The 461,373-nt window shown below is 58.4% G+C and carries 396 protein-coding genes, 5 tRNA genes, 7 rRNA genes and 9 pseudogenes (2 of these 417 running past the window's edge); 219 read left to right on the top strand and 198 right to left on the bottom strand.

The genetic code is table 11. The features are described 5' to 3' along the window. Both ACWGZX_RS15575 and ompR read right to left on the bottom strand, forming a co-directional pair. Positions 1-225: the 5' portion of an ATP-binding protein gene (locus ACWGZX_RS15575; protein ID WP_452624495.1), read on the bottom strand. It extends 1,089 nt beyond the left edge of the window; only the first 225 of its 1,314 coding nucleotides appear in the window; it begins with the start codon at positions 223-225; its stop codon lies beyond the left edge, outside the window. Between the two features lie 103 nt (positions 226-328). Continuing rightward, entirely contained in the window at positions 329-1,069 is a 741-nt protein-coding gene (gene ompR, locus ACWGZX_RS15570) for an osmolarity response regulator transcription factor OmpR (protein ID WP_007949203.1), read from the bottom strand. Between the two features lie 361 nt (positions 1,070-1,430). Between ompR and ACWGZX_RS15565 the strand changes: the two genes are divergently transcribed. From ACWGZX_RS15565 to tauD, 7 genes are all read left to right on the top strand, one after another. Beyond that, positions 1,431-3,755: a Tex family protein gene (locus ACWGZX_RS15565; RefSeq protein WP_452624494.1), complete on the top strand. Its 2,325-nt coding sequence runs from the start codon at positions 1,431-1,433 to the stop codon at positions 3,753-3,755. Further along, entirely contained in the window at positions 3,755-4,138 is a 384-nt protein-coding gene (locus ACWGZX_RS15560; RefSeq protein WP_007949206.1) for a PaaI family thioesterase, read from the top strand. The genes ACWGZX_RS15565 and ACWGZX_RS15560 overlap by 1 nt, the downstream gene beginning before the upstream one ends. A 328-nt stretch (positions 4,139-4,466) precedes the next feature. Then, positions 4,467-6,050 carry a glutamate--cysteine ligase gene (gshA, locus tag ACWGZX_RS15555; protein ID WP_452624493.1) on the top strand — a complete coding sequence of 528 codons (1,584 nt, stop codon included), beginning with the start codon at positions 4,467-4,469 and terminating at the stop codon, positions 6,048-6,050. 231 nt (positions 6,051-6,281) lie between these two features. After that, the gene (tauA, locus tag ACWGZX_RS15550; RefSeq protein WP_452624492.1) at positions 6,282-7,259 is read left to right on the top strand and encodes a taurine ABC transporter substrate-binding protein; all 978 of its coding nucleotides are present in this window, start codon (positions 6,282-6,284) and stop codon (positions 7,257-7,259) included. 16 nt (positions 7,260-7,275) lie between these two features. After that, positions 7,276-8,070, top strand: a complete 795-nt coding sequence (gene tauB / locus ACWGZX_RS15545) for a taurine ABC transporter ATP-binding subunit (RefSeq protein ID WP_452624491.1) — start codon at positions 7,276-7,278, stop codon at positions 8,068-8,070. Continuing rightward, positions 8,067-8,900 carry a taurine ABC transporter permease TauC gene (tauC, locus tag ACWGZX_RS15540; RefSeq protein ID WP_452628935.1) on the top strand — a complete coding sequence of 278 codons (834 nt, stop codon included), beginning with the start codon at positions 8,067-8,069 and terminating at the stop codon, positions 8,898-8,900. The genes tauB and tauC overlap by 4 nt, the downstream gene beginning before the upstream one ends. A gap of 120 nt (positions 8,901-9,020) precedes the next feature. After that, entirely contained in the window at positions 9,021-9,863 is an 843-nt protein-coding gene (gene tauD / locus ACWGZX_RS15535; RefSeq protein WP_452628934.1) for a taurine dioxygenase, read from the top strand. A 164-nt stretch (positions 9,864-10,027) separates the two neighbouring features. Here tauD and mgrA read toward each other — a convergent pair whose 3' ends face one another. Further along, positions 10,028-11,065: an L-glyceraldehyde 3-phosphate reductase gene (gene mgrA, locus ACWGZX_RS15530; RefSeq protein ID WP_452628933.1), complete on the bottom strand. Its 1,038-nt coding sequence runs from the start codon at positions 11,063-11,065 to the stop codon at positions 10,028-10,030. Between the two features lie 137 nt (positions 11,066-11,202). Further along, on the bottom strand, positions 11,203-12,090 hold the full coding sequence (locus ACWGZX_RS15525) for a LysR family transcriptional regulator (protein ID WP_452628932.1): 888 nt from the start codon (positions 12,088-12,090) through the stop codon (positions 11,203-11,205). Positions 12,091-12,212: 122 nt separating this feature from the next. On the opposite strand from ACWGZX_RS15525, the gene ACWGZX_RS15520 reads away from it, so the two are divergent. Together ACWGZX_RS15520 and ACWGZX_RS15515 are read left to right on the top strand one after the other, a co-directional pair. Then, positions 12,213-12,947 (top strand): SDR family oxidoreductase, encoded by a 735-nt coding sequence (locus ACWGZX_RS15520; protein WP_452628931.1) that lies wholly within the window; start codon positions 12,213-12,215, stop codon positions 12,945-12,947. Positions 12,948-13,097: 150 nt separating this feature from the next. Further along, on the top strand, positions 13,098-13,358 hold the full coding sequence (locus tag ACWGZX_RS15515) for a hypothetical protein (RefSeq protein WP_452628930.1): 261 nt from the start codon (positions 13,098-13,100) through the stop codon (positions 13,356-13,358). A 16-nt stretch (positions 13,359-13,374) separates the two neighbouring features. Here the strand turns inward: ACWGZX_RS15515 and betT are convergent, their stop codons facing one another. After that, positions 13,375-15,330: a choline transporter BetT gene (gene betT / locus ACWGZX_RS15510; protein ID WP_452629021.1), complete on the bottom strand. Its 1,956-nt coding sequence runs from the start codon at positions 15,328-15,330 to the stop codon at positions 13,375-13,377. Positions 15,331-15,758: 428 nt separating this feature from the next. Continuing rightward, positions 15,759-16,685: a serine O-acetyltransferase EpsC gene (gene epsC / locus ACWGZX_RS15505; protein ID WP_452628929.1), complete on the bottom strand. Its 927-nt coding sequence runs from the start codon at positions 16,683-16,685 to the stop codon at positions 15,759-15,761. 191 nt (positions 16,686-16,876) lie between these two features. Between epsC and ACWGZX_RS15500 the strand changes: the two genes are divergently transcribed. From ACWGZX_RS15500 to ACWGZX_RS15440, 13 genes are all read left to right on the top strand, one after another. Further along, the gene (locus tag ACWGZX_RS15500; protein ID WP_452628928.1) at positions 16,877-17,869 is read left to right on the top strand and encodes a D-cysteine desulfhydrase; all 993 of its coding nucleotides are present in this window, start codon (positions 16,877-16,879) and stop codon (positions 17,867-17,869) included. Positions 17,870-18,218: 349 nt separating this feature from the next. Beyond that, positions 18,219-19,013: a cystine ABC transporter substrate-binding protein gene (gene tcyJ / locus ACWGZX_RS15495; protein ID WP_452628927.1), complete on the top strand. Its 795-nt coding sequence runs from the start codon at positions 18,219-18,221 to the stop codon at positions 19,011-19,013. After that, positions 19,013-19,678 (top strand): cystine ABC transporter permease, encoded by a 666-nt coding sequence (gene tcyL, locus ACWGZX_RS15490; protein ID WP_007949224.1) that lies wholly within the window; start codon positions 19,013-19,015, stop codon positions 19,676-19,678. The genes tcyJ and tcyL overlap by 1 nt, the downstream gene beginning before the upstream one ends. Before the next feature lie 4 nt (positions 19,679-19,682). Then, positions 19,683-20,438, top strand: coding sequence for an L-cystine ABC transporter ATP-binding protein TcyN (tcyN, locus tag ACWGZX_RS15485; protein WP_223514592.1), 756 nt, complete (start codon positions 19,683-19,685; stop codon positions 20,436-20,438). 491 nt (positions 20,439-20,929) lie between these two features. Continuing rightward, a complete protein-coding gene (locus ACWGZX_RS15480) occupies positions 20,930-21,694 on the top strand; it encodes a hypothetical protein (RefSeq protein WP_452628926.1) in 765 nt (254 codons plus the stop codon). A 393-nt stretch (positions 21,695-22,087) separates the two neighbouring features. Continuing rightward, entirely contained in the window at positions 22,088-23,329 is a 1,242-nt protein-coding gene (locus tag ACWGZX_RS15475) for an SfnB family sulfur acquisition oxidoreductase (RefSeq protein ID WP_452628925.1), read from the top strand. 23 nt (positions 23,330-23,352) lie between these two features. After that, positions 23,353-24,546 (top strand): SfnB family sulfur acquisition oxidoreductase, encoded by a 1,194-nt coding sequence (locus tag ACWGZX_RS15470; protein WP_452628924.1) that lies wholly within the window; start codon positions 23,353-23,355, stop codon positions 24,544-24,546. Next, positions 24,546-25,904, top strand: coding sequence for an LLM class flavin-dependent oxidoreductase (locus ACWGZX_RS15465; protein ID WP_452628923.1), 1,359 nt, complete (start codon positions 24,546-24,548; stop codon positions 25,902-25,904). Before ACWGZX_RS15470 ends, ACWGZX_RS15465 begins: the two co-directional genes overlap by 1 nt. A gap of 128 nt (positions 25,905-26,032) precedes the next feature. After that, positions 26,033-26,842, top strand: a complete 810-nt coding sequence (locus tag ACWGZX_RS15460; protein WP_452628922.1) for a MetQ/NlpA family ABC transporter substrate-binding protein — start codon at positions 26,033-26,035, stop codon at positions 26,840-26,842. 2 nt (positions 26,843-26,844) lie between these two features. Next, entirely contained in the window at positions 26,845-27,966 is a 1,122-nt protein-coding gene (locus ACWGZX_RS15455; protein WP_452628921.1) for a methionine ABC transporter ATP-binding protein, read from the top strand. Then, positions 27,956-28,600, top strand: a complete 645-nt coding sequence (locus tag ACWGZX_RS15450; RefSeq protein WP_046031334.1) for a methionine ABC transporter permease — start codon at positions 27,956-27,958, stop codon at positions 28,598-28,600. The genes ACWGZX_RS15455 and ACWGZX_RS15450 overlap by 11 nt, the downstream gene beginning before the upstream one ends. Before the next feature lie 539 nt (positions 28,601-29,139). Then, complete coding sequence (locus ACWGZX_RS15445; protein ID WP_452628920.1) at positions 29,140-29,496, top strand: DUF6124 family protein; 357 nt, start codon at positions 29,140-29,142, stop codon at positions 29,494-29,496. Between the two features lie 172 nt (positions 29,497-29,668). Next, positions 29,669-30,298: a class I SAM-dependent methyltransferase gene (locus ACWGZX_RS15440; RefSeq protein WP_452628919.1), complete on the top strand. Its 630-nt coding sequence runs from the start codon at positions 29,669-29,671 to the stop codon at positions 30,296-30,298. A gap of 112 nt (positions 30,299-30,410) precedes the next feature. Here ACWGZX_RS15440 and ACWGZX_RS15435 read toward each other — a convergent pair whose 3' ends face one another. From ACWGZX_RS15435 to ACWGZX_RS15380, 12 genes are all read right to left on the bottom strand, one after another. Continuing rightward, positions 30,411-33,461 carry an efflux RND transporter permease subunit gene (locus ACWGZX_RS15435; protein WP_452628918.1) on the bottom strand — a complete coding sequence of 1,017 codons (3,051 nt, stop codon included), beginning with the start codon at positions 33,459-33,461 and terminating at the stop codon, positions 30,411-30,413. Then, complete coding sequence (locus tag ACWGZX_RS15430; protein WP_452628917.1) at positions 33,458-34,522, bottom strand: efflux RND transporter periplasmic adaptor subunit; 1,065 nt, start codon at positions 34,520-34,522, stop codon at positions 33,458-33,460. The genes ACWGZX_RS15435 and ACWGZX_RS15430 overlap by 4 nt, the downstream gene beginning before the upstream one ends. Beyond that, positions 34,519-35,622 carry an efflux RND transporter periplasmic adaptor subunit gene (locus ACWGZX_RS15425; protein WP_452628916.1) on the bottom strand — a complete coding sequence of 368 codons (1,104 nt, stop codon included), beginning with the start codon at positions 35,620-35,622 and terminating at the stop codon, positions 34,519-34,521. Before ACWGZX_RS15425 ends, ACWGZX_RS15430 begins: the two co-directional genes overlap by 4 nt. A gap of 286 nt (positions 35,623-35,908) precedes the next feature. Next, positions 35,909-36,775: a transporter substrate-binding domain-containing protein gene (locus ACWGZX_RS15420; RefSeq protein WP_452628915.1), complete on the bottom strand. Its 867-nt coding sequence runs from the start codon at positions 36,773-36,775 to the stop codon at positions 35,909-35,911. Further along, the gene (locus ACWGZX_RS15415; RefSeq protein ID WP_452628914.1) at positions 36,772-37,554 is read right to left on the bottom strand and encodes an amino acid ABC transporter ATP-binding protein; all 783 of its coding nucleotides are present in this window, start codon (positions 37,552-37,554) and stop codon (positions 36,772-36,774) included. The genes ACWGZX_RS15420 and ACWGZX_RS15415 overlap by 4 nt, the downstream gene beginning before the upstream one ends. Further along, on the bottom strand, positions 37,551-38,210 hold the full coding sequence (locus ACWGZX_RS15410; protein WP_452628913.1) for an amino acid ABC transporter permease: 660 nt from the start codon (positions 38,208-38,210) through the stop codon (positions 37,551-37,553). The genes ACWGZX_RS15415 and ACWGZX_RS15410 overlap by 4 nt, the downstream gene beginning before the upstream one ends. Beyond that, on the bottom strand, positions 38,191-38,856 hold the full coding sequence (locus ACWGZX_RS15405) for an amino acid ABC transporter permease (RefSeq protein WP_223514542.1): 666 nt from the start codon (positions 38,854-38,856) through the stop codon (positions 38,191-38,193). Before ACWGZX_RS15405 ends, ACWGZX_RS15410 begins: the two co-directional genes overlap by 20 nt. 651 nt (positions 38,857-39,507) lie before the next feature. Further along, complete coding sequence (locus ACWGZX_RS15400; protein WP_223514540.1) at positions 39,508-40,290, bottom strand: MetQ/NlpA family ABC transporter substrate-binding protein; 783 nt, start codon at positions 40,288-40,290, stop codon at positions 39,508-39,510. Positions 40,291-40,538: 248 nt separating this feature from the next. Then, positions 40,539-41,462 carry a sigma 54-interacting transcriptional regulator gene (locus ACWGZX_RS15395; RefSeq protein WP_452628912.1) on the bottom strand — a complete coding sequence of 308 codons (924 nt, stop codon included), beginning with the start codon at positions 41,460-41,462 and terminating at the stop codon, positions 40,539-40,541. A gap of 58 nt (positions 41,463-41,520) precedes the next feature. Next, positions 41,521-42,102 (bottom strand): alpha/beta hydrolase, encoded by a 582-nt coding sequence (locus ACWGZX_RS15390; RefSeq protein WP_452628911.1) that lies wholly within the window; start codon positions 42,100-42,102, stop codon positions 41,521-41,523. A gap of 184 nt (positions 42,103-42,286) precedes the next feature. Then, positions 42,287-42,610 (bottom strand): hypothetical protein, encoded by a 324-nt coding sequence (locus ACWGZX_RS15385; protein ID WP_452628910.1) that lies wholly within the window; start codon positions 42,608-42,610, stop codon positions 42,287-42,289. Positions 42,611-43,021: 411 nt separating this feature from the next. Next, positions 43,022-44,095, bottom strand: coding sequence for a fatty acid desaturase (locus ACWGZX_RS15380; RefSeq protein WP_452628909.1), 1,074 nt, complete (start codon positions 44,093-44,095; stop codon positions 43,022-43,024). Between the two features lie 100 nt (positions 44,096-44,195). Between ACWGZX_RS15380 and ACWGZX_RS15375 the strand changes: the two genes are divergently transcribed. Continuing rightward, positions 44,196-45,200, top strand: coding sequence for an AraC family transcriptional regulator (locus ACWGZX_RS15375; RefSeq protein ID WP_452628908.1), 1,005 nt, complete (start codon positions 44,196-44,198; stop codon positions 45,198-45,200). Here the strand turns inward: ACWGZX_RS15375 and ACWGZX_RS15370 are convergent, their stop codons facing one another. The 4 genes from ACWGZX_RS15370 to ACWGZX_RS15355 form a co-directional block, all read right to left on the bottom strand. Then, positions 45,201-46,433 carry a type II toxin-antitoxin system HipA family toxin gene (locus tag ACWGZX_RS15370; RefSeq protein WP_452628907.1) on the bottom strand — a complete coding sequence of 411 codons (1,233 nt, stop codon included), beginning with the start codon at positions 46,431-46,433 and terminating at the stop codon, positions 45,201-45,203. After that, positions 46,426-46,674, bottom strand: coding sequence for a helix-turn-helix domain-containing protein (locus tag ACWGZX_RS15365; protein WP_452628906.1), 249 nt, complete (start codon positions 46,672-46,674; stop codon positions 46,426-46,428). The genes ACWGZX_RS15370 and ACWGZX_RS15365 overlap by 8 nt, the downstream gene beginning before the upstream one ends. Positions 46,675-46,787: 113 nt before the next feature. Further along, a complete protein-coding gene (locus ACWGZX_RS15360) occupies positions 46,788-47,153 on the bottom strand; it encodes a response regulator (RefSeq protein ID WP_452628905.1) in 366 nt (121 codons plus the stop codon). A gap of 70 nt (positions 47,154-47,223) precedes the next feature. Continuing rightward, entirely contained in the window at positions 47,224-47,910 is a 687-nt protein-coding gene (locus ACWGZX_RS15355; protein ID WP_452628904.1) for a Crp/Fnr family transcriptional regulator, read from the bottom strand. Positions 47,911-47,994: 84 nt separating this feature from the next. Between ACWGZX_RS15355 and ACWGZX_RS15350 the strand changes: the two genes are divergently transcribed. After that, positions 47,995-48,513, top strand: a complete 519-nt coding sequence (locus ACWGZX_RS15350; protein ID WP_452628903.1) for an Mpo1 family 2-hydroxy fatty acid dioxygenase — start codon at positions 47,995-47,997, stop codon at positions 48,511-48,513. Positions 48,514-48,602: 89 nt separating this feature from the next. On the opposite strand, the gene ACWGZX_RS15345 is transcribed toward ACWGZX_RS15350, so the two are convergent. The 6 genes from ACWGZX_RS15345 to dibA all read right to left on the bottom strand — a co-directional run bounded on the left by ACWGZX_RS15345 (position 48,603) and on the right by dibA (position 54,712). Then, positions 48,603-49,592 (bottom strand): sulfate/molybdate ABC transporter ATP-binding protein, encoded by a 990-nt coding sequence (locus ACWGZX_RS15345; protein WP_223514515.1) that lies wholly within the window; start codon positions 49,590-49,592, stop codon positions 48,603-48,605. 4 nt (positions 49,593-49,596) lie between these two features. Further along, positions 49,597-50,469: a sulfate ABC transporter permease subunit CysW gene (gene cysW, locus ACWGZX_RS15340; RefSeq protein ID WP_223514512.1), complete on the bottom strand. Its 873-nt coding sequence runs from the start codon at positions 50,467-50,469 to the stop codon at positions 49,597-49,599. Between the two features lie 13 nt (positions 50,470-50,482). Next, complete coding sequence (gene cysT / locus ACWGZX_RS15335; RefSeq protein ID WP_223514509.1) at positions 50,483-51,301, bottom strand: sulfate ABC transporter permease subunit CysT; 819 nt, start codon at positions 51,299-51,301, stop codon at positions 50,483-50,485. A 69-nt stretch (positions 51,302-51,370) separates the two neighbouring features. After that, entirely contained in the window at positions 51,371-52,384 is a 1,014-nt protein-coding gene (locus ACWGZX_RS15330) for a sulfate ABC transporter substrate-binding protein (protein ID WP_452628902.1), read from the bottom strand. Between the two features lie 68 nt (positions 52,385-52,452). Then, a complete protein-coding gene (gene oscA / locus ACWGZX_RS15325; RefSeq protein ID WP_134419279.1) occupies positions 52,453-52,635 on the bottom strand; it encodes a sulfur starvation response protein OscA in 183 nt (60 codons plus the stop codon). 157 nt (positions 52,636-52,792) lie between these two features. Then, positions 52,793-54,712: a phosphodiesterase DibA gene (gene dibA, locus ACWGZX_RS15320; RefSeq protein WP_452628901.1), complete on the bottom strand. Its 1,920-nt coding sequence runs from the start codon at positions 54,710-54,712 to the stop codon at positions 52,793-52,795. A 147-nt stretch (positions 54,713-54,859) separates the two neighbouring features. Between dibA and desA the strand changes: the two genes are divergently transcribed. Together desA and ACWGZX_RS15310 are read left to right on the top strand one after the other, a co-directional pair. Beyond that, positions 54,860-56,044, top strand: a complete 1,185-nt coding sequence (gene desA, locus ACWGZX_RS15315; RefSeq protein ID WP_452628900.1) for a delta-9 fatty acid desaturase DesA — start codon at positions 54,860-54,862, stop codon at positions 56,042-56,044. Positions 56,045-56,193: 149 nt separating this feature from the next. Further along, entirely contained in the window at positions 56,194-57,183 is a 990-nt protein-coding gene (locus ACWGZX_RS15310) for a GGDEF domain-containing protein (protein WP_452628899.1), read from the top strand. Between the two features lie 44 nt (positions 57,184-57,227). On the opposite strand, the gene ACWGZX_RS15305 is transcribed toward ACWGZX_RS15310, so the two are convergent. The 3 genes from ACWGZX_RS15305 to gabD all read right to left on the bottom strand — a co-directional run bounded on the left by ACWGZX_RS15305 (position 57,228) and on the right by gabD (position 61,504). Beyond that, positions 57,228-58,448 carry an HDOD domain-containing protein gene (locus ACWGZX_RS15305; protein WP_452628898.1) on the bottom strand — a complete coding sequence of 407 codons (1,221 nt, stop codon included), beginning with the start codon at positions 58,446-58,448 and terminating at the stop codon, positions 57,228-57,230. 136 nt (positions 58,449-58,584) lie between these two features. Beyond that, positions 58,585-59,862 (bottom strand): 4-aminobutyrate--2-oxoglutarate transaminase, encoded by a 1,278-nt coding sequence (gene gabT / locus ACWGZX_RS15300; protein WP_223514494.1) that lies wholly within the window; start codon positions 59,860-59,862, stop codon positions 58,585-58,587. A gap of 199 nt (positions 59,863-60,061) precedes the next feature. After that, positions 60,062-61,504 (bottom strand): NADP-dependent succinate-semialdehyde dehydrogenase, encoded by a 1,443-nt coding sequence (gene gabD / locus ACWGZX_RS15295; protein ID WP_452628897.1) that lies wholly within the window; start codon positions 61,502-61,504, stop codon positions 60,062-60,064. Between the two features lie 348 nt (positions 61,505-61,852). Between gabD and ACWGZX_RS15290 the strand changes: the two genes are divergently transcribed. Beyond that, positions 61,853-61,929 (top strand) — tRNA-Arg (locus tag ACWGZX_RS15290). 422 nt (positions 61,930-62,351) lie between these two features. Here ACWGZX_RS15290 and rrf (ACWGZX_RS15285) read toward each other — a convergent pair. The 7 genes from rrf (ACWGZX_RS15285) to ACWGZX_RS15255 all read right to left on the bottom strand — a co-directional run bounded on the left by rrf (ACWGZX_RS15285) (position 62,352) and on the right by ACWGZX_RS15255 (position 68,915). Next, a 5S ribosomal RNA gene (gene rrf, locus ACWGZX_RS15285) occupies positions 62,352-62,467 on the bottom strand. 152 nt (positions 62,468-62,619) lie between these two features. Beyond that, positions 62,620-65,510, bottom strand: a 23S ribosomal RNA gene (locus ACWGZX_RS15280). 235 nt (positions 65,511-65,745) lie between these two features. Next, positions 65,746-65,820: transfer RNA gene (locus ACWGZX_RS15275), tRNA-Ala, on the bottom strand. Positions 65,821-65,850: 30 nt separating this feature from the next. Then, positions 65,851-65,927: transfer RNA gene (locus tag ACWGZX_RS15270), tRNA-Ile, on the bottom strand. A 162-nt stretch (positions 65,928-66,089) separates the two neighbouring features. After that, positions 66,090-67,625 (bottom strand): 16S ribosomal RNA (locus tag ACWGZX_RS15265). Together the 16S, 23S and 5S rRNA genes with 2 tRNA genes alongside form the textbook arrangement of a ribosomal RNA operon. Before the next feature lie 469 nt (positions 67,626-68,094). Further along, on the bottom strand, positions 68,095-68,343 hold the full coding sequence (locus tag ACWGZX_RS15260) for a hypothetical protein (protein WP_452628896.1): 249 nt from the start codon (positions 68,341-68,343) through the stop codon (positions 68,095-68,097). An 11-nt stretch (positions 68,344-68,354) separates the two neighbouring features. Beyond that, complete coding sequence (locus ACWGZX_RS15255) at positions 68,355-68,915, bottom strand: YbhB/YbcL family Raf kinase inhibitor-like protein (protein WP_452628895.1); 561 nt, start codon at positions 68,913-68,915, stop codon at positions 68,355-68,357. 139 nt (positions 68,916-69,054) lie between these two features. Between ACWGZX_RS15255 and ACWGZX_RS15250 the strand changes: the two genes are divergently transcribed. Beyond that, on the top strand, positions 69,055-70,584 hold the full coding sequence (locus ACWGZX_RS15250) for an FAD-dependent oxidoreductase (RefSeq protein ID WP_452628894.1): 1,530 nt from the start codon (positions 69,055-69,057) through the stop codon (positions 70,582-70,584). Positions 70,585-70,652: 68 nt separating this feature from the next. Here the strand turns inward: ACWGZX_RS15250 and ACWGZX_RS15245 are convergent, their stop codons facing one another. The 9 genes from ACWGZX_RS15245 to ACWGZX_RS15205 all read right to left on the bottom strand — a co-directional run bounded on the left by ACWGZX_RS15245 (position 70,653) and on the right by ACWGZX_RS15205 (position 79,178). Further along, entirely contained in the window at positions 70,653-72,161 is a 1,509-nt protein-coding gene (locus tag ACWGZX_RS15245; RefSeq protein WP_452628893.1) for a YdgA family protein, read from the bottom strand. Between the two features lie 266 nt (positions 72,162-72,427). Further along, positions 72,428-73,063: an NADH:ubiquinone oxidoreductase subunit N gene (locus ACWGZX_RS15240; RefSeq protein WP_452628892.1), complete on the bottom strand. Its 636-nt coding sequence runs from the start codon at positions 73,061-73,063 to the stop codon at positions 72,428-72,430. 84 nt (positions 73,064-73,147) lie between these two features. Further along, on the bottom strand, positions 73,148-74,596 hold the full coding sequence (locus tag ACWGZX_RS15235; protein ID WP_452628891.1) for an efflux transporter outer membrane subunit: 1,449 nt from the start codon (positions 74,594-74,596) through the stop codon (positions 73,148-73,150). Continuing rightward, entirely contained in the window at positions 74,593-75,480 is an 888-nt protein-coding gene (locus ACWGZX_RS15230) for an efflux RND transporter periplasmic adaptor subunit (protein WP_452628890.1), read from the bottom strand. The genes ACWGZX_RS15235 and ACWGZX_RS15230 overlap by 4 nt, the downstream gene beginning before the upstream one ends. Further along, the gene (locus ACWGZX_RS15225) at positions 75,477-75,686 is read right to left on the bottom strand and encodes a DUF1656 domain-containing protein (protein ID WP_452628889.1); all 210 of its coding nucleotides are present in this window, start codon (positions 75,684-75,686) and stop codon (positions 75,477-75,479) included. Before ACWGZX_RS15225 ends, ACWGZX_RS15230 begins: the two co-directional genes overlap by 4 nt. Beyond that, on the bottom strand, positions 75,683-77,755 hold the full coding sequence (locus ACWGZX_RS15220; RefSeq protein ID WP_452628888.1) for an FUSC family protein: 2,073 nt from the start codon (positions 77,753-77,755) through the stop codon (positions 75,683-75,685). Before ACWGZX_RS15220 ends, ACWGZX_RS15225 begins: the two co-directional genes overlap by 4 nt. After that, the gene (locus tag ACWGZX_RS15215) at positions 77,752-78,180 is read right to left on the bottom strand and encodes a MarR family winged helix-turn-helix transcriptional regulator (RefSeq protein WP_223520508.1); all 429 of its coding nucleotides are present in this window, start codon (positions 78,178-78,180) and stop codon (positions 77,752-77,754) included. Before ACWGZX_RS15215 ends, ACWGZX_RS15220 begins: the two co-directional genes overlap by 4 nt. A 150-nt stretch (positions 78,181-78,330) precedes the next feature. Further along, positions 78,331-78,576, bottom strand: a complete 246-nt coding sequence (locus tag ACWGZX_RS15210) for a DUF2789 domain-containing protein (protein WP_452628887.1) — start codon at positions 78,574-78,576, stop codon at positions 78,331-78,333. 140 nt (positions 78,577-78,716) lie between these two features. Beyond that, complete coding sequence (locus tag ACWGZX_RS15205) at positions 78,717-79,178, bottom strand: aminoacyl-tRNA deacylase (RefSeq protein WP_223520516.1); 462 nt, start codon at positions 79,176-79,178, stop codon at positions 78,717-78,719. A gap of 198 nt (positions 79,179-79,376) precedes the next feature. On the opposite strand from ACWGZX_RS15205, the gene ACWGZX_RS15200 reads away from it, so the two are divergent. Both ACWGZX_RS15200 and ACWGZX_RS15195 read left to right on the top strand, forming a co-directional pair. Continuing rightward, positions 79,377-79,910, top strand: a complete 534-nt coding sequence (locus ACWGZX_RS15200; protein ID WP_452628886.1) for an NfeD family protein — start codon at positions 79,377-79,379, stop codon at positions 79,908-79,910. Between the two features lie 2 nt (positions 79,911-79,912). Beyond that, positions 79,913-80,671 carry a slipin family protein gene (locus ACWGZX_RS15195; protein WP_452628885.1) on the top strand — a complete coding sequence of 253 codons (759 nt, stop codon included), beginning with the start codon at positions 79,913-79,915 and terminating at the stop codon, positions 80,669-80,671. A gap of 29 nt (positions 80,672-80,700) precedes the next feature. Here ACWGZX_RS15195 and ACWGZX_RS15190 read toward each other — a convergent pair whose 3' ends face one another. Next, positions 80,701-82,272 (bottom strand): glycosyltransferase family 39 protein, encoded by a 1,572-nt coding sequence (locus ACWGZX_RS15190; RefSeq protein WP_452628884.1) that lies wholly within the window; start codon positions 82,270-82,272, stop codon positions 80,701-80,703. A 584-nt stretch (positions 82,273-82,856) separates the two neighbouring features. On the opposite strand from ACWGZX_RS15190, the gene ACWGZX_RS15185 reads away from it, so the two are divergent. Continuing rightward, positions 82,857-83,546 (top strand): NYN domain-containing protein, encoded by a 690-nt coding sequence (locus tag ACWGZX_RS15185; RefSeq protein ID WP_007946234.1) that lies wholly within the window; start codon positions 82,857-82,859, stop codon positions 83,544-83,546. On the opposite strand, the gene ACWGZX_RS15180 is transcribed toward ACWGZX_RS15185, so the two are convergent. The 12 genes and pseudogenes from ACWGZX_RS15180 to ACWGZX_RS15125 form a co-directional block, all read right to left on the bottom strand. Further along, on the bottom strand, positions 83,527-85,113 hold the full coding sequence (locus ACWGZX_RS15180; protein ID WP_452628883.1) for an efflux transporter outer membrane subunit: 1,587 nt from the start codon (positions 85,111-85,113) through the stop codon (positions 83,527-83,529). The two genes, ACWGZX_RS15185 and ACWGZX_RS15180, sit on opposite strands and share 20 nt — an antisense overlap. Next, the gene (locus ACWGZX_RS15175) at positions 85,110-86,174 is read right to left on the bottom strand and encodes an HlyD family secretion protein (protein ID WP_452628882.1); all 1,065 of its coding nucleotides are present in this window, start codon (positions 86,172-86,174) and stop codon (positions 85,110-85,112) included. Before ACWGZX_RS15175 ends, ACWGZX_RS15180 begins: the two co-directional genes overlap by 4 nt. 26 nt (positions 86,175-86,200) lie before the next feature. Further along, positions 86,201-87,736, bottom strand: coding sequence for an MFS transporter (locus ACWGZX_RS15170; protein WP_452628881.1), 1,536 nt, complete (start codon positions 87,734-87,736; stop codon positions 86,201-86,203). A 220-nt stretch (positions 87,737-87,956) separates the two neighbouring features. Further along, a complete protein-coding gene (locus ACWGZX_RS15165; protein WP_223521071.1) occupies positions 87,957-88,877 on the bottom strand; it encodes a LysR family transcriptional regulator in 921 nt (306 codons plus the stop codon). Between the two features lie 213 nt (positions 88,878-89,090). After that, positions 89,091-89,957 carry an ABC transporter permease gene (locus ACWGZX_RS15160; protein ID WP_452628880.1) on the bottom strand — a complete coding sequence of 289 codons (867 nt, stop codon included), beginning with the start codon at positions 89,955-89,957 and terminating at the stop codon, positions 89,091-89,093. Positions 89,958-89,977: 20 nt separating this feature from the next. Further along, positions 89,978-90,838, bottom strand: a complete 861-nt coding sequence (locus tag ACWGZX_RS15155; protein ID WP_452628879.1) for an ABC transporter ATP-binding protein — start codon at positions 90,836-90,838, stop codon at positions 89,978-89,980. Positions 90,839-90,843: 5 nt separating this feature from the next. Next, positions 90,844-91,869 (bottom strand): ABC transporter substrate-binding protein, encoded by a 1,026-nt coding sequence (locus tag ACWGZX_RS15150; protein ID WP_452628878.1) that lies wholly within the window; start codon positions 91,867-91,869, stop codon positions 90,844-90,846. A gap of 17 nt (positions 91,870-91,886) precedes the next feature. Continuing rightward, positions 91,887-92,789 (bottom strand): TauD/TfdA dioxygenase family protein, encoded by a 903-nt coding sequence (locus ACWGZX_RS15145; protein ID WP_452628877.1) that lies wholly within the window; start codon positions 92,787-92,789, stop codon positions 91,887-91,889. 301 nt (positions 92,790-93,090) lie between these two features. Next, on the bottom strand, positions 93,091-94,458 hold the full coding sequence (locus ACWGZX_RS15140) for an HlyD family type I secretion periplasmic adaptor subunit (protein ID WP_452628876.1): 1,368 nt from the start codon (positions 94,456-94,458) through the stop codon (positions 93,091-93,093). Next, positions 94,448-96,604 carry a type I secretion system permease/ATPase gene (locus ACWGZX_RS15135; protein WP_452628875.1) on the bottom strand — a complete coding sequence of 719 codons (2,157 nt, stop codon included), beginning with the start codon at positions 96,602-96,604 and terminating at the stop codon, positions 94,448-94,450. The genes ACWGZX_RS15140 and ACWGZX_RS15135 overlap by 11 nt, the downstream gene beginning before the upstream one ends. Before the next feature lie 36 nt (positions 96,605-96,640). Next, a pseudogene (locus ACWGZX_RS15130) lies at positions 96,641-96,904 on the bottom strand (TolC family outer membrane protein); the annotation flags it as partial. A 67-nt stretch (positions 96,905-96,971) separates the two neighbouring features. Continuing rightward, a pseudogene (locus ACWGZX_RS15125) lies at positions 96,972-97,058 on the bottom strand (hypothetical protein); the annotation flags it as partial. Between the two features lie 427 nt (positions 97,059-97,485). On the opposite strand from ACWGZX_RS15125, the gene ACWGZX_RS15120 reads away from it, so the two are divergent. The 4 genes and pseudogenes from ACWGZX_RS15120 (at position 97,486) to ACWGZX_RS15105 (ending at position 117,695) form a co-directional block, all read left to right on the top strand. Next, the gene (locus ACWGZX_RS15120) at positions 97,486-104,256 is read left to right on the top strand and encodes a retention module-containing protein (RefSeq protein WP_452628874.1); all 6,771 of its coding nucleotides are present in this window, start codon (positions 97,486-97,488) and stop codon (positions 104,254-104,256) included. Continuing rightward, positions 104,169-105,947 (top strand): annotated as a pseudogene (locus ACWGZX_RS15115) (beta strand repeat-containing protein); the annotation flags it as partial. The gene ACWGZX_RS15120 and the pseudogene ACWGZX_RS15115, both read left to right, overlap by 88 nt. 77 nt (positions 105,948-106,024) lie before the next feature. Then, positions 106,025-117,208 (top strand): Ig-like domain-containing protein, encoded by an 11,184-nt coding sequence (locus ACWGZX_RS15110; RefSeq protein WP_452628873.1) that lies wholly within the window; start codon positions 106,025-106,027, stop codon positions 117,206-117,208. Between the two features lie 148 nt (positions 117,209-117,356). Continuing rightward, on the top strand, positions 117,357-117,695 hold the full coding sequence (locus ACWGZX_RS15105; RefSeq protein WP_452628872.1) for a tryptophan synthase subunit beta: 339 nt from the start codon (positions 117,357-117,359) through the stop codon (positions 117,693-117,695). Between the two features lie 164 nt (positions 117,696-117,859). Here ACWGZX_RS15105 and ACWGZX_RS15100 read toward each other — a convergent pair whose 3' ends face one another. The 3 genes from ACWGZX_RS15100 to lapG all read right to left on the bottom strand — a co-directional run bounded on the left by ACWGZX_RS15100 (position 117,860) and on the right by lapG (position 121,254). After that, the gene (locus ACWGZX_RS15100) at positions 117,860-118,135 is read right to left on the bottom strand and encodes a DUF6124 family protein (protein ID WP_452628871.1); all 276 of its coding nucleotides are present in this window, start codon (positions 118,133-118,135) and stop codon (positions 117,860-117,862) included. 465 nt (positions 118,136-118,600) lie between these two features. Further along, positions 118,601-120,547 (bottom strand): cyclic di-GMP receptor LapD, encoded by a 1,947-nt coding sequence (lapD, locus tag ACWGZX_RS15095; RefSeq protein WP_452628870.1) that lies wholly within the window; start codon positions 120,545-120,547, stop codon positions 118,601-118,603. A 14-nt stretch (positions 120,548-120,561) separates the two neighbouring features. Then, positions 120,562-121,254 (bottom strand): cysteine protease LapG, encoded by a 693-nt coding sequence (gene lapG / locus ACWGZX_RS15090; RefSeq protein ID WP_452628869.1) that lies wholly within the window; start codon positions 121,252-121,254, stop codon positions 120,562-120,564. 218 nt (positions 121,255-121,472) lie between these two features. Between lapG and ACWGZX_RS15085 the strand changes: the two genes are divergently transcribed. From ACWGZX_RS15085 to ACWGZX_RS15065, 5 genes are all read left to right on the top strand, one after another. Further along, on the top strand, positions 121,473-122,183 hold the full coding sequence (locus ACWGZX_RS15085; protein ID WP_452628868.1) for a GntR family transcriptional regulator: 711 nt from the start codon (positions 121,473-121,475) through the stop codon (positions 122,181-122,183). A 681-nt stretch (positions 122,184-122,864) separates the two neighbouring features. Next, positions 122,865-123,641 carry a DUF3050 domain-containing protein gene (locus ACWGZX_RS15080; protein ID WP_452628867.1) on the top strand — a complete coding sequence of 259 codons (777 nt, stop codon included), beginning with the start codon at positions 122,865-122,867 and terminating at the stop codon, positions 123,639-123,641. Beyond that, positions 123,638-124,567 (top strand): diiron oxygenase, encoded by a 930-nt coding sequence (locus ACWGZX_RS15075; protein WP_452628866.1) that lies wholly within the window; start codon positions 123,638-123,640, stop codon positions 124,565-124,567. Before ACWGZX_RS15080 ends, ACWGZX_RS15075 begins: the two co-directional genes overlap by 4 nt. Before the next feature lie 14 nt (positions 124,568-124,581). Then, positions 124,582-127,992, top strand: a complete 3,411-nt coding sequence (locus tag ACWGZX_RS15070; protein ID WP_452628865.1) for an amino acid adenylation domain-containing protein — start codon at positions 124,582-124,584, stop codon at positions 127,990-127,992. 22 nt (positions 127,993-128,014) lie between these two features. After that, on the top strand, positions 128,015-128,482 hold the full coding sequence (locus tag ACWGZX_RS15065) for an SRPBCC family protein (RefSeq protein WP_452628864.1): 468 nt from the start codon (positions 128,015-128,017) through the stop codon (positions 128,480-128,482). 217 nt (positions 128,483-128,699) lie between these two features. Here the strand turns inward: ACWGZX_RS15065 and rrf (ACWGZX_RS15060) are convergent. From rrf (ACWGZX_RS15060) to ACWGZX_RS15025, 8 genes are all read right to left on the bottom strand, one after another. After that, positions 128,700-128,815: ribosomal RNA gene (gene rrf, locus ACWGZX_RS15060) — 5S ribosomal RNA — on the bottom strand. Positions 128,816-128,922: 107 nt separating this feature from the next. Then, positions 128,923-129,038 (bottom strand): 5S ribosomal RNA (gene rrf, locus ACWGZX_RS15055). A gap of 152 nt (positions 129,039-129,190) precedes the next feature. After that, positions 129,191-132,080, bottom strand: a 23S ribosomal RNA gene (locus ACWGZX_RS15050). Positions 132,081-132,315: 235 nt separating this feature from the next. After that, a tRNA-Ala gene (locus ACWGZX_RS15045) sits at positions 132,316-132,391 on the bottom strand. 30 nt (positions 132,392-132,421) lie between these two features. Next, positions 132,422-132,498: transfer RNA gene (locus tag ACWGZX_RS15040), tRNA-Ile, on the bottom strand. Positions 132,499-132,660: 162 nt separating this feature from the next. After that, positions 132,661-134,195, bottom strand: a 16S ribosomal RNA gene (locus ACWGZX_RS15035). Positions 134,196-134,781: 586 nt separating this feature from the next. Then, a complete protein-coding gene (locus ACWGZX_RS15030) occupies positions 134,782-136,002 on the bottom strand; it encodes a CaiB/BaiF CoA transferase family protein (protein ID WP_452628863.1) in 1,221 nt (406 codons plus the stop codon). 13 nt (positions 136,003-136,015) lie between these two features. Then, positions 136,016-137,197 carry an acyl-CoA dehydrogenase gene (locus tag ACWGZX_RS15025; protein WP_223521796.1) on the bottom strand — a complete coding sequence of 394 codons (1,182 nt, stop codon included), beginning with the start codon at positions 137,195-137,197 and terminating at the stop codon, positions 136,016-136,018. A gap of 158 nt (positions 137,198-137,355) precedes the next feature. Between ACWGZX_RS15025 and ACWGZX_RS15020 the strand changes: the two genes are divergently transcribed. The 10 genes from ACWGZX_RS15020 (at position 137,356) to ACWGZX_RS14975 (ending at position 147,432) form a co-directional block, all read left to right on the top strand. Further along, the gene (locus tag ACWGZX_RS15020) at positions 137,356-138,255 is read left to right on the top strand and encodes a LysR family transcriptional regulator (protein ID WP_452628862.1); all 900 of its coding nucleotides are present in this window, start codon (positions 137,356-137,358) and stop codon (positions 138,253-138,255) included. A 435-nt stretch (positions 138,256-138,690) separates the two neighbouring features. Beyond that, positions 138,691-139,812, top strand: a complete 1,122-nt coding sequence (locus ACWGZX_RS15015; protein WP_452628861.1) for a Re/Si-specific NAD(P)(+) transhydrogenase subunit alpha — start codon at positions 138,691-138,693, stop codon at positions 139,810-139,812. 11 nt (positions 139,813-139,823) lie between these two features. Then, positions 139,824-140,174: an NAD(P) transhydrogenase subunit alpha gene (locus tag ACWGZX_RS15010; protein WP_223521821.1), complete on the top strand. Its 351-nt coding sequence runs from the start codon at positions 139,824-139,826 to the stop codon at positions 140,172-140,174. Beyond that, the gene (locus tag ACWGZX_RS15005) at positions 140,171-141,607 is read left to right on the top strand and encodes an NAD(P)(+) transhydrogenase (Re/Si-specific) subunit beta (RefSeq protein WP_452628860.1); all 1,437 of its coding nucleotides are present in this window, start codon (positions 140,171-140,173) and stop codon (positions 141,605-141,607) included. The genes ACWGZX_RS15010 and ACWGZX_RS15005 overlap by 4 nt, the downstream gene beginning before the upstream one ends. 213 nt (positions 141,608-141,820) lie before the next feature. Next, positions 141,821-143,314: an acetyl-CoA hydrolase/transferase family protein gene (locus ACWGZX_RS15000; protein WP_452628859.1), complete on the top strand. Its 1,494-nt coding sequence runs from the start codon at positions 141,821-141,823 to the stop codon at positions 143,312-143,314. Between the two features lie 382 nt (positions 143,315-143,696). Next, positions 143,697-143,849, top strand: coding sequence for a DUF1127 domain-containing protein (locus tag ACWGZX_RS14995; RefSeq protein WP_370694728.1), 153 nt, complete (start codon positions 143,697-143,699; stop codon positions 143,847-143,849). A 534-nt stretch (positions 143,850-144,383) separates the two neighbouring features. After that, positions 144,384-144,701: a DUF2388 domain-containing protein gene (locus ACWGZX_RS14990; RefSeq protein ID WP_452628858.1), complete on the top strand. Its 318-nt coding sequence runs from the start codon at positions 144,384-144,386 to the stop codon at positions 144,699-144,701. A 107-nt stretch (positions 144,702-144,808) separates the two neighbouring features. Further along, positions 144,809-145,126, top strand: coding sequence for a DUF2388 domain-containing protein (locus ACWGZX_RS14985; RefSeq protein ID WP_452628857.1), 318 nt, complete (start codon positions 144,809-144,811; stop codon positions 145,124-145,126). A 27-nt stretch (positions 145,127-145,153) separates the two neighbouring features. Beyond that, a complete protein-coding gene (locus ACWGZX_RS14980; protein WP_452628856.1) occupies positions 145,154-145,474 on the top strand; it encodes a DUF2388 domain-containing protein in 321 nt (106 codons plus the stop codon). Beyond that, positions 145,471-147,432, top strand: coding sequence for a DUF7844 domain-containing protein (locus ACWGZX_RS14975; RefSeq protein ID WP_452628855.1), 1,962 nt, complete (start codon positions 145,471-145,473; stop codon positions 147,430-147,432). The genes ACWGZX_RS14980 and ACWGZX_RS14975 overlap by 4 nt, the downstream gene beginning before the upstream one ends. A gap of 94 nt (positions 147,433-147,526) precedes the next feature. On the opposite strand, the gene trpA is transcribed toward ACWGZX_RS14975, so the two are convergent. Both trpA and trpB read right to left on the bottom strand, forming a co-directional pair. Beyond that, a complete protein-coding gene (gene trpA, locus ACWGZX_RS14970; protein ID WP_452628854.1) occupies positions 147,527-148,339 on the bottom strand; it encodes a tryptophan synthase subunit alpha in 813 nt (270 codons plus the stop codon). After that, on the bottom strand, positions 148,339-149,559 hold the full coding sequence (gene trpB, locus ACWGZX_RS14965; protein WP_452628853.1) for a tryptophan synthase subunit beta: 1,221 nt from the start codon (positions 149,557-149,559) through the stop codon (positions 148,339-148,341). The genes trpA and trpB overlap by 1 nt, the downstream gene beginning before the upstream one ends. Before the next feature lie 126 nt (positions 149,560-149,685). On the opposite strand from trpB, the gene ACWGZX_RS14960 reads away from it, so the two are divergent. Continuing rightward, positions 149,686-150,579, top strand: coding sequence for a LysR family transcriptional regulator (locus ACWGZX_RS14960; RefSeq protein WP_452628852.1), 894 nt, complete (start codon positions 149,686-149,688; stop codon positions 150,577-150,579). On the opposite strand, the gene ACWGZX_RS14955 is transcribed toward ACWGZX_RS14960, so the two are convergent. Beyond that, positions 150,576-150,902 carry a DUF883 family protein gene (locus tag ACWGZX_RS14955; protein WP_223521125.1) on the bottom strand — a complete coding sequence of 109 codons (327 nt, stop codon included), beginning with the start codon at positions 150,900-150,902 and terminating at the stop codon, positions 150,576-150,578. The genes ACWGZX_RS14960 and ACWGZX_RS14955 overlap by 4 nt on opposite strands. 155 nt (positions 150,903-151,057) lie before the next feature. On the opposite strand from ACWGZX_RS14955, the gene ACWGZX_RS14950 reads away from it, so the two are divergent. Both ACWGZX_RS14950 and ACWGZX_RS14945 read left to right on the top strand, forming a co-directional pair. Further along, entirely contained in the window at positions 151,058-151,273 is a 216-nt protein-coding gene (locus ACWGZX_RS14950; RefSeq protein WP_007947897.1) for a dodecin, read from the top strand. A gap of 122 nt (positions 151,274-151,395) precedes the next feature. Continuing rightward, positions 151,396-151,617 carry a DUF1161 domain-containing protein gene (locus ACWGZX_RS14945; protein ID WP_452628851.1) on the top strand — a complete coding sequence of 74 codons (222 nt, stop codon included), beginning with the start codon at positions 151,396-151,398 and terminating at the stop codon, positions 151,615-151,617. Between the two features lie 65 nt (positions 151,618-151,682). Here ACWGZX_RS14945 and ACWGZX_RS14940 read toward each other — a convergent pair whose 3' ends face one another. Further along, the gene (locus tag ACWGZX_RS14940) at positions 151,683-152,684 is read right to left on the bottom strand and encodes an LLM class flavin-dependent oxidoreductase (protein WP_452628850.1); all 1,002 of its coding nucleotides are present in this window, start codon (positions 152,682-152,684) and stop codon (positions 151,683-151,685) included. A 237-nt stretch (positions 152,685-152,921) separates the two neighbouring features. Here ACWGZX_RS14940 and ACWGZX_RS14935 point away from each other — a divergent pair, with 237 nt between their 5' ends. Next, positions 152,922-153,353, top strand: coding sequence for an OsmC family protein (locus tag ACWGZX_RS14935; protein ID WP_452628849.1), 432 nt, complete (start codon positions 152,922-152,924; stop codon positions 153,351-153,353). 157 nt (positions 153,354-153,510) lie between these two features. After that, positions 153,511-153,744, top strand: a complete 234-nt coding sequence (locus tag ACWGZX_RS14930) for a DUF1161 domain-containing protein (RefSeq protein ID WP_223521133.1) — start codon at positions 153,511-153,513, stop codon at positions 153,742-153,744. A 6-nt stretch (positions 153,745-153,750) separates the two neighbouring features. Here ACWGZX_RS14930 and ACWGZX_RS14925 read toward each other — a convergent pair whose 3' ends face one another. After that, a complete protein-coding gene (locus ACWGZX_RS14925; protein WP_452628848.1) occupies positions 153,751-154,179 on the bottom strand; it encodes a PA0061/PA0062 family lipoprotein in 429 nt (142 codons plus the stop codon). Positions 154,180-154,220: 41 nt separating this feature from the next. Further along, complete coding sequence (locus ACWGZX_RS14920; protein ID WP_452628847.1) at positions 154,221-154,643, bottom strand: PA0061/PA0062 family lipoprotein; 423 nt, start codon at positions 154,641-154,643, stop codon at positions 154,221-154,223. Positions 154,644-154,702: 59 nt separating this feature from the next. Here ACWGZX_RS14920 and ACWGZX_RS14915 point away from each other — a divergent pair, with 59 nt between their 5' ends. Beyond that, positions 154,703-155,779 carry an aminopeptidase gene (locus tag ACWGZX_RS14915; protein ID WP_452628846.1) on the top strand — a complete coding sequence of 359 codons (1,077 nt, stop codon included), beginning with the start codon at positions 154,703-154,705 and terminating at the stop codon, positions 155,777-155,779. Between the two features lie 105 nt (positions 155,780-155,884). On the opposite strand, the gene ACWGZX_RS14910 is transcribed toward ACWGZX_RS14915, so the two are convergent. Next, entirely contained in the window at positions 155,885-156,535 is a 651-nt protein-coding gene (locus ACWGZX_RS14910; RefSeq protein ID WP_452628845.1) for an HAD family hydrolase, read from the bottom strand. A gap of 29 nt (positions 156,536-156,564) precedes the next feature. Further along, a complete protein-coding gene (locus ACWGZX_RS14905; protein ID WP_452628844.1) occupies positions 156,565-157,110 on the bottom strand; it encodes a gamma carbonic anhydrase family protein in 546 nt (181 codons plus the stop codon). A gap of 89 nt (positions 157,111-157,199) precedes the next feature. On the opposite strand from ACWGZX_RS14905, the gene prlC reads away from it, so the two are divergent. The 3 genes from prlC (at position 157,200) to ACWGZX_RS14890 (ending at position 161,687) form a co-directional block, all read left to right on the top strand. After that, complete coding sequence (gene prlC, locus ACWGZX_RS14900; protein WP_452628843.1) at positions 157,200-159,251, top strand: oligopeptidase A; 2,052 nt, start codon at positions 157,200-157,202, stop codon at positions 159,249-159,251. Further along, positions 159,248-159,535: a YheV family putative zinc ribbon protein gene (locus ACWGZX_RS14895; protein ID WP_008152496.1), complete on the top strand. Its 288-nt coding sequence runs from the start codon at positions 159,248-159,250 to the stop codon at positions 159,533-159,535. The genes prlC and ACWGZX_RS14895 overlap by 4 nt, the downstream gene beginning before the upstream one ends. Before the next feature lie 112 nt (positions 159,536-159,647). Beyond that, positions 159,648-161,687, top strand: coding sequence for a M3 family metallopeptidase (locus ACWGZX_RS14890; protein WP_452628842.1), 2,040 nt, complete (start codon positions 159,648-159,650; stop codon positions 161,685-161,687). A 9-nt stretch (positions 161,688-161,696) separates the two neighbouring features. Here the strand turns inward: ACWGZX_RS14890 and ACWGZX_RS14885 are convergent, their stop codons facing one another. Together ACWGZX_RS14885 and ACWGZX_RS14880 are read right to left on the bottom strand one after the other, a co-directional pair. Next, a complete protein-coding gene (locus ACWGZX_RS14885; protein WP_452628841.1) occupies positions 161,697-162,344 on the bottom strand; it encodes a dual specificity protein phosphatase family protein in 648 nt (215 codons plus the stop codon). Between the two features lie 218 nt (positions 162,345-162,562). Further along, positions 162,563-162,865: a hypothetical protein gene (locus ACWGZX_RS14880; RefSeq protein ID WP_452628840.1), complete on the bottom strand. Its 303-nt coding sequence runs from the start codon at positions 162,863-162,865 to the stop codon at positions 162,563-162,565. A 193-nt stretch (positions 162,866-163,058) separates the two neighbouring features. Between ACWGZX_RS14880 and ACWGZX_RS14875 the strand changes: the two genes are divergently transcribed. The 3 genes and pseudogenes from ACWGZX_RS14875 to ACWGZX_RS14865 all read left to right on the top strand — a co-directional run. Then, positions 163,059-164,117 (top strand): PA0069 family radical SAM protein, encoded by a 1,059-nt coding sequence (locus ACWGZX_RS14875; protein WP_452628839.1) that lies wholly within the window; start codon positions 163,059-163,061, stop codon positions 164,115-164,117. Positions 164,118-164,360: 243 nt separating this feature from the next. After that, a complete protein-coding gene (locus ACWGZX_RS14870; RefSeq protein ID WP_223520548.1) occupies positions 164,361-165,092 on the top strand; it encodes a carbonic anhydrase in 732 nt (243 codons plus the stop codon). Positions 165,093-165,143: 51 nt separating this feature from the next. Next, a pseudogene (locus ACWGZX_RS14865) lies at positions 165,144-165,302 on the top strand (SulP family inorganic anion transporter); the annotation flags it as partial. A gap of 271 nt (positions 165,303-165,573) precedes the next feature. Here ACWGZX_RS14865 and ACWGZX_RS14860 read toward each other — a convergent pair. Beyond that, complete coding sequence (locus ACWGZX_RS14860; RefSeq protein WP_223520550.1) at positions 165,574-166,224, bottom strand: hypothetical protein; 651 nt, start codon at positions 166,222-166,224, stop codon at positions 165,574-165,576. A 371-nt stretch (positions 166,225-166,595) separates the two neighbouring features. Here ACWGZX_RS14860 and coxB point away from each other — a divergent pair, with 371 nt between their 5' ends. The 4 genes from coxB (at position 166,596) to ACWGZX_RS14840 (ending at position 171,000) form a co-directional block, all read left to right on the top strand. Then, positions 166,596-167,723 carry a cytochrome c oxidase subunit II gene (coxB, locus tag ACWGZX_RS14855; protein WP_223520552.1) on the top strand — a complete coding sequence of 376 codons (1,128 nt, stop codon included), beginning with the start codon at positions 166,596-166,598 and terminating at the stop codon, positions 167,721-167,723. Between the two features lie 82 nt (positions 167,724-167,805). After that, on the top strand, positions 167,806-169,404 hold the full coding sequence (gene ctaD / locus ACWGZX_RS14850) for a cytochrome c oxidase subunit I (RefSeq protein ID WP_223520553.1): 1,599 nt from the start codon (positions 167,806-167,808) through the stop codon (positions 169,402-169,404). Positions 169,405-169,521: 117 nt separating this feature from the next. Beyond that, the gene (locus ACWGZX_RS14845) at positions 169,522-170,079 is read left to right on the top strand and encodes a cytochrome c oxidase assembly protein (RefSeq protein ID WP_452628838.1); all 558 of its coding nucleotides are present in this window, start codon (positions 169,522-169,524) and stop codon (positions 170,077-170,079) included. 33 nt (positions 170,080-170,112) lie between these two features. Further along, a complete protein-coding gene (locus ACWGZX_RS14840; RefSeq protein ID WP_452628837.1) occupies positions 170,113-171,000 on the top strand; it encodes a cytochrome c oxidase subunit 3 in 888 nt (295 codons plus the stop codon). A gap of 5 nt (positions 171,001-171,005) precedes the next feature. Here the strand turns inward: ACWGZX_RS14840 and ACWGZX_RS14835 are convergent, their stop codons facing one another. Then, positions 171,006-171,209 carry a twin transmembrane helix small protein gene (locus tag ACWGZX_RS14835; RefSeq protein ID WP_223520559.1) on the bottom strand — a complete coding sequence of 68 codons (204 nt, stop codon included), beginning with the start codon at positions 171,207-171,209 and terminating at the stop codon, positions 171,006-171,008. A 70-nt stretch (positions 171,210-171,279) separates the two neighbouring features. Here ACWGZX_RS14835 and ACWGZX_RS14830 point away from each other — a divergent pair, with 70 nt between their 5' ends. From ACWGZX_RS14830 to ACWGZX_RS14810, 5 genes are read left to right on the top strand one after another with little or no spacing between them, the layout of a single operon-like run. Continuing rightward, a complete protein-coding gene (locus tag ACWGZX_RS14830; protein ID WP_452628836.1) occupies positions 171,280-172,020 on the top strand; it encodes an SURF1 family protein in 741 nt (246 codons plus the stop codon). Further along, the gene (locus ACWGZX_RS14825) at positions 171,986-172,579 is read left to right on the top strand and encodes a hypothetical protein (protein WP_452628835.1); all 594 of its coding nucleotides are present in this window, start codon (positions 171,986-171,988) and stop codon (positions 172,577-172,579) included. Before ACWGZX_RS14830 ends, ACWGZX_RS14825 begins: the two co-directional genes overlap by 35 nt. A 10-nt stretch (positions 172,580-172,589) precedes the next feature. Further along, on the top strand, positions 172,590-173,669 hold the full coding sequence (locus ACWGZX_RS14820) for a COX15/CtaA family protein (RefSeq protein ID WP_452628834.1): 1,080 nt from the start codon (positions 172,590-172,592) through the stop codon (positions 173,667-173,669). Then, positions 173,657-174,556: a heme o synthase gene (gene cyoE / locus ACWGZX_RS14815; RefSeq protein ID WP_007947928.1), complete on the top strand. Its 900-nt coding sequence runs from the start codon at positions 173,657-173,659 to the stop codon at positions 174,554-174,556. Before ACWGZX_RS14820 ends, cyoE begins: the two co-directional genes overlap by 13 nt. Then, entirely contained in the window at positions 174,553-175,188 is a 636-nt protein-coding gene (locus tag ACWGZX_RS14810) for an SCO family protein (RefSeq protein WP_452628833.1), read from the top strand. Before cyoE ends, ACWGZX_RS14810 begins: the two co-directional genes overlap by 4 nt. A 150-nt stretch (positions 175,189-175,338) precedes the next feature. Here ACWGZX_RS14810 and ACWGZX_RS14805 read toward each other — a convergent pair whose 3' ends face one another. Genes ACWGZX_RS14805 through ACWGZX_RS14795 form a run of 3 tightly spaced genes read right to left on the bottom strand, consistent with a single transcriptional unit; the run spans position 175,339 to position 177,851 of the window. Next, a complete protein-coding gene (locus ACWGZX_RS14805; RefSeq protein ID WP_452628832.1) occupies positions 175,339-176,109 on the bottom strand; it encodes a MetQ/NlpA family ABC transporter substrate-binding protein in 771 nt (256 codons plus the stop codon). Between the two features lie 60 nt (positions 176,110-176,169). Then, positions 176,170-176,844, bottom strand: coding sequence for a methionine ABC transporter permease (locus ACWGZX_RS14800; RefSeq protein WP_008027679.1), 675 nt, complete (start codon positions 176,842-176,844; stop codon positions 176,170-176,172). Continuing rightward, positions 176,844-177,851: a methionine ABC transporter ATP-binding protein gene (locus ACWGZX_RS14795; RefSeq protein ID WP_452628831.1), complete on the bottom strand. Its 1,008-nt coding sequence runs from the start codon at positions 177,849-177,851 to the stop codon at positions 176,844-176,846. Before ACWGZX_RS14795 ends, ACWGZX_RS14800 begins: the two co-directional genes overlap by 1 nt. A 318-nt stretch (positions 177,852-178,169) precedes the next feature. Here ACWGZX_RS14795 and ACWGZX_RS14790 point away from each other — a divergent pair. Then, positions 178,170-178,364: pseudogene (locus ACWGZX_RS14790) on the top strand (hypothetical protein); the annotation flags it as partial. Between the two features lie 105 nt (positions 178,365-178,469). On the opposite strand, the gene ACWGZX_RS14785 reads toward ACWGZX_RS14790, so the two are convergent. Genes ACWGZX_RS14785 through zur form a run of 4 tightly spaced genes read right to left on the bottom strand, consistent with a single transcriptional unit; the run spans position 178,470 to position 181,272 of the window. Further along, entirely contained in the window at positions 178,470-179,186 is a 717-nt protein-coding gene (locus ACWGZX_RS14785) for a PA5502 family lipoprotein (RefSeq protein WP_452628830.1), read from the bottom strand. Between the two features lie 37 nt (positions 179,187-179,223). Further along, on the bottom strand, positions 179,224-180,012 hold the full coding sequence (gene znuB, locus ACWGZX_RS14780; protein WP_223518914.1) for a zinc ABC transporter permease subunit ZnuB: 789 nt from the start codon (positions 180,010-180,012) through the stop codon (positions 179,224-179,226). Continuing rightward, positions 180,005-180,790: a zinc ABC transporter ATP-binding protein ZnuC gene (gene znuC, locus ACWGZX_RS14775; RefSeq protein WP_452628829.1), complete on the bottom strand. Its 786-nt coding sequence runs from the start codon at positions 180,788-180,790 to the stop codon at positions 180,005-180,007. The genes znuB and znuC overlap by 8 nt, the downstream gene beginning before the upstream one ends. Then, positions 180,790-181,272 (bottom strand): zinc uptake transcriptional repressor Zur, encoded by a 483-nt coding sequence (gene zur, locus ACWGZX_RS14770; protein ID WP_452628828.1) that lies wholly within the window; start codon positions 181,270-181,272, stop codon positions 180,790-180,792. The genes znuC and zur overlap by 1 nt, the downstream gene beginning before the upstream one ends. A gap of 66 nt (positions 181,273-181,338) precedes the next feature. Here zur and ACWGZX_RS14765 point away from each other — a divergent pair, with 66 nt between their 5' ends. Continuing rightward, on the top strand, positions 181,339-182,259 hold the full coding sequence (locus ACWGZX_RS14765; RefSeq protein ID WP_452628827.1) for a zinc ABC transporter substrate-binding protein: 921 nt from the start codon (positions 181,339-181,341) through the stop codon (positions 182,257-182,259). 146 nt (positions 182,260-182,405) lie between these two features. Here ACWGZX_RS14765 and ACWGZX_RS14760 read toward each other — a convergent pair whose 3' ends face one another. Together ACWGZX_RS14760 and ACWGZX_RS14755 are read right to left on the bottom strand one after the other, a co-directional pair. Then, on the bottom strand, positions 182,406-183,356 hold the full coding sequence (locus tag ACWGZX_RS14760; RefSeq protein ID WP_452628826.1) for a homoserine kinase: 951 nt from the start codon (positions 183,354-183,356) through the stop codon (positions 182,406-182,408). 57 nt (positions 183,357-183,413) lie between these two features. Beyond that, positions 183,414-183,704, bottom strand: a complete 291-nt coding sequence (locus ACWGZX_RS14755) for a DUF2782 domain-containing protein (RefSeq protein WP_452628825.1) — start codon at positions 183,702-183,704, stop codon at positions 183,414-183,416. Positions 183,705-183,778: 74 nt separating this feature from the next. On the opposite strand from ACWGZX_RS14755, the gene polA reads away from it, so the two are divergent. Further along, entirely contained in the window at positions 183,779-186,550 is a 2,772-nt protein-coding gene (gene polA / locus ACWGZX_RS14750) for a DNA polymerase I (protein ID WP_452628824.1), read from the top strand. Between the two features lie 299 nt (positions 186,551-186,849). On the opposite strand, the gene yihA is transcribed toward polA, so the two are convergent. After that, positions 186,850-187,491 carry a ribosome biogenesis GTP-binding protein YihA/YsxC gene (yihA, locus tag ACWGZX_RS14745; RefSeq protein ID WP_033049579.1) on the bottom strand — a complete coding sequence of 214 codons (642 nt, stop codon included), beginning with the start codon at positions 187,489-187,491 and terminating at the stop codon, positions 186,850-186,852. Between the two features lie 191 nt (positions 187,492-187,682). On the opposite strand from yihA, the gene ACWGZX_RS14740 reads away from it, so the two are divergent. The 7 genes from ACWGZX_RS14740 (at position 187,683) to ACWGZX_RS14710 (ending at position 194,915) form a co-directional block, all read left to right on the top strand. Beyond that, positions 187,683-187,973, top strand: a complete 291-nt coding sequence (locus ACWGZX_RS14740; protein ID WP_046031055.1) for a c-type cytochrome — start codon at positions 187,683-187,685, stop codon at positions 187,971-187,973. A gap of 46 nt (positions 187,974-188,019) precedes the next feature. Continuing rightward, the gene (locus ACWGZX_RS14735; protein ID WP_452628823.1) at positions 188,020-188,649 is read left to right on the top strand and encodes a c-type cytochrome; all 630 of its coding nucleotides are present in this window, start codon (positions 188,020-188,022) and stop codon (positions 188,647-188,649) included. A gap of 200 nt (positions 188,650-188,849) precedes the next feature. Further along, complete coding sequence (locus tag ACWGZX_RS14730) at positions 188,850-189,491, top strand: thiol:disulfide interchange protein DsbA/DsbL (protein WP_452628822.1); 642 nt, start codon at positions 188,850-188,852, stop codon at positions 189,489-189,491. A gap of 14 nt (positions 189,492-189,505) precedes the next feature. Beyond that, positions 189,506-190,384 carry an endonuclease/exonuclease/phosphatase family protein gene (locus tag ACWGZX_RS14725; RefSeq protein WP_223518894.1) on the top strand — a complete coding sequence of 293 codons (879 nt, stop codon included), beginning with the start codon at positions 189,506-189,508 and terminating at the stop codon, positions 190,382-190,384. Next, positions 190,381-192,342, top strand: a complete 1,962-nt coding sequence (locus tag ACWGZX_RS14720; protein ID WP_223518892.1) for a GGDEF domain-containing protein — start codon at positions 190,381-190,383, stop codon at positions 192,340-192,342. Before ACWGZX_RS14725 ends, ACWGZX_RS14720 begins: the two co-directional genes overlap by 4 nt. 104 nt (positions 192,343-192,446) lie before the next feature. Beyond that, positions 192,447-193,226, top strand: a complete 780-nt coding sequence (locus tag ACWGZX_RS14715; protein ID WP_223518890.1) for an N-acetylmuramoyl-L-alanine amidase — start codon at positions 192,447-192,449, stop codon at positions 193,224-193,226. Positions 193,227-193,301: 75 nt separating this feature from the next. Then, positions 193,302-194,915, top strand: coding sequence for an EAL domain-containing protein (locus ACWGZX_RS14710; RefSeq protein ID WP_223518888.1), 1,614 nt, complete (start codon positions 193,302-193,304; stop codon positions 194,913-194,915). 7 nt (positions 194,916-194,922) lie between these two features. Here the strand turns inward: ACWGZX_RS14710 and ACWGZX_RS14705 are convergent, their stop codons facing one another. Together ACWGZX_RS14705 and algB are read right to left on the bottom strand one after the other, a co-directional pair. Next, entirely contained in the window at positions 194,923-196,713 is a 1,791-nt protein-coding gene (locus ACWGZX_RS14705; protein WP_452628821.1) for an ATP-binding protein, read from the bottom strand. A 10-nt stretch (positions 196,714-196,723) separates the two neighbouring features. Continuing rightward, the gene (gene algB, locus ACWGZX_RS14700) at positions 196,724-198,070 is read right to left on the bottom strand and encodes a sigma-54-dependent response regulator transcription factor AlgB (protein WP_452628820.1); all 1,347 of its coding nucleotides are present in this window, start codon (positions 198,068-198,070) and stop codon (positions 196,724-196,726) included. A gap of 439 nt (positions 198,071-198,509) precedes the next feature. On the opposite strand from algB, the gene ACWGZX_RS14695 reads away from it, so the two are divergent. The 5 genes and pseudogenes from ACWGZX_RS14695 (at position 198,510) to ACWGZX_RS14675 (ending at position 202,639) form a co-directional block, all read left to right on the top strand. Further along, complete coding sequence (locus tag ACWGZX_RS14695) at positions 198,510-198,797, top strand: hypothetical protein (RefSeq protein ID WP_452628819.1); 288 nt, start codon at positions 198,510-198,512, stop codon at positions 198,795-198,797. Positions 198,798-198,880: 83 nt separating this feature from the next. After that, positions 198,881-199,045 (top strand): DUF1328 domain-containing protein, encoded by a 165-nt coding sequence (locus ACWGZX_RS14690; RefSeq protein ID WP_003177151.1) that lies wholly within the window; start codon positions 198,881-198,883, stop codon positions 199,043-199,045. Positions 199,046-199,047: 2 nt separating this feature from the next. Next, a pseudogene (locus tag ACWGZX_RS14685) lies at positions 199,048-199,149 on the top strand (inhibitor of vertebrate lysozyme family protein); the annotation flags it as partial. A 736-nt stretch (positions 199,150-199,885) separates the two neighbouring features. Next, positions 199,886-201,217 (top strand): glutamate/aspartate:proton symporter GltP, encoded by a 1,332-nt coding sequence (gene gltP / locus ACWGZX_RS14680; protein ID WP_452628818.1) that lies wholly within the window; start codon positions 199,886-199,888, stop codon positions 201,215-201,217. 192 nt (positions 201,218-201,409) lie between these two features. Then, positions 201,410-202,639: a nucleoside recognition domain-containing protein gene (locus tag ACWGZX_RS14675; RefSeq protein ID WP_223518878.1), complete on the top strand. Its 1,230-nt coding sequence runs from the start codon at positions 201,410-201,412 to the stop codon at positions 202,637-202,639. A 191-nt stretch (positions 202,640-202,830) separates the two neighbouring features. On the opposite strand, the gene ACWGZX_RS14670 is transcribed toward ACWGZX_RS14675, so the two are convergent. From ACWGZX_RS14670 to ACWGZX_RS14620, 11 genes are all read right to left on the bottom strand, one after another. Continuing rightward, positions 202,831-203,457, bottom strand: coding sequence for an ABC-type transport auxiliary lipoprotein family protein (locus ACWGZX_RS14670; RefSeq protein WP_452628817.1), 627 nt, complete (start codon positions 203,455-203,457; stop codon positions 202,831-202,833). Continuing rightward, positions 203,454-204,392 (bottom strand): MlaD family protein, encoded by a 939-nt coding sequence (locus ACWGZX_RS14665; RefSeq protein WP_452628816.1) that lies wholly within the window; start codon positions 204,390-204,392, stop codon positions 203,454-203,456. Before ACWGZX_RS14665 ends, ACWGZX_RS14670 begins: the two co-directional genes overlap by 4 nt. 1 nt (position 204,393) lies before the next feature. Then, positions 204,394-205,197, bottom strand: a complete 804-nt coding sequence (locus tag ACWGZX_RS14660; RefSeq protein WP_223518873.1) for an ABC transporter ATP-binding protein — start codon at positions 205,195-205,197, stop codon at positions 204,394-204,396. Next, positions 205,194-206,342: an MlaE family lipid ABC transporter permease subunit gene (locus ACWGZX_RS14655; protein ID WP_452628815.1), complete on the bottom strand. Its 1,149-nt coding sequence runs from the start codon at positions 206,340-206,342 to the stop codon at positions 205,194-205,196. Before ACWGZX_RS14655 ends, ACWGZX_RS14660 begins: the two co-directional genes overlap by 4 nt. A 54-nt stretch (positions 206,343-206,396) precedes the next feature. Then, positions 206,397-207,425: a DUF5924 family protein gene (locus ACWGZX_RS14650; protein ID WP_452628814.1), complete on the bottom strand. Its 1,029-nt coding sequence runs from the start codon at positions 207,423-207,425 to the stop codon at positions 206,397-206,399. Positions 207,426-207,529: 104 nt separating this feature from the next. Then, the gene (locus ACWGZX_RS14645) at positions 207,530-208,906 is read right to left on the bottom strand and encodes a M16 family metallopeptidase (protein ID WP_452628813.1); all 1,377 of its coding nucleotides are present in this window, start codon (positions 208,904-208,906) and stop codon (positions 207,530-207,532) included. A 175-nt stretch (positions 208,907-209,081) separates the two neighbouring features. Further along, a complete protein-coding gene (locus ACWGZX_RS14640) occupies positions 209,082-210,740 on the bottom strand; it encodes a Na/Pi cotransporter family protein (protein WP_452628812.1) in 1,659 nt (552 codons plus the stop codon). A 229-nt stretch (positions 210,741-210,969) separates the two neighbouring features. Then, a complete protein-coding gene (locus ACWGZX_RS14635) occupies positions 210,970-211,557 on the bottom strand; it encodes a hypothetical protein (RefSeq protein WP_452629020.1) in 588 nt (195 codons plus the stop codon). 50 nt (positions 211,558-211,607) lie between these two features. Next, positions 211,608-212,258, bottom strand: a complete 651-nt coding sequence (locus ACWGZX_RS14630) for a hypothetical protein (RefSeq protein ID WP_223518863.1) — start codon at positions 212,256-212,258, stop codon at positions 211,608-211,610. Then, positions 212,255-213,415: a DUF2515 family protein gene (locus ACWGZX_RS14625; RefSeq protein WP_452628811.1), complete on the bottom strand. Its 1,161-nt coding sequence runs from the start codon at positions 213,413-213,415 to the stop codon at positions 212,255-212,257. The genes ACWGZX_RS14630 and ACWGZX_RS14625 overlap by 4 nt, the downstream gene beginning before the upstream one ends. 18 nt (positions 213,416-213,433) lie before the next feature. Next, entirely contained in the window at positions 213,434-213,931 is a 498-nt protein-coding gene (locus tag ACWGZX_RS14620; RefSeq protein ID WP_452628810.1) for a PAAR domain-containing protein, read from the bottom strand. Between the two features lie 479 nt (positions 213,932-214,410). On the opposite strand from ACWGZX_RS14620, the gene ACWGZX_RS14615 reads away from it, so the two are divergent. Beyond that, the gene (locus ACWGZX_RS14615) at positions 214,411-214,698 is read left to right on the top strand and encodes a DUF6124 family protein (RefSeq protein ID WP_223518856.1); all 288 of its coding nucleotides are present in this window, start codon (positions 214,411-214,413) and stop codon (positions 214,696-214,698) included. Between the two features lie 134 nt (positions 214,699-214,832). Here the strand turns inward: ACWGZX_RS14615 and ACWGZX_RS14610 are convergent, their stop codons facing one another. Next, positions 214,833-215,600 (bottom strand): TerC family protein, encoded by a 768-nt coding sequence (locus ACWGZX_RS14610; protein WP_452628809.1) that lies wholly within the window; start codon positions 215,598-215,600, stop codon positions 214,833-214,835. A gap of 84 nt (positions 215,601-215,684) precedes the next feature. Beyond that, the gene (locus ACWGZX_RS14605; RefSeq protein WP_452628808.1) at positions 215,685-216,992 is read right to left on the bottom strand and encodes a CitMHS family transporter; all 1,308 of its coding nucleotides are present in this window, start codon (positions 216,990-216,992) and stop codon (positions 215,685-215,687) included. 420 nt (positions 216,993-217,412) lie between these two features. On the opposite strand from ACWGZX_RS14605, the gene ACWGZX_RS14600 reads away from it, so the two are divergent. Next, a complete protein-coding gene (locus tag ACWGZX_RS14600) occupies positions 217,413-217,814 on the top strand; it encodes a GFA family protein (protein WP_452628807.1) in 402 nt (133 codons plus the stop codon). Here the strand turns inward: ACWGZX_RS14600 and ACWGZX_RS14595 are convergent, their stop codons facing one another. Continuing rightward, positions 217,815-218,141 carry a DOPA 4,5-dioxygenase family protein gene (locus tag ACWGZX_RS14595; protein WP_452628806.1) on the bottom strand — a complete coding sequence of 109 codons (327 nt, stop codon included), beginning with the start codon at positions 218,139-218,141 and terminating at the stop codon, positions 217,815-217,817. An 83-nt stretch (positions 218,142-218,224) separates the two neighbouring features. Here ACWGZX_RS14595 and ACWGZX_RS14590 point away from each other — a divergent pair, with 83 nt between their 5' ends. Then, positions 218,225-218,890 (top strand): NAD(P)H-binding protein, encoded by a 666-nt coding sequence (locus ACWGZX_RS14590; RefSeq protein ID WP_452628805.1) that lies wholly within the window; start codon positions 218,225-218,227, stop codon positions 218,888-218,890. A gap of 52 nt (positions 218,891-218,942) precedes the next feature. Here the strand turns inward: ACWGZX_RS14590 and ACWGZX_RS14585 are convergent, their stop codons facing one another. Together ACWGZX_RS14585 and ACWGZX_RS14580 are read right to left on the bottom strand one after the other, a co-directional pair. Then, a complete protein-coding gene (locus ACWGZX_RS14585) occupies positions 218,943-220,169 on the bottom strand; it encodes an MFS transporter (RefSeq protein WP_452628804.1) in 1,227 nt (408 codons plus the stop codon). A 498-nt stretch (positions 220,170-220,667) separates the two neighbouring features. Next, positions 220,668-221,618: a choline sulfate utilization transcriptional regulator gene (locus tag ACWGZX_RS14580; protein WP_452628803.1), complete on the bottom strand. Its 951-nt coding sequence runs from the start codon at positions 221,616-221,618 to the stop codon at positions 220,668-220,670. Positions 221,619-221,732: 114 nt separating this feature from the next. Between ACWGZX_RS14580 and betC the strand changes: the two genes are divergently transcribed. The 3 genes from betC to ACWGZX_RS14565 all read left to right on the top strand — a co-directional run bounded on the left by betC (position 221,733) and on the right by ACWGZX_RS14565 (position 225,908). Further along, positions 221,733-223,247 carry a choline-sulfatase gene (betC, locus tag ACWGZX_RS14575; protein WP_452628802.1) on the top strand — a complete coding sequence of 505 codons (1,515 nt, stop codon included), beginning with the start codon at positions 221,733-221,735 and terminating at the stop codon, positions 223,245-223,247. 16 nt (positions 223,248-223,263) lie between these two features. Further along, the gene (gene choX, locus ACWGZX_RS14570; protein ID WP_452628801.1) at positions 223,264-224,184 is read left to right on the top strand and encodes a choline ABC transporter substrate-binding protein; all 921 of its coding nucleotides are present in this window, start codon (positions 223,264-223,266) and stop codon (positions 224,182-224,184) included. 155 nt (positions 224,185-224,339) lie between these two features. Next, positions 224,340-225,908 (top strand): SulP family inorganic anion transporter, encoded by a 1,569-nt coding sequence (locus ACWGZX_RS14565; RefSeq protein ID WP_452628800.1) that lies wholly within the window; start codon positions 224,340-224,342, stop codon positions 225,906-225,908. Between the two features lie 110 nt (positions 225,909-226,018). Here the strand turns inward: ACWGZX_RS14565 and aroE are convergent, their stop codons facing one another. Both aroE and hemF read right to left on the bottom strand, forming a co-directional pair. Further along, positions 226,019-226,840 carry a shikimate dehydrogenase gene (gene aroE / locus ACWGZX_RS14560; RefSeq protein WP_452628799.1) on the bottom strand — a complete coding sequence of 274 codons (822 nt, stop codon included), beginning with the start codon at positions 226,838-226,840 and terminating at the stop codon, positions 226,019-226,021. Positions 226,841-226,853: 13 nt separating this feature from the next. Continuing rightward, positions 226,854-227,768, bottom strand: a complete 915-nt coding sequence (hemF, locus tag ACWGZX_RS14555; protein WP_452628798.1) for an oxygen-dependent coproporphyrinogen oxidase — start codon at positions 227,766-227,768, stop codon at positions 226,854-226,856. Positions 227,769-227,948: 180 nt separating this feature from the next. Here hemF and ACWGZX_RS14550 point away from each other — a divergent pair, with 180 nt between their 5' ends. Beyond that, entirely contained in the window at positions 227,949-228,926 is a 978-nt protein-coding gene (locus ACWGZX_RS14550) for an NADPH:quinone reductase (RefSeq protein ID WP_452628797.1), read from the top strand. Positions 228,927-229,025: 99 nt separating this feature from the next. Here the strand turns inward: ACWGZX_RS14550 and ACWGZX_RS14545 are convergent, their stop codons facing one another. The 3 genes from ACWGZX_RS14545 to ACWGZX_RS14535 all read right to left on the bottom strand — a co-directional run bounded on the left by ACWGZX_RS14545 (position 229,026) and on the right by ACWGZX_RS14535 (position 231,843). Further along, entirely contained in the window at positions 229,026-229,583 is a 558-nt protein-coding gene (locus ACWGZX_RS14545; protein ID WP_452628796.1) for an L-threonylcarbamoyladenylate synthase, read from the bottom strand. Between the two features lie 54 nt (positions 229,584-229,637). After that, a complete protein-coding gene (dprA, locus tag ACWGZX_RS14540) occupies positions 229,638-230,738 on the bottom strand; it encodes a DNA-processing protein DprA (RefSeq protein WP_452628795.1) in 1,101 nt (366 codons plus the stop codon). Between the two features lie 79 nt (positions 230,739-230,817). Beyond that, complete coding sequence (locus tag ACWGZX_RS14535) at positions 230,818-231,843, bottom strand: LysM peptidoglycan-binding domain-containing protein (RefSeq protein WP_452628794.1); 1,026 nt, start codon at positions 231,841-231,843, stop codon at positions 230,818-230,820. Positions 231,844-232,015: 172 nt separating this feature from the next. Between ACWGZX_RS14535 and def the strand changes: the two genes are divergently transcribed. From def to ACWGZX_RS14510, 5 genes are all read left to right on the top strand, one after another. Further along, positions 232,016-232,522, top strand: coding sequence for a peptide deformylase (def, locus tag ACWGZX_RS14530; protein WP_452628793.1), 507 nt, complete (start codon positions 232,016-232,018; stop codon positions 232,520-232,522). Between the two features lie 71 nt (positions 232,523-232,593). Further along, entirely contained in the window at positions 232,594-233,553 is a 960-nt protein-coding gene (fmt, locus tag ACWGZX_RS14525) for a methionyl-tRNA formyltransferase (RefSeq protein ID WP_452628792.1), read from the top strand. Beyond that, positions 233,550-234,860: a 16S rRNA (cytosine(967)-C(5))-methyltransferase RsmB gene (rsmB, locus tag ACWGZX_RS14520; RefSeq protein ID WP_452628791.1), complete on the top strand. Its 1,311-nt coding sequence runs from the start codon at positions 233,550-233,552 to the stop codon at positions 234,858-234,860. The genes fmt and rsmB overlap by 4 nt, the downstream gene beginning before the upstream one ends. 21 nt (positions 234,861-234,881) lie before the next feature. Continuing rightward, positions 234,882-236,255 (top strand): Trk system potassium transporter TrkA, encoded by a 1,374-nt coding sequence (gene trkA, locus ACWGZX_RS14515; RefSeq protein WP_223519775.1) that lies wholly within the window; start codon positions 234,882-234,884, stop codon positions 236,253-236,255. Positions 236,256-236,372: 117 nt separating this feature from the next. Continuing rightward, positions 236,373-236,687 (top strand): tetratricopeptide repeat protein, encoded by a 315-nt coding sequence (locus tag ACWGZX_RS14510; RefSeq protein WP_452628790.1) that lies wholly within the window; start codon positions 236,373-236,375, stop codon positions 236,685-236,687. Here ACWGZX_RS14510 and ACWGZX_RS14505 read toward each other — a convergent pair whose 3' ends face one another. The 3 genes from ACWGZX_RS14505 to tag form a co-directional block, all read right to left on the bottom strand. Then, a complete protein-coding gene (locus ACWGZX_RS14505) occupies positions 236,688-236,927 on the bottom strand; it encodes a PilZ domain-containing protein (RefSeq protein WP_452628789.1) in 240 nt (79 codons plus the stop codon). A gap of 72 nt (positions 236,928-236,999) precedes the next feature. Beyond that, positions 237,000-237,887, bottom strand: a complete 888-nt coding sequence (locus tag ACWGZX_RS14500; RefSeq protein WP_452628788.1) for a lysophospholipid acyltransferase — start codon at positions 237,885-237,887, stop codon at positions 237,000-237,002. Positions 237,888-237,927: 40 nt separating this feature from the next. Further along, positions 237,928-238,485, bottom strand: a complete 558-nt coding sequence (tag, locus tag ACWGZX_RS14495; protein ID WP_452628787.1) for a DNA-3-methyladenine glycosylase I — start codon at positions 238,483-238,485, stop codon at positions 237,928-237,930. 81 nt (positions 238,486-238,566) lie between these two features. Here tag and glyQ point away from each other — a divergent pair, with 81 nt between their 5' ends. From glyQ to ACWGZX_RS14470, 5 genes are all read left to right on the top strand, one after another. Beyond that, entirely contained in the window at positions 238,567-239,520 is a 954-nt protein-coding gene (glyQ, locus tag ACWGZX_RS14490) for a glycine--tRNA ligase subunit alpha (protein WP_003213601.1), read from the top strand. Then, positions 239,517-241,571, top strand: a complete 2,055-nt coding sequence (glyS, locus tag ACWGZX_RS14485; protein WP_452628786.1) for a glycine--tRNA ligase subunit beta — start codon at positions 239,517-239,519, stop codon at positions 241,569-241,571. The genes glyQ and glyS overlap by 4 nt, the downstream gene beginning before the upstream one ends. 4 nt (positions 241,572-241,575) lie before the next feature. Further along, positions 241,576-242,115 (top strand): D-glycero-beta-D-manno-heptose 1,7-bisphosphate 7-phosphatase, encoded by a 540-nt coding sequence (gene gmhB / locus ACWGZX_RS14480; RefSeq protein WP_452629019.1) that lies wholly within the window; start codon positions 241,576-241,578, stop codon positions 242,113-242,115. A 78-nt stretch (positions 242,116-242,193) separates the two neighbouring features. Further along, positions 242,194-242,973 carry a lysophospholipid acyltransferase family protein gene (locus ACWGZX_RS14475; protein ID WP_223519784.1) on the top strand — a complete coding sequence of 260 codons (780 nt, stop codon included), beginning with the start codon at positions 242,194-242,196 and terminating at the stop codon, positions 242,971-242,973. Positions 242,974-243,319: 346 nt separating this feature from the next. Further along, entirely contained in the window at positions 243,320-244,033 is a 714-nt protein-coding gene (locus ACWGZX_RS14470) for a CatB-related O-acetyltransferase (RefSeq protein WP_452628785.1), read from the top strand. Positions 244,034-244,123: 90 nt separating this feature from the next. Here ACWGZX_RS14470 and gyrB read toward each other — a convergent pair whose 3' ends face one another. Genes gyrB through dnaA form a run of 4 tightly spaced genes read right to left on the bottom strand, consistent with a single transcriptional unit; the run spans position 244,124 to position 250,337 of the window. After that, on the bottom strand, positions 244,124-246,541 hold the full coding sequence (gyrB, locus tag ACWGZX_RS14465; RefSeq protein WP_452628784.1) for a DNA topoisomerase (ATP-hydrolyzing) subunit B: 2,418 nt from the start codon (positions 246,539-246,541) through the stop codon (positions 244,124-244,126). Between the two features lie 5 nt (positions 246,542-246,546). Further along, entirely contained in the window at positions 246,547-247,650 is a 1,104-nt protein-coding gene (gene recF / locus ACWGZX_RS14460) for a DNA replication/repair protein RecF (protein WP_123515478.1), read from the bottom strand. 20 nt (positions 247,651-247,670) lie between these two features. Continuing rightward, positions 247,671-248,774: a DNA polymerase III subunit beta gene (gene dnaN, locus ACWGZX_RS14455; protein ID WP_017341709.1), complete on the bottom strand. Its 1,104-nt coding sequence runs from the start codon at positions 248,772-248,774 to the stop codon at positions 247,671-247,673. A gap of 39 nt (positions 248,775-248,813) precedes the next feature. Continuing rightward, positions 248,814-250,337 carry a chromosomal replication initiator protein DnaA gene (gene dnaA / locus ACWGZX_RS14450; protein WP_007948104.1) on the bottom strand — a complete coding sequence of 508 codons (1,524 nt, stop codon included), beginning with the start codon at positions 250,335-250,337 and terminating at the stop codon, positions 248,814-248,816. A 566-nt stretch (positions 250,338-250,903) separates the two neighbouring features. On the opposite strand from dnaA, the gene rpmH reads away from it, so the two are divergent. From rpmH to ACWGZX_RS14340, 22 genes are all read left to right on the top strand, one after another. Then, on the top strand, positions 250,904-251,038 hold the full coding sequence (rpmH, locus tag ACWGZX_RS14445) for a 50S ribosomal protein L34 (protein WP_003213577.1): 135 nt from the start codon (positions 250,904-250,906) through the stop codon (positions 251,036-251,038). A gap of 16 nt (positions 251,039-251,054) precedes the next feature. Continuing rightward, entirely contained in the window at positions 251,055-251,456 is a 402-nt protein-coding gene (gene rnpA, locus ACWGZX_RS14440) for a ribonuclease P protein component (RefSeq protein WP_452629018.1), read from the top strand. Continuing rightward, entirely contained in the window at positions 251,449-251,694 is a 246-nt protein-coding gene (yidD, locus tag ACWGZX_RS14435; RefSeq protein ID WP_052966011.1) for a membrane protein insertion efficiency factor YidD, read from the top strand. The genes rnpA and yidD overlap by 8 nt, the downstream gene beginning before the upstream one ends. 2 nt (positions 251,695-251,696) lie before the next feature. Continuing rightward, positions 251,697-253,382, top strand: coding sequence for a membrane protein insertase YidC (gene yidC / locus ACWGZX_RS14430; protein WP_452628783.1), 1,686 nt, complete (start codon positions 251,697-251,699; stop codon positions 253,380-253,382). A gap of 79 nt (positions 253,383-253,461) precedes the next feature. Then, on the top strand, positions 253,462-254,832 hold the full coding sequence (gene mnmE, locus ACWGZX_RS14425) for a tRNA uridine-5-carboxymethylaminomethyl(34) synthesis GTPase MnmE (RefSeq protein ID WP_452628782.1): 1,371 nt from the start codon (positions 253,462-253,464) through the stop codon (positions 254,830-254,832). Between the two features lie 551 nt (positions 254,833-255,383). Then, entirely contained in the window at positions 255,384-257,276 is a 1,893-nt protein-coding gene (gene mnmG / locus ACWGZX_RS14420) for a tRNA uridine-5-carboxymethylaminomethyl(34) synthesis enzyme MnmG (protein WP_223521378.1), read from the top strand. Further along, a complete protein-coding gene (gene rsmG, locus ACWGZX_RS14415; RefSeq protein WP_223521377.1) occupies positions 257,273-257,917 on the top strand; it encodes a 16S rRNA (guanine(527)-N(7))-methyltransferase RsmG in 645 nt (214 codons plus the stop codon). The genes mnmG and rsmG overlap by 4 nt, the downstream gene beginning before the upstream one ends. A gap of 18 nt (positions 257,918-257,935) precedes the next feature. Continuing rightward, on the top strand, positions 257,936-258,733 hold the full coding sequence (locus tag ACWGZX_RS14410) for a ParA family protein (RefSeq protein WP_007948095.1): 798 nt from the start codon (positions 257,936-257,938) through the stop codon (positions 258,731-258,733). A 9-nt stretch (positions 258,734-258,742) separates the two neighbouring features. Further along, positions 258,743-259,615, top strand: a complete 873-nt coding sequence (locus tag ACWGZX_RS14405) for a ParB/RepB/Spo0J family partition protein (protein ID WP_008027541.1) — start codon at positions 258,743-258,745, stop codon at positions 259,613-259,615. Between the two features lie 148 nt (positions 259,616-259,763). Then, positions 259,764-260,171, top strand: coding sequence for a F0F1 ATP synthase subunit I (locus tag ACWGZX_RS14400; RefSeq protein WP_007948092.1), 408 nt, complete (start codon positions 259,764-259,766; stop codon positions 260,169-260,171). 16 nt (positions 260,172-260,187) lie between these two features. Beyond that, positions 260,188-261,057, top strand: coding sequence for a F0F1 ATP synthase subunit A (gene atpB / locus ACWGZX_RS14395; RefSeq protein WP_223521376.1), 870 nt, complete (start codon positions 260,188-260,190; stop codon positions 261,055-261,057). Between the two features lie 133 nt (positions 261,058-261,190). Then, entirely contained in the window at positions 261,191-261,448 is a 258-nt protein-coding gene (gene atpE / locus ACWGZX_RS14390) for a F0F1 ATP synthase subunit C (RefSeq protein ID WP_002555987.1), read from the top strand. A gap of 56 nt (positions 261,449-261,504) precedes the next feature. Beyond that, entirely contained in the window at positions 261,505-261,975 is a 471-nt protein-coding gene (locus ACWGZX_RS14385; protein ID WP_223521375.1) for a F0F1 ATP synthase subunit B, read from the top strand. A gap of 12 nt (positions 261,976-261,987) precedes the next feature. After that, the gene (locus ACWGZX_RS14380; protein WP_008027533.1) at positions 261,988-262,524 is read left to right on the top strand and encodes a F0F1 ATP synthase subunit delta; all 537 of its coding nucleotides are present in this window, start codon (positions 261,988-261,990) and stop codon (positions 262,522-262,524) included. Positions 262,525-262,545: 21 nt separating this feature from the next. After that, positions 262,546-264,090, top strand: coding sequence for a F0F1 ATP synthase subunit alpha (atpA, locus tag ACWGZX_RS14375; RefSeq protein ID WP_007948088.1), 1,545 nt, complete (start codon positions 262,546-262,548; stop codon positions 264,088-264,090). A gap of 50 nt (positions 264,091-264,140) precedes the next feature. Then, on the top strand, positions 264,141-265,001 hold the full coding sequence (gene atpG, locus ACWGZX_RS14370) for a F0F1 ATP synthase subunit gamma (RefSeq protein WP_046030892.1): 861 nt from the start codon (positions 264,141-264,143) through the stop codon (positions 264,999-265,001). Between the two features lie 27 nt (positions 265,002-265,028). Continuing rightward, complete coding sequence (gene atpD, locus ACWGZX_RS14365) at positions 265,029-266,408, top strand: F0F1 ATP synthase subunit beta (RefSeq protein ID WP_007948086.1); 1,380 nt, start codon at positions 265,029-265,031, stop codon at positions 266,406-266,408. 45 nt (positions 266,409-266,453) lie between these two features. Beyond that, complete coding sequence (locus ACWGZX_RS14360; protein WP_452628781.1) at positions 266,454-266,879, top strand: F0F1 ATP synthase subunit epsilon; 426 nt, start codon at positions 266,454-266,456, stop codon at positions 266,877-266,879. Positions 266,880-266,996: 117 nt separating this feature from the next. Next, entirely contained in the window at positions 266,997-268,364 is a 1,368-nt protein-coding gene (glmU, locus tag ACWGZX_RS14355; protein ID WP_452628780.1) for a bifunctional UDP-N-acetylglucosamine diphosphorylase/glucosamine-1-phosphate N-acetyltransferase GlmU, read from the top strand. A gap of 178 nt (positions 268,365-268,542) precedes the next feature. Further along, the gene (locus tag ACWGZX_RS14350) at positions 268,543-269,319 is read left to right on the top strand and encodes a DeoR family transcriptional regulator (protein WP_452628779.1); all 777 of its coding nucleotides are present in this window, start codon (positions 268,543-268,545) and stop codon (positions 269,317-269,319) included. Position 269,320: 1 nt separating this feature from the next. Then, on the top strand, positions 269,321-271,168 hold the full coding sequence (glmS, locus tag ACWGZX_RS14345; RefSeq protein WP_452628778.1) for a glutamine--fructose-6-phosphate transaminase (isomerizing): 1,848 nt from the start codon (positions 269,321-269,323) through the stop codon (positions 271,166-271,168). Positions 271,169-271,586: 418 nt separating this feature from the next. Further along, entirely contained in the window at positions 271,587-272,147 is a 561-nt protein-coding gene (locus tag ACWGZX_RS14340; RefSeq protein WP_452628777.1) for a magnesium transporter, read from the top strand. Positions 272,148-272,179: 32 nt separating this feature from the next. On the opposite strand, the gene ACWGZX_RS14335 is transcribed toward ACWGZX_RS14340, so the two are convergent. The 5 genes from ACWGZX_RS14335 to ACWGZX_RS14315 are packed head-to-tail and all read right to left on the bottom strand — an operon-like array spanning position 272,180 to position 277,217. Next, positions 272,180-272,497: a cytochrome C oxidase subunit IV family protein gene (locus ACWGZX_RS14335; RefSeq protein WP_223521360.1), complete on the bottom strand. Its 318-nt coding sequence runs from the start codon at positions 272,495-272,497 to the stop codon at positions 272,180-272,182. 13 nt (positions 272,498-272,510) lie between these two features. Beyond that, positions 272,511-273,224, bottom strand: a complete 714-nt coding sequence (locus ACWGZX_RS14330) for a heme-copper oxidase subunit III family protein (RefSeq protein ID WP_452628776.1) — start codon at positions 273,222-273,224, stop codon at positions 272,511-272,513. 6 nt (positions 273,225-273,230) lie between these two features. Then, positions 273,231-273,923, bottom strand: coding sequence for a cytochrome c oxidase subunit 3 (locus ACWGZX_RS14325; RefSeq protein WP_452628775.1), 693 nt, complete (start codon positions 273,921-273,923; stop codon positions 273,231-273,233). Next, positions 273,920-275,695, bottom strand: coding sequence for a cytochrome c oxidase subunit I (gene ctaD / locus ACWGZX_RS14320; protein ID WP_452629017.1), 1,776 nt, complete (start codon positions 275,693-275,695; stop codon positions 273,920-273,922). The genes ACWGZX_RS14325 and ctaD (ACWGZX_RS14320) overlap by 4 nt, the downstream gene beginning before the upstream one ends. A gap of 49 nt (positions 275,696-275,744) precedes the next feature. Then, positions 275,745-277,217, bottom strand: a complete 1,473-nt coding sequence (locus ACWGZX_RS14315) for a c-type cytochrome (protein WP_452628774.1) — start codon at positions 277,215-277,217, stop codon at positions 275,745-275,747. Positions 277,218-277,692: 475 nt separating this feature from the next. Here ACWGZX_RS14315 and ACWGZX_RS14310 point away from each other — a divergent pair, with 475 nt between their 5' ends. From ACWGZX_RS14310 to ACWGZX_RS14290, 5 genes are all read left to right on the top strand, one after another. After that, on the top strand, positions 277,693-278,031 hold the full coding sequence (locus ACWGZX_RS14310) for a hypothetical protein (protein ID WP_452628773.1): 339 nt from the start codon (positions 277,693-277,695) through the stop codon (positions 278,029-278,031). 172 nt (positions 278,032-278,203) lie between these two features. Further along, positions 278,204-279,106, top strand: a complete 903-nt coding sequence (locus ACWGZX_RS14305; RefSeq protein WP_452628772.1) for a LysR family transcriptional regulator — start codon at positions 278,204-278,206, stop codon at positions 279,104-279,106. Positions 279,107-279,236: 130 nt separating this feature from the next. Beyond that, positions 279,237-279,863 (top strand): glutathione S-transferase family protein, encoded by a 627-nt coding sequence (locus ACWGZX_RS14300; protein WP_452628771.1) that lies wholly within the window; start codon positions 279,237-279,239, stop codon positions 279,861-279,863. Positions 279,864-279,925: 62 nt separating this feature from the next. Beyond that, on the top strand, positions 279,926-281,956 hold the full coding sequence (locus ACWGZX_RS14295; protein WP_452628770.1) for a 2Fe-2S iron-sulfur cluster-binding protein: 2,031 nt from the start codon (positions 279,926-279,928) through the stop codon (positions 281,954-281,956). A gap of 407 nt (positions 281,957-282,363) precedes the next feature. After that, on the top strand, positions 282,364-282,741 hold the full coding sequence (locus tag ACWGZX_RS14290) for a DUF6124 family protein (protein WP_452628769.1): 378 nt from the start codon (positions 282,364-282,366) through the stop codon (positions 282,739-282,741). A 122-nt stretch (positions 282,742-282,863) separates the two neighbouring features. Here ACWGZX_RS14290 and ACWGZX_RS14285 read toward each other — a convergent pair whose 3' ends face one another. The 8 genes from ACWGZX_RS14285 to ACWGZX_RS14250 are packed head-to-tail and all read right to left on the bottom strand — an operon-like array spanning position 282,864 to position 291,864. Beyond that, positions 282,864-283,994, bottom strand: a complete 1,131-nt coding sequence (locus ACWGZX_RS14285) for a glycosyltransferase family 4 protein (protein WP_452628768.1) — start codon at positions 283,992-283,994, stop codon at positions 282,864-282,866. Beyond that, a complete protein-coding gene (locus ACWGZX_RS14280; protein ID WP_452628767.1) occupies positions 283,995-285,125 on the bottom strand; it encodes a glycosyltransferase family 4 protein in 1,131 nt (376 codons plus the stop codon). It lies immediately after the preceding gene. Then, complete coding sequence (locus ACWGZX_RS14275) at positions 285,109-286,476, bottom strand: glycosyltransferase family 4 protein (protein ID WP_452628766.1); 1,368 nt, start codon at positions 286,474-286,476, stop codon at positions 285,109-285,111. The genes ACWGZX_RS14280 and ACWGZX_RS14275 overlap by 17 nt, the downstream gene beginning before the upstream one ends. Continuing rightward, complete coding sequence (locus ACWGZX_RS14270) at positions 286,473-287,726, bottom strand: ABC transporter ATP-binding protein (RefSeq protein ID WP_452628765.1); 1,254 nt, start codon at positions 287,724-287,726, stop codon at positions 286,473-286,475. Before ACWGZX_RS14270 ends, ACWGZX_RS14275 begins: the two co-directional genes overlap by 4 nt. Continuing rightward, on the bottom strand, positions 287,726-288,523 hold the full coding sequence (locus ACWGZX_RS14265; protein ID WP_223521339.1) for an ABC transporter permease: 798 nt from the start codon (positions 288,521-288,523) through the stop codon (positions 287,726-287,728). Before ACWGZX_RS14265 ends, ACWGZX_RS14270 begins: the two co-directional genes overlap by 1 nt. Further along, entirely contained in the window at positions 288,524-289,966 is a 1,443-nt protein-coding gene (locus ACWGZX_RS14260) for a mannose-1-phosphate guanylyltransferase/mannose-6-phosphate isomerase (RefSeq protein WP_452628764.1), read from the bottom strand. Between the two features lie 3 nt (positions 289,967-289,969). Next, positions 289,970-290,953 (bottom strand): GDP-mannose 4,6-dehydratase, encoded by a 984-nt coding sequence (locus ACWGZX_RS14255; protein WP_452628763.1) that lies wholly within the window; start codon positions 290,951-290,953, stop codon positions 289,970-289,972. After that, positions 290,950-291,864 carry a GDP-mannose 4,6-dehydratase gene (locus tag ACWGZX_RS14250; protein WP_452628761.1) on the bottom strand — a complete coding sequence of 305 codons (915 nt, stop codon included), beginning with the start codon at positions 291,862-291,864 and terminating at the stop codon, positions 290,950-290,952. Before ACWGZX_RS14250 ends, ACWGZX_RS14255 begins: the two co-directional genes overlap by 4 nt. Positions 291,865-292,293: 429 nt before the next feature. Here ACWGZX_RS14250 and ACWGZX_RS14245 point away from each other — a divergent pair, with 429 nt between their 5' ends. The 7 genes from ACWGZX_RS14245 (at position 292,294) to ACWGZX_RS14215 (ending at position 301,506) form a co-directional block, all read left to right on the top strand. Further along, a complete protein-coding gene (locus tag ACWGZX_RS14245) occupies positions 292,294-293,871 on the top strand; it encodes a glycosyltransferase (protein WP_452628760.1) in 1,578 nt (525 codons plus the stop codon). Beyond that, positions 293,865-295,160, top strand: a complete 1,296-nt coding sequence (locus ACWGZX_RS14240; RefSeq protein WP_452628759.1) for a glycosyltransferase — start codon at positions 293,865-293,867, stop codon at positions 295,158-295,160. Before ACWGZX_RS14245 ends, ACWGZX_RS14240 begins: the two co-directional genes overlap by 7 nt. Further along, positions 295,157-296,050, top strand: coding sequence for a class I SAM-dependent methyltransferase (locus ACWGZX_RS14235; RefSeq protein ID WP_452628758.1), 894 nt, complete (start codon positions 295,157-295,159; stop codon positions 296,048-296,050). Before ACWGZX_RS14240 ends, ACWGZX_RS14235 begins: the two co-directional genes overlap by 4 nt. After that, positions 296,047-297,204: an acyltransferase family protein gene (locus tag ACWGZX_RS14230; RefSeq protein ID WP_452628757.1), complete on the top strand. Its 1,158-nt coding sequence runs from the start codon at positions 296,047-296,049 to the stop codon at positions 297,202-297,204. Before ACWGZX_RS14235 ends, ACWGZX_RS14230 begins: the two co-directional genes overlap by 4 nt. Continuing rightward, a complete protein-coding gene (locus ACWGZX_RS14225; RefSeq protein ID WP_452628756.1) occupies positions 297,198-298,025 on the top strand; it encodes a class I SAM-dependent methyltransferase in 828 nt (275 codons plus the stop codon). The genes ACWGZX_RS14230 and ACWGZX_RS14225 overlap by 7 nt, the downstream gene beginning before the upstream one ends. A 180-nt stretch (positions 298,026-298,205) precedes the next feature. Then, positions 298,206-299,402, top strand: a complete 1,197-nt coding sequence (locus tag ACWGZX_RS14220; RefSeq protein WP_452628755.1) for a DUF3142 domain-containing protein — start codon at positions 298,206-298,208, stop codon at positions 299,400-299,402. After that, positions 299,389-301,506 carry a hypothetical protein gene (locus tag ACWGZX_RS14215; protein WP_452628754.1) on the top strand — a complete coding sequence of 706 codons (2,118 nt, stop codon included), beginning with the start codon at positions 299,389-299,391 and terminating at the stop codon, positions 301,504-301,506. The genes ACWGZX_RS14220 and ACWGZX_RS14215 overlap by 14 nt, the downstream gene beginning before the upstream one ends. 3 nt (positions 301,507-301,509) lie before the next feature. Here the strand turns inward: ACWGZX_RS14215 and ACWGZX_RS14210 are convergent, their stop codons facing one another. Then, the gene (locus ACWGZX_RS14210; protein WP_452628753.1) at positions 301,510-302,139 is read right to left on the bottom strand and encodes a LysE family translocator; all 630 of its coding nucleotides are present in this window, start codon (positions 302,137-302,139) and stop codon (positions 301,510-301,512) included. Between the two features lie 145 nt (positions 302,140-302,284). Here ACWGZX_RS14210 and ACWGZX_RS14205 point away from each other — a divergent pair, with 145 nt between their 5' ends. After that, positions 302,285-302,758, top strand: a complete 474-nt coding sequence (locus ACWGZX_RS14205) for an Lrp/AsnC family transcriptional regulator (protein WP_027926238.1) — start codon at positions 302,285-302,287, stop codon at positions 302,756-302,758. Positions 302,759-302,894: 136 nt separating this feature from the next. Here the strand turns inward: ACWGZX_RS14205 and lpdA are convergent, their stop codons facing one another. Then, a complete protein-coding gene (gene lpdA, locus ACWGZX_RS14200; RefSeq protein WP_452628752.1) occupies positions 302,895-304,295 on the bottom strand; it encodes a dihydrolipoyl dehydrogenase in 1,401 nt (466 codons plus the stop codon). A 216-nt stretch (positions 304,296-304,511) separates the two neighbouring features. Between lpdA and hflK (ACWGZX_RS14195) the strand changes: the two genes are divergently transcribed. The 8 genes from hflK (ACWGZX_RS14195) to cfaB all read left to right on the top strand — a co-directional run bounded on the left by hflK (ACWGZX_RS14195) (position 304,512) and on the right by cfaB (position 313,803). Then, entirely contained in the window at positions 304,512-306,470 is a 1,959-nt protein-coding gene (gene hflK, locus ACWGZX_RS14195; protein WP_452628751.1) for a protease modulator HflK, read from the top strand. Next, positions 306,467-307,504: a protease modulator HflC gene (hflC, locus tag ACWGZX_RS14190; protein ID WP_452628750.1), complete on the top strand. Its 1,038-nt coding sequence runs from the start codon at positions 306,467-306,469 to the stop codon at positions 307,502-307,504. Before hflK (ACWGZX_RS14195) ends, hflC begins: the two co-directional genes overlap by 4 nt. Further along, positions 307,501-308,559 carry a protease modulator HflK gene (hflK, locus tag ACWGZX_RS14185; protein WP_452628749.1) on the top strand — a complete coding sequence of 353 codons (1,059 nt, stop codon included), beginning with the start codon at positions 307,501-307,503 and terminating at the stop codon, positions 308,557-308,559. Before hflC ends, hflK (ACWGZX_RS14185) begins: the two co-directional genes overlap by 4 nt. After that, on the top strand, positions 308,556-310,466 hold the full coding sequence (locus ACWGZX_RS14180; protein WP_452628748.1) for a cation-translocating P-type ATPase: 1,911 nt from the start codon (positions 308,556-308,558) through the stop codon (positions 310,464-310,466). The genes hflK (ACWGZX_RS14185) and ACWGZX_RS14180 overlap by 4 nt, the downstream gene beginning before the upstream one ends. Before the next feature lie 118 nt (positions 310,467-310,584). Further along, the gene (gene bufA2, locus ACWGZX_RS14175; protein ID WP_452628747.1) at positions 310,585-310,839 is read left to right on the top strand and encodes a BufA2 family periplasmic bufferin-type metallophore; all 255 of its coding nucleotides are present in this window, start codon (positions 310,585-310,587) and stop codon (positions 310,837-310,839) included. Positions 310,840-310,907: 68 nt separating this feature from the next. After that, entirely contained in the window at positions 310,908-311,753 is an 846-nt protein-coding gene (gene bufB, locus ACWGZX_RS14170) for an MNIO family bufferin maturase (protein ID WP_452628746.1), read from the top strand. Then, positions 311,744-312,526 carry an HvfC/BufC family peptide modification chaperone gene (locus tag ACWGZX_RS14165; RefSeq protein ID WP_452628745.1) on the top strand — a complete coding sequence of 261 codons (783 nt, stop codon included), beginning with the start codon at positions 311,744-311,746 and terminating at the stop codon, positions 312,524-312,526. The genes bufB and ACWGZX_RS14165 overlap by 10 nt, the downstream gene beginning before the upstream one ends. An 89-nt stretch (positions 312,527-312,615) precedes the next feature. Further along, positions 312,616-313,803 carry a C17 cyclopropane fatty acid synthase CfaB gene (gene cfaB, locus ACWGZX_RS14160; RefSeq protein ID WP_223521315.1) on the top strand — a complete coding sequence of 396 codons (1,188 nt, stop codon included), beginning with the start codon at positions 312,616-312,618 and terminating at the stop codon, positions 313,801-313,803. Here the strand turns inward: cfaB and cls are convergent. Then, on the bottom strand, positions 313,800-315,239 hold the full coding sequence (cls, locus tag ACWGZX_RS14155) for a cardiolipin synthase (protein ID WP_452628744.1): 1,440 nt from the start codon (positions 315,237-315,239) through the stop codon (positions 313,800-313,802). The two genes, cfaB and cls, sit on opposite strands and share 4 nt — an antisense overlap. 131 nt (positions 315,240-315,370) lie before the next feature. On the opposite strand from cls, the gene ACWGZX_RS14150 reads away from it, so the two are divergent. Further along, positions 315,371-315,892 carry a DUF3617 domain-containing protein gene (locus ACWGZX_RS14150; protein WP_452628743.1) on the top strand — a complete coding sequence of 174 codons (522 nt, stop codon included), beginning with the start codon at positions 315,371-315,373 and terminating at the stop codon, positions 315,890-315,892. A gap of 252 nt (positions 315,893-316,144) precedes the next feature. Here ACWGZX_RS14150 and ACWGZX_RS14145 read toward each other — a convergent pair whose 3' ends face one another. The 6 genes from ACWGZX_RS14145 to folE2 are packed head-to-tail and all read right to left on the bottom strand — an operon-like array spanning position 316,145 to position 321,356. Further along, on the bottom strand, positions 316,145-317,482 hold the full coding sequence (locus ACWGZX_RS14145; RefSeq protein ID WP_452628742.1) for a dihydroorotase: 1,338 nt from the start codon (positions 317,480-317,482) through the stop codon (positions 316,145-316,147). Between the two features lie 2 nt (positions 317,483-317,484). Next, positions 317,485-318,045 (bottom strand): gamma carbonic anhydrase family protein, encoded by a 561-nt coding sequence (locus tag ACWGZX_RS14140; protein WP_452628741.1) that lies wholly within the window; start codon positions 318,043-318,045, stop codon positions 317,485-317,487. Next, complete coding sequence (locus ACWGZX_RS14135) at positions 318,042-318,917, bottom strand: metal ABC transporter substrate-binding protein (RefSeq protein WP_452628740.1); 876 nt, start codon at positions 318,915-318,917, stop codon at positions 318,042-318,044. Before ACWGZX_RS14135 ends, ACWGZX_RS14140 begins: the two co-directional genes overlap by 4 nt. An 11-nt stretch (positions 318,918-318,928) precedes the next feature. Further along, positions 318,929-319,795 carry a metal ABC transporter permease gene (locus tag ACWGZX_RS14130; protein WP_452628739.1) on the bottom strand — a complete coding sequence of 289 codons (867 nt, stop codon included), beginning with the start codon at positions 319,793-319,795 and terminating at the stop codon, positions 318,929-318,931. Beyond that, complete coding sequence (locus ACWGZX_RS14125; protein ID WP_452628738.1) at positions 319,795-320,463, bottom strand: metal ABC transporter ATP-binding protein; 669 nt, start codon at positions 320,461-320,463, stop codon at positions 319,795-319,797. Before ACWGZX_RS14125 ends, ACWGZX_RS14130 begins: the two co-directional genes overlap by 1 nt. Further along, a complete protein-coding gene (gene folE2 / locus ACWGZX_RS14120; RefSeq protein WP_452628737.1) occupies positions 320,460-321,356 on the bottom strand; it encodes a GTP cyclohydrolase FolE2 in 897 nt (298 codons plus the stop codon). Before folE2 ends, ACWGZX_RS14125 begins: the two co-directional genes overlap by 4 nt. 85 nt (positions 321,357-321,441) lie before the next feature. On the opposite strand from folE2, the gene ACWGZX_RS14115 reads away from it, so the two are divergent. Beyond that, positions 321,442-322,392: an N-acetylmuramoyl-L-alanine amidase family protein gene (locus tag ACWGZX_RS14115; RefSeq protein WP_452628736.1), complete on the top strand. Its 951-nt coding sequence runs from the start codon at positions 321,442-321,444 to the stop codon at positions 322,390-322,392. On the opposite strand, the gene ACWGZX_RS14110 is transcribed toward ACWGZX_RS14115, so the two are convergent. Next, a complete protein-coding gene (locus ACWGZX_RS14110) occupies positions 322,389-322,766 on the bottom strand; it encodes a glutamine synthetase (protein ID WP_452628735.1) in 378 nt (125 codons plus the stop codon). The two genes, ACWGZX_RS14115 and ACWGZX_RS14110, sit on opposite strands and share 4 nt — an antisense overlap. Before the next feature lie 143 nt (positions 322,767-322,909). Here ACWGZX_RS14110 and zigA point away from each other — a divergent pair, with 143 nt between their 5' ends. Together zigA and ACWGZX_RS14100 are read left to right on the top strand one after the other, a co-directional pair. Beyond that, on the top strand, positions 322,910-324,118 hold the full coding sequence (gene zigA, locus ACWGZX_RS14105; RefSeq protein ID WP_452628734.1) for a zinc metallochaperone GTPase ZigA: 1,209 nt from the start codon (positions 322,910-322,912) through the stop codon (positions 324,116-324,118). Beyond that, on the top strand, positions 324,118-324,768 hold the full coding sequence (locus ACWGZX_RS14100) for a DUF1826 domain-containing protein (RefSeq protein WP_452628733.1): 651 nt from the start codon (positions 324,118-324,120) through the stop codon (positions 324,766-324,768). The genes zigA and ACWGZX_RS14100 overlap by 1 nt, the downstream gene beginning before the upstream one ends. A 4-nt stretch (positions 324,769-324,772) precedes the next feature. Here the strand turns inward: ACWGZX_RS14100 and ACWGZX_RS14095 are convergent, their stop codons facing one another. Beyond that, positions 324,773-325,129, bottom strand: a complete 357-nt coding sequence (locus tag ACWGZX_RS14095; protein WP_452628732.1) for an NADH:ubiquinone oxidoreductase — start codon at positions 325,127-325,129, stop codon at positions 324,773-324,775. Between the two features lie 27 nt (positions 325,130-325,156). Here ACWGZX_RS14095 and ACWGZX_RS14090 point away from each other — a divergent pair, with 27 nt between their 5' ends. After that, positions 325,157-326,122, top strand: a complete 966-nt coding sequence (locus ACWGZX_RS14090; protein WP_452628731.1) for a CobW family GTP-binding protein — start codon at positions 325,157-325,159, stop codon at positions 326,120-326,122. Here ACWGZX_RS14090 and ACWGZX_RS14085 read toward each other — a convergent pair. Then, positions 326,119-326,532, bottom strand: a complete 414-nt coding sequence (locus ACWGZX_RS14085; protein ID WP_123433186.1) for a DUF3301 domain-containing protein — start codon at positions 326,530-326,532, stop codon at positions 326,119-326,121. The genes ACWGZX_RS14090 and ACWGZX_RS14085 overlap by 4 nt on opposite strands. A 120-nt stretch (positions 326,533-326,652) precedes the next feature. Here ACWGZX_RS14085 and pdxY point away from each other — a divergent pair, with 120 nt between their 5' ends. Continuing rightward, complete coding sequence (gene pdxY / locus ACWGZX_RS14080) at positions 326,653-327,525, top strand: pyridoxal kinase PdxY (protein WP_223521299.1); 873 nt, start codon at positions 326,653-326,655, stop codon at positions 327,523-327,525. 115 nt (positions 327,526-327,640) lie between these two features. Here pdxY and ACWGZX_RS14075 read toward each other — a convergent pair whose 3' ends face one another. Continuing rightward, complete coding sequence (locus ACWGZX_RS14075; protein WP_027926265.1) at positions 327,641-328,123, bottom strand: acyl-CoA thioesterase; 483 nt, start codon at positions 328,121-328,123, stop codon at positions 327,641-327,643. 200 nt (positions 328,124-328,323) lie between these two features. Between ACWGZX_RS14075 and ACWGZX_RS14070 the strand changes: the two genes are divergently transcribed. Continuing rightward, positions 328,324-330,087: a cation:proton antiporter gene (locus ACWGZX_RS14070; protein WP_452628730.1), complete on the top strand. Its 1,764-nt coding sequence runs from the start codon at positions 328,324-328,326 to the stop codon at positions 330,085-330,087. Positions 330,088-330,108: 21 nt separating this feature from the next. Here the strand turns inward: ACWGZX_RS14070 and ACWGZX_RS14065 are convergent, their stop codons facing one another. The 4 genes from ACWGZX_RS14065 to uvrD form a co-directional block, all read right to left on the bottom strand. Continuing rightward, positions 330,109-330,516: an SMI1/KNR4 family protein gene (locus ACWGZX_RS14065; RefSeq protein ID WP_008073570.1), complete on the bottom strand. Its 408-nt coding sequence runs from the start codon at positions 330,514-330,516 to the stop codon at positions 330,109-330,111. A 138-nt stretch (positions 330,517-330,654) separates the two neighbouring features. Further along, complete coding sequence (locus tag ACWGZX_RS14060) at positions 330,655-331,530, bottom strand: Tim44 domain-containing protein (RefSeq protein ID WP_223521295.1); 876 nt, start codon at positions 331,528-331,530, stop codon at positions 330,655-330,657. A gap of 177 nt (positions 331,531-331,707) precedes the next feature. Beyond that, the gene (locus tag ACWGZX_RS14055) at positions 331,708-332,148 is read right to left on the bottom strand and encodes an EamA family transporter (RefSeq protein ID WP_452628729.1); all 441 of its coding nucleotides are present in this window, start codon (positions 332,146-332,148) and stop codon (positions 331,708-331,710) included. 147 nt (positions 332,149-332,295) lie between these two features. Then, positions 332,296-334,479, bottom strand: a complete 2,184-nt coding sequence (gene uvrD / locus ACWGZX_RS14050; RefSeq protein WP_223521291.1) for a DNA helicase II — start codon at positions 334,477-334,479, stop codon at positions 332,296-332,298. Positions 334,480-334,737: 258 nt separating this feature from the next. Here uvrD and ACWGZX_RS14045 point away from each other — a divergent pair, with 258 nt between their 5' ends. The 3 genes from ACWGZX_RS14045 (at position 334,738) to ACWGZX_RS14035 (ending at position 339,033) form a co-directional block, all read left to right on the top strand. Further along, on the top strand, positions 334,738-337,608 hold the full coding sequence (locus ACWGZX_RS14045; protein ID WP_452628728.1) for an EAL domain-containing protein: 2,871 nt from the start codon (positions 334,738-334,740) through the stop codon (positions 337,606-337,608). Positions 337,609-337,743: 135 nt separating this feature from the next. Next, positions 337,744-338,610 carry a transcriptional regulator HexR gene (gene hexR, locus ACWGZX_RS14040; RefSeq protein ID WP_025131545.1) on the top strand — a complete coding sequence of 289 codons (867 nt, stop codon included), beginning with the start codon at positions 337,744-337,746 and terminating at the stop codon, positions 338,608-338,610. Positions 338,611-338,823: 213 nt separating this feature from the next. Then, entirely contained in the window at positions 338,824-339,033 is a 210-nt protein-coding gene (locus ACWGZX_RS14035) for a PA3496 family putative envelope integrity protein (protein ID WP_452628727.1), read from the top strand. Here ACWGZX_RS14035 and ACWGZX_RS14030 read toward each other — a convergent pair. Then, positions 338,975-339,937: a LysR family transcriptional regulator gene (locus ACWGZX_RS14030; RefSeq protein ID WP_452628726.1), complete on the bottom strand. Its 963-nt coding sequence runs from the start codon at positions 339,935-339,937 to the stop codon at positions 338,975-338,977. The genes ACWGZX_RS14035 and ACWGZX_RS14030 overlap by 59 nt on opposite strands. A gap of 191 nt (positions 339,938-340,128) precedes the next feature. Between ACWGZX_RS14030 and ACWGZX_RS14025 the strand changes: the two genes are divergently transcribed. Together ACWGZX_RS14025 and oadA are read left to right on the top strand one after the other, a co-directional pair. Beyond that, positions 340,129-341,544 (top strand): acetyl-CoA carboxylase biotin carboxylase subunit, encoded by a 1,416-nt coding sequence (locus tag ACWGZX_RS14025; RefSeq protein WP_452628725.1) that lies wholly within the window; start codon positions 340,129-340,131, stop codon positions 341,542-341,544. 11 nt (positions 341,545-341,555) lie between these two features. Beyond that, positions 341,556-343,364, top strand: coding sequence for a sodium-extruding oxaloacetate decarboxylase subunit alpha (oadA, locus tag ACWGZX_RS14020; RefSeq protein ID WP_452628724.1), 1,809 nt, complete (start codon positions 341,556-341,558; stop codon positions 343,362-343,364). Positions 343,365-343,439: 75 nt separating this feature from the next. On the opposite strand, the gene ACWGZX_RS14015 is transcribed toward oadA, so the two are convergent. Continuing rightward, the gene (locus ACWGZX_RS14015) at positions 343,440-345,953 is read right to left on the bottom strand and encodes an autotransporter outer membrane beta-barrel domain-containing protein (protein ID WP_452628723.1); all 2,514 of its coding nucleotides are present in this window, start codon (positions 345,951-345,953) and stop codon (positions 343,440-343,442) included. A gap of 408 nt (positions 345,954-346,361) precedes the next feature. Here ACWGZX_RS14015 and ACWGZX_RS14010 point away from each other — a divergent pair, with 408 nt between their 5' ends. Next, the gene (locus ACWGZX_RS14010; protein ID WP_452628722.1) at positions 346,362-347,687 is read left to right on the top strand and encodes a HipA domain-containing protein; all 1,326 of its coding nucleotides are present in this window, start codon (positions 346,362-346,364) and stop codon (positions 347,685-347,687) included. Next, positions 347,684-347,962 (top strand): helix-turn-helix domain-containing protein, encoded by a 279-nt coding sequence (locus ACWGZX_RS14005; RefSeq protein ID WP_452628721.1) that lies wholly within the window; start codon positions 347,684-347,686, stop codon positions 347,960-347,962. The genes ACWGZX_RS14010 and ACWGZX_RS14005 overlap by 4 nt, the downstream gene beginning before the upstream one ends. A 65-nt stretch (positions 347,963-348,027) precedes the next feature. Here the strand turns inward: ACWGZX_RS14005 and ACWGZX_RS14000 are convergent, their stop codons facing one another. Genes ACWGZX_RS14000 through ACWGZX_RS13990 form a run of 3 tightly spaced genes read right to left on the bottom strand, consistent with a single transcriptional unit; the run spans position 348,028 to position 349,796 of the window. Next, positions 348,028-348,699, bottom strand: a complete 672-nt coding sequence (locus ACWGZX_RS14000) for a GNAT family N-acetyltransferase (RefSeq protein ID WP_452628720.1) — start codon at positions 348,697-348,699, stop codon at positions 348,028-348,030. A gap of 17 nt (positions 348,700-348,716) precedes the next feature. Continuing rightward, positions 348,717-349,163, bottom strand: coding sequence for an N-acetyltransferase family protein (locus ACWGZX_RS13995; protein ID WP_452628719.1), 447 nt, complete (start codon positions 349,161-349,163; stop codon positions 348,717-348,719). A gap of 9 nt (positions 349,164-349,172) precedes the next feature. Further along, positions 349,173-349,796 (bottom strand): FMN-binding negative transcriptional regulator, encoded by a 624-nt coding sequence (locus ACWGZX_RS13990; RefSeq protein ID WP_452628718.1) that lies wholly within the window; start codon positions 349,794-349,796, stop codon positions 349,173-349,175. Between the two features lie 90 nt (positions 349,797-349,886). Here ACWGZX_RS13990 and pdxR point away from each other — a divergent pair, with 90 nt between their 5' ends. Next, positions 349,887-351,434 (top strand): MocR-like pyridoxine biosynthesis transcription factor PdxR, encoded by a 1,548-nt coding sequence (gene pdxR / locus ACWGZX_RS13985; protein ID WP_452628717.1) that lies wholly within the window; start codon positions 349,887-349,889, stop codon positions 351,432-351,434. A gap of 5 nt (positions 351,435-351,439) precedes the next feature. Here pdxR and ACWGZX_RS13980 read toward each other — a convergent pair whose 3' ends face one another. From ACWGZX_RS13980 to ACWGZX_RS13965, 4 genes are all read right to left on the bottom strand, one after another. Continuing rightward, on the bottom strand, positions 351,440-355,987 hold the full coding sequence (locus ACWGZX_RS13980) for a hypothetical protein (RefSeq protein ID WP_452628716.1): 4,548 nt from the start codon (positions 355,985-355,987) through the stop codon (positions 351,440-351,442). 153 nt (positions 355,988-356,140) lie between these two features. Beyond that, complete coding sequence (locus ACWGZX_RS13975) at positions 356,141-357,241, bottom strand: polyamine ABC transporter substrate-binding protein (protein WP_452628715.1); 1,101 nt, start codon at positions 357,239-357,241, stop codon at positions 356,141-356,143. A gap of 12 nt (positions 357,242-357,253) precedes the next feature. Then, entirely contained in the window at positions 357,254-358,285 is a 1,032-nt protein-coding gene (locus tag ACWGZX_RS13970; protein ID WP_452628714.1) for a histone deacetylase family protein, read from the bottom strand. A 264-nt stretch (positions 358,286-358,549) separates the two neighbouring features. After that, positions 358,550-359,548, bottom strand: a complete 999-nt coding sequence (locus tag ACWGZX_RS13965) for an AraC family transcriptional regulator (RefSeq protein ID WP_452628713.1) — start codon at positions 359,546-359,548, stop codon at positions 358,550-358,552. Between the two features lie 510 nt (positions 359,549-360,058). On the opposite strand from ACWGZX_RS13965, the gene ACWGZX_RS13960 reads away from it, so the two are divergent. Continuing rightward, entirely contained in the window at positions 360,059-360,493 is a 435-nt protein-coding gene (locus tag ACWGZX_RS13960) for a hypothetical protein (protein WP_452628712.1), read from the top strand. Between the two features lie 90 nt (positions 360,494-360,583). On the opposite strand, the gene ACWGZX_RS13955 is transcribed toward ACWGZX_RS13960, so the two are convergent. The 3 genes from ACWGZX_RS13955 to aspA all read right to left on the bottom strand — a co-directional run bounded on the left by ACWGZX_RS13955 (position 360,584) and on the right by aspA (position 365,128). Next, positions 360,584-361,588, bottom strand: coding sequence for an asparaginase (locus tag ACWGZX_RS13955; RefSeq protein ID WP_452628711.1), 1,005 nt, complete (start codon positions 361,586-361,588; stop codon positions 360,584-360,586). A gap of 136 nt (positions 361,589-361,724) precedes the next feature. After that, on the bottom strand, positions 361,725-363,176 hold the full coding sequence (locus tag ACWGZX_RS13950; RefSeq protein ID WP_452628710.1) for an alanine/glycine:cation symporter family protein: 1,452 nt from the start codon (positions 363,174-363,176) through the stop codon (positions 361,725-361,727). Positions 363,177-363,703: 527 nt separating this feature from the next. Further along, a complete protein-coding gene (gene aspA, locus ACWGZX_RS13945) occupies positions 363,704-365,128 on the bottom strand; it encodes an aspartate ammonia-lyase (protein ID WP_027926288.1) in 1,425 nt (474 codons plus the stop codon). A 180-nt stretch (positions 365,129-365,308) separates the two neighbouring features. Between aspA and ACWGZX_RS13940 the strand changes: the two genes are divergently transcribed. The 5 genes from ACWGZX_RS13940 to ACWGZX_RS13920 all read left to right on the top strand — a co-directional run bounded on the left by ACWGZX_RS13940 (position 365,309) and on the right by ACWGZX_RS13920 (position 369,099). Next, complete coding sequence (locus ACWGZX_RS13940; protein WP_223521254.1) at positions 365,309-366,223, top strand: LysR substrate-binding domain-containing protein; 915 nt, start codon at positions 365,309-365,311, stop codon at positions 366,221-366,223. A 308-nt stretch (positions 366,224-366,531) separates the two neighbouring features. Continuing rightward, positions 366,532-367,023, top strand: a complete 492-nt coding sequence (gene purE, locus ACWGZX_RS13935) for a 5-(carboxyamino)imidazole ribonucleotide mutase (protein ID WP_007971731.1) — start codon at positions 366,532-366,534, stop codon at positions 367,021-367,023. An 11-nt stretch (positions 367,024-367,034) separates the two neighbouring features. Then, entirely contained in the window at positions 367,035-368,117 is a 1,083-nt protein-coding gene (locus tag ACWGZX_RS13930) for a 5-(carboxyamino)imidazole ribonucleotide synthase (RefSeq protein ID WP_452628709.1), read from the top strand. Positions 368,118-368,228: 111 nt separating this feature from the next. After that, positions 368,229-368,474 carry a GlsB/YeaQ/YmgE family stress response membrane protein gene (locus ACWGZX_RS13925; RefSeq protein WP_008030708.1) on the top strand — a complete coding sequence of 82 codons (246 nt, stop codon included), beginning with the start codon at positions 368,229-368,231 and terminating at the stop codon, positions 368,472-368,474. An 88-nt stretch (positions 368,475-368,562) separates the two neighbouring features. Beyond that, complete coding sequence (locus ACWGZX_RS13920; RefSeq protein WP_452628708.1) at positions 368,563-369,099, top strand: DUF3299 domain-containing protein; 537 nt, start codon at positions 368,563-368,565, stop codon at positions 369,097-369,099. A gap of 85 nt (positions 369,100-369,184) precedes the next feature. Here ACWGZX_RS13920 and ACWGZX_RS13915 read toward each other — a convergent pair whose 3' ends face one another. Both ACWGZX_RS13915 and ACWGZX_RS13910 read right to left on the bottom strand, forming a co-directional pair. Next, entirely contained in the window at positions 369,185-370,084 is a 900-nt protein-coding gene (locus tag ACWGZX_RS13915; protein ID WP_452628707.1) for a D-hexose-6-phosphate mutarotase, read from the bottom strand. Positions 370,085-370,141: 57 nt separating this feature from the next. Beyond that, on the bottom strand, positions 370,142-370,546 hold the full coding sequence (locus tag ACWGZX_RS13910; protein WP_007942704.1) for an acyl-CoA thioesterase: 405 nt from the start codon (positions 370,544-370,546) through the stop codon (positions 370,142-370,144). 364 nt (positions 370,547-370,910) lie between these two features. Between ACWGZX_RS13910 and ACWGZX_RS13905 the strand changes: the two genes are divergently transcribed. From ACWGZX_RS13905 to ACWGZX_RS13870, 8 genes are all read left to right on the top strand, one after another. Next, on the top strand, positions 370,911-372,209 hold the full coding sequence (locus ACWGZX_RS13905; protein ID WP_223521246.1) for an MFS transporter: 1,299 nt from the start codon (positions 370,911-370,913) through the stop codon (positions 372,207-372,209). A gap of 258 nt (positions 372,210-372,467) precedes the next feature. Continuing rightward, a complete protein-coding gene (locus ACWGZX_RS13900; protein ID WP_223521244.1) occupies positions 372,468-373,469 on the top strand; it encodes a phosphate ABC transporter substrate-binding protein PstS in 1,002 nt (333 codons plus the stop codon). Positions 373,470-373,685: 216 nt separating this feature from the next. Beyond that, positions 373,686-375,968 carry an ABC transporter permease subunit gene (locus ACWGZX_RS13895; RefSeq protein WP_452628706.1) on the top strand — a complete coding sequence of 761 codons (2,283 nt, stop codon included), beginning with the start codon at positions 373,686-373,688 and terminating at the stop codon, positions 375,966-375,968. A 15-nt stretch (positions 375,969-375,983) separates the two neighbouring features. After that, positions 375,984-377,654 carry a phosphate ABC transporter permease PstA gene (gene pstA / locus ACWGZX_RS13890; protein WP_223521241.1) on the top strand — a complete coding sequence of 557 codons (1,671 nt, stop codon included), beginning with the start codon at positions 375,984-375,986 and terminating at the stop codon, positions 377,652-377,654. 184 nt (positions 377,655-377,838) lie between these two features. Beyond that, positions 377,839-378,672 (top strand): phosphate ABC transporter ATP-binding protein PstB, encoded by an 834-nt coding sequence (pstB, locus tag ACWGZX_RS13885; RefSeq protein ID WP_201184614.1) that lies wholly within the window; start codon positions 377,839-377,841, stop codon positions 378,670-378,672. A gap of 72 nt (positions 378,673-378,744) precedes the next feature. Continuing rightward, positions 378,745-379,506 (top strand): phosphate signaling complex protein PhoU, encoded by a 762-nt coding sequence (gene phoU, locus ACWGZX_RS13880; protein ID WP_008150055.1) that lies wholly within the window; start codon positions 378,745-378,747, stop codon positions 379,504-379,506. 168 nt (positions 379,507-379,674) lie between these two features. Continuing rightward, a complete protein-coding gene (locus tag ACWGZX_RS13875; protein ID WP_452628705.1) occupies positions 379,675-380,574 on the top strand; it encodes a response regulator in 900 nt (299 codons plus the stop codon). Between the two features lie 206 nt (positions 380,575-380,780). Further along, positions 380,781-381,677: a peptidoglycan DD-metalloendopeptidase family protein gene (locus ACWGZX_RS13870; protein WP_452628704.1), complete on the top strand. Its 897-nt coding sequence runs from the start codon at positions 380,781-380,783 to the stop codon at positions 381,675-381,677. A gap of 113 nt (positions 381,678-381,790) precedes the next feature. On the opposite strand, the gene ACWGZX_RS13865 is transcribed toward ACWGZX_RS13870, so the two are convergent. From ACWGZX_RS13865 to phoB, 3 genes are all read right to left on the bottom strand, one after another. Next, positions 381,791-383,131: a hemolysin family protein gene (locus tag ACWGZX_RS13865; RefSeq protein WP_452628703.1), complete on the bottom strand. Its 1,341-nt coding sequence runs from the start codon at positions 383,129-383,131 to the stop codon at positions 381,791-381,793. Between the two features lie 124 nt (positions 383,132-383,255). Then, positions 383,256-384,542, bottom strand: a complete 1,287-nt coding sequence (phoR, locus tag ACWGZX_RS13860; RefSeq protein ID WP_452629016.1) for a phosphate regulon sensor histidine kinase PhoR — start codon at positions 384,540-384,542, stop codon at positions 383,256-383,258. 81 nt (positions 384,543-384,623) lie between these two features. Continuing rightward, positions 384,624-385,313 carry a phosphate regulon transcriptional regulator PhoB gene (gene phoB / locus ACWGZX_RS13855; protein WP_007896474.1) on the bottom strand — a complete coding sequence of 230 codons (690 nt, stop codon included), beginning with the start codon at positions 385,311-385,313 and terminating at the stop codon, positions 384,624-384,626. A gap of 152 nt (positions 385,314-385,465) precedes the next feature. Between phoB and ACWGZX_RS13850 the strand changes: the two genes are divergently transcribed. Further along, positions 385,466-385,849 (top strand): COG4315 family predicted lipoprotein, encoded by a 384-nt coding sequence (locus ACWGZX_RS13850; protein ID WP_452628702.1) that lies wholly within the window; start codon positions 385,466-385,468, stop codon positions 385,847-385,849. A 191-nt stretch (positions 385,850-386,040) separates the two neighbouring features. On the opposite strand, the gene ubiA is transcribed toward ACWGZX_RS13850, so the two are convergent. After that, positions 386,041-386,931, bottom strand: coding sequence for a 4-hydroxybenzoate octaprenyltransferase (gene ubiA, locus ACWGZX_RS13845; RefSeq protein WP_452628701.1), 891 nt, complete (start codon positions 386,929-386,931; stop codon positions 386,041-386,043). Continuing rightward, positions 386,931-387,482, bottom strand: a complete 552-nt coding sequence (locus ACWGZX_RS13840; RefSeq protein WP_452628700.1) for a chorismate--pyruvate lyase family protein — start codon at positions 387,480-387,482, stop codon at positions 386,931-386,933. The genes ubiA and ACWGZX_RS13840 overlap by 1 nt, the downstream gene beginning before the upstream one ends. A 200-nt stretch (positions 387,483-387,682) precedes the next feature. Between ACWGZX_RS13840 and ACWGZX_RS13835 the strand changes: the two genes are divergently transcribed. From ACWGZX_RS13835 to ACWGZX_RS13825, 3 genes are all read left to right on the top strand, one after another. Further along, complete coding sequence (locus ACWGZX_RS13835; RefSeq protein WP_007942683.1) at positions 387,683-387,853, top strand: rubredoxin; 171 nt, start codon at positions 387,683-387,685, stop codon at positions 387,851-387,853. Positions 387,854-387,873: 20 nt separating this feature from the next. Then, positions 387,874-389,022, top strand: coding sequence for an NAD(P)/FAD-dependent oxidoreductase (locus ACWGZX_RS13830; protein ID WP_452628699.1), 1,149 nt, complete (start codon positions 387,874-387,876; stop codon positions 389,020-389,022). 194 nt (positions 389,023-389,216) lie between these two features. Further along, the gene (locus tag ACWGZX_RS13825; protein WP_003213368.1) at positions 389,217-389,492 is read left to right on the top strand and encodes an HU family DNA-binding protein; all 276 of its coding nucleotides are present in this window, start codon (positions 389,217-389,219) and stop codon (positions 389,490-389,492) included. A 221-nt stretch (positions 389,493-389,713) separates the two neighbouring features. Here ACWGZX_RS13825 and ACWGZX_RS13820 read toward each other — a convergent pair. The 3 genes and pseudogenes from ACWGZX_RS13820 to tssI form a co-directional block, all read right to left on the bottom strand. Then, a pseudogene (locus tag ACWGZX_RS13820) lies at positions 389,714-390,096 on the bottom strand (DUF6124 family protein). A gap of 379 nt (positions 390,097-390,475) precedes the next feature. After that, entirely contained in the window at positions 390,476-391,162 is a 687-nt protein-coding gene (locus ACWGZX_RS13815; RefSeq protein WP_452628698.1) for a DUF2931 family protein, read from the bottom strand. Continuing rightward, positions 391,155-394,586, bottom strand: coding sequence for a type VI secretion system tip protein TssI/VgrG (gene tssI / locus ACWGZX_RS13810; protein ID WP_452628697.1), 3,432 nt, complete (start codon positions 394,584-394,586; stop codon positions 391,155-391,157). Before tssI ends, ACWGZX_RS13815 begins: the two co-directional genes overlap by 8 nt. Positions 394,587-394,820: 234 nt before the next feature. On the opposite strand from tssI, the gene ACWGZX_RS13805 reads away from it, so the two are divergent. From ACWGZX_RS13805 to ACWGZX_RS13675, 27 genes are all read left to right on the top strand, one after another. Further along, positions 394,821-395,048 carry a hypothetical protein gene (locus tag ACWGZX_RS13805; protein ID WP_452628696.1) on the top strand — a complete coding sequence of 76 codons (228 nt, stop codon included), beginning with the start codon at positions 394,821-394,823 and terminating at the stop codon, positions 395,046-395,048. Between the two features lie 1,444 nt (positions 395,049-396,492). Next, positions 396,493-398,049 (top strand): type VI secretion system protein TssA, encoded by a 1,557-nt coding sequence (gene tssA, locus ACWGZX_RS13800; protein ID WP_452628695.1) that lies wholly within the window; start codon positions 396,493-396,495, stop codon positions 398,047-398,049. A gap of 32 nt (positions 398,050-398,081) precedes the next feature. Beyond that, entirely contained in the window at positions 398,082-398,585 is a 504-nt protein-coding gene (gene tssB / locus ACWGZX_RS13795) for a type VI secretion system contractile sheath small subunit (protein WP_452628694.1), read from the top strand. Between the two features lie 26 nt (positions 398,586-398,611). Continuing rightward, entirely contained in the window at positions 398,612-400,087 is a 1,476-nt protein-coding gene (tssC, locus tag ACWGZX_RS13790; RefSeq protein WP_452628693.1) for a type VI secretion system contractile sheath large subunit, read from the top strand. 13 nt (positions 400,088-400,100) lie between these two features. Continuing rightward, positions 400,101-400,508: a type VI secretion system baseplate subunit TssE gene (gene tssE / locus ACWGZX_RS13785; protein WP_452628692.1), complete on the top strand. Its 408-nt coding sequence runs from the start codon at positions 400,101-400,103 to the stop codon at positions 400,506-400,508. 10 nt (positions 400,509-400,518) lie between these two features. Further along, entirely contained in the window at positions 400,519-401,037 is a 519-nt protein-coding gene (locus tag ACWGZX_RS13780; RefSeq protein WP_452628691.1) for a PAAR domain-containing protein, read from the top strand. Further along, positions 401,030-401,950 (top strand): hypothetical protein, encoded by a 921-nt coding sequence (locus tag ACWGZX_RS13775; RefSeq protein WP_452628690.1) that lies wholly within the window; start codon positions 401,030-401,032, stop codon positions 401,948-401,950. Before ACWGZX_RS13780 ends, ACWGZX_RS13775 begins: the two co-directional genes overlap by 8 nt. A 20-nt stretch (positions 401,951-401,970) precedes the next feature. Beyond that, positions 401,971-402,393, top strand: a complete 423-nt coding sequence (locus ACWGZX_RS13770; protein WP_452628689.1) for a hypothetical protein — start codon at positions 401,971-401,973, stop codon at positions 402,391-402,393. Positions 402,394-402,395: 2 nt separating this feature from the next. Continuing rightward, entirely contained in the window at positions 402,396-402,620 is a 225-nt protein-coding gene (locus tag ACWGZX_RS13765) for a hypothetical protein (protein WP_452628688.1), read from the top strand. Beyond that, complete coding sequence (locus tag ACWGZX_RS13760) at positions 402,620-402,925, top strand: hypothetical protein (RefSeq protein WP_452628687.1); 306 nt, start codon at positions 402,620-402,622, stop codon at positions 402,923-402,925. Before ACWGZX_RS13765 ends, ACWGZX_RS13760 begins: the two co-directional genes overlap by 1 nt. A 110-nt stretch (positions 402,926-403,035) precedes the next feature. After that, a complete protein-coding gene (tssF, locus tag ACWGZX_RS13755; protein WP_452628686.1) occupies positions 403,036-404,823 on the top strand; it encodes a type VI secretion system baseplate subunit TssF in 1,788 nt (595 codons plus the stop codon). Further along, complete coding sequence (gene tssG, locus ACWGZX_RS13750; protein WP_452628685.1) at positions 404,787-405,794, top strand: type VI secretion system baseplate subunit TssG; 1,008 nt, start codon at positions 404,787-404,789, stop codon at positions 405,792-405,794. The genes tssF and tssG overlap by 37 nt, the downstream gene beginning before the upstream one ends. Before the next feature lie 13 nt (positions 405,795-405,807). Beyond that, positions 405,808-408,456: a type VI secretion system ATPase TssH gene (gene tssH / locus ACWGZX_RS13745; RefSeq protein ID WP_452628684.1), complete on the top strand. Its 2,649-nt coding sequence runs from the start codon at positions 405,808-405,810 to the stop codon at positions 408,454-408,456. A 10-nt stretch (positions 408,457-408,466) separates the two neighbouring features. Beyond that, on the top strand, positions 408,467-409,984 hold the full coding sequence (locus ACWGZX_RS13740; RefSeq protein ID WP_452628683.1) for a sigma-54 interaction domain-containing protein: 1,518 nt from the start codon (positions 408,467-408,469) through the stop codon (positions 409,982-409,984). Positions 409,985-410,189: 205 nt separating this feature from the next. Then, positions 410,190-410,330 (top strand): hypothetical protein, encoded by a 141-nt coding sequence (locus ACWGZX_RS13735; protein WP_007894589.1) that lies wholly within the window; start codon positions 410,190-410,192, stop codon positions 410,328-410,330. Positions 410,331-410,347: 17 nt separating this feature from the next. Further along, positions 410,348-411,544 (top strand): type VI secretion system-associated FHA domain protein TagH, encoded by a 1,197-nt coding sequence (tagH, locus tag ACWGZX_RS13730; RefSeq protein ID WP_452628682.1) that lies wholly within the window; start codon positions 410,348-410,350, stop codon positions 411,542-411,544. A gap of 5 nt (positions 411,545-411,549) precedes the next feature. Then, positions 411,550-412,050, top strand: coding sequence for a type VI secretion system lipoprotein TssJ (gene tssJ, locus ACWGZX_RS13725; protein ID WP_452628681.1), 501 nt, complete (start codon positions 411,550-411,552; stop codon positions 412,048-412,050). A gap of 2 nt (positions 412,051-412,052) precedes the next feature. Beyond that, the gene (gene tssK, locus ACWGZX_RS13720) at positions 412,053-413,384 is read left to right on the top strand and encodes a type VI secretion system baseplate subunit TssK (RefSeq protein ID WP_452628680.1); all 1,332 of its coding nucleotides are present in this window, start codon (positions 412,053-412,055) and stop codon (positions 413,382-413,384) included. Between the two features lie 5 nt (positions 413,385-413,389). Beyond that, positions 413,390-414,265 carry a type IVB secretion system protein IcmH/DotU gene (icmH, locus tag ACWGZX_RS13715; RefSeq protein WP_452628679.1) on the top strand — a complete coding sequence of 292 codons (876 nt, stop codon included), beginning with the start codon at positions 413,390-413,392 and terminating at the stop codon, positions 414,263-414,265. A 13-nt stretch (positions 414,266-414,278) separates the two neighbouring features. After that, a complete protein-coding gene (gene tssM / locus ACWGZX_RS13710) occupies positions 414,279-417,815 on the top strand; it encodes a type VI secretion system membrane subunit TssM (protein ID WP_452628678.1) in 3,537 nt (1,178 codons plus the stop codon). Further along, a complete protein-coding gene (locus ACWGZX_RS13705; protein WP_452628677.1) occupies positions 417,815-418,543 on the top strand; it encodes a PP2C family protein-serine/threonine phosphatase in 729 nt (242 codons plus the stop codon). The genes tssM and ACWGZX_RS13705 overlap by 1 nt, the downstream gene beginning before the upstream one ends. Beyond that, positions 418,540-419,556, top strand: a complete 1,017-nt coding sequence (locus ACWGZX_RS13700) for a serine/threonine-protein kinase (protein ID WP_452628676.1) — start codon at positions 418,540-418,542, stop codon at positions 419,554-419,556. The genes ACWGZX_RS13705 and ACWGZX_RS13700 overlap by 4 nt, the downstream gene beginning before the upstream one ends. Before the next feature lie 28 nt (positions 419,557-419,584). Further along, on the top strand, positions 419,585-421,636 hold the full coding sequence (locus ACWGZX_RS13695) for a type VI secretion system Vgr family protein (protein WP_452628675.1): 2,052 nt from the start codon (positions 419,585-419,587) through the stop codon (positions 421,634-421,636). 40 nt (positions 421,637-421,676) lie between these two features. After that, the gene (locus ACWGZX_RS13690) at positions 421,677-424,025 is read left to right on the top strand and encodes a hypothetical protein (RefSeq protein ID WP_452628674.1); all 2,349 of its coding nucleotides are present in this window, start codon (positions 421,677-421,679) and stop codon (positions 424,023-424,025) included. Between the two features lie 10 nt (positions 424,026-424,035). Beyond that, positions 424,036-424,641, top strand: a complete 606-nt coding sequence (locus ACWGZX_RS13685; protein WP_452628673.1) for a hypothetical protein — start codon at positions 424,036-424,038, stop codon at positions 424,639-424,641. A gap of 149 nt (positions 424,642-424,790) precedes the next feature. Next, positions 424,791-425,144, top strand: coding sequence for an XAC2610-related protein (locus ACWGZX_RS13680; RefSeq protein WP_452628672.1), 354 nt, complete (start codon positions 424,791-424,793; stop codon positions 425,142-425,144). A gap of 177 nt (positions 425,145-425,321) precedes the next feature. Beyond that, entirely contained in the window at positions 425,322-426,659 is a 1,338-nt protein-coding gene (locus ACWGZX_RS13675) for a lysozyme inhibitor LprI family protein (RefSeq protein WP_452629015.1), read from the top strand. Between the two features lie 71 nt (positions 426,660-426,730). Here the strand turns inward: ACWGZX_RS13675 and ACWGZX_RS13670 are convergent, their stop codons facing one another. After that, positions 426,731-427,111: a DUF6124 family protein gene (locus tag ACWGZX_RS13670; protein WP_452628671.1), complete on the bottom strand. Its 381-nt coding sequence runs from the start codon at positions 427,109-427,111 to the stop codon at positions 426,731-426,733. 484 nt (positions 427,112-427,595) lie between these two features. Here ACWGZX_RS13670 and ACWGZX_RS13665 point away from each other — a divergent pair, with 484 nt between their 5' ends. Beyond that, complete coding sequence (locus tag ACWGZX_RS13665; RefSeq protein WP_452628670.1) at positions 427,596-427,979, top strand: SCP2 sterol-binding domain-containing protein; 384 nt, start codon at positions 427,596-427,598, stop codon at positions 427,977-427,979. A gap of 81 nt (positions 427,980-428,060) precedes the next feature. On the opposite strand, the gene ACWGZX_RS13660 is transcribed toward ACWGZX_RS13665, so the two are convergent. Both ACWGZX_RS13660 and ACWGZX_RS13655 read right to left on the bottom strand, forming a co-directional pair. Further along, positions 428,061-428,825, bottom strand: coding sequence for a Fic family protein (locus ACWGZX_RS13660; protein WP_452628669.1), 765 nt, complete (start codon positions 428,823-428,825; stop codon positions 428,061-428,063). Continuing rightward, positions 428,822-429,079, bottom strand: a complete 258-nt coding sequence (locus ACWGZX_RS13655; RefSeq protein ID WP_452628668.1) for a hypothetical protein — start codon at positions 429,077-429,079, stop codon at positions 428,822-428,824. Before ACWGZX_RS13655 ends, ACWGZX_RS13660 begins: the two co-directional genes overlap by 4 nt. A gap of 101 nt (positions 429,080-429,180) precedes the next feature. Here ACWGZX_RS13655 and ACWGZX_RS13650 point away from each other — a divergent pair. Together ACWGZX_RS13650 and ACWGZX_RS13645 are read left to right on the top strand one after the other, a co-directional pair. Next, a pseudogene (locus tag ACWGZX_RS13650) lies at positions 429,181-429,381 on the top strand (helicase); the annotation flags it as partial. Positions 429,382-429,530: 149 nt separating this feature from the next. Continuing rightward, a complete protein-coding gene (locus ACWGZX_RS13645; protein WP_452628667.1) occupies positions 429,531-430,895 on the top strand; it encodes a hypothetical protein in 1,365 nt (454 codons plus the stop codon). Between the two features lie 96 nt (positions 430,896-430,991). On the opposite strand, the gene ACWGZX_RS13640 is transcribed toward ACWGZX_RS13645, so the two are convergent. The 6 genes from ACWGZX_RS13640 to exbB all read right to left on the bottom strand — a co-directional run bounded on the left by ACWGZX_RS13640 (position 430,992) and on the right by exbB (position 437,905). Continuing rightward, complete coding sequence (locus ACWGZX_RS13640) at positions 430,992-432,392, bottom strand: HDOD domain-containing protein (protein ID WP_452628666.1); 1,401 nt, start codon at positions 432,390-432,392, stop codon at positions 430,992-430,994. A 78-nt stretch (positions 432,393-432,470) separates the two neighbouring features. Further along, positions 432,471-434,546 (bottom strand): ATP-dependent DNA helicase RecG, encoded by a 2,076-nt coding sequence (gene recG / locus ACWGZX_RS13635; RefSeq protein WP_452628665.1) that lies wholly within the window; start codon positions 434,544-434,546, stop codon positions 432,471-432,473. A 9-nt stretch (positions 434,547-434,555) separates the two neighbouring features. Next, positions 434,556-435,485, bottom strand: coding sequence for a hydrogen peroxide-inducible genes activator (locus ACWGZX_RS13630; protein ID WP_223521217.1), 930 nt, complete (start codon positions 435,483-435,485; stop codon positions 434,556-434,558). Between the two features lie 270 nt (positions 435,486-435,755). Then, complete coding sequence (locus ACWGZX_RS13625; RefSeq protein ID WP_452628664.1) at positions 435,756-436,505, bottom strand: energy transducer TonB family protein; 750 nt, start codon at positions 436,503-436,505, stop codon at positions 435,756-435,758. Then, a complete protein-coding gene (gene exbD / locus ACWGZX_RS13620; protein WP_452628663.1) occupies positions 436,502-436,930 on the bottom strand; it encodes a TonB system transport protein ExbD in 429 nt (142 codons plus the stop codon). The genes ACWGZX_RS13625 and exbD overlap by 4 nt, the downstream gene beginning before the upstream one ends. A 6-nt stretch (positions 436,931-436,936) precedes the next feature. Continuing rightward, entirely contained in the window at positions 436,937-437,905 is a 969-nt protein-coding gene (gene exbB, locus ACWGZX_RS13615) for a tonB-system energizer ExbB (protein ID WP_452628662.1), read from the bottom strand. A gap of 188 nt (positions 437,906-438,093) precedes the next feature. Here exbB and ACWGZX_RS13610 point away from each other — a divergent pair, with 188 nt between their 5' ends. Beyond that, entirely contained in the window at positions 438,094-438,951 is an 858-nt protein-coding gene (locus ACWGZX_RS13610; protein ID WP_452628661.1) for an SDR family oxidoreductase, read from the top strand. Between the two features lie 140 nt (positions 438,952-439,091). Here ACWGZX_RS13610 and ACWGZX_RS13605 read toward each other — a convergent pair whose 3' ends face one another. From ACWGZX_RS13605 to ACWGZX_RS13580, 6 genes are all read right to left on the bottom strand, one after another. Next, a complete protein-coding gene (locus ACWGZX_RS13605) occupies positions 439,092-439,832 on the bottom strand; it encodes a hypothetical protein (RefSeq protein ID WP_452628660.1) in 741 nt (246 codons plus the stop codon). A gap of 56 nt (positions 439,833-439,888) precedes the next feature. Next, the gene (locus tag ACWGZX_RS13600) at positions 439,889-440,269 is read right to left on the bottom strand and encodes a RidA family protein (RefSeq protein ID WP_003229509.1); all 381 of its coding nucleotides are present in this window, start codon (positions 440,267-440,269) and stop codon (positions 439,889-439,891) included. Between the two features lie 25 nt (positions 440,270-440,294). Continuing rightward, positions 440,295-442,400: a bifunctional GTP diphosphokinase/guanosine-3',5'-bis pyrophosphate 3'-pyrophosphohydrolase gene (gene spoT / locus ACWGZX_RS13595; protein ID WP_223521205.1), complete on the bottom strand. Its 2,106-nt coding sequence runs from the start codon at positions 442,398-442,400 to the stop codon at positions 440,295-440,297. A gap of 57 nt (positions 442,401-442,457) precedes the next feature. Beyond that, the gene (gene rpoZ / locus ACWGZX_RS13590) at positions 442,458-442,721 is read right to left on the bottom strand and encodes a DNA-directed RNA polymerase subunit omega (protein WP_007894670.1); all 264 of its coding nucleotides are present in this window, start codon (positions 442,719-442,721) and stop codon (positions 442,458-442,460) included. 167 nt (positions 442,722-442,888) lie between these two features. Then, positions 442,889-443,509, bottom strand: coding sequence for a guanylate kinase (gene gmk, locus ACWGZX_RS13585; protein WP_223521204.1), 621 nt, complete (start codon positions 443,507-443,509; stop codon positions 442,889-442,891). Positions 443,510-443,521: 12 nt separating this feature from the next. Beyond that, positions 443,522-444,385 carry a YicC/YloC family endoribonuclease gene (locus ACWGZX_RS13580; protein ID WP_452628659.1) on the bottom strand — a complete coding sequence of 288 codons (864 nt, stop codon included), beginning with the start codon at positions 444,383-444,385 and terminating at the stop codon, positions 443,522-443,524. Positions 444,386-444,654: 269 nt separating this feature from the next. Here ACWGZX_RS13580 and rph point away from each other — a divergent pair, with 269 nt between their 5' ends. The 3 genes from rph (at position 444,655) to gltS (ending at position 447,430) form a co-directional block, all read left to right on the top strand. After that, positions 444,655-445,377, top strand: a complete 723-nt coding sequence (rph, locus tag ACWGZX_RS13575) for a ribonuclease PH (RefSeq protein WP_071552787.1) — start codon at positions 444,655-444,657, stop codon at positions 445,375-445,377. Positions 445,378-445,405: 28 nt separating this feature from the next. Then, on the top strand, positions 445,406-445,774 hold the full coding sequence (locus ACWGZX_RS13570; protein WP_452628658.1) for a DUF4870 domain-containing protein: 369 nt from the start codon (positions 445,406-445,408) through the stop codon (positions 445,772-445,774). A gap of 450 nt (positions 445,775-446,224) precedes the next feature. Next, positions 446,225-447,430, top strand: coding sequence for a sodium/glutamate symporter (gltS, locus tag ACWGZX_RS13565; RefSeq protein ID WP_452628657.1), 1,206 nt, complete (start codon positions 446,225-446,227; stop codon positions 447,428-447,430). 128 nt (positions 447,431-447,558) lie between these two features. Here the strand turns inward: gltS and ACWGZX_RS13560 are convergent, their stop codons facing one another. Then, on the bottom strand, positions 447,559-448,338 hold the full coding sequence (locus ACWGZX_RS13560) for an exodeoxyribonuclease III (RefSeq protein WP_007934608.1): 780 nt from the start codon (positions 448,336-448,338) through the stop codon (positions 447,559-447,561). Positions 448,339-448,419: 81 nt separating this feature from the next. On the opposite strand from ACWGZX_RS13560, the gene pyrE reads away from it, so the two are divergent. After that, positions 448,420-449,064 carry an orotate phosphoribosyltransferase gene (pyrE, locus tag ACWGZX_RS13555; protein WP_007943124.1) on the top strand — a complete coding sequence of 215 codons (645 nt, stop codon included), beginning with the start codon at positions 448,420-448,422 and terminating at the stop codon, positions 449,062-449,064. A gap of 180 nt (positions 449,065-449,244) precedes the next feature. On the opposite strand, the gene argB is transcribed toward pyrE, so the two are convergent. The 4 genes and pseudogenes from argB to coaBC form a co-directional block, all read right to left on the bottom strand. Continuing rightward, complete coding sequence (argB, locus tag ACWGZX_RS13550; protein WP_046030681.1) at positions 449,245-450,150, bottom strand: acetylglutamate kinase; 906 nt, start codon at positions 450,148-450,150, stop codon at positions 449,245-449,247. A 39-nt stretch (positions 450,151-450,189) separates the two neighbouring features. Continuing rightward, positions 450,190-451,566, bottom strand: a pseudogene (locus tag ACWGZX_RS13545) (phosphomannomutase/phosphoglucomutase); the annotation flags it as partial. Between the two features lie 331 nt (positions 451,567-451,897). Then, positions 451,898-452,353: a dUTP diphosphatase gene (gene dut, locus ACWGZX_RS13540; RefSeq protein WP_452628656.1), complete on the bottom strand. Its 456-nt coding sequence runs from the start codon at positions 452,351-452,353 to the stop codon at positions 451,898-451,900. Between the two features lie 5 nt (positions 452,354-452,358). Beyond that, positions 452,359-453,567: a bifunctional phosphopantothenoylcysteine decarboxylase/phosphopantothenate--cysteine ligase CoaBC gene (coaBC, locus tag ACWGZX_RS13535; protein ID WP_452629014.1), complete on the bottom strand. Its 1,209-nt coding sequence runs from the start codon at positions 453,565-453,567 to the stop codon at positions 452,359-452,361. A 136-nt stretch (positions 453,568-453,703) separates the two neighbouring features. On the opposite strand from coaBC, the gene radC reads away from it, so the two are divergent. Next, positions 453,704-454,378: a RadC family protein gene (radC, locus tag ACWGZX_RS13530; RefSeq protein ID WP_223521200.1), complete on the top strand. Its 675-nt coding sequence runs from the start codon at positions 453,704-453,706 to the stop codon at positions 454,376-454,378. Between the two features lie 131 nt (positions 454,379-454,509). On the opposite strand, the gene ACWGZX_RS13525 is transcribed toward radC, so the two are convergent. Further along, the gene (locus ACWGZX_RS13525; protein ID WP_452628655.1) at positions 454,510-456,099 is read right to left on the bottom strand and encodes an ABC transporter substrate-binding protein; all 1,590 of its coding nucleotides are present in this window, start codon (positions 456,097-456,099) and stop codon (positions 454,510-454,512) included. A gap of 445 nt (positions 456,100-456,544) precedes the next feature. On the opposite strand from ACWGZX_RS13525, the gene rpmB reads away from it, so the two are divergent. Beyond that, positions 456,545-456,778, top strand: coding sequence for a 50S ribosomal protein L28 (rpmB, locus tag ACWGZX_RS13520; protein ID WP_007894701.1), 234 nt, complete (start codon positions 456,545-456,547; stop codon positions 456,776-456,778). 11 nt (positions 456,779-456,789) lie between these two features. Then, positions 456,790-456,945 (top strand): 50S ribosomal protein L33, encoded by a 156-nt coding sequence (gene rpmG / locus ACWGZX_RS13515; protein WP_007894709.1) that lies wholly within the window; start codon positions 456,790-456,792, stop codon positions 456,943-456,945. A gap of 203 nt (positions 456,946-457,148) precedes the next feature. Here rpmG and ACWGZX_RS13510 read toward each other — a convergent pair whose 3' ends face one another. Further along, positions 457,149-457,511: a cupin domain-containing protein gene (locus ACWGZX_RS13510; RefSeq protein ID WP_452628654.1), complete on the bottom strand. Its 363-nt coding sequence runs from the start codon at positions 457,509-457,511 to the stop codon at positions 457,149-457,151. A gap of 225 nt (positions 457,512-457,736) precedes the next feature. Between ACWGZX_RS13510 and ACWGZX_RS13505 the strand changes: the two genes are divergently transcribed. Together ACWGZX_RS13505 and ACWGZX_RS13500 are read left to right on the top strand one after the other, a co-directional pair. Further along, the gene (locus ACWGZX_RS13505; RefSeq protein WP_452628653.1) at positions 457,737-459,230 is read left to right on the top strand and encodes an aldehyde dehydrogenase; all 1,494 of its coding nucleotides are present in this window, start codon (positions 457,737-457,739) and stop codon (positions 459,228-459,230) included. A 237-nt stretch (positions 459,231-459,467) separates the two neighbouring features. Next, positions 459,468-460,610 carry an MFS transporter gene (locus tag ACWGZX_RS13500; protein WP_452628652.1) on the top strand — a complete coding sequence of 381 codons (1,143 nt, stop codon included), beginning with the start codon at positions 459,468-459,470 and terminating at the stop codon, positions 460,608-460,610. A gap of 197 nt (positions 460,611-460,807) precedes the next feature. Here ACWGZX_RS13500 and ACWGZX_RS13495 read toward each other — a convergent pair whose 3' ends face one another. After that, positions 460,808-461,373, bottom strand: partial view of a phospholipase D family protein gene (locus ACWGZX_RS13495; RefSeq protein WP_452628651.1) — the 3' portion only. 1,003 nt of this gene lie beyond the right edge of the window; the window shows 566 of its 1,569 coding nt (coding positions 1,004-1,569); its start codon lies beyond the right edge, outside the window; it ends in the stop codon at positions 460,808-460,810.

Genomic DNA, 461,373 nt, shown 5'->3' with positions numbered 1-461,373 from the left:
GATCAGCGTGGCGGCATCAGCGATCTTCGTGCGGTTTTCTTCATCGGCGGCCCAATAGGCGCGCAGTGTCAGGGCGACGCCGTGGCTGTATTGACGATCCACCAGCACGTCTTCGTTCATCAACAGATAAACCAGGGTCAGCGCCTTGGAAAACAGGACGACGATCAGCACCAGCCAAAGGGTGCGGGAGAAGAAGCTCTGGGGGAACCAAACGGGGGTTTTCATGGATAGCCGCTACACACTTGCAGGAGCGAGCGATGCTCGCATATTGCGGATCGCGAGTCTGCGGGCAACATTGCCCGCAAGACCCGCTCCTACAAATCGCCGATCACTTGGTGGCGGCGCCATCCGGAACGAACACGTAGCCCACGCCCCAGACTGTCTGGATGTAACGCGGCTTGGACGGATCGGGTTCGATCATCCGGCGCAGACGGGATATTTGTACGTCGATGGAACGCTCCAGGGCATCCCACTCGCGGCCACGGGCCAGGTTCATCAGTTTGTCACGGGTCAGTGGCTGACGCGCGTTCATGACCAATGCCTTGAGGACCGCAAACTCACCGGTGGTGAGCATGTGCACTTCGTCACCGCGCTTGAGTTCGCGGGTCGCCAGCGACAGTACGTAATCACCGAAGGTCACGCTTTCGTCTTCGCTGCCCGGTGCACCCGGCACCGGCGTCGACTGACGACGCAGGACCGCTTTGACGCGGGCCATCAGCTCGTCCGGGTTGAACGGCTTGGCCAGGTAATCGTCGGCGCCCAGTTCCAGGCCCTTGATACGGCTCAGCTCGTCGCCTTTGGCGGTCAGCATGATGATGGGGATCTGATTGTTCGCCGTGCGCAGGCGGCGGCAGGCGGTCAAGCCGTCTTCGCCGGGCAGCATCAGGTCGAGGACGACCAGGTTGAACACTTCGCGCGCCAGCAGGCGATCCATTTGCTCGGTGTTCGGAACGGCGCGGGCGCGGTAGCCCTTGCTGACGAAAAAGCGCTCCAGCAGGCTGCTGAGCCCCGGATCGTCGTCAACAATAAGAATTTTTTCGCCTTCAGCAGTGTTTGCAGTGCTGCTCATTAGATGCTCCTTTGATCTCGGCGCGCATTATGGCGTAGCTGCCGTTATACGCACCGTGTGCATTGTTAGCAGATTTTTCCTCCACCGCCAGTAAACCGGCCATTACCCTTCCCGCCCGCGATGCCCCAGAACACGCGAACGCTGGTTATAATGCGCGGCGTTTTGTGTCAGGCAACATCAGACAGGTACTACAGGCAGGCGCTATTTATTTCCCTGCCGCCCGCAGTAATTGTTCGATTTCACGGGTCAATGGGGTGCCCTTTGATCCAGGCAGCGGCGCAGGCCAGGCCGCTCAACCAGACTCGCAGAGCCTTCAATTCTGCGCCTGCGAGCCTGCTTTCACAATTTGTCAGGTGGTTTTATGGACAGCATCAACAGCCGCATCGCCGAGGAACTCGGTGTACGCCCACAACAGGTCGAAGCGGCCGTCGCGCTACTCGATGAAGGCTCTACCGTTCCCTTCATCGCCCGTTACCGGAAAGAAGTGACCGGCAGCCTCGATGACATCCAGTTGCGTCATCTGGAAGAGCGTCTGCGCTACCTGCGAGAACTCGACGAACGGCGCATCAGTATCCTCGCCAGCATCGAAGAACAAGGCAAGCTGACCCCTCAACTTGAACGCGACATCAAACTCGCCGACACCAAGACCCGACTCGAAGACTTGTACCTGCCGTACAAGCAAAAGCGCCGCACCAAGGGCCAGATCGCCCTGGAAGCCGGCCTCGGCGAGCTGGCCGACGGCCTGTTCAACGACCCGACCCTGACGCCAGACACCGAAGCCGCACGCTTCATCAACGCCGAAAAAGGCGTGGCCGATGTGAAGGCAGCCCTAGAAGGCGCCAAGTACATCCTCATGGAGCGCTTCGCTGAAGACGCCGGCCTGCTGGACAAACTGCGCAGCTACTTGAAGCAAGAAGCCACCCTCAGTGCCCGCGTCATCGCGGGTAAAGAAGAGGAAGGCGCCAAGTTCCGCGACTACTTCGAACACGACGAACCGCTGAAAAGCATGCCGTCGCACCGCGCGCTCGCTATTTTCCGTGGCCGCAACGAAGGCATTCTGAGTTCTGCGCTGAAAGTCGGCGACGAACTGCCGGGCACCATGCACCCGTGCGAAGGCATGATCGGCCAGCAATTCGGCATCCAGAACCAGAACCGCGCCGCCGACAAATGGCTGGGCGAAGTGGTGCGCTGGACCTGGAAGGTCAAGCTCTACACCCACCTCGAAACCGACCTGCTGGGTGAGCTACGCGATGGCGCGGAAACCGAAGCGATCAACGTGTTCGCGCACAACCTGCACGACTTGCTGCTGTCCGCTCCGGCCGGCCCACGTGCCACGCTGGGGCTCGACCCGGGCCTGCGCACCGGCTGCAAGGTCGCCGTGGTCGACGCCACCGGCAAGCTGCTGGATCACGCCACCGTTTACCCGCACGTGCCGCACAACAAGTGGGATCAGACCCTCGCGATTCTCGCCGCCCTGTGCGCCAAGCATTCGGTTGACCTGATCGCCATTGGCAACGGCACCGCCAGCCGCGAAACCGACAAGCTGGCCGCTGAACTGATCAAAAAATACCCGGCCATGAAAATGACCAAAGTCATGGTCTCCGAGGCCGGCGCATCGGTTTACTCGGCATCTGAACTGGCTTCGAAAGAATTCCCGGATCTGGACGTATCGATCCGTGGCGCCGTGTCGATTGCCCGTCGCTTGCAGGATCCACTGGCTGAGCTGGTGAAGATCGATCCGAAATCCATCGGTGTCGGCCAGTACCAGCACGACGTGTCGCAGCTGAAACTGGCGCGCGGTCTGGACGCGGTGGTCGAGGACTGCGTGAACGCCGTGGGCGTCGACGTCAATACCGCCTCCGTGGCGCTGCTGGCGCGCATCTCCGGTCTCAACGCGACCCTGGCACAGAACATCGTCAGCCATCGCGATGAGCACGGCGCGTTCAAAACCCGCGCCGCGTTGAAGAAAGTCGCACGTCTGGGCGAAAAAACCTTCGAACAGGCCGCAGGCTTCCTGCGCGTGATGAACGGCGACAACCCACTGGATTCGTCGGCCGTTCACCCGGAAGCCTATCCTCTGGTGCAGCGCATCGCCGCTGAAACCGACCGCGATATCCGCTCGCTGATCGGCGACGCGAGCTTCCTCAAGCGTCTCGATCCGAAGAAGTACACCGACGAAACTTTCGGTCTGCCAACGGTCACCGACATTCTGCAAGAGCTGGAAAAACCTGGCCGCGATCCACGTCCTGAGTTCAAGACTGCGGAGTTCCAGGAAGGCGTCGAAGACCTCAAGGATCTCGAACTGGGCATGATCCTCGAAGGCGTCGTCACTAACGTGACCAACTTCGGCGCGTTCGTCGACATCGGCGTGCATCAGGACGGTTTGGTGCACATCTCTGCACTTTCGGAGAAGTTCATCAAGGATCCGCGTGAAGCGGTGAAGGCCGGTGATGTGGTGAAAGTGAAGGTCATGGAAGTCGACATCCCGCGCAAACGCGTGGGCTTGTCGATGCGCATGAGCGACACCCCGGGTGAGAAAATTGACGGCGCTCGCGGTGCACGTCCGGGGTCGGCGCCACGCCAGTCCCAGAACAGCGCACCGCGCAAGGAAACCACCACGGCGGCCCCGAGCAACAACGCCATGGCGTCGCTGTTCGCCAACGCCAAGCAGTTGAAGAAACGCTGATGGAGATCCCTGCCGGGCTGACTGAAAGCGCGTTTTTCAAGCTGTTGGGTTGCCGCTTGCACAGCCTGGAAACCGGGGTGGCGCAAGTTGCCCTCGGGCTTGCGCCTGAGTTGCGCAATCGCGGCGGCAAGCTGCATGGCGGGGCTTTGTTCAGCCTGGTGGACATTGCCATGGGGCTGGCTTGTTCCAGTACCCACGGCTTTGACCAGCAGAGCGCGACCATCGAATGCAAGATCAACTACATTCGCGCCGTTTCAGACGGTGAAGTGATGTGCACGGCCCGGGTGATCCACCCGGGCCGCCGCACCTTGGTGGTTGAAGCTGACGTGATGCAGGGCGACAAACTGGTCGCAAAAGCACAAGGCACGTTCGCTGTCCTGTAGCTAGATGTCACCCATTTGAGTTAATTTCGGCGCTGTGACCGCAGCGCCGTAATTTCCTGTGGGAGCGACTGTGGCGAGGGGGCTTGCCCCCGTTTGAGTGCGCAGCACTCCCAAGATCTTTTAACATCCGAGATTTTGGGGATGCTTCGCAGCCCAACGGGGGCAAGCCCCCTCACCACAGGCTCGCTCCCACAGGGAATTCCTTGGCTGGCTGCCAGCAGCCGTGTACGGTCCGAAAACCAGGCGAAAACGCCAGTTTTAACTTCACCCTTGTAGACCGTCTTGCCCACCCCCATATTGGGGCGACTGACGCGTGAAGGAATCCAACTTGAGCGAACTTCTCAACCGCCGCCTGGCTCTGCTTGGCGAGCGCGCTAACCTCTCTCTGCTCGAACAGTGCCTTCACGGCATCGAACGTGAATGCCTGCGCGTGACCGGCGAAGGTCGCCTGGCGCAAACGCCGCACCCGGAAGAATTGGGTTCCGCGCTGACCAACGAACAAATCACCACCGACTATTCCGAGTCGCTGCTGGAGTTCATCACGCCCGCCCTGCCCGACCCGGCAGATACCTTGGCGAGCCTGGACAAGATTCACCGCTTTGCCTACAGCAAGCTCGGCAACGAGTTTCTGTGGAGCCCCTCAATGCCGTGCCCGTTGCCGGCCGAGGAAGACATTCCGATTGCCTATTACGGCACGTCCAACATCGGTCAGCTCAAGTATGTCTATCGCAAGGGCCTGGCCCTGCGTTATGGCAAGACCATGCAGTGCATCGCCGGGATTCACTACAATTTCTCCCTGCCGGAAAAGCTCTGGCCGCTGCTCAAAGAAGCCGAAGGCTTTGTCGGCACCGACCGCGATTATCAGTCCTCGGCCTACATCGCGCTGATCCGTAACTTCCGCCGCTACAGCTGGCTGCTGATGTACCTGTTCGGCGCCTCGCCTGCGTTGGATGCCGGCTTCCTGCGCGGCCGTTCGCACCAGCTGGAACAACTGGACCCGGACACCTTGTACCTGCCGTACGCCACCAGCCTGCGCATGAGCGATCTGGGTTACCAGAGCAACGCCCAAGCCGGTTTGACGCCGTGCTACAACGACCTGTCGAGTTACACCGACAGCCTGCGCAAAGCGGTCGCCACGCCGTATGCGCCGTATGTCGAGATCGGGACGCATCAGGACGGTGAGTGGGTTCAGCTCAACACCAACATCCTGCAGATCGAAAACGAGTACTACTCCAACATCCGCCCGAAACGCGTGACCTACACCGGCGAACGGCCGATCCAGGCGCTGGTGGCCCGTGGTATTCAGTACGTTGAAGTGCGCTGCCTGGACATCAACCCGTTCCTGCCGATGGGCATCGACCTCACCGAGTCGCGCTTCCTCGACGCCTTCCTGCTGTACTGCGCGCTGAACGACAGCCCGTTGTTGACCAATACTTCCTGCAGCAACGCCACCTCCAACTTCCTCAGCGTGGTCAAGGAAGGTCGCCGTCCGGGCCTGCAATTGCAACGCAACGGTCAACCCGTGGACCTCAAAGAGTGGGCCAGCGAGTTGCTGGAGCAGATTGCTCCGTTGGCGGCGATGCTGGATCAAAGTCATGGTGGCGATGCACACAGCAAGGCGCTGGATACGCAGTTGGCCAAGGTCAAGGACCCATCGTTGACGCCTTCGGCCCAGGTGCTGGCGGCTATGGCGGGGCACAAGGAAAGCTTTGCTCAATTCTCCCTGCGTCAGAGCCGCGCACATGCGGCGTTTTTCCGCAGCGAGCCTTTGAGTGGTGAAGATCAGGCGAAGTTTGAAGAACTGGCGCGCTCGTCGTTGGCGGCGCAAGTGGAGCTGGAGCAGAACGAAGTCGGCGATTTCGACGTGTTTGTCGGGTCGTATCAGGCGAGCATTCTGGCGATCAGTAACTAATCAATTCCTCTTGTTGACGCTGGCTTGTGTAGGAGCTGGCTTGCCAGCGAAAGCGGTGTATCGGTCACCCCGCCTTCGCTGGCAAGCCAGCTCCTACAATCGTTTCATCGCATCACATCCTTAGGATTTCCCGCTCATAAGCTAATTCGAAAATGTTATTTATTTTCTGATTTTTAGATCATTTAGTCTCCTTTGACGCCGACTCTCGGTCGCCTGACAAGGAGCTTCCCAATGAAACTGCATTTCCCTCTTCGCCTTCTGGCGGCCGCCTCTTTGGCTGCAGCGAGTTTCTTTGCTCACGCGGCTGACGTCACTGTCGCCTACCAGACCACCGTAGACCCGGCGAAAGTCGCCCAGGCCGACGGCGCGTACGAAAAAGCCACTAATGCCAAAATCGACTGGCGCAAATTCGACAACGGTGCCGACATCATCGCTGCCATCGCATCCGGCGACGTGCAAATCGGCTACCTCGGTTCCAGCCCTCTGACCGCTGCGATCACTCGCAAAGTCCCGGTAGAAACGTTCCTCATCGCCACCCAGATCGGCGCCGCCGAAGCCCTGGTCGCTCGTGACGGATCCGGGATCAAGACGCCACAGGACCTGATCGGCAAGAAAATCGCCGTGCCCTTCGTTTCCACCGGCCATTACAGCCTGCTGGCCGCGCTGAAGCACTGGAACATCGACCCGTCGAAAGTCACCGTCCTCAACCTCGCCCCGCCCGCCATCATCGCCGCATGGAAACGTGGCGACATCGACGCGACCTACGTGTGGGACCCTGCCCTCGGTGTGGCCAAGGAAAACGGCAAAGTGCTGATCACCTCGGGTGAACTGGCCAAGTTCGGCGCCCCGACCTTCGATGCCTGGATCGTGCGCAAAGACTTCGCTGAGAAGCACCCGGAAATCGTTACCGCGTTCGCCAAGGTCACCCTCGACGCCTACGCCGATTACCGCAAAGACCCGAAAGCCTGGCTCGCCAATCAATCCAACGTCGACAAACTGGTGAAGCTCTCCGGCGCCAAGGCCAGCGATATTCCGCTGCTGCTGCAAGGCAACGTCTACCCGCTGGCGGCTGATCAGGTGATCACCCTCGGCGCGCCGACCACCAAAGCCATCACCGACACCGCAGCGTTCCTCAAGGAACAAGGAAAGGTCGAGGCCGTGCTGCCCGACTACGCCCCGTACGTCAGCGCCAAGTTCATCACCAACTGATCCGGAGTTAATCGCGATGGCCTTGCTACAGCTGGAGCGCATCAGCGCACAGTACCCCGGCAGTCCGGAACCGGTACTGGTGGATATTTCCCTGAGTCTTGGGCCCCGGCAATTGCTGGTCGCCCTCGGCCCGTCTGGCAGTGGCAAGACTTCGCTGTTGAACCTGATTGCCGGTTTTGTCGAGCCGAGTGCCGGGCGCATCACCCTCGATGGCGTGGCGGTCAAAGGCCCGAGCGCCGAGCGTGGCGTGGTGTTTCAGGACGATGCGCTGCTGCCTTGGCAGGATGTCCTGGCCAACGTCGGCTTCGGTTTGGAACTGGCCGGTGTTTCCCGGGAAAAACGCGAAATCCGCGCTCGGGAAATGCTCGCGCTGGTCGACCTTTCCGGTTTCGAAAACCGACGCATCTGGCAGCTCTCGGGCGGTCAGAAGCAGCGTGTCGGACTCGCCCGCGCATTGGCCGCCGATCCCCGTGTTTTGCTCATGGACGAGCCCTTCGGCGCCCTCGACGCGTTCACCCGCGAACAGATGCAAGAACTGCTGCTGCAAGTCTGGCAGCGCACTGCCAAACCGGTATTTCTGATTACCCACGACATTGAAGAAGCGGTATTCCTCGCCACGGATCTGATTTTGTTGGCGCCCAATCCTGGGCAAATCGTCGAGCGCCTGAGCCTGGATTTCGGCCAGCGTTACGCCGCCGGTGAATCGGCCCGAGCCATCAAGTCCGACCCACGCTTTATCGAAACCCGCGAACACGTACTCGCCAAAGTGTTCTCCCAACGCAGCGCCGCCACGCGGCAGGAGCGCGCATGAGCAGCTATGAAATTCCGGCCTTAGCGGTGAAACCCGGCTCGACAGTGATTCCGGTTCGTCGCAGTTTGAGCACACGCTGGATCAGCGTTCTGACACTGGTCGCCCTCGTTGCCATTTGGTGGGCCGTGACCGCCACGGGAATGATCGAACCGCTGTTCCTGCCACCACCGTCCGCCGTGTTGCAAAAAGGCTGGCTGCTGGTGACCACCGGCTACATGGATTCGACGTTGTGGCAGCACTTGGGCGCGAGCCTCAGCCGAATCGGCCTCGGCCTGGGGTTTGCCGTGCTGACGGCTGTGCCGGTTGGCATTGCCATCGGTCACAACCGTATCGCTCGCGGCATTCTCGATCCGCTGATCGAGTTCTATCGCCCGATTCCGCCCTTGGCTTACTTACCGCTGATCGTTATCTGGTGCGGTATCGGTGAGCTGTCGAAAGTGTTGCTGATCTACCTGGCGATTTTCGCCCCGATTGCCATCGCCACCGCCACTGGCGTGCGCACCGTAGACCCGGCCAAATTACGTGCCGCCCAGTCGTTGGGCGCGACCCGCGCTCAGTTGATTCGTCATGTGATTCTGCCGAGTGCCTTGCCGGACATTTTGACCGGTGTGCGCATCGGCCTGGGTGTGGGTTGGTCGACGCTGGTCGCCGCTGAATTGATTGCGGCCACCAGCGGTCTGGGCTTCATGGTGCAGTCAGCCGCGCAGTTCCTGGTCACCGATGTGGTGGTGATGGGGATTCTGGTGATTGCGCTGATTGCCTTCGCCATGGAAATGGGCCTGCGCGCCTTGCAACGCAAGCTGGTGCCGTGGCACGGCCAGGCTCACTGATTACTACTGTAGGAGCGAGCTTGCTCGCGAAGAGGCCTTCAGCTTCAACATCAATTTTGACTGACACGTCGCCTTCGCGAGCAAGCTCGCTCCTACACCCCCGGATTGAAGAGAACCGCCATGAGCCGCCTGAACATCGTCCCCTTAAGCTCCGCACTCGGCGCACAAATCAGCGGCGTCGACATCAGCCAACCGCTGACCCCGGAGCAACGCGACGCCATCGAGCAGGCACTGCTTAAACATCAAGTGCTGTTTTTCCGCGACCAGCCAATCACCCCACAGCAGCAAGCGCGATTCGCCGCGAATTTCGGCGATCTGCACATTCACCCAATCTACCCGAATGTGCCGGAACAACCGGAGGTGCTGATCCTCGACACCGCCGTCACCGACGTGCGTGACAACGCGATCTGGCACACCGACGTGACCTTCCTGCCGACCCCGGCCATGGGCGCGGTACTCAGCGCCAAGCTGCTGCCGGAGTTTGGTGGCGACACGTTGTGGGCCAGCGGGATTGCAGCGTATGAAGCGCTGTCGGCACCGATGAAGACCTTGCTTGAAGGGCTGACCGCTACCCACGATTTCACTCGTTCATTTCCGCTGGAGCGTTATGGCAACACACCCGAAGCGCTGGTTCAGTGGGAGGAAGCGCGGCGCAAAAATCCGCCTTTATCACACCCGGTTATTCGCACACACCCGGTGAGCGGGCGCCGCTCGTTGTTTGTCAGCGAAGGCTTCACGTCGAAGATCAATGAGTTGTCGGAAACCGAGAGCGAAGTGATTTTGAAGTTTTTGTTCGCTCATTCAACGCAACCGGAATTTACCATTCGCTGGCGTTGGCAGAAGGATGATGTGGCGTTTTGGGATAACCGCGTGACTCAGCATTACGCGGTGGATGACTACCGCCCGGCGCGTCGGGTGATGCAGCGGGCGACGGTGTTGGGGGATGTGCCGTTTTTTCGGTAAATCCCTGACTTCTTTGTTGTTTGTACTGACCCCTTCGCGGGCAAGCCCGCTCCCACAGTGGTCATGTGTTGAACCAACAATCTGGGGCCAACCGATAAACCTGTGGGAGCGAGCCTGCTCGCGAAGGCGATATAACAGGCGCCAAATAATCCGGCGCCGAACGCTTACTCAGCAGTCGAAGGCTTCTCCCAAAGATTAATCCCGCCTTCATGGGCAAACCGGTCAATCTCCGCCAGTTCTTCAACGCTAAAGCTCAAATTCTTCAACGCCCCGACGTTCTCGATAATCTGCTCCGGTCGGCTCGCCCCGATCAGCGCCGACGTCACCCGTGGATCGCGTAGCGTCCACGCCAACGCCAATTGCGCCAAACTCTGCCCACGCCCCTTGGCGATTTCGTTGAGCCCACGCACATGGGCGATGTTGGCTTCGGACAAGTGCGAAGACTGCAACGAACCACCGCCCGGACGATTGACCCGCGCATCCTTCGGAATGCCGTTGAGGTATTTGTCGGTCAGCAGCCCCTGCGCCAACGGCGTGAAGGCAATAACGCCAGTGCCGAGTTCGTCGGTGACGTCCAGCAGGTCTTTTTCAATCCAACGATTGAGCAGGTTGTACGCCGGCTGATGAATCAGCAGCGGCACTTTCCACTCCTTCAAAAGCGACGCCATTTCACGGGTTTTCACCCCGGAATACGACGAGATGCCGATGTACAACGCCTTCCCCTGCTGCACCGCAGTGGCCAGTGCACTGGCAGTTTCTTCCAGCGGCGTATCCGGGTCGAAACGATGCGAGTAGAAAATATCCACATAATCCAACCCCAGACGCTGCAGGCTCTGATCCAGGCTGGCCAGCACGTATTTACGCGAACCACCGCCCTGCCCGTAAGGACCGGGCCACATGTCCCAACCCGCCTTGCTGGAGATGATCAGCTCATCGCGATATTGCTTGAAGTCTTCACGCAGCAAACGACCAAAGTTGATCTCGGCACTTCCGTATGGCGGGCCGTAGTTGTTGGCCAGGTCAAAGTGGTTGATGCCCAGATCGAACGCCGTGCGCAACAACGCGCGCTGGGTATCGATCGGCGTGCTGTCACCGAAGTTATGCCACAGCCCCAGAGACAGCGCCGGCAGCACCAAACCGCTGCGGCCTACGCGGCGGTAAGGAATGGAATCGTAGCGGTTTTCGGCAGCGGTGTAGGTCATCGAATCCTCTCTTGTCGGTCTTGAATGCGGTATCGACTGCGTCGCAAGTTGCCCAGCATACGCCCAGACAAACGCCGATAAACCTCGGACTCGAGAAAATGCTGAAACGTTTCATGGATTTTTAATCTGATCGGCTATCACGCCCCCGCAAACACCTCCCCCAACCAATCCACAAACACCCGAACCCGTGGCGACATGTGCCGGTTGTGCGGATACAACACCGAAACCGGCATTGGCGGAGGTGGAGTGTCGGTGAGGACTTCCCGCACCAGCCCTTGGGCAATCTGCGTTTCCATCCGGTAATGCGGGCACTGGATCAGCCCGAGCCCGGCGATCGCCGATGCGGCGTAGATTTCTGCGCCGAACACTGAAAGCGCGCCGTCGATGGCGACTTCCTTCAGTTCGCCATTCACCATGAATTCGAATGGAAACAGCTTGGCGGTGGTGCGTGAGACGTAGTTCACCGCGCGGTGATGTTTGAGATCATCGAGGGTTTTCGGTTCGCCGTATTTGCGCAGGTATGCGGGGCTGGCGCAGGTGATCTGGCGCAGATTCGCGATACGTTTTCCGATCAGTGCCGAATCACTCAACGTGCCCGCGCGCAGTACGCAGTCGACGCCTTCGGCGATCAAGTCGACAAAGCGGTCGGACTCGCTGATGGACAGTTCTATCTGCGGGTAGCGCTCCATGAATTGCGGCAATGCGGGTATCACAAAACTTTTCGCCAGCGTGCCGTGCAGGTCGACGCGCAACCGGCCTTTCGGTGCGCAACCGCGAAACGCCAGTTCGGCCTCCTCCAGTTCCGCCAGCAGTTGCACGCAGCGCAAATAGTAGGCCTCGCCGTCCAGCGTCGGACGCACCTTGCGCGTACTACGCTCCAGCAACCGCGTGCCGAGCCAGGCTTCGAACTGGTTCAGGGTGTGCGTCAACGTTGCGCGCGGCAGGTTCAGGTCTTCGGCTGCCAGGGTAAAGCTGCTGCGCTCGTAGATCCGCACGAAGACCTTCATCGCTTTGACTTGATCCACGTGGGGCTCCGATTGTTGGCGATTATTGAACAGTAAAGGCAACTCTCGTGCATTTATCGGCCTGAGTAAACATGTGAATCTGGCTTCACACCAAGCCAACCATCTCATCAGGAATCAACCTCATGACTACTCAGAAAGTTGCCATCGTCACCGGCGCCTCCCGCGGTATCGGCGCCGTGATTGCCAAACAGCTGGCCAGCGACGGTTTCGCCGTCGCCATCAATTACGCCAGCAGCGCCACCGAAGCTTCGGCCCTGGTGGTGGAATTGCGCCAGGCCGGCCATCAAGCCATAGCGATCAAGGCTGATGTGGCCAACGCTGACGACGTGCGCCGGATGTTCGACGAGACTGAAACACAACTGGGGAAAGTCGACGTGCTGGTCAACAACGCCGGCATCCTCAAGGTGATGCCACTGGCGCAACACACCGATGAATTGTTCGAGCAAACCTTCAACATCCACGCACGCGGCACCTTCAACACCTTGCGCGAAGCAGCGACGCGATTGAACAGTGGCGGGCGGATCGTCAACTTCTCCAGCAGCACCGTCGGCCTGAACTTGCCGGGTTATGCGGTGTACATCGCCAGCAAAGCGGCGGTGGAATCGTTGACTCAGGTGTTTGCCAAGGAAATGCGCGGGCGCAATATCACCGTGAATGCCGTGGCGCCAGGGCCGGTTGCGACCGAGTTGTTTTTGCACGGCAAGAGCGAGGAGCAGATCCAGAACTTCGCCAAGATGCCTCCGCTGGAGCGCCTGGGTCAGCCGGAGGATATTGCTCGCGTGGTGTCATTTCTGGTCGGGCCGGATTCAGCCTGGATCAATGGGCAGATTTTGCGCGCTAATGGTGGGTTGGTTTAACTATGCTCAGACTGATACCGCAGTGACCCTTTCGTCGGAACGCCGCCCGGAGCCGGCTCGCTCCCACATGATCGCGGTGAATCCTGTGGGAGCGAGCCTGCTCGCGAAAGCGGTTTATCAGGCAACACACATCGAACGGGTGAACTCACCATGCACACAGCCATCATCATCACCTTCGGCCTGGCCCTCCTCGCCATGATGCTGTTCATCGGCGAGAAAATCGGCTTCAGCCGCCAGACACTGACCTACAGCTTTGTGGTCCTGTGGCTGGCATTGACGGTGATCAACGGTGCCATCGGCGTGGTCACTGCCGGCCACCCCCTGAGTTCAGAACTGGCAATCGGCACGGCGGTGTTCAGTGTGCCGGTGGCAGCGCTGGTTCTGTTCATGGTGTTGAGCGTCGAGGCCTGAAACAGGCCCCGCACGGCTAACGCACCAAGTGTAAAAACTGCAGATGCCGTTCGTACTGATCAAGGATGTCGTTGATGATCTGATCCTTGGTGTAACCCACCAGATCGTAGTCCTGACTGCCTTCGCTCAAATGCACTTCTGCCCGGTAGTAACGGCGGTTGTTGAGTTGTTTGGACCCCATCCCGCCGCGGGCAAATGATGGCGTGAAATAGCCGCGCATCTGCACCTGATAAATAAACGGATGTTCTTCACCGTGACCGATTTCCAGGCTGACGCTGTCGTTGGCCGGGTCCGGTTGCGTGATCACATTCAAACCTTTCTCGACGAACACCGCCGACACTTCCTCAATCGCCGGGCGCACCGTCGAATCCAGAAAACGGTACACCTCATCGCGGGACGGGAAGTGCACCGCCTGACTCAAGCGCTGACGCCAGCCACCGCGTCGTGAGCCGGCCACCGGCGCCAGGGAATGCAATTGCGCGATCTGCTTCTGGGACTCCAGGTAGAACGCCTTGTGCAGCCCCCACATCATCAACAGCAAGATCAGCGAGAACGGCAGCGAGGTCAGCACCACCGCCGACTTCAACGCATCGATACTGCCGGAGAACAACAGCGCACTGGTCACCAGCGCCGTCATCGCGCCCCAGAACACCCGCAGCCATTTCGGCCCGTCTTCATCCGGGTTGCCACCCTTGGCGGACAACGTCGACAGCACCACCGTGCCGGAGTCAGCCGAGGTAACGAAGAACACGAAGCTGATGAACACCGTCACGGCGATCACGGTTTTGCTCCACGGATAAGTTTCCAACAGCAGGTAAAGGGTCATCGACGGGTTGTCGATGGCCGACATACCGAGCGCGCTCATGCCGTGGTTGAGCACCTGATCGATGGCGCTGTTACCAAAGATCGACATCCACGCCAGGGTGAAGCCGAGTGGGATCAACAGCACGCCGAAGACGAATTCACGGATGGTGCGGCCACGGGAAATCCGCGCGATAAACAAGCCCACGAACGGCGACCATGCGATCCACCAGGCCCAGTAGAACACCGTCCAGCCACCGAGCCAGTCGCTGGGTTTGTCGTAGGCGTACAGGTCGAAACTCTTCATCGGCAAAGCGCCGAGGTAGTCGCCGACGTTCTGGATCAGAGTATTGAGCAGGTGCTGCGTGGGGCCGGCGAACAACACGAACAGCAAAAGCGCGCAGGCCAGCAGCATATTGATGTCGGACATTACCCGCACGCCTTTATCGACGCCGGACACGGCGACGATGATCGCCGCGCCCATCATCAACGTGATCAGGCCGACCTGAATCCACTGGGTGTGAGCGATGCCGAACAGGTAATCCAGCCCTGAGTTGAGGTGCAGCACACCGAAACCCATGTCGGCACCGAGACCGAACACCGTGGCGATGATGCCGAAGCCGTCCACCGCATAACCGATGGGGCCGTTGATGCGCTTGCCGATCAGCGGATACAGCGCCGAACGCAGGGCCAGTGGCAGGTTATGCCGGTAAGCGAAGTAAGCCAGTGCCATGCCGACAAAGGCGAACACACCCCAGCCGTGCAGGCCCCAATGCAGAAACAGAATCTGCATCGCCTGACGTGCCGCATCCGCCGTACCGGCTTCACCTTGCGGTGGTTGCGCCAAGTGGGTCAGCGGTTCGGATACGCAAAAGAAAAACAGCGTGATGCTGATCCCGGCGGCGAACAACATGCCGGCCCAGGACAGGTAACTGAATTCGGGTTCGTCGTGGTCGGCACCGAGCTTGATCTTGCCGTAGCCGGACAAGGCGGTGACCACCACGAAGACCAGATACAGGGTCATCGCGAGCATGTAATACCAGCCGACCGTATTGGCCGCCCAGTTTTGCGCCGCCAGCAGCCAGGCACCGGCCTGTTCAGGCATGGCGATAACGACAATGCCGAAGAGCAGAATGAAGCTCGCCGAGAAGTAGAACACCGGCGGGTTCATGCGGATCAGGCCGCTGGGAGGAAGGGACGATGCACTCATGAAACGTGCACCTCGATGGAGTAAAACGTGGCTGTAGAAATCGGACTCAGCAAAGGCAAGCCTCCTGTTGTGAGCGGGCAGCGAACCGCCGGTTTAACTTGAATGAACGTTCAAGTTAAACATGGATAGGGGGCTAAGGACTAATCCAGAGGCTCGGCGGTCGTGCTTGTAAGCTAGCTCAAGGATGGAAATGACGCGGGGTTTTGAGGATTCGTTCAGTGGAGAATTGGCTGAATGCCATTATCTCGGTCCGGCTTGAAACCAATCGCGAGCAGGCTCGCTCCCACAGTGGATTTGTGTCAATCCACACCCTTGTGAACACCACAAAAACCCTGTGGGAGCGAGCCTGCTCGCGATGGCGGCGGATCAGTCAGCGCAGATTTCGCGACTTACTTCTGCGTCCCATCATCATGCTGCAAATTCGCCTGCGTCAGGTTGCACCCCGCCGGCACGCTGCGGGTCAGCCAGACGTTGCCGCCAATGGTCGAGCCCTTGCCAATCGTGATCCGCCCCAGAATCGTCGCCCCGGCATAGATCACCACGTCATCCTCCACAATCGGATGGCGCGGATGGCCTTTCTGCAACTGACCGTCCTCATCAGACGGGAAACGCTTGGCGCCCAACGTGACCGCCTGATAAATCCGCACCCGCTCACCAATAATCGCGGTCTCGCCGATCACCACGCCCGTCCCGTGATCAATGAAGAAGCTGCGACCGATCTGCGCGCCAGGGTGAATGTCGATACCGGTGGCCGAGTGAGCGATTTCCGAGCTGATGCGCGCCAGCAACGGCAACCCGGCGCGGTACAAATGGTGTGCCAGGCGATGGTGAATCACCGCCAGAATGCCCGGGTAGCAGAGCAACACCTCATCAACACTGCGCGCCGCCGGGTCGCCGTGATAGGCCGCCAGCACATCGCTATCCAGCAACCTGCGCAGCCCTGGCAAGGCGAGCGCGAAGTCCTGAATGATCTGAATGGTGTTGGCCTCGATCTCAGCGTCCGCCTGCTGACTGTGGCGAGCGGCATAGCGCAATTCGAGCCGTGCCTGCGCCAGCAGCGCGTTCAACGCCACATCAAGGGTGTGGCCGACGTAGAAGTTTTCACTCTCTTCGCGCAAATCCACCGGCCCTAGGCGCATCGGGAACAGCGCCCCGCAAAGCGCTTCAAGAATCTCTGCCATGGCCGCACGCGAAGGTAATTCACGCCCGCCCTGCTCGGTGCTGGCCCGACCATTTTGTGCGCGCCACTCGTCACGCGCCGCGCGCAGTTGGCTGACGATGGTCTGCAATTGCCAATGACTGGAACGCTCGCTCACGGTAAAAACTCCTCACGGGCGGCCGGACTGTCTGGCCGCACTGACGGCGTTTACTTTACGGCAAGGTCTTGAGGCCGAATTAAGAACCAATTGTGCAGAGCTCAGAATCTTTGGCTATAAGCGATTGGCGGTTGCCCAGGCAAATGGGCGTGCCTATAGTCCTGACAATCTTTCTGCGCCAGTACGGACCCATGATCAAACAACAGCTCGCTCGCTTTAACCGTCTCGATTTACTCGGCCACCCTACCGCCCTGGAAAAACTTGAACGTTTGTCGACCTGGCTGGGCCGCGATGTGTACGTCAAACGCGATGACCTGACGCCGCTGGCAATGGGCGGCAACAAGCTGCGCAAGCTTGAATATCTCGCCGCCGATGCACTGGCACAAGGTGCCGACACGCTCATCACCGCGGGAGCGCTCCAGTCCAACCATGTACGCCAGACAGCTGCCATTGCCGCCAAACTGGGTCTGGGTTGCGTCGCGTTGCTGGAAAACCCTTTGGGCACCGACGACGCCAACTATGTCGGCAACGGCAATCGCCTGTTGCTGGACCTGTTCGATGCCAAGGTCGAGTTGGTGGAAAACCTCGATAACGCCGACGAGCAATTACAAGCCCTGGCCGAGCGCCTGCGCAACAACGGCAAGAAGCCGTACCTGGTGCCGATTGGTGGTTCGAATGCGTTGGGCGCGTTGGGTTATGTACGCGCCGGGCTGGAACTGGCCGAACAGATCAAGGACACCGGCCTGAAGTTTGCCGCCGTGGTCCTCGCATCGGGCAGCGCCGGCACCCACAGCGGTCTGGCGCTGGCGCTGAGTGAAGCACTGCCGGAATTGCCAGTGATCGGGGTCACGGTTTCCCGTAGCGATGAAGATCAGCGACCGAAAGTCCAAGGCCTCGCCGAGCGCACGGCCGAGCTGCTGGGTGTGCAGCTGCCAGCGAGTTTCAAAATTGAACTGTGGGACGAATATTTCGGCCCACGCTATGGCGAGCCAAATGCCGGAACACTGGCGGCGGTGAAGCTGGTGGCGAGCCAGGAAGGATTGCTGCTGGATCCGGTTTATACCGGTAAGGCCATGGCCGGGTTGCTGGACGGGATCGGACGCGGGCGCTTCGATGAGGGGCCGATTATCTTCCTGCACACCGGTGGCGCACCGGCGTTGTTTGCCTACACTTCGGCGTTCTGAGTTCCCTGTGGCGAGGGGGCTTGCCCCCGTTCGGCTGCGCAGCAGTCGTAATTTTTTCACTGCGAATTACCCGTAAAAATGTGATCGCAGGTTTTGGGGTCGCTTCGCAACCCAACGGGGGCAAGCCCCCTCGCCACAGGACGATTGCGTCAGTTTTATATGCAATTAATGCATATATAGATCGATATTGAGTATTTTCCAATCTAAAGGCGTCATCATATAGTCGCGCCGCAGGCGAATTTGCAGCGAGACGCATATGCTGCATTAGGGCAGGATATGCAGTCGTCCAACTCCCGATTTTGCCAACATTCCTAAAAGCGTCTTCCATAAGAAAACACAGGGGCTTGTCATGAATTTTTCCGCACTACGTCGAAACCTGCTGGTCGGTTCACTGGGCCTGGCACTGAGCGCCGGTTTGCTGGGCCAGGCGGTTGCCGGTGAGCAACTGCAAAAAATCAAAGACGCTGGCGTGATCAACGTCGGTCTGGAAGGCACTTATCCACCGTTCAGCTTCGTCGACGCCGACGGCAAACTGTCCGGCTTCGAAGTCGAGTTCTCCGAAGCCCTGGCCAAAGAGCTGGGTGTGAAGGCCAAACTGCAACCGACCAAATGGGACGGCATCCTCGCAGCGCTGGAATCCAAGCGTCTGGACGTGGTGATCAACCAGGTGACCATCTCGGAAGAGCGCAAGAAGAAGTATGACTTCTCCACGCCATATACCGTCTCCGGGATTCAGGCGCTGACCCTGACCAAGAACAAAGACACCGTCAAGACCGCCGCCGACCTGGCTGGCAAGAAAGTCGGAGTAGGCCTGGGCACCAACTACGAGCAATGGGTCAAGGAAAACGTCCCAAAAGCCGACATCAAAACCTATGACGATGATCCGACCAAGTTCCAGGACCTGCGCGTCGGCCGCATCGACGTTATTCTGATCGACCGCCTCGCCGCGCTGGAATACGCCAAAAAGGCCAAGGATACTTCCGCCGCCGGCGAAGCGTTCTCCCGCCAGGAAGCCGGTATTGCCCTGCGCAAAGGCGAGCCTGAGTTGCTTGCCGCAATCGACAAGGCCATCGACAAGCTGCGTGCCGACGGTACGCTGAAAAAGCTTTCGGAAAAATACTTCAGCGCTGACGTCACCAAATAATGGAAGAAGCTTTCCAACTCGCACTGGATTCCGCGCCCTTTCTGCTCAAGGGCGCGTATTACACAGTGATCCTCAGCCTGGGCGGGATGTTCTTCGGCCTGGTGATGGGTTTCGGCCTGGCGCTGATGCGCCTGTCGCGCTTCAAGCTGGTGAGCTGGATCGCCCGCATCTACGTGTCGTTCTTTCGCGGCACGCCGTTGCTGGTGCAACTGTTCGTGATCTATTACGGCTTGCCGCAACTGGGCATCGAACTTGATCCGCTGCCGGCGGCCCTGATCGGCTTCTCGCTGAACATGGCCGCCTACGCCTGCGAAATCCTCCGTGCCGCGATCAGCTCCATCGAGCGCGGCCAGTGGGAAGCTGCCGCGAGTATCGGCATGACCCGTGCGCAAACCCTGCGCCGGGCCATCCTGCCGCAAGCGATGCGCACGGCCTTGCCGCCGCTGGGCAACAGCTTCATTTCACTGGTCAAGGACACGGCGCTGGCCGCCACCATTCAAGTGCCGGAACTGTTCCGTCAGGCGCAGCTGATTACCGCTCGCACCTTTGAAATTTTCACCATGTATCTTGCCGCCGCGCTGATCTACTGGATTCTGGCCACGGTGCTGTCGCACCTGCAGAACAAGTTGGAAGAGCGGGTCAATCGGCACGACCAGGAGTCCTGACCCCATGATTGTCGTGGAAAAACTGACAAAGCAGTTCAAGGGTCAAGTCGTGCTCAACGGCATCGATCTGCAAGTGAAGGAAGGTGAGGTCGTGGCGATCATCGGGCCTAGCGGCTCGGGTAAAACCACGTTTCTGCGTTGCCTGAATTTTCTCGAAGAGCCCACCAGCGGCCGGATCAAGGTCGGTGACATTGAGATCGATGGCAGCCGACCGCTGAACCAACAGCAAGGTTTGGTTCGACGCCTGCGTCAACACGTCGGCTTCGTGTTCCAGAACTTCAACTTGTTCCCGCATCGCACCGCTCTGGAAAACGTCATCGAAGGCCCGATCATCGTAAAGAAGATCCCCCGCGCCGAAGCCGTTGCCCTGGGCAAAAAGCTCTTGGCCAAGGTCGGTCTGGCGGGTAAGGAAGATGCTTACCCGCGACGCCTGTCCGGTGGTCAGCAACAGCGTGTGGCGATTGCCCGTGCGCTGGCGATGGAGCCGGAAGTGATCCTGTTCGATGAGCCGACTTCGGCGCTCGATCCGGAATTGGTCGGTGAAGTGTTGGCGACTATCCGCGGCCTGGCCGAGGAGAAACGCACCATGGTCATCGTCACCCACGAAATGGGCTTTGCCCGGGACGTGGCCAATCGTGTGGTGTTTTTCGACAAGGGAGTAATCGTCGAGCAAGGCGAATCAAAAGCGTTGTTTGCCAATCCGAAAGAAGAGCGGACAAAACAGTTCCTCAGCAAGTTTCTGAACAACACTCACGCCTGAGAAACATCATCACTACTTGTTAACTTCCATGGACGGAAGTGACAACTACCCCGCCGGCAAAATCTCTTCCGGCCCACTCGCCACACTCGCACTTTAAATAATTCAACTGATGCCTTGTGCGGTACATATATATGTCCTGCAACAGATCTTTCTCGCCTAAAATTCGCTAAACCCGACGCTCGCCAACGAGCGAGCCCAAGCCACCATCTGCGTCGCACACCGCTAAATTCGCGGTCATGTTCGACAGCGCGCTGCGGCATATTAACTTCAGCCTGTAGGATTATTCTGAATAACAGGAGATCCAACACTTAACTAGCCAACTCTATTGACACCTATTCAAGCGCACTCTTATCTAGTCACCAACAGGCGTAAACCTTTGCACTTCAGCATTATTTAACATTCAAATAATAAGCAGATTTGTTGCTGGGCAATACACGCCTTTTGATCTTTCAGAAACGGAACTTCGCTGCAAGGCTTCAAGGAGAAAACCCATGACAAGCACTTCGAATACACCTGAACTTGCGGCCCCGACCCTGGCGCAATCGCACAAGGCCGGCGTCAACATGATCTCGGCGGCTCATCTTATGATCGACGTGGCGCCCTACCCCGGGATGGACGCAGGCGACCTCATCGAACTGTACTGGAACAACTGCTACGTCGCCTCCAGGGTGCTGACTGCCGACGACCGCGGCAACGTGCTCAGTCTGCGAGTGCCGGAAAGCTTCATTGCCAACGGTTGTGCACGCATCCACTACAAGATCATGCAGGTTGGGCAAGGGCCTGCGCTGTCACCGGCGACGCGCGTGCAGATCAAACTGGATTGCCCTGGGGGCCCGTTATCGGCCCAGTGCGGCGACGAAAACCAAAGCCTGGCGCCCGTGGGCATCCCCGAGACTATCCGCCGCCAAGGGGTCAACCCAAACCAGATCAAGCGCGGCGTACCGTTGACCATCGAGCCTTACCTGAACATGGCCACCGACGACGAAATCACCTTGCGCTGGGGTGATGTGCGCATGGATTTGCCCCGACTCAAGGCAGGCGAAGTGGGCCAGCCGATTCAAGTCTGGGTGCCGCCGGCGATCATTCTCGAAGCCGGCGAAGACCTGCGGCTGGAAGTGACGTATTGCATCCTCGACCGCGTGGGTAACAACTCGCGCTGGGCACCGCCACGCTGGTTGAAGATTGGCTGCGCGAATCCGTATCTGAAAGTACCGTTGAGAGAGGAACTCAAGGCAGCAGAACCCCGCAAAAAATAAACACCCATCTTGTGGCACAAGGGGACTTTTGTGGCGAGGGGGCTTGCCCCCGTTCGACTGCGTAGCAGTCGCCTTTAACAGAGAAATCGCGTTGACTGGTTTTGGCGGGCGCTGCGCACCCCAACGGGGGCAAGCCCCCTCGCCACAGAAGCTCCCTCGCCACAGGGATTGTGCCCCGTCTTCTAGAACACCCTTCTATGTATATTCCGAAAAGTTAGTTTATTAATTTTTTATACGCGCTTAGGGTATATGCACCGGACCACCGGACATTCTTGTTTTTATTCGTCGCAACCCACGCGACGATCCCATGAGATGTGAGGTAGGTATGGTCCGGAACACAATCACCCCAGTGCAGATCGCCAGGGCATTGCGTGCAGCCAAGGAGCGGCACTGATGTCCAGTCTGGCAGATGCAATCGTCCACAGTGATCTGGACGTCGCCCCGTTGTTGTTGCCCGCACAGGTCTTGCGCAACGACGCTCAAGCCATCGAAGCCGCCCATGAACTGGCGCACGTCGCCCGTCTTCACGCGGCCAAACGTGACCGCCAGCGCAAGTTGCCATGGTCGGAAATCGAACAGTTCACCCGTAGCGGCTTAGGCAGCATTGCCATCCCGCGTGAATACGGCGGCCCACAGGTTTCGTTCGTCACAATTGCCGAGGTTTTCGCGATCATTTCCGCGGCAGACCCGGCGTTGGGACAGATCCCGCAGAACCAGTTCGGCATTCTCAACCTGGTACTGGGCAGCGCCACTGAAGCGCAGAAAAAACAGCTGTTCAAAAGCGTGCTCGACGGCTGGCGTATCGGCAATGCGGGGCCCGAGCGCGGCACTAAAAACACCTTGGAACTCAAGGCCCGAATCACCGCCGACGGCGACAGCTATGTCCTCAATGGCCAGAAGTTTTACTCCACGGGCGCGCTGTTCGCCCACTGGGTCGCGGTCAAAGCGTTGAACGATGACGGCAAGCAGGTGCTGGCCTTCGTCCGTCGCGGTACGCCGGGCCTGCGCATCGTTGATGACTGGTCGGGCTTCGGTCAGCGCACCACCGCCAGCGGCACCATTTTGCTCAATAACGTGCGGGTCGACGCAGAGCTGGTGGTGGATAACTGGAAGATCAATCAGAAGCCGAACCTCCAGGGCGCCGTGTCGCAACTGATTCAAGCGGCCATTGACGCGGGGATCGCCCGGGGCGCCATCGATGATGCCATCGAGTTCGTGAAAACCCGCGCTCGTCCGTGGATCGATGCCAAGGTCGAACGGGCCAGCGATGACCTGTACGTGATTGCTGATATTGGCAAGTTGAAAATCGAGTTGCACGCCGCCGAAGCGCTGCTGCGCAAGGCCGGGCATGTGCTTGATCAGGTCAACGCCGCGACACTTACGGCAGAGTCGGCGGCCCGCGCTTCGATTGCCGTGGCCGAAGCCAAAGTGCTGACCACCGAGATCTCGCTGCTGGCCAGCGAAAAGCTCTTCGAACTGGCCGGCAGCCGCGCCACCCTCGCCGAATTCAACCTCGACCGCCACTGGCGCAACGCCCGCGTGCACACGCTGCACGACCCGGTGCGCTGGAAATATCACGCGGTCGGCACCTATCACCTCAACGGCACCTTGCCGGCGCGGCATTCCTGGATCTGACGACCAGTTCTCTGGAGAAACACATGACTTTTTCCCATCACGTCGCGGTCATCACCAGCGATGAGCAAGCCCTGGTCGTCGCCAGTGATCTGGCCGAAGATTTCAAGCGCGACAGCGCACTGCGCGACCGCGAACGCCGTTTGCCGCACCCGGAACTGGAGGTATTTTCCCGCTCAGGCCTGTGGGGTATCAGCGTACCCAAGGAGTACGGCGGCGCCGGCGCGTCCAACGTGACGCTGGCCAAGGTGATCGCCTTGATTGCCCAGGCTGACGGCTCCCTCGGGCAAATCCCGCAGAACCATTTTTACGCGCTCGAAGTGCTGCGCGTGAACGGTAGCCATGAGCAGAAACAACGCCTCTACGCCGAGGTGTTGGCCGGCCAGCGCTTTGGTAATGCGCTCGCCGAACTCGGTACGAAAACCGCTCACGACCGCGTCACCAGCCTCAAACGCGACGGTGACGGTTATCGCATCAACGGTCGCAAGTTTTACTCGACCGGCGCGATTTACGCACAACGCATCCCCACCTCGGTGGTGGATGAAAACGGTGTGCAGCAACTGGCATTTGTGCCGCACGACAGCAAGGGCCTGACGGTCATCGACGATTGGAGCGGCTTTGGGCAGCGCACCACCGGCAGCGGTTCGGTGGTGTTCGAAGACGTGTATGTGGCCGCCGAGGACGTGATCCCGTTCCAAAGCGCTTTCGAACGCCCGACCACCGTCGGCCCGCTGGCGCAGATCCTCCACGCCGCCATCGACACCGGCATCGCCCGTGCGGCTTATGAAGATGCGCTGCATTTCGTGCGCACCAAAACCCGGCCATGGATCGATGCCACCCATGAAAAAGCCACTGAAGACCCGCTGACCCTCAAGAGCTTCGGTCACTTGAGCATTCGCCTGCACGCCGCGGAAGCCCTGCTGGAACGCTCCGGTGAATTCCTCGACAAGGCTCAAGCCGACACCAACGCCGAAACCGTCGCCGCCGCCTCGATTGCCGTCGCCGAAGCCCGGGCCATCAGCACCGAAATATCCCTCGCCGCCGGCAGCACGCTGTTCGAACTGGCCGGCAGCCAGGCGACCCTGATTGAGCACGGACTGGACCGGCACTGGCGCAACGCGCGCGTGCACACCTTGCACGACCCGGTGCGCTGGAAGTATCACGCAGTGGGCAACTACTACCTGAACGATGAAAACCCTCCGTTACGAGGGACCATCTGATGGCCAACGCGAAAAAGAAGATCCTGCTCAACGCCTTCAACATGAACTGCATCGGGCACATCAACCATGGCCTGTGGACCCATCCACGGGACAACTCCACGCAGTACAAGACCATCGAATACTGGACCGAACTGGCGCAACTGCTGGAGCGCGGGTTATTCGACGGACTGTTCATCGCCGACATCGTCGGCGTGTACGACGTCTACCAGAACTCGGTGGATGTGCCGCTGAAAGAATCGATCCAGCTGCCGGTCAACGACCCGTTGCTGCTGGTATCGGCCATGGCCGCCGTGACAAGGAATCTCGGTTTCGGCCTGACCGCCAACCTCACTTACGAACCGCCGTACCTGTTCGCCCGCCGCATGTCGACGCTCGATCACCTGAGCCGTGGCCGGGTCGGCTGGAACATCGTCACCGGCTACCTCGACAGCGCCGCCAAGGCCATGGGCCTGAACGAGCAGGTCGAGCACGACCGTCGTTACGACCAGGCCGATGAATACCTGGAGGTGCTCTACAAACTCTGGGAAGGCAGTTGGGAAAACGGCGCGGTGCTCAACGACCGCGAGCAGCGGATCTACGCGCAACCGGAGAAAGTGCACAAGGTCGAGCACAAGGGCGAGTTCTATCAGGTCAAGGGTTATCACCTGTGCGAACCATCACCGCAGCGCACACCGGTGTTGTTCCAGGCCGGCAGTTCTGATCGCGGTTTGCTGTTCGCCGGGCGCCATGCCGAGTGCGTGTTCATCAGCGGCCAGAACAAACCGTCAACCAAAATTCAGGTGGACAAGGTTCGCGCCAGCGCCATCGAAGCGGGGCGCAACCCCGAGGACATCAAGGTGTTCATGGGCCTGAACGTGATTGTCGGCGCCACTGAAGACTTGGCTTGGGCCAAGCATGCCGAGTACCTGAGCTACGCCAGCGCCGAGGCCGGCGTGGCGCATTTTTCAGCATCGACCGGGATCGATTTTTCCGAATACGCCATCGACGAACCGATCCAGTACGTGAAGAGCAACGCGATCCAGTCGGCGACCAAAAACCTGCAAAACAACGACTGGACCCGCCGCAAATTGCTCGAGCAACACGCCCTCGGTGGCCGCTACATCACGGTGGTCGGTTCGCCCGAGCAAGTGGCGGATGAACTGGAATCGTGGATCGCCGAAACCGGCCTGGACGGCTTCAACCTGACACGGATTGTCACCCCGGAAAGCTATGTGGATTTCATTGAACTGGTGATCCCGGAGTTGCAGCGCCGAGGGTCCTACAAGACCGCTTATGACCAGGGCAGCTTGCGGCAGAAGCTGTTTCAGGGCGAAGCGCATTTGCCTGAGCAACACACCGGATCGGCGTTTCGCCGCTAAAAGCTTCGCTGGCAAGCCAGCTCCTACAGTGGATCTGTGGCGTTCACAAAACCCTGTAGGAGCCGGCTTGCCAGCGATGAGGCCCTAACAAACACCCTACATCTAATGCCCTGACTGGAATAACCATCATGACCAAGACCTACCTCTCTCAACCAGTCAAAGCACTGGCCCTGGCCCTCGGCCTGTTCAGCTCGGCGGTATTCGCCGCCGACGCGCCGTTGAAAATCGGCACCACCGCCGCCTTCGCCATCCCCTTGGAAGCCGCCGTCGAAGAAGCCAAAAAGCAAGGCCTGCAAGTCGACCTGGTGGAGTTCAGCGACTGGATCGCTCCCAACGTCAGCCTTGCGGCCGGCGACATCGACGTGAACTATTTCCAGCACGTGCCATTCCTGGAAAACGCCAAGGCCGCTTCCGGTTTTGACCTGGTGCCGTTCGCGCCGGGGATCATCAACAACGTCGGCCTGTATTCGAAGAAATACAAAAGCTTCGAAGAACTCCCGCAAGGCGCCAGCGTGGCCATCGCCAACGACCCGATCAACAGCGGTCGCGGGCTGCAACTGTTGGCCAAGGCCGGCCTGATCACTCTGAAACCGGGCGTCGGCTACAAGGCCACCGAAGACGACATCATCGCTAACCCGAAGAACATCAAAATCCTTCAGGTCGAAGCCGTGCAACTGGTACGCGCCTACGACGATGCTGATCTGGTCCAGGGCTACCCGGCCTATATCCGCCTGGCGAAGACCTTCGATGCCAGCTCTGCCCTGCTGTTCGACGGCCTCGACCACAAGGAATACGTGATCCAGTTCGTGATCCAGCCCAAGAGTAAAACCGACCCGCGCCTGATTAAATTCGTCGACATCTACCAGCACTCGCCAACGGTTCGCGCAGCCTTGGACAAGGCCCATGGCAAGCTGTATCAAGCCGGTTGGGAAAGCTGAGAATGACGGCAGCCACCCAACTGCGACTGGAGATTCCAGAGCTCAAAAACGCTCAACACACCGAACTGCACCCGGCGCTCAATCGGGCTCATGTGCGCTTCATCGGCCTGGGCAAAACCTACAACGGCCAGCAAGGCCCGGTGGCGGCCCTGCATGGCATCGACCTGGCGATCCAGCACGGTGAAGTGTTCGGCATTATCGGGCGCAGCGGTGCCGGCAAATCGTCGCTGATCCGCACCATCAACCGTCTGGAGCAACCGAGCACCGGGCGCGTACTGATCGATCAGGTGGACATCGGCGAGTTCGATGAAGATCGCCTGGTGGCGCTGCGTCGACGGATCGGCATGATCTTCCAGCACTTCAACCTGATGTCGGCCAAAACGGTGTGGCAGAACGTCGAACTGCCGCTGAAAGTCGCCGGTGTGCCCAAGGACCAACGCGAGCGAAAGGTACGTGAACTGCTGGAGCTGGTGGGCCTGCAAGGCAAGCACACGGCCTACCCAGCGCAGCTTTCCGGCGGACAGAAACAGCGCGTCGGCATCGCCCGCGCGCTGGTGCATGACCCGGCGATTTTGCTGTGCGACGAAGCCACTTCAGCGCTGGACCCCGAGACCACCCAATCGATTCTCGGCCTGCTGCGCGAGATCAATCAGCGCCTGGGTTTGACTATCGTTCTGATCACTCACGAGATGGCGGTGATCCGCGATATTTGCGACCGCGTCGTGGTGCTCGAACACGGGAAAATCGTCGAGCAAGGGCCCGTGTGGGAAGTCTTCGGCAACCCGCAGCATGAGGTGAGCAAGACTTTACTCGCACCGCTACAACACGCCCTGCCGGCAGAACTGCAAAGTCGTTTGCAGCCACAACCGACATCTGCGGATGCCGCGGTTGTGCTGCGCTTGCAGTTCACCGGCAGTGCCACCGACGAGCCGGACCTGGCCGCGTTGTTCAGCGCCCTCGGTGGTCGCGTGCGCTTGCTACAAGGGGGGGTGGAACGGATTCAGGGCCATGCGCTGGGGCAATTGTTGTTGGCGGTCGCCGGCTCGCCTTTCGATGCCGAGGATCTGCGCCAGCGCGCCAGCCAATGGGCGCAACAGGTTGAGGTGCTGGGTTATGTGGTTTGATCGCTTGCTGCAAGGCTTCATCGACACTTTCCTGATGGTCGGAGTGTCGTCTTTGATTGCGCTGCTGGTGGGCATTCCGCTGGCGGTGTTTCTGGTCACCAGCTCCAAGGGTGGCATCTACGAAGCGCCGACGCTGAACCGTGCCTTGGGCGCGTTTGTGAACCTGTTCCGCTCGATACCGTTTTTGATTTTGATGGTGGCGCTGATTCCGTTTACCCGACTCATCGTCGGCACCACGTATGGCGTCTGGGCGGCCGTCGTGCCGCTGACCATCGCTGCAACGCCGTTCTTTGCGCGGATTGCTGAAGTCAGTTTGCGTGAGGTGGATTTCGGCCTGATCGAAGCCGCGCAGGCGATGGGCTGCCGGCGTTGGCACATCGTCTGGCATGTGTTGCTGCCGGAAGCGCTGCCGGGGATTGTCGGGGGGTTCACGATTACGCTGGTGACGATGATCAACTCGTCAGCCATGGCCGGGGCGATTGGGGCCGGCGGGTTGGGCGACATCGCGTATCGGTATGGGTATCAGCGCTTTGACAGCCAGATCATGTTGACGGTGATTGTGTTGCTGGTGGTGTTGGTGGCGGTGATTCAGTTGGGCGGGGATCGGTTGGCTCGGGGGCTCAACAAGCGCTGAACCTGCTGCAACTGGCGAGCCTTGTGGTGAGGGGGCTTGCCCCCGTTGGGTTGCGCAGCAACCCCAAGCCATTCAACGAGGTGTGTCAGGTAAATCAGATCGCAGGTTTTGCGGCTGCTGCGCAACCGAGCGGGGGCAAGCCCCCTCGCCACAAAAGCCCCCTCGCCACAGGTAATAACCGACCTTTGAGGGTAAGTTTTCGTACAGGAAAATCAGAGGTTCCGAAGGTCCGTTCCCTTTCCTTTGAAGGACATTTCCTAGATCATTCCGCTCGCTTGCGCCTGCCAAATTCCGTGGCTAGTCTCGGTCCGTCACTGCTCATCAGTGATTGGGTTTAGTCGCCCGGATCTCTCTAGGCGCATAGCGCCACCTCGTTCCAGGTGTTTTCATTGCCTGAAAGTTATGGTGGCTGTGCGCAGGGCACCCTCGGGTGCGCCGGTAATGCCTGGAGGCCGGTCGACTAACCTGTGTGCAGCCGCCACCCCTGGTCGTTTAGTCGCGATATCGGTTGGCTCCAATTAGCTCTAGGAGTTTTACCAATGAAAAGATCCGTACCCGATCCACCTCCCGAAACCTCCACCAACGAAACCGGTACTGAAGACCCGCCCAGGGATCGATCAGCGCTCTACCGTGCCATTGATTTCTACCTCACTGGCGATCAACCCTCACCGCCCGATGAACTGCGGTTCTACAACGTCAGCAAAGACGTGAGTTTCGAAGACACCCAGCTCTATGTCGCCGATCTGCTGCGTTGTGCTTCGGTGACGGCGTATCAGTGTGGCGATCACCTCAAAGGTGCGGAGCGCGCCATGGTGTTCTCGGTCTGGCATTTGCTGGAGATCGCCAAGGCCATGGTGGATCGCTCGATTGATTGTCTGGGGATGAAGCAGGGCTGAGTTATTGGTTGTCAGTTACACCGCCTTCGCGAGCAGGCTCGCTCCCACAGGGTTACGCGTTCTCCTGTAGGAGCTGGCTTGCCAGCGAATGGCTCGGGCCGCGGTCGGACGAAGCAGCCCCAGTCTTGATGGCGTATATTCGGCAAACCCCAATTGCCCGCGCAGCCCGACCATGAAGCAGACGCCCACCGACCTTGAGCAAATCACCTCCACCACCCTGGGCCATTACAACTCGGTGGCCGAAGATTTTCGCGAAGGCACTCGTGATCACGATGTCAGCCAGAACATCGATGCCCTGTTGCGGCATATTCAAAGCAAGGCACCGTTCGACATTCTCGACTTCGGCTGCGGTCCCGGGCGCGATCTGCAAACCTTCACCCACATGGGGCATACCGCCGTCGGCCTCGACGGGTCGGAAAAGTTTGCGCAGATGGCGCGTGAGGACAGCGGTTGCGAGGTCTGGCAGCAGGACTTTTTGAAGCTTGATTTACCGGCCGAGCGCTTCGACGGGATTTTTGCCAATGCGGTGCTGTTTCACATCCCGCGTCAGGAATTGCCTCGGGTGTTGAAGCAATTGCGTGGGGCATTAAAACCGGGTGGGGTGTTGTTCAGCTCCAATCCCCGTGGCGAAAATCAGGAGGGCTGGAATGGGCCGCGGTATGGGGCGTATCACGATCTTGCGGCGTGGCAGCAATTGCTGACCGAAGCGGGGTTTGTGGAGTTGGAGCATTACTATCGGCCAGCGGGGCTGCCGCGGGAGCAGCAGCCTTGGTTGGCGAGTGTTTGGCGTAAGCCTGTGTAGTCAGTTCGGACGCCTTCGCGGGCAAGCCTGCTCCCACAGGGTACGCGGTCACTGTGGGAGCGGCGGTGCGACGATTCGACTTGCCCGCGATTAGAGCGCGAAGCGCTCGCCTTTAAGCCGCCTCTTTCTTCGGCTCGCGAATTTTGTACCAGGCCACATAAAGCGCCGGCAAAAACAGCAGCGTCAGCAAAGTCGCGATGACAATCCCGCCGATCATCGCGTAAGCCATCGGCCCCCAGAACACTTCCCGTGCAATCGGAATCATCCCCAGGCTCGCCGCCGCTGCCGTCAGCAGGATCGGCCGGCGTCGATGCTCGGTGGCTTCGACCACTGCGTCCCACGGCGCATAGCCATTCTTCTCGTATTCGTCGATCTGGGTCACCAGAATCACCGTGTTACGAATGATGATGCCGATCAGCGCCAGGATCCCCAGGATCGCCACAAAACCCATCGGCGTGCCCGTCGGCACCAGCGCGATAACCACGCCGATCAAACCCAGCGGCGCGACGCTGGCCACCAGAAACATCTTCTGCACGCTGTGCAACTGGATCATCAGGAACGTGGCCATCAAAAACAGCATCAATGGCACAACCTTGGCAATCGGCCCTTGGGCCTTGCCGCTTTCCTCGACCGTACCGCCGGTGGCGACCTTGTACCCGGGCGGCAGCTTGGCGGCAAAGGCATCGATGGACGGCTTGAGGATTTTCACCAGGTCCGTCGGCTGGACCTCGTCGCGTATCGCCGCCTTGATGGTGATAGTCGGCAGGCGATCGCGACGCCACACCAGCGGCTGCTCCAGTTCGTAGCGCACCGTGGCGAACGCCAGCAGCGGAATCGACGTGCCGCCAGGCGTGACGATCTGCAGGTTCTGCAGGGTTTCCGGCGTACCGCGCTCGGCATCCACGGCACGACCGACCACGTTGATCAGATAGATGTCGTCATCGACCTGGGTTACCGACTGGCCGCTGACGATGCCGTTCATCAGGTTGGCCACATCCTCGGAAGACAGCCCTAACTGCCGCGCCTTGTCTTGGGCGATGTCGATCCGCAGCACTTTTCCCGGTTCGTTCCAGTCGTAGATGATTTCGCCAATGTGCGGATTCTTGTCCAGCTCCGTGGCCAGGTCGATGGCATGTCGGCGCACCTGATCGATGTCTTTACCGCTGACGCGGTACTGGATCGGACGCCCTACCGGCGGGCCCATTTCCAGTGCCTGGACATAACCGCCGATGCCGACGAAGTCGTTGCGCAAGCGCTCGCGAAGTTTCTGCATCATGGCCTCACGGGTCTTGCCTTTGCTGACGATCACCAACTGCGCGTAGAACGGGTTTTGCAGTTGCTGGTCCAATGGCAGATAAAAACGGATGGCGCCCTGACCGATGTAGGTGCTCCAGCGCACGATGTCCGGATCGTCCTTGAGCGTGGCTTCGAGGCGATCGACGGCCCGGCGGGTTTCATCGATCGAGGCGTTTTGCGGCAGGTTCAGGTCCACCAGGATTTCCGGGCGGTCCGAAGACGGAAAGAACTGGTTCTGCACGAAACGCATGCTGAACACCGCCAGCGCAAAACACAGCACAGTGATGCCAATGGCCCACCAGCGATTGCGCATGCACCACAGCATGCCGCCATTGAAGGCTTTGCCGATGCGCCCGGGTTCGCCTGTGTGAGGTTTCACGTTGGTGCTGAGGATGTGCACGCCGATCACCGGCGCAAACAGCACCGCCACCACCCAAGACACCAGCATCGCGCAGGCAATCACCGCAAACAGCGTGTAGGTGTACTCACCGGCGGAGCTGGCGTTCAGGCCGATCGGCACAAACCCCGCCACCGTCACCAGCGTACCGGTGAGCATCGGGAACGCGGTGGAGGTATAGGCAAACGTGGCCGCCTGCTCCTTGGTCTCGCCCATTTCCAGGCGCATGACCATCATCTCCACGGTGATCATCGCGTCGTCCACCATCAGGCCGAGGGAAATGATCAGTGCGCCAAGGGAGATCCGCTGCATGGTGATGCCGCTGAACTCCATGAACACAAACACCATCGCCAGCACCAACGGGATCGAGCACGCCACCACCAGCCCGGCACGCACACCGAGGCTGATGAAGCTGACCACCAGCACGATGATCACCGCCTCGAACAGCGCACGGGTAAAGCCGCCAACGGCCTCCTCCACCACCACGGCCTGATCCGAGACGTTGTAGATGCCAACACCCACCGGCAGGTCGGCGGTCAGTTGGTCGATACGCTCGTGCAAGGCCTTGCCGAAGGCCTGGACGTTACCGCCCGTCTGCATGGCAATCGCCAGGCCGATGGCGGGTTTGCCATTGAAGCGGAATTCCGGTGAGGCCGGATCGACGTAGCCGCGCTTGATTTCGGCGATGTCGGCCAGGCGATAGTAGCGGTCGTTGAGCTTGAGGTTGACCTCGGCCAGGTCTTTCTCCGAGGCGAACTTCCCTGAAGTGCGCACCGATATCCGCTCCGGCCCCGCCTCGATGACACCCGCCGGGGTCACGGCGTTCTGGGTTTGCAGGCTCTGCACCACTTGAAGCTGATCGATGCCCAGTGCGGCGAGTTTGCGTGTGGAGAAGTTCAGGTACAGCACTTCATCCTGCTGGCCGACCATTTCGATTTTGCCCAGCCCCGGCACACCGCGAATTTCCATGCGGGCCTGTTCCACGTAGTCGCGCAACTGACGCAGGGTCAGGCCGTCGGCGGTGAAAGCGTAGATCGACCCGAAGACGTCACCGAACTCGTCGTTGAACGACGGCCCCTGTATGCCTTGCGGGAACTGGAAGCGGATGTCGTTGATCTTCTTGCGCACCTGGTACCAGATTTCCGGGATGTCCTTGGCACTGGTGGTGTCGCGCAGGTACACGTACACCGTGGATTCGCCGGGCCGCGTGTAGCTTTTCACGTAGTCGAGAGAATCGAGTTCTTCGAGTTTTTTCTCGATGCGGTCGGTGATCTGTTTAAGGGTTTCCTCTTGGGTCGCCCCCGGCCATTTGCTCTGGATCACCATGGTCTTGATGGTGAACGAAGGGTCTTCTTCGCGCCCCAGGTTGAAATACGAAAACACACCCATGAGCAACGCGACGAACATCAGATACCAAACGAACGACTGATGCTTGAGGGCCCATTCGGAGAGGTTGAAAGGCCCTTTCATTGACTGTCCTCGTCAAATTTCACTTGTTGCCCCGGTTTGAGGCTATTTACGCCGGCACTGACCACTCGCTCGCCGTTTTTCACGCCATCGGCCAGCGTCACCGTGCTGTCGGTGCGGCTGATGACATTGACGTCCCGTGGTGAAACGGTTTTTTTCTCGGGATCAATCACCCAGATGCGGGGTTTGCCGTCGACCTCCTGCAACGCGGTAAGGGGCAGTTCGATACGCGGCTTGACCGCCGAACTCAGGGTGACGCTGATCGCTGTGCCCAGCCGGAACCCTTCCGGCGTTTCGGCCAGGGTCAGGCGAGCGCGACGGGTGCGCGTTGCGCTCTGCGCCTGGGGTTCGATTTCGCGGATGATTGCGGTGGTGTTGGTGTTCGGATCGAGTTGCGCAGCAACCTGGAACACCACATCTTTGGGCAGTTGATCGACCAGGGTATCGGGCAGGTCAATCACCGCTTCCTTGATGTCCGGCTGCGCCAGGGTCACCACTTGCTGGCCGGCGGTCACCACTTGCCCGGCCTCGGCGTTCCACGCAGTGACCACGGCTTTATGGTCGGAGCGCAATTCGGTATAGCCGAGTTGATCTGTGCTCTGGTTGACCGCCGCCTTGGCCTGATCGAGGGAAGCCTGGGTGGTTTTCAGCTGAGTCAGGGCATCGTCCAGTTGCGCCTGCGCGCCGACCCCGCGATCAAACAACGACTGCTGCCGCTCGGCGTTGGCCTGGGCATTGATCAGTTGCGCCTGGATTTTCGCCAGGTCGCCCTGGGCCGAACGCAACTGGTTTTGCTGGTCGGAAGGGTCAAGCGTGGCCAGCAGCGTGCCCTTCGCGACCTCGGTCCCGACATCCACGTTACGACTGGCGATTCGCCCACCCACGCGAAACCCGGTATTGCTTTCGTAGCGTGCCTGGATGCTACCGGCAAACCGGCCCAGATCCTCTTCGTTCAAGGCCTTGACCTTGACTGACAGCACGGGACGTATCGGCTCCGGTGGCGGTTCGTTTTTGGAACAGGCGCTCAGCACCAGCCCAAGGGACAACGCCCATAAAGGCTTCATGGCTTGGCTCCCCAACTCAGATCCTTATAAGTATTTTCGGCAATCTCGACTTCCATGCCCGGGTGCAACAGCTGCCCCCCGGCGATCACGACTTTTTCCCCACCTGTAAGCCCTTTGCTGATGATGACCTTGCCTGTCAGGTAGCGGCCGACCGTGACGCTGTGCAACTGGGCCTGCCCCTTGTCGTCGACCAGCCAGACGGCGGGCTCACTGATATTTTTGGTCAGGGCCGACCACGGCAGTTCGACCGCCGACTTGCCCGCACCCTTGGCCGTGGCGCTCACCACCGAACCCAGTTGCATGCCCGGCGGCAGGCTGTCGAGGCCTACTTTGACCTGCACAGTGCCGGACTGTGCGGACACTGCCGGGGTCACTTCGCGCACGGTGCCAGTGGTTTTGATCTCGGGGTTATCAAGCAAGCTGAGGACAATGGTGTCATCCGTCGGCTTGTCGGCCAGCAGCGCTTCATAAACATTGAATACCGCGTCCCGATCACCATCGCGAGCCAGGCTGAAAATCGGCATTGTCGCCTGCACCACCTGGCCGACTTCAGCCTGACGTGCGGTGATGATGCCGGGCGCATCGGCGATCAGTGCGGTGTAGCTCAGTTGATCGCGGGCATTGGCCAACTGCGCCTGAGCCGCGCTCAAGGCGCTTTGACTGCTGCGCAACGCCGCTTGGGCCGCGTCGTATTCGCTCTGACTGGTGTAGCCCTTGGGCAGGAGTTTTTCCTGGCGCACGAACGCTGCGGAATTCTGTTTGACCAGCGCCTGTTGGGCGGCCACTTGGGCCTGGGCCGAATCGACGTTGGTCTGCAAATCCTTGGGATCGAGCCGGGCCAGCACTTGTTTGGCCGTCACCCGGTCACCGACATCGACCGAACGCTCGATGATCTTGCCGCCCACGCGAAACGACAGCTCGGTCTGTATCCGAGCCTGGATGTCACCGGTGAGGGTCACCGCGGCGGCGTAATCCGCCGGCTGGACGACTTGTATGAACACCCGTGGCAAGTATTCCTTTACGGGTTCTTTTTTATCGCACGCCGTCAGCAGAGTGACGACGCTCAAGGCCAGGATGACTTTCAATCCGGGAACCGCCATGTAAACTCCTTGGCCTTTTTTATGGGCAATACGACAGAGAGCTTAGAGCAGCGTTCCAGCCTTGCACACCCGGCGTATGAAGAAAAAATTCGTAATGGTTTCCGTCGAAACACTGGCCGTAGACGACTGGCAGGACTTTTCAGCGCCTGAAAAATCCCATCGCGAGCAGGCTCGCTCCCACAATTGACCGAGTTGGCCCGGCGGACACGGTCTAATGTGGAAGCGAGCCGGCTCCGGGCGGCGCTCCGACGATGGGGTCCGTAAAATCACTACATGAGCCAGAGACTCACCCCTGCCACTTCCCACCCTCGACAATCACGCTCTCAGGCTTGGTGTCATCGCTCAGTTCCTTGCGTACATACTGGTCGTAAAGCTTGAGCAGATATTTCTCCTCACCCAGCTTCGCCAACTCGCTATTCACCCAATCCCGCAGCTCGATGTTGCCCTTCTTCACGGCCGGCGCAATCGGTGCTTCGGCGCCCAGGGTCTGGGTCAATACGCGGTAGCCAGGGTTTTGCTTGGCCCAACTGAACAGCACCAGATTGTCCTGCGCATAAGCATCACCGCGACCATTGGCCAAGGCTTGCAGCGACTCGGAGTTTTTCTCGAACTTCAGCAGTTTCCAGTCCGGGTGGTTTTTGGTCAGCCAGATATCCGCGGTTGTACCGGTGGTGACGATGGTCGTGCGCGTGGCCAGGTCATCGAGGTTTTTCACCGTGCTGGCTTGTGGCACCAAAGCCTGTACCGCGACTTTCAGGTTCGGGTTGGTGAATTCCACCGCTTCCTTGCGCTCCGGGGTAACAGTCATGTTGGCCAGGATCAGGTCGACTTTGTCACTTTGCAGGAACGGGATCCGGCTGGCCGGTTCCACTGCGACGAACTCGACTTTGTTTTCATCACCCAACAAGTCCTTGGCGAATTGACGGCCAATGTCGGTATCGAAACCCACGTAGCGCCCCGCCTCATTGACGAAGCCGAACGGTGGCTTGTCGGTGAAGACGCCAACGATCAACTTGTCCCGGGCTTTGATTTTCTCCAGGTAGCTGGTACTGGTCGCGACAGGTTTGGTGGGTTCTTCGGTTTTGTTGCAGCCGGCCAATAAAGCGAGGCCGAGCAGCGGGAGTAGCAACAGTGAAGTCTTGGCAGTTTTCATAGCAGTTCCAGTTCCTTTGTTTGAGTCGTTTGGGGTAGTGCGGCGACGTAGGAGAACTTCTCCAGGAACTGCTGCGCTCGTGCGGTTTGCGGGTTCGTAAAGAAAATCTCGGGAGGGTTTTGTTCAAGGATTCGCCCGCCATCCATGAACACGATGCGGTCGGCCACGGCGCGGGCGAAGGCCATTTCGTGGGTGACGATCAACAGGGTCATGCCATCGCGGGCCAGGCCCTGTATGACTTCCAGCACCTCCTTGACCATTTCCGGGTCGAGGGCGGCAGTGACTTCATCGAAAAGCATGACCTGGGGGTTCATGCACAGGGAACGGACGATAGCGATGCGTTGCTGCTGGCCACCGGAGAGCTGACGCGGGAACGCATCGCGCTTGTCCGAAAGGCCCACGCGCGTCAGTAAGGCTTCGGCCTGATCGCGGGCTTCGCGGCGATCACGCTTCTGCACTTTCAGCGGGCCGAGCAGCAAATTGTCGAGCACGTTCATGTGCGGGAACAGGTGATAACTCTGGAACACCATGCCGATCTGCTGGCGTACCTCGCGCCAGTCGGTGCCCTTGTCCAGCAGTTCGTGGCCGGCAAAATTCAAACTGCCGCTGTGAGCGACTTCCAGGCCGTTGAGGCAACGCAGCAAGGTACTTTTGCCGCAACCGCTAGGGCCGAGGATGACGATGACTTCGCCCGTTTTCACTTGCAAGTCGATGCCGTTCAGCACCTGCTGCTCGCCGAAAAATTTGTTGAAACCCTTGAACTCGATCAAAGCACTCATGCGTGTGTCCAGCGCCGCTCCAGCACGCGTGAAGCGGCCGAAAGCGGGTAGCAAATGAAAAAGAAAAACAGGAACAGGGCGCCGTAGATCAGCACCGACTCGTAGGTGCGCTCGATGATTTGCTGGCCGACCTTGATCACGTCCACCACACCGATCAGCACCGCCAAGGAACTGGTTTTGATGATGCGCGTGTAAACGTTGAGGGTCGGCGGTGTCATGCGCTTCAACGCTTGCGGCAGCAGCACATAGCCGTAGAGTTGCGGCCCGTCCAGGCCAATCGACAGCCCGGCCTCACGTTGCCCGCGCGGCAATGAGTGCAACGCGCCACGCACCACTTCGCCGACTTCGCTGGCGCCCCACAGCGACAACACCAGCACCGCGCACCAGAAACTCGGGAGGTTCAGGCCAAAGAAAATCGGCAGGCCGAAGAACAGCAGATACAGCCAGACCAGCACCGGGATAGCCCGGAACAATTCCAGATACACCCGCAGAATCGCGTTCAACCATTTCGAATTCAGCGTGCGCAACACGCCGTAGAACACGCCGCCGACGGTGCTGATGGCGATGCTCAGAAAAGAGATCGACAAGGTTTGCGCGGCGCCCTTACCCAGTTGCGGCAACGACACCCAGAGCAATTCAAGACCCGAACTGGCCATGCTGGAGCCTCCTTTCCAGACGGCTGAGCAGCAGCGACAGCGGCAAAAACAACAGCACGCAAATCAGCGTCAGCACGGCGAGCATTTCGTAGGTTTTGTAGTAGAGCGCGATGTAGCTTTTGGTGGTGTAGAGAATTTCCGGCACCGCCACGGCCGAGACCACGGTGGTTTCCTTGAGCAGGAAAATGAAATTGGCGAACAGCGATGGCAGGCTGAGGATGCCGGCTTGCGGCAGGATCACGTAGCGCAGCAATTGCCCGTGTGACAGGCCAATGGAGCGACCCGATTCAAGTTGCGCCTGGGGCACGGCATCCACACCGGCGCGCAGCACTTCAGTGAGATACGCGCCACCGAGAAAAGTCATGGTGATGATCGCCGCCGCGAAGCCTGAAACCTTGATGCCCAGCGCCGGCAAAGCGAAGTAGACGAAGAACAGTTGAATCAGCAGGGGCGTGTTGCGCGCGAGTTCCACATACAGGCCGACGCAGCGCTGCAAGTAAGGCGTGCGAAACACCAGTATCGTCGCGTTGAGCAGCGCCACCAGCAGCGATGTACCGATGGCGATAAAGCCGACCTGCAGCGTCACGCCCACGGCCTTGAGAAACGCCGGCAGAGTGCTGAGGATAAACGCGTAATCGAAGTTCATTGAAGATCCTGAACGCCGCTCGGTAAGCGACGGTGGCGCAGTCCATGGGTCGTGGATAACGGCCCGGCGGATACCGACTTTAAAGGTATAAAAATTAGAATTTAAATACCGTTAAAGCATATTGATATCACGCAAAAAACTATCCGTGGATTTGCGGTTGCAACGTAAGACGACTACTTTTCTTTTCGCTGTAGGAGGGATCTTTTTTTCATAATGCCCCTCCAAGGACCCACAGCTTTTGGCCAGACTTCCCCGGCCGAACCATCACAAGGAAGAGAAAATGGCTGACGTAAAAGTGCCGCAGCGACTGGATCCGCAGGAGATCGTGAAATTGTTGGTGGCGTTGCACCGGGCGTTGAAGGCCGGGGTGGCCTGAGAAGTCCCTGAGGTCAGCGAGCTCTCTGTGGCGAGGGGGCTTGTCGGAACGCCGCATCGCCCCGTTCGGCTGCGCAGCCGTCGCCATTCCTACTTGTGAAGTCTGCGAGCGGGAGTGTGGATGAAGTTTTTGGGGCTGCTTCGCAGCCAACGGGGGCAAGCCCCCTCGCCACAATAGCCCCCTCTCACTTCAACTAGTGCCCCCAATAAAAAACGCCGACGCTATTGCTAGTCGTCGGCGTTTGAAACCTTGAAAGGTTTTGATGCTGCGTCTAATTAGAACGCCGGCAGAACCGCGCCGTTGTACTTCTTCTCGATGAAGGCTTTCACTTCAGGACTGGTCAATGCCTTGGCCAGTTTCTGGATGGCAACGCTGTCCTTGTTGTCCGGACGTGCCACCAGGAAGTTCACGTAAGGCGAATCCGCACCTTCGATGACCAGCGCGTCTTTAGCCGGGTTCAGACCGGCTTCCAGCGCGTAGTTGGTGTTGATCATGTCCAGGTCGACTTGATCCAGCACACGCGGGAGCATGGCCGATTCCAGTTCCTTGAACTTGAAGTTGTGCGGGTTCTTGGCGATGTCTTTCGGAGTCGCCAAAGCGTTTTTCGGGTCTTTCAGTTCGATCAGGCCAGCCTTCTGCAGCAGGATCAGGGCACGGCCGCTGTTGCTGCCTTCGTTAGGGATGGCAATGGTTGCGCCGTCTTTGAGTTCAGCCAGGGTTTTGACTTTTTTCGAGTAGCCGCCGAACGGTTCGACGTGCACGCCGATCACGGTCACCAGGTTCGTGCCTTTGCCTTCGTTGAAGCTTTTCAGGTACGGCAGGGTCTGGAAGTAGTTGGCGTCCAGACGTTTTTGGTCAACTTGTACGTTTGGCTGTACGTAGTCGGTGAAAACTTTGATTTCCAGGTCCACGCCTTCTTTGGCGAGGGCTGGCTTGATCAGTTCCAGAATCTCGGCGTGTGGAATCGGGGTCGCCGCAACCACCAGTTTCTCGCCAGCCTGGGCCAGGCCCGCGGTCAGGGCAGCCGCCAGTGCGGTGAACAACAGAACCTTTTTCATGCAGTGTCCTTATCGAAAATCTCGGTCGTCATCGACGACGGCATTAAATACAAGTGCCAGTGATGTGCTATCGCTGACGTGATGCGGACAATACCGGGATTTTATATTCCCGAATAATATCTTTTATTCACTTTCATATTCCATTTTGCTCATACAGCTCTGGCTCGCGCATTCCGTGTAGGAGCTGGCTTGCCAGCGATAGCGTCCTTTCAGAAACCGTGTGAACCGCATCGCGAGCAAGCTTGCTCCTACAAGAGCCCGGTGTTTTTCAAGAGCTGTTTCAAGGCTTCTTTATCGGCGGCAGTGCCGCTGCCGAGAATCCGCTTGAGCTGCTGTTCAATTTTCCCCAACCCCTCATCAGGCAAATTCAGATGCCCCGGCAAAATTTCGTCGCCGGTACTCACCAACAACGCAAAGTGAATGACGTTTTCCAGCTCGCGGGTATTGCCCGGCCAACTGTGCCGCTCCAGCACAAGCTGCGCGGCCTCACTGATCAACGGCACCGGCAGGTCGAGGCGATGGCTGTAGATGCCGAGGAAGTACTCGGCCAGCGATAGAATATCGCCCACGCGGTCACGCAATGCCGGCAGCTCCAGATGGCCTTCACTGAGGTAGTGATAAAGCCGCTCATGGAATTTGCCGGCAGCCACGGCCTGAGCCAGATCAATGCTGGTGGCGGCGACCAGACGCACGTCCACCGGGCTCGGTTGATGCGCGCCAACACGGGTCACTTCGTGGTTTTCCAGCGCGGCGAGCAGTTTGATTTGAATCGGCAGCGGCAAATCACCGATCTCATCCAGATAGAGCGTGCCGCCATTGGCAGAACCGAACCACCCGGCGCGGCTGCTGGCCGAACCGCTGAAGGTGCCCGCGGCATAACCGAACAATTCGGCATCAGCGTAAGTCGGGCTGATCGCCCCGCAATTGACCGAGACGAACAACCCGGCGCGATCGCTGGCGCGATGGATATGGCGCGCAAGCAGCTCTTTGCCGCTGCCGGTTTCGCCGCGAATCAATACCGAGATCGAGCGCGGTGCCAGTTCCTCCAGGTCCTGGCGCAACTGGCGCGAGCGCGGATCGACAAACACCAGCGCCTTGGCGCGGATGCTCAGGGGGCTTTTTTCTGCATCGGGGAAAGTCAGCAGCGGCTGACCGAAGTGTTCAAGACTCATGGCAGACTCCCGCCAAAGACCGCCGGGAGACGGGCAGGCGTTTAAAAAAACAAAAGGTTCAAGCGCGTCGCAGGGCGTGATGTTCCATGCGGTTTTGCAAGCGATAGAGGTAGGCAAAACCCTGCTCCCAGCGCTGGTGACCGGACTTCACATTGATGTGCCCGGCACCCGACAAAATCCCCGCCTCGGCCCCCCAGTTGCGCGCCAGCTCAAGGGCTCGCGGCGCACTCACGGCGTTGTCGTTGTCGGAGCTGACGATCTGGCTCGGGAACGGCAACAGGTCGGTGGGAATCGGTGCAAAGTTACGCAACGCCGGCGCACACGCCGGGCGCTCGACATCCGCTGGCGCGACCAGCAAGGCCCCGCGCACCTGACGCAGATACTGCACAGGGGCAGCGGCGGCCCAATGGGCGACGGTGATACAACCCAAGCTATGTGCGATCAGGATCACCGGCGTGCTATCGGCGGCAATCGCCTCGGCCAGCGCCGCGACCCAGTCTTCACGACGCGGTGTCAGCCAGTCCGCCTGCTCCACCCGCGCGCTGTTCGGCAGGCTGTTCTGCCAGTGGCTTTGCCAATGATCGTCCGGCGATCCTTGCCAGCCCGGCACAATCAGGTAGCGAATTGATTCGTTGCGCATGGGGGAGCTCTCCTGCTGCGTGTCTGTACCTGGTCGAGTATAGGGAGGAGAGTTATATTCGTTAAGGAATAAGAAGCTATTTGTTAAGATCCATAAAGAATATACAAGGGATTTCAAGCAGCAGATATTCAACCCGATCACTATCGGGTTGATGCGCTAAGGAAAGATCCTGGGGCAGTTGGACTCAACACGCTTTTGCAGTGGGCTCGTCTCTTTTAAACAACACGGTCCGGGTGTTGGTTTTGCCGTTCTTGAAGGTCTGCTCGCATGTCCCGACAAGCGACATGCGTTGGGTACTGAACATGAGCGACCACCGCTCCTTGACCTCGTGAATATCATCCACAGTCACAAATTCAAGGCTACTGCCGCACCGATAACGGACCCTCCCATCACTGATGTCGCGATGGGCATCCTCTAAATCCAGGTGCCCCGATATCAGCTCATCGCCCTCTATCACCAAATGAGTCACTGGCCTGTCCATCGTGTAATGGCCTGCGAAATTGTTCATGCGATTTCTCCCTGAAAACGTTACCTGACCTGCTTTGGTTGCCCACAAGGACCACATTGTCAGTGTAGAGCTGCCCCTCCACTCGTCTACTGTCAGAAATAACAGGTCCGTAGACAAATCAGCGATTAGTCAAATGAGTCAGAAACGTTATGGGAATAAAAAAAGGGCCGCACCCTGCCAAGGAGACGGCCCCGGAAACTCAAAATCTGTGAAGCGATGATTGATTGAAACGTTTATCTTATAAAGGAATATTTAATTACTTTATAAGATCTAAAACACATATAGCGATTAACGAAAAGTTGACCGCCCAGCCTCCCTGCTTGTGCTTTAACGTATCGCCTCTTTGGGTCAAATTGATGACGAGCGCCTTTGTCATCGCTTATTTCGAGATTGAGTTTCCGATTTCATCCATCACACCTGAGCGGCACGAACCTCCCGAGGCTGTGCAGCGTCTTTGCGTACAAACCGGTTGGCCCGGCCAAACGTGCCGAAATCATTGAATCGCACGCCCATCTCACGCATCACTTTATGCGCCACCGGCACGGTCATCTGGCGGATGTAAAACGGCTCCTTCACCACAAAGTGATGGATGCCGTGGCTGCTGCCGAAGTTGAAGCAGAACGCCTGCAACGGCCACATCCACGGAGAGCTCAGCACCTGGGTCTGCTGGATCACGTTCCCCGGTTCCACGTCGCCGTAGTAGTGCATGTTCGAGCTGATGAAGTGCAGGCAGAACGTACGCAACACGTTCGGGCCGATGATCACCACCGCCGCGATGTCGATCACGTGCATCACCGACAAGGTGGTCGCCGACCACTCAATCGGCGCGCCCATCAGAGACGCGATGCCGTTGGCCGCATGGAAGCCGAGGAACATGTACCACGCGCCCCAATGCATCAGCGCGAGCGGCGCGTAGACCTTCACTGTACGCTGGATGATGCTGAACTTTTGAGCCCAGGTCTTGGCCCGCAGCATGCGGATGAATGACGACATCATGTTGTCGCCGACCATCAGCAACCGCGCAAAACCCCAAGGCTCGCCGTTGGTGATGGCGCGCTCTTCCATGTCGGTTTCAGTGCCCGAAACCTTGTGGTGATTGAGGTGCAGATGACGGCGGATCCACGGATTGATGGTGCTCGGCCGGGCCAACCACACCAGCCCCATCATCAGGTTGTGCGGCACCCGCTGTTTACGAAAGTACATGCTATGTATCAAGTCGTGTTCCAGCTCGTGGGTCAACGAGGCGAAAAACGCGTTGAGCAACAAACACGTCCACCAGGCTATGTGCCCGGTCATGTATAGCGCCGCCGAACCGATCATCCCGGCCAGGGCGAAGGCCAGAATACCTGCGCCGAGTGCGTCCTGATGGTTGAGAATTGGGTAGCGTTGACGCAATTCAACGCCCCTGGCCAGCACCACTTCACGAATATGTGCTGATCGTTGCGCTGCATTCAGTCGCTGGGGACTTGCAGAAGTACCGTGCATGCTTCCATCCTCTGGTTATTGATGTTCGCATCCTGCCTTGCGACCCTTCGCAAAGTGGTAGCCGAGAACGCCAACCTGTTGACCGGAAGCGCCAATCAGCATGACTGAACCGACCTCCCTCGCCAGCTGGACCCGCGCCCTGCGCAAACAACTCGATGCGCTCGGCCTCGACAGCACCGCCCTGTGCCATCAGGCCGGGCTTGATCCGCAATTGATGGACGACCCGAACGCCCGTTACCCGTTGTCCGGTACCACGCGCCTGTGGGAAATCGCCGTGCAGGTCAGTGGCGATCCGGCGATTGGCCTGCGCGTGTCGCGTTTCGTCAGCCCCACCACGTTTCATGCGCTCGGTTATGCACTGGTGGCCAGCGGCAGTTTGCGCGAGGTGTTCGAGCGCATCGTGCGGTATCACCAGGTGGTCAGCGATGCTCTGGAACTGGAACTGACCCGCGCCGAGGATCGCTACCGCTTTCACCTGAAAATCCCTGCCGGCAACCCGGCGCCGGCGTTCGAAGCCATCGACGCCTTCACGGCGATCTACGTGCGCACCTGCCGCAATCGCCTCGGTCGCGACTATGCACCGCTGGCGGTATACCTGCGCCGACCGGAACCGGCCGATGCGCACCAATGGCATAAAGTTTTCCGCTCACCGGTGTACTTTTCGGCCGACGAAGACCGCGTGGAGTTTTCTCTGGTGGATTTCGACAGCCACTTGGATGACGCCAATCCGGAACTGGCCGAACACAATGAAACCGTGCTCGAACGCACCCTGGCACAACTGAAACCGTTGACCTGGGAGCGCAAAGTCCGTGACGCCATCGAAGAGCAATTGCCCGAAGGCGAACCCAGCGCCGAACTCATCGCCAAAGCCCTGCACCTGAGCTTGCGCAGCCTGCAACGGCACTTGGCGGACGAAGGTTGTCGGTTCGATACGCTGCTCAATGAAAGCCGCGAAAACCTGGCGCTGCTACACCTGCGTGATCCGCATTGTTCGTTGAGTGAAGTCAGTTACCTGCTGGGGTTTGCGGATACCAGCAGCTTCAGCCGCGCGTTCAAGCGCTGGACCGGGATGACGCCGGGGCAGTTTCGGGATGGGTTGCGCTGATCAACTTTTCACGAGACTGCGCGCGACGCCTGATGCCCACTGCTCCATCATCGCTTCGCCAACGGTCGCAAAGACGCTGCTGTCTTTGATGTAATCAGCCATCTCGATCATTGCCACCTCCATCCCGTGGGCGACCTGCTGCAATAGCTCGTTACAACGGCCCTCCGTCAGGCTGCAGGCCGAACGGCCAAATCGCATTAGCATTTTGTACTTGGGCCATGCTTTTGAACCGCCTAACAGCAACGCCATGCTGTCGGACTTTATGTAAACCGAAGTGGTGACGATGTCGTAGGCCGGAGCGAGGCTGATTTGTGCATCCATGCCGCAATGTTCATACAGCACGCCGAAGTTTTTAAGGTGAGCGTCGCCATTCTTCAAGGCTGACGAGAGCGCAACAATCTTGAAAAAAGACTCAAGCGCCTGATTGAGCAATGGCGGAGAGACGAATTCTTTAATCTGCCTCGCGGCACCTTCGTATGACCCATCGTATTTGGCTTTCGACGGCCAGGCATTCAGTACGCAAAAATCCTCGAATCCCAAATAACCTTGCTCATTCAGATCGAAGCGTTCGACTACCAGGAATTTGCCATGCTCGCTGAGCTCGAACTTCGGCACCTCAAGCCCCGAATGTAGCGCTGCTCGCATGCAGAAATACTCGTTGGCTGCGAGCTCAGGGTATTCCTCTGCACGAAAGGATTTGACCAGGTGCGTCGCGCCTCGATGAGTCAGCCGATCGACAGTTGTCGCGCTGTCACGCACCAACACTTTCGGCTGCACGCCGGAAACGCCTGAATATTGGCCGTAAATGTGCAGTAGATCATCAAACAAACCTTGCGCGCCGTCGTGAACCAGAAGGTCCGCGAGACTGGTTTCTGGTGGACGGTCGCTCGTCTCTTGCGCGCTGGCAATTCCCACTCGTCCAAGCTGGTACGGGCCAACGATCGACAGCATCGCAAAATCATCGAAGCCCCTGACCGCTTTGCTGAAACGACGAACCAACTCATCGCGCAAAGCCCCTTCAGGCAAGTTCATTTCAAAAATCGGCGGTACACCTTGCTCCCACGTATAACTTTCGAGGCGAGCCGGCATGGTCAACGAAACCGAGTTTTCCTCCTGTGCGTTTTCGGCATAGGTAAAAACTGAATCCCCGCGAGACTGACCACGACCCAAGGTGCCGACTGCGGTTGCGGACACACTGATGTGAAGCCGTTCCTTTTCCTGCGGCTCACCCATGGAAGTTGACCTTTTTCAGTGAGTCTAGCGTTGGACGCTTCGACTGACGGGGCACGGCGGTGAGCTCATACCCGAACCCGTTGAGGATCGCCTCAACCTTGCGCAGGCCGATTTCAGAAATGGTGTTGTTTTCGATACCGGAAATTGTGGAACGACTCATGCCGTACTGCTGTGCCAGTGCCTGCTGGGAAAGCTTTTGCTCTTTTCGGAGCGAGCGGATCAGTTCACCAAGGTTTTCCATTTTTCAGCCTGCATCGTATACCGTGCAAAATCACAGCTTCTTAATATATGCATTGTATTTAGTGCAGATTCAAAGAGAAGTCCAGCTCATTTTTTAACCAGACGTCCAAGGTTTCACCGCCCACGATCCCGCCGCAACAACTTGCGCACCCGCGCCACCAGTTCGTTCACCGCAAACGGCTTGAGCAAATAATCATCCTCATGCAGTTCGAGCCCGCGCAGACGATCCTCGATACCGTCCTTGGTGGTGAGGAACAGCACCGGCGTGTCGCCAAGCTTGCGAATCTGCTGCTGCAATTGCCAGCCGTTGAGCCCTGGCAGCATCACGTCGAGGATGATCAGTTCGTATTCGCCGGACTCGATAAAGCGCCGGCCGTCCATGCCGTTTAGCGCTACATCCACCGAATAGCTCGCCTCATTCAGGCCGTTGGCCAGGAGTTTGGCGGTCTCCGGTTCGTCTTCTACTAGCAGTACACGCATGGCACACCTCGATTATCGTCGTCACAGGCTAGGCGCCTTCACCGACAAAGCCCACCCATAACGTTGCGTATCAAAAAATCGCCAGTGCCCGCAACCGCTCGGCATCGACAATTTCGATCTCGCCGTACTTGAGATTCAGAATCCCCTGACCCTGAAAATCCTTAAGAATCTGATTAGTCGTCTGGCGCGACAGCGACAGCATCGAAGCCAACTGCTCCTGCGGCAGTTGCAGCACCCGGCGCGGCGGTTCGATTTCGCCGTAACCCTCGGCGATCATCAGTAATCGATGCGCCAAGCGTGCCGGGGCGGGCATCAGGCTCAGCTGTTCGAGATTGATGAAGGTCAGGCGCAGTTTGTGGCTCATCAGCAACGCCAGTTGTCGCCAATACACCGGTTGCTCGTCGAGTAACTTCAACAGCGTCACCTGGGGAATGTTCAACAGGAGGCACTGGCCCACGGCGAAGGCATCGTGTGTGCGTGGCTGGCCGTCGAACAGGCATATTTCGCCGAACCAGTGGGGCGGCTCCACCAGGCTCAGCAGCGCTTCCTTGCCCTGCTCGCTGACTGCGCCGATGCGCACCGAACCTTCGAGCACTGCATACAAACCGCACGGCGGATCCCCTCGTTTGAACAGCAATTGCCCCGACGACAAACGCCGAATCCGGGCCGCAGCCAGCAGACTATCCTGTAAGGGAACAGGTAGATGACTGAACCATTGCCCCGTCATCAGGCGCGAACGCCAGGCCTGCATATCCATGGAAACTCCTAGAGATTGTCGCCTGCCCGACAGAGCCAAAAGTGAACCCGGGGCATGATCAATCACCCTACAGGAGGAATAACAATGAAAAGCCTCGTTGACCATCTCAGTCAATACGCCGCCTACCACCGTGATCCACGCAACATCGCCAGCCACTTTATCGGTATTCCGTTGATTATGGTGGCCGTCGCGGTGTTGCTGTCGCGGCCGCAATGGGCTGACGGCTGGCTTTCACCGGCGGTGCTGGTGTCGCTGGCGTCGGCGTGGTTTTACCTGCGCCTGGAGTTACGCCTCGGGGTGCTGATGAGCGTATTGCTGGGGCTGTCCGTCTGGGCGGGGCAGGCGCTGGCGCAACAAAGCACGCTGGTCTGGCTGTCGAGCGGTATCGGGATGTTTGTGGTGGGCTGGGTGATTCAGTTTGTCGGGCATTACTATGAAGGGCGTAAGCCGGCGTTTGTTGATGATGTGAGCGGGCTGATTGTCGGGCCGTTGTTTGTGGTGGTGGAGTTGATGTTTTTGCTGGGGTTGCGGCATGACCTCAAAGAGCAGATCGAGGCGCGGGCGGGTGGGGTGCGTCTGCGTCAGAAAAACGCTGCGGCGTAGGCCACTTTCGCGAGCAGGCTCGCTCCCACAAGGGATTTGTGAACGACGCAAATCACTGTGGGAGCGAGCCTGCTCGCGAAGCTTTTACTTTAGATGTTGGCCAGTTTTTGCCAGACCTTGGGCTTGAAGAACAAGGTTTCACCCTTCGCCAGCCCGATCAGGCTGTCGTGATCCTTCACCACTTCCGCTTCGATCAATTCGCTCTGACCTTCGACCTTCAGCGTCACCCTAGTCGTCGCACCCAACGGACGAATGTCGCGCACTTCAGCTGCGTGGTGATCTTCCAGCTCATGCCGCGACAGCGACACTTCGTGCGGACGGAACAGCACGTGGTTGTCCTCCCCCAGATGCAGCCGGTTGGAATCACCGAGGAAGTGATAAACGAAATCGCTGGCCGGGTTTTCGTAGACGTCACCCGGTGAGCCAATCTGTTCGATCACGCCCTTGTTCATCACCACAATTCGGTCGGCGACTTCCATCGCCTCTTCTTGGTCGTGGGTCACGAACACGGAAGTCAGGTTGATGTCCTCGTGCAGTCGCGCCAGCCAGCGGCGCAGTTCCTTGCGGACCTTCGCGTCGAGGGCGCCGAAGGGTTCATCGAGCAGCAAGACTTTTGGTTCCACCGCCAGGGCACGGGCCAGGGCAATGCGCTGACGTTGGCCGCCGGAGAGTTGTTCCGGGTAGCGATCCGACAGCCAATCCAGTTGCACCATATTCAACAGTTCGTGAACCTTGGTTGCGATTTGGCTTTCGCTCGGACGCTGGTTTTTCGGTTTCATGCGCAGGCCAAACGCGACGTTGTCGAACACCGTCATGTGGCGGAACAAGGCGTAATGCTGGAACACGAAACCGACGTTGCGATCGCGCACATCATGGCCGGAAACGTCTTCGCCGTGGAACACGATGTTGCCCTGATCCGGCGTCTCCAGACCGGCGATAATCCGCAACAGCGTGGTTTTACCGCAGCCCGATGGGCCGAGCAGCGCCACGAGTTCGCCGCTTTGAATGTCCAGGCTGATGTTGTCCAGCGCCTTGAACGCGTTGAAATTCTTGCTGACGTTACGCACTTCAATCGACATGAAATCATTCCTCCGCGGCGCTGGCGCGCAGGCGGTTAATACGGTTTTCGCTCCACTGCTTGAGCAGCAGGATGAAGAGCGCCAGGATCAGCAACAGGCTCGCCACGGCGAACGCGGCCACGTGGTTGTATTCGTTGTAGAGGATCTCGACGTGCAGCGGCAAGGTGTTGGTCACCCCGCGAATGTGCCCGGAAACCACCGATACCGCACCGAACTCACCCATCGCCCGCGCAGTACACAGCACCACACCGTAGATCAGGCCCCATTTGATATTGGGAACGGTGACGTGCCAGAACATTTGCCAGCCATTGGCGCCAAGCAGGCGCGCGGCCTCTTCTTCTTGCGTGCCTTGTTCCTGCATCAACGGGATCAGTTCGCGCGCCACGAACGGCACGGTGACGAAAATCGTCGCCAGTACGATACCCGGCAAGGCGAAGATGATCTGGATGTCGTGATCCTGCAACCACGGCCCGAAGAAGCCTTGGGCGCCGAACATCAACACATAGACCAGGCCGGCAATGACCGGCGAAACCGAGAACGGCAAGTCGATCAACGTGACCAGCATACTTTTGCCACGGAACGAGTACTTGCTCACGCACCATGCGGCGCTGACACCGAACACCAGGTTCAGTGGCACCGAAATCAGCACGGCGATCACCGTGAGTTTCAATGCCGACAGCGCGTCCGGTTCAAAGATCGCGGTGAAGAACGCACCCAGGCCATTCTTCAAACCCTGGGACACCACGATAAACAGCGGCAGCAACAGGAACAGCGCAAAAATCAACCAGCCAAGACCGATCAGGATTCTTCGCGAGGTGGCACTGCCACGGCGGGCGGCGTTGGCCGAAGAGGCGGCAGCAATAGACGATTGGGACATGGTTCGCGCCTCCTTATGGGGTTTCGATGCGACGTTGCAGCAAATTGATCAGCAGCAACAGGACGAAGGAAACCACCAGCATCAGTACACCAATGGACGTGGCGCCGGTGTAATCGTACTGGTCGAGCTTGACCATGATCAGCAGCGGCAGAATCTCGGTTTTCATCGGCATGTTGCCAGCGATGAAAATCACCGAACCATACTCGCCGACCCCGCGGGCAAAGGCCAAAGCGAAACCGGTGAGCCAGGCTGGCAACAGCGCTGGCACCAGAATATGGCGGAAAACCTGTAACGGTTTTGCACCGAGGCACGCTGCCGCTTCCTCCACTTCACGCGGGATATCAGCCAATACTGGCTGTACGGTACGTACTACGAATGGAAGTGTCACAAAAGTGAGGGCAAGGGTGATACCGAGGGGGGTGTACGCGATCTTGAAACCCAGATCAGCTGCAAACTGACCCACCAAACCGGTAGGGGTGTACAACGCAGTCAGCGCAATACCCGCCACCGCAGTGGGCAATGCGAAGGGCAAGTCGATCATTGCGTCGATGACTTTGCGTCCCGGGAAGGTGTAGCGCACCAGGACCCAGGCGAGCAGCGTGCCGATGATGCCGTTGATGATCGCGGCATAGAGCGCGGTGCCGAAGCTCAACTTCAACGCCGCCAGCACTCGTGGCGCCGAGACAATTGCCCAGAACTGGTCCCAGGTGAGTTGGGCGGCATGGACGAACATTGCCGCCAGAGGAATAAGCACAATCAGGCTGAGGTACACCAAGGTGTAGCCCAGCGTCAGCCCGAAGCCGGGTATGACGGGGGAAATACGACGCGACATAAAAGTCCTTGGTTGAGAACGCGCAAAGCCCCGACGGTTAAAGCGGGGCTCGTTGATGGCTATTTAAGATTACTGCGCCTGGTAAATCTGGTCGAACACGCCGCCGTCGTTGAAGAATTTCGGCTGCGCGGTTTTCCAGCCGCCGAAGTTCTTGTCGATGGTCACAAGGTCCAGGTTCGGGAACTGCTTGGCGTACTTCGCGGCGACATCCTTGTCACGTGGACGATAGAAGTTTTTCGCCGCAATTTCCTGGCCGGCCGGGCTGTACAGGTATTTGAGATACGCATCGGCGATCTGCTCGTTACCCTTTTTCTCGGCGTTCTTGTCAACCACGGCCACCGGCGGCTCGGCAAGGATCGACAGAGAAGGCACGACGATTTCGAACTTGTCGGCACCGCCGTCTTCTTTCAGCGCCAGGAAGGCTTCGTTTTCCCAGGCCAGCAACACGTCACCCTGACCGTTGTTGACGAAGGTAATAGTCGAACCGCGAGCGCCGGTGTCCAGCACTGGCACGTGCTTGAACAGGGTTTGTACGTATTCCTTGGCCTTGGCTTCGTCACCGCCGTTGGCTTTCAGACCATAAGCCCAGGCCGCGAGGAAATTCCAGCGTGCGCCGCCGGAGGTCTTCGGGTTCGGGGTGATGACCGCCACATCGTTCTTGATCAGGTCACCCCAGTCCTTGATGCCTTTAGGGTTGCCCTTGCGCACCAGAAACACGATGGTCGAGGTGTAAGGTGTGCTCGCATCCGGTAGACGCGTCTGCCAGTCGGCCGGCAGGGACTTGCCGAGCTTGGCGATCTCGTCGATGTCGCCGGCCAGGGCCAGGGTCACAACGTCGGCGCGCAGCCCGTCGATCACCGCGCGGGCCTGTTTGCCCGAACCACCGTGGGATTGCTGGATTTTTACGTTGTCACCGGCGTGATCCTTCTGCCAGAGCTTGATGAACTCGGCGTTGTAGTCCTGGTACAGCTCACGCGTCGGGTCGTAAGACACATTGAGCAGTTCGTAATCCTTGGCAACCGCGGAACCCGCAAAAAGTGCACTGGCCAGGGCGGCCAAAGCGAAATGACGAATCGACGACATGGTGAAAGCTCCTGGAATTCTGATTGTGGTGGCTTTTTATGAGGTGCTGGAAGCGGGTTGCCGGTTGCTTAGCTCGGCTTGTTGCTCGGGCTCTGCAGACGAAATTTCTCTTTGCGCTCGATTTGCACGACCTGGGCGTTGTGCACAGTGATCTCCACAGCCCCAAAGCGCAGATCGCGCAATGCGCTCTGGATCTCACGCAAAATGGTTGCTTCGTCCTGGCCATCAACACTACGTAGGGATGCGCTCATGGTGCTGCTCCTTCAACTGAGAGGTTGCCTGGCAGTGGCGGCACTGCTTGCGGCGTGAGACCAATAGTAGTGAGGAGTAGATATTCTTAAAAAGACTATTTAAGAATGTTTATATAACTAGAAAGTATTGTTTGATGGGGCGCGGGTTTAAGGCGGATCAGCGAATAACGGGCGCGTAAATCCAATCCAATTGCTCAGCCGGCACCGGCCGCCCAAACCAGTAGCCTTGCCCCAGATCGCAGTCATGCTCCAGCAGAAAACCAGCCTGCTCGACCTGCTCGACCCCCTCGGCATGCACCTGCATCCCCATGCTCTGCGCCAAGGCAATGATCACCCGCACAATGGCTGCATCATCCTCATCCCGTGGCAAGCCTGCGACAAACCCCTGGTCAATCTTGAGTTTTTGCACCGGCAAACGCTTGAGCCGCAGCAGCGACGAATATCCTGTGCCGAAATCATCGATGGCAAGCCGCACGCCCAACTCGCGCAAGCGATGCATCTGCTCCAGCGCCACTTCCGGATCATCCATCACCGCGCTTTCAGTGACTTCAAGCTCCAGATACGCCGGATCAAGCCCCGTCGCATCAAGCACACGAGCCACCTGCTGATACAGCTCGCTCCGGGCAAACAGTCGCGATGAAATATTCACCGCAACAAACGACAGCACCACACCAGCGGCTTGCCACTGGCACATTTGCTCGCAGGCCTGCTGCATGACCCAGGCATCGATCTCGGCAATCAACCCCGTACGCTCGGCTATGGGGATGAATGCTGCTGGCGACACCAGCCCGCGCTGCGGATGCGCCCAACGCACCAACGCTTCCACGCCCACCAGGCGACTGGTTTTGAGGTCATGCACGGGTTGGTAATGGACGCGCAACTCCTGCTGCTCCAGGGCGCGGCGCAATTGGAAAGCAATTTCTACCCGCTGCTGGGCATGGGCAGTTAATTCTTCGGTGTAGAGCGCGTAGCCATCCCGGCCTGCACTCTTGGCCTTGGACAAGGCCGAACCCGCGTTGCGCAACATTTGCTCGGCACTCAAGGCATCACTGGGAAACTGGCTGATGCCGACACTGGTGTTAATAAACAGTCGATTCCCATCGATATAAAACGGCTCCCGAAGGCCATCGATGATCCGTTGCGCCAGCGCCGCAGCCTGCGCAACTTGCGGACAACTTTCGGCAAGCACCGCAAACTCGTCACCACCCAGACGCGCCAACGTAACGCCTGGGCCAAACATGGCTTTCAAGTGCTTGGCCACGGCCTTGAGCAGCTGATCACCGACGGTGTGCCCGAGGCTGTCGTTGATCATCTTGAAGTGATCCAGGTCGATCATCAGCAACGCACAACCCCGTTTGTGGATTTGCGCCGACGCCAGCGCCTGTTCGACACGGTCAGTGAACAACAGCCGATTAGGCAAATCGGTCAGCGGATCGTGATGAGAAAGGTGTTTGAGCTCGTGTTCGGAGTTTTTGATCGCACTGATATCGGAAAACACCGCCACGTATTGGCTTCGCCGGCCCCTATCGTCATGAATGATGCGTATGGTTTGCCATTGCGGGTAGATTTCGCCGCTTTTGCGACGATTCCAGATTTCCCCGCTCCACTCGCCGGTGCTGTTGAGCGTCGCAAACATCGCCTGGTAGAACGCTGGTGGGTGGTGGCCGGATTTGAACAGACTGGGTTGCTGGCCCAGCACTTCATCTCGCCGATAACCGGTGATCGCCATGAAGGCCCGGTTCACATGGACAATCAGCCCGTTGCTATCGGTGACCAACACGCCCTCATGGGTGCAATCGAACACCGCGGCCGCCTGACGCAAATGCTCGCGGTCGACCTGGCGCTCGCGCAGTTTGGCACCGACCCCCAGGCACTGGAATAGCCGGGCCCGGGCAATGAAGATCAAACCGGCGCTGAGTACCACCCAGGCATAACCGTTGATCAGTTGCCATCGCAATAGCTCGGCAGAGCTATCGAAGAAACTGTTCAATAAATAGCCGCTCAACGCCATCCAGGCGACTGAAAACAACAAATAAAGCAGCGCTGCACGCAAGGCATCGCGATAGGTGGCAGACATTTGGCCGTCCATGTCCCTACAGAAGGGTCGGAATAATAGGTCAAGGACACATCCAGCCACTCTTATCTGAAAGGGCGACTGGTTTTATCCGTGGGCTTAGTGATAATGCAACGGCTATTTTTTTCTTTATCGAGGGCCCTACAGCCTATGTGGTACGAAGGTTTACTCGGCTTGTCGCCCTGGTCACTGGTAGCAGTCACCCTACTGATGACCCATGTCACGATCATTGGCGTCACGGTCTATTTGCATCGTTACTCAGCCCACCGCTCGCTTGAGCTCAATGCCGGCCTGAAACATTTCTTCCGCTTCTGGCTGTGGCTGACCACGGCACAGAACACCCGCGAGTGGACCGCTATCCACCGCAAGCATCACGCCAAGTGCGAAACCGTCGATGACCCGCACAGCCCGGTCATCAAGGGGCTTTCCACCGTTCTGCGCAAAGGCGCCGAGCTGTACCGCGCGGAAGCGGAAAACCCGGAAACCCTGCGGATCTACGGCAAGAACTGCCCCGAAGACTGGATCGAACGTAACCTCTACAGCCGATTCCCGCTGTTGGGTATCGCGATCATGGGCATCATCGACTTGCTGCTGTTCGGCACCATCGGCATCACCATCTGGGCTATCCAGATGATGTGGATCCCGGTGTGGGCCGCTGGCGTGGTCAATGGCCTTGGCCATGCTGTCGGCTACCGCAACTTCGAATGTCGCGATGCCGCAACCAATCTGGTGCCCTGGGGCATCCTGATCGGCGGTGAAGAACTGCATAACAACCATCACACCTACCCTAACTCGGCAAAATTGTCGGTGAAGAAGTGGGAGTTCGACCTCGGTTGGGCCTGGATCCAGGTCTTCAGTTTCTTCCGTCTGGCGAAGGTCCAGCGCGTTGCACCGATTGCCCACCGGGTTGAAGGCAAAGGCAACCTGGACATGGACACCGCCATGGCGATCCTCAACAACCGCTTTCAGATCATGGCGCAGTACCGCAAATTGGTGATCGCGCCGCTGGTCAAGCAAGAGTTGGAAAAGGTCGATCACTCGGTCCGCCATCAATTCCACCGCGCCAAGCGCCTGCTCTCGCGGGAAACCAGCCTGCTGGACGAAAAACACCACGTTCGCATCCAGGCTATGCTCGAGCACAGTCAGGCGCTGAAGGTAATTTACGAGAAACGCCTGGCCTTGCAGCAGATCTGGGTCAAGACCAGCTCAAATGGTCACGACATGCTCGCCGCCATCAAGGACTGGGTACACGAAGCTGAAGCCAGCGGGATTCAATCCCTGCGCGACTTCGCCGACCAGTTGAAAACCTACTCCCTGCGCCCTTCCGCTGTCTGATGCCGTTGATCGGTGCGCCCCGCTAGCGGGCGCACCCTTCGGAACTTAGCTCCGAATCCCCTATCTCAAAGACACTTCGCCAGCCCGGCGGGCTTCGTTTTAGCCGCTTTCGAACCTCGAGCGGCACACGCCCTTTGAGATTTGTCCCGATGGTCTCCAAACACCTGCATGACTCATCCCTTCCTCAGTTACCTGACACCGCTCAAACCTTGATGGCGCTGATGCATGCTCAAAGCGAAGTGGCGCGCCTGAGTGAGCGTGAACAGCTGTTCAGCTCGTTGCTGGTGAGCGTCAACGCGGTGCTTTGGGCATTCAATTGGGAAACCCGTCAGGTGCTCTACGTCAGCCCGGCCTATGAGCGGATTTTCGGCCGTTCCACCGGCAGTTTGCTGTCCGACTACAACGAATGGCGCGACAGCATTTACCCCGACGACCTGGACTATGCCGAACGCAGCCTGGCCGAAGTACTGGTCAAAGGCGCGGTTGAAGACCGTGAATACCGCATCATCAATGCCGATGGGCAGGTGCGTTGGCTCAGCGACAAATGCTTCATCAACCGTCAGGCCGAGCCCGGTCAACCGGTGATCATTGTCGGAATTGCCGAAGACATCACCGAAAAGAAGCGCACGGAAGCCGAGCTGCAACGCTTGGCCACCACCGACGTGCTGACTCAAAGCAGCAATCGCCGGCACTTCTTCGAATGCGCACAACGCGAGTTTGCCCAGGCGCGCAAGCAAGGTGCGCCACTGGCGTTCCTGTTGCTGGACATCGATGATTTCAAAGTGATTAACGACACGTACGGCCACCCGCAAGGTGACACGGTGCTGCAACAGATCGCAGAGAGCGGTCGCAGCGCATTACGTCGTGGGGATGTGTTCGGCCGGATCGGCGGTGAAGAGTTCGCGGCGGTATTTCCCGGCTGCGCGCCCGAGATGGCCATGCAAGTGGCCGAGCGCCTGCAACGGCAGATTCAGCAATTGAGCTTCAGCCATGATGAGCAGACCTTCGGTATCACCGTCAGCCAGGGTTTAACCAGCCTCACTGACGAAGACGAAAGCCTCGACAGCCTGTTCGCACGCGCGGATGCGGCGATGTATAAAGCCAAGCGGCAGGGTAAGAACCGCATCATCTCCGCTTAATGGCCCACTGTGGGAGCAAGCCCGCTCCTACAGGGGGATTGGTGTTATGCCAACTTTTTTCGCAATCGCATGAGTTCCGGCAAGCCGATCTTGAGCAACCGTGCCGCCCGGCTTTTCGCCAACACTTCAACGCCCTCGTGCGCGGTCAGACGCGCCAATTGAGCCGCCATGTTCATCACCAACGCTTCGCGGGAGTAAACCCCGCCACCGAGCTGATAGACCGCTGCAATCAGCTCTCGCAGCTCCAGCGGCAGACGCCAACGAGTGCGCAACGCCGAACCGTAGCCTGCACCGAACGCTGCGAGCGCATCACCCACCTCTTCCCACTCATCCAGCTCACCTCCGGCTTGCTTCCACTCTTGCAAACACCGCAGCAATGCCAGGTCGCCAAGACGATGCAGCATGCCCGCGCAGTAACAGCGCTCTTGTTCAAGATCCAGCAAGCGCGCCAGCGTGCGGGCGTACTCGGCGGTGTGCAGCGACAGCTCCCAATAACGCTCGGCATAGTCCGCCAGTAGCGGATCGTCGAGCCGGGCACTGCGCTTGAGCGCCAATCCCAGAATCAGGTTCATGCTTTGCCCGGAGCCCAAACGATGCAAGGCCTGCGACAGGGTTTGCACGGGGTCGCCAATGTGATGCCCCGCGCTATTCGCGGCGGCGATCAGCACAGCGGTAATCTGCGGATCGGTGCGAACTTCGTCTTCCAGTCGCTTCAGATCGAGACCGTTGGGATTGAGGCTGCGTTGGACCGCTACCTGCACGTCAGTCATCAACGGCGCGCCGTCCGTCAGTTCTCGACGACGCTCCAGATACACCGACAACGTCATGCCCGGCGCCAACGTTGGCACCTCACAGGACACCTCTTCCCCCGCGTTCAGCAACAAGCCCTGCAGACGCCGGGTCAGGTTTTCCATGTTCAGGGGTTTGGTCAGGTACGCCGTGGGCGCCATAGGCAAAGCCTCGCGCACGCTGGCACTGTCATTACGACTGCTCATCAGAATGAAGGGTAACGGCGGATTGCGTTTGCGTTGGCGCACATTGCGCAAAACATTCAGGCCATCGACGCAAGGCAACTCCCAGTCAACGATCACCAGGTCGTAAGGAGTTTCAGCCAGCTTATCCATTGCCTGCTGGCCATCGGTGCACAGGTCCAGTCGCGCGTCGCAACGCACATTCAATAACACTTGCTTGAGCAAGTCTCGAGACCACGGGTCGGCCTCGGCAATCAACACTCTCGGTGCAACGGGTAAATCAACGACAGTCATGCAACACGCTCCCTCGCAATGCTTGAACCTTAACCAACACTGGCGAATCGAGACAGAACAATTGGCCTCAATGTGTTTCATGAGGCGTAAAAAAACCCGCCGAAGCGGGTTTTTTGTCGATCAGCTCACAAATCAATCAGAGCTCGGAGAAGCACTCTTCGATGATCGCCAAGCCTTTGTCCAGTTGCTCGTCCGGCGAAGTCAGCGGTACCAGGACGCGCAGAACGTTGCCGTAGGTGCCACAGGACAGCAGGATCAGGCCCTTGTCGCGAGCCTTGGCCACAACCGACGCTACCGCAGCAGCGTTTGGCTTGTGGCTGTCGCCGTTTTCGAACAGCTCGACAGCGATCATCGCGCCCAAGGCACGGACTTCGCCAATCACTGGGTACTTGGCCTGGATAGCCTTGAGGCCTGTGACCAGACGCTCACCGACGGCCTTGCAGCGGTCCAGCAGATGCTCTTCTTCGAACACTTCCATCACGGCCAGGGCCGCGGCGCAAGCAATCGGGCTACCAGCGTAAGTGCCGCCCAGGCCGCCTGGAGCGATGGCGTCCATGTATTCAGCCTTGCCGCACACACCGGCCAGCGGGAAGCCGCCAGCGATGGATTTGGCGAACGTGGTCAGGTCGGCAGCAACGCCCATCTGTTCCATGGCAAAGAAAGTGCCAGTACGGCCAGCGCCGGTTTGTACTTCGTCAGCGATCAACAGGATGCCGTGCTGGTCGCACAGTGCACGCAGGCGCTTCATGAATTCTTTAGGCGCGACGTAGAAACCACCTTCGCCCTGAACCGGCTCGATGATGATGGCAGCGATATCACGCGGCTCGGCGTCGTTCTTGAAGATGCGTTCGATGCTGGCGATCGAGTCATCGACGCTCACACCGTGCAGCTCGTTCGGGTACAACGCGCGGAACACACCGCCTGGCATCAGGCCCATGCCGGCCGAGTAAGGCACGACTTTACCGGTCAGGCCCAGGGTCATCATGGTGCGACCGTGGTAAGCGCCAGTGAACGCGATTACGCCGGCGCGGCCAGTGGCGGCACGGGCGATCTTGATCGAGTTTTCCACAGCTTCGGAACCAGTGGTCACCAGCAGGGTTTTCTTCTCGAAATCACCTGGCACCTTGGCGTTGATTTTTTCGCACACTTCTACGTACGGTTCGTAAGCCAGTACCTGGAAGCAGGTGTGAGTCAGCTTGTTCAGTTGCTCGGTCACCGCGGCGATGATTTTCGGGTGCACGTGACCGGTGTTCAGCACAGCGATACCGCCGGCGAAGTCGATGAACTCGCGACCTTCAACGTCGGTCACGGTGGCGTTCTTCGCGGACTCGGCGAAGATCGGGTGAATCTGGCCAACACCGCGTGGTACAGCGGCTTCGCGGCGTTTCATCAGGGATGCGTTAGTCTTGCTCATAAAGTCCTCATTCACCGCTCATCGGGCGGCGTGGTTCAAGGAAAATGCGGCGGGGAGGCAACTACGGCAGCATGCGATGATCGACTGCCACAGCTTTCCCAACCACAGAGAAAATTCCGTTTGAAGCTTCGCAAGGGGACAGCGCTCTCGTGCCCTTTGCGTTTGAAGCAATGCCTTGCCCGGCTCTTGTCTTGCGAGCTTAGATGCCCAGGCAGAGGTATTTGATTTCCAGGTAATCTTCGATGCCGTACTTGGAGCCTTCACGGCCCAGGCCCGAGGCCTTGATGCCGCCGAACGGCGCGACTTCGTTGGAGATCAACCCGGTGTTGACGCCGACCATGCCGTATTCCAGCGCTTCAGCCACACGGAACACACGACCCAGGTCGCGAGCATAGAAGTACGAGGCCAGACCGAACTCGGTGTCGTTGGACATCGCGATCACTTCGGCTTCGTCTTTGAAGCGGAACAGCGGCGCCAATGGACCGAAGGTTTCTTCCTTGGCCACGGCAGCGTTCTTCGGCACGTTGGTCAGAATGGTCGGCTCGAAGAAGTTGCCTTCCATGACCTTGCCACCCGCCAGAACGGTTGCGCCTTTGCTGATCGCGTCAGCAATGTGCTCTTGAACCTTGGCCACGGCTTTTTCGTCGATCAGCGGGCCAGTGGTGGTGCCTTCTTCCAGACCGTTGCCGATCTTGAGCTTGGCCACAGCCACTTTCAGCTTCTCGGCAAACGCGTCGTAGACCGAATCCTGAATGTACAGACGGTTGGCGCAGACGCAGGTCTGACCGTTGTTGCGGTATTTGGAAATGATCGCGCCTTCGACGGCCTTATCCAGGTCTGCGTCGTCGAACACGATAAACGGTGCGTTGCCGCCCAGTTCCAGGGACACTTTCTTGATGTCCTTGGCACATTCAGCCATCAGCTGACGACCGATTTCGGTCGAACCAGTGAAGGACAGCTTACGTACGATCGGGTTGCTGGTCAGTTCGCTGCCGATGTCGCCGGCGCTTCCGGAAACAACGCTGAACACACCTTTCGGGATGCCAGCACGTTGAGCCAGTTCAGCCAGCGCGAATGCCGAGAACGGAGTTTGCGAAGCGGGCTTGAGTACCATGGTGCAACCGGCAGCCAGCGCCGGGCCGGCTTTACGGGTGATCATCGCGGCCGGGAAGTTCCACGGGGTGATGGCAGCAGTAACGCCGATTGGCTGCTTGATCACGATCAGGCGCTTGTCTGGCTGGTGGCCTGGAATCACGTCGCCGTAGATGCGCTTGGCTTCTTCGGCGAACCATTCGATGAAGGATGCGGCGTAAACGATTTCACCCTTGGCTTCGGCCAATGGCTTGCCCTGCTCGAGGGTCATCAGGCGAGCCAGGTCGTCCTGGTTTTCGATAATCAACTCGAACCAGCGACGCAGCTTGTTCGCACGGTCCTTGGCGGTCAGTGCACGCCAGGCCGGCAGCGCTTTGTCAGCGGCTTCGATCGCACGACGGGTTTCGGCAGCGCCCATTTTCGGCACAGTGCCCAGAATTTCGCCCGTAGCCGGATTGTTCACTTTGATCGTCTGACCATTGTCAGCGTCGACCCACGCGCCATCGATAAAGGCTTGCTGGCGGAACAACTGGGTGTCTTTAAGCTGCATGTCGGCTTTCCTTAACAGCACCGCGGCAGGCGCGGAGCAAATTATGATTGTAGAAAGGCGCCCTATAGGCTGCCGTCAGGGAAATCATTCACCGGGCTGAAGCACATAAATAGCGCACTGATTGATATCGTGCGGTTCAGCACCCAGACAAGAGCGTTTGAAATCTCAAACGAATCCTAGGATCAAAGGGGGTAAAGGACAATAGGCTGTTCGAAAAAAAGAACGAAAACGCCGCATTTGCCTAATTTTTCTGATCAACGTAGCAATCGCACGTTACGCTTTCAAAAAAGTCAGCCGATTCAGCAGCATGGACGACTGCTGCACATATGAGTATCATGGCGCCCGCTTGCACCAGTAGCTCAGCTGGATAGAGTACTGCCCTCCGAAGGCAGGGGTCGTGGGTTCGAATCCCGCCTGGTGCACCATACGTTGCAAACGAAAAAGCCTCAGACCTTAGGGTCTGGGGCTTTTTTGTGGGTAATGGTGAACAAATTCCGGGCAATGCCTTTCCTCGGCTGGGGCCAAGCATCGCACGAGGGCGAACCATGCTTGAAGGCATACGACTACGTCAGGGGCGTTGGCGAAAGCTGGCGCCATTCTCCGTATCACGAGCCCTGATTCGAGCCTCTAGGGCCTGCTACGCGGCTTGTAAGCCATGGCTGGGACCTTGATGATGGTGTGCTCGCTGACTCAGGTAGTTTTTTGCTGATCAATTCCGACGCTCTATAAGACCGCGCTCCTCAAGCAGGAGGCCCTCCCAACTGAGTCAGACCACTACGATACGAACTTTCCTGCGGACAAAACAAAACCCCTACCTGCATACGCAGATAGGGGTTTCGGAATTTAATCTTGACGATGACCTACTCTCACATGGGGAAACCCCACACTACCATCGGCGATGCATCGTTTCACTGCTGAGTTCGGGATGGGATCAGGTGGTTCCAATGCTCTATGGTCGTCAAGAAATTCGGTAGCCAGGTCGTTTACCTTTCGGTTCACGCTCCAGCGAATGGGTATGTAATAGATTTGTGTGTTTCGTTTCGAACTTTCGGTTCTTTCGTCTTCACACACCGCAATCTGGCCTCTTTCGAGTTCGCAAATTGCTTGGGTGTTATATGGTCAAGCCTCACGGGCAATTAGTATTGGTTAGCTCAACGCCTCACAGCGCTTACACACCCAACCTATCAACGTCGTAGTCTTCGACGGCCCTTCAGGGGACTCAAGGTCCCAGTGAGATCTCATCTTGAGGCTAGTTTCCCGCTTAGATGCTTTCAGCGGTTATCTATTCCGAACATAGCTACCCGGCAATGCCACTGGCGTGACAACCGGAACACCAGAGGTTCGTCCACTCCGGTCCTCTCGTACTAGGAGCAGCCCCTCTCAAATCTCAAACGTCCACGGCAGATAGGGACCGAACTGTCTCACGACGTTCTAAACCCAGCTCGCGTACCACTTTAAATGGCGAACAGCCATACCCTTGGGACCGGCTTCAGCCCCAGGATGTGATGAGCCGACATCGAGGTGCCAAACACCGCCGTCGATATGAACTCTTGGGCGGTATCAGCCTGTTATCCCCGGAGTACCTTTTATCCGTTGAGCGATGGCCCTTCCATACAGAACCACCGGATCACTAAGACCTACTTTCGTACCTGCTCGACGTGTCTGTCTCGCAGTCAAGCGCGCTTTTGCCTTTATACTCTACGACCGATTTCCGACCGGTCTGAGCGCACCTTCGTACTCCTCCGTTACTCTTTAGGAGGAGACCGCCCCAGTCAAACTACCCACCATACACTGTCCTCGATCCGGATAACGGACCTGAGTTAGAACCTCAAAGTTGCCAGGGTGGTATTTCAAGGTTGGCTCCACGCGAACTGGCGTCCACGCTTCAAAGCCTCCCACCTATCCTACACAAGCAAATTCAAAGTCCAGTGCAAAGCTATAGTAAAGGTTCACGGGGTCTTTCCGTCTAGCCGCGGATACACTGCATCTTCACAGCGATTTCAATTTCACTGAGTCTCGGGTGGAGACAGCGCCGCCATCGTTACGCCATTCGTGCAGGTCGGAACTTACCCGACAAGGAATTTCGCTACCTTAGGACCGTTATAGTTACGGCCGCCGTTTACCGGGGCTTCGATCAAGAGCTTCGCGTTAGCTAACCCCATCAATTAACCTTCCGGCACCGGGCAGGCGTCACACCCTATACGTCCACTTTCGTGTTTGCAGAGTGCTGTGTTTTTAATAAACAGTCGCAGCGGCCTGGTATCTTCGACCGGCATGGGCTTACGCAGTAAATGCTTCACCCTCACCGGCGCACCTTCTCCCGAAGTTACGGTGCCATTTTGCCTAGTTCCTTCACCCGAGTTCTCTCAAGCGCCTTGGTATTCTCTACCCAACCACCTGTGTCGGTTTGGGGTACGGTTCCTGGTTACCTGAAGCTTAGAAGCTTTTCTTGGAAGCATGGCATCAACCACTTCGTCACCCAAAGGGTAACTCGTCATCAGCTCTCGGCCTTAGAATCCCGGATTTACCTAAGATTCCAGCCTACCACCTTAAACTTGGACAACCAACGCCAAGCTGGCCTAGCCTTCTCCGTCCCTCCATCGCAATAACCAGAAGTACAGGAATATTAACCTGTTTTCCATCGACTACGCTTTTCAGCCTCGCCTTAGGGACCGACTAACCCTGCGTCGATTAACGTTGCGCAGGAAACCTTGGTCTTTCGGCGTGGGTGTTTTTCACACCCATTGTCGTTACTCATGTCAGCATTCGCACTTCTGATACCTCCAGCAAGCTTCTCAACTCACCTTCACAGGCTTACAGAACGCTCCTCTACCGCATCACCTAAGTGATACCCGTAGCTTCGGTGTATGGTTTGAGCCCCGTTACATCTTCCGCGCAGGCCGACTCGACTAGTGAGCTATTACGCTTTCTTTAAAGGGTGGCTGCTTCTAAGCCAACCTCCTAGCTGTCTAAGCCTTCCCACATCGTTTCCCACTTAACCATAACTTTGGGACCTTAGCTGACGGTCTGGGTTGTTTCCCTTTTCACGACGGACGTTAGCACCCGCCGTGTGTCTCCCATGCTCGGCACTTGTAGGTATTCGGAGTTTGCATCGGTTTGGTAAGTCGGGATGACCCCCTAGCCGAAACAGTGCTCTACCCCTACAGTGATACATGAGGCGCTACCTAAATAGCTTTCGAGGAGAACCAGCTATCTCCGAGCTTGATTAGCCTTTCACTCCGATCCACAGGTCATCCGCTAACTTTTCAACGGTAGTCGGTTCGGTCCTCCAGTTAGTGTTACCCAACCTTCAACCTGCCCATGGATAGATCGCCCGGTTTCGGGTCTATTCCCAGCGACTAGACGCCCTATTAAGACTCGCTTTCGCTACGCCTCCCCTATTCGGTTAAGCTCGCCACTGAAAATAAGTCGCTGACCCATTATACAAAAGGTACGCAGTCACCCAACAAAGTGGGCTCCCACTGCTTGTACGCATACGGTTTCAGGATCTATTTCACTCCCCTCTCCGGGGTTCTTTTCGCCTTTCCCTCACGGTACTAGTTCACTATCGGTCAGTCAGTAGTATTTAGCCTTGGAGGATGGTCCCCCCATATTCAGACAAAGTTTCTCGTGCTCCGTCCTACTCGATTTCATGACCAAGAGATTTTCGCGTACAGGGCTATCACCCACTATGGCCGCACTTTCCAGAGCGTTCCGCTAATCTCAAAGCCACTTAAGGGCTGGTCCCCGTTCGCTCGCCACTACTAAGGGAATCTCGGTTGATTTCTTTTCCTCAGGGTACTTAGATGTTTCAGTTCCCCTGGTTCGCCTCTTAAGCCTATGTATTCAGCTTAAGATAACCATCTTATGATGGCTGGGTTCCCCCATTCAGACATCTCCGGATCAAAGTCTGTTTGCCGACTCCCCGAAGCTTTTCGCAGGCTACCACGTCTTTCATCGCCTCTGACTGCCAAGGCATCCACCGTATGCGCTTCTTCACTTGACCATATAACCCCAAGCAATCTGGTTATACTGTGAAGACGACATTCGCCGAAAATTCGCAATTTAACTCACAAATTTTACCTTAGCCTGAGCCGTTACCAGTGAAAGTAACGTTCAGTCTATCTTTCTATCACATACCCAAATTTTTAAAGAACGAACTAGTCAAAGACTAGAAATCAACATTCACCATCATCCGATGGAATGCTCATTTCTAAGCTTTATACCGACAGAAGCAGTAGTGGTGGAGCCAAACGGGATCGAACCGTTGACCTCCTGCGTGCAAGGCAGGCGCTCTCCAGCTGAGCTATGGCCCCGTATTTCTACAGGCGTTTCCCACACAAAATTGGTGGGTCTGGGCAGATTCGAACTGCCGACCTCACCCTTATCAGGGGTGCGCTCTAACCAACTGAGCTACAGACCCAATTTCGAGCTACTAAGGCCGACCTCACCCTGCTCTTGACCACAAAGCATGGGGTGCGCTCTAACCAACTCAGCTACAAACCGATACAGGCTGCTTCTTTCGTCTTCTTCAATGAATCAAGCAATTCGTGTGGGAACTTATGGAGCAGCTGATGTCGTCGATTAAGGAGGTGATCCAGCCGCAGGTTCCCCTACGGCTACCTTGTTACGACTTCACCCCAGTCATGAATCACACCGTGGTAACCGTCCTCCCGAAGGTTAGACTAGCTACTTCTGGTGCAACCCACTCCCATGGTGTGACGGGCGGTGTGTACAAGGCCCGGGAACGTATTCACCGCGACATTCTGATTCGCGATTACTAGCGATTCCGACTTCACGCAGTCGAGTTGCAGACTGCGATCCGGACTACGATCGGTTTTATGGGATTAGCTCCACCTCGCGGCTTGGCAACCCTCTGTACCGACCATTGTAGCACGTGTGTAGCCCAGGCCGTAAGGGCCATGATGACTTGACGTCATCCCCACCTTCCTCCGGTTTGTCACCGGCAGTCTCCTTAGAGTGCCCACCATTACGTGCTGGTAACTAAGGACAAGGGTTGCGCTCGTTACGGGACTTAACCCAACATCTCACGACACGAGCTGACGACAGCCATGCAGCACCTGTCTCAATGTTCCCGAAGGCACCAATCCATCTCTGGAAAGTTCATTGGATGTCAAGGCCTGGTAAGGTTCTTCGCGTTGCTTCGAATTAAACCACATGCTCCACCGCTTGTGCGGGCCCCCGTCAATTCATTTGAGTTTTAACCTTGCGGCCGTACTCCCCAGGCGGTCAACTTAATGCGTTAGCTGCGCCACTAAGAGCTCAAGGCTCCCAACGGCTAGTTGACATCGTTTACGGCGTGGACTACCAGGGTATCTAATCCTGTTTGCTCCCCACGCTTTCGCACCTCAGTGTCAGTATCAGTCCAGGTGGTCGCCTTCGCCACTGGTGTTCCTTCCTATATCTACGCATTTCACCGCTACACAGGAAATTCCACCACCCTCTACCATACTCTAGCTTGTCAGTTTTGAATGCAGTTCCCAGGTTGAGCCCGGGGATTTCACATCCAACTTAACAAACCACCTACGCGCGCTTTACGCCCAGTAATTCCGATTAACGCTTGCACCCTCTGTATTACCGCGGCTGCTGGCACAGAGTTAGCCGGTGCTTATTCTGTCGGTAACGTCAAGACCGCAACGTATTAGGTTACTGCCCTTCCTCCCAACTTAAAGTGCTTTACAATCCGAAGACCTTCTTCACACACGCGGCATGGCTGGATCAGGCTTTCGCCCATTGTCCAATATTCCCCACTGCTGCCTCCCGTAGGAGTCTGGACCGTGTCTCAGTTCCAGTGTGACTGATCATCCTCTCAGACCAGTTACGGATCGTCGCCTTGGTGAGCCATTACCTCACCAACTAGCTAATCCGACCTAGGCTCATCTGATAGCGCAAGGCCCGAAGGTCCCCTGCTTTCTCCCGTAGGACGTATGCGGTATTAGCGCCCGTTTCCGAGCGTTATCCCCACTACCAGGCAGATTCCTAGGCATTACTCACCCGTCCGCCGCTCTCAAGAGGTGCAAGCACCTCTCTACCGCTCGACTTGCATGTGTTAGGCCTGCCGCCAGCGTTCAATCTGAGCCATGATCAAACTCTTCAGTTCAAACATCTTTGGGTTTTTAAGAAACCCTAAACTTGGCTCAGCAATCGTTGGTTACATCTTTGATTTCTCGCGGAGTAACTTGTGATGCTGATAATCTTGTTGACTATCAGTCTGACTCCACAAGCACCCACACGAATTGCTTGATTCAGTTGTTAAAGAGCGGTTGGTTAAGATCTTTCGTCTCAACCGAGGCGCGCATTCTACAGCAGCCTCTGTTGCTGTCAAGCGGTTATTTTCAGAAGTTTTCAAAGTTTCCTTTGTAACTTCAACCACTTGCGCTTTCGATCTCTCGTTAGCGGGAGGCGAATTCTACAGCGATCCAATATTTCGTCAAGCATCTTTTTGAACTTTCTTACCGTTTCTAAATGCTTGTACTGCAGAGCCCTTTCAGCCCCCTTTAGCGAGGCGCTGCATCACTTGAAACCGCAACTCTTCACATCGGTATTAATTGGGTAAACCAGCAGCGATCCTACTCGGTCGTCCAGTCAAGATCGTCGTCCCACTCCTCATCTTCCTCGAAGTCGTCCTCATCAACCTCCTCTGCTTCCGGCTGGTTAAGGAGAAAATCCTTACGACTCTCAGTAATTGCCCGCCTTAGCTCCTCCCCTTTCACGGGGCAGTTGAGCATTTGGGCGATGCGATCGATTTTTTTCGCCACGGCTTCCTCCAACGCATCGGCTATGGCCCGATAGTGCGCGCTTTCGGGCGTTGATGCCAAATGGCTGAATGTCAGCGGTGATACCGGCGAACCACACTGCTGTTTTTCAGTACATGCCCTTTGATTTTTTCCAGCAGTTGCGCGCGCGTCAGACCGGCAGGCAAGGCGTCCGGCGCGATGTCCAGCGCGTACAGCTGAATAATGTAGTGATGCGCACTGTCGCCGACTGGCGGGCAAGGCCCCACATAACCGGTGGTGCCTTTGCCGTTTGTGCCACCGACACCTTCAAGGGCTGATTTTGCTCCTACACCGGCCGGGATCTGGTGAGTGCCGGCTTTGATGCCGTAATGCACCCAATGATCGGCACCCTGCCCATTCTGCCCGTCAGGGTCATGCATGACGATGGCATAACTCAACGTACCCGCCGGCCCGGCGTTCCAATTCAGCGCAGGTGACGCGTTGTGCCCGCCACAACCCGGAGCATCGCTGGCGGCGGCCGAGGTAAACAGCCGGTCATCCGAGACACCCGGGATATTTAAGGTGAAACGTTCCTGGGCCTGTGCCGGAAACTGCACGCACAGGGCGACTGCAACGGCCGCAAACCAAGGGTTAAGAGAGGTCAATCGGGTCATTGCGGAGCACCTTGTGCGTGTAGGGCCGTCGTCGGATTGCGAACTATAACGGTACCGTTGGTGAGGTGGCACGGGGAATTGGCTGAACCTCGCGTAACGCGCCAAACTCTTAAGTGAAACGTCTGCCTGGAGAGCCATCATGGCACTGCACCGCGTCGCCCCTTTCGCCGATGTGCCCGAAAACAGAGGCCTTGAAGCCCGGATCGCGGACACCAACATTGTTTTGCTGCGAGTGGGCGATCAACTACGCGCCTATCAAGGCGAATGCCCGCATGCCGGGGCACCGCTGGCGGAAGGTGCAGTGTGCCACGGACGCTTGATTTGTCCGTGGCACAAAGCTGCGTTTCGGGTCGAAGACGGAGCATTATGCGAGCCGCCGGCTATGGACAATCTCAAGCGCTATCCGCTGGAAGTCCGCGATGGCGACATCTGGGTCGACGACCAACCGTATTCCGATGCTCACACCCCGCCGGCTGACGATGAACGGACGTTTGTCATCGTCGGGGCCGGGGCCGCCGGTACAGCGTGTGCGGCAGCGCTGCGAGAAAAAGGCTTCGGCGGCCAAGTTTTGCTGATCGACCGCGAAGCCGACACCGGCTACGACCGCACCGTACTGAGCAAATTTGTCATCGCAGGAGAGATGCCGCCGGAAGAAATCCCGCCCCTGCGTGATGACGAGTTTTATCGCGAGCAGCGTATTGAGCGCATCACTGGCGAAGTTGCCAGCCTGGATTCGTCGAACAAAACCCTGCGGCTGACCAATGGTCGATCGCTAAACTATGACGCCGCGCTGCTTGCCACCGGCGGCCAGCCCAATCCACTCACACTGCCTGGCGCCGATTTGCCGCAAGTGTTCGTGTTGCGCTCCAAAGAGCAGGCGCTGCGAATTCTGCAGGCGGCAAAGCCTGGTCAGCGAGCGGTGATCATCGGTGACAGCTTTATTGCCATGGAGTCCGCTTCAGCCCTGCGTGAATACGGGTTGGACGTTACAGTCCTGGCCCGTCATGCCATTCCCTTCGCCGCACAATTCGGCGAAACCGTAGGCAAGGCGATTCGCGCCCTCCATGAGGCCAATGGCGTGGCATTTCACACCGATGGCGAAGCCTCCTATATAGAAGGAGCGAACAACGTCGAGGCAGTGCACCTGGACAATGGTCAACGCTTGCCAGCGGATCTGGTGCTGGCCGGCATTGGCGTCAGCCCTGCAACCGATGCGTTTGCCGATCTGCCCAAGGAAAAAGACCTGTCGCTGAAGGTCGATGGGGGAATGCGCGTCACCGAAGGGTTGTGGGCGGTCGGTGATATCGCGACCTTCCCGCTCAACGGCCAGCCTCAGCGTATCGAGCATTGGCGCCTGGCCCAGCAACAGGCGCGGATCGCCGCGGCGAATATGCTTGGTGCTGACGAGCATTACCTCAACGTGCCGTATTTCTGGACCTGGCACTTTGGCAAAAACTACGATTACCTCGGCCACGCCGAAGCCTGGGACGAGGTCGAGTTCAAGGGTGATCCTTACCATCCGCCCTTTATAGGCCTGTTCGGCAAAAACGGCGTGGTAGCCGCAGCGGTCGCCTGCGATCAAGAACGGGCCATGGCGCTGCTCGCCGAACGCATGAAACAGCCGTTGTCAGTGGACGAGGCGTGGCGACTGATTCGGGACATTGGTTAACACTCGACAGCAAAACGCCCGGCTTCTGCTTTATAGCTGAGACCGGGCGTTATTTTGAATCCCGGGTTTTATTCCTGGATTTCGGCACCGCCACCGAGTTTGCTCATCACGAAGCCGACAAACTCTTCAACGGTCATTTTCTGGCCATTGAATTCCACCTGATTATTGGCGTAGTGCAATTTGCTGACGATGCTGTTTCCGTCCAGTTTGGCGAATTGCGAGCCGACCGCCATGCTGCTGAACATGTCGGCAGTCGCGGCGGCCTGATCGGCGATGATCTTGGCATCAGTTTGACCGTCAAGTTGGCTTTGCACGGTCAGCAAGTCGACGAGCATTGGCTTGGACACTTGCACATTGATATCCAGCAGCGCAATCAACTGTAAGGTCAGTTGATCGGGTGGCAGGTCCATGGTCTGCGGTTTGGTCAGGTCGAGCACCAGGTTCGCGCGGCTTTCACCATTGGCGGTGTTGAACGACAGGTTTTCCAAAGCCACCTGCGGACCGGCCGCCAGCAGTTTTTCGAGACCGGTTTTGACTTGCGCCTCTTCGGCCGGGGTCAAGACCAGTTCTGGTGTCGGCTCACCGGCCACAGCAGCCTCGGCGGCGGCTCTCTCATAAGGCTGCAGTTTGGTCTGGTAGATCTGCATCAGCGACATGGTCGCCGGGATGTCGAGGTTTTTCAGGCTCACGGCCATTTGCGCAGCGCCGACAGCTTTGCCATTCATCGACACTTCACCCACCTTGTAATCGGCACGCCCAGAAGCGCTGGTGCCCGATTCCTGGGTCAGGTTCTTCATTTCAAATTTCTTGAGGCCCAGTACCGATTGCTTGGCACCAAAGGTGGTTTTGCTGTCCGTCAGCTCGAGGGTGTTCTCGCCGGTGTAGTAGCCGTAGGTACTTTTTACCAGGTTGCTGGCCAGGGTCAGGCCATTGAGCTCAACTTTCAACGGGGTTTGGTCTTCAGCCACGGTGCTCAGCGTCAGGCTGTTCATGTAGCCGTTGGCCTTGACCTTCTGGGCCTGGGCGCTGGCGGCGACATCGAGGTTCAAACCAGAGAATTTCAGGGTGGACTTCTCATCCAGCACGACGTCCAGCGGTTGCAATTCGAGGGTGCCGCTGGTGGAGTTGTCGTAACCAATATTGACCACACCGGTGATCGGGGATTTGTCTTTGGCAGAGGCAAACCACTTCTCGGTGAGCGAGGTGCGTTCCAGTTCGTAGTGACTGGTGGCCATGACCGGCAACCACTTGAAAGATACCAGGCGCGAGAACGGCAGCGGGCCGTGTTCGATGTGGTCGGCAAACAGCAATTCAACCGGGGTTTCACCAAACATCTCGCCTTCGCCTTTGAGGCGGTAGTGCGCGGTGCTGCTGAACACATGACGCTCAAGCGACACCAGTTCCAGCGACGCCTTACCATTGGAACCGACCAGCGCGGCGTTCAGCTCTTTGTTGGCGTCGGCGATGGCGGTGTTCAACACGCCTTCGATTTTGGTCCCGGTGTACCAGGCACCGCCCGCGCTGATTGCACCAATGGCTACGACGATTCCAAGAAGCACGCCTGCTGATTTATTCATGAATGACCCAGTCAATGTCCGTTGTTTGAAGGTGTCGTCGTCTTCCCTGAACCCGTGACGGGTTGCGGCTCGACTCCGCTAAAAGTGAGGTGGAGATTAGCATCAGGCGCAGCGGGCGGCCCAATGATTAAAGGTTAAAGAGTGTCTATGGACGGCGCATGGGAGTTGAAGTCTTTGGCGGACACTAAATCGCCATCGTCGGAACGCCGCCCGGAGCCGGCTCCGGGCGGCGTTCCGACGAAGGCGTCAGTCCAGCCGGCATCAATTCAAGAATATTGGACTTCCATCTCATCCAGCTGATGATCAAAGCTCTTGAGCCTCGCAGTCCACGTATACACCAGCACCTCAAAGTCCCGATTGATCACCGCCCCGCCCGCCACCTCCGAGCGTGGATCACAGACGTCCAGTTGATAGCGTTCCCGTGCCATCTTGGTGGCGACATCTGAGAGTTCGCGGGCGTTGTTGAGCCAGTGCCAGCCCTCCTCGGCTACCTGCTTGTCCAGGGCCAGGCATTGTTTCTTCAGGGTCTCGAGGCTTTTTTCCAGCGGTGTGCCGGTGAGCTCGCCCATGACTTCCTGAAACGTGCGCCCCGGCTGCCAGTAGCTGCCCCAGAAATATTGGTCAAACACCGTTTCGACACGACGCAACGCCACCTTGGTGTCCCAGATCAGCACCAGGGTCTTGCCTTGTTCGAGTTGTCTTTTTTTGATGCGCAGACCCTGGACTGAAGCCCAGGCCACCACCACGATTGCCATTGCTGCAATCAGCGCACTGGCGCTGTCGAGAAACACCAGTGCCTTGTCGATCTGGTGGGCCAGCATGATGCCGTAGAAGTAGGTGGCCGACAGCAAAACCAATGCCGCAATAGCGCACCAAAAGCCAGGAGCATAAGGGTTTTTCATTCTTTTTAATCCCCATGACCAACGCGAGCTTTGATTTGATGAAGTCGAAGTGTGACTTCATCAAATCAAAGCATAGCAACGGCCTCAGGGTTTGCTGGTGTTCGTGGCTTGCGTTCGTCCGCTTTCCCAGCCGCCGCCCAGTGCGAGGAACAAATCGATCTGGCTGGCGGCAACCTGGGTGTTGGCAGCGGCCAGTTGCGCCGTGACATCCGTGTAGGTGCGGGTAGCTTGCAGGTCCGCGAGGAACGATTCGCGGCCGGCCTGGAAGAAACGGTGCGTCTGGTCCGCTGCCAGTCTTGCCGATTGCTCGGCGTCTGCCAGGGCGTCACGACGTTGCAACAAAGCGGTGTACTGGGCCAGGCTGGTCTGGGTTTCGCGAATGGCGTTGAGCACCACCCCATCGAAATGCGCCAGCGTCGCCTGGGTCACCGCTTCGGCTTCGCGGATGCGTGCCCGGGCGCCGTTGGTCGGCACGTTCCAGGTCAGCGACGGACCGAAGCCCCAACGGTTGGTGGACGGGTCGCCGAGATCGTCGAGGATACCGACGGTACCGATGGTCGCTCCGATGCTGATGTTCGGGTATAGCTCACCCGTGGCGACGCCAATCCCGGCCGTCGCAGTCGCCAGCCGGCGCTCGGCCTGCCGCACATCGGGACGACGCTTGAGCAACGCGGCGCCATCGCCCACCGGAATCAATTGCGCGATTTTCGGCAGCTCGTCGCAGGTGGCGGTGCCAGCCGGCAGTTGATCCACTGGCTTGGCCAGCAACATCGACAGGCGATACAGCCCGGCCTGACGCGAGGCCTCATAGCGCGGCATGTCGGCGCGCAGGGACTTGAACTGGGTTTGCGAACGGGTGACCTGGGTTTCGTCGCCACGGCCGGCATCGCGCAGGCGCTGGATCAGCGTGGTGCTCTGGGCCTGCAGGTCGAGGGAGTGCTGGGCAATCTCCCGCTCCTCATTGGCCGCGCACACCTGGGTGTAGGCCCGGACCACGTCGGCCACCACGGTGATGCGAGCCGTATCGGCAGCTGCCTGCGTCGCATCGGCGTTGGCCTTGGCCGCTTCGATGCCGCGCTGCAACGTGCCGAACAGATCGAACTGGTACGACGCGCTTATGCCGATATCACCAATGTTGGCCACCGGCACTTTTTCCGGAATCAGGAACGCCTGGCCGGACTCCTGCAATCGCTGGGCGCCCATCTTCACGCCGCCGCTCCAGCCACCCGCCGCTTCTGCCTCATCGACCTGAGCGCGGGACCGCGACAGACTGGCCGCCGCAACGCGCAAATCGGTATTGGACGCCATGGCCTGTTGCACCAATTGGTCGAGTCGCGGGTCCTTGTATAGACGCCACCAATCGGCTGGCACCGGTGCGGACACCACCGTTTTGCCGTCGACCGCCAGATCGCCCTGCAAGTCGGGTCGATGGACAGCCGCCTCTTCGGGCAAATGATAATCCGGCCCGACCATCTGACACGCAGACAACAGCAAGCCTAATCCGGCCACCACCAAACCCGAAGCTCTGCTCATTTCGCTGGCCCCTGCGCTTGATCGTCGATGATCGACACGGTCGCGGTGCGCCCGGCGATCATGCGGAAGTCCGCCGGAACATCGTCGAAGGCAATCCGCACCGGAATCCGCTGTGCCAATCGCACCCAACTAAACGCAGGGTTAACGTTGGGCAGCAGGTTGCTGCCGATGCTGCGGTCGCGGTCTTCGATGCCGGCAACGATACTTTCTACATGGCCGCGCAGCCGCGCGCGGTCGCCGATCACTCGAATGTCGACGCTCTGGCCGACATGAATGCCGTCCAGTTTGGTTTCTTCAAAATAGCCGTCGATGTGGAATGAATTGCTGTCCACTACCGACAACACCGGCCGCCCGGCCGTGACGAATTCCTGCACACGCGGTGCACGGTCGTTGATGTAGCCATCGACCGGGCTGCGGATGGTCGAGCGGTCGAGGTTCAATTGAGCACTGTCCACTTCCACTTGTGCTTCCATCAACGCCACCTCGGCGCGTGCCACCCGGGACTGGCTTTCTTCCAGTTGTTCGCCTGGCACCAGATTGCCGAGCCCACGATTACGCTTGGCTTCGCGTTGTGCCTGAGCCAGGGTTTCCTGACGGTCGGCGACCGCCGCCTTGGCCTGGCGCAGGGCCAGTTTGAAACGGTCCTGATCGATGCTGAACAGCACTTGGCCGCGTTTCACCAACTGGTTGTCACGCACGTCAACTTGCTGAATCAACCCGGAGACGTCAGGGGCGATTTGCACGATGTCGGCCCGAATATGCCCATCGCGGGTCCACGGCGCAAACATGTAGTACATCACCATGCGCCAGACCACGACGACGGCGAAGGTCACGATCAACAGGGTCAGCACCACGCGCCCCAGGGTCAAAAAAGGTTTTTTCATGTCATCAGGTATCGACTGAGTGAGTCCACGGCGCCGAGCAGCAAAGCGTAGAGAGCCACGTTGAACAATGCCCGGTGCCAGACCAGACGGTAAAAGTGCAGGCGCATCAGCAACCCGTGCACCAGCAGGTAAAACATATACGTAATGCCCATCAGTACCAGCAGCGTGGGCAGTAACACCCCGCTCAGATCCACATCACCGATCATAAAGGGGCTCCATCGATGCCATGGGGCAGCGGTTCTTCGAGTTCGCCCGAGCTGACGAATTCCACGCCGGGCAATAACGCCAGACGCAGGCCACTCAGGGCATGCAGCAGATTCAGACGTGCTTCCTCTTCGCATTCCGTATCCAGCGCACGGCGGGTGCGGTCGAGGGTCATCAGCAACGGGCTCGGTGCCGGCAGTCGCTCACCCGCTTTGAGGCAGTCCTTGAAATACTCACCGACTTCCGCCACCACTTGATGCAGCAACGCCTGCGGGACACCAACCACCCGCGGGGTGTAGGCCAGCAGGTCGAGCAGGTTCAGCGCCACACGCACTTCTCGCAACGCGATGCCGGTGTCCTGGCCGGTCATGGCCAGACGCGGCAAGTGCTGCATCAGGCGATCCAGTATCTGGATGCCCAATCGCCGGTGTTCAGCCAAAGTGGCCGGTTCGGTGAGGCCGACAATGTCGCGCCAACTGAAACGGGTCAGCCGCTTGGCCGCCAATTCCGCACCAAACGGTCGGGCGATCAGGGTCCAGACGAAGGCAAACAACAATCCGATGGGACCGGCCAGGTTGGAGTTGGCAAAGCTGAGGAAGTCCGCATCGTAGGCGCCCTGAATACTGATAAAGGACGAGGTGTTGACGAGGGTCAGCAGCATGCCCAGGTAAAACTGCGGCTTGACCGTCAGGGTGCCGATGCAGATGAACGGCACGGCAAACGCCAGCACCAGCATTGGGAAGTCGTGCAGGTTGGGCAAGACCAGAAACAGATACAGGCTGGCGAACAACACCGACATCGCGGTCCAGAAAAAGAACCGGTAAATCTGCGGCGCCGGGTCATCCATCGAGGCGAAAAAGCTGCACGCCACCGCGGCCAGAATCACCGCGGACCCTCCGTCCGTCCAGCCGAGCAGAATCCACAGCACTGAGGCGACGATGATGGCGCTGACCGTGGAAACCGCCGAGTAGAGCATCAATCCACGGTCGAGAAATGGCGACAGGCGACCGAGGCGCCAGTGGCGATACACCGCGCGCCAGCTGTCCTGGCTTTCGCACTGGATGGCGTATTGCAGGCTGCGGCAGTCTTGCCACAGATCGATCCACTCGCCGAGGCGATACAACGCGTTGGAAAACAGTAGCTGTTTGCGATCATTCAGGGCTTCGGCGGTAGGTTGCAAGGCTTCCAGCTGGTCTTTCAGTGCCTGCCAGCGAGCGAGGTCGGCGTCTTTGTGATTGAGCCATTCGGTGGTGGCCGCCAGCAACGGTGCAAACTTATCCACCAGCTCGGGCGTGCGCCGCTCAAGGGCATACAGCGCGTCATCAAGGGCGTCGATCACCGGCAACAGGTGAATCATCCGCCCACGCAGTTCTTTGGTATTTCGTACGGTTTGCCGGCGCGCACCCTCGTGCGGCAACTGACCGATCATCAATTCCAGAGTGTTGAAGGTCGCCACCATGGCGGAGCGCAGCGCGCTGACTTCATCCGGTTGCACCTGACGGCCGAGGAAACGCAGGCTGTAAGTCGAGGCATCGGTAAACCATTTGCTCACCGAATCGTTGAACACCGGCGCCAGCCGCCGAGGCCAGAACATGGCGCCGACCACGGCAGCCACGGCGATGCCGAGGAAGATTTCTTCAGTCCGCGCTTCTGCGACGTCCCATACCCCCAACGGGTTGTTCACCACCGGCAGGGCGATCAGCGGCAAGGTGTAACCGGCCAGCATCAAGGCGTAGTTGTTGGCGGTGCGCAGGTGCAAGGACAGGAACAGCAAAATCCCGGTCCACAGCGCGATGACCACCACCAATACGTAAGGACTCTGGACAAACATGGGCACAAACAGAACCGCTGCCGCCGCCCCGATAAAGGTGCCAATTGCACGATAGAGCGCCTTGGAACTGGTAGGACCGACAAAGGGACTGGAAACGATGTAGACCGTGGCCATCGCCCAATACGGACGTGGCATTTGCATGAGCAGGGCGATGTACAACGCGATCATCGAGGCAGCAAAGGTGCGCACACCGTAGAACCAGTCCCGCGCCGCGGGCATTCCGGTGAAAAAACCGTTCAAGGGTTGACCACCGACGGCGCGTTCGCCGCTTCAAAGGCTCTCAATACCCGTAGCGTTGCCTCCAGATCGCCTTGATCGATGCCTTCAAGCACCTCGTGACGCAATCGCACCAGCTCGATTTCGACCGCCTGCACCAGTTCGCGACCGGTTTCGGTCAGGCTCAGGCATTTGGCGCGCCGGTCATGGGCATCTTCGGTGCGGCAGACATAACCCGAATGACACAGCTGATCGAGTAAACGCACCAGGGACGGACTCTCCATCCCCGCTGCCTGCGCCACCGTCACCTGCCGCACGCCCTCGCCCAGGCGCCCGATCATCAACAACGGGACGGCGCAGGCTTCAGAGATTCCATAGTTGACCAGCGTGGTCTGGCAGATCTTGCGCCAATGCCTGGCGGCCACCACCATGGAGCTGCTGATGTTCATCTGGAGAGCGTCGAGGTTTTTCGGCACAGGGGAAAACACACACTGTTAGTTTGCTAACTATCAATATCGCATTTGGAGGGAAAGGTGGTCAAGTTTTGAAACAAATTGGCGCGATCAGGGCGACCGCGCACGTTCATAGGTTTGGAATATTTATACCCCCCGCCCCTTCCTCAACAACACATCCAATTGATCCACCACCTCCGCCCAATCGGCGTCATCAAGAATATCGTCACGCAAAAACTGCGCCTGACTCTCGCTCCAGAAAAACGCATCCGCGAGGTGCAATTCGGGCTTGAGCGGTGAGTGGGTGGCGATGAATTTATCGATGCTTTCGGCGTCATCCTCCAGACCGAGTTGTTTGAACAGGGAGGGGAGGCTGTGGGTTGGGGATTCCATGTCGGGCTCCTTTTTTCAGGGCAAATGAATGGGTGACTGCGGTGCAGTCAATCGCGGGCAAGCCACGCTCCCACAGGTACGACGAGATCCCTGTGGGAGCGAGCCTGCTCGCGATGACGGCAGCATTGACGACACAACACTCAATCACTTAATTCCCGCACCTCGGCATGCGGCACCATTCTCAGGAACTCCGGCATGTCCATGTGCAGCAGGTTGATGTGGTTGCCGGCTTCCAGATAGATGTCTTTCTGGCGGGTCAGTAGTGGGTCGATGACCACGTCCAGCCCATACGCCTCGCCAAGGGCAGGTATGGCACCGCGTTCACAATCATCAAACAGGTGCGGCAGGTTGCTTTCCCGCGAGACCTGCCATTCGCCACTGCTGCGGACTTTGCTCAGGTCCAGGTGGCGGCTGGCGGGAAGTACCGCCATCAGGTAATGGCCATGGCGATCGTCGAGGATGACCGACTTGGCTACCCGTTCTGCTGGAATGCCCGCGAGCCGCGCCGTTTCCAGGCTGCTAGCTGAATGGGGATGGGTGACGATGTCGTATTCGCATTGAGCCGTTTCCAGGCTTCTCTGCACGGTTCTTGCCATTCGCATGATGCACCTCGGTGTCCGTTCCCGTGACGGGCGGACGATGGTTAACGCTTTTCTTCGTACTAAAAGTCTAGGCCTGCCGGCACATTCCGGCGGGAAATCCGCCCATCGGACGCCGTCGAAAAGTGAGCATAATTCAGATACGCCGAGGCTCAACTAAACTGTATACAGAGCCACCTAATGACTCTCGCGGAGGGTCAAGTGAATACTCGTTGCTGTGTCGTAGCGCTGCTATTGGCGTTGAGCGGATCGGTGTTCGCAGCCGATACCGTTGTGCTGCTGATGCCAAACCCTATCGGGATCTGGTTGATCACATTTGGCATCGCCTTTCTGATCGCCGAGGCCGCGTTGCCCAATTACGGCGTGATCGGTTTGGGTGGCATTGTGATGTTCGTGATCGGCGCGGTGATTCTGACCAACACCGAGGTGCCTGTTCCCTTGATGATCGGCCTGGGGCTGGTGAGTGCCCTGTTGCTGATTTTCCTGCTGATCCACGCCCTGAAAACCCGACCGCGCCGCACTGTCAGCGGCGACGCCGGACTGCTGGGCAGCGTGACACCGGTCTTGTCGTTACTGCCCGGCAATGCCTGTAACGGCTGGGTGCATCTGCAAGGGGAGCGCTGGCAGGTTTCAAGCTCGACACCGCTGCAGCCGGGGCAACACGTCCGGGTGGTGGCGCGAAAAGGATTACTGTTGCAAGTGGCCGCGGCTGACGCGGCGCCGGTGGGAGAATAGTCATGGGCCTGCAATTAGGTTTCGCCGCGCTGCTGCTATTGGTAATTGCACTGGCGGGGTCGACCTTCCGCATCCTTCGCGAATACGAGCGCGGCGTGGTATTCCAGCTCGGACGCTTCTGGCAGGTCAAGGGTCCCGGTTTGATCCTGTTGATCCCGGTGGTCCAGCAAATGGTCCGTGTCGACCTGCGGACCGTCGTCCTCGATGTGCCACCGCAAGACGTCATCACCCGCGACAACGTCTCGGTCAAGGTCAATGCGGTGCTGTACTTCCGCGTGCTTGATCCGCAGAAGGCGATCATCCAGGTCGAAGACTTTCTCGCGGCCACCAGCCAATTGGCCCAGACCACACTGCGAGCAGTCCTCGGTAAACATGAACTCGACGAACTGCTCGCCGAGCGCGAGCGATTGAACATAGACATCCAGCAAGTGCTCGACGCCCAGACCGACGCTTGGGGTATCAAGGTTGCCAACGTCGAGATCAAACATGTGGACCTCAATGAATCGATGGTCCGCGCCATCGCCAAACAAGCCGAAGCCGAACGGGAACGCCGGGCCAAAGTGATCCACGCCGAAGGTGAATTGCAGGCCTCGGAAAAACTCATGCAGGCCGCTGAAATGCTCGGCCGTCAGCCTGGGGCCATGCAACTGCGGTACATGCAGACGCTGAGCTCGATCGCTGGGGACAAGAGTTCGACCATAGTCTTTCCGCTGCCGATTGAATTGCTCAAAGGGATGGCGGATTTGTCGTCGAAGCCGTGAAAGTTCGCAACAGCATCACGCCAACGCTTTCAATGCCGCACAAACAAGCGCGCGTTAACCCATCCTGCCCGCGTTTCGCCAGCGCTCTGCCAGCCCGATGGCAGCGGCGCAAACTCGTCCGGCGCACCGACGGTGCCAATCAGCCACACACGCCCAGTGCCTTTGGGCAAGCTGTCGAGGCGGTCCAGGTAAATGTCCCGGGTGACCAGAGTGCCGAAACCATAGGCGTTTGGCCGGCTCGACCCACCATTGGCTAGCGGGGGGGTATATAGCAGCGGTTGGGTACCGGCGCGGTTGTAATAGACGTAGGGAAGGTACCAAAGCATGTCGCTGGTGACGATTCGGTCACCAGCAACAAAATGCTGGTTAACGTAGTCGACCAATACGTTGATCTGATTGTTGGGATCGACCGAGGTGTTGTTCTTCAAACCGACCAGTTCGACGCCGACAAACAGCACCAGCACGGTCAACGCCAGCACTCGCAAGCCTGAGTACAGGCGATCAATGGCCAGTGCGACAATCATCGGCAACCCCAGTGCATAGGCCGTCAGATAGCGCTCAATGAACACCGGCGAGATAAATGACACGCCAAACACCAACAGCATTGGCAACGCCGTGTAGGTCACCAGCAGCACACTGCCGCGAATGACGCTGCGGTCCCGCGCCAGCGCCACGCCAGTAATGACCAGCAACGCTAGCGGCAGCGCGATAAAAATCAGCGTCGGCAGGTTTTCGCCATCGTCCTGTGTCAGTAACGACCAGATCATCGACGGCAACGAGCTAAACGTGACCGGCGACTCCCACCCCACATCGCCATTGGCTTTGAGCTGATCCATGTGCTGGATCAAATCGATCAGGTTCGGCACCCACGGCAGGTACAGCAACACGATTGCCACATTCGCCAGCCACCAGCCGGGGCGTTGAATACTACGCAAACGAAAGCCTGGCAGTACACGAATCAGCCCCAGATACAGCCAGTGGCACATCACGCACAGGGCGGTGAAGTAATGGGTGTAGAACGCCGCGCTCATCAGCAGCACATACGCCACCAGATAGCGTGTGCGCCGGGGATGCCTGATCGAGTAAACCAGCGCAATCGTGGCACCGATCAGCCACAGGCCCAGTAGCGAATACATCCGCACTTCCTGGCTGTAACGTACCGCCGTCGGCAGCAGCGCCAGCAGTAAACCGGCCAGCAACGCAGCACGCCGAGTGGCGATCAAGTCCACCAACCAGACGCCGAGCCACACCGTGGCGATTCCGGGCAGCGCGCTGAGACAGCGGATCGAAAAAATGCCGTCGCCGAACAACGCGATCCAGCCATGCAGCAGCACGAAATACAGCGGAGGGTGCACATCGTGGGCGGCATGCACCCATATTTCAGCCACTGAGTAGTGGCTCATCAACAGGCTAGACCCTTCGTCGCCCCAGACGGCCGCCGCCGTCAGATCGTAGAAACGCACCAAGGCCGCCAGCGCCAGAATCGGCACCAACCGGTGTTCCTGCGCCCACCGCAGCCAACGCTGCACAACCGCCCAACCACCGGGCACTGCGTGCGGATCCTGGGTGCCGCCAAGTGATGTTTCTCTGTGCACTTCCATTGCCTCCCCTCGCAACTGGCCCGAGATCACGAAGCTTATGGATCACTGTAAGACGGTGCAGGTTCGTCGTCGATGCTGGCTTTACGACCAGCGACATCGGCGACCGTATCCCCTGCCGGTCGAGTGGGGGCTAAAACGTGTGGGAGTGCATCAAGCGGTGAGCGATTACTGGATGGAAATGGGTTGTTTCAAAAATGCCAAATGTCTCCGAACGGGTGCATGGTTTTTCTGCACTGCCTCTCGGTAATAAATCCCACACAAAACGGGGAATCTACATTCAATCCTTACCGAGATGAGCTGTGGACAATCGTCACTTTTACAGAGATATAGCACTTAAACATTCATCCTGTAGCAAACACTAATAGATTGAGTCGATAACACCTTGACCATCCACCGGACGAATGCTCAAAACTGGCTCGCCGCTGAAAGTCGAGTAGAGCGTTAATCAATCTACGGGTTGACGCCCGTGCCGCACCCGACTTACGATCCCCCCACTGAACCCCGTACGCAGAGATTAAATTCACTGGCAGTTGGGGTGAAGAAACCGGCCTAGGCCGGTTTTTTCGTTTCTGAGGTATGAGTTTTTGCGAACTGCTTTCTTTGTTGATGGCTACAACATGTTCTATGGATTACTCGCGGGCACACCGTATAAATGGCTTAATCTCCAAGGCTTGCTGGCCCATGTCGCGTACATCGAGAATCCGCAGAGTTCGATCATCTCCGTTGATTACTTCACCTCATCCGTCAAACCAGAACTTGCTACTCGCGGCAGAGCCTCCAAAGAAGCTCAAGACACCTATGTGCGCGCGTTAAAGACGACCAATGTTGCCGTTCACTATGGTCGCCATAAACTTGAGCCCGCTAAAGCCCCTCGTTTCATTGACAGAAAAATCGGCGCATCTCGCCAGGACAAAGTGGACATCTGGAAGCTTGAAGAGAAAGAAACAGATGTCCACATTGCAATTAGCATGTATCGCACAGCAGCAAGGCAGACCAAGCTCCATATCCATGACCAAATCGAACAACTGGTGCTGGTATCCAGTGATACAGACATGACTCCAGCCCTGAGAGCAATCCGAGAGGATTTCCCTGATATGAAAGTCGGGGTCATTCTTCCCCACCGGGCTGAGTTAAACCGTCCTTCGCCAGGCTCTTTAAAAGAACTCTCACACTGGATGCGACGAGTCGTCACCGAAGAAGAGCTGCAAAAGCATCAATTTCCAAACCGGGTGCCAACACACAAGGCGCCCGCCATCAAGCCGGATTATTGGTAACGACGCTTGCCACCGGATACACCGACTCCCATCCCCCGCCCAAAGCCTTGTACAACCCGACCATCGCCAGCGATACCCCGGTCGAACTCTCCACCAACTGCTCCTGAGTCGCCAATAACGCACCTTGCACCGTGAGCACATTGACGAAGTCCACCACGCCTTCGGTGTATTGCTGCTGCGCAGTACGCAGGGCGATCTGGTTTTGGCGGACGGATTCGGCGAGGCTGTCGCGACGCAGTTGTCGGGCGTTGTAGGCGGTCAGTTGATCGTCGATTTCATGCCAGGCGCGCAACACGGTTTGCTGGTAGGCGATGGCGGCTTCCTGTTGCTGGGCTTCGCGCAAGTTCAGCACGCCGCGTAGACGACCGCCGTCAAACAGCGGCAGGCTGAATTGCGGGCCGATGCCGAACGAGCGCGAGCCCCACGAACCAAAATCGCGGAGCTGCATGGCTTGCGAACCGATGTTGCCCGACAGAGTGATCCTCGGGTAGAAGTCCCCCTTGGCCACGCCGATGCTCGCCGTAGCGGCATGCAAGCGCGCTTCAGCCTGGCGGATATCCGGGCGGCGTTCGGCCAGTTGCGACGGCAGGCCGATAGCGACCTGCCGCGGGGTTTGCGGTACGGGCGCGTCTGTGGATAACTCGGCGTATAGCGCTTGCGGCGGTTCGCCCATCAGCAGGCTCAATGCGTTGATCAGTTGCGACTGCCGCTGCTCCAGCTCGGGCAGGCGCGATTCGATGGCGGCGACTTGAGCGGCGGCTTCGGCAACATCGAGGTCGGTGGCAACGCCGTCGGCCAGGCGCAGTTGCGAGAGTTTCAAACTGTGGCGGGCGACATCGAGGTTCTGCTCGGTGACGGCCCGAGTGCTTTGCACGCCGCGCAGCTGAATGTAGTCCTGAGCGGTTTCTGCGAGCACCGACAGCAACACACCCCGACGATCGTTTTCGGCCACTTCAAGCGTGGCGTCGGCGGCTTCGGTTTCGCGGCGCACGCGCCCCCAGAAATCCAGCTCCCAGGACGCGGAGAAGCCGGCGTCCCACAGGTTGAATGCCGAGTCACCGTTATGTCCCGATGGATCGTTCAAGCCTTGGCCGCTGTAACGTTTGCGTCCATAGCTGCCAGCGGCCGCCGTGCTGGGGTAACGGTTGGCGGTGATCACCTGGCGCGCGGCGCGGCTTTGCTGCAAACGGCTGCTGGCGAGTTTCAAGTCGAGGTTATCGGTCAGGGCGCGTTGGGTCAGGCCCGAGAGTATCGGATCGTGGAACACGTCCCACCAGCGCTCCTCGATCGTTGCGGTGACGGCTTGGCTGGCAGCGGCTTTTGACGGTTTTGACCATTCGCTGATTTGCGGGGCCTGAGGTTTGTGAAAGTCCGGGCCGACGGTGCAGGCTGAAAGGCCTGTCACCAATAAAGCGCCGAGAACTGCACAAGGCCACCGGCCTCTTCGCGAGCAGGCTCGCTCCCACAGGGGATCTCCTTTTGGGCAGAGATTGTGTGCATTGAACCGATTCAATGTGGGAGCGAGCCTGCTCGCGATGACGTCTGCCGAGCCAACAAACATCTTCATCGCGGAGTCACCTCATGCGACACCGCGCTCGCAGTATCAATACTCGCCTCCACCGACATCCCCACCCGCAACCGCGAGGCCAGTGCCTGACCCGGTTCCAGGACAATTTTCACCGGGATCCGCTGCACAACCTTGGTGAAATTGCCCGTGGCGTTGTCCGGTTTGATCGAGGCGAACGTCACCCCCGTCGCCGGGGCTATGCTCTCGACACGACCGTGCAGGGTCTCATCGCCGAGGCTGTCGACCCGTACCTGCACGTTCTGCCCCGGCTGTACGTTGGTCAGTTGAGTTTCTTGAAAATTGGCGACCACGTAAACCTGTGCCAGCGGCACCACCGCCAGTATCTTGCTGCCCGGCGTCACATAGGCGCCGACTCGTACCGCGCGCTCGCCGACCATGCCATCCTGTGGCGCAACAATGCGCGTGTAAGACAGCTCGTAACTGGCGATTTCCAGGGCAGCTTGCGCACGTTTCAGCCCACCTTCCGCCGCGTCGCATTGGGCTGTCAGGATGTCCACTTGCTTGCGTTCCGCCGCCAGCACCGCCGTTGCATTGGCCAACCGCGCATTGGCCTGATCAATACGCGTGCGCGCTTGCTGAGCATTCTGCACCGTGCCGGCCCCAACGCCCGCCAGGTGGTTGTAGCGGTTCAACTCTTGCTCAGCGAAGGCCATTTCAGCCTTGGCCGATGCCACCGAGGCCTGAGCCTGAGCGATCACTGAAGCCTGGCGCTCAAGGGTCGCCCGGGCATTTTGCAGCTGTGCTCTCGCCACCAGGGTCTCGGCGTCAGCCGCTTGGGCCGCGGCTCGCAGATCACGATCATCGATCAACGCCAGCAACTGCCCGGCCTTGACCTGCTGGTTGTCTTCCACCAACACGTCCTTGATAAACCCGGCCACGCGCGGGACCACCAGCGTGAAGTCCGCCGAGACAAAGGCATCATTGGTTTTTTGCTGCACGCGCTGACCGAAGAAGCCTGGCGCCAGCAGATAAATCAGCACGCCGACCGCCATCACGGCGGCGATACCGACAACCACTTTTTGCTTTGTTTGAATCGTCATAAAAACCTTCTGTTTCAGTGAAGCGTTCAAGTCGGCGCGCGCGGTGGATAAACCCGCGTCGGCAACCAGAAAATCAGCAGGATCAACGCCAGTGCGACGCCCGCCATGCACAGATAAAGATCGGAAGAAGTCAGCACCACGGCTTGCTCATGCAGCCGATGAGCGAGACCTGCGCTGTCGCTGTCGGCCAGTGGCGAATTACCGAGGTTGTCCACCAACATGGTTGAGTGGAAGTGCAGCCTGGAAGTGGTCAACGCCTCAATGACGCCGGTGGCGAGCACCGCGGACAGGCCTTTCACCGTGTTGAACCAGGCCGAGGCGAACGGTCCTTCCATGGGCGAAATGCTGCCGGTCGCGAGCATCAGCAGTGGCAGCACCGCCATCGGCTGACCGAAGATTTGCAGCAGTTGCAGCGCGTAGAAATCGTCGCGAATCCACGCCGACGTCAGCAGTGAACCGCCGATGCAAGACAGCGCCAACATGCTCAAGCCGATACCCAGCACCCAGCGGCAATCAACCCATCGCAGGTTGCACAACGCCGCCACCAACGGCAGCGCAATCAACTGCGGCAACGCCGCCAACAGCGTGATTGGCGCAGTCTGGATGGGGCGATAACCCTGCACCTGCGCCAGATAAGCGGACGGAATGATGATCATCGCCAGCAACACCACCAGCACCCCGGCCAAGGTGAGCAAGGCGAAGGACAGGTTGCGGACACCAAGCATCTGCATCTTGAAAAACGGAATTGGTTGCGACCATTCATTGATCAGGAACAGCACCATCAACAGCAACCCACCGCCGAGTAATCCGCAGATCAGGCTCGACTCTAACCAGTCCAATCGATTGCCCTGCAGAACGCCGATCACCAACAGGCAGATCGCTGGAAATCCCAGCAACAGACCGCGCCAGTTGAAGTGCCTGAGGCGTTCCAGGCGCAGCGGGTCCTGTGGCAAACCGTAAGACACCGCCAACAGGGCGATCAGGCACGGCACGATGATTTGCCAAAACGTCCATTGCCAACCGACATACTCGGTCCACAACCCGGCCAATGGCGTGCCGAGCCCGGGGCCGAAGGTGGCTGTCAGGGCATAACCGGCCAAGCCATAGAGCTTCACATTGGCCGGCAAGAATCGCAGCGCCACGGTCATCAACATCGGCGGCAACGCGCCGCCCGCCAAACCTTGCAACGTGCGCAGGACCAGCAGGCTTTCGTAGTTCGGGGCGAACGGACTCAACGCGCCTAACAGCGTGAAGGCGCTGATGGCGTAGAGGGTGAAACGCCGCAACGAAAACGTCACCGAGCACCATGGCGCAAACGCCATGGCCGCCACCGAGGTCGCGGTGTAACTGGCGACCAGCCAGGTGCCTTCGTCGTAGCCGATGGCCAACGCGCCGCGAATGTCCGCCAGGGCAACCTTGGTTACCATCTCGTTCAGGCCCGAGACCAGCACCGCCAATAACACGCCCACAAGACCGATGATGATCCGTGGGCCGAAGACCGGTGGTGCGACAGCGGCTGGACGGGTCGCGGCGAGTGGTGCCGTGACCGTGAGGGAAGTCATTACTGAATGCTCCGGGGATTGAGTACCAGGGCATTCTAAGAAGCGCGATGACTGACGAAAATTGACTTATTGGCAGGTTATAAATGCGCCAGACGCAGCAATACAAAAACCCCTGTGGGAGCGAGCCTGCTCGCGATTGGGCCTTCACATTCAACATCTATAGTGACTGACCCACCGCTATCGCGAGCAGGCTCGCTCCCACAGGGATTGGGGATCAATTTCAGGTGGGTTGTGCTGCGAGCCACGTCTCGTCGCAGCAGGTTTTGAGGGTTTCACGCAGCCAGCGGTGAGCCGGGTCATTGTCAAACCTGGGGTGCCAGGCCTGGGTCAGCATCAGTGTGGGCAGCGGAATCGGCAGCGTGAACGAGCGCAGTTTCAAGCCCAGGCGCCGCACACTCAGCAACGCCTCTTTGGGCACTGGCAGAATCAGATTGGAGTCTGGCAGCGCGAACATCGCCGCATGGAAGCTCGGCGCAATCACTGCAACCCTCCGCTCCAGCCCCAAAGCGTTGAGCGCCGTGTCGATCGGCCCGCGAGCAATGCCACGGCGCGACATGCTGATATGTGAAAAACCGGCGTAACGCTCGGCGGTAATCTCGTCATCGAACAGTGGATGATCCTCGCGCACCAGACCGACAAAGTGCGTTGAGAACAGGTTCTGCACTTTCACTTCCGGCATGACGGGACGATTGTTACTCACACTTAAATCGATCCGCCCTTCGCGCAGCGCTTCATCATCGCCATCGCCTTCCGGCACAAAGCGCAATTCACAATGCGGCGCTTGGCGTTCCATGGTGTCAAACAGCTTGCCGCCATAGACGCCGACGAAAAAGTCATTGGCGCGGATACTGAACCGCCGGCGTAGCGAACCGAGATCTACCACATCGGCCGAGCGAAATAGCAATGCGGCTTGCTCGACCACATCACGTACCTGCTCACGCAATTCCAGCGCCTTGGGCGTCGGTACCAAGCCACGACCGGCACGCACCAGGATCGGGTCGCCGATGGCCTCGCGTATCCGCGTCAGCGTTCGGCTCATGGCCGCCGGGCTGAGGTTCATCCGCCGTGCAGCGCCGACCACACTGCCTTCGTCGAGCAAAGCGTCGAGGGCGACCAACAGGTTCATGTCCGGGAGTTGCATGCTGAGCACTCGTGGCTAATCTGGATTGATTCAGACGCAATGCTAGCAAACTCCCCCAACTGGTGTGTTGGCTGGACTGACCCCTTCGCGGGCAAGCCCGCTCCTACAGGGATCTTTAGTGGATGCGGACTATGTGTTCGACGCATCACCCTGTGGGAGCGGCGATGCGACGATTCGACTTGCCCGCGAAGGCGTCAGACCAGACACCGCAACTTACCGCTGCATCCCCCACCGCTTCACGGTCACCCGTTCCAGCGTGTCGAACACCAGGTTCTCCACCAGCAATCCGATCAGGATCACCACCGCCAACCCGGCAAACACCTTGTCGGTGTACAGCTCATTGCGGTTCTGGAATATGTACCAACCCAACCCACCCTTGCCGCTGGTCGCGCCAAACACCAGCTCTGCGGCGATCAACGTGCGCCAGGCAAAGGCCCAGCCGATTTTCAGCCCGGCAAGGATCGATGGCAACGCGGCCGGGATCAGGATAAACAGCACGAACCGCATGCCCTTGAGGCCATAGTTGCGCCCGGCCATGCGCAGGGTTTCCGAGACACCGAGAAACCCGGCATAGGTGTTCAAGGCCAAGGCCCAAAGCACTGAGTGCACCAGCACAAAAATCAGGCTGTTCTGCCCCAGGCCGAACCACAGCAGTGCCAGTGGCAACAACGCAATCGCCGGCAGAGGGTTGAACATCGAGGTCAATGTGCTCAACAGGTCGCGACCAAACTGGGTCGACACCGCCAATGTGGTCAGGGCAAATGCCAGGACGATGCCGATCAGGTAACCCTTGAGCAACACCACCAACGAAATCCACACTTTGCCCAGCAATTCGCCAGTGAGCAAACCGTCATACAGCGCGCTGGCGGTTTGCAGAAAACTTGGTAGCAACAGGTCGTTGTTCTGAACACGGGCAACCACTTCCCACAGCACCGCCAGCAAAATCAGGATCAGGCTTTTACGAATCCAGCCCTGTTGCCAGAGGCGCTGACCAAGCGGCAGTTCACGTTCCAGCGGTACGCTGGTCAGCGGCTGTAAAACGGTTTCGAACTCTTCACGCACAGATGATAAATGGCTCATCGGGCAAACCTCTCAATGGCTCAATAAGCGATGCGAATATCGGAAAAATCCAGCTCACGCTCGGTTTCCGGAGATAGCCCTTCATCGAACAACAACCGATGAATCCGTCGCGCCGACTCCTGAAACGCAACGCCGCCGAGGCTGTGCAAATCGTATTGATGGCTGTGGACTTCTGCCCGTACCCGGCCCGGATGCGGCGACAACAGCAAAATGCGATTGCCCACCACTAGCGCCTCTTCGATGGAGTGCGTGACGAACAACAGCGTGAAACGCACCTCTTCCCAGAGCAGCAGCAATTCTTCCTGCATCTTGCGGCGGGTCAGCGCATCGAGGGCGGCGAAGGGTTCGTCCATCAAGAGGATTTTCGGCTGCATCGCCAAGGCGCGAGCGATGGCGACTCGCGCTTTCATGCCACCGGACAAGGTATGCGGATAAGCATCGGCAAATGCCGCCAGCCCCACCTTCTCCAGATAGTGCAGCGCCCGCTCTTCAGCCTCTTTACGTTTGAGCGTTTTGGACGCCAGCAGCGGAAACATCACGTTCTGTTTGACGGTTTTCCACGGTGGCAGTTGATTGAACTCCTGGAACACCACAATTCGATCCGGGCCCGGCGCGTGGACAGTTTGCCCTTGCAGGCGAATCTCACCCTCACAAGGCTGAATAAAACCTGCGACAGCCTTGAGCAACGTCGATTTACCGCAACCGGACGGGCCGAGCAGCACAAAGCGGTCCGCCGGATCGATTTCAAAACTGACTTGATGGGTCGCCCGAACCACACGCTGCGGCGTGCGGTATTCGAGGCTGACATTGTCGACCGACAGCAGCGCTTGGGCTGCCGCGTTCGATTTGCTGACCGTGTGGCCTTGCAAAGGGGCGTTCATGACAATCAGCTCCCTTGCAGCGGTTTGGTGTCCTGGAAGAAGTAGTCCTTCCACGAATCCGGTTTGTTTTTGATCGCGCCGACCCGGTAGAGGAACTCGGCCAGCGGATAAGTATTTTTCGGCGTGATGCTGAATTCGAATTGCGGGTTATCGATAATTTTCAGCAACGCGGCGCGGTCGATTTTCGCCTTCGTGACGCGGAGGTACGTGTCGGCTGCCGCGCCTTTATCGTTCTGCGCAAATTCAGCCGCTTCAGTCAGCGCCGCAATGAAGGCCTTGTAGGTTTTCGGGTTCTCGTCACGGAATTTCTCGGTGGCGAACAGCACCGTCGGTGAGTTCGGGCCGAGCACGTCATAGGAGTTCAACACCACATGGACGTTGGGGTTGGCCAGCTCCTGATCCTGGAACGGCGGGTTGGAGAAGTGCCCTGACAACTCGGTGCCACCGGCCACCAGCGCGGCCGTGGCGTCCGGGTGCGGCACCGCGATGGTGTACTTGTCGAGGCGATTGAACTCCTTGTCACCCCATTGCTTGGCCGCCGCGTATTGCAGGAAACGCGATTGCACTGAAACCCCAACAGCCGGCACCGCAATACGATCCTTCTCGGTGAAATCGGCGATGGTTTTAACTTTAGGATTATTGCTCACCAGGTAGTAAGGGAAGTTGCCGAGGGAAGCCACGGCTTTGACGTTCTGCTTGCCGTGGGTGCGATCCCAGATCGTCAGCAACGGGCCGACACCAGCGCCAGCGATATCAATCGAACCGGAGAGCAGCGCGTCATTGACCGCCGCGCCACCAGACAGCTGAGTCCAGTCGACCTTGATGTCGATGCCTTCCTGCTTGCCATACTTCTCGATCAGGTTCTGATCGCGCACCACATTGAGCAACAGGTAAACAATGCCGAACTGCTCGGCGATGCGGATTTCACCTTCGGCGTGGGCCACGGTCGGCGCCACCAGGCTGCCGGCGATCAGGCTGAAACCCAGACCGATGGCGGCCGCCAGCGGCGCAAATGGAAGACGTTTGGACATGAGAATTCTCCGACAAATCAGAAAGGCGCGTCGCCCTGGATGGTGGTGCGAAACAGCTTGCGGCGCAGATGGTTGGGGCATCCGGCGGCGAGGTGGATCAGCGAGCGGTTGTCCCAGAACACCAGGTCTTGGGGCTGCCATCGATGGCGGTAAATGTTTTGCGGCAGCACGCTATGGGCGTAGAGCTCATCAAGCAGTTGCTTGCTCTCGTCTTCCGGCAAACCGACGATGCGCGTGGTAAAGCCTTCGCTGACGAACAACGCCTTGCGTCCGTTTTCTGGGTGCGTGCGCACGATCGGATGAACCACTTCGGCGACTTGTGCGAGCTGCTCCGGAGTCAGAGTCGGGCGCCAGTTGCCTTCGAATTTGGTCTCGCTGTAACGCGCGGTGTAGGAATGCGCCGCGGATCGGCCTTCGACCGCTTTGCGCAACGCGTCGGGCAAGTTGTCCCAGGCTTTGTGCATGTCGGCGAACAAGGTGTCGCCGCCTTCGGACGGCAATTCTTGGGCGTGCAGCATCGAGCCCAGGCTGGGCAGCTCTTTATAGGACAGGTCGGAGTGCCAGAACTTGCCGGCATCACCGAGGCCGATGGATTGGCCATTTTCGATGATGTTGGAAACGATGAGGATCTCCGGGTGGCCGGCCAGCAGGAATTGCTTGAGTACATGGATCTGCAACACGCCGAATCGACGGCTGAAGGCGATCTGCTGCTCAGGGCTAATACGCTGGTCGCGGAACACCACGACGTGATGATCCAGGTGCGCGCGATGGATGCGGGCGAAGTCCTGATCGTTGATTGGCCGAGACAGGTCGAGGCCGATGATTTCGGCACCAACGGCGCCGCTGAACGGGCGGATATCGAAGATTTGAGGCGCGATGCTTTGAGAGGCATTCGCTGAAGACAAAGAGACGGCTGACATAAAAATCACTCCCACGCACGGCACGCTCAAAGGCGCGCGCGTCGATCAAGAAACTCACGGAGGTCCCGTGTTGGTTCGTGTCGTGCGGCGCGCCGATTGGTCGGCAGGTACGCAGGAGAGTGACTTTATAGATATAAAAATTTAATTTTAAATACCGTTAATGAATAACGATATGGCTTTTGATGTTTACCGTTCTTGAGGCCGCCATCGCGGGCGAGCCCGCTCCCACAGGGCTCGTGTGATCAACACGGTCCTGTGGGAACGGGCTGCCCGCGATGAGGCCGGCAGCCGCAGCCGAGAACTACCGCTCGTGCAGCGCCTCAGCCCGCGCCCGAATAATCGGCTTGAGCAAATAGCTGAGCACTGACTTCTTGCCGGTGATGATATCCACCGACGCCACCATCCCCGGAATGATCAGCAACGGCTTTTCATCCGTCCCCAGATGGCTGCGATCAGTGCGCAGCTTGATGATGTAGTACGTGTTCTTCTTGTCTTCATCGGTGATGGTGTCAGCGCCGATCTGTTCAAGCTTGGCCTTCAACCCACCATAAATGGTGTAGTCGTACGCCGTGAACTTCACCGTCGCTTCTTGCCCCGGATGCAGGAAGGCGATGTCTTGCGGACGAACTTTCGCCTCGACCAGCAAGGTGTCGTCCAGCGGCACGATTTCCACCAGATCGCTGCCCGGCTGAATCACGCCGCCAATGGTGTTCACCAACAACTTGTTGACGATGCCACGTACCGGCGATGTCACCAGCGTCCGGCTGACCCGGTCTTCCAGCGCTTTGCCAGTGGCCTGGGCCTTGTTCAGATCGGTGCGCGCTTCGTTCAGTTGGGTCAGCGCTTCGCTGCGGAATTTGCCACGCGTCTCGTCGATCTTGCGCTGCACTTCCTTGATCGCCGATTCGGCACGAGGGATCGCCAGCGTCGTGGCATCCAGTTGCCCGCGCGTTTCGACTTCCCCACGCTTAAGCCGCAGCACTTCAACCGGCGACACCGCGCCCTGGGCCACTAACGGCTCGGACATGTTGATTTCCTGGCGTTGCAACGCCAACCCGTTACGGTACTGCGACTGCTTAGAGGTGAATTCACGCAGCTCTTGCTGACGCTGGATCAATTGCTCCTGCAAACCACCGATTTCATCGTGCAGTTGCTGACGACGGCTGGTGTACAGCGACTCTTCGCTGGCCGCCTGAATGGGCACGGCTTTGAGCACATCCGCCGGGAAATTCAGCGGACGGTCGTCAACTTCCGCACTCAAGCGCTCAACCCGCAGCAGCATCGACAATCGATCCGCTTCGGTTTCACCGACGTTGGAGGCAAAGCGCGTATCGTCCAGGCGAATCAGCGGCGCACCGGCCTCAACAATCTGCCCTTCCTTGACGAACAACTCAGAGACGATCCCGCCTTCAAGGTTCTGGATTTTCTGGATCTTGGACGACGGAATCGCCTTGCCGTCGCCCTTGGTGACCTCGTCGATCACGGCGTAGTTGGCCCAGAGCATCAGAAACACGAAAAATCCGATGATTGCCCAGATCGTCAACCGCACCACACGCGGGGCGTCTTCGATGAGGGCTTTGTTGACCTCGGGCAAAGGCTGGCCATGCAGTGAATCGGAGCCTTTGAAGTAACGACCGATCGCATTCTTGAAACCCGACTTAAGCAACACTGATCTGCCCCTTCTTCAACGCTTCCATCACGACGGCTTTCGGGCCATCGGCGAGAATTTGTCCACGGTCGATGACGATCAAGCGATCCACCAGCGACAACAGTGAAGCCCGGTGCGTGACCAGCACCACAGTCTTGCTTTCAATCATGGCCGCGAGGCGTTGTTTGAGGCGCTCTTCACCGGTGTTGTCCATGGCGCTGGTTGGTTCGTCGAGCAGCAGAATCGGCGGATTGAGCAGTAATGCCCGGGCCAGTGCGACGTTCTGGCGCTGACCGCCAGACAAGTTCTGCCCGCGCTCACCGACTTGCAGCTCATAACCTTGCGGGTGCAGACGGGCGAATTCATGCACACCGGCCAGTTCGGCTGCTTGCAAGACCAATTCGTCTTCGACATAGCGTGCGCCCGACACCAGGTTATCGCGAAGGGTGCCCGCCAACAGCTGGATGTCCTGCGCGACGTAGCCGATGTTGTAGCGCAATTCGCTCACGTCGATCTGGCGAATGTCGACGCCATCCACCAACAGCGCGCCGTCGTCCGGCTGGTACAGCCCCACCACCAGTTTGGCCAGGGAGCTTTTGCCCGAACCGCTGCGACCGATGATGCCGATCTTCTCGCCCGGCTTTATGCTCAGGTTGATGTTCTTCAGCGCCAGGTTCTGCTGCCCTGGGTAGGTGAAGTTCATCTGCCGGCACTCGATGCCGCCTTGCAGCACCTTGCGACTCAGCGGGCGCTCTTCGAAGTTGCGCTCTTGCGGCAACTCCATCATTTGATCGACCGAGGTCATGGTCACCCGCGCTTGCTGGTAACGCGTCAGCAGGCCGGACAGCGAAGCCAGCGGACTGAGGGCACGACCGCTGAGCATGTAGCAGGCGATAAGACCGCCCATGCTCAGGTTGCCGGCGATGATCTGGTACACGCCGAAGACGATCATGATGACCCCGGCCAGCTGCTGGATCAGCAACGTGATGTTCATCGCCAGGCCGGAGAGCATTTTCACCCGCAGTTCGAGGCGGCTGAGGGTGCCAATGGTTTGTTCCCACTGATACTGACGTTCGCTTTCGGCGTTGTTGACCTTCACCGCGTCGAGGCCGGCGAGGGTTTCGATCAGGCTCGACTGACGCTCGGCGCCCAGGGCCATGGTTCGCTCCATGGTCGCCACCAGCGGCTTCTGCAGTGCGTAGCCGATCAGCAAGGCAATCGGGAACGCCAGCACCGGAATCCACACCAGGTGCCCGCCGATAATTGCGATGACCATGAAGATCAGAAGCGTAAATGGCAGATCAATCAGGCTGGTCAGCGTCAGCGAGGCGAGGAAGTCGCGCAGGCTCTGAAACTCATGGATGTTCTGGGCGAAGCTGCCGACCCGGGCCGGTCGGTACTTCATGGCCATGCCGACGATGCGTTCGAACAACGTGGCGGAGATGATCAGGTCGGTTTTCTTGCCGGCCAGGTCCAGGCACAGACTGCGCAGACTCTTGAGGATCAGGTCGAACAGGTAAGCACCGGTAATGCCGATGGCCAATACCCACAGGGTCGATTCGGCCTGGTTCGGCACGACGCGGTCGTAGACGTTCATCACGAACAGCGGCGCGGCCATGGCGATGATGTTGATCAGGAAACTGGCGGCGATGGCGTCAGCGTAGAGCCAGCGCGAACGCTTGAGGGTGTCGCGGAACCACGAGCGTGCGCGCGGGATCAGCGTGCCGTGGTTGACGTCGAATTTGTGCTGGGGTTGAGCGAAAAACACTTTGCCGGTGTAGTCATCGGCGAGCAACTCGCGACTGACGACACTTTCGCCGCCATCGCTTTCGCTCAGAAGCACGCGAGCCTGGTCGTCACCCAGCCAGCCGAGCAGAACCGCACTGCGACCGTCCTTGAGCAACAACAGTGCCGGCAGCGCAATCGCCGGGATCTGCTCAAGCTTGCGTTGCAACACCCGACCTTGCAGGCCGGCGCGAGCCGCTGCGCGAGGTAGCAACTCGACGCTCAGGCGTTGCTTGGGCAATGGCAGGCCGGTGGTCAACATCGCGGCGCTGGCCGGCTTCTGATGCAATGTGCAAAGGGCTAGCAGGCCATCCAGTAACGGATCGTCATGCAGCGTGCGTGGATCATGGATGAGTTGAACCCGACTGACTTCTGATTCCACGCTCGACACTCTTGGCTAACGGTAAAAAGGGAGGACTCAATTCATCCCGGGGAGCTGAACCTGCGGCTTCACGTCGTTTTGCACAACGAAAGCTAGTGGTGCGACCACTCCCTGGCGCTTGAGCAACTCGCACATGGTCGCCTTGATTCGGTATTGAGTAAATAACTGAATAGTTTTGATCTCAGCCAAACAACAGAAAGCGTTAAACAGTTCGTTTTCGCTGTCGATCAAGTTGCGCTCACAGAGACTGAACTGTTTCTAAAATGCGGTGCGCACGCCGGTGTTGTGATCGACATATTGTTAAGCGGCCTTCACGACCATAACCGCCCGGCAGATCGACCCGGGGAAGGGATCCACCTTTGGCCGCCTTTAACCGATAATCCGCGGCCAATCGACTATTAATACTTGCCTGGACTTCCGGATGGACCTCCAGTGCCTGTTGTATTGCCTGCATAAGGCTCTGTTCCTGAACAAAACTGGCCGCATTGGCGCTGGGTGAAGACTTGAACAGTTGCTGACGAATGGTTCGAATTCCCCCAGGACGTCTTGTCCTGAATCACTTCAGAACGTACGACTGCATTGGATAATGGCTGCCTGAAATACCGTACGTCGGAAAGTAGAAAGTTAGAACGGGATCACACTCGGCAGGACAGTTCGTTACCTAAATATCAATGTGACATTACTGGGACGAGTGTTTAGGATGGCAACTGCAAGGTCAATAGTTTGGCATATTGTTAATTACGAAAAAGTATAGACAATTTATTGACGAATAGCCGCGTCAAACTTACGTCTAATCTTGTTTGAAAGTACGCCCTGACTGGGCAGGCCAAGTCCGCCAAGTCCATGGAAGTCAACTGAACGCATCACCTGGAGAGTCATCAATGAGCAGTGTTGTTGCCATCGTCAAAAGCATTGTCGGTCAAGTTTTCGCGGTGTCCCCAGAGGGCGTCCGTCGTGTACTCATTGAAGGCGATCGGCTGTTGGTCGGCGATCAGGTAGACACTGGTGCAGCGGGCGCCGTAACGCTCGAACTGGCTGACGGCCAGACCCTGGACCTGGGTCGCGACACTCAGTGGAGCGGCAGCGCTCCGGATTCCAGCAGCGGCCTGGCAGAAGCCACCGCACAAGCCGCGCCATCGGTTGAAGAACTGCAGCAAGCCATCGTTGCCGGCGCCGACCCGACCAAAGACCTTGAAGCCACCGCGGCCGGCCCTACGGCTGCCGGCACGGGCGGCGCGGCAGGTGGCGGTCACAGCTTCGTGATGCTGGATGCAACCGCTGGCCGGGTGGCCCCTACCGTTGGTTTCCCAACCGACGGTCCAGATTTCACTGCCACAACCACCACGCTCGATACCGGCAGCAATCAGAACACCACGGTCACCAACGCTCCGAGCGTACTGACCGCTGATACCGGCACACAGGCCGAAGACAGTGTCGCGACCGGCAACGTACTGAACAACGATAGCGATGCCGACACGCCTCTCGGTGTCGCCAGCTTCACCGTCGCGGGCATGACCGGCAGTTTCACCGCAGGCCAGACGGCGGCCATCGTCGGCGTCGGTACGTTGACCATCGGCACCAATGGCAACTACACCTTTACTCCAGACGCCAACTACAACGGCGCCGTACCGCAAGTCACGTACACCACCAATACCGGATTGACCAGCACGCTGGATCTCACCGTGACGGCGGTCGATGATCCGAGTGTTTTGACTGCAGACACTCAAACCATTGCAGAAGACACGCCTGCGATCGGCAACGTGCTGAGCAACGACAGCGACATCGACAATGTCCTGAGCGTGGCCACCTTTACCATCGCCGGCGTCAATGCCACCTTCACAGCCGGCCAGACCGCCACCATTGCCAATGTCGGCACCCTGGTCATCGCAGCCGATGGCGCCTACACCTTTACTCCAGCCGCGAACTACAACGGCACGGTACCAACGGTCAGCTACACCGTCACCGACGGCTCCGGTACTGACGTCACTTCGACCCTGAACATCAGCGTCACCCCGGTCGACGACAGCTTCACCGATGCCAGCGAAACCGTGACCACCAGCGAAGATTCCCCGGTGACCGGCAGCGTTCTCAACGGCACCTCGAGCGTCGATGGCCCGGTCAGCGTGGTTAACTTCACGGTTGGCGGCACCCAGTACCAAGCCGGTGAAACCGCGACTATCACCAATGTCGGGACCCTGGTGCTCGCCGCCGATGGCGCCTACACCTTTACCCCGGCGGCCAACTACAACGGCACGGTGCCAACTGTCAGCTATACCGTCACCGACGGTTCCGGCAGCAATGTCACTTCGACCCTGAATATCAGCGTGACCCCGGTTGATGACAGCTTCACCGACCTCAGCGAAATCGTGACCACCAGCGAAGACGCCCCGGTGACTGGCAGCGTGCTGGCGGGTACCTCGAGCGTCGACGGCCCGGTCAGCGTGGTGAACTTCACCATCGGTGCGAGCACTTACGCGGCAGGCGCCACGGCGACCATCGCCAACGTCGGGACCCTGGTGCTCGCCGCCGATGGCGCCTACACCTTTACCCCGGCGGCCAACTACAACGGCACGGTGCCAACGGTCGGCTACACCGTCACCGACGGCTCCGGTACTGACGTCACCTCGACCCTGAACATCAGCGTTACCCCGGTTGATGACAGCTTCACCGACCTCAACGAAACCGTGACCACTAGCGAAGATTCCCCGGTGACCGGCAGCGTCCTCGACGGCACAAGCAGCGTCGATGGCCCGGTCAGCGTACTCAACTTCACCATCGGTGTGACCACTTACGCGGCAGGCGACACGGCGACCATCGCCAACGTCGGCACCCTGGTGATCGGGGCGAACGGGGCGTACACCTTTACTCCAGCCGCCAACTACAACGGCACGGTGCCGACCGTCAGCTACACCGTCACCGACGGTTCCGGCAGCAATGTCACTTCGACCCTGAATATCAGCGTGACCCCGGTCGATGACAGCTTCACCGACCTCAACGAAACCGTGACCACCAGCGAAGATTCCCCGGTGACCGGCAGCGTCCTCAGCGGCACCTCGAGCGTCGATGGCCCGGTCAGCATGGTGAACTTCACCATCGGTGAAACCACCTACGCCGCCGGCAGCACGGCGACCATCGCCAACGTCGGCACTCTGGTGCTCGCCGCCGATGGCGCCTACACCTTCACTCCAGCGGCCAACTACAACGGCACGGTGCCAAGCGTGACCTACACCGTCACCGACGGTTCCGGCAGCAATGTCACTTCGACCCTGAATATCAGCGTGACCCCGGTTGAAGACAGCTTCACCGACCTCAGCGAAATCGTGACCACCAGCGAAGACGCCCCGGTGACTGGCAGCGTCCTCAGCGGCACCTCGAGCGTCGATGGCCCGGTCAGCGTGGTTAACTTCACCATCGGTGAAACTACCTACGCCGCTGGCAGCACCGCGACCATCGCCAATGTCGGGACCCTGGTGCTCGCCGCCGATGGCGCCTACACCTTTACCCCGGCGGCCAACTACAACGGCACGGTGCCAAGCGTCAGCTACACCGTCACCGACGGCTCCGGTACTGACGTCACTTCGACCCTGAACATCAGCGTCACCCCGGTCGATGACAGTTTCACCGACCTCAACGAAACGGTTTCCACTCTGGAAGACACCGCCGTTACCGGCAGCGTCCTCGACGGCACAAGCAGCGTCGATGGCCCGGTCAGCGTGCTCAACTTCACCATCGGTGCGAGCACTTACGCGGCTGGCGCCACGGCGACCATCGCCAACGTCGGCACCCTGGTCATTGCGGCCGATGGCGCCTACACCTTCACTCCAGCCGCGAACTACAACGGCACGGTACCAACGGTCAGCTACACCATCACCGACGGCTCCGGTACTGACGTCACTTCGACCCTGAACATCAGCGTCACCCCGGTCGATGACAGTTTCACCGACCTCAACGAAACGGTTTCCACTCTGGAAGACACCGCCCTCACCGGCAGCGTCCTCGACGGTACGAGCAGCGGCGACGGTCCGGTCAGCGTGCTCAACTTCACGGTTGGCGGCACCCAGTACCTGGCCGGTGAAACCGCGACCATCACCAACGTCGGGGCCCTGATGATCGGGGCGAGCGGTGCCTATACCTTTACTCCAGCCGCCAACTACAACGGCACGGTGCCGACCGTCAGCTACACCGTCACCGACGGTTCGGGCGGCAACGACACCTCGACCCTGAACATCAGCGTCACGCCGGTCGACGACAGCTTCACCGATGCCAGTGAAACGGCTTCCACTCTGGAAGACACCGCCGTGACCGGCAGCGTCCTCGACGGCACGAGCAGCGGCGACGGTCCGGTCAGCGTGCTCAACTTCACAGTTGGTGGCACCCAGTACCTGGCCGGTGAAACCGCGACCATCACCAACGTCGGGGCCCTGATGATCGGGGCGAGCGGTGCCTATACCTTTACTCCAGCCGCCAACTACAACGGTAGCGTGCCAAGCGTGACCTACACCGTCACCGACGGCTCGGGAACCAACGACACCTCGACCCTGAATATCAGTGTCACCCCGGTCAATGACCCGAGCGTCCTGACCGCGGACACCAATACTGTCGATGAAGACCACGCAGCCACCGGCAACGTGCTGAGCAACGACCACGATGTCGATAATCTCCTGAGCGTGGCCACCTTCACGGTTGGCGGCACCGAGTACGCCGCAGGCGTCCCGGCGATCATCGCCAACGTCGGCACCCTGGTGATCGGGGCGAACGGTGCTTACACCTTTACTCCGGACTCCAACTACAACGGCACCGTGCCGACCGTCACCTACACCACCAACACCGGTTCCACCAGCACGCTGAATATCAGCGTCACCGCGGTCGACGACCCGAGCGTCCTCGGCGCGGACACCCAGACTGTCGATGAAGACCACGTTGCAACCGGCAACGTGCTGACCAATGACAGCGATGTCGACAACGATCTGAGTGTCGCGACCTTCACGGTTGGCGGCACCGAGTACGCCGCAGGCGCCACCCCGGCGATCATCGCCAACGTCGGCACCCTGGTGATCGGGGCGAGCGGTGCTTACACCTTTACCCCGGCCGAGAACTGGAACGGCACCGTGCCGACCGTCACTTACACCACCAACACCGGTTCCACCAGCACGCTGGATATCAGTGTCACCCCGGTCAATGACCCGAGCGTCCTGACCGCGGACACCAATACGGTCGATGAAGACCACGCAGCCACCGGCAACGTGCTGACCAACGACCACGATGTCGATAATCTCCTGAGCGTGGCCACCTTCACGGTTGGCGGCACCGAGTACGCCGCAGGCGCCACCCCGGCGATCATCGCCAACGTCGGCACCCTGGTGATCGGGGCGAACGGGGCTTACACCTTTACCCCGGCCGAGAACTGGAACGGCACCGTGCCGACCGTCACCTACACCACCAACACCGGCTCCACCAGCACGCTGGATATCAGTGTCACCCCGGTCAATGACTCGAGCGTCCTGACCGCGGACACCCAGACTGTCGATGAAGACCAGGCGGCCACCGGCAACGTGCTGGGCAATGACAGCGATGTGGATAATCTCTTGAGCGTGGCCACCTTCACGGTTGGCGGCACCGAGTACACCGCAGGCGTCCCGGCGACCATCGCCAACGTCGGCACCCTGGTGATCGGAGCGAACGGTGCTTACACCTTTACCCCGGTGGAGAACTACAACGGCACCGTACCGACCGTCACCTACACCACCAACACTGGTTCCACCAGCACGCTAGATATCAGCGTCACCCCGGTCAATGACCCGAGCGTCCTCGGCGCAGATACCCAGACGGTCGATGAAGACCACACGGCCACCGGCAACGTGCTGGGCAACGACCACGATGTCGATAATCTCCTGAGCGTGGCCACCTTCACGGTTGGCGGCACCGAGTACGCCGCAGGCGCCCCGGCGACCATCGCCAACGTCGGCACCCTGGTGATCGGGGCCAACGGTGCTTACACCTTTACCCCGGTGGAGAACTACAACGGCACCGTACCGACCGTCACCTACACCACCAACACCGGTTCCACCAGCACGCTGGATATCAGCGTCACCCCGGTCAATGACCCGAGCGTCCTCGGCGCGGACACCAATACTGTCGATGAAGACCACGCGGCCACCGGCAACGTGCTGAGCAATGACAGCGATGTCGATAATCTCCTGAGCGTGGCCACCTTCACGGTTGGCGGCACCGAGTACACCGCAGGCGCCACCTCGGCGATCATCGCCAACGTCGGCACCCTGGTGATCGGGGCGAGCGGTGCTTACACCTTTACTCCGGACTCCAACTACAACGGCACCGTGCCGACCGTCACTTACACCACCAACACCGGCTCCACCAGCACGCTGAATATCAGCGTCACCGCGGTCGACGACCCGAGCGTCCTGACCGCGGACACCCAGACTGTCGATGAAGACCACGTTGCAACCGGCAACGTGCTGAGCAATGACAGCGATGTCGACAACGATCTGAGTGTCGCGACCTTCACGGTTGGCGGCACCGAGTACGCCGCAGGCGTCCCGGCGATCATCGCCAACGTCGGCACCCTTGTGATCGGGGCGAACGGGGCTTACGCCTTTACCCCGGTGGAGAACTGGAACGGCGCCGTACCGCAAGTCACCTACACCACCAACACCGGCTCCACCAGCACGCTGGATATCAGCGTCACTCCGGTCAATGACCCGAGCGTCCTGACCGCGGATACCAACACTGTCGATGAAGACCAGGCGGCCACCGGCAACGTGCTGGGCAATGACAGCGATGTGGATAATCTCTTGAGCGTGGCCACCTTCACGGTTGGCGGCACCGAGTACACCGCAGGCGCCACCCCGGCGATCATCGCCAACGTCGGTTCGCTGACCCTCGGTGCCAACGGTAACTACACCTTTACCCCGGTGGAGAACTGGAACGGCACCGTGCCGACCGTCACCTACACCACCAACACCGGTTCCACCAGCACGCTGGATATCAGCGTCACCCCGGTCAATGACCCGAGCGTCCTGACCGCGGACACCAATACGGTCGATGAAGACCACGCGGCCACCGGCAACGTGCTGACCAACGACCACGATGTCGACAACGATCTGAGTGTCGCGACCTTCACGGTTGGCGGCACCGAGTACACCGCAGGCGTCCCGGCGATCATCGCCAACGTCGGCACCCTGGTGATCGGGGCGAACGGTGCTTACACCTTTACCCCGGCCGAGAACTGGAACGGCACCGTGCCGACCGTCACCTACACCACCAACACCGGCTCCACCAGCACGCTGGATATCAGTGTCACCCCGGTCAATGACCCGAGCGTCCTGACCGCGGACACCAATACGGTCGATGAAGACCACGCGGCCACCGGCAACGTGCTGACCAACGACCACGATGTCGACAACGATCTGAGTGTCGCGACCTTCACGGTTGGCGGCACCGAGTACACCGCAGGCGTCCCGGCGATCATCGCCAACGTCGGCACCCTGGTGATCGGGGCGAACGGGGCTTACACCTTTACCCGGCCGAGAACTGGAACGGCACCGTGCCGACCGTCACCTACACCACCAACACCGGTTCCACCAGCACGCTGGATATCAGCGTCACCCCGGTCAATGACCCGAGCGTCCTGACCGCGGATACCAATACGGTCGATGAAGACCACGCGGCCACCGGCAACGTGCTGGGCAATGACAGCGATGTCGATAATCTCCTGAGCGTGGCCACCTTCACGGTTGGCGGCACCGAGTACGCCGCAGGCGCCACCCCGGCGATCATCGCCAACGTCGGCACCCTGGTGATTGGGGCGAGCGGTGCTTACACCTTTACTCCGGACTCCAACTACAACGGCACCGTGCCGACCGTCACCTACACCACCAACACCGGCTCCACCAGCACGCTGGATATCAGCGTCACTCCGGTCAATGACCCGAGCGTCCTGACCGCGGATACCAATACGGTCGATGAAGACCAGGCGGCCACCGGCAACGTGCTGGGCAATGACAGCGATGTCGACAACGATCTGAGTGTCGCGACCTTCACGGTTGGCGGCACCGAGTACGCCGCAGGCGCCACCCCGGCGATCATCGCCAACGTCGGCACCCTTGTGATCGGGGCAAACGGGGCTTACGCCTTTACCCCGGTGGAGAACTGGAACGGCGCCGTACCGCAAGTCACCTACACCACCAACACCGGCTCCACCAGCACGCTGGATATCAGCGTCACTCCGGTCAATGACCCGAGCGTCCTCGGCGCGGACACCAATACGGTCGATGAAGACCAGGCGGCCACCGGCAACGTGCTGGGCAATGACAGCGATGTGGATAATCTCTTGAGCGTGGCCACCTTCACGGTTGGCGGCACCGAGTACACCGCAGGCGCCACCCCGGCGATCATCGCCAACGTCGGCACCCTGGTGATCGGGGCGAGCGGTGCTTACACCTTTACCCCGGTGGAGAACTGGAACGGCACCGTGCCGACCGTCACCTACACCACCAACACCGGCTCCACCAGCACGCTGGATATCAGTGTCACCCCGGTCAATGACTCGAGCGTCCTGACCGCGGACACCCAGACTGTCGATGAAGACCAGGCGGCCACCGGCAACGTGCTGGGCAATGACAGCGATGTGGATAATCTCTTGAGCGTGGCCACCTTCACGGTTGGCGGCACCGAGTACACCGCAGGCGCCACCCCGGCGATCATCGCCAACGTCGGTTCGCTGACCCTCGGTGCCAACGGTAACTACACCTTTACCCCGGCCGAGAACTGGAACGGCAGCGTACCGACCGTCACCTACACCACCAACACCGGCTCCACCAGCACGCTGGATATCAGTGTCACCCCGGTCAATGACCCGAGCGTCCTGACCGCGGACACCAATACGGTCGATGAAGACCACGCGGCCACCGGTAACGTGCTGGGCAATGACAGCGATGTGGATAATCTCTTGAGCGTGGCCACCTTCACGGTTGGCGGCACCGAGTACACCGCAGGCGCCACCCCGGCGATCATCGCCAACGTCGGCACCCTGGTGATCGGGGCGAGCGGTGCTTACACCTTTACTCCGGACTCCAACTACAACGGCACCGTGCCGACCGTCACCTACACCACCAACACCGGTTCCACCAGCACGCTGGATATCAGCGTCACCCCGGTCAATGACCCGAGCGTCCTGACCGCGGACACCAATACTGTCGATGAAGACCACGCGGCCACCGGTAACGTGCTGGGCAATGACAGCGATGTCGATAATCTCCTGAGCGTCTCCAGCTTCAGCGTGAATGGGGTCGACGGCAGCTTCACGGCGGGCCAGACCGCAACCATGACCGGTGTCGGAACGCTGATCATCGCCAGCAACGGCGCTTACACCTTTACCCGGCCGAGAACTGGAACGGCACCGTGCCGACCGTCACCTACACCACCAACACCGGTTCCACCAGCACGCTGGATATCAGCGTCACCGCGGTCGACGACCCGAGCGTCCTCGGCGCGGACACCAATACGGTCGATGAAGACCACGCAGCCACCGGCAACGTGCTCGGCAATGACCACGATGTCGATAATCTCCTGAGCGTCTCCAGCTTCAGCGTGAATGGGGTCGACGGCAGCTTCACGGCGGGCCAGACCGCAACCATGACCGGTGTCGGAACGCTGATCATCGCCAGCAACGGCGCTTACACCTTTACCCCGGTGGAGAACTACAACGGCACCGTGCCGACCGTCACCTACACCACCAACACCGGTTCCACCAGCACGCTGAATATCAGCGTCACCGCGGTCGACGACCCGAGCGTCCTCGGCGCGGACACCCAGACTGTCGATGAAGACCACGCGGCCACCGGCAACGTGCTGACCAACGACCACGATGTCGATAATCTCCTGAGCGTCTCCAGCTTCAGCGTGAATGGGGTCGACGGCAGCTTCACGGCGGGCCAGACCGCAACCATGACCGGTGTCGGAACGCTGATCATCGCCAGCAACGGCGCTTACACCTTTACCCCGGCCGAGAACTGGAACGGCACCGTGCCGACCGTCACCTACACCACCAACACCGGTTCCACCAGCACGCTGGATATCAGCGTCACCGCGGTCGACGACCCGAGCGTCCTCGGCGCGGACACCAATACGGTCGATGAAGACCACGCAGCCACCGGCAACGTGCTCGGCAATGACCACGATGTCGATAATCTCCTGAGCGTCTCCAGCTTCAGCGTGAATGGGGTCGACGGCAGCTTCACGGCGGGCCAGACCGCAACCATGACCGGTGTCGGAACGCTGATCATCGCCAGCAACGGCGCTTACACCTTTACCCCGGTGGAGAACTACAACGGCACCGTGCCGACCGTCACCTACACCACCAACACCGGTTCCACCAGCACGCTGAATATCAGCGTCACCGCGGTCGACGACCCGAGCGTCCTCGGCGCGGACACCCAGACTGTCGATGAAGACCACGCGGCCACCGGCAACGTGCTGACCAACGACCACGATGTCGATAATCTCCTGAGCGTCTCCAGCTTCAGCGTGAATGGGGTCGACGGCAGCTTCACGGCGGGCCAGACCGCAACCATGACCGGTGTCGGAACGCTGATCATCGCCAGCAACGGCGCTTACACCTTTACCCCGGTGGAGAACTACAACGGCACCGTGCCGACCGTCACCTACACCACCAACACCGGTTCCACCAGCACGCTGGATATCAGTGTCACCCCGGTCAATGACCCGAGCGTCCTGACCGCGGACACCAATACGGTCGATGAAGACCACGCAGCCACCGGCAACGTGCTGGGCAATGACAGCGATGTCGATAATCTCCTGAGCGTGGCCACCTTCACGGTTGGCGGCACCGAGTACACCGCAGGCGCCACCCCGGCGATCATCGCCAACGTCGGCACCCTGGTGATCGGGGCGAGCGGTGCTTACACCTTTACCCCGGTGGAGAACTGGAACGGCACCGTGCCGACCGTCACTTACACCACCAACACCGGTTCCACCAGCACGCTGGATATCAGCGTCACCCCGGTCAATGACCCGAGCGTCCTGACCGCGGACACCAATACGGTCGATGAAGACCACGCGGCCACCGGCAACGTGCTGACCAACGACCACGATGTCGACAACGATCTGAGTGTCGCGACCTTCACGGTTGGCGGCACCGAGTACGCCGCAGGCGCCACCCCGGCGATCATCGCCAACGTCGGCACCCTGGTGATCGGGGCGAGCGGTGCTTACACCTTTACCCCGGTGGAGAACTGGAACGGCACCGTGCCGACCGTCACCTACACCACCAACACCGGCTCCACCAGCACGCTGGATATCAGTGTCACCCCGGTCAATGACCCGAGCGTCCTGACCGCGGACACCAATACGGTCGATGAAGACCACGCAGCCACCGGCAACGTGCTGGGCAATGACAGCGATGTCGATAATCTCCTGAGCGTCTCCAGCTTCAGCGTGAATGGGGTCGACGGCAGCTTCACGGCGGGCCAGACCGCAACCATGACCGGTGTCGGAACGCTGATCATCGCCAGCAACGGTGCTTACACCTTTACCCCGGCCGAGAACTGGAACGGCACCGTGCCGACCGTCACCTACACCACCAACACCGGTTCCACCAGCACGCTGGATATCAGCGTCACCCCGGTCAATGACCCGAGCGTCCTGACCGCGGACACCAATACGGTCGATGAAGACCACGCGGCCACCGGCAACGTGCTGACCAACGACCACGATGTCGATAATCTCCTGAGCGTCTCCAGCTTCAGCGTGAATGGGGTCGACGGCAGCTTCACGGCGGGCCAGACCGCAACCATGACCGGTGTCGGAACGCTGATCATCGCCAGCAACGGTGCTTACACCTTTACCCCGGCCGAGAACTGGAACGGCACCGTGCCGACCGTCACCTACACCACCAACACCGGCTCCACCAGCACGCTGGATATCAGCGTCACTCCGGTCAATGACCCGAGCGTCCTGGGTGCGGACACCAATACGGTCGATGAAGACCACGCGGCCACCGGCAACGTGCTGGGCAACGACCACGATGTGGATAATCTCCTGAGCGTGGCCACCTTCACGGTTGGCGGCACCGAGTACACCGCAGGCGCCACCCCGGCGATCATCGCCAACGTCGGCACCCTGGTGATCGGGGCGAACGGGGCTTACACCTTTACCCCGGTGGAGAACTGGAACGGCACCGTGCCGACCGTCACTTACACCACCAACACCGGTTCCACCAGCACGCTGAATATCAGCGTCACCCCGGTCAATGACCCGAGCGTCCTGACCGCAGACACCAATACGGTCGATGAAGACCACACGGCCACCGGCAACGTGCTGGGCAATGACAGCGATGTCGACAACGATCTGAGTGTCGCGACCTTCACGGTTGGCGGCACCGAGTACACCGCAGGCGTCCCGGCGATCATCGCCAACGTCGGCACCCTGGTGATCGGGGCGAACGGTGCTTACACCTTTACCCCGGCCGAGAACTGGAACGGCACCGTGCCGACCGTCACCTACACCACCAACACCGGCTCCACCAGCACGCTGGATATCAGTGTCACCCCGGTCAATGACCCGAGCGTCCTGACCGCGGACACCAATACGGTCGATGAAGACCACGCGGCCACCGGTAACGTGCTGACCAACGACCACGATGTCGATAATCTCCTGAGCGTCTCCAGCTTCAGCGTGAATGGGGTCGACGGCAGCTTCACGGCGGGCCAGACCGCAACCATGACCGGTGTCGGAACGCTGATCATCGCCAGCAACGGTGCTTACACCTTTACTCCGGACTCCAACTACAACGGCACCGTGCCGACCGTCACTTACACCACCAACACCGGTTCCACCAGCACGCTGGATATCAGCGTCACCCCGGTCAATGACCCAAGCGTCCTGACCGCGGACACCAATACGGTCGATGAAGACCACGCAGCCACCGGCAACGTGCTGACCAACGACCACGATGTCGATAATCTCCTGAGCGTGGCCACCTTCACGGTTGGCGGCACCGAGTACACCGCAGGCGCCACCCCGGCGATCATCGCCAACGTCGGCACCCTGGTGATCGGGGCGAACGGGGCTTACACCTTTACCCCGGTGGAGAACTGGAACGGCACCGTGCCGACCGTCACCTACACCACCAACACCGGCTCCACCAGCACGCTGGATATCAGTGTCACCCCGGTCAATGACTCGAGCGTCCTGACCGCGGACACCCAGACTGTCGATGAAGACCAGGCGGCCACCGGCAACGTGCTGGGCAATGACAGCGATGTGGATAATCTCTTGAGCGTGGCCACCTTCACGGTTGGCGGCACCGAGTACGCCGCAGGCGCCACCCCGGCGATCATCGCCAACGTCGGCACCCTGGTGATCGGGGCGAGCGGTGCTTACACCTTTACCCCGGTGGAGAACTGGAACGGCACCGTGCCGACCGTCACTTACACCACCAACACCGGTTCCACCAGCACGCTGGATATCAGCGTCACCCCGGTCAATGACCCAAGCGTCCTGACCGCGGATACCAATACTGTCGATGAAGACCAGGCGGCCACCGGCAACGTGCTGGGCAATGACAGCGATGTGGATAATCTCTTGAGCGTGGCCACCTTCACGGTTGGCGGCACCGAGTACACCGCAGGCGTCCCGGCGATCATCGCCAACGTCGGCACCCTGGTGATCGGGGCGAACGGTGCTTACACCTTTACTCCGGACTCCAACTACAACGGCACCGTGCCGACCGTCACCTACACCACCAACACCGGTTCCACCAGCACGCTGGATATCAGCGTCACCCCGGTCAATGACCCGAGCGTCCTGACCGCGGACACCAATACGGTCGATGAAGACCACGCAGCCACCGGCAACGTGCTGGGCAATGACAGCGATGTCGATAATCTCCTGAGCGTCTCCAGCTTCAGCGTGAATGGGGTCGACGGCAGCTTCACAGCGGGCCAGACCGCAACCATGACCGGTGTTGGAACGCTGATCATCGCCAGCAACGGCGCTTACACCTTTACCCCGGTGGAGAACTACAACGGCACCGTGCCGACCGTCACCTACACCACCAACACCGGTTCCACCAGCACGCTGGATATCAGCGTCACCCCGGTCAATGACCCAAGCGTCCTGACCGCGGATACCAATACTGTCGATGAAGACCACGCAGCCACCGGCAACGTGCTGGGCAATGACAGCGATGTCGATAATCTCCTGAGCGTGGCCACCTTCACGGTTGGCGGCACCGAGTACACCGCAGGCGTCCCGGCGATCATCGCCAACGTCGGCACCCTGGTGATCGGGGCGAACGGTGCTTACACCTTTACCCCGGCCGAGAACTGGAACGGCACCGTGCCGACCGTCACCTACACCACCAACACCGGTTCCACCAGCACGCTGGATATCAGTGTCACCCCGGTCAATGACCCGAGCGTCCTGACCGCGGACACCAACACTGTCGATGAAGACCATGTTGCAACCGGCAACGTGCTGGGCAATGACAGCGATGTCGATAATCTCCTGAGCGTCTCCAGCTTCAGCGTGAATGGGGTCGACGGCAGTTTCACGGCGGGCCAGACCGCAACCATGACCGGTGTCGGAACGCTGATCATCGCCAGCAACGGTGCTTACACCTTTACCCCGGCCGAGAACTACAACGGCACCGTGCCGACCGTCACCTACACCACCAACACCGGTTCCACCAGCACGCTGGATATCAGCGTCACCGCGGTCGACGACCCGAGCGTCCTGACCGCGGACACCCAGACTGTCGATGAAGACCACGTTGCAACCGGCAACGTGCTGAGCAATGACAGCGATGTCGACAACGATCTGAGTGTCGCGACCTTCACGGTTGGCGGCACCGAGTACGCCGCAGGCGTCCCGGCGATCATCGCCAACGTCGGCACCCTTGTGATCGGGGCGAACGGGGCTTACGCCTTTACCCCGGTGGAGAACTGGAACGGCGCCGTACCGCAAGTCACCTACACCACCAACACCGGCTCCACCAGCACGCTGGATATCAGCGTCACTCCGGTCAATGACCCGAGCGTCCTGACCGCGGATACCAACACTGTCGATGAAGACCAGGCGGCCACCGGCAACGTGCTGGGCAATGACAGCGATGTGGATAATCTCTTGAGCGTGGCCACCTTCACGGTTGGCGGCACCGAGTACACCGCAGGCGCCACCCCGGCGATCATCGCCAACGTCGGTTCGCTGACCCTCGGTGCCAACGGTAACTACACCTTTACCCCGGTGGAGAACTGGAACGGCACCGTGCCGACCGTCACCTACACCACCAACACCGGTTCCACCAGCACGCTGGATATCAGCGTCACCCCGGTCAATGACCCGAGCGTCCTGACCGCGGACACCAATACGGTCGATGAAGACCACGCGGCCACCGGCAACGTGCTGACCAACGACCACGATGTCGACAACGATCTGAGTGTCGCGACCTTCACGGTTGGCGGCACCGAGTACACCGCAGGCGTCCCGGCGATCATCGCCAACGTCGGCACCCTGGTGATCGGGGCGAACGGTGCTTACACCTTTACCCCGGCCGAGAACTGGAACGGCACCGTGCCGACCGTCACCTACACCACCAACACCGGCTCCACCAGCACGCTGGATATCAGTGTCACCCCGGTCAATGACCCGAGCGTCCTGACCGCGGACACCAATACGGTCGATGAAGACCACGCGGCCACCGGCAACGTGCTGACCAACGACCACGATGTCGACAACGATCTGAGTGTCGCGACCTTCACGGTTGGCGGCACCGAGTACACCGCAGGCGTCCCGGCGATCATCGCCAACGTCGGCACCCTGGTGATCGGGGCGAACGGGGCTTACACCTTTACCCCGGCCGAGAACTGGAACGGCACCGTGCCGACCGTCACTTACACCACCAACACCGGTTCCACCAGCACGCTGGATATCAGCGTCACCCCGGTCAATGACCCAAGCGTCCTGACCGCGGATACCAATACTGTCGATGAAGACCAGGCAGCCACCGGCAACGTGCTGGGCAATGACAGCGATGTGGATAATCTCTTGAGCGTGGCCACCTTCACGGTTGGCGGCACCGAGTACACCGCAGGCGCCACCCCGGCGATCATCGCCAACGTCGGCACCCTGGTGATCGGGGCGAGCGGTGCTTACACCTTTACTCCGGACTCCAACTACAACGGCACCGTGCCGACCGTCACTTACACCACCAACACCGGTTCCACCAGCACGCTGGATATCAGCGTCACCCCGGTCAATGACCCGAGCGTCCTCGGAGCGGACACCAATACTGTCGATGAAGACCACGCAGCCACCGGCAACGTGCTGACCAACGACCACGATGTCGATAATCTCCTGAGCGTGGCCACCTTCACGGTTGGCGGCACCGAGTACGCCGCAGGCGCCACCCCGGCGATCATCGCCAACGTCGGCACCCTGGTGATCGGGGCGAACGGTGCTTACACCTTTACTCCGGACTCCAACTACAACGGCACCGTGCCGACCGTCACCTACACCACCAACACCGGTTCCACCAGCACGCTGGATATCAGCGTCACCCCGGTCAATGACCCAAGCGTCCTGACCGCGGACACCAACACGGTCGATGAAGACCACGCGGCCACCGGCAACGTGCTGACCAACGACCACGATGTCGATAATCTCCTGAGCGTGGCCACCTTCACGGTTGGCGGCACCGAGTACGCCGCAGGCGCCACCCCGGCGATCATCGCCAACGTCGGCACCCTGGTGATCGGGGCGAGCGGTGCTTACACCTTTACCCCGGTGGAGAACTGGAACGGCGCCGTACCACAAGTCACCTACACCACCAACACCGGCTCCACCAGCACGCTGGATATCAGTGTCACCCCGGTCAATGACTCGAGCGTCCTGACCGCGGACACCAATACGGTCGATGAAGACCACGCGGCCACCGGCAACGTGCTGACCAACGACCACGATGTCGATAATCTCCTGAGCGTCTCCAGCTTCAGCGTGAATGGGGTCGACGGCAGCTTCACGGCGGGCCAGACCGCAACCATGACCGGTGTCGGAACGCTGATCATCGCCAGCAACGGTGCTTACACCTTTACCCCGGCCGAGAACTGGAACGGCACCGTGCCGACCGTCACCTACACCACCAACACCGGTTCCACCAGCACGCTGAATATCAGCGTCACCCCGGTCAATGACCCAAGTGTCCTGACCGCGGATACCAACACTGTCCTCGAGGACAACATCGCCACCGGTAACGTACTGACTAACGACCGCGATGTGGATAACGTCCTGAGCGTAGCCAAGTTCACGGTTAGTGGCACCGAGTACACTGCAGGTGGTACTGCCACCATCGCCAACGTCGGCACCCTGACCCTCGGTGCCAACGGCAACTACACCTTTACCCCAGTGGAGAACTGGAACGGCACCGTGCCGACCGTCACCTACACCACCAACACCGGTTCCACCAGCACGCTGAACATCAGCGTCACCCCGGTCAACGAGGCACCGACTGCCGCACCGGTTAACGTCACCGGTACCGAAGACACCTCGCTGATCCTCGGCTGGTCGACCTTCGGCGTCAGTGATGTCGACAGCCCAGCCACCAGCCTCGGAGTAAAAATCACCGGCCTGCCGGTCGAAGGCAAGTTGCAATACCTGAACGGCTCGACCTGGACCGACCTGACGCCTAACCAGACCATCACCAAGGCTGACATCGACGCGGGCAAGTTGCGCTTCATGCCGGACGCCAACGAGTCTGGCGCCAACGGCTATAACAGCGGCACGGGCAACAATCTGGCGGACTACGCGCAGATCCAGTTCCAGCCAACCGACGGCACACTGCTGGGCAGCACCGGCACGATCAAAATCGACATCACCCCGGTAGCAGATGCACCAACGCTGAACGTCGCCAGCAACAACGTGACCTCGACAGGCTTAATCAAGGAAGTCTGGACTGGCCTGGCCGGCCTGGGCACCAATGGTAACGGCGCGCCGTCCGACACGCTGAAATCGGTGATCGATGCCGCCGGCACACCGAACTCCAGCAGCACCGTCGGTAACGTGCAATCCAGTGGCGATGTGGCTGCTGGCACCGCGTCGAAAACCTCCGGCCTGATTTACCTCGAAGCCGGCAAGACTTACACCTTCAGCGGCAGCGGCGATGACAGCCTGCTGGTGACCATTGGCGGCAAAAACGTGGCCAGTGCGTTGTGGGGCAATGGCGGCACGCTTACCGGCTCGTTCACCCCGACCACCAGCGGCTACTACACGCTGGACATCTACCACCACAATCAAAGCGGCCCGGGCAGCTATGACGTTAACCTGTCGGTCAACGGCGGTGCAGCGGTCGACCTGAGCAGCGCCGGCGTGCCGCTGTACACCGGAGTGGCGGATCTGGTCGCTTCCGGCGTGACTGTTTCCGACCTTCACGGCACCAACGGCGAAGGCTACTACGACGGCTACAAACTCAACACGGGCGCCGAAGGTACCAGCGTTCATCTGTCCGCAATCACCACCGCACTGACAGACGTCGACGGCTCCGAAAGCCTGAGCGTGAAGATCAGCGGCATACCGGCGGGCGCGGTACTCACCGATGGCGCTGGCCACACCTTCACCGCCACCGCGACGTCCGGCGAAGCCAATGTCACCGGCTGGACCCTTAGTTCCCTGACCGTGACCCCGCCTGCGTATTACAACGGCCAGTTCAACCTGACGGTGACTTCGACCTCCACCGAATTGCTCGGCGGTTCGGCGCCGCCCAGCGTCGCAACGATTCCCGTCACCGTTTACCCGGCGACCTACAACCCGATCACCGCGACTTCGGGTGACGACGTTCGGGATGGCACAAGTGGCAATGACATCGTAGTGGCAGATATCGGCGGCCTGACGGTCACACCGGGCCAGAATTACAACATCGCGTTCATGGTCGACAGTTCGGGCAGCATGAGCTCGTCCTCCGTAACATCGGCGAAGAATTCCCTGATAACGGTGTTCACTTCGCTGATCGCCAGCGCCACCTCGCCAAACTCGAGCGCTGGCACCGTGAAAGTATTCCTCGTGGACTTCGATTCACAGGTCAACAAATCGATTTCGATTGATCTGTCGAAACCAGGTGCTCTGGACCTATTGAAGGGGGTCCTCAACAGCATGCAGTCTGGTGGTTACACCAACTACGAAGACGTGTTCAAAACCACCGCAAACTGGTTCAAAGGCCCTGATGCGCTGAGCAACCTCAACGCGACCAACCTCACCTATTTCATCACCGATGGTGAGCCGACCGCTTATACGAAGGACGAACAAACCAATCCGCTGGTCGTCGACTACAAGTCCAATAGCGCTACCGACCTTTACCTCGACAACGTGTTGAAGCAAGGCTCCTACACGCCGGGTACCGAGTTCAGAATGATCATCGGTGGTGAGAGTCGCGTGGTAGTTGATTCCTCGGGTGCTTTGTACAAATGGACCGAAAAGTCGAACAACAACTGGACGTCAGACAAGTACAGCGCCAACAACTCCACCCTGCAAGTTCACGCCCAGGGTGACGGCACCTATGAACTGTCGGATTACGTAGTCAGCGGCGATGTCGACAGCAGTGCGAGCAATGCGGCATCCGCATTCGCGCTGTTTGCTGCCGCCAACTCCAAGGTACAAGCCATTGGTGTGAACGGCGATGTCTCGGAAAACGACCTCGCGCCGTATAACACCACCGATGGAAAACCGCTGGCCAACATCAACCCGGAAGATCTGGCCAACGCAATTCTTGGCCACAGCGAAGCTACCCTTCCGGGTAAGGACACCATCAACGGCGGCGATGGCAACGACATCATCTTCGGCGACCTGGTGAGCTTCACGGGTGTCACAGGTGAGGGCTACACCGCGCTGCAGGCTTTTGTCGGCAAGGAAACCGGCGTCGAAACCAACCAAGTCACCCCAAGCAACGTGCACCAGTACGTCACCGAGCACTACTCCACGCTCGATGTGTCTGGCGCTCACGATGGTGACGATACGCTGTTGGGTGGTGCTGGTAACGACATCATCTTCGGGCAGGGCGGTGACGACAAACTCTACGGCGGCAGCGGCAACGACATCCTGCTCGGTGGCACTGGCAACGATTTGCTAAACGGTGAGGCCGGCAATGACTTCCTCATTGGTGGCGCTGGCACAGATACGCTGGACGGTGGTGCCGGCATTGACACCCTCCTCGGTGGCACTGGCAACGACACGCTGATCGGCGGCTTGGGTGGCGACACCTTCGTCTGGAAAGCAGGCGATACAGGCACCGACGTGATCAAGGACTTCAATGCCAATGAAGGCGACCGCATCGACCTGCGTGATCTGTTGCAGAACGAGAGCGGCAGCACCATCGATAACTTCCTGAAAATCACCACGGCAGGCGGCGTCTCATCCCTGGAAGTCAACTCCGCCGGCAATTTCAACAGCGCCGATGCGACTGCGGCCAAGGCGGATGTGACGATCAAACTGGAAGGTAACAACTGGTCCAGCGCCAACCTGCATAACCTGATCGCCGGCAGCGATCCGACCATCAAGGTTGACCACAACAACAGCTGATCAAACGAAAAACGGCCGCCCTTATGGGGCGGCCGTCACGTTTGTGCCTTTCTCTACGGTGACGATTTCGTCGCCGCACCGCATACTCGCATTCAGTTGGCCTATGCTGCTGACAGCATGACGCTGGTTCATTTCTGAGGGATGTTCAATGTTCTACGTGCAACGCGATGCGCAAGGCCAGTTAGTGCGCGTGGAAGCCGCGGCCTACGCCGAGGCCACGGAAGCACTGCCGGCAGACAACCATGAAATCCAGGCCTGGTATGCCAACGAAGTGGTGGAGACCAGCCTCAAGCAGCTCAAGCAAAGCGACCTGGAAATGATCCGGGTACTCGATGACTTGATCCAGGTGCTGACCAGCAAAGGTGTGATCCGCGTCACCGACTTGCCGCCGGCGGCACAAGCCAAACTGATGGACCGCAACCAGGCCCGTGAAGCGTTGGGCGGGTTGAGCCAGTTGATTGATGATGAAGAGACGGGGTTGATCTAACTCTAACTCCCCACCTTTTTTGGTGTTCGTACTGACGCCATCGCGAGCAGGCTCGCTCCCACATTGGATTTCAGTCGTTCACACAAGCTGTGTTCACTGAAGATCACCTGTGGGAGCGAGCCTGCTCGCGAAAGCGGACTTCAACCCAACACAAAACCATCCTGCTAAATCTTAACTGAACCCGCCGCCAACTCTGGCAACTCAAGATGATCCAGCGCCCGCTCCACCAACAAATGAACCCCATCGGCCATTCGGCTAAGCGCCAGCGCGACGCAGCGGCGTGTGCCTTCTACATCGTCGGCCAGGTCGGCGGCGATGGCGCTGATGGAGAGCAGGTCTTCGGAGGCGTTGGCCAGGAGGGCTTCGGTGGGGATGTCGGGGGAGACGGTGAAGAGGCGGCCTCTGCGGGGAGAAGGCGGATTTGGGGTTACTTTGAACATGGCATGGCCTCAATGATTACAAAGAGGTTGACCCGGTTCGCTTGCACGCGAATAAGGTGGCAGCTATGTGCGGGGTGCAAGACCGAGTAACCACGCCCTAAACCTCGGCAGACCCGAAGGTCTCCCGCACACAGCCGCCATAAAGCAATCGCAACAAGCATGAAAAATGCCTGATGAATGGCCAGAGGCAGTGTTTGGATGTGGTTTCTACCCGGACTTGCACGTCCGTGTCACTGATTATTCAGTGACAAGGCCAGACTAGACCTGCGCTGTGGCTGGAACAAGTTCACCAAAGCCGACGCAATTCGAAGGAAATATCCTAGGAATTTGCCTTCAGATTTATCGGTGCCTGCACTGACGCCTTCGCGGGCAAGCCCGCTCCTACAGGGGAATTGTGAACGACACAGATCAACTGTGGGAGCGGCGGTGCGACGATTCGACTTGCCCGCGATAGCGGCATCCGGCTCACCGCCAAGGCTTGGGCTCACCAAACAACTGCCCCTGAACCCCATAAAGCCCCATCTCCCGAATCACCGACAACTCCCCTTCAGTCTCGACCCGCTCGGCAATCAGCGGCAAATCGATGCTGTGCGCCGCGCGCTGGATCGCTTCGATGAACAGGCGCTTGTCGCTCTCTTGATCAATCGCCCGAATGTAACCGCCATCGATCTTCAGGTACGCCAGCCCCAGCCGCGCCAGGTTGCCGATCATGCTGAAGCGCCCACCAAAACGTTGCAGGCTCAGGGAGAAGCCGAGTTCTCGCAGACGCCACGTCAACTCTTCCAGCATCGCTTGTTCCGGCAGCTGCTCCTCGCCGATTTCCAGCGTCAGGCGTGGCCCCAGATTAGAGTTCGCGCGCAAAATTTCGAAAACTTTATTCAGCGCCTGCGCATCGCCCAACGTCGCCGACGACAGGTTCAGCGCCAGCGATTCTTCGTGATCAGCCATCTGCTCCAGCACCAATTCCAACATCAGCCGATCCAGCCGCGCGGTCCAGCCAAAACGTTCCAGCCACGGCAGGAAGCGCCCGGCAGGAATAGTCTGCCCCTGCTCGTCGACCAGGCGCGACAGCACTTTGTAATGCAACACCAGTTGCGTGTCCTGGCTCGCCACGACCGGTTGGAAATACAACTGGAACCGTCGCTGATTCAACGCCTGATCCAGCAAATTGTTCCAGGCATGATGGTCATCGCCGACACTGGTCGACGCGCTGTGATCCAGGCACGCCCAGCTCGGTTCGCCCTGGGTTTCCGCCTGGGCCAACGCTTGATCGCCCAGTCCGAGCACCGCTTGCGGTGAATCGCCATGTACAAACGGCGCCAACCCGATCGAAGCCACCGAGGCCACGTCGGTGGCGCCCGTCGCATGCAGGCTCGCCAATGCACTGTCGAGGTTCTGCGCCAACTGCAGCGCCTCTTCCCGCACCAGCCCCGGCGCCAGCACGGCGAACTCACCACCGCGAATCCGCGTGACGAGGTTCTGGGTTTCCGGGTACTTGGCACACTCGCGGGACAACTGCTCGCCCACGGCTTTCAATAACTGGTCGGTGCGTTGGCCGCCCAACCGCTGGTTCAAACCCGCCAGGTCCTTGACCCGCAATAACAGCAGATAACCGGAACTGGCCTGCTCCGGATTGCTCACCCGGGTGTTCAATTGCATCTCGAAATAACGACGATTGGCGAGCCCGGTGAGGTTGTCCTGATAAGACTCGACCCGCAGTTTTTCACTGCGTTCGGCCTGTTCCTGGAACAACGCCTTGAGCTTCTCGACCATCTGGTTCATGGCCTGCACCACGCGACGCAGTTCGGGAGTGCGCGGCAGTTCCGGCAGGCTGAGAAATTCGCGGCGGGCGATGGCGTGGGATTGCTTGACCATGTAATCCAGCGGTTTCAATTGCCGACGCAACAACAGCGCCCCCAGCACCGCGCTCACGGCGCCGCAAACCAACAACCAACCAAGACTCCCAAGCGCGCTCTGCCACAGCTTGGCCAGCGCAAACATCGGGTGGCTGACCACCTCGACCCGCGCCGCTTGTTCCCAACCACGACTGACAATCGCATCGCCGCCAGCGGCTTCAAGGCCAATCATTTTGACGAACCAGTCCGGCACGTTGTTGACCGCCGCAATCCCGTTACGCTCGACGATGGTGTTGTCGTTGCTCAGGTCGACGACGCGGATGCTTGAGTAGTAACCGCTGTCGAAAATAGAACTGACCAGCAGCTCGACCATCGCCGGGTCGTCGATGTTCGGCGTCAGGGACAGCGCCAGCGCCGTCGCGGCGTCCTGGGCGTGGGAGCGCAACTGGTTGACGTACTGGGTGCGCGAGCTTTCCAGACTGACCATGAAGCTGCCGGTGAAGGCGACCACCAGGAACAGACAAATAGCGATCAACAGCTGTTTGAACAAAGACATCTGAGCGCGTGCTCCTAGTTTGTCGTTTCGACCGGGAAACCTTCGGCCTGCATTTTCTTCAACACGTCCTGCCAGCGGGACAGACGTTTGGTGTCACCGACCTTTTTGTTGCCCTTGGCGCCGGGCAAGTACAAACCTTCTGCATTGAAAGAGTAGACCGGCAACAGATCGGTTCGTTGGTTGGCCGGCTTTATCTCGTTGATCAGGCTGTCGAGCACCAGCGGCATGGCCTCGGGGCTTGAATAGTAGGTCAACACCATGTGCGCCCGGTTCTGGCGCAACGCCTTGACGTAGGTGATGCGCAGCTTGTCACTGGATACGCCGAGGTGACGCAGGCTGAAATACTTGGCAATCGCATAATCTTCGCAATCACCGGCGCCCTTCCACAGCGCTTCGATGGGCGTTTCCCAATAGTCGACCTCGTGCCACAGGTCGATGTCCTCGACGTAACGCACCTGCTTGTTGAAGAACAGGTTGACCACTTTGAGCTGCTCCAGCTCGCTGACTTGCTTCTGAGTGGCCAGCAACTGCTGCCAGGCATCGATCCGCTGCTGCCCTTCACCTAACGGTCCGTATAAGGCTTGCGCACGGCGGCTGATCAACGAAAAATCCCAATCGGCCTGCAAGCCGCCCAGCATGAGGCCGGCCAGTAGCAGCGCACAACACAGCCAGCGCAAAGTCCGTGGGATCGCGAAACGTACCGCCAATGCGAGGCATCCAGGTCAGGCAAATGGTATTCGGCCGATGGTGCAGGTTAGCCCGATAAAAGACAATGGCACGGTGCAATCACGGACGGCACGCTAGACTTGTATTGTGAATGACATAAAAAGATTGCGATCGAGAACCTGACTTGTTTGACAAGTCTCAGTGCAGTCTCTAGTGTCCATTTGGATCCAAATATTTCAGTCGAATAGGGTGCGTAGTAGTGACACAGAAGCCCAACCCTCTCAGTAGTATCAAGGTCAGCGGGCCGATTCCCGCTCACCTCGCACGTTCGGTGATCGAAGAAACGTTACGCTCGGCGATTCTCGATGGGCGCATCCCTTGCGGCACTGCATTGCGCCAGCAAGATCTGGCCGACCTGTTCGGGGTCAGCCGCATGCCCGTGCGCGAAGCCTTGCGCCAGCTCGAAGCCCAGGCGCTGCTCAACGTTGTCGCCCACAAAGGCGCCGTCGTCGCACCGCTGGTACAGGGCGATGCGGTTGAAACCTATGCGCTGCGGATACTGTTGGAATCTGAAGCCCTGCGGCTGTCGATACCACTGCTTGAGAAAGAAGACTTCGAAGCCGCGGCCTGCCATATCGATGACATGGAAACAGAGCACGACTACTCCGAGATCGGCCGGCTCAATCGCCTGTTCCACATGTCGCTGTACAACAAGACGCCTAACCGTCGGCTGTTGAGTCTGATTGAAGAAGGGTTGAACGAAGAGGAACGTTTCCTGCGCTTCAATCTGGAAGCGATGGGCCTGGGCAAATTGTCTCAGGAAGATCACCGAGCGCTGCTACTGGCCGTGGAAGACCGCGACATCCAGCGCGCGGTAACGATGCTCGAGAATCACCTCAACCGGGGTGTCGAGGTCATTACACGCTACCTCGCCAGCCCTGAAGCGCTGAACAAGAAAACCTCCCGGTAAACCGTACCGGCAAGTTGAGCGAGCAGATCGGACTGCTCGCTTTGGCTTGTCGCGATGACGCTAAGCCCCACGCTAAAGCCCTGTCCTCGATTTCCCCCTCCCACGCCCAATCATTGCACTGAGAAGATGACATCTCAGCGATAGCGGCTGCCGTGATTTACGCTCACTCTTGGACTGCCAACAACCAATGAACGGGCGACGCTGCGCACCTGCGTAACAGTCCCCGCACCAAGAACCTAAGGAAGGAGTCTTGTCACGGGAAAGGAAGCACCGGCGTTAATCCCAGCCAACTTCCCCCCCTAAAACCACTTCGACGATCTAACTATAAAAGTTGCTTCGAGTGAGGCATTCACTCTTCATTTGAATTCTGATGTTTATTAGTCGGAAGGAGTAACTACGCCAAAATAAAACCTCAACCAAAAGTTTTATTGGAACTTGTCGCACCCGAAAACCTTGAACTTTCATTTAATTAAAAAATAACTTGCCCGATACTTTATTCGTGTATTAGTTTTTGTTCGCCGCACTGAATACAGGCCTGCAACCCTGTATCTGCGGACCACTACTCATTCATACAGACCCATCAGCCTGAGGCCTTTGCTCGCCCACAGAAAACTTTAAACGACAGGCATTTATTACCCGCAACTTCATCAACCGCACCTTCGATCACTTATAGGCACACTCATGAACTCGAATAAAGATCGCCTCAACCAGAAGAAAGCAGAACTTAGTGCGCACCCGATTTTCTCTGAAATACATTCGCTCCCGGTACTTCAACGCTTTATGGAGACCCATGTATTTGCAGTGTGGGATTTCATGTCACTGACCAAGCGCCTGCAACAGGAATTGACCTGCGTTCAACTGCCCTGGCTGCCGCCACGAGATCCGCAGGCCGCGCGCCTGATCAATGAAATCGTGTTGGGTGAAGAGTCCGATGATCGTCCAGCCCACGGTCATTACAGCCATTTTGAGTTGTACCTGGATGCGATGCGCGAAGTCGGTGCCAGCACTGTCGCGGTGGAGCGCTTTGTCGCGTTGCAACAAGAAGGCGTGAGTTACGACGTCGCTTTGCAAAGTGTGGACGTCGATCCCGCAGCGGCGCGGTTTGTGCGGCACACCTTGCACACGGCGTTGCATGCACCGGGGCACAGCGTTGCCGCGGCGTTTTTGCATGGTCGCGAGAGTGTGATTCCGCAGATGTTCCAGCGCATTCTCGACGATTGGGGCATCGGCATCGAACAAGCACCAACCTTCCGCTACTACCTGGAGCGGCACATCGAAGTCGACTCCGAAGACCACGGCCCGGCAGCGGAAAAACTTCTCGCCCGGTTGGTCGATGGCAATCCGCAACGCCAAGAGGACGTCTACGCCAGCGCCATTGCCGCCGTAGAAAGCCGCATCGCCCTGTGGGACGGCCTGCGTCTGAGCATGGGCGAACCCTTGCCTGAGGTGAGCGCATGAACGCCGCCGACTACCAATCCTTCGCCGAAGCCTGGGAGAGCCGCGCGACCATCCGTACTCGCCCACGGCGGGTGCTGGAAAACGACGACAAGCTGATCTATCCCTTGAGCCGCCAACCGCTGGTGCTGAGCGAAAACTTCCTGCGTGAATGCCCGGAACAAAGGGACTTTGCCTTGGTGCAGACGCTCTACAAGTTCATCAACGACGTGGTGATTTTCGAAACCGAGATCGTCGACAAGACTGCGCGCAGCATCGCCAAGAATCGCTTCGCCATGACGTTCCCGTTTGCCTGCCGTTACGACGCGATGACCGTGGTCGTGGACGAGGATTACCACGCGTTGGTGGCCATGGACTTCATGCAGCAGACCATCGCCATGACCGGCATCACACCGATCGTGTTGCCGGACGAAATTGAGCTCAGTCGAGCCATCCCGGCGGCCGTGGCGCTCGCGCCCGAACATCTGCGTAGCGCTGTCGAATTGATCTGCGTGGCCATTGCCGAGAACACCGTGACCGGCGATGTCGCGGCGTTCGCCAAAGACGACACAGTCAAGCAGTCGATCAAGGGCCTGATGGCTGATCACCTGCTGGACGAAGGTCGCCATTCCAGCTTCTGGGCACGGCTCGTACGCATCTACTGGCACACCGCGAACGAAGACGATCGCCATTGCATCGCGCAGATCCTGCCGGTGTTCATCGGCCATTACCTGACCAACGATATTCAGAAGTCCTTCGACTTCCGATTGATCGAGTCTTTGCAGATCAGCGAGGCGGCACGTCAGGCACTCAAGTGCGAAGTCTCGGGGTTGGCCTTCCCGATCAATCGCCATCACCCGCTGGTTGCCAACATCGTGCGGTTTTTTCGCAGCAGTTCACTGCTCGATTCGCCGTGCGTGCAAGACGCGCTGAGCGATTACCTGGGTTAACAAGGAGTACATCCATGAGACGTCTCGACATTTTGCTCATTGGGCAAAGCCAGGCCTTGACCGACCTGGCGCTGGAGCTAGAACAACACGGTCATTCGTTAATGCGGTTCGACACGCTCAACGAGCAACCGGCATTTGATTTGCTGATCGACGACGCGAGTTTGCCGTTTGCGGACTTCAGCGAAACACCGCGACTGACGCTGCAGGTGGGTATCGGTGAATCGGAGGTTGGCGGTTTGCCGTCGTTGGACGTGTTGTGCAGTTACAACTCGGCATTGTTCACGCACGTGCCGATTGCCGACGTGCCTTCCGGCAACGGCCAGGCATTGCACCTGCGAGCGGTGGCGGAGCTGGTGGATCACGTCGCGCTGCTGGTCAGCCGCTTCTCCCGGGATACCGAGTATTTTCTGCACGCACAACCGGCAGCGCCTGCTCACTTTGAGCGTGTGGAAAATCTGTTGTGGCTCGAACACCTGGCCTTCATCCATCAGCTCAACTTCACCGAGCAGCCCGGGCTGCTGAAACTGGGCCGGATCCCGTTGATCGAACGCCTCGAACAACGCCTCCTCAAATCTGCTGAACGACCCGCGCTGACCATCGACGGTACGACGCTGAGCTATCGGCAACTGCACGCCCACAGCCGTGCTATCCAACAGCAGTTGCAGCCGCTGCTCGATCAGCATCAAGGGCCATTGATAGTCGGAATCTGTCTGCCGAAATGCAGCGCGTTGTATGCAGGGATTTTGGCAATTCTCGGCAGCGGTGCAGTGTATTTGCCGCTGGAGCCGAGCCACCCGCTGCAACGTCAGCAGTACATTCTTTCAAATGCCGGGGCTGTGCTGTTGCTGCATGACGGCCAGCATCCACTCGCTGACGACATGCCGGGACTGGACATCAGCCGCATCGACGTCGACGACGTGGACCTCGAACAACCCTTGATGCGCCACCGACCCGACCTCGATGCGCCGTGCATGGCGCTCTATACCTCGGGCACCACCGGGCATCCCAAGGGCGTGTTGCTCAGTCAGGCCAACCTTGCGCATTTCACCGCGTGGTACGCCGACTACGTGCAGCTCACCGATCAGAGTCGCGTGTTGCAGTTTTCGTCATTGAGTTTTGACTCGTCACTGATCGACATTTTCCCGACCCTGCTTCAGGGCGCGGAGCTGATCGTGCCCAGTGACGATCAACGTCGCGATCCCTTGCAATTGGTCGAGCTGATCCGCCACCGGCAACTGAGCCACGCGTTTTTGCCACCGGCACTGTTGAGCATTCTGCCGCTGGAGCAGTTGCAGGTTCTGGATAATGTGATGACCGGCGGCGACGTTTGCGAACCCTATGTGATCGAGCAACTGACCCGCCAAGGCAAGCTTTACAACCTGTATGGCCCGACCGAAGCCACGGTGTTGATTACCGCGCGACGATTGCGTAGCGGCGACAGCAATCGAACCCTCGGCGCACCGATTGCCAACAGCCAGGTGCTGATTCTCGATGAAGACTTTCAACCGGTGGCCGACCAGACTGTCGGTGAGTTGTACATCGTCGGACCGGGTGTGTGCCTGGGGTATCTGAACAACCCGCAACAGACCGCCGAACGCTACCTGAAGTTGAGTGTTCCAAGCGGCCAAAGCCTGCGCGCCTACCGAACCGGCGACATGGCGAAGTGGACCCGCGACGGCGTCGAGCTGTGTGGGCGGCGGGATCACCAGGTGAAGATTCGCGGGTTTCGGGTTGAACCGGAAGAGATTGAACGCTGCCTGCGTGACAGCCAGTTGTATCGCCAGTTGACGGTGGTCATCGACAGTCAACGGCGCATCCTGGCCTTCCTCGCGCAGCCTCAGGAGGACCGGCCCGGCACCGCTCGCGAAGCCTTGAAGGCTCACGCGCTGCAGTTTTTACCGGACTACATGCAGCCGGTTGCCTGGACCGAACTGCAAAGCATGCCCTTCGCCAGCAATGGCAAAGTCGACCGCAAAGCACTGCTTGCAATGCCCATCAGCGTCCTGGAAAACACTACTCGGCGCTTACCCACCAGTGCCGATGAGGCACTGCTGCTGGAGATTTGGGCGGAGTTATTGGAGCTGCCGGCCAGCGACATTTCTACCGACGAAAGCTTCTTCAATCTGGGCGGTCACTCGATCCTGTTGTCGCGCATGTTGCTGCGATTGCGGGAGGAGTTTGGCCGCAGTATCTCGATCAACCGCTTCATCGAGTTACCGACGATTGCCAAGTTGGCGACCTTGGTACGCGGCTCCGGCACCGAAGAAGTGTTAAGTGAAAAGGCCTTGGCCGATGCCTTTCGTGAGTTGGATATTCAGCCGTTGCCCATCAGCCAAATGGGAGATGTGCACAAGGTGATCGTGACTGGCGCCAACAGTTTTGTCGGCGTGCACATTGTCGAGGCGCTGCTGGGTTGGGGGGCCACTGAAGTCGCATGCCTGGTGCGTGATGGTGGTGGGCAATCGGCGGTTGAACGCTTTGCTCATGCACTGCGCGAGAACCGTCTGGAGCATCTCGACCTGAGCCGGGTGCGGGTGTATGCCGCGGACATCACTCTTCCGTCTCTGGGGCTGTGCGCCGAGGATTACCAACGTCTGGACCGGGAGTTCGGTGCACTGGTGCACAACGCTGCCAATGTCAATCACGTACTCGATTACGAGTCGCTGGCGCGGGACAACGTCGAACCGATTTTCGAGTGCCTTCGGTTGTGTGAAGGGCGCAGTAAGAAGGTCTTCAACTTCGTCTCTACGCTCTCCGCGTCCAGCACGATTGCAGTCGATGGCCGGGTGCTGGAATTGCCCGCCGCCCAGACACCGCCGATCTACATCAAGAACGGCTACAACCTGTCCAAGTGGGTCGGCGAAAGGATTCTTGAGCGAGCTCGCGAGCGTGGGGTGCGAGTCAATCTTTATCGCCCCGGCAACATCAGTTTCAACAGCCTCACGGGTGTCTGTCAGCCCCACAAAAACCGCTTGATGCTGATGCTCAAAGGCTCGATCCAGCTCGGCCAGGTGCCGGCGTTCGCGCTGAATTTCGACCTGATGCCGGTGGACTTTCTCGCCCGGTTCATCGCCTTCCATGCCAGCCGCTATCAGCCTGAAAAAGCGGTGTTCAACCTGCACAACCCCGAACCCCTGAGCTGGGATGACTACGTAGCGTCCTTTCGCGAGGCTGGGCGGGAATTCTCCATGGTCAGCGTCGCTGACTGGCAGCAGCAACTGGACCGGGTTGACAGTGACAACGCGCTGTTCGGCGTACTCGGTTTTTACCTCAACGGCTTTGAGGAAGACATCGGCGATATCTCGATGATCGGCCACGACAACGCCCAGGCCGGCGTGCGGCAGATGGGCACGCACTACCCGGAAAAATCCCCGGCGCTGCTGCGTCGTGGCTGCGACTACCTGAAAGAAATCAACTTCATCTGAATTAACCAAACGGAGCAAAACCATGAGCACTCTGCAACCCGATACCCTGATTAAAAACCCTCAAGGCTGCCACGTGGTGTCGTCTGTGGAAGTACCGGCCAAGGCGGCGGAAGTCTGGGCAATCGTCGGCAACTTCGCCGGCTTCGATCAGTTCATCCCGGCGCTGTCGCACATCGAAATGACGGGCGAAGGCGTGTCGTCCTTGCGCAAAAAATTCTTCAAGGACGGCAACCTGGTGGTCGAACAACTCAACTCATGGGATGACCACGCGTTGAACATGACCTGGACCACGATCTACAACACGTTGGGCGTGGCCAATTTGTGGGCCGCGATGAGTGTTGAGCCACTGGGAGCGGGTAAGTCCCGTGCGACCTGGACCATCATCGCCGAACCGGCACAGGGTGGTGCTGAGGCCCTGCCGGGGTTCAAGGAGTTTGTGCAGGGGTTTGCCGATGATGCGATGAACAATGTGTTGAAGCTGTTTACGTAAGGCTTCGTTTTCGCGGTGACAGGTACATCGCTGACCAGGAACGCGTGACATCCAGTTCTGCAAGCTGCTAGAGGTCAGATCACCAGCACCCATAAACGGCATACAAAAAAGCCAGCCCCTGATTTGCAGGGGCTGGCTTTTTTGTTCTGCGGAATTTGACCAGTCTAAAACGACAAAACCCCTGTCTGCGTTAGCAGACAGGGGTTTCGGAATTTAATCTTGACGATGACCTACTCTCACATGGGGAAACCCCACACTACCATCGGCGATGCATCGTTTCACTGCTGAGTTCGGGATGGGATCAGGTGGTTCCAATGCTCTATGGTCGTCAAGAAATTCTGTGACCAGCCCGTTACAGTCGTAACGTGCCAGAAAAATGAGTGACTTCTACTAAAACAAAACCCCTACCTGCATACGCAGATAGGGGTTTCGGAATTTAATCTTGACGATGACCTACTCTCACATGGGGAAACCCCACACTACCATCGGCGATGCATCGTTTCACTGCTGAGTTCGGGATGGGATCAGGTGGTTCCAATGCTCTATGGTCGTCAAGAAATTCGGTAGCCAGGTCGTTTACCTTTCGGTTCACGCTCCAGCGAATGGGTATGCAATAGATTTGTGTGTTTCGTTTCGAACTTTCGGTTCTTTCGTCTTCACACACCGCAATCTGGCCTCTTTCGAGTTCGCAAATTGCTTGGGTGTTATATGGTCAAGCCTCACGGGCAATTAGTATTGGTTAGCTCAACGCCTCACAGCGCTTACACACCCAACCTATCAACGTCGTAGTCTTCGACGGCCCTTCAGGGGACTCAAGGTCCCAGTGAGATCTCATCTTGAGGCTAGTTTCCCGCTTAGATGCTTTCAGCGGTTATCTATTCCGAACATAGCTACCCGGCAATGCCACTGGCGTGACAACCGGAACACCAGAGGTTCGTCCACTCCGGTCCTCTCGTACTAGGAGCAGCCCCTCTCAAATCTCAAACGTCCACGGCAGATAGGGACCGAACTGTCTCACGACGTTCTAAACCCAGCTCGCGTACCACTTTAAATGGCGAACAGCCATACCCTTGGGACCGGCTTCAGCCCCAGGATGTGATGAGCCGACATCGAGGTGCCAAACACCGCCGTCGATATGAACTCTTGGGCGGTATCAGCCTGTTATCCCCGGAGTACCTTTTATCCGTTGAGCGATGGCCCTTCCATACAGAACCACCGGATCACTAAGACCTACTTTCGTACCTGCTCGACGTGTCTGTCTCGCAGTCAAGCGCGCTTTTGCCTTTATACTCTACGACCGATTTCCGACCGGTCTGAGCGCACCTTCGTACTCCTCCGTTACTCTTTAGGAGGAGACCGCCCCAGTCAAACTACCCACCATACACTGTCCTCGATCCGGATAACGGACCTGAGTTAGAACCTCAAAGTTGCCAGGGTGGTATTTCAAGGTTGGCTCCACGCGAACTGGCGTCCACGCTTCAAAGCCTCCCACCTATCCTACACAAGCAAATTCAAAGTCCAGTGCAAAGCTATAGTAAAGGTTCACGGGGTCTTTCCGTCTAGCCGCGGATACACTGCATCTTCACAGCGATTTCAATTTCACTGAGTCTCGGGTGGAGACAGCGCCGCCATCGTTACGCCATTCGTGCAGGTCGGAACTTACCCGACAAGGAATTTCGCTACCTTAGGACCGTTATAGTTACGGCCGCCGTTTACCGGGGCTTCGATCAAGAGCTTCGCGTTAGCTAACCCCATCAATTAACCTTCCGGCACCGGGCAGGCGTCACACCCTATACGTCCACTTTCGTGTTTGCAGAGTGCTGTGTTTTTAATAAACAGTCGCAGCGGCCTGGTATCTTCGACCGGCATGGGCTTACGCAGTAAATGCTTCACCCTCACCGGCGCACCTTCTCCCGAAGTTACGGTGCCATTTTGCCTAGTTCCTTCACCCGAGTTCTCTCAAGCGCCTTGGTATTCTCTACCCAACCACCTGTGTCGGTTTGGGGTACGGTTCCTGGTTACCTGAAGCTTAGAAGCTTTTCTTGGAAGCATGGCATCAACCACTTCGTCACCCAAAGGGTAACTCGTCATCAGCTCTCGGCCTTAGAATCCCGGATTTACCTAAGATTCCAGCCTACCACCTTAAACTTGGACAACCAACGCCAAGCTGGCCTAGCCTTCTCCGTCCCTCCATCGCAATAACCAGAAGTACAGGAATATTAACCTGTTTTCCATCGACTACGCTTTTCAGCCTCGCCTTAGGGACCGACTAACCCTGCGTCGATTAACGTTGCGCAGGAAACCTTGGTCTTTCGGCGTGGGTGTTTTTCACACCCATTGTCGTTACTCATGTCAGCATTCGCACTTCTGATACCTCCAGCAAGCTTCTCAACTCACCTTCACAGGCTTACAGAACGCTCCTCTACCGCATCACCTAAGTGATACCCGTAGCTTCGGTGTATGGTTTGAGCCCCGTTACATCTTCCGCGCAGGCCGACTCGACTAGTGAGCTATTACGCTTTCTTTAAAGGGTGGCTGCTTCTAAGCCAACCTCCTAGCTGTCTAAGCCTTCCCACATCGTTTCCCACTTAACCATAACTTTGGGACCTTAGCTGACGGTCTGGGTTGTTTCCCTTTTCACGACGGACGTTAGCACCCGCCGTGTGTCTCCCATGCTCGGCACTTGTAGGTATTCGGAGTTTGCATCGGTTTGGTAAGTGGGATGACCCCCTAGCCGAAACAGTGCTCTACCCCTACAGTGATACATGAGGCGCTACCTAAATAGCTTTCGAGGAGAACCAGCTATCTCCGAGCTTGATTAGCCTTTCACTCCGATCCACAGGTCATCCGCTAACTTTTCAACGGTAGTCGGTTCGGTCCTCCAGTTAGTGTTACCCAACCTTCAACCTGCCCATGGATAGATCGCCCGGTTTCGGGTCTATTCCCAGCGACTAGACGCCCTATTAAGACTCGCTTTCGCTACGCCTCCCCTATTCGGTTAAGCTCGCCACTGAAAATAAGTCGCTGACCCATTATACAAAAGGTACGCAGTCACCCAACAAAGTGGGCTCCCACTGCTTGTACGCATACGGTTTCAGGATCTATTTCACTCCCCTCTCCGGGGTTCTTTTCGCCTTTCCCTCACGGTACTAGTTCACTATCGGTCAGTCAGTAGTATTTAGCCTTGGAGGATGGTCCCCCCATATTCAGACAAAGTTTCTCGTGCTCCGTCCTACTCGATTTCATGACCAAGAGATTTTCGCGTACAGGGCTATCACCCACTATGGCCGCACTTTCCAGAGCGTTCCGCTAATCTCAAAGCCACTTAAGGGCTGGTCCCCGTTCGCTCGCCACTACTAAGGGAATCTCGGTTGATTTCTTTTCCTCAGGGTACTTAGATGTTTCAGTTCCCCTGGTTCGCCTCTTAAGCCTATGTATTCAGCTTAAGATAACCATCTTATGATGGCTGGGTTCCCCCATTCAGACATCTCCGGATCAAAGTCTGTTTGCCGACTCCCCGAAGCTTTTCGCAGGCTACCACGTCTTTCATCGCCTCTGACTGCCAAGGCATCCACCGTATGCGCTTCTTCACTTGACCATATAACCCCAAGCAATCTGGTTATACTGTGAAGACGACATTCGCCGAAAATTCGCAATTTAACTCACAAATTTTACCTTAGCCTGAGCCGTTACCAGTGAAAGTAACGTTCAGTCTATCTTTCTATCACATACCCAAATTTTTAAAGAACGAACTAGTCAAAGACTAGAAATCAACATTCACCATCATCCGATGGAATGCTCATTTCTAAGCTTTATACCGACAGAAGCAGTAGTGGTGGAGCCAAACGGGATCGAACCGTTGACCTCCTGCGTGCAAGGCAGGCGCTCTCCCAGCTGAGCTATGGCCCCGTATTTCTACAGGCGTTTCCCACACAAAATTGGTGGGTCTGGGCAGATTCGAACTGCCGACCTCACCCTTATCAGGGGTGCGCTCTAACCAACTGAGCTACAGACCCAATTTCGAGCTACTAAGGCCGACCTCACCCTGCTCTTGACCACAAAGCATGGGGTGCGCTCTAACCAACTCAGCTACAAACCGATACAGGCTGCTTCTTTCGTCTTCTTCAATGAATCAAGCAATTCGTGTGGGAACTTATGGAGCAGCTGATGTCGTCGATTAAGGAGGTGATCCAGCCGCAGGTTCCCCTACGGCTACCTTGTTACGACTTCACCCCAGTCATGAATCACACCGTGGTAACCGTCCTCCCGAAGGTTAGACTAGCTACTTCTGGTGCAACCCACTCCCATGGTGTGACGGGCGGTGTGTACAAGGCCCGGGAACGTATTCACCGCGACATTCTGATTCGCGATTACTAGCGATTCCGACTTCACGCAGTCGAGTTGCAGACTGCGATCCGGACTACGATCGGTTTTATGGGATTAGCTCCACCTCGCGGCTTGGCAACCCTCTGTACCGACCATTGTAGCACGTGTGTAGCCCAGGCCGTAAGGGCCATGATGACTTGACGTCATCCCCACCTTCCTCCGGTTTGTCACCGGCAGTCTCCTTAGAGTGCCCACCATTACGTGCTGGTAACTAAGGACAAGGGTTGCGCTCGTTACGGGACTTAACCCAACATCTCACGACACGAGCTGACGACAGCCATGCAGCACCTGTCTCAATGTTCCCGAAGGCACCAATCCATCTCTGGAAAGTTCATTGGATGTCAAGGCCTGGTAAGGTTCTTCGCGTTGCTTCGAATTAAACCACATGCTCCACCGCTTGTGCGGGCCCCCGTCAATTCATTTGAGTTTTAACCTTGCGGCCGTACTCCCAGGCGGTCAACTTAATGCGTTAGCTGCGCCACTAAGAGCTCAAGGCTCCCAACGGCTAGTTGACATCGTTTACGGCGTGGACTACCAGGGTATCTAATCCTGTTTGCTCCCCACGCTTTCGCACCTCAGTGTCAGTATCAGTCCAGGTGGTCGCCTTCGCCACTGGTGTTCCTTCCTATATCTACGCATTTCACCGCTACACAGGAAATTCCACCACCCTCTACCATACTCTAGCTTGTCAGTTTTGAATGCAGTTCCCAGGTTGAGCCCGGGGATTTCACATCCAACTTAACAAACCACCTACGCGCGCTTTACGCCCAGTAATTCCGATTAACGCTTGCACCCTCTGTATTACCGCGGCTGCTGGCACAGAGTTAGCCGGTGCTTATTCTGTCGGTAACGTCAAGACCGCAACGTATTAGGTTACTGCCCTTCCTCCCAACTTAAAGTGCTTTACAATCCGAAGACCTTCTTCACACACGCGGCATGGCTGGATCAGGCTTTCGCCCATTGTCCAATATTCCCCACTGCTGCCTCCCGTAGGAGTCTGGACCGTGTCTCAGTTCCAGTGTGACTGATCATCCTCTCAGACCAGTTACGGATCGTCGCCTTGGTGAGCCATTACCTCACCAACTAGCTAATCCGACCTAGGCTCATCTGATAGCGCAAGGCCCGAAGGTCCCCTGCTTTCTCCCGTAGGACGTATGCGGTATTAGCGCCCGTTTCCGAGCGTTATCCCCACTACCAGGCAGATTCCTAGGCATTACTCACCCGTCCGCCGCTCTCAAGAGGTGCAAGCACCTCTCTACCGCTCGACTTGCATGTGTTAGGCCTGCCGCCAGCGTTCAATCTGAGCCATGATCAAACTCTTCAGTTCAAACATCTTTGGGTTTTTAAGAAACCCTAAACTTGGCTCAGCAATCGTTGGTTACATCTTTGATTTCTCGCGGAGTAACTTGTGATGCTGATAATCTTGTTGACTATCAGTCTGACTCCACAAGCACCCACACGAATTGCTTGATTCAGTTGTTAAAGAGCGGTTGGTTAAGATCTTTCGTCTCAACCGAGGCGCGCATTCTACAGCAGCCTCTGTTGCTGTCAAGCGGTTATTTTCAGAAGTTTTCAAAGTTTCCTTTGTAACTTCAACCACTTGCGCTTTCGATCTCTCGTCAGCGGGAGGCGAATTCTACAGCGTTACACGCTGCTGTCAACACCTCTTTTTCAACTCCTTTCGAGCTTCGATGAACTGAAGCCGCTTGCTGCCGAAAACTGCGTAACTCATTGTTTACCAAGGAGTTTTCCGTTTCGACTGCGCCGGAAGAGGGGCGAATTATAGACATCCAGAATCTGCCGTCAAGCACTGATTTGGGTTACCTATCAATAACTTGCCAAAAGGCGGAAAACCACCCGATCCCTCTCTATATACAGGAGCAATATAGCCTCCCTCTATAAAGAGGGAATCCTCAGAGCACCCCAGCCTCTTTGAAAGCTGCCACTGCACCCGCTCCCAGCCCCAGCACACGCTGCAAAACCTCCTGCGTATGCTCACCCAACAAAGGAGGAGCATTGCGGTACTCCACCGGAGTCTTGGACAGACGAATAGGACTCGCTACCTGCGGCACCATCCCTGCCAACGCATGGGGCATTTCAATCGCCAACCCACGCGCCTTGACCTGAGGATCAGCAAACATCTGCGCCAGATCATTGATCGGACCACATGGCACACCAGCCTGCTCAAGCTGCAACACCCATTCAGCAGTGGTCTTGAACACCGTCGCCTGACGGATCAGCGGAATCAATACCGCCCGATTCGCCACTCGCAGCTTATTGGTCACAAAGCGCGGGTCATCCGCCCACTGCGGCTGCCCGGCCACTTCCGCAAACTTGCGGAATTGACCATCGTTACCCACGGTGAGGATGAAGTCGCCATCCGCCGTAGGAAAGTCCTGATAAGGCACGATGTTCGGATGGGCATTACCCAAGCGCTTCGGTGCATTGCCTGTCGTCAGGTAGTTCATCGCCTGGTTGGCCAGGCACGCGACTTGGACATCCAGCAATGCCATATCGATATGCTGGCCGCCACCGTCGTGATCCCGATGCGCAAGCGCCGCCAGAATCGCTACCGTCGAGTAAAGCCCGGTCAAGATGTCTGTCAGCGCCACACCGACTTTCACTGGCCCGGCCCCCTCATCCCCTTCCGGTCGACCCGTCAGGCTCATCAGACCACCCAGCCCCTGGATCATGAAGTCATAACCCGCACGCTTGGCGTAAGGGCCAGTCTGACCAAACCCGGTAATCGAGCAATAAATCAGATTCGGATTAATTGTCTTGAGCGACGCATAGTCCAGCCCATAAGCCGCCAACCCACCGACCTTGAAGTTCTCGATCAGAATGTCCGACTTGGCCGCCAAATCCCGCACCAACTTCTGGCCTTCCGGACGCGTGAAGTCGATGGTGACCGATTGTTTGTTGCGGTTGGCCGACAAGTAATAAGCGGCTTCGCTGGTGTTCTCGCCATAGGCGTCTTTAAGGAAAGGAGGCCCCCAGGCGCGCGTGTCATCGCCATTGCCCGGGCGCTCGACCTTGATCACCTCAGCGCCAAGGTCTGCAAGGATCTGCCCGGACCAAGGCCCGGCCAGTACCCGCGATAAATCCAGTACCCGCAGATGCGAAAGCGCGCCCATGGCCGTTCTCCTATTAATAGAACGCCTGGATGCCAGTCTGCGCGCGACCGAGAATCAGTGCGTGGACGTCATGCGTACCTTCGTAGGTATTCACCACTTCCAGATTGACCAAATGGCGAGCGACACCGAACTCATCGGAGATGCCGTTGCCGCCCAGCATGTCACGCGCCATGCGAGCAATGTCCAGGGACTTGCCGCAAGAGTTGCGCTTCATCATCGAAGTGATCTCAACCGCCGCAGTGCCTTCGTCTTTCATACGACCCAGACGCAGGCAGCCTTGCAGCGCCATGGTGATTTCGGTCTGCATGTCGGCCAGCTTCTTCTGGATCAGCTGAGTGGCAGCCAATGGACGACCGAACTGCTGACGATCCAGGGTGTACTGGCGAGCGGTGTGCCAGCAGAACTCGGCAGCGCCCAGTGCGCCCCAGGAAATGCCATAACGCGCCGAGTTGAGGCAGGTAAAAGGACCTTTTAAACCACGGACGTCCGGAAAGATGTTCTCTTCAGGGACAAACACGTTGTCCATGACGATTTCGCCTGTGATGGATGCACGCAAGCCAACCTTGCCGTGAATCGCCGGAGTACTCAGGCCTTTCCAGCCCTTCTCCAGAACAAAACCACGGATGTCGCCGGCGTCATCTTTACCCCAGACCACGAACACATCAGCGATCGGACTGTTAGTGATCCACATCTTGTTGCCGGTCAGGCTGTAGCCGCCTTCCACTTTGCGCGCACGAGTAATCATCGCGCCCGGGTCGGAACCGTGGTTAGGCTCTGTCAGACCGAAGCAACCGATCCACTCACCGGTGGCCAGTTTCGGCAGGTACTTCTGCTTCTGGGCTTCAGTGCCGAATTCGTTGATTGGCACCATCACCAGCGAGGACTGCACACTCATCATCGAGCGGTAGCCGGAGTCAACACGCTCCACTTCACGAGCGATCAGACCGTAGCTGACGTAGTTGAGGCCGCTGCCACCGTACTGTTCAGGGATGGTCGCGCCCAACAGGCCGATTTCGCCCATTTCACGGAAGATCGCTGGATCAGTCTTCTCATGGCGGAAAGCTTCGAGTACGCGCGGTGCGAGCTTCTGCTGAGCGAATTGCTCGGCAGTGTCGCGAATCATGCGTTCTTCTTCAGTGAGCTGTTGATCCAGCAGCAGAGGATCGATCCAGTTGAAGCTAGCTTTACCGCCCATGAGTGTGTCCTCTCGAATCGGGGTCAAATTGCGTGGACTGATCCTAGGCCGGGTTCCGCATTACGGCAAACGAGGATTTTGCATACTGTTGTGCTAATTTCTCACTCCGAAACATCGCAAAAGTGCTTTTATGCGATGCATTAGTGAGGTTGACGTACATGCGTAGGAAAATCCCCAGCACTACAGCCCTGATCAGCTTCGAAGCGGCCGCACGCCACGAAAGCTTTACCAAAGCCGCCCTGGAGCTTTCGCTGACTCAGGGCGCCATTTGCCGACAGATCGCCAGCCTGGAGGAGTTCCTCAGCGTCGAACTTTTCCGACGCTCGCGGCGTGGGGTGAAGCTGACGGAAGCCGGCCTTTCCTACAGCCGCCGCGTGGCCACCCAGCTCGACGCAGTGGAGCGGGACACGCTGTCAGTGATGGGGCAACAGGGCGCCAACGTGATCGAACTGGCAGTGGTTCCGACCTTTGGCACTCAGTGGCTGCTACCGCGACTCAAGGACTTCCAGCAGAAGCACCCGGAAGTGACGGTCAACCTTACGAACCGTACTCGACCCTTTCTGTTTGCCGACACCGACTTCGATGCGGCGATCTATTTCGGCGATGCCGACTGGTCAGGTACCGAATCCCACAGGTTGATGGGTGAAAATCCGATGCCGGTGTGCAGCCCGAACCTATTGAGAAAAAAGACCACTCTGACGCCCGGCGAGATTGCCGAACTCCCACTGCTGCAACAGACCACCCGCCCTTATGCATGGCGTCAGTGGTTCAACTCCAGGAACCTGAATATCCCTCGGGACATGACAGGACCGCGCTACGAGCTATTCTCCATGCTTGCCCAGGCGGCCATGCACGACATGGGCATCGCGCTGATTCCACCGTTCCTGATTCAGCGTGAATTGGCGGAGAAGCGCCTGGTGATTGCCAACACTCAAGCATTGTCGAGCATCAAGGCTTATTACCTGATGATTCCCGAGCGAAAGGTGGAATCGGCCTCTTTAAAGGCATTTCGTGACTGGCTGCTCAATCAGGCACACAGCTACAACCTAGAAGGATAAAGGCTTTAGCCCAATAACTGACCCCGTAGTCAGCAAATACAAAGCCCTACAGATATAACTATATGTCGCATATCCAAAGACTGTACTGAAAAGCGGCACAAACGTCCCACAAGCGCCTGACGACGTGGCTTTGAGCCGCTATTGGCGGGCGATGATGCCTTATTCACAGTAAAGATATGTAAATTACCAAATTTCGACAAAACCCCTTACAAGTCACGGCCTACAAGGGATTGACCCCGTCAGTTGCGACATTCGGTCACGGGGTGACTTGTAGTTAATTTTCCGTCACCCGTCATAATCCCTTGAAGGGCACAAAATTCGCCTGCAAAATGCCGCGCCCCGTCCAGATTTGGCGGGATCGTGCTGATCGGCCGCCCCAGCCGCACCATCCGAAGTGCCTGGGTTTACTCAATAAGATCACGCAGGAGATTTGACGTGCACATTGGTGTTCCTCTCGAAACCCAGACGGGTGAAACACGGGTTGCTGCAACCCCGGAAACCATCAAGAAGCTGATCGGCCAGGGTCATAAGGTCACTGTGCAAAGCGGCGCCGGCATTCATGCCAGCGTTGTCGACAGTGCTTATGAAGCGGCAGGCGCAACGATTGGCAGCGCCAACGATGCGTTTGGTGCCGAGCTGATTCTCAAGGTGGTCGCCCCCAGCGACAGCGAGCTGACGCTGATTAAAAGCGGCACCGTTGTGGTGGGCATGCTCAATCCGTTCAGCAATGAAACCATCGCCAAACTGGCCGAGTGCGGCATTACCGCCTTCGCGCTGGAGGCCGCGCCACGCACCTCCCGCGCGCAGAGCCTGGATGTGCTGTCCTCTCAGGCGAACATCGCCGGCTATAAAGCCGTGTTGCTGGCCGCTCACCACTATCCGCGCTTCATGCCGATGCTGATGACCGCTGCGGGCACCGTGAAAGCGGCGCGCGTGCTGATTCTCGGCGCCGGTGTGGCTGGGTTGCAGGCCATTGCTACGGCGAAACGTCTGGGTGCAGTGATCGAAGCGTCCGATGTGCGTCCTGCAGTAAAAGAGCAGATCGAATCCCTCGGCGCCAAGTTCGTCGACGTGCCTTACGAGACCGATGAAGAGCGCGAATGTGCCGTCGGTGTCGGCGGTTACGCGCGACCAATGCCGGCCAGCTGGATGCAACGTCAGGCCCTGGCCGTGCACGAACGCGCCAAGCAGGCTGACATCGTCATCACTACTGCACTGATCCCGGGCCGCAAGGCACCGACGCTGCTAAGCGCGGAAACCGTGGCGCAGATGAAGCCGGGGTCGGTGGTCATCGACCTCGCAGCAGCTCAGGGCGGCAACTGCCCGTTGACCGTGGCGGATCAAGTGGTAGTCGAGAATGGCGTGACCATTTGCGGCCCGACCAACCTGGCCGGCGCGGTCGCGGCAGACGCTTCGGCACTGTATGCACGCAACCTGCTGGACTTCATGAAACTGTTGTTCGATAAAGATGGACAACTGGTGATCAACCTTGAAGACGATATCGTCGCCGCGTGCCTGATGTGCCGCGACGGCCAGATCGTGCGCAAGAACGGCTGAGGATAAAAACAATGGAAGACATGCTGATCTCTCACGGTATCTACAACCTGATCATCTTCGTGCTGGCCATCTATGTCGGCTACCACGTGGTCTGGAACGTGACACCTGCACTGCACACACCGCTGATGGCTGTCACTAACGCCATCTCGGCCATCGTGATCGTCGGCGCCATGCTCGCCGCCGCCCTCACCGTGACCCCGCTGGGCAAGACCATGGGCACCCTGGCCGTGGCCCTGGCCGCGGTCAACGTATTTGGTGGCTTCCTGGTGACCCGGCGCATGCTGGAAATGTTCAAGAAGAAAGCGGCCAAAGCTCCGGCAGCCAAGACCGAAGCAGTCAAGGCTGAGGTGCAACAAGCATGAGCATGAACCTGGTTACTTCCCTGTATTTGATCGCCTCGGTTTGCTTCATCCAGGCGCTCAAGGGCCTCTCGCACCCCACCACGTCGCGTCGCGGCAACCTGTTCGGCATGCTCGGCATGGGCCTGGCGATCCTGACCACGGTCGGCCTGATCTACAAGCTCGGTGCCGAGCTGGCCCATGACGGTATCGTCTACGTGATCGTCGGCCTGCTGATCGGCGGCACTGTCGGTTCGATCATGGCCAAACGCGTTGAAATGACCAAGATGCCCGAGCTGGTCGCCTTCATGCACAGCATGATCGGTCTGGCTGCGGTGTTCATCGCCATTGCAGCGGTGGTCGAGCCGCAATCCCTGGGCATCGTCCAGCAACTGGGTGACGCGATCCCGGCCGGTAACCGTCTGGAACTGTTCCTCGGTGCGGCGATCGGTGCAATCACCTTCTCCGGTTCGGTTATCGCTTTCGGCAAGCTCTCCGGCAAGTACAAGTTCCGCCTGTTCCAGGGCGCACCGGTACAGTTCACCGGTCAACACAAACTGAACCTGCTGCTGGGCGTGGCTACCCTGGGCCTGGGCATCACCTTCATGCTGACCGGCGACCTCAGCGCCTTCGCCTTGATGCTGGCCCTGGCCTTCATCATGGGCGTGCTGATCATCATCCCGATCGGCGGCGCGGACATGCCCGTCGTGGTGTCGATGCTCAACAGCTACTCCGGCTGGGCAGCGGCCGGTATCGGTTTCTCGCTGAACAACTCGATGCTGATCATTGCGGGTTCGCTGGTGGGTTCGTCCGGTGCGATCCTCTCGTACATCATGTGTAAGGCGATGAACCGTTCGTTCTTCAACGTACTGCTCGGTGGTTTCGGCAACACCGCAGATGCGGCAGGCCCTGCTGGCTCGAAAGAAGCCCGCCCGGTGAAATCCGGTTCGGCTGACGACGCAACGTTCCTGCTGACCAACGCCGACACCGTGATCATCGTTCCGGGCTACGGCCTGGCGGTAGCACGGGCGCAGCACGCGCTGAAAGAACTGACCGAGAAGCTGACCCATCGCGGCGTGACCGTGAAGTACGCGATCCACCCGGTTGCCGGTCGGATGCCTGGCCACATGAACGTCTTGCTCGCCGAGGCCGAAGTGCCTTACGACCAGGTGTTCGAGATGGAAGACATCAACTCCGAGTTCGGCCAGGCCGACGTGGTGCTGGTATTGGGCGCCAACGACGTGGTCAACCCGGCCGCGAAGAACGATCCGAAATCGCCGATTGCCGGCATGCCGATTCTGGAAGCGTTCAAGGCCAAGACCATCATCGTCAACAAACGCTCGATGGCCAGCGGCTACGCCGGCCTGGACAACGAACTGTTCTACCTGGACAAAACCATGATGGTGTTTGGCGACGCTAAAAAGGTCATCGAGGACATGGTTAAAGCCGTCGAGTAACCCTCAGCGGCACACAGAACGCCCCGACTCGTCGGGGCGTTTTTGTTTGCGTAAATCGTCAGACAAACTACGCTTTTGTTACCGATCCGGTAATGATGTTTTGCTCGAAAGGCCCGGAATAGACGCCTCATTTGCGACCTTGGTAGCGGGACAGGAGTCGGTGTAATTCACTAGACTGCACGTCCTGCTACCCGTTGCCCGAGATAACATCCCATGTACCGAGACCGTATTCGCCTGCCTTCCTTGTTGGATAAAGTGATGAGCGCCGCCGACGCCGCCGCTCTGATTGAGGACGGCATGACCGTTGGCATGAGTGGCTTCACCCGCGCCGGCGAAGCCAAAGCCGTCCCCCAGGCACTGGCCGAGCGCGCGAAGGTCTCGCCGCTGAAGATCACCCTGATGACCGGCGCCAGCCTGGGCAACGACCTCGACAAACAACTCACCGAAGCCGGCGTACTGTCACGACGTATGCCATTCCAGGTGGACAGCACCCTGCGCAAAGCCATTAATGCGGGCGAGGTGATGTTCATCGACCAGCACCTCTCGGAAACCGTGGAGCAATTGCGCAACCAGCAACTCAAGTTGCCGGACCTCGCGGTGATTGAAGCGGTGGCGATTACCGAGCACGGCCATATCGTGCCGACCACGTCAGTCGGCAACTCGGCCAGCTTCGCGATCTTCGCCAAACACGTGATCGTCGAGATAAACATGGCGCACAACCCGAATCTCGAAGGTCTGCACGACATTTATATCCCGACATACCGCCCAACCCGTACGCCGATTCCGCTGGTGAAGGTTGATGACCGCATTGGCAGCACCGCCATCCCTATCCCGCCGGAGAAGATCGTCGCGATCGTGATCACCAATCAATCGGACTCGCCGTCCACCGTATTGCCACCGGATACCGAAACCCAGGCGATTGCCGACCACCTGATCAACTTCTTCAAGCAGGAAGTGGCGGCCGGACGCATGACCAACAAGCTCGGCCCACTGCAGGCTGGTATCGGTACCATTGCCAACTCCGTGATGTGTGGCCTGATTGATTCGCCGTTCGAAGACCTGACCATGTACTCCGAGGTGCTGCAGGATTCGACATTCGACCTGATCGACGCCGGTAAACTGAGCTTTGCGTCGGGCAGTTCGATCACGCTGTCGAGCCGTCGCAACGCCGATGTGTTTGGCAACCTGGAGCGCTATAAGGACAAATTGGTTCTGCGCCCACAGGAAATTTCCAACCACCCTGAAGTGGTGCGTCGACTTGGCATCATCGGCATCAACACGGCGCTGGAGTTCGACCTCTACGGCAACGTCAACTCCACCCATGTCTGCGGCACACGGATGATGAACGGCATTGGCGGCTCGGGCGACTTTGCGCGCAATGCGCATTTATCCGTCTTCGTCACCAAATCAATCGCAAAGGGCGGAGCGATATCCAGCGTCGTGCCGATGGTTAGCCACGTCGACCACACAGAGCACGACGTCGACATCCTCGTCACCGAGATTGGCCTGGCGGACTTGCGCGGGCTGGCGCCCCGGGAACGGGCGCGGGTCGTCATCGACAACTGTGTGCACCCGGACTATCGCCAGGCCCTGGACGACTACTTCACCGCTGCTTGTGCGATTGGCGGGCACACGCCGCATATCCTGCGTGATGCGCTGAGCTGGCACATAAACCTGGAAGAAACGGGGCGCATGCTCAAGGTGTAATTGGTACAGATGGCAGCTGACGCAAACACAGTTTCGTCAGTCTGCCGTTACCAGGTAAAAATCTGTTTAAAACTGTACTGCTGTACCGGTCATTTCCTACCGAAACAACCTACCTTTTCCCGCCAAACGAATGAAAACGCACCATATAGGTGCCGACAGGTACAGTTGCTTCAATTTCGACCAGTACACCCCCTATTAACAGTTAACTGGTCCCTCACAATACAGGTGAACTGTATCTACAGAGACTAGGCAAACGAGAGGATCATGGGCACCAGTTAAACCACTACCTAATCCCGCCACAAGCGGAAGGATGTCAATCATGGAACGTACACTCAGTTCCGAGCTGTTCTTCGAAGACACTGCTGCAAAAACCCAGGCTTCCATGCCTCTGCGCGTTATCGCCAACCTGATGCTGTGGCAGCGCCGCATCTCCAGCCGCCACCAACTGGCTCGCCTGGATTCGCGTCTGCTGGCTGACGCAGGGATTAGCGAAGCACAGCGTTACGAAGAGCTGAGCAAGCCGTTCTGGCGCTAAGTTAGCGTCGCTGGCCCTGACCTGTTGGGTCCACTGCCAGCAACCCAGATTGAAAAAACAAAGCCCGTCGTGGGAAACCACGACGGGCTTTGTCGTTTTCGTGTTTTTCTCCCAAAAACGACCATGCTCGCGGAGTACAGGTACAGTTTTCGACACGCCAACTTTGTACAGGTACAATTCCAACAGTGTGTGCTTGTTTGCAATGACGGAGGAATGATCCCGCTGAAATCGAAGCCCCATGTCCTTTGGCTTCCGGACAGCGCTCTTCAACTGCCTGGAACGGGCCAGATCCCAGCGTTTACGGGATCAGCGCAACGCTCAGCAACTTTGAAAGCTGGGCATCAGCCATGCACTTGCCTCAACAAAATGGATAAACCAGTCTGGCGCTAGCGTCTTGGATGAACAGACCGGACTGTGCGAAAGAACAAAAGCAGGCCTAATATCAAAACCAGAATGTGGCGAATGCTGTACGACAGGCGTAATCCAGCAGTTACCTCGCCACCTCTCAATCGATTTGTCCAAAGGAGTAACCCCATGTCCCGACTTCGTCTGCTCAGCGTTGCAGCCCTGCTTGCCGTGGCTGCCAATTCCCACGCCACCAGCTTTATCGTGACCACCGATGCCGTCGTCAACGCATTCAAAGCCACGTCAGATGCTACTTCCAACATCACTTCTTCGTTTAAGGACGACAAGATTGTGCTGGCTGCCCGTGATGATGCCGCCAGCTTCGTTGCCAGCGAAGGGGCTATCCGCGGGGTAAAACTCGAAAGCGCCCTCGATCACATTCGCCACCAGGCTCCACAGCTAAATGCAACAGATGCACAGCTGGCGCAGGCGATTCTGACCATCTAAGCGATAGCCTTGACGCGGGACACGCCCAACGTGTCCCCGTGTTTCGGCACTGGCTCTAGACCGGACGTTGCGCTAGCCTTGAGACCCGCTTCCAGCTATCGAGCTTCATGCGTTTTCATTCACTGCTCTTGAACACTCCGGCCATGCTTGTAGCCTGCTGGTCCGGCTCGGCCCATGCCTTCGATGCCTTTAATCTTTCTACTCAAGGCACTGTGGCCAATGGTTATGGCACCAGTCTGGTGACCTGCGCACCCTTCGACCGTAAACTGCTGCTCGCCGCTCACGATGATGCAGCGGCATTCATTGCCAGCGAGGGTCAATTGCGTGCAGCACAGCTGGAATCCGCCCTGATTTATCTGCGCTATACCCAGCCAAAACTTCATGCAAGCGACCTTGAACTGGCACAAGCAATTCTCGTCCAATAGTTATCCCTGTTTCCCCGGAGTTGTTCCATGCGTAACCCGCTGATTGCCGCCACCCTTGGCCTGCTGTTGTTGGCCGATGTGACCCAGGCCCATACCCTGGTTGCCACCAGTAACGTTCTCATTCGTGCCACCCAACGCTCGCTTGATTTCACCTCAGATACCACCACCTCCATTCGTGACTCGAAGATCATCCGCGAAGCTCAGGACGATGCCGCGAGTTTCGTGGCAAGTGATGGCGATATCCGCGGCGCGCACCTCGAAGCAGCTTTCAATACCCTGCGCGTTCGCGTGCCGGAAGCCCGGGATGCCAGTGATCAGGTACTCGCCGAAGCCATCCTCGCACTGTGAGGCCGTCAGCCGCCTGGCTACTGGCCGGGGTCATGATGCTGTTCGGCAGCACGGCTCACGCCAGCCTGCAATTACAGCTCAAGACTGAAGGTCTTAGCCCAGCTCAACAGCAAGCCAGTCAGGCACTGCTCGATGAAGCCATGCAGGCGTTGCCACCGCGGTTCATCGAGCAACTGGACCGGCGTATCGATGTCGGCTGGACCGACGACATGCCGAGCAATGCTTACGGCCAGGCGTCGCTGGTGTCCGAACTCGACTTGAACCGTAACCTGCTCGCCAGCCTCACCGACGGCAGTGCTGCGAGCAAGAAGACCTATCGCCCTCATGGCACTGTCCGCCGCGAAATGCTCGCCACGGTGCTGCACGAACTCACCCACATCTATGATCGCTCGCGCCTGTGGCCAGACGATGAGCGCAAACTGATTCAACACTGTACCCGGCGCAACAGCAGCTCGGGACTGGTGGGGATTCCCGATCAGTGCCGTGGCCAAACCGATCGACGCTTTACCCTCAGCGACGATCCGCGCCTGCTCGACCTTGCCGGCTGGCCACAATATGTCGGCCGTCGCGGCGAACGTGAACAGCACAACCGACAGATCGCCCGCAGCCCGGACATTTACGAAACGAGCAGTCCGAAAGAGTTCGTTGCGGTCAACATGGAGTATTTCCTCCTCGACCCGAGCTACGCCTGTCGTCGCCCGGCGCTGTACCGCTACTACCAGGAACACTTTGGCTGGGCACCGGCGACCAAAAACACCTGCGCTAAAACCGTCGCCTTTCTCAACGCCGGCAATGACTTCGCCAAGCAACCCCTCGGGCAGGTCGATCCGGAACGGGTCTACGCCATCGACTATCTGCTGGCCGAAGCCAATCAGAACTGGGTCAGCCGCTGGGGCCACAGCATGTTGCGGCTGGTCATCTGTGCGCCTGGGCGACCACGGGGCCCCGACTGCCGTCTCGATCTTGACCAGCATCTGGCCTTGTCCTACCGCGCCTTTGTCGGTGACGTTCAGCTTTCGAGTTGGGGCGGACTCGTCGGTAAATACCCGTCGCGCCTGTTTGTCCTGCCGCTCTCTCAGGTCATCGACGAATACACCAAGACCGAACTGCGCAGTGTGGCCTCGGTGCCGCTGAACCTGTCGCGCAGCGAGATCGAAGGTATCGTGGAACATGCCGCCGAGATGCACTGGAGTTACGACGGAAACTACTTTTTCCTGTCGAACAACTGTGCGGTAGAAGACCTGAAATTGCTGCGTAGCAGTACCAACCATCCACAACTGGTCGGGCTGGATAACATCATGCCGAACGGCCTGCTGGCAGTGCTCAAGGGTCGCGGACTGGCAGATACCAGCGTGCTTGACGACCCACGCGAAGCGCTCCGGCTGGGCTATCGCTTCGATTCCTTCCGCGACCGTTATCAGGCCATGTTCGACGTGCTGAAAAAGCGCGTTCCGATCAAGCAGGACAAAGTCGAAGACTGGCTGGCATTGAAAGCGGTAGAGCGCCGGCAATGGTTCGAGCAGGCAGACCTGCGCGCCAGCGCCGCATTGCTGTTGTTGGAGCAGGCAGCCTTCCGCCAACAGATGCTGCTGGCCCAGGACGAAGTCAAGCAGCGCTACCTCGGCGCTCGGAACCTGGAAAACGGCGGCATGGACAAGGCCGATGCGACCTTGCAACAGATTCTCGCCAATAGCGGCTACCTTAGCCGTCCGGCTGAACTGCTCGGCAGCGGTGGTTATGGATTGCCCCAACCCAGTGAGTGGCAACGCCTGGAGTCGGAGAGCAGCCAGCGCCAAAAGCAGTTGCTGGCGCTGACAGGGGATCTGGACAAGGAAGTGCGAGCGCTGCTCGAACCCGACCGTGCTGCCGAAATGGCCGCCAATGAAGCCAACCTGAAGCAGGTTGGCGAACATCTGAGAAAGCTGCACAAAGCAGCAGGCGGGTTGGAACTGCCGTAAAACAAAGGGCTTCAGAACACAGTTCTGAAGCCCTCGGTCTTGCTGTTTAGTCTGTGCCGCGAGGCTCTAATTCCGCTGTATCAGGAACTGAACTTCAGCTGACTCGCGCTTGGCGCACGCCTTCTGCCAGCGCCGCGCAAAGGCTCAGTACGCCGTCAATTGCCTGATCCGGTGTCGATGCGTTGGCGATGTGATCGATCAACGCCGACCCCACAACAACACCATCAGCCAGACGAGCAATGGAAGCCGCCTGCTCCGGAGTACGAATGCCGAAACCGATGCTGATCGGCAAATCAGTGTGGCGACGCAAACGGGCAACCGCCTCTTCAACGTGTTCCAGAGTCGCCGCCCCTGCGCCGGTCACACCAGCAACCGACACGTAGTAAACAAAACCGGAGCTGCCGTTCAGGACGGTCGGAAGACGCACGTCATCGGTGGTCGGGGTGGTCAGGCGGATGAAATCCAGGCCCGCTGCCTGAGCCGGTTCGCACAACTCGCCGTTATGTTCCGGGGGCAAGTCGACCACGATCAGACCATCAACGCCGGCCTCTTTGGCATCGGCGATGAAGCGCGGCACGCCGTACATGTGGATCGGGTTGAAATAACCCATCAGTACCAGCGGAGTCTCGCTGTTGCCTTCACGGAACTCGCGAACCATTTGCAAGGTTTTCGCCAGGTTCTGTTTGGCGCCCAAAGCGCGAATGTTGGCCAGCTGGATCGCCGGACCATCGGCCATCGGATCGGTGAAGGGCATGCCCAACTCGATCACGTCGGCGCCAGCCGCGGGCAAGCCTTTAAGGATCGCCAGGGAAGTGTCATAGCTCGGGTCGCCAGCAGTGACGAAGGTCACCAGGGCGGCGCGATTCTGTTCCTTGAGTTCGGCAAAGCGCGTTTGCAGGCGGCTCATCAGTGTTTCTCCTGCTTAGATTGTTCCATGTGGTGCATCACGGTTTGCATGTCTTTGTCGCCACGACCGGACAGGTTGACCACCATCAAGTGATCTTTCGGCAGGGTCGGCGCGCGTTTAAACACTTCGGCCAGGGCGTGGGCGCTTTCCAGTGCAGGAATAATCCCTTCCAGACGGCAGCATTTGTGGAACGCGTCGAGGGCTTCGTCGTCGGTTACCGAGGTGTACTGAACGCGACCGATGTCATGCAACCAAGCGTGTTCCGGACCGATGCCTGGATAGTCGAGGCCGGCGGAAATCGAGTGGGCGTCGATGATCTGGCCATCGTCGTCCTGCAACAGGAACGTACGGTTACCGTGCAGCACGCCCGGTACGCCGCCGTTCAAGCTGGCCGCGTGCTTGCCGGTTTCGATACCGTAACCGGCGGCTTCCACGCCGATGATCTCGACGCTTTTGTCGTCAAGGAACGGGTGAAACAGGCCCATGGCGTTGGAGCCCCCGCCGATGCATGCCACCAGGCTGTCCGGCAGACGGCCTTCCTGAGCTTGCAGTTGATCGCGGGTTTCCTTGCCGATAACCGCCTGGAAGTCGCGAACCATGGCTGGATAAGGGTGCGGACCGGCCACAGTACCGATCAGATAGAAGGTGCTGTCGACGTTGGTTACCCAGTCACGCAGCGCTTCGTTCATCGCATCTTTCAGGGTGCCGGTGCCGGCCACGACCGGGATCACTTCAGCACCCAGCAGCTTCATGCGGAACACGTTGGCTTGCTGACGCTCAATGTCGGTTGTGCCCATGTAGATCACGCAGTCGAGACCGAAACGCGCCGCCACGGTGGCAGTCGCCACGCCGTGCATGCCCGCGCCGGTTTCGGCGATGATGCGTTTCTTGCCCATGCGCCGCGCCAGCAGGATCTGGCCGATGCAGTTGTTGATCTTGTGCGCGCCGGTGTGGTTCAGCTCTTCGCGCTTGAGATAAATCTTCGCGCCGCCGCAGAACTCGGTCAGACGCTCGGCGTAATACAACGGGCTTGGACGTCCGACGTAGTCACGCTGGAAGTAAGCCAATTCTTCTTTGAACGCCGGATCTTCCTTGGCCGCTTCGTATTCGCGGGCCAGGTCGAGGATCAACGGCATCAGGGTTTCGGCGACGTAGCGGCCGCCGAACGCGCCAAACAGGCCGTTGGCGTCGGGGCCGTTGCGCAGATTAGTCTGAGTCATGGGTCGCTCCGGTTGTATGGGTGAGATGATGCTTTTGAATAGTGAGTTGGCTTAACTCTACCCCTGACGCCCCGACCTGAAAACCGATAAGATCGCCACAACCTGTCAGGAAAACTCACAGATCCCATGAGTCACGACCTTCCCCCGCTGAACGCACTTCGTGCCTTCGAAGCGACTGCCCGACTGAACAGCGTCAGTCAGGCCGCCGAACAGCTGCACGTCACCCATGGCGCGGTCAGCCGGCAGCTCAAGGTGCTCGAAGAACACCTCGGCGTCAGCCTGTTCATCAAGGACGGTCGCGGCCTTAAACTCACAGATGCCGGCATTCGGTTACGTGATGCCAGCGGCGAAGCGTTTGAAAGGTTACGCACGGTGTGTGCAGAGCTGACGCAAAGCACCGCCGATGCGCCCTTCGTACTCGGTTGCTCGGGAAGTCTGCTCGCGCGCTGGTTTATTCCACGCCTGGGACGGCTGAATGCGGACCTGCCGGACTTGCGTCTGCACCTGTCAGCCGGAGAAGGTGATCTCGATCCGCGTCGACCAGGACTCGATGCGTTGCTGGTGTTTGCAGAGCCGCCATGGCCTGCGGACATGCAGGTCTATGAGTTGACCAGCGAGCGGATCGGCCCGGTCATGAGCCCGCGATTCGCCGGCTACGAAAGGTTGCAAGGCGCACCGGCCATGGCGCTGCTGAAGGAGCCATTGCTACACACCACATCACGACCCCAGGCGTGGCCGAGTTGGGCGCAGCAAAGTGGCCTCGACGCCAAGGCGTTGAAGTACGGTCAAGGGTTTGAGCATTTGTATTACTTGCTGGAAGCCGCAGTGGCCGGTCTGGGGGTGGCGATTGCACCGGAGCCGCTGGTGGCCGAAGACGTGAAGGCCGGTCGCCTGGTTGCGCCATGGGGTTTCAGTGAAACCCCGGCGCAACTGGCGTTGTGGTTACCCAAGCGTGCCGCTGACGGGCGGGCTCGGCAACTGGCGCAGTGGCTCAAGAACGAACTGCACCCAGCGGATTAATCCCCGCGTTTGCACAACAGATAGGCCGCGAGAAGGCCCAACGCACCCACGGCCACACCGGCTGTCGTCCAAGGATGTTCCTGGGCGTAGTCCCGAGTGGCGATGCCGGTTTCACGGGTTTTGACTTTGACTTCTTCGTACGCATCGCTGAGCAGATGACGCGAATGTTTCAGCGCACTTTCGGCATTGGCTTTTAAGGCTTTCAGAGTTCTACGCGACTCGTCCGAAGCATCGTCTTTCAGGCTTTCCAACGATTTCAGCAGACTCTCGATTTCGGCTTCCATGCTTTGCAAAGAAGCTTTACGTAATGAAGTGTTGGCCATGGTGGCTCTCCTGCATTGATTGAGTTGCGTGTGTTGGTTGGGACTTCAGGGGTTGGAGAAAGTGCAGTAATTCTGCACATCGCTTTTGGATTGACTGACGCAAGTAAGACTAAAAATCACTGCTAGGCTGTAATTCATACCCTGAGGAGATCGCCATGACTGACCATCACACCTACAAAAAAGTCGAACTGGTCGGCTCGTCCACCAGTAGCATTGAAGACGCCATCAATAACGCGCTGGCTGAAGCCAGCAAAAGTCTCAAGCTCATGGAATGGTTTGAAGTGACCGAAACCCGCGGGCACATCAAGGACGGCAAGGCTGCACATTTTCAGGTGACGCTCAAAGTCGGATTCCGGATTGCCAGCAGCTGAGTTTGAGCTAGTCTTCTGAAACTGCGCGCTGGCCGAGGGCCATCTGGAAAGGCAAAGCGCTACATGTGTGCATCCAGCAGATAGGTGGATGCCCCTTTTGATCCGACCAGGGAATGCGACCGATGATGAAGTTTATTTTGGCGATTGGTTTGTTGAGCCTTGCGGGTACTGCGTTTGCTAGCGCCAAGTCGTGCGAAGAGCTGAAAGCCGAAATCGCTGCGAAACTCGATGCTAAGGGCGTTGCCGGTTATGCACTGGAAATAGTCGATAAAGGTGCCGAGGCAGGCGGGAAAATTGTCGGTAAATGCGAATTTGGAACCAAGGTCATCGTCTACAAGAAGTAGACTGATCGCGCTTTAAATGAAAAAGCCGACGCAATGCGTCGGCTTTTTTGTAAGCGCTTTAAACCTCAGCCCTTCATGACCTGCGCCAACAGTTCATAGGAGTGCAGACGATCCGAATGTTCGTACAGGTCGCAGGTAAAAATCAGTTCGTCGGCCTGAGTTTGCTCGACCAGCACGTCTAGTTTGGCACGGATTTTCTGCGGGCTACCCACCATCGCCAACCCGAGGAAATCACTGACCGCTTCCCGCTCATGCGGCAGCCACAACCCGTCCATGGTTTTCACCGGCGGACGCTGAACCAGACTTTGCCCACGCATCAGCGCGAGAATCCGCTGATAGACCGACGTCGCCAAATAATCAGCCTGCTCGTCTGTATCAGCAGCCACCAGCGGCACACCGAGCATCACGTAGGGCTTATCCAATACCGCTGAAGGCTTGAAGTGATTGCGGTAAACGCGAATCGCCTCATGCATGAAACGCGGTGCGAAATGGGAGGCGAAGGCGTAGGGCAAACCACGCTCACCGGCCAGTTGTGCACTGAACAGGCTGGAGCCCAGCAACCAGACCGGGACGTTGGTGCCGGTGCCCGGCATGGCGATGATTCGCTGGTCCGGGGTGCGTGGACCGAGGTAGCGCATCAATTCGGCCACGTCTTCCGGAAAGTCGTCGGCACTGCCGGAACGTTCACGACGCAGCGCGCGGGCAGTCATTTGATCAGAACCGGGCGCGCGGCCCAGGCCCAGGTCGATACGCCCCGGGTACAGACTTTCCAGGGTGCCGAACTGCTCGGCGATCACCAGCGGCGCGTGGTTAGGCAGCATCACGCCACCTGAACCGACCCGAATGGTCGTGGTACCGCCTGCCAGATAGCCAAGCAACACAGAAGTCGCGGAGCTGGCGATGCCGTCCATGTTGTGGTGCTCGGCGACCCAGAAGCGGTTGTAGCCGAATTTTTCGACGTGCTGCGCCAGGTCCAGGGAATTGCGCAGCGACTGAGCTGCGCTGCCGTTCTCGCGCACAGGCACCAGATCAAGGGTCGAGAACTTGATGTCGGACAGTCGTTTCATAAACCTGCTTCTCCAATTGAGGTCGCAGGTTTTTTATTGCAAACGAAAACCTGCCGAATCCATAAGCGTGCTTCATGCAATGAGGGCATATACCCGAGTTTCAATAGCCAAGCCAAAAAAACCTACGAAAACGGTAGGACTAATGAGATCAGGTGAACTTTGCACCAGCGGCTATCCTCAGAACCCTGTAACCGAAAACCACGAAGGCGCTTCGCGCCGGATCTTGAGGAGGCAGATATGGCTATTACGAAGAAAGCATCGGCTCATTGGGAAGGTGACCTGAAAACCGGCATTGGCTCGATCTCCACTGAAACCGGCGTGCTCAGAGAAGCACCTTACGGCTTCAAAGCGCGTTTCGAGGGCGGCAAAGGCACCAATCCGGAAGAGCTGATCGGCGCCGCCCATGCGGGGTGCTTCTCCATGGCATTTTCAATGATTCTTGGTGATGCCGGTCTCAAGGCTGACAGCATCGATACCCATGCCGAAGTCACCCTGGATCAGGTGGACAGTGGTTTTGCGATCACGGCCGTGAAGTTGATCCTCAAGGCGAAAATCCCCGGGGCGACTCAGGCGCAGTTTGAGGAATTGAGCAACAAAGCCAAAGAAGGCTGCCCGGTTTCCAAAGTGTTGAATGCGAAAATCAGTCTGGATGCGACATTGCTCAGCTGATCACAGCGTTTGCAGTCACCTGGAAAAGATCGCAGTCTGAAGCAGGCAGCGGTCTTTTTTTGCGCCCGGACAAAACCTGACCAGCCAAATTGTGGTCGAATAAATGACAGCAGTGAAAGCGTATTACCCTGCGCGCTGCCTCAAAGGAGCTTCAACCATGAAACGTTTTACCTTGGCGGTTATCTGTTGCGCATTGGCCACATCGGCCCTCGCAGCACCGAAACCCTGTGAAGAACTCAAGGCCGAGATCGAAGCCAAGATCCAGGCCCAAAGGGTTTCGTCCTACACCCTGGAAATCGTCACCAATGACGAAGTCCACGATCAGAACATGGTCGTAGGCTCATGCGAAAACGGCACCAAGAAAATCATCTATCAGAAAAATGACCGCTGATTCGCCTCACAGGCAATAGGACTCGCTGTCTTCAGCGACGATCTCGCGTTTGGCGTTGTACAACCGGGCGCCGGGGATAAACGCTATGGACTGCCCGACCAGCAAATAACGCTGGCCGGCTTCGAAATGATCGTACTTGATGGTCAGGTAGCACAACCGTTCCGATGGACCGCCCATCATCCCCATGTCCCCACCCCCACCCCCACCGGGAACTTGAAAATCGAATCGGACGAGCAGCACATGCCTGCCAGGCATGACCTGGAAAAAACGTCCGTCGTTCAACCGCTGATTGTCCAGTCGCTCAGCCATCAACAACGTGTCGTTAGGGAATGGTACAGAAAAATCGACCCACGCCATCTGCGGATCAACCGGCGGCAACGGGCTCTGACAGCCAGCAACTGCACTGGCGGCTAACAACAGCATCAACCTGCGCATGATGAATGTCCCAATGATTTGGTCATTCAGCATAACGCTGATCAGGTGCCTTGGCAGCCTGCCGGTGTGCCTTGGCCAATCACTTTTCGTTGTTGGTTATAGAGTTTTGCCCACGGCCGAAAGCCGATATTCCCCGCTTGCAGCTGATAGCGCTCACCGGCGTTGAATTCGTTGTATTTCACGTTTAACTGACAGTCACGCCACAGCGTCTCGGCATCCGGGCCGATATTGGTCGGCTGGACCGGGAACTGATAACGCACCGTCAGCTCATGACTGCCCGGCGGCACCTGAAAATAGCGTTTGTCGGTAGCGGCTTTATCGTCGACTTCAAACGCCTGCAGCGTCGTGTCTTCCTGCTGAGAGTCCAGGTCGATCCACGCTTGCGACGGGTCATGGAAGGGCAGTCCAAATCCAGCACAGCCCGTCAGCATCAACAGGGCCCCCGTCAGCATCAACTTGTGCATAGCGCAGCTCCGGTCAGGCGGGATAGTCTTGCGGCAGACTTTCCAGGGATGATTTTATTTTGATCAGGCCGTTTCCAAGCCTTGGGTTACTTGATCGCGTTTTCCGCGTTTTGTTTCCGGGTGTGTTGCTTTTGTTACTCAACGGTTGCGCCAGCGTCAGCTATTACGGCCAGTTGGCCAGTGGCCAACTGCAACTGCTGCAGGCTCGTGAGCCGGTGTCCGAGGTGGTTGCCGATCCCTCCCGCGATCAGAAACTGCGCGCGCATCTGGCGCAGTCACAAAAAGCCCGGACATTCGCCAGCGAGCATCTGCACCTGCCAGACAACCAAAGCTACCGGCTGTATGCCGACATTGGTCGGCGGTACGTAGTCTGGAACGTCTTCGTCACGCCGGAGTTTTCCCTGACGCCGCAGAACCATTGCTTCCCGATCGCTGGGTGTGTCGCCTATCGCGGTTACTACAGCCAGAGCGCCGCCCGCGGCGAGGCAGCCGTGCAGCGCCTGCAAGGAATGGACGTGTCGATTGGCGGCGTCGAGGCCTACTCAACGCTCGGCTGGTTCAACGATCCGATCATCAGCTCGATGATGGGCTGGGGCGATGAACGGTTGGCGACGCTGATTTTCCATGAGCTGGCGCATCAACGTATTTATGTAAAGGACGACACTGAGTTCAACGAGTCTTTCGCCACCTTCGTCGAACAGGAAGGCACGCGCCAATGGCGTGCATCCCGCAGCTTGGCGCCGGACAACGGCGCACAGGCACAGCGACGGGATCAATTCACTCAACTGGTGCTGGACACTCGCACGCGCCTTGAAAAGCTTTACGCCCTGCCATTGCCCGCGGATCAAATGCGCCAGCGCAAGGCCGCCGAGTTCGAGCGGCTGCGCAGCGAATACCGGCATTTACGCGATAGCCAATGGGCTGGGGACAGACGCTATGACGCCTGGATCAACGCGCCGATGAACAATGCCCGGCTGTTGCCGTTTGGGTTGTATGACCAATGGGTGCCGGCGTTTACCGCATTATTCAGGCAAGAGGGTGGGGATTGGGTGAGGTTTTATGCGGCGACCGAGAAGCTGGGGGCATTGCCGGTTGGAGAGCGCAAGGCGAAGCTGAAGGCTCTGTCACAGTCGTAGAATTTAATGGCTGAACTGGCCTCATCGCTGGCAAGCCCGCTCCCACAATGGACCTGTATTTACAAATTTAATGTGGGAGCGGGCTTGCCCGCGATGGCGATTTGATTAGCGCCGCAAAAAAGCCTGATGCATCTCATCCAGCGTTTCAAAGTGATAGGTCGGCGCTTCTGCGCTCAGCTCTTCGTGGCTGCCAAATCCATAACCCACCGCCACCGAGTCCAGCCCATTACTGCGCGCACCGATCAGGTCATGCTTACGATCACCGATCATCAGGGTGTTGGCAGGATCGAGACCTTCTTCAGCCATCAGATGTGCAATCAACTCGACCTTATTTGTACGCGTGCCATCCAGCTCACTGCCGTAAATCACTTTGAAGTGTTTGGCGAAGTCAAAATGCCGGGCGATTTCCCGGGCGAATACCCATGGTTTGGACGTCGCGATGTACAACTGCCGCCCTTGGCCACTCAGGGTTTCCAACAGCGGCGTGACGCCGTCGAACACGCGGTTCTCGTACAGACCGGTGACCTTGAAGCGTTCGCGATAAAAATTCACCGCTTCCCAGGCCTTGGGCTCATCGAAGTCGTAAAACTGCATGAACGCCTGCAACAGCGGCGGGCCGATGAAGTGTTCCAACCTGGTCAGGTCGGGTTCATCGATGCCCAGTTTGCTCAGGGCGAACTGGATCGAACGCGTGATGCCTTCGCGCGGGTCCGTCAACGTGCCATCGAGGTCGAATAAAACGGTTTGGTAATGCATGACTATTCCTGGGCAATAACGGGACGGGGTCAGAGCTGGTCGTAACCTTCCGCCAGATGCAGATCCTTGAGCTTCACGTAATTCGCCGCACTGTAGGTGAAAAAGGCCTTTTCCTTGTCAGTCAGCGGGCGGATCTGTTTCACCGGGCTGCCCACATAGAGGAAGCCGCTTTCCAGGCGTTTGCCCGGCGGCACCAGACTGCCAGCGCCGATGATCACCTCATTCTCGACCACCGCACCGTCCATGACGATGCTGCCCATGCCGATCAGAACCCGGCTGCCCACGCTGCAACCGTGAAGCATGACTTTATGCGCAATGGTCACATCGTCGCCGATCAGCAACGGAAAGCCATCGGGGTTGAACGGGCCGGCATGGGTGATGTGCAGCACGCAGCCGTCCTGAACACTGGTGCGCGCACCGATGCGAATGCGGTGCATGTCGCCGCGGATCACCGTCAGCGGCCAGACAGAGCTGTCTTCGCCGATTTCTACGTCGCCGATCACCACCGCCGAGCCGTCGACAAAAGCGCCTTTGCCCAGGAACGGCGTGTGGTTCTGATACTTGCGAAGGGTCACGATAGGGTTTCTCTCTGTTGCTGATAGCTGCGGTGAGCGTCGATTGTAATTAAGATGGCCGCATGTTTCTTCCAGCCAAGGTGTCAACCGTGAGCGTGAACAACCCTCTTTTGCAGTCCTATGACCTGCCGCCGTTCTCGGCGATCCGTGCCGAACACGTGCAACCGGCCATTGAACAGATCCTGGCTGACAACCGCGCCGCCATTATCGAGATCCTCAAGACTCAGGGCAAACAACCGACCTGGGCCGGCCTGGTACTGGCGATGGACGAGCTCAATGATCGCCTGGGATCTGCCTGGAGCCCGGTCAGCCACCTGAATGCCGTGTGCAACAGCGCTGAATTGCGTGAAGCCTACGAATCCTGCCTGCCGGCCTTGAGCGCCTACTCCACCGAGTTGGGCCAGAACCGCGAATTGTTCGAAGCCTTCGAAGCCTTGGCCAACAACCCGGAATCCGCCGGCTTCGATGTGGCGCAGAAAACTATCCTGGAACACTCCCTGCGTGACTTCCGTCTGTCGGGTATTGACCTGCCGGAAGCCGAGCAAAAACGTTACGCCGAAGTCCAAAGCAAACTCTCGGAACTGGGCAGCCGCTTCTCCAACCAGCTGCTCGACGCTACTCAGGCCTGGACCAGGCACGTCACCGATGAAGCTACCCTCGCCGGCCTGACCGATTCCGCCAAGGCGCAAATGGCTGCTGCTGCACAGGCCAAGGGTCTGGAAGGCTTTCTGATTACCCTGGAATTCCCGAGTTACTACGCGGTGATGACCTACGCCCACGACCGTGCCCTGCGCGAAGAAGTCTACGCCGCCTACTGCACCCGTGCGTCGGACCAGGGTCCGAATGCCGGACAGAACGATAACGGCCCGGTCATGGAAGAAATCCTCGACCTGCGCCAGGAACTGGCCAAGCTATTGGGTTTCACCAGTTTCTCCGAGCTCAGTCTGGCCACCAAAATGGCCGAGTCCAGCGATCAGGTGCTGGGTTTCCTGCGCGACCTGGCCAAGCGCAGCAAGCCGTTTGCAGCACAGGACCTGGAACAACTCAAAGCCTACGCCGCCGAACAAGGCTGCCCGGACCTGCAAAGCTGGGACAGCGGTTTCTACGGCGAGAAACTTCGCGAACAGCGTTACAGCGTGGCTCAGGAAGCCCTGCGCGCCTACTTCCCGATCGACAAGGTGTTGGGCGGCTTGTTCGCCATCGTTCAGCGTCTGTATGGCATCGAGATCGCCGAACAGAAAGGCTTCGACACCTGGCACCCGGATGTTCGCCTGTTTGAAATCAAGGAAAACGGCCAGCATGTCGGCCGTTTCTTCTTCGACCTTTACGCCCGCGCCAACAAACGTGGCGGTGCGTGGATGGACGGCGCCCGCGACCGTCGCCGCACGGCTGAAGGCTCGTTGCAAAACCCGGTGGCCAATCTGGTGTGCAACTTCACCCCGGCCGACAGCGGCAAGCCTGCGCTGCTGACCCACGATGAAGTCACCACCCTGTTCCACGAGTTCGGTCACGGCCTGCATCACCTGCTGACCCGCGTCGAACACGCGGGCGTCTCCGGCATCAACGGCGTGGCCTGGGATGCGGTCGAACTGCCGAGCCAGTTCATGGAAAACTGGTGCTGGGAGCCGGAAGGCCTGGCGCTGATCTCCGGTCATTACGAAACCGGCGAGCCACTGCCTCAAGACCTGCTGCAGAAAATGCTCGCGGCGAAAAACTTCCAGTCCGGCCTGATGATGGTGCGTCAGCTGGAGTTCTCGCTGTTCGACTTCGAACTGCACGCCACCCACGGCGATGGTCGTAGCGTGGCGCAGGTGCTTGAAGGCGTGCGTGATGAGGTGTCGGTCATGCGTCCACCGGCCTACAACCGTTTTCCGAACAGCTTTGCGCATATCTTCGCCGGCGGTTACGCGGCGGGTTACTACAGCTACAAATGGGCCGAAGTGCTGTCGGCCGATGCGTTCTCGAAGTTCGAAGAAGACGGCGTGCTCAATGCCGAGACCGGTCGCGCATTCCGCGAAGCCATTCTGGCGCGCGGTGGCTCCCAGGAACCGATGGTGCTGTTCGTCGACTTCCGTGGCCGTGAACCCTCGATTGACGCACTCTTGCGCCACAGCGGCCTGAGTGAGGACGCGGCAGCATGAGCGAGGGGCCTGTGATTACCAAAAAACGCTTTATCGCCGGGGCGGTCTGCCCGGCGTGCAGCGAACCGGACAAGTTGATGATGTGGAACGAAGACGAAGTCCCACACCGCGAGTGCGTGGCCTGCGGTTATTCCGACACATTGAATGAACAAGGTCTGTCCGTGCCCAAGGAATTGGGTACGCGGGTCAATACTTCGGCGCTGAAAGTGCCGGATGCCAAGGTTCAGGCCGTGCAGTTCTTCCCGAACCCGAAGCTGAAGAAAAAGCCTGACGAGCAACATTGAGTCAAAAACCGCCTTCCACTCCTGAGCGGGTGGAAGGTGGTATCTATCTACCACCTTTTACCCGCGCTTCCTTTGTAGGCTGATCCAAATCAGCTGCTATCAAGGAAGACCCATGCCCGACACCAACCCGCTTTTACAGACCTGGACGCTGCCACCCTGGTCAGCAATCCGCGCCGAGCATCTTGTGCCGGCCATCGAAACAATCATTGCCGACAACCGTCGGGCCCTGACCGAAATCATCGCCTCCCAGGCCGCACTCCCTACCTGGGATGATCTGGTGCTGGCTGTCGATGCGCTCGATGCACAACTGGATGAAGCGATGGGCCTCATCGAAACCCTCTCGATGGTGAAACACGATATTGCCTGGACCACAGTAAGCGCTGTGTGCAGTAACGCCGTGGAGCATTACAAGTCCGAGAAAATGAGCAATCGGGCGTTATTTGGTGCTTACCAGCGCTTGGCATCAAGTTCGATTGCCCGCAGTTTCGATGAGTCCCGCAACACCTCTCTGGCCAAGATCCTTCGCGAATTTCGCCTGTCGGGGATCGACTTGCCCATTGAGCCTCAACAGAAACTGATTCGGCTGAACCTCCACATCCGTGCTCTCGAAAAGGTGTTCCTCAGTCATCTGGAAAGCGCCAGCGCAGCATGGAGCAAACACGTCGAAGACGCTGCGCTTCTCGAGGGACTAGCCCCGACAGTAAAGGACCGACTGGCGCTCATAGCCAAACAGGCAGGCCTTGAAGGCTGGTTGATACGCCTGGATCAGAACACCTACCATCAAATCATGACGTACGCCGAAAACCGGGGGCTGCGCGAGGAATGCTTTGTTGCTTACTCCACACGGGCGTCTGATCAAGGCCCGCATGCCGACCGATACGATAATGGTCCGGTACTGGCGCTGCTACTTTCACTGCGTCATCAAAAAGCTGAATTGCTCGGGTTCGAGAGTTTCGTGCAACTGCGCCTGGTAACAGAAATGGCCGAGTCCGCCGCACACGTCAGTGGTTTTCTGCGGCGACAAGTGGATCTCGCAGCACCTGCCCTTGCACAGGATGCACAGGCGCTTCAAGCATTTGCACTTGAGCGGGGAATGTCGGAGATACACGCATGGGATCACGACTTTCTCGCCGAACAACTACGCCAACACCGTTTCGGTGAATCCCTGAAAAATCTGCGGGACTACTTCCCGTTGGAAGGAACCGTGAGACGACTCTGCTTATTCAGCGAACGCATGTTCGCAATCCAGATCGTCGAGCAGAGCACATTCAGCCGCTGGCATGACGATGTGCGCCTGTTTGAAGTCAGCGAGCATGGCCAGGTAATCGGGCATATTTATCTGGATCCTTACCACCGCCAGGAAGCCCCCGACTTTGCCGGGACGACCACGCTGCGAAATCGACGAGTAAATGACGAAGGCCGCCCGGTGCTACCGATAGCCCTTCTCTACAGTAATTTCACCCCCGGGACTCACGAACATCCGTGCCTGCTTGAGCACAACGATTTACGAGTTCTTTTCCATGAGTTCGGTCATTGCTTGCAGCACGTTTTGACGCGTTCGCCACATCACAACCTTTCCGGGATTTCTCAACTGGGACGCGACAGTGCGGAATTCGCGGGGCAGTTATTCGAGCATTGGTGCCTGTCACGGGAGTTTCTGTTGTGGCTGGCCGCTCACTACCAAACCGGTGAGCGCTTGACCGAAACGCGGGGCGACGCTGCACTTGCATCTATTCAAACCCAGACCAGCCGACAAACTGCAATCCAGTTGCTGGGCGCGCTGCTCGACTTCGAATTGCATCGTGGCCCAGGCGATAGCCGAAGCGTTCAGCAGATATTTGATGAGGTTCACCGCGAGATTCCCCATGTGCAACTGCCCTCTTACTGCAGATTCGCCAACGGCTTTGACTACATAGTGACCGGTTATGAGGCCTCTTTTTATGCCTACAAATGGTCAGGCGTCCTGGCGAACGAGGCGTTCAAACGATTTCAGCAGGATTGGGTCTTCAACGCGCAAACAGGCCGAGCCTTTCGCGAAGCTTTTTTTTCGCCAGGCGATTCGCGTACCTTGTTAACTGCTCTGGAAGCATTTCTTGAGCGGCCGATCTCCGAGGATCTTTTCGCGCCCTTGCCAGAAATTGTTGAGTCCTGACGCTACGGCTTACTCAACGTGAGCGGATTTTAACCAGCTCTTCATCGAACAGGTGGCGAACGGGCTGGTGCTGCAATCGCCATTGGCCAACGCGGTGCGAAGTTTGTCGACATCGGCCTGCATCATGTAGCGCACGCCATCCTTGAAATGGGTACTGTCACCAAAGCCGCCCCGAGTCATTTCGTTCAGGGCGTCTTCCTTGCTCCAACCCTGGATCACGACCCGATACATGGCCGCCATCAAGCCCGTGCGATCCGACCCGTGTTTGCAGTGCATCAGCACCGGGCCATGGGACTCGGCAGTCTGAATGGCACGAAGGGCTTTAAGGACATCCTCGTCATCTACGTGATTGGTGCGATAGGGCAACTGGACCTGAGTGATACCCGGCATAGACAACCAGCTTGAATCCGTCTCGGGCAGGAAATTGATGACGGTTTTCACCTTCAGTTTTTCCAGCAACGCAATGACGCCACGGTCAGGCAAGGCGCTGCGGTAAAGCGTCGGGGACATTTGAAAGAGGTTGTATTGCATTTCCACCGGTTGAGCCCATTCCGTCGGACGAGGGGACGTGCTGTCATCCGCATGGACCAGAGTCAGGTTGAAAAATGCGGCCAGTGATATCAGAAACGTCGCAGGGAATAGGCGCAGTCGGGACATGCTCGGGCAACCGTATGGGAATCGGGTGGATAGGTGTCACAGAGCTTCAGCTCCAAGCAGTCAAAGGCCTGTGAGCCTGCTGTCAAAGAAATGTGAATGGAATGGCTTATTCCGGCTTTATTCACAATGCCCATAAGCTTCTATTAAAAAACGACACGGAAAAATGCCGTGTCGTTTATTGCTATCAATACTTATTGATTGCAGGAGTTAAGCTACATTCATGGATTGATAATCTTTGAATAGGCTTTCGCCAATGCAATCAAAACAACTTTGTCTTGCGCATCGATTGCACCATCCCCGTTGACATCAGGTGTGTTGCCCATGGTAAAGGTGATGCCGCCATCGTTGGACACAGCCTCGCGAGTACTGGAGTCCAGCAGAGAGTAGGTGGGCGCACGGTTTTCAGGGTCATAACCCCCTTCCTTTAACGCGAACTGCATGGAAACCCGAACTTCTTTTGGACTAACGATAGAAGGCGCTTGTAGTTGCAAAAATACACCGCGCTGATTGTAGCCAGACATTTATTAAATCCTTTTAATATTGAAAACACGACAACTTCGTGTGAAGCGAAGAATACTGACAAGACCAATAAAAGTGCTACGCGCTTTATGTTTCGCATAATGACGAAACTCACCACTGTCAGGTGCTGAACGGCACTGGTCGATTCCGCCAAACCCGGATACTGTATGCACATACAGCTAAAGGATTTTGTCGATGGCTACGCCCTTGCCACCTCGCGGACGCGGCACCGCCACCAACCCGCACAACCGCTTCGCACCGAATCGTTCGGTGGCCGAGGATGACGGCTGGTATCAGGAAGCACCCGTCACCCAAGGCACCGAGGTGCGTATCGAAACGGCGAAAACCATCATCACCCGCAACAACTCGCCGGACTTGCCCTTTGATCGCTCGATCAATCCCTATCGCGGCTGCGAGCACGGGTGCATTTATTGCTATGCGCGGCCCAGTCACGCCTATTGGGACATGTCGCCGGGGCTGGATTTCGAAACCAGGCTGATCGCCAAGACCAACGCCGCCGATGTGCTGGAAGAACAACTGAGCAAACGTGGCTATCAATGCGCACCAATCAACCTGGGCTCCAACACCGATCCGTATCAGCCCATCGAGCGCGAGCACAAAATCACCCGCAAAACCCTCGAAGTGCTGCTGCGCTACCGTCATCCGGTGACCATCATCACCAAAGGCTCGCTGATTCTTCGTGATCTGGACCTGCTGGCCGAACTCGCCGAGCAACGCCTGGTGGCAGTGATGATCAGCCTTACCTCCCTGGACGACGAACTCAAACGCATCCTCGAACCACGCGCCGCGGCACCCAAGGCCCGGTTGCGGGCGATCCGCGTGATGCGTGAAGCGGGTATTCCGGTTGGCGTGTTGTGCTCGCCGATGATTCCGATGATCAATGACAGCGAACTCGAAAACCTGCTGACAGAGGCTCATGCGGCCGGCGCGCAAAGTGCGGCCTACATGATGCTGCGTCTGCCACTGGAGGTGGCACCGCTGTTCGAAGAATGGCTGGCCGCTCACTATCCCCAGCGTGCCGCTCATGTGCTGAGCCTGATCCGCCAAAGCCGTGGCGGTGAGCTGTATGACAGTCGGTTTGGCGCCCGGATGCGTGGCGAAGGTCCCTTCGCCGACCTGCTGGCGCAACGTTTTGCCAAAACTATCAAACGCCTGGGGCTTAATCGTCGCGAAGGTTTTGATCTGGACTGTGAAGCCTTCTGTCCGCCAGGTCGCCAGATGTCGTTGATTTGAGGACAATTGGCCTAAGGTTGAGTAGTAAGAAACGCATGGCGCCCTCAGGCTGGTCACGTTTTTTGTGACCTGGAACACACGTTCTAGAGCGTTTGATTCAGTTTGAGTTAAGTTACGGCCACTACCTTGTTCATCGAGTGACTGAAGGGTCTGATTTGCGACCTGGATGTTTTTTAAACAGCCACTGGCTTCACATCGGACAAAACGGGTAACTTCCCTGACTCCGCCAATGAGGATGAATACATGAGTGACAAGGATAAACAGCCATCAGCTGCGTCGGCGCAAGCACTCCCCGAGGCGGAAACCGCCGATGCAGCGCTGCAGCATATCGTTGACGGCTTTTTGCATTTTCATCACGAGGTCTTTCCACAGCAGGAAGAACTCTTCAAAAAACTCGCCACGGCCCAGAGCCCCAGAGCGATGTTCATCGCCTGCGCCGACTCGCGCATCGTTCCTGAACTGATCACCCAAAGCGCTCCCGGCGATCTGTTCGTAACCCGTAACGTCGGCAACGTTGTACCGCCTTACGGACAAATGAACGGCGGTGTTTCCACCGCCATCGAGTACGCGGTCCTGGCCCTCGGCGTGCAGCACATCATTATTTGCGGGCACTCCGACTGTGGCGCGATGCGTGCGGTGCTGAACCCGCAAAGCCTGGAAAAAATGCCCACGGTCAAAGCCTGGCTGCGTCACGCCGAAGTGGCGAAAACCATGGTCCAGGAAAACTGCCATTGCGCTGACGAAAACGAAAGCATGCACATCCTCACCGAAGAGAATGTGATCGCTCAGCTACAGCATTTACGCACGCATCCGTCAGTGGCCTCGCGCATGGCCAATGGTCAGCTGTTTATCCATGGTTGGGTCTACAGCATCGAAACCAGCGAAATCAAAGCCTACGACGCGGACCAGGGTTGTTTCCTGCCGCTCGATGGCAGCCATCCGATTCCGGTGGCAACGCCCAAAGCGCGTTTCTAACACCTCCTGAATCCCCGTGTGGTTTAGCCGAGGCTACTGATTCAGTAGCCCGGCTTCGCCATGCTCGGGCCCATCTTGCTGCTGGCGGGGTGTCTGCAATTGGTCGCCGGGCGCTTGAAGCTGGGTTGCTGGTTTCGAGTCACGGCGCCAGCGGTGGTGTACGGCATGCTCGCCGGGATTGGCGTGCTGATCGTGCTGTCGCAGGTGCATGATCGGCCGCCGCGGTGGACCGCATGCACAGCGGCCAGCGTGCCGTTCAATAACCTGAGCTACATCGATCACTCATGTCTTGAGCTGCTTGAGGAATGGGGTCGGGCGAATGCGGCCAAGGGTTCGACACTGCTGATTGAAGTGCGGGGGTTGAAGCGCAGGCTGGAAGGACGGTTGCGGACCACGTCCGGAGTGGGTTCCACCGGTTAAATCGCCTTGTAGGAGCCGGAGAAAGCTCAGCTCCTACAGGGGGATTGTGTTGGGCGGTGGATCAAGCCGCCGGCTGATCCAGCTCCAGGCCTACGCCCAAGCGGCGAGACATGCACGGCCAGCGCTTCCACGCGGCGCCGGTGTCCGGGCTATTGAGTTTCTCACGGTAGGCTTCCACTGATTCCAGCGCAAAACTCTCTTCGTTGAGCATCTCGTCGATGGCGTGATGCACCGCTTCGTCCAGTTGGTTGGCAAATTCCTCACCGATCAATTGGTGAGCAATCAGGTTGGCGACAGTCATGTCCAAGGGGATCAGTGGCTGGCCAAAATGTTTGATGTACAGGTCGTTGACCTCTTCTACAAAGCGGTGCGCCAGGTAGGCTTCGTCCAGCAGGCTGTCCAAACCGACATGCCCGGCCATGATTGCCGGAGGCTGGAGGAAATACTGCTCGGCGATTTTCAGCACCGGTTTGATTTGCGATTCGATACCCGCTTCCCTGGCGACTTCATTGGCTGCGTCCAGCAGATCGGGAACCTCCTCGATGTAGGCGTACACAAAACGCGTCAGTACGCCATTGGCATCGGCCTCCGGCAATTGAATAGCTGGGTGAAGGTGAGGCAGTTTGGTCTGCAGCTGACGTGTCAGCAGGCCGGTTTCTGTTTCGTGTTGTTGGGCTTTTTGGATCTGCTCGCGCAATGCGGCGGTGTTCATGAAAACTCCAGGAAACAACGGCAATGAAATAGGGAAGACATAACTTAGCTGCCTTATGAAAAATGCTAAGACGCATTTGTCATAATTGTTTCATCCCTGAGACGCCTCCGTTATATCGGTTTGCCACCTCTCGTCTGCATCCTTCTCCATTCCTGCCCTTGAACGCAAGTCCCAGCTGTTTCAGATCATTTACGCCTTCACATTGCGAGGTAGCAGTCGCTGTCTATACTCGGGTGGGAATGGAGTTAGCTGATGACGCCCGACTGCACACGCAGCAAGGCTCGGCGATTCAAGTTCGTAGTCTGAAAAAGCCGCTCCCTTGCCGCAGGTGAAAGCCGGCGGGATAACAAGAACGATAAGGGGAACCCGCAATGATGCGACATCCACACGTCTGGATGGGCCTCCTGTTGTGGTCGATTTTCAGTCAGGCGCAAGCCGCCTGGACTGTGAATATGGCGCCAGGAGCGACTGAAATCAGTCACGCAGTATTTGACCTGCACATGACCATTTTCTGGATCTGTGTAGTGATCGGCATCATCGTCTTCGGCGCCATGTTCTGGTCGATGATTCTGCACCGCCGCTCTACCGGGCAGGTGGCCGCAAAATTTCATGAAAGCACCACCGTTGAAATCCTCTGGACCATCGTGCCCTTCCTGATCCTGGTGGCCATGGCGGTGCCCGCGACGGCAACCCTGATCAAGATGTATGACGCCAGCGAGCCGGATATCGACATCCAGGTCACCGGCTATCAGTGGAAGTGGCACTACAAATACCTGGGCCAGGATGTTGAGTTCTTCAGCAACCTGAACACCCCCGCCGACCAGATCCACAACAAGGAAACCAAGGGCGAGCACTATTTGCTTGAGGTCGACAAGCCGCTGGTGCTGCCGATCGGCGCGAAGGTGCGCTTCCTGGTGACCTCCGCCGACGTCATCCACTCCTGGTGGGTGCCGGCCTTCGCGGTCAAGCGCGATGCGATCCCGGGGTTCGTCAACGAAGCCTGGACCCGCGTCGACAAGCCCGGCATCTACCGTGGCCAGTGCGCCGAGTTGTGCGGCAAGGACCACGGTTTCATGCCGATTGTGGTTGAGGTCAAGGAAAAGGCCGATTACGAAAAGTGGCTCGCCCAAAGCAAGGCTGAAGCCCAGCAACTCAAAGAGCTGACCAGCAAGGAATGGACCCTCGACGAGCTCAAGGAGCGCGGCGACAAGGTCTATCACACCACTTGCGTGGCCTGTCACCAGGCCGAAGGCCAGGGCTTGCCGCCGATGTTCCCGGCACTCAAGGGCTCGAAAATCGCTACCGGACCGATCAAGGATCACCTGAGCATTGTCTTCCACGGCAAGCCCGGCACCGCCATGGCGGCGTTTGGCAAGCAGCTCTCGGAAGTCGATATAGCGGCGGTCGTGACCTACGAGCGTAATGCCTGGGGTAACAACAAGGGCGACATGGTCACGCCTAAAGAAGTGCTGGAGCTGAAACAGGCGGAAAGCAAATGACCCGGTCTATTGCGTACTTGAGGAACGGGTCGGGGCTACATGCTCCGGCCTGCCCAGCCCACCTGTTTGCAGGAGACAGGACATGACTGCTGTCATCGATGAACATGTTCATACCGCCACCGACCACACTCATGTCCACGGTCCCGCCAAAGGCCTGATGCGTTGGGTGTTGACTACCAACCATAAAGACATCGGCACGCTGTACCTGTGGTTTGCGTTCTCCATGTTCTTGCTGGGGGGCTCGTTCGCGATGGTGATTCGCGCCGAGCTGTTCCAGCCGGGACTGCAAATCGTCCAGCCGGAATTCTTCAACCAGATGACCACCATGCACGGTCTGGTGATGGTGTTCGGTGCGGTGATGCCGGCGTTCGTCGGCCTCGCCAACTGGATGATCCCATTGATGATCGGTGCGCCGGACATGGCGTTGCCACGGATGAACAACTTCAGCTTCTGGCTGCTGCCGGCGGCGTTCCTCCTGTTGGTGTCGACCCTGTTCACCCCCGGTGGTGGTCCGAACTTCGGCTGGACGTTCTACGCCCCGCTGTCGACGACCTACGCACCGGAAAGCGTGACGTTCTTCATCTTCGCCATCCACTTGATGGGGATCAGTTCGATCATGGGCGCGATCAACGTGATCGCAACCATCCTCAACCTGCGCGCCCCCGGCATGACGTTGATGAAAATGCCGCTGTTCGTCTGGACCTGGCTGATCACCGCGTTCCTGCTGATCGCGGTGATGCCGGTACTGGCCGGGTGCGTGACGATGATGCTGATGGACATCCACTTCGGCACCAGCTTCTTCAGTGCCGCCGGTGGCGGTGACCCGGTGCTGTTCCAGCACGTGTTCTGGTTCTTCGGTCACCCCGAGGTGTACATCATGATCCTGCCGGCCTTCGGTGCCGTCAGCTCGATCATTCCGACCTTTTCGCGTAAACCGCTCTTCGGCTACACCTCGATGGTGTATGCGACGGCGAGTATCGCGTTCCTGTCGTTCATCGTCTGGGCGCACCACATGTTTGTGGTCGGCATTCCACTGGTGGGCGAGCTGTTCTTCATGTACGCGACACTGCTGATCGCGGTGCCAACCGGGGTGAAGGTGTTCAACTGGGCCAGCACCATGTGGCAAGGCTCGCTGACCTTCGAGACACCGATGCTGTTTGCGGTGGCGTTCGTGATCCTGTTCTCCATCGGCGGCTTCTCCGGGTTGATGCTCGCCATCGCTCCGGCAGACTTCCAGTACCAGGACACCTACTTCGTGGTCGCGCACTTCCACTATGTACTGGTGCCAGGGGCGATTTTCGGGATCTTCGCCTCGGCCTATTACTGGATGCCGAAATGGACCGGCCACATGTACGACGAAACCCTCGGCAAGCTGCACTTCTGGCTCTCGTTCATCGGCATGAACATGGCGTTCTTCCCGATGCACTTCGTGGGTCTGGCGGGCATGCCACGGCGGATTCCGGACTACAACCTGCAATTCGCCGACTTCAACATGGTCTCCTCGATTGGCGCATTCATGTTCGGTGCTACGCAGATCTTCTTCCTGTTCATCGTGATCAAGACCATTCGCGGCGGCCCGCCAGCACCGGCCAAACCGTGGGATGGGGCTGAAGGCCTGGAGTGGAGCATTCCGTCACCGGCGCCGTATCACACCTTCACCACGCCGCCGGAAGTGAAATGAAACGCCTCGGTCCTGTAGGAGCCGGCTTGCCGGCGAAGATTTCCATGCGGTGTGCCAGACACACCGCCTTCGCCGGCAAGCCGGCTCCTACAGGGTTATGCGTAAGGGTTAGAAATCATGGCTGATTCGATTTCAATGAAGAAACTGGTCACCCGCCTGCTGCTGGTGGTGGCGGCGATGTTTGTCTTCGGGTTTGCCCTGGTGCCGATCTACGACGTGATGTGCAAGGCCTTCGGCATTAACGGCAAAACCGCCGGGCAGTACGAGGGTGAGCAAACGGTCGACACTTCGCGACAAGTGCGCGTGCAGTTCCTGTCGACCAACACTGCTGACATGCCCTGGGATTTCTATCCCAAGAGCGAGGAGTTGACCGCCAATCCAGGCGCCGTGAACGAGATGATTTTCATCGCGCACAACCCGACCGATAAGCCGATGAGCGCCCAGGCCGTGCCAAGCATCGCGCCAAGCGCAGCGGCGGCGTACTTCCACAAGACCGAATGTTTTTGTTTTACCCAGCAAGTGCTGCAGCCCGGTCAACGGATCGAGATGCCGGTACGTTTCATCGTTGACCGTGACATGCCCAAGGATGTGAAGCACCTGACGCTGTCCTACACGCTGTTCGATATCACCGCACGTCATCCACCCGTGGCGGTTGCCGCCAACACCGGTGGCTAGGCGCTAATGCGTGCCCGATAAGGAGAACAATAAATGGCAACTCATGAACACTATTACGTACCGGCCCAGAGCAAATGGCCGATCATCGCCACGGTCGGCATGCTCACCACCGTGTTCGGCCTGGCCACCTGGTTCAACGATCTGAAAGCCGCGCGGCCAGAATCCCACGGCCCGCTGATCTTTTTCGTCGGCGGACTGTTGCTGGCCTACATGCTGTTCGGCTGGTTCGGGACGGTGATCAAGGAAAGTCGCGGCGGGTTGTACAGCGCTCAGATGGACCGCTCGTTCCGCTGGGGCATGAGCTGGTTCATCTTCTCTGAGGTGATGTTCTTCATTGCCTTCTTCGGTGCGCTGTTTTATGTACGCCAAGTCTCTGGCCCGGCCCTCGGCGGCGAAGGTGCCAAGGGCATCGCGCACATGCTGTGGCCGACCTTCGAGTGGACCTGGCCGCTGCTGAACAACCCTGATTCGAAACTGTTTCCACCGCCCAAGGAAGTCATCAGCCCGTGGGGTTTGCCGCTGCTCAACACCGTGCTGTTGGTGAGTTCCAGCGTGACCGTGACCATCGCCCACCACGCGCTGAAAAAAGGCCATCGCGGCGCGCTGAAACTCTGGCTGGCGCTTACCGTATTGCTGGGCTGCGCATTTCTCACCTTCCAGGCTGAAGAATACATGCACGCTTACCGCGAACTGGGCCTGACCCTCGGTTCCGGCATCTACGGTGCGACGTTCTTCATGCTCACCGGTTTCCACGGCGCCCACGTGACCATCGGCACGATCATCCTGTTTGTGATGTTGATGCGGATCATGCGCGGGCACTTCGATAACGAGAACCAGTTCGGCTTCGAGGCGGCGACCTGGTACTGGCACTTCGTGGACGTGGTGTGGATCGGTTTGTTCGTTTTCGTCTACGTGCTCTGAGCACTTTACCAAGGTGCAGAAGAGACCAACTGGCCGCTGAAAAAACCCCAGGCGATCAAGCCGACGGTGGCGGCGGCCAACGCAACACGAACACTCAAGGCAATGACGAGGCGATTCGAGCTGCTGTCGTCCTTGACCAGAAAAAACAGGCCGCTGAACAGGCTGACAACCGTGGCAATCAGCATCAGGACGATGGCTGCTTTGAGCATGGTGAGACTCCGGGGGAATGGCGATGCACTTAAGTATAGCTATCGCGAATACCGACTTTTTGGCCACGCCATGAAGCGCTTTCGGCCAGGCATCTTGCCGACACTGGTGGTCGCCCTATTGCTGCCGCTGCTGGTGTCGCTCGGGTTCTGGCAACTGAGCCGGGGCGCGGAGAAAAGCGCGCGGCTGCAAAGCTACACCGAGCGCCGTGCCGCCGAACCAATGGCCAGCACCGAGCTGCAACACACCGAGGATCCGGCCTTCCGCCGCGTTCGTCTGCACGGCCAGTTCGATGCCGCGCATAGCGTGCTGCTGGACAACCGTCAGCGTAACGGCAAGGTCGGCGTTGAGCTGCTGCAACCGTTTCAGGACCCGGCGACCGGGCTCTGGTTGCTGGTCAATCGCGGTTGGCTGCCATGGCCGGACCGACGCACACAGCCACAGTTCACCACACCCAAAGAGGTCTTGAGTCTCGACGCCTGGGTCTACGTATCCCCCGGTACTACCTTCCAGTTGCATGCCGACCCGAGTACCACAACCTGGCCTGAGTTGGTTACCGCCGTTGAGCCTTCGAAGCTCTGGGCGGCGCTGGGCCGAGAAGGGTTTGCCTACGAATTACGTGCAGAAAATGGTCCGGCGACTTACCAGGCCGATTGGCCAGTAGTCGCCATGGGCCCGGAAAAACACATCGCTTATGCCGTGCAGTGGTTCGCCATGTCGATCGCCCTGTTCGGCCTCTATCTCTATCTCGGCTGGCACAACGCAAAGGAGAAACACCATGGGAGCGGCCATGAATCCACCCAGCATGTCTAAGGCGAAAACGCCGGTGAGTCGGCGCAAGGGTCGCTTGCAGCTACTGCTGATCCTGCTCGGGGTGATCGGTCCGATGATCCTCGCCACCGGCATGTACAAATTGCAGTTCTGGGTGCCGGAGGGTCGCAGCTATCACGGTGAACTGATCGGCAACGGCCAGACCCGCGCCGATCTCGGTGTGCAGGCACAAGAGGATCGCTGGCAGCTGCTGGTGACCGCACCGAAAGATTGCTCGGTGGATTGCCAGCAACTGGTGTACCTGGCGCGGCAGATCCAGATCGGCCTTGGCCGTGATGCCGGGCGCGCCAGTCATGCCTTGGCCGCGGCACAACCGCTGAGCGGTGAATACGACGCCAAGCTGACTCGCGAGTATCCTCAATTGCAACGCTACCCAATGGACCTGACCGCCTTCAGCAAGACGACTGGCGACAAAACTGTGCCGCAACTGTGGATCATCGACCCTCACGGCAATCTGGTGCTGCGCTACGACCCGACGGTGAAGGGTAAGGATCTGCTCAACGACCTGCGTCATCTGCTGAAACTGTCGAACATCGGATAAGGGCATCGTCATGGCCAAACCTGGATTTCGCCTCGCGCTGTTTGCCACCTTGCTGGCACTGATTGTGGTGTTGCTCGGCGCTTACACCCGCCTGACCCACGCCGGCCTCGGCTGCCCGGACTGGCCGGGTTGCTATGGCTTTATCAGCGTGCCGAAAAGCGACGTCCAATTGGCCCATGCCGAACTGCATTTTCCCGACGCTCCCGTCGAAGCCCATAAGGGCTGGAACGAGATGGTTCACCGCTACTTCGCCGGCACGCTGGGGCTGTTGATCTCGGTGCTGGCGGGGCGCGCCTGGGTCTATCGTCGTCATCCGGGACAACCGGTGAAGTTGCCGTTGTTTCTGCTGGCCGTGGTGTTCGCCCAAGCCGCGTTCGGCATGTGGACGGTGACGCTCAAGCTCTGGCCGCAGGTGGTGACCGGACATTTACTCGGTGGTTTTGCGACGTTGAGCCTGCTGTTTTTGCTGACGTTGCGATTGTCCGGCGTGTTGCCGGCGCTGACCGTGCCACGGCGTTTGCAGTATTGGGCGACCGCCGGGTTGCTGCTGGTGATCCTGCAAATTGCCTTGGGTGGCTGGGTCAGTTCCAACTACGCAGCGGTGGCCTGCATCGACTTCCCCACCTGCCACGGTCAATGGCTGCCACCGGCTGATTTCGCCAACGGCTTTCACCTGACCCAACACATCGGCCCCAATTACCTCGGCGGGCAACTGGACAGCGATGCCCGCACCGCGATTCATCTGACTCACCGCATCGGCGCTTTGCTGGTGACCCTGGTTTTGTTGGGGCTGGCCTGGCAACTGAAGGTGGTCGGCATGACACGCTTGGCGGGGCTGGTGCTGATCGCGCTCGCCGCACAAATCACCCTCGGTATCAGCAACGTGCTGTTCCACCTGCCGCTGCCGGTGGCCGTCGCCCACAACGCCGGCGGTGCGGCACTGTTGCTGACGATGGTGCTGGTCAATTATCACGCGCGAACCAGTCTGGTTCGGGTCAAGCAGCAATCCCCTGCGCGCTGGCGCTTCAGCCCGCGTAAACACTCGGCCGGGCCCATAACAATAAAAGGAGAGATGCCATGGCGACGCTGATCGGCGAACGTCACAGTCAGGCAATCTGGCGTGACTATCTGGAGCTGACCAAGCCGAAAGTGGTGGTGCTGATGCTCATCACCTCGCTGGTCGGTATGTTCCTGGCGACGCGCGCCGGGGTGCCGTGGACGGTGCTGGTGTTCGGCAATCTGGGGATTGCTTTGTGTGCCGGCGGTGCGGCGGCGGTCAACCATGTGGTGGACCGGCGCATTGATGCGGTCATGGCTCGCACGCACAAACGTCCGTTGGCCGAAGGCCGGGTATCACCGGCGGCGGCGCTGACGTTTGCCTTGGTATTGGCGGTGCTGGGCCAGGCCGTGCTGCTCGCTTTCACCAACCCGCTGACTGCCTGGTTGACCCTGGCTTCGCTGCTCGGATACGCGGTGGTCTACACCGGTTTCCTGAAACGCGCGACTCCGCAGAACATCGTCATCGGCGGCCTGGCCGGGGCGGCACCACCGCTGCTCGGCTGGACCGCCGCCACCGGCCACGTCAGCGCCGAACCACTGTTGCTGGTGCTGATCATCTTCGCCTGGACCCCACCACACTTCTGGGCCTTGGCGATTCACCGCAAAGAGGAATACGCCAAGGCTGACATCCCGATGCTGCCAGTGACCCATGGCGAGCACTACACCAAGGTTCACATCCTGCTTTATACCTTCGCGTTGCTGGCCGTCAGCCTGATGCCCTACGTGATCCACATGAGTGGCATGCTCTACCTGATTTGCGCGCTGGGGCTGGGCGCAAGGTTTCTCCAATGGGCCGTGGTGCTGTACCGTGGCACTCGGCCGCACGCGGCGATCAACACGTTCAAGTACTCTATTTACTACTTGTTCCTGCTGTTTATCGCGCTGCTCGTAGACCACTACTTACTGTTGAACCTATGACTCGAACCCAGAAAACCGTCTTCATTCTCGTCGCCCTGATCGCACTGGTCCTGGGCCTGACCATCAACAAAGTGCTGTCCGGTAAAGGCCAGGGCGACCCGACGGCACTGATCGACGCGGGCATCATCTTGCTGCCGCAAAGCCGCAACCTGCCGGACGTGAAGATGACCGATCAGGACGGCAACCCGGTGACGGTCAATCAGCTGAAGGACAAGTGGAGCTTACTGTTCTTCGGCTACACCTTCTGCCCGGACATCTGCCCGACCACCCTAGCCCAGTTGCGTCAGATCAAGAGCGAACTGCCACCGGAGGCGGCGGCCAAGTTGCAGATCATCCTGGTCAGCATCGACCCGAACCGCGATACGCCGAAGCAACTCAAGCAGTACCTGGGCTACTTCGATCCGCAGTTCAAAGGCCTGACCGCTTCCTCGGTTGATGACATTCAGACGCTGGCCAACGCGGTGAGCATTCCGTTTATTCCGGCGGACACCAGCAAGGCCAATTACACGGTGGATCACAGCGGCAACCTGGCGGTGATCGGGCCGGACGGAACGCAGCGCGGGTTTATCCGGGGGCCGCTGAACAACGCTAAATTGGTGGCGCAGTTGCCGGTGATGCTTAACCGCAAATAAGCGACATAAACCCCTGTAGGAGCCCGGCTTGCCGGCGATGGCGATCTCACGGACGCCATCGCCGGCAAGCCGGGCTCCTACAGGGGTCGATGTTTCAGGCATAAAAAAATGGGGCGCATTCGATGCGCCCCATTTTTTTAAAGCTTCAGATCAGAACGCCGGCAATACCGCGCCTTTGTACTTCTCGAGGATGAAGGCTTTGACTTCCGGGCTGTGCAGCGCAGCAACCAGTTTCTTCATCGCTTCGCTGTCCTTGTCGTCCGGGCGGGCCACGAGGATGTTCACGTACGGCGAGTCGTTGCCTTCGATGACCAGCGCATCCTTGGCCGGATCAAGCTTGGCTTCCAGCGCGTAGTTGGTGTTGATCAGCGCCAGGTCGACCTGGGTCAGCACGCGCGGGATGGTCGCGGCTTCCAGTTCACGGAATTTCAGATCCTTGGAGTTCTCGGTGATGTCCTTCACGGTCGACAGGATGTTGTTCGAATCCTTCAACTTGATCAGGCCTGCCTTCGCCAGCAGCAACAGCGCACGGCCACCGTTGGTGGCGTCGTTCGGGATCACCACATTGGCGCCGCCCGGCAACTCGGTCAGCGCTTTGTACTTGCTGGAGTAAGCGCCCAGCGGCTCAAGGTGAACACCGGCAACAGCGACCAGATTGGTGCCCTTGGCCTTGTTGAACTCATCGAGGTACGGCTGGTGCTGGAAGAAGTTGGCGTCCAGACGTTTTTCCGCCACCTGCACGTTCGGCTGAATGTAGTCGGTGAAGACTTTGACCTTCAGGTCCACGCCTTCTTTGGCCAGGGCCGGTTTCACGAATTCGAGGATTTCTGCGTGCGGGACCGGGGTGGCCGCGACCGTCAGGGTGTCGGCGTGGGCGGAAAAAGCCGCCACAGCAGCAAACGCGACGAGTAGTTTTTTCATTCAGCTAACTCCATATGAGGCGCCCGTTTGGCGCCTGCCAGCGAATGGCCGGCTCATGTCTTACTTACGAGAAAAATGGACAACCAATTTGTCGCCAACGGTTTGCAGCACTTGAACCAGCACCAGCAGCAACACCACCGTCACGACCATCACATCCGTCTGGAAACGCTGGTATCCAAATCGGATCGCCAGGTCGCCAAGACCGCCAGCGCCGACCACACCGGCCATTGCCGTGTAGGACACCAGTGTAATTGCCGTCACCGTAATCGCTGCAAAAATGCCCGGACGCGCTTCTGGCAACAAGGCATTGGTGATGATCTGACGCGTCGTCGCGCCCATGGCCTGGGTCGCTTCAATGATGCCGCGATCCACTTCACGTAGCGCGGTTTCCACCAGTCGGGCGAAGAACGGCGTAGCACCCACCACCAACGGCGGGATCGCACCGGCGACACCCAGCGAGGTACCGGTGATCAGCACGGTGAACGGAATCATCACGATCAACAGGATGATGAAGGGCAGCGAACGCAGGATGTTCACCACCAGCGACAGCATCGCGTAGACGCCTTTGGCTTCCAGCAACTGACGCGGGCTGCACAGGAACAGCAGCACACCCAGCGGCAAGCCGAGCAACACGGTGAACAACAACGAACCGCCGAGCATCAGCAGCGTGTCGCCGGTGGCCAGCCAGATTTCGAACCAGTCGATATTGGCGAAGAACGTGGTCAGGGCTTCCATCAGCGCAGCACCTCCATGTGGACGTCAGCCGCGGTGAAGCGGGCAAACGCCGCCTCCATGTCGCCACCGGTGACAGCCAGGGTCAATTGCCCGTAGGGGATGTCTTTGATGCGGTCGATACGACCGGCCAGGATGCTGTAGTCCACACCGGTTTCCCGGGCGACGGTGCCCAGCAACGGCGCGTAGGTCGCGTCGCCCTGGAAGGTCAGACGCACGATGCGGCCCGGCACGTGAGCGAAGTCATCGCGCTGTTCGCTTTCGTCGATCTGCTCGTCTTCTTGCACAAAGCGCTTGGTGGTCGGGTGTTTCGGATGCAGGAACACCTGGGCCACCGAACCTTGCTCGACGATCACACCGGCGTCCATTACCGCTACCTGGTCGCAAACGCGGCGGATCACGTCCATTTCGTGGGTGATCAGGACGATGGTCAGCTTCAGCTCGCGGTTAATCTCGGCCAACAATTGCAGAACCGACGCAGTGGTCTGCGGGTCCAGGGCGCTGGTGGCTTCGTCGCACAGCAGGATTTTCGGCTTGGTCGCCAAGGCGCGGGCAATGCCGACACGCTGCTTCTGGCCACCGGACAACTGCGCCGGGTACTTCTTGGCGTGGTCGGACAAACCCACCCGCGCCAGCAATTCGGCCACGCGCAGGTCGATCTCGCTGCGCGACAGTTCGCCGGCGAGGGTCAGCGGCAACGCGACGTTATCCGCGACCGTCTTCGACGCCAGCAGGTTGAAGTGCTGGAAAATCATCCCGACTTGCTGACGGAAGCGCCGCAGGCTGTTGGCATCCAGTGCAGTGACTTCTTCGCCGTCGACGATGATCTTGCCACCGCTGGAGTTCTCCAGGCGATTGATCAGACGCAGCAGGGTACTTTTTCCCGCACCGGAATGACCTATCAGGCCGAAGACCTGACCGTTCTCAATCGTCAGACTGGTCGGATGCAGGGCGGGAATATCCTTACCGGCGACGCGGTAGGTTTTGTGGACGTTTTGAAACTCGATCACGTAGCGAACCTTGTGGGGCGCGTTAGAAAAGGATCAGCGGTTAGCCGGGCGCGCATTTTAGCCTGTCCGTATAGAGGTTATTAGCATTTATTCCGCATTCATCCTTCGATTTGGCAATAACGCGATCAAAGGTCATAAAAAAGGAACGGCTAAAAACTCCATCAGTCACTAATAAGGCAACTCGACTACGCCCCGGTGCCGTACCTGGGGAATGCACAAGAATCCTGGCTACGGCGGGAATCGCAACGAGGAGTTTAGACGGATGAGTATCAAGAGGCCTGCCCCCACCAAAAGCGCATTGGCCGGTACCGGCACCCGCTGGAGGCCTATAAGCACTTGAAGGCGATTGCGCTGCATGACGAGGCGAAGCAGTTGCTGGATGTGTTGAAGCTGGAGGCTGATGCGGGGTTGATCATGGGGACGGATGCGAAGCTGATCAAGCCGTTTTTTGTGGCGATCGGACGGCATCGGGTTTGGGATCGGGAGCCTAAGGCCAAAGCGATTCCGGCCTAAAGGACTGTGGTGCTAGATAAGACGCCATCGCGGGCAAGCAGGCTCCCACATTTGATTTGTGTCGATCACATAACCCCTGTGGGAGCGAGCCTGCTCGCGATGCTTTTAAGACTTGCGAGGACTCAGAACCATCTGCGCCGGAACGTTGCGCAAGATCTGTTTTTCCAGCTTCAGATCAAAATCCGCATCCAGCTTCGTCACCCGTTTGGTCAGCAACGTCGACAGCCAGGGATAATCATCGGTGCGCGGGACCTGAATGCTCACGTCGCAGTTAAAATTCACCACATCGGCGGCGATGGCATCGAGTTGGCGACGAAGTTTCGCCATATCGGTGAGATTCAACGCAACGGTGGTGCTTTCGGCAGTTGGATCAATCACCTTCGCGTGGGGCTGGGCTTCAGCGGCTTGAAGATCGGCTTCCGCTTTATCCAGTTCGGCTTTGCGGGCAGTAACAATAGCGTTGTTCACCCCGCCAGTCAGCGCCGGGGCTTTCGGCATCAGGGCCCGGGCACGACTCAACGCGGTGGCGGCGGCATTCACATCGCCTTTTTGCAACACGATTTGGCTACGGCGCAGATACGCCTCGGCCAGTTGCCGCTGGTATTGCTCAAGGGTTGGATCGTTGGGTGACTGTGCCTGCAAGGCGGCCAGTTGATCTTCGGCGGTGGCCAACTCGCTGCTGGCGAGGCTTTGTTCCAGCTGCGCGATAGCCGTAGCCCGAGACTCAGAGGCCTCTGGGGCCGCCGGTGGCGTGCTTTGGCAGGCGCCCAGCAGCAAAGAAAATGCGACAAGGAGCAGATAACGGGAGGCGAACAACTTCATTCCTGCGACTCTCTATTTGCGCAAAAAACGAGCAAGTCTACACCCCTCGACGGGGCAGGACAAAACTCAGCAGAAACAGTGCGGCAGCCGTCACAACAATAGAGGGGCCCGCCGGTGTGTCCTTGAACCACGACAATGCCAAACCGCCACAGACCGCGAGCATGCCCAGCAGGCTCGCGCCCAGTGCCATCTGCTCCGGTGACCGGGCGTGACGTTGTGCTGCAGCCGCCGGGATGATCAACAGCGACGTAATCAGCAATACGCCGACGATTTTCATCGCGACAGCAATCACCACGGCGATCAAGAGCATCAGGGTCAGACGCAACGACGCCACCGGCAATCCTTCGACCCTGGCCAACTCTTCATGCACAGTGATGGCCAGCATTGGCCTCCACAACGTCACCAGCAACGCCAATACGGCCGCGCTGCCACCCAGGATCCAGGCCAGATCGGTCGGGCTGATCGCCAGCAAGTCGCCGAACAGATACGCCATCAGGTCGATCCGCACTTCGTGCATGAAGCTTAGTACCACCAGGCCCAGGGAGAGCGTGCTCGGAGCGAGAATTCCCAAAAGCGTGTCAGACGCCAGCGGTTGGCGTTGTTGCAACGTCACCAGCAACACCGCCAACAGCAAGCAGCCAACGGTCACCGCAACGGTCGGGCTGACATCCAGCAAGAATCCCAGCGCTACGCCGAGCAAGGCCGCGTGGGACAAGGTGTCGCCGAAATAGGCCATGCGCCGCCAGACCACGAACGAGCCCAACGGGCCCGCCACCAGCGCCAAAGCCAAACCTGCAAGCAGGGCGTAGAGCAGAAAATCAGCCATGCTTGCAACTATCTCCGTGAACGTGGGGTTGAGCCGCCGAGGCCGCAGTGACCACCGAGCCATGCAGATCATGGGCGTGGTCGTGATGGTGGTGATAAATCGCCAGGCTTTGGGCGTTCTTGCCGAACAGCTCGACGAATGCAGGATCGCCGCTGACTTGCTCAGGATGCCCGGAGCAGCAGACGTGGCGGTTGAGGCAAACCACTTGGTCGGTGGTGCTCATGACCAGGTGCAGATCGTGGGAAACCATCAGCACGCCGCAACCGTGACGGTCGCGCAGTCGCGTAATCAGGTTGTAAAGTTCAGCCTGGCCCGCCACGTCGACGCCTTGCACCGGCTCGTCGAGCACCAGCAATTCCGGTTCGCGCAGCAGCGCCCGGGCCAGCAGCACGCGCTGCATTTCACCGCCGGAAACACTTTGTACCGGGCTGTCGATCACCTGTTCGGCACCAACCTCCTTGAGTGCCGCCAACGCCATCACGCGGTCCACACCCGGCACCAGCCGCAAAAAGCGCAGCACCGACAGCGGCAGCGTCGGATCGACGTGAAGTTTTTGCGGCATGTAACCCACGCGCAGTTTCGGCTTGCGCCAGACGCTGCCGCTGGTTGGCTTCAGCAGACCGAGCACCGCGCGCACCAGCGTGGTCTTGCCGGCACCGTTAGGGCCGATCAGGGTGACGATCTGCCCCGGCTCGACGCTCAGCTCGATGTTATCCAGCACACTTTGCCCGGCAAACGTGACAGCAACCTGCTCGAGACGGATCAGCGCGTTGCTCATCAAGCCCCCTGGCAGCCCGAACAGAGACCGACCACTTCAACGGTCTGGCCTTCGACTACAAAACCGACATCCTTGGCACTCATCACAATCGCGTCACTGATGGACTTCTGTTCGAGCTCAATGGCGGCGTGGCATTCGCGGCAAATCAGGAACTGCCCCTGGTGGGCGTGCCCCGGATGATTGCAGCCGACGAAGGCGTTGAGCGAGGAAATGCGGTGCACGAGGACGTTTTCCAGGAGGAAATCCAGTGCGCGGTACACCGTCGGCGGTGCGGCGCGACGGCCATCCTGCTCACTGAGCACCGCGAGAATGTCGTAGGCACCCAACGGTTTGTGGCTTTGCCACACCAATTCCAGCACTCGCCGGCGCAACGCGGTCAGACGCAGTCCCTGACGTGCGCACAAGGCATCCGCCTCAGACAATGCGCTATGCACGCAATGAGAGTGGTCGTGGGGACGGCTGGCAATCGGTGTTTTAGGCATGAGCGGCGACGAGTTTTGTGAGAGACGTTATTATGTTACTCGTTCTCGCCTCTTCGAGTGGTCATCGTGTCCCGACTTTTTTCTATTTTTGTCGCATTTATCGCAAGTTTTTTGCTGATCGGTTTGGCGCATGCCGAAGTCAAAGTCCTCACCAGCATCAAACCCCTGCAGTTGATTGCCGCTGCGGTGCAGGATGGCGTGGCGGTTCCGGAAGTGTTGCTGCCACCTGGCACTTCGCCGCATAGCTATGCCTTGCGCCCTTCCGACGTACGAAAGGTGCAATCGGTCGATCTGGTGTACTGGATCGGGCCGGACATGGAAGGCTTCCTGCCGCGCGTGCTGAATGGTCGTACGCTGCCGAGCGTCGCCGTGCAGGATTTGCCGGGGCTGAAATTGCGTCGCTTCGCCAAAGACAGTCACTCCCACGCCGAAGATGCTGATGAGCATGACCACGATCATCGCCCTGGCAGTCTGGACGCGCATTTGTGGTTGTCACCGGTTAATGCCCGAGTGATCGCTGCAAAAATGGCCGCCGACCTAAGCGCTGCCGACCCGGACAATGCGCCGCGCTATCAGAGCAACCTCAAAGCGTTCAATGAGCGACTGGACACGCTGGACCAGCGCTTGAAGGCGCGGCTGGCGGGGATCGCAGATAAGCCGTACTTCGTGTTCCACGAAGCCTTCGACTACTTCGAAGACGCCTATGGCCTTAAGCATACTGGCGTATTCAGCGTCGCCGCCGAAGTACAGCCCGGTGCCCAGCACGTCGCGGCGATGCGCGCGCGGTTGCAGGAAGTCGGCAAGACGTGCGTGTTCAGTGAGCCGCCATTACGTCCGCGCCTGGCGGAAACGTTAGTAACGGGTCTGCCGGTGAAACTGGCGGAACTGGATGCGCTGGGCGGATATACGCCGGCGACCGCTCAGGGGTATGAGCAGGTGCTGGAGAAGTTGGGGAATGATTTGGCGGGGTGTCTGGAGTCGCTGTAACCAACACAGAACTGTGGCGAGGGGGCTTGCCCCCGTTGCAGTGCGAAGCGCTGCCCGGCAATTTATTGATCGACCCCATTTTGGGGCTGCTTCGCAGCCCAACGGGGGCAAGCCCCCTCGCCACAGGCAAGTTTCCTCACCTCAAATCAGAGGGCGAACGGCAGCGGTGTGCTGACCTTCTGCCGCTGCGCCAACCGCAACTGAAACTCCATCGGGTCGTGAATCAACACGTCCTGCCCGGCAAAAGACTCTGCCGCGATCAACCGTGACAACCAAAACCGCACGCACGCCACGCGCAGCATCGTCGGCCACAGTTCGGCTTCAACCGCCGTGAACGGACGCAACGCCGCATAAGCCCCCAGCAATGCTCGCGCTCGCGGCCCATCGATCAATCCGTCGTCATCCGAACACCAGTCGTTCAAGGCAATCGCCACGTCGTAGAGCATTGGCCCGGAGCAGGCGTTGTAGAAGTCGATCAACCCGGTCAGGTGCGTGCCTTCGAACATCGCGTTATCGCGGAACAGGTCGGCGTGGATATTGGCGCGCGGCAACGCCAGAATTTTTACCTTCTGCTCGGTGATTTCATCCAGCGCCCGTTTCAGCAAATCGCTTTGCTCGGCATTCAGATGAGAAAGAAACTGCGTGCCTTCCTCCAGCATCCAGTCCAGACCACGATCGGTTTTGCGCTTGATCATGTTGGCCTGGGTCGCCAGATGCAGGTGTGCAAGCAACTCGCCGACCTGCGCGCAGTGCTGCGCGTTGGCCTGCTTGATGTGCTTGCCGGCCAGTCGCGGTTGCAGCAGCGCAGGTTTGCCGGCCAGTTCGCGCAGGGCAACGCCGTCGATGGTGCGCAGGGCGTAAGGCACCGGTAAATCGGCCTCGTGCAGGACGTCGAGCAGTTCAATGAAGAACTGCATTTCATCGACCGGACCGCGCTCGACCAGGGTCAGGACGAACTCGCCCTGCTCCAGGCTAATAAAGAAATTGGTGTTTTCGCTACCGGCAGCAATCCCCTGGAAATCAAGCAGGCGGCCGAGGCCATAAGGGGCGAGAAAAGTTTCCAGCTCGGGCCGAGCCAGGGGGGTGAACACAGACATGTTTAAACTGCCAGTACGGGCGCCGCTCGTGAGCCAGCGCCGATTGAAATTAAGAAACTACTTCCAGGTAAAAATTTCCCACGCCGGAATCAGCATATCCGGCTGATCCGAGCGGATGTAATTTGCCTCTGTACCATCGGCGCGTACCAGGAAATACGGCTTGCCGCCTTTGGGCGTGACTTTGATGGCATACAGGAAACCGTTTTGACGGTACTCCTGAATGACCTTGTCCCCTTCCGTGCGGATCGTCACTTCCGGCTCCGGTGTCGGCGCATCCTCCGCCGCCATGACGGCTAATGGAACAGTTGCAAACAAGCCAGCCAGCAACAGGCGATTTAGTGTGCGCATGATAACCTTGTCCCTTTGTCGTCAACGGTCCCGCTATTCTAGCGCCGGACCCGCCGAAAAGGTTGATCCTGCTCATGAGCCAAGCCCCCCTCGTCCTGGTGGACGGTTCTTCTTACCTGTACCGCGCCTTTCACGCGCTGCCACCGCTGACCACGTCCAAAGGCCTGCCGACCGGTGCGGTCAAGGGCGTATTGAACATGCTCAAGAGTCTGCGCAAGCAGTACCCGGACAGTCCGTTCGCCGTGGTGTTCGACGCCAAGGGTGGGACATTTCGCGATGACATGTACGCCGAATACAAAGCCAACCGTCCGAGCATGCCCGACGACATGCGCGTGCAAATCGAGCCGCTGCACCAGAGCGTGATCGCCCTGGGCTTCCCGCTGCTGTGCGTCGAAGGCGTCGAGGCCGATGACGTGATCGGCACCCTGGCCCGCAGCAGTGCGGCGGCGGATCGCCCGGTGATCATCTCCACCGGCGACAAAGACATGGCGCAACTGGTCGACGGCCACATTACCTTGGTCAACACCATGACCGGTAGCAGCATGGACGTGGAGGGCGTGAAGGAGAAATTCGGCGTCGCTCCCGAGCAGATCATCGATTATCTGGCACTCATGGGCGACTCTTCCGACAACATCCCGGGCGTTCCGGGTATTGGCCCGAAGACCGCTTCCGGCCTGTTGGTGGGTGTGAACGGCGGCCTGACCGAACTGTATGCACAGCTCGACATCGTCCCGACCTTGCCGATTCGCGGCGCGAAAACCCTGCCGGCCAAGCTCGAAGAGCACAAGGAGATGGCGTTCCTCTCCTACCAGCTGGCAACCATCAAGATCGACGTGCCGCTGGACATCGGCCTCGATGACTTGCAAATGGGCAAACCGGATCACGACAAGCTCGCCGAGCTGTACACCTTGCTGGAGTTCAAGAGCTGGTTCGAAGAGAACCAGCGCGACGCCAAACGCTCCGGGCAGGAAGTGACCGCGCCAGTGGTTGAAGAAGCCGCCGTCGAAGCCGAGCTCAAATACACAACAATCCTCACCCAGGCTGATTTCGACCTGTGGCTGAAGAAGCTCAACGACGCCAAGCTGATCGCCTTCGATACCGAAACCACCGGCATTGATGCGCAGCAGGCGCAACTGGTCGGCCTGTCGTTCGCTGTACAAGCCAACGAAGCTGCCTACATCCCGCTGACCCATTCCTACATGGGCGTGCCGGATCAGCTGGACCGCGACACTGTGCTTCGCGCACTGAAACCGATTCTGGAAGACCCGAACAAGCTCAAGGTTGGCCAGCACGCCAAGTTCGACATGAACATTTTGGCGAACTGCGCCATCGGCGGTGATCAGAGTTGTGGCATCACCGTGCGGGGCATCGCTTTCGACACGATGCTCGAATCCTACGTGCTGGACTCGACAGCGACCCGCCACGACATGGACAGCCTGGCGCTTAAGTACCTGAATCACACCACTACCAGCTTCCAGGACATCGCCGGCAAAGGCGCCAAACAGTTGACGTTCGACCAGATTTCGCTGGAACTGGCCGGGCCTTATGCCGCCGAAGACGCCGACGTGACCCTGCGCCTGCACCAGACGTTGCAGGAAAAGCTCAATACCATCCCGAGCCTCAGCAAAGTCCTCAGTGAAATCGAAATGCCACTGGTGCCGGTGCTGGCGCGGATTGAACGCCAGGGTGCGCTAGTCGACGCCAATCTGCTGGGCATTCAGAGCGTGGAACTGGGCGAGAAGATGATCGCTCTCGAGCGTGAGGCGTTCGCCATCGCCGGCGAAGAATTCAACCTCAGCTCGCCCAAGCAATTGGGCGTGATCCTGTACGAAAAACTCGGTCTGCCGGTGCTCAGCAAAACGGCCAAGGGCCAAGCCTCCACCGCCGAAGCCGTACTGGCGGAACTGGCCGAGCAGGATTTCCCGCTGCCCAAGGTGCTGATGCAGTACCGCTCGATGAGTAAGCTGAAAAGCACCTACACCGATCGCCTGCCGGAACAGATCAACCCGCGCACCGGACGGATTCACACTTCCTATCATCAAGCCGTCGCAGCAACAGGGCGTTTGTCGTCCAGCGATCCGAACCTGCAGAACATTCCGATCCGCACCGCCGAAGGCCGTCGCATTCGTCAGGCGTTTGTTGCACCCACAGGTTACAAATTGCTGGCGGCGGACTACTCGCAGATTGAACTGCGGATCATGGCCCATCTGGCCAAGGACGAAGGGTTGCTGCACGCCTTCCGCAATGATCTGGACGTGCATAAAGCCACCGCGGCCGAAGTCTTCGGCGTTGAACTGGCGGATGTGACCACTGATCAGCGTCGTAGCGCCAAGGCGATCAACTTCGGCTTGATCTACGGCATGAGCGCGTTCGGCCTGGCCAAGCAGATCGGTGTGGATCGCAAGCAGTCTCAAGCGTACATCGACCGTTATTTCGCCCGATACCCAGGCGTGCTGCAATACATGGAGCGCACTCGCGCCCAGGCTGCCGAGCAAGGTTTTGTTGAGACGATTTTCGGTCGCCGACTGTACCTGCCGGAAATCAACGCGAAAAACCCGGTCCTGCGCAAAGGTGCCGAACGCACAGCGATCAACGCCCCGATGCAAGGCACCGCGGCGGACATCATCAAGAAAGCCATGGTGGCTGTGGATAACTGGCTGACTTCGTCAGGCCTCGACGCCAAAGTCATCCTGCAGGTGCACGATGAATTGGTACTCGAAGTGCGTGAAGATTTGGTCGATCAGGTTCGTGAAGAAATTCGCATCCACATGAGCGACGCCGCGAAGCTGGATGTGCCGCTTCTGGTAGAGGTTGGGGTAGGAAATAACTGGGATGAGGCTCACTGAGCCGTCTGAACAGGCGTTTTCTGCTGTGGCATAGCGCCGCAGCAGAAAGCGCGGAGCGCTTTATATCGAAAAATATTTGGGTTTATTTCCAATGGATTTGGAACTTCTTCGGAACTAAACCCGTCAACCGCCACTCAGAGTTACTGAATGGCTGGTGAAGCCCTTCGATGCTCCTATGTTGTGTTAAGTGTTGGCAGATAATCTGGACCCCGCCCTAGCGGTCCGGAACTTGAGCCCCGGAACTTCCCCCTCCCCATAGAAGTCCGGGGTTTTTTTTGCCTGCGATTTGCCTCAAGGTGTCACTCGGCAGCCTCGGAACCCTTGTCCGCCAGCTCCATCCAGCCCGCCAGTACAGTGTAGGCGTCTTCCAGACCGAGGCGTTTTGGCGCCGAAAACAGCTGAATACTGACGGCATCCCCCCAACCCTTACGGATATCTGCCTGAACTTTGAGCAGGACGTTTTTCGCCGCGCCGTACGTCAACTTGTCGGCTTTGGTCAGCAAAATATGCATCGGCATGCCGCTGGCGACAGCCCAATCGAGCATCAACAAGTCGAAGTCGGTCATTGGATGACGGATGTCCATCATCAAAATCAGACCTTTCAAACTCTCGCGACCACCCAGATACGCTTCCAGGTGACGCTGCCAGTGCAGCTTCAACGGGATAGGAACTTTTGCATAACCGTAACCCGGAAGGTCGACCAGACGACGATCATCGTCTAGCTTGAAGAAGTTCAAGAGCTGCGTACGCCCCGGGGTTTTCGAGGTTCGCGCAAGACTGGCGTGCGTCAGGGTGTTCAGCGCACTGGACTTGCCGGCGTTGGAACGGCCGGCGAAGGCCACTTCAAAGCCTTCATCGTCCGGGCATTGGTCGACTTTGGCAGCGCTGAGCATGAAGGTGGACTGTTGGCACAGGCCGAGGATGGGATTCTTGAGTTGCATGGGATTTCCGATGTGGGCGGCGCCGGGAATGGACGCGGCAAGCGGTGTCGTTTCCGTTTCAGTGACGCCAGTATATAATGCCGCAGATTTTGTGTGCGCTTTGTCCCAGCGAAGGATGAAGTTCACGAGAGCGATTGACCATGATTGCGCACTAGAACGCAGCACGCTCTCAACCCTGAAAAGGTCGTTTTATGACGAAATGGCTGCTAGCTGCCGGTGTCTTGATACCGCTTTACAGCGCTCAGGCTACACAGGATCCGGAAGCTGTGTACAACCGTGTTTGTGGTGCCTGTCATTCCGGCCAACTACCCATGGCCCCTCAAAAGGGCGATCAGGAAGCTTGGACGCCGAGGTTGGCGAAAGGTATGGAGACGCTGGTGCAACACGTGACCCAGGGTTTCAAGGCGATGCCGCCGCGTGGTTTGTGCATGGACTGCAGTGCCGAGGATTACCAGGCAATCATCCAGTGGATGAGCGAGTGATCCCGGTCCATAACTCTTTAACCCTTAGCCGTAGTTGGATTAGCTGATGAACAAATTGATCGTGAGTCTGCTGTTGACCGTGGGGATCTCCGGCATTGCCCATGCTGCAGGTGAGCCAGTAAAACCTGGTGACGCCGCCGCAGGCCAGGCAAAAGCCGCAGTATGTGGCGCCTGTCATGGCCCGGATGGCAACAGCATGGCGCCTAACTTTCCAAAACTGGCAGGTCAGGGTGAACGCTACCTGACCAAACAGCTGCACGACATCAAGTCGGGCAAGCGCACCGTTCTGGAAATGACCGGCCTGCTGACCAACCTGAGCGATCAGGATCTGGCTGATATCGCTGCCTACTTCGCCAAACAAAACGGCAGTGTTGGCGCAGCCGACCCTAAAATCGTGGCTCGCGGTGAAGCCTTGTTCCGTGGTGGCGACCTGGCCAAGGGCCTGCCAGCCTGCACTGGTTGCCACTCGCCCAATGGCGTGGGTAACCCAGCTGCCGGCTTCCCGCACCTGGGCGGCCAGCACGCTCAATACGTCGCCAAGCAACTGACCGATTTCCGTAAGGAAGAAGGCGGACGCACTAACGATGGCGATACCAAACCGATGCAAAGCATTGCCAAAAAGCTGAGCGACGAAGATATCGCCGCCGTGTCCAGCTACATTCAAGGCCTGCACTAAGGCCGGTTGATCGAGCGTTGCGAGCGATGAACATCTCTTGCAACGTTAACGCTCGATTAATCCGTCGCAGCAAGTATAAAAAGGGTGGCTTTGGCCGCCCTTTTTTGTGGCCGCTGCCGTTACACTACAGAACTCAAGCCCGCCAAGACCTGTCTGAAGACAGGTCGCGCGAGGCGACCAAAATTGTCCAGGAGTAAAGCATGCGTAATCTGATCATCAGCGCCGCATTCGTCGCTGCCAGCCTGTTCGGCATGACTGCCCAAGCCGCCGAAGCCCCCGCCGCCCCTTATGTCGAACTGACCAATCCGGTTCCGGTCGCCGTGCCTGGCAAGATCGAAGTCGTGGAGTTGTTCTGGTATGGCTGCCCGCATTGCTACGCTTTTGAGCCAGTGATCAATCCTTGGGTCGAGAAGCTGCCTTCCGACGTGAACTTCGTGCGTATTCCAGCCATGTTCGGCGGCCCATGGGACGCACACGGCCAGATGTTCCTGACCCTTGAAGCCATGGGCGTCGAGCACAAGGTCCACGCAGCGGTGTTCGAAGCCATCCAGAAAGAACACAAGAAACTGACCGACAAAGATGACATGGCCGACTTCCTGGCCACTCAGGGCGTCGATAAGGAAAAGTTCCTGGCCACCTTCGACTCCTTCGCCATCAAGGGCCAGATCAACAAAGCCAAAGAACTTGCGAAGAAGTACGAAATCTCTGGTGTACCGACCATGATCGTCAACGGCAAATATCGCTTTGACGTGGGCTCTGCCGGCGGTGCCGAGCAAGCCCTGAAACTGGCCGATACACTGGTCGACAAAGAGCGAGCGGCTAACAAGGCTGCCGCCAACTAAGCGAAGCGACTGCCATGCGCCGCTGGGGAACTGAACGCGTAGTTGGCCTGCATGATCCACGGGTCAACGAACATCACCTGGAGTCGACGGGCTTGCCCGCAGACAGTCGTCTGCGCTTGCTCAGTTTTAATATCCAGGTCGGCATCAGTACCGAGCGGTATCGGCATTATCTGACCCGAGGCTGGCAACACGTGTTGCCGCACACCGGGCGTGCCGACAACCTGCAAAAGATCGGCAACCTGCTGGGCGACTTCGATCTGGTCGCCTTGCAGGAAGCCGATGGCGGCAGCCTGCGATCAGGCTACGTCAATCAAGTCGAACACCTGGCGCAACTCGGTGCCTTCCCCTACTGGTATCAACAACTCAATCGCAACCTCGGTCGCCTCGGCCAACACAGCAATGGCGTGCTCAGCCGCTTGCGCCCGTGGGTCATTGAAGATCACCCGCTACCGGGCCCCAAGGGTCGCGGAGCGATTCTGGTGCGCTTTGGCGAAGGTCCGGAGGCGTTGGTGGTGGTCATGATGCATCTGGCGCTGGGCGCTCGCGTGCGCAGCCTGCAACTTGCCTACATCCGCGAGTTGATCGGCGGTTATAAACACCAGGTACTGATGGGCGACATGAATACCCATGCCAGTGACTTGCTGCAAAACTCCCCGTTGCGTGACCTCGGCTTGCTCGCGCCTCAATTGGAAGCGACTTTCCCCAGTTGGCGCCCACAGCGCTGCCTGGACCATATTCTACTGAGCCCGACGCTGACCCTTGAAAAGGTCGAGGTCTTGGCACAGCCCATTTCCGATCACCTGCCGGTCGCGGTAGAGATTCGTCTGCCGGGTTCGCTCACGGCAGATGCATTACCCGCGTTGAGCCCTGCCCCTCGCGGACCCCATGAATGAGCGACGAAACACAGCGCTGGAAAGAGAAATACCTCCAAAGCATCGAACAACAGGAAAAGCTTGAACGCCGCTGGGACGCCCGGCTCGACCTGCTGCGCCGTGGGTTGGTGCGCAGCACGCTGGCTGCGGAGGGAACTGACCTCGCCGTCGACCAATGCATGAAAGAAATGCGCGACGTCGTGCGCACCGATGACATGGACGCCGGCTTGGCCGCCCTGCTGCCGCGACTCGAAAAAGCCGTGCTCGATTCCGAGAAGCGCCGGGAAACCCGAATCAATCAGACCAGCGCCGCACTGACTGCGCTGGTCGCGCAACTGCAATCATTGCCGCTGCCCCGGGAAGTGAGCCGGCCGCTCAAGAGCTTTGCCAAAAAGCTCGAGGGAAGAGTCAGTCAGGCTCGCGAAATTCCGTTGCTGCTCAGCGAACTGAGCGGCCTGCAAGGCGATGCCTTGAGTCAGTTGGAGAACCCCGCGGAGCCCGAGCGGCCCGGTTTTCTGCAGAGACTGTTCGGCAGCCGCGAAGCTGACGAGGAAGTGCTACAGGTCGCCGCTCCTGCCGTTCACACAACGGCTGCGCAGCCTGTGGAACCGGCTGCCGAGATTGCGCATGTCGATCACGCACCGAATGAGGACCGGCCGTCAGTCACACTGCCAGCGGCCACCGCCTGTGAAGTGGCGGCGCTCGTCACGACCGCCCTTGAGGCAATCGCTGTCTGTGCGCCAATTCCGGAACCACAAACAGCGTCGGACAATGAACACCCGGAAGAGCCCACCCCTCCCTTCCTCGCACCCGCCACGCTGATTCAACCGGCAATCAATCCTGATGAGCTGACCCCGGCATTCACGACTATTGATCCTGAGCACCGCGAACCAGAGCCCCTTCTCTACGCCTTGCCCGACTCGCCGGAGCCGTCATACAGCTCGGTTGCCAAACACATCGAAGACACACTGCTGGGCCTGCTCGACGATCTGACATTACCGGAACGCCACCGACCACAAGCCGAAGCGATGCGTGATCGCCTGCAAAATGGTTTGAACTGGTATGAATTGATTCCGATCCTCGACGATCTAGCGACCTTGATGCTGGCGATAAACGACAGCGGCCAGCATGAATTCGAAGCCTATTTACAGCAACTCAATGAACGCCTGGAGTCCTTCCAGAGTAACTTGCAGGCTGCCAGCGAAGGCCACGCCGACAGCCGCTCTGCGGCGCGCCAGATGGATACGCAGATCCGCGAACAGGTCGACGGCTTGCACAGCAGCATGCAGGAAGCGGCGGACCTGGACGACCTCAAGCTCGTCCTGGAGAACCATCTTGAAGGCCTGCTGGGCACCATGGATCACCACAAGAAGCAGCGTGACGAGCGTGAACAAGCGGTAGCCGCACGGTTACACAGTCTGGCTGAACGGGTGGCGCACATGGAGCAGGAAGCGCTGGGTTATCGTGAACACCTTGAAGAGCAGCGGCAGAAAGCGCTGATTGATCCGCTCACCGGCCTGCCCAATCGAGCCGCCTGGAGCGAACGCCTGGATCACGAAGTCAGTCAATGGCAGCGGCACGGCAATACCCTGTTGCTGGCCATGCTCGATCTCGATCACTTCAAAAGTATCAATGACAACTATGGCCACCTGGCAGGCGACAAGGTGCTGAAAATCATCGCCAACGTACTGCGCAAGCGCCTGCGCGACACCGATTTCATCGCGCGATTTGGTGGTGAGGAGTTTGTGCTCCTGATGCCCTGCACGGTGCCGGCAGTCGGCGCAAAACTGCTGGAAACCTTGCGCGCCTCGATCGAGGCCTGCCCTTTCCACTTTAAAGGTGAGCGCGTAACCATCACTATTTCCATGGGTCTTACGGCGCTAAAACCCGGCGAACATACCGATATGGCACTCAAAAGAGCCGATCAGGCACTGTATCGCGCTAAAAACGCCGGGCGCAATCGGGTGGAGGCCGGTTAACGGCCATTTTGTTCCATTTTGTTTAAAACAGAGCATTTGCCGTCGACACTCAAAGCAGTACGTTACACTGTTGCATTACAGTCTCGCGTGCACTGCCTCCTGCCATGAAATATTTTGCTCTCATTGCGTCTCTGCTGCTGTTGGCCGGTTGTGCCAGCGGCCCCCGTATCGACACCAGCCACCCTTCGACCAATTACGACAGTCGCATCCAGTTCGTGGTGTTGCATTACACCAACGCCTCGCTGGAGCGCTCACTGCAGTTGTTGACCCATGGCGAAGTCAGCAGTCATTACCTGATTGGTGACGACAAGGGCGCCACCATCTATAAGCTGATGGACGAGAATTTTCGCTCCTGGCACGCGGGCGAAAGCGAATGGCAAGGCAGGACTTGGCTGAACTCCAGCTCCATCGGTATCGAAATCGTCAACCCGGGCTTCAAAGACACTCCCACAGGACGCGTCTGGTACCCCTACAGTGAAGATCAGGTGCAATCGTTGATCGTCCTGCTCAAAGACATCAGCAAGCGTTACAACATCCATCCACGCGCCATCATCGGCCATAGTGACATCGCGCCAACGCGCAAGCTCGACCCCGGTCCGCTGTTCCCCTGGAAACGCCTGGCCGCCGAAGGCATAGGGGTTTGGCCGAACGAGCAAGCCGTGGCGCGTCAGCAAGCCCAATTCGCAGCGCAATTGCCGAGCATCAGCTGGTTTCAGGGACAACTGGCCAAACTGGGTTATGACACGCCACAAACCGGTGAACTGGACGTAGCGACGCGCCATGTTTTGGCGGCTTTTCAGATGCACTTCCGCCCTTCCCGCTTCGACGGCACGCCAGACGCTGAAACGGCTGCGCTCCTGCAGGTCCTGAATCAGACAAAATAATGGCGCCCGTCCGACGGTAAGAGCTTTTTCCCAATCAGCAGCTATAACTCATTGGTAATCCTTCGGATATTAATAATGACTGTAGCTCGCGAGACACTCCGTAGCTGGTTCTATCGCCCCTGGTTTTTGGCGATGTTGGCGGCTGCCCTGAGCGCGACGTTATTGATCGTCGGCAGTCTGTTCGTGGCGATGCATCAGGTTGAACAGAACGAAAGCCAAGAAATGAACGCTCAGGGCGAGCGTTTCCTCGCCCGCCTGGAACAGCTGTTCGGGCAGCTGCGCGAAAGTCTCGACGACCTCGAAGCCCAGCCGCTCCGAGGCTGCGATACCGAATTGATCGCAACCTTGCAACAGGTCAGCTTCAATTACCGCTTCGTTTACGAAGCGGCTTACGTCGATGATTCACGCTTGTGCACCAACCGACCTCGCCAGGAAGGGCTTTCGCTGCTGCGACCTCCCGACATCAAAGGCCCCACCTACAGCTATTGGCTGAACACCACCACCGAACCCGATGAAAACCGCGCTGCGCTGATGCTTGGAAGGGGAAATTTCCGGGTGGCGACGTCTCGCGGACATTTGACCGACATGGTCGACTTGACGCCCGGAAGCAGCCTGCTGGTGGTGCTGGACCACGGCACTCGCGCCATTCCAGTCCTGGGTGCAGCCCAATCCTGGCCACCGGCGGAATCTTGGGCCCCCAAAAGCCGCGAAGCACTGCAAGTCACGCAAAACCGTTTGATTTACCACATGCCGACCAACAATCCGGAATACCAATTGGTATTGATCACACCGCGCACAGTCATGCACGTGCCGGCGGTGTGGTGGTGGCTGCTTCCTGCCAGTCTGGTGCTGGGCGTTATTGTTGGTTTTCTGGTGTTTCTGCTGGTGCGTCAGCGCCAGTCGCTGGACGCCGAACTGCACGGCGCCATACGGCGAGGCGAGCTTCAAGTGTTGTATCAACCGATCTTCGATCTCGACAGCCGCAACTGTGTCGGTGCCGAAGCGTTGCTGCGCTGGCGAAGGCCAGACGGCACATTGACCAGCCCCGACCTGTTTATCCCCATGGCGGAAAACACCGGCCAGATCCGGCAGATGACCGATTTCGTACTGCAACGGCTGCTCGAACAACTGGGGCAACTGCTACGCGCCAACCCGCAGCTGTATATCTCGGTAAACCTTGCTGCGTGCGATGTGATGGTGCCGCGTATCGGTCAGGTGATGGCCCGCCTGCTGACGCTGCACCGGGTCGCCGCACAGCAGATTGCCTTCGAGGTAACAGAGCGGGGATTGATTGATGTCGTGGTGGCCAGGGAAAACCTGCAAGCGTTGCGCGATGTCGGGCATCAAGTGCTGATCGATGACTTTGGCACCGGCTATTGCAGCCTCGCCTACCTGCAAACCCTGCCGGTGGATTGTCTGAAGATCGACAAAGCATTTATCGACGCACTGGGCCATGACGCCGCCAGTAGCGGCGTAGCACCGCACATCATTCACATGGCACAAGCGCTACAACTCAAAGTGATCGCCGAAGGCATCGAACATGAAGCGCAGGCAGCGTTTCTATGCAGCGAAGGGGTGAAGTTCGGTCAGGGCTGGCTATTCGCCCATGCCTTGAGCTCCGTACAGTTCATCGAACTGATTACCCGCGGCCGTCGAAAGACGAGTCGGCGCATGAGTGACGAGGCGTGAAAGCGGCTTACACCGCCAGCGCCATGTAGAACTGCGTACCCTCCCCCGGCCGTGAATAAACGCCCATCCGCCCACCGTGCAGCTGCACGATTTCCTTGCACAGTGCCAAACCCAGCCCGGCACCGCCTTTCTTGCGGCCGACCTGGACAAAGGGCTCGAAGATTCGCCCTTGCTGACCATAGGCAATCCCTTCGCCGTTGTCCTCGACACTGATAATCACCCGCTCGCCATGGCGACGGGCCTGCAACCGAATCAGCCCTTCCCGCGAGGTATGGCGCAAAGCGTTGTCGATCAGGTTATCGAGCACTCGGTCCAGTTGCGGTTGATCGGCCTGCAACCGGGGCAGCGGCCCTTGCACCTCTACCCGCAATTCGATGCCCTGCTCCGTCGCAGCCTCGGCAAAGCGGGCATGGGCCTGCGCCAGCAGATCCTCGATGGAACATGGGGCCAGGGACAGTTTCTGCAATCCGTTCTGGTAGCGAGAGAAATTCAGCAAGTCGTTGATCAACTGCATCAAGCGCTGCATTTCTTCATTGACGGTATCCAGCAGGTCGGCTTCGCGGGAATCCTGTGGGAATTGCGCCCGCTCGCGGAACAGGCCGAAAGCCATGTGCATGCCGGTGACTGGCGTTCGCAATTCATGGGACGCCCGCAAGACAAACTCGCTGCGCACCCGTTCGAACGCGCGCTGTTCGGTCACGTCATGTAACACCATCACCGCGCCAAGAATTTGACCTTGGGTATGGATGACCGGCGTCAGGCTGTAGGTCAGCAACCTCGACTCACCATCAACCTCGATACTCAAGTCTTCCGGCGCACGCTCCAGCGTGCCGCCGCGCAACACCAGTTGCAGCTGTTCATCCAGTTCTGGACGTTCAAGGGCTGCGCCCAAGCCTTGGCCCAGGCGATCAATGTCCCAACCCAATTGGCGCTGAGCCACAGGATTGAGGTGCTCAAGATGGCCTTCACGATCGATCATCAACAAACCGTCGTCGATGCTGTCGAGCACGGCTTGCAGGCGTTGTTGACCGGCGAGCAGTTCGTCGATGTTGGTGGCCTGGTGCTCGCGTAGTGCCTCGGCCATGATCCCGAAGCGCTTGGTCAGCAGGTTCAGTTCCATGGCGGACGAAATCGGCAGGGTCACCTCGAAATTGCCTTGGCCAATATTATCGGCAGCCTGGGCCAAGGCTTCGATCGGCTCACCAAAACGTCGAGCAATCGCGTGGGCAGTCACAAATCCAATGATAAGCACCGCCAACCCCACCAACCCCAGCAGGCCAGCCACCAGCAACGCGCGCTCCCGCGACTGGCGCTCGGTGCTATTGATGTCATCCAGCGCACGCTTGTGTTCCGCGAGCAGACCGTTGCGTAACGTGTTGAATTTTTCCGTGAGTGCTTCGTTGCCACTCAATACCTTGGCCGGATCAGAGACCTGGCCGTAGGCTTGAAGAAAATCCAGATAGTCATCCTTGGCTTGTTTGAATCCGTGTGGGTCGCCATTGCCGGATTGTTCAAGGGCGATGCCTTCATCGAGCAACTGGATGTAGTGTTGCCTGGCCGATTCGAACTTGGCGGGATCGGGCTTCTCGCTGACCATGACAATCAATTGGTCGCCCAGGGTCTGACGCATTTTCAGCCCCAGGTCTAGGGTGACGAAGTTGTTGCGAACGAGTGCTTCCTGGGAGCCGGCCATCTGCATCACACTGACCAGCCCGAGCAAGAGCCCGAGAAGTGCCACGGTGATCAGTGCGGAAATACTCAGGAACAGCCGAGTACGCAGCTTCATCGCCAGTTTCATCGGTTACAGCTCACAAGTTGTATTGCTTGCGTTTGCGGTACAGGGTCGAGGCATCAATGCCCAAGGTCTTTGCTGCCTGATCCAGTGTATCCGCCGTGGCGAGTACTGCACCGATGTGGGCTTTTTCCAATTCATCCAGGCTCAACGCCGCGCCAATGCGCGGCGCGTTGTTAACCGGGGTTTCGGCCATGCCCAAGTGGCTGATCTCGACCCGTTCCTGCGGACAAATAATGCTCGCCCGCTCCACCACGTTACGCAGCTCGCGAATGTTGCCGGGCCAGCGATAACCCAGCAGCGCCTCACGGGCTTCATCGCTGAAGACCCGGGCCGGGCGCGCGTACTCCTTGACGAACCGGGCCAGGAAACGGTCAGCCAGGTTGAGGATATCTTCACGGCGTTCGCGCAGCGGTGGCAGGTGCAAGGTGATGACGTTCAGGCGATAAAGCAAATCTTCGCGGAATCGGCCGTCCCGCACCATGTCTTCAAGGTTCAGGTTCGTCGCCGCGAGAATGCGCACATCGGCGCGGCGGGTCACTGGATCACCGACCCGCTCGTATTCCTTGTCCTGAATGAACCGTAGCAACTTGGGCTGTAATGTCAGTGGAAAATCGCCGATCTCGTCGAGAAACAACGTTCCTCCGTCAGCCTGATTGACGCGCCCGAGTGTGCTTTCGCTGGCACCGGTAAAGGCACCACGACTGTGACCGAAGAGTTCGCTTTCCATGAGTTCGGCAGTCAGGGACGGACAATTGATCGTGACGCAGGACTTCTTCTGACGCTTGCTCCAGCCGTGAATGGCCTGGGCCAGCTCACCTTTACCGGTGCCAGACTCGCCCAGAATCAGAATGTTGGCATCGGTACTGGCGACTTGGCGGGCGGTTTCGAGCACCACTTTCATGGCCGGGCTGTGGGAGTCCAGACCATCCTTGGGTTTACGCACTTCACCTTCAAGGGCTTCCAGGCGAGCGGACAGTTGCCGCACTTCCAACTGCTTGGCGGTGGCCAGACGCAATTGATCGGGGCTGCACGGCTTGACGAGGTAGTCGGCGGCTCCCGCCTGAATGGCATCGACAGCGGTGTCCACGGCCGAGTGCGCGGTGACGATCACCACACGCATCCAAGGTGCCTGGATGCGCATTTGCGCCAGCACATCCAGACCATTGTCCTCACCCAGACGCAAATCAAGGAAGCACAGATCGAACACCTGACGCTGCAACAAGGCGTCGGCCTGGGCCGCGCTGTTCGCGGTGGAGACACTATAGCCTTCGTCTTCGAGGCAATAGCGGAAGGTTCGCAGGATAGCGGACTCATCGTCCACCAACAGAATGCGGCCTTGATGCACCGTGTCTGATTCCATGTTCCTGCGCTCCTTTTAAGATTGATCTTGGTTAGTCCCGGATAAATCGGGCAAGTTGCATGGTCGATTCTGATCCATTCCCGTGCCAGTCGGGTAGCTATCTGCTACCGCGCGCCTAATCCACTGAATTGACAGGTTTTTTATCTATACATCGTGATTTAAGCGATTGCTCTCCTCCCTTTCTGACATCTGCGCCCGCCACTCAATTCAAAAATATTAAAACCACCCACGAATTTATCGTGCATTTCGCACGACCGTGGAGGAGTCATCGTGCAGGATGCGTCGCAAACGATTTCCAACTTCTTTATAACCAATTGATTTTATTAACTTTTATACGATAAAAAAACTGGCATGCAGGCTGCAATGGTCTGGGTAATCAGGGCATTTCCTACACGACGCCCTCTAACAGGATCACCACCAAAGTGGGAGGAGCTTCAGGATGAATCGCTACCGTGCCGCCCAACTGCGTATCTCGCCACTGCATATCCAGCAAGGCTTGTTTGCTGTGCTGGCGATGCTGATCACATTGATCGCCGGCCAGCAGTTTCTTCGCTGGGAACAGAGCCAGCAGCCAGAGGCGCCGCACGTATCGATTCAATATCCAACCCAAACCCACTTCAGCGCCGCCAGCAGCAACCTGGCCGACATCGCTCCTATGCGGATGATGGACGTCGACCAGGCTCAGCCACTGGATGAGATGCCGCATCAGGAGCGCTGGGTGTTTTAGTTAACCGAACTTGGCGTGCTCCCTGCGCCGGGACAAGCACCACAAGTGACACCTCTAAATAATGAAGCGTAAGGAGAATCACCATGTTGAGCTGGGCAATCACATTCTTGATCATTGCCATCATCGCTGCAGTACTGGGCTTCGGTGGTATCGCGGGCACCGCCACGGGTATCGCCAAGATTCTCTTTGTCGTGTTCCTGGTGATGTTCATCGCTTCCTTCTTCTTTGGCCGTCGCGGTCGAGGCTGAACATGAGCGTTCTGTTTAAGACACTGGCAGCCGCCCTGCTTCCGGGCGGTAGTGCCATGGCGATGGCGGCCAATGACGGCCAGATGCTGCAGAGCTTGCTGGTGGAATAACTCAAGAAATATCCGAACTGGTACTGAATTCGTCATATGAAGGAAGCACCATGCTTCTTTCTACTGCGCTACCCGAGGAAGGTAGGCGCATGACCATGGGACCGGGACGTTCTGACTGTTACAGGGTCGGAGTGACCTACGGGTACAGGGAGTGCCTGCGCAAGGGCCGGGTCAGGCAATAGCTGCGACGCAAATTCGCCGGGTCATTGGACTCGACGAATTTGCGAAGAGCTTTCACTCGATAAAAGCAGCATCCATGAGTGCACCGCTCATTTACCCCTATGCCACTTCTGCTCAATCCCCGCAAAAGCATTTCGCGGTGTTTCTTTGCGACCGTATATCGAGAAGATGCCTGCACATGGCAGCGATTTTTCGCCGCTAAACGTAGGTTTTTTCTGAAGTTTTAGCCTTGAATCGCTCGCGCTAAAAATACCCGGACCGCCGCTGAAATGGCCGGTTCACGGTACTTATAGCAGCCGAAATGTCGTATTAAACCCGTTGGGACGCCAGTTTCATTTAGAAAAGTTCATGCCGATTCGGCATAGGGTAGGCGTTTACGGCATTAGACGTCGCCCCCTTGCATGGGAATAGTTGCGCCTTTTTTCGCCTGCCAGAGAGCCATAACAAGCGCTCCGGGGCTCCTTATACGGGGGCAGATGCACACACTTTTTCGCCACAAGCGTTTCAGTGACTGCCTCTGCCTGAGTCAAACGCAAGTAAGGGTAAAGATATGAAGAAGGCAAAGCTTAGCCTCGCCTGGCAGATCGTCATCGGTCTGGTATTGGGGATTGCAATCGGTGCGCTGCTCAACCATTTCAGTGCCGAAAAAGCCTGGTGGATCAGCAACGTCCTGCAACCAGCAGGCGATATCTTTATCCGTCTGATCAAGATGATCGTGATCCCGATCGTCATCTCCTCGCTGATCGTCGGCATTGCGGGCGTCGGCGACGCAAAGAAACTCGGTCGCATCGGTCTGAAGACCATCATCTACTTCGAGATTGTCACCACCATCGCCATTCTGGTGGGTCTGGTGCTGGCCAACCTGTTCCATCCGGGCAGCGGCATCGACATGAGCACCCTCGGTACCGTGGATATCTCCAAGTACCAGGCTACCGCTGCCGAGGTTCAGCATGAACACGCGTTCGTCGAAACCATCCTCAACCTGATCCCGTCGAACATCTTCGCGGCCATGGTCCGCGGCGAGATGCTGCCGATCATCTTCTTCTCCGTGTTGTTCGGCCTCGGTCTGTCGAGCCTGCAATCGGACCTGCGCGAGCCGCTGGTGAAGATGTTCCAGGGCGTGTCGGAAAGCATGTTCAAAGTCACCCACATGATCATGAACTACGCCCCGATCGGCGTGTTTGCACTGATCGCGGTGACCGTGGCCAACTTCGGTTTCGCCTCGCTGCTGCCGCTGGCCAAGCTGGTGGTGCTGGTGTACTTCGCCATCGCTTTCTTTGCCTTTGTGGTGTTGGGCCTGATCGCTCGCCTGTTCGGCTTCTCGGTAATCAAGCTGATCCGCATCTTCAAGGATGAGCTGGTGCTGGCCTACTCCACTGCAAGCTCTGAAACCGTGCTGCCGCGCGTGATCGAGAAGATGGAAGCCTATGGCGCGCCGAAAGCCATTTGCAGCTTCGTGGTGCCGACCGGCTATTCGTTCAACCTTGACGGTTCGACCCTGTACCAGAGCATCGCGGCCATCTTCATTGCCCAGCTGTACGGCATCGACCTGTCCATCAGCCAGCAGTTGCTGCTGGTGCTGACGCTGATGGTCACCTCCAAAGGCATCGCCGGCGTACCGGGCGTGTCCTTCGTGGTGTTGCTGGCCACTTTGGGCAGCGTTGGTATTCCGTTGGAAGGCCTGGCATTCATCGCCGGCGTCGACCGCATCATGGACATGGCCCGTACCGCGCTGAACGTAATCGGTAACGCCCTCGCCGTGCTGGTCATCTCGCGTTGGGAAGGCATGTACGACGACGCCAAGGGTCAGCGCTACTGGAACTCCCTGCCGCACTGGCGCAGCAAGGAAAAACTGCCGGTCGGCGAGACGTCCAGCAACTGATCACGCCCTCTGTAGGAGCTTGGCTTGCCCGCGATGAACGATGACGCGGTTTAACTGATACACCGCGGCGCCTGCATCGCGAGCAAGCTTTGCTCCTACAAGAAGAGCCAAAACAAACCCTGGAGAAATCCGGGGTTTGTCGTTTCTGGCTACCCCGCTATCATTCGCCGCATCTTCCGGGGGATTTGACTGATGCTTAATGGCCTGTGGCTTGGCTTCTTCATCGTGGCTGCCGTTTCGGCGCTGGCGCAATGGCTGATCGGAGGCAACGCCGGGATCTTCGCGGCGATGGTGGAGAGCATTTTCGCCATGGCCAAATTGTCGGTCGAGGTCATGGTCCTGCTGTTCGGCACCCTGACCCTGTGGCTGGGCTTTCTGCGGATTGCCGAGAAAGCCGGGATCGTCGAGTGGCTGGCCAAAGCGCTGGGGCCGTTGTTCCTGCGCCTGATGCCTGAAGTGCCGCCCGGTCACCCGGCCATCGGCCTGATCACGCTGAACTTCGCCGCCAACGGCCTGGGCCTGGACAACGCCGCCACACCGATCGGCCTCAAGGCGATGAAGGCCCTGCAGGAACTCAATCCCAGTGCCACCGTGGCCAGCAATGCGCAGATCCTGTTCCTGGTGCTCAACGCTTCCTCCCTGACCCTGCTGCCGGTGACGATCTTCATGTACCGCGCCCAGCAAGGCGCACCCGACCCGACGCTGGTATTCCTGCCCATCCTGCTGGCCACCAGTTGTTCGACCATCGTTGGCTTTCTGTCGGTCGCGTTCATGCAGCGCCTGCGCATCTGGGACCCGGTGGTGCTGGCGTATATGATTCCCGGTGCCCTCGCCCTCGGTGGTTTCATGGCGCTGCTGGCGACGCTCTCAGCCACCGCTCTGGCCGGTCTGTCATCCATCCTCGGCAACGTGACGCTGTTCGGGCTGATCATGCTGTTTCTGATCATCGGCGCATTGCGCAAAGTGAAGGTCTACGAAGCATTCGTCGAAGGCGCCAAAGAAGGCTTCGACGTGGCCAAAAACCTGTTGCCATACCTGGTGGCGATGCTCTGCGCGGTGGGCGTGCTGCGGGCATCCGGCGCGTTGGACTTCGGTCTGGACGGAATTCGGCACCTGGTGGAGTGGGCCGGTTGGGACACACGCTTCGTCGACGCGTTGCCGACGGCGATGGTAAAACCGTTCTCCGGCAGCGCCGCGCGGGCGATGCTGATTGAAACCATGAAGACCTCCGGCGTCGACAGCTTCCCGGCGCTGGTGGCGGCCACGGTTCAGGGCAGCACCGAAACCACGTTCTATGTACTGGCGGTGTACTTCGGCGCGGTGGGCATCCAGCGCGCGCGGCATGCGGTGGGGTGTGCGTTGCTGGCAGAGCTGGCCGGCGTGCTGGGCGCCATCGGGGTTTGCTACTGGTTCTTCGGCTAACCCGGATTCCATGTAGGAACGAGCCCTGTGGCGAGGGGGCTTGCCCCCGTTGGGCTGCGGAGCAGCCCCAAAACTGGCGACAAGGTTTACTTGGGTAAACCACGTCTATCGGGATCTACGACTGCTTCGCAGCCGAACGGGGCGATGCGGCGTTCCGACAAGCCCCCTCGCCACATTGATCCCTGTTGGCTTTAGGGCCGCGGTGGCAACGCCACTTTCTGCCCTTGCTCAACCGCCCAATTCACCACTTGCACCGTCAATTGGTCGCTCGCCTGGCCAAACCCGGCAACCACCGCAGGCACCTTCGCATCGCTCAACGGCTGGCGTACTTCGAAGCGGCGGCTGGCGAGGATTCGCTGGTCATAACCGCGCACCAGCAAGGCATCCAGACTCACGACCACGCTGGCGCCCGTGCCCTGATACTCGGTCTGAAACGCCTGCAAGTGACCGCCCAGCTCCAGGTCCGCCTGGAAAATGCTGTCATCGGTGCTCAACAGCGGCACTCGACCGTCCCGCTGGAAACCGTCCAGCAGACGATTGCGCAGCAGCACCGGGGCCGGGTCACTCCAGCGTGTGCCTTTGTAGCTGCTGATCAGATCGCCTTGGGGAATCACCGCGATGTTCGGGCTGTTCAACGCGTCGCTGGCCTGGAGTTTGGTCAGGCGCAGCGACCAGCGTTGCGGCGTGCCATGACTGGCCGGCGCGTTGCTCTGGGCCGAAGGCAATCGATAGACATCAAGCGGCTCGGACTTGGGCAGGATCGAGCACGAAGTGATCAGCATGAAACCGGCGAGGAGGGCGATACGAGTCAGCTTCATGGCGTGAATTCCTTGTTCTTGTCACGGCCCAGCAGGTAACCGCTAGGGTTTTCCTCCAGACGTTGAGAAATGGCGCGCAACGAGGTCAGGGTTTCGCGCAGTTCGCGAATTGCCGGGGCGAGGCCATTGAGCCCCTGCATGCCGCTGTTGAGCGAATCCTGATTGGTGGCGAGCAATTTGTTGATCGTCGTGGTGCTCTGTTCCAGCGACTTCATCGCCTGCTCGGCACTGCCCAACGCCTGCTTGCCATGGTCGTTGAGCAAGCCGTTGGCATTGCGCATCAGCGCCGTGGTCTGCTCCAGCATGTTGTTGGCTTGCTTGCCGACCGACGCCAGTTGCTGCATCGCCTGACGAATATCGCCTCGCTGATCGGCAATCGTCCCGGTGGTTTGCTCAAGGTGCTCCAGGGTGTTGCTGATGCGCTCGACGTTTTCCGTGGAGAACAACAAGTTGGCGTTATGCATCAGCGTGTTCACGCCGGCCATCAACTCGTTGCTGTCACTGAGCAAGAGTGCGATAGGCGAGGGCGAGGCGACGATGGTCGGCAGGTTGCCGTCCTTGCCCTTGAGCGCCGGGCTCTGTGGCGTACCGCCGCTGAGCTGGATGATCGAAGTCCCGGTGACCCCGGTCAGTGCCAGTTTGGCCTTGGTGTCTTCCTTGACCGGAGTGTCACCGCCCAGACGAATACGCGCCAGCACCCGGCGCGGGTCTTTCGGGTCCAGACGCAACGTCACCACGTCGCCGACCTTGATCCCGCTGTACTGCACCGAACTGCCCTTGGACAGGCCGCTGACCGCCTCGTTGAAGACGACCTCATAATCCTTGAACTCGGTGTCGACACTGGACTTGGCCAGCCACAAGCCGAAGAGCAGGGCGCCCGCCACCACAATCACGGTGAACAGGCCGATCAATACATGATGGGCTCGGGTTTCCATGTCAGACCTCGTTAAGCTGTTGAGCGGCTGTCAGCGCCGCGCGGCCGCGAGGGCCATGGAAGTATTCGTGAATCCACGCATCGTCGGTTTCCGAGACCTTGTCGATGGCGTCCGCCACCAGCACTTTCTTCTGCGCCAGCACCGCCACCCGGTCGGTGATGGTGTAGAGCGTGTCGAGGTCATGGGTCACCAGGAAAACACTCAGACCCAGCGCATCGCGCAGGGTCAGGATCAATTGATCGAACGCCGCCGCACCAATCGGGTCGAGGCCGGCGGTGGGTTCGTCGAGAAACAGGATGTCCGGGTCCAGCGCCAGCGCACGGGCCAGCGCCGCGCGCTTGATCATGCCGCCGGACAGTGCAGCGGGGTACTTGTCGGCTGCCGACAGCGGCAACCCGGCCAGCGCCAGTTTGACCGCGGCCAGATGCTCGGCGTCTTCACGACTCAGGCCGGCGTGTTCGATCAAGGGCAGGGCAACGTTTTCGGTCACGGTCAGCGAAGTGAACAGGGCGCCTTGCTGGAACAGCACACCGAAACGCCGTTCAACCATCGAGCGTTCATGCTCGGACAAGGTCGGCAGGTTTTTACCGAAGACCTTTACCACCCCTTCGCTGGGCTGACGCAGGCCGATAATGCTGCGCAGCAGCACCGATTTACCGCTGCCGGAACCGCCGACCACGGCGAGAATTTCACCTTTGTACAAATCCAGATCGAGGTTTTCGTGCACGCTCTGACTGCCGAAGCGATTGCACAGCCCACGGACTTCGATCACCGCCTCGGAAGGCGCTCGGGGTAAACGGCTCACCAGCCCATCTCCATGAAAAACAGCGCGGCCACGGCGTCGAGCACGATCACCACGAAAATCGACTGGACCACGCTGGACGTGGTGTGGGCGCCGACAGACTCGGCGCTGCCGCTGACTTTAAAGCCTTCGAGACAGCCAATCGCAGCGATCAGGAAGGCGAAAACCGGTGCTTTGACGATTCCCACCAGAAAATGCTGAACCCCGATGTCCGATTGCAGCAGCGACAGGAACATCGCCGGCGAAATATCCAGCGCCACCGCACACACCACGCCGCCGCCAACAATCCCCGAGAGCATCGCCAGAAAGGTCAGCATCGGCAGCGCCACTAGCAGGGCCAGGACGCGCGGCACCACGAGCAACTCCATCGGGTCGAGGCCCAAGGTGCGGATGGCGTCGATTTCTTCGTTGGCCTTCATTGAGCCAATCTGCGCGGTAAACGCACTGGCGGTGCGCCCGGCCATCAGGATCGCCGTCAGCAACACAGCGAATTCGCGCAAGAAGGAAAAGGCCACCAGATCCACGGTGAATATTGTGGCGCCAAAGCTGGCCAATACCGTCGCCCCGAGAAACGCCACCACAGCGCCCACCAAAAAGGTCAGCAGGGCGACGATGGGGGCGGCATCAAGGCCGGTTTGTTCGATGTGCGCCACCATCGGCGTGATGCGCCAACGCTTGGGTTTAAACAACCCGCGAACGATGGTTTCCAGAATCAGACCGACGAAGCCCAGCAATTGCAGGGTGTCCTGCCAGACCGCATCCACCGCGAGGCCAATTCGCGTGAGCAATTGAATACTGACGCTGATTTCCGGTTCCTTGACCGGCACACAGAAATTGGTCATTGAGCAGTAGATGGTCTGCAGCAGCGCGCGATCTGCGGCGGTCAGGGTGCAATCGGGGTGTTCGGCGGATCGGCCCAGACGCTCGGCCCCGAGCAGCTCCACCAACAGCGAGGCACCGGCGGTGTCGAGGGCGCCGAGACTGTTGAGATCAATGTGGGTGTTGTCGTCGTATTGGCCGCGAAGTTTTTCGCAGAGGTATTTGAGATCGGCGTAATGGGCGAGCGTCCAGTCACCCGAAACCCGCAGCTGAGCAGGGGAGTGAGAGGCGTCCAGTTGGGCATTGCCGGCCATTGTGCTGCTGGTCATAAGCTCCGTGCTTGTTCGGTTACTACGCAGAGCTACGTAATAGCACGAACCGCGCTACTTTTCTTTGGTCGGTGTGCTGTCCGTGACCTTGAAGCGCAGCACGCCGATGACCTGGCCGTCTTCGGTCAACACCCGGACCTGCCATTTGCCCGCCGGGTTGCCCGGGAAATTCTGCTTGTGCGTCCAGGCGCGGTAGCCTTCCTTGCGCCCACCGTGGATATCCAGCGGGATGCGGTCGACCTCTTTGCCGTTGAACTGCCACACGTGATAGATCCGCTCATCCAGACCGCGCGGGGCGTTGATGGCAGTGTAGGCGTACAGGCCGCCACCACGGATCTGCTCGGCACTGACTTCCTCCAGGCTGGTACCGGGCGTGCGGTCCTGCATTTGCGTGCTGATCGCTACGTCAGTCATCCACAAGGTCGCTGGCGGCACCCACGAACGCATGAACCAACCGAGGGCGCCGACGCCCAGCGTGATACTCAGGATCGCCAGGGCGTTGCGTACTGTACGGATCGGGAAGATCGACGCCAGGCTCGGGAACGACAGCAGCACGGCGGTACCCAGCGCCAGTTTGAAACTCTGGGACGTGGTGAGGTGCATGATGACGGGCAGGGCGGTCAGCAGCGCGGCAAACAGCGTCAGGGTATGCAGCGCCAGGAACGCCCAGCGCCGAGGTGCCAGCCATTTGTAGTAGAGCGGGTCGACGATGGAAATCAGCGCCGCAATACACAACAGCCCGGTGAAGAACAATTGGCCGCTGTTCCAGGTCGTGGTGATGAAAAAGAACGGCAGGACGAAGAACAGGCTTTCCTGGTGGATCATCTGCGTGGCGTAACGCAGCAGTGGCTGGGGAATCTCGCGTTTGAAGATTTTGGTGAACAGCTTGGTGAGGCTGTTTTCCAGCATCAGCCAGACCCAACTGAGCACCATGATGATGGTGATCCAGGTCGCCAGTCCTTGTTGACGATCCACCAGGATGAAGCTGCCGACACCGGAGATGAAACCACAGAGTGCAATGACCCCAGGGTAGCGCTTCATCAATTCGAGGATGCACTGGACGTATTGGGTCAGGATTGGCATTCGGCGGTTCACATTGGTCGTAGGAAAATCCTCGACAGGGTACCCGCCGGGGGGCTATGTGGCGAGGGGGCTCGCCCCCGTTGGGTCGCGAAGCGGCCCCTCTTTTATTGCCTACGATGAAAGCGCCAGCTCAATAGTCCGAGCAGCAGCAACCCCAACACCCCGGCAATCGCCCATATCAACTGGTCATCACCCATCAGCGGCTTCTCGATCCGCAAATACCCCGGTTGCAGCAGCAACTCGCGCAATGCCTTGTTGGCTTCCTCCAGTGTCACGCCTTGCAGTTCCCTGGCCGGGTTGGCGAAACGTCCGTCCTCATAGTCGCCAAGGGCACTCCAGTAATAATCGGCCAACGCGCTATTGCCTTGCACGGCCCAGGCCTGACGGGCAATGGCGGCCTGTTTCAGGCGGTTGAAGGTGTCGGCGTCGAGACCGTCCTTGAGCAACTGGGCTTTCAACTCCTCAAGGACCTGCTCAGCCTGCGGCACATCATCGCGCTCAAGGTCAGCGTTCAGGCTCATGAAGCCCACACCGCCAAACAGCTCGCGCTCGGCCGAGGGGCCGTAAGATAAACTGTGGACCAGGCGCATCTGGCGATAAAGCGCCCAGTCCAGATAGTCCTTGAGCAGATCGAACGTTTCGTCCTGCTGATCCGCCAGCACAGGCTCTGGCACCAACCAATGCAACTTGGCCCCCCCGCCGACGAAACCGCTACTGAGCGTGCGCTCATGGGCAGCACTGGTCTGAATTTCCGGCAGGGGCTGGTGATCGCTCGGGGCGACCGCCTCAAGCGCACCAAAGGACCGCTCCAGATAGGCCGGCAGCAACCGGTCGAGGTCACCGACCACGATCAGCGTCATGTTGTTGGGCGCGTACCAGACCTTGCGCACCTTCTCCAATTGTTCGCGGGTCAGGTGATCAACTTCGGCGCGCTCCGGGCATTTGAGGCCCAGTTCCACCGCCAGTTGATTGCTCGCCGTGTGGCCGAGGTCCTGGCGATCCAGCCAGCGTTGCAGGTGTGTGTAATGACCGCCGTCTTCGCGCTCGACCACTTGCTTGGCGGCGTTGATGGCGTTGTCGTCGATTCGGGTCTGGGTCAGCAGTGCCAGCAACAGGTCGAGGACCTTGCGCTGGTTTTTCGCCGGCGCTTCGATGACGAAGGTTGTGTCGGCGTTGCTGGTGAAAGCGTTCCATTCACCTCCGAGCGCCTGCATGCGTTCTTCCAGGCCACCTTCCCCGGTGGCGTCGATGCCGCTGAACAATAGGTGTTCGAGCAGATGGGGCAGCTCTTTGTCCTCGCAACTGAAGTCATCCAGACCAACACCGACCACCAGACGAATCGCCACATGCCCGCGCTCGGTGCCCGGTTTGAGCAGCATCTGCAGGCCGTTGGGCAGGGTATAACCCTCGACCTGAAAGCGATCCAGGGCAAACGAAGGAAATGAGCCAAGCAACAAACAGACGAACAGCAGACAACGCATAACGAGTTTCCATACGGCAGATTGGCGATCCGTGTTGCTTTCCGGGCAGCCATCGCGGGCAAGCCCGCTCCCACATTGGTTTTGTGAACGCCGTCAGTCAACTGTGGGAGCGAGCCTGCTCGCGAAAGCTTTTGAACCGGAACTCAAGTTACTGACTGACCACACAGCCAGACGTTCAAGGCGAATGCGTGATGTCAGCCAAATCGTCGACGGCCAGTGCCCCGGTGTCCGACGTTTCCAGCACCACATACGCGCTGCTACAAAACAGCGAGTTCAGACGTTTCATGTCGGCAATCAACTCCAGGTGCAACGAACTGGTTTCGAGGCTTTGCACAATCTTACGTTGCAACCGGCTGACATGGGCATGGGCCAGACGCCGTTCCTGTGCGCGAAAGCGACGTTTTTCACGCAACAACTGGCGGGCACTTTCCTTGTCAGAACTCAGGAACACGGACAACCCCAAGCGCAGATTGGAGATTAACTGACTGTGCAGCCCCGCCAACTCCTCCAGGCCAACGTCGGAAAAAGACCGACGCTGTGAGGTTTTCTGCTGCTGAACCTTACGCAACATGCGTTCGATCAGGTCGCTGGCGAGTTTGAGGTTGATCGCCAACTCAATGATTTCTGCCCAGCGCCGGCTGTCCTGGTCGCTGAGGTCTTCGCGGGGCATTTGCGCCAGATAGAGCTTGATCGCGTTGTAGAGTGCTTCGACATCATCGGTCAGGCGACGCATTTCCTGGGTCACGGCGGTTTGCTTGCCGTGCAGCACATCGAGCATCGCTTCAAGCATGTTGTCGATCAGATCGCCCATGCGCAGGGTTTCCCGGGCCGCATTGGCCAACGCCAGGCTCGGTGTGGCCAGCGCTGTCGGGTCGAGGTGCCGGGCTTTGGCCATTCCGTTGGCTTCCGGCCGCTCCGGCAACAGCCAGGCGCACAACCTGGCCATCCCCCCGACGCTGGGCAGCAGGATCAAACAACGCGCGGTGTTGTAGAGCAGGTGGAAGCCAATCACCATTTCCTGAGGGCTGAAGTCCAGGCTATCCATCCAGTGCACCAGCGGATCGAGCACCGGGATGATCAGCAGTAAACCGATCAGCTTGTACAACAGGCTACCGAGCGCGACCTGACGGCCAGCGGCGTTTTGCATGCTGGTGCTGAGGAACGCGAGGATGCCACTGCCAATGTTCGCGCCAATCACCAGGCCGATGGCCACTGGCAGACTGATCACATTGGCGCCGGCCAGGGTCGCGGTCAGCAGGACGGCCGCGAGACTGGAGTAAGAGACCATCGCGAACAGCGCACCTATCAACGCATCGAGCAGGATGTCGCCGGTCAGTGAGGCGAAAATCACCTTCACCCCTTGCGCATGGGTGATCGGTCCGGCGGCTTCGACGATCAGTTGCAGCGCCAGAATGATCAGGCCCAGGCCAATACAGACCCGGCCCATCTGCCCGACCCGGGTCTGTTTGCGCGACAGGAAGAAAATCACCCCGACAAAGATCAGCAAAGGCGAGAGCCACGACAAATCGAACGTCAGCACCCGCGCCATCAGCGCCGTACCGACGTCGGCGCCGAGCATGGTCGCCAGAGCCGGGGTCAACGCCATCAGGCCCTGACCGACAAACGAGGTAACGAGCATGGCGGTGGCATTACTGCTCTGGACCATCGCCGTCACCACGATCCCGGCGACAAACGCCAGCCATCGCTTGGACATGTTCCGGCCAATCACATGGCGCAGGTTCGTGCCATAAACCCGCAGGATGCCGGTTCGGACGATGTGCGTGCCCCAGATCAACAAGGCCACGGCGGATAACAAATTGAGCAGGGTGAGCATAAAGGCCCCCTGTGGTGGTCGCGCCCCAAAGGGGCAAGTTGACGGTACTGCGCTTTTTTCTACGTTCTGTACTTAAGCTGTAGTTGGCTAACGGTCTGGACGCCAGCATTGCATAGCTAGAGACGTGAATGAAACAGGACTGTCATGAAAAAAGCGCCACCCTTGTGGGAGCGAGCCTGCTCGCGATGGCGGCGTTGCCAGCAACTGCGGCAAGCCTTGGAGCGACTTTTCATTCGCTGAAGTAATCCGCCCCCACGCTGACATCGATCAGATACTTCGCCGTCTTCGGATCTCGCTCGTCACAGCGAGCGTAGCATTTGACGTTGAGCGCAAGTCTGTATCGGTGTGGTACCAACAGCACGGTCACCATTACGTGATCAAACAACTCGGCTTGGAGAGCTCGTTTATCTGCCTCGGTGGCGGTTTTGACCCAAGGATTTCTATCTGCACTCCACAGTATCCAACCCGCATTTTTTAGCTGGTTCTGCAGCTGATCAAGCACAACAATCAACTGGTCGAACGGCAAGGTTTCAAGCATCGGCGAAGTAGTCAGGGTAATCGCTTTGAAATCGGACCACCCAATCGCACCAAACTTTGTAGCTGGCAACGTGAATCCATGTTGTTTGTCATCAAAGGTGAAAATGACTGGGGTGCTAATCCAGGTTGAGCTCGGGTGAGGTGGCTCACTTGGATAAATGGCAGTTTTACGTAACACAGGAAACGTCGAATCCCTCACGACGCTTTCGTATGGCTTACCGATGTGAATAACCAAAAAATCCATTGGGTAGTGAAAAGAAGTCAGGCAAATAAAGAGCATGAAAAACACTGCTCTGCGCCAACATATAACTTTCCGCTTGTAGGGCTTCCTCATGTGCCGCTTCGATCCCGGCCCACACTGATATCGATCAGATATTTAGCCGTCGTCGAATCACGCGAACAGCGTGTATAGCACTTGATCAAAAGCAGCAGACTGTATTTTCCCGGCACATACAAATCAATGCCCACAGGCTGATCGAATAGCTTGACCTGCAGTCGCTCACGCTCTGCAGCAGAGTCGACACTAAACCAGTCGTTATTTTCCAAAGGCTCAAGCATCCACCCTCCGGACTTGAGGGTGTTTTGTACATCCACCAATCGATCCACAGCCTCCGTGAATGGCATCGTTTCAGACATGGGCGATGTGGTTACAGTCGAGACTTTCTGTCCTCCATAAGTAACGGCACCAAACACCGTCGGAGGAAGTTTGAATCCATAAACGGGATCATCAAACTCAATGACAGTCGGGCTGCTGATCCACGTGGAACCAGGTCTTGGAGGATCTTTCGCGTTATTAGGGTCACCTGGATAGATGGCCGTTTTGTCTTCGACTGGGAAAGTTGAGTCTTTGATGACCTGTTCGTAGGGCTTTCCGATATGGACGGATAAGGTTTTGGTGCTCAAACGGGCATACATCAAGCTTCCCGACACCAGAAGAATGAAAACAATCAAAATCAACCAGCGCTGCTTTGATTCAGTCACTGTCGCACTCCATTTCCACTTGCGATGTCGGTTATAGAGGTTTGCAGCTGTCTTTCAGTCGCTGGATTGTTTAGCAGAGAATTGAACTGTGCTGCGGCCCGAAGCACGAACTTCATCCTTTGATCCTTATCCGCCAGATTTGCCAATGGGTTGCTGCTGAAAGTGACGCTTCGACTGTCGGGTGCTTTGCACTGACTGGCCAAGGTAAGCTGTATCCCCTCTGGAACGCCGGAAAGCAGGCCAGTAACGACGGAAACGATGTCAGAGGCGTGCGTTCCACGGATCAGCGAGGCGAAGTGCACATCGTCATACATCGCCGGTTGCAGAATATTGATCTGCTCGTGCGCAGCCATGTAGTTAACGCTGTCGGCGATGTTTCCCGCTTCGATTGCTTCAAAGGTATCAAAAATTTCTTTATGGGCAACGCCGAAACGGACGCTATCACCGATGGGCCAAATCACGTCTTTTGCGATGTCTATCCGACTTCTCAGGCATTTCTCCATTTCCTTATATCCCCGGACCATGAAAAACCGATGCAGGGGATAAACATCCAGAAATAGTGACGTGTTTCCCAACGCTAACATCTCGTACACATAGTCGAGTTGTTGTTGAACCAGCGACCGAGAATTGTCGCCGAGAGTGATGTCCGTCGTGGGCACCGGATTCTCAGACCTGGCTTTGTCTACTTCAGACTGAATCTCAGGATCAGTTCGACTAAGCTTGAACCCAAGCCCTTCAAATAAGGTTTCTGATGGGGCCTGACGCAATTTTTGGTGGGCTTCCTTTTCTGCGGCAATTCCTTTTTGCAACTTGGCAGCGTGCAACAACCCACACCCCACCTGCTTCGAAGCAAACGCCGCCAACCCCGCCCATTGAAACCGGTTATCCGCCAGCCACAACTGCGCATAGGCGGCGTTGATCTTGCGGTTGCGTGCTTGTGGGTCGGTGATCAGCACGCCACCCGGTGCGACCCATTCTTCGGCTTCTTTCTGAAACCGGCGCCACAGGCAGTTGCAGGTCAACAACGGCACTTCGACGCGGGTCTTCGGGTTGGGGCCGCCCGTGGTGGTTTCGCGTTTGCAGGCGGGCAGTTCGCAGGTGCTGTCCCAGAGTTTTTTCATGTCCAGGTCTTCTGGCGCGATGCATTGTCCGGTCATTTGATTCTTCCTTGAGGCTTAGACGGTCCAGCGAACGACGGCGAGGTCGGGTTTTAGCGTGGCGACGCTTTGGGTCATGCCCAAGGCGTTGGTCTGGCCTTTGACGATGCGGCCTTCGGCGGTTTCGATTTCGTAGTTTTGTTCGGCTATCGGTTCGCCATTGCCGGCGCTGACGGCTTTGAATTCCACGATGGGCTGGCCAATGATTGGCAGGGGTGGAATGAAGGGCGCGGGGGTGTGGGTGCTGCCGATGATGACGTTTCCGGAACCGCCGATTATTACGCCGCCATGGCTCGTGGTGCCATCGAGGGTCATGGCGTTCAAGCCGTTGATGAACACAGTTGATGAAAAGCTGCCGCTGAGCGCTTGGCCGCAGGTGCATTTGTCGCTGACTCTCGCTGCGGCGAGGCCATTGAAAAACACGTCGGGGGAGCCGCTGGCGATGGGGTTGGTGCCATGGCCCGGAAGCGGGCAGGTGGTCGGGTCCGTGACGCGTGCAGCCGGTTTTCCAGACATATGCACTCCTTGTCATTGTCGTTTGATGCGAGCGGGGGACGCTAACCACCGGGGTGCTGTGCGTCAACCTTGGAGTGCGACCGTATCAAGCACCACACGGATTGGCTGTAGGAAAACGCTTAAATGTTCGAGAGCTTGGAGTCGTGTTTAAAAACACTCCGAGTTACTTCTCGGAGGCTACAACACCTTGCGTCGTTGCCTACGGCTACTCCAGAATCCGCCGGCTTGTGCGCCTTGAACCCGGCCCCTATCGTTTCCCTGTCGCTGAAAACAGTGATCGGGTTTGGTAGCCCGGAGTTCTGGCGCATAGCCACTTTCTGCGGCCGCTTTTTCAGGTCGCAGCTTTATGGTGGCCATGCGCAGGGTCCCTTCGGGGGCGCCGGTTCCAGTACTCCGGTCTACCAACCTGTGTATGGCCACCACCCCTCGTTTGGTAGCGAGTGTGATGGCTCCACGTAACCAGTACTGGAGTTCTATCTATGTTCAAGGTAACGCCCAACCCACCGGACACCGATCCGGTCCCCCACGACTTCCCACCGCGCAAACCCAGCACCATCTTCCTCATAGACCCCAAGGTCGATAACGAAACCCTGCTCGCGCATGCCTGCGAATCGTTGGCGTCAGCCAGCGTCATGGCCAGTGATTTCGCCGGGTTTCTGGAGGGCCCGCAACGCAACACCTTGCTGGGAATTCAGCAGGTGATCATGCTCGGGGAGTTGGCGGTGAATCGAGTGCTGGATAACCTCGATCCGCCGGCTAACCACTAATCCCTAAACCTTGCGCAAAAAAATGTGGGAGCGAGCCTGCTCGCGATGGGGCCTTCACATTCAACATTACTGTTGACTGAAAGACCGCTATCGCGAGCAGGCTCGCTCCCACAGGTTTTGCGCAGTTCCCGGGTTTATTGGCCCGGAATGTCCTTGCGCAGTTTCACCGGATCTTGCTGTTTTTTCTTTTTCGCGATGGCGGTGCGCATCCTGATGTTGATCGCTTCAACCGCCAGCGAGAACGCCATGGCGAAGTAGACGTAGCCTTTTGGCACGTGTACGTCCAGGGATTCGGCAATCAGCACGGTACCGACGATCAGCAGGAACGACAGCGCCAGCATCTTCAGCGACGGGTGCTTGTCGATGAACTCGCTGATGGTGCCGGACGCCCACATCATCACCAGCACGGCCACGACGATCGCGGCGACCATGACAGGAACGTGGGAGACCATGCCGACTGCGGTGATGACCGAGTCCAGCGAGAACACGATGTCGATGATCGCGATCTGAATGATGGTGTAGAGGAAGTTGCCACCCTTGCCCGAAGGCTCGTCGCTGGTTTCGTCTTCACCTTCCAGCGCGTGGTACATCTCTTGCGAGCTCTTCCACAGCAGGAACAGGCCACCGAAGAACAGGATCAGGTCTCGCCCGGAAATTCCCTGGTCAAACACCACGAACAAGTCCGCCGTGAGGCGCATGACCCAAGTGATAGAGAGCAGCAACAGGATCCGCGTGATCATGGCCAGCGCCAGACCGAAAATCCGGGTGCGCGCCTGCATGTGCTTGGGCATGCGGCTGACCAGGATCGAAATCATGATGATGTTATCGATACCCAGGACGATTTCCAGGGCGGTCAGGGTAAAGAAGGCAACCCAGATTTCAGGGTTGGTCAGCCATTCCATGTGTATTCCTTTGAGCGATTGTTAAACCACGAAAGGCCCGGACTTCAAACAGCGAAGAGCGGACCCGTCATGGTGAGTCTTTGGTTATAGAGTGCTAAACAGCGGAAAAATCCCCATCAGCAATGCTGCAACCAGTATGCACAGGCACACCAGCACTGCCCACTTCAGGGTAAAGCGCTGATGGTCACCAAATTCAATACCAGCCAGCGCCACCAACAAGTAGGTCGATGGTACCAGCGGGCTCAACAAGTGGACGGGCTGACCGACGATCGAGGCACGTGCCATTTCAACTGCGGTTATACCGTAATGACTGGCGGCTTCGGCAAGAACTGGTAACACGCCGTAATAAAATGCGTCGTTCGACATGAAAAACGTGAACGGCATGCTCACGAGTGCCGTGATCACCGCCAGGTACGGGCCGAGGAAATCCGGGATGACCGCCAACAGGCTTTTGGACATCGCATCGACCATGCCGGTGCCGGTCAGGATACCGGTGAAAATACCGGCGGCGAAGATCAGGCCGACCACCGACAGAACGCTACCGGCGTGGGCCGCAACGCGATCCTTCTGCATTTGCAGGCAAGGATAGTTGACGATCATCGCGATACTGAACGCGACCATGAACAGCACCGGCAGCGGCAACAGGCCGGCGACCAGCGTGCACATCAGGGCCAGGGTCAGGAAGCCGTTGAACCAGATCAGCTTCGGACGACGCGCGTCAGGGAACTGCGAAACGCTGATTTCACTGTGGTCGATTTCATCGCCAATCAGGTGCAATTCACCCAGACGAGCACGCTCGCGTTTACCGTAGAAGTAGGCAATCGCCAGGATCGCCAGCACACCGGCAAACATTGCTGGAATCATCGGTACGAAAATATCGGACGGGTCCACATGCAGTGCGCTGGCCGCGCGAGCGGTCGGGCCGCCCCATGGGGTCATGTTCATCACGCCACCGGCGAGGATGATCAGACCGGCCATGATCCGCGGGCTCATGCCGATGCGGCTGTACAGCGGCAGCATGGCGGCCACGCAGATCATGTAAGTGGTCGCGCCGTCCCCATCAAGGGAAACGACGAGCGCCAATACGGCGGTGCCGACCGAAACTTTCAACGGGTCGCCCTTGACCAGTTTGAGGATCTTGCGCACGGCCGGGTCAAACAGGCCGGAGTCGATCATCAGGGCAAAGTACAGAATGGCAAACATCAGCATCACGCCGGTCGGCGCGAGCTTGGTGATGCCTTCGAGCATCATTGGGCCGATTTTCGGCGCAAAACCGCCGAACAGGGCAAAGAGGATCGGGATGATGATCAAGGCGATCAGCGCGGACAGGCGCTTGGTCATGATCAGGAACATGAACGTGATGACCATGGCGAAGCCAAGGAAAGTCAGCATGGGAGTACTCCAGGCGTAGCGCGGCTAAGGGAAATGGGCGAACCGGGTAAGGTCAGCGCAGAACGGGAAGCACGAGGCGTACGGGCGGAGTGACAGCGAAGTGGCGGGTAGCAGAGGACATCAGGATCACCATTGTTGTTGTTAAATGGGCCGTGCGAGCGATAAAACGCTGGCACTGGCCAACCGGTCTGTTGCCGGCAGTGGGGGCGATCCTAATCGGGGAAGCTTTCAGCCAGCTTTCGGTGGTGAAAGCATTGCGCGGATGTGCAACCGGTCGTCGGACCGAGTTGCGGCCTTCGCGGGCAAGCCCGCTCCCACAGTAGGTCTGCGCCATGCACAGATCTGTGACTAATGGAGCTCTAATGTGGGAGCGGGCTTGCCCGCGAAGGCGTCGGTAAATACACCTCAGGAGGAAACATCATGGTCGACATTCACACAGGCGGCTGCCACTGCGGAAATCTGCGCTATCAATTCAGCGGACCATTGAACGACATCGCCCACTGCCATTGTTCGATCTGCCGGCGGGTCAGCGGCGGCATTGTGACCACTTGGATCACGGTGCCCGCGTCGGCCTTTCAATGGGTGAAAGGCGCACCCACGCAGTACGAGTCTTCTTCAACTGGCGTGCGCTATTTCTGCTCAAACTGTGGGGCGCAACTGGCGTTTATGACCCATCTCAGCCCCGAGAGCATCGACGTGACCATCGCCACCCTAGATCATCCGGAACTGGCGCCAGCCGAGCGGCATATCTGGACCGACAGCCGTTTGCCCTGGCTGCACCTGGATGAGCATTTACCCGGCGAAGCTGAAGAAACGATCTGATCAGAAAGTAGACAGATCCAGCGGCCGGATCGCGCCCATCCAGATCGCGTGCTCAGTATGGTCAAGCAAGTCATCGCCCGTGTCCGGGTGCAGGAACACCACCAACCCCTTGCGGTTGAGCGCCAGCCACGGCAGTAGATCGCCGATGAGTTCGGGGCCGAACGCCAATTGGCAGCTCCAGTCCGGGTGCGGACCCACCGAGCGCTCATGCACGCGGCCCATCTTCAGCGGGAACAACTGAGTCGCCTGCTCGCACAAGGCCCGTGCCTGGTCGACCGTGTTGGCATCGAAATAAACGTGGGCGTGATAGCCCTTGATCCGTTGCATCTGAAACCCTCAAATCCTGTTCGAACCCTTGACGATCCCCGCAGCCCACACGTCATATACTCAAGGGAGGAGGAGTCTCAGCCATGAAAAACGCGGAAACCCCGGTGGTCAAAGTAGTGCTTTATGGTGCCATGAGTAGCCTGGGCAGTGCGCTGATTGTGCAAATGCTGCACCGCCAACATGAAGTGATCGCCATTCTGGATGACCTGACGGCGCTGGCGCCGCGCCCGGGCCTTCGAACTAAAACCGGTCACCTGTTCGAGGCACAACGCGTTAAACAAAGTGTGGCGGGCTGCTCGGCTGTCATCTGCCTGTTAGACGCACCCGGGTTGCCGTTCAACAGCGAATCCGTGGAAAAAACCATCGTGGTGGGCCCGGTCGAACAAGTGCTGGCCGTGGAAGCACTGGTCGACGGCATGCAAGCCGCCGGGGTGCACCGGCTGTTTCTGGTGGGCGATTTTGAAGTGCTGGATGATTCAGAGACAGAGGATCAGCTTCAACTCCACGCCGCCCAAGAAATCCGCGAGTCGCTACAAGACAGTGCCTTGAAGTGGACCCTGGTGAATGCGCCACGCGGTGTACCCGGGTTGAGCATCGAACATTTCAGCCATGTTCCCAGCCACCTGGAGCCGGGGCTGGCCGAACCGCTGGAACGTCTGAACCGGGTAGCGGTGGGCATCGCCGATGAGCTGCGGCTGAACCTGCACATCGGCGAACACGTTAACTTCGTCGCAACCGACCCTAAATAGCGATAGAGGCAGAGACGGGATACAGCATCAGTAACCGCGCTCACCTCCCATCTCAATGAACAATCGATGCCTGTTCTACCGTACTTTTAACTGGAGCTGTCCATAATCTTGGAACAGCCGAGTGATGCAGAATGACCATCAGCAACCCCGCCCCCGCGCATATCCACCACAAGAGAAAGCCACCATAGACGCCGTATAACCATGTACCCAAACCTGGTCCATACAGCGAATGGCCTAACCAGGCGGCGCTGAATATCCCCAAATATTTACCTCTTTGACGCCCCTGCGAACGGTTCATAACAGACAGGGTCCAGACCGGCGTCAGCAATAACTCGGCAGCGGTGAGAACCAACATCGTCAACACGGCCCAGATAATATGGCTGCCCATGTTCAAAAGCAGAAAAGCTCCGCTGAGTAGTAGGCCTCCCACGCGCGATGCGATGACCACTCCGTGTCGTTCGATCATTCGACTCACGGGCAATTGCAATACCACTACGAGCAGAGCATTCATGGAAAACAAGTAGGCGATCCACTGTGCAGTGGCATCAATGTGCTCTCGCAGGAAGATCCCGAACGTGCCGTACATCTGATCGAATATACCCAAAGCCAGCAACTGGCCAAGTATGAAGACAAGAAAAAAACCGTCTCTCCAAGGGGAGCTCGCTACATCCTCGCCAGTGTCCTTGTGCACTAACTCAATACCCGCCGGCAGCCACAAACCAGTGTTTTTTTTCAAGGCATAGCCGAGCAGTAAAAAGCCACCAAACAAATTCAGTAACCCTTGAAATAGAAACACGTATCCGTAACCAAAAACGACCAATGCTCCAGCCATAACGCCCGCTAGGGCGACTCCCAGATTGAACACCACCCGATGCAGCCCCTGCACACGCACCTGTAATTCTTGCGGGCTGCCCTCCATCACCAGACGCAAATTGGCCGGACGAAACGCACCGTCAAAAACACCTACCAGAGGCACCACGATCAGTAACATTTCAAGGGGTGGAGCCATCGCCAGAGAGGCCGCAAAAATGCCGCTCAACAGCAAAGAAATCCCGGTTGCCCATTGCGAATCCAGGCGCTCCGACAATACCCCCCCGACATAAGCTCCGAGGATACATCCGAAGCCATAGGCCGCCATGAGCCAAGCAATAGTGGAAAACTCGTACCCATACACCTCAAGGAAGTACAACGGCATAAACAGTTTAACGATACCGCCGGCGCTATTCAGCAAGGTCGCCAACAGTTGGAGTTGTACCGCTCGATGCAGGGTTAGAATCATTTTATTTATCAGTTAATTAGAAGACGAAGTAGCGATATGTACGATGTCGTCATGCCAACCTTTGGACAAACGAACTTTTGCTGCTTTGGCCAATGATTCGGCCAACATCATAGCTTGCTCCGCTGAGTCCTGAGAGACGATGATCGAGCCTATGCCCCCTTGGTTCTTGTAATAAATCGCACAGATGCGCTCACTAACTCTCGACTAAAAAACAATCACACACAAAAATCTCATATACAATAATTTTTATTACTGGCTTATTTAGAAAACTCTGTAGGCCTATTCCTAACATCCCGTTATTACTGGTCAAAACTGCACTTCAGGCGAATACCTCCCCGAGGACAATTAACATTATAGGAAAATTCTTACATACTTCAGTTAAGAAACCATGTCGTTCGTAACTTCTAGCCTCTCGAATTTACAGATCGATAATTCGAACTATCCTCAATCTATTTTTCAACGAAAAACAATAAGAGGATCAGATGGACTAAACCGAATTCATACCGCGATGGACGGTAATGGAAGGCCATTGAGCGATTGTGCACTGCTGGCTTGCTCGGCCATCAACCAGTCCACAAACTGTTGAATCAACGCCCCACGTCGTTTTCGCTGGGGCAACACCACGTAATAGCCCAGCCTGGACATCGCGGACTCCGCAATGGGTCGACATAACAAACCCTGCGCCAGCAAGTTATCCACAAGGTGCCGCCAGCCAATCGCGACACCTTGGCCGCCAATCGCCGCTTGAATCAGCAGCGTGTAATTGTCGAAGCGCAGTTGCCCAGGCGCCGGTGCCGACGTTATCCCCAATTCGCGAAACACGCCGCTCCAGTCAAACCAGTTGCTGCTGTGTTCGCCACGCAAGTGTAGCAATGGAAACTCCAACAGCGACTGAGCCGGCAAGGGCAGGGGACGATCCTTGAGCAACAACGGACTGCACACCGGGAACACCTCTTCGCTGAACAGCCAATGGCTTTCACCCTGTTTGAAGCGCCCCTCGCCGAACAACACCGCCACATCGATATCGGTGCGCAACATGTTGTGACTGCGCTCGCTGGTGACCAGGCTGACATCGATGTGAGGATTGGCCGCATGAAAGCGGTGCAAACGGGGCATCAGCCAATACGCCGCGAAGGCAAAGTCGGTCGCCACCTGCAACACTTCATGTTGTTGCTGCGCACTGATCGCGCTCAATCCTGCGTCGATATTCTGCAAACCGAGCTGAACCTGCTCGAAAAGAATAGTCCCGGCTTCTGTCAATTCAATGCCCCGGTAGATGCGGTCAAACAGCCGCGTCCCGAGTTGCTCCTCCAGCCGTTTGATCTGCTGACTGACTGCCGGCTGCGTGGTGCCAAGCTCCACCGCTGCGGCGGTGAAGCTGCGATGACGGGCCGCCGCTTCAAAGACACGCAGCAAGTCCAGGGACAAATCACCAAGGGCGTCATACATAAGCTGGGCTAATCCTAGTCATTGCCCGGCATGGGCTTTACCGCAAAGAGCGTGGGTAACATGCTCGATCGCAGCACTTTCGCATAAATATTCACTATGGAATGCCGCGATCACATGAAGCGCAAGAACATTCTTTTCATCATGGCCGATCAAATGGCCGCGCCAATGTTGCCGTTCTACGGTCCTTCGCCAATCAAACTACCGAATCTCTGCCGCCTCGCCGCCGAAGGCGTGGTGTTCGACGCCGCGTATTGCAACAGCCCCTTGTGCGCGCCGTCGCGATTTACCCTGGTCAGCGGTCAGTTGCCGAGCAAGATCGGCGCCTATGACAACGCGGCTGATTTCCCCGCCGATGTACCGACTTATGCCCACTACTTGCGTCGCCTCGGTTACCGCACCGCGCTGTCGGGCAAGATGCACTTTTGTGGCCCGGACCAGCTCCATGGCTACGAAGAACGCCTGACCAGCGACATCTACCCGGCCGATTACGGTTGGGCGGTGAATTGGGACGAGCCGGATGTGCGCCCGACCTGGTATCACAACATGTCATCGGTGCTGCAAGCCGGACCCTGCGTGCGCACCAATCAGCTGGATTTCGACGAAGAGGTGGTGTTCAAGGCCCAGCAATATTTGTTTGATCACATTCGCGAAGACGGCGACCAGCCGTTTTGCCTGACCGTTTCGATGACGCACCCACACGATCCGTACACGATTCCCAAGGCGTTTTGGGATATGTACGACGATGCCGACATCCCGCTCCCCAAAACCCCGGCACAATCCGAACTCGATCCGCATTCCCAGCGTTTGCTCAAGGTTTACGACCTGTGGGACAAGCCGCTGCCTGTGGATAAAATTCGTGACGCGCGCCGCGCCTACTTCGGTGCGTGCAGCTATATCGACAGTAACGTCGGCAAACTCCTGCAAACCCTCGAAGAAACCGGGCTGATCGAAGACACAATCATCGTGTTCTCCGGCGACCATGGCGACATGCTCGGCGAGCGCGGGCTCTGGTACAAAATGCACTGGTATGAAATGGCCGCGCGGGTACCGCTGTTGATCAGTGCGCCGGGGCAGTTCGGGGCAGGGCGAGTCAGCGCCGCCGTCTCCACTGCCGACCTGCTGCCTACATTCGTGGAACTGGCCGGCGGCTCGCTGGAGCCGGGCTTGCCGCTGGACGGTCGCTCGCTGGTTTCGCACCTGCAAGGGCAGGGCGGTCACGACGAAGTGTTTGGCGAATACATGGCCGAAGGCACCATCAGCCCGTTGATGATGATCCGTCGCGGTGCTTACAAATTCATCTACAGCGAAGACGACCCGTGCCTGCTCTTCGACGTACACAACGACCCGCGCGAACTGGAAGAACTCAGCCAATCGCCGCAACATCTTCAGCTTTTCGAAGAATTTCTAGCCGAGGCACGCGCCAAATGGAACATCCCGGCGATTCACCAGCAGGTGCTCGCCAGCCAGCGTCGTCGGCGCTTTGTTGCGGACGCACTGACCCTCGGCAAGCTGAAGAGCTGGGATCATCAGCCGCTGGTGGACGCCAGTCAGCAGTACATGCGCAACCACATCGACCTCGATGATCTGGAGCGCAAAGCACGTTATCCACAACCCTGCCAAAACCAATAATGTTAAGGGGAAGTCCATGAAAAGGTTATCCACAGTACTGACGGTCGGGCTTCTGGCTCTGGGCAGCGCATCGGTGTATGCCGATCAAAGCTGCGAGACGGTGAAAATGGCCGACCCTGGCTGGAGCGACATTGCCGCGACCAACGCCTTCACCGGGTTTCTGCTGGATGGCATGGGCTACAAGGCCAAAGTCGACACCCTCGCGGTGCCGATCACCTTTGGCGGGTTGAAGGATGGTCAGGTTGATGTGTTCCTGGGTAACTGGATGCCGGCGCAGCAGGGCTTCTACGATAAGTTCGTGGCCACGGGCGATGTCACGCAGTTGGCGAAGAACCTTGAAGGCACCGAGTTCACGCTTGCGGTTCCGGACTACGTCTGGGACGCGGGTGTGCATGACTTTGCCGACCTGAACAAGTACGCCGACAAGTTCGACAAGAAGATCTACGGCATTGGCTCCGGCGCGCCAGCCAATATTTCGCTGCAGGAAATCATCAAGAAGAATGATTTCGACATGGGCCAGTGGAAACTCGTCGAGTCCAGCGAGCAGGCAATGCTGGCTGAAGTGTCCCGCGCGGTGAAAAAACAGAAATTCGTGACCTTTCTCGGCTGGACTCCGCATCCGATGAACGTGCAGCTGAAAATGCATTATTTGAAAGGCGGCGAGAAATATTTCGGTGATACCGGCAGCGTCCATACCTTGACCCGCAGGGGGTACGCTGAAGCCTGTCCGAACGTTGGCAAGCTGTTGACCAACCTGAGTTTCACCCAGGACATGGAGAACAGCATCATGGCTGAGGTGGTGAACAAGAAAGTCAGCAATGCGGACGCGGCCAAGGCGTGGATCAAGGCCAATCCGGCGGTGCTGGATAAGTGGCTCGATGGCGTGAAAACCGCAGATGGCAAAGATGCGTTGCCAGCAGTTAAAGCCAAATTGTAAGGCTCGAAGAGACGCCATCGCGAGCAGGCTCGCTCCCACAAGTTCGCGTATCCACCTGTGGGAGCGAGCCTGCTCGCGAATCGATTTTTGTCCTTGCGCCACTGCGACTGAAACACCACCCTGTCAGCTTATGCCACCCCCTGACGAGAGGACCCATGGCCTTCCCCAGCCGCCATTCACTCTTCCCCTTCCTCAGTTGGTTGCCCCGGCAAACCCGCGCCAGCGTCGGGCGTGACCTGATCGTCGGCCTCAGCGGGGCAATTCTTGCGTTGCCGCAATCCATTGCCTACGCGCTGATCGCAGGGCTCCCACCGGAATACGGTTTATACGCCGCGATCATCCCGGTGTTGATTGCTTGTCTCTGGGGTTCGTCGTGGCACTTGATCTGCGGTCCTACGGCGGCGATTTCTATCGTCTTGTACGCCAGCGTCAGTCCTCTGGCCGTTCCCGCATCAGAGGACTACGTCACCCTGATCCTGCTTCTGACGTTGCTCGCCGGTATTTTCCAGTGGTTGCTCGGTTTGCTGCGCTTCGGCGCCCTGGTGAATTTCGTCTCGCACTCAGTGGTGCTGGGTTTCACCTTGGGCGCGGCGGTGGTGATCGTCATCGGGCAATTGCCGAACCTACTGGGGCTGGATTTGCCCAGCCAGGCCACGGCGCTGGACAGCTTCCTGGTGCTGTTCAAGCATCTCAGCGCTTTCGATAAACCGTCGCTGGCGCTAGGCCTGGCGACGGTCGTTGTCGGCGCGGTCCTGAAGTTGTTGCTGCCTCGCTGGCCGACACTGCTGATTACGCTGATTCTGGGCGGGTTGCTGGTGTGGTTCTGGCCATCGATGTTCGTCCATGTGAAGTTGGTCAGCGCGTTTGTCGGACGCCTGCCGCCCTTCAGTCCGTTGCCGCTGGACCTGGACCTGATCCTGCGTTTGCTGCCGAGCGCGGTGGCCGTGGGAATGTTGGGGCTGGTGACCAGCCTGTCGATTGCCCGCTCCCTGTCGGCGCGCTCGCAGCAGTTGATCGACGCCAACCAGGAAGTCCGCGCCCAAGGTCTATCGAACATGGTCGGGGCGTTTTTTTCCGGCTCGTTGTCCGCCGGTTCCTTCACTCGTTCGGGCCTGAGCTACGAAGCAGGCGCCTGTTCACCGATGGCCGGTGTTTTTTCAGCCGTGTGGGTGGCGCTGTTTGCCATCTTCGGTGCGGAGTTAATCGCCCATATCCCGATCCCGGCCATGGCTGGCAGCATTCTGTTAATCGCGTGGGGACTGGTGGACCATCGCGGTATTCGCGCCTTGTTGCGGGTCAGCCACGCCGAGTTCCTGGTCATGGCGCTGACCTGTGTCGCCACGCTCCTGCTGGAGTTGCAGACGGCGATCTACGCCGGGGTGCTGGCATCCTTGTTCTTCTACCTCAAACGCACCTCGCAACCGCGGGTCCAGCATTCGCGCGAAGGCGATGAAGACATTCTGCGGGTAGGCGGGTCGATCTTTTTCGGCGCCAGCCATTATCTGCAAGTGCGCCTGCAACGCCTGCACGGCGCGCGCGTGGTGATCGAGGCGCAGCAGATCAACTTCATCGACTATTCAGGGGTGGAAATGCTGCACCAGGAAGCGCGACGGCTGTTGAAGCAGGATCGCAGCCTGACACTGCGGCGCGCGCGGCCGCAGGTGGTGGAGGAGTTGAGGAAGCTGGAAGGGGCGGAGAAGTGCCCGATCCGTTTCGAAGACTGAACACACGCCCTGTAGGAGCATGGCTTGCCCGCGATTGAGGCGCCGCGGCGTATCAGGCACACCGCGTAATCGTTCATCGCGGGCAAGTCGGGTCGCCGCACCGCTTGCTCCTACAGTGCCAATTGGCGGCGCAGTTCGGCCAGCACCGGCGCCGTATCCGGGCGCACACCGCGCCACAGGAAAAAGGCTTCTGCCGCCTGTTCAGCGAGCATGCCCAAACCATCCATCGACACTGCCGCGCCCTGTTCCGTAGCCCAACGGCAGAACGAAGTCGGCTCCTTGCCATACATCATGTCGTAGCAAACGGTTTTACCCGGCTCGATCAAACTGCCGGCAATCGGCGGCACATCCCCTGACAGGCTCGCTGACGTCGCATTGATGATCAGGTCCACCGACTCTTTCAACCAGTCGAAACTACTGGCCGAGACCGGGCCCAGGTCTGCGAACAATTCCGCCAGTAGCTCGGCTTTTTCCACGGTGCGGTTTGCGATCACCAAGGAGGCCGGTTGTTCGGCCAGCAACGGTTCCAGTGCACCGCGCACCGCGCCCCCAGCGCCAAGCAGCAGGATGCGTTTGCCCTTGAGGCTGAAACCGGCGTTGACCGTAAGGTCCCGCACCAGCCCGGCGCCGTCGGTGTTGTCACCCAGCAACGTGCCATCGGCGAGTTTGCTCAAGGTGTTCACCGCGCCGGCCCGCTGCGCGCGCTCCGTCAGGCTGTCGGCCAGGCGGAAAGCGTCTTCCTTGAAGGGCACCGTCACATTCGCTCCGCGACCTTCGCGGAAAAACGCCCGGGCAAAGTCGGAAAAATCGTCGAGTGGCGCCAGCGAGGTGCTGTAGTCCAACTGCTGCGCGGTTTGCTCGGCGAACAAACGGTGGATCAGCGGCGACTTGCTGTGGCCAATCGGGTTACCGAATACGACGTAACGGTCCATCAGAACTCCTCGTTCAGGCCTCGGCCAACCAATCGCGGTCTTGCAGGAAATACTCGGTCAAGCGCGCTTCTTCGCTGCCCGGCTCGGCTTTCCAGTCATAGCCCCAGCGCACTTGCGGTGGCAACGACATAAGGATCGACTCGGTACGCCCGCCCGATTGCAGGCCGAACAGCGTGCCTCGGTCGTAGACCAGGTTGAATTCCACGTAGCGGCCGCGACGGAATTCCTGGAACTCACGCTGCTTGGCGGTGAACGCATCATTTTTGCGGCGTTGCACAATTGGCAGATACGCGTCGATATACGCATCGCCGATGGCGCGCATGAACGCGAAGCTGGTGTCAAAGTCCCACTCGTTCAAGTCATCGAAGAACAGACCACCGATGCCGCGCGGCTCGTGGCGATGCTTGATGTGGAAATAGCTGTCGCACCAGGCTTTGTAGCGCGAATAGACGTCCGGACCGAACGGCGCACAGGCCTGCTCGGCGACGCGGTGCCAGTGCACGCAGTCTTCTTCATTGCCGTAGTAAGGCGTCAGGTCGAAGCCGCCGCCGAACCACCAGACCGGTTCCTCACCCTCTTTTTCAGCAATGAAAAAGCGCACGTTGGCGTGGGAGGTCGGCACATGCGGGTTGTGCGGGTGAATGACCAATGACACGCCCAAGGCTTCGAAGCCACGGCCGGCCAATTCCGGGCGATGAGCGCTGGCGGACGGTGGGAGACCGCTGCCAAAGACGTGGGAAAAGTTGACGCCGCCCTTTTCGATCACTGAGCCGTTTTCGATCACGCGGGTGCGACCGCCACCGCCGGCAGCCCGGGTCCAGGCGTCTTCGACGAAGGGTGTGCCGCCATCTTCGGCTTCCAGCGCAGCACAAATACGGTCTTGCAGGTCAAGCAGATAGGCTTTTACGGCCTCGGTGCGGGTCGTCATGTCATCACCTTGAATCGGGCAAAGCTACGCGGCGCTCCATCGGAGCGGAGGACCGACGCAAATGGGCGCGTAGCATAACATCGCCGATGGGCCTGCCGCAGTTGACGAAGATCAAGCTTGGGAGTTCGATAGGGAGCTTCGTGCTACACCTCCCGTAGCCAAGACCCAAGGAGTAGGCAGATGGCTAAGCGTATCCAGTTCCGCGCCCATGGCGGTCCCGAAGTACTCGAGTACGTCGATTACCAACCCGCCGAGCCCGGCCCGCAGCAGGTCCGCGTCACCAACAAGGCCATCGGCCTGAATTTCATCGATACCTATTACCGCAGCGGTCTGTATGCACCACCCGCTTTGCCATCGGGTGTGGGTTCGGAAGGCGCAGGCGTGGTCGAAGCGGTGGGAAGCGAGGTCACGCGCTTCAAGGTCGGTGATCGCGTGGCGTATGGCAGCGGGCCGTTGGGTGCCTACAGTGACGTTCACGTATTGCCCGAGGCCAATCTGGTGCTGCTGCCGGATGCGATCAGCTTCGAAACGGCTGCCGGGGTCATGCTCAAGGGCCTGACCGTGCAGTACCTGCTGCGTCAGACTTATGAGCTCAAGGGTGGCGAAACCATCCTGTTCCACGCCGCTGCCGGCGGTGTCGGTTCGCTGGCCTGCCAATGGGCCAAGGCCTTGGGCGTAAAGTTGATCGGTACGGTCAGCTCGCCCGAGAAAGCCGCGCTGGCCAAAGCCAACGGCGCTTGGGCGACCATCGACTACAGCCATGAAAACGTCGCTCAACGTGTGCTGGAATTGACGGACGGGAAGAAAGTGCCGGTGGTGTATGACGGCGTCGGTAAAGACACCTGGCTGACGTCGCTGGACAGCGTATCCCCACGCGGTCTGGTGGTGAGTTTTGGCAACGCGTCGGGTGCGGTGGACGGGGTCAATCTGGGGATTTTGTCGGCGAAGGGTTCGCTGTACGTGACCCGGCCGACGCTGGCGACTTACGCCAACAACGCCGAGAACCTGCAGCGGATGGCGGATGAGTTGTTTGAGATGATCATCACCGGGAAGTTGAACGTGGACATCAGCCACACGTATTCGTTGGCTGATGCGGCGAAGGCGCAGACCGAGTTGTCGGCGCGACGCACGACGGGTTCGACTGTTCTGCTGCCGTAACACCGGACTGTGGCGAGGGGGCTTGCCCCCGTTGGGCTGCGAAGCGGCCCCAAAAAAGGACTGCTGCGCAGTCCAACGGGGGCAAGCCCCCTCGCCACATTAATCGGGGCGCACGATGTGGCCGGTCGCCAGATCCCGAATGACGCTCGGGTTCTTGCGCCCACCGAGATTCCCGCCCAACACCAAATCCACCTGCCCGCGGAAATACTGCTCCACGCGAATCCGCGTGCGCGCTGCCGGACGCCCCTGCGGGTTGGCCGAGGTTGAAACCAGCGGCCCGACTGCTGCGCACAAATCCCGCACCAGCGGGTGATCGCTGACCCTGAGCGCCACCGTTTCATGCACCCCGGTGATCCACTGCGGCAACAAATTCTGATGCGGCACCAGCCAGGTGTTCGGTCCCGGCCAAGTGCTGGCCATGCGGTCCATCCACAGTTCCGGGAAGTCTTCGAAGAGAAAATCGAATTGCCGGATGTTGTCGGCAACCAGAATCAGGCCCTTCTCCACCGACCGGCCCTTGATCATCAGCAGGCGATACACCGCCTCTTCGTCCCACGGGTCGCAACCCAGCCCCCAGACCGCTTCGGTTGGATAGGCAATCACCGCCCCTGCGCGAACGGCTTGCGCGGCTTGTTGCACTCGCCAACTGTTGACCATGAAAAACTCTCCGGAATAAGGCTTTGCGCAGTTTACCGATCTTCCTTATAAAACCTAGCTCACCCGCGCAAACCAGCGCCCGCTTTCGCACACGGCGCGACCCTCCATTTCCAGCTCCGTCAACGCGGCCAGCACTTTGGGCAAGGTCCAGCCGCTGGTGACGGACAGCGCTTCACTGGTGTGCGGGGCCGCGTGCAACAGCATAAGCAACGGATGGGTCACCGAGGGAGTCTCGGTGGACAACGGCAACTGTTGCCAGCCGCGCAAGGCTTCAAGGATATGTTCGATGGTTTCCACCAGCATCGCGCCGTCACGGATCAGTTGATGACAACCCTTGGCGCCAGGATGATGAATCGACCCAGGAATCGCATACACCTCGCGACCTTGCTCCGCCGCCAGCCTCGCGGTAATCAACGAACCACTCGCCACACTGGCCTCGACCACCAGCACGCCGAGGGACAATCCGCTGATGATCCGGTTACGCCGGGGGAAGTTGCTGGCAGCAGGGCCGGCGTCCAGCGGGAACTCCGAAAGCACCGCACTCCCGGACGCGATCATGGCATCGGCCAGTCGCCGATTGCGTTGTGGATAAAACTTTTCAAGTCCCGTGCCAAGTACGCCCACCGTTCGCCCGCCGACGTCCAAAGCGGCTTGATGCGCGGCAGCATCAATGCCCAGCGCCAGACCGCTGGTGATGACGAAACCGGCACCGGCCAGGCTGCGGGAAAACGCGGCGGCAGTGTCCATCCCCGGTCGCGAGGCGCTTCGGCTACCGACCATCGCCAACTGCGGTTTTTCCAGAATCCCCGGATCGCCCGCTACGAATAACAATGGCGGTGCGTCGCTGATTTCTGCGAGCAGCGCAGGGTATTCAGGTTGGTCCCACATCAGTAAATGCTGGCCCGGACGCTCTAGCCAGGCCAATGCGTGGCTGGCGCCATCGCGCACTTCATTGGTGCGCCGAGCCTCGGCACACGCCAGTGGCAATCCTAGCGAACGCCAGGCGCTGGCCGGAGCACTGATGGCTTTGGACGCCGAGCCGAAGGCCTCAAGTAATTTTTTGAACCGCGCCGGGCCGAGTTCCGGCAAACGGTGCAAACGTAAACGAGCTTCCAGTTCCGCAGGGGAAACCGGTGTAACGGCAGGCAGTGACATGGATCATCCTTGATCGTTATGAGCCCCGTCGAAACGGGAATAAGCTGTGGATAACTCTGTTGGTAACTTGTGGAGCCGCTTACGGATTTCGCACTTTGTCCATGACGGCCAGCGAGCGTGAAGCGTTGAGGACCAGACCGTAGCTGAGCTTGTCGTAGGTGCGGAAAACCATGAGCAATCCGGCCCGCTCATCGGGAATTTTCAGTGGCTGGCCGGTGATCCGGTCGCGCACGGTTTCGCCGGTTTTCATCACCACCAGTACGTTGCCTTCAGCCAAGCCATCACGTTGCCCCTTGTTCAGCGTGACCACATCCAGCGCGCCAATCTGCGTCACGCCACGCGGTACATCGATGATCAACCCGTTGACCTGTGTTTTCGGCGCACTGGGCATGAAGGTCGAGTTGATCGACCGTTCCTCACCACTGAACAAACGGTCGCCGAGACGCACTTCCTGCGTCGTGCGCTGCAAGGCGAGGGTCGCGACATCGCCTTCAGTGGCGACAATTTCGCCACCACCGATGTCATCGGCGTTAATCCCCAAAAACTCTTGGGTCTCGGGGTCGGTGTAGACCTTGCCCTGACGGAAGATCCCGTAAGCCGGCTGATCGGGATCGAAATGGCCGCGCGCGAAGATGCGGTCTCCGGTGCCGCTCAGCACACGTTCGGCATCGCCGGCCACGACATAAGGCGCCTTGTCGAAATCCTCGACCTTGTCGACGATGCGGTTGCTCAGCAAAAAACTGTTGATAGAACGCAGCGGAATGCTCGGAATGGCCTCGGCCACCGGCGAACTGCGCACCCGTGGCGAGAGCTTGATGGTGCCGCGCGAGGCGCCTCGATTGAGGGTCAGGCGCGGCTGGCCGTTGACGTAGACCAGTGACAGCGAGTCGCCGGGGTAGATGAGATCAGGGCTTTCGATGTGCGGATTGGCTTGCCAGAGCTCGGGCCATTGCCACGGCTGGCGCAGGTATTTACCGGAAATGTCCCAGAGTGTGTCCCCCGCAACCACTGTGTATTGCTGTGGAAAACCTTCCTTGAGTTGCACTTGCCCGTGCGCCAGACCGGCCGAAGCCAGAAGGAGCAAGGCGAGTAGTGATTTCCTCATGCGGTGAATCCCTTTATTATGTACGTTCGCGTGAAACGCTAGAGCCCTTGTGGCTCGCTCCTCGCTCTTTCCTGAAAAGAAAAGGGAGCTACGCTTCACAACGGTAGCCTGCCTCTTCGGACTCGCCAGGCCACCGACCCGACCTTACTTCACACGTGCAGTCATCAAGCTTATGGCCATTTTAGACATCCTCGAATTCCCCGACTCGCGCCTGCGCACTATCGCCAAACCTGTGGCCGTAGTGGACGACGAAGTGCGTCAGTTGGTCGATGACATGTTTGAAACAATGTATGAAGCGCCAGGCATCGGCCTCGCCGCAACCCAGGTCAACGTGCACAAACGTATCGTGGTCATGGACCTCTCCGAAGACCGCTCCGAACCACGGGTGTTCATCAACCCCGAGTTCGAAACCCTGACCGACGAGATGGAGCAGTATCAGGAAGGCTGTCTCTCGGTGCCGGGCTTCTACGAAAACGTCGATCGCCCGCAGAAGGTCAAGGTCAAGGCCCTGGACCGCGACGGACAGCCTTACGAACTGATCGCCGAAGGCCTGCTCGCCGTGTGCATCCAGCATGAATGCGACCACCTGAACGGCAAATTGTTCGTTGACTACCTGTCCAGTCTCAAACGCGACCGAATCAAGAAGAAACTGGAAAAGCTCCATCGCCAGAACGCTTGATGCCCTCCTTTCAAAGGCTTGCTGCGGCAAGCCTTTTTCTTTTGCGACTGCTTTGTAAATGAGAGTTTTACATGACTGAGCCACTGCGCATCGTCTTTGCCGGAACCCCGGAATTCGCCGCTGAACACCTCAAGGCCCTGCTCGACAGCCCTTACGAGATCGTCGCGGTCTACACCCAGCCGGACCGTCCGGCGGGCCGTGGGCAAAAGCTGATGCCGAGTCCGGTCAAGCAACTCGCACTGGAAAACAACATCCCGGTGCTGCAACCGCCGACCCTGCGCAACGAAGACGCTCAGGCTGAACTGGCCGCGCTCAAGCCAGACTTGCTGGTGGTGGTCGCCTACGGCCTGATCCTGCCGCAAGTTGTGCTGGATATTCCACGCCTGGGTTGCATCAACAGCCACGCGTCCCTGCTGCCACGCTGGCGCGGGGCCGCGCCGATCCAGCGCGCTGTCGAAGCGGGCGACAGTGAAAGCGGCGTGACCGTGATGCGCATGGAGCTGGGCCTGGACACCGGGCCGATGCTGCTCAAAGTCACCACGCCGATCAGCGCTGAAGACACCGGCGGCAGCCTCCATGATCGTCTGGCCGAACTGGGTCCACCGGCGGTGATTCAGGCGATTGCCGGCCTCGCTGCCGGCACGCTGGAAGGCGAAGTGCAGGACGACAGCCTCGCCACTTATGCTCATAAATTGAACAAAGACGAAGCGCGCGTCGACTGGACCCGCCCGGCTATCGAGCTGGAGCGTCTGGTGCGCGCCTTCAATCCATGGCCGATTTGCCACAGCACGCTGAACGGCGAAGCGCTGAAAGTACTCGCCGCGAGCCTCGCTGAAGGCAAGGGCGCGCCAGGCGAAATCCTCAGCGCCAGCAAGGACGGTTTGATCGTCGCTTGCGGTGAGCAGGCCTTGTGCCTGACCCGTCTGCAATTGCCCGGTGGCAAGGCGCTGAACTTCAGCGACTTGTTCAACAGCCGTCGTGAGAAATTCGCCGTCGGCACTGTGCTCGGTCAAGCGGCGGACGCTCAATGAACCCGCGTCTGGCCGCCGCCAAGGCACTCGCCGCTGTTCTAAATGGAAAAGCCTCGCTCAACAGTTCCCTGCCGACCCAAATGGACAAGGTTGAAGACCGCGATCGCGGCTTCACTCAAGACCTGGCGTTCGGCACCGCGCGCTGGCAGCCACGTTTGTCGGCGCTGGCGGCGAAACTGCTGCAAAAGCCCTTCAAGGCAGCGGATGCAGATGTCGAGGCGCTGCTGCTGGTCGGCCTCTATCAACTGCTCTACACCCGTGTTCCGGCCCATGCCGCCATCGGTGAAACCGTTGGTTGCGCCGACAAGCTGAAAAAGCCTTGGGCCAAAGCCTTGCTCAACGCCGTGTTGCGCCGCGCCCAGCGTGAAAGCGAAGCGTTGCTGGCCGAGCTTGAACACGATCCGGTGGTGCGTACCGCCCACCCGCGCTGGCTGCAAAAATCACTGAAAACATTCTGGCCCGAGCAATGGGAAGCCATTTGCGCGGCGAACAACGCGCATCCGCCGATGATTCTGCGGGTCAATCGTCGCCACCACACTCGCGACGCCTACCTTGGCTTACTGACCGAAGCCGGGATCGCCGCGACGCCGTGCGTTTACAGTCAGGACGGCATCATCCTTGAGGCCGCCGCCAACGTGCGCAGCCTGCCGGGCTTCGCCGAAGGCTGGATCAGCGTGCAGGATGAGGCGGCGCAACTGGCTGCCGACCTGCTCGACCTGGCGCCGGGCCAACGGGTGCTCGATGCCTGCTGCGCACCGGGCGGCAAAACCTGCCACATCCTTGAGGTCGAGCCAAAACTGGCCGGTGTCGTGGCGGTGGACCTTGAAGCCAAGCGTCTGGTGCGGGTGCGAGAAAATCTCGAACGCCTGAAATTGAGCGCCGAACTGATCGCCGCCGACGGGCGTGACACTGCCGTCTGGTGGGACGGCAAACCGTTCCAGCGCATCCTTTTGGACGCGCCGTGCTCGGCCACCGGCGTCATCCGTCGCCACCCGGACATCAAACTGACGCGCCAGCCCGATGACATCGCCGCGCTCGCAGTGCTTCAGGGCGAATTGCTCGATGCTATGTGGATAACCCTGGAAGTTGGCGGGATTCTGCTCTACGCCACGTGTTCCACGTTGCCGACTGAAAACACCGAAGTCATTGAAGCGTTCCTCACCCGTACGCCGGGCGCTCGTGAGCTGGACCTCGCCACGGCGGCCGGCATCAAGCAACCTCACGGTCGCCAGTTATTGGCCCAGGAAGGCGGTCACGACGGGTTCTACTACGCCAAGCTGATCAAGATTGCCGCCGCGCGCGGTTAACGGATTGAATGGAGTGACTGGATGAAAATCATCATCCTCGGTGCGGGGCAAGTCGGCGGTTCGCTGGCAGAACATTTGGCCAGCGAAGCCAATGACATCACGGTGGTCGACACCGACGGCGAACGCCTGCGTGACCTCGGTGATCGGCTGGACATCCGCACCGTTCAGGGCCGCGGCTCACTGCCGACGGTGCTGCGCCAGGCCGGTGCGGACGATGCCGACATGCTGGTGGCCGTGACCAACAGCGACGAAACCAACATGGTGGCCTGTCAGGTTGCACACACGCTGTTCCATACGCCCACCAAAATCGCTCGCGTGCGCGAAGCTTCTTATCTCACGCGCTCCGAATTGTTCGATAACGACGCGATCCCGGTCGATGTGCTGATCAGCCCGGAACAAGTGGTGACCAACTACATCAAGCGCCTGATCGAGCATCCGGGCGCCTTGCAGGTGATCGACTTTGCCGAAGGCAAAGCGCAGTTGGTCGCAGTGAAGGCGTACTACGGCGGGCCGCTGGTGGGCCAGCAACTGCGACAGTTGCGCGAACACATGCCGAATGTCGAAACCCGCGTCGCCGCGATTTTCCGCCGTGACCGGCCGATCCTGCCGCAGGGTGACACCGTCATCGAGGCGGACGACGAAGTGTTTTTCATCGCCGCCAAGGCCAATATTCGCGCCGTGATGAGCGAAATGCGCCGGCTGGATGAAACCTACAAACGCATCGTCATCGCCGGGGGCGGGCAGATCGGTGAGCGTCTGGCCGAGGCCATCGAAAACCGCTACCAGGTGAAGATCATCGAGATGAACCCGGCTCGCTGCCGCCATCTCTCGGACACCCTCGACAGCACCGTGGTGTTACAAGGCAGTGCCTCCGACCGCGACTTGCTGATGGAAGAGAATATCGCCGACGCGGATATCTTCCTGGCCCTGACCAACGATGACGAAGCCAACATCATGTCTTCGCTACTGGCCAAGCGCCTGGGCGCGAAGAAAGTGATGACGATCATCAACAACCCGGCGTACGTTGATTTGATTCAGGGCGGCGACATCGACATCGCCATCAGCCCGCAACTGGCGACCATCGGCACCTTACTGGCCCACGTGCGCCGTGGCGATATCGTCAGCGTGCACTCATTGCGCCGGGGAGCTGCGGAGGCTATTGAGGCAATTGCCCATGGCGATGCGAAGTCGAGCAAGGTGATTGGCAAGGCCATCGAGAACATCGGTTTACCGCCGGGTACGACGATTGGCGCGATTATTCGTGATGAAGAAGTGATCATTGCGCATGACGATACCGTGATCGAAGCGGGCGACCATGTGATTTTGTTCCTTGTGGATAAAAAGCATATTCGCGATGTGGAGAAGTTGTTTCATGTGGGGTTGAGCTTCTTCTGATCCTTTAGACCGCCTTCGCTGGCAAGCCAGCTCCTACAGAGGATCGCGCATAACCTGTAGGAGCCGGCTTGCCGGCGAAGACGATTTTGTAAACGACACCCATTCGGAAATATCGCCATGCTCGAATCCCTGGAAAAAATGCTCGCCAAGGGTGTGGATAACTCGCTGCTACGCTTCGGCTTGGGTAAGGGCTACCTGGATCTCGGGGAAAACGCCAAGGCTGCCGAGCATTTTCAGCGTTGCGTCGAATTCGATCCGAAGTATTCAGCGGCCTGGAAGCTGTTGGGCAAGGCCTACCTGGCGCTGGAGGATTCCGCGTCGGCTCGCAAGGCGTGGGAACAAGGTCTGGAAGCCGCCCGTGTCCATGGCGACAAGCAGGCAGAGAAGGAGATGACGGTGTTTCTGAAGAAACTTGAGCGAAACGCGCACTGATCAGAGATAACGCAGGCCAATCCCTTCGCCATCCACCTGAATCACTTCCATGCGCACACGCGGCGCACCTGTGGGTAAGTCCTGCACCTGCCCGTAAACCACCGCGCCTTTAGGCAACGACGACAAGCCCGGATGCTTGACGTAGACGCCCGTGGTTGAAAGGTTGCGTGTCTGACCCAGGCATTCGCCGAAGCTTACATGACTGATTTTGATGCGAAACGATTTGCGGTGTTCGGACATCTGCTGCGCCCTTTAATGAACAGCTGTGGATAACCCTGACCCCAAGATTATCCACAGATCATGCCAATAGACTCAATACCAGCGTGCTTCACCCGGCGGACGCTTCTTGAAGCGCTTCATGCTCCACATGTACTGGCTTGGATATGCCCGCACATAACGCTCGACCACTTGGCTCATGGCCGCGCAGGACGTCTCGGTATCGGTGCTGTACATGGCTTCTGGCGCCGCTTCCAGGATGACTTTGTAACCCGAACCGTCCGGCAACCGCAGCGCATGCAGGAACACGCCGACCGCTTTGCCGCCCGCGAGCATGTTCGGCACGAACTTGCTGGTCAGCGCCTGGGTGGCGAAGAAGGGCACGAAGATCCCGGCAGATTCGGCCGGTTCCGGGTCAGCCGGAATGCCCACTGCACCACCTTTGCGCACTTCCTTGATCACGCTGAGGATGCCTTCCTTGGTGGAAGCAGCTACCCGGTTGCCCAATTGCACCCGCTGTTTGCGCAGCAACTCGTCCACAGCCTTCAATTTCGGTGGCCGGTAAAAAATGATCGGTTTGCACTGGTTGCAATAGAAGTGGTTCAACACTTCCCAGTTGCCCAAGTGGCTGGTGATGCCAACGACACCTTTGCCGGAGGCGAGGGCGTCCTTCAACACGTCAAGGCCTTCGACTTCGCGCACCAGATCAATCGAGCGCTGGGCCGGCCAGATCCAGGCGCAGGCGCTTTCGGTCAGGGATTTACCGATGTCCTTCAGGCTCTGGCCGACCAGACGCTCACGCTCGGCCGGGTCCATGTCCGGGAAACACTTGGCCAGATTGATCCGCACCACGTCGCGGGAACGGTTGGGGGTTTTCCACATGGCCCAGCCAATCGCCGAGCCCACCGCTTGCACTGCCCGCCACGGGAGCAGGGCAAACAGCCGCAGAGCGCCTACCAGCAAGGCGCCTTTAAACTTATCCACAGGTCACTCCTGATTTTGTGCTGTGCGCGAGGCGGCTATTCTAACCGCCGTTCGCCAAGGTCGCGTAGCGATCGCAATCGCGGGTGTGGTCCATGACCATGCCCGAGGCCTGCATCAGCGCATAACAAATCGTTGGTCCGACGAACGTAAAACCGGCCTTTTTCAGGCCTTTGCTCATCTCCACCGCCACCGGCGTGACCGCCGGCACTTCGGTGCGATCCTTGAAATGATTGATCACAGGCGTACCGCCGACGAAGGACCAAAAAAAATCCACCGGGTCCTCCAGCGCCAGCCATGCCTGGGCATTGCGCCGGGCGGCGTTGAGTTTGAGGCGGTTGCGGATGATGCCTGGATCGAGCATCAATTCATCGATTTCCGCGTCGCTCATCTGCGCCACGCGCTGTACGTCGAAGCCGAACAACACCTCGCGATAACGCTCACGTTTACGCAAGACCGTGATCCATGAGAGGCCGGCCTGGAACCCTTCGAGCAAAAGCAACTCGAACAAACCCTGCGCATCGCGTAGCGGCGTGCCCCACTCCTGGTCGTGATAAGCCATGTACAGCGGATCTTCGGAACACCAAAAGCAGCGTGGCATAAGGCTCCAGGGGGCGTGCGCAGCAATGAATCGGGTATACTCCCGCTCTTTAAATCGCAGCCCAAGAAACAGGTGAATTTCGTGAGCCAGCCTACGCCAGCCGTGCGTACCTTCCAAGACTTGATCCTCGCCCTCCAGCAATACTGGGCCGAGCAAGGTTGTGTGGTACTTCAGCCCTACGATATGGAAGTAGGCGCCGGCACTTTCCACACTGCTACATTCCTGCGCGCCATTGGCCCGGAAACCTGGAACGCCGCTTATGTGCAGCCCAGTCGTCGCCCGACTGACGGCCGCTACGGCGAAAACCCGAACCGTCTGCAGCACTACTACCAGTTCCAGGTAGTGCTGAAGCCGAACCCGGACAACTTCCAGGAACTGTACCTGGGCTCCCTCAAGCACGTCGGCCTGGACCCGCTGGTCCACGACATTCGCTTTGTCGAAGACAACTGGGAATCGCCAACCCTCGGCGCCTGGGGTCTGGGCTGGGAAGTCTGGCTCAACGGCATGGAAGTGACGCAATTCACGTACTTCCAGCAAGCGGGCGGCATCGAATGCTACCCGGTGACCGGCGAGATCACTTACGGCCTGGAACGTCTGGCCATGTACCTGCAAGGCGTGGACTCGGTCTACGACCTGGTCTGGGCTGACGGTCCGTTCGGCAAAGTGACCTATGGCGACGTGTTCCACCAGAACGAAGTGGAGCAGTCGACCTACAACTTCGAGCACGCCAACGTCGAGAAGCTGTTCGAACTGTTCGATTTCTACGAAAGCGAAGCCAAGCGCCTGATCGAACTCGACCAGCCGCTGCCGTTGCCGAGCTACGAAATGGTGTTGAAGGCCTCCCATACTTTCAACCTGCTGGATGCGCGCCGGGCGATCTCCGTGACCGCGCGTCAGCAATACATTCTGCGTGTGCGCACCCTGGCGCGTTCCGTTGCGCAAGCCTACCTGCTGGCTCGCGCCAAGCTGGGCTTCCCGATGGCGACCCCGGACCTGCGTGATGAAGTACTGGCCAAGCTGGAGGCTGCACAATGAGTGCTCTGGATTTTCTGGTTGAACTGGGCACTGAAGAACTGCCACCCAAAGCCCTGAACACCTTGGCCGAGGCGTTCCTCGCCGGTATCGACAAGGGCCTGCAAGCCGCCGGCCTGAACTACGAGACCAAAACCGTTTACGCCGCGCCACGTCGCCTGGCGGTACTGATTACGTCGCTGGCCACCCAGCAACCGGATCGCAGCATTAACCTCGATGGTCCGCCACGTCAGGCTGCGTTCGATGCTGAAGGCAACCCGACCCAAGCGGCACTGGGTTTTGCCAAGAAGTGCGGCGTCGAGCTGAGCGAAATCGATCAGAGCGGCCCGAAACTGCGTTACAGCCAACGTATCGCTGGCAAGCCGACCTCGAGCCTGCTGCCGACCATCGTCGAGGATTCGCTGAACGACCTGCCGATCCCGAAACGCATGCGTTGGGGCGCTCGCAAAGAAGAATTCGTTCGCCCGACCCAATGGCTGGTGATGCTGCTCGGTGACCAGGTCATCGACTGCACCATCCTTGCCCAGAAGGCTGGCCGTGATTCCCGTGGTCACCGCTTCCACCACCCGGAAAACGTGCGCATCACCTCGCCGGCCAATTACCTGGCCGACTTGCGGGCCGCTTATGTGTTGGCCGATGCCAACGAGCGTCGCGACATCATCAGCAAGCGCACCGAAGAACTGGCCACCCGTCAGGAAGGCACGGCGATTGTTCCGCCGGCGCTGCTCGACGAAGTGACCGCGCTGGTTGAATGGCCAGTGCCGCTGGTGTGCTCGTTCGAGGAGCGTTTCCTCGACGTGCCGCAAGAAGCGCTGATCACCACCATGCAGGACAACCAGAAGTATTTCTGCCTGCTGGATGCCGACGGCAAGTTGCTGCCACGTTTCATTACTGTGGCCAACATCGAAAGCAAAGACCCGCAGCAGATCATCGCCGGTAACGAGAAAGTGGTCCGCCCACGTCTTACCGACGCCGAGTTCTTCTTCAAGCAAGACAAGAAACAGAAACTCGAAGACTTCAACCTGCGCCTGCAAAACGTGGTGTTCCAGGAAAAACTCGGCAGCGTCTACGACAAGGCCGAGCGCGTTTCCAAACTCGCTGCGTTCATCGCGCAACGCATTGGCGGCAACGCTGCATGGGCTTCCCGTGCCGGCCTGCTGTCCAAGTGCGACCTGTCGACCGAGATGGTTGGTGAGTTCCCGGAGATGCAAGGCGTCGCCGGTTACTACTACGCCCTCAATGATGGCGAACCGGAAGAAGTCGCCCTGGCGCTGAACGAGCAGTACATGCCGCGCGGTGCTGGCGCTGAACTGCCGACCACCCTGACCGGTGCGGCCGTGGCCATCGCCGACAAGCTCGACACATTGGTGGGCATTTTCGGTATCGGCATGCTGCCAACCGGCAGCAAAGACCCGTATGCCCTGCGCCGTGCAGCGCTGGGTGTGTTGCGCATCCTGATCGACAAGAAGCTTGAACTCGACCTGAACGACGCCGTGGCCTTCGCCGTGGATGCATTCGGTGCCAAGATCAAGGCTGCCGGCCTGAACGACGCCGTGCTGGAGTTCATCTTCGACCGTCTGCGTGCCCGTTACGAAGACGAAGGTGTCGACGTGGCAACCTACCTGTCGGTTCGTGCCCTGAAGCCGGGTTCGGCGCTGGACTTCGACCAGCGCGTACAAGCGGTAGAGGCCTTCCGCAAATTGCCGGAAGCCGCTGCCCTGGCCGCCGTGAACAAGCGCGTATCGAACTTGCTGAGCAAGGTCGAAGGCTCCGTTCCGACGGTGGTCGAAGCCAAGTACTTCGACAATGCCAATGAGTTCTCCCTGTACTCGGCGATCCAGCAGGCTGACCAGGCTGTCCAGCCGATGGCCGCTGCGCGTCAGTACAGCGAATCGCTGGCTCGCCTGGCCGCCTTGCGCGAGCCGGTGGATGCGTTCTTCGAAGCCGTAATGGTCAACGCGGAAGATGCCAAGGTCCGCGCCAACCGTTATGCATTGCTGGCGCGTCTGCGTGGCCTGTTCCTCGGCGTCGCTGATATTTCGCTGCTGAGCTAAGGGGCTGCTGTTGAAACTGCTGATTCTCGATCGCGACGGGGTGATCAATTACGACTCCGACGCTTACATCAAGTCGGTGGAGGAGTGGATTCCACTCCCCGGTTCGATCGAAGCCATCGCGCAGTTGAGCAAGGCCGGCTGGACGGTAGCGGTCGCTACCAACCAGTCGGGCATCGCTCGCGGCTATTACGACATCGCCACCCTGGACGCCATGCACGAGCGCTTGCGCTCGTTGGTGGCGGAGCAGGGCGGTGAAGTCGGGCTGATCGTCTATTGCCCACACGGGCCGGACGAAGGCTGCGATTGCCGCAAGCCGAAACCCGGGATGTTGAAAACCATCGCCGAGCATTACAACGTGTCGCTGACCAATCTTTGGTTCGTTGGCGACAGCCTTGGTGACCTGGAAGCCGCCAAAGCCGTCGATTCACAGCCAGTTTTGGTAAAGACAGGGAAAGGCGAAAAGACGTTGGGCAAGTCCCTGCCGGTAGGCACCTTGATTTTTGACGATCTGGCGGCGATTGCCGCAGAACTTATCCACAATTAAAGTGCTTCGATTGTTCCGATTAAGGACTGATCGGGAGTGCGCTTATAGACGGGCAGAGCCCGCACGGTAAACGTCACCATGTCGATACTGCAGGCCATCAGAACCTTCCTCTTTTACCTTCTGCTGGGCACCAGCTCATTGCTCTGGTGCAGCCTGAGCTTTTTTATCGCGCCGTTTCTGCCATTCAAGGCGCGTTATCGTTTCATCAACGTGTACTGGTGCCGCTGCGCCTTGTGGCTGAGCAAAGTGTTCCTGGGCATCAGCTACGAAGTGAAGGGTGCCGAGAACGTGCCTGATCAGCCCTGCGTGATTCAGTCGAACCACCAGAGCACGTGGGAAACGTTCTTTCTCTCCGCTTACTTCGAGCCGTTGAGCCAGGTGCTCAAGCGTTCATTACTGTATGTACCGTTCTTCGGCTGGGCCATGGCCATGCTGCGACCGATCGCCATCGACCGCGACAATCCCAAAGCCGCGCTCAAGCATGTGGCGAAGAAAGGCGATGAACTGCTGAAGGATGGCGTCTGGGTGCTGATCTTTCCTGAGGGGACTCGCGTTCCTTTTGGCACTATCGGCAAGTTCTCACGCGGTGGCACCGCGTTGGCCGTCAACGCCGCGCTTCCGGTACTGCCGATTGCGCACAATGCCGGCAAGTTCTGGCCAAAAACCGGTTGGGCGAAGAAGCAGGGTGTCATCACCGTGATCATCGGCGCACCGATGTACGCAGAGGGTAGCGGGCCTCGCGCCATTGCCGATCTGAACGACCGGGTGCAAGCATGGAACGAGCAGATGCAACGGGAAATGGGTTCGCTGCCGGCAGCCCCGGCAGCACCGACCGCCAGTGATCAAGTGGCTGTCTGAGATTCTGTGGATAACCTGTGTACCGTTTTCTCGAAAATCAGCGTTTTTGTTTTGTAAGATAATGATTTGTATACATATTTCTTAAACACATAAAACGCCGAAAATGGTGCATAAGTTTTTTCGGGGCGCAAAAAAACCGGCTGATATAGCCGGTTTTTTTATGCCCGTCGTTTGCGGTTTTCCACGCTATGGTCTACGGCGGGAGGCGGTAATACTGGACAACCTTCAATCGACTTGGTTGGTCAGGGTTGTAACATTTCATCTCCTCAGCCGATTCCTTTAGACTCCAGCCATTGGCTCATAGGGCGCTGCTTTTGCTCTATAACGGATGTCTAAATAAATTCTTATGAAAAAAATAATCGATACCCTTCGAAATCATTATTGGAAGAAATGGATTCGTAGGCATAAATGCAAAGTGGCAGGCGGTGTGTTGTCGTTGTTCAAGAGATCGACGCTGACCCTGGAAGAGGGGGTTTCTCTCGGGTATGTGGTCATAGAATCAAAAAAACTGGAAATCGGTGCTCATACCTATATCAGAAGTGACTGCGTCCTTTCGGCAGTGTCCTCTATCGGGAGATTCTGCTCTATTGGCAGTGGATGTTTTATCGGACAGCAAAAGAGTTCACATCCGTCAGACTGGCTCAGTTCACATCCTTTCCAGTACACCGATACAGGTCTGATTTTCGATCCCGAAGTTGCTGATGTAACGATTGGGCATGATGTCTGGATTGGACACAGTGCGATGATCCTGGAAGGGGTCACCGTCGGCACAGGTGCAATCATCGCCACCCGCGCCCTGGTTGCCCATGATGTACCGCCCTACGCTATCGTTGCCGGGATCCCTGCAAAAGTTGTCAAATATCGGCATGCACCTGAGCTAATTGAAGAATTGATCAGTAGTCAGTGGTGGAATCATGATGTCGAGTTGCTCAAGACGTTACCGTTGAATGATCCTCAGGCCACGTTAGCGCTATTGGCAGATAGCCCTGAAGAAAGTCGTGCTAACTATCAGCAGATTCAAATCACACGCAAAAAGTGCAGCGTTCTGCCCACGTTGTAAATCTATAGGGATATTGTTCCCGTCTTAAACACAGACAAAAAAAAGGCCAACGTTAAACGTTGGCCTTTTTAGTTTGGCAGGTTCTCTGGATCAGAAGTCCAGGTTCGAAACCGCCAGGGCATTGCTTTCGATGAAGTCACGGCGAGGTTCGACCGCATCACCCATCAGGGTGTTGAAGATCTGGTCTGCGCCAATGGCGTCTTCGATGGTCACTTTGAGCATCCGGCGCTGGCTTGGGTCCATGGTGGTTTCCCACAGCTGATCCGGGTTCATTTCACCCAGACCTTTGTATCGCTGGATGGTGTGACGCTTGGTGCTTTCAGCCATCAACCATTCAAGGGCTTCCTTGAACTCGGTGACCGGCTTCTTGCGCTCGCCACGCTGGATGTACGCGCCGTCGTCGAGCAGGGTGCTCAATTGAGCGCCCAGGGAAACGACCGTTTTATAGTCGTTGCTGCCGAAGAAGTCGCGGTTGAAAGTGACGTAGTTCGACAGGCCGTGGGAGATCAGTTCGACCTCTGGCAGCCAGACGTTACGTTCACGGTCTTCACGCAGGCTGGCTTTGTAGACCAGGCCGGATTTCTCGACGGTGCGCAGGCGAACTTCGTATTGAGCCAGCCAATCCTGCATCGCTGCATGATCGGACAGTTGGTCCATGCTCACCGCTGGCAGGTAGATGAAGTGCTCGGTCAATTCCTGTGGGTACAGGCGCGACAGACGCTTGAGGGTCTTCATTACCAGACGGAAGTCATTCACCAGGCGCTCGAGGGCAGGTCCGGAAATACCCGGAGCGTCCTCGTTCAGGTGCAGGCTCGCATCTTCCAGGGCCGACTGCGTCATGTACTCTTCCATGGCGTCGTCGTCTTTGATGTATTGCTCTTGCTTGCCTTTTTTGACCTTGTACAGCGGTGGCTGGGCGATGTAGATATAGCCGCGCTCGATCAGCTCCGGCAACTGACGGAAGAAGAAGGTCAGCAGCAGGGTACGGATGTGCGAACCGTCGACGTCAGCATCGGTCATGATGATGATGTTGTGGTACCGCAGCTTGGCGATGTTGTACTCGTCGCGGCCGATGCCACAGCCCAGCGCGGTGATCAAGGTACCCACTTCTTGCGAAGAGATCATCTTGTCGAAGCGCGCCTTCTCGACGTTCAGGATCTTGCCCTTGAGCGGCAGGATGGCCTGGGTGCGGCGGTTGCGTCCCTGCTTGGCGGAGCCGCCAGCAGAGTCACCTTCCACGAGGTACAGTTCGGACAGCGCAGGGTCTTTTTCCTGGCAGTCAGCCAGTTTGCCCGGCAGGCCAGCGATATCCAGCGCGCCTTTACGACGGGTCATCTCACGGGCTTTACGCGCCGCTTCACGCGCACGTGCCGCATCGATCATCTTGCCGACGACCAGTTTGGCTTCGTTCGGGTTTTCCAACAGGAAGTCGGAGAAGTATTTGCCCATTTCCTGTTCGACCGCGGTCTTCACTTCGGAAGACACCAGCTTGTCTTTGGTCTGGGAGCTGAACTTCGGATCCGGTACTTTCACCGAAATGATCGCGGTCAGGCCTTCGCGGGCATCGTCACCGGTGGTCGCGACTTTGTGTTTCTTCGCCAGACCTTCGGCTTCGATGTAGGTGTTCAGGTTACGCGTCAGTGCGGAACGGAAACCCACCAGGTGAGTACCGCCATCGCGCTGTGGAATGTTGTTGGTGAAGCACAACAGGTTCTCGTTGAAGCTGTCGTTCCACTGCAGGGCGATTTCCACGCCGATGCCGTCTTCACGCTGGATGTTGAAGTGGAACACCTGGTTGACCGGAGTCTTGTTGGTGTTCAGGTATTCAACGAACGCACGCAGGCCGCCTTCATACTTGAACAACTCTTCCTTGCCGCTGCGTTCATCCTTGAGGACGATGCCGACACCGGAGTTGAGGAAGGACAGTTCACGAATCCGCTTGGCCAGGATGTCCCAGCTAAAGTGGATGTTCTTGAAGGTTTCAGCCGAAGGCTTGAAGTGAATCTGAGTGCCCGTGGTTTCGCTCTCGCCAACGATCTTCATCGGCTCTTGCGGAACACCGTGGATATAAGTCTGTTCCCAGATCTTGCCGCTGCGGCGAACGGTCAGGATCAGTTCTTTGGACAGTGCGTTCACCACCGACACACCTACACCGTGCAGACCGCCGGATACTTTGTAGGAGTTGTCGTCGAACTTACCGCCGGCGTGCAGCACGGTCATGATGACCTCGGCTGCCGAAACGCCTTCTTCTTTGTGCACGTCTACCGGGATGCCACGACCGTTGTCGCGAACGGTGATGGACTCATCCGGGTGAATGATGATGCTGATGTCGTCGCAGTGGCCGGCGAGAGCTTCGTCGATCGAGTTATCGACCACTTCGAACACCATGTGGTGCAGACCGCTGCCATCGTCGGTGTCACCAATGTACATACCGGGACGTTTGCGTACGGCATCCAGGCCTTTCAGCACTTTAATGCTCGTTGAGTCGTACGTATTTTCTTCGCTCAATGCCTTCACTCCCGATGGTCGTGGGTCTGGGTGATACGGCCCTGTTCCACGTGGAACAGAGCGACTGGCGTTTCCGTCTGCCAGCCTTCCCTCAATAATTCGTGATCTACACAGGTGATAAAGACCTGGCAGCGTAAGTCTTCCAGCAAGCGGCAAAGCGCGCGGCGGTGTTGCTCGTCCAGCTCGGACGGCAGGTCATCCACCAGATAAATACACTGGCCGCGTCGGGCCTGGCTAACCAAGTGCCCTTGGGCAATCCGCAATGCACAGACCACCAACTTCTGCTGACCCCGGGACAAGATGTCCGCGGCATTATGTGCGCCCAGTCTTAGGCGCAAATCAGCGCGTTGTGGTCCGGCCTGGGTGTGACCCATTTGCTGGTCCCGTTGAAGAGACCCAGCGAGTACGGCACTCAGTTCGCGGTCTTTGTCCCAGCCTCGGTAATAGCTGAGGGTCAAACCTTCAAGCTCAACCAATTCGCTCAAGGTCTGTTCAAAGACTGGTTTCAAGGCTTTGATGTAAGCGCGGCGGTATTCATCGATTTCAGCGCTGGCCTGACACAGTTCCCTGTCCCAAACCGCTTGCGAAACGGCGTCAAGTGTACCATGTCGCAGCCAAGAGTTTCTCTGGCGCAGGGCCTTCTGCAAGCGCTGCCAGGTGGACATGAAACGCGGTTCCACGTGGAACACGCCCCAGTCGAGAAACTGCCGGCGGATCTTCGGCGCACCTTCCAGTAAGCGAAAGCTGTCAGGGTTGATCAGCTGGAGTGGCAGGATCTCTGCCAATTGCGCCGCACTGCGAGCATTCTGACCGTCGATGCGGATCTGAAATTCACCCTGACGGTCACGCGAGATGCCCAACGCGCTGTGCCCACCCTCAGCCAATTCAACCTGGCCAAACACGGTGCACGCCAATTGCTCGTATTGAATCACCGGCAACAGACGGCTGCTACGGAACGAACGGGCAAGCCCCAGCAGATGAATGGCTTCCAGAACACTGGTTTTGCCGCTGCCGTTGGCGCCGTAAAGAATGTTGATTCGGGGGGAGGGGGAGAAGGTCACCGGGTGCAAATTGCGCACCGCGGTGACCGAGACGCGACTTAGCGACATCTAGCTTCTGCTGAACATGATTACAGGCGCATCGGCATGACAACGTAAGCCGAGTCGTCGTTGTCGGACTCTTGCACCAGCGCACTGCTGTTGGAGTCTGACAGGATCAGGCGAACTTGCTCAGTGGTCATCACGCCCAGCACGTCGAGCAGATAGCTCACGTTGAAGCCGATTTCCAGATTGCCACCGTTGTACTCAACGCCCACTTCTTCTTCCGCTTCTTCCTGCTCCGGGTTGTTCGCCTGGATTTTCAGCTGACCGTTGGCCAGTTGCAGACGGATACCACGGTACTTCTCGTTGGACAGAATTGCGGTACGGCTGAAGGCTTCACGCAGCGCCTGACGGTCGCCGAGTACCAGCTTGTCGCCGCCCTTAGGTAGCACACGCTCGTAATCCGGGAATTTACCGTCAACCAGTTTCGAGGTGAAGGTGAACTCACCAGTGGTTGCACGGATGTGGTGCTGACCCAGGACGATGCTGACGATGCCGTCCGGCTCGGTCAGCAGGCGTGCCAGTTCAAGGATGCCCTTGCGTGGAACGATGACCTGATGGCGATCCGGCTGACCGATATCGGCCTGCATCGAGCACATGGCCAGACGGTGACCGTCGGTGGCCACGGCGCGAATGATTCCGGCCGAAACTTCCAGCAGCATACCGTTCAGATAGTAACGAACGTCCTGCTGAGCCATGGCGAAGCTGGTGCGCTCGATCAAGCGACGCAGTTTGCTTTGCTCCAGGCTGCAAGTCAGCGAGCCCGGACCTTCTTCCACGGTCGGGAAATCGTTGGCCGGCAGGGTCGACAGGGTGAAGCGGCTACGGCCAGCCTTCACCACCAGCTTCTGTTCATCGACCTTGATGTCGATCAGCGCATCGTTCGGCAAGCTCTTGCAGATGTCCATCAGCTTGCGCGCTGGCACAGTGATGGAACCTGGATCCGCCGGCTCTTCAAGTTGCACACGACCGACCAGCTCGACTTCCAGGTCGGTACCGGTCAGCGACAATTGCTGGCCTTCGACAACCAGCAGCACGTTGGAGAGCACCGGCAAGGTCTGTCGGCGCTCAACGACGCCTGCGACCAGTTGCAGGGGTTTCAACAGGGCTTCGCGTTGAATGGTGAAATGCATGGTCTAGTCCCTTGCCTTAATAAGCTGCGCTGGTGTGCATCAAGTGGTCAGTGTACGCAGCAGGTTCTTGTAGTCCTCGCGGATGTCCGCGTCGGATTCCTTAAGCTCGTTGATCTTGCGGCAGGCGTGCAAAACAGTGGTGTGGTCACGGCCGCCAAACACATCGCCGATTTCCGGCAGGCTGTGGTTAGTCAACTCTTTGGACAACGCCATTGCAACCTGACGCGGACGTGCGACCGAGCGTGAGCGACGCTTGGACAGCAGGTCAGAGATCTTGATCTTGTAGTACTCGGCGACAGTGCGCTGAATGTTATCCACAGAGACCAATTTGTCTTGCAGCGCCAACAAGTCTTTCAGGGATTCGCGAATCAGCTCGATGGTGATGTCGCGGCCCATGAAGTGCGAGTGGGCGATCACGCGTTTCAGCGCGCCTTCCAGCTCACGGACGTTGGAGCGAATGCGTTGGGCAATGAAGAACGCGGCGTCATGAGGCAGATCGACTTTGGCCTGGTCGGCCTTTTTCATCAAGATCGCGACGCGGGTTTCCAGCTCCGGCGGCTCGACGGCAACCGTCAGGCCCCAGCCGAAGCGTGACTTGAGACGCTCTTCAAGGCCTTCGATTTCTTTCGGGTAGCGGTCACTGGTGAGAATGACCTGCTGGCCACCTTCAAGCAGGGCGTTGAAGGTGTGGAAAAACTCTTCCTGGGACCGTTCCTTGCGGGCGAAGAATTGAATGTCATCGATGAGCAACGCATCCACTGATCGGTAGAAGCGCTTGAACTCGTTGATCGCATTCAGTTGCAGCGCCTTGACCATATCGGCCACGAAACGCTCGGAATGCAGGTACACGACCTTGGCATTCGGGTTCTTCTTTAATAGGTGGTTACCCACAGCGTGCATCAAGTGGGTCTTACCCAAACCAACGCCTCCATAAAGGAAGAGTGGGTTGTAGCCGTGCTTCGGATTGTCCGCCACCTGCCAGGCCGCCGCCCGGGCCAGTTGGTTGGACTTACCTTCGACAAAATTTTCAAAGGTAAAGGTGCGGTTCAGGTAACTGGTGTGCTTGAGCGCGCCTTCGACTTGCACGGTGCGCTGCTCGGAGCGCACCGGAGCTTGCTGCGAGCTGGCGCCGGCCATTGGGTCGAAGCTGTCGCGGGACGGCTCTTCATTGATCTCGGCCACTTTTTGCGTTGCACGTTTGGTCGGTGCGCTGGCAGTCGGCGCTGGCGCCGGAGCGCTAACGGGTGCTTGAGCAGCCTGTGCCTGAGACGCAGCGGCAGCCAACGGCGCATTCGGTGCAGCGCGCGGTGCCGAACTGCGTTTGCTGCCTATTAATAAGGACAGCACCGGCGCCATGCCGTTGCCGTGCTCATCCAGCAGTTCGAGAACGCGGCCCAGATACTTTTCGTTGACCCAGTCGAGAACAAAGCGATTCGGTGCGTAGACACGCAACTCGTCGCCTTCGGCTTCGACCTGTAGTGGACGGATCCAAGTGTTGAATTGTTGGGCAGGCAGCTCTTCGCGCAAAAGCTCTACGCACTGCTGCCAAAGTTCCACTGACACGGATATCCCCTAAGTTGAAAGCCGGTGAGGCAAAAACAAGCGGCCATTGTAGCGACCAGACGCCGACTTATCCACACGTAGGTGGATCACTGACCAAGAACAATCAACGCTTTATACGCAAAAAACACGACGAGCGGTCTGTGTATAAGCTCTGTGGATAACCGGGTCTAAGGTCGTTGCACAAGTAGGGGGGAAACTCGGTGGATAACCAGCCTGTGGATAACAGGCCTTTTCACCCACAGGTTATCCGACAGCGCAGCACAGGCTGCCCCCTGTTTTCCACCGTAGTTGTCATTCTCTGTACAGCGCGGAATAGAAGGCTTGAAGTGAGTTATCCACAGATGATCGCCTGCCTAGCTTTTATAAGCTTTACAGAAAAGCTTTAAATAATTCCTTTCTTATTTCTATTTCTAACGGCGGGTTATTCACGAGCAAAACCTCTGGAGATCTATTTATAAGGAAACGTTGGTTGGAAATTGACCTAGAGGCTTGCTTTCTCTAGAATCCCCGGTCTCTTAAAACGGGGGCCATTCCGGCCCGTTGTGGACGAACCAGGTAACACGACAATGAAACGTACTTTCCAACCAAGCACTATCAAACGCGCTCGTACCCACGGTTTCCGTGCTCGCATGGCTACCAAGAACGGTCGTGCCGTCCTGTCGCGTCGTCGCGCCAAAGGTCGTGCGCGTCTGGCAGTTTGATAATCCGGCACTGGAGGTGAGTCAGGACTTCAGTCGGGAAAAGCGCCTGCTTACTCCCCGGCATTTCAAGGCAGTCTTTGACTCCCCTACCGGCAAGGTTCCGGGGAAAAATCTCCTGCTCCTTGCGCGCAACAACGATCTTGATCACCCCCGTCTCGGGTTGGTTATCGGGAAAAAGAGCGTAAAGCTCTCCGTCGAGCGCAATCGCCTCAAACGTCTGATGCGCGAATCGTTCCGTCTGCACCAGGATTCCCTGGTCGGCTGGGACATTGTTATCGTCGCGCGCAAAGGTTTGGGTGACGTAGGAAACCCCGAATTGATTCAGCATTTCGGCAAACTCTGGAAGCGTCTGGCACGCAGCACGCCGGTACCAGCAGTCAAAACCGAAACTGTAGGGGTAGACAGTCCCGATGCGTAAACTGGCACTCGTTCCGATCCAGTTTTATCGCTATGCCATTAGTCCTCTGATGGCCAGTCACTGTCGCTTCTACCCCAGTTGTTCCTGCTACGCGTATGAAGCCATAGAAAATCATGGCCTTCTGCGCGGTGGCTGGCTGACCTTTCGTCGTTTAGGTCGCTGTCATCCGTGGAATCCCGGTGGTTATGACCCGGTTCCATCTATCCCTACCTCCCGTTCTTCTTCGATGGCCGAGTAATCATGGATATCAAACGCACGATCCTGATCGTCGCCCTGGCAATCGTGTCCTACGTTATGGTTCTTAAATGGAACCAGGACTATGGCCAAGCTGCCCTGCCGACTCAGAATGTTGCTTCCAGTACTACCGCACCGGGTCTACCGGATACGGCAACTGGCAATAATGCTTCTGTCAGTGACGACATTCCACGCGCCGCAAGCGATACCAGCGCCACTGCACCTGCTGAAACACCAGTAGCTGCAAGCAAAGACCTCATCCAGATCAAAACGGATGTGCTCAACCTGGCCGTCGATCCACAGGGTGGTGATGTTGCCCAGCTGACGCTGCCGCTGTATCCACGTCGCCAGGACCATCCGGATATCCCGTTCCAGTTGTTCGATAACGGCAACGAGCGGACTTATCTGGCTCAGAGCGGTTTGATCGGCACTGATGGTCCGGATGCAAGTCCTGCCGGTCGTCCGGTTTGGTCCTCGGAGAAGAAGGTTTACCAACTGGCTGACGGTCAGGACCAATTGGTCGTAGACCTGAAGTTCAGCAAGGACGGCGTCAACTACATCAAGCGTTTCACTCTGAAACGTGGCAAATACGATGTAGAAGTTTCCTACTTGATCGACAACGAAAGCGCCAAGCCTTGGTCGGGTGCGATGTTCGCCCAACTGAAGCGTGATGCCAGCTCCGATCCTTCTTCCAGCACTGCCACCGGCACCGCGACTTATCTGGGCGCAGCCCTGTGGACAAGTAACGAGCCGTACAAGAAAGTGTCGATGAAGGACATGGACAAGGCTCAGCTGAAAGAAACCGTAAACGGTGGTTGGGTTGCCTGGTTGCAACACTACTTCGTGACTGCGTGGATTCCGGCGAAGGGCGAAAACAATGTCGTCCAGACCCGTAAAGACAGCAAAGGCAACTACATCATCGGCTACACCGCCCCGGCAATCACTGTTGCGCCAGGTGCGAAAGCTGAAGTCAGCGCTGTTCTGTACGCCGGCCCGAAAAGCCAGGCTGTACTGAAAGAGTTGTCCCCAGGTCTGGAATTGACCGTCGACTACGGCATTCTGTGGTTCATTGCCCAGCCAATCTTCTGGCTGTTGCAACACATCCACGCGCTGGTCGGTAACTGGGGCTGGTCGATCATCTTCCTGACCATGCTGATCAAAGGGATTTTCTTCCCTCTGTCGGCCGCCAGCTACAAATCCATGGCGCGCATGCGTGCAGTGGCACCGAAACTGGCCGCGCTGAAAGAGCAACATGGCGATGACCGGCAGAAAATGTCGCAAGCCATGATGGAGCTGTACAAGAAAGAGAAGATCAATCCGCTGGGTGGTTGCTTGCCAATCCTCGTGCAGATGCCGGTATTCCTTTCGCTGTACTGGGTTCTGCTGGAAAGCGTTGAAATGCGTCAAGCGCCGTTCATGCTGTGGATCACCGACCTGTCGATCAAGGATCCGTTCTTCATTCTGCCGATCATCATGGGTGCAACCATGTTTATCCAGCAGCAGTTGAACCCGACACCTCCGGACCCGATGCAGGCCAAGGTGATGAAGCTGATGCCAATCATCTTCACCTTCTTCTTCTTGTGGTTCCCGGCTGGTCTGGTGCTGTACTGGGTAGTGAACAACTGCCTGTCCATCGCCCAACAGTGGTACATCACACGTAAAATCGAAGCGGCTGCCAAAGCAGCTGCCTGATTTACACTGTAGATAACCACTCAAAACGCCCCCTAGTGGGGCGTTTTGCTATCTGTCACTTTTGTCTGGATTCCGGTTTATGAGCACTCCTCGTGAAACCATCGCAGCCGTTGCAACCGCTCAAGGTCGCGGCGGCGTGGGCATCGTTCGAATTTCCGGGCCATTGGCGAGCCTTGCGGCCAAGGCCATCAGCGGTCGGGACCTGAAACCCCGGTTTGCCCATTACGGCCCGTTCCTCAGTGAAAACGATGAGGTGCTGGACGAAGGCATCGCGTTGTATTTCCCGGGACCGAACTCCTTCACCGGCGAAGACGTGCTTGAGCTGCAGGGTCATGGCGGGCCGATCGTTCTGGATATGTTGCTCAAACGTTGCCTGGAACTGGGCTGCCGTCTTGCTCGTCCTGGCGAATTCAGTGAGCGCGCCTTCCTCAACGATAAACTCGACCTGGCTCAGGCTGAAGCCATCGCCGACTTGATTGAGGCAAGTTCTGCACAAGCTGCGCGAAATGCACTGCGTTCTTTGCAAGGCGCCTTTTCCCAGCGTGTGCATAACCTCACCGAGCAACTGATAGGCCTGCGCATCTATGTCGAGGCGGCCATCGACTTTCCAGAGGAAGAAATCGACTTCCTTGCCGATGGTCATGTATTGGCCATGCTCGACAAAGTGCGCGATGAACTGTCCACAGTGCTTCGCGAAGCCGGGCAAGGCGCCTTGCTGCGTGACGGTATGACAGTGGTGATTGCCGGTCGGCCGAATGCCGGTAAATCCAGCCTGTTGAATGCCTTGGCCGGTCGAGAAGCCGCGATCGTGACCGAAATTGCCGGTACAACCCGGGACATTCTTCGCGAACATATCCACATTGATGGCATGCCGCTGCACGTGGTTGATACCGCTGGTCTGCGAGATACCGACGATCACGTGGAAAAAATCGGTGTCGAACGGGCATTGAAAGCCATCGGCGAAGCGGATCGCGTGTTGCTGGTTGTCGATGCGACGGCTCCTGAAGCGTTGGACCCCTTCGCATTGTGGCCGGAATTCCTCGAAATCCGCCCCGATCCGGCGAAAGTCACGCTGATTCGTAACAAGGCTGATCTGACGGGCGAAGCCATTGCCCTGGAAGTCAGTGAGGATGGCCACGTCACCATCAGCCTGAGTGCCAAGTCTGCTGGCGAAGGCCTGGAGTTACTGCGCGACCACCTCAAGGCCTGCATGGGTTACGAGCAAACGTCAGAAAGCAGCTTCAGCGCACGCAGGCGCCACCTTGAGGCGCTGCGTCATGCCAGCGCATCCCTTGAGCATGGCCGCGTGCAATTGACCCTGGCAGGTGCCGGTGAGTTATTGGCCGAGGATTTGCGTCAGGCTCAGCACTCGCTAGGTGAAATCACCGGTGCATTCAGCTCGGATGACCTGTTGGGACGAATCTTTTCCAGCTTCTGTATCGGTAAATAACCCTTCAGTTGTCCACAGACAGGCCATTCGTGCCTGTCTGTTTCCTCTTTTTTGATAAATCTTCCCTCAGTGCCGAGCAGATAATTTCTGGTTGAGCGGTTTTCCTTCGACCGAAATTTACCCGATGAGCGCTTTTCTGTGGATTAAGCCCTGTGAATAACTGCCACTAAGGGCAGTTGATAACAGGGCCTCAAAACTGAAGATAACCGCCTCTGTGGATAACCACCCCTTTCATCCACAGGCTTAAACCGGTTATCCAAGGGCCTCGTTGGCACATGACCACAGGGTTTTGAATCTCTGTACATATTGATAATAAAGGGCTGTAGCAATCTATCCACAGAAATGTGCCTCAGTAGAAATAAACATAAAAACAAAGATTTAATAAATTTCTCTCTTTTTAATTTCTATAACCCCGACTTCTCCACAGCTGGTTAAATTTTGTGCAAAGGGTTCTTTAGGAAGGACGAAGTCCCTATACTTGCCGACCAGGTCCAGAAACCTGAGCTCAAACTATTCCTGATTACCTAACTGAAGCAGGCACGAGGTGCGTGGTGGATTTCCCTTCCCGTTTTGAAGTGATCGTCATCGGCGGCGGTCATGCCGGTACCGAGGCAGCACTGGCCTCAGCACGTATGGGTGCAAAAACCCTGTTGCTGACGCATAACGTGGAAACCCTCGGAGCAATGAGTTGCAACCCCGCCATTGGTGGGATCGGTAAAAGTCATCTGGTGAAAGAAATCGACGCCCTTGGTGGCGCGATGGCCATGGCTACCGACAAAGGTGGTATTCAATTTCGCGTGTTGAACAGCCGCAAAGGTCCGGCCGTGCGTGCAACTCGCGCTCAGGCGGACCGGGTTCTCTACAAAGCCGCTGTCCGCGAAGCATTGGAAAACCAGCCGAACCTGTGGATATTTCAGCAGGCCGCTGACGACTTGATCGTCGAGCAGGAACAAGTGCGTGGTGTTGTCACCCAAATGGGCCTGCGTTTCTTCGCGGACTCCGTGGTGTTGACCACTGGCACCTTCCTCGGCGGACTTATCCACATCGGAATGCAGAATTACTCCGGCGGTCGTGCCGGTGATCCGCCTTCGATTGCCCTGGCTCACCGTCTGCGTGAATTGCCACTGCGTGTAGGTCGTCTGAAAACCGGTACGCCACCACGGATCGACGGTCGTTCTGTGGATTTCTCGGTCATGACCGAGCAAGCTGGCGATACACCGATCCCGGTGATGTCGTTCATGGGGTCCAAAGAGCAGCATCCGAAACAGGTGAGCTGCTGGATTACCCACACGAATGCCCGGACTCACGAAATTATTGCCTCCAACCTTGATCGTTCGCCGATGTATTCCGGCGTGATCGAAGGCATCGGCCCGCGTTATTGCCCGTCGATCGAAGACAAGATCCACCGCTTTGCCGACAAGGAAAGCCATCAGGTCTTTATCGAGCCGGAAGGTCTGACCACTCACGAGCTGTATCCGAACGGGATATCCACCTCCTTGCCGTTCGACGTGCAATTGCAGATCGTGCAATCGATCCGTGGCATGGAAAACGCGCACATCGTTCGTCCTGGTTACGCCATCGAGTACGACTACTTCGATCCGCGTGACCTGAAGTACAGCCTGGAAACCAAAGTTATCGGCGGCCTGTTTTTCGCCGGGCAAATCAATGGCACCACCGGTTACGAAGAAGCTGGCGCCCAAGGTTTGCTGGCCGGCGCCAACGCTGCACTGCGCGCACAAGGCAAAGATGCCTGGTGCCCGCGTCGCGACGAGGCGTACATCGGCGTGTTGGTCGACGACCTGATTACGCTCGGTACTCAAGAGCCGTACCGGATGTTTACCTCCCGTGCCGAGTACCGCCTGATCCTGCGCGAAGACAACGCGGACCTGCGCTTGACCGAAAAAGGTCGCGAACTGGGTCTGGTCGATGACGCGCGTTGGGCAGCGTTCTGCACGAAACGCGAAAGCATCGAACTGGAAGAACAGCGTCTGAAAAGTACCTGGGTTCGCCCTGGGACCGAGCAGGGCGATGCGATTTCCGAAAAGTTCGGCACACCGCTGACCCATGAATACAATTTGCTCAACCTCTTGAGCCGTCCGGAAATCGACTACGCTGGCCTGATCGCCGTGACTGGCGGGGGCGCAGAAGATCCACAGGTCGCCGAACAGGTTGAAATCAAGACCAAGTACGCCGGTTACATCGACCGTCAACAGGATGAAATCGCACGCCTGCGGGCCAGCGAAGATACAAAACTGCCTGTGGATATCGATTACACAAACATTTCCGGCCTCTCCAAAGAGATCCAGAGCAAGCTCGGCGCGACCCGTCCAGAAACTTTGGGCCAGGCGTCACGTATCCCGGGCGTAACCCCGGCAGCCATTTCGCTGTTGATGATTCATTTGAAAAAACGCGGCGCGGGCCGTCAGTTGGAGCAAAGCGCTTGAGTTCGTTGGTTACCTCGCAACACGCCGAAGAGTTATCCACAGGTGCTCGCCAGCTCGGTGTCACACTGACAGAAACCCAGCACGCGCAGCTGCTGGGTTATCTGGCCCTGTTGATCAAATGGAACAAGGCCTACAACCTGACCGCCGTGCGCGATCCGGACGAAATGGTCTCTCGCCACCTGCTCGATAGTTTGAGCGTCATGTCGTTCATCGAAAACGGTCGCTGGCTGGACGTTGGCAGCGGTGGCGGCATGCCTGGCATTCCGATGGCCATCCTGTTTCCAGAGTCCCAAGTGACTTGCCTGGACAGCAACGGCAAGAAAACCCGCTTCCTGACCCAGGTCAAACTCGAACTCAAACTGGATAACCTGCAAGTTATCCACAGTCGCGTCGAAGCCTTCCAGCCTGCACAGCCATTCAACGGGATCATTTCCCGGGCGTTCAGCAGTATGGAGAACTTCAGCAACTGGACTCGCCATCTTGGCGACGCCGATACACGCTGGCTGGCAATGAAGGGCGTTCATCCGGCCGATGAGCTGGTAGCATTGCCGGCAGACTTCCACCTCGATAGCGAACACGCCCTGGCCGTACCTGGTTGCCAAGGCCAACGCCATCTGCTGATACTGCGCCGCACGGCATGATTGGGAACACAAGCAAGAATGGCTAAGGTATTCGCGATTGCGAACCAAAAGGGTGGTGTGGGTAAAACCACCACCTGCATCAACCTCGCAGCTTCCCTGGTCGCTACCAAGCGTCGGGTACTGCTGATCGATCTCGATCCACAGGGCAACGCCACCATGGGTAGCGGTGTGGATAAACACGGTCTGGAAAACTCGGTCTACGACTTGCTGATCGGTGAATGCGACCTGGCCCAGGCCATGCATTTCTCCGAACACGGTGGTTACCAGTTGTTGCCGGCTAACCGTGACCTGACGGCGGCTGAAGTGGTTCTGCTGGAAATGCAGATGAAGGAAAGCCGCCTGCGCAGTGCATTGGCGCCGATCCGTGAAAACTACGATTACATTTTGATCGACTGCCCACCGTCGTTGTCGATGCTGACGCTGAACGCACTGGTTGCTGCCGATGGGGTAATTATCCCCATGCAGTGCGAGTACTTTGCGTTGGAAGGTCTGAGTGACCTTGTGGATAACATCAAGCGCATCGCCGAACTGCTGAACCCGAACCTGAAAGTCGAAGGCCTGTTGCGGACCATGTACGACCCGCGTCTGAGCCTGATGAACGATGTGTCTGCACAGCTCAAGGAACACTTCGGCGAGCAGCTCTACGACACCGTGATTCCGCGCAACATCCGCCTGGCCGAAGCGCCTAGTTATGGGATGCCGGCATTGGCGTACGACAAGTCATCACGGGGCGCCATTGCCTATCTGGCTTTGGCGGGCGAGATGGTTCGTCGTCAACGCAAAAACTCACGCACCGCCGCTGCTCAGGCAACTTAAGGAATCCCCATGGCCGTCAAGAAACGAGGTCTCGGACGTGGACTGGATGCACTGCTGAGTGGTCCGACTGTCAGCTCGCTGGAAGAACAAGCGGTGCAAGCCGACCAGCGTGAGCTGCAGCATCTTCCCCTGGACCTGATCCAGCGGGGCAAGTACCAACCCCGTCGGGATATGGATCCTCAAGCGCTGGAAGAATTGGCGCAGTCGATCAAGGCCCAAGGGGTTATGCAGCCGATCGTGGTCCGCCCGATCGGTAGCGGTCGCTTCGAGATCATCGCCGGTGAACGCCGCTGGCGCGCAAGCCAGCAGGCTGGCCAGGAAACCATCCCGGCGATGGTTCGCGATGTACCGGATGAAACGGCCATCGCGATGGCGCTGATCGAGAATATCCAGCGTGAAGACCTCAATCCGATCGAAGAAGCGGTGGCGTTGCAGCGTTTGCAGCAGGAATTCCAGCTGACTCAGCAACAGGTTGCCGAAGCAGTGGGCAAATCCCGCGTGACCGTGGCCAACCTGCTACGCTTGATCGCGTTGCCGGAAGTTATCAAAACCATGCTGTCGCACGGTGACCTGGAAATGGGTCATGCGCGTGCTTTGCTCGGCTTACCGGAGAATCAACAGGTAGAAGGGGCGCGACACGTTGTCGCACGGGGGCTGACTGTGCGCCAGACTGAAGCACTGGTTCGCCAGTGGTTGAGTGGCAAACAGGAGCCTGCTGAACCGGTAAAACCGGACCCGGATATAGCCCGACTTGAGCAGCGCCTGGCCGAACGCCTAGGCTCTGCGGTGCAGATTCGCCACGGTAAGAAGGGGAAGGGGCAGTTGGTTATTGGTTACAACTCCCTCGACGAGTTGCAGGGTGTGCTTGCACACATTCGTTGAAACATTTCCTCATGTAGCGTGAAGTCGGAAATCACTACCTGACAGTTGAATAGGGGCGGAACCGCCCCTATACTCTGCGCGCATTTTGTCGGCACAAATTATGCCAAGTTATTGAATTCTGGCAGCCGATCATTGGGGAGCAAAAACGATGGAGAGCCGCACGCCAAACCGCTTGCCGTTCCATCGCCTGGCAGTTTTTCCGGTCTTACTGGCTCAATTTGTCGTTTTGGTACTGGCCGCCTTGGCGCTCTGGTACTGGCATGGAGTCGTAGCCGGGTACTCAGGACTTTGCGGAGGCCTGATAGCCTTGCTTCCCAATGTTTATTTCGCTCACAGGGCATTTCGGTTTTCCGGCGCCCGAGCAGCTCAAGCCATCGTCCGGTCATTTTATGCCGGCGAGGCGGGCAAACTGATTTTGACGGCAGTGCTCTTTGCATTGACGTTTGCAGGTGTGAAGCCATTGGCGCCGTTAGCTGTATTCGGCGTCTTCGTGTTGACCCAACTGGTCAGCTGGTTCGCGCCCCTGCTGATGAGAACAAGACTTTCGAGACCTTAGGGCGTTTGAGGCAACCATGGCAGAGACAACCGCTTCGGGCTATATCCAGCATCACTTGCAGAACCTGACCTTCGGTCAGCACCCAACTGGCGGGTGGGGTTTTGCCCACACCGCAGCAGAAGCCAAAGAAATGGGCTTCTGGGCTTTCCACGTCGATACTCTCGGCTGGTCGGTCGCGTTGGGTCTGATCTTCGTTCTTCTTTTCCGCATGGCGGCAAAGAAGGCGACTTCCGGTCAGCCTGGCGGCTTGCAGAACTTCGTCGAGGTTCTGATCGAGTTCGTCGACAGCAGCGTGAAAGATACCTTTCACGGCCGTAATCCATTGATCGCACCATTGGCGCTGACGATTTTTGTCTGGGTGTTCCTGATGAACGCCGTCGACCTGGTACCGGTTGACTGGATTCCAAAAGTGGCAGCCATCATTACTGGCGACCCGCATCTGGTCTTCCGTGCTGTTCCGACCACTGACCCGAACGCGACCCTGGGTATGTCCCTGTCGGTGTTCGCGTTGATCATTTTCTACAGCATCAAGGTCAAGGGCATCGGCGGCTTCATCGGCGAACTGACCCTGCACCCTTTCGGCAGCAAGAACGTCTTCGTTCAAGCCCTGCTGATCCCGGTGAACTTCCTGCTGGAGTTCGTGACGCTGGTTGCCAAGCCTATCTCCCTGGCACTGCGTCTGTTCGGCAACATGTACGCCGGCGAACTGGTCTTCATTCTGATCGCTGTGATGTTCGGCAGCGGTCTGCTCTGGCTTAGCGGCCTGGGCGTAGTTCTGCAGTGGGCGTGGGCTGTGTTCCACATCCTGATCATCACCCTGCAGGCGTTTATCTTCATGATGCTGACCATCGTTTACCTGTCGATGGCGCACGAAGAGAACCATTAAGACCAGTCTCGACTAGTCTGATGTCCCACTCGGTCAAACGGGTGGGTGCCCTAACAGGGCTATGAAACGATTTGTTTTACCGCTTTAAAATCTAAAAAACCTAAACCATACGACGTAAAAGTCGGGAGGAAAGATGGAAACTGTAGTTGGTCTAACCGCTATCGCTGTTGCACTGTTGATCGGCCTGGGCGCACTGGGTACCGCAATTGGTTTCGGCCTGTTGGGCGGCAAGTTCCTGGAAGGCGCAGCGCGTCAGCCAGAAATGGTTCCAATGCTGCAAGTTAAAATGTTCATCGTTGCCGGTCTGCTCGACGCCGTAACCATGATCGGTGTTGGTATCGCTCTGTTCTTCACCTTCGCGAACCCATTCGTTGGTCAACTCGCTGGCTAATTACTCGAACCTTCGAGTAGTTGGTGTGATGTGTAACGAACGAGCGAGGTGTTGGCGTGAACATTAATGCAACCCTGATTGGCCAGTCCGTTGCGTTCTTCATTTTTGTACTGTTTTGCATGAAGTTCGTGTGGCCTCCGGTCATCGCGGCTTTGCACGAACGTCAGAAGAAGATTGCGGATGGACTGGACGCTGCCGCCCGAGCAGCTCGCGACCTGGAATTGGCCCAAGATAAAGCGGGTCAACAACTGCGCGAAGCTAAAACTCAGGCAGCCGAAATCATTGAGCAAGCCAAGAAACGCGGTAACCAGATCGTTGAAGAGGCTGTTGAAAAAGCCCGTATCGACGCTGACCGTGTGAAGGTTCAGGCTCAGGCCGAGATCGAACAGGAACTGAACAGTGTCAAAGACGCGCTGCGTGCCCAACTGGGTAGCCTGGCAGTCTCCGGCGCCGAGAAGATCCTGGGTTCCACAATCGATCAAAACGCGCACGCGGAGCTGGTAAACAAACTGGCTGCTGAAATTTAAGCGAGGGCGATCATGGCAGAATTGACCACGTTGGCCCGACCTTACGCTAAGGCAGCCTTCGAGCACGCCCAGGCCCACCAGCAACTGGCCTCTTGGTCAGCCATGCTCGGCCTGGCTGCAGCAGTGTCGCAAGACGACACCATGCAGCGCGTGCTCAAGGCCCCGCGACTGACGAGCGCAGACAAGGCCGCCACGTTTATTGACGTGTGCGGCGACAAGTTTGATGCCAAGGCACAGAACTTCATCAACGTCGTTGCCGAAAACGACCGTCTCCCGCTGTTGCCGGAGATATCCGCTCTGTTCGACCTGTACAAGGCCGAACAAGAGAAATCGGTAGACGTTGAAGTGACCAGTGCTTTTGCATTGAACCAAGAACAGCAAGACAAACTCGCCAAGGTTCTCAGTGCACGACTCAACCGGGAAGTGCGCCTGCAAGTCGAGGAAGACAAATCCCTTATTGGGGGCATTGTCATCCGCGCCGGCGACCTGGTTATCGATGGCTCGGTTCGCGGCAAACTCGCGAGCCTTGCCGAAGCATTGAAATCTTGAGTTTGAAGGGGCAGCAGAGCAATGCAGCAACTCAATCCTTCCGAAATAAGTGAAATTATCAAGGGCCGCATCGACAAACTCGATGTGACCTCCCAAGCCCGTAACGAAGGCACTGTCGTCAGCGTATCTGACGGTATCGTGCGGATTCACGGTCTGGCCGACGTCATGTACGGCGAGATGATCGAGTTTCCGGGCGGCGTCTTCGGTATGGCTCTCAACCTGGAGCAAGACTCTGTAGGTGCCGTTGTATTGGGCGCATACCAGTCTCTGGCTGAAGGCATGAGCGCCAAGTGCACCGGCCGCATCCTCGAAGTTCCGGTTGGTAAGGAACTGCTGGGTCGCGTAGTCGACGCACTGGGTAACCCGATTGATGGCAAAGGTCCGCTGAACAACACCTTGACCGATGCGGTCGAGAAAGTTGCTCCAGGCGTGATCTGGCGTAAGTCGGTAGACCAGCCTGTACAGACTGGCTACAAGGCTGTCGATGCCATGATCCCTGTCGGCCGTGGTCAGCGTGAGCTGATCATCGGTGACCGTCAGATCGGTAAAACCGCTCTGGCGATCGACGCGATCATCAACCAGAAAAACAGCGGAATCTTCTGCGTCTATGTAGCCATCGGTCAGAAACAATCGACCATCGCTAACATTGTTCGCAAGCTGGAAGAAAACGGCGCACTGGCTAACACCATTATCGTGGCAGCGAGCGCTTCGGAATCTGCAGCACTGCAATACCTGGCACCTTACGCCGGTTGCACCATGGGTGAATTCTTCCGCGACCGCGGTGAAGACGCGCTGATCGTTTATGACGATCTGTCCAAGCAAGCTGTGGCTTATCGCCAGATTTCCCTGCTGCTGCGCCGTCCACCAGGCCGTGAAGCTTACCCAGGCGACGTGTTCTATCTCCACTCCCGTCTGCTGGAGCGCGCATCCCGCGTTTCGGAAGAGTATGTAGAGAAGTTCACCAACGGCGCAGTGACCGGCAAAACCGGTTCCCTGACCGCGCTGCCGATCATCGAAACCCAGGCTGGCGACGTTTCCGCGTTCGTTCCGACCAACGTGATTTCCATCACTGACGGTCAGATCTTCCTGGAATCGGCCATTTTCAACTCCGGGATCCGTCCTGCAGTGAACGCCGGTGTTTCGGTATCCCGTGTGGGTGGTGCCGCTCAGACCAAGATCATCAAGAAGCTCTCCGGTGGTATCCGTACCGCTCTGGCTCAGTACCGTGAACTGGCGGCATTCGCCCAGTTTGCATCTGACCTGGACGAAGCGACCCGTAAGCAACTTGACCATGGTCAGCGCGTTACCGAGCTGATGAAGCAGAAGCAATACGCACCAATGTCGATTGCTGACATGGCGCTGTCGCTGTATGCCGCTGAGCGTGGGTTCCTGACTGACGTCGCGATCGCCAAGATCGGTAGCTTTGAACAAGCGCTGATTTCCTTCTTCAACCGCGATCACGCCGATTTGATGGCGAAGATCAACGTGAAGGGTGACTTCAATGACGAAATCGATGCAGGCATGAAAGCCGGTATTGAGAAGTTCAAGGCCACCCAAACCTGGTAAGCCGCAGCGGGAGCCGCAAGGCTCCCGCTTGCTAACCTGATAGGTGTTACATGGCAGGCGCAAAAGAGATTCGCAGTAAGATTGCGAGCATCAAAAGCACGCAAAAGATTACCAGCGCCATGGAAAAAGTGGCGGTCAGTAAAATGCGCAGGGCACAAATGCGCATGGCTGCTAGCCGTCCTTACGCGGAGCGCATCCGCCAGGTTATTGGTCATTTGGCCAACGCCAACCCGGAATATCGCCACCCGTTCATGATCGAGCGTGAAGTAAAGCGCGTCGGTTACGTTGTGGTGAGCTCTGACCGTGGTTTGTGTGGTGGTTTGAACACCAACCTGTTCAAGGCCCTGGTCAAGGACATGGCGGTAAACCGCGAAAACGGCGTCGAGATTGATCTGTGTGTAGTGGGTAGCAAGGGTGCGGCTTTCTTCCGCAACTTCGGCGGTAACGTCGTAGCAGCTATCAGCCACCTGGGTGAAGAGCCGTCGATCAATGATCTGATCGGCAGCGTCAAGGTGATGCTGGATGCCTACCTGGACGGCCGTATTGACCGCCTGTCCGTGGTGTCCAACAAGTTCATCAACACCATGACGCAATCGCCTACCGTGGAGCAGTTGATTCCACTGGTGGCAACCCCGGATCAAGGACTCAAGCACCACTGGGACTATCTCTACGAACCGGACGCCAAAGAGCTGCTTGACGGCTTGATGGTTCGTTACGTGGAGTCGCAGGTCTACCAGTCGGTGGTCGAGAACAACGCGGCTGAACAAGCTGCGCGGATGATCGCGATGAAGAACGCTACCGACAACGCCGGTGATTTGATCAGCGATTTGCAGCTGATCTACAACAAGGCGCGTCAGGCTGCGATCACCCAAGAGATCTCGGAAATCGTCGGCGGCGCTGCCGCGGTTTAACGGTTCAAATATTCAGAGGATCCAGCTATGAGTAGCGGACGTATCGTTCAAATCATCGGCGCCGTTATCGACGTGGAATTCCCACGCGACAGCGTACCGAGCATCTACAACGCGCTGACTGTACAAAGCGCGGCCGCAACCACTCTGGAAGTTCAGCAACAGCTGGGCGACGGCGTGGTTCGTACCATTGCGATGGGCTCCACCGAGGGCTTGAAGCGTGGTCTGGACGTCATCGACTCCGGTTCCGCCATCTCCGTACCAGTCGGTAAAGCGACGCTGGGCCGGATCATGGACGTACTCGGCAACCCGATCGACGAAGCTGGCCCGATCGACACCGAAGAACGCTGGGGCATTCACCGTCCTGCGCCAACCTTCGCTGAACAAGCAGGCGGCAACGACCTGCTGGAAACCGGCATCAAGGCTATTGACCTGGTTTGCCCGTTCACCAAGGGTGGTAAAGTCGGTCTGTTCGGTGGTGCCGGTGTAGGCAAAACCGTAAACATGATGGAACTGATCCGTAACATTGCCATCGAGCACAGCGGTTATTCCGTGTTCGCCGGTGTGGGTGAGCGTACTCGTGAGGGTAACGACTTCTACCACGAGATGAAGGATTCCAACGTTCTGGACAAAGTGGCACTGGTTTACGGTCAGATGAACGAGCCGCCGGGTAACCGTCTGCGCGTAGCACTGACCGGCCTGACCATGGCCGAGAAGTTCCGTGACGAAGGTAACGACGTTCTGCTGTTCGTCGACAACATCTATCGTTACACCCTGGCCGGTACTGAAGTATCCGCACTGCTGGGCCGTATGCCTTCTGCAGTAGGTTACCAGCCGACCCTGGCCGAAGAGATGGGTACTCTGCAAGAGCGTATCACTTCGACCAAAAACGGTTCGATCACCTCGATCCAAGCGGTATACGTACCTGCGGATGACTTGACCGACCCGTCGCCAGCGACCACTTTCGCCCACTTGGACGCCACCGTCGTACTGTCCCGTGACATCGCTTCCCTGGGTATCTACCCAGCAATCGATCCACTCGACTCGACTTCGCGCCAGCTGGATCCGAACGTAATCGGCCAGGACCACTACGACACTGCTCGCGGTGTACAGTATGTGCTGCAGCGTTACAAAGAACTGAAGGACATCATCGCGATCCTGGGTATGGACGAGCTGTCGGAAGAAGACAAGCAGTTGGTAAACCGTGCTCGTAAGATCCAGCGTTTCTTGTCGCAGCCGTTCTTCGTGGCTGAAGTCTTCACCGGTTCTTCGGGCAAGTACGTTTCCCTGAAAGACACCATTGCTGGCTTCAAAGGCATCCTCAACGGTGACTACGACCACCTGCCAGAACAAGCGTTCTACATGGTCGGCGGCATCGAAGAAGCGATCGAGAAAGCCAAGAAACTGTAATCCCGGCGCCCGGAAACGGGCGCTAATTTAGGTTGAGGCAATCAGATGGCTATGACAGTCCATTGCGATATCGTCAGCGCGGAAGGAGAAATCTTTTCCGGTCTGGTCGAGATGGTGATTGCGCACGGTGCATTGGGTGATCTTGGTATCGCACTGGGTCACGCGCCGTTGATCACTAATCTCAAGCCAGGTCCGATCCGCCTGATCAAGCAGGGCGGGGAAACCGAGGTGTTTTACATCTCCGGTGGTTTCCTCGAGGTTCAGCCGAACATGGTCAAGGTTCTTGCCGACACTGTGCAACGTGCTGCCGACCTGGATGAAGCCGCCGCTCAGGAAGCCGTTAAGGCTGCCGAGAAGGCCTTGCATGAACGTGGTGCAGAATTCGATTACGGTTCTGCTGCCGCACGTCTGGCCGAGGCGACAGCTCAGCTGCGCACCGTCCAGCAGATCCGCAAGAAGTTTGGCGGTTAATCCGTCATCGGCTTGTTGTGCGATTGATTAAAAAGGGTAGCCTCGGCTACCCTTTTTTCTTTTCCAACTTTCATAACCTGGTCACAGCCGCTGACCACCCAGGATTGGTAGCCAGTCATGTCTCTTGAAATCGTTATCCTCGCTGCTGGCCAAGGCACCCGCATGCGCTCGGCGTTGCCAAAAGTTCTGCACCCGATCGCCGGCAACTCGATGCTTGGCCATGTTATCCACAGCGCCCGACAACTTGATCCACAGCGCATCCATGTGGTGATTGGCCATGGCGCCGAAGCAGTACGTGAGCGCCTGGCGGCGGACGATCTGAATTTTGTCCTGCAGGACAAACAACTGGGTACCGGTCATGCAGTGGCTCAGGCCGTACCGTTCATTGACTCCGATACCGTACTGATTCTCTACGGTGACGTGCCGCTTATTGAAGTCGAAACCCTGCAACGCCTGCTCAAGAAAGTGGCGCCGCAGCAACTGGGCTTGCTGACCGTTGAACTGGACGACCCGACCGGTTACGGCCGCATCGTTCGTGATGCCGCTGGCAAGGTCACGGCCATCGTTGAGCAAAAAGACGCCAACGAAGACGAGCGTGCGATCACTGAAGGCAACACCGGCATTCTTGCCCTGCCTTTCGCACAACTGGGTGGCTGGATGAGCCGTCTCTCCAACAACAATGCCCAGGGCGAGTACTACCTGACCGACGTGATCGCCATGGCGGTCAGTGATGGGCTGGTGGTGGCCACCGAGCAACCTCATGACGCCATGGAAGTGCAGGGCGCCAATGACCGCAAGCAACTTTCCGAACTTGAGCGTCACTATCAATTGCGTGCCGGCCGCCGGTTGATGGCTCAAGGCGTGACCCTGCGTGACCCGGCTCGTTTCGATGTGCGTGGTGAAGTCACTGTCGGCCGCGATGTGCTGATTGATATCAACGTGATCCTCGAAGGCAAAGTAGTCATCGAAGACGACGTGGTGATCGGCCCGAACTGTGTGATCAAGGACAGCACCCTGCGCAAAGGCGTAGTGATCAAGGCCAACAGCCATATCGAAGGCGCAATTCTGGGCGAGGGCAGCGATGCCGGTCCGTTCGCGCGTCTGCGTCCGGGCACCGTACTTGAGGCTCGCGCACATGTGGGTAACTTTGTTGAATTGAAGAACGCTCACCTGGGCGAAGGCGCGAAGGCCGGTCATCTGTCTTACCTTGGGGACGCCGAGATCGGTGCGCGCACCAACATTGGCGCGGGCACCATCACCTGTAACTACGACGGCGTTAACAAGTGGAAAACCGTGTTGGGTGAAGATGTGTTCATCGGTTCCAACAACTCGTTGGTGGCGCCTGTGGATATCTCTGCCGGTGCAACCACGGCGGCCGGTTCGACCATTACACAGAATGTGGATAACTCACAGCTGGCGATAGGCCGGGCGCGGCAGAAGAATATCGACGGCTGGAAGCGGCCGGAAAAGGTCAAGAAGAGCTGAGTTATCCACAGCGCTTCAAAATCAAAAGATCGCAGTTTGCGGCAGGTACTGAACGACCCGCCGCAAGCTACGATTTTTTTAGTTATGCACAGGCCTTTTTATCGCATCACGCTTGACGAAATTTCGGCGATAGGTTTTGATTGCTTCCGTTATCTTTCGAATCGAAACTTACCAGCCCATGTCGAAGCGCAATACACCCCAACGCCGGCACAATATCCTCACCTTGCTCAATGAGCAGGGCGAAGTCAGTGTAGACGAGCTGGCAAAGCGCTTCGAAACTTCGGAAGTTACGATTCGAAAAGATCTGGCGGCTCTCGAGAGTAACGGCCTGCTGCTGCGCCGTTACGGCGGAGCGATCACCATGCCTCAGGAACTGGTCGCTGACATCGGCCAACCCGTCTCCAAGTACAAACAAGCCATTGCCCGCGCCGCCGTCGCACGTATTCGTGAGCATGCGCGGATCATCATCGACAGCGGCAGCACCACGGCCGCGATGATTCCGGAACTCGGTCAGCAGCCAGGGCTGGTGGTGATGACCAACTCGCTGCACGTTGCCAATGCGTTGAGTGAGCTGGAACACGAGCCGGTGCTGTTGATGACCGGCGGTACCTGGGACCCGCATTCCGAGTCCTTTCAGGGGCAGGTCGCCGAGCAGGTTCTACGCTCTTACGACTTTGACCAACTTTTTATCGGTGCCGATGGCATCGATCTGGTCCGCGGTACCACCACTTTCAACGAATTGCTGGGGCTGAGCCGGGTCATGGCAGAAGTCGCCCGCGAAGTAGTCGTGATGGTGGAGGCCGACAAGATCGGCCGAAAAATCCCCAACCTGGAGCTGCCATGGAGCAGTGTCCATACCCTTATTACCGATGATCGCCTTTTGCTTGCGGCACGCGATCAGATTCAGGCCCGCGGAATCAATTTGATTTGCGCGGCTGTCAGTCAGGAGAAATAGTATGTGTGGAATTGTCGGCGCAGTCGCAGAACGTAACATCACCGCCATCCTGCTCGAAGGCCTCAAACGCCTGGAATACCGTGGCTATGACAGCGCCGGTGTGGCGGTTTTCACCAACGATGAACAGCTCGAACGTATGCGTCGTCCGGGCAAGGTCAGCGAACTGGAACTGGCACTTGAAGCCGAACCACTGGTCGGTCGCCTCGGCATCGCCCATACCCGCTGGGCGACACATGGCGCACCGTGCGAGCGCAACGCCCACCCGCATTTCTCCGGCGACCTGGCCGTGGTGCACAACGGCATCATTGAAAACCACGAAGCCTTGCGTGAGCAGCTGAAAGCCTTGGGTTATGTGTTCACCTCGGACACCGACACCGAAGTCATCGCTCACTTGCTGAACCACAAACTCAAGGATTTGCCCGACCTCACTGCGGCCCTCAAAGCGACTGTTAAAGAACTGCACGGTGCTTACGGCCTGGCGGTTATCAGTGCACAGCAACCGGATCGCCTGGTCGCGGCTCGCAGCGGCAGCCCGCTGGTGATTGGTCTGGGCCTGGGTGAAAACTTCCTGGCTTCCGACCAACTGGCCCTGCGTCAGGTCACTGACCGTTTCATGTACCTGGAAGAAGGCGATATTGCAGAGATTCGCCGCGACAGTGTGCATATCTGGGACGTTGATGGTAAAGCCGTCGAGCGCGAAACCGTGCAGTATCGCGACGGTGCCGAAGCGGCGGACAAGGGCGAGTTCCGCCACTTCATGCTGAAAGAAATCCACGAGCAACCGTCTGTTGTTCAGCGCACCCTCGAAGGTCGTCTGAGCCCGAACGGCGTGCTGGTTCAGGCATTCGGTCCACAGGCTGCCGAGCTGTTCGCCAAAGTGCGCAACGTACAGATCGTTGCCTGCGGCACCAGCTATCACGCCGGTATGGTTGCCCGTTACTGGCTCGAAGAACTGGCGGGCATCCCGTGCCAGGTCGAAGTTGCCAGCGAATTCCGCTATCGCAAAGTCGTGGTGCAGCCAGACACCCTGTTCGTGACCATCTCCCAGTCCGGGGAAACCGCTGACACCCTGGCCGCACTGCGCAACGCCAAGGAGCTTTCAAGAGAAGAAGGGGGCTACCTCGCCAGCCTGGCGATCTGCAACGTCGGCATCAGTTCGCTGGTGCGTGAGTCCGACCTGACCCTGCTGACCCAGGCCGGTCGCGAAATTGGCGTGGCGTCGACCAAAGCCTTCACCACTCAACTGGTGGGCCTGCTGCTACTGACCCTGTCCCTGGGTCAGGTTCGTGGGACATTGGCCAAAGGTGTAGAAGCGACTCTGGTTGAAGAACTGCGTCGTCTGCCAACTCGCTTGGGCGAAGCCCTGGCCATGGACAGCACCGTCGAGAAAATCGCCGAACTGTTCGCCGAGAAGAACCACACGCTGTTCCTCGGCCGTGGCGCGCAATTCCCGGTAGCAATGGAAGGGGCCCTGAAACTCAAGGAAATCTCCTACATCCACGCTGAAGCCTACCCGGCTGGAGAGCTGAAACACGGCCCGTTGGCGCTTGTGGATAACGACATGCCCGTGGTGACCGTGGCACCGAACAACGAGTTGCTGGAGAAGCTGAAATCCAACCTCCAGGAAGTCCGCGCCCGTGGCGGCCAATTGATCGTCTTCGCAGACGAGCAGGCAGGCATGACCAATGGTGAAGGCACGCACGTTGTGCACATGCCGCATATCCACGACATCCTGTCGCCAATCCTCTACACCATCCCGCTGCAGTTGCTGTCGTACTACGTTGCTGTGTTGAAAGGCACGGACGTTGACCAGCCGCGCAACCTGGCGAAGTCGGTGACGGTGGAGTAAGTTATCCACAGGTGATCGAAATATTGTCTGCAGTAAACAAAGGTTGTCCCAAGCTAATAAGCCTTGTCACAACGAAATAAAGATTGTCACGGTTGCTTCCCTACGTCGGGGAAGCAACCGCAATCATTATTGAGGTCCACAATCTGTAGTCAGGTTGTGACACTACTCCGCTGCAACCTGCGCTGCGATCCTACAGCATGGGGTTCCCCTCTCTTCCAGCGTTTCCCTCCCATGGCACTTCGACACAGAATTCGTCGGAGCGCCGAGCCCCTGATGCAGCCGTTGGATCTTGGCGCTTCCTTCTCCGCATGCTAGCGGCTGCTATACTTCTTTCGGGTTGCATGAAGTGACTGCAAATCTCAGTTAAAGGCTGCAGGACAGAGGAGGTCTACAGCAAACGCGAAATGGGAGGTGTGGCATGAATCGACACTATTACATCAGTGACAATCTCGACGATCTCGAAGCCGTTGAAAATGAATTAGAGGCCAGTGGCATCAATTCCGAACAGATTCATGTGCTCAGTGAAAAAGTTGCTGATGTTGAACAACATCACCTCCACGAGGTTAACTCGTTAATGGAACAAGATGCTGTTCACTCTGGTGAGATTGGTGCGGTGGTCGGTGTGCCACTCGCAGCGCTGGTCTTGGGTGTCGCCTATTGGCTGGGCTGGACCGAATCCGCCGCAGGCTGGATGCCTTTTATCTTCCTTGCCATTGTTATTTTGGGCTTCTGCATCTGGGAAGGCGGTTTTTTTGGGTTCCAGGTGCCGAACACTCACTTCCGCAGTTTTAAACAGGTGGTAGAAGAAGGAAAACATATCTTCTTCGTGGATGTTGAACCGAATCAGGAATCGGTATTGGACCGGGTAATCGAACATCATCCAACGCTGAAGATCGCCGGCACGGGAACGGCAGCCCCCCACTGGACAGTAGCCTGGCAGCACAAATGGCATCAGTTCAAGCGAGTAATATCGGGTTAGCCTCTGGAGACTCAAGGCCATCCGGAAGCTGTTTATTGGCCGAAGAAAATGACTCGGCTGAGGAAAACATAGTCCGCCTCGGTGGCCATCAGTCCGACGAGCACCAGCAAACACAAAGGTGGCACCAATATGGCGTAGACCATGGCCAACCGCTCCCAGGCCATATGCATGAAGATGGAGACAATTAAACCTGCCTTCAACAACATGAAAGTAATAATCAGGGACCACCGAAGGTAACCATGGAAGTGGAAATAGTCGACAAGGTACGACAGCGTGCTGAGGACGAATAACAGCCCCCAGATTTTAAGGTACAAACTGATTGGATGTTGCTGACCCTGAGCATGTGCCATCACCGGTGCTCCTCTACCATAAATAGAAGAAAGCAAAAATAAACACCCACACCAAATCCACGAAGTGCCAATAAAGCCCGGCTATCTCGACGTTCTGATAGTTTCCGGAGCGCTCATAATCCCCCCGCGATACTTTCAGAGCCACAATGCTCAGGTAGATGGCGCCGATTGACACATGCAGTCCGTGGAAACCGGTAATCATGAAAAAGCTGGCACCAAATTGCGCCGCTCCCATGGGGTTCCCCCAGGGACGCACTCCTTCTGCGATGAGCTTGCTCCATTCAAATGCCTGCATGCTGACGAAGGTCACACCCAAGGCGGCGGTCGCCAGCATCAGGGCTGTGGTTTTCGCGCGATCACGGCGATAGGCGAAATTAACGGCCATGGCCATGGTGCCGCTGCTACTGATCAGCACAAAGGTCATGATGGCGATCAGAATAAGTGGGATTTCTCTACCGCCGATCGTCAATGCGAACACTTCACTGGGGTTCGGCCAGGCCGTGGTGATGGTCATGCGTACCGACATGTAGCCGGTTAAAAAACAGCTGAATATAAAAGTATCGCTGAGCAGGAATATCCACATCATCGCCTTGCCCCAGGGGACCTGCTTGAAGGCCTCTTTATCCGAGGACCAGTCGCTGGCGATGCCCTGCCATCCCGGTGCAGGCGTTGAGTCTGGTGGATTGGATGAACTGGATTCGCCTGGGGCAAGTGGGTGCGATGCCATGACTTTTCACCTCAGGCCGCAGAATCTGGCGATCGCTTCATAGGTTTGCGGCGTGCTGGCCAGCAAAGCGAAAAGCACGAACCAAAGACCCAGTAAGTAGTGCCAATAGGTGGCGCAGAGCTCTACGCTGACGCTGAGTTGCGGCAACGGCACGCGATGCAGGAATTTAGCGACGATTATGCCCCAGGCTATCAGCCCGCCCAGCAGGTGGAGCCCATGCAGGCCGGTCAACAGGTAGAAGAAACTGTTGGCTGGATTGCTGGCGACAAAGTAGCCCCAGGCGACAAACTGCTGCCAGACCCAGAGTTGTCCCGTCAGAAAGGCAATGGCAAACACGCCCCCCAACGCAAAACCAATGACCGTTGCGCCCAGTCGCGCCTGTCGGGCGGCCATACGCGACCACTGCAGTGCAATGCAACTGAATACCAAAAAAGCCGAATTCAGCCATAACTGCCAGAGATTGGCTAACGGCGCCAAGGGCTCTGTCAGGGGCAGCCAGTCGGCCATTTGTGAACGGGCAATAAAGGCGATCAGAAAGAGAAAGAATAACGAACTCACCACGGCCAGAAATAAGCGCAGGCCCACTCTTGCGGTTTGATTTCTATCGGCCCCCTCGGCGGACTGAACATCCCCAGGATCGCGACTCCAGCTGCCGCCGGGGTTAGCGCCATCGGCGTTTCTCAATAGCAACCTGCTCATGTTTTAACGTCCGCTATCTTGGTTCCGGCACTCAGTTGCCGCATGTGCTCCAGCTCCTCGGCGGAGACCGTTTGCGGAACGAAATCCTGTTCTATCCCCGGCACACTGTAGTCATAGGCCCAGCGATGCACGACTGGCAGCTTCGCTCCCCAGTTACCGTGGATCGGCGGGGTGTTCGGCGTTTGCCATTCCAGACTGGCCGCGCCCCAGGGATTACTGCCTGCGGGCTTGCCCTTAAATGCACTCCAGGCCAGGTTGAACACAAACAGCAGCTGGGAAACGCCAACGGCCAATGCGACCACCGTAATGAAGGCATTCAAATCTTGCGCGGACTGCGGGATGAACGCGTAGTTTTCATAGGCGTAGTAACGGCGTGGCATGCCCTGGAATCCCAGGTAGTGCATGGGGAAGAAGATGGCGTAGGTGCCCAGAAAGGTAATCCAGAAATGCAGCTTGCCCAAGGTGTCGTTAAACATGCGCCCGGTTACTTTCGGGAACCAGTGATAAATGCCGCCGAACACCACCAGTACCGGTGCAACCCCCATGACCATATGAAAATGGGCTACGACGAAATAGGTGTCCGAGAGCGGAATATCCACGATCACATTGCCGAGAAACAACCCGGTCAGACCGCCGACCAGGAAGGTGACGATAAAGGCCAGGGCAAACAGCATCGGCACGGTCAGATGGATATCGCCCCGCCACAGGGTCAGCACCCAGTTGTAGACTTTCAGTGCGGTCGGCACCGCGATGATCAAGGTGGTGACGGCGAAGAAAAAGCCAAAGTACGGGTTCATTCCGCTGACATACATATGGTGCGCCCAGACTACAAAGCTGAGTACACCGATCGCAATAATGGCCCACACCATCATTCGGTAGCCGAAGATATTTTTACGCGCATGCGTGCTGATCAAGTCGGAGACCAAACCAAACGCAGGGAGAGCAACGATGTAGACCTCCGGGTGGCCGAAGAACCAGAACAGGTGCTGGAATAATATTGGGCTGCCACCCTGGTGATCGAGCTGCTGCCCCAGCGAGATCATCGCTGGCATAAAGAAGCTGGTGCCCAACAGCTTGTCAAACAGCATCATGACCGCACTGACAAATAACGCCGGGAAAGCCAACAAGGCCATAATCGAGGCCATGAAAATTCCCCATACGGAGAGCGGCATGCGAAACAATGTCATGCCGTGCGTGCGCGCCTGCAACACCGTGGTTACGTAGTTCAACCCGCCCATGGTGGCTGCGACAATAAAAATCGCCAGTGAGACGAGCATCAGGACGATGCCCCACTCGACCCCTGGTGTTCCCTGAGAAATGGACTGTGGCGGATAGAGCGTCCAGCCCGAACCGGTGGGGCCGCCCGGGACAAAGAAACTGGAGAGCAACACTACTACCGCTAGCAGGTAGAACCAGTAACTCAGCATGTTGACATAGGGGAAGACCATGTCGCGGGCGCCCACCATAAGCGGGATCAGATAGTTGCCGAAGCCACCCAGAAACAAGGCCGTCAGCAAGTAAATGACCATGATCATGCCGTGCATGGTCATCGCCTGATAGTAAGCACTGGCATCCATGAACGCCAAACTACCGGGAAAGCCTATCTGCATGCGCATCAAGTCGGACAACACCACGGCGATAAGACCCACGAACAGAGCCGTCAAGGAATATTGAACAGCTATGACCTTGTGGTCCTGACTCCAGATATATTTGGTCAGGAAGCTTTTAGGCTCGTGCAGTGCTTCTGTTTCGGCTTGCTCCGCATAGGCCATCACGTCATCCTCCTGTCGAAGTTTCGGTGCATTCCTGGCTGCTTTACGGCTACTTCCCTGGCTCCGCCTTGCTCGCATCGGCGTCGGTATTCGCTTTGGATTTGATAAAAGCGATCAGTGCGTTCAACTCCTGATCACTCGGAGCAAAGACCGGCATGACGGGTGCATAGCCTTTGACGATTTTGGCGCTGGGATTAAGAATCGAATCCTTTATATAGCCCTCATCGACCTTGATACTCGTACCGTCGGCCAGGGTTTCTGCCTTGCCATACACGCCCTGCCAGCTGGGGCCGACACCCTTGCTGCCATCGACACTGTGGCAGGCCAGACAGCCGAGCGACCCGGCCAGCCGCTGCCCCTGCGTTGCCAAGTCGTCACCTGGGCCCGACGCGTCGCTGGCAGAAGGTTCATTGTCTTGCCGCGCAGCACCCAGCGATTTGATCAGGGCGACGAGAGCACCCAGTTCATCGTCATTGAGAGTATAGGCCACCATTATCGGCGGGTAGCCCAGTACCAGTCGGGCCTTCGGATCGAGGATCGACTCTTTCAGGTAGGCCTCATCGGCCAGCACACTGGTGCCATCGGCAAGCTGTTCAGTGCGGCCGTACAACCCCTTCCATCCCGGGCCGAGACTGTTATTGCCATCCTGGCTATGGCAGGCACCGCAGCCGTATTTTTCGACCAACAGGCGACCTTTTTCCAGCACGCTGTCCCGACTGGGTTTGGCAGCTGTCGTTAATGTCTGGGCAAAAGTCGGTTGGCTGTTCAGCCATTGATCGAAGGCGCCTTGCTCTTCCACGATCATATGGCCGCGCATGTTGTAATGTCCTACGCCACAATATTCAGCGCAAAGGGTTTCATATTTTCCGGTTTTAGTCGGCGTAAACCAAAAGTACGACACCATCCCTGGCACCATGTCCATCTTGCTGCGAATTTGCGGTACATAGAAATCGTGCAGAACATCTTTAGAGCGCAATAAAACTTTCACCGGCCGATTGAGCGGAAGGCGAACTTCATTATTTAATACAAGCACATCGTCCTGCCCTACAGGATCCTTGGGATCAAGGCCGAGGGGATTGGCGGGATCAATAAACTTAATATCCGATCTGCCCAGCTTTCCGTCTTGACCGGGAAAACGAAAGGCCCACTGCCACTGCTGGGCGACCACTTCAAGTTCGTAAGCATTTTTCGGCACCCGGATGAAATCGTTGTAAACAACCAGACCTGGCGCCAACATCCCGGCAATACCCACTGAGGTAACGATAATTAACCATACTTCCAACTTTTTATTTTCTGGCTGGTAAGCCGCCCTGGAACCCTCCTTGTGACGATAACGCATCACGGCTACCGCCATAAATACCGTGATGGCGATGAAAAAAATTCCGCTAATGATCAGGGTGATGAAGAGGGTGGTGTCTATGGACCCCCAGTTGGAAGCTGCCGGTGTCGCCTGCCAAGGCGCTAGTATATGAAACAGCACTGATGCAATAACGATTAGTATCAAGACAATTGCTATTGCCATTTTCTCTTCATCCTATTCCTGTTGCTCACTGGTGATGCAAAAGCATCGCCACTGACGTCCAAGCAGGGCAGACAAGTACCATCCATTGCGACGGTAAAATCAGCCAGAAGTATAGTGCATGGACGGAACAGGCGCTTTTTCTGAGAAACGGCTGACCAATATTCCAATTCGAACATTAAGTTAATTGTTTAAAGCTATTCGCTACATGTAACTATAGATTTTCAGCATCACGTCTCTCGGGATTAGATGGGCGTAGATCAGTCAACATGATTAGAAAAACGCTGAAAAACATCCCATCACACGAGTTTTTCCGATGAAGCAGATGACCTTCTGCCGACGCGGTTACAGCAAGCGATGCCCGGTCGCCAGCTATACTCAATTCCGATGACGGATGGCAGAACTGGCCAGAAGCGGATTTCATTGAGAAGAGACAAGAGCCACAGAGTCCCGCAGTCCACAACGGAGGTTTCGCGTCATGAGTGCCTTGACGATCGAAGGCTGGTGCAAAGTCAACGGAGAACAAAAGTCGACCCCGGTGGGGGAAATCCATTTTTACGTCGATGGAACCCTCCATCTGGGTCTGGAACAAGCTGAAGAACGCCTGCAGAAGACCCATGAGCGTGAAGCCATGGTCGATGTCGACATGAGCTCACTGGAATTGATGCTGCCAGAGGGATATGGACCTTTGTCCGACTGCCAAATGCGCGTCTATATACACAACGAGCGCGGTCAGTTCCATTTGGTCGGGCATCGAGCGAGTGATGGAAGTTTGATCTACAGCAACGCGGTTTTGATTGATCAGTTGCTTGAGTAGCTACGACGGGATTCTCGGCATCGGATTTCCCCTGTTCGATACCCTTCACCCGACCGGCTGCCAAGGGCTGTAAATTCACTCGCGCCGTGACATTGTTTATTTATCCTGCACAAACATTAAGAATCGCAGCCTACGGTTGCGATTTTTTTTATCTGAATAAAGGACATGCCCCATGGACCGATTCCAGGAAATGCAGGTCTTCGCCGCCGTGGCCCAGGAACAAGGTTTCTCGGCAGCGGCGCGACGTTTGGGGATGTCGGCGGCCAGTGTCACCCGGGCGGTGGCAGCACTGGAGAAACGCATTGGCACTCTGTTGCTGACACGTACCACCCGCAGCGTGCATTTGAGCGAGGCGGGGCTACGTTATCTGGAGGATTGTCGGAGGATTCTTGCCGAAGTGCAGGAAGCGGAGGATTCGGCGGCCGGCAGTCATGCCCAGCCTCGTGGGCAACTGACGATCACCGCGCCGGTGTTGTTCGGTGAGTTGTTTGTCACACCGGTGATGGTCGGTTATCTCTCTCAATTTCCTGAAGTCAGCATCAATGCCTTACTGGTTGACCGGGTCGTGAGCATGGTCGAGGAGGGCATTGATGTGGCGGTGCGCATCGGTGAGTTGCCTGACAGCAATCAACATGCGATTCGTGTGGGTGAGGTGCGACGGGTGGTCTGTGCTTCCCCGACGTTTTTGGCGGCGCGTGGCAGGCCACGACATCCGAATGAGCTCAGTGCTGCCCCGATCGTTGCAACGTCGTCCATTGGGCAGCTCAGAACCTGGCCATTCCTTGAAGGGGGTGAGCCGCTGAATGTACGTCCGGAACCGCGTCTGGTGGTCACCGCCAATCAGGCGGCCATCACGGCGGCATGCATGGGTTTGGGATTCACCCGGGTCTTGTCTTATCAAGTGGCCAGCAACGTTGCCGCCGGTGAATTGGAAATCGTGCTGGCTGACTTCGAGCTACCTGCGTTACCCATTCATGTGGTCTACCAGGGTGGCCGCAAGGCGTCGGTGCGAGTCCGCAGTTTTGTCGATTTCGCCGTGACAACATTAAGAGAACATCCGTCGCTGCACGGTTAATGGGTTATTGCACTGAATGAAACAATGGATTGCGTTTGCTGGTTATTCTGTTGTTTTGGTTGTGGGTGGAAGATAGCGTCCATCGGTGCTGATCCCTCCTGAACGGCGCCACCACCCAGCGGAGTCGACCATGCAAGCGATCAAACTCTACAACTTCCCTCGTTCCGGCCATGCTCACCGTGTGGAGCTGATGCTGTCGCTGCTGCAACTGCCGACCGAGCTGATCTTTGTCGATTTGGCCAAGGGCGAGCACAAGCAACCGGACTTTCTGGCACTCAATTCGTTCGGTCAGGTGCCCGTCATTGATGACCAAGGCGTGGTATTGGCCGACTCCAATGCGATCCTGGTTTATCTGGCGCGCAAATATGGAAACGGTCGCTGGCTGCCGGCTGATCCAGTCGGAGCAGCCAAGGTTCAGCGGTGGTTGTCCGTTGCCGCCGGGCCAATTGCCTTTGGCCCGGCCCGGGCCCGGCTGATCACGGTGTTTGGTGGGCCTTACAACGCTCAAGAGGTCATCGCTTATTCCCACACCGTGCTCAAAGTGATCAATCAGGAACTGGCTGAAACGCCGTACCTGGCGGGCGCCGAGCCAACCATCGCCGATGTGGCTGCCTACAGCTACATCGCTCATGCGCCGGAAGGCAATATCTCGTTGGACGACTACGCCAACATCCGCGCCTGGCTGGCGCGGGTTGAAGCCTTGCCTGGTTTTGTCGGCATGCCGCGTACCGTGGCCGGTTTGCAAAAAACTGCCTGATGCTCACGGCCCGACCTGCTCGGGCTGTTCACTGTGCGCGATGGGCGTAGGGGAGAACCGTTATGGAACATTCACCTTGGCACGCCGGCGAGAAACAGCTGCAAGCTCATGTGGGCGTTGCCGAGCGAATGGAGGCGTTCGGTCGCAGGGTGATTCGCAGTCAGATGCCGGATCAGCACCGCACGTTCTATCAACAACTGCCGTTCATGCTGTACGGCGCCGTAGATGCCGATGGCAACCCTTGGGCCAGCATTCTTGAAGGGCCGCCGGGCTTCGCTCATTCTCCCGACCCTTCACTGTTGCAGTTCGACTGTTTGCCGAGTGCCGATGACCCCGCGCAACTGCAAGACGGTGCCGCCATCGGTCTGCTCGGTATCGAACTGCACACCCGACGTCGCAACCGCCTCAATGGTCGAGTCGACGCGGTGACAGCCGGCGGATTCGGCGTGACGGTGGAGCAATCATTCGGCAACTGCCCGCAATACATTCAATTGCGCCAGTTTCGCTCGGTGCCATTGGCGGACCCCGCGAGCCGCGTTGCACAGCACTTGAATGAACTGGATGACGCGGCCAGAGCCATGATCGTCGAGGCGGACACATTCTTTGTCGCCAGCTACGTGGACGTCGATGGCCAGCGTTCGGTGGATGTTTCTCACCGGGGCGGGCAGGCCGGTTTCGTACAGGTAGAGGGCAATCGCCTGACCATTCCGGACTTCGCTGGCAACCTGCATTTCAACACGTTGGGCAATCTGCTGATCAATCCTCGCGCCGGTTTGTTGTTCATCGATTTCAATTCTGGTGACCTGCTGCACCTCAGTGGGCGCACCGAGATCATCCTCGACGGCCCGCAAATCGAAGCCTTTCAAGGTGCCGAGCGGCTGTGGACCTTCGAGGTCGAGCGCGTGGTGCGCCGGCCTGCGGCGCTGGCCTTGCGCTGGCGCTTCGACGGCGTGTCGCCCACCAGTCTGCTGACCGGCACCTGGGCGCTGGCATCCGCGCGTTTGCAAGCCAAGGCCTTGGGGGATCGCTGGCGGCCGCTGCGGGTGGTGCGTATCGAATCGGAAAGCCAAAACATCCGTTCGATTTATCTGGAGCCTACCGATGGCGCCGGGTTGCCGGTGTTTCAGGCCGGGCAACATTTGCCGCTGCGGTTCAACATTGCCGGTGATGTGCATATCCGCACGTACAGCCTGTCGAGCGCTCCGTCTGATGATTTTTTCCGGATCAGTGTGAAGCGTGACGGGTTGGTGTCATCGCACCTGCATGAGCAGATTCGTGTCGGTGATGTTCTGGAGGCCCGTGCGCCTCAAGGGCATTTCACGGTGGCACCTCATGAGCGGCGACCGCTGGTGTTGCTGGCCGCGGGCGTGGGCATTACGCCGCTGCTGTCGATGGTGCGCGAAGTGGTTTATCAAGGCCTGCGCACGCGAAGCATCCGCCCGACCTGGTTCTTCCAGAGTTCACGAACCTTGGCCGATCAACCGTTTCGCCCGGAACTGAACCGCTTGCTCGATGGGCTCGGCGACGCGGTGCGCGTCCTGCGTTTGCTCAGTCAGCCGGAGCCCGATGCGCGCGAAGGCGAAGATTATGACCTGACCGGGCGGATCGACGCCGACCTGCTCAAGACCACGCTTGAGGTGGAAGACTACGATCAGCTGGATTTTGTCCTCTGCGGTCCAGGCAGTTTTACCCAGGTGATGTACGACAGCCTGCGTGAGATGGACATCCGTGATTCGAGGATTCACGCCGAGACCTTTGGCCCGTCGACGTTACGCCGGATACCCGACCCGGATGCTGTGGTCATCGAGCAACCACCGGCCGCCACGACGTCGGTACCGGTCGTGTTCGAGCGCTCGGCCAAAGAAGCGCGCTGGAAGCCCGATAGCGGGAGTTTGCTGGAGTTGGCCGAAAGCCGTGGTTTACGCCCGGAGTTCAGTTGCCGCGGCGGGTCCTGCGGGACCTGCAAAACCCGTCTGATCAGCGGCGCGGTGAGTTATCCACAGGTACCGGCAGAAGTGCCCGGCGCTGGAGAAGTGCTGATTTGTTGTGCGGTGCCGGCGCAGGGGGCGCAGCCGTTGGTGCTGGACCTGTAATCAGTAAATCCCTGTGGGAGCGGGCTTTTGTGGCGAGGGGCTCGCTCCGACCTTTGATTGAGGTCACCTTGAGATCTTTCGCACGTCCTACAGACGCGGTGATTTTGGGGAACGATTCCGACGGGTTCTGTCGGTTGCCGGGTGGGAAGTGGAGTCGATAGGCTTTGTGGGTCGCTGACGAATCAGCGGCCGGGCCTGGAAACCCGAGGGATGGGAGCTAATCAGTTGTCCTCATGACATACTGCGGCGTTTTTTCTGCCCGCAGTTCTGCGTTATGGCGGCTGTGCGTGGGAGACCTTCGGGTCTGCCAGGGTTAGCTCCTACCTCGGGTTTCCAGCCCACGCACAGCTGCCACCCATTCGCTTGGAAACCGAAAGTGGCAGCTCCATAACATCAGGAGCTTAACCATGATCAAAGAAACACCGAATCCCCCGGAAACCGACGACATTTCCCCATACGAATCCATCGACTCCAAAAAACTTAACGAAGCCGCTGAACGCGCGCTGAATCATTACCTCAATCCCGCCGCCCTCAAATCACCCGCTACTCGTAAGCCAAGCACGATGTTTTTGATCGCTCCGGATATTAAAGACGAAGATCTGTTGGCCCATACCTGTGAGTCATTGGCCCAGGCCAGTGTGATGGCGAGTGATTTTGCGGGGTATCTGGAAGGGCCGCACCGAAACACCGCCATGGCCATCCAGCAGATCGTCATGCTCGCCGAACTGGCGGTGAACCGGATGCTCGATAACCTCGAAATCCCCAAACCCGCGCCACACCGCTGATCACACTGATACAGCAAATCCCCTGTGGGAGCCGGGCTTGCCCGCGATGGCGGAGTGTCAGTCCACATCAATGTCGAATGTTAAACCGCCATCGCGGGCAAGCCCGGCTCCTACAAGAGCAATCAGGCGTAGGACAGGTATTTTTCTTCCAGCAGTTCTTCGTACAACCCTGTCCACTTGCGGCCCATTTCGTCCGCCGTGAATAATTTCCGATAACGCGCCTCAGCCTTCACGCCCATTTGCGCCGCACGCGTCGGGTTTTCCCACAGCGTGCGCATTGCTTCACGGAAGGCCTGTGGATGACTTGGAGGAACCACCAGCCCGGTTTCGTTGTGAATGTTGATGTAACTGGTGCCGGTGCCGATCTCGCTGGAGATCATCGGTTTGCCATACATCGCGCCTTCCAGCAGCGAAATACCGAACGCTTCTGAGCGCAGGTGTGACGGGAACACGATGGCGTAGCTCAGTTGCAGCAGCGCCACTTTGTCTTCGTCGCCCAGGCGTCCGAGGAAGTGAATATTGCGCAAACCCAAAGCTGCCGCCTGGGCGTGAAGTTCCGCTTCCAGTGGGCCGGCACCGACAATCACCGTGGGGTAATCCAGGTCTTTCAAGGCGTCGAGCAGGATGTGCAAACCTTTGTAGTAACGCATCACCCCTACAAACAGAAAAAACTTATCCCCAAGCTTCTGCCGCCAGTGGGCCATGCGCTCGCTGTCGGGCTGTGGATAACCTGCCTTGTTCAGGCCGTAGGGAATCACGCGAGTCTTGTCCTGAAACTGCTGAAGCACATCGCTTGTGTGCAAGTAGTTGGGCGACGCTGCGACGATCCGGTCGGCGCTGGCCAGAAAGCGGTTCATCAGCGGCCGGTAGAGTTTGAGCAGGTGTTTCTGGCGAATGATGTCCGAGTGGTAGGTCACCACGCTCGGTTTATTCACGCCGCTGGCGAAATGCACCAGGTCCATGAAGGGCCATGGGAAGTGATAATTGACCACGTCGGCTTCGGCCGCCAACTCGCGAAACTGTTTGAAGACGCTCCAGGAGAACCCCGTGGATGCGAACTGAATGTCGAGTCTGGCCCGATGAACTTCGTGATGGCCAAGCTGAACCACCGGCGGGGCAGGATCGGCACTGAGTGTCAGCACTTGGCCTTCAACGCCGTGCTGGGCACCGCTTTCGCACAACTGGAAAATAACTTGCTCGATCCCGCCGACCGAGTCAGGCAGGTACGTCTTGAAAAAATGAAGAACTCGCATTCAACCTCCCATAGCCTGGCGGTAGGCGCGGGCCGTAACCTGCGCACAGCGTTCCCAGGTAAAAAGCCTTGCTTGATGTAATCCGGCTTCTCGGCATACCTGCCAATGCGCTTGATCATCGATCAGACGGCTCATTGCATCGCGTAAGCCGTCGGGTTCGTCCGTTTCAACATAGTTGCCCGCAACGCCTGCCACTTCGGGCATGGCCGAACGTCGAGTCAGAATGACCGGCGTGCCGCTGGCCATGGCCTCCAGCACCGGCAGGCCAAAGCCTTCGTAGAGCGACGGAAAAATCAACGCCCGAGCGCCGGCCAACAGTTGTGCCACTTGCTCGTCAGGCAGATAGCCCAGCAAACAGACGTGACCACAGGCCAAAGCCTGATGCAGTTCTTCACTGAACTGCTCGCGCTGCCAGCCGGCCATGCCGACGATCAGCAGTGGAAAACGCTGACGGACCGATTCAGGCAGTCGGGCGTGGGCGCGCAGGGCCAAGGTCAGATTCTTGCGCGGCTCCAGGGTGCCGACGCAGAGGAAGTATTCCCGCGGCTCGACGCCATGGGCCTTGAGGACGGCGTCGATGGCGTCAGGCGCCCTTGGGTGGAAACGCGCGGCTACGCCCAGTGGAGCAACGACAAAGCGTTCGGCCGGTAGCCCGAAATGCGCCTGGGCTTCGTCAGCAATGTACTGCGAGTCGGTGAGAATCAGGCTCGCCTGGCGCACGCCGTCGGCCAGCCGCCGTTCGATTTCTCGCAAGCGCGCGGGCGGCTGAGTGTCGGGGTAGTGCAGGTGTGTCAGGTCATGCAGGGTGATGACCGTCGGGCCGTCGAACGACAGCGGCCACAAGCTCGGTTCGTGGTAGAGGTCGATGGTTTGCGCGCGACCTTGATCGAAGCGTTTCTGCTCCAGCCAGCGCCGGGCCTGATAGGCCCCCGGAATTTGCCGCAACAGCGGCGTCAGTCGGGAATAACCGGGCATGGCCGCTTCAGGCAGCACGGAGCTCCAACCCCAGCCATGAAACAGCGCCAGTTCAACATCGGGCTCACTCGCAAGGGCGTTCGCCAGTTCGGCGACGTAGTGGCCGATGCCGGTACGCGGCGCCTGGAGGATCCGGGCATTAAGGGCAATTCGCATACTGCCTCTCTGGCATGACCGGCGCTTGTTCAAGATTGCGCAGGGTTCGTTCAGCCAATTGCGCACTGGCTTCACACCAGCCGATCCAGCGCCAGTCGGCTACGTCGCGGGTCGCCGGGAACTGACCGCTGCGCTCGAAACGCACGACCAGGTCGGCCAGGCTTTGTGGCTCGGCCAGATCGAAGTACGCCATGAACTCGCCGCCGATTTCGCGAAAGACCGGAATATCGCTGCCCATGGCCGGCAGTCCGCGCTGCATGGCTTCCACCAGTGGCAGGCCGAAGCCTTCGACATAGGACGGAAACACCAGTGAGCTGGCGTGGCTATAGGCATGTTCGAGGCTGGTATCGCTCAGGTCGTTGAACATGAACAGACGCTGGTTCAGTTGCGGGTGATTGCGTACCCGGGCGAGCAGTGCGTCACATTTCCAGCCGATTCGACCGGCAATGCACAATCGGGCGTTGGAGCCCGCCGCCCAGGCCAGTTCAAAGGCGTCCAGCAGGTAGTCGTGGTTCTTGCGCGGCTCGATGGTACTGACCATCAAAAACACCGGTTCCGGCGCCTTGAATAGCCGTGCAAGGCGCGGTTCCACGGCAGCGGAGGCTTCGCTCAGGTCGAGCTCGGAACCGAGGTGGAAATAATCGAACCACAACTCTTTGGCCTTGGCAGAACCCAGACGGTGCTGCAATTCCTCGCGGACCTGATCGCGCACCGTGGCAGAAATCGCCACGTAGCCATCGGCGGTTTTCGTGATCCAGTCGAACCATTCGTTGAAAACCTGCACCAACCGGTTGTCGTAGAACTGCGGGTGAGTAAGGGGAATGAGGTCGTAGATGACTGCAACGATGCCCACGCCTTCACGTTTGAGCTGTTCGGCAAACGGGAAAAAGTCGGTATGCCAGGACGAGTCCAGCAGCACCAATTGATCCCCCGGTTGGTGCTGCAACGGCGTGCAGCGTTTGGGCAGCTGATATTGGTTGATGCCTTCGATCACCCGCAGCGGCATGCTGAAGCAGGTGACCGCCGTTACCCGGTAGGCCACGTGCAGCAAACGCTTGATCACTCGCGAGTTGCTGCGATTGTGCAGGCGTTGATGCAGTTGCCAGAAACGGTGAGCCAATCGCCCCAGTCGTCCACCAAAGTTCATCATGTGATCAAAAAACGGGATGTTCAGCGCGCCGAGCATCAGCACTCGATAGAGTTGGCCTTTGAGCATCACGACCGGGATGCACTCAACCCCGTCCACACTTTCCGGCAGCTGATTGATGACGTTGCGCACCACGCGCTGAATGCCCGAGTTGACCTTGGGGTGTTGAAACACGTGGGTGCATTCCACCAGCAGACGCGTCATGGCGTGCTCTCCGAGGTGATCGACGTGTTCGCGCGAGTGATGGTGGTTTTCGCTCCCAGCCACGAGCAACCGACAAAGTCTTCGTGCCGGTTATTAATCACATGGAACACCAACCCGTAATCGCGCCACTCGAAATTGCGGTCCAGGTGCGAATCCAGCCGAGACAGGCTCAGCGCCACGGAATAGTTGCCCTTTCCCAGGCCCATGACGAAAGCAAAGCGGTAGGTCACGCGCTCGCCGGCCTGCAGGTCGGTCAGAGCCTTGTCTTGACGATGGGTATTGATGCCGTACATGGCTTGGCCCAGGCGATCCTTGATCATGAAACCCAGCACCAGCCGTTCGATGTCCTGGCGGACTTCAACCTTTACCTCCAGCACCACTGGCTGACCGACTTCGGCGGCGTCGATGGATCGGTCGTTTTCGTCCAGCAGGCGCACGCTGAGAATCCCGGCTTCACCGGTACCGGAAATGGTGCTGACTTGACCACCAGACAGCGCTTCCTGACGCACGGTCTGGCCTTCGCGCTCGGCGAGCAGGGCGTTGTAGTAATCCATGACGGCTTCAGGTGTGCCGTGCATGGCCATGCGACCCTTTTCAAGGAGGATCGCCGAGTCGCAGATAGACTGAATGGCGGAGCGATCATGGGACACGATCAGCAGGGTGGTGCCGGCTTTGCGAAAGCTGCGGATGCGATCGAAACTTTTGTGTTGAAAGTAGGCGTCGCCCACTGAGAGCGCTTCGTCGACGATCAGGATATCCGGGCGTCGCGCGGTGGCCACGCTGAATGCCAGGCGCATCTGCATGCCACTGGAATAGGTGCGCACCGGGTGATCGATGGCGTCGCCGATTTCCGCGAAGCGTTCGATCTCGGGCATCAATGCTTCAATCTCTTCGACGTGCATGCCCAGCAGTTGCCCGGCCATGATCGCGTTCTGCCGGCCGGTGAAATCTGCGTGAAAGCCCATGCCCAGCTCCAGTAGGGCGGCGACGCGGCCTTCGAGCTGGATGTTGCCGCAGGTGGGTTGGGTGGTGCCTGTGATCATTTTCAGCAGGGTGCTTTTGCCGGCACCATTGACCCCGACGATGCCCACCGCTTCACCGGGGGCGATCTCGAATGCCACGTCTTGCAGCACCCAGTGGGGATGATGGCGAATCGGTGAAAACGGAATCAGCCATTCGGCCAGCCGACTCCAGCGCGTAGGGTATTGTTTGTAGGCCTTGCCCAGGCCGGTGACGCGTATGTGCCCCATCAGAGTTCATCCACCATTTCACCGACCCGCTGACGGAACAGCCGCAGCCCGATCACGCAGAACACCACGCCGCTGACGAAGATGGGCAGTAGCGAACTCCAGACCGGCCATTGGCCGTAAAGAAACACGTTCTGATAGCTGGTGATCAGGTTGGTCAGGGGGTTGAGTTGCAGCAGACGTTGTACCCATTCCGGCAGGATGCTCATCGGGTACACAATCGGCGTCAGCCAGAACCAGAATTGCATACAGATAGCGAAGAATTGTCCGACATCGCGGAAGAACACGTTCATTACGCCAAGAATCATCCCTAACCCGGCACAAAACATGATTTGCAACGCCAACAGCGGCAGCAAGGCCAACAAGGCCATGCCCGGAAAACGTCCGGTGATCAGCAGAAAGCCGAGGAACAAGCCAATGATGATCGCGAAGTTGATACCGGCATTGAACAGCACGATCACCGGCAGGCAGATCCGCGGGAAGCTGATTTTTTTCAGCAGGTTGGCGTTATCCAGAAACATGTTCTGGCTGCGCAAAGTGATTTCGGCGAACAGCCCCCAGGTCAGCAGGCCAGCACAGAGGTAGACGCTGTAGGCCATGCCGTCATCCACGCCCGGTAAACGAGCACGCATGATGTGGGAAAAGATCACGGTGTAGACGACGATCATCGACAGCGGGTTGAGCACGGTCCACAGGGCACCGAACAACGAATTGCGATATCGCGACTGAAACTCTCGCTGGACGCTACCGAGGATAAAACCCCGATAGCCCCACAGCGAGCGGTACAGAGAAAGCAGCATTCAAACCGTCCTGCCGTAATGGTCTTCGAAGCGGACGATATCGTCCTCCCCCAGGTATTCGCCGCTTTGCACTTCGATGATCACCAGGTCGATCACGCCGGGGTTTTCCAGGCGATGTTTGTGACCGGCGGCAATGAACGTCGATTCGTTCTTGGCCACCAGGTGGGTGCCGGTACCGTTGTTGGTCACTTTGGCCATGCCTTCGACCACCACCCAATGTTCATTGCGATGGTGGTGCATTTGCAGCGACAACTTACCACCGGGTTTGACCACGATGCGTTTGATTTTAAAGCGCGGGCCTTCTTCGAGCACGGTGTAGGTGCCCCAAGGTCGGCTGACCGTACGGTGCAGGCGATAGGCTTCGTGCTCTTTGTCCTTGAGCTGTTTGGCCACCCGGCGCACGTCCTGGGCGCGATCAGCGTGGGCCACCAACACCGCGTCGGCGGTGTCGATGATGATCAGGTTATCCACACCCACGGCCGCCACCAGACGGTCTTCGCTCTGGATAAAGTTGTTGTGGCTGTCGATGAACACCGCGTCGCCGCTGGCGCGGTTGTTTTGTGCATCAGCCGGCACCAGCGCGGCCACCGCGCCCCACGAGCCGATGTCGCTCCAGTCGAAAGCGGCGGGCACCACAACCACCTTGTCGGAACGCTCCATCAGGGCGTAGTCGATGGAAATGTCAGTCATTTGCGCGAACAACGTCGGGGACAACTCCTGTTGCAGGAACCCGATGGTTTCCACCGGGTTACTGTCCGCCATGCAGGTTTTCGCCTGCTCGAGTAACTCGGGGGCGTGTATTTCCAGCTCGGCCAGCAGGGCGGCGATCGAGAAGCAGAACATCCCGGAATTCCACAGGAAGTTGCCACTTTCCAGGTATTGCGTCGCGGTTTGCAGGTCGGGTTTCTCGACGAAGCGCTGCACCTTGGCCGCCCCTTTATGGTCCAGCGCTGTGCCGGTTTCAATGTAGCCGAATCCGGTTTCCGGAGCGGTCGGCACCACGCCAAACGTCACCAGAAAACCATCTTTGGCCAGATTCACGGCGTGTTCCACGGCGGTCTTCAAGGCGTCTACGTTGAGAATCAAATGGTCGGCAGGCATCACCACCATGATCGCTTCGTCGCCGTGCAGGGCTTTCAGCGACAGCGCAGCCGCCGCAATGGCCGGGGCCGTATTGCGACCGGTCGGCTCAAGCAGAAAGTGCCCGCGATGGCGACCGAGGTGCGCCTCCTGATAGTGATCCTTGCTCTGGAAGTAGTAGTCGCGATTGGTCACCGTGACGATATCGCCCCAGCCATCGAGCAAACCGGCGGCACGGCGGTAGGTTTTGCCCAACAGCGACTGACCATCGGGCAAGGTCATGAAGGGTTTGGGATGGCCCTCACGGGACACCGGCCACAAGCGAGTACCGGCACCGCCGGAGAGAATCACGGGAATCAGCATGGCCTACTCCTTGGCGACGCGTTTCATGTCCGCATCCATCATCATGCGGATCAAGGTATCCAGATCGGTCTTTGGCTTCCAGCCAAGTACGCGCTGGGCTTTGGCCGGGTTGCCCAGCAATACTTCCACTTCGGCCGGGCGGAAAAACGCCGGGTCGATTTTCACAAAATCGCGATAGTTCAGGTCGACGTGGTCGAAAGCGATCCGGCACATTTCGCGCACGGTGGTGGTCACGCCGGTGGCGACCACGAAGTCATCGGGCTTGTCTTGTTGCAGCATCAGCCACATCGCTTCGACGTAGTCGCCGGCAAATCCCCAGTCGCGCTTGGCGTCGATGTTGCCCAGACGCAGTTCCTGCTGTTTGCCCTGCTGTTTGCCCTGCTTGATGCGGGCGGCGGCGTCGGTGACTTTGCGGGTCACGAACTCAATGCCGCGCAGGGGGGATTCGTGGTTGAACAGGATCCCGCTGCTGGCGTGCAGGTTGAAACTTTCGCGGTAATTCACAGTGATCCAGTGGCCATACAGCTTGGCCACGCCGTACGGGCTGCGAGGGTAGAACGGGGTGTTTTCATCCTGCTGCTCGGCTTGGATCAGGCCAAACATTTCGCTGGTGGATGCTTGATAAAAACGCGTATGCGGACTGAATTGACGAATGGCTTCGAGCAGGTGAGTCACGCCCAGGCCGTCAACGATGCCGGTGGTGACCGGTTGGTCCCAGGAGGCGGCGACGAAGCTTTGCGCGGCCAGGTTATAGACCTCGTCCGGGGCCGACTTGATGACCGCGCGCTGCACGGAGCAGGCATCGGCCATGTCGCCGTCCAGGTAAACAATGTCGCCCTCGACGCCCATCTCACGCAGGCGCCAGCGCGAATCGCTGCTGCGTCGCGCCACTAACCCGTGGACTTTATAACCCTTGTCGAGCAGCAGTTTGGCCAGATACGCGCCGTCCTGGCCGGTGATCCCTGTGATCAGTGCACTTTTTGTCATTCTTGTCGTACTCGCTTCTCCCAGTCGGACAGGATCGCCCGCAGGGATTGTTGTGTTGTGATTTCAGGCGCCCATCCTGTGGCCTGGACCAGCTTGGCAGAGCTACCACAAACGCGACGCTGATCTGCGCGGCGAAGGCGTGTGGGGTCTTGAATCAATTGCATGTCGACCTGGGCGAGGTCCCCCAGTTGTTGGATCAAACTGCGAATGCTCTGCTCGTGCCCCGAGCAGATGTTGTAGACCTGTCCCGTCACGCCCTTTTCCAGCAGCGCCAGGTAGGCCGAAATTACGTCGTTTACATCCAGGAAGTCGCGTGTGACATCGACGTCACCGACTTCCAGTTGCGGCGCTTGCAAGCCTTGTTTGATTCGGCTGATCTGCCGGGCGGCGCTGGCGATGACGAAGCTGTCGCTCTGGCCGGTGCCAATGTGGTTGAACGGGCGGGCGACCATGACCGGCCAGCCTTCGCTCAAGCCCCATTGCAGGCTCAGGAATTCCGCCGACAGTTTGCTCACGGCGTAGGGATTGCGCGGGCACGGTGGCTGGTGTTCGGTGATGGGCAGATCGGTTTCACTGACCTGGCCGTAAACGTCGCCAGAGCTGACGTATAGAAAAGTACCGTTGAAGCCTCGGGCCTTCAGGGCTTGAAGCAGATTCAGAGTGCCGAGCAAGTTAATGCTGAGTGTGCGCGCCGGATCGCGGAAGGCTTCAGGAACGAAGGTCTGGCCTGCCAGGTGAATGACCGCGTCGGGCATCTCGGGCCACAGGCTTTCGAGACTGCCTGGCTCAGCGAGATCGTAACGTGAAGGGGCAGGCAGAAGCGCCCAATCCGAGGCATCAGCGTTCAGGCGAGATTGGATGTGTTGTCCGACGAATCCACTGAGACCCGTCACGAACAGACGCTTTTTCAAACAGCAGCCCCTTGGTCATTCATTTCGTCCATTCCCCACAGATTTTAAGGAGAGGTCTGACAGACCAGATGGATTACCGGGTCGAAAGACAGGCGAAATATTTTTGTTGTAGTTGTTTGGTAGCCAATCTGTGCCAATTGCTCGGCAATTTCAACAGGTCCAACCGTGACCAGTCAGTTCTCATTAGAGTCACCCGCTTTATTCTCGCCGGGCGGTTCACGAATCCTCAATGGATGTGTTTAGAATGCCCCTCGTCACGATAACCGGTGTTTGTTTGGGATCTTCCGAGACTCCGCGAATCCGACCATTAAAACAAGAACGTAGACGGGCAAGAAGACGATGGGCGATGACTGGCGAACGCTGGCTCGATCCATGGCTTTGCCGTCATAGAGTGGGGCTGCCGGGATGGCGGTTTCCTCGTGGGATGCCATGAATTTCATTCTTTACTCGGACGTCAACGACGGCTCTATCAGCCACAGCCTCGGTCGTCCCGAATACAGTTACTACTTCGTGCTCAAGGCTTATCGCCCGGTGCTCGAAAGCCTTGGGCGCGTGCATGTGGTGTCCTCCACCGCCGAGGTCGATCCCCTCTACAAACAGCTGCTGGCCGCTGGCGAAGACAGTCTGTTCCTGTCATTTACGCCGCCGCAGAAAACCCCGAACGACCTTGAGTGCCCGACGATCTGCGTGGTGGCCTGGGAGTTCGACTCGATTCCCGATGAGCAGTGGGACAACGACCCGCGCCAGGACTGGACGCAAATGCTGGCGCGTCAGGGCCGGGTGATCACGCTCTCCACTCATACCGCCCGGGCGATTCGCAAGGCCATGGGGGACGACTTCCCGGTGCTGGTGTTGCCCACGCCGTTGTGGGAAAACTTCGCGGACATTCGCCGTCAGCACACCAGTGTCCCGGTGAACGCCGGTTCGACGCTGGAGATCAAGGGCTGCATTTTCGATACGCGTACTCTCGGGCTCAGCGCCGATGCACTGATTCCCGTGGTGCCGACCGCCGAGGAACTGGCCGCGCGCGAAGCCGAGCTGGAGGCGTTGAAGCCACCGCCGCTGACACTGAAACGCCGCTTCGTGATTGCCCGGCATTACCTGCACATGTGGCGCCGGAACATGGGCAAAACGCTGCCGATTCCGGTGCATCGCACGCACTTTCTGAGCCAGTGGTACTGGGAAGGCATTCGCGATTTGCTCTCGGATGCGGCACATGCTCGAGTGGCCGAATACCTGCCAGCCATCGCCGGCCCGCAGACGATTGCCGTGCCAGAGCCTGAACCGCGCCAATGGCCAGACACCACCTCGTTGGTAGAAACCCGGGTCGACGGCGTGGTCTACGTCACCGTGTTCAACCCGCGTGACGGCCGCAAGAACTGGCATCAACTGATCACCGCATTCTGCTGGGCCTTCCGCGAAACGGCTGATGCCACCCTGGTGCTGAAGATTACCCAAAGCGATCTGTCGTCCTATTACGACGAGCTGATGACCTTGCTCGCGCAGCTCTCGCCATTCGCCTGTCGGGTGGTGGTGATGCACGGTTACCTGGACGATCCGCAATACGCCCGGCTTTATGAAGCCGCCAGTTACTACGTCAATGCCTCGCGCTGCGAAGGCCTGTGCCTGCCGCTGATGGAGTTCATGGCCAGCGGTAAACCGGTGATCGCTCCGGATCACACGGCCATGGAGGATTACATCGATGAGCGCGTGGCGTTTGTGGTCAAGTCCAGCGAAGAACTGACCATCTGGCCGCAGGACACGCGGATCATTTACCGAACGCTGCGTTATCGCCCGGACTGGGGTTCGCTGAAAACCGCTTACGAAAACAGCTACCGGATGGCCAAGGCGCAACCGCAGGAGTATCAGCACATGTCCCTTGCCGCCGTCGAACGTATGCACGACTACTGCGCTTTCGCTCCGGTGCAGAAACGCCTGGCGGATTTTTTCGGGCTGGCGCCACAGGTGTTGCCGGCAGTGAACGTGACGGATAACGCCGCATGCTGATCATCATTCATTCGGAAACCAACCAGCACACCATTGCTCAGAATCTGGGGCGTTCGGAGTACAGCTATTACTTCGTGCTCAAGGAGTACCGTCCGGTGCTGGAACGATTGGGGCGAGTAGTAGAGGTCAGCGACCCACAGACCGAAGTCGATGCCTTGTACCTCGACTGCCTGGCCCGTGGTGAAGACTGCGTGTTCCTTTCGTTCTCGCCGCCGCATCGCACACCGATCAATTTCGCTTGTCCGACGCTGCCGGTGTTCGCGTGGGAATTCAGCACCATCCCCAACGAACCCTTTGCCGGTGATCCGCTCAATGACTGGCGCACCGTGTTGCGGGCATCGGGTGCGGCGATTACTCATTCCAGCTACACCGTTGATGCAGTGCGCGAGGCGATGGACGCCGACTATCCGATCGTCGCGGTGCCCGCCCCGGTGTGGGACCGGTTTTCCGAGCGAGGTGCGCAATTGCAGCGTCAGCCTCTGGCCCACCAGGTGCGTTTGAAGATCAAAGGGTTGCTGGCAGACAGCCGCGAACTCGACTTGCGAGCCTTTGGGCCTGCGTCATCGCGCGACGGTGTGGGCATCGATTTCGCGGCCCCGCCGAGTGAGCACGAGTTGGTCCTCGACGGCGTGATTTACACCTCGGTGTTCAACCCCGGCGACGGACGCAAGAACTGGGAAGACATGCTCAGTGCCTTTTGCGTGACGTTTCGCGAGGTTGAGGACGCAACGCTGGTGCTCAAACTGACGCACCACGATGCCGAAGAAGCGCTGACCGACATCCTTCACCACTTGTACAAAAACCAGTCTTACCGCTGCCGGGTCGTGCTGATTTACGGCTACCTCGCGGATGCGGATTACGAGCGTCTGGTGCAGGCTACCAGCTACGTGGTCAACACGTCCTACGGCGAAGGCCAATGCCTGCCGCTGATGGAGTTCATGTCCTGCGGAAAACCGGCAGTGGCGCCACGGACCACGGCGATGATCGATTACCTGGATGCCGAAAATGCGTTCCTGATCGACTCCACCGATGAGCTCACGGCCTGGCCCCATGACCCGCGCCGGGCGTTTCGTACCCTGCGTTACGTGACCAATTGGGCGTCGTTGTGCCGGGCTTACCAATCAAGCTATGACGTGGCCAAGGGTGACCCCGACCGTTACGCGCAGATGTCCGTGCATGCCGTGGCCAGCCTCAAGAAATTCTGCAGCCAGGCCACCGCCGAGCAGCGGCTTAAGGTGTTTTTTCAGCACCTGTTCGAGCACCGTGCCGTGGAAACCCCTGAGGCATGATTCGCGCATTGGTCAGACGTTTCTTTCCTGAGACGAAAGCCGAGCCCGCGCCGTTGCCGGTAGAGCCGTCCTGTGTGTCGCCAAGAGATGTGGGCTTGCACGATGCAATGCATGACGGCTGGTTTTCGGGCGACAGCGGCGAATTGCTCAAAGGGTTTGCCATTACCGCCGATGACACCGTGCTGGATGTCGGTTGTGGCGAAGGGGTCGCGACCTTGTTTGCGGTGCGTCAAGGCGCGTCGGTGATCTTCACCGACAGTGAGCACGACAAGGTTCGCGATCTGGCGCGGCAAGTGGATGCGCAGTCGGATAAAGCCAATCTCGGTCTGGTCAGCAACAGCCTGCCACTGCCGCTTGCCGATGGTTGTGCGAGCAAAGTCGTGTGCATGGAAGTGCTGGAGCATATCGAGCAACCAGAACCGTTCATGGCCGAGTTGGTGCGTATGGGCCGACCCGGTGCGCTGTATCTGCTCAGCGTTCCTGCGCCGGTCGGTGAGCATTTGCAGAAAGGCATCGCCCCCGCGAGCTACTTTCAGTCGCCCAATCACGTACAGATTTTTACCCCTGAACGCTTCGCCGCACTGGTCGAGGACGCGGGGTTGGTGATCGAGCATCGCCAGGCCACCGGGTTTTTCTGGGTGATGGGCATGATCTTCTTCTGGGCCAGTGAGCGTGCCGCCGGGCGCGATCTGGGCGGCGCAGTGCGTGACCGCATCCAGGCACCGTACCCGCCGCTGATGGAAAGCTGGGCGAAAACCTGGCAGGACTTGCTGGCGCAACCCAACGGTTTGGCGATCAAGCAGATGCTCGATCAGTTCATGCCCAAGAGCCAAGTGATCATCGCGCGCAAACCGGTGGATACCGATGCAACGTCCAGGAGGACGGCATGAGTAATGACAAACGGATCATGGACATCGAGTTGTTGCGCGGCATTGCGGTACTCGGCGTGCTGTTTCATCACCTGCAAGACAGCCTCTTTGCAGCCTCGGTGCCTTTGCTGCAAACCATCACCGCGTTCGGTCAGCCATGGTGGGGCGTTGACCTGTTTTTCGCGATCTCCGGATTTGTCATCGCACGCAGTTTGATCCCGGCGTTGCAAGGTTGCAGCACCCGTCAGGAGTACTGGCAGCAGACGCGCAATTTTTGGCTGCGCCGGGCCTTTCGATTATTGCCATCGGCCTGGATGTGGCTGGCGCTGATGTTGCTGGCTTGCCTCTTTCTAAACCGCTCCGGCGCGTTCGGTACGCTGCACGCCAACGTGCAGGCGACACTGGCCGGTGTGGCGCAATACGCCAACTTCCGCTTCGCCGACAGCTTCTATCACTACGAATACGGCACCAGTTTTGTGTACTGGAGCCTGTCACTGGAAGAGCAGTTCTACCTGCTGTTCCCATTGTTGATTCTGGTCTGCCGCAAGCATCTGGTCTGGGCCTTGCTGGCGCTGGTCGCGGTGCAATTGTTCACGTTGCGCACACCGATCCTGATGGTGGTTCGCACCGATGCACTGGCCCTCGGCGTGCTGTTGGCGATGTGGAGTGCGCAACCTTCGTACCTGCGCTGGGAACCGACGTTTTTGCGTCGCCCATGGGTCGGTGTTTCGGCGTTGATTGTGCTGTCGCTGGCGCTCAGTTTCATGGCGACTGATCGCTTTACGTTCACCCAATACCGCATCGGTGTGATTGCCGTGTTGTGCGCGGTGCTGGTCTGGGTGGCGTCCTACAACCGTGATTACCTGATGCCACGGGGCTTGCTGAAGAATCTGATGACCTGGGTCGGCAGCCGGTCCTACGGGATTTACCTGATCCACATCCCCGCTTATTTACTGGTGCGCGAATTCACTTTTCGTTTACAGGCTGGCGGGCTACCCAATCCAGCGGGTCATCCGATCCTGACGTTGCTGATGGCTGGCGGCCTGATTGTGCTGCTGAGCGAACTCAACTACCGCTACATCGAAATGCCCATGCGCAACCGCGGCGCCTCGCTGGTCAAGCGCCTGAGCACATCCCGAACAGCCGTCCCATCCTCTGGAGCTACCTCATGCTGAGCCTTTTGAAGAAACTCACGGCGGGCACGCCCGCTCCCGCGCAGCCAGTGGCGGACAAGGTCGAGAAAGTCGACCCGTACATGCTCGGCCTGCACGACGCGATGCTCAGTGGCTGGTTCAATCAGCAAACCGGCGAGCTGTTCACCGGTTTCCCGGTGAGCGCCGATGACACGCTGCTGGATGTGGGCTGTGGTGACGGCGGTAACGTGCATTTCTGCGGCATGCGCGGGGCGAAGATCATCATCGCCGACATCGACGCGGCCAAGGTCGAAGCCACCCGTCAACGCCTCGGCGACACCCCGGCCCGCGACGTCGAATGCCACGTCACCGACTGCAATCCGCTGCCGATTGCCGACGCCACGGCCACCCGCGTAGTGTCCACCGAAGTCATCGAGCATGTGGACGACCCGGCGCAGTTCCTCGCCGAACTGGTGCGTGTCGGCAAACCGGGCGCGCTGTATTTGCTCAGCGTTCCGCACCCGAGCTCCGAAGACCTGCAAAAGGACATCGCCGCACCGGAGTATTTCCAGAAACCGAACCACATTCGCATCATCAGCGAAGAGCAGTTCAAGGCGATGGTCAGCGACGCCGGCCTGGAAGTGCTCAGCCACAGTCAGTACGGCTTTTACTGGTCGATGTGGATGCTGCTGTTCTGGGAAGCCAAGGTTGACTTCAGCAATGCCGACCACCCGTTGCTCAACCACTGGGCCGATACCTGGCAAGCGGTTTTGAGTTCGCCTCGTGGCGCTCAGATCAAGCAGGCACTGGATGCGGTCGTGGCGAAAAGTCAGGTGATCATTGCCCGCAAGCCGATAGCATAGACCCCCAAGTAGCAGCTGCCGGAGGCTGCGTCGGCCGGTCCGCGCTCGGGCGTAGCAGTCGTAAATCCTGAATGCACGGTTTATCTGAAAAACCGCGGTGGCTGATTTTACGACTGCTTCGCAGCCGGACGCAGCCTTCGGCAGCTGCTACAAAGGTCCGCTTTGGCTCAAAGGTTTCTCATGATGTTTTTCACGCGTTTGATCGCCTTGTTGGCGGCGCTGGTGCTGCTCAGCGGTTGCGAGCAACAAGACGCGCCACCGCTCGATCAGCAGCTCTACGTCTGGCAACGGCAATGGACGCCGGCCCATGACGTTGCCCTGCGCGACAGTCGTGCGGACTTTTCGACGCTACGGGTGCTGGCTTTGCAGGCGTTTCCTCAGGCCGGCTGGCGTCGGGCGCGAATCGATCCGGGGCTGCTCAAACGCGATGGGCGGCCGCTGATTGCGGTGATTCGTCTGGATGGTCAGCTCAAGTCGTTGGACCAGGACGAAGTAACGGCGCAGATTCAACAGGTGCTCAGCGACTGGCAAGAGCAGGGGCTGACGTTGTCCGGCGTGGAAATTGACCACGATGCGGGCAACGCCCGACTACCGGCCTATCGAACTTTTCTGGCGCAGCTGCGTGCAGTTTTACCGGCGACTTTGTCGCTAAGTATTACGGCGTTACCGGCGTGGCTGGACAGTCCCGAGTTGCCGGCTCTTCTATTGACTGTCGATAGCAGCGTGTTGCAGGTGCACGCGGTGAGCGATCCAAGACGCGGGCTGTTCGACCCGGATCAGGCGCGAAAGTGGGCCAGAAACTGGAGTCGCCTCACGACGAAACCGTTCTATCTGGCGCTGCCGGCCTATGGTGTGGCCCTGTTGCCAAGCGCCAGTGGCGCACCGGTTGTGGAAAGCGAGGTGCCGGTGGGGCGGGGCGGCGAGCGCCGGGAACTGCTGGCTGATCCGCGGCAACTGAGCACACTTGCCGCTGAATTGCGCGCCGATCCGCCGACTCATCTGGCCGGCCTGATCTGGTTTCGCCTGCCGTTGGCGGGCGACCGCCGGGCCTGGAGCCTGACAACCCTGGGCGCGGTGGCTCGCGGTGATACGCTCGACAGTCGCTTGAGTGTGAAACTTAGTGCGCAAGACGGCCTCTATGACATCAGCATCAGCAACCACGGCAACCTCGACACTGCTTGGCCTGAACGCGTGACCCTGGCCGTCGAGGGCTGTGATGGCGCCGATGCGCTGGCCGGTTATGCGTTGCAACAGAGCCCGGATCTGCTTACCTTCACCCGCCTTAGCGACGGCCGGATAGCGGCCGGTGGACAGCGAGCGGTCGGTTGGGCGCGCTGCACAAAAATTGATCAAGGAGGTTCGAATGTTCACCCGTAACTGGCCCCGCCATCTGCTTTGTTTAAGCCTCAGCTTGCCGCTGGGTTCGGCGCTGGCCTGCGGACCGGATTTCCCGATGCGCTTGCTGGACAACCGTGGACAGTCGCTGGCAGAGCTCCCCGAAGGTAACTTTCAGTTTGAGATCAATCGTCTCGGGCAGGCGATCACGGGGCTCAAACATGTCGCGCAGTCCCCCAACGGCATGGAGGCGGCTGACTACATAGAACAGCGAGACACCGCCGAGCAGGCAGGACTAACGGCGGAACAGCAAGCGCAGGTGAAACAACTGCGCAGCCTGACGGATGCACATCAAGTCGAAGCGCAGGGCACGAGCCTGCCGGCCGAGCTCAGGCTGTATCTGGCGGGCGCTGTGGCGTTCAGTGCGGGCAATCATGGATTGGCCGCCGACTACTTCCGGAAAGTGCTGGCGTTGCCGGCCGATCAACGCGCCTTGCGCAGTACCTGGGCGGCGTACTCGCTGGGCCGGGCGCTGTTTGCCATGAGCGCCGAGGCGCAAGCGTCGCCCGATCTGCTGGCGCAGGCGCGAACGGCGTTCGAGCAGACCCGTCAGCTGAGCATCGACGGCTTCAGCGACCCACTGGAGCTCGGTGTCGCCAGCCTCGGCGAAGAAGCTCGCGTGGCCCGTACCGCCAGCGACTGGGACAGCGCCATCGAACTCTACGCCGCGCAAAACCTCCACGGCTCGGCGGTGGGTTACACCTCGTTGAAGCTGTTGATGGCGGATCTGTTGGCGATGCCGGACGATCAATTGAGCGCGCTGCTCAAGGATAAACCGGTGCAACAACTGGTGACCGCGTCCTTGATCAGCCGCCTGGGCTGGTCATTCGGTGAACAACCAGCGAACGAATTGAAACTGATCAAACTGCTGCAAAGCAGCACGCGCGGCAGCCTGGATAACGCGGATCGATTGGCCGCGATGAACTATCAACAAGGCGATTACACCAGCGCCAAGGCCTTCCTCGAACACGCCGGCGACGGCGGCCTGGCGTGGTGGTTGCGGGCGAAACTGGCGTTGCGCGATGGCGATAAAAACGCAGCGGCTGCGGCGTATGCCAAGGCTGCTCAGGCGTTCCCGCAGAATGAATCGTGGGGTGATCGCCGCACGCCAGACTTTGATTACGAGACGCTTCAACCCAAGTGCCGGGTCGAGGGTGAAAGTGCGATTCTTGCGCTGCAACGCGGGGATTATCTACAAGCATTCGATCAGCTGTATCGCAGTCAGAGTATCTACTGGCTCGATGCCGCGACGGTGGCCGAACGGGTGCTGACCGTCGATGAACTCAAGCATTACGTCGACACGCAGGTGCCTGCGCCACCTCCGTTGAGCCAAGAGGATCGTGACAACTACGTACCGCTTCCGGTGGCAGCAAAATTGCGCAATCTGCTCGGACGCCGATTGCTGCGCGAAGAGCGATACGACGAAGCGCTGGCGTATTTCGACAATGCCGATCTACAGAAAAAAGCCCGGTTGTATGCGCAGCAACGTCAGCTGGCGGACGCCGCGTGGTGGCCGACCAAACGCGCCGCTGCCCTGTTCAATGCAGCCTGGACGGCGCGCGAGTGGGGGATGGACATTCTCGGCTACGAAATGGCTCCCGACTACGCCACGTTTGGCGGCAATTACAGCCTCGAAAACACGGAGCTGAAAGTCGGACCATTAGTCGCCGAAGGTGAAGTTCAGCGTCAGCAAGCCAGTGCCGCCAAACCCGATGAGCGCTATCACTATCGCTTTGTGGCCACGGCATTGGCCAGTCGCGCCGCCGATAACTTGCCTCACACCAGCCAGGCCTTTGCGGCAGTGCTGTGCGCGGCGGCGGGCTGGAACAGTAGCCTTGAAGAGCAAAGTGCCCTGTATCAACGCTATGTGAAGGAAGGACCTTATGTGGATTGGGCGGTGAATTTCGGTCACCAATGCCCTTATCCCGACTTCGAAAATGCCAGCAAACGTTATGTGACTCAGGCAACTGACGCGACGCGTTCGGTTCTGCGGCCTTACAAGCGGCCATTGCAGTACGGCGGTGTCATCGTCGTGACGGCAGTGGCGTTGCTGTTGATCAATCGTCGCCGCCGACGGGAGCAGTAAGGCTTACGCCTGTTGCACGAAGGTCAGCCGCACCGCGAAGCCGATCAACAGGCTGCCAAACAGCCATTGCTGGAGCCGCTGGGCCGAAGGACTGCGTTGCAGCCAACGGCCCAGCGCCGCGCCGACCAGCGCATAGGCGCTGTCGAAGATGAAGCCGACACTGACCAGCACCATGCCGAGGATTGCGAACTGCGTGAGCACTGATCCTGCGTGTGGATCGATGAACTGTGGCAGCAGCACCGAACAGAACAGCAACGCCTTGGGATTGAGCAGATTGGTGAGCAAACCGCGCTGGATCGCCACTGTCCAGCGTGGCTTTGCTGCTGTGGCGTCAGTGCCGTTCAGGTTCGGCAGCATCGTGGTGCGCAGGCATTGAATACCGATCCACAACAGGTACGCGGCACCGGCCAGACGCACCACATCGAAGGTCCACGGCGCGGCCTTGAACAACGCCGCCAACCCCAGCGCGGCCAATGCAACGTGACAACCTCGGGCAATGCCCAAGCCTATCGCGGTTGCCAATGCCGCCGCTTTACCCTGACGGGCCCCGGTTTGCAGCAGCAGGATCATGTCCGGTCCGGGCAGCAAATAAACTACTGCCAGTGCCATGAAAAACAGCCAGAGTCCTGCCATGTTGCGCCCCTTTCGTTGTCGATTCGGTAGTGCCAGTCTAGGGCGCAAGGGCAGGGCAGGTGGTTGCGTAGTCAGCTTCTAAAGTATGGAAAATTGGCATAACCTGCTGCTTCAACACGATCTAGCCATCAGGATCTGCCAAAACATGAAACTGGACGCCTACGACCGCAAGATCCTCGCGGCCCTGCAACGGGACGGTCGATTGAGCAATGTGCAATTGGCCGACGAAATCGGCTTGTCCGCCTCGCCCTGTTTACGTCGGGTGCGAATGCTGGAAGAAGCAGGGGTGATTCGCGGCTATCAGGCCAATCTGGATCGCGACGAGGTGGGGCTTGGGCTGACGGTGTTTGTCGGGGTCAAAGTCGAACGCCACAACGACGAGCAAGCCGAAGCCTTTCGCGTGGCCGTGACGGCGCTGCCGGAAGTGATTTCGGCATTTCTGGTGTCCGGGGAATCGGATTTTCTACTGCAAGTGGTGGTGCCGGATTTGCGCGGGTATGACCGCTTTCTTACCGAGCGGCTGCTGAAGTTGCCGGGTGTGAGCGATATTCGCAGTAACTTTGCGATTCACACGGTGAAAACTCCGGGGGCGTTGCCGTTGGGGCATTTGCCGCTTTAGACCGAGTCGACCCCTTCGCGAGCAGGCTCGCTCCCACACTGATTTTGTGAACGCCACAAATCACCTGTAGGAGCGGGCTTGCTCCGGGCGGCGTTCCGACGAAGGGGCCAGACCTGATTGCAAAAGACTTAAAACCTTACATCTGCGTAGCCATCCCCTCCACATTCATCGCCGCCTGGCGCAACGCCTCGGACCGTGTCGGGTGTGGATGGCAAGTCAGCGCAATGTCCTCGGCCGAGGCGCTGAACTCCATCGCCACGCAATACTCGCCAATCATTTCACTGACGCTCGGACCCACCAGGTGGACGCCGAGAATTTCATCCGTGCGTTCATCGGCCAGCACTTTGGCGAAGCCTTCGGTCTCGTGGTTGATCTTGGCCCGACTGTTGGCGGTGAATGGGAATTTGCCGACCTTGTACGCGCGACCTTCGGCCTTGAGCTGCTCTTCGGTCTTGCCGACGCTGGCCAGCTCCGGTTTGGTGTAGACCACGCTGGGAATCAGGTTGTAATTCACTTCACCAGCCTTGCCGACGATCTGTTCCACGCAGGCCATGGCTTCGTCTTCTGCCTTGTGGGCGAGCATCGGCCCGGACGTGACGTCGCCGATCACCCACACGCCCGCCGCTTCGGTGCGGTGCCCTTTATTGGCGAGCATGCCGCGCTTGTCTGTGGCGAGGCCGACGTTTTCCAGCCCAAGGCCTTGGGTGTAAGGCCTGCGACCGATCGACACCAGCACGTAATCGGCCTCCAGCAACTCGGCGGTGCCGCCCGCCGCCGGTTCAATGCTGAGCTGAACACCGCTCGCCGATGCAGTGGCGCGGGTGACTTTCGAACTCAACTTGAAGGTGATGCCTTGTTTACTCAATGAACGCTGAAGTGTTTTGCCGGCCTCAACGTCCACACCCGGGCAGATGCGGTCGAGAAATTCGACTACCGTGACTTGAGCCCCCAGGCGCCGCCACACAGAGCCCAGCTCCAGGCCAATGACGCCGGCCCCGATCACCACCAGATGTTTTGGCACTTCGGTCAGCGACAGCGCGCCGGTGGAGTCGAGGATGCGTTGGTTATCGATGTCGACGCCCGGCAGGGGAGTGGGTTCGGAGCCGGTGGCGATGATGATGTCTTTGGCGCTCAGCTCGGTTTTGCCGCCGCCACTGTCGGTGACCGTGACTTTGCCTGGCCCGTCGATGTGGCCCCAGCCCTTGATCCAGTCGACTTTGTTTTTGCGAAACAGAAACTCGATGCCCTTGGTCAGCCCGGTAACGCTTTCATCCTTTTGCTTCATCATCTGAGCAAGGTTGAGGATGGGTTTGACCTCGATGCCCAGGTTGGCGAATTCCGAACCCATGGCCGCGTCGTAAAGTTCGGAAGCGTGTAACAGCGCCTTGGACGGCATGCAGCCGACGTTCAGGCAGGTGCCACCGAGGGTCGCGCGACCTTCGACGCATGCTGCTTTCAAACCTAGCTGGCCTGCACGGATCGCTGCGTTATAACCGCCGGGGCCACCGCCCAGAATCACGACGTCGTAGCTGCTCATGGATGGACTCCTGAAGTGAAGGGATCGGGCTGGTTAAAAGTAGTAGTTGGCTAAAATTACGAGCGTAATATGTGCGCTTCGCGCTGTTTCGGTCAAGGCTTCAGCCAAGCGACAGGTTCAGCGTTTTTAGATAGAGGGATTTAGAACAGAAATTTCACCGCTTTCGTTATACCGTAACGAAATGCGGTGTCCGCGTTGAATAAACACTGGGGTGGTATGCAAGTCGATCTCGAAGTCGATGGCGCGCAAGTAGCAGGGTTGCCGCGCTTTCAGCAGGCGGTCTTTCAGGGGCGACGATTGCGTCAGTTCGCCATTGGCCTGAGTGCTTTGACAGCGCTCGGGCTGGTGTTGGCGTTATTTGTCGGATTGTTTGCGCCACAGTCGCTGTGGGGCGCATTGCTGGTAAATCAGAGCGCCGCTTTGCTGGTGCTGGTTGCCGGTCTGCAATCAGCCTGGTGGGTTACGCGGTGGCGTGCACAGACAATGAACCCGACGCCACCCGTGGTGGTCGTTGACGAAATTGTTGCGCCTGAAGGTTGGTATGAGCGATTGCTGGATGGGCTCAGTCGGCGCTCGGTACGCATGCTTGGCCAGATCGGCGCGCCAACCCTCTGGCTCGGCGGTTGGGCGCTGTTGACCTTGTTCAGCATCAGTCAGTTCTGGAACCTCGCGTTACCGCCCGCAGCGCTGGGGTTATCGGCCAGTGTCGGGGCTGCTCTGGCGTTGCTGCTGGCGTTCGGCTTGCTGGTTGCTGAGCGGCAACTGGCTCAGGAAAACGTCGCCCAATGGCCAGAGGCAGGTGCACTGGCGCAACTGACTCGGGTGGCAATCATTTGCCTGGTGCTTGGCGCATTGTGTCTGTTGTTCGCCAGTGAAACATCGGTGTGGCCAGTGCGATTGGCGGTGCTGATCGGTTTACTGCCGGGGTTGGTTGCAGTCGAGTTGCTGCTGCGTGCGGTGTTGTCGCTGTTCAGTCCACAGCGCGTACAACTCGAACCTGCATTGCTGGCGCGAAGTTTTGTCGCTGACATGCTGCGCTGGCCGCCGCAACCACTGCTCGCCTTGCAGCACGAATTGCACAATCGGTTCGGCATCGACTTGCGGCAAATCTGGGCCTTCACTTACATGCGCCGGGCGTTTTTGCCGGTGCTGGCGGTGGTTGCCGTCGTCGGCTGGTCACTCACCGGCATTCACGAAATACCGTTGCAGGGGCGGGGTATCTACGAGCGTTTCGGCAAACCGGTGGAGGTGTTCGGTCCTGGTTTGCACGCCGGTCTGCCGTGGCCTTTGGGCCGGGTGCTGAAGGTTGAAAACGGCGTGGTTCACGAGTTGGCCACCAGCGTTGGCGAAGCGTCGGCACCGGTTGTGCCCGAGCCCGCCGAAGGCCCGGCACCGGCGATTGCCAATCGGTTATGGGACGCCAGTCATGTGAACGACAAATCCCAGGTCATCGCCAGCAGCCGCGCCGACAAGCAGAGCTTCCAGATCGTTAACATGGACGTGCGTTTCGTCTATCGCATCGGCCTGACCGATCAAGCGGCGTTGGCGGCGACCTACAACAGTGCCGATGTACCGACGCTGATTCGCAGCACCGCCAGCCGGATTCTGGTGCATGACTTTGCCTCGCGAACCCTTGATGGGTTGCTCGGCGAAGACCGGGTAGGGCTCGCGCAAGAGATCGGTCGTGCCGTGCAGGCTGACCTGCAGAAACTGGACAGTGGCGTGGAAATTCTCGCCACCGTGGTCGAGGCGATTCATCCACCGGCCGGCGCCGCCAATGCCTATCACGGTGTGCAGGCAGCGCAGATCGGCGCTCAAGCATTAATCTCGCGGGAACGCGGTGCCGCCGCCGAGGCGACCAATTTAGCGCAACTACAAGCGAGTATTGCGCGCGATCGAGCGACCGCCAGCGCTCATGAAATCAACGCCACGGCCCAGGCGGCGGACCTGAAATTCAGCGCGGAGCAGAAAGCCTACGCCAGCGCCGGTCAGGCTTTTGTGCTGGAACAATACCTCAGCCAACTGAGCCAGGGCCTGGCCAACACCAAGCTGCTGATTCTTGATCATCGTTTGGGCGGCAGCAGCAATGCGCCAACCATCGACCTCCGTACTTTCACGCTGCCGGCTGATCCTGCGTCGCCGCGTACGAGCGCCCAGCCAGGAGCTACCCATTGAGCCAGTCGCACACACACGATCACGATGACCACGCCGGCCACGATCACGGCCATGGTGGGCCTCACCACGGTCACCATCATCACCACGGCGATCCACAAGAAGCCGGCCCGTTTCCCTGGCGACGCATGGGTTGGGCGGCGTTGCTCGTGGCCTTTGCCATTGCAGCCGCAAGCCTGGTTCAAGTTCGCTCGGGGGAGGCCACCGTCATCACGCGCTTCGGTAATCCTTCGCGGGTTTTGCTGGAGCCGGGTCTTGGCTGGCGCTGGCCTGCACCGTTTGAAGCTGCCATTCCTGTCGACTTGCGTCTGCGCACCACCTCCAGTGGATTGCAGGATGTCGGCACCCGCGATGGATTGCGCATCATCGTTCAGGCTTACGTGGCGTGGCAGGTGCAGGGCGATCCGGACAATGTGCAACGTTTCATGCGCGCGGTGCAGAATCAGCCGGATGAAGCAGCTCGGCAGATCCGCACATTTGTAGGCTCTGCGCTGGAAACCACAGCCGCCAGTTTTGACTTGGCGAACCTGGTCAACACTGACGCCAATCAAGTTCACATTGCCGACTTTGAAGCGCAACTTCGTCATCAGATCGATCAGCAGTTGCTCACCACGTATGGCGTGCGCGTTCTGCAAGTCGGTATCGAGCGTCTGACCTTACCGTCAGTAACGCTGACCGCCACCGTGGATCGCATGCGCGCCGAGCGTGAAACAATCGCCACCGAACGCACTGCAATCGGCAAGCGCGAAGCCGCGCAAATTCGTTCCGCCGCTGAGCGGGATGCGCGAATCGTGCAAGCCGATGCAACGGTGAAAGCCGCTGATATCGAAGCTCAATCGCGTGTCGAAGCGGCGCAAATTTACGGCCGTGCGTATGCCGGATCTCCGCAGTTGTACAACTTGCTGCGCTCACTCGACACCTTGGGCACCATCGTTTCGCCAGGCACCAAACTGATATTGCGCACGGATGCTGCGCCATTTCGGGTATTGGTTGACGGACCGCCGACCCTCGAAAACAAGTCCGGGTCGCAGCCATGAGTTTAGTTCCACGTGGAACACATGAGTTAAGTAGCCCTTGGATTCAGGCCGGGCGCCTGGCTTTTCTCGCGCTTTACGCGGTGACCGTTCTCGCCGCGTTAGCCTGGGCGTTCTCCAATGTGCGGCAAATTGACCCACAGAATCGCGTGGTGGTCCTGCATTTCGGTGCGCTGGATCGCATCCAGAACGCCGGTTTGTTGTTGGCATGGCCGCGACCTTTTGAGCAGGTGGTTTTACTGCCAGCGGCAGATCGCATTATCGAACGTCGAGTGGAAAACCTTCTGCGCAGTGATGTCGCCTTGCAGGCTGATCGAGCTGCCACGTTTGCCACGCCGCTCAGCGATGCACTCGCCGGTTCCGGCTATTTGCTGACGGGTGATGCCGGCGTGGTGCAACTCGATGTGCGGGTGTTCTACAAAGTCACCGAGCCGTATGCCTTCGTGCTGCAAGGTGAACATGTGCTGCCAGCGCTGGATCGGCTAGTCACCCGCAGCGCTGTGGCCCTGACCGCGGCGCGAGATCTGGACACTATTCTGGTAGCGCGTCCGGAGCTGATCGGCGCCGACAATCAGGCGGCTGAACGACGTGAACGTCTACGCGGTGATCTGGTGCAAGGTATTAATCAACGATTGGCCGAGCTGACAGCAACAGGGCAGGGGTTGGGTATTGAAGTCGCCCGAGTCGACGTGCAATCGAGTCTGCCCGGTCCTGCGGTGAACGCCTTCAACGCAGTACTGACCGCGAGTCAGCAGGCCGACAAAGCGGTGGCGAACGCGCGCACCGACGCCGAGAAGGCGACCCAGGCCGCCAACGAACAGGCGGATCGAACGCTGCAAGTGGCCCATGCCCAAGCCAGCGAACGGTTGGCAAAAGCGTCTGCCGACACCGCCACTGTACTGAGCCTGGCCAAGGCGCAACAGCAGGGCACTGACCCACAAATGCTGCTGCGCATTTACCGCGAGAGGATGCCGAAAATTCTCGGCCAGGCGGGTTCAGTGACCACGGTCAATCCGAAAGACGATTCCCGCCTGATCATTCAGGGAGCTACCCAATGACCGCGCACACCGCCGCCGCACCAAGCATGTTGTCCTCGGCCGAACAACGCAGCGCCGCTCGCCAATTGACGCTGGCCATGCTCGCCCTGGGTCTGCTCGGGCTCGGCCTGATCTGGCGCTGGCTGTCGCCGGAGCAGACTGGCGTCAGTCAATTACTGCTCGGGATTGCGTCGCTGTTAGTGGCCGTGCCGGTGATGCGTTCGGCGTGGTACAGCCTGCGCTACCCGAGCTTGCACGGAATCACCGACCAGTTGATCGCGCTCGCCATGCTCGGCGCCTGGGCCACCGGTGATCTGCTGACTGCCGCGTTGTTACCGATCATCATGATTTTCGGCCACGTCCTGGAAGAGCGTAGCGTGATCGGTTCTCAGGAGGCGATTCACGCACTCGGCAAACTCACCCGCAGTCATGCGCGCAAGGTTCAGGCGGATGGCTCTATTCTCGAAATCGACAACAGCACACTCAAGGCCGGTGATCTGGTCGAGGTGCGCGCCGGTGATCGCGTGCCGGCGGACGGTCGGGTGTTGTCTGGTCAGGCGAGCCTCGATACTGCTTCGATTACCGGTGAGTCGGTGCCGATCGAAGCAGGCGTGGGCATGCAGGTATTCGGCGGGGCGATCAACCTCGATGGTCTGCTTCGTATTGAAGTGACCCGCACCGGCAACGAATCGACCTTGGGCAAAGTCATCGCGATGATGCAAAGCGCCGAACGCTCCAAGCCACCGATTACTCGCTTGCTGGAGCGTTATGCCGGCAGCTACATGGTGCTGGTGTTACTGCTGGCCGCGGTGACCTGGTTCGTCACCAATGATGCACAGGCGATGCTCGCGGTGCTGGTCGCGGCGTGTCCTTGCGCACTGGTGTTGTCGGCGCCGGCGACGGCCATTGCCGGGGTGGCGGTGGCGGCGCGACATGGCATTCTGATCCGCAGTTCGGCGTTTCTTGAAGAGCTGGCAGACCTGACGTCGTTGGTGGTGGATAAAACCGGCACGCTGACGTTCGGCACCTTGCGCTTGCAGTCGATCGACAGTCCGCTGGAAGACCGCAGTCACGTCCTGAAACTGGCCGCCAGTCTTGGTTCGGCCAGCAGTCATCCGGTCAGTCGTGCGCTCGCCGGGCTGGTGACGCAGGAGCATTTTCTGCTGCTGTCGGATATCCACGAGCGCCAGGGGCTGGGCGTGGTGGCAATGACCGGGCAGGGCGAGGCGGCGCTTGGTCGCCCGGAGTTGTTCGCGCAATTGGGCATTGCTACATCGGCGGTTCCTGATCATGACGGTCCGATAGCAGGGTTGGCGCTTAACGGTGAGTTTCTCGCCTGGCTATTGCTGGCCGACAGCGTCAAACCCGAGGCGCGATTTGCCTTGAGTGAGCTGCGTGAATTGGGTTTGGGTCGACAATTGCTGCTCACCGGGGATCGGCAGAGCGTCGCGCACACGTTGGCTCGCGATGTCGGCATCAGCGATGTCGAGGCCCAGGCGTTGCCTGAGGACAAGCTCAATCGCGTGCTTAAAGAAATTGGCAGCGGCTTCCGGCCGATGGTGGTCGGGGACGGGATCAACGACTCACTGGCGCTCAAGGCCGGTGTCGTGGGTGTGGCCATGGGCGCGGGAGGGGCCGACATTGCGTTGGCCTCGGCAGACATCGTGCTGATCGGCAGCGACCTGCGTCGGCTCGGCACCTGTGTGCGCTTGAGTCGCCAATGCCGCCAGACCTTGCAGGTCAATGTGATCATTGGTTTGGGCTGGACCCTGGCGATTGTTGCCTTCGCCGCTTTTGGCTGGCTCGGCGCGGCAGGGGCGATGATTGCAGCGTTGCTGCATAACTTGAGCACGTTGCTGGTGCTGGGCAACGCCGGACGTTTGCTGCGGTTTCAGGAGCCCTTGCTCAAGCTCAAGGAAGACAGTTGAGCGAATCGAAAACTTTTTGCCTGCCTCTGTAACGCCGTTGGGGCAGCACGCTCTAGTGCTGTGTCGGGACTGAACAACGTTCCAGCCGACAAACCTGACGATGACCGAGGATACAAAAATGAACTTCAAATCCGCTACCGCTGGTGCTGCTCTCGCTTTCGCCGCTGCCACTCTGTTTGCCGGTGTTGCCACTCAAGCTCAGGCCGCCGATGCACCTCAAGTTCACTGCTACGGCGTGACATCGTGCAAAGGCATGAACGATTGCAAAACCGCAGAAAACGCCTGTAAGGGGCAAGGTGTTTGCAAAGGTCACGGTTTCAAGGCAATGACTCAGACCGAATGCATGAAAGCCGGTGGCAAGGTCGGCGCATAACCGACCACCGCTTGGCGCCGCGGTGGTTTCCCCCTTGCCACTGCGGCCATTTTGCGAGGAGTCCGCAAATGTCTGCATCCCTTCCGTGTCTGGGCTACGGCCTGGGTTTACGCAGTGCTTACTACCAACAAATTCTTGATCAGTCGCCGGCCGTGGACTGGTTCGAAGTCGTCTCCGAAAATTTCATGGTGCAGGGCGGCAAAGCCCTCTACTACCTTGATGCCATCGCCGAGCGTTATCCGCTGGTGATGCATGGCGTATCGTTGTCCATCGGCGGGCCTCATGCGCTGGATCCGGGCTATCTGCAACAACTCAGACTGTTGGCTGATCGAGTAAAACCGGCGTGGATTTCCGATCACTTGTGCTGGAGCCGCGGCAACGCCCATCAGCTTCATGATTTGCTGCCATTACCGTACACCGAAGAAAGCCTTCATTACGTCGCGGACCGAGTGCGTAAGGTGCAAGACTTTTTGCAGCGTCCACTGGTGTTGGAGAATGTCTCCAGCTATGTGCGTAGCGCTGGCGATGATTTCGGCGAGTGGGAATTTCTTGAAGCACTGAGTCGGCTGAGCGATTGCGAGTTGTTGCTGGACGTGAATAACGTCTATGTCAGCTCACGCAATCATGGCTTCGATCCGTGGACATTCATTCAAGGATTGCCAGCGAACAAGATTCGCCAACTTCACTTGGCGGGCCACAGCGATTACGGCGATTACGTCATCGACACCCATGACCATCCCGTCAGCGATCCAGTCTGGGCGCTTTACCAACGAACCCTCGACTACCTCGGCCCGGTCGCCACGTTGCTGGAGCGCGATGACCATTTCCCGCCTTTTGAAGAATTGCTCACTGAACTGCAAAAAGCCCGGGAGCTGGGCGAGGGCGTGTTGGCCCGGAGACAGAAATGCGCCTGAACGATTGGCAACTGGCCTTTGAATGTTACCTGTTGGGAGAGTCTTCGACGGCTGATATCGCGCTCGGTTCAAGCCTGATCGGCGGCCCGACGCTGGATGTCAGCACCGGGCTGGCGATTTATCACAATGCTTATCAAGCGCGGCTTCAGGAAGTGTTGCGCGGCGACTATCCGGCGATCCTTAATTGGCTGGGTGACGAAGAGTTTGAACAGCTAGCGGCGGCTTATTTGCGCCATAACCCTTCGGCTCATTACAGCCTTCGTTGGCTTGGGCAAGGCTTCGAGGCGTTCATTCGCCAACATTTGGTGCCTGAGCAAAGTGCGCCATTGGCCGAACTGGCGGCATTTGAATGGGCTTTCACGCTGGCATTCGATGCGCCTCCAGGAGCGCCGTTGACGATGCAGGATATGGTGATTTTTGCACCACAAGACTGGCCGACGCTGCAAGTCAGCCCCAGTCCTTCACTGCAATGGCTGGAGTTTGCTTTCAACAGTGTGGCGCTTTGGCGATCGGTAAAGGATGAAACTACGTTTCCCGGCAGTACGGCGCTCGACGATCCCCATGTGGTGGTGATTTGTCGAAATGATCTTGTTTGCCAGTATCGGAGCCTGGAGCCTCTAGAGGCCATCGCTCTAAAAGGCATGTTTGAGCGGGACTGGAATTTTGCTGAACTGTGCTCTGAATTGACAGTCATCTATGGAGAGGGCGCACCACTTCAAGCTGTTACCTGGCTTAAGCAGTGGATTCACGATGGCTGGTTGCAGCTTCGCTGATTATAGAAAACGGCTAGTAATTGGATAGCCAGCTAATTTTCAGAGATGGTCTACCCTCACATCAGACGTCTGAAACAAGGGGATTGTCCATGCTCGCGCACCTTCCACCGGCCTTACAGAATCTGCAGTTACCGTTACGCCTGCGACTCTGGGACGGCCATGAATTCAATCTGGGACCGACGCCCAGCGTCACGATTGTGGTCAAGGATCCACAAATGGTTACCCAGTTCACCCATCCAAGCCTGGACGCGCTCGGAGCGGCGTTTGTCGAGGGCAAACTTGAGCTGGAAGGTTCCATCAGCGACGTCATCCGCGTCTGCGATGAATGGAGCCAGGCGATGTTGGACGAGAACGACGACGATCAACCCGTTCGTACCGCCCACGACAAGGAAACCGACGCGAAGGCCATCTCCTACCATTACGACCTTTCCAACGCGTTCTATCAGCTGTGGCTCGACAGCGACATGGCGTATTCCTGCGCGTATTTCGAGACCGGTAGTGAAACTCTGGAGCAGGCCCAGCAGGCCAAATTCCGCCACTTGTGTCGCAAGTTGCGGTTACAGCCTGGCGAATACTTACTGGATGTCGGTTGCGGCTGGGGCGGGCTGGCGCGGTATGCAGCGCGGGAGTTCGGCGCGAAGGTGTTTGGCATTACGCTCAGCAAAGCGCAACTCGATCTGGCACGTGAACGCGTGAAAGAGGAAGGTCTGGAAGATCTGGTCGAATTGCAACTGCTCGACTACCGCGACCTGCCTCAGGACGGGCGCTTCGACAAAGTGGTCAGTGTCGGCATGTTCGAACACGTGGGCCACGCCAATTTGGCGGAGTACTGCAAAACCTTGTTCGGCGCGGTGAAAGAGGGCGGTCTGGTAATGAACCACGGGATCACCGCCAAACACATTGACGGCCGGCCGGTGGGGCGCGGTGCTGGCTACTTCATTGGGCAATATGTTTTCCCCAACGGCGAACTGCCGCACCTCTCGATGATCGCTGCTGAGATCAGTGACGTGGGGCTGGAGATCGTCGACGTTGAAAGCCTGCGCCTGCATTACGCGCGTACCCTGGATCACTGGAGCGAACGCCTGGAAGACAATTTGGAAGCGGCGTCCAGGCAAGTGCCGGAGCAAACCTTGCGAATCTGGCGGCTGTACCTGGCAGGATGCGCTTATGCGTTTGCCAGGGGCTGGATCAACCTACATCAAATCCTCGCGGTTAAAGCCCACCCCGATGGCAGCCATGAATTGCCCTGGACGCGCGACGACATCTACAACCCTTAAAGAATCGGTGAAATAAGCCGGGCGACCCGCATGCCGAATTGCTGCACGCGGCGGGTCTCCCGGCCTTCGTCTTTGGCTATTTCATGCGCCTGAGCGAAGTCATCGTTGAGCATCTGTTCCACCTGCGCGGCAAACACGCTGTCGACCGTCAACAACATCACTTCGAAGTTGAGCCGGAACGATCGGTTGTCCATGTTGGCACTGCCGATGGCGCTGATTTCACTGTCGATCAACACCACTTTCTGGTGCAGGAAACCGGGTTCATAACGGAATACTCGAACACCAGCGCTTACGGCTTCGAAGGCGTACAGGCTGGAGGCGGCGTAGACGATGCGGTGGTCTGGACGAGAAGGCAGCAACAGTCGCACATCTACACCCCGCAACACTGCCAACCTGAGTGCCGCGAATACCGCTTCGTCGGGGATGAAATAGGGTGTGGTGATCCACACTCGCTCAGTCGCGGCATGGATGGCTTCGACGAAGAACAACGAACAGGTTTCGAAGGAATCGGCCGGGCCGCTCGCCAAAAATTGGCAAAGCACGCCGTCGTCGGGATACACGTCCGGCAGGATCAATGGCGGTAATGAACGCGCAGCCCAAAACCAGTCTTCGGCAAATGACTCCTGCATACAGGCCACCACCGGTCCCCGCACTCGAACATGGGTATCTCGCCACGGCGCCAGCGGTGGTTTTTCGCCCATGTATTCGTCGCCCACGTTATGCCCGCCAACGAAGCCCAATACACCATCAACCACCACTATCTTGCGATGGTTGCGGAAGTTGACCTGGAAGCGGTTGAGCCATCCACTGCGGGTGGCGAACGCTTTGACTTCAACGCCGGCATCGCGTAACGGTTGCACGTAACTTTTGGGCAGGGCGTGGCTGCCAATGCGGTCGTAAAGCAGGTAAACCGCGACGCCTTCGGCGGCTTTTTTCAGCAGCAGATTGTGCAGACGCTGGCCAAGACGATCATCGTGGATGATGAAAAACTGAATCAGCACCGCTACCTTAGCGTTGCTGATGGCTTCGAAAATCGAATCAAACGTGGCCTGGCCATTGATCAATAAGTGCACTTCGTTGTTCGCCAGGCACGGCATTCGGCCAAGCTTGGGCATCGCCCGCAACGACGCGTAAGCATTGGACGCACGAGCGGTCAGTGCCTCCTCGAACCATGGACGCCAGTTGAGTTCGGAGACGGCTTTGCGCATCTCGTCGTTGGCCTGGCGCCGAGCCTTGATGTAACCATCAAAGGTACTGCTGCCGAAGATCAGATACGGAATGAGTGTGAGGTAGGGCATAAACACCAACGAAAGCGCCCAGGCGATCGATCCCTGAGCGGTGCGCACGTTGAGTACGGCGTGGATGGCCGCGATCGTGCCCAGCGAGTGAAGCAGTGCAATGGTGTAGCCGAAAATGTGTGGTCCGAAGTAATCCATGGGGCAGCCCTGCTCCTGAAGATTCAGTGCTTAACAGAGCATGTTCCGTGCAAAATGTCGCTATTTAATTGGCCCATGAACCGAAGCCGAAGGTTGGCGTCTAACGGCCACTACTGATCAGGAGTTACTCGATGAACGTTCGTCTGCTGGGTTTGGCCATGGCTATTGGTTTGTCACTTCCTGTGGCAGCTCACGCACAGATGCTGCAACCCGGGTTGTGGGAATTGACCACAAGCAACATGAAGGTCGATGACCAGAACCTGCCGGACTTACAACTGATCCTCGGTCAGTTGCAGAGCCAGATGACCCCGGAACAGCGCGCGCAACTGGAGAAGCAGGGCCTCACCATGGGCGGTAAAGGGATTCGGGCTTGCCTGACGCCGGAGCAGGTGCAGACCGACGACATTCCACTGACGGACCCGCAATCGGGCTGCAAGCAGGAAGTCACCGACCGCACCGGCAACCAGTGGAAATTCCGTTTCAGCTGTCCCAAAGCGCAAGGCGCCGGAGTTGCCACGTTCCTCAGTGACCGCGAGTTCACGACCAAGGTCAACGGCACCTTCAACGCCACCGGCATCCAGCAAAAGGGCAGTCTCGAAAGCCGCGCCGTGTGGCTGGGGCAGGATTGCGGAACGGTCAAGCCAAGAGCCTAAGACCTTCCTTCGCCGTACACCCGCTTCCTGCATGATCGTGTGGGGGCGGGTTTGATTCAGCTACGACACGCCTCCTCAATACCCATCCTGCCGAAATCCTCGCCGGCACCGGCCACCGCCGCTTTGGCCAGCGCGGGGCTGATGCTCGCGGCGAGTTCGTACACGGACAATGCTGGTCGTATTCACGCAATGACCCATCGGGCAGGCGGATCTGAATCATGGTGATGCTCTCGAGTGCTTCTGTATCACGCGCTAGCGCATAAACCGTAGAGGTAATCCCTGACAGTTGTCATTAAGACGTTTGTCGTGCCAGGCAATTTGCCCGGACACCAGCGTGGTACTGACACTATGACGAAAACGCTGCCGGGCGAAGGGCGTCCAGCCGCATTGAGACAGGATGGGCTGCTGGGAAACGGCAACGCCATCGGGTTCGGATTTGATCAGAACGAGGTCGGCCCAATAGCCTTCGCGCAGATAACCGCGGTCGGGGATGGCGAACAAATCGGCTACACGGTGACTGGTCTTGGTCACGAGGGTGGTTATCGGCAGGACTTCGTCAGCCATTAATTCCAGCAACGCGGGCAGGGCGTGTTGCACCAGCGGCAGGCCGGAAGGTGCCTGACGGTAAGGCTGTTGTTTCTCCGCCCAGGTGTGCGGCGCGTGGTCGCTGCCAATCACATCGAGTCGATTGCTTTGCAGTGCCTGGCGCAATGCATCGCGGTCGGCTTGAGTCTTGATGGCGGGGTTGCACTTGATCAGGTTGCCGAGGCTGGAGTAGTCCCGATCATCGAACAGCAAGTGGTGCAGGCACACTTCGGCCGTAATGCGCTTCTGGGCCAGCGGCTTGTCTTCAAACAGCGCCAGTTCGCGGGCGGTGGTCAGGTGCAGAACATGCAATCGCGTGCCGTGCCGCTTGGCCAGGTCCACGGCCATCGAGGAGGAACGAAAGCACGCCTCGGCGTTGCGGATCAGTGGATGGGCGGCCGCAGGAATGTGTTCGCCGAACAGGTCTCGAAGGTTTGCGTCGTTGGCCTTGATGCTGGGTGTGTGCTCGCAGTGGGCCAACAAAATCGTCGGCACTTGCGCGAATAGCCGTTCCAGAATCCGTGGATCATCGACCAGCATGTTGCCGGTGGAGGCGCCCATGAACACTTTGACGCCGGCCACTTCGCAAGGATTGAGCGCTGCGATGGTGTCGAGGTTGTCGTTGCTGACGCCGAAATGGAAACCGTAATTGGCTACTGAACTGATCGCCGCGCGACGCTTCTTGTCAGCCAGGTCTGCGAGGCTCAGGGTCGCCGGACGGGTGTTAGGCATGTCCATGAAACTGGTGATTCCACCGGCCACCGCTGCCCTCGATTCAGTGTAGAAACTGCCCTTGTGCGGTGCGCCGGGATCGCGAAAGTGCACTTGGTCGTCGATCATTCCGGGTAGCAGCCATTGGCCGTCGGCATCGATTTCCACGTCGGCATTTTCACCCTGGATGCTGCTGGCGATCTTCACGATCCGACCATTGCTGACCAGCAGATCACCCTCGAACTCACGGCCTTCGTTCACCAGCCGGGCATTGCGAATCAGCACACTGCTCATGGTCAGATCTCGTTTTGCAGCGCTTTGTAACCGCGCACCAGGTCGACGTTGGTACGCGCCACGTCTTCGGAAAACTCCGAAGCGCTGACGCTGACCGGTGGGAATTGCGACAGGTCGGTGTTCGGTCCGATGCGGGTGGTGGAGGGCACGTAGAAGTCTTCGGGCAAATCACGGCCGTCGACTACCGAGTTATGCCGTACGACGCAACCATCACCGACCGCGCAGTTGAAAAGCACGCTGTTGAAGCCGATGAACACCCGGTCACCGACGGTGCAAGGGCCATGCACAATGGAGCGATGGGCGATCGAACTGAACTCGCCGATGGTGACGGCTGCGCCGGACTTGGAGTGAATCACCACGCCGTCCTGGATGTTTGAGTTGGCACCGATGGTGATCGGCTCCATCTCGCCACTGGCGTCTACTTCGTCGGCGCGAATTACCGCGTAAGGGCCGACGAAGACGTTCTCTCCAATCAGCACTTTGCCGCAGATGATGGCGGTCTTATCCACGTAGGCGGACTCCGCGATCTGCGGCAAATCCCCTGAAGGGTTCTTGCGGATCATGGCTTGCTCAACGCTTGGTAGAGGGTGTTGAGGTTGTATTCGAACAGCCCGGCAAAGGTGCTGGCCGGCCCGGTGGCGGCGAGTGCATCGGAGTACAACGTGCCACCGATTTGCGCGCCACTTTCATCGGCAATCTGTTTCAGCAAACGGGCGTCCTTGATGTTTTCCATGAACACCGCTTTGACCTTGGCCTGGCGAATCTGCGTGATCAGCGCAGCGACTTCGGCAGCCGACGGTTCACGTTCGGTGGACAGTCCTTGAGGTGCCATGAAGTCGATCCCGTAGGCCTGACCGAGATAGCCGAAGGCGTCATGGGAGGTGACGATTTTGCGATTGCCCGGTGGCAGTGAGCCGAGCTTGGCCTTGGCTTCAGCAAGCAAGGCGTAGATCTGTTTCAGGTAGGCCTGACTGTTGCGTTGGTAGTTGGCGGAGTTCGCCGGGTCGGCTGCGATCAACGCCTTGGTGATGTTGGCGATGTACAGCTCGGTGTTCGCCAGGTTGTGCCAGGCATGAGGGTCAGGAATGGTCTCGCCGTCGTCATCCAGCGAGCGCGGGATGACGCCATGACTTGCACTGATGACCGGCGCTTTGGTTTCAGTACTGGTCACCAGACGGTCCAGCCATGGCTCAAAACCCAATCCATTCTTGATGATCAGCTTGGCACTGAGCAGCGCCTTGGCGTCATCCGGCGTCGGCTCGTAGGTGTGAGCATCGGCGTCCGGACCGACCATGTTGGTGATCTGGATATGCTCGCCGCCGACCTGATGGGTCATGTCGGCGAGGATGCTGAAGCTGGTTACCACCTGAAGTTTTTCCGCCGCAGACAGCGACATCGACAACATCAAACTGAACAGCACGAGTACAACGCGCATCGGGAAACACCTCATTGGGATGTGAGCAAAGGCGGGCGGCGCAACAAGCCATGCACAGGACCGAACACCACGGACATCAAATAAAGACCGCCGGCAACCAGCACAATCGCCGGACCGCTGGGCAGCGCGTAGAAGAACGACAGCAGTAATCCGAGCCACACCGAGAGGCAGCCGAGCATGGCGGCGATGGCAATCAACACCGGTAATCGACGGCTCCAGAAACGCGAAGCGGCGGCGGGCAACATCATCAGACCAACCACCATTAGCGCGCCGATGGCCTGGAAACCGATCACCAGATTCAGCACCACGAGCGTCAGGAACACACCATGGGCCAGCGGCCCGAGGCGGCTGACGGTTTGCAGGAAGAGCGGGTCGAGGGTGTCCAGTAACAGCGGTTTATAGATCAGGGCCATGGCGATCAGGCTGAAGCCCGAGACCCATAACATGCCGGTCAGCGTCGGGCCATCGACCGCCAGAGCGGAGCCAAACAGCAGGTGCAAAAGGTCCAGACGTTTGCCGGCGATACCCAGGATCAGCACACCGCTGGCGAGGGAAATCGGGTAGATCGCTGCCAGGCTGGCGTCTTCTCGCAAACCGGTGCGGCGGGTGATCCATGCGGCCAGCCCGGCCATGCTCAGACCTGCGCCCAGGCCACCGAAGGTCAGTGCTGGCAAACTCAAACCCGCAAACCAGAAACCGAGCGCGGCGCCGGGCAAAATGCCGTGAGCGACGGCATCGCCGATCAGGCTCATGCGCCGCAGGATCAGAAACACGCCCAGCGGTGCCGTGCTGCATGCCAGGACAAGTCCCCCGAGTAGCGCCCGACGCATGAACACAAAATCCTGGAAGGGTTGCCAAAGTTGAGCCGCGGCGAGCATCAGGCCACCAACGTTTGCGGTTGTTGGTGAATCAGTTCGGTACTCGGTCCGAGTACACAGCCGCTGCTTTTGATCAGCAGTGTGTGTGGAATGTGTTGGCGGACGGCGGTCAGGTCATGGCACACCACAACCAGGGTTCGACCTTGAGTGTGCCATTCGTGGATGTGTTTCCAGAGCAACGATTGACCGAGTTCGTCGAGCGCCGCGTGCGGTTCGTCGAGCAACAGCAGTGGTGTTTGCGCAAGACTCAATCGGGCGAGCAGGGCACGTTGGAGTTCACCTCCAGACAAAGCCATCAACGGGCGGTGCTCCAGCCCGCTGAGGCACCAATCTTCCAGTGCGGTGTTGAGGCGTTGGCTGCGCAGTTCGGGTGATTGTTTGCTGCCCCAAAATCCGGCGGATACCAACTCTTGGAGGCTGATGGGAAATTGCCGGTCCAGGTGTTGTTGCTGAGGGAGGAAGGACAGCGAGCCTTTGCGTGGAACATCGAGGAAGACTTTGCCTGTGAGTGGCTTTTGCAGTCCGGCGATGACTTTCAGCAAGCTGCTTTTGCCCGAGCCGTTGGCGCCGATCACGGCAGTCAGGCTTCCCTTAGGCAGTTCGAAATCCACGGGTGGTGTGAGAGGTTGGCCGGGTGCGCCCCAACGTAATGCTTGGCAACGGATCATGTTGCCTCCCAGTTCCAGCGGCTCTCGGCGACGGCGTCGTGGGCGTGCAGGCTTTCGGCGTGGACGACGCGAATGTGAAAGGCGAGGAGACCCGGTGAGCGTTTCAGGGCAAGGTTCAAACGTCTTGCGGCGTCTTCGCAAAACATCAGGTTCTGACCATTGGCCAAGGCGAAGGCTTGTTCATCGGCGCGCTTGACCGCGGTTTGTACGGCGGTACCGAGTGCGGCTTCGGCGTCGTTGATGAGGGCAATCAACGGCAGGTCATCCAGGTAATCATCAAGACGTAAGCGCAAATGTGCGGTGCTGCGTTGACTGTGGGGCGTCGCAACGATGCCTTTTGTGGAGCCGAGCCACGCCAACACATCGGCGTGTTGTAGTGACTGGTTGGCAAAATCATCGACGAATTGCTGCTGAATCAACTGCCGGGACAGTGCGGCTGAACAGGGGCACGTCGAGGAATAAGGAACGTCGATTTTTAGTTCCACGTGGAACATCGCGTTTTTCAATCGCGCTTCGATGCTCACCGGATAGGTTTTCCAGCCGGCCAAACGGCTGATTAGCGCCGGCCTTTTGAGCAGTAGATCGGCATGAATTTTTAAGTAAGCGCTGTGGGACAGTCCTTCATGACTGTCGAGAAAACTTTGCAGAATTCGCCGTAGCAGGGTGGGTGTCAGGTTTTCCTGCTCAAGCATTTCCAGCGCCAGATACAACCGCGACATATGAATCCCGCGAGCCACTCCATCATCGAGGCTCACGCCCGCATCAGCTTTTGCGCTCATACGTTGGCCATCGAACAGAACAGGAAGTGCAATGCCACACATACCCACCCAGTCGAGTGGCAGGGCTTGGCGAGAGGCTTGCGCGGCGATATCCGGCAGAGTCAGCGCATTCATGAGCAGGTCCATCGTGGGAATCGATTCAGCATGTTATGTTATTACATTAATTTCGACTACGCCTTTTTCTCGAGCGGTCTTCTTCATGCACAGACGTCACTCGCTCAGCCTGATTCTGGCCAGCGCAGCTTTCGCGTTGCCCTTTGGCGTCTCGGCCACGCAAATTCGCAACGCACGGCTGTGGCGTTCGGATGACAAGCTGAGATTGGTGTTTGATCTGAAGACCGCAGCGCCATTACCCATCGTGGTCGCCTCTGAGGCGATCCAGGAGACGATGCACCCCAAGCGCGACATCATCGTGGTGGTTGACCCTGGTCGCGGCGGTAAAGACCCTGGCGCGGTCGGCGCGAAAGGAGAGCGAGAGAAAGACGTGTTGTTGTCTATCGCTCAGCTGTTGGCCAAGCGTCTAAAGCGCGAGAAGGGCTTTGACGTGAAACTGGTGCGCAACGACGACTTCTTTGTTCCGCTGCGCAAACGGGTTGAAATTGCCCACAAGCACAACGCCGACATGTTCATCTCGGTGCACGCGGACGCAGCCCCGCGTCTTACCGCTTCCGGCGCCTCGGTGTATTGCTTGTCTGAAGGTGGTGCGACCTCAGCCACGGCACGTTTCATGGCTCAACGCGAGAATGGGGCGGACCTGCTGGGCGTCACCCGTTTGCTCAATCTCAATCTCAAGGACAAGGACCCGATGCTCGCCGGGGTCATTCTCGATATGTCGATGAACGCCACCCTGGCCGCCATTTTGCAGTTGGGCAGCACGGTCCTCGGCAGCCTGGCGGGTATCACCACGCTGCATCAAAAGCGCGTGGAACAGGCGGGATTTGCGGTATTGAAGTCGCCGGATATGCCGTCGATCCTGGTGGAAACCGGTTTCATTTCTAACGCTCGCGACAGCCAGCGACTGGTCACTGCACGTCATCAGCAGGCAGTGGCGGACGGTCTATTTGAAGGGCTACAGCGTTATTTCCAGAAAAATCCGCCCGCCAACAGCTACATCGCCTGGCAACAAGAGCAGAAAAAAGCGCAGGTCTAGCAGCCGGTAATCCGGCTGCAGGTGAATTTGGCGCTGCTGCCACCCGAGCTGGAGAAGCGATTGATGGTGGTCCAGCCCACCCGACGGTTATAGCCAACCCAGGCTTCGCCGTCGGAAGCGATGCCGGTGAAAAATGTCAGTTGCCCGTAGCGGCTATTGGTCTGTGCCCAGTAGCGCTTACCCGCCATTTCGAAGCCGCGCAGATAGATCGTGCTGCCGACGGTGTTGACGCTATAGGCGTTGCCGTCGATATCCACGCAGGCCAGCAGATTGGCGCTATGGGTGCATTTGGCCAGGCTCGGGATCTGAGCCCCGGCCTGTGTAGCCAGCAGCAGCGAAACACTCATCAGCGCCAATTTCAGGGCAGTACGCATGGGATTTCTCGGGGACTGAACGGCCTTCAACATCGGACGCTTTGTCGTCATGGGCAAGAGGAGAGTGGTTTGATTGTATTGTTATACTATAACATCAAAACAAGCCCGACACTGCGACCGGGCATCCCTGTGAGGAATACCTGATGCCCAATCGTCTCCCCGTGACCGTCCTCTCTGGCTTTCTCGGTGCTGGAAAAAGTACGCTGCTCAATTATGTCCTGCGTAACCGCGACAACCTGCGGGTCGCCGTCATCGTCAACGATATGAGTGAGATCAACATCGATGGCAATGAAGTCCAGCGTGATGTCAGCCTGAACCGCGCAGAAGAAAAGCTCATCGAAATGAGCAACGGCTGCATTTGCTGCACCTTGCGCGAAGACCTGCTCGACGAAGTCAGCAAACTCGCCAGGGATGGTCGCTTTGATTACTTGTTGATCGAATCCACCGGCATCTCCGAACCTCTGCCCGTGGCGGAAACCTTCACCTTCCGTGATGAAAAAGGGCAAAGCCTGGCCGACATCGCGCGGCTCGACACCATGGTCACCGTGGTGGATGGCGTGAACTTCCTACTCGACTATCAGGCCGCCGAAAGTCTCGGCTCACGCGGTGAAACGCTGGGCGAGGAGGACGACCGCTCGATCACTGACCTGTTGATTGAGCAGGTCGAATTCGCCGACGTCATCCTGATCAGCAAGATCGACTTGATCAGCAGCTGCGAGCGCCAGGAGCTGATCGCGATTCTTCAACGCCTCAACGCGAAGGCAGACATCATCCCGATGGTCATGGGTGAAGTACCCCTGGAAAAAATCCTGAACACCGGTCGTTTCGACTTTGAAAAGGCCGCTCAGGCGCCAGGCTGGTTGCAGGAACTACGTGGCGAGCATGTGCCGGAAACCGAGGAATACGGCATCGCCTCGACTGCTTACCGAGCCCGCCGCCCCTTTCATCCACGGCGCTTTTTCAGCTTTATCGACCGCCCATGGGTGAATGGAAAACTACTGCGCTCCAAAGGTTTTTTCTGGCTGGCCAGCAAACCCATGGACGCTGGTAGCTGGTCCCAGGCTGGAGGTTTGATGCGCCATGGTTTCGCTGGGCGTTGGTGGCGTTTTGTGCCGAAAACCCAGTGGCCGCAGGATGACGAAAGCACGGCCGGAATCATGGAAAACTGGACCGCCGCCACCGGCGATTGCCGCCAGGAGTTGGTGTTCATCGGCCAGAGCATAGACTTCGCACGGCTCTGCGCCGAACTCGACGATTGTCTGCTGACGGATGCCGAAATGGCCTTGGGTGTCGAAGGTTGGCGATTGCTGGCAGACCCGTTTGGCCCATGGCACGAAGAGGCGGCCGCCTGATGTTGGCGCCGAGTCTGAAGCGGCGTTCGGTCGTTCATCCTGTCCAAGGCGAAATGCCGGAAACGCTGGCCCGAATCCTCGATGACGACGTAAACCTCGCCATTTGGCAGCGCCAGCTTCCGGTGCATATCGTAGATTTTGGCCAGTTGCTGCTGTCCCTGAACGCACCGTTAGCCGAGTCACTGGTCCTGGAGCTGCCGAGCGATGACGCCGAACCCAATCTGCAGGGGCTGGCCTCAGGCTTCAGCGATCTACAAGGGTATGAGGGCTTCATTGCCGACGTATCGTGGCTGGTCAGCGCGTTTGCCTGTTTGTTGGGCGCCAAGCGGATTGGCCTGCGGTTGCGGGCGCTGGACAAGGCCATGTGCCCGCGTTTCCACGTTGATCACGTGCCGGTGCGGTTGATCACTACGTATTCCGGCATCGGCAGTCAGTGGCTGCGAGAGGGCGTTATGGATCGTCGCCAATTGGGTAAACCTGAGGCCGAACCTATACAGGATTCGCTGATCGAGCACATCGTCAGCGGGGACGTGGCTCTGTTCAAAGGCGAGAAATGGCATGGCAACGAAGGTTTTGGCCTGATCCACCGCTCGCCGCAACCGGCACCGGGCGCGCGTCGTTTGATCCTGACCCTCGATTGGCTCGGCTAACGCCTCAAGGCTTGAGCCAGTTGCCCTGGCTCTGCGCTTCGCAATACGGCTTCAAATAGGCAGCATCGGTGGCCACGCCGTAATAGTGAATATCCTGTCGGTAAGGCATATTGGCGACTTGAGCGTTGCTGCACACCCCGAATGCGCCGGTTGGGCATTGGTCTACGTACTGCACGTCGACAGTTTGGCCGGCCAGATTGGGCTGGCAGAAACCGTCGGTAAAGAGCTTTTCCGGGATGTTTCGGTTCTGCTGGCAGACTTTCACGTCCAATCGCGCGGATGTGGTATGTACCACGCAAGCTTGGGCGAGTACTTCGCCGGAACACAGCGCCAGCATTAACGACAATCCCATCAACCGCATCTTTTACCTCCTCAGAAAATGCCGACCATGTTGCAGAACATTCCCACTCACGTCATTGCGGGCCCTTTGGGCGCCGGCAAAACCAGCCTGATCAAGCACCTGTTGACGCAGCGGCCGGTCGGCGAGCGCTGGGCGGTGCTGATCAACGAGTTCGGCCAGATCGGACTCGACGCGGCACTGCTGACCTCGGACGCCGATGGTATCGCACTGGGCGAAGTGGCCGGCGGCTGTTTGTGTTGCGTCAATGGTGCGCCGTTTCAGATCGGGCTTGGGCGGTTACTGCGCAAGGCAAAGCCGGATCGGTTGTTCATAGAACCCTCTGGCCTTGGACATCCGGTCCGGCTGCTTGAACAGTTGAGGGAGGCTCCGTGGGTCGGTGTACTGTCGGTACAGCCCTGCGTACTGGTGCTGGATGCCCAAGCGCTCGCTGCCGGCAAACCGCTGCCTGAGGCACAACAGGAAGCGTTGAACAGCGGCGGCCTGTTGGTGTTGAACAAGGCGGAAGGCCTCGACTTCGATGATCGCCAGCGAATCGCCGCGCAGTTACCTCCTGGTCCTCTGTACTGGACGCAGCAAGCTCAGTTGCCGTTGAGCAACTTGCCGGGGCTTCATGCTCGGGCTGTAGCGGGTGTGGATAACTTCGTCGCGCCCAAGGGGTTGGCGCAGATGCCCGCCATCTGGACCGATCCTGCGCTGCCGATTTGCTTGAGTCAGGAGCAGGAGGGGGGCTGGAGCATCGGCTGGCGTTGGCATCCGAGCCAGACGTTCGATGCGGCGCTCATTGGCCAATGGCTTGAAAGCCTTTCCTGGCGGCGGGCGAAGCTGGTTATCCACAGCGTCGACGGTTGGGTTTCGGCCAATGCGTTGGATAACTCGGAACTGGAATGGAAGCCCAGCGAATGGCGCCAGGATTCGCGGATAGAGCTGATTTTCAGTGAGTCCCAGGAGGTTGATTCACTGCAAAGTGTTCTGGCCGACTGTCGGTCGGGTTAAGGGCGCCACTTGGTGTGTTCTTGCCGCCACTGGCTCAATTCGATCACCTCGGCGCGGGGCTTCACCACATCGACGACCGCAGGCGTGTCGTCAAAGGGCATCGGGTAGGGCGCCAGTTCGATCTGCGCGCTGTGGGCGCCGAATTGGGTGATGGTGCCGTTGTGGCGGGTTTCACCGGTCACGGTGAACTCGAAGTTATACACGCGGGCCAGGCGCCGGCGGCCGTTGGCGTCTTTGATGAACGCGATCTTTTTCAGGGCCACGTTGCCGTCCAGCAACTCGATGCCGAGCTTGGCACAATGCTGTTTGACCCGCTCCAGCGCGCGCTCGCGCAAGCCGTGGTTGTGCCACAGCCACGCCCCACCGGTGGCGAGCAGCATCAGCACGAAGATATTTCCGAGGGTCAGCATCAACAGGTTGCTCCAACTAGATGGTGTCAGCTTAACTGCGTCGCCGGTCTGTCGTACAGGCTGCGTTTCGTCGCATACTGAGCGGCTTGAATTTCAATGGTTTTACGGAAAACTCACCGCATGAAACGTACGCCCCATCTGCTCGCCATTCAGTCCCACGTGGTGTTCGGCCACGCTGGCAACAGCGCCGCGGTTTTCCCGATGCAGCGGGTCGGGGTGAATGTCTGGCCGCTCAACACCGTGCAGTTCTCCAACCACACCCAGTACGGCCAGTGGACGGGTGAAGTGCTGGCGCCCCACCAGATCCCTGAGTTGGTCGAAGGCATTGCCGCGATTGGCGAACTGGGCAACTGCGATGCGGTGCTGTCCGGCTACCTCGGCAGTGCTGCTCAGGGCCGGGCGATCCTGACCGGCGTGGCGCGCATCAAGTCGATGAATCCCAAGGCACTGTATTTGTGCGACCCGGTGATGGGCCATCCGGAGAAAGGCTGTAGTGTACCGGCCGAAGTCAGCGACTTCCTGCTGGAAGAAGCGGCGTCGGTGGCTGACTTCATGTGCCCGAACCAGTTGGAACTGGACAGCTTCTCGGGACGCAAACCGCAGTCACTGTTCGATTGCCTGGCCATGGCGCGAGCGCTGTTGGCGCGTGGGCCGAAGGCGGTATTGGTCAAGCATCTGGACTATCCCGGTAAACCGGCGGATGGCTTCGAGATGTTGCTGGTGACTGCCGAGGGCAGCTGGCATCTGCGTCGCCCGCTGCTGGCGTTTCCGCGTCAGCCGGTGGGCGTGGGGGACCTGACGTCCGGGCTGTTCCTGGCGCGGGTGTTGTTGGGCGATAGTCTGGTCGCTGCGTTCGAGTTTACAGCGTCTGCGGTGCATGAAGTGTTGCTGGAGACTCAGGCCTGTGCCAGCTATGAGCTGGAACTGGTGCGGGCGCAGGACCGGATTGCCCATCCGCGGGTGCGGTTCGAGGCGACGGCGATCAGTCTCTGATCCGCGTTGAATCCATTCGCGAGCAGGCTCGCTCCCACACTGAATTTGTGCATGACACAGATCAAATGTGGGAGCGAGCCTGCTCGCGATGGCTATCTAAAACGGGTCACAGATCTCAGGCATCACCCTTGATTTCCTGATACCGCTTTTCCAGCTCCTGACGAATCTGCCGACGCTGCTGTGCCTGAATGAAGCGGCGTTTTTCTTCGCTGTTATGCGGTTGCAGCGGCGGGACGACAGCGGGTTTGCGGTTGTCATCCACCGCGACCATGGTGAAAAAGCAGCTATTGGTGTGGCGCACCGAGCGCTCGCGGATGTTCTCGGTCACGACCTTGATGCCCACCTCCATGGAGGTGTTGCCGGTGTAGTTGACCGAAGCCAGAAAGGTCACCAATTCGCCGACATGAATCGGCTCGCGGAAAATAACCTGGTCCACCGACAGAGTCACCACGTAGCGACCGGCATAACGGCTGGCGCATGCATACGCGACTTCGTCGAGGTATTTGAGCAAGGTGCCGCCGTGGACATTGCCAGAGAAGTTGGCCATGTCAGGGGTCATCAATACCGTCATCGACAGTTGTGCGTTTCCGGGTTCCATAGCGTTCTCACGGTTCAAGGCGCAATTTCAGGGGCGCACCTCTGCGGGTGCCTTGTCAGCTTTTTCAAACCAACAGTTATCGGGACGCCGGGCAGGTGGCTGCCGTCACGCCTGGGCCGATCTGTTTCCATATATTGCACCGCCTTTGCGACGGAAGTCGTGGTGTTAACCTCCAAAAGTCCCCTGAGGAGCTCCGCGCCATGCATGCCATCAGTTTCATTCAGGATTTGGCGGTGATCATGTTGATCGCGGGCATGGTGACTGTGTTGTTCCATCGCTTCAAACAGCCGGTGGTGCTGGGCTACATCGTCGCCGGTTTCATCATCGGTCCGCACACGCCGCCGTTCAGCCTGATTCACGATGAAGACACCATCAAGACCCTCGCGGAACTCGGGGTTATTTTCCTGATGTTCTGCCTCGGCCTGGAATTTAGCCTGCGCAAGCTGTTCAAGGTCGGCGCCACGGCGTTTATCGCGGCGTTCCTGGAAATCGTGCTGATGATCTGGATCGGTTTCGAGATCGGTCGCTGGTTCGGCTGGAACACCATGGACTCGCTGTTCCTCGGCGCGATCCTGGCGATTTCCTCGACCACCATCATCGTCAAGGCACTCAACGACCTGAAGATGAAGAACGAGCGCTTCGCGCAATTGATCTTCGGTGTGCTGATCGTCGAGGACATACTCGGTATCGGCATCATCGCGTTGCTGTCGAGCATCGCGGTCAGCGGCACGGTCAGCTCCGGCGAAGTGTTTTCCACGGTCGGCAAGCTCTCGCTTTTCATGATTGTCGCGCTGGTCATCGGGATTTTGCTGGTGCCACGGCTGCTGGCGTACGTGGCCAAATTCGAAAGCAACGAGATGCTGCTGATCACCGTGCTCGGCCTGTGTTTCGGTTTCTGTCTGCTGGTGGTGAAGCTGGAGTACAGCATGGTGCTCGGCGCGTTCTTGATTGGCGCGATCATGGCTGAATCGCGACAGCTGTTGAAAATAGAGCGTTTGATTGAACCGGTTCGTGACTTGTTCAGTGCAATCTTCTTCGTCGCCATCGGCCTGATGCTGGATCCGATGATCCTGCTGCAATATGCCTGGCCGATTGCGGTCATTACCGTGGCTGTGGTGCTTGGGAAGATGTTGTCCTGCGGTCTTGGCGCCTTTATCGCCGGGAATGATGGGCGCACCTCACTGCGTGTGGGGATGGGGCTTTCACAGATTGGCGAGTTTTCTTTCATCATCGCCGCGCTGGGCATGACGCTGCAGGTCACCAGCAACTTCCTCTATCCGGTCGCCGTGGCTGTTTCGGTGATTACCACGCTGCTGACACCGTACCTGATCCGCGCGGCCGATCCGCTATCGATCAAGCTTGCTGGCGTTATTCCGCAACGGCTGGGCAGGGTTTTGGGGATGTATGGCGAGTGGCTGCGCAGCATTCAGCCGCAAGGCGAGGGCGCGCTGCTGGCGTCGATGATTCGGCGGATTTTGTTGCAGGTGGGGGTCAATCTGGCGTTGGTGATTGCGATTTTTTTCTCGGGCGCGTATTTCGCCGAGCGCATGTCTGCCTGGCTGGAAGATTGGATCAGCGACCCGAGTTGGCAGAAAGCTTTGATTTGGGGTGGGGCACTGCTGTTGTCGCTACCGTTCCTGATCGCCGCCTATCGCAAGCTCAAGGCGCTGTCGCTGCTGTTGGCAGAGATGGGGGTGAAGCCGGAGATGGCAGGCCGTCACACGCAGCGAGTGCGTCGGGTGATCGCCGAAGTGATTCCGATCCTCTCGCTGCTGGTGATTTTCCTGCTACTGGCAGCCCTGTCGGCCAGTATTCTGCCGACTAACAAGTTGCTGGTATTGATCATCGTGGTCGCTGCCGCCGTCGCGGCATTGCTCTGGCGCTGGTTCATCCGCGTACATACGCGGATGCAGGTGGCCTTGCTCGAAACCCTGGACAACCACAAGCAATCGTCCGGACATTGACCACGCGGAGCAGCAGGTGTTTCAGCTTTCCAGCCAGACATCCCGCGCCCAGTGCCACACGGATTCCCAGGTTTCTTCGGCGAGCAGTTCTTCCTCGGCTAACCACAACACCACGGTGCCGTCTTCTTCGACCAGGTAGTAGTTGTCACCGTCCTGGCAGATCGGGATCATGCTGCGATCGACGCCAGCGTCCCAGGCGTTGGCGGCAACGTCCGGCAGGTAGGTGTGGGATTGCGGGTCGGTGACGGTCACCGGCTCCAGGCTGCCGTAGACCACGTCGCTGACGGTCAGCAAAAATTCTCTGAAGACGAACGGAATGTCGATGAACAGCTGTTCTTCGATTTCCACGATCTGATCTTCGTCAGGCAGCTCCAAGGGGACCGGTACCGGTTCGTTGGCTTCACGCAGTTGTTCAATGATTTCTTCCACGTCCGGGATCCTCTTGCTTGATGGCGCGGTTTAGTTGGGGCGGTTTATACAGTAGCTCGCTATAGATGCAACCGCGAAATAGAAAACCCCAGCCGAGGCTGGGGTTTTTTTACTACAGCATACTTAACGCAAGGGGGATCAGCCGTTCTGGCGGATACCGGCCACCAGCCACGGCTGGTTTTCGCCCTGTGGACGTTCCATGTTCCAGCTTTCGCTGAACACTTCACCCTGGTCGAAACGCGAGGTCTTCGACACACCGCTGAAGGTCAGGGTGGCGATGGTCTTGTCGGCACGGTCATCCACGCCGTCCAGTTGAACATTGAGGTTATCAATGTAGGTCGACTGGAAACCTTCGCCCAGGTCAGCGCGTTCGCGTTTGAGGAACTCGAGCAGCTGCGGGGTCACGAACTCGGCGATCTTGTCCATTTCGTTAGCGTCCCAGTGTTGCTGCAGGGACTGGAAGTGGTTGCGGGCCGCTTCAATGAAGTTCTTTTCATTGAACCAGGCCGGAGCATTGATTACCGGACGAGCGGCAACCGGTGCAGCCGAACCGCCGAAGATCGAACCGCCAGCAGGCTTGTTCTCGAACACTTCACGCTGCATCGGCGCGTGGCCAGCTGGAGCCATGTGCTCTTGCTGCTTGCGACGACGAGCGGCGATGAAGCGGAAGACCAGGAAGGCAATGACCGCCATGATCAGGATGTCGAAGATCTGCATGCCCTCGAAGCCGCCGCCCATGAACATGGAAGCCAGCAGGCCACCGGCAGCGATGCCGGCCAGAGGGCCGAGCCAGCGCGAAGCACCGCCAGCCTTGGCCGCGGCGCCAGCGGCACCGGCAGCACCAGCAGTCGCCGCAGCGCCGCCCATGCCTGGAGAAGAAGGTGCCATTTGGCTGGTCTGGTGAGTCGGCGCAGCGCCGGAGCTCTTGCCGCCACCAAAGCGCTTGGCGTTGGCGTCGAGGCTCATCGTCAGGCCGATGCACAACGCCATGGCGATGCTAAGAAAACGTTTCATAAAGGGTAATCCCATTTGTGGATGGCACGCGCGCCATGTTGCACAGCTGAAGTGTTACTGGCTAGCGGCAGAGTGTTTCGGGCTTTTGCCTGACAGGTTGCGTTCAGCTTCAGTCAGCGCAATAAGGCCTTTTACTTTGGTCCGTAGGACGAATGGATAGTTCTGTAGGAAAGAGGCCTAGCGTCGCAGCGCGAGCAAGACCACACCGGCCGTGATCAGTCCGATTCCGCCCCATTGGCGCAGGTCGAGTTTTTCGCCCAGCAGGACCACGCCGAGCACCGCCACCAGCACCACGCTGAGTTTGTCCACTGGAGCGACCAACGAAGCCGGCCCCAGTTTCAGCGCGCGGAAGTAGCAGATCCACGAGGCACCGGTGGCTAGTCCCGACAGCAACAGGAACAGGTAGCTCCTGGCGGAGATCGATCCTAATGTCTGATATTGGCCCGTGGCGTACAAAATCAAGGCCAGGCTGACCAATACCACCACGGTGCGTAGCAGGGTGGCGAAGTCGGAATTGACGTTTTCGATGCCGATTTTGGCGAAGATCGCGGTCATGGCGGCAAACGCCGCCGACATCAGGGCCCAGAATGTCCAGGAAGAAAAGAAGCCTGAGCCCATTATTTCGCGCCTGTTGAGGTGGATTCAACACAAAGCCCTGTGGGAGCGAGCCTGCTCGCGATAGCCACACCGCGGTTAAACAGATATACCGAGTTGCTTGCATTCGCGAGCAGGCTCGCTCCCACAGAAAAGCTGATCAGTTAGCCCTTAAATAGCTTCCAGCTTGGCGTAACCGAGCATCAGCCACTTGCTGCCTTCGCTGAAATTCACTTGCACCCGTGCTTGAGCGCCGGCGCCTTCGAAATTCAGGATCACGCCATCGCCGAACACCGAGTGCCGCACAGTCTGGCCGAGACTGAAACCGGTGTCCGGGATCTCGCTGCCGCCAAACAGGCTGCTGGAACTCTGCTGCTGACCGCCGCCGAATGGACGGCTGACGCTGTTGGACAGCCGCACTTCCTGAATCAGGCCTTTGGGCACTTCCCGTACGAAACGCGACACCTTGTTGTAGGTTTCGCTGCCGTACAGGCGTCGGGTCTCAGCATAGGTCATCACCAGATTATTCATGGCACGGGTGATGCCGACGTAGGCCAGACGGCGTTCTTCCTCAAGACGGCCGGGCTCTTCCAGGCTCATCTTGTGCGGGAACAGACCTTCCTCCATGCCCACCAGGAACACGTAAGGGAATTCCAGGCCCTTGGCGCTGTGCAAGGTCATCAGCTGAATGCTGTCTTCGTGCTCCTCGGCCTGAGTATCGCCGGCTTCCAGCGATGCATGGCCAAGGAACGCCGCCAGCGGCGTCAGGTCTTCGTCTTCTTCCGCGTTTTCGAAGTTGCGCGCCGCGCTGACCAGTTCCTCAAGGTTTTCTACCCGAGCCTGGCCTTTCTCGCCTTTTTCCGCCTGGTGATAGGCAATCAGCCCTGATTGCTCGATGACCGTCTGGGTCATCAGGTGCAGGGGCATTTCCATGCACTTGGCGGCGAGATTCTCGATCAGCTCGATAAAGGCGCCGAGCGCGCCAGCAGCGCGACCGGTCAGGCCTTTATTAGCCACCAGCAGGCGCATGGCTTCCCACATCGACACATCGCTGTGACGGGCGTGGTCGCGAATCGCTTCGACGGTTTTCTCGCCGATGCCACGGGCCGGGACGTTGATCACCCGCTCCAGCGCCGCATCATTGCCACGGCCTTCCAGCAAGCGCAGGTAAGCCATGGCGTTCTTGATCTCTGCCCGCTCGAAGAAGCGCTGACCGCCATAGATGCGGTACGGAATGCGCTCGCGCAGCAAGGCTTCTTCTAAAACGCGCGATTGGGCGTTGGAGCGATACAAAATCGCGATATCGCTGCGGGCCAAGCCGGTTTTCAGCGCGCTTTCAATGGTTTCCACCACGTAGCGTGCTTCATCGTGTTCGTTGAACGCGGCGTACAGGTTGATCGCTTCGCCTTCGCCGCCATCGGTCCACAGCTCTTTGCCCATACGCCCGGTGTTATTGGCAATCAGGGCGTTGGCCGCCTTGAGGATCCCGGCGGTGGAGCGGTAGTTCTGCTCCAGACGAATGGTCTCGGCATCCGGGAAATCGTCGGAGTACTGATAGATGTTCTCGATTTTCGCGCCACGCCAGCCGTAAATCGATTGATCGTCGTCGCCCACCACCATCAGGCTGTCGCCGCCCTTGGCCAGCAAACGCAACCAGGCGTACTGCACGGCGTTGGTGTCCTGGAACTCGTCCACCAGAATATGCCGGAAGCGCTTCTGGTAATGGGCAAGCAAGCCCGGGTGATCGCGCCATAAATCGAGGGCACGCAGCAGCAATTCGGAGAAGTCGATAACGCCAGCGCGCAGGCAAGCAGCCTCGTAAGCCTCATAAATGCTGCGCATGGTTGCCAGGAACAGGTCGCCGCTGGCTTGAATATGTTGTGGGCGCAGACCTTCGTCTTTTTGCCCGTTGATGAACCACTGGGCCTGCCGGGCCGGCCAGCGTTGTTCGTCCAGACCCAGCTCGCGGATCACCCGCTTGACCAGCCGTTGCTGGTCATCGCTGTCGAGAATCTGGAAGGTCTGGCTCAGGCCGGCTTCCTGCCAGTGCGCACGCAGCAAGCGGTGCGCCAAGCCGTGGAAGGTGCCAACCCACATGCCGGCCGGGTTGAGCCCCATCAGCTGCTCGATGCGCTGACGCATCTCGGCCGCGGCCTTGTTGGTGAAGGTCACCGACAGGATAGAGTGGGGCGAGGCGTTTTCGACCTGGATCAACCAGGCGATACGGTGCACCAGCACTCGGGTTTTACCGGAACCAGCACCGGCCAGGACCAACTGACGACCCACGCGGGCAGCTACGGCCTGGCGTTGGGCATCGTTGAGTGAGTTCAGCAGAAGGGAGAGATCATCGCGCATCGGGGCATTCTAGGGTGCGCTGACACACCGGGCAAACCGAGCTTTGCATTAGCCGATGAAAGATCCACAAAGGACGACCGGTCAGTCACTCGCCGCAGGCGTTGGCGGGCCGCGCTCCAACGGTTTTGGAGGGGTGGCGGGGGGCTGAAATAATGTCGAATTTGTGATCCGGGGCAGTTTGGTAAGGGCATTGGCTTGTGTATGCTCCGACGACGTTTCGGGCTCATGCTCATCATTATAAGAACAAGAACATTGCCTATGACCCTCAGCATCGACCTGTCGGGCCCCACGGTGGCGCCTCGGGTTATCCGCAAACAGTACGCCATGGAAATGGCGGTCGAACGCACGCGCCTGCTTTATCAGGGCTCGCTGCTGCCCACGTTATTCATGTTGATCAATGGTCTGGTCTGCGCCCGTTTGCTCTGGAATCCGCAGCGCCATTTCCTGGTCAGCGTCTGGCTGGTGTGGCTGTTGTCGCTGGTGGCGTTACGGGTGATTCAGGTCGCGGCCTTCGATTCGGCGATTCCTGACCGGCAGGCGCATCCGATCTGGCGTCGTATGTTTTTGCTCGGCTCCGGCCTTACCGGCTTGACGCTGGCCGGCGCCGGTATTGCGTTGGTGCCCGCCGACAATTTCATGCAGCAAGCGTGGGTGTTCGGCCTGATCGGCGCCGCCGCCCTTTCTGCCAGCGTTGCGTACGCGGTCAGCCTGCCGGCGTTTCTGTCTTTTACCTTGCCCTGCCTGTTGCCGGCCATCCTCTATTTATTCTGGGGCGGCGACGCACAGGGTCAAGGCTGGGGTTGGTTCGGGTTGATTTTGTTGGGGGCGCTGAGTGTGATCGCCTGGCAGATCAACCGCCTGATCGACCGCGGATTGCTGCGGCGCTTCCAGAATCAGGCATTGATCGAGCACTTGCAGCAAGCGCAAAGCCGTAGCGATCAACTCAATCACGAACTGGCCAAGGAAATCGACCAGCGCCGCTGCGCCGAAGACCAATTGCGTGAAGCCCAGGTCGAACTGGAAAACCGTGTTGCCCAGCGCAGCCTGGAGCTGGACGCCGCGAACCAGGCCCTGAGCAAGAGTGAAGCGCGCCTGGCGTTGGCGTTGAATGCCAGCGAACTCGGGCTGTGGGACTGGAACCTGCAAACCGATGAAGTCCATCACACGCAGATCCAGGAATTGTTCGGCCTGGCACCGGAGTACGTGACGGCCATGCTTCGTCACCTCAAACCTCGTCTACACCCGGAAGACGTGCCGGTGCTGAAGCGAACGTTGGTCGAGCATTTGAAAGGCCGCAGTGAGGACTACCAGATCGAGTACCGCGTGCGGCATGGCGATGGCCATTGGGTCTGGATTGAGGATCGCGGCAGGGCCGTTGAGCGCAGCGAAAACGGTCGGGTGATTCGCATGGTCGGCACCCGTCGTGACATCAGCGCAACCAAGAGTCAGGAAGACCAACGCCAACTGGCGGCGACCGTGTTTGAAGCCGCCAGCGAAGGCATCGTGATTTTCGACCCCGATTATGCGTTGATCGCGGTCAATCAGGCCTTCAGCCGAGTTACCGGCTATGACATCGACGACATGCTGGGCCGTAACGTCGTCGAGTTACCGTGCAGTCGCGATGCGCGCCGACACTACGGTGCAATTCATCACGCGTTGGAGCAGCACGGAACCTGGCAAGGCGAGTTGGTGGAGACCCGTAAAAATGGCGAGCTCTATCCGCAATGGCTGCAACTGAACGTGGTGCGCGATACAAGGGGAAACGTCAGTCATATTGTCGGCTTCTTCGCCGATCTGTCGGCCCGTCGCGAATCCGAAGAGCGCATGCGTTATCTGACCCACTACGACGAGCTGACGGGCCTGGCGAACCGTTCGTTGTTCCGGGAACGGCTGCGCGAGGCACACCAGCGCGTGCGTCAGGGCGGGCGTAGCCTGGCATTGCTGCACATCAATCTGGACCGCTTCAAATTACTCAATGACAGCCTGGGTCATGACGTCGCCGACCAACTGCTGCAGAAAATGTCCCGACGCCTGGTCAACGCACTGCCAGAGGCCGACACGATCGCAAGGCTTTCCGGGGATGAGTTTGCGGTGCTGTTCGATGCCTACGCAAACCTGTCGAGCCTGGCGCGAGTGGCGAAACGTTTGTCGAGCAAGCTACGTTTGCCGGTCACCGTTGATGGTCATGAACTGGTGATCAGTGCGTCCATGGGCATCAGCATGTTGCCGGACAACGCGCGGGAAATCACTGCGTTGGTCAGTCAGTCGAACATAGCCATGCAACACGCCAAACACTTGGGTGGCGATAACTTCCAGTTTTATACCGAAAGCCTGCAAGCCAGCACCCTTGAGCGATTGCAGCTGGAAAACCAGCTGCGCAAAGCCATTGAAGAACAGCAGCTGAAAGTTTTTTACCAACCCAAACTCTGCCTCGCCACGGGCCGACTGAACGCCGCCGAAGCGTTGGTGCGCTGGGATCATCCGACCATGGGTCGGGTGCCGCCGGGAGATTTTATCGGTCTGGCCGAGGAAATCGGCCTGATCGGCCCGATTGGCGAATTCGTATTGCGTCAGGCCTGCTGGCAAGCCTGCGAGTGGCAGCGGCAGGGGCTTGAACCGATCCGGGTGTCGGTCAACCTGTCGGTGCATCAATTGCGTCAGGGCAAGCTGGTCAGCCTGGTGCGCCAAGTGCTGGAAGAAACCGGCCTGGCGCCGCACTACCTCGAGTTGGAACTCACCGAAAGTCAGTTGCTGGACAGCGTCGAGCACATCATCGCGACCTTCCAGCAGCTGCGAGATCTGGGGGTGAAGCTGGCGATTGATGATTTCGGCACGGGGTATTCGTCCCTGAGCTATCTCAAACGCATTCCGGTGGACTACGTGAAGATCGATCAGGCGTTTATCCGCGGTCTGGGGGAGGGCAGCGAAGATGCGGCGATTACCCGGGCGATTATTGCGATGGCGCATGGATTGTCGCTGAAAGTGGTGGCTGAAGGCGTGGAACGGCAGGAGCAGCTGGAGTTTTTGAAAGCCGAGCGCTGTGATGAAGTGCAGGGCTATTTGATCAGTCGCCCGGTTGAAGCCGATGAACTGGCCAAGCTGTTACGTAAGGACGCTAACCCCTTATAGGTGCTACATGGAGCGCACGTCGCCTGAAATGGGGACATCGAGTTACGCATTGAGCAGGCAAAAAGCCAATTCTTGTAGTATAACTACAAGCTTGCTACATCCCCGGCAACTGCCAATAACAAAGAGTCCAGCCCTTTGAATCTGCTGCAACACATCGCCCAGTCACGCCACCTCTTACGCAAGTCGGAGCTCAAGGTCGCCGACCACGTGCTGCTTGATCCTGCGGCGGTGATGCACAGCTCCATGGCCGACCTGGCCCACAGCGTCGGCATCAGCGAGCCGACCATCGTGCGCTTTTGCCGCGCCATTGGTTGCTCCGGTTTTCAGGATTTGAAACTGAAGCTGGCGCAGAGCCTGGCGGCCGGCGCGAGCTTCGGCCAGTTTGCGATCCATGAAGACGATTCCGTTGCCGACTACAGCCTGAAAATCTTCGACACCACCCTGCATACCTTGATGGAGGTTCGCGAGAAGCTCGATCCGGTGGAATTGCAGCGGGCGGTCACGCTCATGTCCCAGGCTCAGCGCGTCGAGTTCTATGGCTTTGGTGCATCGGGTGCCGTGGCTGCCGATGCCCAGCACAAGTTCTTCCGTTTGCTGCTGACCGCAGCGGCGTATTCCGACCCGCACATGCAAGCGATGTCGGCAGTGACGTTGAAGCCGTCTGACGTAGCGATCTGTATTTCACAGTCCGGGCGTTCCAAGGATCTGCTGATCACGGCCAACCTGGTGCGTGAAAGTGGTGCCTCGCTGATCACCTTGTGTCCGAGCCAGACGCCGCTGGCTGAGCTGTCGACCGTCAACCTGGCGATCGATGTGCATGAAGACACCGAAATCTACACCCCGCTGACCTCGCGTATCGCTCACCTTGTGGTGATCGACGTATTGGCGATGGGCGTGGCAATGGCGCGCGGACCGAGCCTGGTCAACCACCTCAAGAGCGTCAAACGCAGCCTTCGCAGCTTGCGGCTGTCGCCCAAATCGGTGAAAGCGCTGGACGACTGACGTCGTCGTAAGGTCGTTCCGACCTTAATCGTCGGAACGCCGCCCGGACCAGGCTCGCTCCCACATTTGATCGCGTTCTCCTGTGGGAGCGAGCCTGCTCGCGAAGGCGCCCTCAAACATGACAACTTTCATCTGCCTGTAACCCGTCCGCCGCCAAACCGTCATCCCCCGCGCCTATCTTGAAACTCCCGTAATCGCCTTGGGAGACTCGAAATGGCCCAGCCCTACGAAGAACGCAACAGCGCCGCCAAAACCCGTCGTCAGCAAGAAGATCAGCGCCGCATGGAGTTTCGCCGCGCCATCGAAGATCGTTGCGAACGCCGCCAACTGCTGGCCGAGATCGGTGATTTCCCTGATCTGGAGCTCAATTACTGGCACGTAGCGCCGGTAACTTCGCGTCGAAACGCTCAACCAGCGCACTGATCTGCACCCGCTCGCTGCGGATAAACGCAAGGAATGCGTGGGCCACCGGCGACAGTCGCTTGGCTTTGGCCTGCACCAGGCACCAACTGCGGTACAGCGGCAGCTCTTCGACCGGCAACTCTATCAATCCGCCGGTCGCCAACTCGAGGTTCAGGGCGTGGCGCGTCAACAGCGCTACGCCCAGACCTGCCAGCACACATTCACGTTGAGCTTCGGCTGACGAGACCTCCTGGGTCTGGTTGAAGTGCACGCGCTTTTCCTTGAAGTACTCTTCGCACGCCATTCGCGTCCCGGAACCGGGTTCGCGCAGCAGGAGGGTGTAGGGCTCAAGGTCCTGCAAGCGCAGAGGCCCCATGTGGCACAACGGATGATCCGGTGGCGCCACCGCAACAATCGGGTTGTTGAGGAAGGGCAGGAACTCCAGCCCCATGTCCTGCGGCACCATCGACATGATCACCAGGTCATCGCGGTTGTCTGACAGACGTCGAATCACTTGCCCCCGATTGACGACCGTCAGTTGCAGGTTTACTTCCGGATGCTGACGTTTGAACGCGGCAAACAAGTGCGGGACGAAATACTTGGCGCTGGATTCCACCGCCAGTTTCAGCTGGCCTTGCAGCGATCCTTGCATGTCCGAAAGCTGCATATCGAGGTTTTCCAGACGCCCGAAAATATCCCGGCTGGCGCGTTGGAGTGCTTCTGCGGCCTCGGTCATGTAGAGTTTTTTGCCGACGTAGTCGAACAAGGGCTGACCAATCAGCTCCTCAAGTTGACGGATCTGTAGGCTGACGGCGGGTTGTGTGAGCGACATTTCGTCGGCTGCCCGGCTGTAGGATCGTAAATCACAAACTTCATTGAAAATCTGCAATTGACGTAATGTCATACGCATCAATGACTTACGCATATTGTGTCGCTCCCGCCGCAGGCTGATGCATCAACTATAAGTCTTTACTTATGCCTGACCCAATTATTATTCATTTTTGTTAATCCCTTGTGGGGGCTAGTGTGGGCCTGCGACTGAATCGAAACATTTGGTCACGCGTCGACCTGGTCTAGCAGGTCGTGGGTACCACCGGCTCAAGGGAACCTCCAAAAGTGATAAAAAAGATCCTGATCGCCAACCGTGGTGAGATTGCCGTACGAATCGTACGTGCCTGCGCCGAGATGGGCATTCGCTCGGTCGCGATCTATTCCGACGCTGACCGTCATGCGCTGCATGTGAAGCGTGCGGACGAAGCCCACAGCATTGGTGCCGAGCCACTGGCCGGCTACCTGAACCCGCGCAAGCTGGTGAACCTGGCGGTGGAAACCGGTTGCGATGCATTGCACCCAGGTTACGGCTTCCTTTCGGAAAACGCCGAGCTGGCAGACATCTGCGCTGAACGTGGCATCAAATTCATTGGTCCGTCGGCTGAAGTCATTCGCCGCATGGGCGACAAGACCGAAGCTCGCCGCAGCATGATCAAGGCTGGCGTGCCGGTGACGCCGGGTACTGAAGGCAACGTCGCGGGCATCGAAGAAGCCCTGACCGAAGGCGAGCGCATTGGTTACCCGGTGATGCTCAAGGCCACTTCCGGTGGTGGCGGTCGCGGTATCCGTCGCTGCAACAGCCGCGAAGAACTCGAACAAGCTTTCCCGCGCGTGATCTCTGAAGCCACCAAGGCTTTCGGTTCGGCGGAAGTGTTCCTGGAAAAATGCATCGTCAATCCCAAGCACATCGAAGCGCAGATTCTTGGCGACAGCTTTGGCAACGTGGTGCACCTGTTCGAGCGTGATTGCTCGATCCAGCGTCGCAACCAGAAACTGATCGAGATCGCCCCGAGCCCACAGCTGACCCCGGAACAGCGCGCCTACATCGGCGACCTGTCGGTGCGTGCAGCCAAGGCCGTGGGTTATGAGAACGCCGGTACCGTGGAGTTCCTGCTCGCCGAGGGCGAGGTGTACTTCATGGAGATGAACACCCGGGTGCAGGTGGAACACACCATCACCGAAGAAATCACCGGCATCGACATTGTGCGTGAGCAGATCCGCATCGCGTCCGGCCTGCCGCTTTCGGTGAAACAGGAAGACATCCAGCACCGCGGTTTTGCGCTGCAGTTCCGGATCAACGCCGAAGACCCGAAAAACAACTTCCTGCCGAGCTTCGGCAAGATCACCCGTTACTACGCACCCGGCGGCCCCGGTGTACGTACCGACACGGCGATCTACACCGGTTACACCATCCCACCGTTCTACGACTCCATGTGCCTGAAACTGGTGGTGTGGGCGCTGACCTGGGAAGAAGCGATGGACCGTGGCTTGCGTGCCCTTGACGACATGCGTCTGCAAGGGGTCAAGACCACCGCCGCGTACTACCAGGAAATCCTGCGTAACCCGGAATTCCGTAGCGGCCAGTTCAACACCAGCTTCGTTGAAAGCCACCCTGAACTGACCAACTACTCGATCAAGCGCAAACCCGAAGAGCTGGCCCTGGCCATCGCCGCCGCCATCGCCGCCCACGCAGGCCTGTGAGGAATATAACAATGAGCAAACAAATCCACGTTACCGACACAATCCTGCGCGACGCCCACCAATCGCTGCTCGCCACCCGCATGCGCACTGAAGACATGCTGCCGATCTGCGACAAGCTCGACAAAGTCGGCTACTGGTCGCTGGAATGCTGGGGCGGCGCGACCTTTGACGCCTGCGTACGCTTCCTGAAAGAAGACCCGTGGGAGCGTCTGCGCCAACTGCGCGCTGCGCTGCCTAACACACGTCTGCAAATGCTCCTGCGTGGCCAGAACCTGCTGGGCTACCGCCATTACAGCGATGACGTGGTCAAAGCCTTCGTCGCCAAGGCAGCGGTCAACGGCATCGACGTGTTCCGCATCTTCGACGCCATGAACGATGTGCGTAACCTGCGCGTTGCCATCGAAGCCGTAAAAGCGGCCGGCAAACATGCCCAGGGCACCATCGCGTACACCACCAGCCCGGTGCACACCATCGATGCCTTCGTGGCACAAGCCAAGCAAATGGAAGCCATGGGTTGCGACTCGGTGGCGATCAAGGACATGGCTGGCCTGCTGACGCCATACGCCACCGGCGAATTGGTCAAAGCGTTGAAATCCGAGCAGTCGCTGCCGGTCTTCATCCATTCCCACGACACCGCTGGCCTGGCCGCGATGTGCCAACTCAAGGCCATCGAAAACGGTGCCGACCACATTGACACCGCGATCTCCAGCTTCGCCTGGGGCACCAGCCACCCGGGCACCGAGTCGATGGTCGCCGCCCTCAAAGGCAGCGAGTTCGACACCGGCCTGAACCTGGAACTGCTGCAAGAGATCGGCCTGTACTTCTACGCCGTGCGCAAGAAGTACCACCAGTTTGAAAGCGAATTCACCGCGGTCGATACCCGTGTTCAAGTCAACCAGGTACCGGGCGGGATGATTTCCAACCTGGCCAACCAGTTGAAAGAGCAGGGCGCGCTGAACCGCATGAGCGAAGTGCTGGCCGAAATCCCGCGCGTTCGCGAAGACCTCGGCTTCCCTCCGCTGGTAACGCCGACCTCGCAAATCGTCGGCACCCAGGCCTTCTTCAACGTGTTGGCTGGCGAGCGTTACAAGACCATCACCAACGAAGTGAAGCTTTATCTGCAAGGCGGCTACGGCAAGGCGCCGGGCACCGTGAACGAGCAACTGCGTCGCCAGGCAATCGGCAGCGAAGAAGTGATCGACGTGCGTCCAGCTGATCTGCTCAAGCCGGAAATGACCAAGCTGCGTGCTGAAATTGGCGCCGTGGCCAAGTCCGAAGAAGACGTGCTGACCTATGCGATGTTCCCGGACATCGGCCGCAAGTTCCTCGAAGAACGCGCTGCCGGCACCCTGACGCCTGAAGTGCTGCTGCCGATTCCTGAAGCCGGCGGCGTGGCCTCGGCCGGTGGCGAAGGCGTGCCGACCGAGTTCGTCATCGACGTCCATGGTGAAACCTACCGCGTCGACATCACCGGTGTCGGCGTCAAGGCTGAAGGCAAGCGTCACTTCTACCTGTCCATCGACGGCATGCCGGAAGAAGTGGTGTTCGAACCGCTCAACGAATTCGTCAGCGGCGGCACCAGCAAGCGCAAGCAAGCCACCGCGCCGGGCCACGTCAGCACCACCATGCCGGGCAACATCGTCGATGTGTTGGTCAAGGAAGGCGACACAGTGAAAGCAGGGCAAGCCGTGCTGATCACCGAAGCGATGAAGATGGAAACCGAAGTCCAATCGGCCATCGCCGGCAAAGTCACCGCCATCCACGTGGCCAAGGGCGACCGGGTGAATCCGGGCGAAATCCTGATCGAGATCGAAGGCTGATTTAACAGCCTCGATACAACGCTTTAAACCTCGGGGGGGCATGTGCTCCCCTTTTTTTCGTCCGGGATATGAGGGTTAGAAGCTCATTCGCCACTGACCCGTTACGCCATGGTTTCGGCTGTCGGTGCCGAATTCGCTGTTAAGGCTGACGCCCAACGTGTGTTTGGCTGACACACCGAGATCCAGACCTGCATCGACCAGCAAGCTGTCGCGATCCAGCGGCGCACCGGAAACGCTGAAGTCTTTCCCGCCCGTGACCAGTCGTTGGCGGGTATCGCTGTCGACATCGCCAAACGTGTGTTTCCAGCCGGCTGTGAATCTCGGTGTGAGTTGCATGCCGTTATCCAGCGTGTTGAGTTTCGCCAGTCGCAGGCCGATGGTGCTGTTGAAGTTGTTCTGAGATTGGCTGTGGACTTTCAGCGTAGCGGCACCGCCTTTCTCCGTATAGCCGTCCCGCTGATAGCGTTGATAGCCAAGACCGGCGAACGGTTCAATGCTGACATTGGCGCGACCCAGGTTGTAACCGGCCTCCGCGAAGGCCTGTTGAGTGTTGGCGTCGTAGCGGCCTTCGGGGCGATCACTGAAACCTTTGAAGGCAACCCGGCGTTTCGTGTGTCCGTCGTGATTGCTGTGAGTCGCACCGAGGCGCAGCGACACAGGACCGTCCTGGCGCAGGGCATAGGCGCCCACGTGCCAGCTGTCGAGATCGCCGTCGAGGCCGTGGCTGTCCAGTCGCGTTTCGGATTTGCCACCCAGCACACCCATACGCCATTGCTCATCGATGCCCCAGTCCGCGCCCAGAACCAGACCTTGTGTTGAGAATTTAAGGGCGTCGTTATCGCTATCCAGTGTTCCGCCGAGGCCTAGCGCCTGGAGCCAGACTCTGCCGTTGTTTTCACCGCCGGCGGCTACACGCGGTGCATTTCTCTGATTACCAAATACGGCTGCGCTGTCGAGCTGGCGCATGGCCGAGAGCATGGTTGCGCTGATGGGGCTGTCGCTGTTTAGCGTTGCCTTCGCGAGGTTGGCGTTGTTGCCTGCGGCCAGCTGTTCAATTGCATGAGACGCGGTGGTTTTGTCGCTACCGAGCAGGGCAGCGACAGCGGCGTTTGTAGGGCTGGATGGTTTTGGGGCGGGAGTGACGGGGTTGGTAGCGGCTGTTGGAGTTGTCGCCGCGACGGGCTTGTCGGTGGTGAGTGGGGGTACGGCTGTCGATGGTATTTCAGCGGTATTCATCGGCGCAGTGGCGGGGAGGGAAGTATCGGTGCTTGCCGGTGTATTCAGTGCATCTGAAACGGTTAATGCATTGTCAGATGGCGCCGGCGCTTGCGGTATTTCCATCGGCTCTACGATGTTCTGAGCGACTTCTCGCTCGTTAGTGGCGGGATGGGTATCCGCTAGCGGAGTTTGCGCCGTAACGGGCAGGACGGTGGTCAGTGGGGTGATGGCTGACGCTGCAAGCTCAGCAGTATTTGTCGGCGCAGAGACGGGGAGGGAAGTATCGGCGATTAAAGGTGTATTCAGTGCTTGCGAGACGGTTAATGCATTGTCAGAAGGCGTCAGCGCTGGCGGTATTTCCATCGGCTCCAAGATGCTCCGTGCGACTTCTCGTCCGTTATCGGTGTCTGCGACGCTCTCGAACGGCACATCGTTTCGAGCGTAGGTCAGGCCGACGGTCTTTGCTTTGTAATGGGGAGTAGCGGTCATGAATGCCAGTTCGTTGACGATTTTCCCGAACTCGCCTTTTACCTTTTTTGCTTCGATGATTGTGTACTGACTGCTTTGCGGATGATCACCCGGTGCCGCAACAATTTTCAGTGTTGCATCGCCGAGGCTGGCTGTGCCGTCGACGTTGATAGTTTCTCCACGGCCATCGGGGGAAACCTCATAGGCAAGTACGCCAGTGCTGGAAAGGTTCAAGTCGCCTTTGACTCTTGGGGCGCCTTGCACTCTATCGATGTTCACCTGACCGAAAACATCCAGTCCGCCAACAGTCCCTTTACCTGCAAACGTTCCGTCGTTCTCTACCGTCACAACCCCCTTTATCTCGCCGTTGTTGAAGAGCTGCCCGGCTGCACTGGCCTTGCCTTTGATTTTTCCGTTATTGGTCAGAGTGCCGCCATCAAGCACCGCGACTTCGTCTTTGAAATCTCCTGTACTGGTCAGCGTCCACGATCCTGCCGAAACGTACAGATCGTTGAAGTTACGAGTGTTCCCCAGCTGGCCGCCATCAGAACCGATGAGTTGTATAACGTTGGTTCCTTTACCGCCATCGACCCGACCTTCGAAGCTGCCGCCATTTTTGACGATGATGAGGTCGTCCCGGTCTTGCGGCTTCACGGACACACCCCGAAGTGCAGGTTGAGGCGAATCAATCTCAGACGTGAATGTGCTGGCCGCGCCTGTAAAGGCTTGAAGCCGGGCAAGCGGGTCTGCCGGAGTAGCCTCTGGAAGCTGGGTTACCTCAACGAGGCTCGCCGGCTCTGCTTTTTCTGGCAGTTGTTGAGCGTTTGTAAACTCAGTACAACCCAACGCAAGCGCAATGGCCAATGCCAGGTTTTGTGGGCGAAATGTGTGCTGAATGGACATCGGGTTCGACCTCATTTGAGTGGAGGTCAAACTCTAAATATCGGCCTTGGATACCGATGTCAGGCGGTTCTGGAGGGTTTGCGGGCGGTGTCAGATAGCGCGATGTAGAAAATCATCCACTGTTTGGGGGCAGTGGTTTTTAACGCTTCGAACCGACGACCTTTTCTTACAAAAAATCGAGACGCGGCCAGCTGTCGTACACCCGGAAACTCTCTCGATCCGGATGGCTTTTACAGAATGATGTCGGTGCTACAGCTATGTGCAATTTGATGCACATTTTGTCATCTTAAAATGTAAAAAATGCATTTTAATGCGTATATTGATACCGCAGCCAACCGTTAACTGCACTATATTGCAAGCGACGTATCATTTTTGGATGTGATTACGCATTTAATTGCAGGTGGATTTATGTACGCACTGACACTCCAGGCATACACGTCCGGGAAATGGCTGGATGCGATGACGTTGGTTTTTGTTGAGCCAGAAAAGGGATTTGAAGGTCCCTGCCGGTTTGGTTACAAAACAGACTACGTAGCCAATAACTTTGAGTACATCGAATCGCCTTTCTCCAAAGCAGTCAGCGCCAGGTTGCCCTTGGATTGGGATAGCACTTCACTGAAAAAAGCGCCTGCTTTCCTGCTCGACATAGCTCCTGCGGGTGCCGCCAAACGCTTTCTCATGGCACGAGTTGGACAAGAAAAACCCGAAGGAATCAGTGCTGATTTGTTTTTGCTGGGGCGAAGCACACCTGCTCCTATTGGCCACATGCGTATCAAAGAGTCCGTTGATGCTGTCGTTGAAAGGGTTGCAATGGGCTTTCCACGCAACGAAGTGGTCGACCGCGATAATACTTTTCTGGAGTACGCCTACGAGCAGGGTGCCGCAATTGGTGGGGCAACCGGGGCCGGTGGAGAAGCTCCAAAACTGCTGATGTCGGAAGGTCGAGACGGCTTGCTCTATCCAGATGCTGTGATAAGCGACGATCAAGTGGTGCAGCATTGGTTTGTAAAGTTTGCTCGTAACAAGGGGACTCAGACAGACCAGATTATTCTCAGAAGCGAGTTCCACTATTACAAGGCATTGCACGCTCTAGGTATCGAGACTGTCGCGGCAGATGGACTCGCATTGGAGGAAGCGAATAAGCCAAGCCTATGGATGCAGCGCTTTGATCGCAAAGTGACAGATCAGGGTGTTGAGCGTTTGGCGGTTGAATCGATCTACTCGCTGGCGGGTGTGACGGTGCCCGGTAGTTACATGGACCATCTGGAGGTAATCCAGCATCTGGCTCAACTCTGGACACTGGCCGGGCAGGTCGATCAGATCCCCGGTCTGGTGTCCGATTATCTGCGAAGAGACTTGCTCAACAAAATTCTTGGCAACTCCGATAACCATGGTCGCAACACCTCAATTATTCGCGACACCGACTCCTTTCGCCTCGCTCCAATTTACGACTTGGCTCCGATGGTGATGGACGATGAAGGGGTCACACGCACGACTAAATGGCCGAAGCACCTGGAGGTAGCGGGCGAGGTGAAATGGCGAGAAGTTTGTAATGCCTTGGCAATGATCGGAGATCCTGAAGCCCTGTATGAGGGGTTACGAAAGGACGCCGATCACCTATTGGCTTTGCCAGACATTCTTACCGCTAGCGGTCTTCCTGAAGTCACCATGAATCATCCAGCGATTGCCCTGAGAAATCTTGAGCAGCGCTTGAAAAACTGGGGGCTGAAATGACCATTTCCATTGATGCTCGGGCTTTGTTGATTGAAAGTATTCAAGAGGGGCTGGCTCAAGGCACGCTTGAGATCAGCCAAGCAGTTCGTCGGTTACGAGTCGAGGTCACCGGTCTGCACCAGACCCAATTCGCAAAAATGTGCAAAATCTCAGTACGCACGCTGGTGCATATCGAACATGGAGAAGGGAATCAAACACTGAAATCGCTGAATGCAGTCTTCAGACCGTTTGGTCTGAAGATGGGCGTAGTACGGATCCGGCGCGACTTGAGCTGACGCAACAGCACAACATTTGTGGCGAGGAAGTCCTCGCCACAGGTACGACGAAAAACCGTAGGCGCTTACCCTCGACACTCCACCAACGTTTTCACCTGCCCCGACCCCGTCTGGTTCTCATCGCTCAACCACCGCTCAAACCCCGCACCAATCGAAGGCCATTCCGAGTCCAGAATCGAATACCACGCGGTATCCCGGTTCTGTCCCTTCACCACCATGTGTTGGCGGAAAACTCCTTCAAAACTGAACCCCAATCGCTCGGCCGCGTATTTGGAGCGGGCGTTGCCGTTGTTGCACTTCCACTCCAGGCGGCGATAACCCAGTGCAAACGACTCCTTGGCCAGCAGATAAATCGCCTCGGTACTTTTCGGCGAACGCTGCATCGGTGCGCCGAAGGTTACATGGCCGATTTCGATGCGACCTTGTGCCGGGACAATCGACATCAGACTGAGAATCCCCTGCACCTCACCGCTGACACGGTCGATCACGCTGAAGAAATACGGATCGCTGTTGGCCGCATGGTTGTTCAGCCAGTCATTGAATGCACTGCGTTCCGGGAAAGGCCCATAAGGCAAATAGTCCCAGAGTTTCGGATCGGCCCCCGGGCCCTGCAAGGCCTTGAACAAACCCTCGCCATGACGCGCCGGGTCGAGTTTTTCCAGGCGAATGAAACGCCCTTCGATAGTTTCAACGGTGGGTGCCGGGGCGCCTTTCCAGCCTGCGAGTGAAGTCGACATGTTGTTCTCCTTGAACCTTAAAGGGCTTTGCGAAACTGGATGAAACCGGGGCGTTCGGCGATGCGCTCGTAGAGCTGGATCGCGGTAGCGTTGGTTTCGTGGGTCAGCCAGTGGACTTTGCCGCAACCGTCCGCTTTGGCGGTGACGTAGACGAATTCGATGAGCTTGCGGCCGACGCCGGTGCCGCGGGTTTCTGGCGTTACCAGCAGGTCTTGAAGATAGCAGGAGTTTTCGATGCTCCAGTTTGAGCGATGGTAGATGAAGTTCACCATGCCGACCGCTTTGCCATCAATCCACGCCAACGCTGAATGCGTCGGTTCAGTCGGGTCGAGCATGCGCTGCCAGGTGCTGTCAGTGACCGTGTCAGGCAACTCGGTGTTGTAGAAGCGCAGGTAGGCTTGCCACAGCGGCAACCAGGCGGCGTGATCGTCGGCGCTGACCTGACGAATTTCAATCTGACTCATGTTCATTCCTTAACGCATCAAGTGGGCGAGGGCCTGATCGTGCACATCAGGGCTGGCGGCGAGCCCTTCGCGCACACCGGCGATGTCTGCGGTGCTGCGGTTCTGGCTGAGCTTGCGTTTGCCTTCCAGACGCTGGATCGGCAGGGCAAACCCGACAATCGCCTTGAGCATGCCGTCAATGTAGTCGGCGGGAGCGTCGGCGACCTTCCACGGCTGGGTGCGCCCGGCTTCGTGACGATCCGTCAACGCGCTGACCAGGTTGAGCAGGCTCTCGGCATCGGTGAACACGTCGGCGGTGCCGTAAGCGTGTACCGCGACGTAGTTCCAGGTCGGTACGACTTTGTCATGCTCGGCTTTACTCGGATAAAACCCTGGGCTGACGTAAGCGTCGGCACCGGCAAAGATCACCAGTGCTTCGGCGCCATCCTGCAAGTCTTTCCATTGCGGATTGGCCCGGGCGAAGTGGCCGTAAAGGGTGCCATTCGGGCCTTCGTCAGGTTTGAACAACAGCGGCAGATGACTGGCTTGCAGGCCTTGCTCGCCGTGGGTAACCACCATGGCGAGGCGGGTGCCGAGGATCTGCTGGCGCAGTTCATCCAAATCTTTGATGGCAAAGCTGCTGGGGTTGTACATGGAAAAATTCCTTGGCGAATGTCTCCATCCTAGGCAGGCTATTGGTCTGTTGTAAGAGCCATTAATGATCAATTTCATAGGTCCATTGCCATGACCGACGCGCCGCTCTCCCTGTCGTTCAACCCTGCCGGTATCGAACTTGATCGCCGTCAGGGCCTGAGTCGTCAGCTTTATCAGGCATTGCGCCTGCGAGTGCTGGACGGGCGGTTGGTCAGTGGCACGCGATTGCCGGCCAGCCGCGATCTGGCGGCAGCGCTGGCGATTTCTCGCAACAGCGTGGTGCGAGCCTACGATCAGCTCTATGCCGAGGGGTTTATCGAAGGTCGAGTCGGAGACGGGACTTACGTCGCGCAATTGCCTCAAACCGCGTTACCGGCGAAAAAATTATCCACAAAAGTATCCACAGGGTTGTCAACAGGGTTACCCACAGCCTTATCCACAAATTGGCTGGATTTACCTGTGATTTCATCCAGTGAAGTTATCCACAGCGGCGCCTTGGGGCGCGTTGAAAAGAACCATTTGGCCCTGCCGCCGAGTGGGCCACCCAGAGCATTTCGAGTCGGCGTTCCGGCGTTTGATCTGTTTCCATTCGAGATCTGGGCCAAGCTGAATGCGGCTTTCTGGCGTAAACCGGATTTGCAGCAGTTGTGTTATGGCGATCCGGCGGGTGATGAGCGTCTACGAGGAATGATTGCCGCGTATTTGCGCAGTTCGCGCGGCATGCAATGTTCGGCTGAGCAAATAGTGATCACCAGTGGCGCGCAGCAGGGGATTAGCCTTTGTGCACAGCTGCTGGTGGAGCCGGGTGACGGGGTGGCGATTGAAAATCCGGGGTATCGGGCGGCGGGTCATGCGTTTGCTGTAGCCGGTGCGCGATTGCACGGCGTGGCAGTGGACAGTGAAGGCATTGATTGCGGCGAATTGGCCGGGTTGAGTGATTGCCGGCTGGCGTATGTCACGCCCTCGCATCAATACCCGACCGGGGTGGTGATGAGCCTGGCGCGGCGTCTGGAATTGCTGGCCTGGGCCGAACGCACCCAAGGCTGGATCGTCGAGGACGACTACGATGGCGAATACCGCTACAGCGGCGCGCCATTGGCCCCGTTGGCGGCACTCGACCGGCAGGGGCGGGTTTTGTACGTCGGGACCTTCGGCAAAGTCGCCTTCCCGGCGCTGCGTCTGGGGTATCTGGTATTACCGCCGGCATTGGTTCAGGCATTTTCTCAACGCCGAGCAGTGGACGTCCGGCATTCCGAAGTGAGCACCCAAGCGGTGATGGCCGAATTCATGGCGGCCGGGCATTTTCAGCGGCATATCCGTCGCATGCGGCGCGCGGCCCTGAGTCGGCGTAACACATTGCTGGCAGGATGGCCCAAAGACATTCCCGGCATTGGCAGTCTGCCGAGTGTCGCGGCAGGGTTACATCTGACGGTGTCCGTCGACTCCCAAACACGCGAGCGCGAACTGGTGGAAAAAGCCGCCAGCGTTGATGTCGAAATCAACGCGCTTAGCAGCTATTGGTTGCCGGACTCGCAGACACCGGTGGACGAGCGCGCCGGGCTGGTCCTTGGTTTTGCGGCGGTACCCGAGGCGGCGATCAGTGCTGCACTCGGGCGTCTGGAAAAAGTCTGGCGCTGATATACCTATAGGAAGAACAACGCACCGGCCAGTCGATGGTTGATTTCAGCACGATAAATGGCAATGGACTGAAGTGCGTTCACGCTGGCGTGCCTTTCGTAGGCTCCCCCGGAGCCGCGTTGTTCGACGGTCTTCAAGTGCGCGGCAGTGAAGGCCGGTCTGGGTGTGTCGGATGCCGGGTAATGAAAGTGCGCATACCAAAGTACTTTGCGGGTTTCGTGATCGCGAATCTCATACTCATCCAGAAAGTCTTTGCGCGGTCCCTTCAAACGCCGATGCTCCGGTAGTGGTTTGCCTATCCTGTGGATGGTCACCTGGCCCTTGCTGTGCAGCCATTCAACACGACTCGCGGTGGGCAACTGTCGCTTGGTCATGCTGATACGGACATCGGTGCCTTTTTTGTAAAGCGCGACCGCTCCGTCCATCAGTTTTTTGCTGACGGTGACAGCCGATCCCGGTCCTCCCTCGGTGGCATTGTTATCGGTCAGGGCTTTCTCGATAGCGTCCGCAGCCTCTTCCATTCGGCCGGCCTGCTGATGAAACATCTCTTCGATTTCCAACGGAATACGTCGATCGGCTTTTGAGTGAGCCTCGGTACGTCGCACGAAAGATTCCAGCTGTGTCAGTAATGCTTCACCGTTTTGCAGGCTGACCACCAGCGTTGGAGGAGTGGCGGTGGGTACAGCCGTTTTGACAGGTACATGTTCGACCCAGACGCCGGGTGTTTTCTCATGGAACGTAGCGATCACCTTCCCCGTGAGTGGGGAGGTCACGTCGACCAGATCGGTGTCGGTGGAGTTGGCGCGCGTTCGCGGCTTGCCGACGACGGCGCCTTTGAAGCGCGTTTTGATGAGGCGATGAGGGGCCGTTACCGGTCGCGATGGTCCCGGAGCCGGTTCGAGGGTCTTGCGCTCATGCAGCAACCCCGACAGGTGATTAACGGCGCGCTCGTTGAACGCTTCGATACGCTGGCGCATCAGGTCCAGTGACGGTTGCAGCAGCTGCCCGGGGTGCTCGTCGGGCAGGTCGATAATACGTTGGTCGATGGTTGCGAACTGCTCCACCAGATCGCTGAATCCTTCAATCTGTTCGGCTAGCGACAGGGGATTATCCTTGGCAAGGTCCAGTGACGACTGGATGGTGAGGCCCGCGTCTTCGACAAGGGTGACCAGCGCCTGACGGGCAGCCTCGGTGGCGACCGTACCGGTGTCATTAAGGCAGAGTTCTTGAGCGAGGCTGATCTGAAACAGCTTCAGGTCGTGCAGGTCAAAGCTCGGCAGTCCTTGCGTGTATTGCCTGGCGGTTTCGGCGGCTTCTCTGCCCAGTCGTTTCAACTCATCGATCCGGGCCTGGGCAAATTCGATTTTGTCGATAAACCCCTGGGTCATGTCGCTGGTCTGTTGATGAATCTGGCGTCGTGTTTGGGTGGATTCGTTCGGCTCTCCATCAAACAGGGCCAAAGAGCGACGCATGCAGGTGCCAAACACAGCGTTTTGTCGATGGCACCACATCTCCGTCAGCAATAGCTGTTGATCCAGGCAACTGACCAGGACAGCGCGGTAGTTGATGATGGGCTCAAGCACGTGGAATGCTTTGAGCTGTTCAATGTAGACGTCATAAACGGCCAGCTGTTTATCCAGCGTTTCGATCAGTCTGCGACCATTGGGATCATCAACGCCTGATGCGGAAGGGGCAGCCGCTTTCTCGGCGGATTCGAGTGCGGTCTTCAGCGCCACTTTGTTCGTATCGAAGGTCTCCAGTTGCTTTCGCAGTTCCTCTTTACGCCGTGCATTTTCCCGTACCATTTCTTTTCGGCTACCGCCACCGCCGCGCAACCTCAGGCGTGTGTCGACAACCCATTGCCCTGATGCGGAATGGGTCAGCAGAGGGCCAGTCTCTGGTGGGGACTGACGACTATCAATGATTTGCACGAACTCGTTGTCGTTGACCGTGACTTCGAACCAGCGTTGTCCAACCTGGGCATACCATTTTTTGTTGAGCTGGCTCAAAAAACGATGGGGTCCGGTTTCAGTCGAAGGGCTTGCCAGGCCTTCAGGTTTTGCAATGGCCAGCCCGTCCAGCAGCGCCCCCAAGCCCGTTCGCGCGAGGGCACCATGGGTGTACAAGTTGCTCTTGTGATTCGCTGGCAGCCGTTGAGCGGTGATATCGGGTAACCGGGTCACGGTGATAGTCGGCCTCGGCGTGGGTGGCTGCCCCAGCGTCAAAACCTCCTTTTCAAGCACGCGGCTTGTTGTGTGGCGCGTCGCTGCGTAATGGGCCAGGACCATGCCCAATGACAGGAACAGGTCGGTCAGTGCTGTCCATGCATCGTCACTGTCACCTTTCTCGCTGGCTTCATTCGCTTCATCCAGGTCGCTCATGATTTGCCAGACCCAGGCCGCGCTGGCAGCCGTTCTGCCCAGGAATGGCAGCGCAATGTTGAACAGCACCCATGCCCCATGCTTGAGGGTCTGCCAACGACTTTGAGCATTGGAGACCGATTGCCGGTCTGCAAGGGTGATCATCGCGTTGGCATTGGCGGTGAACAGGGTCGCCAGTGCAGGTTGTGCAAGTGGCGTGGCCGCTAGCGTGACAGCCCCCATCATGCCAAGGGCCGACGTTGGATCGACCAGCCATTGCGACAGTGTCCAGACCGACGGCAGTTGGCCAGGAAATACGTACTGTGAGTAGTTGAAGCGCACATCATCCGGCAACCAGGCCAGCACCGACTGGCGAAGCGTCTGGTTATGTTTGATCGCATATAGCAGGTTGGTTTCGCGGGGATATTGCAAAAGCGGGGGATCCAGCAACGGGCGAAAGAGCAGGCAGGGGCCCCTGTCGGCGAGACGCGGGCCGATGACGAACATGTTGGCAACCTCGTCGGCCTTGTTGTCCGTGCGGCCCCCGGGAATGAACGCCAGCGCACGAATGATGATTTCCTGGCCGTCCACAAAACGGTCGGCGGGTTTTTCTTGCATCGCTGCGAGCACGTATCGGTATCCCTGATTATCGATACCTGCCTCGCCACGAACTTTGTGCTGCAGCGTTTGAAGTGGCAGCTGGATGCGCAGGTGGCTGGCGAACAGGTTTTGCCGACGTTGTGTTTCCTTCGGGTCACCGAGCAGCTTTTGCTTGATCAGCGTGGGATAGATTTCACCGATGTTGACCTCTGTGACCAGTTTTTCCAGGTAGTCCGGTGTCATCCAGGACTCAACGGCGCTGCCGTCGGTGCGGCGAACGGTCTTGTTACCCAGCGGTACGGCAATCAGGTTCTGCAGGGCGAGATCGATCAGCGACATCGTGACGGTTTCGGTTTTACCTGGCACGGCGATGGCGCCCAGGATCACCGGGCTGGTGATACTCATTTCAATCGTTTCGAGCCTGGCGTCCGTCGCCTCGGGGTGATCTTTCAGCACCTGATTTTTTAGTGTTTGCAGCGTAAATACCGGGAGCGGTGGAATGTCATCCAGAAAGGATTTACCCGCGTGTTGCTCCCGAAGCTGCGCCAGGTCCATCAAGTGTCGGCTGTAGCAGGTCAGGTCTGCCGGTTGCGCGTTTAGCAGCCAGTCGGGCAGCAAGCGCTCGATCTGGCTGAAACGCCCTTCGTCAATGTCCTTGCGGTTTCCGGCCGCCGTAATGGCTCGATGCGCAAGATCACCGTTCGGGATGGTGTCTTGAAGCTGGCCGATGGCAGCGATTTCGAGCGCGATCAGCGCAAAGGCTTGATGGTCGAAAAAGTTGCCGGTGGGCTCATACAAACGCCATCGCAACGTGCGCGAACCCGGCGTGGACGTAGCGCGTGCAGGCAGCGTTTCAGCGAATGATTCCAGCGAGTCATGACGCTTGAAGCCCTCTGTGATCGAGTGGCTGATTACCAGCGTGCGCGTGCCCAGCGTACCCACCAGCACGGCCACGTCCAGCACCCGCAGATGCTTGTCCGGTTCATCGATGTTGATCAGGCAGGCCATTGATGTATAGGCGTCGTCGCGGTGTCGGGTGGCTTTATCCGGGTCGTTGAACAAGGCCAGTGCCATGGCCTTTTGATCCTCATCCCAGCCTGAAACCTGCTCGATGTTCCAGAGGTTGCGCAGTGAACCGGAGAGTTGATGCCAGCGTGGTGTTTCTACTTCCGTCTGCTGGTTCCAGTAATCAAGTTGCTGCTCTTGATAGGACACGAACAGCAGCGGGATCAGTTGGTTGATCAACCGGCCAATGTCGTCGATCTTGACGGGCAACTGGATCGCTGGAGCTACCCCTGGTTGCAGGGTCAGGAAGTGTTCCCCGTCAATGTAGGTCGCGGTCTGCGCCGACAGCGTGAGCCGCACCAATGCGTCGGTCAGCGACTCGAATCGACGCAGGCCGGGCGTGACCTGGTTGCCGCTGACGGTCCAGGTTGGCGTCACGACCATGGCCTGGACCGGATCGATATCAAGGCTTGGATACGCGGCGTCGAGGGCCGTGCGCAGTGCGTTCGTCGCAACTTCCCTGAGCGAGGGTCCAGTGACCAGTTGGGTCAATACATCTTCGGAGCGGGTAGAGGAGGTGTCGGGCATGGCCATTTCCTTTGTGCCGATAAGGGCGCTGGCCACTGGGCCGCGCGGTATCGGGTCAAGGTAGAGGGTTGTCGAAGGCCGAAGGTGGTAGATAGTTATCGCGGGCAAAAAAAGACCCGCGCTCATTGGCGGGTCTTCCGGTTCAACTCGTTTTCAGGTGCCCGACTTGATCTTGGTCCAGGCTCGCGTGCGCGCACGTTCGGCATCGCGTGGCAGTGGTTGCAGGGTGTAAAGCGTGCTCATCGCCGTTTCGGTCGGGTACAGGTTGGGGTTGTTGCGGATCGCCGGGTCGACCAGTTCCGTGGCGTCCTTGTTCGGGTTCGGGTAGCCGACGAAGTCGCTGACCGGCGCGATCACTTGGGGTTGCAGCAAGTAGTTGATGAAGGTGTAGGCGTCTTCCGGGTTCTTTGCGCCTTTGGGAATGGCGAGCATGTCGAACCAGATCGGCGCGCCTTCTTTGGGCAGGCGCATGTCGACGATCACACCGTTCTTGGCTTCCTTGGCGCGATTGGCGGCCTGGGAGAAACTGCCGGAATAACCGACTGCGACGCAGATGTCACCGTTGGCAATGTCGGCCATGTACTTCGACGAATGGAAGTAGGTGACGTACGGGCGGATCTTCATCAACAGGGCTTCAGCCTTGTCGTAGTCCGCCGGCTTCTTGCTGTTGGGGTCCAGGCCGAGGTATTGCAGGGCCAGCGGCAGGATCTCCGATGGCGAGTCGAGCAGGGCGACGCCGCACTGCTTGAGCTTGCTGATGTTTTCTTCCTTGAAGATCAAATCCCAGCTGTCCACCGGCGCATTGTCGCCCAGCACGGCTTTGACCTTGTCCGGGTTGAAACCGATCAGGATGGTGCCGTACATGTACGGTACGGCGAATTTGTTGCCCGGGTCGTTGGCTTCGATCAGCTTCATCAGCTTCGGATCGAGGTGGTTCCAGTTTGGCAACTTGCTGCGATCCACCGGCTGGAATACGCCGGCTTCGATCTGTTTGGCAAGGAACACATTGGACGGCACCACGACGTCATAACCGGAGTTACCGGTCAGGAGCTTGGCCTCCAGTGCTTCGTTAGTGTCGAAAATGTCGTAGACCAGTTTGGTCTGGGTGTTCTGAGCCTTGAAGTCTTCCAGCGCTTTGGGGGTGATGTAGTCGAACCAGTTGTAGACGCGCAACGTTCGTTCTTCAGCATGAACCGCACCACTGAGCACCGTGGCGCACAGGGTGGGGATGATAAAACGCTTGAGTCTGTTCATTGTTCTAATTCCTCATTGGGCGCTTTCAAAACCTTCGAGAACGTTCACGGCATTGATGCCGATTTCTTCTACCGCGTAACCGCCTTCCATCACGAACAGCGTCGGCTTGCCGAGGCGCGCAATACGCTCGCCCATGGCCAGGTAATCCGGGCTGTCGAGCTTGAATTGCGAGATGGGATCGTCCTTGAACGTATCGACACCCAGGGAGACGACGATAATGTCGGCGCCGTATTTTTCGATCTCTTGGCAGGCCTGATCCAGGGCTGCACTCCACGTGTCCCAGCCGCTGCCGGCGGGCAACGGGTAGTTGAAGTTGAAGCCTTCGCCGGGGCCTTCACCGAGCTCGTCTTCATAGCCGAGGAAGAACGGGAACTCTGCTTCCGGGTGGCCGTGAATCGAGGTGAACAGCACGTCGCTGCGCTCATAGAAAATCGATTGGGTGCCATTGCCGTGGTGGTAGTCGACGTCGAGGATCGCGACCTTTTTATGGCCCTGATCGAGGAAGGCCTGAGCGGCGATGGCGGCGTTGTTGAGGTAGCAATAACCACCCATCAAATCGCTGGCAGCGTGATGTCCCGGTGGACGGCACAAGGCGAAGGCACTGCGCGCGCCGCGCTGGATTTGCGCCTGCGCGGTGAGGGCAACTTGTGCCGCACTGTATGCCGCTTGCCACGTACCGGCGGTGATCGGAGCGCCAGCGTCGAAGCTGTAATAGCCGAGCTGGCCGTGCAGGCTGGTGGGTTTAATGGAACGCAGGGTTCGGGCCGGCCAGGTGTAGGGCAACAAGTCGCCGTCGGTATTGAATTCGGTCCAGCGTGCCCAAGCGCCCTTGAAGAAGTCGAGGTAGTCGCGGCTGTGGATGCGTGCGATCGGGTCGAGGCCGAAATCCTGCGGTGTTTCGACCGGGCCGAGATTCTGGTTTTGCACGCGTTGCAACACATGGTCGGCACGCGACGGCATTTCGAAGCAGGGCTTGAGTTGCCCGTCTATCAATTCGCAACGGCCGTGGTGCAGGTGGTGATCGTCCGAGTAGATCGTCAGCATTTTCTTGTTCTCCGCAGGCTGGTTCGGTTGAACACAGTCTTGCGGCAGGCAGCGTTTGGGAGAACGGCAGGAAAGGCCAAAAGGGGATTGATATGGCCAAAACGTTTGACCGAAATTCGCCCCTTGATGGTGCGGCGGTGCCCCATTGTCGGATATGTAATGCAGACATTGTGGGAGCGAGCCTGCTCGCGAAAGCGGTGTGTCAGACGACTTCAGTGTTGGCTGTGCCGCCGCCTTCGCGAGCAGGCTCGCTCCCACAGTAGGTCACCTGTGTGGCCGGAACTGGCTCGGCGCCACACCGCTCCAGCGCACAAACGCATGACGGAAACTGGCGGTCTCGCTGAAACCCAGCGCCTCGGCGATCCGGTAGATTGGCAGTTGGTCTTCACAGAGCATTTGCTTGGCTTGCTCGAAGCGCAGCTCATCGAGCAACTCCTGATAGCTGCAACCCGAATCCTTGAGGTGTCGACGCAACGTACGCGCCGAGCAATTCATCTGTTCAGCCAACCCTTCAAGTCCCGGCGCTGCATTCAATTGCGCGCTGAGCAACTGCCGAATTCGCCCCAGCCAGGCCTGACGCCCGGTGAACTCGGTGTTTTGCTTGCGGCAGCGTTCGGCCATGGCCTGGTGGGTAATGGCGTCGGCCAGTGGCAGGGGCCGATCCAGCCAGCTTTTGTCGAAAGCAAAGGCGTTGGACGATGCGTCGAACTGCAAGGGGCAGTCGAAACGTTCGGTGTAGCGTGCCTGATAGTCCGGTGCCGAGTGTTCGAAGCGTGCGCCCAGTAGCGGCAAAGGTCGGCCGAGCAGGTCTTCGCAGGTGACTTTCATCGAGACCAGGCAAAATTCGACATTGAACGGCGCCAGCGCCGGGTTTTCCCGATAGTCGCCAGCGGTAAGCCAGATGTGTTCGTTATCTTCTTCCAGGCTCAGCTCGAACAGTGTTCCCAATAGCGCCGGATAGTGCAGCGCCAGCTGCAAGGCGTCACCTAAAGTGGCGCTGGTGAGTAAGGCGTACCCGAGCATGCCGTAGGACGAAACGTGCATTTGCCGGCCCAACTCCAGGCCAATGTCATGGCGTAACGCGACCGCATTGGCGCACACCAGCATCTCTTGGTTGGTCGTGATGCGCGTGTCCGCCCGGCTCAGGTCTGCCGCGCTGATACCGCTGCCGGCCAGTAATGCCTCGCTGGACAGACCTTCAGCCTTGAAGGTGTTGAGCACCAGAGAGACAGCGTTGAGGGTGGTGAGGTGGGAGTGGAGCATGGGCGTATTCCGGATCGGGATATACGACACTGAGCAAGTTATGTGCCGTCGCTCAATGGTCTTGTGTCGAGGGATAATTTAGAAACCATCATTCACAGGCATTTAATAGTAGCGTGGACTAACAGGTAACAAACGTCTGTTGTTTTTTGTCATGGCTATTAAGTGTAAAGCCGTGACCAATTCATCTTGTTTTATAAGCCTGAGTCGGTATGTGATTTATATTTTATTGGCAAAGCTCTCGCCTGGCCAACTTAAATGCGGAGAGGCAGATTGTCTACTGTCAGATATTACAGGTTTTTCGTTAAAACATGACCGCTCATCGTATTATTTATTATTTTTATAATGTCGTCGTTTTATTTTGACGAGCTGTAATATGCGGTCTAGATTGCCAATATCATCGAGCCAAGTGCTTTGGTGATCGCGGTATGGGTAGTTTTCAATTCACCGGCGTGCGGAGATTTTGCAGAGTTCTCACTCTTTTCTATGCATGCCTAACAAAAGGAATTCGTCATGAGTAAGTTAGATCAGAAAAGCTTTTCCAAGGATTTTTTCAAAAGTTTGAAAAGCGCCGAGGGAAACCTGAATATCAAAGTTAACGATATCGCCAAAACATTTCCGGTGGAACGCGCCGAGATCAGAGCGAAAGACATTGCGTTGTATTTTGATATGAGTAAGGGTAATCCTGACCTCAATAGCTTTATCGGTCTGGTTATCAGTAAGGATGCATTGAAACAAAAAGTTGAATTGCCAAATGGCGATGTTTATCTATTGTTTCAGGATTCGGCAGCAACTCCTCCGCAAGAATGGCTGGCGTCCAGTGGCTGGGTGCTGGTGGAGTGTGAGGAAGGTAGCTCCCGTGTTCAGGGGCTGATGAGCTTCAGGAGTGACAATGATAATTACGCAGTGCTGCAGGACGGTAAATTCGACGTCAGCATTGGCCAGTGAGTGAGTGAGTGAGTGAGTGAGTTGTGGTGAGCCTTCCCGCCCAATAGGCGGAAAGGTTACTGATGGTCCATCAGCAATGCCCGAGGTGCTTCAGGTCAGCTCGCCACATAAATCCAGTTCAACCAACCGCCGAACCTCAGCCGTCTCAAGCCCCGCACCCAGCAACGCATGCAACTTGCCGAACGCGGTTTCACGGGTCATGCCGCCACCAGAAAGCACACCGACACCGCGCAACCGACTACCTGCCTCGTAAACATCCAGCTCGACGCCACCTTCATGGCATTGCGTAACCGCGACCACCACAACACCCTTGTCCCGCGCCCGTTCCAGGCTGGCGAGGAACTCCGGATTGTCGCTCGGCCCGGTACCGCTGCCGTAGCACTCCAGCACCAGGCCCTGAATCCCACTGTCGAGCAGGCCGTCCAGTATCTCGGCGCCGATTCCGGGGAACAGCGGCAGCACAGCGATTTTCGCCAGTTGCTTGGGCTGGTTGTAGGTCAGCGACGCCGGTATTGATGAAGCCTTCTCACCGCCACCCTGACGCTCAAGACGCTTGAATGGATGACGCCCAAAACTGCGTACCTTCGCGCAACGCGTCGGGTCCAGCAGTTCGCCGTGGAAGTACAGATGAACGCCCGGTGCCAGGCCATGGCCGAGGGCAACCAACGCGCCACTGAGGTTTTCCCAGGCATCGCTGTCCGTCACGCCGGCCGGCAGCATCGAGCCGGTAAAACACACGCGGGCGTGCAGGCCGAGTAACTGAAAGCTCATGGCCGCTGCGCTGTAGGCCAGGGTGTCGGTGCCGTGCAGGATCAGCACGCTGTCGCAGCCCTGCACATCAATCGCATCGACCACGGCTTCGTGCAGTTGCTGCCAGTACGCCGGGGACATGTTGGCGCTGTCGATCAGTGGCGACATCTCGCGAAAACGCCACTGCGGCACCACCAGCTCAGGCTGGCTGTGCAGGTATTCACGCATCCGCGCTTCGAAGCCGGACGCCGGAGCCAGGCCGTGGGCGCTGGCTTGCATACCGATGGTGCCACCGGTGTAGAGCACCATCACGTGTTGGGCGGCAGGGTAGGTCGAGGAATTCATGGCAGTTCTCCGAAAACGATGACTTGTGGGAGCGAGGGGGCTTCAGACTCGACACCAAAACAACGTACGACCGAGCATGACGCCGGCCGCACGTTGTGTCACGCCGGACGCAGGGGATGCGCCCGGTTTTTACCGGTCAGCGTTGCGCTGCGGGTACGCCTTGCGGCTCAGTTGTTGCTGTCGGGGCAGATGCTGGCGGGTTGGCTGGCCAGGCCTTCAGGTCGAGGTCCAGATCCGCGAATTTGCTCGAATCAAACACCGGCGTCTTGATCCCGGCCGCACGCTGGTCATCGTAGTCACGCAGGATGCGCATGCCGACCTTGAACAGCAGGAACAGCGCAATCAGGTTCACGAACGCGAGCATCGTCATGGTGATGTCGGCGAAGGCGAACACAGTGCCCAGGTTTTCGATGGCGCCCCAGAAGATCAACACCAGCACCAGCGCACGATAACCCATCAGCGCCTTGCGGTTTTCACCGATCAAAAAGCGCAGGTTGCTCTCGCCCAGGTAGTAGTTGTAGAGAATCGAGGTGAACACGAACAACGACAGGGCCACGGAGATGAATATCCGGCCCCAGTCACCGACCACGGCGGCCAGCGAGTTCTGGGTCAAGGCAATGCCATCGCCTTCGAAGCCGGGGGTGTAGAAACCCGAGAGCAGGATCAGCAGCGCGGTACAGGTACAGATCACGAAAGTGTCGAGGAACACGCTGAACGCCTGAACCACGCCTTGTGCCACCGGGTGCTCGACCGAGGCCACGGCGGCCACGTTTGGCGCACTGCCCAAGCCCGCTTCGTTGGCGAACACGCCACGCTTCACGCCCATGACAATGGCGCTGCCGATCAGGCCGCCAAACGCCTGGTCGAGACCGAAAGCGCTTTTGACGATGGTCATCAACATGCCGGGTACTTGATCGAATTGCAGCACGATCACATAGATGGTCACGCCGACGTACGCCAAGGTTTTCACCGGCACCAGCAGGTCGGCGACCTTGGCGATACGCTTGATCCCGCCGATGAACACCAGGCCCAGCAACACCGCCAGAGCGATGCCGCTGTAAGTGGTATCGAAGCCGAATGCGTTGTTCAGCGAGTGAGTCACGGCGTGGGATTGCAGGCCGTTGAAGGCAAACCCGAAGGTCACCAGCAACAGGAACGCCATGATCATGCCCAACCAGCGTTTTTGCAGGCCATGCTGAATGTAGTAGGACGGGCCGCCACGGTAGGTGCCGTCGGCATCGCAGCGCTTGTAGAGCTGGCCGAGGGAGCATTCGAAGAAGCTGCTGGACATGCCGACCAGCGCGGTCACCCACATCCAGAACACCGCACCTGGGCCACCCAGGGTCACGGCGATGCCGACACCGGCGATGTTACCTGCGCCGACGCGGCCGGCGAGGCTGAGCATCAGGGCCTGGAACGAACTGAGTTGTCCGGCGCTGCTTTTGAGGCTGTCGCGGAACACCGAGAACATGTGGAAGAAGTGACGTAACTGAACGAAACGCGAGCGGATCGTGAAGTAGCTACCGAGCCCGACAATGAGCACGATCAGTACTTTCCCTGAGAGGAAGTCGTTGATGACTTCGAGCATGGATTATTCCTCGCTGTTTTTTGTTTAGGCAAATGCGGGGCAGGTAGAAATATCGCGTTACACCGCTGTGCGCGTGGCACAACAGATGAGGCGCGTGTTCGTCCCGGTCCCTATCGCAGGTTTGTTATTAGTTCGGGTTTCGCATGGGTTTGAGCCTCGTTACCGACGACCGCTCATGCGAAGAGGGGCGGCACTATACCGATGAGTGTGCCGTCCGTCTGCCCGATTACGGTGCGATCGATATCCGAAGCCTTTGAAGCACCTGACTTTTTTAGCCAGATTTTTGTAGGAGTGAGACCGGCTTGCCGGCGATGCAGGCACCGCGGTATTTCAGTTACACCGCGTTATCGTTCATCGCGGGCAAGCCCGCTCCCACAGGTTCTGCGTTGTTGAAAAAAAGTAAAAAAAAGGGCTTGGGGAATAGATCCCCAAGCCCTCAAAAGGCGAGAGGTGTCTAGTCCCTCGACCTGGTGAGCGTGACCCTTCGTGCTCTTCGTTAAAAGAGCAAGAGCCGGCGTTGCGTTCGGTTAAGCCTTCAGAGGCACCAGACGCGGAGCAATCATGTTTTCCGGGCGCAGGATGTCGGCGAGCATGGCGTCGTCGAGCAGGCCTTCTTCGCGCACCAGTTCCAGCACGCCACGGCCGCTTTCGAGGGCGATACGGGCGATACGGGTGGCGTTTTCATAGCCGATGTACGGGTTCAGTGCGGTGACCAGACCGATCGAGTGTTCGACCAGTTCGCGGCAGCGCTCTTCGTTGGCGGTGATGCCGGTGATGCAGTGCTCGCGCAGCATGTCCATGGCGCGTTGCAGCAGACGGATCGAGTCGAAGATCTTGAAAGCGATCAGCGGCTCCATCACGTTCAGTTGCAGCTGGCCGCCTTCGGCCGCGATGGTCAGGGCCAAGTCGTTGCCGATGATCTGGAACGCCACCTGGTTTACGGCTTCCGGAATAACCGGGTTGACCTTGCCTGGCATGATCGAGCTGCCTGGCTGACGCGCCGGCAGGTTGATTTCGTTGATGCCGGTGCGTGGGCCGCTGGACAGCAGACGCAGGTCGTTACAGATCTTCGACAGTTTGACCGCGGTACGCTTGAGCATGCCGGAGAACAATACGAAGGCGCCCATGTCGGACGTGGCTTCAATCAGGTCGGCAGCCGGAACCAGCGGTTGGCCGCTGATCAATGCCAAGCGCTGAACGGCCAGGTGCTGGTAACGCGGGTCGGCGTTGATGCCGGTACCGATCGCAGTACCGCCCAGGTTCACTTCAGTCAGCAGTTCAGGTGCCAGTGTTTTCAGACGCGCCAGGTCTTCGCCCAGGGTCGTGGCGAATGCACGGAATTCCTGGCCCAGGGTCATCGGCACGGCGTCTTGCAGCTGGGTACGACCCATCTTCAGTACGTGGCTGAATTCTTCACCTTTGGCAGCAAACGACTGGATCAGGCTGTCGAGGCTGGCCAGCAGTGCGTCGTGACCCAACAGCAGACCCAGGCGGATCGCGGTCGGGTAGGCGTCGTTGGTCGACTGCGCCATGTTCACGTCGTTGTTCGGGTGCAGGTATTGGTATTCGCCTTTCTGGTGACCCATGGCCTCCAGCGCGATGTTGGCGATGACTTCGTTGGCATTCATGTTGGTTGAAGTGCCAGCGCCGCCTTGAATCATGTCCACCACGAATTCTTCGTGGAAATCGCCGCGGATCAGACGTGCACAAGCTTCGCTGATGGCAGCGTGCTTGGCTTCGCTCAGGTGACCCAGTTCGCGGTTGGCGTCAGCGGCGGCCTGTTTGACCATCGCCAGACCGACCACCAGCTTCGGGTAATGCGAAATCGGAACGCCCGAGAGGCGGAAGTTGTTCACCGCTCGCAGGGTCTGGATGCCGTAATACGCTTGTGCAGGTACTTCGAGTACGCCAAGCAGGTCTTTTTCTGTGCGGAAAGATGCAGCGGAGGACATGATAGAAATCATCTCGATATGGACCCGGTCTGTGCCGGAACACTGCAAATGCTAGGCTTGTGGAGAAATTTCGGCCAATGCTGTTAAACACTGGCCTATGCACATTCGGCATAATGTCGGTGTGACGCCGTGTGTGCGGCGAGCGTGTGACCTAAATTGGTGCGTGTCCGGGAGGACGTGATGAATCTGGAAAGTAAATGGCTTGAGGACTTCAGCGCCCTGGCCGCCACCCGCAGCTTCTCCCAGGCTGCGGAACGACGCTTCGTGACACAACCGGCCTTCAGCCGGCGGATCCGCAGCCTTGAAGCCGCGCTGGGACTGCAACTGGTCAATCGCTCGCGCACGCCCGTCGAGCTGACGGCGGCGGGGCAATTGTTTCTGGTGACGGCGCGGACGGTGGTCGAACAGCTGGGTGAAGTGCTGCGTCATCTTCATCACCTGGAAGGCGGGCAGGGCGAAGTGATGCAAGTCGCTGCCGCTCACTCATTGGCGCTGGGTTTCTTTCCCCGCTGGATCGCGCAGTTGCGCAATGAAGGCCTGAATATCGCGACGCGTTTGGTGGCAACCAACGTCGGTGACGCGGTGCATGCCTTGCGCGAGGGCGGTTGCGATTTGATGTTGGCGTTTTACGATCCCGATGCAGCGTTGCAGATGGACCCGGAAATCTTTCCGTCTCTGCACCTTGGCCACACTGAGATGCTGCCGGTTTGCGCGGCGGATGCCGAGGGTAAGCCGCTGTTTGATCTGGAAGGCGAAGCCAGCGTGCCTTTGCTCGCCTACAGCGCCGGCGCGTTTCTCGGACGTTCGGTGAACATGCTGCTGCGCCAGCGTGCGCTGCGCTTTACCACTATTTATGAAACCGCCATGGCAGACAGCCTGAAAAGCATGGCACTGGAAGGGTTGGGCATTGCCTGGGTGCCACAACTGAGCGTGCGTGCCGAACTGGCTCGCGGCGAACTGGTGGTCTGTGGCGGCCCGCAATGGCATGTGCCGCTGGAGATTCGCCTGTATCGTTGTGCGCTGGTGCGCAAGGCCAACGTGCGGTTGTTATGGCGCAAACTTGAAGGCGGTGCAGCCCAAGGGACAACCAACTAACGATGCCTTTGTAAGGAGCACAGCTTGCTGGCGATGGCGTCCTGTAAGTCACCATCGCCAGCAAGCTGTGCTCCTACAGGGGCGGGTTTTATGGCACGTATGTCTGCTGACCTGCGAGTCAATAAAACCGGCACTTTGCGCCGTATGACAGATGGTCGCAACGGGGGCTGTTTATCTGTGTCATTACGGTATACTGCGCGGCCTTCGGCCGGTTCGCCCGGCCATAATTCGTACAACAAGCCACGCATTTTGCGTGGCTTGTTGTTTTTTGACGCGCCTGCGGGCGCCCAGAGAGAAGAGGCACGACGATGAGTGCACTGGTTGGCGTGATCATGGGCTCCAAGTCCGATTGGTCCACCCTTAGCCACACCGCCGATATGCTGGAAAAGCTCGGCATCCCTTACGAGGTGAAAGTGGTCTCTGCCCACCGCACCCCGGACCTGCTGTTCCAGTACGCCGAAGAGGCCGAGGCCCGTGGCATCGAGGTGATTATCGCCGGTGCCGGTGGTGCGGCCCACTTGCCTGGTATGTGTGCGGCCAAGACCCACCTGCCGGTGCTGGGCGTGCCGGTGCAGTCGGCGATGCTGTCCGGCGTCGATTCGCTGCTTTCCATCGTGCAGATGCCGGCCGGCATCCCGGTCGCGACCCTGGCCATCGGCAAGGCTGGCGCGATCAACGCCGCGCTGCTGTCGGCGAGCATCCTGGGCGCCAAGCACCCGCAGTTCCACGCGGTGCTGAAAACTTTCCGTGCTGAGCAGACAGACAGCGTCCTGGAAAATCCAGACCCACGCATCGCCTGAGGTTGTTGACGATGAAGATCGGTGTAATCGGTGGCGGCCAGTTGGGTCGCATGTTGGCGCTGGCGGGCACCCCGCTGGGTATGAGTTTCGCTTTCCTGGACCCCGCGCCGGATGCTTGCGCAGCCGCGTTGGGCGAACACCTGCGGGCCGATTACGGCGATCAGGACCACCTGCGTCAACTGGCCGATGAAGTCGATCTGGTGACCTTCGAGTTCGAAAGCGTCCCGGCCGAAACCGTGGCGTTTCTGTCGCAATTCGTTCCGGTTTACCCGAGCGCCGAAGCCCTGCGCATCGCTCGTGATCGCTGGTTCGAGAAGAGCATGTTCAAGGACCTGGGGATCCCGACCCCGGCGTTCGCCGACATTCAGTCGCAAGCCGATCTGGACGCCGCAGTGGCCTCCATCGGTCTGCCGGCCGTGTTGAAAACCCGCACCTTGGGTTATGACGGCAAGGGCCAGAAAGTCCTGCGCAAACCGGAAGACGTGGTCGGCACCTTCGCCGAACTGGGCAGTGTTGCTTGCCTGCTGGAAGGCTTCGTGCCGTTCACTGGTGAAGTGTCGCTGATCGCCGTGCGTGCTCGCGATGGTGAAACCAAGTTCTATCCACTGGTCCACAATACCCACGACAGCGGCATCCTCAAGCTGTCCGTGGCTAGTACCGATCACCCGCTGCAAGCCTTGGCGCAAGACTATTCCAGCCGCGTGCTCAAGCAGCTGAATTATGTCGGCGTGATGGCGTTCGAGTTCTTTGAAGTCGACGGTGGCCTCAAGGCCAACGAAATCGCCCCGCGCGTGCACAACTCCGGTCACTGGACCACCGAAGGCGCCGAGTGCAGTCAGTTCGAAAACCATCTGCGGGCCGTTGCCGGTTTGCCGCTGGGTTCGACGGCCAAGGTCGGCGAAAGCGCGATGCTCAACTTCATCGGTGTTGTACCGCCGGTTGAGAAAGTGATCGCGATTGCCGATTGCCATCTGCACCACTACGGCAAGGCGTTCAAGGCCGGTCGCAAGGTCGGTCACGCCAACCTGCGCTGCGCTGACCGCGAGACGCTGGCGGCACAGATCCTCAAGGTCGAAGCGCTCATCGCCGAATAAATAGTTTCATGTGGCAGCGGCGGAACCATTCAGGGGCCGTCGTTCTCTCATGGCAGGATGCCAAAGTCTGACTAGGCTTTCGCGTAGCCACTTCAACCAGAGGGAAATGCCATGGGAATTATTGGAACCATCTTTATCGGCTTGATCGTCGGCCTGCTGGCTCGGTTCCTGAAACCGGGCGATGACAGCATGGGCTGGATCATGACCATCCTGCTCGGTATCGGCGGTTCGCTGGCGGCCACTTACGGCGGCCAGGCTCTGGGCATTTACCAGGCCGGCCAAGGCGCAGGTTTCATCGGTGCGCTGGTCGGTGCCGTGGTATTGCTGGTGATCTACGGTCTGATCAAAAAGAACTGATCCAAAGCGACAAAGCCCCCTCTGCGCCGCACGCAGAGAGGGCTAGAATGCTCGGCGATTTATCGCCCTTCCTTTTCCGAGCACCTCAATGCGCCGTCTTCTGTTGACTATCCTTTTACTGGGCAGTGGTTTGGCCCATGCCGGCGAACTGCCGGAAACCGACTGGCTCGAACTGATGCCCAAGTCGGACCAAAAAGCCCTCGAAGCCATGCCCGAAATCGACCACAACACGCCCGAAGGCGATGGCACCTTTACCGCAAAGGGTGGCATGAAGCAGAGCAAGGGCTTGCCGGCGGTGATGTACTCGACCAAAACCGTGCCGTCGATGAACGACAAGAACATCCGCATCGGTGGTTACCCGGTGCCGCTGGAGTCCGACGCCAAGGGCCGCAGTACGCTGTTCTTCCTTGTTCCGTATCCCGGCGCGTGCATCCACGTGCCGCCACCGCCGCCCAATCAGTTGGTGCTGGTGCGCTATCCGAAGGGGTTGAAGCTGGATGATATCTACACGCCGCTGTGGGTGACTGGCACGTTGAAGATCGAGACGGTAAACAATGATCTGGCCGACGCGGCGTATGCGCTGGATGCGGCGAAAGTGAGGGTAGTAGAAGAGTCTGATTTGTAAGCGTCAGATAAAACCAATCGCGGGCAAGCCTTGCTCCTACAGGGCAGTGCATATCCTGTAGGAGCATGGCTTGCCCGCGATGTTTTTAAAGCGGATTGCTGCCGATGCTGACGCCTAAGGTATGGCTCGCCCCTGGCGCCAATGTCACCACATCGTCCATCACGTTCGCCGTCTCAATGCACAGCATCCGCTGCCAGCCATCGTCCGCCATGTCGCTGAACGCCGCTGCACGCTCGATCCATGGGTTCCAGATCACCGCCGCGCGCGATCCACTGCTGGTCAGCTCAATGCGCCGCTCCCACGCCGGATCGACGATACTCAGCGTCGTCGGGGTATTGAGGTAGATGCGGTCGGTCTCGCCGGTAAACTGCAGATCACCGGTCTGAGTGACGGTTTTCCAGTCATCCAGCGTCTCGATGTAGCTCAAGCCATCCAGCCCTTCAACGTGCACATTGCGCACATCGCTGACCGCAAAATAGCTGTGCAGTGCCTGGCTGAGGGCGACGGTGTCAGTGCCTTGGTTATGGCTGGTCAGGCTGATATGCAGTTGCTCATCCAGACGAATGCTCAGCTTCAAATCCACCTGATGCGGCCAGCCCGGAAAACCACCTACGGGGTAGGGCAGGATGAACTCCACCTTCAGGCTTTCGCCCTCGGCTTCGATGCCGCCCAGCTCCCAATCCATCGCCCGGACAAAACCGTGGGCGCTTGGCGCTTCGTTGCTGACACGCATCGCCTGAACGCTCTGCGGATTGCGTGCAAGGTTGCCGAACCACGGCCAGCACACCGGCACGCCGGCGCGGATGCTCTTGCCGGCCTTGAACACCGCCTTATCGTTGAGCCAGATCAGCGGCGGTTGGCCGGCCAATTGATAACTGAGAATGTGCGCGCCTTGCTGGGCGACCAGCAATTCGGCCTGGCCGTGGCGGATGCGCCAGCAGTTCAGTTCATCCAGTTTCACGGCTTCAACGTTGGGCGTGTTCATGGGACAACTCTCAATCGGGAACAATGACTGCAATGGACCGTAAAACGGCCGCAGTGTTTAACGCGCGCGCGGCGGAACCGAGCGAGTACGGCCGCTGCCGTCGATGGCGACGAACACAAACACGGCTTCAGTCACTTTACGCCACTCGCTGGACAGCGGGTCGTCGCTCCAGACTTCAACCATCATCTTGATCGAGCTGCGGCCGATTTCCAGCGCCTGGGTATAAAAGGAGAGCTGAGCGCCTACCGCGACTGGAACCAGGAACGCCATACGGTCGATCGCAACGGTGGCAACGCGCCCGCCAGCGACTTTGCTGGCCATGGCGGTGCCGGCCAAATCCATCTGCGCCACCAGCCAGCCGCCGAAAATATCGCCAAAGCCGTTGGTTTCGCGAGGGAGCGCGGTGATTTGCAGGGCCAGGTCGCCTTGCGGGATTGGATCTTCTTGTTCGAGCTCTATCATGCCGGGGGTGCCTCTGACCCGTGACTCTTCATTGGTACTTCAGGTGAATAGCCGCTTTCAAGAAAAACGATTCAGCCCCGAACATACTACGTTCGTCACGTTTCTCGTAAGGCGCCTAAAGGGAAACTCTGCGAAATCGACTGGTAGAGCCAGCAGCGTCTTCGCACAGCAATCCTTTCAAAGTGTTGCAAGATTGCGAGTATATCGGTCGGTAGACTCCGAGACGACCGTCCGGTTCTCATTTTGACCGTCAAAAACCGACCTCTATGTGCTTTTTCGAACAATTTGCTATCGTGCCGGACCTGCCCAAGCCTCCGTCAGCGTTATTGGGGCTGCAGAACCGACTATAAGAGAAGCCCTTGCCATGACCACAGCGCCCTCGAGCATCGCGCAGCCGAACCAACCCGCACGTCCGTTGACCCGTAACGATTACAAGACTTTATCGCTGTCTGCCTTGGGCGGTGCGCTGGAGTTTTACGACTTCATCATCTTTGTGTTCTTTGCCACGGTGGTTGGCAAGCTGTTCTTCCCGGCGGATATGCCTGAGTGGCTGCGCCTGATGCAGACCTTCGGCATTTTCGCTGCCGGCTACCTGGCGCGGCCGTTGGGCGGCATTGTCATGGCGCACTTCGGTGACCTGTTGGGGCGCAAGAAGATGTTCACCCTGAGCATTTTCATGATGGCGGTGCCGACCCTGATCATGGGTTTGCTGCCGACTTACGCGCAGATCGGCATGTGGGCACCGATTCTGTTGTTGCTGATGCGGGTGATTCAGGGCGCGGCGATTGGGGGTGAAGTGCCGGGCGCGTGGGTATTCGTTTCCGAACACGTTCCGCAACGGTATATCGGCTACGCCTGCGGCACCCTGACCAGCGGACTGACAGCGGGCATTCTACTGGGCTCATTGGTGGCCACGGCGATCAACAGTATTTATACCCCGGTGGAAGTGTCCGATTACGCCTGGCGGATCCCGTTCCTGCTGGGCGGGGTGTTTGGCCTGTTCTCGGTCTACCTGCGCCGCTGGCTGCACGAAACCCCGGTGTTCGCCGAGCTGCAACTGCGCAAAGCCCTGGCCGAAGAAGTGCCGCTGCGTGCTGTATTGCGTGACCATCGCGGGGCGATCCTGATTTCCATGCTGCTGACCTGGCTGCTGTCAGCTGGCATCATCGTGGTCATCCTGATGACCCCGACCGTGTTGCAGACGGTTTACCACTTCGCGCCAACCACCGCGTTACAGGCCAATAGCGTGGCGATTGTATTCCTGAGCCTTGGGTGCGTGGCGTCCGGCGCTTTGGCTGACCGTTTTGGTGCGGGTCGGGTGTTTGTGTTTGGCAGTGCCGCGTTGCTGCTGAGTTCCTGGACGTTCTATCACAGCCTGTTCAATCACCCGGACTGGTTGTTTCCGATGTACGCCTTGACCGGTTTGCTGGTGGGCACTATCGGCGCGGTGCCGTACGTGATGGTCAAAGCCTTCCCGGCAGTGGTGCGCTTTAGCGGGCTGTCGTTCTCCTACAACCTGGCCTATGCGATTTTCGGTGGACTGACGCCGATGGTGGTGACATTGCTGCTGAAGGAGAGCCCGATGGGGCCTGCCTACTATGTGGCGATCATTTGCGGGGTCGGGATTGTGGTGGGTGGGTATCTCTGGAAGAAGGGGCGCTAAGCCGGCTCTTTGTATTGACTGCACTGACGCCTTCGCCGGCAAGCCGGCTCCTACAATGGTTCTGTGCTCACCGCAGAGCCTTTGTGGGAGCGACGGTGCGACGATTCGACCTGCTCGCGAATGGAGCGACGCGAATCATCCTGTAAAAACCCGACTACTGGCCTTTCATCCAATTGTCATATTTCAGCCATAGAGTGTTCACACGGCCTGCTGATACTTGGCCCCGACTTAACACACCCTATCTGCTAGGAGTAAGGCATGAAACTGAAGCGTTTGATGGCGGCAATGACTTTTGTCGCTGCTGGCGTTGCGACTGCCAACGCGTTCGCCGCTGTTGACCCTGCTATCCCGAGCTACACCAAGACCACTGGTGTGTCGGGCAACCTGTCCAGCGTCGGCTCCGATACTCTGGCCAACCTCATGACCCTGTGGGCTGAGAACTACAAAAAAGAATACCCGAACGTAAACATCCAGATTCAGGCCGCTGGCTCCGCCACTGCGCCACCTGCGCTGACTGAAGGCACCTCTAACCTGGGCCCGATGAGCCGCAAGATGAAGGACACCGAACTGGCTGCCTTCGAGCAGAAGTACGGTTACAAGCCAACCGCTATCCCGGTTGCCGTGGACGCCCTGGCTGTGTTCGTGCACAAAGACAACCCGATCCAGCACCTGACCATGGAACAAGTCGACGCGATCTTCTCGTCCACTCGTCTGTGCGGCGCTAAAACCGACGTCAAAACCTGGGGTGACCTGGGCGTGACCGGTGACCTGGCCAACAAGCCGGTTCAACTGTTCGGCCGTAACTCGGTATCCGGCACCTACGGCTACTTCAAAGAAGAAGCCCTGTGCAAAGGCGACTACAAGCCAAACGTCAACGAGCAACCAGGTTCGGCTTCGGTCGTGCAGTCGATCAGCTCCTCGCTGAACGGCATCGGTTACTCGGGCATCGGCTACAAAACCGCTAGCGTGAAGACGGTGGCTCTGGCCAAGAAAGGCAGCACTGACTTCATCGAAGACACCGAAGAAAACGCCCTGAACGGCAAATACCCGCTGTCGCGTTTCCTCTACGTTTACGTCAACAAAGCCCCGAACAAGCCTCTGGCCCCGCTGGAAGCCGAGTTCGTGAAACTGATTCTGTCCAAACAGGGTCAGGAAGTTGTGGTGAAAGACGGTTACATCCCACTGCCGGCCAAGGTTGCTGCCAAAGCACTGGCTGACCTGGGTCTGGCGGAAGGCGGCGCTGAAGTCGCAAAAAAGTAACACCCTAGGTCCGGGGTAAACCCGGACCTGTAGGAGCCGGCTTGCCGGCGAAGGCATCACAGCGGTGCAACAGTTGAATCAGAGTCGACTGCATCGCCGGCAAGCCGGCTCCTACATCCCCAAATTTCCGGTCTGCTGCCAGTCCCCGTTGGCGGCGGATTTGTTGCGTCACTGCATTGTCATCTTTCTGTCATACAGGATCGCTAGGGTGTGCGCATGAATGATCTGGCCAATTCCACCATGACTACGAATCCCCCCAAGCGAATTGATTTCAATACGCCTGAGCTGCAACGCAAGCGCCGCATTCGCGCGCTCAAAGATCGCCTGACTCGCTGGTACGTCCTCGTGGGCGGCCTCGCCGTTCTCGGCGCGATCACGTTGATCTTCTTCTTCCTCGCTTACGTCGTTGCGCCACTGTTCCAGGGCGCCGACCTGACCGCCAAAGACGCCATCACGCCAGCCTGGATGCAAGACGCCGGCAAGCCGTTGATGATCTCCCTCGAAGAACAGAACCAGGTCGCCATGCGGGTTTCCGACAAGGGCCAGGCGCTGTTCTTTGATATCGACAGTGGCGCTGAACTCAAGCGCGTCGACCTGCCTGTTCCGGCCGGCACTCATGTGACCTCCATCGGCGAAGACCAACCGGGTCATCCATTGGTGGCGGTCGGCTTGTCCAACGGTCAGGCCCTGGTGTTCCGTCACACGTATAAAGTCAGCTACCCGGATGGCAAGAAAACCATCTCGCCGGCCATCGAGTACCCGTACGGCGAAACCCCGATCGTGCTGAACGAGGCGGGCGGTGCGCTGGAGCATGTCAGTCTCAACGCTAACGATTCGACCCTGATGCTGGTCGGCGCCACGGGTGCGCAACTCAATGTTTTGTCGCTGACCAGCGAAGAAAACATGATGACCGGTGAAGTCACCAATGAGCAGAAGCGTATCGATCTGCCGCAGATGACCGAGCCGGTGAAGAACATCTTCGTCGACCCGCGTCAGCAGTGGCTGTACGTGATTAACGGTCGTGCCCAGGCCGATGTGTTCAGCCTGCGCGACAAGAGCCTCAACGGTCGCTACAAACTGCTCGAAGACGGTGAAGCGCAAATCACCGCCAGCACCCAACTGGTGGGCGGTATCTCGCTGATCCTCGGCGACTCCAAAGGTGGTCTGGCCCAGTGGTTCATGGCGCGCGACCCCGATGGTGAGCAGCGTCTGAAGCAGATTCGTACCTTCCAGATGGGCACTACGCCGATTGTTGAAATCAGCGCTGAAGAACGTCGCAAAGGCTTCGTCGCCCTCGACGCCTCCGGCAAACTCGGCGTGTTCCACAGTACCGCTCACCGCACCTTGCTGGTGGATCAGGTCGTGGAAGGCCAAGGCATTTTCGGCATGTCGCCACGCGCCAACCGCATCATCGTCGAAGCGGGCAGCAAGATTCAGCCGCTGCTGCTGGACAACCCGCACCCGGAAGTGTCGTGGAGCGCGTTGTGGAGCAAGGTCTGGTACGAGAACTACGACGAGCCTAAATACGTCTGGCAATCGACCGCTGCCAACACTGACTTCGAACCGAAGATGAGCTTGTCTCCGCTGACCTTCGGCACCTTGAAGGCCGCGTTCTACGCCATGCTGTTGGCTGCACCGCTGGCCGTCGCTGCTGCGATCTACACCGCCTACTTCATGGCCCCGAGCTTGCGCCGCAAGGTCAAGCCGGTGATCGAGCTGATGGAAGCGATGCCGACGGTGATCCTCGGTTTCTTCGCCGGTCTGTTCCTTGCGCCGTATGTGGAGGGGCATTTACCGGGCATCTTCAGCCTGCTGATGCTCCTGCCGATCGGCATTCTGGTAGCCGGTTTCGTCTTCAGTCGCCTGCCTGAGTCGATCCGCCTGAAAGTGCCGGACGGCTGGGAAAGCGCGATCCTGATTCCAGTGATTCTGTTTGTGGGCTGGCTCTCGCTGTACATGAGCCCGTACATGGAAACCTGGTTCTTCGGCGGCGACATGCGCATGTGGATCTCCCACGACCTGGGCATCACCTACGACCAGCGCAACGCACTGGTGGTTGGTTTGGCCATGGGCTTCGCGGTTATCCCGAACATCTACTCCATCGCCGAAGACGCCGTGTTCAGCGTGCCTCGCGGTTTGACCCTCGGCTCCCTGGCCCTTGGCGCTACGCCGTGGCAGACCATGACCCGCGTGGTGATCCTCACCGCCAGCCCGGGCATTTTCTCGGCGCTGATGATCGGCATGGGCCGTGCGGTCGGTGAAACCATGATCGTGTTGATGGCCACCGGTAACACCCCTGTCATGGAAATGAACCTGTTCGAAGGCTTGCGCACACTGGCTGCCAACGTCGCAGTGGAAATGCCCGAGTCGGAAGTCGGCGGCAGCCACTACCGCGTGCTGTTCCTCTCGGCGCTGGTGCTGCTGATGTTCACCTTCGTCATGAACACCCTCGCAGAACTGATTCGTCAGCGTCTGCGCAAGAAATACTCGTCGCTTTAAGAAAGGTAGAAGTCTGTGAAACAGAACTCCCTGAAAGGATGGTTCAAGAGCGGCGCCCCCGGCGTCTGGATCAGCGGTGGCGCGGTGTCCATCGCGGTCATCATGACCATTGGCCTGCTGGCGGTGATTGCCGTACGCGGTCTGGGTCACTTCTGGCCGGCGGATTTGATTCACGCCAGCTACGACGTGCCGGGTCAGGCCAATCACCTGGTCATTGGTGAAGTGGTACAGAAGGAAGAAGTGCCGCGTGAGCGCCTGAAAAGCGCTGGCCTGCCGGTACCCGATCAGGGCCCGGAGTTCATGACGCGTGAGCTGATCAAGGTCGGCAACCGTGACTTGAACGGCAACGACTTCACCTGGATCGTCGGCGAGTGGCTGACCAACCAAAAGACGCCACCTGAGCTGATGACCATCGAGCGTCGCGAGTGGGGCAACTTCTACGGTTACCTGGTCAACGTCAAACAGGACGGCAAAGTCATCGCTGAAGGCGAAGCGGCCTGGCCGGAACTGCAGGCGCGTGTTGATCGTGTGAACAAGCTCGCGGCACAGCTCAAGACCCTGGAAAAGGTCGACATCGGCGCGATCAACGCGGGTCTGGAACGCATTCGTCTGCACGGTCGCAAACTGGAACTGGCCGGCCACCTCGACGCTGCTGCGCAAGCAGATATGGATGCCGAACGCGCTGAGCTGAATGCACGTTATCAAGACATCGAAGCCCGTCTGAATGACTTGCACGCCCAGTTCAACCGCGACAGCCTCACGGCCCGCGATGCGAACGGCAAAGAAGTCGAAATCAGTATCGGCAAAGTGGTTCACGCCTACCAGCCGAACGCTATGGGCACGATGACCAAGATCGGCTTCTACTTCAGCAAGATCTGGGAATTCCTGTCCGACGACCCGCGTGAAGCGAACACCGAAGGCGGGATCTTCCCGGCGATTTTCGGCACCGTGATGATGACGTTGATCATGGCGATGATCGTGACGCCATTCGGCGTACTGGCGGCGGTTTACCTGCGTGAGTACGCCAAGCAGAATGCGCTGACTCGAATTATCCGCATCGCGGTGAACAACTTGGCCGGCGTTCCTGCCATCGTTTACGGCGTGTTCGGTCTGGGCTTCTTCGTCTATGTCCTCGGCGGCTCGGTTGACCGCTTGTTCTTCCCTGAAGCGTTGCCGGCGCCGACCTTTGGTACGCCGGGTCTGCTTTGGGCTTCCCTGACGCTGGCATTGCTGGCAGTACCGGTGGTGATCGTGGCCACCGAAGAAGGTCTGGCGCGGATTCCTCGCACCGTGCGTGAAGGCTCGTTGGCCCTCGGCGCGACCAAGGCTGAAACCTTGTGGAAGATCGTGCTGCCGATGGCCAGCCCGGCGATGATGACCGGCATGATCCTCGCCGTGGCACGCGCCGCTGGTGAAGTGGCGCCGTTGATGCTGGTGGGTGTGGTGAAACTGGCGCCGTCGCTGCCGCTGGATGGCAACTACCCGTACCTTCACCTCGATCAGAAGATCATGCACCTGGGCTTCCACATTTATGACGTCGGCTTCCAGAGCCCGAACGTTGAAGCCGCACGGCCGCTGGTGTACGCCACGGCGCTGCTGCTGGTGCTGGTGATCGCCACGCTCAACCTGTCGGCCGTATACATTCGAAACCACCTGCGCGAGAAATACAAAGCGCTGGATAGCTAATCGCCGCCGTCCCTGTGTAGGAGCTGGCTTGCCAGCGAAGGCGTACTCACTGACGCCAAAAGCTTCGCTGGCAAGCCAGCTCCTACAGGGATACGGCGTCAGACAAAGATTTTGAGTAAGCCGCTGGTCTGAACAACAGGCCGGGGGTTAAACGAACCGAATTTGTTAGCACAGGGAGCCTCCCATGCAGCACGAAACACATACCCACGGCATCAACATGTCGGCATTGGGTCGCGACAAACAGAGCCTGAGCCTTGAGCAGGAAACCGTGGCCATTGAAGTGCCGGGCCTGAGCTTGTTCTACGGCGACAAACAAGCGCTGTACGACGTCAGCATGAACATCCCGAAACAGCGCGTGACCGCCTTCATCGGCCCGTCCGGCTGCGGTAAGTCCACGCTGCTGCGCACCTTCAACCGCATGAACGACCTGGTTGACGGCTGCCGTGTCGAAGGCGAGATCAACCTCTACGGCAACAACATCTACCGTAAAGGCGAAGACGTGGCCGAGCTGCGTCGTCGCGTCGGCATGGTGTTCCAGAAGCCCAACCCGTTCCCGAAAACCATCTACGAAAACGTGGTGTACGGCCTGCGCATCCAGGGCATCAACAAGAAGCGCATTCTCGACGAAGCGGTTGAGTGGGCGTTGAAAGGCGCGGCGCTGTGGGACGAAGTCAAAGACCGTCTGCATGAGTCGGCACTGGGTCTGTCCGGTGGTCAGCAGCAACGTCTGGTGATCGCGCGCACCATCGCCGTGGAACCGGAAGTGCTGCTGCTCGACGAACCGTGCTCGGCACTCGACCCGATTTCGACGTTGAAAGTCGAAGAGCTGATCTACGAACTGAAATCGAAGTTCACCATCGTCATCGTGACCCACAACATGCAACAGGCCGCGCGGGTTTCCGACTACACGGCGTTCATGTACATGGGCAAACTGGTGGAATTCGGCGACACCGATACCCTGTTCACCAATCCGGCGAAGAAGCAGACCGAAGACTACATCACCGGTCGTTACGGCTAGGAAGCCTGTGGTTGCTCACTGAACTGACGCTGCGGCCCACCGCACCTTACCGGACGCTCCAAGGACGCCAACATGATTAGTAAAGAAGGCCTTACCCACCACATTTCCGCGCAGTTCAACGCCGAGCTGGAGGAAGTGCGCAGCCACCTCCTGGCCATGGGCGGGCTGGTGGAAAAGCAGGTCAACGACGCGGTGACCGCGCTGATCGAAGCCGACTCCGGTCTGGCCCAGCAGGTTCGCGAGATCGACGACCAGATCAACCAGATGGAACGCAACATCGACGAAGAATGCCTGCGCATTCTGGCTCGTCGTCAGCCTGCGGCGTCTGATTTGCGTCTGATCATCAGCATCTCCAAGTCGGTGATCGACCTTGAGCGCATCGGTGACGAAGCGACCAAAATCGCCCGCCGCGCCATTCAGCTGTGCGAAGAAGGCGAAGCGCCGCGTGGTTACGTCGAGGTTCGTCACATCGGCGACCAGGTGCGCAACATGGTGCGTGATGCACTGGACGCATTTGCCCGCTTCGACGCCGACCTGGCGTTGTCGGTGGCGCAGTACGACAAGATCATCGACCGCGAATACAAGACCGCCCTGCGTGAGCTGGCGACCTACATGATGGAAGACCCACGCTCTATCTCGCGGGTCTTGAGCATTATCTGGGTTTTGCGTTCGCTGGAACGGATCGGCGACCACGCGCGCAATATCTCGGAACTGGTGATTTACCTGGTGCGCGGCACCGACGTGCGTCACCTGGGCCTCAAGCGCATGAAAGAAGAAGTTGAAGGAACAAGCGGCGAAACCGCTAATGTTCCGGGCAAAGCTGACGATAAGTAAGACTGCCCAAGAAAAACGCCCGGTCTTTTGGCCGGGCGTTTTTGTGTGTGGTTTTCGACATTAGAAGCAGCACCCGCGAACGAAAAGTCCCGGCGTGACTGAAGGTTTTTGGCGATGTGCCATCAGCAAAACGGTAGGCTTGCCGGGATTTTTTTCGAGGGATAGTGGATGAGCAAGATCAGCGTGTTGGTGGTGGACGATGCAGCGTTCATTCGTGACCTGGTAAAAAAATGCCTGCGTAACGTCTTCCCGGGCATCCGCACGGAAGACGCCATCAACGGCAGGAAGGCTCAGGCCCTGCTGGCCAAGGAAACGTTCGACCTGGTCCTGTGCGACTGGGAAATGCCGGAGATGTCGGGCCTGGAACTGCTGACCTGGTGCCGCGAGCAAGACCACCTCAAAACCATGCCCTTCGTGATGGTGACCAGCCGTGGCGACAAAGAGAACGTGGTGCAGGCGATTCAGGCCGGCGTTTCCGGCTACGTCAGCAAGCCGTTCACCAACGAACAACTGCTGACCAAGGTCAAGCAGGCGCTGAACAAGGTCGGCAAACTGGACGCCCTGATGAGCAGTACGCCACCCAAAATGAACTCGGCCTTCGGCGGCGATACCCTGAGTGCATTGACCGGTGGCAAACCTGCCGTGGTCGCACCTGCTCCAACTGCCGCACCGTCTCGTGGCTTGCTCAACAGCCCACCGGTCAAGGTAGCGACCGCCGCATCGCCTGCCAGCGGGCGCGGCCAAGGCCAGCTGCGCTTGCCAAGTGGCATCCAGCAATGCGTGATCAAGGCATTGAGCATCAAGGAAGCGCTGCTGGTGGTTAAGCGCACCGACACGCTGCCACAAGTCCTCGACAGCGCCGTGCTCGACCTGGAGCAGGGCGAGAACGCTGAAATCGCTCGTCTGAACGGTTACCTGCATGCGGTTGTCGCCCACGAGCCGAAACCCGACAGCGACTGGTTGCAACTGACCTTCCGTTTTGTCGACCAGGATGCGCAGAAACTCGACTACATCTCCCGCCTGATTGCTCGTGGTACCGCGCAGAAGCATTTCATACCTGGCGCGTGATCTTCGTCGCCAGATAGCCCGTCTTCGCGAGCAGGCTCGCTCCCACATTGGAATGCATTCTCCTGTGGGAGCGAGCCTGCTCGCGAAGGGGCCCTCAAAATCACCACACATCCGCTGAACAGCCCATTTTGAAACATCTGCCGACTACCCGGGTCCATTGCAGCTGCTAGGCTCAATCCCAGGCCTTACTCGACAGAATCCCGCCCATGTTCTCGCGACTGCTGTTTTTCTGTGGGCTGTTCATGGCCGCCACCTCGGCGCTGGCCATGACGGTCTACAAGTCCACCAACGCCTATGGCGTGGTCTCCTACAGTGACCGCCCCACCAAAGGCGCAAAGGTGTTCGTCTTTCGGGATCGCATGGACGAGCACCTTGAGCGTCAGGTGTACCTCGTGTTCATGAAGAAGGACGGCGTGCACAGCGTGTACGTGCGCAATAACCTGTATGCACCGGTAGAGATCGGGTTGGATTTCACCGGGTTGAAGAACGTCAGCGGCGCACCGGGTCGACCTATTCGCAAGGTCTTGCCGGCGCGCAGCAGCATTCGTGTAGCGCAGCTCACAGCGAAGCAGGCTGGCAGGCCGTTGGTGTACACCCCAAGGTTCAAGTATTCCTTGGGCGACCCCTCAGGGGCCGCCGTGGGCTATCGATACCCGCTGCCCTGGCGGGGCGGTCCGTTTCGCGTGAGCCAGGGCGCCAATGGTCAATACAGTCACTTCGGGCCGAAGAATCGCTACGCCATGGACATCGTCATGCCGGAGGGCACGCCGATCATCGCGGCGCGTGGCGGGGTGGTAGTGAAAACGGAGAGTGGGCAGAGCGGGCGCGGCACTAATCCGTCGGGCAATTTTGTACGGGTACTGCACAACGACGGGACAATGGGCGTGTATTTGCACCTCAAGCGAGGTTCGGTCTGTGTGCGCGAGGGGCAGCAGGTGACGGTGGGCAGTGCATTGGGGTTGTCGGGCAATACCGGCAACAGCACCGGGCCACACCTGCATTTCGTGGTGCAACGCAATACGGGACAGGGGTTGGTGTCGATTCCGTACCAGTTCAAACAACCGGTAGGGGTGTTGCCCAACTTTGTGTTGGGCAAGCAGTGATGGATTGTCTGGCTTGACGCCTTCGCTGGCAAGCCAGCTCCTAATGGACCTGCGCATAGCCTGTAGGAGCTGGCTTGCCAGCGAAGGGCACGACGCTGAGCCGAATCAGTCTATCAATCGAGCATCAACACCTTGGCCAGAATAATCTTCGGCCCTTTCATCTTCTTGATGATGATCCGCAGGCCTTCGACTTCCAGCACTTCTTCCTCTTCCGGCACGCGCTTCAGGCTTTCGTAGACCAGCCCGGCGAGGGTTTCGGCTTCGACGTGATCCAGATCGATGCCCAGCAGGCGTTCGACCTTGAACAGCGGCGTATCACCGCGCACCAGCAGTTTGCCCGGCTGGTACGCGAGGATCCCGCGCTCGGCCTTGCGGTGTTCGTCCTGAATGTCGCCGACCAGCACTTCCAGCACGTCTTCCATGGTCAGGTAGCCAATGATGTTGCCATCGGCCTCTTCCACCACGGCGAAGTGCGAACCGCCCTTGCGGAACTGTTCCAGCAACTGCGACAGCGGCATGTGCCGCGATACGCGCTCCAGCGGACGGGTCAGTTCAGCCAGGTTGAACGATTCGGGGATGTGATCCAGCGCCGCCAGTTCCAGCAACAGGTCCTTGATGTGCAGCAGGCCGACAAACTCCTGACGCTCGCTGTCGTACACCGGGTAACGGCTGAACTTGTGGCGACGGAACATCGCCAGGATTTCTTTCAGCGGTGCGTTGAACTCCAGCGTCACCAGGTCTTCCCGGGAGTTAGCCCAGTCGACCACTTCCAGCTCGCCCATTTCCACGGCCGAGGCCAACACACGCATGCCTTGGTCACTCGGGTCCTGGCCACGGCTGGAGTGCAGGATCAGTTTCAGTTCTTCACGGCTGTAATGGTGCTCGTGATGAGGGCCGGGTTCACCCTGGCCGGCGATTCGCAGAATCGTGTTGGCACTGGCGTTAAGCAGGTAAATCGCCGGGTACATGGCCCAGTAGAACAGGTACAGCGGCACGGCGGTCCAGAGCGACAGCAGTTCGGGTTTGCGAATGGCCCAGGATTTGGGGGCCAGTTCACCGACCACGATGTGCAGGTACGAAATGATGAAGAACGCCGTGAAGAACGACACGCCCTTGACCACTTCGGCGGACTCTACGCCAACGGCGCTCAGTACCGGCTCGAGAATGTGCGCGAACGCCGGCTCACCGACCCAGCCAAGGCCGAGGGAGGCGAGGGTGATACCCAGCTGGCACGCCGACAGGTAGGCATCGAGCTGACTGTGAACGGTGCGCAGGATATGCCCGCGCCAGCCGTTTTTGTCAGCGATGGCCTCAACCCGGGTCGAGCGCAGTTTGACCATGGCAAATTCGGCCGCAACGAAAAATCCGTTGAGCAAAACCAGGATCAGAGCAAAAAGAATCATGCCGAAATCGGCGAATATTGTTGCGAGGGTCAAGCCAGGGGAAGGGTCCATGATGGAGTTTTGCGGGTTCCGTATATTTATAAAAGGGGATAAATGCGGTGCCTGAAGGGCAGGCACAAGTCAGCCAATGTAGCGGCTGACTCGGCGATTGCCTAGTGGCCTGTGCTGGCCGGTATCAGTCGGCGGTCTTGAGGACCTGCAGTTTGGTCACCTGCGCCGGCGCAAAGTGGCAGGTAAACGTACTGCCATGCCCCGGCACACTGCTGATTTCCATCCGCGCTCGGTGGCGCAGCAACACGTGTTTGACGATGGCCAGGCCCAGGCCGGTGCCGCCGGTGTTGGAATTGCGGCTGGAGTCGACCCGGTAGAAACGTTCGGTCAGGCGCGGCAGGTGTTTGCTGTCGATGCCGATCCCGGAGTCCTGCACGCTCAGATGTGCGCCTTGCTCGTCGGCCCACCAGCGAATGCGGATATTGCCTTCGGCCGGGGTGTATTTCACCGCGTTGAACACCAGGTTGGAAAACGCACTGCGCAGTTCGGCTTCGCTGCCCTTGAGCAAAATCCTCGGGTCGGCTTCAAGCGTGATGTGTTGGTTTTTCTGGGCAGACAACTGCTGGGCGTCGCTCTTGATTGACTGCAACAAGCCGTCAATCACCACAGGCTGGTTGTCCGACGGGTAATCGGTGGCTTCCAGCTTGGCCAACAGCAGCAAGTCATTGAGCAACGTCTGCATGCGCCCGCCCTGTTGCTGCATCTGCTGCAAGGCGCGGGTCCAGCGCGGATTCACTTCCTCGGCGTTGTCGAGCAAGGTTTCCAGGTAGCCGCAGATCACCGTCAGCGGCGTGCGCAACTCATGGGAGACGTTGGCGATGAAGTCTTTGCGCATTTGTTCCAGCTGATGAATGCGCGTGACGTCGCGCACCAGCATCAAGTGTTCGTTGTTGCCGTAGCGGGTGATGTACAGCTGAATGCGCACCCGATCATTGGTCGGCGACGGAATTTCCAGCGGTTCGGCGTAGCTGTCCTGCTCGAAATATTCCTTGAAGCGCGGGTGGCGCACCAGGTTGGTCACCGGCTGGCCGCTGTCTTGCGGGGTCTTGAGGCCGAGCAGGGTTTCGGCGGCGCGGTTCCACCATTCCAGGTTGCCGTCGCTGTCGAGCATGATCACCGCGTCTTTCAGTGCGGCGGTGGATTCCTGGACCCGATCGATCACCGCTTGCAGACGCCCGCGTACCCGTTGGTCGCGGCGTTGCAGGTGATAAATGCTGTCGAACACCTCGCCCCACAGGCCATAGCCGTCGGGCGGTGCTTCGTCGGGCGTGTGCTGGCGCAGCCATTCGTGCAGGCGCAGCAGTTGCTTGAGGGTCCAGGCCAGATAAATGCCCAGGCCTGCGGCGAGGCTCCAGCCGTAGTAGCCGGTAATCAGGCCGATCACCAGGCAACCGGTGACCAGTAACAGCATGTGGCGAATCAGGGTGCCATGCCAGTTTTGGTTCACGGAAACATGCGTCCTTGTCAGCTTGTCGGGCGGGTAAGGGCAGTATCAGGCCTTGGTGGAAAACCGGTAGCCAGTACCGCGCACGGTTTGTACCAGATTTTCATAAGCATCGCCGAGGGCTTTGCGCAGACGCCGGATATGCACGTCGACGGTGCGCTCTTCGACATACACATTGCCCCCCCAGACCTGATCCAGCAACTGGCCACGTGTATAGGCACGTTCCTGGTGGGTCATGAAAAATTGCAGCAGGCGGTATTCGGTCGGGCCCATTTCGGCCGGTTTGCCGTCGATGGTTACGCGGTGGCTGATCGGGTCCAGCAGCAGGCCGCCAACTTCAATCGGCGCTTCGCCATCGGTTGGACCGGCACGGCGCAGCACGGCTTTGAGGCGCGCCACCAGCTCACGCGGGGAAAACGGTTTGGTGATGTAGTCGTCGGCGCCGACTTCCAGGCCCTGGATCTTGTTGTCCTCTTCGCCCTTGGCCGTGAGCATGATGATCGGGATGTCCCCGGTCAGCTCATCGCGCTTGAGACGACGGGCCAACTCTATACCGGAGGTGCCGGGCAGCATCCAGTCGAGCAGGATCAAGTCCGGCTTGCGATCAACGATGATTGCATGGGCTTGCTGAGAGTTCTCGGCCTCCAGGCAGTCATAGCCGGCCATTTCCAACGCAACGGCGATCATTTCGCGAATGGGCGCTTCGTCGTCGACGATCAGAATGCTCCTGCCAACCATGCCTTAGTCCTCTTGTCATTTAACTGTCTTGCGCCGCATTAGATAACGGAATTATTGCAGTCGTGTGACAGTATTTTAGTTGGCCGGCGATTGTCATGATCCTGAACTAAGCTCTAATTCCGAATCCTGACAACCACAAAAGGAAGGTTTCCATGAACTACATTGCTCAATCCTGGAAGGCTTTGCTGGTCACTGCAGCGTTAACGCTGCCGACACTGGCTTTTGCCGCCGAACCAGGGAAGATGATGGGCGGCATGATGGTCGGCCAAAAGGACATGACGTTGTACACGTACGACAAGGACGCGGGCGGCAAGTCGATGTGCAACGGTGAGTGCGCCGAATACTGGCCGCCAATGATGGCGCCGGCAGGTGCCAAGGCTGAAGGTAAATGGACAGTCATCAAGCGTGACGATGGCAAGATGCAGTGGGCCTACGATGGCAAGCCGCTTTACTACTTCCAGAAGGACAAGGCACCGGGAGAAATGAAGGGTGACAAGATGAAAGATGTTTGGCACGCCGTCCGCGAGCATATGTAACGGATGTTGCGAACCTCAAGGGATCGCAACCCCGTAGCAGCTGGCGTAGCCTGCGTCGGCCGGTCCGCGCTCGGGCGCAGCAGTCGTAAATCTTGCCTGCGCGGTACATCTGAAACACCGCGTGAGCAGGCTTTACGACTGCTGCGCCCGAGCGCGGACCGGCCGACGCAGGCTGCGCCAGCCGCTACAAATCAACGCAGCGCGTAATCCAGGACAATCCCGATAAAGATCGCCAATCCGGCCCAGTGGTTGTGCAAAAACGCCTTGAAGCAGCGCATCCGGTCCCTGTCGCGGGTGTACCAGAATTCCCACGCAAAACAGCCCGCTGCCGCCAGCAAGCCGAGATGGAACCAGCCACCGAGCTCGAACTTCGATCCGGCCAGCAACAAGCAGCCCAGCGCCAAGCCTTGCAAGGTCAGGATGATCACCCGGTCTGCATCGCCAAACAGAATCGCCGTGGACTTCACCCCGATCTTCAGGTCGTCGTCACGGTCGGTCATGGCGTAATAAGTGTCGTAACCCACGGTCCACAGCAGGTTGGCGATCCACAGCAACCACGCGACAGCTGGCAGTTCACCGGTTTCTGCGGTGAATGCCATCGGCATCCCCCACGAAAACGCGGCGCCCAGCACCACTTGCGGGTAATAGGTGTAGCGCTTCATGAAGGGATAACTGAACGCCAGCGCCAAACCACCCAATGACAGCCAGACTGTTGCCGCATTCGTGCACAGCACCAGCAAAAAGCTCACACCCATCAGCAGTGCGAAGAACACCAGGGCTTCTTTGGAACTGATTTTGCCGCTGACCAAGGGCCGCTGCTCGGTGCGTTTCACGTAGCCGTCGACCTTGCGGTCCGCCCAGTCATTGATCACGCAGCCGCCGGCGCGGGTCAGAATCACGCCCAAAACGAAAATCACAACGTTGGCCAGCGACGGCGAGCCTTTCCCGGCAATCCACAGCGCCCACAGCGTCGGCCACAGCAGCAGATAAATGCCGATCGGTTTGTCCATGCGGGTCAGCTGAATGAAATCCCAGGCCCGTGGGTTCAAGCGGTTCAAGGACTTGAGCAGGCTCTGGTACATCAGCAGTTCTCCGGGTGGGCACGGGTGGCGTCCCATAAAGTCGGCAGGAAAATCTCGGCCACCAACACGCTCAAGGCGCCACGGTCGAAACGCGAGCGCCGGCCCCACAGCTCAGGTGCCCGGCATTCCTGCGGCAGCCATGCCTGAGGACAGTGACAAACCTCGATAGCGCGGCGCTGGAACGCGTGATCGCAAAACAGCAATTCCCCCAGCGAGCGGCTGCCCAGTTCGTCCATGTGCAACCCATCGCCCTGTAACGCACTGCGTGCCGCCACGCTGCGGGCAAATACCCACGCCTCGCCGTGGCCACGCAGGTACACCTCGCGCACCCAGCCCTCGCTGCCTTCGGCCAGATCCAGCGCGACACATTCGTCGGCGCGCAGCGGTTGCCAGCCTTCAAACAGCGGCGTGACGCTGAAACGGTCATTCGACAAACGGATTAACCGTCGGGTCAGGGAGCCTTCGTCGAACAGCCAGTCGAGGGTAGACGCGTCGGGGAGGGGCGTGAGTTGGCTTTGGGTGAGCCACAGCGGGGATATTGAGTGCGGCACAGTGAGTCATTATTGGCAGCAAATGAGGCGGCGAGCTTACCATGTCAGCCAGCGATTTTGATTGATCCGGGCCGCCATTGCGCCGAACAGGCTTGCATCTGCCGGGCCCGATCAGTACAAAACGCCCTGAGCCGGACGGCAGCGCTGCAACCATCGACCGTTCGCGCCGGCAATACGCCTGAATCCTGAGGATGAACCCAATGAAAAAGTGGCAATGTGTGGTCTGTGGCCTGATCTATAACGAAGCCGACGGCTGGCCGGACGACGGCATTGCGCCGGGCACACTGTGGCAAGACGTACCGGAAGACTGGCTGTGCCCGGACTGCGGCGTGGGCAAAATGGATTTCGAAATGATCGAAATCGCTGCTTAAAACAATTAGAGGAGTAAGGAATGAACGCACCTGTCGTGATCGTCGGTACCGGGCTGGCCGGTTACAACCTGGCCCGTGAGTTTCGCAAACTGGATAGCGAAACCCCGTTGCTCCTGATTACCGCCGATGACGGGCGCTCTTACTCCAAGCCGATGCTTTCCACCGGTTTCGGCAAAAACAAAGACGCCGACGGCCTGAGCATGGCCGAACCCGGCGCCATGGCTGAGCAATTGAAAGCCGAAGTGCGCACCCACACGCGCATCAGTGGCATCGATCCGGGCCACAAGCGCTTGTGGATCGGTGAGGAAGCGGTGTTTTACCGTGACCTGATTCTGGCCTGGGGCGCGGAAACCGTGCGGGTGCCGATCGAAGGCGACGCATCGGATTGCGTGTTCCCGATCAACGATCTGGAAGACTATGCCCGCTTTCGCGCAGCGGCGGCCGGCAAGCGTCGGGTGCTACTGCTCGGGGCCGGCCTGATTGGCTGCGAGTTCGCCAATGACCTGAGCCTTGGCGGCTACGAGGTGCAACTGGTTGCACCGTGCGAGCAAGTCATGCCGACCCTGTTGCACCCGGCAGCGGCGGCTGCCGTCCAGGCCGGGCTGGAAAGCCTCGGTGCACGATTCCACCTCGGACCGGTGCTCAACCGCTTGCAGCGCGTGGCTGATGGCCTGGAAGCGCATCTGTCCGACGGTCAGGTGATCCCTTGCGACGTTGTGGTTTCGGCCATTGGCCTGCGCCCGCGTATCGATCTGGCGGCCGCGGCTGGTGTGCAAGTCAACCGTGGCGTGGTCGTCGACCGTCACCTGAAAACCTCCCATGACAATATCTACGCGCTGGGTGATTGCGCCGAGGTCGATGGGCTGAATTTGCTGTACGTCATGCCCCTGATGAGCTGTGCAAGGGCGCTGGCCCAAACTCTGGCTGGAAACGCTACGCCAGTGAGCTACGGCCCGATGCCGATCACCGTGAAAACCCCGGTGTGTCCGTTGGTGGTATCACCGCCACCACGGGGCAGCGAGGGCGTCTGGACCGTCGAAGGGCAGGGCGCCGACATCAAAGTGTTATGCCGCGATGCCAGCGGAAAACTGCTCGGTTATGCCCTGACAGGCACGGCCGTCATGGAAAAACTGGCCCTCAACAAAGAGCTTCCGGCACTGCTGGCGTAAATAGCGGTCGTTCTGTCGGAATCACCCCGCTTTTGCCCCTACAAAGCACGCGCCGATACTGGCGCGGCTCTTCCGTGCGTGCCATCCTCACTCCCGTCTGCCGCAGAGTAGAGCATCTGCGGCACCTTGGGCGCTGCTCCGCAGAGAGCAGCACGGACATAACAACAAAAAACCGTCAAAGGGGCTTCACTAATATGCGTAAACCAGAACTCGCCGCTGCAATTGCTGAAAAAGCAGACCTCACCAAAGAGCAGGCCAACCGCGTTCTCAACGCCGTTCTCGAAGAAATCACCGGCGCTCTGCATCGCAAGGACAGCGTCACGCTGGTGGGCTTCGGTACCTTCCTGCAACGCCACCGCGGTGCCCGCACCGGCAAAAACCCGCAAACCGGTGAGCCCGTCAAAATCAAGGCCAGCAACACTGTTGCCTTCAAGCCAGGCAAATCGTTGAAAGACAGCGTTAATCCGTAACACGCACCGACTCCCGCATAGCGGGTGAGCGGGACAAAAAAATGGGCACGCCAACGAGGTTGGGTGCCCATTTTTTTATGGTCGCGAAGGTCATCCGGTCGCCTACGGATCGGACAACGCATGACCATTGTAGGAGCCGGCTTGCTGGCGATAGCGGCTTATCAATCAACATTGAAGTCGCCTGACACACCGCCATCGCCAGCAAGCTGGCTCCTACAGGGTCACGTTTGCTTGGCGATTATCGCCGCCATCTCCGGCTCATCCAGATGATCCAGCGCTCGCTCCACCAACAAATGCACCCCGTCGGCCATGCGGCTGAGCGCCAGGGCTACGGAGCGTTGTGGGCCGTCCACATCGTCGGCGAGGTCGGCGGCGATGGCGCTGATGGACCGAGAGTCTTCCGACGCGTTGGCGAGCAGTGCATCAGTGTTGATGTCGGGGCAAACGCTGAGAGTTGGCCTTTGCGTTTCGGTGGTTTTGATTTGGCTGGCGGAAAGTGGTGGTCGAGGGCGCGCTCGGCGGCGTCGTTTAGCTTGTTTGAGTCGGGGCTTTCGTAGGGGGAGACCGGATCGGTGTCCGGTGGGTTAGGTGTGACCTTGAACATGTCTTAGCTCTCTCTGAATGAGGCTGCGACCGGTCCGCTACTAAACGAAATGGAGGCAGCTGTACGCAGGTTAGTAGACCGACGAGCTAAGAAATCGGCGCGCCCGAGGGCGCCCTACGCACAGCTACCATCAAGCGCAGGGTTGAGCCCCTGACTGATGAGTACTTGTACGACTTAACTACGACGGGCTACTAAACCCGATCACTGATGGGCAGTGACAGGAACCAAGTTACCGACCGGCCGAAAGGCGCACAAGCCGGCGGATTCTGGCGTAGCCGTAGGCAACGGCGCAAGGAGTTGTAGCTTGCAGGACGTAACCTTGAGGCGTTTTAAACGGGCGCTGTCGGGGGGTGTTTAACCATCGAAATTGTTGGCACTCCTACCAACTGCCATAGGGGATTCCGAATTTGTCGATATAGGCTTTGGACTCCTCCAAAAGGGGGTAATAGGCGCCGCCTGACTGTCCCCTGTATGGGCCTTCCGGGCTGATCGTGCCTTGGACACGGGTGACCTCGATCGCCGTCAGACAGGATCCTTCTATCCAGACTTTGGCGATACCTCCAGGGGCCAAGCCCACCACCAGCAGTTCTCGATAGTCCGTTATGACCTTGCCGTCAAATGCGCAAAATACGTCCTCGCGTTTACGCATTAACTGTCTGACTGATTCAGTAATCTCGATGTAGGCTTCATAGGTTTGTGGTTCGGCCAAAGACTGCCAGCGTACGTACACCAGACGGGGCAGATCAGCGCCCGTTACATGCCGACCCTTTCCTCCTGGATTTTCTCGCCACCCCGCTGGTTTACCTCTGAACTCAGACGGTACGCCTTTGCTCAGCGCGCGTGGATACCCCATAGCGGGTATGCCGCTGCCCGCACCCCGGAACAGCCGCTCATTGATATCAACGACATCCGCAGTTTCGATCCAGGCTTCCATATAGTCGGGCGTAAAAAAATTCAGGCTCCAAGCGTCGTAAGGTAACGATCTGCTCTCGACAGAAGTACATCCTCCCAAGAACGCGGTTAGCAGCGCAAAGCCTGCCTTAAGCAGGGATGAGCGCTTACGCATTGGGATGCACCACGCGTTTATGGTTTTCGGCGGGTCGATCGATAAATACGATGTTCAGGTCACTGTTGTTCCAGCCTTTGACAGCATTCCAATTGGCAGATAGATGAATGTAGCGTTGATAGAGCAACTCCTCCTCGACCACGCTCAAGCCCGTACTGCGACTTTCGCCCAGCGCATAAGTCATCAGTTTTTGCGCGATGGTTAGGAGCTCCTCGGGTAAAGCTAACTTTGGATCTTTATCGTTGATAACGCGAAAAGGTACGTCATTTTTTGCTGCTAACTCGCGCATGATTCGCAGGTAAACCAACGCCAGATCGTTGCGCACAGTCCGCTCGCTGCGGACCGCTGCATAGACATTCTTCAGCTTGGATCTGTCACCCTTTACGTTGCTAGTAATCTCTACCGCCCAGGTTTTCACCTCCAGTGTAAGCCCCCACAAATTGAGTTGATCTTGAAGGCGTCCAAGCTCTTGCTGAGCCCAACGATAGGCGTTTGATGCTGTAGAAGGCTCGTAAAGTTCCATGTCGCGGCTGCAGCGCGGCTTGCCAAGCAGAACTCGTTCAATGAAGTTTGGTATATACCCTCCACCCAAGTCGGAGTGGGCGCCGGGCAGCTCGATATCAGCAGCGCCGGCGCTGTTGAGTGAGAAGTTGTGGCGGTGTTCGTCCCGAGCCACCAGATGGACGACCTTTTTTGCCACATCGGGCGCTAGATACAAGTCAACACCGGGGTTGTTGGCGCCGTGGACGCTAAAGTCACCGTCAGCCATGTTGGCTACTGCCGCAACGGTGTCGAAGATGCCGATAAAGTTGATAAAGACATCCGTATTGGCGCGCCAGTTAAAGCCCTCAACAAAACCGGGAGTATCTATAAGGGCCGAAGCCAGAATACTTTGGTTGCCCTTCATGACTTCATTCGCGAAGTGCCGAGCCGCGGCGGCACCTCGACTGAAGCCAAAAACATCGAACTCCACTCGCTCAATTTTTCGTTCAGGGTTGATCAGCTGAAACCGCCGAAGCTTTTGTCTTATGAGTGAGGGACTTTGCTCTACTCTCGCCAGCACGCCATGGGCGCCTGCGCCGGTCGCTAGTGAAAAAGGTGAATCCTCTTCACCACTGCTAGTACCGATGCCAGCCAGATAAACGGGGATGAATCCTATAGTTTCGTCATCAGCCAGTTGCCGCTGACCATCATCGGCGTACAGGGTATACAGCTTCGCCACATTACTCGTGTCATCCCCATAACTGCTATCTGGCTTATTCCCCATACCGTCATACCCATACGCCTGACAAAACTGCTGAATATCTTCCGCCTCCTCCATCAAATTCACATCCCGCGCATAACACCCAGCCACCATTTCACTGTTGGATCGGTTATTCCCGGTCCCATCAAAGAACACCCCAATCCGCAAAGTAATCCCTTCTTCCTCGACTTCTTCCTCCTCTTCCTCCAGCTCATCCAATTCATGCTCTTCCGATGGCGCGAGCGCGGGCTCAGGCGCGACAGATACCAACAACCCCGCCGCTGCCCCCTGCAGTAACGTATGTGCCGCCGAACCCGGCTTTGGAGAGCCACCAACCTCAATCGCGCTACTACTGAAAATACCGTCGGCGTTGAGCACGATGTGCTGACCGCCAACCTTTATGGAAAGGCTCTCACCCGCATCTATCACAAGGTGTGTGCCTGCTTTGATGTGCACGTGCTCACCGGCTTCGACAACCAGCGTTTCATCGGCTCTTGTGTGGCTGTCGCCAGAGACATGCAGGTAGTCGTTGCTGCTGACCTGGATTTTTCGATCCGACGTCACAGTGAGGTGCTCTTCAGCCCCCAGCACCGTAATACGGTCACCCTTGATGGTGACGCGACGCTCATGGCCTACCTCCAGCCGACTGTCATTTACGACCTTCTGCTCCATATCCCGCTGCGCCCGCAGGTAAATCAACTCCTGCCCGGCGCGGTCTTCAATCGACAGTTCGTTGTAACCGCCTGTGCTGGGGGAGCTTTGGCTGCGCAGCACAGTTTTGGTTTTGTTCTCGGGCAAGGGGTAGGGCGCGGGCATGACCTTGTTGATCAGGCAGCCGGTTATCAGCGGATTATCGGGATTGCCTTCGAGGTAGGTGACGAGGACTTCCATGCCAATACGCGGAATGGTCACCGTGCCAAAATTGTCCCCCGCCCAGCCGGACGCCACCCGCACCCAGCAACTGCTTTTTTCGCTGTTGTACTCAGCTCTGTCCCAATGGTGTTCGATTTTGACGCGACCGTATTCATCGCAGTAGATCTCTTCACCGACAGGTCCGGTGACGCGAGCGGTCTGGCAGTTCAGCATCGGCCTCGGTGCCGGCATTGGTGGCCGATAAAACACGTCCCACGGAATCGCGCTAAAGCTGTTCTGGTAGCCCTGGGTAAAACCGTCCTCGGGTTCGGTGGAGTTTGTGACTGACTCTTCGAGCACCGAAGGCTGCTTTCCAGAATGGGTAACACTGAGCAGCAGCCATAGATCGTTGTACGTTTCGTGTGGGTGTTCCCTCAGCCCGAAAAAGTGGCCACTGCGCAGAGTTGGCTGGTCGCTTTCACCTTCTGCCAACTGATAATCGACTCGGTGCCGTTCCAGTGCCTGTCGGGCCAGTTGTTTACCGAGTTTTTCACTTTCCAAATAGAGCGGGTAACCATAGTCTTCAAGCTCGGGACTGAACTCAGCGGTAAAGCGAGTTTCCAGCAACCGACTGGGGCGGTTCAGGTCGTAGTCGCGGCGGGTGACTATGCTGGGGCGGGTGCTGAAACCCATGGAGAACTGACTGACCGCCGGATGCTCCGCCACCATGCCGGAGTCTTGCCGATACGGCGTTTCGCCCAGCTTGGGAAAGCAGGTCTGGTCGTCGGTGAACAGCAGCAAATGGCCTTCCCGAGAATGCTGGTGATGCCACGCGATGCCGTCCTCGGCGCACAGGCGCCGGACGAACTCGAAATCATTTTCGCGGTATTGCGTGCAGTATTCGCGCTTGGGACTTGTCTTGACGTGGAAGGTAAACGCATCGGCCTGAATGCCATGCCCCTCGAGTACCTGAGCGATGATTTGCGGCACCGTCTGGCCCTGGAAAATCCGCTGATCGTGGCTGAACTGCAAGCAGTACAGCGCCGGTGCCAAGTTCACGCTATAGCGGGTCAGGCGCTTGCCAGGATCGCCCACGGACACCTCTACGACGTGGCCATGAATGCCTTCGCCGTTAAGGCCGAATTGCAAAAATGCAGGTTGGTTGAGCAGGCTCTCCAGATCGATATCCGGGTCCTCGCTGACCAGATCGACCTTAATGGAATACAAGGCGCTGATGGTTTCAGTGCCTTCAAATGCCAGCACTTTGAAATCGTTGCGAACCGTTGGGATCACAAGGGTGAATTGAGGGGTATTAGCGGGTGCGAACATGCGCTTATCCTTTTGCTTTGTTAGCTCATCCTTGAGCTGAAAGAAAAAACATTGCGACACCCGACCGAGCCTGGTCCGAGCGATTCGCAGGAGCCAGGAACGCTAACAACGCGCGGATGGAAATGATGTAAGAAGAGTCCCGAAGCCGTGTGCGTAACTTCCCGTATTGCCAAATGTTGCTTCAACGAGCGAAGCAGCGGAACACTAAACGTCCTACCAGACCGGCTGATTGAAATGTCGCTCGTTCTACCTGCCCAATTCCGTCGGCAGATCAGCCAGGCGTTCCGCATCAGTGCAATCACGAGTGCCAGTCACAGCCAGCAATTGCCCTCTTCGACGCGCAATGTCCTGCAGCTGTTGAACTCGACGACTACGCTGCCAGGTAATCCACTGGATCAACTCTGCGTGCCCTTGCTGATCCATCATCCGCATAAAACGCAGTTGCCATTGCGCGCAGACTGATGTGTAAAACCCTGTGCGACGCTGCAAATCGGGCGCACTTTCGCCATTGATCATCCCTTGAGCAAAATCCAGGCAGTGTTCCGTAGGACCCATTCGTGACAGTTCTGTGGCCTGTGACAGGCTCAACGTACTTGAGCAGCCATAGCAGTAAAAGCCAAGGCGCGGCTGATCGACACGCTGCATATGGAGTGAGTCACACCGCGAGCAAACCGCTTGTTGTGTCGTCAGTAAATGCTTCAGGACACTCAGGAATGTCTGGGCCTGGGCTGCGATATGCGGCGGCGGTGTGAGGTCGGTTCGATCCTGTCGCGCAGACCACCAGTGGTACAACGTCGGGAACTCTTCGGCCATGACTGCACGACAAGGTTTAATCCAGCGCCAAGTGGTGGCGTAGGAAATGGCCAGCGCTTTCGCAGCACTGGGCGAAGTCCAGCCCGCCAAGAGGTACTGACCGAAATCGGACCACAAATGCGTATGCCCGCAACTCGGAAAGGGGGTTTTTGACCGACAGTAAAAGCTTTTTCTGCAGACTGCACAGCGACAAGAAGGGCGTTGCGGGTTCGTAAGGGCCTCCGTTAGGGAATGCTGATGACCACAATGCGGGCATTCGACCGTCGACTTATCGGGTAGCTCGCGCAAGTAGCGGATAAAGGCGTCCGCTTGCCCGTGCAACTCGGCGGGCAGGCATCTGTGGTAGTCGGGAGGGGCGTGATGATCAGCCATTGATGGAGGGAGCATTCGCTTATCCTTTTGCTTTGTTAGCTCGTCCTTGAGCTGAGGAGGAATAAGTCGCGTTGCCAGAGCCTTGCCCGGCCTGAGCAAGCGTCAATGTTTAGCACGCTAACAACGCATTAAACGGGGTGATGTAGGACGCAGCCGGAAGCGCTGTCTGAAACTTCCGAATTTCAGAATATTGCATTGCAGTTACACGCGAAGTTCCTGCCATTACACGGTGCGGTGAACAATTTGAGTATCTACTCAAACCAAAAGTGCCATCAATTCGATGGCACTTTTTTGCGCCTCTATTGTTTTGCCTCGTTGTTTGAAAAATATCGGAAACATTTCGGAATGGTCCTACATTCATCCTTGCTAATTGTTGGCATGCTGTTCGCCTGCCACGGAAGCTCGCAGCCAAAAGATTGCGTCAGGTTTGGCGGGCCGCTCTAAATCAGGTGTTTCAGAGGTGTCAGATGATGGGTTAAATATTAAATCGACATCAGGGGATACCCTGACACCTATAGGGAAATCTCCTGTGGCAATAAACATCACTTCGTCTTGTTGTTTAATCGGGTGCTTGCTAGTGGCCATCATCGTGAGTACGATGCGCCAACTTTGTAAGAGCACGATCTCAATTGGATGAGACTTTTCGTAGCTCTTTGATACTGTCCCGCGCCGCTGAAATATTCATTGGGCGTATGACCGTAATCCTGAATAAAGGCCATGGATGTCCTACTCAAGCAAACTTTCCGCGCATTACCTTGAACTCGCAAAAGTCTCTGTTTCCAAAGAGAATTTCGCGGGCGAGGACGTTCGTTTTTCGAGCGAATACGAGGCCCTGGAAAGCGAGCTGGCGAAAGCCTCGTCCATGCACGAAAGCGGTCAGATCGACTGGCTGAAAATCCGTGAAAACAGCGAAAACCTGCTGCGCACCCAGTCCAAGGATTTGCGGGTCGGCGCGTGGTTGACTTGGGCCCTGTACCAACGTGAATCCTTTCAGGGACTGCTGGCCGGCCTCGGTCTGCTGCACCATTTGGTAGAAAACCACTGGGCCGAGATTCACCCGAGCAAGGCCCGCACGCGCTCCGCTGCCATCAGTTGGCTGGTGCCGCGTCTTGAGCAGGTGCTCACCGAAAACGTCGCGATCAAAGAGCAGTTGCCGATGTTCCGGCGGCTGGTCGAACACCTTGAAGGCCTCGATACCGCCTGCACCGCGCACTTGGGCGACGATGCGCCGCTGTTGCTGCCGATCTCCCGCCGCCTGAAAAACATGGTGCAACGCGCCGCCGACAATCAGCCGGAGCCCGGCGTAGTAGGCGCTGCAGTGGTTCAGGTGAAACAAGCCGCCACGCAGCTGTTAACCCCCGGCGCAACGATCGACAACGAAAAAGAAGCCCACAAGGCCCTGCGCGCCCAGCAGGAAAGCGCGCGTCCATTGTGTGCCTGGTGGCTCAAGCAGAAGGCCACTGACCTGCGCGCCTTGCGCCTTAATCGCACGCTGCTGTGGTTGCCCATCGACGCTGTTCCCGAGCGTAATGCCGAGCAAATCACCGCGTTGCGCGGCTTGCCAGCGGACAAGCTCAAGGCCTATCAAGACCGTTACGATCAGGCCAAATACGCCGACCTGCTGGTGGAACTGGAGGCAAGTCTCGCGAAGGCGCCGTTCTGGTTCGACGGCCAACGAATGGTCTGGGAATGCCTTCAGGGCCTGAATGCCGAGATGGCCATGCGCGAGGTGGAAATCCATTTCGCGCTGTTGATTCAGCGCCTGCCCGGCATCATCGAATTGTGTTACCACGATGGCGCGCCGTTCGCCGATCCGGCCACCCGCGCCTGGATCAGCGCCAACGTCATGCCGCACCTGCAAACCGCCAGCGCGCCGCGCAAGGTCGAAGTCGCGGACACCCAGCCGGCCTGGGAACTGGCCCTGGAAGAAGTCCTGCCGGTTCTGCGCAAGGACGGCCTCAAGGCTGCCGTGCAGATTCTCAAGCAGGGCCTGCAAAGCGCCCAGGGCGGGCGCGTCCGTTTCTTTTGGCAGTTCGCCCTCGCGCGGCTGTGCTTCATGGCCAAGAAATACGAACTGGCCAAGACCCAACTCGAAACCCTCGACCAAACATTACAGGACTCAGGCCTGCACGCCTGGGAGCCCGATCTTGCGCTGCAAGTGCTGCATTTACTGCATAGCTGCTGCGAGTTGTTACCGCAGAACCATGCCGTACGTGAACGCAAGGAAGAGATTTATCGCAGGCTGTGCCACCTCGATCTTGAAGTGGTACTCGAATAGGCCCCAGGGCCACAACCGCAAGGAGAAAAGCCATGGCCAAAGAAGGCTCGGTAGCCCCCAAGGAACGCATCAACGTCACGTTCAAACCTGCCACCGGTGGTGCACAGGAAGAGATCGAACTGCCGTTGAAACTACTGGCAATCGGTGACTACACCCACCGCAAGGACGAACGCAAAGTCGAAGATCGCAAGCCGATCAGTATCGACAGGACGACCTTTGACGAAGTGCTGGCCAAGCAAGAGCTGAGCCTGACGCTGAGCGTACCGAACCGTCTTCAGGAAGAAAGCGACACTGAAGAACTGGCCGTGCAACTGCGCGTCAACTCGATGAAGGACTTCAACCCGGCCAGTCTGGTCGAGCAAGTGCCTGAGCTGAAAAAACTGATGGAACTGCGCGACGCGCTGGTGGCCCTCAAAGGCCCGCTGGGTAATGCGCCTGCGTTCCGCAAAGCCATCGAAGGCGTGCTCGCCGACGACGAATCCCGCGGTCGCGTATTGGGTGAGCTGGGCTTGAACGCCGCGCCCCAAGACGTCTGAGCCCCCATCAGCCAAGGAAGCCAACAATGAGCACTAGCGCAGCACAGCAAAAGAGCAACGAGAACGGCGAATACAGCATTCTCGACAGCATCATCGCCGAAACCCGCCTGACCCCGGACGACGAAGCCTACGACATCGCCAAACGCGGTGTGTCGGCCTTCATCGAAGAGCTGCTCAAGCCGCAGAACAACGGCGAGCCGGTCAAGAAAGCCATGGTTGACCGCATGATCGCCGAGATCGATGCCAAGCTCAGCCGCCAGATGGACGAAATCCTCCACCACCCTGATTTCCAGTCGCTGGAATCGTCGTGGCGTGGTCTGCAGTTGCTGGTCGACCGCAGCGACTTCCGCGAAAACATCAAGATCGAAATCCTCAACGTCTCCAAAGACGACTTGCTGGACGACTTCGAAGATTCGCCGGAAGTGATGCAGTCGGGCCTGTACAAGCACATCTACACCGCTGAATACGGTCAGTTCGGTGGTCAGCCGGTGGGCGCGATCATTGCTAACTACTTCATGTCCCCAAGCTCGCCGGACGTGAAACTGATGCAGTACGTGTCCAGCGTTGCCTGCATGTCCCACGCGCCGTTCATCGCTGCAGCCGGCCCGAAATTTTTCGGCCTGGAAAGCTTCACCGGTCTGCCGGACCTGAAGGATCTGAAAGATCACTTCGAAGGCCCGCAATTCGCCAAATGGCAGAGCTTCCGCCAGTCGGAAGACTCCCGTTACGTTGGCCTGACCGTGCCGCGTTTCCTGCTGCGTAACCCGTACGATCCGGAAGACAACCCGGTCAAATCGTTCGTGTACAAAGAGACCGTCGCCAACAGCCACGAGCACTACCTGTGGGGCAACACTGCCTACGCGTTCGGTACCAAGCTGACCGACAGCTTCGCCAAATTCCGCTGGTGCCCGAACATCATCGGCCCGCAAAGCGGTGGCGCGGTGGAAGACCTGCCGTTGCACCACTTCGAAAGCATGGGCGAAATCGAAACCAAGATTCCTACCGAAGTATTGGTTAGCGACCGTCGTGAATACGAACTGGCCGAGGAAGGTTTCATCTCCCTGACCATGCGTAAAGGCTCCGACAACGCGGCGTTCTTCTCCGCAAGCTCAGTGCAGAAGCCGAAGTCCTTCGGCGTCAGCGCAGAAGGCAAGGCCGCAGAGCTGAACTACAAGCTCGGTACCCAACTGCCGTACATGATGATCGTCAACCGCCTGGCTCACTACTTGAAAGTGCTGCAGCGCGAGCAACTCGGTTCGTGGAAAGAACGTACCGACCTCGAGCTGGAACTCAACAAGTGGATCCGCCAATACGTGGCCGACCAGGAAAACCCGAGCGCTGAAGTGCGTGGCCGTCGTCCATTGCGCGCTGCCCAGATCATCGTCAGCGATGTTGAAGGCGAGCCTGGCTGGTACCGCGTCAGCCTGAACGTGCGCCCTCACTTCAAGTACATGGGTGCCGATTTCACCCTGTCGCTGGTTGGCAAGCTGGACAAAGAGTAAGCGGAGCTAATTCATGACTGGATACGGCAGCCTTTTCGAACGCCTGGGTGGCGACGCGGACAAACGCGTCGGCTGGAGCCGCGAGGTCTCCGCCATGGCGTCCGTGGCTGCCCATCTGGCCAAGATGCTCAGCACCCGTGCGGGCAGCGTGCAAACGCTGTCCGACTACGGACTACCCGATCTCAATGACATGCGTCTGAGCCTGCACGACTCCCTGAGTCAGGCCCGTCTGGCCATCGAAAATTTCATCGAAGCCTACGAGCCACGCCTGAGCAACGTGCGTGTCATCTCCCTGCCGCGTGACCACGATCAGCTTCGCCTGTCCTTCAGCATCGAAGGCCTGCTGGAAGTTGAGGGTTTCAAGCGTCAGGTCAGTTTCGCCGCGCGCCTGGATGGCAGCGGTCAAGTGAAGGTCAACTAAGGAGATTCGTATGTCCGGCAAACCCGCAGCACGTGTCACCGACCCCACCGCTTGCCCGCTCCTCGGCCACGGCACCAACCCGATCGCCGCCGGTTCCGGCGACGTGTTCTTCGACGGCCTCGCGGCCGCCCGCGAAGGCGATGCATCGGCGTGTGGTGGTGCGATGGTTGGCGATCTTGCGACGACGGTTTTGATTAATGGAAAACCGGCGGCCACCGTGGGCTCCGTCGGTACTCATGGCAACAAGGTTACGGCTGGGTCTTCGACGGTGATTATTGGGAATTCACATACGCCAGTGCCGTTTGTTCCTCCCGTTCCAATGCCAGGTTACTTCAACGATTTTTTTGTTTTGCGGGATGAAGAGGGGAATCCGATTGCAAATTATGGCTACCGTTTAGAGACCGAGTCAGGTGAGGTCTACGAAGGGGTAACAGACGCCAACGGTCATACCAAAGATGTTAGTACTGGCAAAGCTTCCCAAATACTTAAAGTCTCTCTTCTCACTCCAGCAGGTGTCGCGAATGTCTAACGCTACGCCTTTGGCCCAGGCTCCCACAACGGGATCGACTAATCGTGACGGACAAATCGTGACCGTAAAACTAGCTAAGCTATCAATGTATGAGTTCAACGTCAGGTCGTTTCATCCGGGGAAAACATTTGGCTGGAGCGGCTTTAATTTTGAAGGGGATGCCCGCGGTTTTTCGCTAAAGCCCAGCGGGCTGTCTGGCGTTCAAGGGACTTTAATAACTTCACGTGTATGGCATAAGTTTTTTGTAAAACTGGCAACGAACGAGGTTACTGATACACAAACGGAGTCTAATGACTCTGGAAAAGCAGGCGCTGAGCATACTCACTACGATGCAGAGCTAAAACCCAAAGGTGGAAGCTGGCCGTCAATTAAAACTGAAAAGGGCGCGGTTACTACTGTCTGGGTAAACGGTGGTTACGCAGGTGAAAACCACGCTTTTCCGTTTTCCGCGGAAACTAAGAAACTCACAGGTATGACATTCGTACCGAGTCTAGATGTCAGTTACAAAATTATAATGACACTTGATCGAGTAGCTAAGCATTTGGATGTCGTAACGTACATCACGGGTGATGGCTTTCCGAATTGTGAGGCGTTTATTTCTGATTCGTCTGGAAAGTCTATCTTCCTCGGCGTGCATGTTCGAAAGGCGGCGGCCCTTGTTGCCTTGTTTGGTGACAAGAAGTATCCAATGATTTCTTCGGCTATTCGCATAGAGGTTGATGATGAGGGGAACTTCAAAGAAAAGCTGGGAAACGAGATGAGAAGGCGGAAACTGAAAAAGGAACAGCTGGAAATGCGGCCGATTGAAGAGTGGAACGACTTCTTCATCAACCTCAGCCCCAACGATGGTCGTTGGATGGGCATTTGGGAGGAGCCTATGCCGGATTCCAACACCGAGTCGACGTTGAAATGACATATAGGAGTTATTTCAAAGTGGCGATCTGGTCGCCAGCAGTTTTGTTACCGATTCTGCTGATGCTTGATGCTTTCTATTCTTCCAAACCACTACAAGGTGGAGTGGAACAGTTTTTTCTTCTCTATGTGCTCGGTTTTGGGCTCGCTGCATATGTTTTATTTGCAATTTTTTCTTCACGTGTGATTTCTAAAAAAACCGAGTCTGAAGTTTTGCGGCTCGCGAGGTGGGCCCCAGTAATTTTTATTCCGTTTTATGGTGTTCCCTGGATTTTGTATGGCGTTGGATGTTTGATGTTTGGCCGGCTTGCTGGTTTGGGAATGATGTTTTTGTGGTTGGCTTATACCCCCTATGTTTTAGTTGTTGGGGGGCTATTTTCGGTTGTCACTATTTTTCTTTTTAAGGTGATGCGTAAATTTTCTCTGTTTTCCGAGATGCACTAAAAATGTTTTTAGTAGCACCTGTATTTTGGCGTGCGGGACGCCTATGGATCGAACGGGTTCTCATTTTTCAAAAAATGGGACTGTCCCCTATTTTGCCTCTTTTGATGAATGAGTCCGGTAGCCGCGGAGAAGGTGTTGGGCATTTTTACTATGGTATTGATGGGGTTTCAGGTGAACAACGTCGGCTCGAATTAGCAAAGTCACTTTATGCCGGTGGTTTGCGTTGATGAACAGTGCGAAAAAAGTTAAGGCAATGATCGTTCTTGCGCTTTTGCTGATTTTACCCTTTGCATTGCTTGAAGCTTATGTGGTTATCCGTTTTGGTTTTTCTGAACCTTATAGCTATTGGTTTTCCGTTCCTATGGGGATTGTTTCATTCTTGCTGTTGCAGTTCGCTATTGGTTATGGGGTAGTTAAAGGATGGGCTATCTGCAAAATGTCGAATAACTATTATTTTCTGGGGCTGTGGGTGGTCAGTGTGTTGGTGTTGTTTTTACTGCCGAAATTTTTTTCAAATGGGCCGATGTCGTAATTATGTTTTGCGAAAAAGGCGTGTTCTAAAAGTTCTACGTGATTTCCGGGCTGACAGTCGCGCTCTACAGGACAATTTTTTCATGAGTTCCACTACCACGCAGGTACCCCGTGTCCTTTAACCACTACTACCAAAGCGAACTCACCGCACTTCGCCAGTTAGGTCGTCGATTCGCCGAGCGTAGCCCGGCGTTGGCGCCTTTCCTCGGCCAGGCCGGGCGGGATCCGGACGTGGAGCGGTTGCTGGAAGGTTTTGCATTCCTGACCGGGCGCCTGCGCCAAAAGCTGGATGACGAACTGCCAGAACTCAGCCACTCGCTGATGCAGCTGCTGTGGCCCAACTACATGCGGCCACTGCCGGCGTTCAGCATTTTGCAGTTCGACCCGCTCAAGCGTTCCGGCCCGGCGCTGAAGGTCGAGCGTGATACGCCGATTGAAAGCGTGCCCATCGAAGACGTGCATTGCCGTTTCCGCACCTGCTACCCGACGGAAGTCCAGGCACTGGATCTGGCCGCGCTGACGTATTCAGTGAAAGGCGACGGTTCGCTGTTGAGCCTGCGCCTGGAGATGAGCGCCGACGGTCATCTCGGTGAGCTGGAATTGAGCCGCTTGCGTCTGCACTTCGCTGGCGAGCGCTACATCAGCCAGATGCTGTACCTCAGTCTGTTGCGCAATCTGGAAGGCATCGAGCTGATCCCGCTGGATGGCGCCGGCAAACCCATCAACGGTGTCAGCGGTAAACCGATGGCGTTCAAGCTGCCCGGCGACCGTGTGCAGCCGGTGGGGTTTGCCGAAGAAGAAGCGTTGATCCCGTACCCGCTGAACACCTTCCGCGGCTATCGCTACCTGCAAGAATATTTCGCCTTCCAGGACAAGTTCCTGTTCGTCGACGTCAACGGTCTGGACATTCTCAAGGCGCTGCCGGAAGACACCCTCAAGCAGATGCGCGGCCTGGAGTTGCGCTTCGATATTCGCAAGAGCGGCATCCTGCGCATGCGTCCGACCCTGGACAACGTGAAGCTGTATTGCACGCCCATCGTCAACCTGTTCAAGCACGATGCGCTGCCGATTCGCCTCGACGGCAAACAGGACGAATACCTGCTGCTGCCCGCCGAATACGACCTGGAAAATTGCGGTGTGTTTTCGGTGGAAAGCGTCACGGGATGGAAGCCCGGCGGCCTCGGTTATCAGGAGTACGTGCCGTTCGAATCCTTCGAGCACGACCCGAGTTTCGACGTGCCCAACAGCCGCCCGCATTACAGCATTCGCCAGCGCTCGTCGCTGTTGCACGACGGCCTCGACACCTACCTGAGCTTCGGCATTCGTCACACCGAAGCCCACGAAACCCTGTCGATCGAACTGATGTGCACCAATCAGAACCTGCCGCGCAAGCTCAAGCTCGGCGACATCAGTCGGGCCTGCGAAGAGACGCCGGAGTTCCTCACTTTTCGCAACATCACCCCGGCCACCCCCAGCTATGCGCCACCGCTGAACAACGACTTCCTGTGGAAGCTGATCAGCAACATGTCGCTTAACTACCTGTCTCTGGCCGACGTCAATGCGTTGAAGGTGATTCTCGAAACCTACGACCTGCCGCGCTACTACGACCAGCATGCGGCGAAGGTCAGCAAACGCCTGCTCGGCGGGCTCAAATCGATCAAACACCAACACGTCGACCGCTTGCATCGCGGCTTGCCGGTGCGCGGGTTGCGCACCGAGCTGACCATCGACCCGCAAGGCTACATCGGCGAGGGCGACCTGTTCGTGTTCGCTTCGGTTCTTAACGAGTTTTTCGCGCTTTACGCCAGTCTCAATTCGTACCACGAGCTGCGGGTAAAAAGCACACAGGGAGAGGTGTACCAATGGACACCACGTATGGGCCTTCAGCCGCTGCTTTAAGCGGTCTGACCCGGGGAATACGCGAGTACTCGCTGTTTCAGGCCGTGCTGCTGGTGGTTGACCGGCTGCGCGAGGCCCACCCGCACCTGAGTCAGGACGATCTGTACGACCAGCTGGAATTCCAGGCCAACCCGAGCCTGGGTTTCCCTGGCAGCGATGTCGATCGCGTGGAGTTTTTCCACGAGCACGGGCAGCTGCGCGCCCGCCTGCGTTTCAACCTGATCGGCCTGGTCGGTTCCGGTTCGCCGCTGCCGGCCTTCTATGGTGAACAGGCCCTGGGCGACAGCGAAGACGGCAACCCGACCCGCAACTTCCTCGACCTGTTTCACCATCGCCTGCAACGGCTGATGCTGCCGATCTGGCGCAAATACCGCTACCGCGCGAGCTTCGAGAGCGGCGCGCTCGACCCGTTCTCTTCGCAACTGTTCGCGTTGATTGGCCTGGGCGGCGAAGAGATCCGCAAGGCCGGGGAGCTGAACTGGAAACGCCTTCTGCCATACCTCGGCTTGCTCAGCTTGCGGGCGCACTCGGCGGCCCTGATCGAAGCCGTGCTGCGTTACTACTTCAAGCACGCCGAACTGACTATCGAGCAATGCATCGAGCGCCGTGTGGAAATCCTCGACGAGCAGCGCAATCGTTTGGGCCGCGCCAACAGCCTGCTCGGCGATGACCTGGTGCTGGGCGAACACGTGCGCGACCGCAGCGGCAAATTCCGCATTCACATCCGCGAACTCGACTGGCAACGCTTTCACGAATTCCTGCCGATCGGTTTCGGCTACCAGCCGTTGTGCGCGCTGGTGCGCTTCACCCTGCGTGACCCGCTCGATTACGACATTCGCCTGGTGTTGCGCCACGAAGAAATCCGCGAACTGCGCATCGGTGAGCAGAACGCCTGTCGGCTGGGGTGGACCAGTTGGCTGGGCCGCGAAAAAGCGGACGGCGTGGTAACCCTGGGCAGCAAAATTCATTAAGGACAGATGACCAATGATCAACGTAGACCTGCAACAGCTTATCCAGGCGCTGGACGCCGAAACCCGTCGTGACCTGGAAAGTTCTGCCGAACGCTGCGTCGCCCGTGGCGGCAGTAAGATCCTCGTCGAAGACTTGCTGCTGGGCCTGCTGGAGCGCCCGCAAGGCCTGCTCGCACGCGCGCTGCAAGATGCCGAAGTGGATGCCGGTGAGCTGAGCGCCGCCCTGCAATCGCGGGTCGAGCACAGCGCCTCGCGCAATCCGGTGTTTGCCCCGGAGCTGGTGCAGTGGCTGCAAGATGCCTTGCTGGTGGCCAACCTCGAACTGGGCCAGACTCAGGTCGAACAGGCCGCGCTGATCCTCGCCCTGCTGCGCAACCCGATGCGCTACGCCGGTAGCCGCTACCAGTCGTTGCTGGCCAAGTTGAACATTGATCGCCTGAAAGAGTTCGCCCTGTCGCAGAAAGAACAACCGGCCACCGGTAAACCCGCCGTGCCGGGAGAATCGCTGTTGCAGCGCTTCACCCACAACCTGACCCAACAGGCCCGCGACGGCAAACTCGACCCGGTACTGTGCCGCGATGGCGCGATCCGGCAGATGGTCGACATCCTCGCCCGTCGCCGCAAGAACAACCCGATTGTGGTCGGTGAAGCCGGCGTCGGTAAAACCGCGATCGTCGAAGGCCTGGCCTCGCGCATTGCTGCCGGTGAAGTGCCGCAAGTGTTGAAAGGCGTCGAGTTGCTGTCGCTGGACATGGGCTTGTTGCAGGCCGGCGCCAGCGTCAAAGGTGAGTTTGAACGTCGCCTCAAAGGCGTGATCGACGAAGTCAAAGCCTCGCCGAAACCGATCATCCTGTTCATCGACGAAGCCCACACCCTGATCGGCGCGGGCGGTAATGCCGGCGGTTCCGACGCGGCCAACCTGCTGAAACCGGCGCTGGCTCGCGGCGAGTTGCGCACCATCGCGGCGACCACTTGGGCGGAGTACAAAAAATACTTCGAGAAAGACCCGGCGCTGGCCCGTCGTTTCCAACCGGTGCAACTGCACGAACCGACTGTCAGCGAAGCGGTGACCATCCTCCGTGGCCTGGCTCAGGTCTACGAGAAGAGCCACGGTATCTACCTGCGCGACGACGCCGTGGTTGCGGCGGCCGAGTTGTCTGCTCGCTACTTGGCTGGCCGGCAGCTGCCAGACAAAGCCGTCGACGTGCTCGACACCGCGTGCGCCCGCGTTCGCATCAGCCTCGCTGCCGCGCCGGAAAGCCTTGAACGCCTGCGTGGCGAACTGGCCGAAGGTGGCCGTCAGCGTCAGGCCCTACGCCGTGATGCCGAAGCGGGTTTGCTGATCGATCACGAAGCGCTGGACGCGTTGGAAGCGCGTCTGGATGAAGCCGAAGACGAAAGGGGCGCGCTGGAAACCCTGTGGACCGAACAGAAAGAACTCGCCGAATGCTTGCTGGACCTGCGTCAGCAGCTGGCCAAGGCCCGCGAGGCCGCTGCCGTCGAACGAACCGTCACGGTTGAGGAAGACGCTGAAGGCACCGTGATCGAAACCCTTCCGGTCGACGAAGCGCAAAGCGTCGAAGCCCTGGAAGCCCGGCTCAACGACACGCACAAAACCCTGACAGCATTGCAAGTCAAAGAACGCCTGGTGAGCTTCGAAGTCTGCCCGCGTCTGGTCGCTGAAGTGATCAGCGCCTGGACCGGCGTGCCATTGGCGCAACTGGCCCGCGAACACAACGCCAAGGTCGCGAGCTTCGCCACCGACCTGCGCACGCGCATCCGTGGTCAGGAACAAGCCGTTCACGCACTGGACCGTTCGATGCGCGCCACCGCTGCCGGCCTGAACAAACCGGATGCGCCAGTGGGCGTGTTCCTGCTGGTCGGCCCGAGCGGCGTCGGCAAAACCGAAACCGCGCTGGCCCTCGCTGATTTGCTCTACGGCGGTGATCGTTTCATCACCACCATCAACATGTCCGAGTTCCAGGAGAAACACACCGTTTCGCGCCTGATCGGTGCGCCGCCGGGCTACGTCGGTTATGGCGAGGGCGGCATGCTCACCGAAGCCGTGCGGCAGAAACCGTACTCCGTTGTTTTGCTCGATGAAGTCGAGAAGGCTGACCCGGACGTGCTGAATCTGTTCTACCAAATCTTCGACAAAGGCGTGGCCAACGACGGCGAAGGACGCGAGATCGATTTTCGCAACACGCTGATCCTGATGACCTCGAACCTTGGCAGCGACCGCATTAGCGAACTCTGCGAAAACGGTGCGCGGCCGACCGCCGAAGTGCTCGAAGAAACCATTCGCCCGGTCCTCAGCAAGCACTTCAAACCGGCGCTGCTGGCGCGCATGCGCGTGGTGCCTTACTACCCGGTCGGCGGCCCGGTGCTGCGCGAGCTGATCGAAATCAAACTCGGTCGTTTGGGCGAGCGCTTGAACCGTCGTCAGCTGGATTTCACCTACTGCCAGAACCTCGTCGATCACCTGGCCGAGCGCTGCACCCAAAGCGACGGCGGCGCGCGCCTGATCGACCATTTGCTCGACCTGCACGTGCTGCCGCTGGTGGCCGACCGCTTGCTCGACGCGATGGCCACCGGTGAAAGCCTCAAGCGTGTGCACGCCACGCTCGATGGCGACGCCAGTGTGATCTGCGAGTTCGCCTGAGGTGGGTGTGATGTTCACTCAAGTGCCGCAACCGCTGGTCTATGCCGAAGCCTTGCTGGCGCAGTTCGCCAGCCTGTCGCGGGCGGCGGACGGTGCTGCGCTGCTGGGTGACTTCGTGCGCGGGTTGGCCGAACTCAGCGGTTGCGAACTGACGCAGCTGTACCTGCTGGATGCGACCCACACCAGTCTGGGGATGAACGCCGAATGCCTGAACGGCATTCTGCAGCCCCGGGAAGCGGCGAGCCTGCCGGCGGATTACAACGGTGAACAACTGCTGCAGTTCGCCCTGTGCCAGAACCGCGTGGTGAGCCTCGGCGAGTTGAGCGGCAGTCTGCACGAAACCAGTTTCCTGCCACCACAGGCAACGCCTTGGCAGTCGCTGCTGTGCGTGCCGCTGGTCAATCAACAGAAAGCGGTCGAAGGCTTGCTGCTGTGCGCCAGTCGCCGGCACATCGACCTGCAAGGGTTTGCCGATTCCCTCGGTCAACTGGGCTCGTTTGTGCTGGGCCAACTGCACTTGCTGCAACGTTTGCGTCAGCCGATCGGTATTTCACGGCCAGTGCCGGTCAGTGTGCCGAGCGCCAGCGGTTACGGCTTGATCGGCAAAAGCTCGGCCATGCGCCAGACCTATTCGCTGATCAGCAAAGTCCTGCACAGCCCTTACACGGTGTTATTGCTCGGCGAAACCGGGACCGGCAAGGAAGTGGTCGCCCGGGCCATTCACGACTGCGGCCCGCGACGCTCCCAGGCGTTCATCGTGCAGAACTGCGCGGCGTTCCCCGAGAACCTGCTGGAAAGCGAACTGTTCGGCTACCGCAAAGGCGCCTTCACCGGGGCTGATCGTGACCGCGCCGGCCTGTTCGATGCGGCCAATGGCGGCACGTTATTGCTCGATGAAATCGGCGACATGCCGCTGTCGCTGCAAGCCAAGTTACTGCGCGTGTTGCAGGAAGGCGAGATCCGCCCGCTGGGCTCCAACGACACCCACAAGATCGACGTGCGCATCATTGCCGCGACGCACCGGGATTTGTCGGTGCTGGTCAGCGAAGGCAAGTTCCGCGAGGACTTGTACTACCGCCTCGCGCAATTCCCGATCGAGTTGCCGGCGTTGCGTCAGCGCGAGGGCGACATCCTGGATCTGGCGCGGCACTTCGCCGACAAGGCCTGCTCGTTCTTGCAGCGCGATGCGGTGCGTTGGTCCGATGCTGCGCTTGATCACCTGTCCGGATATGCCTTCCCCGGCAACGTGCGCGAACTCAAAGGCCTGGTCGAACGCGCGGTATTGCTGTGCGAGGGCGGCGAGTTGCTGGCCGAGCATTTCTCCCTGCGCATGGAAGCCATGCCGGAAGACAACAGCCTGAACCTGCGCGAACGCCTGGAGCAGGTCGAGCGCAGCCTGCTGCTCGATTGCCTGCGCAAAAACGACGGCAACCAGACCCTCGCCGCCCGCGAACTCGGCCTGCCACGCCGCACGCTGCTGTACCGCCTCGGGCGCCTGAATATCAACCTGGGTGATTTCGATGTGTGAACTCCCTAACCCTGTGGCGAGGGGGCTTGTCGGAACGCCGCATCGCCCCGTTCGGCTGCGTAGCAGTCGCAATCCAGCTAATGCGGTTTGCCTGAATAAACGCGGTGGCCGGTTTTGGGGCCGCTTCGCGACCCAACGGGGTGGTGCGGCATTCCGACAAGCCCCCTCGCCACTTTGTGCTTTGTCTACCCATGGAGACCCTCTGATGCCTGTTCGTCACTGGCAAGCCGTCCTGCTGACCCTCGTCGTTCTATGCGGCCTCGGCGGCTGTAGCGGCAATTACAAATACAACGACAACACCTATCGCCCATTGGGTGATCCGCAGGCGGTCAATCGCGGCAAGTGACCGCAAGGAGTATCACCATGGAACTGGTTTTCGAAATGCTCAACACCAAGCAATTCGTGCCCACGAATTTGTGCCAGAAGACCTTCAAGCAGGCCGGTGGCGTCATCGGTCGGGGCGAGGATTGCGACTGGATCATTCCGGACCGCAAGCGGCATCTGTCCAACCACCACGCGTTGATCAGCTACCGCGAAGGCACGTTTTTCCTGACCGATACCAGCAGCAACGGTATCCAGAACAGCGAAAGCGGCGCGCGCCTGCGCAAGGGCGAAGCCATGCGCATCGAACACGGCAGCGTCTACGTGCTGGGTGATTTCGAGATCCGTGCGCGGCTGGTGCGTGACCCGGCGACCTTCGACGTGGAAGTCGGCCGTCCGCAAGCGGCGGGCAGCATCATTCCCGATGACGCCTTCCTCGACCTCGACCCGCTGAATGCGCTCGATCAACAAGAACGCGTGTATTCGGAAATCGAGCAATTGATCTCCCCGAGCACCACCATCGAGGACACCCGTCAGCGCGCCGACTATGCACGCATCGACATGGAAAGCCTGTTGGTCCCGGAGCTGATCAACGCCCCGGTAGAACCCGCACCGGCTCCGCCGCCGAAAGCGGTCGAACGCCAGAGCGAAGGGTTCTGGGAGCATTTCGGTGCTGCGCTGGGCGTGGACCTCAAAGGCCTCGACCACGACGCCCGCGAAGCCCTGGCGCTGAACACGGCACGCTTGCTCAAGCAAAGCGTCGGCGGTTTGCAGCAGAGCCTGCGCACCCGCAGCGAACTGAAAAACGAACTGCGGCTGGCCCAGACCACCGTGCAAGGCTCTCAAAAGAACCCGCTGAAATTCGCCGTCGATGCCGGTGAAGCGCTGGGCATTTTGTTGCAGCCGAACAAGCCGGGCCAACTGCCGGCCGAACAGGCGGTCTCCCGTGCATTTCGCGATTTGCAGGCGCATCAGGTGGCGCTGTTGACCGCCAGCCGCGCCGCCGTTCGCGGCACGCTGGAGCACTTTTCGCCGCAGCAATTGACCCTGCGTTTCGAGCGCGACAACAAGCCGTTGCTCGCCACCTCCGGCAGTCGCTGGAGAGCCTACGGCCGCTATCACCAGGCCCTGCGACAGGACGATGACTGGAGTGAACGCCTGCTGGCCCGTGATTTTGCTCAGGCCTACGAAGAACAGATCCGCCTGATTTCCACCCTACACACCGACCACCAAGGATGATGCGCATGTCTCGCTGCTCGACCGCTTTTTTCAAGACGCTGACGGCGCTCATAGCCCTGGTGCTGTTGGCCGGTTGCTCGTCGCTGTCGCCGTATTCGAAAGTGACCAAACTCAACCTCAAACTGACCGCCAGCGATCAGCTGAACCCGGACCTCAACGGGCGTCCGTCGCCTATTGTTGTACGCCTGTTCGAGCTCAAGCACCCGGTGACTTTCGAGAACGCCGACTTCTTCAGCCTGTATGAACGCGCCAAGGAATCCCTGGCCCCGGACCTGGTGGCCAGCGAAGAACTCGAACTGCGTCCGGGCGAAACCATTGAACTGAAACTCAGCGTGGAAGAGGGCAGCCGCTACGTTGGCGTGCTCGCCGCCTACCGCGACCTGCCGGAAACCAAATGGCGCTACACGGTGCAAATCACCCCGGTGGACGTCACCGACGCCGACCTGACGCTGGATCAAGCCGGTATCCGCAACAGCCACGAAGCGCTCGCCAAGGCGGATGACTGATCATGAATACCCATAAAGTCATTTGGCAGGAAGGCATGCTGCTGCGGCCGCAGCACTTCCAGCACAACGATCGTTACTACGACCACCAGATGAAGACCCGCACCCAGTTGCTGGGCAGTTACACCTGGGGCTTCCTCAACCTTTATATCGACTTGCAGTTCCTCAACATGGGCAAATTGGTGGTCAGCCAGGCATCGGGGATTCTGCCGGACGGCAGCCTGTTCGAACTGGGTGGCAACACCGAGCCGCTGGCGCTGGATGTGCCGCCGAACACCGGCAACACGCCGATCTACCTGGCGTTGCCGCTGGTGACCGGTAACCACATCGAGTCGCGCCGTGCGGAGCAGTCCGACGTGCTGGCGCGCTACACCGCGTACGAAGCCGAAGTCGCCGACTCCAACGCCGGTGATGATTCCGCTAGCCAGGTGCGCTGCGGTCGCCCGGACTTCAAGCTGTTGCTCGGCGAGCAGCAGACCGATCAGGCCTACGTGAAGCTGAAGATCTGCGACGTGCTCGACACCACGCCCGACGGCGTGATCAGCCTCGATCCGGATTTTGTGCCGACCTACCTTCAGGCGCATGCCTCCAGCTACCTGCTGTCGTGCCTCAAAGAAGTGATCAGCATGCTCGGTCACCGCGGCGACACCATCGCCGACCGCATCCGCTCCAACGGCAAGGTCGGCGGCGCGGAAGTCGGCGACTTCATGATGCTGCAACTGATCAACCGCACCGAGCTGCTGCTGCGTCACTACCTCGGTCTGGAACAGGTGCACCCGGAAGAGTTGTACCGCACGTTGCTGACCATGCTCGGTGATCTGGCGACCTTTTCCAGCGACAGCAAACGCCCGCGTCTGGACAGCCGTTACCAGCACAGCGATCAGGGCGCGAGCTTCCGCAAACTGATGGAAGCAATTCGTCAGGTGCTGTCGATGGTGCTGGAACAGCACGCCATTGAACTGATCCTGCAGGAGCGTCAGTACGGGATCATCGTCTCGCCGTTGCACGACCACAAACTGCTGGGCTCGGCGTCGTTCGTGCTGGCGGCCAGTGCCAACTGCGACTCCGAAGAACTGCGCCACCGCTTGCCGGCGCACCTCAAGGTCGGCCCGGTGGAGCGCATCCGCCAACTGGTCAACCTGCATCTGCCGGGCATCAAGGTCAAACCGTTGCCGGTGGCCCCACGGCAGATCGCGTTTCACTCCAACAAAACCTATTTCATCCTCGAACTCAGTTCCGCAGACCTGGCAGAACTGGAGCTCTCCGGCGGCTTTGCGTTCCATGTCTCCGGCGAATTTTCCGAGCTTGAACTGAAATTCTGGGCCATCAGGAACTGACCGAAATGATTAAGGACATGGAACACCATCAGGACGATAAAACCGTCTTGCTCGACCGCCAGGGCCACGGTCCGGCGCAAAGTCCGCTGACCGATTTCGCCGCACCGCCGCGTTTCGAACAGCTCGAAGAACGCATGATCTACGCCGCGCGTTTGCGCCCGGCCGAAGCGTTCAACATCAGCCTCAATTCGCTGGTGGCTGCTGCCTCCGAGCTGTTGTCGGAAGTGGTGCGACTCAAGCACAGCGCCACCCGCGAAGACATGTTCGCGCTCAACGAGCGACTGACTGCCGGGCTCAAACTGTTTGAAGTGCGCGCACTGCACAACGGCGCTGAAAGCAGTCAGGTGATGGCCGCCCGTTACGTGCTGTGCACCGTGGTCGACGAAGCCGTGGTGACCACGCCATGGGGCAACGAAAGCGAGTGGTCGCAGATGAGTCTGCTCAGCAGCTTTCACAACGAAACCTTCGGTGGCGAGAAGTTCTTCCAGCTGCTGGATCGCCTATCGAAAAACCCGGCCAAACACCTGCCGATGCTGGAGCTGATGTACCTGTGCCTGTCCCTTGGATTCGAAGGCAAGTACCGCGTGCAAGCACGCGGCATGCTCGAACTCGAAGGCCTGCGCGACGCCTTGTACCGGCAGATCCGTCAACTGCGCGGCGACGTTCCTCGCGAACTGTCGCCGCACTGGGAAGGCCTGAACGATCAACGCCGCAGCCTGGTGCGCATCGTGCCGGCATGGATGGTGGTGCTGTTCACTTTCGTCTGCCTGGTGGTGATGTATTCGGGTTTCGCCTGGGTCTTGGGCGAGCAACGCGAAACCGTTCTGCAACCTTTTCAGCCGCTTGATCCGGCCGCGGTCCAGCCGCAGTCGCAGCCGTAAACAGGGACGTGTAATGAAAAAGTTTTTTAAGAAAGTCGGCGCATTTCTGCGCAAGACCTGGGTCTGGACCTTGCTGGTGGTGTTGTTTGTCGCGCTGCTGGTGTGGTTCGTCGGGCCGCTGCTGGCGGTGGATGACTACAAGTTCTGGGAAGGCTCGACCTCGCGCTTGCTCACCATCAGCGTGCTGTTCCTGATCTGGGGCCTGACCATGGTCTTCGTCAGCTGGCGCGCGGGCGTGCGTAAAAAAGCCGTCGAAGACACCGAAGACGGCCAGGACCGCATCCGCCGTGAAGAGTTGATCGACGAAGAGCAACGAGAGTTGAAGGTGCGTTTCAAGGACGCCTTGAAAACCCTTAAGACTTCGAGCCTGTACCGCGGTCGCAGCGAGCGCTGGCGCAGTGATTTGCCGTGGTACTTGCTGATCGGCCCGCAGGGCAGCGGCAAGACCAGCCTGCTGGACTTTTCGGGCCTTGAGTTTCCGATCAACAAGATCGACCGCAAACTGACCCGCGACACCCTCGGCACCCGTCATTGCGACTGGTACTTCGCCGACCACGGTGTGCTGATCGACACCGCCGGGCGTTACCTGACCCAGCCGGATGGCGAAGTCGACGGCAGCGCCTGGAGCACCTTGCTCGACCTGCTGCGCAAGCGTCGCCGCAACCGTCCGTTGAACGGCGTGCTGGTGGCCATTCCGGTGGAAACCCTGCTGTGTCCCGACGAGAAAGATCTCGAGGTCCTGGCCCGCCAGGTGCGCGCGCGCTTGCAGGAAGTGCATTCAAATCTGCACGTCGATGTGCCGGTTTACCTGGTGTTGAGCAAGGCTGACAAGTTGCTCGGATTCGACGAGTTCTTCGACCAACTGACCCGCGAAGAAAGCGATCAGGTGCTTGGCACCAGCTTCCGCAAAGAGCAGAGCGGCACCGACGTGGCCGTGCTGCGTGCCGAGTTCGAAGAACTGCTGCGTCGCCTCAACAGCCAAGTGATCATGCGCATGCACCAGGAGCGCGACACCCAGCGCCGTGGCCGCATCCTCGACTTCCCGCATCAATTGGGGCAGATCGGCGAGCGTCTGTGCCTGTTCGTCGACATGGCGTTCACCGGCAACCGCTACCAGCGTGTCAGCCAGTTGCGCGGCTTCTACCTGACCAGCGCACCGCACCTGACCCAAGAGATGGACCAGACCACCGCCGGCATAGGCGCCAATCTGGGGATGAACGCCGGCATGCTGCCGACCCTGCGCAGCGGCCGTTCGCGGTTCATTCATCATCTGCTTAGCCGAGTGATTTTCCCCGAGGCCGATCTGGCCGGTCTGGACAAGCGCGAACGCAGCCGCATCCATTGGGGCCAACGTGCGCTGTACGTGGGCGCGCTGGCGGCATTGGCTCTGTTCGGCATGCTGTGGGCGGGCGGTTTCTCGGCCAACTATGAGCGTCTGGAAAACCTGCGCAACCTGGCGCAAACCTGGACCCAACAACGCTCGGCCCAGACCGCGCGTGATGACTCCATGGCCGTGCTCAAGCCCCTCGACACTGCCTATGCGGCAACTCAGGTCTTCCCGAAAAAAGGCGACGTGAGTTACCACGAACGTGGCGGTCTGTACCAAGGCGAAGACGTCAATCCAGTGGTCAAGTCCGCTTACGAGCGTGAGCTCGAAGCGCAACTGCTGCCGAAGGTCGCGACGCTGCTGGAAGGGCAGATCCGCGCCAACATGCAGGACCGCGAACGCCTGCTCAACAGTCTGCGCGCGTACCTGATGTTGAACATGAAAGACCGTCGCGACGGCCCGTGGCTCAAGGATTGGGTCGCCACCGAATGGTCCCAGCGCTACGCCGGCAACGCCGCCGTGCAAAACGGTTTGAATACGCACTTCGAGCGTTTGCTCCAGCAGCCGTTTATCTACCCGTTGAACGATCAATTGGTGGCTCAGGCACGTCAGGTCTTGCGTAGCGAATCGCTGGCTAATGTGGTTTACCGGATGCTGCGCGAGCAGGCCCGCAACCTGCCGGAATACCGTCTCAGCCAACACCTCGGCCCGCAAGGTTCGCTGTTTGTCGGCACCGATTACGTGATCCCGGGCTTCTACACCCAACAGGGTTATCAGCAGTATTTCTCGGTCCAGGGTTCGGCACTGGTTACTGACATCCTGCGTGACAACTGGGTGCTGGGCGAAGGCTCGGGCATCAGCGACATGGACTTGCGTCGCCTGATGGTCGAACTGGAGCAACTGTACTTCCGCGACTACGCCAACTTCTGGAGTGAAGCGGTCGGCCAGGTCGCCTTGCCACCGATCAACGACGCAGGCGAGGGCGCCGAGCAACTGGCAGGCCTGACCTCGGCCAACTCGCCAGTGCTGCAACTGCTGGTTGAAGTGCGCGAGAACACTCGCTTCTCGGTGGTTGCGGACAGTGCTGACGCCGCCGCCGATGCGGCCGGAAAACTGGCAGAGAAGGGTGGCAAGCTCGGTAAACTCGCGGCCGCTGCGGCTGACAAAGCCACCGACATGACCGCTCAAATTACAAAGCAGCTTCCCGACACCGCGAAGAAATCCCTGCAACGTCGCTTCGAACCGCTGCACCGTTTGCTGGACGACAACAACGGCCCGGCCGCTGATTTGACCCCGGCCCTGACGGCGCTCAACGACCTGCAAATGCAACTGGCGAGCCTGGCCCGTGCCAGTTCCCCAGAGCAAGCCGCGTTCGAAATGGCCAAGACCCGCATGAGCGGCCAGCGGGATGCGTTGAGTAACTTGCGCAATGCCTCCAACCGTCTGCCGCGCCCGGTCAGTGTGTGGTTCAACGTGCTGGCCGAAGACACCTGGCGTCTGGTGCTGAACGATTCCTACCAGTACCTGAACCAGCGTTATCAGAGCGAGCTGTACAGCTTCTACGGCAAGGCGATCAACAAGCGTTATCCGTTCAGCGCCCACAGCACCAGCGACGTGGCGATCAGCGACTTCCGCGAGTTCTTCAAAGCCCAGGGCATAAACGATCGCTTCTTCGACACCTACATGCGTCCGTTTGTGAGTGGCGATCCGGGCAACTACCGTCTGCGCAGCATCGACGGTCACAGCCTGCCGATTTCCAGGGTCTACCTCGACCAGATGGCGGCGGCACAAGTGATCCGCCAGAGCTTCTTCTCGATCAACCCGGCCGAGCCGCAAGTGCAGTTCAAACTGGAGCCGTACACCCTCGACCCGGCTGTCAGCCGTTCCGAGTTCAAGTTTGGCGACAAGACCATCGAATACCGTCACGGCCCGATCGTGCCGGTGTCGTTCAAATGGCCGACCGACGCTGAAGACGGTCGTACCAGCCTGGTCCTCGACAGAATGGCCGGCCGCCCGATCGGCATCGAGAAGAACACCGGTCCGTGGTCGCTGTTCCGTCTGCTCGACCTGATGCAGACCGAGTACCTGAGCGGCCGCGACGTGCTGGTGCTCAAAGCTGACGTGGGTGGCCTGCGCGCCAACTACTTGCTGTCGAGCCAGCGCACGCCGAACCCGTTCGACATGGGCGTGCTGCGCACCTTCCGTATGCCGGTGCAGCTCTGATGCTGGTTGCCAATCCCTGGCGCAGCGCTGCGCGTACCGACGCCGGCAAGGTTCGGGCGCGTAACGAAGATGCTTTCCTGGACTGCCCACAGCAGGGGTTGTGGGTGGTCGCGGACGGCATGGGCGGTCATCAGGGTGGCGACATCGCCAGCCAGTTGATCGTCGCCAGCCTGGCGGAATTGCCGGTGCAGGACGATTTCGACGAACGCCTCAAAGGCATCCGCCAGTGCCTGCACTGGCTCAATCGCCGTTTGGGCCAGGAGTTGACCGTCACCGCCGGGCGCCACGACAGCATCATGGGCAGCACCGTGGTGGCGCTGCTGGTGGAGGGCAATCGTGCGGCCTGCATCTGGGCCGGCGACAGCCGTTGCTACCTGTGGCGCGGCCAGCGTTTGTATCAACTGTCCAAGGACCACTCGCTGCAACAACAACTCATCGACGAGCAAAACATGAGCGTCGAAGAGGCCAAGGCTCATCCTGCCGCCCATGCCCTGACCCGTGCGGTCGGCGCGGCTGAGCAGCTGACCCTGGACGTGCTCGAACTCGAGGTCTACCCCGGCGATGCGTTTTTGTTGTGCAGCGATGGTTTGTACAACGGGTTGAGCAGCGACGCCTTGGGCAACGCCCTGAGCCTGACCGCGCCGCACGTTGCGCTGGAGCGTCTGTTCGACGGCGCTCTGCGTGGCTCGGCGCGGGACAACCTGACGGCCGTGGTGATCCGCCAATGACCCAACTCATGCCGCCGCTCGACGACCTGCTGGTGACCGATGAGCAAGCCAGTAACCTGACTTACTTTGCGTTTGCCACGCCTTTAAAGGGAAAGCCGCATAAAGCTGAACCCGCGCTAGCGCCGACCAAGCCCAGCATCGGCGAAATGCCGGACGTACTCGCAGGCCGTTACCGCATCGAGCGCCTGCTCGGTGCCGGCGGCATGGGTGCGGTTTACCGCGCACGGGACTTGCTGAGTGAGCAGTTCGGCGATCCCGACCCTTACATCGCGCTGAAAATCCTCAGCGAAGAATTTGCCGAATCGCCGGACGCCAGCGCCTTGCTCTACAGCGAGTTCGCCCTGACCCGACGCCTGCGCCACGACAACGTGCTGCGCTTGCACAGCTTTGAAGTGGACACCGACTGCCAGCGCGCCTTCATCACCATGGAACTCATGCGTGGGCTGACCCTGGACAAATTACTTTGCGAGCGGCCCCTGGGCCTGCCGTGGAAAGAACTGCGCGACATCGCACTGCCGCTGCTCGATGCGCTGGCCTATGCCCACGCGCGCGGCGTGCTGCACGGTGACATGAAACCGAGCAACGTGATGCTCAGCGAAGAAGGCGTGCGCCTGTTCGACTTCGGCCTGGGCCAAGCCGTGGAGGGCATCCTCCCCGGTCTGCCGCACCTGAGCCGCGACCGCTTCAACGCCTGGACCCCCGGCTACGCCGCCCCGGAACTGCTCGAAGGCCGACCGCTGGCCGCCAGCGCCGACGTCTACGGCGTGGCCTGCGTGCTCTACGAACTGGCCGGCGGCAAACACCCGTTCCGCCGCTTGCCATCGACCGAGGCCCGCGACGGCCAGCTCGAACGCGAGCTGCACCCGCCGCGAAACCTGCCCAAACACTGCTGGCCAGCCCTGCGAACGGCGCTGGCTTTCGATGCGGCCAAGCGCACCATCACCGCCGCCCAACTGCGTGACGCCCTGGGCGCCACTTCGTCTTTGCTGCAACGCCTGCGACTTCGGGCGTAACGGATGACTACCGAACAGGGAGCAAGCAATGTTCAACTCAGCTAACGAAACCCACTTCAGCCTGACCGTTGAAGGCTACGCGGGCGACCTGCAAGTGCTGTCGTTCACCGGCACCGAAGGCATCAGTCAGACGTATCGCTTCGACCTCGAACTGGTCAGCGAAAACCCCGATCTGGACCTTGAACTGCTCCTGCACAAGCAAGCATTCCTCGCGTTCGATGCGGCTTCTTCTAAGGGCGGAGGCAGCGGCATCCACGGCCAGATCTACCGCATCGCCCAAGGCGACGCCGGCAAGCGCCTGACCCGCTACAAAATCTCCCTGGTGCCGCACTTGCAATACCTGCATCACCGCACCAACCAGCGCATCTACCAGCAGATGTCCGCGCCGAAAATCATCGCGCTGATCCTCGAAGAACACGGCATCAAAGGCAACGCCTACCGCTTCCAACTCAGCCAGCCGTGTCCGGACCGCGACTACTGCGTGCAGTACGACGAAACCGACCTGCACTTCGTCCAGCGCCTGTGCGAAGAAGAAGGCATTCACTATCACTTCCAGCACAGCGCAAAAGCCCACCTGCTGATGTTCGGCGACGACCAGACCGTGTTCCCGAAACTCGGGCAGCCAACGGCGTATGTGCAAGGCAGCGGCATGGTCGCCGACGAACCAGTGATCAAGGGCTTCAAACTGCGCCTGGAAACCCGCACCAACCGCACCACACGTCGCGACTACGACTTCGAAAAACCACGCCTGCAACTTGAAGCCGCGTACAAACCCGACGGCGCCAGTACCGAACCCGACCTCGAAGACTACGACTACCCCGGCCGCTTCCTCGACCGCGCGCGCGGCAAATTCCTCAGCCAACGGGCGCTGGAACGCCACCGCGCCGACTACCAGCAAGCCGAAGGCCACGGCGACCAGACCCGACTGGTCAGCGGCCACTTCCTGGAAATGTCCGACCACCCGCGCACCGAGTGGAACGACCTCTGGCTGCTCACCGAAATCGTCCACGAAGGCAAACAGCCGCAAGTCCTCGAAGAGTCCGTGACCAGCGACACCACCGACAACAAAGACGACTTCCACCAGGGCTACCGCAACCGCTTCCTCGCCACCCCGTGGAACGTCTTCTACCGCCCCGCGCTGGAACACCCAAAACCCCGCGTCCTCGGCAGCCAGACCGCCATGGTCACCGGCCCCAAAGGTGAAGAAATTCACTGCGACCCATACGGCCGCATCAAAGTGCAATTCCACTGGGACCGCGAAGGGTTGGCGGACGACAAAACCAGTTGCTGGATGCGCGTTTCATCGAGCTGGGCGGGTGATCGTTATGGCGCCATCGTCATCCCGCGCATCGGCATGGAAGTGCTCGTCACCTTCCTCGAAGGCGACCCCGACCAACCGCTGGTGACCGGTTGCCTGTACCACAAGGAAAACCAGGTCCCCTACGAATTGCCGGCAAACAAAACCCGCACCGTGTTCAAAACCCTCAGCTCACCGGGGGGCGGTGGGTTCAATGAACTGCGCATCGAAGACAAGAAAGGTGCCGAGCAAATCTTCATTCATGCCCAGCGGGATTGGGATGAAAACATTGAGCATGATCAGAAGATTCGCGTGGGGAATGAGCGCCACGACACGGTGGTTAAGAACACCTACACCGAGCTGAAGGCGGAAGAGCATCGCACCACGATTGCGGATCGCAAGGTTGAAACGCGGCTGGATGATCACCTGACGATTGGGCAGAACCAGCATGTGAAGCTGGGGACTGCGCAGCTGACCAGTGTGGGGAAAGAGATTCATGTGAAGGCTGGGGCGAAGATTGTTATTGAGGCGGGCTCCGAGCTAACGATTTTGGGGGGTGGCAGCTTTATCAAGCTGGATGCCGGTGGTGTGACGGTGGTTGGGCCGGTGGTGAAGATTAATGCGGGAGGGTCGGCCGGTAACGGCACCGGGATTGGGATTAAACCGCCGGTGCTGCCGGGGGCGGCGGATAAGGATAAGGCGGGGAGTTTGATGGATCAGGCGTTGGGGAATGCGGTGCAGGAAAAACTCAAACCTACAGTCGATTACCCTTTCTCGCTATGAACGGAATGACAAGCGCCAACATGGACAAGGAATTTTCAAAATGATCATTAGCCCTCCCTTTATTCCTGCTCCAATTGCGGGAGAAACCGACGAGGCATTTCTGGCGCGAGCCATGGTTGGCGGCGTTCCTGGTGATGGTGGATATCCGTTGAGCTTTGACCTCAACTGGCATGGTGGTATGCATCTGACTGCTCCAAAAGAAGGACAGAACGCATTGCCTGTGCGAGCGATTTCTGACGGAACATTGGCGTACTTCCGAAATCCGACCCACGAGAGCGCGGATGCAAATCACCCGCTGCGCTATCGTGATAAATGGACTGATGATGGGTGCGTTGTTATTCGGCATGAGACGGAGATCGGTGAGGGCGCGAAAGCTAAAGTCGTTTTCTATTCCATTTACATGCACCTATCGAAAATTTTTCTAGCAACTCCTCAAAAAGGTAAGGTCATTTCCCGAAAGGATAAAGTCGGAGAGGCCGGAAGTATCTATGGTGAAAAGGGCAGAATTCACTTCGAGGTTGTTGCAGATCAAAGCCAAATTGAGAACTTGGTAGGAAGAAAAGAAAGAGATCTGAAATTCCAGACAAGCCATGGAAGGGCAGATTGTTTTTGGGGCGATGCATATTTTTTTATACCGCCGGAAGTGCTTATTTACGAGAAACCTCCTCAAAATGTCCTGCAAGCGCAGAACAACTCACCAGTTGTCTATCGCTGCCCAGCTATGCCCTCGGGGCCTGTCCCAATTCTGGAGGCCGGGGCACCAGCCCCATCTGTCGGGACATCAGATTCTGTACAAGGCTACGAGTGGGCAATAGCATCAGAATTACAAAATGGTATGTTTGTTCGGATGAGCTATGCCAAAGGACAATGTAAGCTTACAACTTTCACCCATTCTGGGTTTGAGCTGGGAATCCAGGTCGAGAAAGCAGATTACGAGTATGACCTATACAAAACAGCTCTAGAGACATTTCCGCAGTCCCCTAGCGCAGGATTTGAGATGTTGCGATTTGGTCGCGTGCTAGGTGAAGATCGTCTTTTACCTGCTGATGCTGCCCACTGGCGTCAGATAAAATTTCCTGGAAAAGCAGGTGAAGAGAGTAAATCAGGTTGGGTGAATCTGAATTCTTTAACAATTAATAAGTTTAGCGATGCGGACTTCCCACAATGGCAGGGCTGGCAACTGATTGATGACGATACGGATTCGGATAGTCACTGCCAATCCAAATTTATCAGGTCGTTCTTGGGGCTGGACGCCAATAAAGTGATATCTGATAGCACTGATGCGGTTGGAATCGCAACTTCTCCTGCTTATGCCACACTGTCCCCAGATGAACAGAAAAAGCTATCAGAGCGTTATGTCACTGAGCGTGGTGTAAGTAAAGCCAAGCTTGAAGCAGTGGAAATTCAAGAGCGTATTAAACGATTCATATGTAAATTCCCTAGTGAGTGGTGCAAGAGTGATTTTGATACTCGCTATGGCTGGTTGCTAAAAGTTGCTGAGGGCGGTCCTTTTCCTGAGGACAGGTATGCGAAGCTAAAAGCCCACCAGCAAGCATTAGGATTTTGGGAAGAGGCGGCGTTGGAGGGAATTGATCACATGCATTGGCATTTTCCTCCCAAAGAGTTCGTTAGTACTTTCAAACAGTGCGGATGGCTAAGTGAACGTGATCTCAAAGGTATATATCCAGAAGCCACGAACGCCAAGATCGGTAAATACATCATTCATATTAATAAAACGCTTTTGAAGTATCTCGTCGTTGGTGGTTTAAGGCGGTCACACTTCTTTGGCCAAGCCGGGGTGGAAACAAATCAGTTAGTCTGGATGTCGGAACTGTATAGTGGCGACCCTTACACCTACTTCAGGCGTTATGCAAACGCCAAGAATTTCAAGGGATGGCTTGGTAATATAAAATATGACGATGGGGGCGATTTTAGAGGAAGAGGCATGAAGCAATTAACCGGTAGAGCGAATTATGCCGGGTACTGGGTTTATCGAGGGTGGCTCCGTTCGGACTCATTCTTGGAAAATTGGTGGAAAAATTCTTTGTGGTGGGGCATTTCAGGCAACGTCGTAACAGCGAGTCAGGCCAGTACGCTTCCAATACAAAATGCTGCATCTATTGCGCAATTAGATTCGACTATGCGCCCCCCAGTCATTATTAACCCAGACAGAGTTATGAGTGAGCCATTCACTTGTGCAGATACCGCTGGTTGGTTCTGGGCTAAAAATAAACTGATAAAGACTGCTGACTTAAATGATATCCCGGAAATGACTAGACGTATCCGAGGAGAAGGGCCAGGTGTTGGAATCGGTAATACGCCATGGCCTGCTGCTGCAAATTTTCAGGGCAGGGAAGCATTGACACATGAATTGCTAAAGCATTTTTGAGGTTTTCCAAATGAATCGTTTGATCGCTATATGTATGTTTTTCTACTGCGGTGTGGCTTGGTCTGATGCTTTGGACAGTCAGTTGGAGTGTAAAGCTGGGAATGACGTACCCGGCGAATTGACACTTTTACTCAAAGAACAGGTTTTCACGTTAAAAAATTCACAGCGAGGGTGTGATTCAGAATATACATACAGAGATCCGTCCGATAAAACGAACGTCTCTCTGATATTTTCGGCGCCCGGTAGCGATGATATGGGTCTTAATGCTCAAACTTTGATTTACGCTGTCACGCAGGGAGATAAAGAAGCGAAGTACATTGGATCTGTTCCCGCAAGTGCGACTGAACTCGAAGATGGCAGCTATAAAGACGTTCAGCAAGTTGGCGGCTCTATCTACGAAAATGTGTACATTCTGGATGGTGACAGAATTTCTACTGTTTATCCAAGTAAAGAGTTAGTTGTTTCTGGTGATCAGTGTGTTTATCAAGTAAAAGAAAATAAGGGCTGTAAAACAATGCATGGTAGCTTTAAAAATCCATTGTGCGTGCTGAACTATGGTGAGCGAAAGGTTATTGCCAAAGCTTCAGATTGCGCTGGTATGAGTGATAATTTATAGGGCGGCGAAGAAGAGGGGGGGAGGTGGCAGATTTATTTAAGATAGTTTAAGTGTCGTTAAATAAATCTGTCGCTTTTTCCATATTTTTTATTGACGCCAGCATCGACTCTTCTTTGGACGTCGGATGTGAGTTGGAGTAGGGCGAGCACATGCGATTCAAGTATCTAGTGCCATCATTGCTCGGCTTGCTGTGGGCGGTGCAGGTATTTGCCGAGGTAACCACGTTCAGCCCTATCAAAAACGTCGTGGCGTCTTTTGGGTTGGAAGATTCCGCGTTAACGGTCGTCGTTAAAAGCGATGCCCAAAGCGAATCTGGAACAATCGCTTTTGAGGCTCTAAACGAACTACATCTGCAAATCGATGATTTTAATTTCGACGGTGCGACGGATTTTGCTGTGTGGCAGATCGATGGCGGGATGGGCACCTACACCATTCACAGGATTTTTGTTTACCAACCCGAAGCAGGTTTTTTTCAAGGAGTTGACTCCAGCTTGTGGCGATGATTTCGCCAATCTGAGCGTAGAGCGCGACAAGAGAACTTTGCTCAGCACCTACTGGGAAATGAATGAGCCAAAGCTCTGTGTGACCCATTTTTCCCCAGATTAGATTGCTTGGATTACATCTGAACAGATCAAGGACAGAAGACAGTGAAACGCTTTTTTTTAGGGGTTTTTTTTGCGCTGACATGCCAGGCCGTTTTGCCGGGTTCAACGGCACTTGCTCAGGATGAGTGCAACAAGATCTCCGCAAGCCAACAAATTGATAAGTGCTCAGAGGTATCGAAGGTTGCTGCAGATTCGCAGTTGAACACGAGTTATCACCAATTGATGGCTCGACTCGAAACCCAATATCTAGCTGAACCCGACACAGGTACGGCCTATACGGCGAAGGTCAAAGAAGCACAGCGCGCGTGGATAAAGTTGCGTGATGCGAATTGCCCGCTCGAAGCGTTTGAGATCAAGCCGGGTACTTCTGCCTATGTGACGACCGTGCACAACTGCATCGCAAGAATGAGTCGCGAGCGATCGGTGTTTCTGGACGGTATCGCACCCGACATCGTGAGTGGTTCGGCTGTTGGGCGCGGGTCAGATGTCTCGTGCCCATCTCAGGACTTTGCTCAATTTGTACCGGTGTTTTCCGCTAATGCTGAGTCCCAGAGGCGCCTCACTGCGCCGGCAGTGAAGATTTTGGTGTTAAAGCGTACAGAAGATCCGGGCCGATTCGAACCGTCCATTACTGCGGAAACAGGCGCCGGTTTGGCGTTTCCATTGATGGGTGCGATGGAAGGCAAGACTGCAGGGGTTCAGATCGAATCGGTCGACGACAATCACATGAACGTTGTGGATAAAAGGGCAGGCAACAGCAACATCAAGATTTTTAACTTCGCTAAAGAATCATGCTGGGCGCTGGTGGGTATTGAGGATTGGTCGATCAGTGAGAAGGAGCTTGTCGCCTCCAGCAGGCCCGGAATGAGCCATGTCGAGGACTTCTGTTATCAACGTGCCGAGGGCTTGGGCGGGTTAGGGTTTCTTCAACAATACCGTCTGACAGGGGAATTGATTGAAGCGTCTCTGGAAAACTATGTTTGTGCTGCCGCGTCGGGTGATCCACAGGCGAGTTTGTCGGCGGCAAGATTAAGTCTTTCGCAGATGGCTCCTCAGTTAGAAACCAGCAGGGTTGAAGCGTTGTTCAAAGCGGCAGCGACGACTCTACCGGACGGGGCGCTGGGTTATGCCGCGTATTTTTGTAACGGTAACTCCACCGACTATAACGGCCCTTGCTTGCATCCCGAGCAAGCGGAAAGGGAAGTTATTCGTGCGGTTTCCATGGGATCGACAGAGGCGATGAACACTCTGGGTTCCTATTTTGAGAGTGGCGACTTAGGAACAAAGGATATGTCCCGGGCGCTGGCCTGTTATCAATTGTCAGCTGATAAAGGTAATCCGCAGGGTATCAACAACGTAGGGCGCTTGGGATCGCAAGGTGCAGAATCGATCAAGGCAAGTCACTGCATCTGATGCACCGAGTGCGGATGTGACTAATACACTGAATCAAAGAAGGGGACGTTAAATCCCCTTCATGGTTTCTACTACACCTTCGCCCGATGCTCCGCCGGATTCGGCGAATCAATATGATCCAGCGCTCGCTCCACCAACAACCGAACCCCGTCCGACATTCTGCTGAGCGCCAGTGCTACGGAGCGCAGCGTGCCTTCCACATCGTCGGCCAGGTTGGCGGCGATGGCGCTGATGGACAGCAGGTCTTCTGAGGCGTTGGCCAGGAGGGCTTCGGTGTCGATGTCGGGGGAGACGGTGAAGAGGTTGCCTTTGCGAGGCTTGGGCTTCTCGGGCGGAGGTGCGAAATGGTGGTTGAGGGCGCGTTCGGCGGCTTCATGGAGTTTCTTCGAATCGAGGGATTCGTAGGGGGATGTGTCTTCGTGTTCTGGGGGATTCGGTGTTGGCTTGATCATTAGGTATCTTCCGGAAATTGGAGCTGACACCGTTTCGCTCGCACTTCGAAAGAGGTGGCAACTGTGCATAGGTGTGCAAGACCGGCCCGGAGTATCCGGCAGACCCGAAGGTCTCCCACGCACAGTCGCCATAACGATTCGCGAGAATAAGAAAATGCTCGATGAATAGCCATAAGCGATTGTGCACCAGGCCGGACTTGCACGTCCGTGTCACCGATTTTGCGGCGACCAACAGAGACTATCGGTCGAGCGCAAAGCTGCCTAGTTCACGAACAACCCCGCGTGTTGAAGGAAACTTCCGATAGCGTCGAGCGTAGAAAGATCAAATCTTCCACGCTTTTAAACACCGACGTTTCGTCAATGACTTGGTAGTCATCAGCGTCAAAAAGCGCGTCATCTTCTTCTAACGCATCGCGATGCTGTCGTTATCGTCCGAAGCGGCTACACTGCGCCGGCCGTTCATTTTTCTCTTGAGGCTGTGCGCATGAAATTTCGTTTTCTTCTGTGGATGCTGGGTTTGTTGATGGGTAAGGCCAGCCGGACTAATCCTGCGTTTCAGCAGCAGTTGGGTGACAAGGAATTGGTGTTCCAGTTGCAGACCCTGGACGGGAAGGTGTCGCGGCATTTCTTTGTGAAGGACCAGCGCATTACCAGCAAGTCGGGTGTGTATGCCGAGCCGGCGTTTGCGATTGCGTTTAAAGATGCGGCGTATGGCTTTGCCACGATGCAGGCGAAGAACAAGCAGTTGGCGTTTATGACGGGGATTCAGGACAAGTCGATTCAGATCAAGGGCAACCCGGCGCTGGTGATGTGGTTTCAGGGGTTGACCAAGTATTTGAAGCCTAGGAAGGCTAAAGCCAAGGTATGAAGTCTTTCAGGTAGACCGGGTTGGATTCATCGCGATCAAGCTCGCTCCCACAGGGTTTAGGTGATCCCCTGTGGAGCTTCTTCAGCCATCCGACTCAGGAGGCTCGCGGGTGTCGAGCGGCTGGGCCCGGTATGTCTTGTAGATCTGCTGGACTTGCGGGTTGTCCAGGTTCTCGTATGTGATGTCTTCCTTGTCCAGGCCATCCAGGCCTCTGATACCACCGATGGTCTCTGGCCACTCGTCACGACTGGATATATCGACTACGAACGGGTTGAGGTAGTTATCGAGATGCCTCTCGCGAGGCTCTCGGATCTCGTCGCTGAGTGCCCGCAGGTAGTTGTCTTTGCTTGTCCTTGACCAGTCGATGGCGAACTCGGCTCGATAACAGAGTTCCATGAAGACTAATAGAATCGTGCGCCCATTGCCGTCCAGGAGGGGGTGTGCGAAAGCCAGCTGACCCATCACCCCGCCGGGATGGTCTCTGAAGCGTTTCTTGTCAGCTGCTAGCTTAAGCGCATAGTCGACAGACATTTTGATGGAGTCCGGGCGCTCGAACACGGTGCTGCGGGGATCGTCGAGGGAGCCCTTGAAGACTGCCAGGTGAGGGACAAGCTCGTTCCGGTCTTTCCCTGCCCAGTGATAGAAGCCGGAGAACAGGATTTCGTGAACTTTGAGCACAGTCTTGTAATCGATTGGCTTTTTCTTAGCCAAGAAGGCAAGCGCATCTTCGATACTCAATTCAAACGAAAGATGCTCTGACTCTTTTACTTCAGTGGGATCTTTCAGTTGCAGCGAGTTTTGAAGATATCCAGCAGTTTCGAAGTCGCCGAACGGATCAAAAGTCATGCGCTACGTTTCTGTGCACGCCTTTCCTGAAGATAGCGCCCTTGGAGCGCCAGGATTTCAGCTTTGCTCAGAACGCCTTTTCTCTTGAGATTGACGAGCAACTGTTCGATGCCATCCAACTCGACGACATCGCCAGCCAAACGGGTAATGCTCACGGCCATACGACTCATGCCGTCACGTTCGGCGGTGACCTTGTTTTCTTTCGCAAGCTTACGGACTTGGTTTGCAACACTGACAGCAGCTGATTGGGTCATCGGAAAGCCCTCTATTTGCCGTCAAATCATAGCAGGGCACCTGCTTATTGTCCTCGCTGGCTCATAGCCAACGATCAGATGAAAAGCGTGCCTTCCATACCGCCGAGCCGGCGTTTGCGATTGCGTTTAAGGATGCGGCGTACGGCTTTGCCACGATGCAGGCGAAGAACAAGCAATTGGCGTTTATGACGGGGATTCAGGACAAGTCGATTCAGATCAAGGGCAACCCGGCGTTGGTGATGTGGTTTCAGGGGTTGACCAAGTATTTGAAGCCGCGGAAGAAGCCTGCTGCTGCTCGTTGAGTCGCTTCGATGGCTCGAAAGGTCAACTAATTGGCTTGCAGCGAATGCTGAACTGTCATTTGTAACAGGTGTTTCGCGTAGTGTTTCGGTGCTCCACTGTAAGGGTGTCCCTAGAAGGACATCCTTTCACACCACGATGGAGCGCGGTCATGTCTCAGGCACAAGGCACAAAGTCATCAGAGTTTTGTGATCCAACCTTTGGTAACGGTGGCGTTCTTGAGCTGCCTTTCGACGGTGTTGTCGGTCGGTTCCCTGATTCGGTTCTCCCATTACCCGACAAAAAATTGCTGCTGCTTTTCAGCGCTTTATGGTCAGAGAACTCTCCGGTCAAGGTCGCAAGGCTGGAAGAGGACGGCTCGCTTGATTTGGCATTTGGGAATCAGGGAATCGTCGAAGTTCCTTTCACGGAGGGGGCCAGGTTCTCTGGGCGCCATCTGCGTCCCTTGGACAATGGCGGATGGCTGATCACCGGCACTGTAGAGCACTCGAACGGCGCAATTGATCTCGCGGTCGTTCGTCAACTTCAGAGTGGCCAGCTGGACCCCTCCTTCGGTCCTGAAAAGGACGGCAAAGTCACCATCAATATTTACGACCTGATTGATTCTCGCACCAAGCCTGGAGCCAGTTTTCTCACTCGTCGCCATGACAATAAAAACGGTGAAAACTCATCTCAAGGGGCGGGTGATGTCGGGGTTGCTGCTTTCGGTCAGCAGGATGGGAAGATTGTTCTAGTCAGCACTGTTAATTTCGCCTTCGATCATTTGAGAGGGATTGCGCTGCGCCTTAATGTGGATGGCTCACTTGACACATCTTTTAATCAGAAAGGCTTTGTACTAGTCGAGCTTCCGGGTATCACCCATCGCTGGAATTACGCTGCTGGTGTGGCCGTTCAGCAAGACGGCAAAGTTCTGGTCTGTGGCGATTTCAGCCGAGAGACTTCCGATGAGTCCCCAGATGCTTATGTCATTCGCTATGACCAGGACGGTAACGTCGATGCTGGTTTTGGCGACAAAAAGAACGGCGTAGTGACCATAACTGACAGCAGTCGGTGGCTTGACCTAGGGTCAATGACCTTGAAGTCGGACGGTGGGGTTGTGGCGGTGGGGACCGCAGACCAAGATGGTGACCGCGAAGGACTGATTGTCTCGCTAAACCCCAGCGGAAGTTTCAATCTTGTTTTCAACAACGGAAAGCCGCTGTTCTCCAACTTTCTGGAGCATGGGGTTTCCTGGCGGCGCTGTGTTCTGCAAACGGATGGAAAGCTGGTTGTCAGTGGGCAGGGTGGAGGCGCATTTGTTGACGAAAACAGTTCAGTCGTGACAGCGCGGTATACGTTCGATGGCTCACTGGATGTGAAGTTCGCGGGTAAGGGATGGGCGGTTTTCAACAGTGAAAGCGGCATCGATATGTTCAGGGGATGCGCAGTGATGGCGGATAACCGGGTTGTTGTTAGCGGCTATGTCTCTTTTGATCCAACGCCTCTTCCGGGATATGTGCTGCGCTACCTGGCTTGAGGCGGTCAGTTAGACCGAGGTGGATTCATCGCGGGCAAGCCCGCTCCCACAGGGATCACCTAAATCCTGTGGGAGCGTGGCTTGCCCGCGATGCTTTTAGGCCTGGGTGAACTGCGAAGCCAGTTCGCGCAGCAGGACTTCGGCTTCAAGCACTTTGGTGACCACGTCGTTGGCTTTGTCGCGAGTCAGGCCGACGCGTTCGAGCAGGGCATCCGGGATGTCTTCATCCGGGCCGGAGCCGATGCCGCGAGCGCGCAGCAGGCGCACGGACAGGCAGACGAGGTTCGGGTATTCGGCGAAGTCGCCGTCGTAGTGCGGGTCGTGCTGGAAGCGCAGGGCGGCGGCGAGTTCTTCCGGCATGTCCCAGTGGCGCATCAGCCACGCGCCGATCTGTTCGCGGCTGATGCCGAGCAGGTGTTGCTCCACAAAGCTGTGGCACAGGTGTTGGTTGACTTCCAGGTGGCGGCAGATCAGCGAGAAGTGCGGCGGGAAGACGTGGGCCAGCAGCAGGTAGCCGAAGTTGTGCAGCAGGCCGGCGAGGTAGGTCAGGCCGGCTTCCGGGCGCTGGGCGCGCGGCATGGCGCGGGTCAGGCCTTCGATGACAGCGGCGGTGTAGATCGACTGGTGCCAGTACGGCGTGGCGTGTTGCGGGTGGTCTTTGGGCAGGCTCAGGGTTTTGCCCAGAGCCAGGCCCAGCGCCAGGTTGATCACCAGGTCGAAACCCAGCACCCGCACGATGGCGTCTTCTACTGAACGAATCTTGCCTGGCGAGGCGTAGTACGGCGACGCAGCCCAGCTCACGACTTGCGCGGCCAGCGCCGGGTCGGTTTCGACCACGCCGGTGATGTCGTCGATGGTGGCGTTGGGGTCGACGCGCAGTTTGATGATTTTTTGCGCGGTCTCGGCCAGCGGCGGAATCTCGATGGTCTCTTCCAGACGTTGCTGGATGCGCCGTGCGGTGAACGCTTGAACGGCCTGGGTGATTTCCTTGCGGTCATCGTCGGGGCGGTCGAGGTTCGGGCGGATGCTGGTCAGGGCTTCGCCGAAGTTGGCGGCGCTGGCCTTGGTCAGCATGGTTTTGAAGTCTTCGCTGGTGATTTCCAGCAGCAGGCCCGGCTCGCCCGAGTTGATCAGCAACTTCGGTTCGCGCAGCAGGCTCTCTTCGTACAGGCACGGCGAAGTGGTCATCGCCGGCAGGCCGGGCAGCAGGCTCAGGCTGTGTTTGCCGAGCATTTTGACCAGGCGTTCGGTCGGCACGGCGGTGAGGTGGCGGCCGGTCAGTTCAGCAAGGCGATTGAGGTCCAGCAATTGGCTTTGCGGGAACAGCACCATCAAGGCGCCGACCGCGTCTTCCACCAGAACGGCCTGCACTTTGCGCGTGGCGTTGAGGCCGTGGTGATCGAGGATTTCTTCGTAGGCAATGCCGAGTTTGCCCAGCAGCAGCCGAATAACAGACGGAGCGTGCAGGGTTTCCGGGGCGAGGGCAGCTTCAGTCATCGTCTGTATCCGTATTCAAACAGTTGCGCGAGTATAACCAGCTTGTTTAACGGTATGGTCCATAAACTGCGACGGTGCTCACACTTGTCCGTATTGCTGCCCATGGCGCAGCCAGCGGTCGAGCAACGGGCTGACATGGTCCGGCCAGCGCTCCAGCAACGCTTGGGCGGCGTCGCGCACGGCGGGCAATAGATCGGCGTCGCGCATCAGGTCGGCGACTTTGAATTGCAGCAGGCCGGTCTGGCGTGTGCCGAGCATTTCGCCGGGACCGCGCAGTTCGAGATCTTTTTCGGCGATGACAAAACCGTCGTTGGTTTCACGCATGATACCGAGGCGCTGACGACCGATCTGCGACAGCGGCGGATGGTAGAGCAGCACGCAATGGCTGACGGCGCTGCCTCGACCGACACGGCCGCGCAACTGGTGCAATTGTGCGAGGCCGAGGCGTTCGGGGTTTTCGATGATCATCAGGCTGGCGTTCGGCACGTCGACGCCGACTTCGATCACGGTGGTGGCGACCAGCAGTTGCAGGTTGCCGGCCTTGAACTCGGCCATGACGGCGGCTTTTTCCACCGGCTTCATGCGCCCGTGAATCAGCCCGACCTTCAACTCGCCGAGGGCGGCGGTGAGGTCTTCATAGGTGGTTTCAGCGGCCTGGCAGGTCAGCTCTTCTGACTCTTCAATCAGCGTGCACACCCAATACGCCTGACGCCCTTCAGCGCAGGCACCGCGCACCCGTTCAATGACTTCAACGCGCCGGGTATCGGTGATCAACACGGTGTTGACCGGCGTTCGGCCGGGCGGCAGTTCGTCGAGGATCGAGGTGTCGAGGTCTGCGTAGGCGCTCATGGCCAGCGTGCGCGGGATCGGCGTGGCGGTCATGATCAGTTGATGCGGACACATGCGCCCGCCGACGCCTTTCTGTCGCAACGCCAAGCGCTGCTGCACGCCGAAGCGGTGTTGTTCGTCGATGATCGCCAGTGCGAGGTTCTTGAACTGCACTTCGTCCTGGAACAGCGCGTGGGTGCCGACCACCATCGGCGTACCGTTGGCGATCTGTTCCAGCGCGGCGACGCGGTTTTTGCCTTTGAGCTTGCCGGCCAGCCACGCGACTTCAATGCCCAGCGGTTCGAGCCAGCGCTTGAAGGTGATGAAGTGCTGCTCGGCGAGGATTTCAGTGGGCGCCATCAGTGCGACTTGATAACCGGCCTCCAACGCCTGAAGCGCGGCGAGGGCGGCGACCACGGTTTTACCCGCGCCAACGTCGCCCTGAATCAGGCGCAGCATCGGCTCGTGCTGGCTCAGGTCGTAGGCGATTTCGTTGCCGACCCGTTGTTGAGCGCCGGTCGGTGCAAAGCCAAGATTGGCCAGGTACTTGGCCGGCAGCTGGGTGGCTTTCGGCATCGCTGGCGCGCGCAGGGAGCGCATGCTTTCGCGCAGACGCTGCTGGGACAGTTGATGGGTCAGCAGTTCTTCGAAGGCCAAGCGGTGCTGCGCCCAGTGGTGGCCGATGGCGAGTTCGTCGACGTCGGCATCGGCGGGCGGGTGATGCAGGTAGCGGATCGCATCGGCCAGCGGCGCGAGTTGGTAGTCGCGCGCCAGTTCGGTCGGCAGCCAGTCGGGCAGACTGGTCGGGCCGAGCATCGTCAGGGTTTGCATGCACAGTTGGCGCAAGCGCTGTTGGGTCAGGCCTTCGGTGAGCGGGTACACCGGGGTCAGGGTTTCATCCACCGGCGGCGGCTCGTCGCCGGTGATGGCGCGGTATTCCGGGTGATAGATTTCCAGCCCCGAGGCGCCGGGCCGCGCTTCGCCGTAGCAGCGAATCCGCGTGCCGCGTTTGAGGCCTTCTTTCTGCGCGTTGCTGAAATGATAGAAGCGCAGGCTGAGCCCGCCGGTGCCGTCTTGCAGACGGACGACGAGGCTGCGGCGACGGCCCATGACCACGTCGGCACCGCTGACGGTGCCTTCGATCACGGCGTCTTGCCCCGGTCGCAAATGGCCGATCGGGACCACGCGGGTGCGATCCTGATAGCGCAGCGGCAGGTGGAACAGCACGTCCTGAAGATTCTCCAGGCCGACCTTGGCCAGCTTCTCGGCCATGGCCTCGCCGACACCTTTGAGTGCCGTCACCGACACTTGCGACAACTCGGTCATGACCGCGACTTAAGCCGCAACAACCGGCGCGGACGGCTTGGCCACCGAGCACAGGCGAATGGAGTCAGCGAGGATTTCAATCGCTTTCGGACGCGGGAAGCTCGCGCGCCAGGCAATGGCCACGGTGCGGAACGGTACCGGCGGTGTCAGTGGGCGCACTTCGATCACGCCAGGGGCGTAGTGATGGCTGTCGACTGCCGACAGCGGCAGGATCGAAATGCCGAGGCCGGAGGCAACCATGTGGCGGATGGTTTCCAGGGAGCTGGACTCCACCGTGGTGTGCTTGGCGCCGTCGTTGCCTTTGGCCAGGGTCGGGCAGGCTTCCAGCACTTGATCGCGGAAGCAGTGGCCTTCGCCGAGCAGCAGCAGGCTCTTGTCGTTCAGCAGGCTGGCGTCGATGGATTCTTTCTGGGTCCACGGGTGCTGGGCCGGCATCAGGACGTAGAACGGCTCGTCGTAGAGCTGCAAGGTCAGGACGTCGGCTTCGTTGAACGGCAGGGCGATGATGATCGCGTCGAGCTCGCCGTTGCGCAGTTTGTCGCGCAGCACGTGGGTGAAGTTTTCTTCGATGTACAACGGCATCTGCGGGGCGACCCGGTGCAGTTGTGGAATCAAGTGCGGGAACAGGTATGGGCCGACGGTGTAGATCGCACCGAGTTTCAGCGGGGCGGTCAGCTGGTTCTTGCCAGCCTGGGCCAGTTCGCGGATGCCTTGGGCTTGCTCCAGGACTTTCTGTGCCTGGGCCACGATGCCTTCACCGACCGGGGTCAGGCGCACGGCACTCTTGCTGCGCTCGAAAATCAGCACACCGAGTTCGTCTTCAAGCTTTTTCACGCCCACCGACAGGGTCGGTTGACTGACGTGGCAACGCTCGGCCGCGTGGCCGAAGTGCTGCTCTTGGGCGAGGGTAACGATGTAGCGTAATTCTGTCAGAGTCATAGCAAGCGTCCATGTAGTTGCGCGCCAAGCATAACGGCTGCAATCGATAGACGCACGTTATCAGAGTGAGTGTGTTGAGTGACACCAGGTAATGCGTGTTTGCCGCTGGCAGATACACGAAAGGCACCTTTTGGGGTGCCTTATTGGTCGCTGCATAACCCTGTAGGAGCTGAGCTTGCTCGCGATAGCGGTGTGTCAGTCAACAGAGATGTTGAATATGACGGCCTCATCGCGAGCAAGCTCGGCTCCTACAAGGTATTTGTGTTGCTTTTAGCGTCGGCGTTTTTCCAGCGAGTAAACAAACGGTGCCACGATTTCGATGGCGCCGTTGGTCAGCATGTCGGCCGGTGGCTTGGGCAGTGGCTGGGCGCGGCGGATCATTTCCAGGGTAGCCCGGTCCAGATCGGCAGTGCCGGAGGCGCCCACCAGCTCGAACGACAACACGTTACCTTCGGCATCCACCACGAAGCGCAGACGGTTCATGCCTTCCTTGCCCCGCGCCTGCGCACTGGCCGGGTACTTCTTGTACTTGGCCAAGTGCGCGAGCAAGGTGCCTTGCCAACTGGCCTTGGCGGCCTGCTGCGCGGCTGATGGACCCGGTGCCGGTTGTGCGGATTTCTCCGTTGGCGCCTGCGTCGGTTGCGCGTCGCTCGGTTTTTCCTCGGACGGCTTCTCCTTTGGCGGCTCCGGCTTTTTCTCTACAGGCTTGGGTGGTTGCGGCTTGGGCTTGGGTTTGACCGGCTTGGGCACGGCAATCTCGGCCTTGGGCACTTCAGCCAGTTTCGGGATCGGCAACTCTTCCACCGGGGCTGGTGGCTGCGGCGGCGTGATGACCTTTGGCGGTGCAGGCGGTGGCGGTGCCGGAACCGGTGCCAGCTCGACCATCATGGCCTGCGGTGGCAACTCGATCGGCGGGCGCGAGGTCCAGTTCAGCGCCAGCGCGATGGCCAGTGCGTGAACGCCCAGCACCACGGCCAGGCTCCCGCTGTAACGCGTCAGCTTATGGCGCGTCGTGATCATTTCTTGGCTGCCGTCTCAAGTCCGACCAAGCCCACCTTCAGGTAACCGGCGGAGCGCAGGTTGTCCATCACGCTCATCAGGTCGCCGTAATCCACGCCTTTATCGGCCTGGAAGAAGATCGTCGTGTCTTTCTTGCCCTGGGTCTTGGCGTCCAGAGTGGCGCCGAGTGCTTCGGCTTTTACTTCGTCTTCGCCGAGGAACAGGCGCTGGTCAGCCTTGACGCTGAGGAATACCGGCTTCTCCGGGCGTGGCGCCGGCTTGGCGCTGGAGGCGGGCAGGTCGACCTTGATGTCCACGGTGGCCAGCGGGGCGGCCACCATGAAAATGATCAGCAGCACCAGCATCACGTCGATGAACGGCGTGACGTTGATTTCGTGGTTCTCGGCCAGATCGTCGTCTGCGCCTTCTTTCAAATGCAAGCCCATGGCTGATTACCCTACTTTGACCATGTGCGGTTGCGCGGAGCGCTCGGTGGTCGGCAGGTGATCGAGGTCACGGCTGACCAGCAGCAGGACTTCAGCCGAGGCGTCGGACACTTGTGCCTTGTAACCCGCGATGGAGCGGGCGAAAACGTTGTAGATCACCACGGCCGGGATCGCTGCAACCAGGCCCAGCGCGGTCGCCAGCAAGGCTTCGGCGATGCCGGGGGCCACAACAGCGAGGTTGGTGGTCTGGGTTTTGGCAATGCCGATGAAGCTGTTCATGATGCCCCACACGGTACCGAACAGGCCCACGAACGGCGCGGTGGAACCGATGGTGGCGAGGACGCCGGTGCCGCTGCTCATGTTGCGACCGCAGGCAGCCACCAGTCGCTCGAGACGGAAGGCAACACGTTCCTTGATGCCTTCTTTCTCGCGGCTGTTGACCGACAAGCGCATCTCTTCCAGGGCGTCATGCACCAACAAGTTGGCGAGAGTGCCTTCCTTGGTGGCTGTCGCGCTGGCTTCTTTAAGGGTGGTGGCTTTTTTCAGGTGGACGATTTCGCTGCGCAGACGACGCTTGGCGCCCATCAGCTCAAAGCCCTTGGCGATCCAGATGGTCCAGGTGATGATCGAGGCGATGGCCAGGCCGATCATCACGATTTTCACGATGATGTCGGCGTTCTGATACATGCCCCACGGCGACAGGTCATGGGCCATGCCCAGGGAGTTATCGGCTTCGAGCACTTCAGGAACATCTTCGGCGGCTACAGCCTGGGCCGGATCGGTCGCGGCAGGAACGGCGACTGGGGCGGCAGGATCGGCTGGCGCTGGCGCCACGGCGGTGGCTGGAGTGGCGGGTGCTTGTGCGTCAGCGAAAGCGGCGGTCGGTGCCAGCATCAGGCTGAGCAACAGAGCAGCCACTGCACGCCAGGCGCGAGGGCTTTTGGTTGGCGAAGCGGAGAATTGATTGCGTGTCATGCTGGCCGGACCTGAGAGAAAAAACGGTTAATGTTCTTCCAGGCCTCGTGAGGCCGAGAACAAAAGTGGCGTGCATTATTGCAAGTAATTCTTGTTAACAAAAGTAATAGAGTCTCTTTTTTTCTTGCATTGCTAGCCGCTCGTCCATTGCTGGCGCTAGTCTGTGTCTTTCCGATGGGAGTTTTCTGATGTCCACACCCTCAGTTTTGATCGCCGGTTGCGGTGATGTCGGCAGTCGTCTGGCCACGCAATTGGTGGCTGGCGGGTGGGAGGTTCATGGCCTGAGGCGTGACATCTCGCGCCTGCCCGAGGGAGTCATTGGCGTTGCCGGCGACTTGTTTAATGAAGACTGTCCGGCGACCTGGCCAGTCGGTGCGGTGGATTACCTGGTGTATTGCGCGGCGGCCACCGACCACGATGAAGCCGGATATCGCGCTGCTTATGTGCAGGGCTTGCAGCATGTGTTGGACTGGCTGAACGACTACGGTCAGGTGCCCGATCGTCTGCTGTTTGTTTCCAGCAGCAGTGTGTATGGCCAGCAGGATGGCGAGTGGGTCGACGAGTCCTCGCCGACCGTTCCCGCAGGCTATTCAGGTCGACTGATGCTGGAGGCTGAGCAGGTCGCACTCAAAAGCGGCATTCCGGCGAGCATTGTGCGCCTGACCGGTATTTACGGTCCTGGCCGTGAGTGGCTGCTGACTCAGGTGCGGCGGGGTTATCGCGTGGCGGTCGATCCGCCGCTTTATGGCAACCGTATTCACGTCGACGACGCGGCGGGGTTGATGGCGTATCTGCTTGAGGCAGATCGTCGCGGTGAGGTGCTGGATGACGTCTACATAGGCGTCGACGACGCGCCTGCACCGCTGGCGGACGTGGTGGGCTGGTTGCGTGAGTATCTGGGCGTAACGGAATGGGCTGACGACGCGACCGTGCGGCGTACGGGCAGCAAGCGTTGCAGCAATGCCCGATTAAAGGCGTTGGGCTGGACACCGAAGTACCCAAGCTATCGCGAAGGTTATGCCGCAATCCTCGAAGGCCGCGGTTAACTTCCAGCCACCACAAACCAAATGTGGGAGCGAGCCTGCTCGCGAAAGGGCCGTAACATTCAACATTTCTATTGGCTGTTACACCGCTTTCGCGAGCAGGCTCGCTCCCACATTGGATTTGCGTTAGCTCTGGGCCCGGATTACTGCTTTTCCAGCACCCACTTGCGTTCACCCGCGGTGTACTGCGGCTGTTCGTCCGCCTGTGCGGTGTTCACCGCCTGGAGAATTTCCAGTTCCTTGCCCTTGCGCGCAAAGATCCAGGTGTTGCCTTGGCCGTTCAGTTGCAGCCACATGTTGTCGTTGCCGCCGCTCATCGACGCGCAATCACCGGCCAGGCACAGGGCATAACGATCAGCGCCCGGAAGACCGGCAATCTGGCCGTCGGCCTGGAATTGCACGGTATTGCCTTCGCCCTGACCGCTGACGATTTTCCAGCTGCCGCCCATGTAGGCCGAGTACAACGCACGTTCAAAGCTCGCGCCAATCGGTGCGCCTTCCGGTACCTGGACCTGCGCGCGGTCGAAGACTTGCTCCGACTCGTTCTCGGTCGCGGACTGGCTCATTTGCTTGCCGTCACGTTTCAGCTCACTGCCGGAGCTGCCGTAAAAGTCGATTTTCCAGGCGCCGGACTGTTCGCCCAGCAGCTTGCCGTCGACGTTTTCAAAACCATTGGTGTAGCGGGCCTGACTAGCCTTGGTGTTGATGTCCCATTCCAGGTTCGGGCCATAGGCCTGGAGCGCTTCGCGCAGGGGGCCGCCTTTGGCTGCTGCATCGATCGCCACCTGATTGATCCAGGTGCCGCTGATGTCACGGTCGGCAGGGTTGCTGGCACAACCGCCCAAGAGTAGGGCGACCAGCGAGAGAGCTAGCGCATGGCGCATGGTGGAATCCTTTCAAGGCAAGATCGGCGCAGCCTTTAGAAGGCTGCGCCGCACGTTTACTCGATGACCAGAATGGCATCCATTTCAACCTGCGAACCCTTTGGCAGGGCGGCCACGCCGATGGCGGCGCGGGCAGGGTAAGGCTGGTCAAAGTACTTGCCCATGATCTCGTTGACCTTGGCGAAGTGGCTCAGGTCGGTGAGGAAGATGTTCAGTTTGACGATGTCTTTGAAAGAACCACCGGCAGCTTCGGCCACGGCTTTGAGGTTCTCGAACACCTGGACGGTCTGGGCTTCGAAGCCTTCAACCAGTTCCATGGTTTTTGGGTCCAGAGGAATTTGACCTGACATGTAAACGGTGTTGCCAGCCTTGATCGCCTGGGAGTAAGTACCGATGGCGGCCGGGGCCTTGTCGCTGGTGATAACAGTCTTGGTCATGAATGACTCCTTGTAAGAGTGGGCTTTACGCACGCATGCGGGTGATGCGAATCACCCCGGTCAAGGCACGCAGTTTCTTGATCACGCGGGCCAGATGCACGCGGTCGTGCACGCTGACCACCAGTTGGACCACGCTGATGCGACCATCGCGTTCGTCCATGCTGATTTTTTCGATATTGCCATCGGCCGCGTTGACGCTGCTGGCCAGCAGCGCGATCAGGCCGCGTTGGTGTTCCAGCTCGACACGCAGTTCGACGTTGAATTCGCCGGTGACATCCTTGGCCCACGAGAGCTGAATGCATTTTTCCGGGTTGTGGCGGATTTCGCTGATGTTGCGGCAGTTGTCCAGGTGCACAACCATGCCTTTGCCGGCGGACAGGTGACCGACAATCGGGTCGCCCGGGATCGGTGTGCAGCACTTGGCGTAACTGAGTACCAGGCCTTCGGTGCCGCGAATCGCCAGCGGACCTTCCGGGCTTGGCAACTGTTCGCCTTCGCCGAGCAGGCGGCGGGCGACCACGTAAGCCATGCGATTTCCCAGGCCGATGTCTTCCAGCAAGTCTTCGATCAATTCGAGACGGTACTCGGCGAGCATCGCCTTGACGCGCTCGGCGGCGACTTTTTCCAGCGAGCTGTCGAAACCGTTCAGCACCTTGTTCAGCAGACGCTCGCCGAGACTGATGGACTCGGAGCGGCGTTGCAGTTTCAGCGCATGGCGGATGTGCGTCCGCGCCTTGCCGGTGACCACGAAGTTGAGCCATGCCGGGTTCGGCCGAGCGCCGGGAGCGCTGACGATCTCGACCGTGGAGCCGCTTTGCAGCGGTTCGGACAGCGGTGCGAGACGACGATTGATCCGGCAGGCAATGCAGCTGTTGCCCACGTCGGTGTGCACCGCGTAAGCGAAGTCGACCGCCGTGGAGCCTTTGGGCAGCTCCATGATCCGGCCTTTGGGCGTGAACACGTAGACCTCGTCCGGGAACAGGTCGATCTTCACGCTTTCGATGAATTCCAGCGAGTTGCCGGCCCGTTGCTGCATTTCCAGCACGCCTTTGACCCACTGGCGGGCGCGGGCATGCGTGCCTTTTGGCTGCTCATCGCCGCTGGATTTGTACAGCCAATGGGCGGCGATGCCGTTGTTGGCCATCTCTTCCATTTCACGGGTGCGGATCTGGATCTCGATCGGAACACCGTGCATGCCAAACAGCGTGGTGTGCAGCGACTGATAGCCGTTGGCCTTGGGGATCGCGATGTAATCCTTGAAGCGCCCAGGCAACGGTTTGTACAAATTATGCACAGCACCCAGCACGCGGTAGCAGGTGTCGACCTTGTCGACGATGATCCGGAACGCGTAAACGTCCATGATTTCGTTGAAGGCCCGACGCTTGCCGCGCATTTTCTTGTAGATGCCGTAGAGGTGTTTCTGACGACCGCTGACCTCGCCCTGAATGCCGTCGATGGCCAGGCAGTGGCTGAGGGACTCTTCGATCTTGTTGACGATTTCCTTGCGGTTGCCCCGGGCGCGTTTGACCGCCTGGTTGATCCGCGCGGAACGCATCGGGTGCATGGCCTTGAAGCCGAGGTCTTCGAATTCTATGCGGATGGCATGCATGCCCAGCCGGTTGGCGATGGGCGCATAGATTTCCAGGGTTTCCTTGGCGATCCGCCGGCGCTTTTCACCGGACAGGACTTCCAGCGTGCGCATGTTGTGCAAGCGGTCGGCGAGTTTGACCAGGATCACGCGAATGTCGCGTGCCATGGCCATGGCCATTTTCTGGAAGTTTTCGGCCTGGGCTTCAGCTTTGGTCTCGAAGTTCATCTGGGTCAGTTTGCTGACCCCGTCGACCAGTTCGGCCACGGTTTCGCCGAACTGCGCTTGTAGCGCCTCTTTGGCAATACCGGTGTCTTCGATCACGTCATGCAGCATGGCGGCCATCAGGCTTTGATGGTCCATGTGCATGTCGGCAAGAATATTCGCCACCGCAAGAGGATGCGTGACGTACGCCTCACCGCTACGTCGGCGTTGACCGTCGTGGGCTTGTTCGGCGTAGAAATACGCTCGGCGGACCAGGTTGACCTGGTCCTTGCCGAGGTAGGTCGATAAGCGATCGGCGAGGGCGTCTATGCTCGGCATGATAACTCCTGCCGTTCGCTATGACCCCGCGCCGTGCTACGTCGACCAGGCATAGGCTTAGACGGCCTCGTTGGACTCGTCCTCGAACGCTGCGAACAGCGGTTCGTCTTCGACGATTTCAGCATTGGCGATGAACTCGTAGCTCATCAGGCCTTCAGCGATTTCACGCAGCGCTACCACGGTAGGCTTGTCGTTTTCCCACTGAACCAGTGGCTCTTTGCCGCCGGTGGCCAGTTGACGGGCACGCTTGGTGGACAGCATGACCAGTTCAAAACGGTTTTCCACGTGGTTCAGGCAGTCTTCAACGGTTACGCGGGCCATGGTATTCCTCGGAGCGAATGCAATATGCGCGCTGCCCGGGTGGGCGAGCGGACTAGACAGTTTAAAAAATCACCAGCGATTAGGGAAGCGCTGATTTTTTGACCAAGCCCTTCAACGCGCTGCAAGTGCCAATGTAAAGCCCTTGCAGCGGTTTTGGGAAGTGCTGTTTAACCGAGCAATTCAGCCAAAAGTTTCCCGTTTCGCTGCTGCTGACGCTTTTGATGCAGCTGATTGGCGCGGAATATCGCCTGCAAATCGCTCAGCGCGTGGGCGAAATCGTCGTTGATGATCAGGTAGTCGTAGTCGACGTAGTGGCTCATTTCGCTGACGGCTTCACGCATCCGGCCATCTATAACCTCTTCGCTATCCTGGCCGCGATTGTTCAGACGCTGGTGCAAGGCTTGCAGGGACGGCGGCAGAATGAAGATCGAGCGAGCCTGGGGCATCAACTTGCGTACTTGCTCTGCACCCTGCCAGTCGATTTCCAGGATCAGGTCGTGGCCTTCGTCCAGCGTCTGCTGCAGATGGCTTTGCGAAGTGCCGTAGAGATTGCCGAACACCTCGGCGCGCTCCAGGAAATCCCCGTGCTCGATCATCTTCACGAAGTCGCTGCGGTCGACGAAGTGGTAATTCACGCCATTCACTTCACCGGGGCGCATGGCGCGGGTGGTATGGGAGACCGAGACACGGATCTCCTGATCTGCGTCGGTCAAGGCCTTGACCAGGCTGCTCTTGCCCGCGCCCGAAGGGGCGGAAATGATGTACAGGGTGCCGGTGCTGTGGGTCATGTCGGGTTTGCCTTACTCAATATTCTGCACTTGTTCGCGCATCTGCTCGATCAACACTTTGAGGTTGACCGCCGCTTGGGTGCTGCGCGGGTCGAAGGCTTTGGAGCCCAGTGTGTTGGCTTCGCGGTTGAGTTCCTGCATCAGGAAGTCCAGGCGCCGACCAGCAGCGCCGCCGGATTTGAGCACCCGGCGAACTTCGATGATGTGAGTACTCAGGCGATCCAGTTCTTCGGCGACGTCGCTCTTTTGCGCGAGCATGACCATTTCCTGCTCCAGCCGCTGCGGGTCCAGGTCGGCCTTCATGTCGGCGAAGCGGTCGAGGATTTTCTGGCGTTGGGTGGCGAGCATCTGCGGAACCAGTTCGCGCAGGGTGACGACGTCTTCTTCAATGGAGGTCAAGCGATCGTTGATCAGCCGTGCCAGCTCCGTGCCTTCGCGCTCGCGGCCAGCCTTGAGCTCTTTCAGGCCTTCGTTGAACAACGCCAATGCTTCGGCATTCAAGGCTTGCGGGTCGGTGGCATCTCCCACCAGCACGCCGGGCCAGGCCAGCACTTCCAGCGGGTTGAGCGCCGCTGGATTTTTGATCAGGCCGGCGATCGTCTCGGCGGCGGCGACCAATTGTGCGGCGCGCTCGCGGTCCACTTGCAGCGGTTTATCGGTGTTTTCTTCGGTGAAACGCAGGGTGCACTCAAGCTTGCCCCGGGAGATGCCCTGGCGCAGGGCCTCGCGGACTGCGCCTTCGAGGTCGCGAAAGGATTCCGGCAGGCGCAAGTGCGGCTCCAGGTAGCGGCTGTTGACCGAGCGCAGTTCCCAGCTCAGGGTGCCTTGGGTGCCAGCTTTTTCAACGCGGGCGAAGGCGGTCATGCTGTGCACCATGGAGGTACCTCGCAAGTCAGGTCGATGCGTTACCAAAGGTTTCGCGGACCCGATATCTGTGAATGAAAGCCGACAGGCAGCAAAGGCGCAGGATTGTAGCGCAGTGGGGCGGATGCGCCCAAACACACGCTGTGTCAAAGGGCTGCAAGCCGTCGGCAAAGCGCGGTTCAGGGCCTTCGGTCGTCGGGCGAATTTTTTAGAAGTGCCCAGTCGTGGCCGGCGGCTCTATAATGCTCGGCAGTTTTCCGTCCTCCGTACAGGTATTCCCTATGAAACGTCCAAGTGGTCGCGCTGCCGATCAGCTCCGCTCGATCCGCATTACCCGCAACTACACCAAACACGCCGAGGGTTCTGTACTGGTCGAGTTCGGTGATACCAAAGTCATCTGCACCGTCAGCGTCGAAAACGGCGTGCCGCGTTTCCTCAAAGGTCAGGGCCAGGGCTGGTTGACCGCCGAATACGGCATGCTGCCGCGCGCCACCGGCGAGCGTAACCAGCGTGAAGCGAGCCGTGGCAAACAAGGCGGCCGCACCCTGGAAATCCAGCGTCTGATCGGTCGCTCACTGCGCGCTGCGCTGGACATGTCCAAGCTGGGCGACGTTACCCTGTACGTCGACTGCGACGTGATCCAGGCTGACGGCGGCACCCGCACCGCGTCCATCACCGGCGCCATGGTTGCGCTGGTCGATGCCTTGAAAGTGATCAAGAAGCGCGGCGGCCTGAAAGGCGGCGACCCGTTGAAGCAAATGATCGCTGCCGTTTCCGTGGGCATGTATCAGGGCGAGCCTGTGCTTGACCTCGACTACCTGGAAGACTCGGCTGCCGAAACCGACCTGAACGTGGTGATGACCAGCACGGGCGGTTTCATCGAAGTCCAGGGCACTGCCGAAGGCGCACCATTCCAGCCTGAAGAGCTGAACGCTATGCTGGAACTGGCGAAGAAAGGCATGACCGAAATCTTCGACTTGCAGAAGGCTGCACTGGCCGACTGATCGGATGGAACCACACAAGGAGGGCGTTATGAGTGACGAGCAACAGGTTCTTCCCACCCCGAGCAAAGAAGTTCGGCAGTGGGCGATGTTTTGTCACTTGTCCGCCTTGCTGGGGATCTGGATTCCGTTCGGTACGCTGATCGGTCCGCTGATTCTCTGGCAAATGAAGCGCGAGATGGACCCGTTCATTGATGCGCAGGGCAAGGAAGCGCTGAACTTTCAGATCACCGTCGCCATTGCTTCCGCTATCTGCTTCTTGCTGATGGTGGTGATCGTCGGGTTCTTCCTGTTGGGTCTGGTCGCGATTGGTGCGTTGGTGCTGACGATCATTGCTGGCGTGAAGGCCAATGAAGGGTTTCCCTACCGTTACCCATTCACTTGGCGGTTGATCAAATAACGACCAGCGTGGCTCCCGTATTGAAAAGTCAGTGCGCACAAGCAACCCACAGCATTCAGACTGTGTGAAAACGCAGTTAGCCGCGGTTTAAAACAAATGCCCCGAACTCTCGGGGCATTTGTTTTGTAACAACAGATTAATTTCTCTAGCCATTTATGGCGGTTGCCATTTGCGGTATTCAGGCACCGTAAATATTTACCGCGCATGTATATATGTCGCTCTTACACTTTTAGTCACAACTGCAAAGCTTCAGCGCTGCCTATGCGCTGGCAACTCGACTTGGTGGTTGATAAAGTTGCCGCAAGTAAATTTCATCAAGAAATATTTCGATATATTCAGACCATTGACGGTCCTTGAATCTAAACCAATCAGTGTTGAGACAATCAACCTGTTCAAGGGGCGTGTCCAGGTGAAAAGTTCGCCCCTGAATATATATCCAAGAATATCCCAATGATTCAGCTCGATTTTTACGGAACACTTGTGGCCGCCTCTTTAGTACTGTTACTGGGACGCGGACTTGTCGCACGTGTTGGTTTTTTACGCACCTACAATATCCCGGAGCCCGTAGCAGGCGGCTTGGTGGTTGCCCTGGTTCTGTTGACTTTGCGAGTCTTTGACATTGAAGTCCGGTTTGATACTTCACTGCAGACTCCCTTGATGTTGGCGTTCTTTGCCACCATTGGCTTGAGTGCAGACTTCGCCAGCCTGAAGAAAGGCGGGCGTGTAGTGGGGGTTTTTCTACTGGTCGTCACTGGGCTTTTGGTGGTCCAGAATGCCATGGGCATCGGGCTCGCAAAGGCGTTGGGGCTCGATCCCTTGATGGGTCTGCTGACCGGCTCGATTACGTTGTCGGGCGGTCACGGTACAGGCGCTGCGTGGGGAGCGACGTTCAGTGAGAAGTTTGGTCTGGCTTCCGCCTCTGAACTTGCAATGGCCTCTGCGACGTTTGGCTTGGTGCTGGGCGGTTTGATTGGTGGTCCGGTCGCTCGCCTGCTCATCAAGCGTGTCCAGACACCCGGCTTTGAGCAAGAAAAACCACGGATGCCAAAGGGCTTTGAGCAGCCGAATAAAGAGCGCTCGATCACGCCATTTACGTTTATCGAGACACTCGCTCTGATCGCGGTCAGCCTGCTGGCAGGCTCTCTCCTGAATGGCGCGCTGCGCGAAACCGCATTTGAGTTGCCGACCTTCGTTTGTGTCTTGTTCGTGGGTGTGGTTTTACGGAACGGGCTTTCAGCACTTGGCTTGTATCGGGTGTTTGAGCGTGAAGTCTCCGTGCTGGGGAATGTCAGCTTGTCGCTGTTTCTGGCGATCGCCCTGATGTCGCTCAAGCTGTGGGATCTGGCTTCACTGGCTTTGCCGTTCTTCATCATCCTGGCTGCGCAAACGCTGGTCATGGCACTGTTTGCGATTTTCGTGACGTTCAGGGTCATGGGTAGCAACTACGATGCGGCGGTATTGGCGGCAGGGCACTGCGGTTTTGGTCTGGGTGCCACGCCAACGGCCATCGCCAACATGCAAGCAGTGACACAGCGCTACGGAGCTTCGCAGCTAGCGTTCCTGGTGGTGCCAATGGTGGGGGCTTTCTTCATCGACATCATTAATGTCATCGTGATCAAGTTGTACCTTGCGCTGCCGTTCTTTGCCGCTGCTTGAAGGTTCGATAACTGTTAACGATCCATAAAAAATGCCCGTATCTTGCGATACGGGCATTTTTTTGGCTGGCTGACTGCCGGATTTTCACAGGTCTGAGCGATGTCCGCTTTTTGTCTGCGAAACAGGGCTTAGATGGTCAGCGTCCAGTCGTAGTCCACGATCAGCGGTGCGTGCTGCGAGAACCGTGGCTGACGTGGCAGGCGTGCGCTGCGAACAAAGCGGCGCAGGCCTGGGGTCAGCAACTGGTAGTCGAAACGCCAGCCCAGGTTGAGCATCTCAGCCTGTTCGTTGTCCGGCCACCAGCTGTACTGGTCGCCTTCACGGCTGACTTCGCGCAGGGCATCGACATACCCCATGTTGCCGACAATCTCGTCCATCCAGGCACGTTCAGGTGCCAGGAAGCCCGGAGATTGCTGGCTGTCACGCCAGTTCTTGATATCCAGCTTCTGTTGCGCCACGTACAGCGAGCCACAGTAAATGTACTCGCGACGCTTGCGTCGCTGTTTATCCAGATAACGGGCGAAGTCGTCCATTAGCTTGAACTTCTGGTTCAAGTCTTCATCGCCGTTCTGCCCCGAAGGGAGCAGCAAGGTCGCGATGCTGACCTTGTCGAAATCGGCTTGCAGGTAACGCCCGTAGCGGTCGGCCGTCTCGAAGCCGAGACCGCTGATGACTGCCTTCGGTTGCAACCGCGAATACAAAGCCACGCCACCTTGGGCAGGAACTTCGGCTTCGCAGGCATAAAGGAAGTAGCCATCCAGTTGGAAGGCTGGATCGTCCAGTTCAAAGGCGGAGGCGCGGGTGTCCTGCAGGCAGATGACGTCGGCATTCTGTGCTTGCAGCCAACTGAGCAAACCACGCTCGACTGCAGCCTGAATACCATTGACGTTCACACTGATGATCCGCATAAATGGCCCCAAAAATCGCGTGCGTGTATGATACACGGCGTCAACCTAATTAGCTAAAGCCGTGGTATTTGGGGTTTTTTCATGCAAGCGTATCAGCGCGATTTCATTCGTTTTGCCATCGATCGCGGCGTTTTGCGCTTCGGTGAGTTCACCCTGAAGTCCGGGCGCACCAGTCCTTACTTCTTCAATGCCGGCCTGTTCAACACGGGCTCGGCCCTTGCGCAGCTGGGTCGTTTCTACGCGGCAGCCATCGTCGAGAGCGGTATTTCGTTCGACGTACTGTTCGGCCCAGCCTACAAAGGCATCCCGCTGGCAGCGACCACCGCCGTGGCCCTGGCCGAACATCACGAGCGCGATCTGCCGTGGTGTTTCAACCGCAAAGAAGCCAAGGCTCACGGCGAAGGCGGCAGCCTGGTCGGCGCACCACTGACCGGCGACGTGCTGATCATCGACGACGTGATCACCGCCGGCACCGCGATTCGTGAAGTGATGCAGATCATTGCATCCCAGGACGGCGCCAAGGCCAAGGGCGTATTGATCGCCCTGAACCGTCAGGAGCGTGGTAACGGAGAATTGTCGGCGATCCAGGAAGTGGAGCGTGACTTCGGCATTCCGGTGATCAGCATCGTTTCACTGAATCAGGTGCTGGAATTCCTGGCGGACGATCCGCAGCTCAAGCAGCATTTGCCAGCCGTAGAGGCGTACCGCGCACAGTTCGGCGTTTGATCCGGATTTTGCACTGCCTCCATGACCGCATCGCTGGCAAGCCAGCTCCTACACGAACGGTGATATCTCTGTAGGAGCCGGCTTGCCGGCGATTGGGGCACCGCGGTTTATCAGGTGAATACCGATGCAAAAAAAGACCCCGCTCAGCCAGGCTGAGCGGGGTCTTTTTGTATGTACTGCTTAAGGGCGCTTGCGATTACTGATCAACGTACCCACACCAGTATCGGTGAAGATCTCCAGCAAAATCGCATTCGGAACCCGACCATCAATGATCAACGAGCTACCAACACCGCCCTGAACCGCTTCCAGCGCGCAACGGATCTTCGGCAGCATGCCGCCATAGATGGTGCCGTCGGCGATCAAATCGTCGACTTGCTGGGTGGTCAGGCCGGTCAAGACCGTGCCCGACTTGTCCATCAGGCCGGCGATGTTGGTCAGCAGCATCAGCTTTTCAGCTTTCAACGCTTCGGCGACTTTACCGGCCACCAGGTCGGCGTTGATGTTGTAGGACTCACCGTTGGCGCCAACACCGATGGGCGCGATTACCGGGATGAAATCGCCTTTTACCAGCAGGTTCAGCAGATCGGTGTTGATGCCGACTACTTCGCCAACATGGCCGATGTCGATGATTTCCGGTTGGGTCATCTCCGGGGTCTGGCGGGTGACGGTGAGCTTTTTCGCGCGAATCAGCTCGGCGTCTTTACCGGTCAGGCCGATGGCGCTGCCGCCGTGACGGTTGATCAGGTTGACGATGTCCTTGTTGACCTGACCGCCGAGGACCATTTCCACCACGTCCATGGTCGCGGCGTCGGTGACGCGCATGCCATCGACAAAGTGGCTCTCGATCGACAGACGCTTGAGCAGGTCGCCGATTTGCGGGCCGCCACCGTGAACCACCACCGGGTTAATGCCCACGGCTTTCATCAGCACGATGTCGCGGGCGAAGCCGGTTTTCAGCTCCTCGCTTTCCATCGCGTTGCCGCCGTATTTGATCACCAGCGTCTTGCCGACATAGCGGCGAATGTAAGGCAGCGCTTCGGACAGGACCTTGGCGGTGTTGGCGGCGGCTTCGCGTTCGAGGGTCATTCAGGGCTCCGGCACTTCAATAAAATGCGCTTCAATCAATCAAAACGGTAGTTGGAGGTCAGGTGCAACACGTTTCAGCTGGGTGTGGAACACGTCCTTGATGCGCTGCAATTCAGCTTCATCATCGGCCTCGAAACGCAGCACCAGCACCGGTGTGGTGTTGGAGGCGCGCACCAGGCCCCAGCCTTTGGCGTAGTCGACTCGCACGCCGTCGATGGTGGTCAGGTCAGCGCCTTCGCCCCACTTCGCATCGTGCAGTGCATCAATGATGCTGAATTTGCTCTCTTCGGTCACATGGATATTGATTTCAGGCGTAGAAATATCGTTCGGGAAGGTCGCAAACAGCTCTTCCGCGGTGGATTTTTCCTTGCTGAGGATTTCCAGCAGCCGTGCGGCGCTGTAAATGCCATCGTCGAAACCGAACCAGCGCTCCTTGAAGAAGATGTGCCCGCTCATTTCACCGGCCAACAGCGCGCCGGATTGCTTCATTTTCTTTTTGATCAACGAGTGACCGGTCTTCCACATTAACGGACGACCGCCATATTCCTTGATCAACGGAACCAGGCGACGGGTGCATTTGACGTCGAAGATGATTTCCGCATCAGGGTTGCGTGCCACAACATCACGGGCGAACAGCATCAGCAAGCGGTCCGGGTAGACGATGCTGCCGGTGTTGGTCACCACGCCAACGCGGTCGCCGTCGCCGTCAAAGGCCAGGCCGATGTCGGCCTTGGTTTCCTTGACCTTGGCGATCAGGTCGACGAGGTTTTCAGGTTTGCCCGGATCCGGATGGTGGTTCGGGAAGTTGCCGTCGACTTCGCAGAACAGCGGGATGACTTCGCAATTCAGCGCTTCGATCAGTTGCGGGGCGATCACGCCGGCCGCGCCGTTGCCGCAGTCGACCACGACTTTCAGGCGACGGGCCAGTTTGATGTCCTGGACGATTTCGGTGTTGTAGCGGTCGAGGATTTCGACCTTGGTCACGCTGCCTTTGCCGCTGCTCAGGTTGTGGGTCTTGAGGCGGTCGTGCAGGGCCTGGATCTGTTCGTTGGCCAGGGTGTCGCCAGCGATGACGATCTTGAAGCCGTTGTAGTTCGACGGGTTGTGGCTGCCGGTGAGCATCACCCCGGATTTACCGGCGAGTACGTTGGCGGCGTAGTACAGCGCAGGCGTTGGCACCAGGCCGACGTCGCTGACATGGCAACCGGCATCGGCCAGGCCTTTGATCAGTTGTTCGACCAGTTCCGGACCGGACAGGCGGCCGTCGCGACCAACGGAAACGTTGGGCTCGTCCTGAGCCAGGCTCTGGGCGCCGATGGCGCGACCGAGCCAGTAAGCGGTTTCAGCGTTCAAGAATTCCGGGACGGTGCCACGAATGTCGTAGGCGCGAAAGATGCTGTCGGGGAACTTGGGTGCGACTTGGGCGGGGGTGTTCATCTGTAGGAATGCTCCATCTCGAAAGTGACTGGACAGGCCTGCCTGGTACGCTTCGGCCGGCTCAAACTGAAGGGTATGACGGCGTTTTCCACAGAGAGTTCGTGGTGCGAAAAGGCCATGCCACTAACTCCGGCAAGTATATGGCCGGTAATGCCTTGATTTTCAGCAATAAAACTTTCAAATGAAGCTTGTGCTACCTCAGCAACAAACCTGTGGGAGCGAGCCTGCTCGCGATAGCGGACTGACAGACAATATCTGTGTTGAATGTACTGCCGTCATCGCGAGCAGGCTCGCTCCCACAATGAAGTCATCAATGGCTGCCGGAATGTCCGAAACCGCCTGTGCCGCGCTGGGTTTCGACGAATTCTTCGACCATCTCGAAATGCGCTTGAACCACCGGCACCAACACCAATTGAGCCAGGCGCTCCCCGACCACCATGTTGAAATCAGTCTGGCCACGGTTCCAGCAGGACACCATCAGCGGGCCCTGATAATCGGAGTCGATCAAGCCGACCAGGTTGCCCAGCACGATGCCGTGCTTATGACCCAGGCCAGAGCGCGGCAGAATCAGTGCAGCCAGGTCCGGATCACCGATGTAGACCGACAGGCCGGTCGGGATCAGCACGGTTTCACCCGGTTTGATGACAGTGTCTTTTTCCAGCATGGCGCGCAGGTCGAGGCCGGCGGAGCCTGGCGTGGCGTATTGCGGCAGCGGGAAGTCAGTACCGATGCGGGGGTCGAGGATCTTGGCTTGCAAAGCGTGCATGTAAATTAAACCTGGTTCAGACGTTCGGCGATAAAAGTGATCAGCTGGCGAGCAATCTTGCTCTTGCTGGTCTGGGCGAAAATTGTGGCGTGAAGCTCACGGTCGATCACGCTGCAGGCGTTTTCTTCGCTGTTGAAACCAATGCTCGGGTTGGCGACGTCGTTGGCGACGATCAAATCGAGGTTCTTGTCTTTCAACTTGCGGGCAGCGTAGTCGAGCAAGTGTTCGGTTTCGGCAGCGAAACCGACACTGAACGGACGGTCGGGGCGCGTGGCGATGGTGGCCAGGATGTCCGGGTTGCGCACCATCTGTAGCAACAAGCCGTCGCCGTTCGTAGGGTCTTTCTTGAGTTTCTGTGGGGCGACGACTTCCGGGCGGTAGTCCGCGACCGCTGCCGAGGCGATAAACAGGTCGCAAGGGATCGCGGCTTCGCAGGCGGCGAGCATGTCGCGGGCGCTGACCACGTCGATGCGCGTGACGCGATCCGGCGTTGGCAGGTGCACCGGGCCTGTGATCAGGGTTACGCGGGCACCGGCTTCTACCGCGGCTTCGGCCAGGGCGAAGCCCATTTTCCCGGAGCTGTGGTTGGTGATGTAACGCACCGGGTCGATGTTTTCCTGGGTCGGCCCGGCGGTGATCAGCACGTGTTTGCCGGTCAGCGCCTGGCGCTGGAAGCAGTCCGCCGCGCACTGGGCGAGTTCGACGGCTTCGAGCATGCGGCCTAGGCCAACGTCGCCGCAGGCCTGGCTGCCGGAGGCCGGACCGAAGGCTTTGATGTCGCGGCTTTCGAGGGTTTGCAGGTTGGCCTGGGTCGCCGGATCGCGCCACATGGCCTGGTTCATCGCCGGGGCGACAGCGACCACGGCGTCGGTGGCCAGCACCAGCGTGGTCAGCAAGTCGTCGGCAATGCCCTGTGCCAGACGGGCGATCAGGTCCGCGGTGGCGGGGGCGATCAGCACCATGTCGGCCCATTTCGCCAGCTCGATGTGGCCCATCGCGGCTTCTGCTGCCGGGTCCAGCAAATCGAGGTGAACCGGGTGCCCGGACAAGGCCTGCATGGTCAGCGGAGTAATGAACTCGCTGCCGCCACGGGTCATGACCACGCGCACTTCGGCGCCCTGGTCGATCAGGCGGCGAACCAGATCGGCACTCTTGTAGGCAGCAATGCCGCCGCCGACGCCCAGAACGATGCGTTTCCGATACAGCCGCTGCATAGGTCTGCCTTTCATTTCGTTAATGACTGCATGGCGAGACCCCCTCCCCAGGGATGAAATCGCCAGCAAAAAAGATGGGCTACGATATCACAGCGACCGCTACGGAACAGCGGCGCCCATATTCCAGGGAGGTGCTATGAGTATTCGTGATTGGCCGGCGGCGGAGCGACCGCGGGAGAGGCTGCTTGAATTGGGCTCGGCAAGTCTTTCAGACGCCGAATTGCTGGCGATTTTTTTACGGACCGGCGTGTCGGGTAAAAGCGCGGTAGACCTGGCTCGACACCTGTTGAATCAGTTTGGCAGCCTGCGCTCATTGCTTGAGGCCGATCAAGTCGCGTTCAGCAGGCAACTGGGGCTCGGGCCAGCGAAATTCGCTCAGTTGCAAGCGGCGCAGGAGATGGGCCGGCGGCATTTGGCCGAGTGCGCACGCAAAAAATCAGCGCTGGAAAATCCGCAGGCCGTTCGGGATTACCTGAAATCGATGCTGCGTCACGAGCCCCACGAGGTGTTCGGCTGTCTGTTTCTGGATTCCAGGCATCAAGTGCTGACTTTTGAAGTGCTATTTCGCGGCTCCATCGACAACACCAGCGTTTATCCGCGCCAAGTGGTCAAGCGTGCTTTAGCTCACAACGCCGCTGCGCTGATCCTGTGCCACAACCATCCGTCGGGCAACTCCGACCCCAGCCAGGCCGACCGATTGCTGACCAAGCGCCTGCAGGAGGCGCTGGGCCTGATCGATGTGCGGGTGCTCGACCATTTCATCATCGGAGACGGCGACCCGCTGTCCATGGCCGAGTACGGGTGGATGTAGGAGGAGGGGGAGTCAAGCAAGATCCTGTAGGAGCTGGCTTGCCAGCGAAAGCGGTGTGTCAGTCACATCGATGCTGGATGTGCCGCCGCCTTCGCTGGCAAGCCAGCTCCTACAAGGATTTGTGTTGGTGCTTATGGCTTGAGGTTGACCTTCGAGTAATCCTGGCGGCCGAACGGGCTGACCGCGTAACCCTCGACATCCTTGCGCGTCAGCGCAAACGCCGTCGGGTGCGCCAGCGGCAGCCACAGCGCCTGCTGCTGGATCTGTGTCTGCGCCTGCTCATAGAGCTTGGTGCGCACACCTTGCTCACCAGTGGTCTTGCCAGCACTGATCAGCTTGTCCAGGTCCTGATTGCAGTAGCGGGCGAAGTTGGTGCCGGACTTGACCGCTGCGCAGGAAAACTGCGGTGTGAGGAAGTTGTCCGGGTCGCCGTTGTCGCCGGCCCAGCCCATGAACAACAGGTCATGCTCGCCGGCCTTGGCGCGGCGGATCAGCTCGCCCCACTCGATGACGCGGATTTCGGCCTGAATACCGATTTGCGCGAGGTCGGACTGCAGCAGTTGAGCGCCGAGGCTCGGGTTGGGGTTCAGCGTGCTGCCGGAAGGGCGGGTCCAGATGGTGGTCTGAAAGCCATCCTTGAGGCCAGCCTTGGCCATCAATGCCTTGGCCTTCTCAACGTTGTGCGGGTAACCCGGCAAGCTTTTGTCGTAGCTCCAGGTGTTCGGTGGGTACGGGCCTTTGGCGGGCTCGGCGGTGTCTTCGAACACGGCTTTGACGTAGCTGGCCTTGTCGAAGGCGAGGTTGATCGCCTGGCGCACTTCCGGCTTGTCCAGCGGAGGATGTTGGCTGTTGATACCGACGAACGCGGTCATGAACGCGTCGGTTTTTTCCACTTTAAGCTCTGGCTCTTTCAGTGCGGCCTGTACGTCCAGAGGCTTGGGCGACAGGGCGATCTGGCACTCATTGCGACGCAATTTCTGCAAGCGCACGTTGGCGTCCGGGGTGATCGCGAAGATCAACGGGTCCACCGAAGGTTTGCCGCCGAAGTAGTCCGGGTTGGCCTTGTAGCGAATCGACGCGTCTTTCTGGAAGCGCGTGAACACGAACGGGCCGGTGCCGATTGGCTGGCTGTTGAGTTTTTCCGCCGTGCCGGCCTTCATCAGCTTGTCGGCGTACTCGGCGGAGTAGATCGAGGCGAACCCCATGCTCAGGGTCGCGAGGAAGGTCGAGTCCGGGTGGTCGAGGGTGAAACGTACGGTCAGCGGGTCCAGTGCGTCGATCTTCTTGATCAACACGGGCAATTGCATCGATTGCGCATGCGGGAAGCCGCTCTGGGCGACTTTGTGCCACGGGTTGGCCGGGTCGAGCATGCGCTCGAAGCTGAAGATCACGTCTTCGGCGGTAAGGTCACGCGTCGGGCTGAAGTATTCCGTGCGGTGGAATGGCACCTGCGGATGCAGTTTGAACACGTAGGTCAGGCCATCGGGCGTGACCTCCCAGCTGTCCGCAAGGCTGGCGACCACTTTGCCGCTGGCGGTGTCGAAGTCTACCAGGCGGTTCATCAGCACGTCGGCCGAGGCGTTGGTGGTGGTCAGCGAGTTGTACTGCACCACGTCGAACCCTTCAGGACTGGCCTCGGTGCAGACAGTCAGGGCCGCAGCCATGGCCTGTGGGCTCAGCAGCAATGGGGCGAGCAAGAGGGGTAAGGCAGCGAGGCGCATGGTCGGATTCCTTTACAGATCGAAGGCCCATCTGCAAGTGCAGTCTGGAAAAGGCTTACCCTAGTAGGCTCTTTTGCAAATGACTATCCCCTTTTTCATTTTAAGGGGAGTATGTGCGATTGTTTTCAGTGGGCATGGGCTGAAAAAATCCTGAATCGGCGGGTTGGCCGATTCTCTGCGACGAGTGGTCTTTATCGACGATAGCCTTTATCCAAGGCGCTCGTGGCCAGAAAAACGGGGTTTTTATGAAGTCTGTGCACACGGAATGTTGTTGCTCTCCAGTCTTTCTGGTATAAAGCAGCGCTCTTTTCTAGGGGCCCGGTTCCTTCACTGTAGGTGTAGCCGGTAAGACCTCTAAAGAAACGCGGCGCCTGGCGCCAAATGACTGAGAGATTAAGCGGCCAACCCATGCCGGGTTGGGCATGTGGTTTTAGAGGGCTGAGGCATGTCGAGAGTATGTCAAGTTACCGGTAAGGGTCCGGTGACTGGGAATAACATTTCCCACGCAAACAACAAAACCCGTCGTCGTTTCCTGCCGAACCTGCAGCATCACCGCTTCTGGGTTGAAGAAGAGAAACGTTTCGTGCGTCTGCGCGTATCTGCCAAAGGCATGCGTATCATCGACAAGCGTGGCATCACTGTCGTGCTGGCCGAAATCCGCAAAGCCGGCAAGATCTAAGGGAGCTAATCATGCGTGAATTGATTCGTTTGATTTCGAGCGCCGGTACTGGTCACTTCTACACTACCGACAAGAACAAGCGTACTACCCCGGACAAAATCGAGATCAAGAAATTTGATCCGGTTGTTCGCAAGCACGTGATCTACAAAGAAGGCAAAATCAAGTAATTGATTTTTCCCTCTTACGAAAAAGGCCCGTATCGCGAGATACGGGCCTTTTTTGTTGCCTGGATTTTCTGGTGCCTGTCAGGGCCTCATCGCGGGCAAGCCATGCTCCTACAGTGATCTGTGTCGATCACAAAACCTGTGGGAGCGTGCGGTGCGACGATTCGACTTGCCCGCGATGAGGCCGGCCGGGACAACCCAAATCCTCAGGCCTTCTGCTCAAACGCCACATAAATCTTGCGGCACGGCTCCAGCACTTCCCAGGTGCCCCGGAACCCGGCCGGAATCACGAAGCGGTCACCTGCGCGCAGGGTTTTGCTGTTGCCGTCGTTGTCACGCAGCACTGAAACCCCTTGAACGATTTCGCAGTATTCGTGTTCGGTGAAATTCACGGTCCATTGCCCGACTGCACCTTCCCAAACGCCAGCATTCAACTGCCCGCACGGGCTGTTGTAGTGGTTGTACACCGCTTGTTCCGGGTCGCCCTTGAGGACTTTCATCGGGTCCGGCCGATAGCGCTCGGGCGCGGTCGTGGCCTGGCTGAAGTCGACGACATTCTGGATATTCATTGTTGTAATTTCCCGTGATTGCCTGAAAGACCAAAGTCTATGTTTATTAAAATGAACATCGCAAGGCCGTTTGACGGCCTTATGTCAAATATATTGAAACTTCACCTGCCGCTGGTTTAGGGTGACAGTTGCCTTGGGCCGAAAAGCAGGCTGGCCGGGCAGAATTCCTGACAGCGCCCGCGAAGACCGCGCAGCGTTCGTATTCAATAAGAGGAGGACACTCGAATGACCACCCTGACTCGTGCCGATTGGGAGCAACGGGCTCGCGATCTGAAGATCGAAAGCCGCGCCTACATCAATGGCGAATACACCGATGCTGTCTCCGCCGAGACCTTCGAGTGCATCAGCCCGGTCGATGGCCGTCTGCTGGGCAAGATTGCCAGTTGTGACGCCGCCGACGCCCAGCGCGCTGTTGAAAACGCTCGCGCCACCTTCAATTCCGGCGTCTGGTCGCGCCTGGCGCCGACCAAACGCAAAGCCACCATGATCCGTTTCGCCGGCCTGCTGAAGCAGAATGCTGAAGAGCTGGCGCTGCTTGAAACCCTGGACATGGGCAAGCCGATCAGCGATTCCCTGTACATCGACGTTCCCGGCGCGGCGCAAGCCCTGAGCTGGAGCGGCGAAGCCATCGACAAGATCTACGACGAAGTCGCAGCCACTCCGCACGATCAGCTGGGTCTGGTGACTCGCGAGCCGGTCGGTGTCGTCGGCGCCATCGTGCCGTGGAACTTCCCGTTGATGATGGCTTGCTGGAAACTCGGCCCGGCGCTGTCCACCGGTAACTCGGTGATCCTCAAGCCCTCCGAAAAATCGCCGCTGACGGCTATTCGCATCGCGGCACTGGCCGTTGAAGCCGGCATTCCGAAAGGCGTGCTGAACGTGCTGCCAGGTTACGGTCACACCGTCGGCAAGGCCCTGGCCCTGCACAACGACGTGGACACCCTGGTGTTCACCGGTTCGACCAAGATCGCCAAGCAGCTACTGATCTACTCCGGTGAGTCGAACATGAAGCGCGTCTGGCTCGAAGCCGGCGGCAAGAGCCCGAACATCGTGTTCGCCGACGCCCCGGACCTGCAAGCCGCTGCCGAAGCCGCTGCCGGCGCCATCGCCTTCAACCAGGGCGAAGTGTGCACCGCCGGTTCGCGCCTGCTGGTCGAGCGTTCGATCAAGGATAAATTCCTGCCGCTGGTGATCGAGGCCCTGAAAACCTGGAAACCGGGCAACCCACTGGATCCGGCGACCAACGTCGGCGCGCTGGTCGATACCCAGCAGATGAACACAGTGCTGTCCTACATTGAGTCGGGTCATGCCGATGGCGCCAAACTGGTGGCCGGAGGCAAGCGCACGCTTCAGGAAACCGGTGGCACTTACGTTGAGCCGACGATTTTCGACGGTGTGAGCAATGCGATGAAAATCGCTCAGGAAGAAATCTTTGGGCCAGTGTTGTCGGTCATTGCTTTCGACACCGCCGAAGAAGCTATCGCGATTGCCAACGACACGCCGTACGGCCTCGCCGCAGCGGTGTGGACCAAGGACATCTCCAAGGCTCACCTGACCGCCCGTGCGCTGCGTGCGGGTAGCGTTTGGGTCAACCAGTACGATGGTGGCGACATGACCGCGCCGTTCGGTGGCTTCAAGCAGTCCGGTAACGGCCGCGACAAGTCGCTGCACGCGTTCGACAAGTACACCGAGCTGAAGGCGACCTGGATCAAGTTGTAAGTCGGTTTTCTTAACGACGTAGATCCCTTGTGGGAGCGAGCCTTTGTGGTGAGGGGGGCTTGCCCCCGTTCGGCTGCGTAGCAGGCGCAAAACCATTGCACGCGACGTACCTGATACGCCGCAATCGCTGGTTTTGGGGCCGCTCCGCGACCCAACGGGGGCAAGCCCCCTCGCCACAAAGGCTCGCTCCCACATTGGTTTGTGTCGTGCCAAAAAATATCCACAGGAGCGTGGAAGATGCGTTGGGCGACTTATTTCGCCGTGTTGGCGTCTGTCTTGAGTGTCGGCCTGGCCTTGGGCGTCAGCATGCCGCTGGTATCGTTTCGCCTGGAAAGCTGGGGTTACGGCTCGTTCGCTATCGGCGTGATGGCCGCTATGCCGGCCATTGGCGTCTTGCTGGGGGCGAAGATCTCCAGCCATCTGGCCGCGCGTCTGGGCACGGCCAATCTGATGCGCCTGTGCTTGTGGGCCGGGGCGTTGTCCATCGGTTTGCTGGCGTTGTTGCCGAGTTACCCGATCTGGCTGGTATTGCGGCTGATGATCGGGGTGATCCTGACGCTGGTGTTCATTCTCGGTGAAAGCTGGATCAACCAACTTGTAGTCGAACAGTGGCGGGGGCGGCTGGTGGCGCTGTATGGCTGCAGCTATGCGCTGAGCCAACTCGCCGGGCCTGTGTTGCTGGGCGTTCTGGGCACTGAACACGATTACGGATTTTGGGTGGGTGTCGGCTTGCTGATGACGGCACCGTTGCTGTTGTTGGGTCGCAGCGGTGCGCCCACCAGCGAAGCGAGTGGGGTGACATTCGGCGATTTGTGGGTTTTCTGTCGTGGCCTGCCGGCGATTGCCTGGGCGGTGTCGCTGTTCGCCGCGTTCGAGGCGATGATCCTGACCTTGTTGCCGGTGTATTGCCTGCGTCAGGGCTTCACCACGGAAATTGCCCTGGCGATGGTCAGTACCGTGGTGGTCGGTGATGCGTTGCTGCAATTGCCGATTGGTGCGCTGGCGGATCGCTTGTCGCGCCGCACGCTGTTCACTGGCTGCGCCGTGGTCTTGCTGCTGTCGAGCCTGGCGATCCCGTTGTTGATCGACACGCTGCTGATCTGGCCGTTGTGGGTGCTGTTTGGCGCCAGTGCGGGCGGTTTGTTCACCTTGTCACTGATCCTGATCGGCGAGCGCTATCGCGACGATGCGCTGGTACGCGCCAATGCCCATATCGCGCAGCTGTGGGGGATCGGTTGCCTGGTCGGACCGTTGGCGGCGGGGGCGGGGAGTCAGTGGATCAGCGGGCATGCGCTGCCGTTGCTGATGGCTGCCGGTGCGTTTGGCTTGGTGATTCTGCTGATGCGACAGGGCGCGTTCGGCGCAGTGCAGCCGGCCTAAAGGCGAACACCCACCTGTGGTGCAGGGCTTTTGTGGCGAGGGGGCTTGCCCCCGTTCGGCTGCGCAGCAGTCGCAAAATCAACCAGCGCAGTGACCCAGGCAGAATGCAATGGCAGTCTTTAGCACTGCTGCGCAGCGCAACGGGGGCAAGCCCCCTCACCACAAAGGCTCACTCCTACAGAGGTTTTTGTCGTTTGTTAGAGCATCCGCTCCAGGCCGACGGTGGTGCTCATCCATGCGTTGAAGCGTCTCCACCAGCTCCCCGGTTCCCTGGTCAGGGTGTGTAGCTTGCCGTCGTCTTCGGTGACCCACACAACCTGACCATCCTCCAGCTTCGCCTCATAGCTCAGCGTTGGCGCCATGCCCTGCATGGCCAGTTCGCGGACTTGCGCAGCCAGTTCGGGACTGTCCACCAGCACCCCGACTTCGGTGTTCCACAGCACAGAGCGCGGATCGAAATTGAACGAGCCAACGAAGGATTTCTGCTGGTCGAAGATCATCGCCTTGCTGTGCAGGCTGGAGTCGGAACCCTGGTAGGTGGAGCGTCCGAAAAAATGCGGCCCGCTGCCTCCGCCTTTACCCGGTTGGCGGCGCAGTTCGTACAACTTCACGCCGTGTTCCAGCAGCGCCTTGCGATACGGCGCATAGCCGCCATGTACGGCGGGTACGTCCGTGGCCTCCAGTGAGTTGGTCAGCAAACTCACGGATACCCCGGCATCGGCGCGACCGGTCAGGTACACCAGGCCCGGCTGGCCGGGGACGA

The organism is Pseudomonas sp. CLCA07, assembly GCF_053615335.1.
The sequence above is the reverse complement of the archived record's forward strand: the minus strand, read 5'-3'. Positions and strand labels throughout refer to the sequence as shown.

Coding starts and splice junctions, on each gene's coding strand:
- ompR (WP_007949203.1), bottom strand. CDS start 1,069: ATGAGCAGCACTGCAAACACTGCTGAAGGCGAAAAAATTCTTATTGTT.
- ACWGZX_RS15565 (WP_452624494.1), top strand. CDS start 1,431: ATGGACAGCATCAACAGCCGCATCGCCGAGGAACTCGGTGTACGCCCA.
- ACWGZX_RS15560 (WP_007949206.1), top strand. CDS start 3,755: ATGGAGATCCCTGCCGGGCTGACTGAAAGCGCGTTTTTCAAGCTGTTG.
- tauA (WP_452624492.1), top strand. CDS start 6,282: ATGAAACTGCATTTCCCTCTTCGCCTTCTGGCGGCCGCCTCTTTGGCT.
- tauB (WP_452624491.1), top strand. CDS start 7,276: ATGGCCTTGCTACAGCTGGAGCGCATCAGCGCACAGTACCCCGGCAGT.
- tauC (WP_452628935.1), top strand. CDS start 8,067: ATGAGCAGCTATGAAATTCCGGCCTTAGCGGTGAAACCCGGCTCGACA.
- tauD (WP_452628934.1), top strand. CDS start 9,021: ATGAGCCGCCTGAACATCGTCCCCTTAAGCTCCGCACTCGGCGCACAA.
- mgrA (WP_452628933.1), bottom strand. CDS start 11,065: ATGACCTACACCGCTGCCGAAAACCGCTACGATTCCATTCCTTACCGC.
- ACWGZX_RS15520 (WP_452628931.1), top strand. CDS start 12,213: ATGACTACTCAGAAAGTTGCCATCGTCACCGGCGCCTCCCGCGGTATC.
- ACWGZX_RS15515 (WP_452628930.1), top strand. CDS start 13,098: ATGCACACAGCCATCATCATCACCTTCGGCCTGGCCCTCCTCGCCATG.
- betT (WP_452629021.1), bottom strand. CDS start 15,330: ATGAACCCGCCGGTGTTCTACTTCTCGGCGAGCTTCATTCTGCTCTTC.
- ACWGZX_RS15500 (WP_452628928.1), top strand. CDS start 16,877: ATGATCAAACAACAGCTCGCTCGCTTTAACCGTCTCGATTTACTCGGC.
- tcyJ (WP_452628927.1), top strand. CDS start 18,219: ATGAATTTTTCCGCACTACGTCGAAACCTGCTGGTCGGTTCACTGGGC.
- tcyL (WP_007949224.1), top strand. CDS start 19,013: ATGGAAGAAGCTTTCCAACTCGCACTGGATTCCGCGCCCTTTCTGCTC.
- tcyN (WP_223514592.1), top strand. CDS start 19,683: ATGATTGTCGTGGAAAAACTGACAAAGCAGTTCAAGGGTCAAGTCGTG.
- ACWGZX_RS15480 (WP_452628926.1), top strand. CDS start 20,930: ATGACAAGCACTTCGAATACACCTGAACTTGCGGCCCCGACCCTGGCG.
- ACWGZX_RS15475 (WP_452628925.1), top strand. CDS start 22,088: ATGTCCAGTCTGGCAGATGCAATCGTCCACAGTGATCTGGACGTCGCC.
- ACWGZX_RS15470 (WP_452628924.1), top strand. CDS start 23,353: ATGACTTTTTCCCATCACGTCGCGGTCATCACCAGCGATGAGCAAGCC.
- ACWGZX_RS15465 (WP_452628923.1), top strand. CDS start 24,546: ATGGCCAACGCGAAAAAGAAGATCCTGCTCAACGCCTTCAACATGAAC.
- ACWGZX_RS15460 (WP_452628922.1), top strand. CDS start 26,033: ATGACCAAGACCTACCTCTCTCAACCAGTCAAAGCACTGGCCCTGGCC.
- ACWGZX_RS15455 (WP_452628921.1), top strand. CDS start 26,845: ATGACGGCAGCCACCCAACTGCGACTGGAGATTCCAGAGCTCAAAAAC.
- ACWGZX_RS15450 (WP_046031334.1), top strand. CDS start 27,956: ATGTGGTTTGATCGCTTGCTGCAAGGCTTCATCGACACTTTCCTGATG.
- ACWGZX_RS15445 (WP_452628920.1), top strand. CDS start 29,140: ATGAAAAGATCCGTACCCGATCCACCTCCCGAAACCTCCACCAACGAA.
- ACWGZX_RS15440 (WP_452628919.1), top strand. CDS start 29,669: ATGAAGCAGACGCCCACCGACCTTGAGCAAATCACCTCCACCACCCTG.
- ACWGZX_RS15435 (WP_452628918.1), bottom strand. CDS start 33,461: ATGAAAGGGCCTTTCAACCTCTCCGAATGGGCCCTCAAGCATCAGTCG.
- ACWGZX_RS15430 (WP_452628917.1), bottom strand. CDS start 34,522: ATGAAGCCTTTATGGGCGTTGTCCCTTGGGCTGGTGCTGAGCGCCTGT.
- ACWGZX_RS15425 (WP_452628916.1), bottom strand. CDS start 35,622: ATGGCGGTTCCCGGATTGAAAGTCATCCTGGCCTTGAGCGTCGTCACT.
- ACWGZX_RS15420 (WP_452628915.1), bottom strand. CDS start 36,775: ATGAAAACTGCCAAGACTTCACTGTTGCTACTCCCGCTGCTCGGCCTC.
- ACWGZX_RS15415 (WP_452628914.1), bottom strand. CDS start 37,554: ATGAGTGCTTTGATCGAGTTCAAGGGTTTCAACAAATTTTTCGGCGAG.
- ACWGZX_RS15410 (WP_452628913.1), bottom strand. CDS start 38,210: ATGGCCAGTTCGGGTCTTGAATTGCTCTGGGTGTCGTTGCCGCAACTG.
- ACWGZX_RS15405 (WP_223514542.1), bottom strand. CDS start 38,856: ATGAACTTCGATTACGCGTTTATCCTCAGCACTCTGCCGGCGTTTCTC.
- ACWGZX_RS15400 (WP_223514540.1), bottom strand. CDS start 40,290: ATGAAAAAGGTTCTGTTGTTCACCGCACTGGCGGCTGCCCTGACCGCG.
- ACWGZX_RS15395 (WP_452628912.1), bottom strand. CDS start 41,462: ATGAGTCTTGAACACTTCGGTCAGCCGCTGCTGACTTTCCCCGATGCA.
- ACWGZX_RS15390 (WP_452628911.1), bottom strand. CDS start 42,102: ATGCGCAACGAATCAATTCGCTACCTGATTGTGCCGGGCTGGCAAGGA.
- ACWGZX_RS15385 (WP_452628910.1), bottom strand. CDS start 42,610: ATGAACAATTTCGCAGGCCATTACACGATGGACAGGCCAGTGACTCAT.
- ACWGZX_RS15380 (WP_452628909.1), bottom strand. CDS start 44,095: ATGCACGGTACTTCTGCAAGTCCCCAGCGACTGAATGCAGCGCAACGA.
- ACWGZX_RS15375 (WP_452628908.1), top strand. CDS start 44,196: ATGACTGAACCGACCTCCCTCGCCAGCTGGACCCGCGCCCTGCGCAAA.
- ACWGZX_RS15370 (WP_452628907.1), bottom strand. CDS start 46,433: ATGGGTGAGCCGCAGGAAAAGGAACGGCTTCACATCAGTGTGTCCGCA.
- ACWGZX_RS15365 (WP_452628906.1), bottom strand. CDS start 46,674: ATGGAAAACCTTGGTGAACTGATCCGCTCGCTCCGAAAAGAGCAAAAG.
- ACWGZX_RS15360 (WP_452628905.1), bottom strand. CDS start 47,153: ATGCGTGTACTGCTAGTAGAAGACGAACCGGAGACCGCCAAACTCCTG.
- ACWGZX_RS15355 (WP_452628904.1), bottom strand. CDS start 47,910: ATGGATATGCAGGCCTGGCGTTCGCGCCTGATGACGGGGCAATGGTTC.
- ACWGZX_RS15350 (WP_452628903.1), top strand. CDS start 47,995: ATGAAAAGCCTCGTTGACCATCTCAGTCAATACGCCGCCTACCACCGT.
- ACWGZX_RS15345 (WP_223514515.1), bottom strand. CDS start 49,592: ATGTCGATTGAAGTGCGTAACGTCAGCAAGAATTTCAACGCGTTCAAG.
- cysW (WP_223514512.1), bottom strand. CDS start 50,469: ATGTCCCAATCGTCTATTGCTGCCGCCTCTTCGGCCAACGCCGCCCGC.
- cysT (WP_223514509.1), bottom strand. CDS start 51,301: ATGTCGCGTCGTATTTCCCCCGTCATACCCGGCTTCGGGCTGACGCTG.
- ACWGZX_RS15330 (WP_452628902.1), bottom strand. CDS start 52,384: ATGTCGTCGATTCGTCATTTCGCTTTGGCCGCCCTGGCCAGTGCACTT.
- oscA (WP_134419279.1), bottom strand. CDS start 52,635: ATGAGCGCATCCCTACGTAGTGTTGATGGCCAGGACGAAGCAACCATT.
- dibA (WP_452628901.1), bottom strand. CDS start 54,712: ATGTCTGCCACCTATCGCGATGCCTTGCGTGCAGCGCTGCTTTATTTG.
- desA (WP_452628900.1), top strand. CDS start 54,860: ATGTGGTACGAAGGTTTACTCGGCTTGTCGCCCTGGTCACTGGTAGCA.
- ACWGZX_RS15310 (WP_452628899.1), top strand. CDS start 56,194: ATGGTCTCCAAACACCTGCATGACTCATCCCTTCCTCAGTTACCTGAC.
- ACWGZX_RS15305 (WP_452628898.1), bottom strand. CDS start 58,448: ATGACTGTCGTTGATTTACCCGTTGCACCGAGAGTGTTGATTGCCGAG.
- gabT (WP_223514494.1), bottom strand. CDS start 59,862: ATGAGCAAGACTAACGCATCCCTGATGAAACGCCGCGAAGCCGCTGTA.
- gabD (WP_452628897.1), bottom strand. CDS start 61,504: ATGCAGCTTAAAGACACCCAGTTGTTCCGCCAGCAAGCCTTTATCGAT.
- ACWGZX_RS15255 (WP_452628895.1), bottom strand. CDS start 68,915: ATGACCCGATTGACCTCTCTTAACCCTTGGTTTGCGGCCGTTGCAGTC.
- ACWGZX_RS15250 (WP_452628894.1), top strand. CDS start 69,055: ATGGCACTGCACCGCGTCGCCCCTTTCGCCGATGTGCCCGAAAACAGA.
- ACWGZX_RS15245 (WP_452628893.1), bottom strand. CDS start 72,161: ATGAATAAATCAGCAGGCGTGCTTCTTGGAATCGTCGTAGCCATTGGT.
- ACWGZX_RS15240 (WP_452628892.1), bottom strand. CDS start 73,063: ATGAAAAACCCTTATGCTCCTGGCTTTTGGTGCGCTATTGCGGCATTG.
- ACWGZX_RS15235 (WP_452628891.1), bottom strand. CDS start 74,596: ATGAGCAGAGCTTCGGGTTTGGTGGTGGCCGGATTAGGCTTGCTGTTG.
- ACWGZX_RS15230 (WP_452628890.1), bottom strand. CDS start 75,480: ATGAAAAAACCTTTTTTGACCCTGGGGCGCGTGGTGCTGACCCTGTTG.
- ACWGZX_RS15225 (WP_452628889.1), bottom strand. CDS start 75,686: ATGATCGGTGATGTGGATCTGAGCGGGGTGTTACTGCCCACGCTGCTG.
- ACWGZX_RS15215 (WP_223520508.1), bottom strand. CDS start 78,180: ATGAACATCAGCAGCTCCATGGTGGTGGCCGCCAGGCATTGGCGCAAG.
- ACWGZX_RS15210 (WP_452628887.1), bottom strand. CDS start 78,576: ATGGAATCCCCAACCCACAGCCTCCCCTCCCTGTTCAAACAACTCGGT.
- ACWGZX_RS15205 (WP_223520516.1), bottom strand. CDS start 79,178: ATGCGAATGGCAAGAACCGTGCAGAGAAGCCTGGAAACGGCTCAATGC.
- ACWGZX_RS15195 (WP_452628885.1), top strand. CDS start 79,913: ATGGGCCTGCAATTAGGTTTCGCCGCGCTGCTGCTATTGGTAATTGCA.
- ACWGZX_RS15190 (WP_452628884.1), bottom strand. CDS start 82,272: ATGGAAGTGCACAGAGAAACATCACTTGGCGGCACCCAGGATCCGCAC.
- ACWGZX_RS15180 (WP_452628883.1), bottom strand. CDS start 85,113: ATGAAGATGTTTGTTGGCTCGGCAGACGTCATCGCGAGCAGGCTCGCT.
- ACWGZX_RS15175 (WP_452628882.1), bottom strand. CDS start 86,174: ATGACGATTCAAACAAAGCAAAAAGTGGTTGTCGGTATCGCCGCCGTG.
- ACWGZX_RS15170 (WP_452628881.1), bottom strand. CDS start 87,736: ATGACTTCCCTCACGGTCACGGCACCACTCGCCGCGACCCGTCCAGCC.
- ACWGZX_RS15165 (WP_223521071.1), bottom strand. CDS start 88,877: ATGCAACTCCCGGACATGAACCTGTTGGTCGCCCTCGACGCTTTGCTC.
- ACWGZX_RS15160 (WP_452628880.1), bottom strand. CDS start 89,957: ATGAGCCATTTATCATCTGTGCGTGAAGAGTTCGAAACCGTTTTACAG.
- ACWGZX_RS15155 (WP_452628879.1), bottom strand. CDS start 90,838: ATGAACGCCCCTTTGCAAGGCCACACGGTCAGCAAATCGAACGCGGCA.
- ACWGZX_RS15150 (WP_452628878.1), bottom strand. CDS start 91,869: ATGTCCAAACGTCTTCCATTTGCGCCGCTGGCGGCCGCCATCGGTCTG.
- ACWGZX_RS15145 (WP_452628877.1), bottom strand. CDS start 92,789: ATGTCAGCCGTCTCTTTGTCTTCAGCGAATGCCTCTCAAAGCATCGCG.
- ACWGZX_RS15120 (WP_452628874.1), top strand. CDS start 97,486: ATGAGCAGTGTTGTTGCCATCGTCAAAAGCATTGTCGGTCAAGTTTTC.
- ACWGZX_RS15105 (WP_452628872.1), top strand. CDS start 117,357: ATGTTCTACGTGCAACGCGATGCGCAAGGCCAGTTAGTGCGCGTGGAA.
- ACWGZX_RS15100 (WP_452628871.1), bottom strand. CDS start 118,135: ATGTTCAAAGTAACCCCAAATCCGCCTTCTCCCCGCAGAGGCCGCCTC.
- lapD (WP_452628870.1), bottom strand. CDS start 120,547: ATGTCTTTGTTCAAACAGCTGTTGATCGCTATTTGTCTGTTCCTGGTG.
- ACWGZX_RS15080 (WP_452628867.1), top strand. CDS start 122,865: ATGAACTCGAATAAAGATCGCCTCAACCAGAAGAAAGCAGAACTTAGT.
- ACWGZX_RS15075 (WP_452628866.1), top strand. CDS start 123,638: ATGAACGCCGCCGACTACCAATCCTTCGCCGAAGCCTGGGAGAGCCGC.
- ACWGZX_RS15070 (WP_452628865.1), top strand. CDS start 124,582: ATGAGACGTCTCGACATTTTGCTCATTGGGCAAAGCCAGGCCTTGACC.
- ACWGZX_RS15065 (WP_452628864.1), top strand. CDS start 128,015: ATGAGCACTCTGCAACCCGATACCCTGATTAAAAACCCTCAAGGCTGC.
- ACWGZX_RS15030 (WP_452628863.1), bottom strand. CDS start 136,002: ATGGGCGCGCTTTCGCATCTGCGGGTACTGGATTTATCGCGGGTACTG.
- ACWGZX_RS15025 (WP_223521796.1), bottom strand. CDS start 137,197: ATGGGCGGTAAAGCTAGCTTCAACTGGATCGATCCTCTGCTGCTGGAT.
- ACWGZX_RS15020 (WP_452628862.1), top strand. CDS start 137,356: ATGCGTAGGAAAATCCCCAGCACTACAGCCCTGATCAGCTTCGAAGCG.
- ACWGZX_RS15010 (WP_223521821.1), top strand. CDS start 139,824: ATGGAAGACATGCTGATCTCTCACGGTATCTACAACCTGATCATCTTC.
- ACWGZX_RS15005 (WP_452628860.1), top strand. CDS start 140,171: ATGAGCATGAACCTGGTTACTTCCCTGTATTTGATCGCCTCGGTTTGC.
- ACWGZX_RS15000 (WP_452628859.1), top strand. CDS start 141,821: ATGTACCGAGACCGTATTCGCCTGCCTTCCTTGTTGGATAAAGTGATG.
- ACWGZX_RS14995 (WP_370694728.1), top strand. CDS start 143,697: ATGCCTCTGCGCGTTATCGCCAACCTGATGCTGTGGCAGCGCCGCATC.
- ACWGZX_RS14990 (WP_452628858.1), top strand. CDS start 144,384: ATGTCCCGACTTCGTCTGCTCAGCGTTGCAGCCCTGCTTGCCGTGGCT.
- ACWGZX_RS14985 (WP_452628857.1), top strand. CDS start 144,809: ATGCGTTTTCATTCACTGCTCTTGAACACTCCGGCCATGCTTGTAGCC.
- ACWGZX_RS14980 (WP_452628856.1), top strand. CDS start 145,154: ATGCGTAACCCGCTGATTGCCGCCACCCTTGGCCTGCTGTTGTTGGCC.
- trpA (WP_452628854.1), bottom strand. CDS start 148,339: ATGAGCCGCCTGCAAACGCGCTTTGCCGAACTCAAGGAACAGAATCGC.
- trpB (WP_452628853.1), bottom strand. CDS start 149,559: ATGACTCAGACTAATCTGCGCAACGGCCCCGACGCCAACGGCCTGTTT.
- ACWGZX_RS14960 (WP_452628852.1), top strand. CDS start 149,686: ATGAGTCACGACCTTCCCCCGCTGAACGCACTTCGTGCCTTCGAAGCG.
- ACWGZX_RS14955 (WP_223521125.1), bottom strand. CDS start 150,902: ATGGCCAACACTTCATTACGTAAAGCTTCTTTGCAAAGCATGGAAGCC.
- ACWGZX_RS14950 (WP_007947897.1), top strand. CDS start 151,058: ATGACTGACCATCACACCTACAAAAAAGTCGAACTGGTCGGCTCGTCC.
- ACWGZX_RS14945 (WP_452628851.1), top strand. CDS start 151,396: ATGATGAAGTTTATTTTGGCGATTGGTTTGTTGAGCCTTGCGGGTACT.
- ACWGZX_RS14940 (WP_452628850.1), bottom strand. CDS start 152,684: ATGAAACGACTGTCCGACATCAAGTTCTCGACCCTTGATCTGGTGCCT.
- ACWGZX_RS14935 (WP_452628849.1), top strand. CDS start 152,922: ATGGCTATTACGAAGAAAGCATCGGCTCATTGGGAAGGTGACCTGAAA.
- ACWGZX_RS14930 (WP_223521133.1), top strand. CDS start 153,511: ATGAAACGTTTTACCTTGGCGGTTATCTGTTGCGCATTGGCCACATCG.
- ACWGZX_RS14925 (WP_452628848.1), bottom strand. CDS start 154,179: ATGCGCAGGTTGATGCTGTTGTTAGCCGCCAGTGCAGTTGCTGGCTGT.
- ACWGZX_RS14920 (WP_452628847.1), bottom strand. CDS start 154,643: ATGCACAAGTTGATGCTGACGGGGGCCCTGTTGATGCTGACGGGCTGT.
- ACWGZX_RS14910 (WP_452628845.1), bottom strand. CDS start 156,535: ATGCATTACCAAACCGTTTTATTCGACCTCGATGGCACGTTGACGGAC.
- ACWGZX_RS14895 (WP_008152496.1), top strand. CDS start 159,248: ATGAGCGAGGGGCCTGTGATTACCAAAAAACGCTTTATCGCCGGGGCG.
- ACWGZX_RS14890 (WP_452628842.1), top strand. CDS start 159,648: ATGCCCGACACCAACCCGCTTTTACAGACCTGGACGCTGCCACCCTGG.
- ACWGZX_RS14885 (WP_452628841.1), bottom strand. CDS start 162,344: ATGTCCCGACTGCGCCTATTCCCTGCGACGTTTCTGATATCACTGGCC.
- ACWGZX_RS14880 (WP_452628840.1), bottom strand. CDS start 162,865: ATGTCTGGCTACAATCAGCGCGGTGTATTTTTGCAACTACAAGCGCCT.
- ACWGZX_RS14875 (WP_452628839.1), top strand. CDS start 163,059: ATGGCTACGCCCTTGCCACCTCGCGGACGCGGCACCGCCACCAACCCG.
- ACWGZX_RS14870 (WP_223520548.1), top strand. CDS start 164,361: ATGAGTGACAAGGATAAACAGCCATCAGCTGCGTCGGCGCAAGCACTC.
- ACWGZX_RS14860 (WP_223520550.1), bottom strand. CDS start 166,224: ATGAACACCGCCGCATTGCGCGAGCAGATCCAAAAAGCCCAACAACAC.
- coxB (WP_223520552.1), top strand. CDS start 166,596: ATGATGCGACATCCACACGTCTGGATGGGCCTCCTGTTGTGGTCGATT.
- ctaD (WP_223520553.1), top strand. CDS start 167,806: ATGACTGCTGTCATCGATGAACATGTTCATACCGCCACCGACCACACT.
- ACWGZX_RS14845 (WP_452628838.1), top strand. CDS start 169,522: ATGGCTGATTCGATTTCAATGAAGAAACTGGTCACCCGCCTGCTGCTG.
- ACWGZX_RS14840 (WP_452628837.1), top strand. CDS start 170,113: ATGGCAACTCATGAACACTATTACGTACCGGCCCAGAGCAAATGGCCG.
- ACWGZX_RS14835 (WP_223520559.1), bottom strand. CDS start 171,209: ATGCTCAAAGCAGCCATCGTCCTGATGCTGATTGCCACGGTTGTCAGC.
- ACWGZX_RS14830 (WP_452628836.1), top strand. CDS start 171,280: ATGAAGCGCTTTCGGCCAGGCATCTTGCCGACACTGGTGGTCGCCCTA.
- ACWGZX_RS14825 (WP_452628835.1), top strand. CDS start 171,986: ATGGGAGCGGCCATGAATCCACCCAGCATGTCTAAGGCGAAAACGCCG.
- ACWGZX_RS14820 (WP_452628834.1), top strand. CDS start 172,590: ATGGCCAAACCTGGATTTCGCCTCGCGCTGTTTGCCACCTTGCTGGCA.
- cyoE (WP_007947928.1), top strand. CDS start 173,657: ATGGCGACGCTGATCGGCGAACGTCACAGTCAGGCAATCTGGCGTGAC.
- ACWGZX_RS14810 (WP_452628833.1), top strand. CDS start 174,553: ATGACTCGAACCCAGAAAACCGTCTTCATTCTCGTCGCCCTGATCGCA.
- ACWGZX_RS14805 (WP_452628832.1), bottom strand. CDS start 176,109: ATGAAAAAACTACTCGTCGCGTTTGCTGCTGTGGCGGCTTTTTCCGCC.
- ACWGZX_RS14800 (WP_008027679.1), bottom strand. CDS start 176,844: ATGGAAGCCCTGACCACGTTCTTCGCCAATATCGACTGGTTCGAAATC.
- ACWGZX_RS14785 (WP_452628830.1), bottom strand. CDS start 179,186: ATGAAGTTGTTCGCCTCCCGTTATCTGCTCCTTGTCGCATTTTCTTTG.
- znuB (WP_223518914.1), bottom strand. CDS start 180,012: ATGGCTGATTTTCTGCTCTACGCCCTGCTTGCAGGTTTGGCTTTGGCG.
- znuC (WP_452628829.1), bottom strand. CDS start 180,790: ATGAGCAACGCGCTGATCCGTCTCGAGCAGGTTGCTGTCACGTTTGCC.
- zur (WP_452628828.1), bottom strand. CDS start 181,272: ATGCCTAAAACACCGATTGCCAGCCGTCCCCACGACCACTCTCATTGC.
- ACWGZX_RS14760 (WP_452628826.1), bottom strand. CDS start 183,356: ATGTCTGTGTTCACCCCCCTGGCTCGGCCCGAGCTGGAAACTTTTCTC.
- ACWGZX_RS14755 (WP_452628825.1), bottom strand. CDS start 183,704: ATGCGCACACTAAATCGCCTGTTGCTGGCTGGCTTGTTTGCAACTGTT.
- polA (WP_452628824.1), top strand. CDS start 183,779: ATGAGCCAAGCCCCCCTCGTCCTGGTGGACGGTTCTTCTTACCTGTAC.
- yihA (WP_033049579.1), bottom strand. CDS start 187,491: ATGCAACTCAAGAATCCCATCCTCGGCCTGTGCCAACAGTCCACCTTC.
- ACWGZX_RS14740 (WP_046031055.1), top strand. CDS start 187,683: ATGACGAAATGGCTGCTAGCTGCCGGTGTCTTGATACCGCTTTACAGC.
- ACWGZX_RS14735 (WP_452628823.1), top strand. CDS start 188,020: ATGAACAAATTGATCGTGAGTCTGCTGTTGACCGTGGGGATCTCCGGC.
- ACWGZX_RS14730 (WP_452628822.1), top strand. CDS start 188,850: ATGCGTAATCTGATCATCAGCGCCGCATTCGTCGCTGCCAGCCTGTTC.
- ACWGZX_RS14725 (WP_223518894.1), top strand. CDS start 189,506: ATGCGCCGCTGGGGAACTGAACGCGTAGTTGGCCTGCATGATCCACGG.
- ACWGZX_RS14720 (WP_223518892.1), top strand. CDS start 190,381: ATGAGCGACGAAACACAGCGCTGGAAAGAGAAATACCTCCAAAGCATC.
- ACWGZX_RS14715 (WP_223518890.1), top strand. CDS start 192,447: ATGAAATATTTTGCTCTCATTGCGTCTCTGCTGCTGTTGGCCGGTTGT.
- ACWGZX_RS14710 (WP_223518888.1), top strand. CDS start 193,302: ATGACTGTAGCTCGCGAGACACTCCGTAGCTGGTTCTATCGCCCCTGG.
- ACWGZX_RS14705 (WP_452628821.1), bottom strand. CDS start 196,713: ATGAAACTGGCGATGAAGCTGCGTACTCGGCTGTTCCTGAGTATTTCC.
- algB (WP_452628820.1), bottom strand. CDS start 198,070: ATGGAATCAGACACGGTGCATCAAGGCCGCATTCTGTTGGTGGACGAT.
- ACWGZX_RS14695 (WP_452628819.1), top strand. CDS start 198,510: ATGAATCGCTACCGTGCCGCCCAACTGCGTATCTCGCCACTGCATATC.
- ACWGZX_RS14690 (WP_003177151.1), top strand. CDS start 198,881: ATGTTGAGCTGGGCAATCACATTCTTGATCATTGCCATCATCGCTGCA.
- gltP (WP_452628818.1), top strand. CDS start 199,886: ATGAAGAAGGCAAAGCTTAGCCTCGCCTGGCAGATCGTCATCGGTCTG.
- ACWGZX_RS14675 (WP_223518878.1), top strand. CDS start 201,410: ATGCTTAATGGCCTGTGGCTTGGCTTCTTCATCGTGGCTGCCGTTTCG.
- ACWGZX_RS14670 (WP_452628817.1), bottom strand. CDS start 203,457: ATGAAGCTGACTCGTATCGCCCTCCTCGCCGGTTTCATGCTGATCACT.
- ACWGZX_RS14665 (WP_452628816.1), bottom strand. CDS start 204,392: ATGGAAACCCGAGCCCATCATGTATTGATCGGCCTGTTCACCGTGATT.
- ACWGZX_RS14655 (WP_452628815.1), bottom strand. CDS start 206,342: ATGACCAGCAGCACAATGGCCGGCAATGCCCAACTGGACGCCTCTCAC.
- ACWGZX_RS14650 (WP_452628814.1), bottom strand. CDS start 207,425: ATGCCAATCCTGACCCAATACGTCCAGTGCATCCTCGAATTGATGAAG.
- ACWGZX_RS14645 (WP_452628813.1), bottom strand. CDS start 208,906: ATGCGTTGTCTGCTGTTCGTCTGTTTGTTGCTTGGCTCATTTCCTTCG.
- ACWGZX_RS14640 (WP_452628812.1), bottom strand. CDS start 210,740: ATGCTCACCCTGCTCAATTTGTTATCCGCCGTGGCCTTGTTGATCTGG.
- ACWGZX_RS14635 (WP_452629020.1), bottom strand. CDS start 211,557: ATGCTCTTTATTTGCCTGACTTCTTTTCACTACCCAATGGATTTTTTG.
- ACWGZX_RS14625 (WP_452628811.1), bottom strand. CDS start 213,415: ATGACCGGACAATGCATCGCGCCAGAAGACCTGGACATGAAAAAACTC.
- ACWGZX_RS14620 (WP_452628810.1), bottom strand. CDS start 213,931: ATGTCTGGAAAACCGGCTGCACGCGTCACGGACCCGACCACCTGCCCG.
- ACWGZX_RS14615 (WP_223518856.1), top strand. CDS start 214,411: ATGTTCAAGGTAACGCCCAACCCACCGGACACCGATCCGGTCCCCCAC.
- ACWGZX_RS14610 (WP_452628809.1), bottom strand. CDS start 215,600: ATGGAATGGCTGACCAACCCTGAAATCTGGGTTGCCTTCTTTACCCTG.
- ACWGZX_RS14605 (WP_452628808.1), bottom strand. CDS start 216,992: ATGCTGACTTTCCTTGGCTTCGCCATGGTCATCACGTTCATGTTCCTG.
- ACWGZX_RS14600 (WP_452628807.1), top strand. CDS start 217,413: ATGGTCGACATTCACACAGGCGGCTGCCACTGCGGAAATCTGCGCTAT.
- ACWGZX_RS14595 (WP_452628806.1), bottom strand. CDS start 218,141: ATGCAACGGATCAAGGGCTATCACGCCCACGTTTATTTCGATGCCAAC.
- ACWGZX_RS14590 (WP_452628805.1), top strand. CDS start 218,225: ATGAAAAACGCGGAAACCCCGGTGGTCAAAGTAGTGCTTTATGGTGCC.
- ACWGZX_RS14585 (WP_452628804.1), bottom strand. CDS start 220,169: ATGATTCTAACCCTGCATCGAGCGGTACAACTCCAACTGTTGGCGACC.
- ACWGZX_RS14580 (WP_452628803.1), bottom strand. CDS start 221,618: ATGTATGACGCCCTTGGTGATTTGTCCCTGGACTTGCTGCGTGTCTTT.
- betC (WP_452628802.1), top strand. CDS start 221,733: ATGAAGCGCAAGAACATTCTTTTCATCATGGCCGATCAAATGGCCGCG.
- choX (WP_452628801.1), top strand. CDS start 223,264: ATGAAAAGGTTATCCACAGTACTGACGGTCGGGCTTCTGGCTCTGGGC.
- ACWGZX_RS14565 (WP_452628800.1), top strand. CDS start 224,340: ATGGCCTTCCCCAGCCGCCATTCACTCTTCCCCTTCCTCAGTTGGTTG.
- aroE (WP_452628799.1), bottom strand. CDS start 226,840: ATGGACCGTTACGTCGTATTCGGTAACCCGATTGGCCACAGCAAGTCG.
- hemF (WP_452628798.1), bottom strand. CDS start 227,768: ATGACGACCCGCACCGAGGCCGTAAAAGCCTATCTGCTTGACCTGCAA.
- ACWGZX_RS14550 (WP_452628797.1), top strand. CDS start 227,949: ATGGCTAAGCGTATCCAGTTCCGCGCCCATGGCGGTCCCGAAGTACTC.
- ACWGZX_RS14545 (WP_452628796.1), bottom strand. CDS start 229,583: ATGGTCAACAGTTGGCGAGTGCAACAAGCCGCGCAAGCCGTTCGCGCA.
- dprA (WP_452628795.1), bottom strand. CDS start 230,738: ATGTCACTGCCTGCCGTTACACCGGTTTCCCCTGCGGAACTGGAAGCT.
- ACWGZX_RS14535 (WP_452628794.1), bottom strand. CDS start 231,843: ATGAGGAAATCACTACTCGCCTTGCTCCTTCTGGCTTCGGCCGGTCTG.
- def (WP_452628793.1), top strand. CDS start 232,016: ATGGCCATTTTAGACATCCTCGAATTCCCCGACTCGCGCCTGCGCACT.
- fmt (WP_452628792.1), top strand. CDS start 232,594: ATGACTGAGCCACTGCGCATCGTCTTTGCCGGAACCCCGGAATTCGCC.
- rsmB (WP_452628791.1), top strand. CDS start 233,550: ATGAACCCGCGTCTGGCCGCCGCCAAGGCACTCGCCGCTGTTCTAAAT.
- trkA (WP_223519775.1), top strand. CDS start 234,882: ATGAAAATCATCATCCTCGGTGCGGGGCAAGTCGGCGGTTCGCTGGCA.
- ACWGZX_RS14510 (WP_452628790.1), top strand. CDS start 236,373: ATGCTCGAATCCCTGGAAAAAATGCTCGCCAAGGGTGTGGATAACTCG.
- ACWGZX_RS14505 (WP_452628789.1), bottom strand. CDS start 236,927: ATGTCCGAACACCGCAAATCGTTTCGCATCAAAATCAGTCATGTAAGC.
- tag (WP_452628787.1), bottom strand. CDS start 238,485: ATGCCACGCTGCTTTTGGTGTTCCGAAGATCCGCTGTACATGGCTTAT.
- glyS (WP_452628786.1), top strand. CDS start 239,517: ATGAGTGCTCTGGATTTTCTGGTTGAACTGGGCACTGAAGAACTGCCA.
- ACWGZX_RS14475 (WP_223519784.1), top strand. CDS start 242,194: ATGTCGATACTGCAGGCCATCAGAACCTTCCTCTTTTACCTTCTGCTG.
- ACWGZX_RS14470 (WP_452628785.1), top strand. CDS start 243,320: ATGAAAAAAATAATCGATACCCTTCGAAATCATTATTGGAAGAAATGG.
- recF (WP_123515478.1), bottom strand. CDS start 247,650: ATGTCGCTAAGTCGCGTCTCGGTCACCGCGGTGCGCAATTTGCACCCG.
- dnaN (WP_017341709.1), bottom strand. CDS start 248,774: ATGCATTTCACCATTCAACGCGAAGCCCTGTTGAAACCCCTGCAACTG.
- rpmH (WP_003213577.1), top strand. CDS start 250,904: ATGAAACGTACTTTCCAACCAAGCACTATCAAACGCGCTCGTACCCAC.
- yidD (WP_052966011.1), top strand. CDS start 251,449: ATGCGTAAACTGGCACTCGTTCCGATCCAGTTTTATCGCTATGCCATT.
- yidC (WP_452628783.1), top strand. CDS start 251,697: ATGGATATCAAACGCACGATCCTGATCGTCGCCCTGGCAATCGTGTCC.
- mnmE (WP_452628782.1), top strand. CDS start 253,462: ATGAGCACTCCTCGTGAAACCATCGCAGCCGTTGCAACCGCTCAAGGT.
- ACWGZX_RS14410 (WP_007948095.1), top strand. CDS start 257,936: ATGGCTAAGGTATTCGCGATTGCGAACCAAAAGGGTGGTGTGGGTAAA.
- ACWGZX_RS14405 (WP_008027541.1), top strand. CDS start 258,743: ATGGCCGTCAAGAAACGAGGTCTCGGACGTGGACTGGATGCACTGCTG.
- ACWGZX_RS14400 (WP_007948092.1), top strand. CDS start 259,764: ATGGAGAGCCGCACGCCAAACCGCTTGCCGTTCCATCGCCTGGCAGTT.
- atpB (WP_223521376.1), top strand. CDS start 260,188: ATGGCAGAGACAACCGCTTCGGGCTATATCCAGCATCACTTGCAGAAC.
- atpE (WP_002555987.1), top strand. CDS start 261,191: ATGGAAACTGTAGTTGGTCTAACCGCTATCGCTGTTGCACTGTTGATC.
- ACWGZX_RS14380 (WP_008027533.1), top strand. CDS start 261,988: ATGGCAGAATTGACCACGTTGGCCCGACCTTACGCTAAGGCAGCCTTC.
- atpA (WP_007948088.1), top strand. CDS start 262,546: ATGCAGCAACTCAATCCTTCCGAAATAAGTGAAATTATCAAGGGCCGC.
- atpG (WP_046030892.1), top strand. CDS start 264,141: ATGGCAGGCGCAAAAGAGATTCGCAGTAAGATTGCGAGCATCAAAAGC.
- atpD (WP_007948086.1), top strand. CDS start 265,029: ATGAGTAGCGGACGTATCGTTCAAATCATCGGCGCCGTTATCGACGTG.
- ACWGZX_RS14360 (WP_452628781.1), top strand. CDS start 266,454: ATGGCTATGACAGTCCATTGCGATATCGTCAGCGCGGAAGGAGAAATC.
- glmU (WP_452628780.1), top strand. CDS start 266,997: ATGTCTCTTGAAATCGTTATCCTCGCTGCTGGCCAAGGCACCCGCATG.
- ACWGZX_RS14350 (WP_452628779.1), top strand. CDS start 268,543: ATGTCGAAGCGCAATACACCCCAACGCCGGCACAATATCCTCACCTTG.
- glmS (WP_452628778.1), top strand. CDS start 269,321: ATGTGTGGAATTGTCGGCGCAGTCGCAGAACGTAACATCACCGCCATC.
- ACWGZX_RS14340 (WP_452628777.1), top strand. CDS start 271,587: ATGAATCGACACTATTACATCAGTGACAATCTCGACGATCTCGAAGCC.
- ACWGZX_RS14335 (WP_223521360.1), bottom strand. CDS start 272,497: ATGGCACATGCTCAGGGTCAGCAACATCCAATCAGTTTGTACCTTAAA.
- ACWGZX_RS14330 (WP_452628776.1), bottom strand. CDS start 273,224: ATGGCATCGCACCCACTTGCCCCAGGCGAATCCAGTTCATCCAATCCA.
- ACWGZX_RS14325 (WP_452628775.1), bottom strand. CDS start 273,923: ATGAGCAGGTTGCTATTGAGAAACGCCGATGGCGCTAACCCCGGCGGC.
- ctaD (WP_452629017.1), bottom strand. CDS start 275,695: ATGGCCTATGCGGAGCAAGCCGAAACAGAAGCACTGCACGAGCCTAAA.
- ACWGZX_RS14315 (WP_452628774.1), bottom strand. CDS start 277,217: ATGGCAATAGCAATTGTCTTGATACTAATCGTTATTGCATCAGTGCTG.
- ACWGZX_RS14310 (WP_452628773.1), top strand. CDS start 277,693: ATGAGTGCCTTGACGATCGAAGGCTGGTGCAAAGTCAACGGAGAACAA.
- ACWGZX_RS14305 (WP_452628772.1), top strand. CDS start 278,204: ATGGACCGATTCCAGGAAATGCAGGTCTTCGCCGCCGTGGCCCAGGAA.
- ACWGZX_RS14300 (WP_452628771.1), top strand. CDS start 279,237: ATGCAAGCGATCAAACTCTACAACTTCCCTCGTTCCGGCCATGCTCAC.
- ACWGZX_RS14295 (WP_452628770.1), top strand. CDS start 279,926: ATGGAACATTCACCTTGGCACGCCGGCGAGAAACAGCTGCAAGCTCAT.
- ACWGZX_RS14290 (WP_452628769.1), top strand. CDS start 282,364: ATGATCAAAGAAACACCGAATCCCCCGGAAACCGACGACATTTCCCCA.
- ACWGZX_RS14285 (WP_452628768.1), bottom strand. CDS start 283,994: ATGCGAGTTCTTCATTTTTTCAAGACGTACCTGCCTGACTCGGTCGGC.
- ACWGZX_RS14280 (WP_452628767.1), bottom strand. CDS start 285,125: ATGCGAATTGCCCTTAATGCCCGGATCCTCCAGGCGCCGCGTACCGGC.
- ACWGZX_RS14275 (WP_452628766.1), bottom strand. CDS start 286,476: ATGACGCGTCTGCTGGTGGAATGCACCCACGTGTTTCAACACCCCAAG.
- ACWGZX_RS14270 (WP_452628765.1), bottom strand. CDS start 287,726: ATGGGGCACATACGCGTCACCGGCCTGGGCAAGGCCTACAAACAATAC.
- ACWGZX_RS14265 (WP_223521339.1), bottom strand. CDS start 288,523: ATGCTGCTTTCTCTGTACCGCTCGCTGTGGGGCTATCGGGGTTTTATC.
- ACWGZX_RS14260 (WP_452628764.1), bottom strand. CDS start 289,966: ATGCTGATTCCCGTGATTCTCTCCGGCGGTGCCGGTACTCGCTTGTGG.
- ACWGZX_RS14255 (WP_452628763.1), bottom strand. CDS start 290,953: ATGACAAAAAGTGCACTGATCACAGGGATCACCGGCCAGGACGGCGCG.
- ACWGZX_RS14245 (WP_452628760.1), top strand. CDS start 292,294: ATGAATTTCATTCTTTACTCGGACGTCAACGACGGCTCTATCAGCCAC.
- ACWGZX_RS14240 (WP_452628759.1), top strand. CDS start 293,865: ATGCTGATCATCATTCATTCGGAAACCAACCAGCACACCATTGCTCAG.
- ACWGZX_RS14235 (WP_452628758.1), top strand. CDS start 295,157: ATGATTCGCGCATTGGTCAGACGTTTCTTTCCTGAGACGAAAGCCGAG.
- ACWGZX_RS14230 (WP_452628757.1), top strand. CDS start 296,047: ATGAGTAATGACAAACGGATCATGGACATCGAGTTGTTGCGCGGCATT.
- ACWGZX_RS14225 (WP_452628756.1), top strand. CDS start 297,198: ATGCTGAGCCTTTTGAAGAAACTCACGGCGGGCACGCCCGCTCCCGCG.
- ACWGZX_RS14220 (WP_452628755.1), top strand. CDS start 298,206: ATGATGTTTTTCACGCGTTTGATCGCCTTGTTGGCGGCGCTGGTGCTG.
- ACWGZX_RS14215 (WP_452628754.1), top strand. CDS start 299,389: ATGTTCACCCGTAACTGGCCCCGCCATCTGCTTTGTTTAAGCCTCAGC.
- ACWGZX_RS14210 (WP_452628753.1), bottom strand. CDS start 302,139: ATGGCAGGACTCTGGCTGTTTTTCATGGCACTGGCAGTAGTTTATTTG.
- ACWGZX_RS14205 (WP_027926238.1), top strand. CDS start 302,285: ATGAAACTGGACGCCTACGACCGCAAGATCCTCGCGGCCCTGCAACGG.
- lpdA (WP_452628752.1), bottom strand. CDS start 304,295: ATGAGCAGCTACGACGTCGTGATTCTGGGCGGTGGCCCCGGCGGTTAT.
- hflK (WP_452628751.1), top strand. CDS start 304,512: ATGCAAGTCGATCTCGAAGTCGATGGCGCGCAAGTAGCAGGGTTGCCG.
- hflK (WP_452628749.1), top strand. CDS start 307,501: ATGAGTTTAGTTCCACGTGGAACACATGAGTTAAGTAGCCCTTGGATT.
- ACWGZX_RS14180 (WP_452628748.1), top strand. CDS start 308,556: ATGACCGCGCACACCGCCGCCGCACCAAGCATGTTGTCCTCGGCCGAA.
- bufA2 (WP_452628747.1), top strand. CDS start 310,585: ATGAACTTCAAATCCGCTACCGCTGGTGCTGCTCTCGCTTTCGCCGCT.
- bufB (WP_452628746.1), top strand. CDS start 310,908: ATGTCTGCATCCCTTCCGTGTCTGGGCTACGGCCTGGGTTTACGCAGT.
- ACWGZX_RS14165 (WP_452628745.1), top strand. CDS start 311,744: ATGCGCCTGAACGATTGGCAACTGGCCTTTGAATGTTACCTGTTGGGA.
- cfaB (WP_223521315.1), top strand. CDS start 312,616: ATGCTCGCGCACCTTCCACCGGCCTTACAGAATCTGCAGTTACCGTTA.
- cls (WP_452628744.1), bottom strand. CDS start 315,239: ATGGATTACTTCGGACCACACATTTTCGGCTACACCATTGCACTGCTT.
- ACWGZX_RS14150 (WP_452628743.1), top strand. CDS start 315,371: ATGAACGTTCGTCTGCTGGGTTTGGCCATGGCTATTGGTTTGTCACTT.
- ACWGZX_RS14145 (WP_452628742.1), bottom strand. CDS start 317,482: ATGAGCAGTGTGCTGATTCGCAATGCCCGGCTGGTGAACGAAGGCCGT.
- ACWGZX_RS14140 (WP_452628741.1), bottom strand. CDS start 318,045: ATGATCCGCAAGAACCCTTCAGGGGATTTGCCGCAGATCGCGGAGTCC.
- ACWGZX_RS14135 (WP_452628740.1), bottom strand. CDS start 318,917: ATGCGCGTTGTACTCGTGCTGTTCAGTTTGATGTTGTCGATGTCGCTG.
- ACWGZX_RS14130 (WP_452628739.1), bottom strand. CDS start 319,795: ATGCTCGCCGCGGCTCAACTTTGGCAACCCTTCCAGGATTTTGTGTTC.
- ACWGZX_RS14125 (WP_452628738.1), bottom strand. CDS start 320,463: ATGATCCGTTGCCAAGCATTACGTTGGGGCGCACCCGGCCAACCTCTC.
- folE2 (WP_452628737.1), bottom strand. CDS start 321,356: ATGAATGCGCTGACTCTGCCGGATATCGCCGCGCAAGCCTCTCGCCAA.
- ACWGZX_RS14115 (WP_452628736.1), top strand. CDS start 321,442: ATGCACAGACGTCACTCGCTCAGCCTGATTCTGGCCAGCGCAGCTTTC.
- ACWGZX_RS14110 (WP_452628735.1), bottom strand. CDS start 322,766: ATGCGTACTGCCCTGAAATTGGCGCTGATGAGTGTTTCGCTGCTGCTG.
- zigA (WP_452628734.1), top strand. CDS start 322,910: ATGCCCAATCGTCTCCCCGTGACCGTCCTCTCTGGCTTTCTCGGTGCT.
- ACWGZX_RS14100 (WP_452628733.1), top strand. CDS start 324,118: ATGTTGGCGCCGAGTCTGAAGCGGCGTTCGGTCGTTCATCCTGTCCAA.
- ACWGZX_RS14095 (WP_452628732.1), bottom strand. CDS start 325,129: ATGCGGTTGATGGGATTGTCGTTAATGCTGGCGCTGTGTTCCGGCGAA.
- ACWGZX_RS14090 (WP_452628731.1), top strand. CDS start 325,157: ATGTTGCAGAACATTCCCACTCACGTCATTGCGGGCCCTTTGGGCGCC.
- ACWGZX_RS14085 (WP_123433186.1), bottom strand. CDS start 326,532: ATGCTGACCCTCGGAAATATCTTCGTGCTGATGCTGCTCGCCACCGGT.
- pdxY (WP_223521299.1), top strand. CDS start 326,653: ATGAAACGTACGCCCCATCTGCTCGCCATTCAGTCCCACGTGGTGTTC.
- ACWGZX_RS14075 (WP_027926265.1), bottom strand. CDS start 328,123: ATGGAACCCGGAAACGCACAACTGTCGATGACGGTATTGATGACCCCT.
- ACWGZX_RS14070 (WP_452628730.1), top strand. CDS start 328,324: ATGCATGCCATCAGTTTCATTCAGGATTTGGCGGTGATCATGTTGATC.
- ACWGZX_RS14060 (WP_223521295.1), bottom strand. CDS start 331,530: ATGAAACGTTTTCTTAGCATCGCCATGGCGTTGTGCATCGGCCTGACG.
- ACWGZX_RS14055 (WP_452628729.1), bottom strand. CDS start 332,148: ATGGGCTCAGGCTTCTTTTCTTCCTGGACATTCTGGGCCCTGATGTCG.
- uvrD (WP_223521291.1), bottom strand. CDS start 334,479: ATGCGCGATGATCTCTCCCTTCTGCTGAACTCACTCAACGATGCCCAA.
- ACWGZX_RS14045 (WP_452628728.1), top strand. CDS start 334,738: ATGACCCTCAGCATCGACCTGTCGGGCCCCACGGTGGCGCCTCGGGTT.
- ACWGZX_RS14035 (WP_452628727.1), top strand. CDS start 338,824: ATGGCCCAGCCCTACGAAGAACGCAACAGCGCCGCCAAAACCCGTCGT.
- ACWGZX_RS14030 (WP_452628726.1), bottom strand. CDS start 339,937: ATGCGTAAGTCATTGATGCGTATGACATTACGTCAATTGCAGATTTTC.
- oadA (WP_452628724.1), top strand. CDS start 341,556: ATGAGCAAACAAATCCACGTTACCGACACAATCCTGCGCGACGCCCAC.
- ACWGZX_RS14015 (WP_452628723.1), bottom strand. CDS start 345,953: ATGTCCATTCAGCACACATTTCGCCCACAAAACCTGGCATTGGCCATT.
- ACWGZX_RS14010 (WP_452628722.1), top strand. CDS start 346,362: ATGTACGCACTGACACTCCAGGCATACACGTCCGGGAAATGGCTGGAT.
- ACWGZX_RS14005 (WP_452628721.1), top strand. CDS start 347,684: ATGACCATTTCCATTGATGCTCGGGCTTTGTTGATTGAAAGTATTCAA.
- ACWGZX_RS14000 (WP_452628720.1), bottom strand. CDS start 348,699: ATGTCGACTTCACTCGCAGGCTGGAAAGGCGCCCCGGCACCCACCGTT.
- ACWGZX_RS13995 (WP_452628719.1), bottom strand. CDS start 349,163: ATGAGTCAGATTGAAATTCGTCAGGTCAGCGCCGACGATCACGCCGCC.
- ACWGZX_RS13990 (WP_452628718.1), bottom strand. CDS start 349,796: ATGTACAACCCCAGCAGCTTTGCCATCAAAGATTTGGATGAACTGCGC.
- pdxR (WP_452628717.1), top strand. CDS start 349,887: ATGACCGACGCGCCGCTCTCCCTGTCGTTCAACCCTGCCGGTATCGAA.
- ACWGZX_RS13980 (WP_452628716.1), bottom strand. CDS start 355,987: ATGCCCGACACCTCCTCTACCCGCTCCGAAGATGTATTGACCCAACTG.
- ACWGZX_RS13975 (WP_452628715.1), bottom strand. CDS start 357,241: ATGAACAGACTCAAGCGTTTTATCATCCCCACCCTGTGCGCCACGGTG.
- ACWGZX_RS13970 (WP_452628714.1), bottom strand. CDS start 358,285: ATGCTGACGATCTACTCGGACGATCACCACCTGCACCACGGCCGTTGC.
- ACWGZX_RS13965 (WP_452628713.1), bottom strand. CDS start 359,548: ATGCTCCACTCCCACCTCACCACCCTCAACGCTGTCTCTCTGGTGCTC.
- ACWGZX_RS13960 (WP_452628712.1), top strand. CDS start 360,059: ATGAGTAAGTTAGATCAGAAAAGCTTTTCCAAGGATTTTTTCAAAAGT.
- ACWGZX_RS13955 (WP_452628711.1), bottom strand. CDS start 361,588: ATGAATTCCTCGACCTACCCTGCCGCCCAACACGTGATGGTGCTCTAC.
- ACWGZX_RS13950 (WP_452628710.1), bottom strand. CDS start 363,176: ATGCTCGAAGTCATCAACGACTTCCTCTCAGGGAAAGTACTGATCGTG.
- aspA (WP_027926288.1), bottom strand. CDS start 365,128: ATGTCCTCCGCTGCATCTTTCCGCACAGAAAAAGACCTGCTTGGCGTA.
- ACWGZX_RS13940 (WP_223521254.1), top strand. CDS start 365,309: ATGAATCTGGAAAGTAAATGGCTTGAGGACTTCAGCGCCCTGGCCGCC.
- purE (WP_007971731.1), top strand. CDS start 366,532: ATGAGTGCACTGGTTGGCGTGATCATGGGCTCCAAGTCCGATTGGTCC.
- ACWGZX_RS13930 (WP_452628709.1), top strand. CDS start 367,035: ATGAAGATCGGTGTAATCGGTGGCGGCCAGTTGGGTCGCATGTTGGCG.
- ACWGZX_RS13925 (WP_008030708.1), top strand. CDS start 368,229: ATGGGAATTATTGGAACCATCTTTATCGGCTTGATCGTCGGCCTGCTG.
- ACWGZX_RS13920 (WP_452628708.1), top strand. CDS start 368,563: ATGCGCCGTCTTCTGTTGACTATCCTTTTACTGGGCAGTGGTTTGGCC.
- ACWGZX_RS13915 (WP_452628707.1), bottom strand. CDS start 370,084: ATGAACACGCCCAACGTTGAAGCCGTGAAACTGGATGAACTGAACTGC.
- ACWGZX_RS13910 (WP_007942704.1), bottom strand. CDS start 370,546: ATGATAGAGCTCGAACAAGAAGATCCAATCCCGCAAGGCGACCTGGCC.
- ACWGZX_RS13905 (WP_223521246.1), top strand. CDS start 370,911: ATGACCACAGCGCCCTCGAGCATCGCGCAGCCGAACCAACCCGCACGT.
- ACWGZX_RS13900 (WP_223521244.1), top strand. CDS start 372,468: ATGAAACTGAAGCGTTTGATGGCGGCAATGACTTTTGTCGCTGCTGGC.
- ACWGZX_RS13895 (WP_452628706.1), top strand. CDS start 373,686: ATGAATGATCTGGCCAATTCCACCATGACTACGAATCCCCCCAAGCGA.
- pstB (WP_201184614.1), top strand. CDS start 377,839: ATGCAGCACGAAACACATACCCACGGCATCAACATGTCGGCATTGGGT.
- phoU (WP_008150055.1), top strand. CDS start 378,745: ATGATTAGTAAAGAAGGCCTTACCCACCACATTTCCGCGCAGTTCAAC.
- ACWGZX_RS13875 (WP_452628705.1), top strand. CDS start 379,675: ATGAGCAAGATCAGCGTGTTGGTGGTGGACGATGCAGCGTTCATTCGT.
- ACWGZX_RS13870 (WP_452628704.1), top strand. CDS start 380,781: ATGTTCTCGCGACTGCTGTTTTTCTGTGGGCTGTTCATGGCCGCCACC.
- ACWGZX_RS13865 (WP_452628703.1), bottom strand. CDS start 383,131: ATGGACCCTTCCCCTGGCTTGACCCTCGCAACAATATTCGCCGATTTC.
- phoR (WP_452629016.1), bottom strand. CDS start 384,542: ATGCTGTTACTGGTCACCGGTTGCCTGGTGATCGGCCTGATTACCGGC.
- phoB (WP_007896474.1), bottom strand. CDS start 385,313: ATGGTTGGCAGGAGCATTCTGATCGTCGACGACGAAGCGCCCATTCGC.
- ACWGZX_RS13850 (WP_452628702.1), top strand. CDS start 385,466: ATGAACTACATTGCTCAATCCTGGAAGGCTTTGCTGGTCACTGCAGCG.
- ubiA (WP_452628701.1), bottom strand. CDS start 386,931: ATGTACCAGAGCCTGCTCAAGTCCTTGAACCGCTTGAACCCACGGGCC.
- ACWGZX_RS13835 (WP_007942683.1), top strand. CDS start 387,683: ATGAAAAAGTGGCAATGTGTGGTCTGTGGCCTGATCTATAACGAAGCC.
- ACWGZX_RS13830 (WP_452628699.1), top strand. CDS start 387,874: ATGAACGCACCTGTCGTGATCGTCGGTACCGGGCTGGCCGGTTACAAC.
- ACWGZX_RS13825 (WP_003213368.1), top strand. CDS start 389,217: ATGCGTAAACCAGAACTCGCCGCTGCAATTGCTGAAAAAGCAGACCTC.
- ACWGZX_RS13815 (WP_452628698.1), bottom strand. CDS start 391,162: ATGCGTAAGCGCTCATCCCTGCTTAAGGCAGGCTTTGCGCTGCTAACC.
- tssI (WP_452628697.1), bottom strand. CDS start 394,586: ATGTTCGCACCCGCTAATACCCCTCAATTCACCCTTGTGATCCCAACG.
- ACWGZX_RS13805 (WP_452628696.1), top strand. CDS start 394,821: ATGTCGCTCGTTCTACCTGCCCAATTCCGTCGGCAGATCAGCCAGGCG.
- tssA (WP_452628695.1), top strand. CDS start 396,493: ATGTCCTACTCAAGCAAACTTTCCGCGCATTACCTTGAACTCGCAAAA.
- tssB (WP_452628694.1), top strand. CDS start 398,082: ATGGCCAAAGAAGGCTCGGTAGCCCCCAAGGAACGCATCAACGTCACG.
- tssC (WP_452628693.1), top strand. CDS start 398,612: ATGAGCACTAGCGCAGCACAGCAAAAGAGCAACGAGAACGGCGAATAC.
- tssE (WP_452628692.1), top strand. CDS start 400,101: ATGACTGGATACGGCAGCCTTTTCGAACGCCTGGGTGGCGACGCGGAC.
- ACWGZX_RS13780 (WP_452628691.1), top strand. CDS start 400,519: ATGTCCGGCAAACCCGCAGCACGTGTCACCGACCCCACCGCTTGCCCG.
- ACWGZX_RS13775 (WP_452628690.1), top strand. CDS start 401,030: ATGTCTAACGCTACGCCTTTGGCCCAGGCTCCCACAACGGGATCGACT.
- ACWGZX_RS13765 (WP_452628688.1), top strand. CDS start 402,396: ATGTTTTTAGTAGCACCTGTATTTTGGCGTGCGGGACGCCTATGGATC.
- ACWGZX_RS13760 (WP_452628687.1), top strand. CDS start 402,620: ATGAACAGTGCGAAAAAAGTTAAGGCAATGATCGTTCTTGCGCTTTTG.
- tssG (WP_452628685.1), top strand. CDS start 404,787: ATGGACACCACGTATGGGCCTTCAGCCGCTGCTTTAAGCGGTCTGACC.
- tssH (WP_452628684.1), top strand. CDS start 405,808: ATGATCAACGTAGACCTGCAACAGCTTATCCAGGCGCTGGACGCCGAA.
- ACWGZX_RS13740 (WP_452628683.1), top strand. CDS start 408,467: ATGTTCACTCAAGTGCCGCAACCGCTGGTCTATGCCGAAGCCTTGCTG.
- ACWGZX_RS13735 (WP_007894589.1), top strand. CDS start 410,190: ATGCCTGTTCGTCACTGGCAAGCCGTCCTGCTGACCCTCGTCGTTCTA.
- tagH (WP_452628682.1), top strand. CDS start 410,348: ATGGAACTGGTTTTCGAAATGCTCAACACCAAGCAATTCGTGCCCACG.
- tssJ (WP_452628681.1), top strand. CDS start 411,550: ATGTCTCGCTGCTCGACCGCTTTTTTCAAGACGCTGACGGCGCTCATA.
- tssK (WP_452628680.1), top strand. CDS start 412,053: ATGAATACCCATAAAGTCATTTGGCAGGAAGGCATGCTGCTGCGGCCG.
- icmH (WP_452628679.1), top strand. CDS start 413,390: ATGATTAAGGACATGGAACACCATCAGGACGATAAAACCGTCTTGCTC.
- tssM (WP_452628678.1), top strand. CDS start 414,279: ATGAAAAAGTTTTTTAAGAAAGTCGGCGCATTTCTGCGCAAGACCTGG.
- ACWGZX_RS13705 (WP_452628677.1), top strand. CDS start 417,815: ATGCTGGTTGCCAATCCCTGGCGCAGCGCTGCGCGTACCGACGCCGGC.
- ACWGZX_RS13700 (WP_452628676.1), top strand. CDS start 418,540: ATGACCCAACTCATGCCGCCGCTCGACGACCTGCTGGTGACCGATGAG.
- ACWGZX_RS13695 (WP_452628675.1), top strand. CDS start 419,585: ATGTTCAACTCAGCTAACGAAACCCACTTCAGCCTGACCGTTGAAGGC.
- ACWGZX_RS13690 (WP_452628674.1), top strand. CDS start 421,677: ATGATCATTAGCCCTCCCTTTATTCCTGCTCCAATTGCGGGAGAAACC.
- ACWGZX_RS13685 (WP_452628673.1), top strand. CDS start 424,036: ATGAATCGTTTGATCGCTATATGTATGTTTTTCTACTGCGGTGTGGCT.
- ACWGZX_RS13680 (WP_452628672.1), top strand. CDS start 424,791: ATGCGATTCAAGTATCTAGTGCCATCATTGCTCGGCTTGCTGTGGGCG.
- ACWGZX_RS13670 (WP_452628671.1), bottom strand. CDS start 427,111: ATGATCAAGCCAACACCGAATCCCCCAGAACACGAAGACACATCCCCC.
- ACWGZX_RS13665 (WP_452628670.1), top strand. CDS start 427,596: ATGAAATTTCGTTTTCTTCTGTGGATGCTGGGTTTGTTGATGGGTAAG.
- ACWGZX_RS13660 (WP_452628669.1), bottom strand. CDS start 428,825: ATGACTTTTGATCCGTTCGGCGACTTCGAAACTGCTGGATATCTTCAA.
- ACWGZX_RS13655 (WP_452628668.1), bottom strand. CDS start 429,079: ATGACCCAATCAGCTGCTGTCAGTGTTGCAAACCAAGTCCGTAAGCTT.
- ACWGZX_RS13645 (WP_452628667.1), top strand. CDS start 429,531: ATGTCTCAGGCACAAGGCACAAAGTCATCAGAGTTTTGTGATCCAACC.
- ACWGZX_RS13640 (WP_452628666.1), bottom strand. CDS start 432,392: ATGACTGAAGCTGCCCTCGCCCCGGAAACCCTGCACGCTCCGTCTGTT.
- recG (WP_452628665.1), bottom strand. CDS start 434,546: ATGACCGAGTTGTCGCAAGTGTCGGTGACGGCACTCAAAGGTGTCGGC.
- ACWGZX_RS13630 (WP_223521217.1), bottom strand. CDS start 435,485: ATGACTCTGACAGAATTACGCTACATCGTTACCCTCGCCCAAGAGCAG.
- ACWGZX_RS13625 (WP_452628664.1), bottom strand. CDS start 436,505: ATGATCACGACGCGCCATAAGCTGACGCGTTACAGCGGGAGCCTGGCC.
- exbD (WP_452628663.1), bottom strand. CDS start 436,930: ATGGGCTTGCATTTGAAAGAAGGCGCAGACGACGATCTGGCCGAGAAC.
- exbB (WP_452628662.1), bottom strand. CDS start 437,905: ATGACACGCAATCAATTCTCCGCTTCGCCAACCAAAAGCCCTCGCGCC.
- ACWGZX_RS13610 (WP_452628661.1), top strand. CDS start 438,094: ATGTCCACACCCTCAGTTTTGATCGCCGGTTGCGGTGATGTCGGCAGT.
- ACWGZX_RS13605 (WP_452628660.1), bottom strand. CDS start 439,832: ATGCGCCATGCGCTAGCTCTCTCGCTGGTCGCCCTACTCTTGGGCGGT.
- ACWGZX_RS13600 (WP_003229509.1), bottom strand. CDS start 440,269: ATGACCAAGACTGTTATCACCAGCGACAAGGCCCCGGCCGCCATCGGT.
- spoT (WP_223521205.1), bottom strand. CDS start 442,400: ATGCCGAGCATAGACGCCCTCGCCGATCGCTTATCGACCTACCTCGGC.
- rpoZ (WP_007894670.1), bottom strand. CDS start 442,721: ATGGCCCGCGTAACCGTTGAAGACTGCCTGAACCACGTGGAAAACCGT.
- gmk (WP_223521204.1), bottom strand. CDS start 443,509: ATGACCCACAGCACCGGCACCCTGTACATCATTTCCGCCCCTTCGGGC.
- ACWGZX_RS13580 (WP_452628659.1), bottom strand. CDS start 444,385: ATGGTGCACAGCATGACCGCCTTCGCCCGCGTTGAAAAAGCTGGCACC.
- rph (WP_071552787.1), top strand. CDS start 444,655: ATGAAACGTCCAAGTGGTCGCGCTGCCGATCAGCTCCGCTCGATCCGC.
- ACWGZX_RS13570 (WP_452628658.1), top strand. CDS start 445,406: ATGAGTGACGAGCAACAGGTTCTTCCCACCCCGAGCAAAGAAGTTCGG.
- gltS (WP_452628657.1), top strand. CDS start 446,225: ATGATTCAGCTCGATTTTTACGGAACACTTGTGGCCGCCTCTTTAGTA.
- ACWGZX_RS13560 (WP_007934608.1), bottom strand. CDS start 448,338: ATGCGGATCATCAGTGTGAACGTCAATGGTATTCAGGCTGCAGTCGAG.
- pyrE (WP_007943124.1), top strand. CDS start 448,420: ATGCAAGCGTATCAGCGCGATTTCATTCGTTTTGCCATCGATCGCGGC.
- argB (WP_046030681.1), bottom strand. CDS start 450,150: ATGACCCTCGAACGCGAAGCCGCCGCCAACACCGCCAAGGTCCTGTCC.
- dut (WP_452628656.1), bottom strand. CDS start 452,353: ATGCACGCTTTGCAAGCCAAGATCCTCGACCCCCGCATCGGTACTGAC.
- coaBC (WP_452629014.1), bottom strand. CDS start 453,567: ATGCAGCGGCTGTATCGGAAACGCATCGTTCTGGGCGTCGGCGGCGGC.
- radC (WP_223521200.1), top strand. CDS start 453,704: ATGAGTATTCGTGATTGGCCGGCGGCGGAGCGACCGCGGGAGAGGCTG.
- ACWGZX_RS13525 (WP_452628655.1), bottom strand. CDS start 456,099: ATGCGCCTCGCTGCCTTACCCCTCTTGCTCGCCCCATTGCTGCTGAGC.
- rpmB (WP_007894701.1), top strand. CDS start 456,545: ATGTCGAGAGTATGTCAAGTTACCGGTAAGGGTCCGGTGACTGGGAAT.
- rpmG (WP_007894709.1), top strand. CDS start 456,790: ATGCGTGAATTGATTCGTTTGATTTCGAGCGCCGGTACTGGTCACTTC.
- ACWGZX_RS13510 (WP_452628654.1), bottom strand. CDS start 457,511: ATGAATATCCAGAATGTCGTCGACTTCAGCCAGGCCACGACCGCGCCC.
- ACWGZX_RS13505 (WP_452628653.1), top strand. CDS start 457,737: ATGACCACCCTGACTCGTGCCGATTGGGAGCAACGGGCTCGCGATCTG.
- ACWGZX_RS13500 (WP_452628652.1), top strand. CDS start 459,468: ATGCGTTGGGCGACTTATTTCGCCGTGTTGGCGTCTGTCTTGAGTGTC.